The organism is Methanococcoides burtonii DSM 6242 (genome assembly GCF_000013725.1).
Taxonomy (GTDB): Archaea; Halobacteriota; Methanosarcinia; order Methanosarcinales; family Methanosarcinaceae; genus Methanococcoides; species Methanococcoides burtonii.
In genome coordinates this window covers 1,782,770-2,244,142 of record NC_007955.1, presented here as the reverse complement: position 1 = coordinate 2,244,142, position 461,373 = coordinate 1,782,770, and the positions used below count along the sequence as shown (strand labels likewise).

The 461,373-nt window shown below is 41.6% G+C and carries 458 protein-coding genes, 5 tRNA genes, 4 rRNA genes and 8 pseudogenes (2 of these 475 only partly in view); 222 read left to right on the top strand and 253 right to left on the bottom strand.

What is annotated here, in order from left to right; translation table 11 throughout:
- Positions 1 to 515 carry the 3' portion of an IS5-like element ISMbu1 family transposase gene (locus tag MBUR_RS11050; RefSeq protein WP_011498312.1) on the top strand. 427 nt of this gene lie to the left of the window's left edge, so only the last 515 of its 942 coding nucleotides appear in the window; its start codon lies off the left edge, out of view; the stop codon is at positions 513 to 515.
- A 76-nt stretch (positions 516 to 591) separates the two neighbouring features.
- Here MBUR_RS11050 and MBUR_RS11045 read toward each other — a convergent pair whose 3' ends face one another.
- On the bottom strand, positions 592 to 2,628 hold the full coding sequence (locus MBUR_RS11045) for a PAS domain S-box protein (protein WP_048063392.1): 2,037 nt from the start codon (positions 2,626 to 2,628) through the stop codon (positions 592 to 594).
- Positions 2,629 to 2,831: 203 nt separating this feature from the next.
- Here MBUR_RS11045 and MBUR_RS11040 point away from each other — a divergent pair, with 203 nt between their 5' ends.
- From MBUR_RS11040 to MBUR_RS11035, 3 genes are all read left to right on the top strand, one after another.
- Positions 2,832 to 3,254, top strand: a complete 423-nt coding sequence (locus MBUR_RS11040) for a nitroreductase family protein (protein WP_198003746.1) — start codon at positions 2,832 to 2,834, stop codon at positions 3,252 to 3,254.
- Positions 3,255 to 3,276: 22 nt separating this feature from the next.
- A complete protein-coding gene (locus MBUR_RS14200) occupies positions 3,277 to 3,426 on the top strand; it encodes a hypothetical protein (RefSeq protein ID WP_198003745.1) in 150 nt (49 codons plus the stop codon).
- A gap of 119 nt (positions 3,427 to 3,545) precedes the next feature.
- On the top strand, positions 3,546 to 3,980 hold the full coding sequence (locus tag MBUR_RS11035; RefSeq protein ID WP_157196720.1) for a polymer-forming cytoskeletal protein: 435 nt from the start codon (positions 3,546 to 3,548) through the stop codon (positions 3,978 to 3,980).
- Between the two features lie 14 nt (positions 3,981 to 3,994).
- On the opposite strand, the gene MBUR_RS11030 is transcribed toward MBUR_RS11035, so the two are convergent.
- From MBUR_RS11030 to MBUR_RS11020, 3 genes are all read right to left on the bottom strand, one after another.
- Positions 3,995 to 4,753, bottom strand: a complete 759-nt coding sequence (locus MBUR_RS11030; RefSeq protein WP_011500145.1) for an ABC transporter ATP-binding protein — start codon at positions 4,751 to 4,753, stop codon at positions 3,995 to 3,997.
- On the bottom strand, positions 4,753 to 5,541 hold the full coding sequence (locus MBUR_RS11025; RefSeq protein ID WP_011500144.1) for an ABC transporter permease: 789 nt from the start codon (positions 5,539 to 5,541) through the stop codon (positions 4,753 to 4,755). Before MBUR_RS11025 ends, MBUR_RS11030 begins: the two co-directional genes overlap by 1 nt.
- Positions 5,542 to 5,617: 76 nt before the next feature.
- Complete coding sequence (locus MBUR_RS11020) at positions 5,618 to 6,577, bottom strand: ABC transporter substrate-binding protein (protein WP_011500143.1); 960 nt, start codon at positions 6,575 to 6,577, stop codon at positions 5,618 to 5,620.
- A gap of 191 nt (positions 6,578 to 6,768) precedes the next feature.
- Here MBUR_RS11020 and MBUR_RS11015 point away from each other — a divergent pair, with 191 nt between their 5' ends.
- A complete protein-coding gene (locus MBUR_RS11015; RefSeq protein ID WP_048063391.1) occupies positions 6,769 to 7,290 on the top strand; it encodes a helix-turn-helix domain-containing protein in 522 nt (173 codons plus the stop codon).
- Positions 7,291 to 7,428: 138 nt separating this feature from the next.
- On the opposite strand, the gene MBUR_RS11010 is transcribed toward MBUR_RS11015, so the two are convergent.
- The 6 genes from MBUR_RS11010 to MBUR_RS10985 all read right to left on the bottom strand — a co-directional run bounded on the left by MBUR_RS11010 (position 7,429) and on the right by MBUR_RS10985 (position 16,793).
- Positions 7,429 to 11,343: an S-layer protein domain-containing protein gene (locus MBUR_RS11010; protein ID WP_011500141.1), complete on the bottom strand. Its 3,915-nt coding sequence runs from the start codon at positions 11,341 to 11,343 to the stop codon at positions 7,429 to 7,431.
- A 26-nt stretch (positions 11,344 to 11,369) separates the two neighbouring features.
- Positions 11,370 to 12,365: a thiamine-phosphate kinase gene (gene thiL, locus MBUR_RS11005; RefSeq protein WP_011500140.1), complete on the bottom strand. Its 996-nt coding sequence runs from the start codon at positions 12,363 to 12,365 to the stop codon at positions 11,370 to 11,372.
- Between the two features lie 49 nt (positions 12,366 to 12,414).
- Positions 12,415 to 13,266 (bottom strand): DUF4349 domain-containing protein, encoded by an 852-nt coding sequence (locus tag MBUR_RS11000; protein ID WP_011500139.1) that lies wholly within the window; start codon positions 13,264 to 13,266, stop codon positions 12,415 to 12,417.
- A 66-nt stretch (positions 13,267 to 13,332) separates the two neighbouring features.
- Positions 13,333 to 14,118 carry an anaerobic ribonucleoside-triphosphate reductase activating protein gene (locus MBUR_RS10995; RefSeq protein ID WP_011500138.1) on the bottom strand — a complete coding sequence of 262 codons (786 nt, stop codon included), beginning with the start codon at positions 14,116 to 14,118 and terminating at the stop codon, positions 13,333 to 13,335.
- A gap of 22 nt (positions 14,119 to 14,140) precedes the next feature.
- Positions 14,141 to 16,432: an anaerobic ribonucleoside-triphosphate reductase gene (gene nrdD / locus MBUR_RS10990; protein WP_083755002.1), complete on the bottom strand. Its 2,292-nt coding sequence runs from the start codon at positions 16,430 to 16,432 to the stop codon at positions 14,141 to 14,143.
- Between the two features lie 109 nt (positions 16,433 to 16,541).
- The gene (locus MBUR_RS10985) at positions 16,542 to 16,793 is read right to left on the bottom strand and encodes a glutaredoxin family protein (protein ID WP_011500136.1); all 252 of its coding nucleotides are present in this window, start codon (positions 16,791 to 16,793) and stop codon (positions 16,542 to 16,544) included.
- Positions 16,794 to 17,222: 429 nt separating this feature from the next.
- On the opposite strand from MBUR_RS10985, the gene radB reads away from it, so the two are divergent.
- A complete protein-coding gene (gene radB, locus MBUR_RS10980) occupies positions 17,223 to 17,900 on the top strand; it encodes a DNA repair and recombination protein RadB (protein ID WP_011500135.1) in 678 nt (225 codons plus the stop codon).
- A gap of 5 nt (positions 17,901 to 17,905) precedes the next feature.
- Here radB and MBUR_RS10975 read toward each other — a convergent pair whose 3' ends face one another.
- Both MBUR_RS10975 and MBUR_RS10970 read right to left on the bottom strand, forming a co-directional pair.
- Positions 17,906 to 18,658 carry a tRNA (adenine-N1)-methyltransferase gene (locus MBUR_RS10975; protein ID WP_011500134.1) on the bottom strand — a complete coding sequence of 251 codons (753 nt, stop codon included), beginning with the start codon at positions 18,656 to 18,658 and terminating at the stop codon, positions 17,906 to 17,908.
- Positions 18,655 to 20,505, bottom strand: coding sequence for an HD domain-containing protein (locus MBUR_RS10970; protein WP_011500133.1), 1,851 nt, complete (start codon positions 20,503 to 20,505; stop codon positions 18,655 to 18,657). Before MBUR_RS10970 ends, MBUR_RS10975 begins: the two co-directional genes overlap by 4 nt.
- A 277-nt stretch (positions 20,506 to 20,782) precedes the next feature.
- Here MBUR_RS10970 and MBUR_RS13140 point away from each other — a divergent pair, with 277 nt between their 5' ends.
- The 5 genes from MBUR_RS13140 (at position 20,783) to MBUR_RS10945 (ending at position 26,103) form a co-directional block, all read left to right on the top strand.
- Positions 20,783 to 22,792 (top strand): ATP-binding protein, encoded by a 2,010-nt coding sequence (locus MBUR_RS13140; protein WP_198003744.1) that lies wholly within the window; start codon positions 20,783 to 20,785, stop codon positions 22,790 to 22,792.
- Complete coding sequence (locus MBUR_RS14650) at positions 22,789 to 23,016, top strand: transporter substrate-binding domain-containing protein (RefSeq protein ID WP_048063390.1); 228 nt, start codon at positions 22,789 to 22,791, stop codon at positions 23,014 to 23,016. Before MBUR_RS13140 ends, MBUR_RS14650 begins: the two co-directional genes overlap by 4 nt.
- A 35-nt stretch (positions 23,017 to 23,051) precedes the next feature.
- Positions 23,052 to 24,800, top strand: coding sequence for an ATP-binding protein (locus MBUR_RS14645; protein ID WP_011500131.1), 1,749 nt, complete (start codon positions 23,052 to 23,054; stop codon positions 24,798 to 24,800).
- 64 nt (positions 24,801 to 24,864) lie between these two features.
- Positions 24,865 to 25,884: an S-methyl-5-thioribose-1-phosphate isomerase gene (locus MBUR_RS10950; RefSeq protein WP_011500130.1), complete on the top strand. Its 1,020-nt coding sequence runs from the start codon at positions 24,865 to 24,867 to the stop codon at positions 25,882 to 25,884.
- 42 nt (positions 25,885 to 25,926) lie between these two features.
- Positions 25,927 to 26,103, top strand: a complete 177-nt coding sequence (locus MBUR_RS10945; protein WP_011500129.1) for a preprotein translocase subunit Sec61beta — start codon at positions 25,927 to 25,929, stop codon at positions 26,101 to 26,103.
- A gap of 148 nt (positions 26,104 to 26,251) precedes the next feature.
- Here the strand turns inward: MBUR_RS10945 and MBUR_RS10940 are convergent, their stop codons facing one another.
- Complete coding sequence (locus MBUR_RS10940) at positions 26,252 to 26,539, bottom strand: signal recognition particle protein Srp19 (protein ID WP_048063661.1); 288 nt, start codon at positions 26,537 to 26,539, stop codon at positions 26,252 to 26,254.
- A 117-nt stretch (positions 26,540 to 26,656) separates the two neighbouring features.
- On the opposite strand from MBUR_RS10940, the gene glmM reads away from it, so the two are divergent.
- On the top strand, positions 26,657 to 28,003 hold the full coding sequence (gene glmM / locus MBUR_RS10935) for a phosphoglucosamine mutase (RefSeq protein ID WP_011500127.1): 1,347 nt from the start codon (positions 26,657 to 26,659) through the stop codon (positions 28,001 to 28,003).
- Between the two features lie 2 nt (positions 28,004 to 28,005).
- Here the strand turns inward: glmM and MBUR_RS10930 are convergent.
- Both MBUR_RS10930 and MBUR_RS10925 read right to left on the bottom strand, forming a co-directional pair.
- Positions 28,006 to 28,583, bottom strand: a pseudogene (locus tag MBUR_RS10930) (DUF99 family protein).
- Positions 28,584 to 28,593: 10 nt separating this feature from the next.
- A complete protein-coding gene (locus MBUR_RS10925) occupies positions 28,594 to 29,874 on the bottom strand; it encodes a proteasome-activating nucleotidase (RefSeq protein WP_011500126.1) in 1,281 nt (426 codons plus the stop codon).
- 81 nt (positions 29,875 to 29,955) lie between these two features.
- On the opposite strand from MBUR_RS10925, the gene MBUR_RS10920 reads away from it, so the two are divergent.
- From MBUR_RS10920 to MBUR_RS10910, 3 genes are all read left to right on the top strand, one after another.
- Positions 29,956 to 30,450, top strand: a complete 495-nt coding sequence (locus tag MBUR_RS10920; RefSeq protein ID WP_011500125.1) for a multiprotein bridging factor aMBF1 — start codon at positions 29,956 to 29,958, stop codon at positions 30,448 to 30,450.
- A gap of 79 nt (positions 30,451 to 30,529) precedes the next feature.
- Positions 30,530 to 31,339 carry a pyrroline-5-carboxylate reductase gene (gene proC, locus MBUR_RS10915; RefSeq protein WP_011500124.1) on the top strand — a complete coding sequence of 270 codons (810 nt, stop codon included), beginning with the start codon at positions 30,530 to 30,532 and terminating at the stop codon, positions 31,337 to 31,339.
- Positions 31,340 to 31,460: 121 nt separating this feature from the next.
- Positions 31,461 to 31,808 carry a DUF356 domain-containing protein gene (locus MBUR_RS10910; RefSeq protein ID WP_011500123.1) on the top strand — a complete coding sequence of 116 codons (348 nt, stop codon included), beginning with the start codon at positions 31,461 to 31,463 and terminating at the stop codon, positions 31,806 to 31,808.
- Between the two features lie 193 nt (positions 31,809 to 32,001).
- On the opposite strand, the gene MBUR_RS10905 is transcribed toward MBUR_RS10910, so the two are convergent.
- The 4 genes from MBUR_RS10905 to MBUR_RS10890 form a co-directional block, all read right to left on the bottom strand.
- Positions 32,002 to 32,076, bottom strand: a tRNA-His gene (locus MBUR_RS10905).
- A gap of 87 nt (positions 32,077 to 32,163) precedes the next feature.
- Positions 32,164 to 32,940, bottom strand: a complete 777-nt coding sequence (locus tag MBUR_RS10900; RefSeq protein ID WP_011500122.1) for a sulfide-dependent adenosine diphosphate thiazole synthase — start codon at positions 32,938 to 32,940, stop codon at positions 32,164 to 32,166.
- A 147-nt stretch (positions 32,941 to 33,087) separates the two neighbouring features.
- Positions 33,088 to 34,569: a response regulator gene (locus MBUR_RS10895; protein WP_052286239.1), complete on the bottom strand. Its 1,482-nt coding sequence runs from the start codon at positions 34,567 to 34,569 to the stop codon at positions 33,088 to 33,090.
- Positions 34,570 to 34,586: 17 nt separating this feature from the next.
- Positions 34,587 to 34,958, bottom strand: coding sequence for a response regulator (locus MBUR_RS10890; RefSeq protein WP_011500120.1), 372 nt, complete (start codon positions 34,956 to 34,958; stop codon positions 34,587 to 34,589).
- A gap of 349 nt (positions 34,959 to 35,307) precedes the next feature.
- Here MBUR_RS10890 and MBUR_RS10885 point away from each other — a divergent pair, with 349 nt between their 5' ends.
- Both MBUR_RS10885 and MBUR_RS10880 read left to right on the top strand, forming a co-directional pair.
- A complete protein-coding gene (locus MBUR_RS10885) occupies positions 35,308 to 36,423 on the top strand; it encodes an AAA family ATPase (protein WP_011500119.1) in 1,116 nt (371 codons plus the stop codon).
- 40 nt (positions 36,424 to 36,463) lie between these two features.
- Positions 36,464 to 36,733: a hypothetical protein gene (locus MBUR_RS10880; protein WP_011500118.1), complete on the top strand. Its 270-nt coding sequence runs from the start codon at positions 36,464 to 36,466 to the stop codon at positions 36,731 to 36,733.
- 249 nt (positions 36,734 to 36,982) lie between these two features.
- On the opposite strand, the gene MBUR_RS10875 is transcribed toward MBUR_RS10880, so the two are convergent.
- The 3 genes from MBUR_RS10875 to rnz form a co-directional block, all read right to left on the bottom strand.
- The gene (locus MBUR_RS10875; protein ID WP_011498778.1) at positions 36,983 to 38,464 is read right to left on the bottom strand and encodes an IS66-like element ISMbu5 family transposase; all 1,482 of its coding nucleotides are present in this window, start codon (positions 38,462 to 38,464) and stop codon (positions 36,983 to 36,985) included.
- A 59-nt stretch (positions 38,465 to 38,523) separates the two neighbouring features.
- Positions 38,524 to 39,234 (bottom strand): hypothetical protein, encoded by a 711-nt coding sequence (locus tag MBUR_RS10870; protein WP_011500117.1) that lies wholly within the window; start codon positions 39,232 to 39,234, stop codon positions 38,524 to 38,526.
- A 72-nt stretch (positions 39,235 to 39,306) separates the two neighbouring features.
- Positions 39,307 to 40,224 (bottom strand): ribonuclease Z, encoded by a 918-nt coding sequence (gene rnz / locus MBUR_RS10865; protein WP_011500116.1) that lies wholly within the window; start codon positions 40,222 to 40,224, stop codon positions 39,307 to 39,309.
- Positions 40,225 to 40,406: 182 nt separating this feature from the next.
- Between rnz and MBUR_RS10860 the strand changes: the two genes are divergently transcribed.
- From MBUR_RS10860 to MBUR_RS10845, 4 genes are all read left to right on the top strand, one after another.
- Complete coding sequence (locus tag MBUR_RS10860) at positions 40,407 to 40,784, top strand: 30S ribosomal protein S8e (RefSeq protein ID WP_011500115.1); 378 nt, start codon at positions 40,407 to 40,409, stop codon at positions 40,782 to 40,784.
- A 43-nt stretch (positions 40,785 to 40,827) separates the two neighbouring features.
- Entirely contained in the window at positions 40,828 to 41,319 is a 492-nt protein-coding gene (locus MBUR_RS10855; RefSeq protein ID WP_011500114.1) for an Lrp/AsnC family transcriptional regulator, read from the top strand.
- 48 nt (positions 41,320 to 41,367) lie between these two features.
- A complete protein-coding gene (locus MBUR_RS10850) occupies positions 41,368 to 42,543 on the top strand; it encodes an aminotransferase class I/II-fold pyridoxal phosphate-dependent enzyme (protein WP_011500113.1) in 1,176 nt (391 codons plus the stop codon).
- A gap of 496 nt (positions 42,544 to 43,039) precedes the next feature.
- Positions 43,040 to 43,420, top strand: coding sequence for a hypothetical protein (locus MBUR_RS10845; protein WP_011500112.1), 381 nt, complete (start codon positions 43,040 to 43,042; stop codon positions 43,418 to 43,420).
- A gap of 242 nt (positions 43,421 to 43,662) precedes the next feature.
- Here the strand turns inward: MBUR_RS10845 and MBUR_RS10840 are convergent, their stop codons facing one another.
- Positions 43,663 to 44,037: a helix-turn-helix domain-containing protein gene (locus MBUR_RS10840; protein ID WP_011500111.1), complete on the bottom strand. Its 375-nt coding sequence runs from the start codon at positions 44,035 to 44,037 to the stop codon at positions 43,663 to 43,665.
- Between the two features lie 108 nt (positions 44,038 to 44,145).
- On the opposite strand from MBUR_RS10840, the gene MBUR_RS10835 reads away from it, so the two are divergent.
- Positions 44,146 to 44,832, top strand: coding sequence for a DUF5591 domain-containing protein (locus tag MBUR_RS10835; RefSeq protein WP_011500110.1), 687 nt, complete (start codon positions 44,146 to 44,148; stop codon positions 44,830 to 44,832).
- Positions 44,833 to 44,901: 69 nt separating this feature from the next.
- Here MBUR_RS10835 and MBUR_RS10830 read toward each other — a convergent pair whose 3' ends face one another.
- From MBUR_RS10830 to cobD (MBUR_RS10790), 9 genes are all read right to left on the bottom strand, one after another.
- The gene (locus MBUR_RS10830; protein ID WP_011500109.1) at positions 44,902 to 45,633 is read right to left on the bottom strand and encodes an RAD55 family ATPase; all 732 of its coding nucleotides are present in this window, start codon (positions 45,631 to 45,633) and stop codon (positions 44,902 to 44,904) included.
- A gap of 181 nt (positions 45,634 to 45,814) precedes the next feature.
- Positions 45,815 to 46,186 carry a hypothetical protein gene (locus tag MBUR_RS10825; protein ID WP_011500108.1) on the bottom strand — a complete coding sequence of 124 codons (372 nt, stop codon included), beginning with the start codon at positions 46,184 to 46,186 and terminating at the stop codon, positions 45,815 to 45,817.
- A 15-nt stretch (positions 46,187 to 46,201) separates the two neighbouring features.
- On the bottom strand, positions 46,202 to 46,822 hold the full coding sequence (locus MBUR_RS10820; protein ID WP_048063389.1) for an NTP transferase domain-containing protein: 621 nt from the start codon (positions 46,820 to 46,822) through the stop codon (positions 46,202 to 46,204).
- Positions 46,807 to 47,622 carry an adenosylcobinamide-GDP ribazoletransferase gene (cobS, locus tag MBUR_RS10815; protein WP_011500106.1) on the bottom strand — a complete coding sequence of 272 codons (816 nt, stop codon included), beginning with the start codon at positions 47,620 to 47,622 and terminating at the stop codon, positions 46,807 to 46,809. Before cobS ends, MBUR_RS10820 begins: the two co-directional genes overlap by 16 nt.
- Positions 47,619 to 48,206, bottom strand: a complete 588-nt coding sequence (cobZ, locus tag MBUR_RS10810; RefSeq protein WP_011500105.1) for an alpha-ribazole phosphatase CobZ — start codon at positions 48,204 to 48,206, stop codon at positions 47,619 to 47,621. Before cobZ ends, cobS begins: the two co-directional genes overlap by 4 nt.
- A gap of 22 nt (positions 48,207 to 48,228) precedes the next feature.
- A complete protein-coding gene (locus MBUR_RS10805) occupies positions 48,229 to 49,224 on the bottom strand; it encodes a cobalamin biosynthesis protein (protein ID WP_011500104.1) in 996 nt (331 codons plus the stop codon).
- Positions 49,221 to 50,717, bottom strand: a complete 1,497-nt coding sequence (gene cobD, locus MBUR_RS10800) for a threonine-phosphate decarboxylase CobD (protein ID WP_011500103.1) — start codon at positions 50,715 to 50,717, stop codon at positions 49,221 to 49,223. Before cobD (MBUR_RS10800) ends, MBUR_RS10805 begins: the two co-directional genes overlap by 4 nt.
- Before the next feature lie 164 nt (positions 50,718 to 50,881).
- Positions 50,882 to 51,496 carry an NTP transferase domain-containing protein gene (locus MBUR_RS10795; RefSeq protein WP_011500102.1) on the bottom strand — a complete coding sequence of 205 codons (615 nt, stop codon included), beginning with the start codon at positions 51,494 to 51,496 and terminating at the stop codon, positions 50,882 to 50,884.
- Positions 51,497 to 51,567: 71 nt separating this feature from the next.
- Complete coding sequence (gene cobD / locus MBUR_RS10790) at positions 51,568 to 53,064, bottom strand: threonine-phosphate decarboxylase CobD (protein WP_011500101.1); 1,497 nt, start codon at positions 53,062 to 53,064, stop codon at positions 51,568 to 51,570.
- 515 nt (positions 53,065 to 53,579) lie between these two features.
- Between cobD (MBUR_RS10790) and pylS the strand changes: the two genes are divergently transcribed.
- From pylS to mtbA, 5 genes are all read left to right on the top strand, one after another.
- Positions 53,580 to 54,830 (top strand): pyrrolysine--tRNA(Pyl) ligase, encoded by a 1,251-nt coding sequence (gene pylS, locus MBUR_RS10785; protein ID WP_011500100.1) that lies wholly within the window; start codon positions 53,580 to 53,582, stop codon positions 54,828 to 54,830.
- A 10-nt stretch (positions 54,831 to 54,840) separates the two neighbouring features.
- A complete protein-coding gene (gene pylB / locus MBUR_RS10780; protein ID WP_011500099.1) occupies positions 54,841 to 55,893 on the top strand; it encodes a methylornithine synthase PylB in 1,053 nt (350 codons plus the stop codon).
- Position 55,894: 1 nt separating this feature from the next.
- Complete coding sequence (gene pylC, locus MBUR_RS10775; protein ID WP_011500098.1) at positions 55,895 to 56,983, top strand: 3-methylornithine--L-lysine ligase PylC; 1,089 nt, start codon at positions 55,895 to 55,897, stop codon at positions 56,981 to 56,983.
- A 5-nt stretch (positions 56,984 to 56,988) separates the two neighbouring features.
- Positions 56,989 to 57,768 (top strand): 3-methylornithyl-N6-L-lysine dehydrogenase PylD, encoded by a 780-nt coding sequence (gene pylD, locus MBUR_RS10770; protein ID WP_011500097.1) that lies wholly within the window; start codon positions 56,989 to 56,991, stop codon positions 57,766 to 57,768.
- Positions 57,769 to 57,974: 206 nt separating this feature from the next.
- Entirely contained in the window at positions 57,975 to 59,009 is a 1,035-nt protein-coding gene (mtbA, locus tag MBUR_RS10765) for a methylcobamide:CoM methyltransferase MtbA (RefSeq protein ID WP_011500096.1), read from the top strand.
- Positions 59,010 to 59,131: 122 nt separating this feature from the next.
- Here mtbA and MBUR_RS10760 read toward each other — a convergent pair whose 3' ends face one another.
- Entirely contained in the window at positions 59,132 to 59,929 is a 798-nt protein-coding gene (locus MBUR_RS10760; RefSeq protein ID WP_011500095.1) for an undecaprenyl-diphosphate phosphatase, read from the bottom strand.
- 160 nt (positions 59,930 to 60,089) lie between these two features.
- On the opposite strand from MBUR_RS10760, the gene MBUR_RS10755 reads away from it, so the two are divergent.
- The 7 genes from MBUR_RS10755 (at position 60,090) to MBUR_RS10730 (ending at position 63,538) form a co-directional block, all read left to right on the top strand.
- Positions 60,090 to 60,503, top strand: a complete 414-nt coding sequence (locus tag MBUR_RS10755; RefSeq protein ID WP_011500094.1) for a NifB/NifX family molybdenum-iron cluster-binding protein — start codon at positions 60,090 to 60,092, stop codon at positions 60,501 to 60,503.
- Position 60,504: 1 nt separating this feature from the next.
- Positions 60,505 to 60,885 (top strand): NifB/NifX family molybdenum-iron cluster-binding protein, encoded by a 381-nt coding sequence (locus MBUR_RS10750; RefSeq protein WP_011500093.1) that lies wholly within the window; start codon positions 60,505 to 60,507, stop codon positions 60,883 to 60,885.
- Positions 60,886 to 60,894: 9 nt separating this feature from the next.
- Entirely contained in the window at positions 60,895 to 61,038 is a 144-nt protein-coding gene (locus MBUR_RS14465) for a P-loop NTPase (protein WP_083755001.1), read from the top strand.
- Positions 61,020 to 61,847: an ATP-binding protein gene (locus MBUR_RS10745; protein WP_011500092.1), complete on the top strand. Its 828-nt coding sequence runs from the start codon at positions 61,020 to 61,022 to the stop codon at positions 61,845 to 61,847. Before MBUR_RS14465 ends, MBUR_RS10745 begins: the two co-directional genes overlap by 19 nt.
- On the top strand, positions 61,844 to 62,419 hold the full coding sequence (locus MBUR_RS10740) for a DUF1847 domain-containing protein (RefSeq protein WP_011500091.1): 576 nt from the start codon (positions 61,844 to 61,846) through the stop codon (positions 62,417 to 62,419). Before MBUR_RS10745 ends, MBUR_RS10740 begins: the two co-directional genes overlap by 4 nt.
- Positions 62,419 to 63,075, top strand: coding sequence for an MBL fold metallo-hydrolase (locus MBUR_RS10735; RefSeq protein ID WP_011500090.1), 657 nt, complete (start codon positions 62,419 to 62,421; stop codon positions 63,073 to 63,075). Before MBUR_RS10740 ends, MBUR_RS10735 begins: the two co-directional genes overlap by 1 nt.
- 82 nt (positions 63,076 to 63,157) lie before the next feature.
- A complete protein-coding gene (locus MBUR_RS10730; protein ID WP_011500089.1) occupies positions 63,158 to 63,538 on the top strand; it encodes a NifB/NifX family molybdenum-iron cluster-binding protein in 381 nt (126 codons plus the stop codon).
- Between the two features lie 317 nt (positions 63,539 to 63,855).
- On the opposite strand, the gene MBUR_RS14460 is transcribed toward MBUR_RS10730, so the two are convergent.
- Complete coding sequence (locus tag MBUR_RS14460; protein ID WP_232221903.1) at positions 63,856 to 64,725, bottom strand: rhodanese-like domain-containing protein; 870 nt, start codon at positions 64,723 to 64,725, stop codon at positions 63,856 to 63,858.
- Entirely contained in the window at positions 64,694 to 65,215 is a 522-nt protein-coding gene (locus tag MBUR_RS14455; RefSeq protein ID WP_232221902.1) for an MBL fold metallo-hydrolase, read from the bottom strand. The genes MBUR_RS14460 and MBUR_RS14455 overlap by 32 nt, the downstream gene beginning before the upstream one ends.
- Before the next feature lie 171 nt (positions 65,216 to 65,386).
- Between MBUR_RS14455 and MBUR_RS10720 the strand changes: the two genes are divergently transcribed.
- From MBUR_RS10720 to MBUR_RS10710, 3 genes are all read left to right on the top strand, one after another.
- Entirely contained in the window at positions 65,387 to 66,694 is a 1,308-nt protein-coding gene (locus MBUR_RS10720; protein ID WP_011500088.1) for an MgtC/SapB family protein, read from the top strand.
- 65 nt (positions 66,695 to 66,759) lie between these two features.
- Positions 66,760 to 67,605, top strand: a complete 846-nt coding sequence (gene nudC, locus MBUR_RS10715; RefSeq protein WP_011500087.1) for an NAD(+) diphosphatase — start codon at positions 66,760 to 66,762, stop codon at positions 67,603 to 67,605.
- 58 nt (positions 67,606 to 67,663) lie between these two features.
- Positions 67,664 to 68,101, top strand: a complete 438-nt coding sequence (locus MBUR_RS10710; RefSeq protein ID WP_011500086.1) for a metal-dependent transcriptional regulator — start codon at positions 67,664 to 67,666, stop codon at positions 68,099 to 68,101.
- Between the two features lie 2 nt (positions 68,102 to 68,103).
- On the opposite strand, the gene MBUR_RS10705 is transcribed toward MBUR_RS10710, so the two are convergent.
- Together MBUR_RS10705 and MBUR_RS10700 are read right to left on the bottom strand one after the other, a co-directional pair.
- Positions 68,104 to 68,748, bottom strand: a complete 645-nt coding sequence (locus MBUR_RS10705; protein WP_011500085.1) for a TfuA-related McrA-glycine thioamidation protein — start codon at positions 68,746 to 68,748, stop codon at positions 68,104 to 68,106.
- A 4-nt stretch (positions 68,749 to 68,752) separates the two neighbouring features.
- The gene (locus MBUR_RS10700; RefSeq protein WP_011500084.1) at positions 68,753 to 70,033 is read right to left on the bottom strand and encodes a YcaO-related McrA-glycine thioamidation protein; all 1,281 of its coding nucleotides are present in this window, start codon (positions 70,031 to 70,033) and stop codon (positions 68,753 to 68,755) included.
- Positions 70,034 to 70,201: 168 nt separating this feature from the next.
- Between MBUR_RS10700 and MBUR_RS13940 the strand changes: the two genes are divergently transcribed.
- Positions 70,202 to 70,351, top strand: a complete 150-nt coding sequence (locus MBUR_RS13940; RefSeq protein WP_157196719.1) for a hypothetical protein — start codon at positions 70,202 to 70,204, stop codon at positions 70,349 to 70,351.
- Positions 70,352 to 70,397: 46 nt separating this feature from the next.
- Positions 70,398 to 71,576 carry a cysteine desulfurase gene (locus MBUR_RS10695; RefSeq protein ID WP_011500083.1) on the top strand — a complete coding sequence of 393 codons (1,179 nt, stop codon included), beginning with the start codon at positions 70,398 to 70,400 and terminating at the stop codon, positions 71,574 to 71,576.
- Between the two features lie 104 nt (positions 71,577 to 71,680).
- Here MBUR_RS10695 and MBUR_RS14745 read toward each other — a convergent pair whose 3' ends face one another.
- Positions 71,681 to 71,884 carry an ATP-binding protein gene (locus MBUR_RS14745; protein WP_394295781.1) on the bottom strand — a complete coding sequence of 68 codons (204 nt, stop codon included), beginning with the start codon at positions 71,882 to 71,884 and terminating at the stop codon, positions 71,681 to 71,683.
- 50 nt (positions 71,885 to 71,934) lie between these two features.
- On the bottom strand, positions 71,935 to 72,333 hold the full coding sequence (locus MBUR_RS10690) for a sensor histidine kinase (RefSeq protein WP_048063386.1): 399 nt from the start codon (positions 72,331 to 72,333) through the stop codon (positions 71,935 to 71,937).
- Between the two features lie 253 nt (positions 72,334 to 72,586).
- Here MBUR_RS10690 and MBUR_RS10685 point away from each other — a divergent pair, with 253 nt between their 5' ends.
- Complete coding sequence (locus MBUR_RS10685) at positions 72,587 to 73,267, top strand: winged helix-turn-helix transcriptional regulator (RefSeq protein ID WP_011500082.1); 681 nt, start codon at positions 72,587 to 72,589, stop codon at positions 73,265 to 73,267.
- Here the strand turns inward: MBUR_RS10685 and MBUR_RS10680 are convergent.
- Positions 73,253 to 74,017: a UbiA family prenyltransferase gene (locus MBUR_RS10680; RefSeq protein WP_198003742.1), complete on the bottom strand. Its 765-nt coding sequence runs from the start codon at positions 74,015 to 74,017 to the stop codon at positions 73,253 to 73,255. The genes MBUR_RS10685 and MBUR_RS10680 overlap by 15 nt on opposite strands.
- A gap of 816 nt (positions 74,018 to 74,833) precedes the next feature.
- Here MBUR_RS10680 and MBUR_RS10670 point away from each other — a divergent pair.
- The 12 genes from MBUR_RS10670 (at position 74,834) to MBUR_RS10610 (ending at position 83,145) form a co-directional block, all read left to right on the top strand.
- A complete protein-coding gene (locus tag MBUR_RS10670) occupies positions 74,834 to 75,466 on the top strand; it encodes a hypothetical protein (protein WP_011500080.1) in 633 nt (210 codons plus the stop codon).
- 333 nt (positions 75,467 to 75,799) lie between these two features.
- The gene (locus MBUR_RS10660; protein WP_011500079.1) at positions 75,800 to 76,975 is read left to right on the top strand and encodes a hypothetical protein; all 1,176 of its coding nucleotides are present in this window, start codon (positions 75,800 to 75,802) and stop codon (positions 76,973 to 76,975) included.
- Positions 76,972 to 77,949: a cytochrome c biogenesis protein CcdA gene (locus tag MBUR_RS10655; RefSeq protein WP_011500078.1), complete on the top strand. Its 978-nt coding sequence runs from the start codon at positions 76,972 to 76,974 to the stop codon at positions 77,947 to 77,949. Before MBUR_RS10660 ends, MBUR_RS10655 begins: the two co-directional genes overlap by 4 nt.
- 611 nt (positions 77,950 to 78,560) lie before the next feature.
- The gene (locus MBUR_RS10650) at positions 78,561 to 79,004 is read left to right on the top strand and encodes a hypothetical protein (RefSeq protein WP_011500077.1); all 444 of its coding nucleotides are present in this window, start codon (positions 78,561 to 78,563) and stop codon (positions 79,002 to 79,004) included.
- 62 nt (positions 79,005 to 79,066) lie between these two features.
- A complete protein-coding gene (locus tag MBUR_RS10645) occupies positions 79,067 to 79,435 on the top strand; it encodes a hypothetical protein (RefSeq protein ID WP_011500076.1) in 369 nt (122 codons plus the stop codon).
- Positions 79,436 to 79,441: 6 nt separating this feature from the next.
- Positions 79,442 to 80,191, top strand: coding sequence for an ABC transporter permease (locus MBUR_RS10640; RefSeq protein ID WP_011500075.1), 750 nt, complete (start codon positions 79,442 to 79,444; stop codon positions 80,189 to 80,191).
- Between the two features lie 56 nt (positions 80,192 to 80,247).
- Positions 80,248 to 81,123, top strand: a complete 876-nt coding sequence (locus MBUR_RS10635; RefSeq protein WP_011500074.1) for an ABC transporter ATP-binding protein — start codon at positions 80,248 to 80,250, stop codon at positions 81,121 to 81,123.
- 37 nt (positions 81,124 to 81,160) lie between these two features.
- Positions 81,161 to 81,709: a hypothetical protein gene (locus MBUR_RS10630; RefSeq protein ID WP_011500073.1), complete on the top strand. Its 549-nt coding sequence runs from the start codon at positions 81,161 to 81,163 to the stop codon at positions 81,707 to 81,709.
- Positions 81,710 to 81,716: 7 nt separating this feature from the next.
- Positions 81,717 to 82,055: a PLDc N-terminal domain-containing protein gene (locus tag MBUR_RS10625; protein ID WP_011500072.1), complete on the top strand. Its 339-nt coding sequence runs from the start codon at positions 81,717 to 81,719 to the stop codon at positions 82,053 to 82,055.
- Complete coding sequence (locus tag MBUR_RS13130; RefSeq protein ID WP_011500071.1) at positions 82,052 to 82,420, top strand: DUF4064 domain-containing protein; 369 nt, start codon at positions 82,052 to 82,054, stop codon at positions 82,418 to 82,420. The genes MBUR_RS10625 and MBUR_RS13130 overlap by 4 nt, the downstream gene beginning before the upstream one ends.
- Positions 82,421 to 82,453: 33 nt before the next feature.
- Positions 82,454 to 82,801: a potassium channel family protein gene (locus MBUR_RS10615; RefSeq protein ID WP_011500070.1), complete on the top strand. Its 348-nt coding sequence runs from the start codon at positions 82,454 to 82,456 to the stop codon at positions 82,799 to 82,801.
- Positions 82,798 to 83,145 (top strand): hypothetical protein, encoded by a 348-nt coding sequence (locus MBUR_RS10610; RefSeq protein ID WP_011500069.1) that lies wholly within the window; start codon positions 82,798 to 82,800, stop codon positions 83,143 to 83,145. Before MBUR_RS10615 ends, MBUR_RS10610 begins: the two co-directional genes overlap by 4 nt.
- Before the next feature lie 1,016 nt (positions 83,146 to 84,161).
- Here MBUR_RS10610 and purL read toward each other — a convergent pair.
- Both purL and MBUR_RS10595 read right to left on the bottom strand, forming a co-directional pair.
- Positions 84,162 to 86,309, bottom strand: coding sequence for a phosphoribosylformylglycinamidine synthase subunit PurL (purL, locus tag MBUR_RS10600; protein ID WP_011500067.1), 2,148 nt, complete (start codon positions 86,307 to 86,309; stop codon positions 84,162 to 84,164).
- An 82-nt stretch (positions 86,310 to 86,391) separates the two neighbouring features.
- Complete coding sequence (locus MBUR_RS10595; protein ID WP_011500066.1) at positions 86,392 to 86,745, bottom strand: DUF192 domain-containing protein; 354 nt, start codon at positions 86,743 to 86,745, stop codon at positions 86,392 to 86,394.
- A 101-nt stretch (positions 86,746 to 86,846) separates the two neighbouring features.
- Between MBUR_RS10595 and yciH the strand changes: the two genes are divergently transcribed.
- The 6 genes from yciH to MBUR_RS10565 all read left to right on the top strand — a co-directional run bounded on the left by yciH (position 86,847) and on the right by MBUR_RS10565 (position 91,707).
- Positions 86,847 to 87,155 carry a stress response translation initiation inhibitor YciH gene (yciH, locus tag MBUR_RS10590; protein WP_011500065.1) on the top strand — a complete coding sequence of 103 codons (309 nt, stop codon included), beginning with the start codon at positions 86,847 to 86,849 and terminating at the stop codon, positions 87,153 to 87,155.
- Positions 87,156 to 87,356: 201 nt separating this feature from the next.
- Positions 87,357 to 87,716, top strand: a complete 360-nt coding sequence (locus MBUR_RS10585; RefSeq protein ID WP_011500064.1) for a transcriptional regulator — start codon at positions 87,357 to 87,359, stop codon at positions 87,714 to 87,716.
- Positions 87,713 to 88,933, top strand: a complete 1,221-nt coding sequence (locus MBUR_RS10580) for an Nre family DNA repair protein (protein ID WP_011500063.1) — start codon at positions 87,713 to 87,715, stop codon at positions 88,931 to 88,933. The genes MBUR_RS10585 and MBUR_RS10580 overlap by 4 nt, the downstream gene beginning before the upstream one ends.
- Before the next feature lie 43 nt (positions 88,934 to 88,976).
- Positions 88,977 to 89,924, top strand: a complete 948-nt coding sequence (locus tag MBUR_RS10575; protein ID WP_011500062.1) for a tetratricopeptide repeat protein — start codon at positions 88,977 to 88,979, stop codon at positions 89,922 to 89,924.
- A 56-nt stretch (positions 89,925 to 89,980) separates the two neighbouring features.
- Positions 89,981 to 91,021: an inorganic phosphate transporter gene (locus tag MBUR_RS10570; protein WP_011500061.1), complete on the top strand. Its 1,041-nt coding sequence runs from the start codon at positions 89,981 to 89,983 to the stop codon at positions 91,019 to 91,021.
- A complete protein-coding gene (locus MBUR_RS10565; RefSeq protein WP_011500060.1) occupies positions 91,021 to 91,707 on the top strand; it encodes a TIGR00153 family protein in 687 nt (228 codons plus the stop codon). The genes MBUR_RS10570 and MBUR_RS10565 overlap by 1 nt, the downstream gene beginning before the upstream one ends.
- On the opposite strand, the gene MBUR_RS10560 is transcribed toward MBUR_RS10565, so the two are convergent.
- Complete coding sequence (locus MBUR_RS10560; protein WP_011500059.1) at positions 91,708 to 93,138, bottom strand: phytoene desaturase family protein; 1,431 nt, start codon at positions 93,136 to 93,138, stop codon at positions 91,708 to 91,710. It lies immediately after the preceding gene.
- On the bottom strand, positions 93,139 to 93,855 hold the full coding sequence (gene purC / locus MBUR_RS10555; RefSeq protein ID WP_011500058.1) for a phosphoribosylaminoimidazolesuccinocarboxamide synthase: 717 nt from the start codon (positions 93,853 to 93,855) through the stop codon (positions 93,139 to 93,141).
- 173 nt (positions 93,856 to 94,028) lie between these two features.
- Here purC and nikR point away from each other — a divergent pair, with 173 nt between their 5' ends.
- Positions 94,029 to 94,451 carry a nickel-responsive transcriptional regulator NikR gene (nikR, locus tag MBUR_RS10550; RefSeq protein ID WP_011500057.1) on the top strand — a complete coding sequence of 141 codons (423 nt, stop codon included), beginning with the start codon at positions 94,029 to 94,031 and terminating at the stop codon, positions 94,449 to 94,451.
- Positions 94,452 to 95,127: 676 nt separating this feature from the next.
- On the opposite strand, the pseudogene MBUR_RS13565 reads toward nikR, so the two are convergent.
- From MBUR_RS13565 to MBUR_RS14195, 3 genes and pseudogenes are all read right to left on the bottom strand, one after another.
- Positions 95,128 to 95,522 (bottom strand): annotated as a pseudogene (locus MBUR_RS13565) (transposase); the annotation flags it as partial.
- Between the two features lie 72 nt (positions 95,523 to 95,594).
- Positions 95,595 to 97,325 carry a group II intron reverse transcriptase/maturase gene (gene ltrA / locus MBUR_RS10545; protein WP_048063657.1) on the bottom strand — a complete coding sequence of 577 codons (1,731 nt, stop codon included), beginning with the start codon at positions 97,323 to 97,325 and terminating at the stop codon, positions 95,595 to 95,597.
- 1,359 nt (positions 97,326 to 98,684) lie between these two features.
- Positions 98,685 to 99,209: pseudogene (locus MBUR_RS14195) on the bottom strand (IS5/IS1182 family transposase); the annotation flags it as partial.
- Between the two features lie 601 nt (positions 99,210 to 99,810).
- Here MBUR_RS14195 and MBUR_RS10535 point away from each other — a divergent pair.
- The 3 genes from MBUR_RS10535 (at position 99,811) to MBUR_RS10525 (ending at position 103,737) form a co-directional block, all read left to right on the top strand.
- Positions 99,811 to 100,710 carry an NAD-dependent epimerase/dehydratase family protein gene (locus MBUR_RS10535; RefSeq protein WP_011500053.1) on the top strand — a complete coding sequence of 300 codons (900 nt, stop codon included), beginning with the start codon at positions 99,811 to 99,813 and terminating at the stop codon, positions 100,708 to 100,710.
- Between the two features lie 507 nt (positions 100,711 to 101,217).
- Positions 101,218 to 103,434 (top strand): CDC48 family AAA ATPase, encoded by a 2,217-nt coding sequence (locus tag MBUR_RS10530; protein ID WP_011500052.1) that lies wholly within the window; start codon positions 101,218 to 101,220, stop codon positions 103,432 to 103,434.
- A gap of 33 nt (positions 103,435 to 103,467) precedes the next feature.
- Positions 103,468 to 103,737: a PRC-barrel domain-containing protein gene (locus tag MBUR_RS10525; protein WP_048063655.1), complete on the top strand. Its 270-nt coding sequence runs from the start codon at positions 103,468 to 103,470 to the stop codon at positions 103,735 to 103,737.
- A 14-nt stretch (positions 103,738 to 103,751) separates the two neighbouring features.
- Here the strand turns inward: MBUR_RS10525 and MBUR_RS10520 are convergent, their stop codons facing one another.
- Together MBUR_RS10520 and radA are read right to left on the bottom strand one after the other, a co-directional pair.
- Positions 103,752 to 104,432, bottom strand: a complete 681-nt coding sequence (locus MBUR_RS10520; RefSeq protein ID WP_011500050.1) for a phosphoglycolate phosphatase — start codon at positions 104,430 to 104,432, stop codon at positions 103,752 to 103,754.
- 37 nt (positions 104,433 to 104,469) lie between these two features.
- Complete coding sequence (radA, locus tag MBUR_RS10515) at positions 104,470 to 105,447, bottom strand: DNA repair and recombination protein RadA (protein ID WP_011500049.1); 978 nt, start codon at positions 105,445 to 105,447, stop codon at positions 104,470 to 104,472.
- 569 nt (positions 105,448 to 106,016) lie between these two features.
- Between radA and MBUR_RS10510 the strand changes: the two genes are divergently transcribed.
- Entirely contained in the window at positions 106,017 to 106,559 is a 543-nt protein-coding gene (locus tag MBUR_RS10510) for a metal-dependent hydrolase (RefSeq protein WP_011500048.1), read from the top strand.
- A gap of 118 nt (positions 106,560 to 106,677) precedes the next feature.
- Here MBUR_RS10510 and MBUR_RS13925 read toward each other — a convergent pair whose 3' ends face one another.
- Positions 106,678 to 106,818, bottom strand: a complete 141-nt coding sequence (locus MBUR_RS13925) for a hypothetical protein (RefSeq protein ID WP_157196717.1) — start codon at positions 106,816 to 106,818, stop codon at positions 106,678 to 106,680.
- A gap of 62 nt (positions 106,819 to 106,880) precedes the next feature.
- Here MBUR_RS13925 and MBUR_RS10505 point away from each other — a divergent pair, with 62 nt between their 5' ends.
- From MBUR_RS10505 to MBUR_RS10490, 5 genes are all read left to right on the top strand, one after another.
- Entirely contained in the window at positions 106,881 to 107,345 is a 465-nt protein-coding gene (locus tag MBUR_RS10505) for a phosphopantetheine adenylyltransferase (protein WP_048063382.1), read from the top strand.
- Between the two features lie 192 nt (positions 107,346 to 107,537).
- On the top strand, positions 107,538 to 107,684 hold the full coding sequence (locus MBUR_RS14190; RefSeq protein ID WP_198003741.1) for a hypothetical protein: 147 nt from the start codon (positions 107,538 to 107,540) through the stop codon (positions 107,682 to 107,684).
- Between the two features lie 98 nt (positions 107,685 to 107,782).
- On the top strand, positions 107,783 to 108,715 hold the full coding sequence (locus MBUR_RS10500; RefSeq protein WP_011500046.1) for a UDP-N-acetylglucosamine 3-dehydrogenase: 933 nt from the start codon (positions 107,783 to 107,785) through the stop codon (positions 108,713 to 108,715).
- Between the two features lie 59 nt (positions 108,716 to 108,774).
- A complete protein-coding gene (locus tag MBUR_RS10495) occupies positions 108,775 to 110,193 on the top strand; it encodes a nucleotide sugar dehydrogenase (protein ID WP_011500045.1) in 1,419 nt (472 codons plus the stop codon).
- A gap of 79 nt (positions 110,194 to 110,272) precedes the next feature.
- Positions 110,273 to 111,517 carry a flippase gene (locus MBUR_RS10490; RefSeq protein ID WP_157196716.1) on the top strand — a complete coding sequence of 415 codons (1,245 nt, stop codon included), beginning with the start codon at positions 110,273 to 110,275 and terminating at the stop codon, positions 111,515 to 111,517.
- A gap of 21 nt (positions 111,518 to 111,538) precedes the next feature.
- Here the strand turns inward: MBUR_RS10490 and MBUR_RS13120 are convergent, their stop codons facing one another.
- From MBUR_RS13120 to MBUR_RS10450, 7 genes are all read right to left on the bottom strand, one after another.
- Positions 111,539 to 112,621, bottom strand: a complete 1,083-nt coding sequence (locus MBUR_RS13120; protein ID WP_011500043.1) for a glycosyltransferase family 4 protein — start codon at positions 112,619 to 112,621, stop codon at positions 111,539 to 111,541.
- A gap of 94 nt (positions 112,622 to 112,715) precedes the next feature.
- Positions 112,716 to 114,257: a hypothetical protein gene (locus MBUR_RS10480; RefSeq protein WP_011500042.1), complete on the bottom strand. Its 1,542-nt coding sequence runs from the start codon at positions 114,255 to 114,257 to the stop codon at positions 112,716 to 112,718.
- Positions 114,258 to 114,537: 280 nt separating this feature from the next.
- On the bottom strand, positions 114,538 to 115,491 hold the full coding sequence (locus MBUR_RS10470; RefSeq protein WP_011500041.1) for an NAD-dependent epimerase/dehydratase family protein: 954 nt from the start codon (positions 115,489 to 115,491) through the stop codon (positions 114,538 to 114,540).
- 12 nt (positions 115,492 to 115,503) lie between these two features.
- A complete protein-coding gene (locus MBUR_RS10465; protein WP_198003740.1) occupies positions 115,504 to 116,763 on the bottom strand; it encodes a glycosyltransferase in 1,260 nt (419 codons plus the stop codon).
- Positions 116,690 to 117,763, bottom strand: a complete 1,074-nt coding sequence (gene wecB, locus MBUR_RS10460; RefSeq protein WP_011500039.1) for a non-hydrolyzing UDP-N-acetylglucosamine 2-epimerase — start codon at positions 117,761 to 117,763, stop codon at positions 116,690 to 116,692. The genes MBUR_RS10465 and wecB overlap by 74 nt, the downstream gene beginning before the upstream one ends.
- Positions 117,764 to 117,789: 26 nt before the next feature.
- Positions 117,790 to 118,833: a DUF354 domain-containing protein gene (locus tag MBUR_RS10455; RefSeq protein ID WP_011500038.1), complete on the bottom strand. Its 1,044-nt coding sequence runs from the start codon at positions 118,831 to 118,833 to the stop codon at positions 117,790 to 117,792.
- A 90-nt stretch (positions 118,834 to 118,923) separates the two neighbouring features.
- On the bottom strand, positions 118,924 to 119,385 hold the full coding sequence (locus MBUR_RS10450; RefSeq protein ID WP_011500037.1) for a hypothetical protein: 462 nt from the start codon (positions 119,383 to 119,385) through the stop codon (positions 118,924 to 118,926).
- 127 nt (positions 119,386 to 119,512) lie between these two features.
- Between MBUR_RS10450 and MBUR_RS10445 the strand changes: the two genes are divergently transcribed.
- On the top strand, positions 119,513 to 120,454 hold the full coding sequence (locus tag MBUR_RS10445) for an IS5-like element ISMbu1 family transposase (protein ID WP_011498312.1): 942 nt from the start codon (positions 119,513 to 119,515) through the stop codon (positions 120,452 to 120,454).
- A gap of 76 nt (positions 120,455 to 120,530) precedes the next feature.
- Here MBUR_RS10445 and MBUR_RS10440 read toward each other — a convergent pair whose 3' ends face one another.
- Complete coding sequence (locus MBUR_RS10440) at positions 120,531 to 121,706, bottom strand: glycosyltransferase family 2 protein (RefSeq protein ID WP_011500036.1); 1,176 nt, start codon at positions 121,704 to 121,706, stop codon at positions 120,531 to 120,533.
- Positions 121,707 to 122,130: 424 nt separating this feature from the next.
- On the opposite strand from MBUR_RS10440, the gene MBUR_RS10435 reads away from it, so the two are divergent.
- A complete protein-coding gene (locus MBUR_RS10435; protein WP_011500035.1) occupies positions 122,131 to 122,478 on the top strand; it encodes a hypothetical protein in 348 nt (115 codons plus the stop codon).
- Positions 122,479 to 122,502: 24 nt separating this feature from the next.
- On the opposite strand, the gene MBUR_RS10430 is transcribed toward MBUR_RS10435, so the two are convergent.
- Complete coding sequence (locus MBUR_RS10430; protein ID WP_011500034.1) at positions 122,503 to 123,621, bottom strand: RNA-guided endonuclease InsQ/TnpB family protein; 1,119 nt, start codon at positions 123,619 to 123,621, stop codon at positions 122,503 to 122,505.
- A gap of 61 nt (positions 123,622 to 123,682) precedes the next feature.
- Here MBUR_RS10430 and MBUR_RS10425 point away from each other — a divergent pair, with 61 nt between their 5' ends.
- The 7 genes from MBUR_RS10425 (at position 123,683) to MBUR_RS10400 (ending at position 129,308) form a co-directional block, all read left to right on the top strand.
- A complete protein-coding gene (locus tag MBUR_RS10425; protein ID WP_011500033.1) occupies positions 123,683 to 124,579 on the top strand; it encodes a TIM barrel protein in 897 nt (298 codons plus the stop codon).
- A 149-nt stretch (positions 124,580 to 124,728) separates the two neighbouring features.
- Positions 124,729 to 125,760: a hypothetical protein gene (locus MBUR_RS10420; protein ID WP_011500032.1), complete on the top strand. Its 1,032-nt coding sequence runs from the start codon at positions 124,729 to 124,731 to the stop codon at positions 125,758 to 125,760.
- Positions 125,761 to 125,764: 4 nt separating this feature from the next.
- A complete protein-coding gene (locus MBUR_RS10415) occupies positions 125,765 to 126,496 on the top strand; it encodes a hypothetical protein (RefSeq protein WP_232221900.1) in 732 nt (243 codons plus the stop codon).
- A 7-nt stretch (positions 126,497 to 126,503) separates the two neighbouring features.
- Positions 126,504 to 126,794, top strand: coding sequence for a hypothetical protein (locus MBUR_RS14185; protein WP_198003739.1), 291 nt, complete (start codon positions 126,504 to 126,506; stop codon positions 126,792 to 126,794).
- A complete protein-coding gene (locus tag MBUR_RS14180) occupies positions 126,757 to 126,951 on the top strand; it encodes a hypothetical protein (protein ID WP_198003738.1) in 195 nt (64 codons plus the stop codon). Before MBUR_RS14185 ends, MBUR_RS14180 begins: the two co-directional genes overlap by 38 nt.
- Positions 126,952 to 127,124: 173 nt before the next feature.
- Positions 127,125 to 128,945, top strand: a complete 1,821-nt coding sequence (locus MBUR_RS10405; protein ID WP_011500030.1) for a TIGR04279 domain-containing protein — start codon at positions 127,125 to 127,127, stop codon at positions 128,943 to 128,945.
- Between the two features lie 111 nt (positions 128,946 to 129,056).
- Positions 129,057 to 129,308, top strand: a complete 252-nt coding sequence (locus tag MBUR_RS10400) for a hypothetical protein (RefSeq protein ID WP_011500029.1) — start codon at positions 129,057 to 129,059, stop codon at positions 129,306 to 129,308.
- 429 nt (positions 129,309 to 129,737) lie between these two features.
- On the opposite strand, the gene MBUR_RS10395 is transcribed toward MBUR_RS10400, so the two are convergent.
- A complete protein-coding gene (locus MBUR_RS10395; RefSeq protein WP_011500028.1) occupies positions 129,738 to 130,553 on the bottom strand; it encodes a CPBP family intramembrane glutamic endopeptidase in 816 nt (271 codons plus the stop codon).
- Between the two features lies 1 nt (position 130,554).
- Positions 130,555 to 131,439 carry a DUF1616 domain-containing protein gene (locus MBUR_RS10390; protein WP_048063378.1) on the bottom strand — a complete coding sequence of 295 codons (885 nt, stop codon included), beginning with the start codon at positions 131,437 to 131,439 and terminating at the stop codon, positions 130,555 to 130,557.
- 208 nt (positions 131,440 to 131,647) lie between these two features.
- Here MBUR_RS10390 and MBUR_RS10385 point away from each other — a divergent pair, with 208 nt between their 5' ends.
- Together MBUR_RS10385 and MBUR_RS10380 are read left to right on the top strand one after the other, a co-directional pair.
- A complete protein-coding gene (locus MBUR_RS10385; protein WP_011500026.1) occupies positions 131,648 to 132,769 on the top strand; it encodes an ISNCY-like element ISMbu11 family transposase in 1,122 nt (373 codons plus the stop codon).
- A gap of 250 nt (positions 132,770 to 133,019) precedes the next feature.
- The gene (locus tag MBUR_RS10380; protein ID WP_198003737.1) at positions 133,020 to 134,285 is read left to right on the top strand and encodes a PGF-pre-PGF domain-containing protein; all 1,266 of its coding nucleotides are present in this window, start codon (positions 133,020 to 133,022) and stop codon (positions 134,283 to 134,285) included.
- 200 nt (positions 134,286 to 134,485) lie between these two features.
- Here the strand turns inward: MBUR_RS10380 and MBUR_RS13555 are convergent.
- The 3 genes and pseudogenes from MBUR_RS13555 to MBUR_RS13920 all read right to left on the bottom strand — a co-directional run.
- Positions 134,486 to 134,864: pseudogene (locus tag MBUR_RS13555) on the bottom strand (IS5/IS1182 family transposase); the annotation flags it as partial.
- A gap of 72 nt (positions 134,865 to 134,936) precedes the next feature.
- Complete coding sequence (gene ltrA / locus MBUR_RS10370) at positions 134,937 to 136,667, bottom strand: group II intron reverse transcriptase/maturase (protein WP_011500024.1); 1,731 nt, start codon at positions 136,665 to 136,667, stop codon at positions 134,937 to 134,939.
- A 1,359-nt stretch (positions 136,668 to 138,026) separates the two neighbouring features.
- Positions 138,027 to 138,260, bottom strand: a pseudogene (locus tag MBUR_RS13920) (IS5/IS1182 family transposase); the annotation flags it as partial.
- A 137-nt stretch (positions 138,261 to 138,397) separates the two neighbouring features.
- Between MBUR_RS13920 and MBUR_RS14580 the strand changes: the two are divergent.
- On the top strand, positions 138,398 to 138,520 hold the full coding sequence (locus MBUR_RS14580) for a hypothetical protein (protein ID WP_269479023.1): 123 nt from the start codon (positions 138,398 to 138,400) through the stop codon (positions 138,518 to 138,520).
- A gap of 274 nt (positions 138,521 to 138,794) precedes the next feature.
- Here MBUR_RS14580 and MBUR_RS10365 read toward each other — a convergent pair whose 3' ends face one another.
- Together MBUR_RS10365 and MBUR_RS10360 are read right to left on the bottom strand one after the other, a co-directional pair.
- Positions 138,795 to 140,183 (bottom strand): Ig-like domain-containing protein, encoded by a 1,389-nt coding sequence (locus MBUR_RS10365; RefSeq protein ID WP_011500023.1) that lies wholly within the window; start codon positions 140,181 to 140,183, stop codon positions 138,795 to 138,797.
- Positions 140,184 to 140,445: 262 nt separating this feature from the next.
- Complete coding sequence (locus MBUR_RS10360; RefSeq protein ID WP_011500022.1) at positions 140,446 to 141,015, bottom strand: GMP synthase subunit A; 570 nt, start codon at positions 141,013 to 141,015, stop codon at positions 140,446 to 140,448.
- A gap of 174 nt (positions 141,016 to 141,189) precedes the next feature.
- Here MBUR_RS10360 and MBUR_RS10355 point away from each other — a divergent pair, with 174 nt between their 5' ends.
- The 6 genes from MBUR_RS10355 (at position 141,190) to MBUR_RS10330 (ending at position 146,361) form a co-directional block, all read left to right on the top strand.
- A complete protein-coding gene (locus MBUR_RS10355) occupies positions 141,190 to 141,987 on the top strand; it encodes a 2-amino-3,7-dideoxy-D-threo-hept-6-ulosonate synthase (protein WP_048063377.1) in 798 nt (265 codons plus the stop codon).
- Between the two features lie 21 nt (positions 141,988 to 142,008).
- On the top strand, positions 142,009 to 143,151 hold the full coding sequence (locus MBUR_RS10350) for a 3-dehydroquinate synthase II (protein ID WP_048063651.1): 1,143 nt from the start codon (positions 142,009 to 142,011) through the stop codon (positions 143,149 to 143,151).
- A gap of 3 nt (positions 143,152 to 143,154) precedes the next feature.
- Entirely contained in the window at positions 143,155 to 143,856 is a 702-nt protein-coding gene (gene aroD, locus MBUR_RS10345) for a type I 3-dehydroquinate dehydratase (RefSeq protein WP_011500019.1), read from the top strand.
- Complete coding sequence (locus MBUR_RS10340; RefSeq protein WP_011500018.1) at positions 143,853 to 144,662, top strand: shikimate dehydrogenase; 810 nt, start codon at positions 143,853 to 143,855, stop codon at positions 144,660 to 144,662. The genes aroD and MBUR_RS10340 overlap by 4 nt, the downstream gene beginning before the upstream one ends.
- Positions 144,659 to 145,972, top strand: coding sequence for a prephenate dehydrogenase (locus MBUR_RS10335; protein WP_011500017.1), 1,314 nt, complete (start codon positions 144,659 to 144,661; stop codon positions 145,970 to 145,972). The genes MBUR_RS10340 and MBUR_RS10335 overlap by 4 nt, the downstream gene beginning before the upstream one ends.
- Before the next feature lie 71 nt (positions 145,973 to 146,043).
- Positions 146,044 to 146,361, top strand: coding sequence for a hypothetical protein (locus MBUR_RS10330; RefSeq protein WP_048063650.1), 318 nt, complete (start codon positions 146,044 to 146,046; stop codon positions 146,359 to 146,361).
- 61 nt (positions 146,362 to 146,422) lie between these two features.
- On the opposite strand, the gene tpiA is transcribed toward MBUR_RS10330, so the two are convergent.
- Together tpiA and MBUR_RS10320 are read right to left on the bottom strand one after the other, a co-directional pair.
- Positions 146,423 to 147,088 carry a triose-phosphate isomerase gene (gene tpiA / locus MBUR_RS10325; protein WP_011500015.1) on the bottom strand — a complete coding sequence of 222 codons (666 nt, stop codon included), beginning with the start codon at positions 147,086 to 147,088 and terminating at the stop codon, positions 146,423 to 146,425.
- Between the two features lie 42 nt (positions 147,089 to 147,130).
- The gene (locus tag MBUR_RS10320; RefSeq protein WP_011500014.1) at positions 147,131 to 148,321 is read right to left on the bottom strand and encodes a bifunctional 5,6,7,8-tetrahydromethanopterin hydro-lyase/3-hexulose-6-phosphate synthase; all 1,191 of its coding nucleotides are present in this window, start codon (positions 148,319 to 148,321) and stop codon (positions 147,131 to 147,133) included.
- Between the two features lie 127 nt (positions 148,322 to 148,448).
- On the opposite strand from MBUR_RS10320, the gene MBUR_RS10315 reads away from it, so the two are divergent.
- A complete protein-coding gene (locus MBUR_RS10315) occupies positions 148,449 to 149,249 on the top strand; it encodes a hypothetical protein (RefSeq protein ID WP_011500013.1) in 801 nt (266 codons plus the stop codon).
- Positions 149,250 to 149,293: 44 nt separating this feature from the next.
- Here the strand turns inward: MBUR_RS10315 and MBUR_RS10310 are convergent, their stop codons facing one another.
- From MBUR_RS10310 to MBUR_RS10280, 7 genes are all read right to left on the bottom strand, one after another.
- Positions 149,294 to 150,046, bottom strand: a complete 753-nt coding sequence (locus tag MBUR_RS10310) for a ParA family protein (protein ID WP_011500012.1) — start codon at positions 150,044 to 150,046, stop codon at positions 149,294 to 149,296.
- 171 nt (positions 150,047 to 150,217) lie between these two features.
- Positions 150,218 to 151,159 (bottom strand): IS5-like element ISMbu1 family transposase, encoded by a 942-nt coding sequence (locus MBUR_RS10305; RefSeq protein ID WP_011498552.1) that lies wholly within the window; start codon positions 151,157 to 151,159, stop codon positions 150,218 to 150,220.
- Between the two features lie 193 nt (positions 151,160 to 151,352).
- Positions 151,353 to 151,700: a hypothetical protein gene (locus MBUR_RS10300; protein ID WP_011500011.1), complete on the bottom strand. Its 348-nt coding sequence runs from the start codon at positions 151,698 to 151,700 to the stop codon at positions 151,353 to 151,355.
- Between the two features lie 150 nt (positions 151,701 to 151,850).
- The gene (locus tag MBUR_RS10295) at positions 151,851 to 153,497 is read right to left on the bottom strand and encodes a tRNA uridine(34) 5-carboxymethylaminomethyl modification radical SAM/GNAT enzyme Elp3 (protein ID WP_011500010.1); all 1,647 of its coding nucleotides are present in this window, start codon (positions 153,495 to 153,497) and stop codon (positions 151,851 to 151,853) included.
- Between the two features lie 15 nt (positions 153,498 to 153,512).
- Positions 153,513 to 154,538, bottom strand: coding sequence for an AAA family ATPase (locus tag MBUR_RS10290; protein ID WP_011500009.1), 1,026 nt, complete (start codon positions 154,536 to 154,538; stop codon positions 153,513 to 153,515).
- A 21-nt stretch (positions 154,539 to 154,559) separates the two neighbouring features.
- Positions 154,560 to 156,254, bottom strand: a complete 1,695-nt coding sequence (locus MBUR_RS10285; RefSeq protein ID WP_011500008.1) for a preprotein translocase subunit SecD — start codon at positions 156,252 to 156,254, stop codon at positions 154,560 to 154,562.
- Entirely contained in the window at positions 156,251 to 157,153 is a 903-nt protein-coding gene (locus MBUR_RS10280; RefSeq protein WP_011500007.1) for a protein translocase subunit SecF, read from the bottom strand. The genes MBUR_RS10285 and MBUR_RS10280 overlap by 4 nt, the downstream gene beginning before the upstream one ends.
- Positions 157,154 to 157,258: 105 nt before the next feature.
- Between MBUR_RS10280 and MBUR_RS10275 the strand changes: the two genes are divergently transcribed.
- Positions 157,259 to 157,714: a deoxycytidylate deaminase gene (locus tag MBUR_RS10275; protein WP_011500006.1), complete on the top strand. Its 456-nt coding sequence runs from the start codon at positions 157,259 to 157,261 to the stop codon at positions 157,712 to 157,714.
- Here the strand turns inward: MBUR_RS10275 and MBUR_RS10270 are convergent.
- The 3 genes from MBUR_RS10270 to MBUR_RS10260 all read right to left on the bottom strand — a co-directional run bounded on the left by MBUR_RS10270 (position 157,705) and on the right by MBUR_RS10260 (position 160,415).
- Positions 157,705 to 158,466 (bottom strand): coenzyme F420-0:L-glutamate ligase, encoded by a 762-nt coding sequence (locus MBUR_RS10270; RefSeq protein WP_048063376.1) that lies wholly within the window; start codon positions 158,464 to 158,466, stop codon positions 157,705 to 157,707. The genes MBUR_RS10275 and MBUR_RS10270 overlap by 10 nt on opposite strands.
- 173 nt (positions 158,467 to 158,639) lie before the next feature.
- Entirely contained in the window at positions 158,640 to 159,101 is a 462-nt protein-coding gene (locus MBUR_RS10265) for an Hsp20/alpha crystallin family protein (RefSeq protein WP_011500004.1), read from the bottom strand.
- A gap of 108 nt (positions 159,102 to 159,209) precedes the next feature.
- Positions 159,210 to 160,415 (bottom strand): cofactor-independent phosphoglycerate mutase, encoded by a 1,206-nt coding sequence (locus MBUR_RS10260; protein ID WP_011500003.1) that lies wholly within the window; start codon positions 160,413 to 160,415, stop codon positions 159,210 to 159,212.
- Between the two features lie 116 nt (positions 160,416 to 160,531).
- Between MBUR_RS10260 and MBUR_RS10255 the strand changes: the two genes are divergently transcribed.
- The 4 genes from MBUR_RS10255 (at position 160,532) to MBUR_RS10240 (ending at position 164,571) form a co-directional block, all read left to right on the top strand.
- On the top strand, positions 160,532 to 161,749 hold the full coding sequence (locus MBUR_RS10255; RefSeq protein ID WP_011500002.1) for a hypothetical protein: 1,218 nt from the start codon (positions 160,532 to 160,534) through the stop codon (positions 161,747 to 161,749).
- Positions 161,750 to 161,864: 115 nt separating this feature from the next.
- The gene (locus MBUR_RS10250) at positions 161,865 to 163,274 is read left to right on the top strand and encodes an aspartate kinase (RefSeq protein WP_011500001.1); all 1,410 of its coding nucleotides are present in this window, start codon (positions 161,865 to 161,867) and stop codon (positions 163,272 to 163,274) included.
- Positions 163,275 to 163,287: 13 nt separating this feature from the next.
- Complete coding sequence (gene purM, locus MBUR_RS10245) at positions 163,288 to 164,289, top strand: phosphoribosylformylglycinamidine cyclo-ligase (RefSeq protein WP_011500000.1); 1,002 nt, start codon at positions 163,288 to 163,290, stop codon at positions 164,287 to 164,289.
- Between the two features lie 3 nt (positions 164,290 to 164,292).
- Complete coding sequence (locus MBUR_RS10240; protein ID WP_011499999.1) at positions 164,293 to 164,571, top strand: DUF1894 domain-containing protein; 279 nt, start codon at positions 164,293 to 164,295, stop codon at positions 164,569 to 164,571.
- Here MBUR_RS10240 and MBUR_RS10235 read toward each other — a convergent pair whose 3' ends face one another.
- The 7 genes from MBUR_RS10235 to MBUR_RS10205 all read right to left on the bottom strand — a co-directional run bounded on the left by MBUR_RS10235 (position 164,572) and on the right by MBUR_RS10205 (position 174,089).
- Positions 164,572 to 165,135 carry a hypothetical protein gene (locus MBUR_RS10235; RefSeq protein ID WP_011499998.1) on the bottom strand — a complete coding sequence of 188 codons (564 nt, stop codon included), beginning with the start codon at positions 165,133 to 165,135 and terminating at the stop codon, positions 164,572 to 164,574.
- A gap of 60 nt (positions 165,136 to 165,195) precedes the next feature.
- Positions 165,196 to 169,299, bottom strand: coding sequence for a LamG-like jellyroll fold domain-containing protein (locus MBUR_RS13105; protein ID WP_011499997.1), 4,104 nt, complete (start codon positions 169,297 to 169,299; stop codon positions 165,196 to 165,198).
- A 119-nt stretch (positions 169,300 to 169,418) separates the two neighbouring features.
- Positions 169,419 to 170,747: a type I glutamate--ammonia ligase gene (gene glnA / locus MBUR_RS10225; RefSeq protein ID WP_011499996.1), complete on the bottom strand. Its 1,329-nt coding sequence runs from the start codon at positions 170,745 to 170,747 to the stop codon at positions 169,419 to 169,421.
- Positions 170,748 to 171,041: 294 nt separating this feature from the next.
- Complete coding sequence (locus tag MBUR_RS10215) at positions 171,042 to 171,770, bottom strand: NAD(P)-binding domain-containing protein (protein ID WP_011499995.1); 729 nt, start codon at positions 171,768 to 171,770, stop codon at positions 171,042 to 171,044.
- A 182-nt stretch (positions 171,771 to 171,952) separates the two neighbouring features.
- Positions 171,953 to 173,203 (bottom strand): Glu/Leu/Phe/Val family dehydrogenase, encoded by a 1,251-nt coding sequence (locus tag MBUR_RS10210; RefSeq protein WP_011499994.1) that lies wholly within the window; start codon positions 173,201 to 173,203, stop codon positions 171,953 to 171,955.
- A 233-nt stretch (positions 173,204 to 173,436) separates the two neighbouring features.
- Positions 173,437 to 173,625, bottom strand: a complete 189-nt coding sequence (locus MBUR_RS14640) for a hypothetical protein (protein WP_052286234.1) — start codon at positions 173,623 to 173,625, stop codon at positions 173,437 to 173,439.
- Positions 173,625 to 174,089: a metallophosphoesterase family protein gene (locus MBUR_RS10205; RefSeq protein WP_052286233.1), complete on the bottom strand. Its 465-nt coding sequence runs from the start codon at positions 174,087 to 174,089 to the stop codon at positions 173,625 to 173,627. The genes MBUR_RS14640 and MBUR_RS10205 overlap by 1 nt, the downstream gene beginning before the upstream one ends.
- Positions 174,090 to 174,476: 387 nt before the next feature.
- Between MBUR_RS10205 and MBUR_RS10200 the strand changes: the two genes are divergently transcribed.
- Positions 174,477 to 174,800, top strand: coding sequence for a DUF167 domain-containing protein (locus MBUR_RS10200; protein ID WP_011499993.1), 324 nt, complete (start codon positions 174,477 to 174,479; stop codon positions 174,798 to 174,800).
- Positions 174,801 to 174,865: 65 nt separating this feature from the next.
- The gene (locus tag MBUR_RS10195; RefSeq protein WP_157196713.1) at positions 174,866 to 175,489 is read left to right on the top strand and encodes a YIP1 family protein; all 624 of its coding nucleotides are present in this window, start codon (positions 174,866 to 174,868) and stop codon (positions 175,487 to 175,489) included.
- Positions 175,490 to 175,556: 67 nt separating this feature from the next.
- Here the strand turns inward: MBUR_RS10195 and MBUR_RS10190 are convergent, their stop codons facing one another.
- Entirely contained in the window at positions 175,557 to 176,696 is a 1,140-nt protein-coding gene (locus MBUR_RS10190) for a class II fructose-bisphosphate aldolase (RefSeq protein ID WP_011499991.1), read from the bottom strand.
- Positions 176,697 to 176,872: 176 nt separating this feature from the next.
- Between MBUR_RS10190 and MBUR_RS10185 the strand changes: the two genes are divergently transcribed.
- Positions 176,873 to 177,061 carry a hypothetical protein gene (locus MBUR_RS10185; RefSeq protein WP_011499990.1) on the top strand — a complete coding sequence of 63 codons (189 nt, stop codon included), beginning with the start codon at positions 176,873 to 176,875 and terminating at the stop codon, positions 177,059 to 177,061.
- A 387-nt stretch (positions 177,062 to 177,448) separates the two neighbouring features.
- Here MBUR_RS10185 and MBUR_RS10180 read toward each other — a convergent pair whose 3' ends face one another.
- A complete protein-coding gene (locus MBUR_RS10180; RefSeq protein ID WP_011499989.1) occupies positions 177,449 to 179,368 on the bottom strand; it encodes a hydantoinase/oxoprolinase N-terminal domain-containing protein in 1,920 nt (639 codons plus the stop codon).
- Between the two features lie 337 nt (positions 179,369 to 179,705).
- On the opposite strand from MBUR_RS10180, the gene MBUR_RS10175 reads away from it, so the two are divergent.
- Positions 179,706 to 179,918, top strand: coding sequence for a hypothetical protein (locus MBUR_RS10175; protein ID WP_048063374.1), 213 nt, complete (start codon positions 179,706 to 179,708; stop codon positions 179,916 to 179,918).
- 6 nt (positions 179,919 to 179,924) lie between these two features.
- Here MBUR_RS10175 and MBUR_RS10170 read toward each other — a convergent pair whose 3' ends face one another.
- From MBUR_RS10170 to MBUR_RS10135, 8 genes are all read right to left on the bottom strand, one after another.
- Positions 179,925 to 181,061: an SO_0444 family Cu/Zn efflux transporter gene (locus MBUR_RS10170; RefSeq protein ID WP_011499988.1), complete on the bottom strand. Its 1,137-nt coding sequence runs from the start codon at positions 181,059 to 181,061 to the stop codon at positions 179,925 to 179,927.
- Positions 181,058 to 181,420, bottom strand: a complete 363-nt coding sequence (locus tag MBUR_RS10165; protein WP_011499987.1) for an ArsR/SmtB family transcription factor — start codon at positions 181,418 to 181,420, stop codon at positions 181,058 to 181,060. Before MBUR_RS10165 ends, MBUR_RS10170 begins: the two co-directional genes overlap by 4 nt.
- 12 nt (positions 181,421 to 181,432) lie before the next feature.
- Positions 181,433 to 182,200 (bottom strand): energy-coupling factor transporter transmembrane component T family protein, encoded by a 768-nt coding sequence (locus MBUR_RS10160; RefSeq protein WP_011499986.1) that lies wholly within the window; start codon positions 182,198 to 182,200, stop codon positions 181,433 to 181,435.
- Positions 182,201 to 182,204: 4 nt separating this feature from the next.
- Positions 182,205 to 183,023, bottom strand: a complete 819-nt coding sequence (locus MBUR_RS10155) for an ATP-binding cassette domain-containing protein (protein WP_048063372.1) — start codon at positions 183,021 to 183,023, stop codon at positions 182,205 to 182,207.
- Positions 183,008 to 183,817 (bottom strand): ATP-binding cassette domain-containing protein, encoded by an 810-nt coding sequence (locus tag MBUR_RS10150; protein WP_011499984.1) that lies wholly within the window; start codon positions 183,815 to 183,817, stop codon positions 183,008 to 183,010. Before MBUR_RS10150 ends, MBUR_RS10155 begins: the two co-directional genes overlap by 16 nt.
- Positions 183,818 to 183,833: 16 nt before the next feature.
- Positions 183,834 to 184,391 (bottom strand): biotin transporter BioY, encoded by a 558-nt coding sequence (locus MBUR_RS10145; RefSeq protein WP_332244206.1) that lies wholly within the window; start codon positions 184,389 to 184,391, stop codon positions 183,834 to 183,836.
- A gap of 153 nt (positions 184,392 to 184,544) precedes the next feature.
- Entirely contained in the window at positions 184,545 to 186,161 is a 1,617-nt protein-coding gene (gene thsA, locus MBUR_RS10140) for a thermosome subunit alpha (RefSeq protein WP_048063371.1), read from the bottom strand.
- Positions 186,162 to 186,595: 434 nt separating this feature from the next.
- Positions 186,596 to 186,667: transfer RNA gene (locus MBUR_RS10135), tRNA-Arg, on the bottom strand.
- Between the two features lie 127 nt (positions 186,668 to 186,794).
- On the opposite strand from MBUR_RS10135, the gene MBUR_RS10130 reads away from it, so the two are divergent.
- From MBUR_RS10130 to MBUR_RS13090, 3 genes are read left to right on the top strand one after another with little or no spacing between them, the layout of a single operon-like run.
- Positions 186,795 to 187,982, top strand: a complete 1,188-nt coding sequence (locus MBUR_RS10130) for a redox-regulated ATPase YchF (protein ID WP_011499981.1) — start codon at positions 186,795 to 186,797, stop codon at positions 187,980 to 187,982.
- 40 nt (positions 187,983 to 188,022) lie between these two features.
- Positions 188,023 to 188,277: a hypothetical protein gene (locus tag MBUR_RS13095; RefSeq protein WP_052286232.1), complete on the top strand. Its 255-nt coding sequence runs from the start codon at positions 188,023 to 188,025 to the stop codon at positions 188,275 to 188,277.
- Positions 188,278 to 188,289: 12 nt separating this feature from the next.
- A complete protein-coding gene (locus tag MBUR_RS13090) occupies positions 188,290 to 188,682 on the top strand; it encodes an undecaprenyl diphosphate synthase family protein (RefSeq protein WP_198003736.1) in 393 nt (130 codons plus the stop codon).
- Here the strand turns inward: MBUR_RS13090 and rimI (MBUR_RS10120) are convergent, their stop codons facing one another.
- Complete coding sequence (gene rimI / locus MBUR_RS10120; RefSeq protein ID WP_011499980.1) at positions 188,683 to 189,102, bottom strand: ribosomal protein S18-alanine N-acetyltransferase; 420 nt, start codon at positions 189,100 to 189,102, stop codon at positions 188,683 to 188,685.
- A 90-nt stretch (positions 189,103 to 189,192) separates the two neighbouring features.
- Between rimI (MBUR_RS10120) and MBUR_RS13085 the strand changes: the two genes are divergently transcribed.
- The 3 genes from MBUR_RS13085 (at position 189,193) to MBUR_RS10105 (ending at position 191,929) form a co-directional block, all read left to right on the top strand.
- Positions 189,193 to 189,753 carry a DUF5817 domain-containing protein gene (locus tag MBUR_RS13085; protein WP_052286230.1) on the top strand — a complete coding sequence of 187 codons (561 nt, stop codon included), beginning with the start codon at positions 189,193 to 189,195 and terminating at the stop codon, positions 189,751 to 189,753.
- A gap of 130 nt (positions 189,754 to 189,883) precedes the next feature.
- Positions 189,884 to 191,176: an ATP-binding protein gene (locus tag MBUR_RS10110; protein ID WP_011499978.1), complete on the top strand. Its 1,293-nt coding sequence runs from the start codon at positions 189,884 to 189,886 to the stop codon at positions 191,174 to 191,176.
- 6 nt (positions 191,177 to 191,182) lie between these two features.
- A complete protein-coding gene (locus MBUR_RS10105) occupies positions 191,183 to 191,929 on the top strand; it encodes an MBL fold metallo-hydrolase (RefSeq protein WP_011499977.1) in 747 nt (248 codons plus the stop codon).
- A 3-nt stretch (positions 191,930 to 191,932) separates the two neighbouring features.
- Here the strand turns inward: MBUR_RS10105 and MBUR_RS10100 are convergent, their stop codons facing one another.
- The 3 genes from MBUR_RS10100 to MBUR_RS10090 all read right to left on the bottom strand — a co-directional run bounded on the left by MBUR_RS10100 (position 191,933) and on the right by MBUR_RS10090 (position 196,046).
- The gene (locus tag MBUR_RS10100; protein ID WP_048063370.1) at positions 191,933 to 192,871 is read right to left on the bottom strand and encodes a DUF5803 family protein; all 939 of its coding nucleotides are present in this window, start codon (positions 192,869 to 192,871) and stop codon (positions 191,933 to 191,935) included.
- A gap of 102 nt (positions 192,872 to 192,973) precedes the next feature.
- Positions 192,974 to 194,890: a sodium:solute symporter family protein gene (locus MBUR_RS10095; protein ID WP_011499975.1), complete on the bottom strand. Its 1,917-nt coding sequence runs from the start codon at positions 194,888 to 194,890 to the stop codon at positions 192,974 to 192,976.
- Between the two features lie 181 nt (positions 194,891 to 195,071).
- Positions 195,072 to 196,046, bottom strand: coding sequence for a radical SAM protein (locus MBUR_RS10090; protein WP_048063369.1), 975 nt, complete (start codon positions 196,044 to 196,046; stop codon positions 195,072 to 195,074).
- Between the two features lie 533 nt (positions 196,047 to 196,579).
- Here MBUR_RS10090 and MBUR_RS10085 point away from each other — a divergent pair.
- Both MBUR_RS10085 and MBUR_RS10080 read left to right on the top strand, forming a co-directional pair.
- Positions 196,580 to 198,148, top strand: coding sequence for a DEAD/DEAH box helicase (locus MBUR_RS10085; protein ID WP_011499973.1), 1,569 nt, complete (start codon positions 196,580 to 196,582; stop codon positions 198,146 to 198,148).
- Between the two features lie 43 nt (positions 198,149 to 198,191).
- On the top strand, positions 198,192 to 199,214 hold the full coding sequence (locus MBUR_RS10080; RefSeq protein ID WP_011499972.1) for a DUF7544 domain-containing protein: 1,023 nt from the start codon (positions 198,192 to 198,194) through the stop codon (positions 199,212 to 199,214).
- A 149-nt stretch (positions 199,215 to 199,363) separates the two neighbouring features.
- Here MBUR_RS10080 and rpl12p read toward each other — a convergent pair whose 3' ends face one another.
- The 10 genes from rpl12p to MBUR_RS10030 all read right to left on the bottom strand — a co-directional run bounded on the left by rpl12p (position 199,364) and on the right by MBUR_RS10030 (position 207,349).
- Positions 199,364 to 199,666: a 50S ribosomal protein P1 gene (gene rpl12p, locus MBUR_RS10075; protein ID WP_011499971.1), complete on the bottom strand. Its 303-nt coding sequence runs from the start codon at positions 199,664 to 199,666 to the stop codon at positions 199,364 to 199,366.
- 44 nt (positions 199,667 to 199,710) lie between these two features.
- Positions 199,711 to 200,724: a 50S ribosomal protein L10 gene (locus tag MBUR_RS10070; RefSeq protein WP_011499970.1), complete on the bottom strand. Its 1,014-nt coding sequence runs from the start codon at positions 200,722 to 200,724 to the stop codon at positions 199,711 to 199,713.
- Entirely contained in the window at positions 200,724 to 201,365 is a 642-nt protein-coding gene (locus MBUR_RS10065) for a 50S ribosomal protein L1 (RefSeq protein WP_011499969.1), read from the bottom strand. Before MBUR_RS10065 ends, MBUR_RS10070 begins: the two co-directional genes overlap by 1 nt.
- A gap of 249 nt (positions 201,366 to 201,614) precedes the next feature.
- On the bottom strand, positions 201,615 to 202,100 hold the full coding sequence (locus tag MBUR_RS10060) for a 50S ribosomal protein L11 (protein WP_011499968.1): 486 nt from the start codon (positions 202,098 to 202,100) through the stop codon (positions 201,615 to 201,617).
- A gap of 77 nt (positions 202,101 to 202,177) precedes the next feature.
- Positions 202,178 to 202,642, bottom strand: a complete 465-nt coding sequence (locus MBUR_RS10055) for a transcription elongation factor Spt5 (RefSeq protein WP_011499967.1) — start codon at positions 202,640 to 202,642, stop codon at positions 202,178 to 202,180.
- A gap of 4 nt (positions 202,643 to 202,646) precedes the next feature.
- Positions 202,647 to 202,844: a protein translocase SEC61 complex subunit gamma gene (locus tag MBUR_RS10050; RefSeq protein WP_394295780.1), complete on the bottom strand. Its 198-nt coding sequence runs from the start codon at positions 202,842 to 202,844 to the stop codon at positions 202,647 to 202,649.
- A 194-nt stretch (positions 202,845 to 203,038) separates the two neighbouring features.
- The gene (gene ftsZ, locus MBUR_RS10045; protein WP_011499965.1) at positions 203,039 to 204,145 is read right to left on the bottom strand and encodes a cell division protein FtsZ; all 1,107 of its coding nucleotides are present in this window, start codon (positions 204,143 to 204,145) and stop codon (positions 203,039 to 203,041) included.
- Between the two features lie 91 nt (positions 204,146 to 204,236).
- Positions 204,237 to 205,676 (bottom strand): D-aminoacyl-tRNA deacylase, encoded by a 1,440-nt coding sequence (locus MBUR_RS13080; RefSeq protein ID WP_011499964.1) that lies wholly within the window; start codon positions 205,674 to 205,676, stop codon positions 204,237 to 204,239.
- Positions 205,677 to 205,695: 19 nt separating this feature from the next.
- Positions 205,696 to 207,060, bottom strand: coding sequence for an NAD-dependent succinate-semialdehyde dehydrogenase (locus tag MBUR_RS10035; protein ID WP_011499963.1), 1,365 nt, complete (start codon positions 207,058 to 207,060; stop codon positions 205,696 to 205,698).
- A gap of 64 nt (positions 207,061 to 207,124) precedes the next feature.
- On the bottom strand, positions 207,125 to 207,349 hold the full coding sequence (locus tag MBUR_RS10030; RefSeq protein WP_048063368.1) for a hypothetical protein: 225 nt from the start codon (positions 207,347 to 207,349) through the stop codon (positions 207,125 to 207,127).
- Positions 207,350 to 207,615: 266 nt separating this feature from the next.
- On the opposite strand from MBUR_RS10030, the gene MBUR_RS10025 reads away from it, so the two are divergent.
- Entirely contained in the window at positions 207,616 to 208,542 is a 927-nt protein-coding gene (locus tag MBUR_RS10025) for a ribose 1,5-bisphosphate isomerase (protein WP_048063643.1), read from the top strand.
- Positions 208,543 to 208,570: 28 nt separating this feature from the next.
- Here the strand turns inward: MBUR_RS10025 and MBUR_RS13915 are convergent, their stop codons facing one another.
- The 4 genes from MBUR_RS13915 to sppA form a co-directional block, all read right to left on the bottom strand.
- Entirely contained in the window at positions 208,571 to 208,714 is a 144-nt protein-coding gene (locus MBUR_RS13915; protein ID WP_157196711.1) for a hypothetical protein, read from the bottom strand.
- A gap of 53 nt (positions 208,715 to 208,767) precedes the next feature.
- Complete coding sequence (locus MBUR_RS13910; RefSeq protein WP_157196710.1) at positions 208,768 to 208,905, bottom strand: hypothetical protein; 138 nt, start codon at positions 208,903 to 208,905, stop codon at positions 208,768 to 208,770.
- Positions 208,906 to 209,101: 196 nt separating this feature from the next.
- Positions 209,102 to 209,296 carry a hypothetical protein gene (locus tag MBUR_RS10015; protein WP_157196709.1) on the bottom strand — a complete coding sequence of 65 codons (195 nt, stop codon included), beginning with the start codon at positions 209,294 to 209,296 and terminating at the stop codon, positions 209,102 to 209,104.
- A gap of 29 nt (positions 209,297 to 209,325) precedes the next feature.
- Positions 209,326 to 210,558, bottom strand: coding sequence for a signal peptide peptidase SppA (sppA, locus tag MBUR_RS10010; protein ID WP_011499960.1), 1,233 nt, complete (start codon positions 210,556 to 210,558; stop codon positions 209,326 to 209,328).
- 132 nt (positions 210,559 to 210,690) lie between these two features.
- Between sppA and metG the strand changes: the two genes are divergently transcribed.
- On the top strand, positions 210,691 to 212,745 hold the full coding sequence (gene metG / locus MBUR_RS10005; protein WP_011499959.1) for a methionine--tRNA ligase: 2,055 nt from the start codon (positions 210,691 to 210,693) through the stop codon (positions 212,743 to 212,745).
- A 37-nt stretch (positions 212,746 to 212,782) separates the two neighbouring features.
- Here metG and cyaB read toward each other — a convergent pair whose 3' ends face one another.
- The 5 genes from cyaB to MBUR_RS09980 are packed head-to-tail and all read right to left on the bottom strand — an operon-like array spanning position 212,783 to position 216,721.
- Complete coding sequence (cyaB, locus tag MBUR_RS10000) at positions 212,783 to 213,298, bottom strand: class IV adenylate cyclase (protein ID WP_011499958.1); 516 nt, start codon at positions 213,296 to 213,298, stop codon at positions 212,783 to 212,785.
- Entirely contained in the window at positions 213,285 to 213,686 is a 402-nt protein-coding gene (locus MBUR_RS09995) for a Zn-ribbon domain-containing OB-fold protein (RefSeq protein WP_011499957.1), read from the bottom strand. The genes cyaB and MBUR_RS09995 overlap by 14 nt, the downstream gene beginning before the upstream one ends.
- 5 nt (positions 213,687 to 213,691) lie before the next feature.
- Complete coding sequence (locus tag MBUR_RS09990) at positions 213,692 to 214,864, bottom strand: thiolase domain-containing protein (RefSeq protein WP_011499956.1); 1,173 nt, start codon at positions 214,862 to 214,864, stop codon at positions 213,692 to 213,694.
- A gap of 10 nt (positions 214,865 to 214,874) precedes the next feature.
- On the bottom strand, positions 214,875 to 215,924 hold the full coding sequence (locus MBUR_RS09985) for a hydroxymethylglutaryl-CoA synthase (protein WP_011499955.1): 1,050 nt from the start codon (positions 215,922 to 215,924) through the stop codon (positions 214,875 to 214,877).
- 56 nt (positions 215,925 to 215,980) lie between these two features.
- Positions 215,981 to 216,721, bottom strand: a complete 741-nt coding sequence (locus MBUR_RS09980; protein WP_011499954.1) for a helix-turn-helix domain-containing protein — start codon at positions 216,719 to 216,721, stop codon at positions 215,981 to 215,983.
- Between the two features lie 122 nt (positions 216,722 to 216,843).
- Here MBUR_RS09980 and MBUR_RS09975 point away from each other — a divergent pair, with 122 nt between their 5' ends.
- The 4 genes from MBUR_RS09975 to MBUR_RS09960 all read left to right on the top strand — a co-directional run bounded on the left by MBUR_RS09975 (position 216,844) and on the right by MBUR_RS09960 (position 222,382).
- A complete protein-coding gene (locus tag MBUR_RS09975; protein WP_011499953.1) occupies positions 216,844 to 217,662 on the top strand; it encodes a CRISPR-associated protein Cas4 in 819 nt (272 codons plus the stop codon).
- A 51-nt stretch (positions 217,663 to 217,713) separates the two neighbouring features.
- The gene (locus MBUR_RS09970; protein WP_011499952.1) at positions 217,714 to 219,615 is read left to right on the top strand and encodes a phosphoadenosine phosphosulfate reductase family protein; all 1,902 of its coding nucleotides are present in this window, start codon (positions 217,714 to 217,716) and stop codon (positions 219,613 to 219,615) included.
- A gap of 75 nt (positions 219,616 to 219,690) precedes the next feature.
- A complete protein-coding gene (gene purH, locus MBUR_RS09965) occupies positions 219,691 to 221,307 on the top strand; it encodes a bifunctional phosphoribosylaminoimidazolecarboxamide formyltransferase/IMP cyclohydrolase (protein ID WP_011499951.1) in 1,617 nt (538 codons plus the stop codon).
- 289 nt (positions 221,308 to 221,596) lie between these two features.
- A complete protein-coding gene (locus tag MBUR_RS09960; protein WP_011499950.1) occupies positions 221,597 to 222,382 on the top strand; it encodes a helix-turn-helix transcriptional regulator in 786 nt (261 codons plus the stop codon).
- A gap of 16 nt (positions 222,383 to 222,398) precedes the next feature.
- On the opposite strand, the gene MBUR_RS09955 is transcribed toward MBUR_RS09960, so the two are convergent.
- Positions 222,399 to 223,322 carry a UbiA family prenyltransferase gene (locus tag MBUR_RS09955; protein ID WP_011499949.1) on the bottom strand — a complete coding sequence of 308 codons (924 nt, stop codon included), beginning with the start codon at positions 223,320 to 223,322 and terminating at the stop codon, positions 222,399 to 222,401.
- A 284-nt stretch (positions 223,323 to 223,606) separates the two neighbouring features.
- Here MBUR_RS09955 and MBUR_RS09950 point away from each other — a divergent pair, with 284 nt between their 5' ends.
- Positions 223,607 to 224,974 (top strand): MATE family efflux transporter, encoded by a 1,368-nt coding sequence (locus MBUR_RS09950; protein WP_011499948.1) that lies wholly within the window; start codon positions 223,607 to 223,609, stop codon positions 224,972 to 224,974.
- Between the two features lies 1 nt (position 224,975).
- On the opposite strand, the gene MBUR_RS09945 is transcribed toward MBUR_RS09950, so the two are convergent.
- The 5 genes from MBUR_RS09945 to MBUR_RS09930 form a co-directional block, all read right to left on the bottom strand.
- The gene (locus MBUR_RS09945) at positions 224,976 to 225,830 is read right to left on the bottom strand and encodes a class I SAM-dependent methyltransferase (RefSeq protein ID WP_048063365.1); all 855 of its coding nucleotides are present in this window, start codon (positions 225,828 to 225,830) and stop codon (positions 224,976 to 224,978) included.
- Positions 225,831 to 226,038: 208 nt separating this feature from the next.
- Positions 226,039 to 226,980: an IS5-like element ISMbu1 family transposase gene (locus MBUR_RS09940; RefSeq protein WP_011498312.1), complete on the bottom strand. Its 942-nt coding sequence runs from the start codon at positions 226,978 to 226,980 to the stop codon at positions 226,039 to 226,041.
- 431 nt (positions 226,981 to 227,411) lie between these two features.
- Positions 227,412 to 229,967 (bottom strand): TIR domain-containing protein, encoded by a 2,556-nt coding sequence (locus MBUR_RS09935; RefSeq protein WP_011499946.1) that lies wholly within the window; start codon positions 229,965 to 229,967, stop codon positions 227,412 to 227,414.
- A gap of 147 nt (positions 229,968 to 230,114) precedes the next feature.
- A complete protein-coding gene (locus tag MBUR_RS13905; RefSeq protein WP_157196708.1) occupies positions 230,115 to 230,261 on the bottom strand; it encodes a hypothetical protein in 147 nt (48 codons plus the stop codon).
- 155 nt (positions 230,262 to 230,416) lie between these two features.
- Positions 230,417 to 230,959: a hypothetical protein gene (locus MBUR_RS09930; RefSeq protein WP_048063364.1), complete on the bottom strand. Its 543-nt coding sequence runs from the start codon at positions 230,957 to 230,959 to the stop codon at positions 230,417 to 230,419.
- A gap of 505 nt (positions 230,960 to 231,464) precedes the next feature.
- On the opposite strand from MBUR_RS09930, the gene MBUR_RS09925 reads away from it, so the two are divergent.
- The 6 genes from MBUR_RS09925 (at position 231,465) to gpmI (ending at position 238,522) form a co-directional block, all read left to right on the top strand.
- Positions 231,465 to 232,388 carry a hypothetical protein gene (locus tag MBUR_RS09925; RefSeq protein ID WP_011499944.1) on the top strand — a complete coding sequence of 308 codons (924 nt, stop codon included), beginning with the start codon at positions 231,465 to 231,467 and terminating at the stop codon, positions 232,386 to 232,388.
- A gap of 7 nt (positions 232,389 to 232,395) precedes the next feature.
- Complete coding sequence (locus tag MBUR_RS09920; protein WP_011499943.1) at positions 232,396 to 233,187, top strand: DUF7343 domain-containing protein; 792 nt, start codon at positions 232,396 to 232,398, stop codon at positions 233,185 to 233,187.
- Positions 233,188 to 233,434: 247 nt separating this feature from the next.
- Positions 233,435 to 234,295: an ABC transporter ATP-binding protein gene (locus tag MBUR_RS09915; protein ID WP_011499942.1), complete on the top strand. Its 861-nt coding sequence runs from the start codon at positions 233,435 to 233,437 to the stop codon at positions 234,293 to 234,295.
- Between the two features lies 1 nt (position 234,296).
- Positions 234,297 to 235,598 (top strand): COG1361 S-layer family protein, encoded by a 1,302-nt coding sequence (locus MBUR_RS09910; RefSeq protein ID WP_011499941.1) that lies wholly within the window; start codon positions 234,297 to 234,299, stop codon positions 235,596 to 235,598.
- Positions 235,595 to 236,839 (top strand): ABC transporter permease, encoded by a 1,245-nt coding sequence (locus tag MBUR_RS09905; protein WP_011499940.1) that lies wholly within the window; start codon positions 235,595 to 235,597, stop codon positions 236,837 to 236,839. The genes MBUR_RS09910 and MBUR_RS09905 overlap by 4 nt, the downstream gene beginning before the upstream one ends.
- A 126-nt stretch (positions 236,840 to 236,965) precedes the next feature.
- The gene (gene gpmI, locus MBUR_RS09900) at positions 236,966 to 238,522 is read left to right on the top strand and encodes a 2,3-bisphosphoglycerate-independent phosphoglycerate mutase (protein WP_011499939.1); all 1,557 of its coding nucleotides are present in this window, start codon (positions 236,966 to 236,968) and stop codon (positions 238,520 to 238,522) included.
- Here the strand turns inward: gpmI and fen are convergent.
- The 3 genes from fen to MBUR_RS09885 all read right to left on the bottom strand — a co-directional run bounded on the left by fen (position 238,519) and on the right by MBUR_RS09885 (position 240,349).
- The gene (fen, locus tag MBUR_RS09895; RefSeq protein WP_011499938.1) at positions 238,519 to 239,535 is read right to left on the bottom strand and encodes a flap endonuclease-1; all 1,017 of its coding nucleotides are present in this window, start codon (positions 239,533 to 239,535) and stop codon (positions 238,519 to 238,521) included. The two genes, gpmI and fen, sit on opposite strands and share 4 nt — an antisense overlap.
- Before the next feature lie 21 nt (positions 239,536 to 239,556).
- A complete protein-coding gene (locus MBUR_RS09890) occupies positions 239,557 to 239,871 on the bottom strand; it encodes a hypothetical protein (RefSeq protein WP_011499937.1) in 315 nt (104 codons plus the stop codon).
- Between the two features lie 151 nt (positions 239,872 to 240,022).
- Entirely contained in the window at positions 240,023 to 240,349 is a 327-nt protein-coding gene (locus MBUR_RS09885) for a hypothetical protein (protein WP_232221898.1), read from the bottom strand.
- Between the two features lie 170 nt (positions 240,350 to 240,519).
- Here MBUR_RS09885 and MBUR_RS09880 point away from each other — a divergent pair, with 170 nt between their 5' ends.
- Positions 240,520 to 241,419 (top strand): presenilin family intramembrane aspartyl protease PSH, encoded by a 900-nt coding sequence (locus MBUR_RS09880; RefSeq protein WP_011499935.1) that lies wholly within the window; start codon positions 240,520 to 240,522, stop codon positions 241,417 to 241,419.
- 101 nt (positions 241,420 to 241,520) lie between these two features.
- Here MBUR_RS09880 and MBUR_RS09875 read toward each other — a convergent pair whose 3' ends face one another.
- From MBUR_RS09875 to MBUR_RS09830, 10 genes are all read right to left on the bottom strand, one after another.
- Positions 241,521 to 241,970 carry a carboxymuconolactone decarboxylase family protein gene (locus tag MBUR_RS09875; protein WP_011499934.1) on the bottom strand — a complete coding sequence of 150 codons (450 nt, stop codon included), beginning with the start codon at positions 241,968 to 241,970 and terminating at the stop codon, positions 241,521 to 241,523.
- Positions 241,971 to 241,998: 28 nt separating this feature from the next.
- Positions 241,999 to 242,931: a methanogenesis marker 7 protein gene (locus tag MBUR_RS09870; protein ID WP_011499933.1), complete on the bottom strand. Its 933-nt coding sequence runs from the start codon at positions 242,929 to 242,931 to the stop codon at positions 241,999 to 242,001.
- The gene (locus MBUR_RS09865) at positions 242,931 to 243,524 is read right to left on the bottom strand and encodes a methanogenesis marker 17 protein (protein WP_011499932.1); all 594 of its coding nucleotides are present in this window, start codon (positions 243,522 to 243,524) and stop codon (positions 242,931 to 242,933) included. Before MBUR_RS09865 ends, MBUR_RS09870 begins: the two co-directional genes overlap by 1 nt.
- 5 nt (positions 243,525 to 243,529) lie before the next feature.
- Positions 243,530 to 244,774: a methanogenesis marker 15 protein gene (locus MBUR_RS09860; RefSeq protein WP_011499931.1), complete on the bottom strand. Its 1,245-nt coding sequence runs from the start codon at positions 244,772 to 244,774 to the stop codon at positions 243,530 to 243,532.
- Positions 244,771 to 245,226 (bottom strand): methanogenesis marker 5 protein, encoded by a 456-nt coding sequence (locus tag MBUR_RS09855; protein ID WP_011499930.1) that lies wholly within the window; start codon positions 245,224 to 245,226, stop codon positions 244,771 to 244,773. The genes MBUR_RS09860 and MBUR_RS09855 overlap by 4 nt, the downstream gene beginning before the upstream one ends.
- 9 nt (positions 245,227 to 245,235) lie before the next feature.
- Entirely contained in the window at positions 245,236 to 245,670 is a 435-nt protein-coding gene (locus tag MBUR_RS09850) for a methanogenesis marker 6 protein (RefSeq protein WP_011499929.1), read from the bottom strand.
- Positions 245,670 to 247,235 (bottom strand): methyl-coenzyme M reductase-associated protein Mmp3, encoded by a 1,566-nt coding sequence (locus MBUR_RS09845; RefSeq protein WP_011499928.1) that lies wholly within the window; start codon positions 247,233 to 247,235, stop codon positions 245,670 to 245,672. The genes MBUR_RS09850 and MBUR_RS09845 overlap by 1 nt, the downstream gene beginning before the upstream one ends.
- A gap of 29 nt (positions 247,236 to 247,264) precedes the next feature.
- A complete protein-coding gene (atwA, locus tag MBUR_RS09840; RefSeq protein ID WP_011499927.1) occupies positions 247,265 to 248,881 on the bottom strand; it encodes a methyl coenzyme M reductase system, component A2 in 1,617 nt (538 codons plus the stop codon).
- A 265-nt stretch (positions 248,882 to 249,146) separates the two neighbouring features.
- Positions 249,147 to 249,947, bottom strand: a complete 801-nt coding sequence (locus tag MBUR_RS09835) for an HAD family hydrolase (RefSeq protein ID WP_011499926.1) — start codon at positions 249,945 to 249,947, stop codon at positions 249,147 to 249,149.
- A gap of 82 nt (positions 249,948 to 250,029) precedes the next feature.
- Positions 250,030 to 250,806, bottom strand: coding sequence for a thermonuclease family protein (locus MBUR_RS09830; protein ID WP_157196706.1), 777 nt, complete (start codon positions 250,804 to 250,806; stop codon positions 250,030 to 250,032).
- A 156-nt stretch (positions 250,807 to 250,962) separates the two neighbouring features.
- On the opposite strand from MBUR_RS09830, the gene MBUR_RS09825 reads away from it, so the two are divergent.
- From MBUR_RS09825 to MBUR_RS09770, 12 genes are all read left to right on the top strand, one after another.
- Positions 250,963 to 252,351: a sensor histidine kinase gene (locus MBUR_RS09825; RefSeq protein ID WP_011499924.1), complete on the top strand. Its 1,389-nt coding sequence runs from the start codon at positions 250,963 to 250,965 to the stop codon at positions 252,349 to 252,351.
- 19 nt (positions 252,352 to 252,370) lie between these two features.
- Positions 252,371 to 253,066: a matrixin family metalloprotease gene (locus tag MBUR_RS09820; RefSeq protein WP_011499923.1), complete on the top strand. Its 696-nt coding sequence runs from the start codon at positions 252,371 to 252,373 to the stop codon at positions 253,064 to 253,066.
- A 173-nt stretch (positions 253,067 to 253,239) separates the two neighbouring features.
- Positions 253,240 to 253,623 carry a translation initiation factor IF-5A gene (locus MBUR_RS09815; RefSeq protein ID WP_011499922.1) on the top strand — a complete coding sequence of 128 codons (384 nt, stop codon included), beginning with the start codon at positions 253,240 to 253,242 and terminating at the stop codon, positions 253,621 to 253,623.
- Between the two features lie 13 nt (positions 253,624 to 253,636).
- Positions 253,637 to 254,506 (top strand): agmatinase, encoded by an 870-nt coding sequence (gene speB, locus MBUR_RS09810; protein WP_011499921.1) that lies wholly within the window; start codon positions 253,637 to 253,639, stop codon positions 254,504 to 254,506.
- Between the two features lie 83 nt (positions 254,507 to 254,589).
- A complete protein-coding gene (locus tag MBUR_RS09805; RefSeq protein WP_011499920.1) occupies positions 254,590 to 255,237 on the top strand; it encodes an HVO_0476 family zinc finger protein in 648 nt (215 codons plus the stop codon).
- Positions 255,189 to 255,845 (top strand): protein-L-isoaspartate O-methyltransferase, encoded by a 657-nt coding sequence (locus tag MBUR_RS09800; protein WP_232221897.1) that lies wholly within the window; start codon positions 255,189 to 255,191, stop codon positions 255,843 to 255,845. The genes MBUR_RS09805 and MBUR_RS09800 overlap by 49 nt, the downstream gene beginning before the upstream one ends.
- Before the next feature lie 64 nt (positions 255,846 to 255,909).
- Positions 255,910 to 256,947 (top strand): phosphate uptake regulator PhoU, encoded by a 1,038-nt coding sequence (locus MBUR_RS09795; RefSeq protein WP_332244257.1) that lies wholly within the window; start codon positions 255,910 to 255,912, stop codon positions 256,945 to 256,947.
- Between the two features lie 141 nt (positions 256,948 to 257,088).
- Entirely contained in the window at positions 257,089 to 257,712 is a 624-nt protein-coding gene (locus MBUR_RS09790) for an Era-like GTP-binding protein (RefSeq protein ID WP_011499918.1), read from the top strand.
- Positions 257,713 to 257,717: 5 nt separating this feature from the next.
- Complete coding sequence (locus tag MBUR_RS09785; RefSeq protein ID WP_011499917.1) at positions 257,718 to 258,077, top strand: DUF2073 domain-containing protein; 360 nt, start codon at positions 257,718 to 257,720, stop codon at positions 258,075 to 258,077.
- Positions 258,078 to 258,094: 17 nt separating this feature from the next.
- Entirely contained in the window at positions 258,095 to 258,607 is a 513-nt protein-coding gene (locus MBUR_RS09780) for a hypothetical protein (protein WP_011499916.1), read from the top strand.
- Between the two features lie 18 nt (positions 258,608 to 258,625).
- Complete coding sequence (gene hxlB / locus MBUR_RS09775) at positions 258,626 to 259,234, top strand: 6-phospho-3-hexuloisomerase (protein ID WP_011499915.1); 609 nt, start codon at positions 258,626 to 258,628, stop codon at positions 259,232 to 259,234.
- Between the two features lie 12 nt (positions 259,235 to 259,246).
- A complete protein-coding gene (locus MBUR_RS09770) occupies positions 259,247 to 260,359 on the top strand; it encodes a pyridoxal phosphate-dependent aminotransferase (protein ID WP_011499914.1) in 1,113 nt (370 codons plus the stop codon).
- A gap of 45 nt (positions 260,360 to 260,404) precedes the next feature.
- Here MBUR_RS09770 and MBUR_RS09765 read toward each other — a convergent pair whose 3' ends face one another.
- Positions 260,405 to 261,475 (bottom strand): NOG1 family protein, encoded by a 1,071-nt coding sequence (locus tag MBUR_RS09765; RefSeq protein ID WP_011499913.1) that lies wholly within the window; start codon positions 261,473 to 261,475, stop codon positions 260,405 to 260,407.
- 175 nt (positions 261,476 to 261,650) lie between these two features.
- Between MBUR_RS09765 and MBUR_RS09760 the strand changes: the two genes are divergently transcribed.
- Entirely contained in the window at positions 261,651 to 262,526 is an 876-nt protein-coding gene (locus MBUR_RS09760) for a CBS domain-containing protein (protein ID WP_011499912.1), read from the top strand.
- Positions 262,527 to 262,533: 7 nt separating this feature from the next.
- Here the strand turns inward: MBUR_RS09760 and hisE are convergent, their stop codons facing one another.
- Positions 262,534 to 262,833, bottom strand: coding sequence for a phosphoribosyl-ATP diphosphatase (gene hisE, locus MBUR_RS09755; protein ID WP_011499911.1), 300 nt, complete (start codon positions 262,831 to 262,833; stop codon positions 262,534 to 262,536).
- Between the two features lie 224 nt (positions 262,834 to 263,057).
- Between hisE and MBUR_RS09750 the strand changes: the two genes are divergently transcribed.
- Positions 263,058 to 263,504 carry a CBS domain-containing protein gene (locus MBUR_RS09750; RefSeq protein WP_011499910.1) on the top strand — a complete coding sequence of 149 codons (447 nt, stop codon included), beginning with the start codon at positions 263,058 to 263,060 and terminating at the stop codon, positions 263,502 to 263,504.
- A gap of 174 nt (positions 263,505 to 263,678) precedes the next feature.
- On the opposite strand, the gene MBUR_RS09745 is transcribed toward MBUR_RS09750, so the two are convergent.
- The 3 genes from MBUR_RS09745 to MBUR_RS09735 are packed head-to-tail and all read right to left on the bottom strand — an operon-like array spanning position 263,679 to position 267,250.
- Positions 263,679 to 264,965, bottom strand: coding sequence for a 3-isopropylmalate dehydratase large subunit (locus tag MBUR_RS09745; RefSeq protein ID WP_011499909.1), 1,287 nt, complete (start codon positions 264,963 to 264,965; stop codon positions 263,679 to 263,681).
- Between the two features lie 53 nt (positions 264,966 to 265,018).
- The gene (locus MBUR_RS09740; RefSeq protein WP_011499908.1) at positions 265,019 to 265,729 is read right to left on the bottom strand and encodes a YkgJ family cysteine cluster protein; all 711 of its coding nucleotides are present in this window, start codon (positions 265,727 to 265,729) and stop codon (positions 265,019 to 265,021) included.
- Between the two features lie 24 nt (positions 265,730 to 265,753).
- Positions 265,754 to 267,250 carry a DHH family phosphoesterase gene (locus MBUR_RS09735; RefSeq protein WP_011499907.1) on the bottom strand — a complete coding sequence of 499 codons (1,497 nt, stop codon included), beginning with the start codon at positions 267,248 to 267,250 and terminating at the stop codon, positions 265,754 to 265,756.
- Between the two features lie 134 nt (positions 267,251 to 267,384).
- Between MBUR_RS09735 and MBUR_RS09730 the strand changes: the two genes are divergently transcribed.
- From MBUR_RS09730 to MBUR_RS09700, 7 genes are all read left to right on the top strand, one after another.
- On the top strand, positions 267,385 to 268,830 hold the full coding sequence (locus MBUR_RS09730; RefSeq protein ID WP_011499906.1) for a bifunctional ADP-dependent NAD(P)H-hydrate dehydratase/NAD(P)H-hydrate epimerase: 1,446 nt from the start codon (positions 267,385 to 267,387) through the stop codon (positions 268,828 to 268,830).
- A 14-nt stretch (positions 268,831 to 268,844) separates the two neighbouring features.
- Positions 268,845 to 269,024, top strand: a complete 180-nt coding sequence (locus MBUR_RS09725; protein ID WP_048063361.1) for a hypothetical protein — start codon at positions 268,845 to 268,847, stop codon at positions 269,022 to 269,024.
- A 17-nt stretch (positions 269,025 to 269,041) separates the two neighbouring features.
- Positions 269,042 to 269,521, top strand: coding sequence for a cyclic pyranopterin monophosphate synthase MoaC (moaC, locus tag MBUR_RS09720; protein ID WP_011499904.1), 480 nt, complete (start codon positions 269,042 to 269,044; stop codon positions 269,519 to 269,521).
- 82 nt (positions 269,522 to 269,603) lie between these two features.
- Entirely contained in the window at positions 269,604 to 270,452 is an 849-nt protein-coding gene (locus MBUR_RS09715) for a ribose-phosphate diphosphokinase (RefSeq protein WP_011499903.1), read from the top strand.
- A 28-nt stretch (positions 270,453 to 270,480) separates the two neighbouring features.
- A complete protein-coding gene (locus MBUR_RS09710; RefSeq protein ID WP_011499902.1) occupies positions 270,481 to 270,963 on the top strand; it encodes a hypothetical protein in 483 nt (160 codons plus the stop codon).
- Positions 270,964 to 271,089: 126 nt separating this feature from the next.
- Entirely contained in the window at positions 271,090 to 271,707 is a 618-nt protein-coding gene (locus MBUR_RS09705) for an endonuclease III domain-containing protein (RefSeq protein ID WP_048063636.1), read from the top strand.
- A gap of 16 nt (positions 271,708 to 271,723) precedes the next feature.
- A complete protein-coding gene (locus MBUR_RS09700) occupies positions 271,724 to 272,509 on the top strand; it encodes a C15orf41 family protein (RefSeq protein WP_048063635.1) in 786 nt (261 codons plus the stop codon).
- Positions 272,510 to 272,518: 9 nt separating this feature from the next.
- Here MBUR_RS09700 and MBUR_RS09695 read toward each other — a convergent pair whose 3' ends face one another.
- From MBUR_RS09695 to MBUR_RS09675, 5 genes are all read right to left on the bottom strand, one after another.
- The gene (locus MBUR_RS09695) at positions 272,519 to 272,737 is read right to left on the bottom strand and encodes a hypothetical protein (protein ID WP_011499899.1); all 219 of its coding nucleotides are present in this window, start codon (positions 272,735 to 272,737) and stop codon (positions 272,519 to 272,521) included.
- A gap of 77 nt (positions 272,738 to 272,814) precedes the next feature.
- Positions 272,815 to 274,791 (bottom strand): ferrous iron transport protein B, encoded by a 1,977-nt coding sequence (feoB, locus tag MBUR_RS09690; protein ID WP_011499898.1) that lies wholly within the window; start codon positions 274,789 to 274,791, stop codon positions 272,815 to 272,817.
- Positions 274,772 to 275,452 (bottom strand): metal-dependent transcriptional regulator, encoded by a 681-nt coding sequence (locus MBUR_RS09685; protein ID WP_011499897.1) that lies wholly within the window; start codon positions 275,450 to 275,452, stop codon positions 274,772 to 274,774. The genes feoB and MBUR_RS09685 overlap by 20 nt, the downstream gene beginning before the upstream one ends.
- 96 nt (positions 275,453 to 275,548) lie before the next feature.
- Entirely contained in the window at positions 275,549 to 276,091 is a 543-nt protein-coding gene (locus MBUR_RS09680; protein ID WP_011499896.1) for a pyruvoyl-dependent arginine decarboxylase, read from the bottom strand.
- Positions 276,092 to 276,582: 491 nt separating this feature from the next.
- Positions 276,583 to 277,326: an SIMPL domain-containing protein gene (locus tag MBUR_RS09675; protein WP_011499895.1), complete on the bottom strand. Its 744-nt coding sequence runs from the start codon at positions 277,324 to 277,326 to the stop codon at positions 276,583 to 276,585.
- A gap of 290 nt (positions 277,327 to 277,616) precedes the next feature.
- Between MBUR_RS09675 and MBUR_RS09670 the strand changes: the two genes are divergently transcribed.
- From MBUR_RS09670 to MBUR_RS09650, 5 genes are all read left to right on the top strand, one after another.
- Positions 277,617 to 278,591, top strand: coding sequence for a deoxyhypusine synthase family protein (locus MBUR_RS09670; protein WP_011499894.1), 975 nt, complete (start codon positions 277,617 to 277,619; stop codon positions 278,589 to 278,591).
- Positions 278,588 to 279,637 (top strand): decarboxylase, encoded by a 1,050-nt coding sequence (locus MBUR_RS09665; RefSeq protein ID WP_011499893.1) that lies wholly within the window; start codon positions 278,588 to 278,590, stop codon positions 279,635 to 279,637. Before MBUR_RS09670 ends, MBUR_RS09665 begins: the two co-directional genes overlap by 4 nt.
- A gap of 61 nt (positions 279,638 to 279,698) precedes the next feature.
- The gene (locus tag MBUR_RS13075) at positions 279,699 to 280,676 is read left to right on the top strand and encodes a Swt1 family HEPN domain-containing protein (protein ID WP_052286229.1); all 978 of its coding nucleotides are present in this window, start codon (positions 279,699 to 279,701) and stop codon (positions 280,674 to 280,676) included.
- Positions 280,677 to 280,907: 231 nt separating this feature from the next.
- Entirely contained in the window at positions 280,908 to 282,494 is a 1,587-nt protein-coding gene (gene lysS / locus MBUR_RS09655; RefSeq protein WP_011499891.1) for a lysine--tRNA ligase, read from the top strand.
- A gap of 2 nt (positions 282,495 to 282,496) precedes the next feature.
- Positions 282,497 to 283,162, top strand: a complete 666-nt coding sequence (locus tag MBUR_RS09650) for a class I SAM-dependent methyltransferase (RefSeq protein WP_011499890.1) — start codon at positions 282,497 to 282,499, stop codon at positions 283,160 to 283,162.
- Here MBUR_RS09650 and MBUR_RS09645 read toward each other — a convergent pair.
- The 7 genes from MBUR_RS09645 to hisF all read right to left on the bottom strand — a co-directional run bounded on the left by MBUR_RS09645 (position 283,136) and on the right by hisF (position 288,922).
- A complete protein-coding gene (locus tag MBUR_RS09645) occupies positions 283,136 to 283,375 on the bottom strand; it encodes a pro-sigmaK processing inhibitor BofA family protein (RefSeq protein ID WP_232221895.1) in 240 nt (79 codons plus the stop codon). The two genes, MBUR_RS09650 and MBUR_RS09645, sit on opposite strands and share 27 nt — an antisense overlap.
- 96 nt (positions 283,376 to 283,471) lie before the next feature.
- Positions 283,472 to 283,840: a nucleoside 2-deoxyribosyltransferase gene (locus MBUR_RS09640; protein WP_011499888.1), complete on the bottom strand. Its 369-nt coding sequence runs from the start codon at positions 283,838 to 283,840 to the stop codon at positions 283,472 to 283,474.
- The gene (locus MBUR_RS09635) at positions 283,837 to 286,269 is read right to left on the bottom strand and encodes a DUF3656 domain-containing U32 family peptidase (RefSeq protein ID WP_011499887.1); all 2,433 of its coding nucleotides are present in this window, start codon (positions 286,267 to 286,269) and stop codon (positions 283,837 to 283,839) included. Before MBUR_RS09635 ends, MBUR_RS09640 begins: the two co-directional genes overlap by 4 nt.
- Before the next feature lie 144 nt (positions 286,270 to 286,413).
- Entirely contained in the window at positions 286,414 to 286,650 is a 237-nt protein-coding gene (locus MBUR_RS09630; protein WP_011499886.1) for a hypothetical protein, read from the bottom strand.
- Positions 286,650 to 287,609: a DUF7490 domain-containing protein gene (locus MBUR_RS09625; RefSeq protein ID WP_011499885.1), complete on the bottom strand. Its 960-nt coding sequence runs from the start codon at positions 287,607 to 287,609 to the stop codon at positions 286,650 to 286,652. The genes MBUR_RS09630 and MBUR_RS09625 overlap by 1 nt, the downstream gene beginning before the upstream one ends.
- 181 nt (positions 287,610 to 287,790) lie before the next feature.
- Complete coding sequence (locus MBUR_RS09620; RefSeq protein WP_011499884.1) at positions 287,791 to 288,078, bottom strand: MazG nucleotide pyrophosphohydrolase domain-containing protein; 288 nt, start codon at positions 288,076 to 288,078, stop codon at positions 287,791 to 287,793.
- 22 nt (positions 288,079 to 288,100) lie between these two features.
- Complete coding sequence (gene hisF / locus MBUR_RS09615) at positions 288,101 to 288,922, bottom strand: imidazole glycerol phosphate synthase subunit HisF (protein WP_011499883.1); 822 nt, start codon at positions 288,920 to 288,922, stop codon at positions 288,101 to 288,103.
- 119 nt (positions 288,923 to 289,041) lie between these two features.
- On the opposite strand from hisF, the gene MBUR_RS09610 reads away from it, so the two are divergent.
- Together MBUR_RS09610 and MBUR_RS09605 are read left to right on the top strand one after the other, a co-directional pair.
- On the top strand, positions 289,042 to 290,823 hold the full coding sequence (locus MBUR_RS09610; RefSeq protein ID WP_198003735.1) for a DUF11 domain-containing protein: 1,782 nt from the start codon (positions 289,042 to 289,044) through the stop codon (positions 290,821 to 290,823).
- Positions 290,824 to 290,888: 65 nt separating this feature from the next.
- Entirely contained in the window at positions 290,889 to 291,179 is a 291-nt protein-coding gene (locus tag MBUR_RS09605) for a hypothetical protein (protein WP_011499881.1), read from the top strand.
- A 27-nt stretch (positions 291,180 to 291,206) separates the two neighbouring features.
- Here the strand turns inward: MBUR_RS09605 and MBUR_RS09600 are convergent, their stop codons facing one another.
- The 11 genes from MBUR_RS09600 to MBUR_RS09545 form a co-directional block, all read right to left on the bottom strand.
- Complete coding sequence (locus MBUR_RS09600; protein ID WP_011499880.1) at positions 291,207 to 292,976, bottom strand: ribosome biogenesis/translation initiation ATPase RLI; 1,770 nt, start codon at positions 292,974 to 292,976, stop codon at positions 291,207 to 291,209.
- 74 nt (positions 292,977 to 293,050) lie between these two features.
- Positions 293,051 to 293,440 carry a hypothetical protein gene (locus MBUR_RS09595; protein WP_011499879.1) on the bottom strand — a complete coding sequence of 130 codons (390 nt, stop codon included), beginning with the start codon at positions 293,438 to 293,440 and terminating at the stop codon, positions 293,051 to 293,053.
- A gap of 86 nt (positions 293,441 to 293,526) precedes the next feature.
- On the bottom strand, positions 293,527 to 294,540 hold the full coding sequence (locus MBUR_RS09590; RefSeq protein ID WP_011499878.1) for an MBL fold metallo-hydrolase: 1,014 nt from the start codon (positions 294,538 to 294,540) through the stop codon (positions 293,527 to 293,529).
- A 96-nt stretch (positions 294,541 to 294,636) separates the two neighbouring features.
- The gene (locus tag MBUR_RS09585; RefSeq protein WP_011499877.1) at positions 294,637 to 294,906 is read right to left on the bottom strand and encodes a thioredoxin family protein; all 270 of its coding nucleotides are present in this window, start codon (positions 294,904 to 294,906) and stop codon (positions 294,637 to 294,639) included.
- A gap of 72 nt (positions 294,907 to 294,978) precedes the next feature.
- A complete protein-coding gene (locus MBUR_RS09580) occupies positions 294,979 to 295,449 on the bottom strand; it encodes a hypothetical protein (protein ID WP_011499876.1) in 471 nt (156 codons plus the stop codon).
- Between the two features lie 2 nt (positions 295,450 to 295,451).
- Complete coding sequence (cofE, locus tag MBUR_RS09575; RefSeq protein WP_011499875.1) at positions 295,452 to 296,225, bottom strand: coenzyme F420-0:L-glutamate ligase; 774 nt, start codon at positions 296,223 to 296,225, stop codon at positions 295,452 to 295,454.
- A 4-nt stretch (positions 296,226 to 296,229) separates the two neighbouring features.
- Positions 296,230 to 297,477, bottom strand: coding sequence for a phosphomethylpyrimidine synthase ThiC (gene thiC, locus MBUR_RS09570; RefSeq protein WP_011499874.1), 1,248 nt, complete (start codon positions 297,475 to 297,477; stop codon positions 296,230 to 296,232).
- Positions 297,478 to 297,508: 31 nt separating this feature from the next.
- Positions 297,509 to 298,393 carry a methylenetetrahydrofolate reductase gene (locus tag MBUR_RS09565; protein WP_011499873.1) on the bottom strand — a complete coding sequence of 295 codons (885 nt, stop codon included), beginning with the start codon at positions 298,391 to 298,393 and terminating at the stop codon, positions 297,509 to 297,511.
- A gap of 58 nt (positions 298,394 to 298,451) precedes the next feature.
- The gene (locus MBUR_RS09560) at positions 298,452 to 299,270 is read right to left on the bottom strand and encodes a hypothetical protein (RefSeq protein ID WP_157196704.1); all 819 of its coding nucleotides are present in this window, start codon (positions 299,268 to 299,270) and stop codon (positions 298,452 to 298,454) included.
- A gap of 366 nt (positions 299,271 to 299,636) precedes the next feature.
- Positions 299,637 to 299,885 (bottom strand): hypothetical protein, encoded by a 249-nt coding sequence (locus MBUR_RS09550; RefSeq protein ID WP_011499871.1) that lies wholly within the window; start codon positions 299,883 to 299,885, stop codon positions 299,637 to 299,639.
- On the bottom strand, positions 299,882 to 300,172 hold the full coding sequence (locus MBUR_RS09545) for a PLDc N-terminal domain-containing protein (RefSeq protein WP_011499870.1): 291 nt from the start codon (positions 300,170 to 300,172) through the stop codon (positions 299,882 to 299,884). Before MBUR_RS09545 ends, MBUR_RS09550 begins: the two co-directional genes overlap by 4 nt.
- A gap of 217 nt (positions 300,173 to 300,389) precedes the next feature.
- Here MBUR_RS09545 and MBUR_RS09540 point away from each other — a divergent pair, with 217 nt between their 5' ends.
- From MBUR_RS09540 to MBUR_RS09525, 4 genes are all read left to right on the top strand, one after another.
- Positions 300,390 to 302,054, top strand: a complete 1,665-nt coding sequence (locus MBUR_RS09540; RefSeq protein WP_011499869.1) for a type I restriction-modification system subunit M — start codon at positions 300,390 to 300,392, stop codon at positions 302,052 to 302,054.
- Between the two features lie 27 nt (positions 302,055 to 302,081).
- The gene (locus MBUR_RS13070; RefSeq protein WP_011499868.1) at positions 302,082 to 303,257 is read left to right on the top strand and encodes a restriction endonuclease subunit S; all 1,176 of its coding nucleotides are present in this window, start codon (positions 302,082 to 302,084) and stop codon (positions 303,255 to 303,257) included.
- 28 nt (positions 303,258 to 303,285) lie between these two features.
- On the top strand, positions 303,286 to 306,147 hold the full coding sequence (locus tag MBUR_RS09530) for a type I restriction endonuclease subunit R (protein ID WP_011499867.1): 2,862 nt from the start codon (positions 303,286 to 303,288) through the stop codon (positions 306,145 to 306,147).
- Positions 306,148 to 306,315: 168 nt separating this feature from the next.
- Positions 306,316 to 307,788: an ATP-binding protein gene (locus MBUR_RS09525; RefSeq protein WP_157196703.1), complete on the top strand. Its 1,473-nt coding sequence runs from the start codon at positions 306,316 to 306,318 to the stop codon at positions 307,786 to 307,788.
- Positions 307,789 to 308,018: 230 nt separating this feature from the next.
- On the opposite strand, the gene MBUR_RS09520 is transcribed toward MBUR_RS09525, so the two are convergent.
- The 8 genes from MBUR_RS09520 to MBUR_RS09485 form a co-directional block, all read right to left on the bottom strand.
- Positions 308,019 to 308,300: a PLD nuclease N-terminal domain-containing protein gene (locus tag MBUR_RS09520; protein WP_011499865.1), complete on the bottom strand. Its 282-nt coding sequence runs from the start codon at positions 308,298 to 308,300 to the stop codon at positions 308,019 to 308,021.
- Between the two features lie 36 nt (positions 308,301 to 308,336).
- The gene (locus MBUR_RS09515; protein WP_011499864.1) at positions 308,337 to 309,422 is read right to left on the bottom strand and encodes a hypothetical protein; all 1,086 of its coding nucleotides are present in this window, start codon (positions 309,420 to 309,422) and stop codon (positions 308,337 to 308,339) included.
- 74 nt (positions 309,423 to 309,496) lie between these two features.
- A complete protein-coding gene (locus MBUR_RS09510) occupies positions 309,497 to 310,480 on the bottom strand; it encodes an ABC transporter ATP-binding protein (RefSeq protein ID WP_011499863.1) in 984 nt (327 codons plus the stop codon).
- Between the two features lie 6 nt (positions 310,481 to 310,486).
- On the bottom strand, positions 310,487 to 311,695 hold the full coding sequence (locus MBUR_RS09505) for a COG1470 family protein (RefSeq protein WP_011499862.1): 1,209 nt from the start codon (positions 311,693 to 311,695) through the stop codon (positions 310,487 to 310,489).
- A gap of 9 nt (positions 311,696 to 311,704) precedes the next feature.
- On the bottom strand, positions 311,705 to 312,574 hold the full coding sequence (locus tag MBUR_RS09500; protein ID WP_011499861.1) for an ABC transporter permease: 870 nt from the start codon (positions 312,572 to 312,574) through the stop codon (positions 311,705 to 311,707).
- A 5-nt stretch (positions 312,575 to 312,579) separates the two neighbouring features.
- Entirely contained in the window at positions 312,580 to 313,485 is a 906-nt protein-coding gene (locus MBUR_RS09495) for an ABC transporter permease (protein ID WP_048063628.1), read from the bottom strand.
- A 14-nt stretch (positions 313,486 to 313,499) separates the two neighbouring features.
- Positions 313,500 to 315,086, bottom strand: a complete 1,587-nt coding sequence (locus MBUR_RS09490) for a hypothetical protein (RefSeq protein WP_011499859.1) — start codon at positions 315,084 to 315,086, stop codon at positions 313,500 to 313,502.
- 109 nt (positions 315,087 to 315,195) lie between these two features.
- Positions 315,196 to 315,564 carry a hypothetical protein gene (locus MBUR_RS09485; protein ID WP_157196702.1) on the bottom strand — a complete coding sequence of 123 codons (369 nt, stop codon included), beginning with the start codon at positions 315,562 to 315,564 and terminating at the stop codon, positions 315,196 to 315,198.
- Between the two features lie 325 nt (positions 315,565 to 315,889).
- Here MBUR_RS09485 and MBUR_RS09480 point away from each other — a divergent pair, with 325 nt between their 5' ends.
- Positions 315,890 to 316,312 carry a hypothetical protein gene (locus MBUR_RS09480; RefSeq protein ID WP_011499857.1) on the top strand — a complete coding sequence of 141 codons (423 nt, stop codon included), beginning with the start codon at positions 315,890 to 315,892 and terminating at the stop codon, positions 316,310 to 316,312.
- A gap of 17 nt (positions 316,313 to 316,329) precedes the next feature.
- Positions 316,330 to 317,064 (top strand): winged helix-turn-helix transcriptional regulator, encoded by a 735-nt coding sequence (locus tag MBUR_RS09475; protein WP_011499856.1) that lies wholly within the window; start codon positions 316,330 to 316,332, stop codon positions 317,062 to 317,064.
- A 126-nt stretch (positions 317,065 to 317,190) separates the two neighbouring features.
- Here MBUR_RS09475 and MBUR_RS14450 read toward each other — a convergent pair whose 3' ends face one another.
- The 14 genes and pseudogenes from MBUR_RS14450 to MBUR_RS09410 form a co-directional block, all read right to left on the bottom strand.
- Positions 317,191 to 317,844, bottom strand: a complete 654-nt coding sequence (locus MBUR_RS14450; protein WP_232221893.1) for a hypothetical protein — start codon at positions 317,842 to 317,844, stop codon at positions 317,191 to 317,193.
- Between the two features lie 69 nt (positions 317,845 to 317,913).
- Positions 317,914 to 318,264 (bottom strand): hypothetical protein, encoded by a 351-nt coding sequence (locus MBUR_RS14445; protein ID WP_052286227.1) that lies wholly within the window; start codon positions 318,262 to 318,264, stop codon positions 317,914 to 317,916.
- Between the two features lie 138 nt (positions 318,265 to 318,402).
- Positions 318,403 to 319,494: a S1 family peptidase gene (locus MBUR_RS13055; protein ID WP_011499855.1), complete on the bottom strand. Its 1,092-nt coding sequence runs from the start codon at positions 319,492 to 319,494 to the stop codon at positions 318,403 to 318,405.
- 343 nt (positions 319,495 to 319,837) lie between these two features.
- Entirely contained in the window at positions 319,838 to 320,452 is a 615-nt protein-coding gene (locus tag MBUR_RS09460; RefSeq protein WP_011499854.1) for a methylenetetrahydrofolate reductase C-terminal domain-containing protein, read from the bottom strand.
- Positions 320,449 to 321,164, bottom strand: a pseudogene (locus MBUR_RS09455) (dihydropteroate synthase); the annotation flags it as partial. The pseudogene MBUR_RS09455 and the gene MBUR_RS09460, both read right to left, overlap by 4 nt.
- Before the next feature lie 112 nt (positions 321,165 to 321,276).
- A complete protein-coding gene (locus MBUR_RS09450) occupies positions 321,277 to 322,173 on the bottom strand; it encodes a hypothetical protein (protein WP_011499853.1) in 897 nt (298 codons plus the stop codon).
- A 373-nt stretch (positions 322,174 to 322,546) separates the two neighbouring features.
- A complete protein-coding gene (locus MBUR_RS09445) occupies positions 322,547 to 323,107 on the bottom strand; it encodes a LolA family protein (protein ID WP_011499852.1) in 561 nt (186 codons plus the stop codon).
- Positions 323,108 to 323,227: 120 nt separating this feature from the next.
- Entirely contained in the window at positions 323,228 to 323,305 is a 78-nt protein-coding gene (locus MBUR_RS14440) for a hypothetical protein (RefSeq protein ID WP_232222136.1), read from the bottom strand.
- Positions 323,306 to 323,322: 17 nt separating this feature from the next.
- Positions 323,323 to 323,514, bottom strand: a complete 192-nt coding sequence (locus tag MBUR_RS14435) for a hypothetical protein (protein ID WP_048063357.1) — start codon at positions 323,512 to 323,514, stop codon at positions 323,323 to 323,325.
- Positions 323,515 to 323,613: 99 nt separating this feature from the next.
- Positions 323,614 to 324,201 carry a hypothetical protein gene (locus tag MBUR_RS09435; protein ID WP_011499851.1) on the bottom strand — a complete coding sequence of 196 codons (588 nt, stop codon included), beginning with the start codon at positions 324,199 to 324,201 and terminating at the stop codon, positions 323,614 to 323,616.
- A 143-nt stretch (positions 324,202 to 324,344) separates the two neighbouring features.
- The gene (locus MBUR_RS09430) at positions 324,345 to 325,118 is read right to left on the bottom strand and encodes a hypothetical protein (protein WP_048063355.1); all 774 of its coding nucleotides are present in this window, start codon (positions 325,116 to 325,118) and stop codon (positions 324,345 to 324,347) included.
- Positions 325,119 to 325,125: 7 nt separating this feature from the next.
- Positions 325,126 to 325,593: a hypothetical protein gene (locus MBUR_RS09425; protein ID WP_011499849.1), complete on the bottom strand. Its 468-nt coding sequence runs from the start codon at positions 325,591 to 325,593 to the stop codon at positions 325,126 to 325,128.
- 215 nt (positions 325,594 to 325,808) lie between these two features.
- On the bottom strand, positions 325,809 to 325,997 hold the full coding sequence (locus MBUR_RS09415) for a hypothetical protein (RefSeq protein ID WP_048063353.1): 189 nt from the start codon (positions 325,995 to 325,997) through the stop codon (positions 325,809 to 325,811).
- 71 nt (positions 325,998 to 326,068) lie between these two features.
- Positions 326,069 to 326,878, bottom strand: coding sequence for a hypothetical protein (locus MBUR_RS09410; RefSeq protein WP_011499848.1), 810 nt, complete (start codon positions 326,876 to 326,878; stop codon positions 326,069 to 326,071).
- A gap of 289 nt (positions 326,879 to 327,167) precedes the next feature.
- Here MBUR_RS09410 and MBUR_RS09405 point away from each other — a divergent pair, with 289 nt between their 5' ends.
- Both MBUR_RS09405 and MBUR_RS09400 read left to right on the top strand, forming a co-directional pair.
- On the top strand, positions 327,168 to 327,590 hold the full coding sequence (locus tag MBUR_RS09405) for a hypothetical protein (RefSeq protein WP_011499847.1): 423 nt from the start codon (positions 327,168 to 327,170) through the stop codon (positions 327,588 to 327,590).
- Between the two features lie 17 nt (positions 327,591 to 327,607).
- Positions 327,608 to 328,339: a winged helix-turn-helix transcriptional regulator gene (locus MBUR_RS09400; RefSeq protein WP_011499846.1), complete on the top strand. Its 732-nt coding sequence runs from the start codon at positions 327,608 to 327,610 to the stop codon at positions 328,337 to 328,339.
- Between the two features lie 142 nt (positions 328,340 to 328,481).
- Here the strand turns inward: MBUR_RS09400 and MBUR_RS09395 are convergent, their stop codons facing one another.
- The 6 genes from MBUR_RS09395 to MBUR_RS09370 all read right to left on the bottom strand — a co-directional run bounded on the left by MBUR_RS09395 (position 328,482) and on the right by MBUR_RS09370 (position 334,341).
- Entirely contained in the window at positions 328,482 to 329,096 is a 615-nt protein-coding gene (locus MBUR_RS09395; protein ID WP_011499845.1) for a methylenetetrahydrofolate reductase C-terminal domain-containing protein, read from the bottom strand.
- On the bottom strand, positions 329,093 to 330,325 hold the full coding sequence (gene folP, locus MBUR_RS09390; protein WP_011499844.1) for a dihydropteroate synthase: 1,233 nt from the start codon (positions 330,323 to 330,325) through the stop codon (positions 329,093 to 329,095). The genes MBUR_RS09395 and folP overlap by 4 nt, the downstream gene beginning before the upstream one ends.
- Positions 330,326 to 330,403: 78 nt before the next feature.
- A complete protein-coding gene (locus MBUR_RS09385; protein ID WP_011499843.1) occupies positions 330,404 to 331,264 on the bottom strand; it encodes a bifunctional methylenetetrahydrofolate dehydrogenase/methenyltetrahydrofolate cyclohydrolase in 861 nt (286 codons plus the stop codon).
- A gap of 28 nt (positions 331,265 to 331,292) precedes the next feature.
- Positions 331,293 to 332,537, bottom strand: coding sequence for a serine hydroxymethyltransferase (glyA, locus tag MBUR_RS09380; RefSeq protein ID WP_011499842.1), 1,245 nt, complete (start codon positions 332,535 to 332,537; stop codon positions 331,293 to 331,295).
- 108 nt (positions 332,538 to 332,645) lie between these two features.
- The gene (purN, locus tag MBUR_RS09375; protein ID WP_011499841.1) at positions 332,646 to 333,254 is read right to left on the bottom strand and encodes a phosphoribosylglycinamide formyltransferase; all 609 of its coding nucleotides are present in this window, start codon (positions 333,252 to 333,254) and stop codon (positions 332,646 to 332,648) included.
- Positions 333,255 to 333,369: 115 nt separating this feature from the next.
- The gene (locus tag MBUR_RS09370; protein WP_011499840.1) at positions 333,370 to 334,341 is read right to left on the bottom strand and encodes a transcriptional regulator; all 972 of its coding nucleotides are present in this window, start codon (positions 334,339 to 334,341) and stop codon (positions 333,370 to 333,372) included.
- A gap of 74 nt (positions 334,342 to 334,415) precedes the next feature.
- On the opposite strand from MBUR_RS09370, the gene MBUR_RS09365 reads away from it, so the two are divergent.
- Complete coding sequence (locus MBUR_RS09365) at positions 334,416 to 335,711, top strand: tRNA(Ile)(2)-agmatinylcytidine synthase (RefSeq protein ID WP_011499839.1); 1,296 nt, start codon at positions 334,416 to 334,418, stop codon at positions 335,709 to 335,711.
- Here MBUR_RS09365 and MBUR_RS09360 read toward each other — a convergent pair.
- Positions 335,703 to 336,494 carry an NAD+ synthase gene (locus tag MBUR_RS09360; RefSeq protein WP_011499838.1) on the bottom strand — a complete coding sequence of 264 codons (792 nt, stop codon included), beginning with the start codon at positions 336,492 to 336,494 and terminating at the stop codon, positions 335,703 to 335,705. The two genes, MBUR_RS09365 and MBUR_RS09360, sit on opposite strands and share 9 nt — an antisense overlap.
- Positions 336,495 to 336,664: 170 nt before the next feature.
- On the opposite strand from MBUR_RS09360, the gene MBUR_RS09355 reads away from it, so the two are divergent.
- The 3 genes from MBUR_RS09355 to MBUR_RS09345 all read left to right on the top strand — a co-directional run bounded on the left by MBUR_RS09355 (position 336,665) and on the right by MBUR_RS09345 (position 339,255).
- On the top strand, positions 336,665 to 338,029 hold the full coding sequence (locus MBUR_RS09355; RefSeq protein WP_011499837.1) for an ATPase domain-containing protein: 1,365 nt from the start codon (positions 336,665 to 336,667) through the stop codon (positions 338,027 to 338,029).
- A gap of 70 nt (positions 338,030 to 338,099) precedes the next feature.
- Positions 338,100 to 338,579 (top strand): NOB1 family endonuclease, encoded by a 480-nt coding sequence (locus MBUR_RS09350; protein ID WP_011499836.1) that lies wholly within the window; start codon positions 338,100 to 338,102, stop codon positions 338,577 to 338,579.
- 64 nt (positions 338,580 to 338,643) lie between these two features.
- Complete coding sequence (locus MBUR_RS09345; protein WP_011499835.1) at positions 338,644 to 339,255, top strand: orotate phosphoribosyltransferase-like protein; 612 nt, start codon at positions 338,644 to 338,646, stop codon at positions 339,253 to 339,255.
- 66 nt (positions 339,256 to 339,321) lie between these two features.
- Here the strand turns inward: MBUR_RS09345 and MBUR_RS09340 are convergent, their stop codons facing one another.
- A complete protein-coding gene (locus MBUR_RS09340) occupies positions 339,322 to 341,445 on the bottom strand; it encodes a DHH family phosphoesterase (protein WP_011499834.1) in 2,124 nt (707 codons plus the stop codon).
- A 114-nt stretch (positions 341,446 to 341,559) separates the two neighbouring features.
- On the opposite strand from MBUR_RS09340, the gene MBUR_RS09335 reads away from it, so the two are divergent.
- Entirely contained in the window at positions 341,560 to 342,318 is a 759-nt protein-coding gene (locus MBUR_RS09335; protein ID WP_011499833.1) for a slipin family protein, read from the top strand.
- Between the two features lie 15 nt (positions 342,319 to 342,333).
- Entirely contained in the window at positions 342,334 to 343,647 is a 1,314-nt protein-coding gene (locus MBUR_RS09330) for an NfeD family protein (protein ID WP_011499832.1), read from the top strand.
- Positions 343,648 to 343,650: 3 nt separating this feature from the next.
- On the opposite strand, the gene MBUR_RS09325 is transcribed toward MBUR_RS09330, so the two are convergent.
- The 3 genes from MBUR_RS09325 to MBUR_RS13540 form a co-directional block, all read right to left on the bottom strand.
- Positions 343,651 to 344,973 (bottom strand): AIR synthase-related protein, encoded by a 1,323-nt coding sequence (locus MBUR_RS09325; RefSeq protein WP_011499831.1) that lies wholly within the window; start codon positions 344,971 to 344,973, stop codon positions 343,651 to 343,653.
- 14 nt (positions 344,974 to 344,987) lie between these two features.
- On the bottom strand, positions 344,988 to 345,596 hold the full coding sequence (gene hisH / locus MBUR_RS09320; protein WP_011499830.1) for an imidazole glycerol phosphate synthase subunit HisH: 609 nt from the start codon (positions 345,594 to 345,596) through the stop codon (positions 344,988 to 344,990).
- 169 nt (positions 345,597 to 345,765) lie between these two features.
- Positions 345,766 to 346,447, bottom strand: a protein-coding gene (locus tag MBUR_RS13540) for an IS1 family transposase (protein WP_157196701.1) whose coding sequence is annotated in 2 segments (ribosomal slippage) — positions 345,766 to 346,125 and positions 346,127 to 346,447 — 681 coding nt in all. Because the reading frame shifts where the segments join, the coding sequence is not laid out codon by codon here.
- 367 nt (positions 346,448 to 346,814) lie between these two features.
- Between MBUR_RS13540 and MBUR_RS09305 the strand changes: the two genes are divergently transcribed.
- Positions 346,815 to 347,171 carry a hypothetical protein gene (locus tag MBUR_RS09305; protein WP_011499829.1) on the top strand — a complete coding sequence of 119 codons (357 nt, stop codon included), beginning with the start codon at positions 346,815 to 346,817 and terminating at the stop codon, positions 347,169 to 347,171.
- A gap of 73 nt (positions 347,172 to 347,244) precedes the next feature.
- A complete protein-coding gene (locus MBUR_RS09300) occupies positions 347,245 to 347,577 on the top strand; it encodes a hypothetical protein (protein ID WP_157196700.1) in 333 nt (110 codons plus the stop codon).
- A 150-nt stretch (positions 347,578 to 347,727) separates the two neighbouring features.
- Here MBUR_RS09300 and MBUR_RS09295 read toward each other — a convergent pair whose 3' ends face one another.
- From MBUR_RS09295 to MBUR_RS09285, 3 genes are all read right to left on the bottom strand, one after another.
- Positions 347,728 to 349,023: a UDP-glucose dehydrogenase family protein gene (locus tag MBUR_RS09295; RefSeq protein WP_011499827.1), complete on the bottom strand. Its 1,296-nt coding sequence runs from the start codon at positions 349,021 to 349,023 to the stop codon at positions 347,728 to 347,730.
- Between the two features lie 83 nt (positions 349,024 to 349,106).
- Positions 349,107 to 349,919 carry a cobalt ECF transporter T component CbiQ gene (cbiQ, locus tag MBUR_RS09290; protein WP_011499826.1) on the bottom strand — a complete coding sequence of 271 codons (813 nt, stop codon included), beginning with the start codon at positions 349,917 to 349,919 and terminating at the stop codon, positions 349,107 to 349,109.
- Positions 349,920 to 349,924: 5 nt separating this feature from the next.
- A complete protein-coding gene (locus tag MBUR_RS09285; RefSeq protein WP_011499825.1) occupies positions 349,925 to 350,779 on the bottom strand; it encodes an energy-coupling factor ABC transporter ATP-binding protein in 855 nt (284 codons plus the stop codon).
- A gap of 286 nt (positions 350,780 to 351,065) precedes the next feature.
- Here MBUR_RS09285 and cbiM point away from each other — a divergent pair, with 286 nt between their 5' ends.
- Positions 351,066 to 351,722, top strand: coding sequence for a cobalt transporter CbiM (gene cbiM, locus MBUR_RS09280; protein WP_011499824.1), 657 nt, complete (start codon positions 351,066 to 351,068; stop codon positions 351,720 to 351,722).
- Entirely contained in the window at positions 351,719 to 352,015 is a 297-nt protein-coding gene (locus MBUR_RS09275; RefSeq protein ID WP_011499823.1) for a PDGLE domain-containing protein, read from the top strand. The genes cbiM and MBUR_RS09275 overlap by 4 nt, the downstream gene beginning before the upstream one ends.
- A gap of 45 nt (positions 352,016 to 352,060) precedes the next feature.
- On the opposite strand, the gene MBUR_RS09270 is transcribed toward MBUR_RS09275, so the two are convergent.
- Positions 352,061 to 353,917, bottom strand: coding sequence for a PINc/VapC family ATPase (locus MBUR_RS09270; protein WP_011499822.1), 1,857 nt, complete (start codon positions 353,915 to 353,917; stop codon positions 352,061 to 352,063).
- A gap of 97 nt (positions 353,918 to 354,014) precedes the next feature.
- The gene (gene hisI / locus MBUR_RS09265) at positions 354,015 to 354,380 is read right to left on the bottom strand and encodes a phosphoribosyl-AMP cyclohydrolase (protein WP_011499821.1); all 366 of its coding nucleotides are present in this window, start codon (positions 354,378 to 354,380) and stop codon (positions 354,015 to 354,017) included.
- Positions 354,381 to 354,508: 128 nt separating this feature from the next.
- Here hisI and MBUR_RS09260 point away from each other — a divergent pair, with 128 nt between their 5' ends.
- The 4 genes from MBUR_RS09260 to MBUR_RS09245 all read left to right on the top strand — a co-directional run bounded on the left by MBUR_RS09260 (position 354,509) and on the right by MBUR_RS09245 (position 357,331).
- Positions 354,509 to 355,273, top strand: a complete 765-nt coding sequence (locus tag MBUR_RS09260) for an RAD55 family ATPase (protein WP_011499820.1) — start codon at positions 354,509 to 354,511, stop codon at positions 355,271 to 355,273.
- A gap of 42 nt (positions 355,274 to 355,315) precedes the next feature.
- Complete coding sequence (locus MBUR_RS09255) at positions 355,316 to 356,497, top strand: hypothetical protein (protein WP_011499819.1); 1,182 nt, start codon at positions 355,316 to 355,318, stop codon at positions 356,495 to 356,497.
- Positions 356,498 to 356,592: 95 nt separating this feature from the next.
- On the top strand, positions 356,593 to 356,916 hold the full coding sequence (locus MBUR_RS09250) for a HesB/IscA family protein (protein ID WP_011499818.1): 324 nt from the start codon (positions 356,593 to 356,595) through the stop codon (positions 356,914 to 356,916).
- 64 nt (positions 356,917 to 356,980) lie between these two features.
- Positions 356,981 to 357,331: a nascent polypeptide-associated complex protein gene (locus MBUR_RS09245; RefSeq protein WP_011499817.1), complete on the top strand. Its 351-nt coding sequence runs from the start codon at positions 356,981 to 356,983 to the stop codon at positions 357,329 to 357,331.
- Positions 357,332 to 357,481: 150 nt separating this feature from the next.
- Here the strand turns inward: MBUR_RS09245 and MBUR_RS09240 are convergent, their stop codons facing one another.
- The 10 genes from MBUR_RS09240 to MBUR_RS09195 all read right to left on the bottom strand — a co-directional run bounded on the left by MBUR_RS09240 (position 357,482) and on the right by MBUR_RS09195 (position 367,520).
- Positions 357,482 to 358,897 carry a sodium/glutamate symporter gene (locus MBUR_RS09240; RefSeq protein ID WP_011499816.1) on the bottom strand — a complete coding sequence of 472 codons (1,416 nt, stop codon included), beginning with the start codon at positions 358,895 to 358,897 and terminating at the stop codon, positions 357,482 to 357,484.
- A 497-nt stretch (positions 358,898 to 359,394) separates the two neighbouring features.
- Complete coding sequence (locus MBUR_RS09235) at positions 359,395 to 360,822, bottom strand: dihydrolipoyl dehydrogenase (protein ID WP_011499815.1); 1,428 nt, start codon at positions 360,820 to 360,822, stop codon at positions 359,395 to 359,397.
- Positions 360,809 to 361,531: a UbiA family prenyltransferase gene (locus MBUR_RS09230; RefSeq protein ID WP_198003734.1), complete on the bottom strand. Its 723-nt coding sequence runs from the start codon at positions 361,529 to 361,531 to the stop codon at positions 360,809 to 360,811. Before MBUR_RS09230 ends, MBUR_RS09235 begins: the two co-directional genes overlap by 14 nt.
- Positions 361,532 to 361,790: 259 nt before the next feature.
- Positions 361,791 to 361,943 carry a hypothetical protein gene (locus MBUR_RS14430; RefSeq protein WP_232221892.1) on the bottom strand — a complete coding sequence of 51 codons (153 nt, stop codon included), beginning with the start codon at positions 361,941 to 361,943 and terminating at the stop codon, positions 361,791 to 361,793.
- A 149-nt stretch (positions 361,944 to 362,092) separates the two neighbouring features.
- Positions 362,093 to 362,213, bottom strand: a 5S ribosomal RNA gene (gene rrf / locus MBUR_RS09220).
- Between the two features lie 122 nt (positions 362,214 to 362,335).
- Positions 362,336 to 362,407: transfer RNA gene (locus tag MBUR_RS09215), tRNA-Cys, on the bottom strand.
- Between the two features lie 192 nt (positions 362,408 to 362,599).
- Positions 362,600 to 362,720, bottom strand: a 5S ribosomal RNA gene (gene rrf / locus MBUR_RS09210).
- Positions 362,721 to 362,790: 70 nt separating this feature from the next.
- Positions 362,791 to 365,718, bottom strand: a 23S ribosomal RNA gene (locus MBUR_RS09205).
- A gap of 146 nt (positions 365,719 to 365,864) precedes the next feature.
- Positions 365,865 to 365,937, bottom strand: a tRNA-Ala gene (locus MBUR_RS09200).
- Positions 365,938 to 366,044: 107 nt separating this feature from the next.
- Positions 366,045 to 367,520, bottom strand: a 16S ribosomal RNA gene (locus tag MBUR_RS09195).
- Together the 16S, 23S and 5S rRNA genes with 2 tRNA genes alongside form the textbook arrangement of a ribosomal RNA operon.
- A gap of 976 nt (positions 367,521 to 368,496) precedes the next feature.
- Here MBUR_RS09195 and MBUR_RS09180 point away from each other — a divergent pair.
- A complete protein-coding gene (locus tag MBUR_RS09180) occupies positions 368,497 to 369,990 on the top strand; it encodes a 2-isopropylmalate synthase (RefSeq protein ID WP_048063349.1) in 1,494 nt (497 codons plus the stop codon).
- 146 nt (positions 369,991 to 370,136) lie between these two features.
- Here the strand turns inward: MBUR_RS09180 and MBUR_RS09175 are convergent, their stop codons facing one another.
- Entirely contained in the window at positions 370,137 to 370,370 is a 234-nt protein-coding gene (locus tag MBUR_RS09175) for a hypothetical protein (RefSeq protein WP_048063348.1), read from the bottom strand.
- Positions 370,371 to 370,384: 14 nt separating this feature from the next.
- Complete coding sequence (locus tag MBUR_RS09170; RefSeq protein WP_011499811.1) at positions 370,385 to 371,641, bottom strand: hypothetical protein; 1,257 nt, start codon at positions 371,639 to 371,641, stop codon at positions 370,385 to 370,387.
- 102 nt (positions 371,642 to 371,743) lie between these two features.
- On the opposite strand from MBUR_RS09170, the gene MBUR_RS09165 reads away from it, so the two are divergent.
- From MBUR_RS09165 to MBUR_RS09150, 4 genes are read left to right on the top strand one after another with little or no spacing between them, the layout of a single operon-like run.
- Positions 371,744 to 372,589: a TatD family hydrolase gene (locus MBUR_RS09165; RefSeq protein ID WP_011499810.1), complete on the top strand. Its 846-nt coding sequence runs from the start codon at positions 371,744 to 371,746 to the stop codon at positions 372,587 to 372,589.
- Positions 372,590 to 372,609: 20 nt separating this feature from the next.
- A complete protein-coding gene (locus tag MBUR_RS09160; RefSeq protein ID WP_011499809.1) occupies positions 372,610 to 373,245 on the top strand; it encodes an MBL fold metallo-hydrolase in 636 nt (211 codons plus the stop codon).
- Positions 373,246 to 373,256: 11 nt separating this feature from the next.
- Positions 373,257 to 375,125 (top strand): YgiQ family radical SAM protein, encoded by a 1,869-nt coding sequence (locus MBUR_RS09155; protein WP_011499808.1) that lies wholly within the window; start codon positions 373,257 to 373,259, stop codon positions 375,123 to 375,125.
- Positions 375,126 to 375,184: 59 nt separating this feature from the next.
- Positions 375,185 to 376,717, top strand: a complete 1,533-nt coding sequence (locus MBUR_RS09150) for a hybrid sensor histidine kinase/response regulator (RefSeq protein WP_011499807.1) — start codon at positions 375,185 to 375,187, stop codon at positions 376,715 to 376,717.
- 2 nt (positions 376,718 to 376,719) lie between these two features.
- On the opposite strand, the gene MBUR_RS09145 is transcribed toward MBUR_RS09150, so the two are convergent.
- Both MBUR_RS09145 and MBUR_RS09140 read right to left on the bottom strand, forming a co-directional pair.
- Positions 376,720 to 377,790 carry a (Fe-S)-binding protein gene (locus tag MBUR_RS09145; RefSeq protein ID WP_011499806.1) on the bottom strand — a complete coding sequence of 357 codons (1,071 nt, stop codon included), beginning with the start codon at positions 377,788 to 377,790 and terminating at the stop codon, positions 376,720 to 376,722.
- Position 377,791: 1 nt separating this feature from the next.
- Positions 377,792 to 379,165: an FAD-binding oxidoreductase gene (locus tag MBUR_RS09140; protein WP_011499805.1), complete on the bottom strand. Its 1,374-nt coding sequence runs from the start codon at positions 379,163 to 379,165 to the stop codon at positions 377,792 to 377,794.
- Positions 379,166 to 379,254: 89 nt separating this feature from the next.
- Between MBUR_RS09140 and arcS the strand changes: the two genes are divergently transcribed.
- On the top strand, positions 379,255 to 381,102 hold the full coding sequence (gene arcS / locus MBUR_RS09135; protein WP_011499804.1) for an archaeosine synthase subunit alpha: 1,848 nt from the start codon (positions 379,255 to 379,257) through the stop codon (positions 381,100 to 381,102).
- A gap of 111 nt (positions 381,103 to 381,213) precedes the next feature.
- On the top strand, positions 381,214 to 381,717 hold the full coding sequence (rimI, locus tag MBUR_RS09130; RefSeq protein WP_232221891.1) for a ribosomal protein S18-alanine N-acetyltransferase: 504 nt from the start codon (positions 381,214 to 381,216) through the stop codon (positions 381,715 to 381,717).
- On the opposite strand, the pseudogene MBUR_RS14175 reads toward rimI (MBUR_RS09130), so the two are convergent.
- The 3 genes and pseudogenes from MBUR_RS14175 to MBUR_RS09120 all read right to left on the bottom strand — a co-directional run bounded on the left by MBUR_RS14175 (position 381,714) and on the right by MBUR_RS09120 (position 384,147).
- Positions 381,714 to 382,001: pseudogene (locus MBUR_RS14175) on the bottom strand (UPF0058 family protein). The gene rimI (MBUR_RS09130) and the pseudogene MBUR_RS14175 sit on opposite strands and share 4 nt — an antisense overlap.
- A gap of 195 nt (positions 382,002 to 382,196) precedes the next feature.
- A complete protein-coding gene (gene dnaG, locus MBUR_RS09125; RefSeq protein WP_011499802.1) occupies positions 382,197 to 383,624 on the bottom strand; it encodes a DNA primase DnaG in 1,428 nt (475 codons plus the stop codon).
- 208 nt (positions 383,625 to 383,832) lie between these two features.
- A complete protein-coding gene (locus MBUR_RS09120) occupies positions 383,833 to 384,147 on the bottom strand; it encodes a hypothetical protein (protein WP_011499801.1) in 315 nt (104 codons plus the stop codon).
- A 492-nt stretch (positions 384,148 to 384,639) separates the two neighbouring features.
- Between MBUR_RS09120 and MBUR_RS09115 the strand changes: the two genes are divergently transcribed.
- Together MBUR_RS09115 and rtcA are read left to right on the top strand one after the other, a co-directional pair.
- Entirely contained in the window at positions 384,640 to 386,001 is a 1,362-nt protein-coding gene (locus MBUR_RS09115) for an FAD-dependent oxidoreductase (protein WP_011499800.1), read from the top strand.
- Positions 385,998 to 386,993, top strand: coding sequence for an RNA 3'-terminal phosphate cyclase (gene rtcA / locus MBUR_RS09110; RefSeq protein ID WP_011499799.1), 996 nt, complete (start codon positions 385,998 to 386,000; stop codon positions 386,991 to 386,993). Before MBUR_RS09115 ends, rtcA begins: the two co-directional genes overlap by 4 nt.
- A 2-nt stretch (positions 386,994 to 386,995) precedes the next feature.
- Here rtcA and MBUR_RS09105 read toward each other — a convergent pair whose 3' ends face one another.
- Entirely contained in the window at positions 386,996 to 387,625 is a 630-nt protein-coding gene (locus tag MBUR_RS09105; RefSeq protein WP_048063347.1) for an RNA 2'-phosphotransferase, read from the bottom strand.
- Between the two features lie 255 nt (positions 387,626 to 387,880).
- Between MBUR_RS09105 and MBUR_RS09100 the strand changes: the two genes are divergently transcribed.
- The 9 genes from MBUR_RS09100 (at position 387,881) to MBUR_RS09065 (ending at position 395,624) form a co-directional block, all read left to right on the top strand.
- Positions 387,881 to 389,002 carry an OB-fold nucleic acid binding domain-containing protein gene (locus MBUR_RS09100; RefSeq protein ID WP_011499797.1) on the top strand — a complete coding sequence of 374 codons (1,122 nt, stop codon included), beginning with the start codon at positions 387,881 to 387,883 and terminating at the stop codon, positions 389,000 to 389,002.
- 86 nt (positions 389,003 to 389,088) lie between these two features.
- Positions 389,089 to 389,691 carry a CBS domain-containing protein gene (locus MBUR_RS09095; RefSeq protein ID WP_011499796.1) on the top strand — a complete coding sequence of 201 codons (603 nt, stop codon included), beginning with the start codon at positions 389,089 to 389,091 and terminating at the stop codon, positions 389,689 to 389,691.
- A 38-nt stretch (positions 389,692 to 389,729) separates the two neighbouring features.
- Positions 389,730 to 390,506: a CBS domain-containing protein gene (locus tag MBUR_RS09090; protein ID WP_011499795.1), complete on the top strand. Its 777-nt coding sequence runs from the start codon at positions 389,730 to 389,732 to the stop codon at positions 390,504 to 390,506.
- 174 nt (positions 390,507 to 390,680) lie between these two features.
- A complete protein-coding gene (locus MBUR_RS09085; protein WP_011499794.1) occupies positions 390,681 to 391,628 on the top strand; it encodes a CBS domain-containing protein in 948 nt (315 codons plus the stop codon).
- A gap of 45 nt (positions 391,629 to 391,673) precedes the next feature.
- Positions 391,674 to 392,513 (top strand): CBS domain-containing protein, encoded by an 840-nt coding sequence (locus MBUR_RS09080; protein ID WP_011499793.1) that lies wholly within the window; start codon positions 391,674 to 391,676, stop codon positions 392,511 to 392,513.
- A gap of 65 nt (positions 392,514 to 392,578) precedes the next feature.
- Positions 392,579 to 393,355 carry a CBS domain-containing protein gene (locus MBUR_RS09075; protein WP_011499792.1) on the top strand — a complete coding sequence of 259 codons (777 nt, stop codon included), beginning with the start codon at positions 392,579 to 392,581 and terminating at the stop codon, positions 393,353 to 393,355.
- A gap of 4 nt (positions 393,356 to 393,359) precedes the next feature.
- On the top strand, positions 393,360 to 393,548 hold the full coding sequence (locus tag MBUR_RS14425) for a hypothetical protein (RefSeq protein ID WP_083754968.1): 189 nt from the start codon (positions 393,360 to 393,362) through the stop codon (positions 393,546 to 393,548).
- A gap of 27 nt (positions 393,549 to 393,575) precedes the next feature.
- Positions 393,576 to 394,529: an RNA ligase gene (locus MBUR_RS09070; protein ID WP_011499791.1), complete on the top strand. Its 954-nt coding sequence runs from the start codon at positions 393,576 to 393,578 to the stop codon at positions 394,527 to 394,529.
- A gap of 57 nt (positions 394,530 to 394,586) precedes the next feature.
- Positions 394,587 to 395,624: an EF-Tu/IF-2/RF-3 family GTPase gene (locus MBUR_RS09065; RefSeq protein ID WP_011499790.1), complete on the top strand. Its 1,038-nt coding sequence runs from the start codon at positions 394,587 to 394,589 to the stop codon at positions 395,622 to 395,624.
- Positions 395,625 to 396,109: 485 nt separating this feature from the next.
- Here the strand turns inward: MBUR_RS09065 and MBUR_RS09060 are convergent, their stop codons facing one another.
- The 3 genes from MBUR_RS09060 to MBUR_RS09050 all read right to left on the bottom strand — a co-directional run bounded on the left by MBUR_RS09060 (position 396,110) and on the right by MBUR_RS09050 (position 398,619).
- Complete coding sequence (locus MBUR_RS09060; RefSeq protein ID WP_011499789.1) at positions 396,110 to 396,595, bottom strand: hypothetical protein; 486 nt, start codon at positions 396,593 to 396,595, stop codon at positions 396,110 to 396,112.
- 12 nt (positions 396,596 to 396,607) lie between these two features.
- Positions 396,608 to 397,351: an RAD55 family ATPase gene (locus MBUR_RS09055; RefSeq protein ID WP_011499788.1), complete on the bottom strand. Its 744-nt coding sequence runs from the start codon at positions 397,349 to 397,351 to the stop codon at positions 396,608 to 396,610.
- 227 nt (positions 397,352 to 397,578) lie between these two features.
- Positions 397,579 to 398,619 carry a methionine synthase gene (locus MBUR_RS09050; protein WP_011499787.1) on the bottom strand — a complete coding sequence of 347 codons (1,041 nt, stop codon included), beginning with the start codon at positions 398,617 to 398,619 and terminating at the stop codon, positions 397,579 to 397,581.
- A 182-nt stretch (positions 398,620 to 398,801) separates the two neighbouring features.
- On the opposite strand from MBUR_RS09050, the gene MBUR_RS09045 reads away from it, so the two are divergent.
- From MBUR_RS09045 to MBUR_RS13890, 5 genes are all read left to right on the top strand, one after another.
- A complete protein-coding gene (locus MBUR_RS09045) occupies positions 398,802 to 399,827 on the top strand; it encodes a CobW family GTP-binding protein (protein WP_232222135.1) in 1,026 nt (341 codons plus the stop codon).
- A 121-nt stretch (positions 399,828 to 399,948) separates the two neighbouring features.
- A complete protein-coding gene (locus MBUR_RS13895) occupies positions 399,949 to 400,101 on the top strand; it encodes a hypothetical protein (RefSeq protein ID WP_157196698.1) in 153 nt (50 codons plus the stop codon).
- Positions 400,102 to 400,132: 31 nt separating this feature from the next.
- Positions 400,133 to 401,134: a hypothetical protein gene (locus MBUR_RS09040; protein ID WP_011499785.1), complete on the top strand. Its 1,002-nt coding sequence runs from the start codon at positions 400,133 to 400,135 to the stop codon at positions 401,132 to 401,134.
- 92 nt (positions 401,135 to 401,226) lie between these two features.
- Entirely contained in the window at positions 401,227 to 401,583 is a 357-nt protein-coding gene (locus MBUR_RS09035) for a hypothetical protein (RefSeq protein WP_048063346.1), read from the top strand.
- Between the two features lie 191 nt (positions 401,584 to 401,774).
- A complete protein-coding gene (locus MBUR_RS13890) occupies positions 401,775 to 401,987 on the top strand; it encodes a hypothetical protein (protein ID WP_157196697.1) in 213 nt (70 codons plus the stop codon).
- A gap of 480 nt (positions 401,988 to 402,467) precedes the next feature.
- Here the strand turns inward: MBUR_RS13890 and MBUR_RS09025 are convergent, their stop codons facing one another.
- From MBUR_RS09025 to MBUR_RS08980, 10 genes are all read right to left on the bottom strand, one after another.
- Positions 402,468 to 402,707 (bottom strand): hypothetical protein, encoded by a 240-nt coding sequence (locus MBUR_RS09025; RefSeq protein WP_048063344.1) that lies wholly within the window; start codon positions 402,705 to 402,707, stop codon positions 402,468 to 402,470.
- A gap of 253 nt (positions 402,708 to 402,960) precedes the next feature.
- Positions 402,961 to 403,368, bottom strand: coding sequence for an inorganic diphosphatase (locus tag MBUR_RS09020; protein ID WP_011499784.1), 408 nt, complete (start codon positions 403,366 to 403,368; stop codon positions 402,961 to 402,963).
- Positions 403,369 to 403,591: 223 nt separating this feature from the next.
- Positions 403,592 to 403,831 carry a hypothetical protein gene (locus tag MBUR_RS09015; RefSeq protein WP_011499783.1) on the bottom strand — a complete coding sequence of 80 codons (240 nt, stop codon included), beginning with the start codon at positions 403,829 to 403,831 and terminating at the stop codon, positions 403,592 to 403,594.
- Between the two features lie 113 nt (positions 403,832 to 403,944).
- On the bottom strand, positions 403,945 to 404,814 hold the full coding sequence (locus MBUR_RS09010; RefSeq protein ID WP_011499782.1) for a hypothetical protein: 870 nt from the start codon (positions 404,812 to 404,814) through the stop codon (positions 403,945 to 403,947).
- Positions 404,815 to 405,080: 266 nt separating this feature from the next.
- On the bottom strand, positions 405,081 to 406,373 hold the full coding sequence (locus tag MBUR_RS09005; protein WP_011499781.1) for a M28 family metallopeptidase: 1,293 nt from the start codon (positions 406,371 to 406,373) through the stop codon (positions 405,081 to 405,083).
- A gap of 12 nt (positions 406,374 to 406,385) precedes the next feature.
- Positions 406,386 to 407,012 (bottom strand): hypothetical protein, encoded by a 627-nt coding sequence (locus tag MBUR_RS09000; protein WP_011499780.1) that lies wholly within the window; start codon positions 407,010 to 407,012, stop codon positions 406,386 to 406,388.
- Between the two features lie 85 nt (positions 407,013 to 407,097).
- The gene (locus MBUR_RS08995) at positions 407,098 to 407,577 is read right to left on the bottom strand and encodes a hypothetical protein (RefSeq protein ID WP_011499779.1); all 480 of its coding nucleotides are present in this window, start codon (positions 407,575 to 407,577) and stop codon (positions 407,098 to 407,100) included.
- Positions 407,578 to 407,802: 225 nt separating this feature from the next.
- Positions 407,803 to 408,705 carry a hypothetical protein gene (locus tag MBUR_RS08990; protein ID WP_011499778.1) on the bottom strand — a complete coding sequence of 301 codons (903 nt, stop codon included), beginning with the start codon at positions 408,703 to 408,705 and terminating at the stop codon, positions 407,803 to 407,805.
- Positions 408,706 to 408,789: 84 nt separating this feature from the next.
- Positions 408,790 to 409,476: a transglutaminase-like domain-containing protein gene (locus MBUR_RS08985; RefSeq protein WP_157196696.1), complete on the bottom strand. Its 687-nt coding sequence runs from the start codon at positions 409,474 to 409,476 to the stop codon at positions 408,790 to 408,792.
- A 91-nt stretch (positions 409,477 to 409,567) separates the two neighbouring features.
- Positions 409,568 to 410,161, bottom strand: coding sequence for a hypothetical protein (locus tag MBUR_RS08980; protein ID WP_157196695.1), 594 nt, complete (start codon positions 410,159 to 410,161; stop codon positions 409,568 to 409,570).
- Positions 410,162 to 410,407: 246 nt separating this feature from the next.
- On the opposite strand from MBUR_RS08980, the gene MBUR_RS08975 reads away from it, so the two are divergent.
- On the top strand, positions 410,408 to 411,760 hold the full coding sequence (locus MBUR_RS08975) for a serpin family protein (RefSeq protein WP_011499775.1): 1,353 nt from the start codon (positions 410,408 to 410,410) through the stop codon (positions 411,758 to 411,760).
- 277 nt (positions 411,761 to 412,037) lie between these two features.
- On the opposite strand, the gene MBUR_RS08970 is transcribed toward MBUR_RS08975, so the two are convergent.
- The 7 genes from MBUR_RS08970 to MBUR_RS08945 form a co-directional block, all read right to left on the bottom strand.
- Positions 412,038 to 413,717: a hypothetical protein gene (locus tag MBUR_RS08970; protein ID WP_011499774.1), complete on the bottom strand. Its 1,680-nt coding sequence runs from the start codon at positions 413,715 to 413,717 to the stop codon at positions 412,038 to 412,040.
- A gap of 503 nt (positions 413,718 to 414,220) precedes the next feature.
- Complete coding sequence (locus MBUR_RS08965) at positions 414,221 to 414,502, bottom strand: DUF1294 domain-containing protein (RefSeq protein WP_011499773.1); 282 nt, start codon at positions 414,500 to 414,502, stop codon at positions 414,221 to 414,223.
- Between the two features lie 42 nt (positions 414,503 to 414,544).
- Positions 414,545 to 416,248: an arginine--tRNA ligase gene (gene argS / locus MBUR_RS08960; RefSeq protein WP_011499772.1), complete on the bottom strand. Its 1,704-nt coding sequence runs from the start codon at positions 416,246 to 416,248 to the stop codon at positions 414,545 to 414,547.
- Positions 416,249 to 416,270: 22 nt separating this feature from the next.
- Positions 416,271 to 417,515 (bottom strand): peptide chain release factor aRF-1, encoded by a 1,245-nt coding sequence (prf1, locus tag MBUR_RS08955; RefSeq protein WP_011499771.1) that lies wholly within the window; start codon positions 417,513 to 417,515, stop codon positions 416,271 to 416,273.
- A gap of 165 nt (positions 417,516 to 417,680) precedes the next feature.
- Positions 417,681 to 418,631, bottom strand: coding sequence for a 4-demethylwyosine synthase TYW1 (gene twy1, locus MBUR_RS08950; RefSeq protein WP_011499770.1), 951 nt, complete (start codon positions 418,629 to 418,631; stop codon positions 417,681 to 417,683).
- A gap of 88 nt (positions 418,632 to 418,719) precedes the next feature.
- Positions 418,720 to 419,229 carry a metallophosphoesterase family protein gene (locus MBUR_RS14635; protein WP_332244256.1) on the bottom strand — a complete coding sequence of 170 codons (510 nt, stop codon included), beginning with the start codon at positions 419,227 to 419,229 and terminating at the stop codon, positions 418,720 to 418,722.
- Between the two features lie 18 nt (positions 419,230 to 419,247).
- Complete coding sequence (locus MBUR_RS08945) at positions 419,248 to 420,345, bottom strand: OB-fold nucleic acid binding domain-containing protein (RefSeq protein ID WP_332244202.1); 1,098 nt, start codon at positions 420,343 to 420,345, stop codon at positions 419,248 to 419,250.
- A 193-nt stretch (positions 420,346 to 420,538) separates the two neighbouring features.
- Here MBUR_RS08945 and MBUR_RS08940 point away from each other — a divergent pair, with 193 nt between their 5' ends.
- Positions 420,539 to 421,093 carry a signal peptidase I gene (locus MBUR_RS08940; RefSeq protein WP_011499769.1) on the top strand — a complete coding sequence of 185 codons (555 nt, stop codon included), beginning with the start codon at positions 420,539 to 420,541 and terminating at the stop codon, positions 421,091 to 421,093.
- A 45-nt stretch (positions 421,094 to 421,138) separates the two neighbouring features.
- Here MBUR_RS08940 and MBUR_RS08935 read toward each other — a convergent pair whose 3' ends face one another.
- The gene (locus tag MBUR_RS08935) at positions 421,139 to 422,374 is read right to left on the bottom strand and encodes an ORC1-type DNA replication protein (protein ID WP_011499768.1); all 1,236 of its coding nucleotides are present in this window, start codon (positions 422,372 to 422,374) and stop codon (positions 421,139 to 421,141) included.
- Positions 422,375 to 423,321: 947 nt separating this feature from the next.
- Between MBUR_RS08935 and mfnA the strand changes: the two genes are divergently transcribed.
- The 3 genes from mfnA (at position 423,322) to MBUR_RS08920 (ending at position 427,227) form a co-directional block, all read left to right on the top strand.
- Positions 423,322 to 424,461, top strand: a complete 1,140-nt coding sequence (mfnA, locus tag MBUR_RS08930) for a tyrosine decarboxylase MfnA (RefSeq protein WP_011499767.1) — start codon at positions 423,322 to 423,324, stop codon at positions 424,459 to 424,461.
- Positions 424,462 to 424,732: 271 nt separating this feature from the next.
- Positions 424,733 to 425,833, top strand: a complete 1,101-nt coding sequence (locus MBUR_RS08925) for a CBS domain-containing protein (RefSeq protein WP_011499766.1) — start codon at positions 424,733 to 424,735, stop codon at positions 425,831 to 425,833.
- A gap of 8 nt (positions 425,834 to 425,841) precedes the next feature.
- The gene (locus MBUR_RS08920) at positions 425,842 to 427,227 is read left to right on the top strand and encodes a TraB/GumN family protein (RefSeq protein ID WP_011499765.1); all 1,386 of its coding nucleotides are present in this window, start codon (positions 425,842 to 425,844) and stop codon (positions 427,225 to 427,227) included.
- A gap of 79 nt (positions 427,228 to 427,306) precedes the next feature.
- Here MBUR_RS08920 and MBUR_RS08915 read toward each other — a convergent pair whose 3' ends face one another.
- The 5 genes from MBUR_RS08915 to MBUR_RS08895 all read right to left on the bottom strand — a co-directional run bounded on the left by MBUR_RS08915 (position 427,307) and on the right by MBUR_RS08895 (position 432,081).
- Positions 427,307 to 427,873 (bottom strand): transglutaminase-like domain-containing protein, encoded by a 567-nt coding sequence (locus MBUR_RS08915; protein WP_269479043.1) that lies wholly within the window; start codon positions 427,871 to 427,873, stop codon positions 427,307 to 427,309.
- 128 nt (positions 427,874 to 428,001) lie between these two features.
- Complete coding sequence (gene fhcD / locus MBUR_RS08910) at positions 428,002 to 428,895, bottom strand: formylmethanofuran--tetrahydromethanopterin N-formyltransferase (protein ID WP_011499763.1); 894 nt, start codon at positions 428,893 to 428,895, stop codon at positions 428,002 to 428,004.
- Positions 428,896 to 429,234: 339 nt separating this feature from the next.
- Positions 429,235 to 429,516 carry a hypothetical protein gene (locus tag MBUR_RS08905; protein WP_048063342.1) on the bottom strand — a complete coding sequence of 94 codons (282 nt, stop codon included), beginning with the start codon at positions 429,514 to 429,516 and terminating at the stop codon, positions 429,235 to 429,237.
- A 75-nt stretch (positions 429,517 to 429,591) separates the two neighbouring features.
- On the bottom strand, positions 429,592 to 431,172 hold the full coding sequence (locus tag MBUR_RS08900) for a hypothetical protein (protein ID WP_011499761.1): 1,581 nt from the start codon (positions 431,170 to 431,172) through the stop codon (positions 429,592 to 429,594).
- Between the two features lie 30 nt (positions 431,173 to 431,202).
- Positions 431,203 to 432,081 carry an ion transporter gene (locus tag MBUR_RS08895; protein WP_011499760.1) on the bottom strand — a complete coding sequence of 293 codons (879 nt, stop codon included), beginning with the start codon at positions 432,079 to 432,081 and terminating at the stop codon, positions 431,203 to 431,205.
- 197 nt (positions 432,082 to 432,278) lie between these two features.
- On the opposite strand from MBUR_RS08895, the gene MBUR_RS08890 reads away from it, so the two are divergent.
- The 3 genes from MBUR_RS08890 to MBUR_RS08880 all read left to right on the top strand — a co-directional run bounded on the left by MBUR_RS08890 (position 432,279) and on the right by MBUR_RS08880 (position 433,826).
- Positions 432,279 to 432,950, top strand: a complete 672-nt coding sequence (locus tag MBUR_RS08890) for a winged helix-turn-helix domain-containing protein/riboflavin kinase (RefSeq protein WP_011499759.1) — start codon at positions 432,279 to 432,281, stop codon at positions 432,948 to 432,950.
- The gene (ribB, locus tag MBUR_RS08885; RefSeq protein WP_048063341.1) at positions 432,943 to 433,671 is read left to right on the top strand and encodes a 3,4-dihydroxy-2-butanone-4-phosphate synthase; all 729 of its coding nucleotides are present in this window, start codon (positions 432,943 to 432,945) and stop codon (positions 433,669 to 433,671) included. The genes MBUR_RS08890 and ribB overlap by 8 nt, the downstream gene beginning before the upstream one ends.
- A gap of 80 nt (positions 433,672 to 433,751) precedes the next feature.
- Positions 433,752 to 433,826, top strand: a tRNA-Pro gene (locus MBUR_RS08880).
- Positions 433,827 to 433,927: 101 nt separating this feature from the next.
- Here MBUR_RS08880 and MBUR_RS08875 read toward each other — a convergent pair.
- Complete coding sequence (locus tag MBUR_RS08875) at positions 433,928 to 435,286, bottom strand: DUF2254 family protein (protein WP_083754966.1); 1,359 nt, start codon at positions 435,284 to 435,286, stop codon at positions 433,928 to 433,930.
- A gap of 208 nt (positions 435,287 to 435,494) precedes the next feature.
- On the opposite strand from MBUR_RS08875, the gene MBUR_RS13885 reads away from it, so the two are divergent.
- From MBUR_RS13885 to MBUR_RS08860, 4 genes are all read left to right on the top strand, one after another.
- A complete protein-coding gene (locus tag MBUR_RS13885) occupies positions 435,495 to 435,653 on the top strand; it encodes a hypothetical protein (RefSeq protein ID WP_157196692.1) in 159 nt (52 codons plus the stop codon).
- Between the two features lie 327 nt (positions 435,654 to 435,980).
- Positions 435,981 to 436,292 carry a DUF2178 domain-containing protein gene (locus tag MBUR_RS08870; RefSeq protein WP_048063339.1) on the top strand — a complete coding sequence of 104 codons (312 nt, stop codon included), beginning with the start codon at positions 435,981 to 435,983 and terminating at the stop codon, positions 436,290 to 436,292.
- Positions 436,293 to 436,303: 11 nt separating this feature from the next.
- Positions 436,304 to 436,696: a DUF2178 domain-containing protein gene (locus tag MBUR_RS08865; RefSeq protein ID WP_011499755.1), complete on the top strand. Its 393-nt coding sequence runs from the start codon at positions 436,304 to 436,306 to the stop codon at positions 436,694 to 436,696.
- Positions 436,693 to 436,890, top strand: coding sequence for a helix-turn-helix transcriptional regulator (locus MBUR_RS08860; protein ID WP_011499754.1), 198 nt, complete (start codon positions 436,693 to 436,695; stop codon positions 436,888 to 436,890). The genes MBUR_RS08865 and MBUR_RS08860 overlap by 4 nt, the downstream gene beginning before the upstream one ends.
- Before the next feature lie 261 nt (positions 436,891 to 437,151).
- On the opposite strand, the gene MBUR_RS14170 is transcribed toward MBUR_RS08860, so the two are convergent.
- On the bottom strand, positions 437,152 to 438,921 hold the full coding sequence (locus MBUR_RS14170; protein WP_011499753.1) for a hypothetical protein: 1,770 nt from the start codon (positions 438,919 to 438,921) through the stop codon (positions 437,152 to 437,154).
- Positions 438,922 to 439,147: 226 nt separating this feature from the next.
- On the opposite strand from MBUR_RS14170, the gene MBUR_RS08850 reads away from it, so the two are divergent.
- Positions 439,148 to 440,065 (top strand): ABC transporter ATP-binding protein, encoded by a 918-nt coding sequence (locus MBUR_RS08850; protein WP_011499752.1) that lies wholly within the window; start codon positions 439,148 to 439,150, stop codon positions 440,063 to 440,065.
- 4 nt (positions 440,066 to 440,069) lie between these two features.
- Positions 440,070 to 440,861 (top strand): ABC transporter permease, encoded by a 792-nt coding sequence (locus tag MBUR_RS08845; RefSeq protein ID WP_011499751.1) that lies wholly within the window; start codon positions 440,070 to 440,072, stop codon positions 440,859 to 440,861.
- A gap of 9 nt (positions 440,862 to 440,870) precedes the next feature.
- Here the strand turns inward: MBUR_RS08845 and MBUR_RS14165 are convergent, their stop codons facing one another.
- Complete coding sequence (locus MBUR_RS14165; protein WP_198003733.1) at positions 440,871 to 441,044, bottom strand: hypothetical protein; 174 nt, start codon at positions 441,042 to 441,044, stop codon at positions 440,871 to 440,873.
- 216 nt (positions 441,045 to 441,260) lie between these two features.
- Between MBUR_RS14165 and MBUR_RS08840 the strand changes: the two genes are divergently transcribed.
- The 3 genes from MBUR_RS08840 (at position 441,261) to MBUR_RS08830 (ending at position 443,228) form a co-directional block, all read left to right on the top strand.
- Positions 441,261 to 442,250: a hypothetical protein gene (locus MBUR_RS08840; protein ID WP_157196691.1), complete on the top strand. Its 990-nt coding sequence runs from the start codon at positions 441,261 to 441,263 to the stop codon at positions 442,248 to 442,250.
- Between the two features lie 15 nt (positions 442,251 to 442,265).
- Positions 442,266 to 442,472 carry a hypothetical protein gene (locus tag MBUR_RS08835; protein ID WP_011499749.1) on the top strand — a complete coding sequence of 69 codons (207 nt, stop codon included), beginning with the start codon at positions 442,266 to 442,268 and terminating at the stop codon, positions 442,470 to 442,472.
- A 195-nt stretch (positions 442,473 to 442,667) separates the two neighbouring features.
- Complete coding sequence (locus tag MBUR_RS08830; protein WP_011499748.1) at positions 442,668 to 443,228, top strand: flavodoxin family protein; 561 nt, start codon at positions 442,668 to 442,670, stop codon at positions 443,226 to 443,228.
- On the opposite strand, the pseudogene MBUR_RS13875 reads toward MBUR_RS08830, so the two are convergent.
- Positions 443,217 to 443,408: pseudogene (locus MBUR_RS13875) on the bottom strand (hypothetical protein); the annotation flags it as partial. The gene MBUR_RS08830 and the pseudogene MBUR_RS13875 overlap by 12 nt on opposite strands.
- Before the next feature lie 278 nt (positions 443,409 to 443,686).
- On the opposite strand from MBUR_RS13875, the gene MBUR_RS08825 reads away from it, so the two are divergent.
- From MBUR_RS08825 to MBUR_RS08810, 4 genes are all read left to right on the top strand, one after another.
- Entirely contained in the window at positions 443,687 to 444,955 is a 1,269-nt protein-coding gene (locus MBUR_RS08825) for a M12 family metallo-peptidase (RefSeq protein WP_011499747.1), read from the top strand.
- A 157-nt stretch (positions 444,956 to 445,112) separates the two neighbouring features.
- Positions 445,113 to 445,541, top strand: a complete 429-nt coding sequence (locus MBUR_RS08820; RefSeq protein WP_011499746.1) for a hypothetical protein — start codon at positions 445,113 to 445,115, stop codon at positions 445,539 to 445,541.
- A 118-nt stretch (positions 445,542 to 445,659) separates the two neighbouring features.
- Positions 445,660 to 446,574, top strand: coding sequence for a YcdB/YcdC domain-containing protein (locus MBUR_RS08815; protein ID WP_011499745.1), 915 nt, complete (start codon positions 445,660 to 445,662; stop codon positions 446,572 to 446,574).
- A gap of 336 nt (positions 446,575 to 446,910) precedes the next feature.
- Entirely contained in the window at positions 446,911 to 447,423 is a 513-nt protein-coding gene (locus tag MBUR_RS08810; RefSeq protein ID WP_052286225.1) for a hypothetical protein, read from the top strand.
- A 49-nt stretch (positions 447,424 to 447,472) separates the two neighbouring features.
- Here the strand turns inward: MBUR_RS08810 and MBUR_RS08805 are convergent, their stop codons facing one another.
- Positions 447,473 to 447,685, bottom strand: coding sequence for a hypothetical protein (locus tag MBUR_RS08805; protein ID WP_048063337.1), 213 nt, complete (start codon positions 447,683 to 447,685; stop codon positions 447,473 to 447,475).
- A gap of 203 nt (positions 447,686 to 447,888) precedes the next feature.
- On the opposite strand from MBUR_RS08805, the gene MBUR_RS08800 reads away from it, so the two are divergent.
- Entirely contained in the window at positions 447,889 to 452,100 is a 4,212-nt protein-coding gene (locus MBUR_RS08800) for an alpha-2-macroglobulin family protein (protein WP_011499743.1), read from the top strand.
- Between the two features lie 87 nt (positions 452,101 to 452,187).
- On the opposite strand, the gene MBUR_RS08795 is transcribed toward MBUR_RS08800, so the two are convergent.
- Positions 452,188 to 452,664 (bottom strand): DUF4231 domain-containing protein, encoded by a 477-nt coding sequence (locus MBUR_RS08795; protein ID WP_011499742.1) that lies wholly within the window; start codon positions 452,662 to 452,664, stop codon positions 452,188 to 452,190.
- Positions 452,665 to 452,817: 153 nt separating this feature from the next.
- Between MBUR_RS08795 and MBUR_RS08790 the strand changes: the two genes are divergently transcribed.
- From MBUR_RS08790 to cbiQ (MBUR_RS08755), 9 genes are all read left to right on the top strand, one after another.
- A complete protein-coding gene (locus MBUR_RS08790) occupies positions 452,818 to 453,204 on the top strand; it encodes a hypothetical protein (protein ID WP_011499741.1) in 387 nt (128 codons plus the stop codon).
- Positions 453,205 to 453,302: 98 nt separating this feature from the next.
- Positions 453,303 to 455,966 carry a DNA mismatch repair protein MutS gene (gene mutS / locus MBUR_RS08785; protein WP_011499740.1) on the top strand — a complete coding sequence of 888 codons (2,664 nt, stop codon included), beginning with the start codon at positions 453,303 to 453,305 and terminating at the stop codon, positions 455,964 to 455,966.
- Position 455,967: 1 nt separating this feature from the next.
- Complete coding sequence (gene mutL / locus MBUR_RS08780; RefSeq protein ID WP_011499739.1) at positions 455,968 to 457,779, top strand: DNA mismatch repair endonuclease MutL; 1,812 nt, start codon at positions 455,968 to 455,970, stop codon at positions 457,777 to 457,779.
- 61 nt (positions 457,780 to 457,840) lie between these two features.
- Positions 457,841 to 458,857 (top strand): cobalt-precorrin-5B (C(1))-methyltransferase, encoded by a 1,017-nt coding sequence (locus MBUR_RS08775; RefSeq protein ID WP_048063619.1) that lies wholly within the window; start codon positions 457,841 to 457,843, stop codon positions 458,855 to 458,857.
- Positions 458,854 to 459,435: a cobalt-precorrin-7 (C(5))-methyltransferase gene (locus MBUR_RS08770; protein WP_048063336.1), complete on the top strand. Its 582-nt coding sequence runs from the start codon at positions 458,854 to 458,856 to the stop codon at positions 459,433 to 459,435. The genes MBUR_RS08775 and MBUR_RS08770 overlap by 4 nt, the downstream gene beginning before the upstream one ends.
- 138 nt (positions 459,436 to 459,573) lie before the next feature.
- The gene (locus tag MBUR_RS13870; protein ID WP_157196690.1) at positions 459,574 to 459,732 is read left to right on the top strand and encodes a hypothetical protein; all 159 of its coding nucleotides are present in this window, start codon (positions 459,574 to 459,576) and stop codon (positions 459,730 to 459,732) included.
- A gap of 152 nt (positions 459,733 to 459,884) precedes the next feature.
- Entirely contained in the window at positions 459,885 to 460,580 is a 696-nt protein-coding gene (locus tag MBUR_RS08765; protein ID WP_011499737.1) for an energy-coupling factor ABC transporter permease, read from the top strand.
- Positions 460,577 to 460,876: an energy-coupling factor ABC transporter substrate-binding protein gene (locus MBUR_RS08760; protein ID WP_011499736.1), complete on the top strand. Its 300-nt coding sequence runs from the start codon at positions 460,577 to 460,579 to the stop codon at positions 460,874 to 460,876. Before MBUR_RS08765 ends, MBUR_RS08760 begins: the two co-directional genes overlap by 4 nt.
- A gap of 106 nt (positions 460,877 to 460,982) precedes the next feature.
- Positions 460,983 to 461,373: the start of a cobalt ECF transporter T component CbiQ gene (cbiQ, locus tag MBUR_RS08755; RefSeq protein ID WP_011499735.1), read on the top strand. It continues 392 nt past the right edge of the window; the window shows 391 of its 783 coding nt (coding positions 1–391); its start codon is at positions 460,983 to 460,985; its stop codon lies beyond the right edge, outside the window.

Sequence of the window (461,373 nt, the reverse complement as noted above, 5' to 3'; positions counted from 1 at the left end):
TTATACATGCTGATCCAGGACATGCAAATCTTGATACTCCTCGTGGAAATGAAGCAAAGACCAGAAGATGTAAGGACGGTACATGGACAAAAAAGGCATCTAAGTCACATTTTGGATATAAACTACATACCATTGAAGATACCGAATATGATCTGATAAGGAGATATAGGACAACTACTGCCTCAGTTCATGATAGTCAGGTGGATCTTTCTGAAGAAGGCGAAGTTGTTTACAGAGATAGAGGTTACTTTGGTGCAATTTCAAAAGGATATGATGCAACTATGCAAAGGGGAGTACGAGGGCACCCTATTGGTATTAGGGATAAGATGAGAAACAAAAGAATAAGCAGGAAAAGAGCAAAGGGAGAAAGACCTTATGCTGTTATCAAAAATGTGTTTACGTCAGGATTTGTAAGAGTAACAACGTTGGCAAGAGTAAATGTCAAAATGGCGATTACAGCATTCAGCTATAATCTCTATCAATTGAGGACAATAAGAAGAAAATCATTAGGATGAATAGCGGTAGCTATTCAAAAAAGTTGGAAAGTATATAAATAGATACTAGCAAACTGCTGGAAATAGAGAGAAAAGCTCAAAATTTTAGCTGGAAATATTTGCTTTGAAAAAAATCAGCAGTTAATCGCAATTCTCTACCAAATGTCTCAGTTAAAAGCACATCCGAAAAACCGATGACAGGATTAAGAGGTGTTCTTAGTTCATGGGTCATGTTAGCAAGAAATTCACTTTTTGTACGGTTTGCATGTTCGGCCACTTCCATTGCCTGATGGGTAATAAGCTCTGATCTTTTACGTTCAGTTATGTCAATAACGGTATTCGAGAAATATACCGGTTCGTTGTAATCATCAGTGATCACAAAGCAATTCATAAGCGCCGGGAATTCACTGCTATCTTTTCGGACCCTTATAACTTCAGTCATATCACGACCCTTTGAAGCTTTTTGGAGATCAGCCTCACATACCACATCATCCATCCGAAGTAAAGAAATGTGAGAACCTACAAGCTCATCAACACCAAAGCCGTGCATCTGTGCAAAATTTTCATTCACATAGAGGATCTTACCGCTGACATCTTTAATGGAAATACCATCTCCAGCTCCATTCACGATGGTCTTGAAAAGCCGAACATTCTGATCCATCTCTTTCTTGTCAGTTATATCAAAGATGATACCATCAAGGAACATCACCTTCCCACCCTCAAAGATGCACCTACCTCTTTCGGAGACATGGTGAACATTGCCCTGAGAATCGAGAACACGATATTCGACCGTATAATAAGGGAGGTCATTTGTAAAGGATGCATCAATCGCATTAGCCACTATTTCAACGTCTTCTGGATGGATGAGACTATAATAAGTGCGAACAGAATTCCCCATTAGATCTGATGCAGGATAACCAGTCATCGCAGTTATTTCTTTGCTGATATACTCCATTGTATAATCCGCATCATACTTGCAACGATATGTTACACCTGGAATGTTCGCAACCAATGTCTCAAAACGCTTTTCTTTTTCCTGAAGCTCTTTTTCTGCATTTATTCGTTCCGTGATATCACGGACAACTCCCTGAATGATCTTTTTATCTTCATCGATAACTGAAACGCTTACTTCAACATCAATAATACTACCATCAGCTTTTTTGAAATGTGATTCAAATCTTGAGGAGTTGTTTTCAATAACATCATCAATGTGTTCCTTTACTTCATGATCAAAACCATCGGAATGTAGGAACCGAATATTTTTGGTTTTGAGGAAATCCTTAGAATAACCAAGGGTATCGCATGCCTTATTATTCACATCGAGAATAGTACCATCAAATGTGTGAATGAAGACCGCATCATTTGAGTTCTCGAACAAGGACTTGAAACGGATTTCCCTCTCAAGTAAAATATTCTTTGCATCAACATGTGCACTTATATCCCTTGTTCTGCCCTGAATACAGATTGGAAGCTGTTTTTCATTGAAAACTATCTTACCGGCAATATCAATTGGAAGCAAAGTACCATCTTTGCAGATAAGATTAGTTTCAAAAGAAAGAATTTCGCTTTTTTTACACTTTTCATTATTGATAAGGCTAATAACTCTGCCAAATTCTTCCGGTGTAAAGAACATCGAAAGGTTAGAACCGATCACTTCATCCACTGAATATCCTGTGACATCGAGCACTGAACGATTGACGTAAGTAAAACACAAAGACATGTCCATTTGCCATATGATATCGATCGTATTGTCAGCAAGGAGACGATACTTTCTTTCGCTTTCAAACCGTTTATTATGAGTTAGCAATTGTTCCGTTACATCCTTTATGATCACAATAAAACGTTCTTTACTTTCAAGAACGAATGTAGCTTCAAGATCATGCAATTCATCCCCTGACTTGATCTGATATTGCATGTAGCGCATATCGCCTGCGATCATGGCGTCTTTGATGCATCTCTTGGCTTTTTTGGAAACGTCTGAAGGAAAAATATCAGTTATGTTCTTACCCATGAAATATTCGGGCTCTCCGAGTAATTGGATTCCTTCAGGAGAGTTATAGCTTAATATGACCCCATCTGCGCTTATATGGAACAATATGAGATCCATTGCTACCAAGGATCTGTTCGTGGACATAGTCAACCTTTATATTATCAAAATTCACAACTACAGTCAATAGAAGATCAAAATATAGATCTACATTATGTAATATTATTCATATAATATATTAGAACATCTGATAACAATCCAAAAGACCTACACACACCTTAACATAGATTTAGCATTTAATGATAAATATATCAATTGTTTAAAATAGCATTATTCCGACCACCCAATAAATGAGAATACAAGGTAAACGAATGCTAAGTGAACTTGTTATCAAAACCAGATGTTATAGAAGTAAGCAGAACGAGACAATTTCAAAAGACACATTAACAGAACTTGTCAATATTGCAAGAATTTCAGCTTCAGCTACCAACAGCCAGCCACTGAAATATACCATTTCATCCAATCTGAGAATAAACGCAATTATATTCGAACAACTTGAATGGGCAGGCTATCTTCGCGAATGGGAAGGACCTTCCGAAGGAGAAAGACCAGCATCTTACATCATTATGCTAGATGATACGAGGATAAAAAACGATGCAAGATATGATGCAGGTATTGCTTTGCAGAACATTCGCCTTGCGGCCATGGAGAAAGGTATTGGAAGCTGTGTCATTGGTTCTGTTAACAGGGAAGTGCTGAGAGAAGAACCTTGATATACCTCCCAAACTCGAGATCATGCTAGTACTGGCAATGGGCATCCCGGCAGAAGAGATTGTTCTCGAGGAAACCGGAAAGGAGAAGGATATCAGATACTGGCGTGATGAGAACGGACGGCATCATGTTCCAAAAAGAGGACTGGATGAAATTATAGTAGAATTATATTAAAATAACTGCTGATAAAAAACAATAGAATATATAATAAAAAGACAGTAAGTAAAACAACCGATAGAATATATCCTGCGAGATAGAACTATCGCCCTTTCAAATCACGGATGTGGATAAAGATGGATGAGAAATTTGTCAGATACCATGCAGATACAAATACTTACATTGTCCGTAGGAAAGCATTCTTTGAAAATAGCATCAAGATAGATGGTAACATGATAGTAGGGCCTGGTGCGAACTTCTGGAATGATCTGGAAGTAAGTGGATCACTACAACTTGGAAAAGAATCTTTAGTTAAAGGTGATATCAAAGCAAGTGATGCCCTCATAAGCACACGTTGTGAGATAAATGGAAACATTGATGTCGCAAACGATCTGACAATGCTTGACAACGTAAAAGTTGGAGGATCGGCAATATGTGGAAATGAGATGTCCATCAGACCAGGATGTCAAGTATCTTTCGTTAAAGCAACTACTGCTTTGGAGCTTATAGGAAAGGTCGATGTAAAAGAAATAGAATCCGGAACAAAACTAATCGTTCGTTCCGATATGTGAAAAAAATTTTTAAGTTAGTTACGCCTTTCTTCGGCTAGCATTTTCAAAAGCTGGTTACGTAACTCATTCGCCTCAGAACTTGTCCTTTCGCGAGGTCTTGGGAGATCAACATTTATGACTTTCTTGACCCTGCCGGGTCTTGCACTCATTACAACGATCTTGTCTGCAAGGAAGACCGCTTCATCCACACTGTGAGTTACAAAAACAATGGTTATCTGATACTTATCCCAAACCTGAAGCAACTCTTTTTGTAATGTATTCCTGGTCTGTGCATCCAAGGCCCCGAACGGTTCGTCCATTAGAAGGACCTTGGGTTCGTTCGCAAGAGCTCGAGCAATGGCCACCCTCTGTCGCATTCCGCCGGAAAGTTCATATGGATAACTGTTCCGAAATTGTTCAAGCCCTACGAGATTTAAGTATTTTTCAGCTACTTCAAGTGTTTTGTTCTTGGAGATACCATTCATTTGAGGCCCAAAGGTAATGTTCTGGATGACAGTCCTCCAGGGGAAAAGAGAATACTCCTGAAATACCATCCCTCTTGTCGAATCCGGAATGGTTATGTCCTCACCATCGAGAGTTATCTGTCCCTTATCCAGTCTTTCAAGTCCTGCGATGGTCCTGAGAAGTGTTGTCTTTCCACAGCCGGAAGGACCTATGAAGCAGACAAATTCCTTGTCCTTGATTTCAAGGTCAACATTATCAAGTGCAAGGGTGGACTCACCTTTCTCTTTCTCAAACGCCACCGAGATACCGGAGACTTTTACCTCACCCATTATACCACAACTCCTGCACGCCATTTAAGAAGATGTCCATTGACATACCACCTGAACAGTCTATCAATGAAAAGACCCAGGAAGCCAAGTATAAGCATATAAACAAGAACGAAATCCATCTGGTGCAGATAGTAGTGCCACCAGATCTTATAACCAAGACCGGTCGTACTAACACCGAACATCTCCGCTGCAACCAGACACATCCAACCAACACCCATGGAAATGCGGATACCCGAAGCAATTGAAGGCATTGCAGAAGGTAATGCAACGTGGCGTATAAGGGATCCACTGCTCATGCAACCCAGTACTTTGGCAGCTTCCACATAGAACTTCGGAACACTTTTGAAGCCATCGAATGTGTTTATGATAACAGGGAAGACCGCACCAATAAAGACCACGAACCCTGCGGAAGTGTGGGTCAGACCGAACCAGACTATGGCAAATGGGATCCATGCGAGCGGTGGGATAGGACGAATTATCTCAATGAGAGGATCCAGTGCATGGTTCACATTTTTGAACCAGCCCATGACAACTCCAATGGGTATTCCGACCAACAATGCAAAAAGGATACCAATTCCAAAATGAAGCAGACTTGTTGCAAGATCGGTAAAGAGGATACCCCCTTCAATTATCTTGATAAAAGCGAACAGAACATCAGTAAAGCTTGGCAGGATAAACTTGTTGTTTACCACGAGATCTGCTACTAGTTGCCATAGAACAATGGCCATTGTAACTGATAACAGTTCAATTCCTCTTTCACGTGGTCCTTTTGTGCCGTCTTTACTCATGTTACCTCCCGGATTATTGAGGGATATCCCTCAGGTTCGGAGGTTATATGTTCTGTTCATTAATGTATGTTGCTGTTCACTCTTCAGAGACCTTCTCGTAGAAGCTCACGTCAAAGATATCCTCTTCTGTAAGCTGGCTGCTGATATAACCAAGCTCATACTGGAAGTTTGCGTATTCTACTGTGGACTCCACAAGCGGACGTGGGTCAGCTGACCAGACACCATCCCAGTTTTCAAGGGACTGAAGGACAGTTGCATTGTCAACACCCTGCTTGTTAGCAAATGTGTTCGCTGCATCATCGATGTTGAGATTATCATACTCTATAGCCTTGATGTGGGTCTTTACGATCTGTTCGACCAGTTCAGGGTTGTTCCTGATAAGATCCCCACTGACCACAAGCACACAACATGCATGGTCTGCAAGTATTTCCCCGGATGCAACAACTGAACGACCGGAACCTTCAACTTCAATGAACGTTGGTGCTGGGTGTGGCAGGAATACACCGTCTACTTTACCTGCTGCAAGAGCAGCAGTTGCGTCTCCAGGACCCATTGCGACAACTTCGACATCTGTACCAGGTTCAAGACCATTATCTACCAACCATTCCTTGAAGATGGTATCCTGTATGGTTCCCGGTGGGAAGGTTGCTATCTTTAGACCTTCAAGGTCTGCAGGACCATCATATTTGAACTCATTTCTGAGCACAAGATTAGAACCCTGTGTGTTCACTGCTGCGACGATCTTTGCATCAAGTCCGGTACTGAGTGCGGAAATAACAGGTGCTGCGCCAACGTATGCAACATCAATGTTTCCTGCGATCATTGAATGCATCTCAGGAGTACCTGTTGGGAACTCAAATTCGTTTATGCTCATGATACCAAATGGTGCAAGGTCCTCAGCCCACCAGCCGTTCTCAAAGGCTGTCATATATGAAATCTGGTGTGTGCTTGGCTGATAGCCGATGTTTATTTCGGTCAAAGTTCCATCATCGGGTGCAAAAGTACATCCTGACAGGAAAACTGCTGCAACCAGCATGATAGATATGAATGTAATTGCTGTGATTTTTTTCAGATTTATCCCTCCATAAATAGATATGTTACTTATGATATTTCATCGGAATACTCTATTTATAGCTTGTTGTATCAAACACCATTATTTCCTAGAAGTATTAATACAAAGATTAATATATCCTAAAAGAGTAAATACACTCAATTGGAGGAGTTAATATAAGCGTTGCAGATAAAGTGATAGATGCGGCTTTTGAGTCGGATGAAGCATTCCAGCACACATTGTTGAAAGTTATTAAGGAAGACCTTGAACTTACAGCCATTGAGTTCTCGGAGTATGCAAACATTCCACCAAGCACACTTTATAAGCTCATGTCAGGAAATAGGGGGCCGAACATGAGAACACTCCGTCAGATAGTTAAAACCATCCGAACCATAGAGGGTTCTGACAAAGGAGATTTCATTGCGGTTATCGCTGCACGTCCTGTGTTGGATAATATCAATGAGACAAAGAGGAAGATCGGAGGAACGCTTTGCACTATCAGAGAATATTCCGCTACTACAATGGAAGAGGCCATCATCGCTGCTGTGCGTGCTGAAAGAGAAGGAGCGAAAGCACTTGTTTGTGCACCGATAGTCAGCCCTACCGTCGAAAAGATCATTCGCATCCCGGTTGCGACAATAATGCCAAAGAACAGTGTTATCGAAGCTATTGAGGCCGTAGCACGTAAGATAAAATAAAGACCATTAAACTTCTACTTTTTTTAACGTATCGAAACCATATGATCAGCTTTGCTCATCGATAAGTGAGAACAGGTAAGCTAATAAATAAAAAAAAGAGGTTACCGACACTTTGCCGGCAACGTTCGATATGTGTCCTTACTTGCCCCTTGAAAGCAAGCTGGATAACTTCTCAGAAAGTGTTGCTGCTGCTTCACCTGCTTTTGCACCAGCTGTCGATACGGTCCAGCCACCTGCAGTAAACAGATAGACTGCTCCACCAAGAACTGCAATTGCTACACCACCAAGCAAGTAGGTAACTGCGCCTGCACCATTGACCACTTCAACTGTTGCGGTCATACTATCTACTTTCACAAGATAAGTACCCGGTTCACCGGCAGTGTACTCGAATTCGACCTGAGTGGATTCACCAACACCAAGCGAGATCTCCTGTGTAGCGGTAGTGTTGTCATTAACGACAAGCTCTACCGTGTAAGAACCTGCTGCTTTACCGTTGTTGACAGCATCCAATATGACATTCACGTCCTTTCCGGACTTGACCTCAAGTGGAGTGACCACAAGGTTACTGAACTCGAACTTTGCTTCAAGCTCCTTGACCTCAATGTTGTCTTCTGCTTCAAGGAAACCTTCCTTCTCGGCAGTTATCTTGTGCATACCGATATCTTTCAGTACATAGGTCACGACGCCGTCACTGTCAGTTTCACCAATGGATTTTCCATCAATGGTCACATCCACATCTTCAAGGGCATCTCCTCCAATGGATTTGACAACTGTGAAAGTTACCAGATTGCCTTCATAGATCACTTCAGGTGAAATTTCAATACTCATCTTCCTCGACTCGTCATCCGGAGAAATGACTTCAAGAGATGCTTCACCAGTAACGTAATCGTCCTTTTCAGCAGTTATAGTATAGGTCCCATCTGCATGGAACGTGTAGTCAACCTCTCCTTCATTGTCAGTTGTACCTAGTACGATACTTCCTGCCTTCACTGTCACACCATTGATAAGAGAACCACGTGATGTCACAGTAACTGTTATCTTATCGCCTTCACTAACAACCTCAGGATCAACATCTACATCAAGTGAATCAGCAGGTGCTGTGCTTATCTCAACGAATGGATAGTAGCGCACATTAGAACTGGAATCAGCTACCTTGAACTTGATATCACCCATGATCTCTACCTCATCCCCTTTTGAGAGTGAGATGGAATCCTTGTTCTTCATTTCGATCTTTATGGAACTAATGGTTTTTATTTCCATTTTACCATAGTCATCACCAGTGTTCAGTTCCTCATATTTATCAGATATCTGGAAGATACCTTCAACAAAAACAGCATTAGTCTCAGTTCCGCTGAATATTTCTTTGAAATTTACTGAAATAATAGGTACATCATCAACTTCCCCAAGGTCTTTCTTATAGGTATAGGTCTTACCTGAGGATAGTACCTGCTCATCCACTTCATCCCCATCCTTGCTAAGCTCAACGAATACTTTGTCACCATCCTTGTTCACTTCAACAACATCAAGTGAGTATCCTTCTTCAAGAATGAGTGATGAACCGCCAAATATTGATTTCTTGTCATCGTCATCGATCAGCACTTTTGAAAGCTGACCCTGGGACATAAGGCTCAGAGCAGAAACCTCACCATCATTAAATGGATCGTTGGGGAAGCCAACAAAGTATTTCTCTGCCATGAAACCTATAACAGTATAATTATCCCATCCGGAATACTCAAAGCTTACACTTGAAGGACTGGTAGTGTAAACAAGATCATTATCATTAATTGTTCTGCCTGTATAGGTCAGATTCAGTGATTCCGTGCCAATGCCTTCGTCAATATTATAATAGAACCCTTCAAAGTTAAGAGGAGTCCATTTCAGACCTTTGTCTTCAGCAATAGTACCCCTGAGTTCATATGTTCCCGGTTCGGACATGTCAACGAACGGTGCAAATCTGAGATCATTGTGATCTGCAACTACGAATTTGAGCTTGCCCATAATATCAGCAATATCTCCCTTGTCGAGACTGATAGTGTCTTCGTTCTCCATCCTGATCATAGTAGAACTTATGGATTTGACTTTCATTGCCCCGTATTCATCACCTGTGTTAATGTCCTCGTATTTATCAGAGATCTGGAATATTCCTTCAATGAAAACAGCATTTGTCTCAGTTCCACTAAATATCTCATCGAAGTTCACTGCTATAATAGGCACATCATCAACGTCACCGAGATCCTTTTCATAGACATAGGTATCACCGGAAGAAACTACGATTTCATCCACTTCATCCCCGTCCTTGGAGAGTGAAACAAATATCTTGTCACCGTTCTTATCGACTTCCACAACATTAAGTACATAGCCTTCTTCAAGCACAAGACCTGAACCACTATAGACACGCTCCTTATCATCGCTATCGATGAGCACCTTTGTCAGGTGACCTTTGGACATCAGGCTTATAACTTTATCTGAAACATCTGAAGAAGTATTGGCAGTATATCCTGCGAAGTACTTCTCTGCCATGAAACCAATAACCTCGTAAGATCCCCATGCTCCATACTCAAAGTCAGTTTCGATAGGTGTGGTCTCATATTCAAGGTCGCCCTTGCCGATGTTCCTGTCAATGTCATCCATTGTCATTTTTTCGGAACCAAGACCTGATTCAAGGTCATAGAAAAAGCCGGAATAACTCAATGCATCCCAAATGTACTTGGTGGACTGACCAGCATTTTCATCCCAGATACGGTCACCTGAGAAATATGTTGCAGTATTGACAGTTACCGAGGAAGTCGTAGTGTTTATTGGATTTGAACTATCTGATGCCTTGAAATAATAATTGTGGTCCCCTACCGCCAGTGATGTTGTTGTATATGTGTACTTGATACCATCCGTAGCATCAACATCACTTGGATCAAGTTTGCTCATCCCATAATTAGTTCCTGTGATATTTACCTGCATGTAACTTGGATCAGTTGCAACATTGTCAGTATATGTCACATTGAACATGAAAGTAGAACCAACAGTTGAATCAGGATTAGAGGTTACTGATCCAGAAGTTAATGTTGGTATATCGGAAACAACTGAAAATGTAGTCAGAGTCGTATCACTTGCGGAAACATTTCCATCTGAAGCTTTGAATTGGTAATTATGAGTTGCAACAGGGAAGCCTCCTTTAGTATAAGAATAAAGCTTACCATCTGTAACATTAGTATCACTTGCATCAACCTGATTCATTGCATAGCTCGTACCATTGATAAAGACATTAATAGGAGAAGGAAATTCGTTGTCACCATCTGTATATGTGACATTGAAAGTAAAAATGGTTGCAACAGTTCCACTTGTTGGTGAAACTGAATCTACTGTCAATGTGGGATTATTGTTAACAACAAATGTTCCTGCACTTGAAGGACCGACTGCAACAGTCCCATCAGACGCAAAGAACTGGTAACTATGAGTAGCCGTGCTGAAGCCTGAATTACTGTAAGAGTAAGTTTTCCCATCGGTTGTTGTTATATCACCAGCATCTGTAGCTGTCATAGTATAGTTCGCGCCATCAATAGAGACATTGGCAAAACTTGCAGGATCATTATCAGCATCTGTAAAGGTTGCAGTGAAAACGAAAGTGTCAGTACCACTTCCACTACTAGGATTTACAGAACCTGCTATAGTAGGAGCTGAATTTAAAACCGAGAAAGTTCCTGCACCTGATGGACCTACAGGAGTTGTTCCATCAGAAGCTGAAAAATTAAAATTGTGTGTTGCAACACTGAAACCAGATGCAGTATGAGTATAACCTTTCCCATCAGTGGAATTTATATCTGCAAGGTTTGTTTCAGTCATATTGTAGAGCACACCATCGATGTTTACATCAACAGCAGTTGCTGTATCGTTATCCGCATCTGTAAAAGTTACAGTAAAAACGAAAGGCGTGCTGACATCACCACTTCCCGGAGCTACAATCCCGGCGGATAATACAGGAGCAGCAGCCATCGCCACCCCACAACTCATTCCAAGAATGAGCAAGCTTATTAGTATAAATTTAAAATGTTTATTCATTGTTAATTTCTCCGAATATAATATGATTATAAGTTATCAAATCTCCCCATATGTACATAACCTTTTCGATTTATCGAAACATTGATTCCATCAGTCTTCTTTATAGATATTAAAGTGTCTTCAGTAACTTCACCTACAACATTTAAATAGCAAACGGATTTGACCTTGTCCATCGTTGAGGGGGAAACAGTGAAGAGAAGCTCAAAATCTCCACCTGTGTAGAGCCCAAGTTCAAGGGCATCATCATAACCGACCAGAGAGATTACCTCATTATCAATAGGTAGAGCCTCTGCAAATATTATGAAACCGACGCCATTGGTCTCTGCCAGATCATATAATGACATAGCCAGACCATCACTGGTATCCATCATGGAAGTCACACAACCGGTGCTGGCGAGGAGTTGACCTTCTTTTGTACGTGGAACAGGTTGCAGTAAAGTATTCAGCAGATCATCACTTATATCAAAGCCATTCTGCAAAGCCAATAATGCAGCACCAGCTGAACCGACATTTCCGGTAACACAGACAAGATCCCCCGGTATGGCCCCTCTTCTTCTCAGAAGATGTTCCTTTTTCACCCTGCCAAGAGCAGTACCTGTGATGGTAAGTTCATCATGAAGGTCGATATCGCCTCCTATCACAGAAGTATCACAAAAACTTGCACATGCATCCATACCGCGTGCAATGTCCTCGGCGAATCCAAGTTCCATATCATCCGTGATACCAAGGGCGGAAAGAAAACCCACCGGAGTTGCACCCATGGAAGCCACATCACTTAAGTTCACGGCAGCGGCCATCCAGCCTATCTGCCATGCACTCATGACCTCGGGAAAATCGGTCTTACGATGCAACATATCGGTCGTTATCACCAGACAATCCTCATCAGAGATATCGATAACAGCGCAATCATCTGAACCTGCACCCTCCATGATGGCAGGGCTTTTCCTCGTAGAAAAAACAGAACATAGATGACCTATGAGCTCACGTTCGTTTATCCCTGATATCAGGTCTGACCTTTCCATAAACTTATCCTATATTCTTAATATTTAGTAGTAATGTCTAAAAAGAGGATCATCTCCAGACCCTTCTCTTAACTAAAATAAGCATTACTCCTACAATACTTACAAATATCACGATTGGGATAGCAACTCCGATGAACACGATGATACCATTAACACTGCCTATGAAACCACGTACTGAATCGGACAAGGCATCGCGCAATCCCCATGAATGTGTAATATTACGAGGTTCGCTTACATCTACATTGATAGTTGCAAGATCGATCCTGTCATTAAGATAATTGAGCCGTCCAGTAAGGCTTTCGATCTCACCACGCACACGTACGAGCTCTTTTTCAACATCGAGTATTTCTTCCACAGTTGTTGACATCTCAAGTATCTCACCAAGACGCTTTTCCTGCTTTTCCAGATTAGAAAGACGTGCATTAACATCGATATACTCCTCAGTTACATCAGAAGCACTTGTGCTCTCAGAAGTCACTTTACCAAGGTCACCTATACTATCAAGCACTTTTTCAAGTTCAGATGAAGGAACGCGTATAGTGATAGAACCATACATGCCATCATCATCCCCGTATCTTGTATAAGCAGAAGATGAAGAAACATATCCATTGAACTCATCAGCAATGTCACTTATTCCATCCAGCGTTTCAGTAGTGTCCTTTACTTCAATTGAAACAGAAGATGTAGTTATCACTTTACGTGTAATACTACTTTGAGATGCACCGTCATCAGCCACATTATATGATGAGACACCGTCATAAGCAGGTACTTCTTCAATATCATTCAACATACCACTTTTAAAAGAAACAGATTGTGGACTGGAACTCTCATAGCCCGTGCAACCTGCTGCTATGACCGAAAGAGATAGTAGAATAAAAAAGAATAGATGTGTTCGTTTCATGGATACATTCCCCCTGACTTCATAAACAAAGAGATATCCCGAACGTATAAAGTTTTTACTTAAACTTCAGTTTGATTTGAAGTTAACCTTCTCATTACCCTTCTCTTTTGTACGTATCCACACATTATCGACAAATTCATGGGCGCGCCCTGCAAGTTCCAGCATCTCATCGCGTGAAAAAGGTACAATATCCCTCATATTTTCATCCATTGCATTTGCAGGAATACCCTGCTGTATCACATAGGAAGCACCTGATATAGACAGATATGGAGCTATCGAACTTGCGATCTTTGCAATATCTTCAGGCTCGCCTATGAAACCGCGTATCGCTGTGGTACGAAGTTCATATTCCATACCTTTGTCAGTAACTATGGAGATGGCCCTCCTGATATTTTCCAAAACATCAGGTGGATCGGGAACAACAGAATATTCACCATATCCGATAGCCTTACCGCACATTTCCGGATCGTCAAGGGGGGCTTTTACGTCAATGAAGAACTTGTCTACAAGACCTGAATCGATCAATTCTTCCACGAGATCAGGATAATAGCCATTCGTATGGATACCCACAAGCAGATCCTTTTTCTTTGCATAGGAAGCAAGATGTATAAGAGCATTCTTTTGAGCCAGAGGTTCCCCTCCGGAAAAGACGACACTGCTAACAAAGAGTGAAGATGAATCTATCTTTTTCTCAAGCTCTTTCACATCGACCATATCGGGAACTGTCAATATCTCATAGTTATGACAATAAGGACACCTGAAAGGGCAGCCACGTAAAAAAAGAACGACTGACGCTTTTCCATGCCAGTCAATGGTTGAAATGGGGATGACATCCCCATAATTTACATCCATTTAATATCAAACACCCTGAACTTCAGACCATATCGGCTGAATTGTATCGTTTTCTGTCTTCCAGCTCCTGCTTCTTTGCAGCATTCCAGCCACCGACTGCCTGAATATACCCAGTGACCCTTGAAAGCTGCTCGATGTTATCAGAACCACAGTTCTCACAGGCGTCTTTCAGACCGGCCATCATATGGAAATCATCCATACAAACACTCATATCCTTAGTAAAGGCAAAATATCCTAGTTGAGTGTTCCTCGCAAGGTTCATAGCAAAATCTTTCAGACCCTTAGCATCCGGCGAACCTTCACCCATCCAGATATGCATGATATCTCCGCCGTCCACTATGGGGAAGAACACATGTTCGATGTTGATCCTGTCGACCAGTGAAACATCAGCTCCTGGTGGTACATGAGTACCATTGGTATAATATATGGGCAGGTCATGGGTATTTTTTATACCCTCAACTGCTGCTTTTACATCACCCTTGACGACTGAGATAACCTTGTCCCTGAACTCTTCATGAAGCAGATCGGAAACAGAGAATCTCTGACCGGTAGTCTCGGCAGGTGTCCTTGCAAGAGCTATCTCCATACCAAATTTCCGGGAAAGTTCCTTGCCATATATATCCATCTCGGTCATTGCCCTGATAGCCAGCTTGAAAGCATCTCTGGATTCATGCATCTGTGAACCGGTGTGATATTGTACCATTTCATTGATACCGATAACACCAATGGTGAACACCAGTGAATCTATATCTACCGCAATCGCACCTTTCTTACCAGTAACAGGGTCCTTTGGCTGTTGTGTTGCGAATGGCATCCTGCCATTTTCAATAATAGGTTTTAGCCACTTGACCTTTGTCTGGAAAACTTCCATTGCCTCATCCATGAGATGTTTAAGGTGAGAGAACAATTTCTCATCATCATTCTCTGCCAGATATGCAGCTCTTGGACAGTTCAGTGAAATTACCTGCCAGGATCCCATTGAGAAATGTTTTCCCTCATTGAAGTACATTTTCTCATCGAATTCTGAATCAGAATCTGCGTTTGCTGAGAACTGGTAAGCACAGCACTGATAACAGGAAATGCCTTCTCCAGCACCACGGTATTCAGGAAGCTGATTATCAAAGTAGGGAGTACCATACTTTGCGGTCAGTTCGAATGTCATGGTGTAAAGTTCATCATAGGTTGGAAGCTCTGGATTTGCACGGTTGAACATCTCATCCTCTTCCATGAAATCCGGTTCAATGGATATCTCAGGTTTCGGGAAGTTGAATGGTTTACCCCAGTAATCACCCTCGAGCATGACGTTCATCATTGCCTTGAAACCAAGCCTGACCTCACGTTCGTAGTCACCATAGACACGCTTTTCAGTACCATTAGTGCCATCCCAGACGCGACCTCTGTAAACCACAGGTTTATCCCTCCACATCTTTGGGACGCCCGGAGATAGCTGTACCGATGAGAACACAAGTTGTCCGCCACGGGCAACCATCATCTGTGTCATCTCATAAACGAACATCTGCATTAGCTGTTCGATCTCCTTGTAGGGCTTGCCCTCGAAGAACGGAGCGCAGAAGGTCAGGAAATTGTAGAATCCCTGCCCGCCTGCGAAGTTGGTTTGGGCACTTCCCAGAGCCTTGACAGCATGCAACATTGCGACCTCGGCCTTCATTGCCGGACCTGCAACACTTGCCTTTGCACCTGATCCATCGGGCATCAGACCATAATAGAAGAAATATCTCAGGTCCCAATCCTGGCAAAAAGCACGGGTACCAAAGTACTCAAGATCGTGAATGTGAAGATCACCATTAAGGTGAAGATCGGCTATCTTTGGAGGCAGCAATAGTAGATACTGCTCTTTGGATATCTTGTCAGCTTTCTTCTTATGGGCGGTTTCCGCATTTTCCTGAAGGTTAGCGTTCTCGTTAGCTTCAAAGCCTGAACCCTGATCGATCTCACATGCATCAAAAACAGGGGAGCCTACCCTTGTAGAGACATTACGCCATTCAAGATGACCCCGTTCGAGCAGGATCATATTCACAAGTTCCCTGATAAGAGGTCCAGAGAGAAACTTGATATTCATGCCACGAATACGCTTTTCCGTTTCCTTTGCGACATCATGTGCCTCATCTTTTGAAATTGAAGAAATGTTATGATACCATTCACTCAGAGTAGTCTCTTTTAATAGTTGATTGACCACAATGTTGCGGTCCCACTGCACCATATGACCATCGGTAGTACGAACCTTTGGCATGGTCGAAATGAACTGACCATCGAGTGTCTGCTGTAAGGACTGCGGCTCTGTCAGCGGCATCATTGAAGCCTCCAATGATCCTTTATCGCGTGCAGGTTGCACTGCACCCTTTTCAAATCCCTTATCGGGATCCTCTATTATTTTTGTATCCGATTGCACATGACCACATCCCTTATAAAATACTCTTCAATGATCCAAGATTGACACCATCACTGTTGAATAGCTCTTCATACGTAAGAAAGTCATCGTCTATCTGTAATACTGGAGCTGTCACAGTAAAAACACCGTTTAAGCGCAGTTCTGTAAGTGATTCAGGAGTTGACATGTCCGCTTCAGTGAAAATCACATCATTGGACTTCAATACCTTTTTCAGTTGAACACATTTCGGGCAGGTTTCCGTTGTATAAATGATAATATCAGACATTGATCTTCCTTCCATTAAATTTTAATACGTAAGCGAGAGACCTTCCACACCCATCCCCAATAAGCACATTAAATGATAAACGCATTCAATAGCCCGCGCATAATGCGGGAATGATCTCTACTTGAGCAAATTAATATTATGGATCTTTCACTTAATAATGCTTTTTACCCCCATAACTGGATACTAATATGCCATAACTGATAACAAAGATGGTAACGAATCCCCGAAATATCATCATTATTATTAGATTTTTGGAGTTATTGGTATCTGGTTGTGCACCACGTTTGTTACCACCCATAATATCGAATAGATAAACATATTTGTTAAAGAGAAGTACACAATCTACATAACAGAACTACCATAAGAGAACATCCCTTTGCCAAAAGATGTATATCATAAATTCCACAATAGCAATTAATCCATATCGAGGTGAAGACAATAAAAGAACAGTTACTATCAAGCTGCAAGCCCCTGGATGAACTTCTGGGAGGCGGTTTTGAATCAGGAGTTGTTACTCAGATATTCGGAGAAGCAGGTAGCGGAAAGACCAATATTTGTCTGCAACTCGCCATCGAATGCGTTAAGAAAGGGAAAAAAGCAATATTCATCGATACTGAAGGCCTCTCTGCAGATCGATTCAAACAGATAGCCGGCGAGAACGCAAGAAAGATCGCCCAGGACATAATCATTTTTGAACCCCATAGCTTCGAAGAGCAGTATTCTGCAGTCAGGGAAACCGAAAAGATAAGCACAGAGAACGTCGGTGTCATCATTGTTGACTCTGCAACAGCATATTATAGGTTCGAACTTGATGATGAGGATTCAAGCATAAGGACCAGAAGAGAGCTCTCAAATCAGATAGGATTCCTCCACAGTCTCGCACGAAAACGCGACATAGTGGTGGTCATAACCAATCAGGTCTATTCAGACATCAAATCAAATTCATTAAAACCAATAGGCGGTAGTAGTCTTGAGCATATCTCGAAAACAATAATTCAGCTTGAGAAGACCGGAACGGGAAGCCGCAGAGCAAAGATATGGAAACATCGCTCCCGCCCGGAAGGAACCACCTGCGAATTCACCATAACCGCAGATGGAGTTAGATAATATCCTCACAATCTGGCAATGGTGATATATCCGGTATGCCCGACCCTGGATGTTGAAGGACGTGTGCCACGGTCTGAAAAAGACATGGCACGTTCGATACATTCGATGGTCCTCACCTCAAAGAAATCAATTTCAGCTATTGCTTTTCTGATCAGTGCCGTCTGTTCGAGAAATGGGGAATACGTGACAAGAAAACCACCGGGATTCAGTATTGAAGGAATATAAGGCACAATTGTCGCTGAATCGATGGTATCAAGCGTCACAATATCGAATTTCTCATCGAGTTCCTTAACTTCATCAACGATATTACCGCATCGCACTTCCACATTATCGAGACCTGCACGGCGTATATTTTCACGAGCAACCTCTGCGAAATCATCCCGCACCTCAAAACTAAGCACCCTTTTTGCAATAGAGCCCAGATACATGGCAAGAATACCGGAGCCTGTGCCGGCATCAAGTACAGTATCGTTCTTATTGAGACCGGTATAGCCCAGTATCATACCAATATCCTTGGGCATAATAGGAGTTCCAGTACGTTTTGCATGCCTGAAGAAATCCGGCATCCTGGGAAGCTGGATGACAAAGGTCTGCCCCATATGAGACACTACTGTTTCCCCTTCACTCTTTTCCAGCAACTCTGACATTTCTATCATGCCAAAATCCGAGTGGAACTTCTCATCAGATACCGATGTAATAAATTCTCTGATCTTACCCTTATGGCTGGTCTTTAACAGCACTATCTCGCCTAATTTCATTTTTTCGCACCTGATGTTCTCTTTCCCCGATCGCTCTGAAATCTTGCCAATGGCATTGTAACGATATCACGGGGAATGGAATGTTTGTTCATTGTAAGATCGGAAGTAATTATTTTATAATCACGTTGATAGGGATCAACAAGATCTGCTGCATATTGCACACCTGCATCTGTAAGCACATATTCATACCGCTGCCTGAACCTGCCATCCTTCTCAAAATAACGCAGGTCCTCATCCACGATCCCCATCGCAACAAGTAACTGAATATCCTCATAGACCTTGTTGCTGTAAAGGAAACCATATCTTGTGTGGAACTCATAGTCGAACAGGTATTTTAACCTGATGTCCTCTTTGAAAAATGCAACCTTCTTGTACAACCAGGTGATGTTCCTTATACGAGGAATAGATACAAAGCCATCGTGTACTTCCTCGAACATTTCATGAATAGCATAAAGAAGAAGGATCAAACCCTCTATGGGAAGATACTGCCCCTCCCTGATGAAGTGAAGCAGTTTTGGTGAAAGGTCATCTACAATATCACGCATGCCCAACTGAGCAGAAGAAAGCTCCGAGGCAATAGCAACATCAGGATGAGTGAAAACGGTCAGTGACATCTGTCGGGATATCGCACGGACCAGACCGTTTGCCAGAGCAGACTCATCGTAGAAGAAATTCTCGCACCCACCAACCATCACTCTGGCGCTTTTAGGGACCCCCGTTGCGATACTCAGATCGACAAGAACATTCCCCAACCTCTTTTCCAGCTCATTTTCGAACATCCTTGTAGCCTTGCCACTGCGTGCAATGGTCGAAAGTGCCATCTTTGTACCCGGAGATAGCGTCTTTTGATTGGACCGGGCAACCGGAACATAGATCTGTCCATTACGAATATCCTGCAACAGACCCCTTGCCACCTCACCCCCCTTCGCATTGATGAAATTCAGCAGATCTGCATCATTATATGTAGTAAAGAAATCCACAACCATGGTTCCAACTGCCTCATCCCCAAATTGCTCCTTCTGCTGCTTAAGGGTCATCTCCAGTGCATAAAGAAGCATGACCCTGACGGCCTGAGTACGTGGATGATGAATGATAGCAGTATAATGGTGAGAACGTGCGATCAACATCGATTCAGCTGCTGCCAGCGTAAGTTCCTCATCAAAACTACCAGACCCAAGGGAACCTAGCACAACATTATTGTCTACAATACACAGACTTTGCATTATCTGATCGATATCAATAAGCCCGAGGGATACACCCGTATGGTAAGAATCACGAAGTAGAAAATCGATACGATCAGCATCTATATCCCCTGACATCAATTGTGAAAGATAGGGCTTTTCAATGGACAGATCACCCGTAGCGATCTTCGACACCTCATTGAAGAACTCAAAGGGATCATACCCCAATTCATCACGAACATATCTCGCAATTATGTTGTCCTCAGGAATTACCTCTGATATGATATATTTCGTAAAAGCCTCATGATCAACAAAACAATTCTCACACATCTTTGGCTGTATTGCAGGATCCCTTTTCAATACACTTTCAACAGCATGTGAAAAAGCGGAATGACCTACATCGTGAAGAAGGCCTGCAAGCCTTAGTTTCATAATATCCTCATTGTCGAGTCCTACCGACCTGCCAAGAAGAGATGCCGTATGCATCGTTCCAAGACTATGTTCAAAACGGGAGTGGTTCGCACCCGGAAATACAACATCGGCAAGGCCAAGCTGCTGAATGCCACGAAGCCTTTGAAGTTGAGGAGTACCGATAAGAAGCTGTTCCAATTCAGAGAGGATGATGGTCTTATGAACTGGATCATGAACTACCAGAGGTTTTGTCATCAGAGATAATAGGTCAGCTGAGATATATAAATGAAGTGTGAAATTGAGCAAAGATATTGATAACCAAAATTTCGATCATTAGTGTATAAAAAACACCAAACCAATACATGAACATGAGAGATAAATATTTATATCCATAATATAATACTATTTCATATATATAAGTGACAATGTAATTGGGAGAGGCATATAACATAGCCGATCCGTTTGATATTAAGATCAATGAGGATAGAGAAAAATGTCACATCGCGGTAGGATCATTGACAATAGTATCAGAGTGTATAAGATATGTTCAATTTGTATTTTTGCATTATTACTGATAACCATAACTAGCACGCCTGCCGTTGCAACAGGAGAAATAGTAAGGATAGGGATCGAGGAATATGCCCCAATCGCCTACGTAGATGATAATGGATTTGTAAAAGGATTCAACGTAGACATTATTGAATACATAGCCAGGGAAGAAGGTTGGGAAATAGAATATGTACCCAGCACATGGTCAGAATGTATCGATAATCTTGAAAGCGGCGAGATCAATCTAATAATAACAATGATCTACACAGAAGAAAGGGATGAAAAATACGATTACGCATCTGAGCCATTCATCACTGATTGGGCACAACTTTTCATAAGAAGTAATACAGGCATACATTCCATAACAGATCTAGAGGGAACGATAATATCAGGTATTACAGATGATCAGACCACAACGTGGTTTAAAGAGCATGCTGAAAGATACGAACTTGAATATGAACTAATAGAGACAAATTCAGTTAGCAGTTCTTTGGAACCTATAGACGATGGAACAGCAACTGCTGTGATACTCTCACGAATATCAGGTAATGCCTTATCAAAAGAACATGGAATTGAAGGTGCACCCATAGAATCGTTACCCATCGAGATATATGCAGCTACGCTAGAAGGAAATGACCAAGAGATACTAGTAACTATTGGCAAACATCTTGAGGTTATGAAAGAGGAGGAAGACTCTTTCTATTATACTACTTATGACAAATGGTTCCCAACACCTACAGCAAATGCAATCCCTAATAGTATTATAATAATTATTGCATCAATCACCACATTGACAGTTATTTTTATAGCAGTAAATTTAATCCTTCGAAGAACGATTCAAAAAAGAGCGGATGAGATCAATCAGGCAGAGGAAAAGTATTCAGTGCTGGTAGAAGAGAGCAATGATGGTATAATAATAGTTCAAAATTACCTGATAGTGTTTGCAAATCTTAAATTTGCAGAAATGCTCGGATATGAAAAAGACAGACTTATCAAAACCTTACTTAACAATTGTATAAACAATGCCCTCAAAAATGAAGTTATTACAAGGTATGAACAATTAATTCAAGGTCGATCTGAAACAGAACAACAATACGAAACTAATTTTTTCTCACATAATGGTGAAAACATACCTGTCGAAATAAATTCATCATTGATACATTACAGAGGAAACAGGGCAGTAATGTACATCATGCGGGATATTACAAAACGCAAACAACAAGAACAAGATCTGCTCAACTCAAGACAAAGTGCCGAAGTTGCGAACCATTCAAAAAATACATTCCTTGCCAGCATGAGCCATGACCTGAGGACTCCATTAAATGCGATAATTGGATATTCAGATCTATTGCTAACTGAAAGTGTTGGAGATCTTAACGAAAAACAGATCAAGTACACAAATAATATTTTAATAAGTGGCAGACTTTTGCTAAATATAATTAATGACATACTGAATATTTCAAAGATAGAAGCTGGAAAAATGCAACTTCGACCAAGTGAAAATGATATTCAGGAAATACTAAAAGAAGTAAATGAACTTGTCAAAACTAAAGTTCAAATTAGTAAAAATGAACTAATATTTAATATTGAAAATGGTATTGAAAAAATATATGCAGATCGTATCAAAATAATAAGTATCCTACAAAACCTCGTTGACAATGCAATAAAACACAGCCCAAAAAATGAAAAGATATTCATCAATATAACTACCAAGGACAAAAACTTGCAGATCTGTGTTAAAAACAAAGGCAAAGGAATTACACAAGAGATGCAAAAAGAGATATTTACTCCTTTTGTACAGGTAGAGAAATTCATTTCAAAGGAATACAGAGGAACTGGCCTTGGGCTTGCTATTGTGAAACATTATGTTCATTTGCATAACGGAAAAATATGGATCGAATCGGTATTGGGAGAAGAAACATCATTTATATTCACCATACCACAACATTATTTTGCAAATAACATGGAACCAGAGAGAAGTGATAACGGATGAAATATATCACCCCGGATTTCCTGAATATTAGATCAAGACATTTGTTCAAGATATTTTCTATAATTATTTTAATATCGATATTTATTGTGCCAACTCAAGCAAGTGAAAGAACTGTTATCGTTGGTGTAAATGACTTCAAACCATATGCATTCATGGATGAGAATGGGAAAATTAACGGCTTTTGTTACGAAGTATTCAACGAGATAGCGAAGAGTGGGATGTAATATACCGATTCACTACATGGCAAGAGAACCTCGAAATGCTGGAAAATGGAGAAATCGATCTTATAATAACTATGGGATATACCAAAGAAAGACATGAAAAATATGATCTTTCAGAAGAATATATGGTATCTGATTGGGTGCAAACCTATGTGAGGTCAGGCACAGAGATACATTCAGCATATGATCTTGATGGAAAGAACATATCCGGTAGCAAAAATGGAATATCTATTGCCTGGTTCGATGAGTATGCAACAAGGTATGAGATAAATTACGAATATATTGAAACTAGATCCACGACCGAAGCTCTACAGTACCTTGAAGATGGAATTGCATATGCCAGCGTGGTTCCTAAGACATTGGGGACAGCCCATGAAAATGAATTTGATATCGTCGGAGCGCCTATCGAGTCATACCCGATACGATTCTATGCTGCTGCAAGTAAAGGAAATAATACTGATCTAATTCAGGCTATAGACAAAAATCTTGCTGAAATGAAGAGGGATGACAATTCAAATTATAATGCGATAGCTACAAAATGGTTAGAAGGGAAAAAAACAGAGGTCATCCCATACAAAGTAAAGGTTATCACAGCGTCCATTTTCATTTTGTTCATAACGATATTAGTATCTACATATTACCTCAGTGAAAAAGTCAAAAGAAAAACAGAGATGATAAAAAGCGCATCTGAAAAATACTCAGTGATCATCAACAAAGGAAACGATGGGATAGTTATCGAACAAAATGATAAATTAAAATTTGTAAACCCACGGTTTGCCAAGATGGTCGGATATGATGCTAATGACATAATCGGTCAGCCTTTTAGTGAATATGTGCAAAACCACCACAAAAATGAACTAACTAATATTAACAGAAAACTATGGAAAAGTGAAGGTCCTGCTGACCATCGTTATGAAATTTCTCTGATATCAAATGAAAATGATATAATTCCAGTAGAGATAAGTTCAACTATCCTTAACTATGAGGGGAAATCCTCTATAGTGTCGGTGATCAGAGACATTACTGAGCATAAGCAGCATGAACAAGAATTGTTGGATGCGAAAGTAAAAGCTGAGAATGCGAATACAGCGCAAAGCGAGTTCATTCACAATATTAGTCATGAATTAAGGACACCATTGAATTCCACGATCGGATTTTCAGAGATGATGATAACCGAAGTATTGGGACCACTCAATGATAAGCAGAAGAAATATCTAAATAATGTGAAGATCAGTGGAAAACATTTGTTGAGCCTTATAAATGAAATACTAAACATCTCTAAAATAGAAAACGGAGAAGTTGAACTAGAGCTGGATGAAGTTGACATATATACAACCGTCGAAGATGTGGAAATGTTAATGGCACCCATACTGGCAGAGAACAAGAATGAACTTATTGTAAATATTGAGGCAAATGTTGGAAAATTCACTGCAGACCGCCTCAAGTTGAAACAAATATTGTATAATATCCTCAGTAATGCCATAAAGTTCAGTCCTGAGAACGAAAATATAATTATGGACATCAAGGTCATTGATGGAAAGTTACAGACCAATATTACTGACAAAGGTAAAGGACTATCAGAAAAGGAACAAGCGAACATATTCCAACCTTTCGTACAGCTAGATGATGAACATTCAGAGAAGCAAAAAGGGACAGGACTTGGCCTTACTATTGTAAAGCGTTTCGTGCAATTGCACAAAGGAAAGATATGGATAGATTCTGAGGAAGGAAAAGGAACAACATTTTGCTTTACCATCCCCCTTAACATTCAGCCAGATCATAAATAAATGGAAAAATAATGCATCAAATACTTTTTTAACTGCAAACTCCGTATGGCATGAAGTGGTCCACATGAGAACAATAGACTGGAACGATGAATCCAAAAGTGTCGTGATGATAGATCAGACACTCCTGCCAGTAGAACTTAATGTTATTGAATGTAAGAACCTTGCATCCCTTTGTGAAGCTATAAGGTCCCTTCGAGTAAGAGGTGCTCCGGCACTTGCTGCTGCAGGAGGTTTTGGAATGGCACTTGCGGTCACACTGAGCAGTGCGAACTCCATGGAAAAGCTGCTCAATGATCTGAAAGTTGCTGCTTCCACCCTTATCGCCACACGCCCGACAGCAGTGAATCTTGCATGGGCAGTGAACAGGGTGTTAAAGGCTACAGAAGATTCCTACGATCTTGAAAGCATCAAGGACATCGTTATCTTCGAGGCGATCAGGATAGCAGACGAAGATGTGAAGATAAACAAGGCCATAGGAAAGTATGGACAAAAGTTGCTGGATGACGGTGACACTGTGATGACACACTGTAATGCAGGAAGACTGGCTTGTGTTGATTGGGGAACTGCCCTTGGAGTAATTCGCTCGGCAGTTGAAAAAGGAAAAGAGATCAGTGTCATAGCCTGTGAGACACGACCCCTTAACCAGGGCGGGCGTATCACCACATGGGAACTTATGCAGGATAACATTCCGGTAAAGCTGATAACCGACTCCATGTCAGGTCATGTAATGAGACAGGGAATGGTCGATAAGATGATAGTGGGTGCCGACAGGATAACACAGGACGTTGTTTTCAATAAGATAGGAACTTATACACATTCCATTGTAGCAAAGGAGCATGAGATACCATTCTATGTTGCAGCACCGGTCTCGACCTTTGATCCAAATGGCTGGGAAGATACCGTGACAATAGAACAGAGAGATGCGGACGAGTTACGATATATTGGTGATGTCCAGATAGCACCTAAGAATGTGGATGTTTATAATCCGGCCTTTGATGCAACCCCCATGGAGAACATCACAGCACTTATTACTGAAAAGGGCATATTTGAACCACCTGTTCTTATTGACGAGATATTGATGTAACAGGCACAAGGCTTAAAAATTTAAAGAACTAATTGAGGAACTATGGCACAAAAGAAGAAATCAAGTGGAAGTGGATTGATGTCATCTGCAGGTCTTATGACGTACTATGATGCGGATAAAAAAGCTATTCACGTACAACCAAAGACCGTTTTCATCTTTGGCGCGATTTGCGGCATCGTTATCCTTGCATTTAGCGCAGGTTTTGGCCTCTGGCCCTAACCTGATAAGATCTTTTTGTGGCTTCGTTATTTTTCATAATTACTAATTCGCTAGCTTAAAGTAGAGAGTTGAAACTATCGTATTTAATAGAATCAAAATAATTTTCAACGAGATTTAAAGATCAAAAATACATGGCATGATCCGAAGATCAGCCACCTCGTGCTTCCTTGATGGTCTTTGCGATCTTTCTTGCGACCATGGTCTTGGCTTCATTATTATCCACAAGGATACGACCGCTTGATTCCCACCAGGTACGAGGGTACTTTTTATCAGCTTCCACTTCCGGGTTCAGGTTCAACTTCTCAGCCGCAGCTGTCAATTCCCTGAGTAACGGAGCTTCAAGAGAGCTCTTTCTGGATATTATTCTGCCGCCTTTTCGTGACCTGGACTTGTCCAGATTTGCAGGCCAAATGACCAGTTTGCCTTTTTCACGCATCATCATGATGCATAGATTAGAACTCATACAATTTAAACTTGGTCAAATAAAAGGTCACAAAAATATAAAATAGATTCAGTTACCATACTAATCAGATATTTGAAGAGGAGATATAAAATGGGTTTTTTTGGAACTAATGGAGTAAGAGGGATCGCTAACGAATATATCACACCACAGCTCGCGATAGATGTCGCAAAGAGCCTTGGGACATATATGGGTTCAAAGGGTACAGTCGTCATCGGAAGAGATACCCGCAAATCAGGAGACATGCTAAAATCGGCTGCTATCGCCGGTGCATTGTCCACAGGAGTTACTGTAATTGATATCGGAATAGCACCGATACCGGCCATCCAGTATTATGTAAAAGAACATGCCGATGCAGGTATTGGCGTCACTGCATCACACAATCCAAGAGAGTACAACGGAATTAAACTGGTTGCCGGAGACGGAAGCGAGTTCTCAAGGGAAGGAGAGAAAGAGGTCGAAAAGATATACATGTCAAAGGATTTCGCAGCAGCCAGCTGGGAAAGGACGGGCGACCTCTTCAAAGATACAAACGCAAATGAACAATATATCAATGCCATCATCAATTCCGTGGATGCGGAAAGCATACGTGAAAAGCGCTTCAAGGTAGTGGTGGATACCGGTTGCGGTGCCGGCTCTTTGACGTTGCCTTTCCTGCTCCAGAAACTTGGATGTAAGGTAATGGCACTCAACGCCCAGATAGACGGAACGTTCCCATGGCGCAATCCGGAACCTACCGAAGATGTTCTGACCGAGCTTTCTGATATTGTGAAAAGCAGGGGTGCGGACATGGGTGTTGCCCAGGATGGAGATGCAGACAGGGCAGTGTTCTTTGACGAGAACGGGAATTTCATCGATGAAGATGTCCTTCTGGCAATGATGGCAAAGTGCATCCTCGAAGACAAGAAAGGAGACTTGGTCACGCCTGTCAGCTCATCACAGCGTATGCTGGATGTGGCAGAGGAAGCAGGAGTTAAACTTCACTGGACGGCTGTCGGTTCCATCAATGTCGCAAGAAAGATGATGGAAATAGGTGCAGTGTTCGGAGGAGAGGGTAACGGAGGACTTATTTTCCCGGAACACCAATATTGCCGCGATGGAGCCATGGCATGTGCAAAACTTCTTGAGATAATGGCATCTGGCAGGAAGCTTTCACACCTTGCAGAGAACGTACCGACCTATTTCAATTCAAAGACAAAGGTTCATTGCAGTGACCTGGAACCCACGATGGAGAATATAAAAGAAAGTGTTGTAGGAGGAGAACTGGAGGTAGATACTACCGATGGTGTAAAGATATGGCACAACGACGGCTGGGTGCTTATACGCCCATCAGGAACTGAACCTATCATAAGGATATTTGCAGAAGCAAAGACACTGGACAGAGCTGAGACCCTTATGGAAGAAGGTGTAAAGCTGGCAGACAATTGCATGCAGAAATAAGATCAGGCTTTGCCACGTGATTCGCCACAGACTATACCTGTGGCGATCATGTGTGCCACCCTGAGAGGTTCCGGAACATTGCTCCTTGTTGAAGACAAACGTACGACCTCACCGCTTTTTCAGTATCGATGCCGGCACACTGGATGAATATAGGACTAGAAGGATCTTTTGAGACCACTCTTGTAATTGCACCAGCCTGAAGTATGATCCGAGGTATCTCTCCAGGGTCAGGCAGATTTGACAATGCATCCTTGATCTTTTCAAGGTAAGAGACCTCACGCATTATGACGATGACAGGTATTTTAGTTCATTCATACAGCCTGACGATGTCAACCGGATTGAAACCACCATAGGTAACACCTTCGAGAATTATCACTTTTATATGACCATAGTGTTTGCTTGAGGTCACCATCTCAGCGATCCTCTCGTAGCGTCCATACCGTCACGATGGATGCTGGAACGCATCACGCCATTGCCCGCCACGGAAGAAAGCTCCCGCTATCAGAATATCATCACTGATCAATGCTGAGTCATCGATACCAAGTATCCTTATCTCAAACTTGATATGAAATACCAACACGACCTTTTGGTCACCAGAACATGTTCTCCGAATGATCGAGATTGTTCTCTTTGGGGACCATGACCTTTGTAACCGCATCAAGCAGGTCAGACATGCCAATGTGATCACTATCATTGCGTACAGCAAGCATACCAGCTTCCATGACTATTGCCCCGATATCAGCACCACTTGCCCCTTCTGTAAGAGAGGCCAGCTTTTTGACATCTACATCGCTACCAATGTTTAGCATATCCATATGAATAAGGAAGATCGTTTCACGACCATCCTGATCAGGTAATGGTATCTCGATGATACGGTCAAACCTGCCCGGCCTTACAATTGCCGGATCGAGAACGTCAGGTCTGTTGGTAGCAGCAATTATGCGTACATCACCTCTGTTGTCAAAGCCATCCATCTCAGCAAGAAGTTGCATAAGGGTCCTTTGAACCTCCCTGTCCGCACCGTTCGTATCCCCCAGACGTGTCGCTGCAATCGCATCCAGTTCATCGATAAAGATGATTGCAGGTGCTTTCTTCCTTGCCATCTCGAAGATATCACGAACAAGCTTTGCGCCATCGCCAATATACTTCTGCACAAGTTCAGAACCGACCACCCTAATAAAAGTAGCATTCGTTCTGTGAGCCACCGCTTTGGCAAGCAATGTTTTTCCTGTACCAGGCGGTCCGAAAAGCAGGACTCCTTTAGGAGGGGTTATACCAATGCGCTTAAAAGCTTCCGGTTTTGTGATCGGCAATTCTACAGATTCGCTTATCTCCCGTATCTGTTGGTCCAGACCACCTACCTGCGAATAGTCAACTTCCTGTGAATCGATAACCTCCATAGCCGTAATGAGCGGTTCATCTGATTCGGGGATAATATCGACCACTGCCAGAGTCTGCTGATTAAGCCCCACCCTTGCCCCCGGGACTAGCAGATCATCATCCTCGAAGTCCTGGGAAACATTCACAAGGAACTGAGGACCTGTACTGCTCCTGATCAGAGCTTTATCGTCATCAAAAATATCCACCACGCTTGCAACTACAAGAGGAGGGGACTTTAACCTCTCAATTTCCGACTGAAGCCGGTGCGTCTCTCGTTCATACTTAAGCTTTTGTGATTCAATATAACGCTTATCTGATTCCATCTGGTCATATTGCTCTTTCAGGAGATTGTTTCGCGATTCAAGCTGTTTCATCCTATCCAGCAGATATTTTGAAAAATCCTCATCGCTTTTTGAAACAAGTTCCCCATTACCAATGCCACTGAAGCTATAATTATTGCTTCTTGGCTCATCATCGATCGTTTCTGTCATAGCTCCGAATAATATTTAAGTAGATACGATATATAGCCCTTTCGTAAAGGGCAATTAAAATAGATTTAGGAGATGATACCGATGGAATGTGAAATATGTGGTACAGAGATCAAAGAAAAGCCGACAGACGTCACTATTGACGGAAGCCATCTTAAGGTGTGCAGTAAGTGTTCACAATACGGAAATGCGGCAAGGGCGCGCTCACCTGTATCCAGAAAGATATCACCTGTATCACCTAAACCAATTCGGAATGGTCCGAAAAGAACAACTTCCAGACGTGATCCTTTTGCCGAGCTGGATGATGAACTCGTGGATGAATACGAGACGGTCATGCGTGAAGCTCGTGAGAAACGCGGTTGGACACAAGAAGTGCTTGCCATTAAGATCAAAGAGAAAGCTTCCTTGATCAAAAAGATAGAAAGGGGAGAGATAACCCCAGAAGATTCTGTCAGGAAGAAGATCGAAAAGGCACTCAATGTAATTCTTATGGAACGGGTTGGCAAAGATGACTGGAATGATGATCGTTTGAACAACGGTACAACTCTCGGGGATATCGTTACAATAAAAAAGAAATAAAAACGCAATCTCCAATCAGCCATGGATGAAATATACTATCGGATATTGCTCATTTCAAGAGACATAAAGGGGAATTAAAATGCATCTCACAGAGAAAAGGATCGGATTCATAGGCACAGGCAAAATGGGAGAATCACTTATAAGAGGGATCCTTGCAGCACATAGCGAAATAACTCTGAATGCAAGTGATGTTTACAAGCCTGCTCTTGAAAGACTCAACAATGAATTAGGTATTAACGTCTCAACTGATAACACTGAGACCATAGGAGACTCCGATGTTGTCGTACTTGCAGTCAAACCGCAGATACTAAAGGACGTGCTGGTAGCCATCAAGGACAGCATCACTGCTGACAAACTAGTGATCTCTATTGCAGCAGGAGTTTCGGTAACAGCAATTGAAGATGAACTTAATGAAGGAACAAGGGTCGTACGAGTAATGCCAAACATTGCAGCAACCGTTGCAGAAGCTGCATCTGCCGTTTGTGCAGGCAAAAATGCTACTGAGGATGATATGGAGGTCGCACTTGAGATGTTCCAGTCTATTGGAAGTGCAATAACGATCCCAGAGAAGCTCATGGATGCGGTCACAGGCCTATCCGGAAGCGGACCTGCATACATATTCCCAGTTATAGAAGCATTGGCTGATGGTGCAGTACATGAAGGGCTGGACCGTGCAAATGCGATCACATTGGCAGCCCAGACAGTTCTTGGTGCTGCAAAAATGGTGCTGGAGACAGGAATGCACCCTGGAGAACTTAAGGACATGGTCACATCCCCTGCAGGAACAACCATCCGAGGAATACATACGCTTGAAGAAAGCGGCATACGAGCTGCTTTTATGAATGCGGTCATCGAATCTTCAAAACGATCAAAGGAACTGGGGAAGTAATCCACAAGGACCTTTTTTTGAAAAACGTAACAAAACAGCATGCAGCATCCAAACATTGATATAATTAGAAACCATAATTTAGTTCATTAAACTTTAATTCGGTTTGATGTGGGGATGAAAAATGAAATCTTTTGCTGTGATTCGGGCAGAGGACCCGAACAAGGTCAAAATAGCTTTGCACGATCTAGAACACTATGGGAGTATGAAATTTGGCTCGAACCCAAAAAGGATCGAACCAAACTATGCAGATCAAATTCTTGTAAGTGTATCAGGAGTACCACTTAAGACGAAATGCAATTCTGCAGCCTTGGTAGAACTTGATACGAATGCTGGCGCTGCAATAAGCAAATTGAGAAAGATACACCCTCCTGCACATGTTGTGATCGTAAGCCCAAGGCATGATGTATTTGAGGAACTTTTGGATAGCTCCGAACTTTATCCGGATTTTGACAGATCATTCGACATGTAAAAAATGTACTAATTCCATTATTTTCTTTTTTTAAAGTGATTTCCATAGTTTTATCATATATTTCTTTCTTCGATAGACCAAATACCCGTATATTGTAACAATTACAACTTGCACATATTTGCAAATGTTCTACCGTCACGAAACAAATAACATCCAAGGTGGATCAGATAAAACAAAGAAATTAGAATAAGAATGGGGCCGGGACCGAGAGTCGAACTCGAATCGTAGCCTCCACAGGGCTACAGGATAACCGCTACCCTACCCCGGCACGAAATAGGTGGTGCTTCACTACGAAGCACCTTATACTAGTATTTTTATTAGATAAACTTTTTGGCTCAAATAGGCCATCGAAGGATTATCCAAGTCTTTCGATGATAAGTTCTGCCACCTGTTTACCTGAAAGAAGCATTCCACCAAAGACAGGCCCCATACGAGGTGCACCTGCAACAGCATTAGCAGCCATTCCTGCAACGTAAAGGTTTGGATATACTTCCTTAGTAGTATCAAGGAGCATCTTTTCCCCGACATCAGCCCACATTGGTTTCTCACCCACCACACCAAGCTCACCAAGCTTTGCTCCGGGAACTTTGCGCTGGACAGTAGAACAAACGACTGCAGGATGGCCAGTGCCATCAACGACGACCTTAGAACGTATTGCCAGAGGATCAACATGTAACTTTCCGATCTCAACAGCAGTCCAATTGATAACAAGACCACATATCTCATCGTTTTCCCGGATCATAACATCCTCGACATTTACAAGGTTGAATATCTCAGCACCTGCAGATGTTGCACCACTGATGAGCTTACCAACAGATTCTATAGAATTTGCGACATAATAGCCATTTTCGTACTCATGGTAAGAGATACCAAACTCATCAAGGATGTGAAGTGCATCTTCCTGTACGACAATACGCGGGAACATCATACCGCCAGCCCACATGCCACCGCCAACAGCCAGTTTCTTCTCGTAGATGACCGTCTTCAGGCCTGCTTCTGCGAGATATTTTGCTGCTACAAGGTTAGCAGGGCCGCCGCCCACAAGTGCTACATCAACATCGGTGTAATCAAGGAAGACCTTTGAGAACTCTTCTATAATTGCTCTTGAAATCGTGACCTCATCCAGTTTCATATTAGTACCTCATAATAAATTTAAAGCAAAAGCTCATTGGATGCATGTATCTTAAAGTTATTGGAAACGGCAACTTCGATATACAAAAAAGAAAATGAAAAGAAACTAAATATTAAAAACGTACATGATAAAAATGACCAGGAAGTATCATGCTTTGTTAAGGGTCACCCAGAACATACTTCCCTTTTCGTACGGATTGTCACTCAATCCTACTTTACCACCATGCAGGTCAACTATCCTCTTGACTATCGCAAGACCAAGCCCCGTACCTTTAATCCCCCCTTTATCCAACCGCTTGAACCGGTCGAAGACCAATGCTTTATCCTCATCGGAGATGCCGAATCCCTGATCCAGAACCATTACCTTCCACCCACTCCCAATATCCTCCATTTCCACAGTAATACGAGTATTCTCAGGACTGTATTTCACCGCATTGGAAAGCAGATTAAAGAACACCTCCTCTATCATCGAATCTACTGATGCAGGATAAACACCATCCTGTGGCAAAGATACTTCAATTCCAGCCTCTTTCAACTGCGGACCCAGAGAATGTACGACGTTCCTTAAGACCACACCAAGGTCCATTGTATTTAGCTTCACTTGTGAAACCGACTCGACCTTTGCAAATGCAGCTGCGCTGTCGATCATATCAATGAGCTTGGCATTAGCACGCTTGATGGCATGGAGCATTTTAAGGTTCTCGCCCTCGAAATTACCCCTTTTTAAAAGTATATCAGTAAATCCTTTGACGGAACCTGCCGGATTCATAAGATCATGCCTGATAATGTCAATAAAGAGATCCTTTAACTCATTGGAATGTTCAAGTTCCTCCGCATACCTCTTTAAAGCAGCTTCAGCACTCCTGCGTTCAGTAACATCTTCACCAGAACTCAGAATCGATGTGTTTTTCCCTTCTTCATCCCAAATAAGGACATGGTGCCAACTGATAAGACGCTCTCCCCCGCCAAGAGTACGTATAGCCGTTTCAGTATATTCATAGGTATTTGAATCCCCATCGAGCAAACTGAAAAAAATAGCCTTTGAACTTTCAACATGGCCTTCAGGAAGGAAAGTATCAAACCAATTCTTGCCAAGGATCTCATCTTCACTACCACCAAGGATATCGCAGCCTTTTTTGTTGATAAGAGTGATATTTTGAGATTTGTCAACTACCACAAGAATTACGCCTGCAACATCAAGATAGTTTTGCGCCTGATCCCTTTGTTGCACCAACCTGTCATTCAACTGCCTTATTCTTAAAAGAGAACGCACACGTGTTGCAAGTTCCAATCTATCGACAGGTTTAGAAAGAAAGTCATCAGCACCTGCCTCAATACTCCGTATCTTATCGTCCTTACCAGAAAGTGCTGTTACCATTATGATAGGAATTAATTGATAGCGGGGGTCAGCCTTTAATGATTCACACACTTCAAAACCACTAACATCCGGCATCATTATGTCAAGCAGTATAAGATCAACATTTTCAGTTGCAACCTTCTCAAGACCTTCCACGCCACCATATGCAGAAATTATTTCATAATCCGGAGAGAGATATATCTCCATCAACTCTACATTCAGGGGTTCGTCATCGACGACCAGTATCTTTGTAGCAGAATCGCCACGCATCATTACACCAATATCTCTAATTAAGCAATTCCAACAAGGAATTCCACAATTCGCTTCTTGAACTCATGGATATCGATAGGTTTGGAAATGTAGCCAGTGCAACCTGCATCAAGGAATTTATCCTGGTCCCCTGCCATTGAATGAGCAGTAAGAGCTACAACAGGAATACCTGCAGTCTCCGAATCCTCCTTTAAGTGAGAAAGCACCTCAAGACCATCCATTCTCGGAAGTTGCATGTCCAGAAGAATAAGGTCATATTTAGCCTCTTTTACTTTATCAAGAGCTATCGGACCATCTTCTGCCTGACCTACTTCATACCCCCAGGATTCTAAAAGATTCACAGTTAATTCCATATTCATAGGATTATCTTCTACAACCAATATTTGAGCCATTCTTGCCACCTTAGTAATATTTTTGATTTAATTCCGTTGAACTGCCCACGGTACATATAGTATGTGCGGTAATTAGAAAGTTCACCAATAAATCTATATTGGGGCTATAAATATCATGCCCAAAATTATCCAATTACCTGAGATTTATGTTTGATAAAATGATATTTTGATATATTACCGACTCAATATATATTAATCATCCCGTTAAAGTCATATATTGAGATGGTATAGTTCGCATTCCTAAAGATAATAATTTGAAACGGACCTTCAGTAAAATTCACAGACCATCCGGAAATCGACCCAATCTAATAGATCTCTTACATTTTATTAATAAAAAAGAGCTGATAATATGGTCAGATCAAACCAGAAGACCACACAAAAAAGAGAAAGGGAAGAGGATGCAGACCCTACAGAACACTCTGCAGAACTAGTCATATTGAAACCGCAGGGATATCCACTTAGCAGTATGCTTGATGAATATCCGGAGATAGACAACGCAGAGGTCTTTGAACATTATGCAAGGAAACAGTGGAATGGTTTAGTAGTAAATGAGGGAGAATATTTGTTCGACCGTCGGATGTATCCGGATTTTGCGTATAAGATAATCGAGGTAGTACCACCTGCCTCATCCATAGGAATAAAGACTACCATAGTCATCAATGACGAAGAAAAAGTATTGAATATCCCCGGACTCAAGTCAGATGTCACTTTTGAAGACGTTGTAGGCCAGAGCTCAGCACGGCAGAAATGTAAGCTTATCGAGAGGTTTTTGGAAGAGCCGGAAAAGTTTGGCAAATGGGCTCCCAGAAACATACTTTTCTTTGGACCATCTGGCACAGGAAAGACAATGCTTGCAAAAGCTCTTGCAAATAAAACAGAAGTTCCATTGCTGCCCATCAAAGCAACCCAACTTATAGGGGAGTTCGTAGGAGAAGGTTCCCGACATATCCATCAACTTTATGAAAGAGCAGAAGAGATGCAGCCATGCATTATATTTATCGATGAGCTGGATGCGATAGCACTGGACAGGCGAAATCAGGAACTCAGAGGCGATGTCGCAGAGATAGTCAATGCATTGCTAACGGAAATGGATGGGATAGTAGAACGCCGTGGAGTTTGCACCATTGCCGCAACCAACCGTCCCAACAGCCTTGACCCGGCAGTAAGGAGCAGATTCGAGGAAGAAATAGAGTTTGCACTTCCTGATGAGCAAAACCGTTATTTGATAATCGAGAAGAATATCAACACATTCCCCCTACCTGTCAAGGATATAGATATGAAGAAAATAGCAAAGCTCACAGAGGGGCTTTCAGGAAGAGATATTGTAGAGAAGGTGCTTAAAACTGCATTGCATCAGGCAATAATGAATGATGAAGAAGTTATAAGCCATGATTATTTTGATAGTGTCATTTCCAAACTGACCAAAAAGGGAGACACTGCTGCATTGGATAGACTTTATATATGAAAGATGAAAATTTCAACCATTATAACTCAAGTGTGATATTATGAGTAACATAGAGGAAACTGACAGGTTTGAATGCAAGATCGTGAACATAATTGATAACCTGAAGCAATGGAAAGGTGTCGTTGTCGAAGATATTGACTCCGGTGGACGTGTATATTTTGCCAGGGTCAAAGCAGAAGGGTTCACTAAAGAGATAGGAGATTCACTATTTCTTAGCGTGAAGGAGTTACCATACGATATCGAAGAGATGTCCATTGAAGTCCACCTTTACGATGAGAATGATACCGAAATTGACTGGACCATACTTTGAACATATGAGAACACATCTTATTCATCGATCCATTCAATGTCGTAAATGTGTGTGATACCATTTTTGTCCACACTACTTATTTTTTGGACAGTATGCCTCATTAGCAGATCGAAGCATACCGGATCGAAGATGTTGAGATCGCAATCCTATTCCTGAAGAAGTGAATCCATATCAAAGAAATTATGTAACTATTCAGCCTACCTATAATCAATCCTGTATGACCAACCTTTACACAAAAAGATTAGAAGCTCAAACAATTGTTGGAATAAATGGCATTCCAGCAATTGCATTTCGAATTGCATCCATCACAGGAATCTGATTCTTCTTAACAGTAGAAATGTAACTTCTTACCCGCGAGAAAATTAATGCTCCTTGCATACTTCGGAATGTACCCGATATCTTCTGCTGTACTTTCATCATTCTCACATCCCTTTCTGCAAGATTATTCTCAAATGGAACTTTTAGATCATGCATAAACCTGAGAATATCATTTTTATAACCAATAAACCGATCCAGCAGATTTTTTGCTGTGGTTTGTTTAGTTCTTCCTCGCTTCTTTGATTTGGCTTGAAGTTGAGGATTTTCTTCTATCCCAATATGAATAATCTGGCCGTACCAATCTTCAAACTCTTTAATTCTCTCTGGTTTCATACAACCAGACATTCCTCGGATCTGGTCAACTGACTTTTTGACATCAATAAGTAGAATATTCATAGCTTTTGACCACAATTGATTATCGTTCTCGCTTACACTTGTTAATTCTCGCAATAGATGAGCATTACAGATCGAATGATCACAATCATATTTGTAATATGATTTCCAGAAATCATGAACTACTGTACCATTGAAATTTGGTAAGATTCCCATCGCATTCATTGCGTCAGAGCCTCTTTTTTGATGAGGATAATAACATGTCATTTTGTTTGTAGAAGCAACATGTAACCACTGTCGTTTTCCTTCTATCCTCATACCAGTTTCATCACAATTTATCACAGGAGATTCTATTAAGAAGTTCTTGATCTGCTGTTCGAAATCTTCAAGTTTTTCAAAACATGTCTTTTCTGCCCTGGCCAAAGTAGCGGGACTTATTTCACATCCACAAACATCAGCTAGCAATTCACAGCTGCGTTCATAAGGAAGTAATTGATAATCATGTAAGTAGACTGCTAATGATGCAAGACGCAAGCCATATTGCGTGGGTTGTTTAACCTTTTCTGAAAAAGTAGCTTTGTTCTTGCAACCGCAGTGAGGACAGGACTTGATTTCAGCACGATGTTCTGTTACTTGAAGTTTAATGGGAGGTATGTCAAATACTTGCCTTTTTTCATGATCTTTAACTTCTATATCTTCAAGCGATCTTTCACAATTGCTACATTTGTGTACTTTGTGAATTATAACTTCGTCAGGAACATCTACCATTCTGAGAGTAGTTCCAGGATGGTCTTTCTGACCACCTGGTTTCTTTCCACTCTTTTTTCGTCTGCTTTTTGTTTTTGGTTTCTCATTAATAAAAACATCAGTTGAAGGTGGTTTACTGCTGTTTCGGCTGTTTTTTTTGAGTTGCTCTTCCAATTTTTTAACTCGTTCTTCGAGTTCGGTTATTCTGGCAGCTTGTAGTTCTATGATCCTTTGTTGTTCAGCAATGATGTCGTACAATGTAGTGACAAGAGTGACAACTGCTTCGGGACCTTGTTCATAAACTGCTAGGATTTCTTTGCGTTTCGTGTTCATTCACCTCCTGTTTGGCAAAACCAATTGATTTTTTGGGTGTGAACTTAAATAGAATGCTACTACTTACTTTTTTCGTAAAAATCCATGTCAGAAGATGAAATAAATTGAGGTGGGGGGATTTTAGCACGCAAAGGTGGCTGAATAGTTACGAAATTATTAATATTCACAACGCCTGCATTTGACCCATATTCCATACCACCAGGAAGCATTTCCGGTGCCACTTCAAAACGTTGTTCTGTGCTAAGCTCAAACCATTCATGATTTATGATAAGGTTCCATTTGTTTTGAGAAGATTTCTGTGTAAAGAATGCTTCAATGGCATAATTGACGTTTATGCCAAGTTTCTTGTTCTCCGGTATTTTACGAGGAACCAGGTCCTTTTTGCGAGTATGATCATAACGGAATTTTTCAGGATAGTGGAACATCTGCCCAAAATTCATCTTTTCAGATATCAAACGGTTAATATCATGCTCAATGTCCTTTGAGCTGGCAAAGTTCAAAGCGATAGCCTGATCGATACGATTCAAAGGAATATCCCCTTCTTCTTTTGCAAGATTTACCGCAGTATTACAAACTTTGGTAGTGATCTTATTGATACCTTTTGATATCTGGACATCCCTGTCTTTCAGAGATGCTACCTTTGAAATTATATCATTGAATTCATCGATATGATAAGGATCAATGATGTGTTTTCGAATCGATTTCCTGTTTGCCCCCTCAACCGTAACCCCAATCGTGGGAGACTCATACGTATGTTCTTCACCTAACATAGCCCGCACCAACCAACATATAGAAGATTGTTGAACAACATATTAAAATGGTTTGGTACCTGACCAGAGATGTTAAACATCACAAAAGGGAACCTCGATAACCAAAAGATCCTCGGCGATCACTACGTCCTCGAATATCGCTTTTGCATCGTTCAGAAGCAGAGTTGCATCGTCTGAATATCTTGAACTTATGTGAGTTAATACAAGCTTTTTGACACCTGCTTTCTTAGCCAAAGCAGCAGCTTCACCTGCTGTTGAATGCATGGCCTCTTTTGCCCAATCGAGCATGTCGTCAGCAAGTGTGCTGTCATGTATCAACAGGTCAGCACCAACACTTGCTTCGAGGACATCAAGGCACGGACGCGTATCACCAGAGTAAACAACAGTTCGGCCAGGGCGTGGTTCACCTACGACATCCTCGGCTGAGATGATATTCCCATCTACTTCGACCGAACCACCATGGTGCAGTTTTGAAAAGAGGGGACCTACCGGGACACCAAGAGCAATGGCCTTATCACGATCAAATCTTCCAGGGCGCTCATCTTCAACAAGAGCAAAACCAATACTTGGAATGTTATGATCGGTCTTTAAAGCAATAACAGAGTAACCATCTCGCTTTACCGAGGTACCACTTTTAAGCTTTACTGCCTTTATTTCAAACTTCAATTTGTAGTAACCTATTGCAGAGAGAATTTTCACGAATTCTTCCACCCATTCCGGACCATATATTGTCAATGGTTCGGTGCGACCCTGAAAAGACATTGTCTGAACCAGACCGGGTATTCCGAGTATGTGGTCTGCATGGAAATGAGTTATAAATATAGAGGATAAGTTCATCATTCCAGTCTTTGCGCGCATCATCTGCTGTTGTGCACCCTCACCGCAATCAAACATAATAAGTTCCCCTTCTCTGTTGAGCATGATCGCTGAAGGGTTGCGGTTCGTTGTCGGCAAGGAACCACCCGTACCTAAGAATGTAACTTTGAGCATGTAAAGGATACAATGCGATAGAATTATTTATCTGTTATCACACCTATATGGACTACTCAATTGAATGGACAAAGCCAATGGCTCGAAAAGTTCATATAGAATCCTATTAGTAAAGGAAATCCTATTAACCTATATTATAATAATAAAAATTTACCTTACTATAATAAATACGAGGACTAATAATGCAATTCCAGGGAAGATCTAGAAGGAAATACACAGGAGCAAAGCTTAAATCTGCACGCGGAAAGAGGAAGTTCGAACTTGGCCGTGAACCTGCAGCAACCCACGTGAACGACACGAAGAGGAAGAACGTTCCAACCCATGGCGGAAATAGAAAAGTAAGGCTCCTTCAGGAAAATATTGCAAACGTGACAAATCCAGCTGATGGAAAGACAATAGTATCTGCTATCGAAACCGTTGTTGACAACGCAGCAAATGCACACTACGTCAGGCGTAATATCATCACAAAAGGATCAGTAATTCAGACCGCTGCAGGCAATGCACGTGTTACAAGCCGCCCTGGACAGGATGGAGTTGTCAACGCAATATTGATCGAGTAAATTACCCGATCATTCATTTTATACACTCAAAGGTGTTCAAGGCATGGATGAGCAAACACGCAACATACTGGAAATCCTTTCAGATGATGCAAGAACAAGCCCAGTAGAAATAGCAACCCTTACAGGCATGACAGCCGATGAGGTCAAGCAAAAGATCGAGTACCTTGAGAAAGCAAAGATCATTCGCAAGTACAAGACCATTATCGATTGGGACCTGGCAGGTGATGACTATGTGTATGCTATTATCGAGATTAAGATAAGCCTTGAACGCAAACTTGGATATCAGGCAATTGCCGAGAGACTTTATAAGTTCCCTGAAGTACGTTCAGTAAGGTTACTTTCAGGCGAACATGACATCGCAATGACAGTGCGAGGCAAATCCATGAAACAGGTCGCCTTCTTTGTAGCGGAGAAGATAGCGACACAGGAACAGGTCCAGAGCACTTCCACACACTTTGTTTTGAAGACCTATAAGGAAGATGGATTGGTCCTTGATGAACCAGAGAAAGTGAAAAAGCTCGTTGTCTCACCATAAGAGATCCTCGCAGATCTGCTTTTTCTAATTTGATCGGAGGAATCGATCTTGAGAACACAATGCAAACCCTCTCAATTCATAGCAAACCGAATGCAAAAGGTACCACCATCAGGTATCCGAAAGTTCTTTGACCTAGTATCAGATAGCGAAGACGTGATCACCCTAGGAGTGGGAGAACCGGATTATGTGACACCATGGCACATAAGGGAAGCGTGCATACACTCTATCGAGTATGGAGAAACATCCTACACTTCCAACTATGGACTTATGGAACTTCGCGAAGAGCTCTCAAAACACTATACCCGAAGACATAATGTTTACTATGAACCTGAGACTGAGATCCTTGTCACCGCTGGAGTCAGCGAAGGACTCGACCTTGCGATCAGAGCGATAGTCAACCCCGGAGACGAGATAATCGTCGTACAGCCTTCATATGTCGCCTACGTACCAGCCATCATCTTTGCAGGCGGAGTCCCTGTGACCCTTGGTGCCAGGCCAGAGAATGACTTCAAGATAACAGCAGATGAGATCAGAGCCGCAATAACCAACAAGACAAAAGCGGTCATCATAAATTATCCCAATAACCCCACCGGCGCTACAATGGACAAAAGTGACCTCGAGGCCATCGCAGATGTCATTGTGGAACACAACATCCTGATGATATCGGATGAAGTGTATGAAAGGCTTACCTACGAAGGGACCCATACCTGCTTCTCCTCACTTGAAGGCATGCGCGACCGTACCATTCTACTTAATGGATTTTCAAAAGCATATGCAATGACAGGATTCAGGATGGCATACGCCCTTGCACCGAAAGAGATCATTGATGCAATGATGCTTATCCACCAGTACACCATGATTTGCGCCCCGATAACTGCCCAGATAGGAGCTATTGAAGCCCTTCGCAATGGCGAGGAAGAAGTGGAGAAGATGGCCAGAGAGTACAATCGCCGCAGAAAGCTAATTGTCGGCGGCCTGAACAAGATAGGACTTGATTGCTTCAACCCAAGAGGTGCATTCTATGCATTCCCGGCAATAAGCAGCACAGGACTTTCAGCCGATGAATTTGCAGAAAGACTGCTTAATGAGTATAAGGTAGTGACAATCCCAGGGAATATCTTCGGAGACACAGGAGATGGCTTCCTCAGATGTGCATATGCAGCATCAAGAGAAGACATCAAGGAAGCCCTTGATAGGATAGGCAATTTCGTCGATGGATTATGATAGCTCTTTTTTACGCATGCAATGAAGCCAATAGGCTTCATGTTGTAGATTTAAGTTTTATTTGATTTTTTAAGTTACCCCTATTTACAACACGACACTTTTGGCTGAACTGTGCCATATTAGAGTTCTTTTTTAATAAAATGTTTTATGAATCTACTATTACAACGTGACAATAGCTTTTGCCAGTTGCATGATATGTGGATAAAATAAATCAGTTTATAGGGCAGATTTTTCACACTTTGAATGAAACAGAGGGATTCTACAAAGGGTGTGTGATCATTACCATTTATCTACAATATAAATATTTAAATATTCAGAAACCATTAAGTAAAATAGCCAACAATTATATTTCATGACAAAACCCATTTTTGAGATCGTCAGCATTGGCAACAGGGAAGATAGCTACACCAACCTGAGTAAACATTCATTTGCTACTTCATCCCAATTCAAGGAAAAGGTCAACAATTGAAAAATTGAACGAAATTGAGGAGATGAAATGAAATTAAAAAACATCTTATTGTTGCTTGTTGTTTTGAATTCTATGTTTATTTTAGGATATGCTTTAGGAAAGGACATAATGCCATTTGAAAATAACACCGAACAGTCTTTTGAAAATCAGATAAGTATGACTGATAATTTTAAAGTCGAAAACGATCATGTATTTAAAATTGGTGAAAATGTAATTACATCAAAATATTTTAATACGATGAGTCGTAGCTTTTCAGGAACAGTTGTGGATATTAATTATTGTGAAACTGGAAATATTATAACAATTTATAATTCTTCAACTGATGAGACTAAAATATTAAAAGAAGAATGGATTGCCGAGTTTGGACAACGAAAATTCGATTTGATAAATGATGAGAACAGTCGCTAAAATTATACAAAACTTCGTTATTGGAAGATCTAGCTGATTTGCGGAGTGTTCCATCAAACCCAGGTAAAAAGACCTCCGAGATACAATCGATACCTCGGATGTGCTATACGCAGCACCAAGGGATATATCAAGGAAGCAGTGAAAGAATCGATAATTTTGTCAAGGGATCATAAATTGATCCATTTTTATATCAACAACACCTTTTTCAATGATTTATTACAATGAGCTTCAAACTACCCCGATCACTCAGCCAGAAGTTCCTTATCTATGTTTGCGACCAGAACTGTCACTTTTTCATACCACTTATCGATATTTTCCTGAATCATTTCTTTAACTTTTATAGGGTCGACAGCCACGTATTCATAAAAATAGCCGCCAATATCGATGGTCTTGGTCTCACGATAAACAAGACCACACGAGATAAGGTTCTGTAGTGAACGATACGCTGTACTACGTTCCCGATTAAGGAACTCGCCAAGGTTCTCCGCAGTCATTGGACCATTTGCAAGAAGAAATTTATATGCCTCCATATCAAGTGTTTTAAGCCCCAAGATACACTTTGCCACATCGTCACACTGACAATTGGCCCTTAACATTTCCCGAATCGATGTAGTCATTTTTTACCACTTGAGAGATTCAAACTTTGAAGCTACTTTTGCGTAGTTTATACAAAACCATAACAATCACGTAGTTAATTATATATATAGTTTATTAGAATCCATCACATGTTGAAAACTATAATCCCTGAAGATGAACGCTCCAAGGAGCCCCTTGATACTGAACGCTTGATATATCACCCGGACATGATACGTGCCAATGAATGGGTATTATCAGAATATCAACCACCGACAAGGGATTTTTGCATCTTTGTCCCATGCGCAATGAGAAAACCATACCATACCAGTCCGTCACACAAAATGTATGATCGGATCATCTTTGGAATTCTCGATCAGGAAGAGGCACATGTAGTCGTTTTCGGGACCTGCGGAATAACCCCCAGAGAGATCGATACAGAATATCCATTCACAGACTATAAGTTCATGATGGGAAAATGCAATGTGGCAAAGATAAAACGGGATTTTATAAAAATAGAAAGCAAGAGGCTTGCAAGATATCTGGAAAAAACACGTGATAACTACAATCACAGGATTGCCTACTGCATAGGAGATTTCAGAACAGCAATGGAAAAAGCTGTTGAGATGACAAATATAGAAGTCTCCATTATCCCTAAAAAAGAAACAATGGAAGAACTTGCCAACCCAGACAAGCGTTTCGTCTATGGCAGCCTGAGCCAGCAACAGTACCTTCAGGACTTTTCAGATTCCATCACAGAAAAAATGAACATCGACGCACGCACTGTTGGCGTTCACGAAGACCTGTCCACCAATGATATGGACTGGTACCTTTTGTAAAGCAGCTCAATACTCAAAAAAAGTTTAAAATTAGGTACCTTAAAAGGTACCTTTTTGTTCCGTAAAATATTATTTCTCGAGGTATGGAGACTGTGGAAGTACTGCCATGCCACTGTCGGAAATGTTGAGAACCCTTACTTCATTGATAGTGCCCGAACCCCTGAGCTTCATGACATAGACAGTACGCTGCAAGTTACTCCCAATGACCTCACGCCCGAGCTTAATAACAGAATCAGCGCCATACTCGACCATCTCATCAAGACCGAACATTACACCTACCGTGATAAGGGAAGTTACCTCCCGTTTCCTGAAAACTCCAAAGACATCATCGATCAATGTGCGAAGCTTGTAATTTGATTCTATAGCAAGGAATATTGCCTCCACGGAATCGATAAAGACCCTATCAGGTTTCGTCTCCTCGAGCTTGCTTTCAATAAGCTTCTTGAAGCTCTTGATAAGTTCCATAGGAGCTATTTCCACACTTTTCTGAAGACGAAGACTTGGATCTGTAATATCTACAAATACAAGTTTTCCATCCTTTACAAGACCATCGAGGTCCCATCCGAAAGAAGATTGCATTTCACGCACAAGAGACTTTGACTCCTCAGAGGTGATGATACACATCACAGTTTCGCCCTTGTTGACACCTTCCATCAGGAACTGAGTGCCAAAGATTGTTTTACCTGTACCGGATTTCCCTGAAACTACATTAGCAGTCCCTTTGAAAAAACCACCTTTCAACATCTCATCTAGCCCACGAATTCCCGTACTGACCCTTTCTTGAATTACTTCATCAGCCATATTTACACCTGATAATTATATTAGATTATGTTGAATGTTTTTAAAAGAATTTTGGAGATAATACAGCAATGAAAAGATGCACCCCAATTGATCGAACATCTTAGAATCAACTGTATTGCAACGTTAATATGTCTTGTTATGATATAAAAAATGATTTATGCTATTAAAAAAGCAGCGGAACTTATACCTCCACAACTTCCTCCCCCTCTTCACGCAGGACCTCAAGGAAAATGTCCCTGAACAACAACTTCTCGATCGTCCTCGCAACATATCCGCGATGTTGGTGTTTCTGTATATCCTCATTAAGACGAAGATCAGAATCCACCTGCACACGTATCAGACATAATCTGAATCCTTCAGCATCATTTAGTTCAAGGGAATAAAAACGATTCAATAAATAAGGAAGTATATATGGATCATCTATAGCTTCACAAAGAAGCAATTGTTCCTCAGAGATTTCTCCCGTATCCACATCAAGGGAAAGATTACCTGTTATCAATCTAAGAGTTTTTAATGAATATTTATTATTATCAATTGTTGTATACTCGGCCATATGACACCGCCCTGATCAATTAGAGAACAAATTTTTCATAAGGAGATCTTCACATTGCTTCATATCATCCACCGTATTGATGTTCAATGCGACCTCAGGATCATCCAGTATGTAATTGTGATATTCCTGCTCCTCGTTAATGAATTTACCATCGAGAATATTAATGCCTGCAGGCACAATAAGGTTTCCCTTCCAATTAAATACAGTATCCGGCCGGATACCAACTTTTTTACAAAGAGAGATAGGGACAAAAACAGACATCGAAGAACTACCACAATCCCGATAGGCCTCAATGATGGAATCGATCAATTTCGGAGTCACCATTGGCAGATCAGACATGATTATCATAACAGGTTCCTGAATATTGGAGCTCTCAACTGCATATACCATGTCACCCACGTAATTGTCACCATTGGTATAGATCGCCTGGATGTGGTCCCCATATTTTTCATTCACAAGTTCTTCAGTAGCAGGGGTTGAGGGGGAGACCGCCACAAATATACGTTCAATGTAAGAGGACCTCTCAAGCGAATCGATCACATAACTTATGAGAGGCTTACCGAGAAGCTCGACACATGGCTTTTCACCCATACCGAGCCGAAGTCCCTGGCCACCGGCCATTATAACGGCGTCCAAAAGAGACCCCCGTAACCATTATTGACCGCAGTGATAGCAACTGTAAGCACCATCAATACGATGATCCTTGCAATTTCATTAGAAGTACCTATACAATCCCCATTTATACCCTTGAAATGGCGGATGGAGATATTCAATATTACAAAAGCTGTAACAATTGCAGAGATATAACCTATGATACCAAGGGTTCCAAATGCCAGCACACATACCAATGCACCAAGTACAAAGGATACAGCATATCTTGGAAATGTAGTGTTATTGATTATCATGGAACCAAGCCCTTCATGGATAGGCTTGCCGAACGCAGCCACGGTCAGCATAGCCTGTTTTGCACCGATCTCAGCTATAAGGAGAGAAATGGCAATGATGAGTGCAGCATTGTCCGAGAAGAACAAGACCTCTGCCTGCAGGGAAGATATCGATGCATACAAGGCGATCAATGCCAAAACCGTATAACTGACTCCCCCGATACCAAGAGACATGTCTTTAAGGGCATTGACCTTCTTTTCCAAAGAACCATGTGCTGTCGCGCCATCGCCAAAATCACCCAGACCATCAAGGTGGTTCAATCCTGTAATATAATAGATGAACACCATTATCAGTACAGCGCTTATGGTCGAAGGGAGGAAAGATTCGGTCAAATATGCAAAAATGCCTATCATAGACCCAAGGACAATGCCTGCAAAGGTCTGGAGATAACTGCGCTTTACAAGTTCATCAAGCCCTTCCATAGACATACCCACAGGTATTGTGGAAAGGAAACCAAAGGTTGTTCTAAGGGCAAGTAAAAAGCCGCTCATCCTGCAATCGCCCCACTGTTATTGAGATTCTTCTTTGGTTTCCTTTCATTTTCAGCCGCTTCTGCCATGCCCCTTGTGTACATGTTGGCAGAAACACCACCAATAAGACCTCCAATGACATCATCCATGAAAGGCCCCAGTTTTGAAAGAATACCAGGTTTTTGTTTGTCGAACCTCACAAACTCGAAAATACCCTTATCCCCACTGATATATTTAGCAATGCTCATTCCAATGACCTCATCGGCAATGATGAACGTCAAATCCATCTCATAGGAACTTCTGCTGATATTCGGAAGTTTGCCTTTTTCACCTTCCCGCTCCAGCAATATGCCAGAATATATCAGAAGACACAGATTAGCATCGGAGATAGCGATATACAGTTCCCTCCTGAAGCGTTCCTCTGCAATCTCACGGGTCTCAAGCCCGGGATGAGGAGCATAAAGCTCAAGAGCAGTATCAACAAGCATATCCACGGTGATACCTTCTTCTTCCAGTATTTCGATGATATTATGATCAATATCGCCTTCCAATTCCTTTGGTTGGTCTTTTTTGAGATCCTGAGAGTTTATATCTGACAATTTCATAATTATCACTTACAAGGTTCAATTATAGATAGTTGATTAAATTCGATATTATATAGATTAAAGCTACAAATATTATTACAACAAATATTGAAGACATACCGATAACTTCTGCTGCCTTTTTAATATCTTCTGTCTTTGGCAATGAGAGGTTCTTACCGATAACATATGTATTGGGTTTCTCAAGCCGGACACCAAGAGTCCCTGCAATTGCCGCCATCGGATAGCCGGAATTAGGAGAAGGCGTTGTCATGCAATCTGTTGATGCACACCTGAAAGCACCCATATGGTCCAGTCCTTTGCTCTTTAAAAGAACACTTGAAAGGAAAGAACCTGCCATGATGAACACCACACATATACGTGCAGGTATCCAGTTAAGCACATCATCGGTCTTTGCTGAGAAATAACCAATTTCCCTGTATTTCTCATTCATGTAGCCCACCATTGAATCAAGCGTACTTACCGCTTTGAAGATATAAGCACCTATAAGGCCGTAAGGGCCGAATATCACATAGTAGAACAACGGGCTCAATATCCCGTCAACAAAGTTCTCGGAGCAGGTCTCAATGACAGAAGAGGACACCTGTCCTTCGGTTAACTGTGAAGTATCCCTGCTCACATACATTGAAAGCTTTTTACGTGCAGATACAAGATCACCTTTTACCAGTTCACCATAGACTTCCATTGCAGCTTCCAGTAATCTGCGAATGGCGAACGTGGATTTCAGGAAATAGGCCTCAATGAGAAGCACTACGAATTCCGGAATGAACGATAGATTTGCGATAAGAAGCACAACATAAGCTATAGAAGCTGCAAATAAGATAACAATGAGAGCAAATACTACACCATATGTTTTTTTATGTGTGGCTGGCACTTTTTTCTTGAAGAATCCAATAAGATTGCCTATCCAGACCACCGGGTGCAATGCTGTGGGCGGCTCACCTATCAACAGATCAAACCCTGTTGCCAGAATGAGAACGAATATCAGATGCTCCGCATCAGGCAGGAAAGGTTCGATCATAAACGAGGCTCCAGCACCTTATCCCACGCTTTTTTCAAATTACGGTCCATATCCTCATCCTCTGAAAGTACATCGAGAAGCTCTTTTACAACATCCTTATCATGAACGAGAACACAATCTTCACAGCTCCAGACCTTGCCGCCACTGGAACGGTCGACCCACTTGCCCCCAGTACGTTCATCCTCACACCTATAGAACGGACAGAAGCATAAGGTGCAGTCCTGATCCTCACAACTGTGACATGGGTAATAAGGGCAATCAAGATTCCCACCACAAGGAACCGCATCCCCACTTTCAAGCATTGAAACAAGATCAGCTTTCGCATCCTCTCTTGCTTTTTCAACAACGACCTTTCCTATTGCCTGTGAAAGTATGTCAGTCTCCTCTTTTGGACGGACAGCGATACGGACAAAGTCTTCACCCATGGAAGGGAAAGAACTGCAATCCCTTATAAGCACCCCATGTGCAGCCAGCCGCTGCGTGAGTTCAACAGAATCAAGGGAAGAGGCGCTGATATCAACAAGGATATAGTTCACAGTGCTTGGAAGGGGTTTGAACTTGCGTATCCTTGAAATGCGCTCAGTAAGATAATTACGATCATTTTCAATTGCCTTACGCGATGCCACAAGATAAGGGCTGTTGCAGCCACCATCCATGTTAAGCATTGCTATTCCGATCTCCTCGGGAATGGAACCGAGGTTCCACGAAAGTCTTGCAGTGTTCAATGTATTTGCAATTGTTTTTGAAGCCACACCGAACCCGAGACGAACACCTGGTATGGCAAAGTCCTTAGTAAGAGAGCGAAGGATGAAAAGATGATCATTATCGACCACAGTATCAGTGATCGTTTGTGAAGGATCATCAGCAAGTTCGATGAAGGCCTCATCGACGAACAGGAGGGTGTTATTGCTGACACATCTTTTTACCAGTGACAGAATATCCTCCCTTTTATGGAGCTTACCGGTAGGGTTGTTCGGATTACATACGAAAAGGATCTTTGCGCTCCCAAGCACATCGTCGGAGAGATCAAAGATATCATCCTGTCCTATGTAACGAACATCAGCACCTGCTACGTTGCATTGTTGTTCATATTCCGTGAACGTAGGGTGAGGTATCAGTACAATATCGCCCTGATCCACTATTGACTCTGCCACAAGCCTGATGATCTCACAGGAACCATTGCCAGGAACTATGTTATCTACAGACAGCCCGTTGTCCAGAAAACGAACAGCAGCCTTTCTAAATTCAAGATAACGGTTATCAGGATATTGCCCAAATCGTTCCATGGCATGCTCTAGCAAGCGGTCAAGGTCAAGCCCGCCTAAAGGATGGTCGAAGGGACTTCCGAGGGGGTTAAGGCTGGCACTCAAGTCCAGCATCTCCGATACAGGGATGCCGTACTTGTCAGCCATTTCACGAATAAGTCCGCCATGTGAGGGACAGGCCAATTCTATAATGTTTTCTTTGAGAGGGAGTTCTTTTTTTTGTGACACGCTGATCGAATAATGAAAAGAACTGAAAATATATTAAGTTATTCAATTTAACTTTCTTTAAGGGAATTCATAATTGAATTAAAACCAATGCTGCGAACATAAAAAGGTAACATTATAAATAAAATAATAAAAAAAGATAATCAGGTTGATTTGATTATATCCCTTTATGAAATTCTGGCCAATAGCAATTCCTTACATTTTGCCAGTTCAACGATCGAGTCCACATTAATCGCAACTTCAGGAATATTGATCAGATGATCAAAATCTACCTGTTCCTCTTCGATCTTACCGGAATCGAGGACATTTATCCCCACAGGGACCAGCATTTCACCGTTCTTGTTGAACACTGTGCCCGGGCGCAAACCCAATTCCCGGAAAAGCCCAATTGGGGCATAAACGGACATTGCCGGAATGGAACATCGCTCATAGCTTTCAACGATGGCATCAATGTGTTCGGATTCTACCAGAGGGAGGTCCGGCATCAATATCATGACAGGACCGATACTACCAGCATCTTTGACAGCTTTTATCATATCTCCAACATAATTATCACCAGGGGTCCGGAGAATGAGAACATCATTGCCATAATATCCTCTGACACACGATTCTGTTTCCGGTGAATATGGTGAGGTCTGAACAAAAACACGTTCAATGTGTTCTGCATCAATAAGCGAGTCAAGAAGATAACTGATAAGTGGCCTGTCGATAAGCATCACACATGCTTTTTCCTCTGCACCAAGCCTCTGGGCAAGACCGCCTGCCATAATAATAGCATCCATTTTAGTCCTCCAACATCAAAAATATGGGACCGGTATCTAAAGACATCGGCGCTTAGAACACTACACACACATCAGAGATGAGGCACTATTGCCTTTTCCCAAGATACTTTTAGGTTATGCTCGGTATCGCTGTCACTCATGAGAATGTGGAGAACCTCTTGAACAACTTCAGGTTTATGCAATATGTTGCATTTTTCACAACTCCAAACTTCACTACCCGTAGTACTTTCGATCCAGCAACCTCCTGTTTTAGGATCTTCGCAGGGGTAGAAAGGACAGAAACAGAACGTACAATCCTGACCGCTGAAATGACAGGGGTAATACTCACACGTATTTCTGCAAGCAGGCATGCCAGACTCAGCACTCTCGATGGTCTCTTTCAGGCGTTCCTCTGCATAATCCTTGCCAGCCTCAGTAAGGACATCACCTATGGCCTGTATGAGACGATCCGTCTCCTCCCTTGTGCGAACCGCTATCCTGATGTAATCATTGTCAAGCAGGTAGAAGGAACTGCAATCCCTCACAAGGATGCCATGGGAAGCAAGACGGGAGGTCAGCTCCTGGGAATCCATAAGAAGTTCCCTTATATCTACAAGAACATAATTGACAGCACTTGGAAGCGGTTCGAACCCATATATCCCGGACAGGCGTTCAGTCAGATATTCCCGCTCTTCTGCGATCATTTTACGAGATTTTACGAGATATTTACTGTAGCAACCGCCCTCCATGTTCAACAGAGCAGCACCTACAACATCAGGCACTGAGCCCAGATTCCACGATAGCCGGGCAGTATTGAGTGCTTTTGCCATCTCCAGGGACGCAACACCAAAACCCAGACGTATACCAGGAATAGCAAAGTTCTTGGTAAGGGAACGGAGGACAAATAAATAGTTATTAGTGGCCGCTACGTCCGCAACACTCTGGGTCGGATCGGCAAGTTCACTGAACGCCTCATCAACGAACAATAGGGTGGAGTTCATCTCACACCTTTTAGCAAGTTCAAGGATCGAATCCCTTGAAAATAATTTGCCAGTAGGATTATTTGGATTGCATACGAAAAGGATCTTTACATCCTTTAGTGCCTCGTCGGTAATATCCATCAAGCCGTCATGCTCAAAATAACGGATACTGGCACCCATTATCCTGCACTGCTGCTCATATTCATCGAAAGTTGGCTGCGGAATAACTACAACATCACCGCTATTGATCATGCATTCTGCAACAAGACGAATAGTCTCACATGATCCATTTCCGGGTATGATGTTATCGGCGCTTATCCCATCACCAAGGAACCCAGCTGCAGCTTCCCTGTATTCGAGATACCGATTGTCAGGATAATTGTGCATACCGCCCCTTGCACTGATAAAAAGTGCCTTGAGGTCAAGACAGTATTCAGGATGATCAAAGGGACTGCCATAAGGATTGAGGTTTGCACTCATATCGATAAGGTCAGATTCAGCTATCCCGTATTCCTGTGAAGCCTTGCGAACAAGACCACCATGAGATGCAGGCACAAGACCGATTATGTGCTTTTTGAGAGGTAAATTGATTTTATCGTCCACATTCATCGCCACGCTTTATCGTGCAAAGATAGGAAGAAAACATATATTAAGTTATGTAAAGTTTACTTTAGGAAAAATGACAAGCAAATAGAACAGCCGCATGAGAGATGAACAAAAACGATAACATATGACACATCAACCATTCATTCCATTTCAACATATGATCATCACGAGAACTGCACCATAGACAATATTATAAGTTATGTCTATCAATTAACCCGAAATTCTTAAATACGGACTGTATCTATCAAAGATACTGCAAACGTGGTGGCACATGTATGACCATACAGGCTGTTCACCATTAGATGTCAGGAAAGCCGATTTCCCATAACTACATGGAGACTTGATCATGTAGATCGAACGGACTCTAAATCCTTTCAGCCGGGTTAGATTCCCGGAGTTTCCGCCAAATGGACATGGCTTTCCATTAGGACATTATTATATTCATAATGATGGATGTCCATCAATTTTTAAAAAGGAAAATGATAGAATGAAGTGTTTCGCAATAGGAGCCTAGAACTATGGAAAAGCAATTACTGGACGTTCTAGTAGAGCTCAACGGAGTATGGCTATCGCGAAGCGGATTGCTTCATGGGATAAGGAACTTTGAGATAACCACTAAACATATTCACATTGAGACCGACTGTGGTGCAAGGTTCACTGTGAGAAATTCCAGATCAAGCCGTTCTGCAAGATCATTAAGGCATAACAAATATCGCAAACCCTGCAAACGCTGTCGTCCGGCAGATGAGCAGATCGACCGTTTTGTTAAGAAGACCTTTAAAGAGAAAAGGCAGACTGTCAGCGTATTCTCCAGTCCGAAGAAACATGTCCCGAAAAAGCCAAAAGTGGCTGTCATTAAATCCTTTTCTATTTCTACACCCAGCCCTAAGGAGGCAAGTGTGTCAAACTCAATACCAACTCCTTCTATAAGTGTCGTAAAAGATGAAGTGAAAGTACCAGAAGTAAAGTACACACCTTCACAGATCGAGAGACTAAAGACCCTGATGTCCCCTGATGACAAGATACCAATCCAGGACGAGTTACCTGAGTTCAAGGTGCTTGAGAAAGAACTGATACAGAGGCGACGTGACGACCTTAAGAAGATGTACGAGGAAGACAGAGAAGACCGTCTTGGTAAACTTGAGAGGGACATAACCGAATTCTTCGTGGACAGAGGATTCCTGGAAATAAAATCACCTATAATGATACCTTTCGAATATATCGAAAGGATGGGGATAGACAAGGATGATCACCTCAACAAGCAGATATTCCGTGTTGATGAGAGCATGTGTCTGCGACCTATGCTGGCACCATGCCTTTACAATTATCTGCGCAAACTTGACAAGGTGCTTCCGGACCCCATAAGAATATTCGAGATAGGACCATGCTACCGCAAAGAATCAGATGGTAGCAGCCATCTTGAAGAGTTTACCATGGTGAACTTCTGCCAGATGGGATCAGGATGTACAAGAGAGAACATGGAAGCGCTCATAGATGAGTTCCTTGAGCATCTTGGAATAGAATACGAGATAGAGGCTGACAACTGCATGGTCTATGGAGATACCATTGACATCATGCATGGCGACCTTGAACTGTCATCCGCAGTGGTAGGGCCAATCCCGCTTGACAGAGAATGGGGTGTGAATAAACCGTGGATGGGAGCAGGATTCGGTCTTGAAAGACTACTAAAGGTCAGGCACAATTACACGAACATACGCCGTGCAAGCCGTTCTGAACTATACTACAACGGAATCAATACGAATCTATGAGGTGAACATCTTGTTTGAGAAAATGGACCAAAATGATCTGGAAGACTATGCTGAGCAGATAATTACCGGATCAGAGGTTTCCGATGAGAACATCAGGGCAATGCTTCAGATAAGCGATCCTGATGATATGGAAAAACTGCATTATGTGGCACGCCACATACGGGATAATTTCTTTGGGAACAAAGTGTTCATGTACAGTTTCGTGTACTTTTCCACACACTGCAAGAACAATTGCGCTTTCTGTTATTACAACCGTGAGAATGACATCGAGAGGTATCGCCTGACACTTGAGGACATAAAGAAGATATGCCAGGTCCTCAAGACAGAAGAGATACACATGGTAGACCTCACCATGGGAGAGGACCCCTATTTCCATAACAATCCTGAACGTCTGGCAGAACTTGTCAGAACAGTGAAGGAAGAAGTGGGAAAACCAATAATGATATCCCCGGGAGTTGTTGATAATGAGACCCTTATGCTGTTGAAGGAGAACGGGGCAAACTTCCTTGCACTATACCAGGAGACCTATGACAAGGAGCTTTTTGGAAAGCTGAGGGTTGAACAATCCTTTGAGGAAAGGATCAACTCCAGGAACCATGCAAAAAGGATAGGTTATCTTGTTGAAGATGGGATCCTAACAGCAGTGGAACCGGATATAGAATCCACACTTATCTCACTGAGAGGACTTGGAACATCCAATCCCGATATGGTAAGGGTCATGACATTTTTGCCTCAAAAAGGCACACCTCTGGAAGGAAAAGATGTTGAGGGAAGTGAAGCGGAACTCAGGATGATCTCAATACTTCGATTGATGTATCCAAACCTACTCATTCCGGCATCACTTGACCTTGAAGGTATTGACGGAATGGTGCACAGGCTAAACTCCGGTGCCAATGTGGTCACCTCCATAATCTCATCCAATTCAGCACTTGAAGGTGTTGTGAACTATGACAGAGAACATGCTGAGAGGGACAGGGATGTTAAGAGCGTTATCTACCGACTGAAGACAATGGGAATGGAACCTGCTAAACAAAGCGATTTCGAGAAGTTGTTGGGGCAATAGGATGACGACAGTATGTCTTATAGGAGGGAAACTTCAGGGATTCGAAGTGACCTATCTTGCGAAGAAAGCGGGAATGGGAGTTGTTCTGATAGACAAGAACAGGAAACCCCTTATTCGCAATGTTGTTGATGAGCTGTTCTGCTTTGACATAACTGAAGAACCGGAAAGGTTCATCGAAATATCAAAGAATGTCGATGCCATTATCCCGGTAAATGAGAACCTTGATACACTGAACTTTATAAGGGACATCAGCAACAAGCTTGATTGCCCTGTTCTTTTTGATTTTGATGCGTACCATATCAGCATGGATAAGAAACGCTCAAAGGAATATTTTACTTCCATCGACATACCTACCCCTGGCGACAGACCTTCGCAACCACCTTATTTTGTAAAACCACCCTGTGAGAGCAGTAGCATTGGCACACACATAATCTATGATGATAGCGAACTTGCCGATGTCGGACCGAATATGCTTGTTGAGGAGTACCTTGAAGGCAATGTGATCTCACTTGAAGTAATCGGGGATGGCAAACATTTTGCAGTCGTGAAGGAAACAAAAGTGCATATCGATGATACATATGACTGTCACATGATAACCCCGGTAGAGCATGATCCGAAGTTCAGGGAAATATCATACAGACTTGCTCAAGGACTCAACCTTAAAGGTATCATGGATGTGGAAGCCATTGTTTCTGAAAAAGGATTGAAGATCCTTGAGATAGATGCACGTTTCCCAAGCCAGACACCTATTGTTGTATACCATTCAAGTGGGATGAACCTTGTCGCATTACTTATGCAGGCGTTCACCGAAGGCGTGACCGAGATAGAAAGGGCGCCTGAGAAAAGTTATTGTATATTCGAACATCTGAAATGGGATAGTTCAGGATTGATACCTGTGGGAGAGCACATACTTTCCATGGGTGAGCGATACGAATTATTCCATGAGGAAGAGAACCTTGAGATATTCCATTCAAGTGGAGAGAACGATGTGTTCACACTCATCTCAAGGGGCAAGGACATTGAGAGTACAGAAGAGGTTCGCAGCAAAGGCATAATGCGGATCGAAGATCATTTTAATGGGGAGTGGTGAGCATTATGGCATTATTAACACCTGAGGATCTGGAAGATCTTTTGAACAAACTTAGACAGAGCAATGAAACAATCAAGGCATCTACCGGAAAGGGCATCACGGAAATATGTGAAGAGGTCTATGGCACACGACCAGCCTCCCAAAAGGTTGCAATCGTGCCCATAACCGCAGGCAATGGAATAATTGGCAATTTTTCTTCATCGCTGCTCGCAATAACCGAATATTTCGGACTTGAAGGTTATATTACAGACCATCCCGACATAACCGGATATCATCAGGCAGTTTCCGATGGGGCGGACATACTTCTAATGGCAGATGACCACATGTTCATAGCCCACAACCTGAAGAATGGAAAGATAGCGGCCAACCATATATGCACAGGTGTGATCTATTCCGAGATAGCATCAAGGTTTATACATGCAGGATCAAAGGATGTGATGGTAATAGGCCTTGGTCGTGTAGGTTATGCCGGTGCCGAACATCTGGTGAAGAAAGGGTTCAATGTGTACGCTTATGACCCGAACACCGAATTCATGGAAAAGGCAATTGAAGAGCTTGGAGTCAACGCATACGATAGTGCAGACCATAAGAAGTTCTCCATGGTCTTCGAGGCAACCCCTAACGCTAATACGATATCAGAAGGAATGATCACAGACAGATGCCTCATATCGACTCCGGGAATACCCTGCGCGCTTCCAGCCGAACTCGCTGAGAACGGTGATATCGACCTGGTAATGGAACCACTGGTCATAGGTGCCGCAGCAATGCTCTATTCAGTGTTCTGAAAAAGAGAAGAATATTTCACGTTCACAAACCAGGGAGAAAGCTTGCAAAAAACTCAAAGAAGCGTTGACATGACAAAACCAAAAAACTTGTCTAATGCGACTATTGCAAGCGTTTTTCCCAAATAAAAAGGTATATATATGCTAAGTACATAGCCTAAGTACCTTTTTAGTGATTATAAAGGATTGATCTATAGGAGAATATTTAAATGACTGAATACACACCAAAGACAAGATTAGCAGCTGTACTTAATCAGACCGAGAAAGTTGACAGAATGCCAGCTATCTGTGTTACACAGACCGGTACCGTTGAGCAGATGGAAGCATGTGGCATCTTCTGGCCAGAAGCAAACTACGATGCGAAGATGCTTGCAGGCCTTGCAGCAGCAGGACACACCGAAATAGGATTCGAAGCTATCCGTGTTCCTTTCGACATCACCGCAGAAGCTGAGTTCTTCGGCTGTGGCATCAAGGACGGTACAAAAGTACAGCAACCATCCGTTATCAACCACGTTGTAAACAGCCTTGATGACCTCAAGCCATTCGAAGGCTATGACATCAACGACTCATCAAAGAGAATCTCAACGATCCTCGAGTCCATCAAGATCGTAGCAGATGAGTATGGAGCAGAGCTTCCAATCATCGGCAGTATGATCGGTCCTTTCTCCCTTGCACAGCACCTCACCGGCGACTCCTGGTTCATGGACATAATGACAAAGGAAGAGTATGGTCTTGCAATCATGGAGTTCACAACCGAATTCGGAATCGCATACGCAAATGCACAGATCGACAACGGTGCAGACACATTGTCCATCATCGACCCAACAGCAAGCTACTCGCTCATTGGCGGAGAATTCTACAAGAAATTCGTAGTACCATTCCACGCAAAGCTCGTTGAAGCAATGCACGCACGCAATGTTCCTGTAGTTCTCCACGTCTGTGGTGACACAACAGACGGTCTTGCAATCATGGAGAGCGCAGGTGTAGATGCGATCAGTGTTGACCAGAACGTAAATGCAGCAACCGCTGTATCAAAGGTAGAGAAAGCACTCATCGTCGGTAACCTTGACCCAGTCAACTGCCTCTGGAACACATCTGTTGAGACAGTCACAGCAGAGTCCGAGAGAGTACTCAAGGAACTCGACGGCAAGGGACTTCTCGCACCAGGATGCGGTATTGTAAGCCAGACCCCATCCGCACACCTTCGTGCAATGGTTGAAGTCGCAAAGAGCTACAAATACTAATCAGATCAAATCTTAAAAAGAAGAGAAATGGACTTACTAAGTCCAATTCTTTTTTCTTTACTTTCTTTTTTTATATTCTCAAAAATTGTTCTACACTGAGCTTTGCTTTTGGAAGGCCAGTATTAAAGGAACATGGTCAGAACACTCAGAACACCAAGCCCGATGCAAAAATAAGAGAAATCTACTTTCTTCGCAACTTTCAGGAACAGGTCGATGGTGACCAGACCAAAAGCAAAAGCAAAGAACAAACCCACAATCGAATTGATGTCCAATTCGACCATCCCCATCAGTCCGACTCCTATCTCTGCTACCAACACCGCAGGGATGCTCATGAGAAAGCTCAACCTTATAGCATCTGCAGCATCGAATTTACGCAACAATAGTGCGGACATCGTGATACCCGACCGGCTGATCCCAGGTATTGCTGCAAATCCCTGTGCAACTCCCGAGACCAATGAATCTGACATTCCGGGAACTCTGGAAAGAGATTCATCTCTGGAAACCGTCCTTTGTAGAATACCTGTAACTATTAACATTATACCGATCACAGCTGTTGCAGAACCACCCGAGATCTCAACATTATCAGTGACGAACAATAATAGAGGAAGACCCACGATCCCTGTAAGTGCCGTCGAGATAAGGAGAAAACTTATCACCGGATCATGAGGTTGTTTTCTAGAGAAGCTACGAACATAATCAGGGACCCCATAAAGAAGCACTTTCACATCCTCCCTGAAATAAACAATAGCAGCAAGCAATGTTCCCAGATGAAGCCAAATGGAAATAGGAATAGCTTCAGAAAGGGAACGACCAAAGAAAGTGACCATCACAAGCGAGGTCATACCTTCACTGCTTATTGGGAGCCACTCTGCCAGACCCTGTACAATGCCAAGAATGATAGCTTCAGAGAGGGATAACATGAGAAGTAATCAGACTTCATATGTATAAGTAATATTTGCTGCTTGATAAAACAAGGGTGTTTTCATCATACTGAGAGTAAATATATAATCTTTTCCCAATAAGTATAAGTAATTTCTCACTTATGTGCATAATACATTAAGATCAAAGTGGTGAGAAATAATGAAAATATGCATAACGTCCAGAGGAACTGACCTTTTCAGCCAGTGTGACCCTCGTTTTGGCAGATGCCCTTACTTTGTCATTGTTGATCATGACTCCATGTCCTTTGAAGCTCTTGAGAACCCGGGACCTTTAGCAGAAGGAGGAGCAGGCATAAAGGCTGCACAAGCATTGACCGCCCTTAACGTTGATGTCCTTCTTACAGGAAATATGGGACCAAATGCCTCCTCAGTGCTAGATGCAGCTGGGATAAAAGTATATACAGGCATCGAAGGTACAGTTGAGGACACGGTTTCACAATATAGAAAAGGACAACTGGACCTTATCGGAGATGCTACCACTTCCACTCAACACAAAATAAACTCAGGATCAAAACCGGAACTTTCCGGACCAAAATGTAATAAGAGGCAATAAAATGAAAGTATGTGTACCTTCAGCAAATAATGGCGGATTAGATGACATCGTAGGACAGCACTTCGGAATGGTTCCGACATATACTGTGATGGATATCGAAAATAACTCTGTCGAAATAGTAGAGAACACAAGCGAGCATAAGGGTGGTGTCGGATTACCACCGGAACTTCTTTCAAAAGCTGGTGTTAACATAATGCTTTGTGGCGGTCTTGGCCAAAGTGCAGTAAACATGTTCTGCGAATATGGAATAGATGTTTTTGTCGGTGCACAGGGAACTGTGGAGACAGCTATCAATGACTGGAAAGAAGGAAATCTTGTTAGCCCGACCAGCGAAAATGTCTGTCAGGGTCATGGACATGATGAAGACGATCACCAACATTAAAATCGAAATATAAAAATCGCAATCGCAAGTGGAAAAGGCGGCACCGGTAAAACCACCGTTGCCGTAAACCTTGCCCTTTCAATACCCAATTCACACCTTATAGATTGCGATGTGGAAGAGCCTCATTTGCTGCAATGGCAAAAAATGCAGTGATGGCTGACTGTGATGTCGATACACCGAACCTTCACCTCCTCCTAAGACCAAAGATAATGGAAACACACGCATTCTATGGCATGGATAAAGCAAAAATAGACCTTGAAAGATGTAACGAGTGCTATAATTGTCAAAATTCCTGCAACTTTGATGCAATAGATGAACACCTTATCGTAAATCAACACAAGTGTGAGGGGTGTGGGGTCTGTGAATATGTTTGTGAAAACGATGCCATAAAGATGGTGACAAAAATATCCGGCAATGTTTTTAGATCTGCAACGAACCATGGAACAATGGTGCATGCAGAATTAGGAATAGGAGAAGAAGTAAGTGGGAAACTTGTGAGTGCTGTTAAAGAACGTTCACGTTCAATTGCACTTGAAAATGAGAACGACCTTTTAATAACTGACAGCCCACCGGGTACAGGATGTCCGGTACTTGCAACGATAACAGGAGCGCACTTGGCATTGATAGTGACCGAACCAAGCTTATCAGGAATGCATGATCTGGAAAGGGTCTTACAGGTTACAGAACATTTTGAGATACCTGCCATTGTATGCATCAACAAATACGACATCAATGAGAATAATTCAAGGACGATAGAAGCGTTCTGTCATGAAAGGAATATAGAGGTTGCAGGGAAACTTCCTTACTACCCATCAACTAATCTGGCTATGATGGAAGAAACGACTATTATTGAATACAGTCAGAATGTTCTTTCGGAAGGGATCAAAGCATTATGGGGACGTGTTGTTTCAGAACTTGATAAGGAAGAGGAAGCCACTGCTTTAAACGAGATGATGATATGAGATGTTCTGATTGTGACAGTAAGGATTGTTACCGTGGAAAGAATTGTGCACCCAAGGATATTCTTGCAGATTATAAAGGTGAAGACCTGGAGATCATGAAAGTTGCTTCCGGGATCGAAGCAAAATACTACATGCAAAAAACACGGCTTGAAGAGATAATCCTTTTTACAAAGGAACTTGGATACGAAAAGGTCGGAGTTGCTTTTTGCATAGGGCTTGAAAAGGAAGCTAAAGTATTCTGTGAGATACTGGAGAAACATATGACAGTAGAGTCTGTTTGTTGTAAGGTCTGTGGTGTGGAGAAAGATACCTATGGCCTGGACAAAATGCAGGAAGAAAATATAGAAGTATCCTGCAATCCAATTGCCCAGGCAAATATACTGAACCGTGCAGGAACACAACTGAACATCGCAATCGGTCTGTGCCTTGGTCACGATATGCTTTTCAACAAGCACAGTGAAGCACCTGTTACAACATTCATAGTCAAGGACAGGGTGCTGGCACACAACCCCGCAGGGGCTCTTTATTCAAAATATTATACGAAGAACGTATTTGAAATGGGGAAGGAATAATGGAGATCACTGTTGTCTATGACAACAATTCCGGAAGAGGATTGGGGAAAGGATGGGGATTTTCCTGTTCGATCGAGACCGATGATAAGAAGATATTGTTCGATACCGGTTGGGATGGCGGGCTTTTATTAGAGAACATGGCAACTCTTGGAATGGATATAAGAGAATACGATATTCTGCTATTATCTCACCAGCATTGGGACCATATCGGAGGACTGCCTGCGGTCCTGAATGCGAACCCAAAAATAGAGGTCTATACTTTGGCATCGTTTTCGGAAAAGCTCAAGAAAGAGATACAAAAACGTACAAAGCTCAATGAGATAAATGGGATGTGCAAAATTGCAGAAGGGGTATACTCCACCGGCGAACTGGGAGATATTGTCAAAGAGCAGGCACTATTGCTGGATACGGACAAAGGTATCTATGTCATAAGCGGCTGTGCACATCCCGGATTGCCAGCGATAATGGAAGTTGCGGGTTCAATTGGAAATGTTCGTGGGATCATCGGTGGATTGCACGATTGCCAGGACATTGAAGCAATGCGGGACCTCGAACTCATAGGTGCTGGACACTGTACATCGAACATTGATGCTATTAAAGAGAAGTATCCAAACAGTTTTGTTCATATTGAAGCGGGCTATTGTATACACATCTGAATGGTCTTGACGCCCTGAAGGAGCAGAGCAGTAGTGAGGTATATCATTTAGGTATTCCATATTGATATGAAGAGTTGAAAATATGAAAGTTGCCATACCATCTTCAGAGACCGGGGGATTAGAAGACTACGTTGAGCTTCATTTTGGAAAAGCTCCTACCTATACGACATATGATACAGAGACCGAAACAGTAGAGATAATTGAAAATACAAGCGTTCATATGGGTGGAAAAGGGATACCTCCCGAACTGCTAAAAGATGCAGGAGTGGATATTGTCCTCTGTTCCGGTGTCGGACAGAAGATAGTTGAGCTTCTTGAAAAAAAAGGGATAGAGATATTCGTAGGTGCTGATGAAACTGTGAAGGATGCAATTGATTCATGGAAAGCAGGAAAGCTTTACAAACCAAAGACCATAAATATCGAAAAGGATAGTGGCCTTGGAATAACAAAGCATCAACTGTGAGCTTTTTATTTTATTTTATATTAGTTTATACTATTTTAGTGGATCATTTCAACATCGAGTGAGTAGCTAAAATTATTTATATCTACCTTTCAATCGTCATGGAATTCAAAGAACTAATGCAAATCACAATCGAATGAGCAAAAACACCACATCACAATTAAAGGATTGTGCAGAGAGATTATCTAGAATCGTGAACATTTGCTTGCAGGACGTTAAAATTACTCACTCGATATTAATGAGAACCATTTTAGTTTATTTTATTCTATTTGTATCACTTGAGCCGGTCCAGGGAAGAGAGCACATGGTACATTCGGGTCCTAGCCTGCAGCACTATAACCGGTCATTCCGCCAGCTACATTGTAGACATCACTAAATCCATTTTGCTGCAAGATACTGGCACCCATCCTTGAACGCTGACCACTTCCACAGATAACAACGGTCTTTGTATAGGGACCGAGGTCCTTGTAGGAATTGCGCAGTTCATGAACAGGGACATTGACAGAGTTCTGTATATGACCTTCCCGGTATTCTGCTTCTGACCTTACATCTATCAGCACCAGTTCTTCACCACTGGAGAGAAGATCATGAAGCTCTTCAGCTGAAAGCTGGCAAACATGTTGTGTCGAGAGACCAGTCAGGGACCATGCTGCCATTCCACCTTCGAGGAAATATCCAATCCGATCAAGGCCTACCCTGTGAAGCCACATGGATACTTTGCTAACCTGTTCCGGAGAATAAACCACCAGCATAATGGTCTTGTTCTCAGGCAAAAGCCAACCTGAAAATGTTGCAAAGTTACTGGTAATATCAATACTGTATGCACCCGGAACATGTCGGCCACCAAATGCTTCATAGCACCTGGTATCAAGAACTATATTTTCAGTGTCTTCACTCATCTTTTTGAACTCAAGAGGAGGTAATGCTTCAGCATACCCAAGCTGCGAAAGAAGAACGGGACCTGTAGCATTCACTTTACTACACCGCTTGAAATGATCTGGTGCAGGAGGCATCTCATTGGTCAAGGATGAAATGAACTCGGCCTTTTCATCAATGTTGAGAGCATGATTGTAAAGGCGTTCATAACCGATGGTAGAACTTCTTTTTGCAGCCATTGCCCTGCCACAGAGAGAACCTGCACCATGTGCAGGGTAGACCTCACAAAAATGGGAGGCAGAGAAGTTTTTCATGAAGACTATCATAGAGTTCTGATGCCAGTTCTTCAGCTTTACCCGGGAATAGATCAGGTATGCCTACATCCCCAACAAAAAGAGTGTCACCGCAAAAAACACACACCGGATCAACCCCTCTTGCGCGATCGGTCACGACATAGGAAACGTGTTCAGGAGTGTGACCGGGAGTATCCATCACTTTAATGGACATATCCTCGATCACAAAAATATCGCCCTCTGAAACACTCACTGCATCAAACTCACAATTCGCAGAACCGGGAACAAAAATATCCGCACCTGTTCTTTTCATCAGGTCCACATGACCAGAGATGAAATCCGCATGAAGGTGTGTTTCCAGTATGTGAGTTATTTTCCAGCCCATGTCAAAGGCCATATCGAGAAATACATCGACATCCCGGGATGGATCGATCACTGCACAGAATTTATCACCACCAAGCAAATAGGAACTGTGAGCTATTCCTTTTATGAATACCTGCTGAACTATCAACTTACAACCTTACCCTTCCCTTTGAAATTTATAAAAATTAGTATTGGGAACAAGTAACAAATGTTAAAAAATAATATAAAGGTTCATGAGATATATATTAGTACCATACAGGAAAGCACATCATAGAATATAGATGTCTGTTCTTTCGGAAAACTGATAATATGAACATTTATGGAGAGGGGCGTAACAGTGCTGGCATTTGATCTGGGCATAGACCCGGTACTCTACGATTTCCTCACAAAGGTCGTTCTGTCTTTAATGATAGGTATCCTTATAGGAATTGAACGTGAACACCACCGTCAGGACCAGGAAGTATTTGCAGGAGTACGTACTTTCGCAATAGTATGTATATGTGGCATGGTTGCTACATTTGTAGCCCAACTAATAGACATGATGATCCTTCAAATAACCACAGCACTCATTGCAGCATCATGTTTTTTCCTGATATACAGAATATATATGATCAGTGGCAAGCTGGGAATGACAAGTTCCATCGCCCTTTTTCTAACATATCTTCTGGGAATGCTTGTAGCAATGGGATATTATCTTTTTGCCATCATTATAGGAGTTATCATCACTTTCCTGCTTATCGAGAAGAAACCTTTGCATTCTTTTGCCGAACATCTTACAGACGATGAGATCCTCAATGGAGTTCAGTTCCTTGCAGTTGCTTTTATTCTATACCCACTTATGCCGGAAGAGCCAGTAATGGGTGTACTGAACCTTAAATCCGCCATACTCATTGTGGTTCTGGTAATGTTCATAGGATTCATCAGCTATATATCGCTCAAGAGGTTCGGCACTAAAGGCGGGATGTCCTATTCCGGTCTTTTTGGAGGTTTTATCAGTAGTGAAGCCACTACTGCTGCACTGGCTGCATTGTCGAAGAAACAGTCCAGCCTTATACATGCCCTTTACATCGGCATACTAATGTCAAACATATCAATGATCATCAGTAACACGCTTATTGCATTGATAGTCGACCCCACCGGAAAAACAATGCTGGCAATGATACCCCCACAGCTCGCGATGCTTGTTGTTATTCTGATCATCATCGCGATACGGAGGAAGAGCTATGATATAATGACAGAACCACTGGAGATAGGTTCACCGTTCGCACTGAAACCTGCCTTCAAGTTCGGTACCCTGTTCTCCATCCTTCTGGTGATCACAAGTCTTGCAGGAGAGTTTGCAGGAAGTACCGGTATCTACATTACAGCACTTGGAGGACTGGTAAGCAGTTCCGCCGTTGTAGCATCCGTTGCAGCATTGGCCTTTACAGGCAATGTTCCCTATACTGTGGCTGCCCAGACCGCTGTGATGGCAGGGATCATCAGCACCCTTAATAAGATAATGCTTATAAGGATTTCAGGTTCAAAGGAACTTTATTACCATTCAAGGAATACCTTTGTCCTTATAGCAATAGTTGGAACGGTCGTACTATACCTCTGGAGCCACTTCGATCTTGCCGGCCTTTAAGGAGCTTTTACCGAAAGGCTATAGTCCAGAGACCGAACTTCTATGAGAAATACAGGTGTGAAACTATGAAACCATACTATAATCCTTCTTTTGCTACCGAAGAACTTGAATTTCACGGAATTGAGAAGAATTCAGAAGGTAAAGCCCTATATTTCCCAGTACAAAGCCGGAAAGTGCTGGTCGAGAACGGTATCGAAACTGACGAGTATTTTAGACACATTCCTGAAAGAAGTGTTCTTGAGAGTACAGAGGTGATATATATCGGCACGCTTGGGGACATACCATGCCATTGTTTTGAAATACCGGAAGAAGCGGAGTTCGAGAATATGGAGTTCCTTGGACTGAATGATCTGTATGGCATCATCGATGAAGAGATGCTCGGAATCACTTCAAGAGCAGTACAGATGGCAGATTTCTACCGCACACACCAATACTGTGGCCTCTGTGGAAGTTCCACGCATTATGTACCCGAAGAAACAGGGATGCAATGCGGTAGTTGTGCACATCTCGCATATCCGAGGATAAGTCCTGCTATTGTGGTCCTTATAGAAAAGGAAAAAGAATTGCTCATGGCAAGGTCACATCATTTCAAGGAAGGGATGTACGGCCTTGTAGCAGGATTTGTGGAAGCAGGGGAGACCATAGAACACGCAGTACACCGGGAGGTCAAAGAAGAAGTGGGAGTGTCCATAAAGGAACTTTCATATTTCGGAAGCCAGCCCTGGCCATTTCCTTCCTCTTTGATGATAGGCTTCACTGCGGCCTATGAAAGCGGAGATATTGAGATAGATACCAATGAGATCGAGGATGCAAAATGGTTCCCCATAGACAAGATCCCCACACCTCCTTCGAAAAAAAGTATTACAGGGTCGCTCATTGAACTGTTCATTGAAACGCATACTCCGAAATGAGATTGAGTATTTTTGGCATGTACGCAAATTTTAAATAAATGAGAGATGAATCAATCCTATGGATAATATCACAGGACTTGAGCTATCTCCGAAAAAGATAGAGTACCTGAAATTCCTGCTTGAGAAAGGCGATAATGTGCGAACTACGGACATTTCCAGACACATGAAAGTAGATCCGTCGACGACAACGAAGGCTATCACTGAACTGGATTCTACAGGATATGTAAAACATATACCTTACAGAGGTGTCAGCCTTACTGAGAAAGGGAAGGTATACACACATTTCATTCTGAGAAGACACCGTATTTTGAGCCTTATGCTAAACCATTATGGACTTACACCGGAAGAATCCTGTAAAGAGGTTGCACGTTTTGAAGGATTCGTGTCAAAGGATGCCATTGACTCTATCTGCAATTCGATGGGCCATCCAACATTCGGTATCTGTGGCAGGATAGAACATTATGGCTGCGGACTTGACCATGAAGACCACGCATGAGCTTACTTTTTCATAAGCTCTTTTATCGTTTCAAGAACGAGTATCGCATCAGCCCTTTTGACATCGGTTTCGTTGTTCAGACAATAATTTAATAACGGCTCTTTTTCGGGAAGTACACCTTTATCAACAGCTGTTTTTATAATACCAAGATAACTTCTGAGAGGATAGTGTAGCTCCATTGCTATATTAAGCAGGGAGATACGGGTACTCTCATCGATGATACCTTCATCGCATGCTGCCTGCAAGGTCTCCCTGATGTTAACAAGGGAAACAGATACAGGTTCAAAAGTTTCGGGATTTGTGATGACAGCCACCTCGTCGTCAGATTCGAGGACACCGTCACGATACCATTCATAGACCTTGCCGACGCCTATCATGCCATGCACATCAAGTTCGGAAGCACGTAGCGCCCCCATGCTGCAACCACCTACTACGATGATGCCTTTATTCATTGCATGGAGGATCTCTTTGTGTGCAACAGCAGCTCTATCGAAGAACATGCCATCGATGATACCGATGATATCGTAGCCTTGCGACACTACCTTATCCACATCACCCCTTGCGACCGGAGGGAGATAAACAGCATCAAGAATGACCTTTGCATCTTCATGACAGATACTTGTACCTGCAAATACCACTGCTCTCATAGGATCACTTGTTACGACCGAACTGTCTCTTCCAGGGCTTTTCAGATGAAGCTGAGGATTTGCGACCTTGTCTTAGACGTTTACCCACACGTTCACGGTCAAGTGTATATTGTTCGAATCCGGGAATGATGACCCTAACCACAGGAACACCGATACTCTCACGGGACAGGTCCACCACTATCGCACTGTCGGCCACTTTACGTAGCTCATTGAGGACCACATCAATGTTCTCAGCAGGAGTTGATGCGGAGATATCGTTTATCTGATCAAGTGTTATGGACTCACCTTCGTCATACCAGAACCGGTTCATCCTTTTCATGCGCTCATATCCGATCTGCCTTACAAATGATTCCCTGTCAGTATCCTCACGTGCACCGTGTATCTGTACGACCCTTGATTGTGCAGCTTCTGTAATTGCCCTTCGTACAGCGATCTCCGGCTTGAGGTGGGAGCCTGCACCCATGACAAGCAATGCAGCATCTTTCAGTTCGAGATCGTCGGTAGCCGCTAAGATGGTGGTGACAGCAGTATCGTGTTGCAGATACCACAATTTTATCTGCACTCCGGCATTTTCGAACTTCTTTACAAGTTCATAGCTGAGACCATCATTTTCAGTAAGAACGAGTTCCTTGCCCGGATTCCTGTTAAACTCAGAGATGCTTAGAGCATCACGTTCGATCACTTCAAGCAAACCGTGGAGAATGGCTTCCTCGATAACGTTACCTGAAGCAAGTCCATTGGTATTGCTTCGGAAAAGTTTGGCTGACATTCCCGGTGAATCGTATGGGTGATGGACAGCATTTGAAGGGACATAGATCTCCTTCTCCTGTAACAGATCCCAGCCTTTGGTCCATTCGACCAGTTTATCAGAGGTTATAGGTTCAAAGAGAAGTAAAGAATGTACATCCAGTAACTCATGGTCTTCAGTTGCTTTATCTGAACTCTCAATAAATTCATCTGCTGCGATCTCTTCATCGATATCTGCATTTACACTCACGCGTTCAGCAAGACATCGTTCGAAACTTTCCATCATGGCCGAGATCCTTGCCTGCCCCTCTGAAGCTCCTTTACCGGAATAGATGGATATGGCACCATCAGCTGCGGATGGTCTTATAGCTGAAAAAACAGGTATTCCTATACGATCAAGCTCGGTTATGCTTGCGATCCTGGTAACACCTATTCTTTTAAGATGAGGTTGCGTATTCTCAAGAGTAGCCGCCTCATCGAGAACGCGCTGCGTACCTTCTATATATTGCAATGATCGATCGATCAGAATATGACACATGGTAAGGGGAACTCTTTTGCAACATTATATTCTTTACGACAATAACAACACAAAAAATCCCATATTAATCGAAAAGTATAAATAATACGAACTCTTTATAGAGAGTTCAGCTCTGCTAAGCAGAGCAGATTCTAGAACTACAATTGAAGAGACAGGAGGAATTAAATTATGAGAAATATCATTAGAATGGATGATATATCTGCCAGAAATGGAGAAGACAGGTACTTTGCGGTTGTAAGTGGCCAGACCACTGAAAGACTGGATGCTGATGAGCGGGAACTTTACAATTTCATGCTCGGTGGATTTCTATCTAAATAAATAAGCTGCAAAACCTATTTTTAGCAATCTTGCGTATGAAACGAATATGTATGATATTCTTTCTGTACGCAAAGATTTCCCCGTTCTTGAGGAAGTTATCTACCTTGATAGCGGTGCCACTACACAGACACCTGTGCAAGCCGTCAATTCCATGAACGATTATTTTTTCAAATATGCTGCAAATCATGGCAGAGGAGCTCACAGGCTTGCCCGTCAGACCACAGACCATTATGAGGATGCAAGGGATATAGTTGCTGAATTCCTGAACATTGGATCAGATGGAACCATATTCACCAAAAATGCCACTGAAAGCATCAATATGGTATCGCTTGGACTGAAATGGGAAACTGGCGACCATGTGGTAACAACTGTTGTTGAACATCATTCAAATCTTCTCCCCTGGATGAGGCTAAGAGAACAGGGTGTTGAAGTCACAGTTGTCGGATCGGACAGGGAAGGAAATGTAGATCCAAAGGACATCGATGAGGCCATTACGGACAGAACGAGACTGGTGAGTGTCAACCATGTTTCAAATGTTTTCGGTTCTGTCAGGGATGTAAAAAAGATAACTCAGATAGCACACCGTTCAGAGGTATTATCTCTTGTTGACGGCTCACAGTCTGCCGGACATATGCCAGTGGATATCAAAAATATCGAGTGTGACTTTTTCATTACTCCAGGTCATAAAGGATTGCTCGGACCACAGGGAACTGGCGTGCTTTGCATAAAGGACCCGGAAATCCTCGAACCTGTTTATGTAGGGGGCGGAACCGTTCATGCAGTGACCACTGAAAGTTATGAACTTGAACCATACCCATCAAAGTTCGAAGCCGGGACCCCCAATATTCCGGGTATCATAGGCCTTGGACGAGCTGTGGAATATGTGAAGGACATTGGCGTTGAAGCTATAGAGAAACATGAGAAAGAGCTGGCACAGGATACTGCAACACGCCTTGCAGAGATAGTGGGAGTGGAGGTGTACGGACCAAAGGACAGGACCGGAGTTGTGCCTTTCAATGTGCAGGGCATGAACCCGCATGATGTCGCCATGATCCTTGACGAGACAAGAAAGATATGCGTTCGAAGCGGTTACCATTGTGCCATGCCATCAGTGGACCTGATCGGTGTCGAAGGTACCGTACGTGCTTCATTTGCCCTGTACAATACCAAAGAAGAGGTCGATTCTTTGATAGAGGGAGTTGAGCAGATCACAATGCTGATATGAGGCCAGCATCTTCTTTTATGAATGACGGGATCTTGGTCCATATCAGGTAAAGAATCTTCATTTTCCAGAGGAATTAAGAAAGTGAAAGTACTGCCCTTTCCAAGCTAACTTTCCACCTGAACCATACCGCTATGCAATTCCGCAAACTTTTTGACGAGACCAAGACCTGTACCCTTATACATTTTCGATGCTGACGAATCCAACTGTACAAATGGATCGAATAATTTATCCAGATCCTCTTTTGAGATACCTACGCCAGTGTCCTGAATGAATATATCGAGATATTCTCCGGTAACTTTTGTTCCAATATCGATACAACCATTATCCAGAGTGAACTTGACCGCATTTCCTACAAGATTTAAAGCATCTGGATGACCTTGCCCCTATCGGCAACAATTTTTATTGAGTTCGGATCAACATTCTGAGAAATGGTGATATTCTTCTTCTTTGCCAGAGGAGATATCATAGTCATAACATTGTCAATAACTTCAAGGACAGAGACATTTTCATAGCTCAGATCCATATTTCCCGATTCTACTTTGGATATATCAAGGATTTCATTGACGATATTAAGAAGATGAGTACCACTTTCCTGAATGTTCATAGCATATTTTTCCTGCTTAGCGTTCAGTTCCCCAAAAGTCCCTTCAAGAAGGAGATCGGAGAAACCAATAACAGAATTCAGAGGAGTTCTTAGTTCATGGCTCATGTTTGCAAAGAACTCAGATTTGACACGGTTAGCTTCTTGTGCTGCCATTTTAGTATCAATTAAAGCATTTTCGGCTCTGTAGAAAACCTATCAAAATCAACATCTTTAGACTGGAAGTGGGATTCGATTCCAACATCATGCAGTACATCCCATAATATTTTCAAATTAAATTAGTGTCCGAATATAGAGTATTTCAACAGAGCTATTATTTCACACTAATTATTAAGAATTCAGACATCAAATCGACATTTAATTAGAAAATAAAGATAACTTTTTATATAAACGAGTTCATTTTATCGTTATGAACCTGGATGAAACTGATCAAACAAGAATTAAAAGAATTGCTCAAACGTTATCTGAAGTTTCAAACCTGAATGAAACTGACATGTTTATTCTGCTGACGTTGATGAAAAATAGCAAGATAACCAATTCAGAGCTGGCAAAGATACTGGATTTTAAAGACGGTAACTCTGCTGCATATCATACACGCAACATGCAAAAGGAAGGGTTGATCGACAGGTATACCATAGTACCTAACTGGAAACGTGCAGGATTGGCAACAGAATTCATCATACTTGCAGAAGCTGAAGATGAGGAGCAATTGCTTGAGATCGAGAAAGAGCATGTGATAATGGCTGATGAATATTCATCGACCACCGGGGAAATTGTTGTAACTCCAACTATTTCCGGATGTGTCATCCTGCAAAATGTCTATCATTGTTTTGGCGATAAAACAATGGCGATAATAAGCGGAAGGGCAACATCAGATCAGGACGCTGCAGTCTATTGTAAAAATTATCTTGTCAGTAAGTACCCCGACATAAAGATCAGCCTGCTCCTGAACAAATATAAAACTGTAGATGAGTTCTTCATTGACAAGAATGCAGTAGCAAAGCTAAAAGAACTTTTCCAGATACCGGAAAAGGAAGAAACTTCCGATACTCTGGATAAATTACAGGGTCTGCCATCAGAAGATAGATAACATTTTTACCAGTAACACCATAAAGTTGGGTATGGTCAATGCCATGATCATCCTGTCTTTGAGCTTGTTCCCTTTTGCTACCGGATCATCCAGTAGTATTTGAGTACAGCCTGCAATCAGTACTACATAGATCAGTGCAGCCAGAGATAGATAATGATACTTTGTGACCGCATATAACAGAGGTATCAATGGAAGTATTGCCAATAGGCTACAGACAATTGCTGCACGGCGGATTCCAATTTTTAAGGGCAGCGAATTGATATCACCGGCCACATCCTTGAAATCCTTCATGAACGTTAGGGAAAATATCAACACAAATATGTAGGCTGCAACCATTAAACTATCCGGGGTCAATGGTGAATAAACACTCCAGAGGCCGATTGATTCCAAAGCAAAACAAACTGCCATATCCAGCATTGCAATACCGGGGATGTCCTTGAACCGGAACATCGGATGCGAGTACATTATCCCACCAATAATGATCCCTGCTAAGAGACATAAGAACAGGATCAGGCTTAATTTAAAGGCTATCAAAAGTGCTACTGAAAACAGCAGTATCATATAACCCCATGCTTTTTTCATGGACATCTGACCGGAAGCAATAGCTCCATTGGGTTTACATATTTTGTCAATTTCAAAATCAAAGATGTCATTTAGTATATCACAACCGCTGTGAATCATCATTCCTGTCAGAATTACAAGAATAGCCCTGTAATCCCACATGCCCAATATGGCACAATTTATTGCCACTACTGAAATATCTACAATACTTCCTTTTAGTTTTAGAACTGATATGTATGGATTTTTATGAGTTATTCTAACACCTCAAAATTATGTCAGAACTGAAAGTGATTTAAGATTTTTCCATACTAAATGATGAAAAATAACAATCTATTCATGTTTACTACATTCTAATTAAAAAAACTAAAATTTTAACTATATTTTGTTGAGACCAATATAGTTTAAACTAAGCAATGAGTTGATCCGAAAAGAAAAAGGAAGATTTACAAGGTTTTTCACTTAATTGTAGATGTGTAAGAAAATCGTATTTTTTCTTCCATATCCCTGCACATTTTTCACTCTGGACAAATAGCCTATTCACATAATTGATTTTTTCTGTTTGCCAAAGTCACATGGTGCCCCAAATATGCAGAAAAGCGGCATTTCCAATATAATGCGACCGTCGCCCATAGCTCCCGAAAAAGCAGCATTTGCATGAGCGGTAAATCTTTTGACGCTCAAATGGTCATTTTGGTTTTTCACTAAATCGAGTACTTTGTTTATAGTTAGATTTGCCATACAATAATATGAACTTAAAATTCATATAATAACTAAATTAATCACATATTACAATTTAAATATCTATTATCGAAAAAATAGGCACACATTTAAAAATATCTGGCACAAAGGTATAAGTAGACTCAGTGTAACGTAATATATAATGTGGAGCTCGGATGTGCGTTAAACAAACATAACTCCACATTAGCCCAAAGGCAAAGCTAATTTGTCATTTATATTACATAAACATAGCTTTGTCTTTGTAATTAAATTGGAGAGATAAAAGATATGAAAACTAAAGGAATTAGAATGGCAGCGTTGTTTATGGCAATGCTAGTTGTGAGTATGTTCGCAGTAGCACCCGCTATGGCATGTGCACCACAAGAACCCATAGACAAGTCAGATGAAAAGAAAGTATTGAAGGTAGTCTCAGATGAAATAAGCCTACCTGAAGAGTATACCATCTCAAATAATCCAGACACAGATGGATTTATATTCAATTACCAAGAATCTGCTGGTTCGTTTAAACTTTACGACATCTCGAAAGATTATGAAATAACAGAAGTATGGAGTGGAACTTCTTCAATGGTAGTTGGTGGATACCACGTATCATTAGTCTCAGATAAAGGGCACGAAGTATCTGTAAATATTGCAGGAGATCCCACATCTAAAAGTGGTGAAATAACTGTATATGATTCAGCTTCCGGGATGGTAACAACGCAAAGTATTGACTGTTACGAAAAATGCGAAGACACATGCTCTGATTTGGGAAATATGGGATGTGGTGCATCCTGTCCATACCTTTGTCTAGCCCTTGGTCCAACTGGTGTTGGATATGTAGCATGCGTTGCTATATGCTTCGGGATTTGTTACATGGACATAACCGTTTACTGTGATGCAATTTGCCAGGCTGTATGTTAATACAGCATTTTTCTTTTTCGGAGGATTACGATAATGATTGGCTACAAACAATACAAACCTTCACAGTTATTTCTACTTTTTATGTTCGCCACAATTTTGATCGATATATTTAAAATAATCTTAGACTACTTTTTTTTAAAATTTGAGATATTATCAATGTATGAATCGATTTTTTCACCAATTCTGTTTTTGAGTGGTATATATCTCTACCTAGTTGCGAGAGAAAGAAAATGGACGGCAATCCAATCAGTGTTATTCGCAATATTATGTCTTATTTGCGGTATTTCGGGTGTAATTATAGCAACATACTTTATCCAATAAAAAGGGGATTTTATGAATATTAACAAACTGCTTTATTTATTTGTAATTACGACTATGCTAATAGTTCCGGCAGCTTCTGAAGAAAATGTATTTTACAACTTATCTTCAAAAGAGATATCAGAATTATCATTTTATTATCAAAACAACTCGACTTTACCATTGAATGAATTTTATACTCAGTCTTATGAATACAATACAGAATATCCATTTTACACTTATAGTTTAGCATTAAAATGTCGTAGAATTGTTATGAAAATGGACATGAATGACATGGCCTCTATTCATGGAACCAAAATCGTTATTGATGACACGTTTGATGAAATTGAGAACAAACATAATGAAATCGTTGAACAATTAGCAGGTCTAAATGAAAATAATTTAAGCTTTTCAGGAATGGAATGGCTTTCTCTTGCTGAGAATGAGTTCGAAGAAAGTAGACATTATTTATCTATTTCTCAAGAGAATTATGATAATAAAAATTTCAATGGTACATTGGAAACATTAACTAAATCAAATTTCGCCATATATAAGGCAGAAAATTTGTTAAATATTGCAAAACTTAAGAACAATGAGTCTTCAAAAATAAACCACATCCAGAGAACTGAAGACGGAGATAAAACCGCTTCCAAATGGATACAGGTTGCAGATGAACAAATAAAGATATTTAGTGACTCGGGAAACCGAAAAGATATACTCACCTCTTCCGAAAAGATATTGGAAACTGCAAAGCAGCACTATTCCGCAGAAAGATACTATTTGGCAACTATGAATGCAGCAGAAGCTAAAGCTCTGGCTGATTTTGGAATTAACTATAAAAATGTTGTAGATCACGAAGATGCCATACGTAGCGCTGAAAGACAAATGGAAAATACAAATGAATCTCTGAGCATACTCTTTAGTAATCCTGAAATTGATGCTCCTATATTGGTACTTCATTTTGAAATGGCAAAAATAAGGTTAGAGGAAGCCAAAATAAAAGATTCAACAAGTTCCATACCTCTTGCAGACACTTCCATACGTAATTCTTTGATTGCAAAAGAGCAAGCAAATGCAGTAGTGGATCTTAAAAATACAATCGAGACAATTGACATCTCTTCTCAATCAGCATCTGAACAAATACCACTCGGTATTTCACCTTTGGTAGGAGCATTGGGTATCCTCATAATACTAAGGAGAATAAAAGGATGAGATTCTTTTTTCTTCTTTTTTCTATTCTTCTCCTGTCCATCCCCATATCTGCTGCGCAACCAATACAGATAGAATATTTCCACCAGACCGGCTGTCATGACTGCGAGATAACAGAGCCCATTATTGATCAAATCGAAAAACAATATGAATACGTAGAAATTGTGCGAACTGATGTCATAAACACTGAGGGATTCAAACAGTGGAATCAGTATGGTTTTATTGAGGTTCCGGCTGTTGTCATAAATAATGAAACTAAAATCCCAAAGGAAGAAATAACTGAAGAAAAACTGAGATTATCAATTGAGAAATATCTTAAGGACAATAAACCTGAAAACCAGTACATAAACAGTGATCTGAATCTTCCGTTTGCTTATTCACTTGGTTTGTTTGCAGGATTCTCCCCTTGTTTAATGGCAATACTTGGATTTCTTTTGAGTTTTACAGCCGGTACCAGCGAGTCTGCCCGCAGCGGCATGGAACGAGCAATAGTCTTTGGTGTCGGATTGATGACTTCCTACCTCGCCATAGGAGTGGGGTTGCTTGTATTCAGGAAGACACTCCCTGACATGGAATTGTTTTCTGTAGTTACAGGAATCATAGTTATTGGAATCGGACTGTACCTGATGGGATTTTTCAGTCTACCGATGTCCCTCGACAAATATTTCCAGAACAAGGCCAGAAAACATGCCGGTACAATTGGAGGATTATTTTTCCTGGGTGTTTTGTTCTCTCTGGTAAAAGTGCCGTGCACTGTACCTATGCTTCTGGTTTTGCTGAACAAAACATTTACAGAAGGGACAATTGGTGATTTAGCCCTATTGTTTGCTTTTAGTTTTGGAGTATTGACACCTTTCCTTGGAATTGGGTTGGTTGGAGGTTATACTTTATCCAAACATGTTCGTGAGCACAAGAGATACCTGAAATTAATCAGTGGAATATCCCTTGTTTTGTTGGGTTTATGGGTTATGATCTGAGGTGAAGGAAATAGATCAAACTATGGTATAAAACATTGCGTCTTCACTTTTTATGTGGGTAATCTATGGACTTATACAAGTTACTTCTTCCATATCCCTGCATATTTATCACTCTGGACAAATAGCCTATTCACATAATTGATTTTTTCTGTTTGCCCGGGGTTGGTCCAATGCCGAAAATATGTGGATAGATCGGCATTTGTAATATGATGTGGCCGCTGGCTGCAGCTCCCGAAAAAACGGTCTTTGTATGAGAGGGAAATCGTTTGAAGCTCAAATCGCGATCATAGATGTTCCATCAAATAGAGAGTGATTTTTATATTTTGGAATCATATGATCGAAAATAGCCCATTTATATACAAGTAACATATAAATTGACTCGATATTATGATAAATACTTCTTTTATCTAAAATAAAAGTCTATATTCGCAAATCACGGTCACCAATTATAAATAGAACTAGTATAATGTATCATTTAGAATGTGGAGTTCAGATAATTGGTAACCAACCAGAACTCCACGTATACCCAAAGGTAAGGTTAAGTTTGCAGTTTACACTATATAAACATAGCTTTGCCTTTGGTTTAAATAAATCAAAGAGGTAAAGAAAGAATGAAAATCAATATAAAATCTGGAATAGGTGCGCTGCTAACAGCAATGCTGCTGGTGAGCATGGCGTTTGCACCGGCCGTGAGTGCACAGCCAGCACAAGATGTAGTAAATGAACTAAAAATGGCTGATGACGGTGAAATAACACCACTATCAGTAGTAGGAACTACAGGTGAAGCAATTTGTGACGGATTGCTTGCAGCACTTTGGGCTTTAGATCAGGTTATCGATGACAATAGAATAGGCCAAGCTCAAGATAAACTAACTGATGCTGCTGAAGAATTCAGAAATGACAATATAACCAACGGTTTGGATTACCTTTCAGAAGCCGTATCCATAATATGGCAAATATTAAATTACTGGGGCTCGCAGATTGCCAGTTGGTTGTACAACGAGTTGGTCGATTTACTGAATGCAGCACAAAACTTCATAGATCAGTATTCCTAACTTTAAGACTATTGCTGGTGTTTCAACACCAGTATTTTTTTTAATTTTAAAGGAGCGATACAATGAAAACTGAAAAAGTATTGTTAACAGGAATACTATTTGGGATGATATTATTCGGCATTTTTAGTCTTTTAGAGATAGATCCAACATATGGAGGAATTGTTGGTGCGATACTTGTAGGCATAATCATTGGCAAAATAGCAGACAAAACTCCCGTCAAATATGCAGTTATTTCAATATTTACATACAATTTAATTGGATGGGTCACAACATTCCTATTTACCCTCGAAGGTAAGACTATACTTGGATATGGTGGAGGAGTTACCGGTGTATTTCTTGGCTTCATACTGATAATGACTATTTTCTATTCAATCATTGGATCAATTAGTGCATTTGTCACATATAATATGAAAACAGATAAGCAGGATTGAAACGTTATGGATTTTTCAAAAACACGGATTGTTGGAGAAGATGAGATATTAAGAGGTTCAAAAAACAAATATTTGTTTTTTGGCGGAACTTTTATCTTTCTTTGTTTCTTGGCGATACATTATAGTGCATCCATACTATCTTTATTCCCAAACAGTATGAATAATCTTACATACCATCTTATTCTTTATTTTGTAGTGTTAGTTATTGGGCCTTTTATGATTCTGGTAACATCTTTTGATTCCATAAGTAATGAAATGGAAACCGGTTCAATAAGATATATCATCTCAAAAATTGATCGCACATCATTTATATTAGGCAAATTTTTTGCTTTGTTCATTGTATTTACATCTGCTGCATTTGTAGTTGCAGTTATAGGCCAGATATATATATATTTTTCAGGTAATGGACTCCAATTAGAAAAAAGTATTATGTGGTGGGTATTTTCGAGTCTTTATTTGGGATGCTTTATAAGTATATTTATATTCGTTTCAACTCTTTCAAAAAACAATAAAACCTCGTTGACAATGGCGTTTGTATTTCTGGGTAGCCTTGTTTTCATTTTTCTTCAGGGTGATGACAATTATTTAAAATATCTCACGCCTTATTTTTATGGGGTTAAAAATATGGGAATTCTGAGCGGATTCCCTGATGAAATTGAATATACTGAAGTATTAAAAAGTATTTTTGCAATGTTAATATACACAACAGCATTTTTATCAATGAGCTTAGCTGCTCTCAAAAGGAGGGATTTATAATTTCTAATATTATCTCAACAAGAGGTCTACATAAAAAATATGGGTCTCAGTTTGTTTTGGAAAATATCTCTCTAAATGTGGAAAAAGAGAGTATCTATGGATTTTTAGGGAAGAATGGTGCTGGTAAAACGACTACGATAAAATTATTATCCGGTCTTTTGACACCTACGGATGGGAAGATAATTGTAGATGGTATGGATATGGATAGTGAATCAAGGGAAATTAAAAAGATTATGGGTTTAGTCCCTCAGGATTCAAATTTTTATGATGATAGAAATGCATTAAGTCATATGATCTATTATGGAAGATTAAAAGGTTTAAGCAAAAAGGAGGCCTTGGTGCAGTCCAATGCTTTATTGGAAAAGGTTGGCTTGGAAAAGGAAAAGCACAAACAGGTGATTTATTTTTCCCATGGTATGAAAAAGCGCCTTGGAATTGCTCAGGCTCTTTTGAATAACCCCAAAATATTGATTCTAGATGAGCCTACAAATGGACTCGATCCGGTTGGAATTCGACAAATCAGGGAGCTACTTTGCGAATGCAACAACAGCGGGATTACAATATTCATTTCATCTCATAATCTGCTAGAAATACAAGAAATATGTACTCATGTCGGAATACTGGATAAAGGAAAAATAATTGCAGAGAACAAAATTGAAGAAATTCGTCATTTTGAATCCAACGGCGTTATTACTGTGGGGCTTTATAACCTAGCTCCAAAAATAATAAATTTAATTGAGAGTTTGGAGTTTGTAGTTAAAACTGAATTGAAATCTGAACATGTTTTGGAAATATTTGTTAATTCCAAAGGAGATGTCAAACCAGAGATTAACAAGTTAATTGTTGAGAATGGTGGAAACGTTTTCAAGCTGATAGAAAATTCACTATCATTAGAAGATGCGTTCTTCAATGCCACCAATAAAAAGCACTGAAATGTTATGACTATGATGGGATTAGAGGGGGTTAATTTTGATAGAAATCATCTTTATATTGGGAATTGTTTTCTTTGCTTTTATGACTGTTTACAATGCGATTGCATACAGAAAAAATAAAACAAGTCTCTTACCAACAATATTCAGTTTTTTGCTGACCTTGATAACGCTACTTTTATTCCTAGAGCAATCTCTCCTGTGTATAACCATACTCATGTTAGCTGTATTCCTACTTTCAGTAGTAAAATACCCGATGATCTCAAAAATCCAGGAGAAACGATTCTTAAAGGAATTGGAGAAAACCGATCTCAACGAACCTCTTAAAATAATGGATTTTGTTGTTGGGATGAAAGGTTGGGGAAAAATCGCCGTTAAATATGGAGCAAGAAAGACAGCACTCATCTATTCAGTAAGTTTTTCGACCATTATAGGTCTCGGACTTCTATCCATGAGTATGCTAATTCCTGATTATGGAATGCGTGGATATTTAGTGCTGCAAATGACCCTGATTTTTACAGTACTCTTTTATTTTCAGATGCACAAGACATTAAAAAAATATCTTTATAGCATGATAGGGACTGACTAAAAACAGAATGCAAACTAAGATACATGTAAAATTAAAAAATAAGGGGGAGGATAAAGTGAACAAAATAAAATCCGAATGGACAGTCGCTGGACTTATGATACTAATTGCAATACTAGTATACACATTTTATATCGGTCAGCTATTATGGGGAATAATTGCAATAGTCATTCTTTTCTGTATATTCATGTTATGTGACTGTCTCCAAAGGAACACAGAGGATTTTCCCCACAAAGGAAAGCATGAGAAATTGATCTGGTCGATTGTGCTAATTGTCCTGAATTTTATAGGTGCAATTATGTATTACTTCCTGGTCAGGATACAGGATAACCAGGAGAGAATACCGTGAGCAAAAAAACTGAAACAATATTTGGAATCGCCGGTGGCTCTATTGGAGTCATCATAGCAGCTGTCATATTTTATGTAGCTATAATCAATATCTGGCCAGGCGGGGGAACCATGATGTATGGCACTTCTGAAGTTTTCGGAATTTCGGATCCTTTCGTGGTAATGATGGGATTTGGCACAGTGACACTAATATTGGGATTGATAGGAATTGCCGGAGGAATTGTTGCTAAAACGGACAAGAAAAAAGGTGGCAAATTAATGTTAGCATCCGGCATACTTGGAATTGCTCTATTCTTCTGGATGTGGATGCTCCCTGGACTATTACTTACGATTGGCGGAATTATAGCAATTCGGACCAGTGAATAAATAGTGTGAAAATAATTAGGGGAGTTTGATCAAATGCACAGCAGTCCCTTTACGCGAGTTTTACATGAAAGTTTCCGAAAAATAGTTTTATTCATATTTACTCTTCTGAGTTTAACAATAATATCAGGTGTTCTGATGTACTTTATTGAAGGAAGAACTGGCGGGTTTGCCAACATACCAGATAGTATTTACTGGGCCATTACAACGCTCACAACTATAGGATATGGGGATATAGTTCCTCAAACCGACATTGGAAGAGCAGTTAATTCAATAATTACACTGCTCGGATCAAGTATCATAATTATACCGATTGTTATTGTAATTGGCGAAATTTACAACTCACTCTATAAAGCGATCTCAGGGGGTTCCGAAGATAAATGAATCAAGACAAATACACTTCCGAACAAAAGAAATTCGATTCGCAAGCCCTAACAGATTCACGAATATGTCAGAAGGCGACCACATTTATCGGCATATATTTTTTGATTGTATTTGGTGGTATCGATGGAAAATATGAAAGTATCTTTTCCGCTGATCTCAATGGTAAAGCAGTGATCGTTGTTTATCCCGGAATATGTATTATTTCTAAAAATGATCAACTCCATATCTCTGGAAAATGGCACAGTGGAAAGAAGATCGGAGTGGATGATCGCTATATTAAGGCCAGTCGGGTAGAAAACGTGAGTTTAGGACTTGTTTTTGTTGCGAATAAGTCCATTATTTAAGATGCAACCAAGAATACACATGAAATTTATAAAAATATGGCTCTGTAGAAAACCTATCAAAATCAACATATTTAGACTGAAAGTGGGATTCGATTCCAACATCATGCAGTACATCCCATAATATTTTTAAATTGGATTAGTGTCCGAATATTGAGGATTTATCCATAGCCCATCATTACATATAGTCGATACTACATCCCTTCCCATAGACAAAGTTACGGTAAAGATATTACCCTTCTTGAGTTCACTGTCAGCATTGAATCTCCCGCCTTGTAGTTCTAAAAATTTCTTCACTAACGTAAGACCAATACCTGTTCCCCATATTTCTTTGTGTTTGAAGAATCCAGTTGCACAAATAAAGTGAACAAGCGGTCAATGTCTTTTGAAGACATACCTATTCCAGCATCCTTAACGAGCAAATCGAGGTAATATCCATTCAATTTTGCACCGATTACGACATTTCCCCATTTGGCAGAATCGGAATTTAGCAGGCTCAACATGCTAAGATGATTATTAATAAATGAACTGACAAGATCGACACTTAGACTTACGTTGCTTTTCCAATCCTGAAAAATTCACAGATACTATAGAACTGGATATGCCATTGATAGCAAATATTATTGTGATAAGTAAAAGTGTAATTGCAAGCAGGGTTTATGGTGAAAAAGCAGGATAATACTTAATAGCCTAATTTGACAGAAATATATATGTTATTATGTGAAAATGGACATCAAGTGACTGTTTTTTGCATACAATTTAATTTATCATATAGATTTTTAAAAATATATGTTGATGACATTTCTCCAATTATATTGTGTCGCTGCAATACTTTTTCTGAAAAGATACTGTTATAATTATCATACTCTGTCAAACAAAGGTTAATATATATTATAAGACTTGTTTTATAAATACGTACGCATCGTTAAATTACTTAAGGTCGGTAATAAAAATTATGACCGTTTACAAAAAGAGAACTTCAACATAAAGTTTTAAAATAAAAAGAGGGAGATGGAAAATTATTCCATCATCATTTTTGTAAGAGATGCTCTTGCATCTGATATCTCCTCAAGGGAGAGGGAGAGATCAAATCCATTTCCTTTTATGCTCAGGTTGTTGCCACCTACTGTTCCAATGACAGTATGAGGTACATCGGCAAGCATTTCTTTTACCTTTTCAGGAGAGGATGTTACAAGAATTGCTCTTGCGTGGGATTCGGAGAAAAGGACATCATCAGCACGCAGATTGTCGCCTACGGAGGTCAGATCGATCTCTGCACCGATAGAGTCACACATCTCAGAAAGGGCCACAGCAAGACCACCGGCAGATACATCGTGAGCAGCCACTACATTTCCATCCCTCACCACATTGATGAGCGTTTCAACGACCTTTACGGACTCATCGGTTACCTTTGGCACATTACCGTTGAGCCTTAGCCCGACCATGTTGTAATATTCCGAGCCACCCATTTCATCAAGGGTGTTGCCCACGAGGATGATGGTGTTGCCCTCCCCTGCAAAGTGGCTTTGAGGGACTGTTTCGAGTTCACCTGTGATACCGATAAGACCAATGGAAGGTGTTGGTGCGATGGCAGTGCCGTATTCTCCGCTTTCGTTGTAAAGAGAAACGTTCCCTCCGACCACCGGAATGGACAGGCTTCTTGCAGCGTCACCAAGACCGAGGATGGCCTGTTTGAACTGCCAGTAGATGTCAGGTCTTTCAGGATTTCCGAAGTTCAGGCAATCCACGAGTGCAATACCTTCAGCGCCTTTTACTGCAAGGTTCATACTATTCTCGATGAGTGTGCCTTTTCCTCCTTCGTATGGATCAAGAAGTGTGTGACGCGGATTGCATCCGCATGACATGGCAAGTCCCTTTCCATCGCCTATTCGAAGAACTGCTGCATCAGAGCCGGGTTTTTCCACGGTACGTACCTGTACTTCGTGGTCATACTGGCGATAGATCCATTCTTTTGATGCGATGTTGTGGGAGGAGAGGATATCAAGAACGACCTTCTTCATATCTGCAGGAAGGTCTGGTTTCTCACCGATCTCACGCTCTGGAGGAGCAGTGGATGGCCTTTCGAACGTTGGCGCACCTTCGGTGAGAAGCATTACCGGAATGTCAGCTACCATTTCACCTTCGAACTCAACAGTATAATAGAGACGTTCTGTAAGTTCACCTATCATGCTTGCATGGAGATCATACTTCTTTCCTATCGCGAGGACAGCATCGACATTCTCAGGTTCGACTTCCATCAGTATGCGTTCCTGAGATTCGGCGATCATGATCTCGTAAGGGGTCATGCCGTCTTCCCTGAGGATAACTTTGTCAGCTTCAAGACGCATACCGAGTTTACCCTTTGATGCCATTTCAGAGCTTGCACCTGCAAGACCTGCTGCACCAAGGTCCCTGCATGAGAGAACATAGCCTGCACCGATAGCTTCCAGTGTTGCTTCGATCGCAAGCTTTTCGGTGAATGGATCACCGATCTGTATACTGGGACGGTCTTCTGCTTCAGCTTCTTCGGAAAGGTCGCGGGATGCGAAGGATGCTCCGCCAAGACCGTCACGGCCTGTGGTAGAACCTATGAGGACAAGCTTGTTGCCTGCTTTCTGTGCACATGCGGTCACTATGTTCTCTTCGCGTGCCAGACCTACACAAACAACGTTCACCAGAGGGTTTCCACTGTAGGATTCATCGAAATATGTTTCGCCTCTGACAACGGGAACGCCAATACAATTACCATAGCCTGCGATACCTTCAATTATGTGCTCGAAAAGATAGAGGTTCTTAGGGGTGTTCAAAGGACCGAAATACAACGGGTCCATGAGTGCGATCGGACGAGCACCCATAGAAATGATATCGCGCACAATTCCGCCGACACCTGTTGCTGAACCATTATAAGGATCAACATATGAAGGATGGTTATGGCTTTCCATTCCAATAGCAAGTACCCAGCCTTCTCCAAAGCGGATGATCGCTGCATCGTCACCAGGACCTATGATAACACGATCTCCCACGGTGGTAAAGGTTTTCAGCAGGGGAGCACTGGAACGGTAGGAACAGTGTTCGCTCCAAAGATTCAAAAAGCATCCCTGTTCAACAAGGTTTGGTTCTCTGCCCATCTCTTCTGTTATGATCTTCAGGTCATTTTCAGGTAACATTTGTGCGCCTCATTATATAAGGAGTATGATCTAGGCTTAAATAAACCATCGATTAGATAAAGATTTCCAACGAGAACGAAATTCAAGTTTCATCGAAGAGAAGATGGTCACCAACCTTGAGGCCATTGGAGGAGATAGCACCTGATGGTAGCTCTATAACATACCGTATCTTTTCACCAGAGTCGGCAATGCCTATCCATGGTCTGAGATGGGTGGTCTTGACGATTATTTTATCTTCATTGAGAAAAAGGACATCGATAGGAAACGGAACAAACAGCATGTGAAGAGATATTTTCCTGAGAGAGGAAAAGATGAAGACCATAGCATAGCTATCGTGGACCGAACGTCTGAACATAAGGCCTTTAGCTTGCTGGAACATGCTTTTTGCATAATCGACATCTGATGAGATGACATCACCATTAGATTTTAATAGCATAGTGGGATACATAAAAGATGTCTGTTTACTATTTATAAATAGCATACAGAATAATAATTTATTACTATAACGCAATAATTTTGCGGAGGAAATACTAGAAGATGAGTTCAGAAATGTGCCCGGTTTGCGGTTTGCCATCAGAGCTATGTATCTGTGAAGAAGTGGCAAAGGAGCAACAGAGAATTACAGTGAAAGTGAATAGACGAAGATATGGTAAAGAAGTTACAGTAGTAGAAGGATTCGATGCCAATGAGATCGACCTCCACGAACTATCAACATACCTAAAATCTAAGTTTGCATGCGGAGGAACTGTGAAGGGCAGTGCCGTAGAATTACAAGGCAACCATCTGAGTCGCATGAAAGCCGTTCTTGTAAAGAAAGGATTCTCTCCTGAGCAGATCAAAGACTGAAGTTGACTTCAAAAAGCAGGACTGTCAGATAGCCCTGTTGATTGTTTTTTAAACAATAATAATGGACGGTCCGTGGCCATACCATTGCTGGTATTGATCACAGGTCCTTTTTTTGAATTATGAACGTCCGTCCGAGTGCAGAGATGCCGGTCATCAATACTGCCAAAGAAATCAAATAGGACGAGTGAAGGATATAATAATATGAAACCTACCTGCGAGATAATGGTTCAGAGAGTTTTGCCGGCAATAAGAGCCGGACTTGCGCGTTCCATGATGATCGAACACGGATGTACACAGCAACAAGTAGCAGACATTCTCGGATTATCACGGGCTGCTGTATCCCAATACGTGAGTGAAAAAAGGGGTGCAGAAGTCGGTTTTTCAGAAGAGACCAATGAAGAGATCAGGAAATTTGCCACAGATCTTGTCAATGAGATGCCTGCAAAGGCCATGAACGCGGGTATGTGCAATGTCTGCAAGTTCGTACAGCGTTCAGGCTGGTTGTTCAAAAATGCACCGGAAGCAGAATATTGCATACTATGTAAAGATGATGATAATTGAGCAAAAGTCTATGCATCCAATGTAAAGGAAAAGGGCTTTGCGGAAGACCCCTGTGTCCAATTCTTGAGAAGTTCAGGTCTGCCGAAAAGACCACAACTTCGATATCTTCAGATGGTTCTATTTTTGGTGCTTCCCCGCCAGCAGTCTTTGTGGGAAGATACGGTTACCCACAGGTCAAGGCCGGACCAATGATCCCGCCACAGGTGGATGCTAAGGATGCAATGGCACTGGAAGACCCTAAGCATTGGCTTTCGATGGATATCCAGGACATCATATCTGCCAGATGCCAGCTAGTCCGGGCAAATACGACCATAGATGTGAAAAATGCGAACAGACCGGATAAGCTTCTGGAAAAATCACAGGAACTCGCACTGTCAAAATCACCCATCGATACAGAAGCATGGTTCACCAAACCATTGCAACAAGACCTGAAGTTTGACAGTGTACTAACTCCCATGGGCCCTTCCGGGACCATGAAGGACTTTGATATTGCAGAGAATCCCAAGGTCCCGAAAAAAGTAGATCATCTTGCATACGACACAGATGCTCTTGCAAAGGATGCTGTGTGTGAACTTTTTAAAGGGGATATCCCCACTGAACATATTACAAGATTGCTTTCCATAGGCTTGTTGGGACAGGAACGGAAACTTGTACCTACCCGCTGGGCAATTACCGCCACAGATGACATGGTCGGGAAGGACATCACCGACCGTGTGATAGACCTACCCCTTATCAGTGAGATATCAGTGTTCAGCGGAGGATGTTTCGGGAACTATTTTGAGATACTCATGACCCCCCGCAGATATTCTTACGAGCTGCTCGAGATATGGATGAAAAGCTCGGTCTGGTCAGGAGATTCTTCATGGATAGGGCAGGACATGGAGGACATTAACGGTAAAAAGGGATATTCGAACCTTGCCGGAGGATATTATGCCGCACGTATAGCCGCTCTGGAACATCTTGAGAAGATACAAAGACAGGCATCAGTATTTATGATACGGGAAATAACGCCTGAATACTGGGCACCGCTCGGGGTATGGGTGGTCCGCGAGGCTGCCAGAAATGCATTGTCTTCCATACCACGAACGTTCGAGACCATTGAAGAAGCACTGGATGACATGGCAACGCGAGTGAGAACGCCTTCGAAGCAATGGAAGGCAAAGGCAAAGATGCTTTCAGACATTCGATTCCAGAGAACACTGGACTCTTTTTTCTAAATCCTCCGCAAGACATTAAAATGGTATTGCACAATTGGTGATTATGTCCGAACCTAAAAGTGATATGTCCCCTCAAGAACTGGCAGATTTTCTGATAAACAAAGTAATGTCATTGTGCAGGGAAAGCCACCTCGATCAGGCACTGGAAGTTGTGGAACAGGCGATCAAACATGCGCCCGACCCAACGCATGCCCTGCTCATCAAAGCGCGGATACTCACCGGCCTTCACCTCTATGATGACGCCCTTGCGACGACCAATGAGGCATTGGCCCTTGGAGAAGATATCGATGCGCTCAAATTGAAAGGTAATATCCTTGCCATCAAGGATGACCTTGAGGGCGCACTTGAGATATTTACGAATATCACAGAGATAGCACCCAAAGATGCTGAAAGCTATTTCCTGAAAGGCGGAATCCTTGCGGAAATGGGAAGGGCGCAAGAGGGTATTGAGGAATTTGAACACTCGTTAGAGATAGATCCGAGCATTGAACATGTGTGGTACAGTAAGGGAATGTTGCTTCTCGAATCTGAAAGATATGGTGCTGCCATTTCAACTTTTGAGAAAACAATGGAACTGACAGAAGACTTCGTCGAACCGATCTTCTTTACAGGTATTGCTCACAGGAAGCTTGGGCAGGCAAAGGAAGCGATAGAATGTTTCCATTCGGCAGCCGAAATGTGGGAGTTAAAGGCCCTTGTTAGCAGGAACACTGAGCCATACGAGAAAGCACTCGGAGCGATCGAGAATGCTCTTGAGCTCGATGTCGCTAACATCGACATGTGGAGAACAAGGGGTAAACTGCTTTACAAGCTTGGTCACAAACAGGAAGCAAAAGCCATCCTATCAAATGCTGCCGAGCTCTGTGTACAGGAAGATAATTACAATGATGCCATTAAGACATACGATATGCTGATCGAGCTGGACCCCGAGGACGAGGATGCAAAAAAGGCACGTGAAGAGATTATTTCCGCAGCAACAAATAATGATTGATACATTTATCACATGTGTGACATTATCAGCTTTAAGACTTGATAAAGGAAGGAAATATGATCGACCTATTAAATCCAGTTGTGGTTCTTTTGGTACTCGCAGGCCTCTACATGGCCTGGAATATCGGAGCGAACGATCTTGCTAATGCAATGGGAACTTCAGTAGGAAGTGGAGCTCTTTCACTGAAACAGGTAATACTTGTGGCAGGTGTCTTCGAATTCGTTGGTGCTGTCTTTTTTGGAAAGAAGGTCACATCGACCATTGCAAAAGGGATCGTACCTATTGACAGTATTAAGCTGTTAGATCCGAACCTTGTAGCAGTGGGAATGCTGGCAGCGATCCTTGCAGCCGGATTCTGGATCACTTTCGCTACATTTTATAACCTGCCGGTCTCCACCACACACTCAATTGTGGGATCAGTACTTGGTTTCGGACTTGTGTCCGCATATCAGGGAATTATCACATATAGCGATATCAACTGGATAGTACTCACAAAGATCGTGGGCAGCTGGGTGGTCTCACCCATATTGGGTGCCGTCCTCGCATACATTATATTCACGATCATACGGCTGACGTTATTACAGAAGACAGACAATCCATATAATATAGAAAAGAAATTTGTGATACTTCAGATAGGTACTGCATGTTTTATTGCATTCGCACATGGTTCTAACGATGTGGCAAACGCTGTCGGACCACTCTACGCAGGACTTAACGCCCTCGGATTCGCAGACCTGACAATACCCGCATGGGTCTTAATGGTCGGTGGTATCGGAATGGTAATCGGACTTGCTACATGGGGATACCGTGTTATAGAGACCATAGGTACAAAGATAACTGAACTGACACCTACAAGGGGATTCTCTGCGGAATTAGCTACAGCATCTGTTGTTGTCCTCCATAGTTACAGTTCACTACCGATCTCTACAACACATACACTGGTTGGTTCTGTGATAGGGGTCGGACTTGCAGGCGGTCTTGCTGCAGTTGATCTTAGTGTTATCGGAAAGATAGCCATGTCATGGATAATCACTGTGCCAATAGCAGCAGTAACATCAGCACTTATATTCCTGGGATTAAGAGGAGTTGGATTATAATGAAAAGGGAATACATTCGTTCGGTACTAAACGTATTTGCGAAATCACCTTTTAAGCCACTTTGCCTGCACGCATCAAAGGGCGTGGAGACGGTAAGAAAGCTCGATCAGGCAGTCAATGCATATTGCATCAATATGCCCCTTGTTGAAGAACTTAGCCATGAGATCGACAACATAGAACATGAAGCGGATATTATCAAACAGACGATAAGAGGGCAGCTTTCATCGTCGATAATGCTGCCTGTGAACGCAGAGGACCTACTGAACTTTTTAAAACCACAGGACTCAATTGCTGATGTGGCACAGGAAGCTGCATATATGCTTTCCCTGAGACAATGTGACATGCCTGAGGGGATAAAGGACCAGCTATGTCAACTAAGTACAGAGACATTGAAAACAGTGGAAATATATGAAAAACTGGTAGATTCGTTGAGTGAACTCCTTGAAACATCTTTTAGCAAACGAGATGTCGAAGAGACCTTGGCCCTTGTTCCACAGATAGAAGAGATGGAGCATATCACAGACCTTATAGAGAAAAAACTTGTCAAAGACATATATGCTCATGAAAAGGAACTTGGTGCTGTCGGAGTGTTCTATCTTATCGAACTTGTCAGAACTATTGCAGACATTGCAGATAAGACAGAACATGCAGCCGACAGGCTAAGAACAATGATAATCAGACGGTGATCAGTGAAGATTACCGTCCTCGTTCAACACTTTTAACATTTCAAGTATAGAATATGCAGCCCTGGTAACCCCCATGCTGCGTTTATCGGTATCCGTCCCTGCAACATAAAGACCCTTTACCGGAGTGCGGATATCGGCAAATTTACCGTTGAGCGTCACTGCAGCCTTTTCAGGAATAATGACCTGCTGATGTTTCATTTCTATGCGATCCTCGATGTTTGGAATTGCGCGGAAGATCGTTTCATAGGCGTTCTTTATATCCCTGGACTCATCATTGCCCTCATCCATGAAGAAAGCAAAACCTACTAGCTGCTTCCCTTTAGGTGCAAGGGAAGGGTCATAATTGCTTGTTGGCATCGCCCAGTAAGGGGTGCCCTTGAACCAGATCTCTGAGCCTACATATTTGAACTCGTCCATCATTCTGTCAAGGCCAAGCCATAATGTGAGACTTTTAGAGTGAACAATGCCATCAAGCTGCTCTTTATAAGATGCCGGAAGATCTTCGACCAGAAAAGGGAGAGATGTTGCAAATCCTGTGTATATAACAAGATCAGCACTGTAGGTATTGTCCGCTTCGACACCCCATGCTTTTCCTTTATCAGTGAATATCTTATGCACTTCACATCCGGTCTTTATCTCCACGGTCGAAGGAAGAGAATAAAGAATTGCATTGAGCAGGGATTTTAGACCTTTTCGCGGATATCCCTGTGAAAGACTGACCTTGTTGGAAGCAAGTCTTCCGAGGCAGGATAGGTTTATCCTTGAATGAAGTGAGAGATGGAGATTGGATGGAAGGACAGACTGAAGTATGGATTCGGTTCGGGGAGTGGATTCCTGTTTGATAATCTCTTCGAACTGTTCCTGGGTCACACTATCCCTTACAAAACTGCTTCCTGCCAGTACCCTCTGTGCAGATGTCTCTTTCATACAACGTCCGGAAAGGAAGTAGGATATAGCATTTGCGAAGTCGTAAGTGTCCTTTGAGAGATTTGCAGGAAGGGAATCATAGACCGATTGGTCTGAGAGATCGATGCCAAAGGAAGCCATTGTGAGAGACTTTGTGATGGCCTGAGTGATTGCAAGACGGTCAAGTTTGGGAAAAACGTCAAATGTGACGAATTCTTTGATCGTTGAGGGAACTTTTACGAAACGTTCCTCGGTCCTTATATAATACTGTCCGTAGTTCTCGAATACCGGCTGGTAATCAAAATAATTGTCCATAAGTCGTCTGAGCGGACCTTCCGCAAGATGGGTGATGGCATGCGGACCAGTATCCACCTGATAACCATCCACGGAGTAACTGTTACAATTTCCCCCCACAACATCCTGTTTTTCAAGCACCAGCACTTTTTTGCCGTGCTTTGATAATGTAAGTGCAGCCAGAAGACCGGTCACACCGGCTCCGACCACAATAACATCATATTTATCCATTTACTCCTCGAATATTTCAGGGACAAGTCTGCGTGCAACTTTTTCATATGCTTTTGAAAGGTCACCCTTATCGAACCTGAACAGGTCCTTGTCCATAGATTCTCCGGTCTCAACATCCCAGAACCTGCAGGTATCACAGGAGATCTCGTCAGCAAGGACGATCTCACCGTCCACTCTACCGAACTCAAGTTTGAAGTCAGGAAGCAGGAAACCATTGCTCTCAAGGTAGCTCTTGAGGATAGCATTGATCTTCAATGCCATACTACGAATGAAATCGATCTCTTCACGGGTAGCAATGCCCATTACAACTGCAATATCATCATTGATCATAGGATCCCCGAATTCATCGCTCTTGTAATCGAATACAAGAACAGGCTCTTTGAAGACCGTACCTTCTTCAACAGGATATTTGCGAGTGATAGAACCTGCTGCGATGTTCCTTGGAATTACTTCGATGAGAATTATATCAACTTTCTTTACGAGCATCTCGTTGCCAGATACCATGCCAAGATAGTGTGTTTTAATTCCTTCTTCTTCGAGCATTTCGAAGATCTTCTTTGAGATCTGAGCATTGTAGTAACCCTTGTTAGTTGCTTCACTTTTCTTCTTCCCATCAAACGCGGTGAGGCTGTCCCTGAACTCTGAGATAAGCTCATTCGGGTTTTCAGTCTTATAGATGGTCTTTGCTTTGCCTGAGTAAAGTTCTTCCGTTTTCATGAATTTGGTCCCCAAATATGGATGGTCTATATTTGTAATTATGGATACTATATGCCACACTTAAATATAAATATATACTCTAGTGCGTTTTTCGAGATGAAATAACAACCAAAATAATAAAAATAGTACAAAATGTTATTACCTTTTATGTCCATTTCAGTACAGGTGAAATAATGGAACAGGAACTAATGAGAATAGGCGTCTCACTTCCAGATAATCTTTTGAATAAATTTGATTCTATCATAGAGGGCAGAGGATATTCCTCACGTTCAGAAGGCATCCGGGATTCGATACGCACCTACATCAATCAGTATGAATGGATGAGCGACATAAGGGGAAGGCGCGTAGGAACTATTACTATTATCTACGACCATACAAAAAGAGGGCTATCAAATGCTGTTGCGGATATCCAGCATGATTATTCGGACCTTATCAAGTCCTCAGTACATATCCATCTTGACCATGATAACTGCCTTGAGGTCATTATCTTTGACGGGGAAGGAGAACTCATTAAGGAGATGGACGAGAGATTAATGGCACTTAAGGGTGTTAAATACGTGAAATTGAACACTGCACCACCGGCAGAAAAGATCTGAAGATACTGCCACATTTCTTTTTTGAGATGATCTTGGTCAGAATAAGTATTCTAATCGCTATTGGTGCTTAATTATTTAAGAAAAGTAGAGGGGATGATGGGGGCACAATGTGCCCCCTGGTCCGGTGCATATGAATGACGCAAACCAAATCGTTTTTCTTGTACAATAACACCACAGGGTCAATTCAATCGTGCCTATTGTACACTAATTTACGCTACTTCCTAATTGTATATTAACTTATTGAATGATTTTGAAGAGTGATTATAATCATCATTATGATTTACCAGATGTTCAAACGTGAAAATTAAAGAGAACAGAAGTGAATACAACGAATGATAAACAATGGCAATGAAACTACACAAAATCCAAGCTAGCAACATTTATGCCCACGTTTGACAGTTCTATTTATTAGCTTTTTAGAATTTGACAGTTGATACTAAGTTAAAAAGTTATATTAATTAATGTAGTTCTCATTAACATCGTGTGGGTAATTTTAACGTCCTGCAAGCAAATGTTCACGATTCTAGATCATCTCCCTGCACAATCCTTTAATTGTGATGTGGTGTTTTTGCTCATTCGATTGTGATTTGCATTAGTTCTTTGAATTCCATAACGATTGAAAGGTAGATATAAATAAATTTAGTTACCCACTCGATGTTGAAGAGATCCATTAATGTTATGTAAAAACTGGCTCTGTAGAAATCCTCATCCAAACTAAAAACACAGTCTTGACAAATCTGTCAAGATTGTGCAATATTACTTTGAACTTCACTTCTTTTACTTGATTTCTATACTTTCTCGCACGCAAGTTTTCTCCATACTTTCTTTTCAAAACCGAGAACATCGTTTCACTCAAATTCCGCATAGAGTATATCTTGCTATCGAATTCCCGTGACATTTTCTTACGATATCTTTCTTTGATTCGCTTTCATTCACGTTGTCTCAATGGAACAATTGCTATTGATCCAAGTTTTTCCCTCGTCAATTCGTGTATTTTTCAGAATCATAGGCTTTATCCATTATATAATATCTTGATCTCCTATTGTGATGACATTGCGATAGCAATGTCTGTCGGCTAAGTCAGAGAGATTACTCCCTCTTTCTCGCCTAAGAACCGTGCGTGAGACTTTCACCTCACACAGCTCAAGCATCTCTTAACCCTTGTCGGGCAACAGTTATTTTTGGATTATTTGCATGATATTGTCTATGACAATATACATGTGCATAAACTAAGTTTGTTATTCCATTATCGTCATGATTTCCATTTTTATGATGTAAAGGGCGTTCCTCTCCACCGTTGTTAATGTCAATCAATAGATTACAAAACGGACATTTGCCTTTTTGATTCTTCCATACGGTTTTAAACTTTCCTAATAACTTTTTAGAACCTTGATTGAGCTTGCGTTCAACAAAGTATTCGGTGTCAGTGTAAGGGTTCTTATCCAGTTTTATTTGTGGGTTTCGAACTATCATTTTATCTGACATTAATTTAAGTTGGTTTTTCATTGTTGAAAATACCCATTTCCTCGTTCCTTTGGGATGCCAGTATTTGTGTGCAATCCAAGTTCTTGATTTCATGGGGTGTCTTCTCTTAGCCCATTTCCAAAGTATATTCCATATCTTAAAATCAATTAAGGAGAATGTTTCTTTGGAAGCCACTCCTTGATGATAATTTGACCATCCAGTTATGATAGGGTTAAGTTTAGAGATTAAATCTTCTTGTGTCCAAGTTTTTCCATCTTTGATAGTATTACTGATTTTTTCAGTTACTTTCTTGATAGATTTCTTAGACGGTTTTATGAGAAGTTTTCCTTTGTATTTTCTGACATTCCAACCTAAAAAGTCAAAACCATCATCGATGTGAGTAATAAGGGTTTTTTCATCAGATAGTTCTAAACCTCTATCCGTTAGGAAATTCTTAATCAATTCTTTTGCTTCTTCTGCTATTTCTTTAGTCTTTGCAGTAACAATAAAATCATCTGCGTATCGCACAAAATTAACTTTGTGTTTTGCACGTTGACGAGTTGTTATTTTACCGCTTACACCTCGATGATATTTGTCAGCCAATACACCTTCAATTCCATCTAAGGTCATGTTGGCTAATATTGGTGATATAATACCGCCTTGTGGTGTTCCTGCTTTCGTTGGAAATAGAGAATTTTCATAAACAAATCCTGCTTTGAGGAATTGTTTAAGAATTGATTTATCCATTGGGATATTGTCAATTAACCATTGGTGACTGATGTTGTCGAAACAACCTTTAATATCGCCTTCCAGTATACATTGTGCAGAATCCTTTTTGCTTATTGTTCCAAAAATTTGACTGCAAGCATCATGTGTACTTCTGAATTTTCTGAATCCAAAAGAACGTTTATCTGCTGTTACTTCTGCAATGGGGTCAAGTGCTAATGCATATAATGCTTGCATAGCTCTATCGTACATGGTCGGGATACCTAAAGGTCGCTTCTTATCAGAACCATATTTCTCAATAAAGATTCTTTTTAATGGTTTTGCCTTATATCTTTTATCAGATAGACTTCGAGCCGCATTCACTTTGGAAACTGGTGTTGACCAGAATTCTCCATCGATTCCTGCTGTTCTTCTACCCTTATTTCGAATAACCTTTCTGACAGCTAACAGTTTAGCATAGTGAGAATGGGTTAGCAAATAACTTAGTTTTTTTACTAAATTCCAATTTTTGTTAATAACTGCTTTCGTAATTCTGACTTGTATTCTATTAACATGTGATTCAACGGAACTCCAATTGATGAAATTCCAGTTGAGCATATCTGTAAGCTTCTCACCATTTAATTCAGCATGACCACTAAGGGCTTCTGCTTCATTATTTGGTGTATTTGAAATTCTTACATTCATAGTTATACCTTCATTCATACGTTTTGATACCATAGAGTAAGTCTGCATCCTTTCGGATTAGGGCAAATTCTGAACCCCTATATAATTCATTACAAATTATCATTCGCTTTCTACTCCTTTCCTTTACCCTCTATGTCATTGTCCTTCCTTACGGAATTCCTACCCCGAAGGGAACATATAGGGCTTACCAAGTTCTATAACATGAATAATTGCGAATACCTTAGAAGCCATCTATAAACCGAGAATCATATGTCCATTTCCTATAATGTATGCAAAACCATTATAGTCTGATTCTATACCTTTTTAGTTCAAGCGTATCAATCTAGTTTCGCTTGTTGCAATTCACGATTCTTACAATGGTTCACTTTTACGTTCTTCTTAGTATTGTCGGCTAAGTCAGAGGGATTACTCCCTCTTTCTCGCCTAAGAACTGTACGTGAAAGTTTTCTTTCATACAGCTCAAGCATCTCATAACCTTTTCAGGCAACAGTTATTGTTTTTGGAATTAATTGCAAATTCCAATTTTCTTCAATAACTGCCTTCGTAATCCTGACTTGTAGCCTATTAACATGTGTTACATGTCTGTAAGTTTCTCATCGTTAAGTTCAGCATGTCCACTAAACAGTGTTTTTGCTTCATCTTTTGATGTATTTGAATAGCTTACATTCATAGGTCATACCTTCCTTCTTACGTTTTGATACCATAGAGTAAGTCTGCATCCTTTCGGATTAGGGCAAATTTTGAACCCTTATACACACCATTACAGTTTGTCATTCGCTTTCTACTCCTTTCCTCTACCCTCTATGTCATCGTCATTCTTTGCAGGATTCCTACCCCGAAGGGAACATATAGGGCTTACCAAGTTCTATAACATGAATAATTGCGAAGACCTTAGAAGCCATCTATAAACCGAGAATCATGTGTCCATTTCCCATAATGTGATAAGAGCCATAATGGTCGGATTCTGTACCTTTTGGTTCAAGCGTAATCAATCTAATTTCGCTTGTTCTGCTTTACGATTCTTACAATGGTTCAACTTTCGTTTCTTCTTAGTGTTCTTATCCTAGTGGATGTTTCGAATTAGACTTTCGAGATTCTCCACATTGTCCTATGAGCTTCATACCCCAACGTTACCATTGGCGCGTGTCATAGTAGGATTAACCCAAATGGAAGGGATAGCGTTGCCGCAATTCATGTTATAACTTCTTGTCGCACCTTATCCTAGCAGATGATTCAGATTAGACTTCCGAATTTCTCCACATTGTCCTATGAGCTTTACACCCCAACGTTACCATTGACGCATATCATAGTAGGATTATCCCAAATGGAAGGGATAGCGTTGCCGCAATTCATGTTTTAGCTTCTTGTCGCACTTGCATGTTTTGCATCATGAACTGGTTTTCCAGAAATCTTGTAACCAGTGATTACAAATTTACTAACATCAACCGAAATGCTGGTCTTTACATAACTTCGCCTCCACTTTTTAATTCGCCAGGAATAATAATTGCTACAATAACCACTTGTGAACCCAGTGGAATCAATTGCAGTAATATCAATTGAGTCTCTATTTTTATAAAATAGGTCAAGTGTTCTTTTAAAGATCGAATCCAAAACAACAGAATATGTACGAGTTACAAATTTTTGAAGTGTAGTATAATGCGGTACCTTGTTTAGTTCAATCTTTGATTGGACAGAATCCATAAGTTCTACGAAATCAACAAAATCCCTATAATCTTCACCTAAATATTCCTTAAACAAAATCAGTGTCAATAGCTGATTTTGTGTGTAAGTTCGTTTTGAATATCTACAGCTATAAAGTGGAAAGCGTGAATATCTTGTTATTTGTAATGCTATATCGATAAATTTTAAGTACTTGTTAGACAAGCTATTAAATCGTAGATCTAATGGGAGTTCCAGATTTATAATTTGGAACAAACACATTCATTCTCTTGTGTTTTAGTTGGAGAACAATCACAGGGGACTTCTTATTATAAAAATGAGTGGCTTAGTTGGAGTTAGAAAAGAGGATTTCTACAGAGCCTAAAAACTATAATTTGTGATATATTCTTATTTTAGTTACAGATTGGGCAAATATTGATGGAAAATAAGCAAAACACCACATAAATTAACATTAATTTTTATAAACTGTCAAATTCGGGTTTTTGAATTAAATAATTCGAAAAAAGAACATTATCAAGAGGGGATGTAAGTGAGCTTCACCACAAAGCCCACTTTGGTTTCCGACAATATCGGCCACCACCAAAGATCGTACCACCACAACCTTTGTTCGTTTTTCTATTGTTATACCACGCCACGCATAATATTGAGAGGAAAGAACTGTAATTATCCTCAAATTATACTATTAGCACAATACTATATTAACTTTCTGAATGAATTGTAGAAGTGATGATACTCATCATAATGCGATATTACATATTATACAAAAATCATAAAGACCATATAAAAGAAATACCATATCAGAGTTATGAAACGAATTCTTATTACCGGAGGAGCAGGACAGGTAGGAAGTTATCTTGTGGATCGATTTCATGAAGAGAACGAAGTTACCATTCTCGACAATTATTCATCCCCAACAAGAAAGGACGTGCCTGAGGGAGTGTCTGTGATCAAGGCCGACATAAGAGATGATATTTCAGAACATATGAGCAATACAGATGTAATAATCCATACTGCTGCCCAGATAAGCGTTGTAAGGTCAATGAACGAACCTTTTTTTGATGCACAGAACAATATAATGGGGACATTGAACCTGCTTGAAGAAGCACGTCATGCGAACATTGAAAGGTTCGTGTATTTCAGTTCGGCTGCTACATACGGGAACCCGCTGAAAGTACCGATAGGTGAAACCCACCCACAGGAGCCATTATCACCATATGGGGCAAGTAAGCTTGCAGGAGAAAAATATTGCATCATGTATAACAAAGCATACGGATTGCCAACTACATGTATAAGACCTTTTAATATATACAGCCCCAGACAGGATCCATCAAATCCATATTCCGGAGTGATCTCGAAGTTCATTGACAAGGTATCAGGAGGAGCATCCCCGACTATATTTGGAGATGGAGAGCAGACCAGGGACTTCATATATGTACGGGATATCGTTGACCTTGTGGACCTGATGATATCCAAAAGAACAGCCATTGGAGAATCATTCAATGCAGCTACTGGCAGATCGACCACCATCAATGAGCTTGCAGAGATAATTATAGATCTATTCGGAAAAGAACTAAAGGCAGATTATAAGGACCCGCTAGAAGGAGATATTAAACACAGTGTAGCCGATATATCAAAGGCTGAAAAGTTAGGATTTGTCCCGAAAGTGGATCTAAGAAAGGGGCTTGAGACCTTTTTGGAGAAATGAACTGGAATGAGACCGTAAATGTCCATATTTTGAATTGGGTCCCGGTAAGAAAGGGGATAGAACACCGGAATTGATCGATATCGAACGGACAGTTCCGCTAATACTAGTTCATGGAAAACTTACAGCTCTGAACTTGAGATATCACCGAGATCCATAACAGGAACAAAGATGATAAAGCACTTTGGTCTTACAATCCATCTCTTTTTTTGGCAATATATTTGACCGTCATACTACGAAATATACCTAAAAATACTGAGACCAGGGATCTTCGATCGTTGAACAAAACCCGCACATCCTTTTGAAACCGGGACGATGTGTTTAATCATTCAGAAAAGCATTTACAAGTGGCATGATAATATGCATCAGAACAAATTGACCTAAACTGCATTTTTCACATGCGATCATAATTATATTAACTTCATCAAAATTATAAAAACGCGACATAGAACCACATATTATTTATGTCTTGTAACAGATAAAATAATAAAACAATTAAGGATGAGACCAATGGAAGAACTACAGATCAAAGTAGAAAAAGCACATCCAATCGATTTTGGACGGGGTATCATACGTCTTGATCCGAGCACTTTGCTCAGTTTACAACTATCGCCAGGGGACATAGTGGAGATAGTTGGTAAAAAGAAGACTGCAGCAAAGGTCTGGCGTGCAGACCGCCAGGATTGGGGACAGGGGATAGGTCGCATCGATGGGTTCACCCGTCAAAATGCAGGAGTAGGAATTGGAGAAAGGATCCATATCCAGAGAGCCGAGGTACTTGTGGCAGAGAAGGTCGTACTGGCACCCCCTGAAGGCGTGATGATGGAATTTGGGGGCAACATAAACGCTATCATTAAGCATAATATATTGAAACGTCCTTTCGTCGTAGGGGATGTAATCCCAATAACAAGTTCAATGACCCAAACAGCACCGGGGAATCAAGCCATACCTCTTGTTGCCATTGAAAGTGAGCCTGAAGAAGGCATTTTAATAGTCAGTGAAAATACAGAGATAGAACTGCGCCAGAAACCGGTGGAAGGTTATGAGGATACTGCCACAGGCATTACATATGAGGACATTGGAGGTCTTGGGGATGAGATCCAGAGGGTTCGCGAGATGATAGAACTGCCTCTGAAGCATCATGAGATATTCCAGAGGCTTAATGTAGAACCACCTAAGGGAGTCATCCTTTATGGTCCGCCAGGCACGGGAAAGACTTTGATCGCAAAGGCCGTTGCCAATGAATCGAGGGCAAATTTCCTCTATGTTGCAGGCCCAGAGATAATGGGAAGGTTCTATGGGGAAAGTGAGGAACGCCTGAGAAAGATATTCGAGGAAGCAGCAGAGAATGCACCTTCCATTATATTCATAGATGAGATCGATTCCATTGCACCAAAACGTGAGAATGTTACAGGTGAGGTCGAACGCAGGGTAGTTGCCCAGCTTTTGACACTTATGGACGGTATGGAAGAGAGAGGCCAGATAGTCGTTATCGCAGCTACCAACCGCCTGGATTCCATAGACCCTGCTCTTCGCAGACCAGGAAGATTCGACCGCGAGATAGAGATAGGAGTGCCAGATAGCGATGACAGGCTGGAAGTGCTCCAGATACATAGCCGTGGCATGCCGCTTGCAGAAGATGTCGATCTAGAACATCTCGCCACCTACACCCAGGGTTTTGTGGGTGCTGACCTGCTTTCACTTGTGCAGGAGGCTTCAATGCGAGCACTGCGAAGGATCCTCCCGGAGATAAATCTTGATGAGGAAGAGATATCACAGGAAGTGCTTGAAAAACTGGTTGTCACAGCAGAGGATTTTGAGGATGCACTTAAGGAAGTGGAACCCTCCGCTATGAGAGAGGTCCTTGTGGAAATACCATCCATTACCTGGGAAGATGTGGGAGGTCTTAGTGATGCAAAACAGGAGATCATTGAAGCTGTCGAGTGGCCACTGAAACATCCGGACAGGATCATTGAGATGGGGATCAAAGCGCCCAAGGGGATCTTACTTTATGGACCACCTGGAACAGGAAAGACCCTGATAGCACAAGCTGTGGCAAATGAAGCAAATGCTAATTTTATTAGTATAAAGGGACCTCAAATGCTTTCAAAGTTCGTGGGAGAGTCCGAGAAGGCTGTGCGTGATACGTTCAAGAAAGCCAGACAGGTATCCCCATGTATCATTTTCTTCGATGAGATCGATTCCATTGCTACGACAAGGATAGCAGATAGTGAGACAGGAAGAAGCTCACAGCAGGTCGTTAATCAATTACTTACAGAACTTGACGGACTGGAACCCCTAAAGGAAGTAGTTGTTATTGCTGCCACCAACAGGCCGGACATGATCGATCCTGCCCTGATGCGTTCAGGAAGGTTCGACAGACTTGTACTGGTAGGCAATTCAACGATCCAGGGCAGAGAAAGTATATTCAATATCCATACACGCGAAATGCCACTGGATAGTGAGGTCAGTATCCAGTCACTTGCTGCCATGACAGAAGGATACGTGGGAGCTGATATTGAAGCAGTATGCAGAGAAGCTGCAATGCTTGCACTACGAGAGGATTTTGATGCGGAAAGCGTCAAAGAACGGCATTTCCTGGCTGCGATAGAGAAGGTCAAGCCTACTATAACAGAAGATATGGCCGAATTCTATAGCAAGATACAGGACAAACTCAAGGGTGGAACTCATAAACAAGAAACAAGTTCTTATATGGGATACATGTAAATGTTCTAATAGATATTCAGAGGGAGATTAATGATGGCAAAAGTGTTTGCAAAGAACCTGTCCAATAAACAGGTCATGGCCACGGATGGAACCGAGCTGGGCGTACTGAACAATATAGTAATGGAAAATAAGACCGGCGAACTGGAAGACCTTATCATTAAGCCGGACATCGGTCTGGACACTTCCAAATATCAAAAGGACGGACAGTATATTATAGTTTCTTTTGATGCGGTCAGTGCTATCAAGGATTACATAGTTGTTGATAAGATCATGGCAAAAAGCCTGGCACACAACAGCCTATAATTCTTTTTTTAGTTTTAAAGCAGGCCATTGGATAGAGCATACTCAATGGCCTCAAGAGCACCTTTGCCGAATGAGGCTTTGGTAATGTGTCTTGCAGCTTTTATTGCATCAGAATCCGCATTGGCTACTGCAATCCCAAACCCTGCAACCTGCATCATTTCAGCATCGTTGCATGAGTCACCGATGGCAAGATAATCTGTGGGTTCAAGTCCCATAAGTTCTGCCACTTTCAAAAGCCCTGTACCTTTGTTCATGGCAGTGCTTTTGATGTGGATGGCATAACCTGTGTCGATGATCTCAATATCAATACCGTTTTCTGAGAGGGTACTGCGGAGATCTTCGACTGCGACATCCCTGTTAAGTACGACCTCTGTCTTGCGATATGCGTCATCGAGCTTTACCAGATCATGATATTGAGAAAGCAGTTCATAGGCCTTTTCACATTCTTCTTTGCCATCGGCTATGATGGAAGGACTGTCAAAACCGGTGGAGATCACGCCACCATTTTCTGCGATCACGATCCCGCTGATGCCTATTAGCTTTGCAGCGGCGTGGACATAGCATAAGGGATTGCCTGTGGACAGGATCACCGGTACGTTCAATTCGCGAAACCTTTTCGCGACATCGAGGTCCAGTGACCTGTCAGGATTGGTTATAGTTCCGTCAATATCAATGACAATAGCTTTGAGGACCATGCCATCAGATATGACGAAGAACCATATAATTGTTTACTCAGGCATCCCCAATACCATCTGTTGTGACTGAGATAAGGGCTTCACCATCCGGCAGGTTCGGAGAGTCCACGAGCTTGACTATCCTTTTCTCTCCTTTGGATTTCCTTATGTAGAGCCTGAAGGTGGCAGTGTGGCCGAGAATGTGACCGCCTATTGGTTTTGTGGGGTCGCCGAAGAAAGCGTCAGGTTTTGACATGACCTGATTGGTGACAACCACACATGCATTGGAAAGATCCCCAAAACGCAGGATCTCATGAAGATGCTTGTTGAGCTTCTGCTGCCTGTCGGCAAGCGTACCCCTGCCGATATACTCGGCCCTGAAATGGGCAGTGAGGGAGTCAACGATAAGAAGTTTTACCGGCATCTCAGTATTTTTGAGCTCATTGGCAAGCTCATTGGCAGAGTCCACAAGAAGGATCTGATGATTGGAATTGAAGGCACGTGCCACATGGATGTTCTTGAGGAACTCCTCAGGATCGTACTCGATGCCGTGCTTATCAGAGATACCTTTTACCATCTGTGCGATCCTTTCAGGCCTAAAGGTGTTCTCGGTATCTATCATGATCACAGAGCCACCAAGACCGCCCTGCTCGGGAGGTAATTGTACGTTCACAGCAAGCTGGTGGGCGATCTGCGTCTTTCCAGACCCGAACTCACCGTACATTTCCGTGATGGACTGGGTCTCTATACCGCCACCCATCATCTCATCGAATTCCGTGCACCCGGTGGACAGTTTGCCCACAAGTTTCCGCCTTTCAAGAACAAGGTCACCTGTCTCGAATCCGCCTATGTCCGCTGACTGCCTGGCGGCGTTGATTATCTTTGCAGCTGTGGATTCCCCGATCTCCGCACTGTTGGCAAGTTCTGCCGGGGAGGCTACAGCAATGGCTTCAATGGTAGTGAATCCGGCATCCTTGAGTTTCTGTGCTGTTGCCGGTCCTACGTGATCAAGATCTTCCAATAATACTTCTGTCATTTTGAATTACTCCTATAGGTGCACCAGTTTCTTTTGTTTATATGTGCACATTTATTCTTCATTTATCCCTCAGGACTATATATACGTGAGGTAAGCAAGGTGAAAGTATTCGAGCTGAAAATCCATTATAAAAACCAGATATTTAGTGAGCATGAAGCTGTTTTTTGCTAAAATAGAAGGAACTTGAAAAAGGGGTATATTGACCAATAAGGAATGTGAACAAACGGCCCACTATCCTTTTCAGACCAGATGATCATATATCAGTATGAACTGAAATATAGAGACCATTGATCTTACCCTTCAGATCAGCTCGAACGGATCATCAGCTTGATATGCGATCAAATATCAACATTTTCCGGAAATGAAACATCTTTAACTGTTCATTGATAATGTGTATCATTTGAACTTAAGGAAGGTACCGTTGAACTACCCATATACCCTGTGCCCATCATTATATGCTAATTGTGTCCACAATTTTTAAACTGTTGCGCAATATTACATAAATCGCGTCCACAATTTCAAAAAATGGTGCCATTTCCCTTAAGGCGCTGGCAAGACCATTGCCAATTATGTTTATCATTGGGCATTTGGGACTTACACTCGCGATCTTTTTAGTCATATCACTTCTAGTTCCATCCATACGGAACATGATCGATTACCGATTCGTTGCAGTTGGGGCACTTTTACCAGACCTGATCGACAAACCCATCGGCAGACTGTTCTTTGAAGAAATATTTGCTAATGGAAGGATCTTTGCCCACACATTCTTGTTCGTATTGGTTCTCTTTGCCATGGGAGCTATTATCCACAAGTATCACAAAGAGAATGGCACAGGAATGATCATCCTGTCAATTGCCAGCTTCATGCACCTTTTGCAAGACCGTATGTGGACAGTTCCACAGACTTTCTTGTGGCCAATTATGGGATGGGAATTCCCGCATGGGACCACCTATGGAGGATTCTCACATTATCTTTCGGTAGTTACCGCGAACAGTTTTGCACCGGAGGTATCGAACACGTACATGTTCGAACTTGCAGGACTCAGCGTGTTCATTATAGTTGTATATTGGCAATTGTTCAGGATCATAGTACCACATACGACCAATCAGTGAGAATAACAAAATAATCCAGATGATCATTACAGATACCACCTCATTTGTACATCCGCATATAATAGTGCAGGTTCGACAGACGTTCACATTGCGCAGGAACTGTTTTGTATCCCAGGGATCAGAGGCATGCAGAAGCATGCATCTGCACACAGCCGGAGAACATCAGGGATGCAACGACCCACCCATTCAAAACACGCATTTCCCCCGACAGATTCTCAGGATCAGTGCGAAGAATAACACCAATCCTAACAACGATCATAACAACGACCTTAACACCCACCCATCATAACACTTATGTCATACGAACCCCTTTTGCAGTCGATGGGACGAACAGCGGTAGGAGGAACTTTTGAATTCCTTCACGATGGCCATATGGCACTGATCAGAAAAGCGTTCGAGCTGGCAAAAGGAGATGTTGTGGATATAGGCCTGACATCCGAAGAGATGGCAGGAAGGAAGAACAGAATTATCCCGGATATTGCAACCCGCAAGAAAAGCCTGACCGCTTTCATAAAAGAACTCGGGTTCCCAGAAGAAAAATACAACATCCAGACCCTGAAAGATCCCTACGGATCGACCCTGGAAGAAGATTACGAATACCTCGTAGTGTCCCCCGAAACCTTACCAGTAGCCCGGAAGATCAATGAGATCAGAAAGACCAACGGTAAAAGAGAGATAAAGATAGTGAGCATAAATTATGTGATGGCGGAAGATGACCTGCCTATATCATCCACGCGGATAGAACAGGGCGAGATAGATGTGCATGGCCATTTGAAACATAACTGAGATACCTTCTGATTACCTGTTGCACATGATATGAAAGTGTTCAACCGAACTAATAAGATAGTGAATGTCCTGTTTTTTCCTGTAGACCTTCAAAAAAATACAACCACATGCCTTAAATATATTTAGACCATAAAAAACGTCCTGGGTGTAAAGGTGGTAATCTTAAAAATAGCACCCCTGGTGGTAAGTACTATGATAAGCGTAGAGAAGACATGTCCTGTATGTGGCAATAAGTTTGTGGTGAATAAGAGCGTAGCTGATAGAGATCTGTGCTGCACTCTCGGGTGTTGTATAAAGAATACAAGCAGTGGCTTGCAGGGGAATTTGGCGCAGGTTTGAGAAGATCTGTCAATACTGAAAAACGTATGAATATTTTTAGAACATAGTATATTAGTTGTACTTTTATTAGATCTATCTGTTTTTAAGGAGTTTTTATCATGTTACGTGTCGGAGTTATCGGAACCGGAGCTATGGGTGTTAACCATATACGAATTTATCATGAGATGGAAGACGTGGAACTTGTCGGGATCTCAGATATCGATGAGAAAAGGGTAAAGGAACTTTCCGATAAATATGAGACAGAACATTTTACCGATTACATGAGGTTGCTCGGGAAAGACCTTGATGCCGTGAGCATCGTTGTTCCTACAAAGCTCCATAAACAAGTGTGTCTTGATGCTCTTGAAGCAGGTACTAATGTGCTTGTGGAAAAACCAATCGCAGACACGCCGGAAAATGCAGACATCATGATAAAGGCTGCGAAGGCTGCGAACAAGGCCCTGATGATCGGGCACATCGAAAGGTTCAATCCGGCAGTTATCAAACTTAAAGAGATCATAGATGAGGGACTGCTTGGGAAGATAGTATCAATTTCGACCCGAAGGGTCGGCCCATACAATCCAAGGATCAGGGATGTTGGAGTTATTCTGGATATCGGAGTACATGATATCGATATTATCTCATACCTTTACGGCCTTGAAGTGAACAAGGTCCATGCTATTGCAGGTGCGGATATCCATCCGTTCGAGGACCATGCTTCGATACATCTAAGATTCGACCATGACCTTACAGGACTTGTGGATACCAACTGGCTAACTCCCCACAAGATACGCAACCTTACAGCAGTGGGACTTGAGGGTGTGGCATATCTGGACTATATCAACCAGACGTTGGAGCTTCATGACGAGAACTGGATAAGAGAAGCAAAGGTTGATAAGGCAGAACCGCTCAGGAACGAGCTGGAATATTTCATCAAATGTATTAGCACAGGTGAGAAGATACATTCCAATGGAGAGAACGGAAAGCACGCGCTGGAAGTTTGCATGGCTGCCATTGAATCATACAAGCAGGAAAAGACGATCCAATTGTGATCGCATATTTTTGATATTTCATATTTATACAAATTATACAGATAACACAGGTTGATATTATGAGTGATAAGTTACAGAAGATCATAGAGGAAAGAGGACCTATAAAAAAGATAGGCGTGCTTGGCATGGGATACGTAGGCATCCCTGCAGCAGCTCTTTTTGCAGATGTTGATAAGTTCGAGAAGGTCCTGGGCTTCCAGAGAAACTCCGCATCATCCGGCTACAAGATAGACATGATCAACGCTGGCGAAAGCCCACTTAAAGGCGAAGAACCCGGCCTTGAAGACCTCCTGAGAAAGGTCACCGGCTCAAACAAGTTCGAGTGTACCCCGGATTTCTCAAGAATTGCAGAGATGGATGCAGTAACCCTCGCCATCCAGACCCCATTCGAAAATCCAACCGACCTTATCCCGGATTTCGGAGCACTCATAGAAGGCATACGCAATGTAGGCAGATACCTCACCCCCGGAACTCTGGTGGTACTGGAATCCACAATAACCCCCGGAACCACTAACGGAATGGCCAAAGAGATCCTCGAAGAGGAATCCGGCCTCATAGCCGGAGAGGACTTCGCCCTTGCCCACGCCCCTGAGCGCGTAATGGTAGGCCGCCTCCTAAGAAACATCCAGGAACACGACAGAATTGTCGGTGGTATCGACAACACAAGCACAGAACGAGCCATCGAACTATACTCCCCTGTCCTGACCAAAGGCAAGATCATCCCGATGACCTCCACAGCCGCCGAGGTCACCAAGACAGCAGAGAACACCTTCCGTGATCTCCAGATCGCAGCAGCCAACCAGCTCGCCCTCTATTGCGAGTCCATGGGAATAAACTTCTACGATGTCCGCGCAGGAATAGATAGCCTGAAAGGCGAAGGCATCACCCGAGCCATCCTCTACCCCGGAGCCGGAGTAGGCGGTCACTGCCTTACCAAAGACACCTACCACCTGGAACGCGGAATAGAGATCGCCGGAAAGACCCCATTAGACTACCCCGAGAACGCCGACTCCATCTACGTCCTCGCAAGAAAAGTGAACGACTTCATGCCCAACCACATGTTCAAACTCACCGAAGATGCCCTTGCAAGTGTCGGAAAATCTGTAAAAGGCTCAAAGATCGCTATGCTAGGCTGGGCCTTCATCAACGACTCCGATGATGCAAGGAACCCCCCATCCGAACCACTCTACGACCTTTTGATCGAAGCCGGTGCTGAAGTAAGGATCCATGACCCACACGTTTTGGACTATCCAAACGTGACCATCGAGAAAGATCTGAATGCTGTAGTTGATGGTGCTGACGTTATAGCTATTCTAACCGGCCATTCCGACTACTTCAAGTTGAACCCTGCTGACATTAAGACCACAATGGGCAAAGATAAACCCGTGATCATCGATGGTAGAAACGTTGTAGATCCTACAAAGTTTATTGACAGTGGATTCGTTTATCGTGGTATTGGAAGAGGAGATGTTAACTGAACATTCTCTTATTGATAAATAGCTAAGTTTACTAAATATAAAGGCCAACTCCATGTTCAACTTTAAAGTAAGTAAGACAATGAAAGACGTACAATGGTCTTTCATTAGCCTTGCTACTGCTTCTTTATCTCATTTACTGCTTAGAATCGTTCTGGGTAAAGAGTTAGGACCATCAGGACTTGGCCTTTACACCCTTGTTTTTACAATTTATATGTTCGGGATGCAGTTCGCTGCATTTGGAATTGGTGCTGCTTTGACGAAGTATATTGCACAGTATAGCGATGATGAAGGAAAGATAAAAGAGTTTGTTTCATCGGGTGTGATTGGTTCACTAATTAGTGGATCAGCAATGGGAATTCTCCTGTACTTGTTATCTCCATTAATAGCGATCAATTTCTTTGATATGCCTGCAATGGAAGAATTACTGAAGATAACAGCAATATGCTTCCCATTTATTGCCATTCAGAAAGTTGTAATAGGAACACTTAATGGCCAAAGAAGAATGCAGGCATTTGCCTTGGTTAACATTACACAAAATGTATCAGTAGCAATTCTATCCATTGCACTTGTTCTATTCTTTAAAATGGACGTGACAGGAGCAATTATAGGTTATGTAGCTCCTACAATTCTCATCGGAATCTTGTCTATATACCTTGCAAAGCATGACATACAACCTTCTTTGTTTATTAGTAAAACAGTACTCAAAGAAATTTCATGGTTTGGTTTTTATGTTGTGCTTGCCAACTCGATCGGACTCATCAACATGCAAATAGACAGCCTTATGGTTGGTCATTTCATGGATGAAACTGAAGTTGGATATTATGCTGTCGCAATCATTTTCATGCAAGGAGTTATTTTGTTACCACAAGTTGTACAGCGAGTTACAACTCCAGTAATGGCAAAATATTATGGAAAAAATGATTTTGAAAGCATAAGAAAGCTTATCAAAAGTACCATGGTAAAAACTTTTGGAGGCATACTATTTATTTCAGTAATTATAGCTGTCTTTGGTAATTATTTAATAATAACAATTTTTACAGAAGAATTTTTACCTGCTTATAGACCAATGCTAATATTATTAGTTGGTTACTCTATTTGTGCACCAATTGGATCAGTAGGAAACACATTATCAAGTGTTGGAAAAGTGAATATTGTGTTTAAAATGACAGCCCTATGCGCATTAATGAACACAATGTTGAATTTGATATTGATTCCTAATTATGGAATAATTGGAGCAGCTAGTGCTACATCAATATCACAGATAATTACGTTGTTGATACATCTTTTGTTTATAAAAAAATATGTGTTCAATCATAAATTATAATAAGTGAAACTGAAATCAAATTCATTCCGATTTATGACTATCACAATAGATATCATAGAAAACATTCGCAGCATTTTTCCAAGTAAATTTGTTTGATACAGTTTGTTTTGCATTGTAACCCATTTTAGTAGCCACATCAGAATTTAAAATTAGGTATTCTATTCCCTCATATATTTGATTTTCACAAGGTTCAACTAAAATTCCATTAATCCCATTATCTATAGCTTCAGGAATTCCACCAATATTAGTAGCCATGATTGGTTTACCCATAGCCATTGCTTCTAAAAGAGCTAAAGGAACACCGTCTGCAAGAGATATGTGAGTGTAAATATTACAAATTGCTAAAGGTACAAATGGATCAGACAGATGTCCTGTAAATATCACATTTTCAGATAATCCCACTTCTTCAACAAATAATTTTACTTCGTTTGAAAATGCTCCATCACCAGTCAGAACCAAAATTGTTTGAGGATATTTGTTCAATAAATGTTTAAGTGCCTTAATTAAAATAGTAGATCCTTTTGCTTTCAACTTATTAGACATAAATCCTTGTGCTAATAAAACATAATTACTGGATTTGAGATTATATTTCTCACTAAACTCAGCTATTTGCTTTTGAGATACTTCTGTTGAATTCACACCTGCATAAGTAATAGCATATTCATTAAAAATAAGACCAAATCGTTCATTCTCTTTTTTCAGACTTTTAGAAACAAACGTTATACAATCACAACCATTTAACAACGTTTGAAAAAATATCCTACCAACCAACTTCAATTTACCAAATGGTTGAGAATGAAAGGTATGAACTAATTTTGTGCCATATAGTTTTTTATAAGCGTATCCCGGTAGCAAACAATACCATGTCCCTTGTGAATGAATTATATCAGGATTTAGCTGTTTCAGATTCAAAAACGTTTTGAAAACAAAAACGATTTTATTGCCTTCAATGTGGTAATTTTCATAATCTTTTCCGCTTTTGAAAATTACACTTACATCTAAATAATCCCTATTGTTAAATTCATCTACTAAACTGGTGAGATATGTTTTCACCCCACCACCCGAGCTATTTATCCAATAATTTGTAATTATTGCAATTTTCATAGAGATCACATTATAAGAGTAAAGCGTATATACAGATTTATGAGTGAATTTCAACATCCATAGCAAAAATAAATAGAATCCTTAATAACAATTTTTAAAAGTAAACACATACCCCCCCATCATCATAAATATTATTTACTAAAATATTATTTTCAATTTCATTTTTGTAATTATGCCATGATTTAATAATAATCCAATTTTGAAGACTCATTCTATTAAAGTTATAATTTATAAAATAATACTTGTTTAGATCACTTTTATTCGTTAAATTAATTAGACTTGTGGCGTCTTCAACTAATAAAATTTTAAATTGTTGCGATAACTCCTGAATGCTGATATTATGAGAGTTTTTTGATGATTCGTATATATTTAGAAGGATGAAATTTTTAGTCATTTCATCAGAAACAGCTAAATGACCACTACTATGTTCAAAATACCAATCACTAGGCGCATCAAAATAATCAAATTTGGAAATATCTTTGTTTGTAAGATTGTTACTAAATAAAGTATAAGAATAGAAGGGGGTTAAAACTAATAAAAGTAGAATTACAAAAATTGACCATTTTTGATAGCTTTTGCAATATCTCAAAATCCACAGTGAACATACAATTCCTGGTAAATAGAATATACTAACAACAATTCCACCAAGATATAATCTTATAAAAGAATAAACAACACTCATAAAAACCAAAGATAATACAAATAAATCAATTTCATTAAACTTTTTTTTGTTTACTATTTTTTTAAATGAAAAATAAAAAAACATAGCAATCGAAATCATCAAGACAGAATATTTAATTCCACTAATTATAGTAATTAGATTCGGAAACTCAAGTAGCATTGTAGTGATAGGTTCGCCTCCAACTCCAGTTGAAAAATAAGCTTTTAAAAACTTATCAATGCCGGTAATTTCAACTGATTTGATAATGGTTAAAGTTGGAATAAAAGTTTTATATACAAAATTGGATAAGCCAAATTGAACAACAATCAAAACTAAGAGCAAATTCAACATAGTATTATTAAAACAATTATTTCTGAATTGATCAAATGTAAATATCACGAATCTTTTCAAACAATTAAACAAAATGAATATGAATAATAAAAGGATGACTAACATTGCATATAAGTTATAAGAGATGAAAACTAAAGCTGAACCTGAAACAATAAAGAGTAATAGATGTTCTGATTTTTTAAAATTAGTGGTTTTTAAAATATTAAGTAAGAGATAAAGAGATAAGTAAAATAAAACATAACCAAGCCCATGGGGCCAAAAAAAGATTTTAGTAGTTCCAAGTGAACCAGAAATCATTTCAATAAAAACGATGACACTTGCAATTATATAAGAGTCTAATATTTTTGTGATAAATATCAAAAATACGAGAGAAAACGCAAAAAATTGGAGAGGATAATACAATAAATCTACTCCAGATAAATTAGCTATATTTTGAATAACTGAACCAAACGCATAAAAAGCTGGGCTTTGCGAATATTCTGGTAATTGACCTTTATGAGTAATTTCAGAAATCGACGCCATATGTTTTGGTGCAAAATCGTCAATAGAACCATTAAAAATAATAGTTGAACAAATAAACGTAAACAAAATAATAATCCCAACAACTTTAGCTGATTGTTTCATGTAACAGAACCCCCAAATACCAACATACTTGAATCTATTTTTGAATTATTAACTAAAATATTCGCCCAAGAAAACTGTTCAGCATATTCTTTAATTTTATAATAGTTCCATTCCGAATTTAGTGCCAATGAAATTTTGTTAAATAATTGAATGAAATTATTAGAATTATATAATAAACCATAATCATTAGAAGTAATCATTTCAGAAATACCACCAACCTTTGTTACTACAAATTGTATAATCCTTACTTGAAATAATATTAGATACCACCTTAATAATATTAAATTGTAGATAACAATGAACGTACTGTTTCTATTACACTTCCCTTAGAAGAACAACTCAAACTCCATCCAAGAGATTCTAATTTATCAATTGAAAGTGACATTCGTGGAACATCCCCTTTCCATCCTCTCGTACCACCAGTATATGTAAATTCAACATTTTCAAGCCCCATTTCCTCAACAACGATCATACCAATTTGTGTTGAGTTAATTGTGTCTTCTGAGCCAATATTAAAAATATTAACATCGTCTAGACTTTTATTAACTACAAATAAAATTGCATCAATGCAAGCACTAATATGCAAATATGATTTTGATTGCTGCCCATCACCAAGAATTTCAAGTTGATCAGGATTATTGTGAAGTTTTTTGATAAAATCAAATATAATACCGTGAGTACTGCGCTCTCCAATAATGTTTGCAAATCTAAATATCCATGACCTCATATTAAATGTATGACAGTACGAAGTTATTAAGGCTTCACACGAAAGTTTCGATGCCCCATAAAGTGATATCGGAACAAGTGGACCATAGTTTTCAGGCGTGGGAATAATCGATGCTTCCCCATATACTGTTGATGTGGAAGTAAACACAATATTTCTAATGTTATTTTTACGCATAGCTTCAAGAAGATTGTAAGTAGCAGTAATATTTTGATCAAAATGTACCTTGGTATTTGAGAACCCTAATCTTACATCTGGATTTGCTGCAATATGATAAACACAATCTATATTATGACATGCTTTCGTTATTTTATCTGTATCGAGCAAATCACCATTAATAAATGTAAAGTTTGGATTATCAAGATGTTGATCAATATATTCTAAATTACCAGAACTCAAGTTATCAAACACAATAACTCGGTTGCCAATATTTATTAACTTATCAACAACATGACTACCTATAAAGCCTGCACCACCTGTAATTAATATAACACTATTATTTTCAAACATATTATCTCCCATTTAGCTATTTTTGCATTTGGCTATAGCCAAATTATATGCATCCATCGTTTGCAAAGCTATATTATCCCACGTAAAACGATCACTATACTCCAGAATTGCATCTCGATCCCATTCTTTATTCAATGCAATTATGATTTTCTCAGCTAAATCTTGTGAATTGCCAGGTTCAACCAACAACCCATATTTATCAGAAGTGATTATTTCTGGAACTCCACCCACCCCAGTCCCAACATATGGTTTTCCACATCCCAAACACTCAAACATAACTGTAGGATTTCCTTCACTTAAACTTGGTAAAACAAATATATCACACGAATTTATCCAGATGGAGAGTAACTCATCCGTTACAAACCCGACTAGTTTAACATTATTTTGTAAATTTAAATCTATTATTTGTTTTTGGAGAGCATCTTTTAAAGGCCCATTCCCCCCAATAAAACATAATACATCTTTTTGTTTTTTAGTGACAAATTTAATTGCATCTATTAAATAATTAAAACCCTTTCTTTCAATTAAGCCACCTAAACTAAATATTATTTTTTTATTTTTAGGAAGATTTAGTTTTCCCCTGCACTCCATTTTATCAATATATTTGAATTTTGAAGAAAACCCGTTGGGAATTGAAATGACATTTTTATTATATTCACTCAATATCGGCAAATCTTTTGAATTAACTCTTATCAAAACATCCGAATTGCGCCAAGCATTGTTTATAAGTGACGAATTTATTCCAGCCTCCTTGACCAACCATTCAGCATTTTCATGAATTGTAGTGATTGTAGGAACATGATATTTTTCTTTTAAACTTGTACTAATATATGCAGAAGGCCATGTGAAATGTGCATGAATTAGATCAAATTTAAGATTTTCATTTTTGATTATTTTTTCAACAACATGGAGCCGATTATCGATTAATATTTTATTAAAATAAAAAATAGGGATGTAATAGGATCGAGGGAAGTACACATTAATATTATCATACCTATAATTATTGCACAACTTATCTTTATCTAATTTATTGAAACTGAATAATACAGGAGATATTACAAAAATGTTATCAAAATGTTTTTTTAATGACTCAAGTTGATTTTTTATGAAAGATCCACCAATAAATGTGTTATCCTCATTTGGATAAGAAGGAGCAATAACTAGAAGATTTTTACCAGAGTATTTTTTAAAATCATTTTTAACATTTGAATACATCATCAATCTCCAAAATAATTTTCTTGCTTGCAGTTCCATTCCCAAATCGATCATCATGATTTTTAGATACTGGATTTAATTCATCAATCGCATTAACAATCCGACTCTTGTCAACTCCAACCAAAACATTCCACCCATCTTCAACAGTTTCCATCCATTCCGTATTTTCACGTAATGTAATGCATGGGATTTTCAAAATATAGGCTTCTTTTTGGATACCACCTGAATCGGTGAGGATCATTTTTGAATTATTCATTAATTTAATGAAATCAAGGAAACCAACAGGCTCAATTAACTTTACTGAAGAAGCTAATTTGTCGTACAAATTGTACTCCTTTAACAGCTTTTTAGTTCTGGGGTGAACAGGGAATACGACCAAATCATCCAATTTTGAAAAAGCATCTACGATATTTTGGAGATTTTTAGGGTTGTCAGTATTGCTGGCACGGTGAACAGTTGCGAGCAAATAATTCTTGCTTTCCAAATTTAGATCGTTCAGGATGGTAGATTGCTTTTCTGCAATATCTTTGTTGTAGATCACAGAATCAGCCATTACATCTCCTGTTAAAAAGACATTATCGGTAATTCCTTCATTTTTCAAATTGTTTACAGCATTTTCTGTTGGGCAAAATAAGATATCTGAACAGTGATCTGTTACAATCCTGTTTATTTCTTCAGGCATTGTTTTGTCAAAGCTTCGTAAACCAGATTCGACGTGAGCAGTCTTTATGTGCAATTTAGAAGCTGCTAAAGCACCAGCAAGAGTCGAATTTGTATCACCATAGGTTAATACAAGGTCAGGTTGCTCTATTATCAAGACCTCTTCGATCTTTTTTAACATCTCGCCTGTTTGATAACCATGAGACCCAGAACCTATTTCCAGGAAATAATCTGGTTCAGGAATGTTGAGTTCCTCGAAGAAGACCTGATTCATTTTATGATCATAGTGCTGGCCTGTGTGGATCAAGACTTCATGGTGTGTTTTCCTCAGCTCTCTGGAAACTACAGAAGCTTTCACAAATTGAGGCCTAACTCCAACAATAGTTGCTATTTTCATAATATCCACCTTAAAGTCAATAATATTTACACATTTGACCAATACTTCTCAATATAATCCACAATAAAGGAACAAACATCTGTTTTTTCATTCAACATTAATTCTCTTTTTTTAGTCCATTCATCTTTAATATTTGGATCTTGAATTATTTCAATGGCTTTATTCATTGCTTCATCATAATTATTGAAATTAAAAATAAGTCCATACTTATTTTCGAGTTCAACAAAATTGGCCATATCGTTTTCGCCAACAAAAGAATTGCATCTGACTGCAGGAGTTCCAAGTAAAGCAGCTTCCGTAGTCATTGTCTGACTATCACCGACTAGCAGATCAGCATAATAAACAAAATTATGGATATCTTCAGAAGGAATTTTGATTCGATAATCTTCAAGCTCAGGAGGAAGTTCGGTCTCTGATGAAATGAAAACTTTTGCATATTTTTCAAGAGCTTTTACATAGCGGATCTTAGTTTCAAGATCAAAACCCTTTTGCTTTACATCATGGCCTGCCTTCCATGCAACAAATCGCATTAAAATAAATTTATCATTTATACCAATATCTAGATTATCAAAAATAGAGGGGTCAGGGTTAAAATGATTTGAATGCAGATATGAGTGTTCTTTATATCCATTTATTCGAACTTGTTTCTTCCCAGCATCTTTACTGAAATTCGATGGCGTAAATATCACATCTGAAAATGGATAAGTAATTAGTGCCGTTGAATTGACAACTTCGGAATCGTTGAATATAAAACATTTTTTACCCAAAAGCTTTGCTGAATGGGCAACACATGGATTAAGCATACCCATCAAAAGATCAGGATTGAATTTCTTTGCAATCTTTAAAATGTCATAATCTCTCTTGATCCATTCTTTTATCAGATCAAACTTTCCTGAACCAATCTTTCCTACTGGTATGTAAGGTATATTGTAAGCATCCAATAGATCAATAGCTACATCTTTATCACGAGAAGTAACCAAAACTTCATGACCGTTCTTTTCTAAACCCAAAATAATGTTCTTAAAAAAGTGAACATGTGCAGGATGACCTATATCTATCAGTACTTTCACAACAACCACCTTCTTTTAGCACACATCACAAACAAACAACTAAACATACTACGGACAAACCGTAAACGATTCAGAATCATTCTACTCACATCAGGATTCAATACAAGTTCTCTCAAGATATCGCATACCTTTGTCCGACTCCTGCATATCGAAGAACATAGCGAACAGGAGGAACTGCATACCGGAAAGGAATATTAGGGCATCCAGGAGGACATAGTTTGTCTGTACGGTGAATCCGGCCAGGGATGCAATTACCATGGACAGGCCAAAGATGATTCCAAAGGGTATCAGGAACATCGACAGGATGTAGAACAATACCAGGGGATGGAAGCTCATCACCATGTATTTTGTTTTGAGTCTCCAGAGGAAGCTCTTGAACAGCATTGCTGAGACCTTTACCATGTAGGGGCTGTACTTGATGGTGGATTTTTCCTCGCCATATCGGGAGGGCATGGTTATATCCTTGGTCCTGAAACCAAAGGCATTCAGCCTCACAAGCATATGGTTACAATAACCGTAGAGAATTCCGATAAACCCCTCAAACAGAAGCAATATTTATAACATATTACAATAATTTTGTATTATGTCCTTAACGAACTTTGCTTTTAAAGAAGAGAGAATTCCGATAAACCCCTCAAACAGAAGCAATATTTATAACCTATTACAATAATTTTGTATTATGTCCTTAACAAACTTTGCTTTTAAAGAAGAGTACAAACGTCTTGAAAATCTCGGTGACAAGCTCTCTGAAATTGAATCTCTCATCGATTGGAAACCATTTCGTCCAATTATAGCAGAGATGTATATCAATAAAACAGAGTTCGGTGGCAGACCAAACGTTGATGAAATCGTCATGCTCAAAATGTTAGTATTGCAACAATGGCATGGCCTATCTGACCCTGAACTTGAAAGACAAGCTACTGATAGAATTTCCTTTAGGAAATTCTTGGGCTTTCCTGCAAAAATTCCAGATCATACTACTGTTTGGGCATTTAGAGAACGAATTTCCCAGGCAGGAAAAGAAGATGAAATCTGGAATGAAATGCAAAGACAACTTAATAAGAAAGGTCTGAAGATCAAGCAAGGTATGATTCAGGATGCAACATTTATACATGCTGATCCAGGACATGCAAATCTTGATACTCCTCGTGGAAATGAAGCAAAGACCAGAAGATGTAAGGACGGTACATGGACAAAAAAGGCATCTAAGTCACATTTTGGATATAAACTACATACCATTGAAGATACCGAATATGATCTGATAAGGAGATATAGGACAACTACTGCCTCAGTTCATGATAGTCAGGTGGATCTTTCTGAAGAAGGCGAAGTTGTTTACAGAGATAGAGGTTACTTTGGTGCAATTTCAAAAGGATATGATGCAACTATGCAAAGGGGAGTACGAGGGCACCCTATTGGTATTAGGGATAAGATGAGAAACAAAAGAATAAGCAGGAAAAGAGCAAAGGGAGAAAGACCTTATGCTGTTATCAAAAATGTGTTTACGTCAGGATTTGTAAGAGTAACAACGTTGGCAAGAGTAAATGTCAAAATGGCGATTACAGCATTCAGCTATAATCTCTATCAATTGAGGACAATAAGAAGAAAATCATTAGGATGAATAGCGGTAGCTATTCAAAAAAGTTGGAAAGTATATAAATAGATACTAGCAAACTGCTGGAAATAGAGAGAAAAGCTCAAAATTTTAGCTGGAAATATTTGCTTTGAAAAAAATCAGCAGTTAATCGCAATTCTCCGTAGTATGTGTAAACATCATCGAGTCCTATTCCTATGAGGGCATCCTTTGAGATAGCTGTATAGCCGTTCTGGGGGTCCATTATGTGCCAGTATCCACTGCCGATCTTTGTAAGAATGGTCAGCACTGCGTTACCGACCTTACGCCACTTGCTCATTCCGATGTGGTATTCGATATCCATTAGGCGATTGCCTTTCGTATAGTCGGCCCTGCCTTCAATGATCGGGATAATGAGCTTGTACAACTGATCAGGGTTCATCTGGTCGTCACCGGCCATCACGGCCACAACATCCATATTTTCCCTTAGTGCTTTTTTGTATCCATTGATAAGTGCAGCACCCACACCTTTATTGGTCTCGTGTGTTATCACGACCACCCTCGGGTCGTTCAACGTCTCGATGACCTTTGCAGTATTATCCGTGCTCGCATCATTTATCACATAGATACGGTCAACATACTGAGGAATACCTTCAACAGTATTTTTGATCAGCTTCTCCTCATTGTAGGCGGGTACTACCACACCTATGCGTGTTCTTGCAAGAAGTTCCCGCTTGACCGGATCGATTATCTTAATAGGCACCTCTTTGACCCTGAAGCCTGCATTAATAGCCTCATCGATAAGCTCGACCTCAATAGCACCATCGGTCTTTGTGAATTTGAAAGTATCGAGCGTCTTTGAAGAATACGCACGAAAACCACTATCCTTAACGAGCCTGGCTTCATTTGTATCCTCCGCATCATCAAAAGTAGCATCAAGCCCAATACTGGAAGAAGAAATGTAAGCACCGTTTACAACATCCGCATCTTTTGAAAGTACAGGTTTTAATATTGAAGGGATATCATCCGGATTATGAAAACCATTAGCATAGATCGTCACAAGCACAGCAGGGTTTAATTTTTTTGCAGCCTCAAAAGCCGTTGCCAGTGCGGCAGCTTTCCCCAGATTGTCACCATGCCTGATAACCCGTGCACCCATATTAGTAGCAATATGAGCTGTAGCATCACTGCTACCATCATCAACAACGATCACATGATCTACATAGTACTTCGTTCTTTTAATGATGTTCTTTATATGAACCTCAGCATTGTATGCAGGAATAGCCGCTACCACGGTCATTGGCATACCTCACATTCATTTTTCAGGACTATATTGATCATAATTTTATCAGTGACCACAAATTTGTACATCACCAAACCACCTCACCGATTTATGGCTATAAAATTCACAACATATAAGTGTATCCATTAAATATATGCACATATTAAAAATAAATATGATGAAGAAGGGCGTATAATGCCGATTATGAAATACACAAGTGCCATAAATGGATTACAGATTAACACATACACATATATATCAGTAATAAGAAGTAAACGTCCTTCATAAAAATATTGCAGAGCAGCATAACGAATTTGAAACTATATATAAAAATAACAATATATCCATCACCAGTAAATATTCCAAATTTTCATATACACATATCATACACGTTCCAATCAAAAAAGACACGATTTTATATCATTCTGACATAGTGTGACGCATGGGACGAGAATTTTCAGACAGGGATAAAGAGATCTTCAACAAGCTTGCACCTGAGAACGGCGGTACGCACATGTCGCCCATGGGGCACCCGTATCCGTTCATTCTGAGACCTATATCTCACAAGTTCGTAGAGGACTCTGATGATTTCAGGGAAAGACTTGAAAGACTTACCGGGGAAGAGCTGGACTACCTTGTAGAGCTTGCTCTGAAAGGAGAAGAGGACATACGATCCCTTGAGGATGAAGATGTTGACACTTTCTTCGAGCTTGTAGCAGAGAAAGTATCCGAGGAGAAAGCAAAGGAACTGCGTCTTCACCTGGGGATGGCGCCAACTACCCCAGCCTGACGGAAGAGGCTTGTAAGTGAATCATTAAGTTGCATCTAGTGGAACTTTCAACCCTACATTTGGCTGGTTGACAGTCAGCCTACTCAGGCAAGATATACCTGCCTGAGCTATGTTTCGAGCAGCATTGAGATCAGCATGTATTTGAAATCCACAATTGCGACAACGGTAAGAACTCCCATCCCGATTCCCTTTGTAAATGTGTCCACATTTGGAACATTTTTGACTGGAATATCTGGGGTCAACCGAAACAACTTGTTTAGCCACAGCTTCGGCTTTGTAGCGTATAAATTGTTCAAGTTGGTAGAAACTCCAATTGTTGAGTTTTCTGTTAAAGTTCTTACCTTTGCGTTTCTGAACGCGAATGCTGGTCAAGTCTTCAAGAGCGATCACATCAAAGGGCATATTGACAATATCTTTGGCAATACAATGGTTAACATCAGTCACAAACCGTCTTTCCTTTCTGCTGATCTTCTTAAGAAGACGTTTAGCAGATTTGGTGCCTTTGGACTGGAGTTCCTTCCTGAGATATGCATATTTAGCTCTTGTATTTTTGATGCTACTCGTATTGAAAAAAACATTATTGGAACAAACCGCGACATTGACAATCCCTCGATCGATACCAAGAATAGTATTGCCGACCGGTTTAGGAGATTCAGTACGAAGTGTGACATGCAGATAGAAAACATCTTGTCTGCGGTCATACCTAAGCGTGGAACTCCTAATTTCCCATCCAAGATACTGTTTGTAGTATTCAGGTATATTGAAAGAGATATTTACTCGGCCGTGGATGGATGCAATCGTAGCACTGTTGTACTGCATGTGAATCGTAACAACTCTCTTATTGTACCTGATCGCCGAGTACGGCTGACTCTCTGGACATGTCTTAAGTTTGACACCTTTGAGAGCTTCGCACGCAACGTCTCTTGCACCCTGGACCAACGAAGACGGCAGTTCAGGGTGCTGTTCTCTAATGTCTTTGTAAGTAGCATGATGGATAGATACCTTGCTATGAGTATGGTTGTTGAAACCATATTCAGCAACCTCGTTGAAAACCTGGTTGAAAAGCACAACTGTTTGCTTGAGATTTTCTTTGCCTTCGTCAGACATCTCCAGTTTCAGTTTGATAGTTCTATCCACATTCATATATTACACTGTATAGGCAATATACATAACGGCAAAACAGAAGTAAACGAGGTATAAGAACATGACAAGAACTGACAAAATGACGCATTCCTCCCCCAGCTTACGCAAGAGAACTCCTGCGGACTGTGTGATGAAGCAACTGCTCTTCGGAACAGCAGGAGCTCCATTAAGCTCAAAGAAAAAAGGCTCAATCGATGGCATCAGGCGTATAGCCCAGCTTGGGCTTGGCTGCATGGAACTGGAGTTCGTGCGAGGGGTTCGCATGAAAGAAGAGACCGCTGCAAACGTCAGGCAGACAGCAGAAGAAGAGAACGTGGCCCTCAGTGTGCATGCACCTTATTACATCAACCTCAATTCCGCTGAAGAAGAGAAGATCACGGCCAGTGTACAGCGTATATATGAGTCCGCCCGGATCGGTGCCCTCTGCGGAGCATCATCCATCGTATTCCATCCTGCCTATTATCAGGGCCACAGCAGCAAAAAAGTAATGGAAAAGGTCACCGGGCTGCTCGAAGGTCTTACCTCAGGACTGAGTGACGAGGGCATCGATGTAGTGCTGCGACCGGAGACCACCGGCAAAGCGACCCAGTTCGGCAGTCTGGAGGAGACCCTGATGATGGCGACAGCCATCGAGGGGGTTATGCCCTGCATAGACTTCTCACATCTGCACGCACGTAGCTGCGGAGAGTATAATACTATAGAAGAATTCCGTAGTGTCCTTGAGAGCGTTGAAAGTGCTCTTGGCAGGGAAGGACTGGAAAACATGCACTGCCACATATCCGGAATAGCCTATGGGAATAAAGGGGAAAAGAACCACCTGATCCTTCAGGAGTCCGACCTTAATTATACCGACCTTATGGCAGTGTTCAGGGAGTTCGACGTAAAAGGGCTTGTCATCTGTGAAAGTCCGAACCTCGAGGACGATGCAATGCTGCTGCAGGATACTTTCAGACAGTGAATTTGGAAAAGGAAGAGGCTAGCCGGGCTTATTTCCGAGCCTTCCTGACAGTGCTGGATATCAGTGATAACATTATGTGCATATCACAAAGTAACGATAGGTATCACTGATAAGTTTAAGTAGTTATCATAATATAGTGATAACTGTACATGATAAAAAAAGAATCAATTGAGTACAAAGAGATCCTGAATTACATCAAAGATAGCCTGGGCATCCCTTCTGATAACCTGAATATCAGCCTCAGCACATCATATGAGTATTACGTGAGTGATCTACCCCTCCGCCCGGATGCTTTACTGGAAGATAATGACACCATATACCTTATAGAGATCAAATCAAAAGCTACCATCGATACGATCGCAAGGATGAACCTGCTTCGGGATCTCTGGCTGCAGAATGAAGAGATGGAAAAGAGGAAGAGCATACAACTGGTCGTTGCTGCAAAATCATTTCCTGAAAGGGAAAAACGGATAATGGACCAATTGGGTATCATTATGCTAAAACTTCCCTGGACATTCAAACCCGGCAGCAATGAACAGTTCGTATCCAAAACCCACCGGATCACATCGGACAGATCATGGAAAATTGTATCCCGTCTGTTGAAAGAAAAAAAGACCTCGATACGCCAATTGTCACTTATCGAAAATGTATCATATGGATGGGCACACAAAACGGTCCAGGCATTGCTGCGGCAGAATATTGTGAAACGTGATTACAACCACGTGAGCATTTCAAACGTGGACAAACTGCTCAATGGCGTTGCATGGGAACGCCCGCTTGCAAATCTTAAGATCGATGAGATCCGTATACCGTTCAGCGGGTCCATGCATGCAGCAAGAGAGATTACAGAAGCCTTTGCAATGCAGGATAACATGCCTGTGGGATTCACAACATACACTGCAGCGTCACTTTACACAGGTTATGGTGTAAGACATGATGCAGTTTATTTATATCTGAAAGATGAACATCTTGACCATTTCCGGGAATTATTTGAGTCCCATTCAGGAAATACCATAAAAGCAGTGGTTTATAGGCCTGACAGGGACGTATTTCAGGATAGCCGCAAAAAAGAGGGGATCAGGGTCGTATCACCCTCGCAGACACTTCTTGACCTGGCCGGAATGGGATATTCTACAATGGACATTACAAAAGAAATGGTTTCTACATATGACTCAATATGAAAATATGGGTAATATTATCAGATATTCCATAGATGAATTGGAGGTAATTGGTCGTTACCTTCATGAAAAGGATGAAAGAGAGGATCCAACCACTGTGCTCATTGGTGGCTGGGCAGTCGATTCATACAACTCCTGGTACGGATCCATCGACATAGACCTAATAACGAACGCAAGTACACGAAAGAGCTTAATGCATCACCTGCGAAATGATCGTGATTTTACACCATATAAGCTACCAGGGATACCAACGAGTGTAAAAAAGGAAACTGAAGCAGGTCCGGTCATCATTGATTTTGCAACCAGGCAAAAGCCCTTTCCTTTTGAAGGGAAGGACATGTCTTTAGATTTCAGCATTCTTAACGGGAACACAGAAACAAGGCAAATTCGGGGAGGGATCGAAATGGCAGTACCAAACCGGGCAACATTGCTTGTTTTGAAATTGAAAGCCGTATGGGACCGCAATTATCGAATTGCTCATGGGACAAGTGATGATATTGAATGGGAGACAGGAAAGCTAATAAAAGATTATGCAGACGTTCTTGCATTGATCGATCCCGATCATGGCGGGGAGCAGATAGAGATCTCCGTACTAGGTAGACTAATGGAAAAATACCCATTTCTCGAAAAATGTATCACTTCAGCATATAATTCGGATGAAGGGATAGAGAAGTATGGCAGGATGTCACAAGATGATGCCAGAACCAGTATCTACCGGATGATATCCTTGATCCATTGATCTAGCAATGACACTTTTACGAAGAACTTGCAGACGAGGGCATCGATTAGTGCTGCGCCCGGAGACCACCGGCAAAGCGACACAGTTCGGCAGTCTGGAAGAGACCCTGATGATGGCGACAGCCATCGAGGGGGTAATGCCCTGCATAGACTTCTCACATCTGCACGCACGCAGCTGCGGAGAGTATAATACTATAGAGGAATTCCGTAGTTTCCTTGAGAGCGTTGAAAGTGCTCTTGGCAGGGAAGGGACTGGAGAACATGCACTGCCACATATCCGGCATAGCCTATGGGGATAGAGGGGAAAAGAACCACCTGATCATTCAGGAGTCCGACCTTGATCACACCAACCTGATGGAAGCATTTCGGAAGTTCGACGTGAAAGGGCTTGTCATCTGTGAAATTCCGAACCTGAAGGACGATGCCCTGCTCCTGAAGTCCACCTTCAGGAAATGAGGGCTACAGAAAAGACACTTGTTCTGCAGAGGATTGACAGCGTTCAATTGAAATATTTCCAGTCGAAACCATTAATAACTAACAGAACAACAATGTAAAAAATAGTTGATAATATTAAAGATAGTGGTACGTTCCAGGAGAAGTGAACGGAGCATGTCGAAAAGGTGGTATGTATGAGCAGATTATGCACTGGAATAACTTTAATTTTAGCCTTATTGATCACATTCTCATTCATTACAGTGGTATCTGCAAATACCACGAATGATGAGTATATAATGGAAATAAGCATCGGTGAGCAACACGTCAGTTTTGCCGATCATGATGATCCGGCAGAAGGTAACTGGATAAGCCTTAGCGGCGGGAATGCCTTTAAAGTACCCTCACCCTTCACTTTCACCTATAACGGAATAAGCAGCAAGAACGCGATCATAAAAGGACGGAACATTACGGTCGATCTCAACGTGGAGAATAACATAGACCATGTGATGAGCTATCCATACGATACCCATCAGATGTACGTAGCAAAGAACGGACTTGACGATGTATCCTTCACATTCCACGGCTCCGGCTATTTTGCCAGCCGGGAAGTGGACGTGTATCTTTTCAACTCATCCATAGTGGACCTGAAACACGTTCTTGATGATGCCATGCAAGGGAATTCCGCAAGTGCTCAGGCCATCTATGACAACTCCCGGGCAACAGAAGGAGTATTGCTTGATGCCAGCGGGGACATGTCAATGACCTATACAGACATGACACCCGGCTCATATGGAATAATCATCATCCTCGCCGATGACATAACTGAAGAGAACATAGTGCTCTCCGCCACTGCCTTCGAGGTCCTGGACCACAAGGCTGATCTGAAGATCACCCGCAACAGCAAGGATGTCCAGCTCGACATCACAGTGGAAGATGCACCTGACAAGACCTACACCTACGGTGCCATACTCATAAAGGAAAGCGCTTATACCACCGATGTCCGCTTTGATTTCGATGGAACCAAAGATGGGATAGATGTGTTCATGAACAGCATCCCCATAATAGATGGCTTCGACCTCGTGGGAATGTCAAAGAACGATATTGATGGCTCAGATGTAGAGGAACGTCTGACCGATATATTCGGAGCGGACAACATATCCGTGGCATACAATGCAGTATATGGTACCAATGCGACCCTCTATGCAAATACAACCGGCCTTTCCGAAGGGGATTACCTTGTGTTCACAGGAGTCACCTCCGGCTACAACATGGTTGCTTTTGAGCAGGATGAAATCTACATCACTGACCTGGGAATGAACATCTCAGGAGGTCCGGGTGATGAGATCACAATCAATGACACAAAGAACAAGATCCGTGTCACCATCGGCCTGAACCAAAGTCTTGAAGCAGGCATGTTACAGATCAAAAAACAGAGACCATTACCAAAAGATATCTCGAACCCACTCTTTGACACCCCTGTTGGATTTGTTACCTTCAAAGAGAATGTCAACCTCAGCAAAGCTATGGGATACGCCTACATATTCATCAATTATGAGGACAGTGACCTGAAAGGAATGGATGAGAATAACCTGAAGATCTACTGGTATGATGAGAACAATACCACCTGGGTCCCACTGGAAGGATCAGGAAACCCATCATTCTGCCTTGATACCGGTCACAACACCACAGAGAACTACATCTGGGCAAAGGTCACTCATTTCTCCACATACGCTATTGGAGGGGTCGATGTAGGACAAAGCCAAAATGGAAAAGGACACTCATTCGGGAAGGCCTTTATAAGGGACCTGTTCACCCCTGAAGAACCAAAGAAGGCCGTAGATGAGCCATTGAATGCAGTAGTGGATGAAGAAATACCACAAACTTCCGGCATACCTGAAACAGGCCCGGAGAGTAGTGTCCTGGAAAAAATTTCCAAAACAAAACTGATAGGAGCAATAGCACCGGCATTATTACTCGGGCTCCTGCTGCTGGCAAGGCGAAAAAGGAACAAATAATGAACGAAAGAGATCACCATGATCTTTTTTATTTGAGAACACCTACAAAGTTTAAAAAGGTATATATATGATACAAACGATTATCCAACTGGTAAAGGGAGACGATATATAATGCTTACAAGCATAATTTCAACTACAAGCGCAGCATCATCTACTGCGTTATCAATGACAACAGGCATTGGGTTGCCTGAATATGGAGTACTTGCAGTGGTAGCACTTATATTCTTACTGTCCGCAAAAGAGATACTGTCCGCATCCAAATACTGGAAGAGTTCAGTTTGTGCATCCCTCAACATGAGCATATTCCCACTATTGGTTGCTTTTGCAGGAATTGTTATCTTCAAAGTTGCAGAGATAATCTGATTGAAGGCATACTTCGATCATACCTTGCATTCTTTTTTTTGTTCTTTAACAACTCCTCTGAACTGATGTTTTATCAACATCGTTGAGCCCAACGTTTTTAGAAGCTACAGCCTTCGAACAGGGAGAATTGCCTGGATCCCATTCATGATAGGCCCTAATTGACATATGGATCCCAAGTTTGACAGTTTATAAAAATTAATGTTAATTTATGTGGTATTTTGCTTATTTTCCATCAATGTTTGCCCAATCTGTAACTAAAATAAGAATATATCACAAATTATAGTTTTTACATAACATTAATTAACATAAATTTTTATAAACTGTCAAACTTGGGATGGATAGTAGACAATCGTAGCTTTCCCAGAATGAGAACGAACACTGAAAAACAAACAACATTAAGGTTCCAGCCAACTGCCCCATAAGATCAGATCATGCCAGATGGGGCAGAACTCCGAAAAGGAACACATTAACAAAACCGTGAGTAATGCTAACTAAAAATAGACTTCGGCTTCTCTGATACATATATCCCAGCACCAATCCCGCAAACGCAGTGAAGAGCATCTCATAAAGCGTACCATATCCGGAGTGCATGACACCGAAAAGGATACTTGCAAGAAAAAGTCCCTGATATTTACCTATCATCGACTCCAGTTTTGTTTGCAGTATCGACCTGAAAATGATCTCTTCAAAGAAACCTACAAAAATTATCATCACAATTGAGATCTTAAGCAAATTGAAAAATGAAAGGTCCGGAATAAGATAACCCGGTTTGATGATCATGAACTCACCTAATGCAATGATCAGACCTACCAGCAGAGCAAGAGGTAATTCATAATACCTGATGGACCTTACCATACCCAGAGATTTCATATCAAGCCCCTGGTCCTTCACCAGAACATAGATAGGAATTAAAAGGGGCGCATATATGAACACATAAGAGTATAATGTCAGATCAAAGAACACCGGCATCGACAGGTTCAATATACGCAACAGGGAAAGTAGGATGAAAGCACGGAAAAGATACTGAGTGTCCGCATCATTGATAACAATGGTCGATAAGGTCAGTACCACCAGCAAAATAATATGCACCCATGTAGAGAGCTTTGTATATCCAAAGAATAACGAAAGCTCAGCTAGTATAATTGTAAGGGAAGGAATAATGATCGTCAGATGTTCCATATTTAGAAAATATTTCACACGTCCATTCTGAAGAGCAACATCTTCACTACCGATATCGGGATCCATCTTAGCCCTCCCCCACATCGATCCAGAGATGAAGGTCCCTGTATGGAACAGTCATATTGCCATCTTTATAGAGCAGGAACTGTAACTTCATATCCTCCCCCACAACCTCCGGCATAAAGGACAGTTCCTCTTCCCACGTCTCATTGTGCTCAAGGCTCATGTAAAGCTGTTCATACGCCACAGATGACGAATTGTTCTCAAGGAAAAGACGCAAAGAATAATCAGTGACCTCATACTCATGGTTCACAACACCAACAATAACATTCCCACTTTCACCCAAAGTGAAATTCGTAGGATACCCATCAGCCATACCATCAATACCAAGTATGTAGAACTCTGTGAACTTTTCACCTTCCTTAGGCGTTACCACCACATAGATAAGGGTAACTATGGAAGCGATAATGGACAGGACAAGGATGATCGAAAGGACCCGATCAAGTTTATTGTCCGGCTTTTTTGACAGTTCCCCCTTCATAGAATGATAGGTGGATGCAAATGGAACACTAAACTCCTCACCCTCCGGAAGAGTACGCCTCCTAAGCAATGCTACCACACACATCCCAATAGTGAAGAATGACAGTGAGATAAGGATCGGCAGTAACCTGATGCCCCAGGGAGTATAGTTAAGACCAAGCCCAATGAGAGGCACCACTGCAATGCTCAAACCAAAACTAAGTGCCACCCTCTCGATCCCGTCAAGGTCATCCCTGTTTGGGAAAAGAGCTGCGATCAGTGAATAACCCGGCAGGAAAAGAACCATCGGTAAGCCCAGGATAGTACGTATGGCAGTATCACTTAATTGAGGAATCAGTATGAACCCACAAGTAAGTAATACCATTGAGACAACGATCTTGAGATCAGAAGGAACATCATTCATATCAGCCATCTTAATTTCTCTTCAGGATAAATATTATAGGTTCCATAGATTTGATTCATGCTTTATAAACATGTTTGAAGTACATACAATAGTTTTAAAATGTGTCAATATATAGAGATTATCAAATTAGCTTTTCGCTTTAAAAGCGTAACTCTTTTTTCAAGACTACTGGCACCACTCTGAGCATAGCTTATGCATTACATTTATATTGTAGAAAATGTGCCAGTCCATGAAATATTATTACGATGTTTCGGACGGAATCTGTACCAGAGATTCAATTGCTAACTATCTGAACACAGATAATGCATCAATATGCCAATTTTTGTATTTCTTAGATATCGATGACATTGCTTCTTATGTTGAAAGTAGCTATTATACCGATAAGGACTGGCACTTTCGGTATAAGGTTTCGTCAATGATAAAGCTCATCGTTGTGAAATGTTATAGAAACCTCTCATTTGAGAAAACAATATCGACCTTAACAAAAGAAGAAGCGCAGCTTCTTTCTTTTGAAGACAATAACGGCATTATGAATCTTCCATCCCCTGCAACACTGCATCATTTTGTAAAATACAGACTTGGAAAAACTGGACTCGATGAAGTAATGTTCAAAATTGGAAAGAATATCTCTAAAAATACAAAGATTAGAGATGCGAAAACAGATTCAACTCCACTTGAAGCATCAAGATATGACAAGTATGCAGATTACAATCCGCATTATAATTGTAAGATGGACAAAGCTCACATCACCATGATTGGAACACTTCCAATCTACATGACTCATACAAAAGGTGCTTCTCACGATTCTCCTGAATTGAAGAAACATATTGATGCATTGGTAGAAATGGGAGTTGACATTGACACTTATGCATTGGATGGAGGTTATGATTCATTCAGGAATCATGCAGATATCTGGTATAAGTTGAATGCAAAACCAGTGATTGCATACTTTTCAGATTCTAAAGTTCAATACGAGGGAATGATGGAAAGAATTGATCACTGGGTTAACAAAATGTGGAAACTTGGTGGATCTATTCATATGAAATATGAAGAAAAACTTCATTTCCTCTATGAAAATGGAAGAGAAAAACAGGGAGGTATGCACTTGCGAAACAAGAATATCAAAGATGATGGATTCGATGAAGATTATTCGCACAGGGGTGAATGTGAACGAGTACACAATCATATTAAGTGGACTGTAAAGTTCGACATCAGAGGAATGAAAAATAGCAGTAAGAAACTGTATTCAGTTATGAATTTCGTTGCATATCAATTGCTTGTAGCTACAAATTTGCAAAATGGAGTTAAAGAAACTAACTCATTTGCAAATTATGTATGAGGTAATGTCATCAAATTAGAATGGGAGGATTTATGAGCTAATTTGATAATCTCATATAATACAATAATAATTTGGTCAACTTATCAGAAAATTCATAATACTGGAAATCCTTAAGTACATTGCAACATACTCAAAGAAAGAGAGAAATTCATAAAAATATTATAAGATGGCATTATATAAAACTTAAAGAGATTCAAAAACTTATCAAATGGTAATACATATGCATAGGAACATAAAATTATGCTTACTTGTGTGCATCACACTAAGTCTATTCTCATTGATACCTTCTGCAAGTGCTTTTGACATCAACCCGACAGACCCGACAGTTGGTGATGAGATCATCGTCACAGGAGATTCGTCAACAAACACAGTCCCTGCAAAGATAGTGTTCACTAAAACAGTTCAAGTCGAAAATGGAGAATATCTTTACTATATTGGTAAAGTCGCCATCCCCGAAGGACCGAACAACTTCCTCGTAGAGGCTACCAATGTGGAAGACCTGGAGGTCAAAGCAAAGCTCATGTTCTGGTTCACAGCTGCCCACCCTTCCGCAACCAACGGGAAAGCCTCCTATTCAATGTCCAATGTTCCCAAAGGATCATACTCTATAAAACTGACAGGAAATGCCCAGCCGGCAAAAACATCAGTCGATATGAAGATAACCGCAACAAGTGAGATACCCGTAAAGGATGGAAGTTACGAGTTCCGGTATTCGACCAGTTCCATGCCGGAAGGAAATTTTAAGCTCACCATTGATGGTGAAACAAAGACGATACATCTAAATTCGCCATCAAGCGATACAAGCACATCAGACAGTAATTCCGGATCAGGAGGCAGCTCCGGTGGAAGTGGTGGCGGAGCAAGCCCGGACAAAGATGCAAAGAATGTACTGATAACCGAATCCACCAACCTGCGCGTTATTAGTGGCACCCCGGCAGAACACCATTTCGAACACACCTCAAATCCTGTTACATATATAAAGTTCACATCCAGTGTGACAGCCAGAAGCGTACCCATTACCATAGAGATCCTGAAGGAAACATCAGAGCTTGTAAAGGAAACACCAGAAGGAATAGTTTACAAGAACCTGAACATCTGGGTAGGATACGAAGGGTTTGCAATTCCAAAGAACATAAAGGATGCACTACTTGAGTTCAATGTCAATACTGCATGGCTTGAAGAGAACAACATCGACCCTCACAGAGTATCCATCATGCATTATAACTCTGGCTCAGACCAGTGGGAGACCGTCCCAACGACATACATTAAGACCCTTGATGGTATTGCCTATTACCAGTCAACTCCAGACTCGTTCTCACCTTTTGCCATTGTAGGCATAGAAGACAAGGAAAACCAGATGAGTATCGATGAAACTGAAACAGACAGTTCATATCAGGATAGTAATGACCCGAACAAAAGAACAGTGTTCAGCTATAATTTGGTCACCCTTATTGCAGGAATAACTATACTGACAGGATCATTGATATTCTACAGGAAGAAACATATCAAAGAGTGAAATTCACTCTTTCTCTTTTTTTGTTACAGACCTCATTGAATAGCTAACATTAGCTGTGAACCGCTGGCAGATCAATATCAAATAAAGACCACTGACCAGGGTCATTGATACTAAAAATAGCACATAATTCTAAATTGTAGAGATGGAAACTTGAAATTATCCAATGGAATAGAGGACATTGTCCATTGCAGAAAAATCGGCTTTGTAGAAATCCTCATCCAAACTAAAAACACAGTCTTGATGAACTTATCAGGATTGTGTAATATCACTTTGAACTTCACTTCTTTTACTTGATTTCGATACTTTCTCGCACGTAAGTTTTCTCCATACTTTCTTTTCAAAGCTGAGAACATCGTTTCACTCAAATTCCACATAGAGTATATCTTACTATCGAATTCCTGTAACATTTTCTACGATATATTCCTTAGATTCGCTTTCATTCACGTTGTCTCAGTGGAACAATTGCTATTGATCCGAGTTTTTCCCTCGTCAATTGTGTATGTTTTCAGAATTATAGGCTTTATCCATCACATAATATCTAGATCTCCTATTGCGATGACATTGCAATCGCAATGTCTGTCGGCTAAGTCAGAGAGATTACTCCCTCTTTCTCGCCTAAGAACCGTGCGTGAGACTTTCACCTCACACAGCTCAAGCATCTCTTAACCCTTGTCGGGCAACAGTTATTTTTGGATTATTTGCATGATATTGTCTATGACAATATACATGTGCATAAACTAAGTTTGTTATTCCATTATCGTCATGATTTCCATTTTTATGATGTAAAGGGCGTTCCTCTCCACCGTTGTTAATGTCAATCAATAGATTACAAAACGGACATTTGCCTTTTTGATTCTTCCATACGGTTTTAAACTTTCCTGATAACTTTTTAGAACCTTGATTGAGCTTGCGTTCAACAAAGTATTCGGTGTCAGTGTAAGGGTTCTTATCCAGTTTTATTTGTGGGTTTCGAACTATCATTTTATCTGACATTAATTTAAGTTGGTTTTTCATTGTTGAAAATACCCATTTCCTCGTTCCTTTGGGATGCCAGTATTTGTGTGCAATCCAAGTTCTTGATTTCATGGGGTGTCTTCTCTTAGCCCATTTCCAAAGTATATTCCATATCTTAAAATCAATTAAGGAGAATGTTTCTTTGGAAGCCACTCCTTGATGATAATTTGACCATCCAGTTATGATAGGGTTAAGTTTAGAGATTAAATCTTCTTGTGTCCAAGTTTTTCCATCTTTGATAGTATTACTGATTTTTTCAGTTACTTTCTTGATAGATTTCTTAGACGGTTTTATGAGAAGTTTTCCTTTGTATTTTCTGACATTCCAACCTAAAAAGTCAAAACCATCATCGATGTGAGTAATAAGGGTTTTTTCATCAGATAGTTCTAAACCTCTATCCGTTAGGAAATTCTTAATCAATTCTTTTGCTTCTTCTGCTATTTCTTTAGTCTTTGCAGTAACAATAAAATCATCTGCGTATCGCACAAAATTAACTTTGTGTTTTGCACGTTGACGAGTTGTTATTTTACCGCTTACACCTCGATGATATTTGTCAGCCAATACACCTTCAATTCCATCTAAGGTCATGTTGGCTAATATTGGTGATATAATACCGCCTTGTGGTGTTCCTGCTTTCGTTGGAAATAGAGAATTTTCATAAACAAATCCTGCTTTGAGGAATTGTTTAAGAATTGATTTATCCATTGGGATATTGTCAATTAACCATTGGTGACTGATGTTGTCGAAACAACCTTTAATATCGCCTTCCAGTATACATTGTGCAGAATCCTTTTTGCTTATTGTTCCAAAAATTTGACTGCAAGCATCATGTGTACTTCTGAATTTTCTGAATCCAAAAGAACGTTTATCTGCTGTTACTTCTGCAATGGGGTCAAGTGCTAATGCATATAATGCTTGCATAGCTCTATCGTACATGGTCGGGATACCTAAAGGTCGCTTCTTATCAGAACCATATTTCTCAATAAAGATTCTTTTTAATGGTTTTGCCTTATATCTTTTATCAGATAGACTTCGAGCCGCATTCACTTTGGAAACTGGTGTTGACCAGAATTCTCCATCGATTCCTGCTGTTCTTCTACCCTTATTTCGAATAACCTTTCTGACAGCTAACAGTTTAGCATAGTGAGAATGGGTTAGCAAATAACTTAGTCTTTTTACTAAATTCCAATTTTTGTTAATAACTGCTTTCGTAATTCTGACTTGTATTCTATTAACATGTGATTCAACGGAACTCCAATTGATGAAATTCCAGTTGAGCATATCTGTAAGCTTCTCACCATTTAATTCAGCATGACCACTAAGGGCTTCTGCTTCATTATTTGGTGTATTTGAAATTCTTACATTCATAGTTATACCTTCATTCATACGTTTTGATACCATAGAGTAAGTCTGCATCCTTTCGGATTAGGGCAAATTCTGAACCCCTATATAATTCATTACAAATTATCATTCGCTTTCTACTCCTTTCCTTTACCCTCTATGTCATTGTCCTTCCTTACGGAATTCCTACCCCGAAGGGAACATATAGGGCTTACCAAGTTCTATAACATGAATAATTGCGAATACCTTAGAAGCCATCTATAAACCGAGAATCATATGTCCATTTCCTATAATGTATGCAAAACCATTATAGTCTGATTCTATACCTTTTTAGTTCAAGCGTATCAATCTAGTTTCGCTTGTTGCAATTCACGATTCTTACAATGGTTCACTTTTACGTTCTTCTTAGTATTGTCGGCTAAGTCAGAGGGATTACTCCCTCTTTCTCGCCTAAGAACTGTACGTGAAAGTTTTCTTTCATACAGCTCAAGCATCTCATAACCTTTTCAGGCAACAGTTATTGTTTTTGGAATTAATTGCAAATTCCAATTTTCTTCAATAACTGCCTTCGTAATCCTGACTTGTAGCCTATTAACATGTGTTACATGTCTGTAAGTTTCTCATCGTTAAGTTCAGCATGTCCACTAAACAGTGTTTTTGCTTCATCTTTTGATGTATTTGAATAGCTTACATTCATAGGTCATACCTTCCTTCTTACGTTTTGATACCATAGAGTAAGTCTGCATCCTTTCGGATTAGGGCAAATTTTGAACCCTTATACACACCATTACAGTTTGTCATTCGCTTTCTACTCCTTTCCTCTACCCTCTATGTCATCGTCATTCTTTGCAGGATTCCTACCCCGAAGGGAACATATAGGGCTTACCAAGTTCTATAACATGAATAATTGCGAAGACCTTAGAAGCCATCTATAAACCGAGAATCATGTGTCCATTTCCCATAATGTGATAAGAGCCATAATGGTCGGATTCTGTACCTTTTGGTTCAAGCGTAATCAATCTAATTTCGCTTGTTCTGCTTTACGATTCTTACAATGGTTCAACTTTCGTTTCTTCTTAGTGTTCTTATCCTAGTGGATGTTTCGAATTAGACTTTCGAGATTCTCCACATTGTCCTATGAGCTTCATACCCCAACGTTACCATTGGCGCGTGTCATAGTAGGATTAACCCAAATGGAAGGGATAGCGTTGCCGCAATTCATGTTATAACTTCTTGTCGCACCTTATCCTAGCAGATGATTCAGATTAGACTTCCGAATTTCTCCACATTGTCCTATGAGCTTTACACCCCAACGTTACCATTGACGCATATCATAGTAGGATTATCCCAAATGGAAGGGATAGCGTTGCCGCAATTCATGTTTTAGCTTCTTGTCGCACTTGCATGTTTTGCATCATGAACCGATTTTCCAGAAATCTTGTAACCAGTGATCACAAATTTACTAACATCAACCGAAATGCTTCTTTACATAACTTCGTCTCCACTTTTTAATTCGCCAGGAATAATAATTACTACAATATCCACTTGCAAATTCAGTAGAATCAATTGCAGTAATGTCTATAGAATCCTATTTTTGTAAAATATATCGTAACTATTCAGCCACCTTTGCGTGCTAAAATCCCCCCACCTCAATCTATTTCATCTTCTGAAATGGATTTTTACGAAAAAAGCAAGTAGTAGCATTCTATTTAAGTTCACACCCAAAAAATCAATTTGTTTTGCCAAACAAGGGGTGAATGAACACGAAACGCAAAGAAATCCTAGCAGTTTATGAACAAGGTCCCGAAGCAGTTGTCACTCTTGTCACTACATTGTACGACATCATTGCTGGAATGCCATTTATTCCAACAATTGTTTGAGCTTCTAATTTTTTTGTGTAAAGGTTGGTAATACAGGATTGACTATAGGTAGGCTGAATAGTTACAATATATCAAGTGTTCTTTTAAATATGGTGTCCAAAACAACAGAATATGTACGAGTAACAAATTTTTGAAGTTTGTTGGAGAACAATCACAAGGGACTTCTGATTATAAAAATAAGTGGCTTAGTTGAAGTTAGAAAAGAAGATTTCTACAGACTGAAAAATATGTCAATGAAATGATGATAACAATAAATAAAAAAAAGAGAAAGGAATTACTCTTCCCTTCTTCTCATTGTAAGGAACATCAAACCAAGGACTGCCATCACAGGCAATGCAATTGTTGGGAATTCAGGGATCTCTTCACTAACGATCCATTTCTTTGTAACTTCGTTTGAGAGAACTAGTTCCTGCTGTGAATTAAAGAAACTAGCTACAATTACATCCGTACCAACCGACTGACTGGTGAAACTAAATGAAGCTTCTCCGTTTGTATCGGTCAGGACATCAGCAGTAGTACCTGCATTAGGACCTGAGGCAATCTCAAAGTGTACCATTGTGCCAGTTACTGCAGCGCCATTATCATCCTGAACGGTCGCAGTAACTTCGTGGGATTCACCAAGATTGTTTATTGCAGAATCCGGGGAAAGTAAGATGCCTTCACCAACAATAGCATTTGTAGAACCCATAAAGAAAGCTGCGAAATAGATATTGTCATCATTGGAAGGGTTCTGTGTAAAGACGTTGATGCCAGTATCGCCATCATTAACGAATGGGATGAGATCATACAACTCATCATCACTGCGGGAATTTCCTGGAGGAGCGTTTGGGTCAGCAGGATTTGCATTGCTGTCATCCAGACCACCAACAGTGATCAAACCACCATCGTAATCCGTACCATCATCATATCCACCTGCAGAAGAAGTCAGGCGCAGTCCATTGACATTTACAATGCTGTACTGGTTACTAGGCTGGAACCCAAAAGAGATTCCAAGGCTCATATCCAAAGCGAAGTTAGGATCGGTCTTGTCTACAGGCTCTGCAAGCGTAATGTTGAACATATCACCAGTGATACTTTGAGCACCGAACAAAAGAACGACAGTATTATCCTCTACTTGATTGGGATCATCAAATATCACTGCAAGAATATTTCCCTCAACATTACGTACATCTGATTCTTCAATAGGAATTGATATCCTGCCTGCAGGAGCTGCGTCAACAATTGGTTTGACAATGTTCGTCACATCTGCACGATGATTGTGTGGAGCACCAGAATAAGTTCCAATGACAACATCATCCCAATTGACCGGAAACCCTGCAAGTGTTACACCACCATCAGGAATTTCGTTACCACTCCACAGACTTGCAGTCAATAGATATGCTGATCTGACCGTTGCACCAGCAGGTTTTTCAACATCAATGGATCCAACGGGAGTTAAGTGATCCCCATATCCATCAATGGAAAGGCTAATTTTGCCAGTCTCCGTCACAACTGGTGCCAGTGAAGTTGAAGCAACCGACATTACTGAATTCATTACAGGACCCGAAGGGTTTTCAACAGCTATACCTTGTTCAACCACATTAGCACCTGCTGATGATATCGAAAGGATCATCAACAAGCTTAGTAGAACAACAAATGTTTTACTTAGAGTTTTATTTTTCACAAAATACCACCTAATTAGTAAATATTATACTAGTTTGAATTATATGACAACAAATATATCAACTTTGCCCAAAATATCAATAAGTTGTTATAATGATAATGATGTTGCAGCGTGCGGAAGAGTTGTAATGTACAGTTATTGTGCAAAGGCCAAAGGATCTTGATAAAGATACTAAATCAAAAAAGTCCATAAAAAAGAATTTGGTTAAGATATTTGCACTTAACAATAAAAACCAAATATCAAAAACCTGCGAATAATAAGATCAGTAGTCTTCACAAACCTTAAAGAAGTTCATGAACAGTTCTTCGCCTTTATCTGTATGAGCAACCTCAGGGTGCCACTGCACTCCATAAATAGGCCTTTCCTCATGACGCATCGCTTCGATCTCACAAACATCTGAACGGGCAAGGTGAATGAACTCATCAGGAAGCACTGTAACTTCATCAGCATGTGAGGCCCATACAGATGTCCTGGGCCCAAGTCCTTTCAGTATATCATCCTCTTCGATCACTTCAACATCGATAGCGGCATAGCCACCAAGTTTCCCTGCACCGGTATGCCCACCAAATGTCTGGGCTATAAGCTGGTGTCCGAGGCATATACCAAGGATTGGAATGTCAATGCTTTCCACATATTCCTGACAACTACCAACCCGCTCCATTGAAGGACCACCACTGAGAATTATACCATCCGGCTCCTCATCAAGGATATCCTCTACGGAAGTTGTGTTAGCCACGATCTTCGTATCCATATCAAGGTCACGCACCGTACGGTGGATAAGATGACAGAACTGGCCATAGTTGTTGATAACAATAATCTTTAATTCTTTCATGATGAGAACACCGATTAGGTCGATACTCGACTATTGATGAATCTATATATAAGACTATTCCACATTTCAAAAAAGGAAACAAATAACAAAGTTTAAATAATAAACCGTGCTACTATGTCACACAGTAACACAGTGACAATACCCACTGATAATTACATAACAAAGAGTGATAACATGGCAGAAATAGGAAAAAGGATCCGCATTGAAAGAATTATGCACAGAGACAGCAGGAATATGGTAATCATCCCAATGGACCACGGAATGTCCGATGGACCTATCAGAGGAGTGATAGACATAGCAGATTCCATCAATAAAGTAGCTGAAGGCGGAGCTAATGCCATTCTTATGCAAAAAGGAATGGTCAACCATGGTCACAGAGGATACGGGCACGACGTAGGTCTCATAGTCCACATGAGTGCATCCACCGCACTTGGACCTGACCCCAATGACAAGGTCCTCGTCTGTAAAGTAGAGGAAGCAATGAAAATGGGCGCTGATGCGGTTTCCATTCATGTGAACATCGGCTCGGAAACAGAAGCAGAGCAGCTTAAAAAACTAGGGTCCGTTGCAGAACAATGTGACGAATGGGGCATCCCCTTACTCTCCATGATGTACCCAAGAGGAAAGAACATATCAAACCCTCATGACCCGCAGATGGTAGCCCATGCAGCAAGAGTAGGTGCAGAACTAGGCTCTGATGTGATCAAAACAGTCTACACCGGAGATGTGGATAGTTTCAAAGACGTTGTCAATGGTTGTCCCGTGCCAGTTGTTATTGCAGGCGGACCAAAAACAGAGACCGACCAGGAATTCCTGGAAATGATAAGCGGAGCCATGGAAGCAGGTGCAAGAGGTGTTGCCATTGGAAGGAATGTATTCCAGCACCCCGACCCCGTAAAGATGACAAGGGCTATAACACAGGTAGTTCACCACAAGGCAAGTGTAGAAGAGGCACTACAAACACTTAAATGATAAACTCCAATGGCGTATAATATGATGGACAAGACGATTTGGATAAAGGCCGATAAAGGCCACTGGGAAGCTCACAAGGACAGGATCACAACAGGACTTGAGTCCGGTGCCAATTGTGTGCTTGTAAACTCTGACGAAGTAGAAAAAGTAAGGGAACTTGGAGACATACAGGTAGCTGCATTTACCTATGACGACAAGTCCGGTGCTGACATCGTTGTCGTTGGAAAGGGCGGAGAAGGAGACGGAACAAAACCATTATCACCTGATCCTGTTGGGTCCCTCGACATGATCACTGCGATCCGATTGAAAGAAAAAGGATTGACCGTCGGGGCCTACGTGGTCATACAGAACAAGAAATACGAAGAATTTGCCGCAGAGATAGGTAAAGAATGCGATTTCCTCATCATAGTAGGTACTGACTGGAAGGTCATTCCCCTTGAGAACCTCATCGCCGCACTTCAGGATAGTGATGTGAAGATCATTGCCGGTGTTCGTGATCAGGATGAAGCAAAACTAGCTCTCGAGACAATGGAACACGGATCAGAAGGTGTCTTGCTGGACTCAGATGACCCCAATACCATCAAAGCCACCGTTGCAGTAGCAGAAAGATCAGGCATCGAGGACCTTAAACTTGTTCCCGGAAAGGTCACAAAGGTCGAAGCTGTGGGAATGGGAGATCGTGTCTGTGTAGACACCTGCAACATGATGACCAAAGGCGAAGGAATGCTTGTAGGCTCACAAGCAAGCGGGATGTTCCTGGTGCATTCAGAATCCGAAGAAAGCCCATACGTTGCATCCCGCCCGTTCCGCGTCAATGCCGGAGCAGTTCATGCATACGTGAAAGTGGGAGACAGGACCAGATATCTTTCCGAACTCAGTTCCGGTGACGAGGTCACCATTGTCAATGCCGGGGGAAAACAGCGAACCGGCATTGTAGGCAGGGTCAAGATCGAAAGACGGCCACTCATGCTCGTAGAAGCCGAAGTAAATGGAGAGATCATAAAGAACATCCTCCAGAACGCCGAGACCATCAAACTGGTGGACATAAACGGAGAGCCCATCTCTGTAGCCGACCTGAAACCCGGAAATGAAGTAATGGTCTACTATGAAGGCGGTGCACGCCATTTCGGAATGAAGGTCGAAGAAACGATAATCGAGAAGTGAGCGATGCTGAAAATAGGGACGTTCGATCTGGAAGAAAGGCCAGCTATCGTTGCTGCCATAAGCAACGAACCTTTACAACAGTGCAAAACTGCAGCAGAACATGGTGCAGATATCCTTGAGATAAGGTTCGACCTACTTGGGATAACCACCTCCAAAGAAGCTGCAAACCTGTTGAGGATGCTCAAAGGCACGACCAGCCTCCCGTGTATTGCAACCAACAGGTTACAATCCCAAGGTGGAAATTGGGAAGGTACAGAAGAGAACAGAATTGCCCTATTGGAAGATATCATGCATCTAACAGATGCCGTGGATATCGAGCTCGAAACAGATGAACAGCTCAGGGACAGGATAGTCAAAAAAGCAAAAGAGGAAAGTAAGACCACCATAATCTCATCGCACGATTTTGAAAGGACGCCTGACAAAGAGACCCTGAAAAGCATCCTTGACCACTCCCACGACGCAGGTGCCGATATTGCAAAACTTGCAGTGATGCCTGAGAATATGCAGGATGTACTGAACCTGCTGGAAGTGACACTGGAAGTAGACGATGTCTGCACAATATCCATGGGTAAACTGGGAAAACACACCCGCATCATTGCCCCCCTCTATGGCTCAAAGCTTACATATGCAAGCGTATCCGATGCCGTAGCACCAGGACAACTAAAAGTGGAAGACCTGAAAAAAGCAATGGAGATGATGGAATGAAGAAGATATTTGCAGTCCTTGGGGATCCCATAGAACATTCACTATCACCCATCATGCACAATTCAGCATTCGAAGCCCTGGACATGGACTGCACATACCATGCATTCCGAGTTGAGAAGAACGACCTTGAAAACGCACTGCAGGGTGCAAAGGCCATGGGATTCGGAGGATTGAACCTCACAGTGCCCCTCAAAGAGACCGCTCTCAAATTCGTTGATGCAGATTCCCTTGCTGCAAAGATAGGTGCCATAAACACCATTGACTTCAAGGACGGTATTAAAGGCTACAACACTGACGGCATTGGTGCAAAACGAACTATCGAGGATGAAGGTGTCGATATCAAGGACAAGAATGTCCTGATCCTCGGAGCAGGCGGTGCTGCAAGAGCCATCGCATTCACATTTGCAGAAGCAGGAGCAAATGTGAACATTGCCAACCGAACCCCTGAACGTGCCATGCAGCTCGCTGCAGAGATAGGAGATGCAAAAGGATACGGTCTTGATATCGTTGACAATGGGCTTGAAGATATTGATATTCTTATCAATACCACCACAGTAGGACTGGGCAATTCCAATGGGACCCTTGTGACCGCAGAGCAGATGCATTCAGACCTTGCAGTTTTTGATATCGTTTACAATCCGCTTATGACAAAACTGTTGCAGGAAGCAGAGACCGCAGGTGCAAGACCTATCACAGGCATTATGATGCTAGTATACCAGGGAGCGGAAGCCTTCCGCATATGGACTGGAAAAGAACCACCCATAAATGTCATGAAAAAAACTGTCATGGAGACATTGGACATATGAAAATGCTGATCATTGGTGGCACAGGAGAAATGGGGAAATGGTTCACGAAGTTCTTTACTGATCACGGTTATGAAGTTGTGGTCTGGGGCAGCAGCCAAAAGACCGAGATAGCAAAACAAATGGGAGTTGAATTTGCATCAGACCTTGACAATGCAATAAGGACCTCAGATATAGTGATCATCACAGTACCAATAGACATTACTGCAGATGTTATCAGGGAGACCGCTCCCAAAATGAAGGCGGGAAGCTTGCTGATGGACCTGACATCCATAAAGGCCGAACCTGTAAGGGCAATGAGAGAAACAGCACCTGACGGTGTTGAGATCCTCGGCACACACCCCATGTTCGGCCCATCCATTCCGACATTACAGGGGCAGATCGTGATAATGAGCCCCACCAAAGGCCGATCTGAAAAGTGGTTCCCCATAATGCGAAACCTCTTCGAGGAAAATGGTGCACATATTGAGATAATCAAACCGGAAGAACACGATAAGTTCGTCTCTGTTGTTCAGGGCCTGACACATTTTGCATACATAACAATAGGGAACACGTTCAAAAGCCTTGATTTTGATGTTAGTATGTCACGGCGTTTCATGAGCCCGGTCTATGAAATAATGGTCGATTTCGTTGGGAGAATACTTGGGCAGAATCCCTACCTGTACGCCCACATACAGATGCAGAACGAACAGGTGTTAAAAGTCCATGAGACCTTCATAAGTGAGTGTAACATCCTTTCTGAGATAGTCAGGGAACAGGACATTGAAGCATTCTGCAACAAGATGACAGAGGCTGCCGCTCATTTTAAGGATACGCCATCCGCACTTCACCGATCGGATAAGCTCATCAATGCGAAAATATCCGAATTCGAGGAGATGATCGCATCTGTAGGAGTCGAAAGAGGCCTTTACCATAACTACTCAGGCGTCACACATGTGGGAACGATCAAGAAAGTGACACCAAGAGCAGTGATAATCTCCAAGGGCGGAAAGGATGTCTACCTGAAGACAGAGAATATCAGGTTGTACACCGAGAAGGAACTTAAGGATTGGAAAGTGAAAAATCTTCTCCATCCAAAAAGGGATATTTCAGTATTACTCCCTTCAGGAGCTGATGCATCAGTATTTGAGAAGGTCATCGATAATGATGAAAGGATAGCCTCGACCGAGATAATCGATACTTATTCAGGCATTTCCGATAACAGACTAAGTGCTACGTTCCGCATTACCATACTTGAAGAGAGTAACGCAACAAAGATGCAGACCGATGTTGAAAAACTCCTATGTGGGCTTGGTTGCAAGATACGCGGATGAACCTCTCCTATATATGCAATGAGGACAGAATAAATATCCACAGAAATAGGACGCTACCTACGGTGATTTTTTTGAAAACTAATAACAAAGGGCTTAAAGCTGCCAATGTGCTTCCCGGAGGCATCGAGAAATATCTCCGATTCTACAAGATGGGATTGTTCTTCATTTCCGTCTTTGGGATATACCTGGGAATACAGGGACTTTATCTTATCATTGTAGAAAATAACTACATACCGGGATTTTGTCTGTTCGGTGCAGCACTGCTGATATCACCACCACCTATAGGGATATCCAATATGGTTGCCCGAAATCTTCATCTGGAACTTACAATGTCAATAAAAGTGGGATTCTCCACGCTGTTGTTGTTCATCGCATGGTATTTCCTTTAAGATAAGAAGGAAATAAGATAAAAATAGTATATTGATGCCTTCCGGCATCACAACTTCTTTTTTAAATAAGACTGACAAGATCTTCAAGCGCAGCTTTTGGATCTTTGGCCTTTACAATGCCTGATGCAAGAAGCACACCGACTGAACCAAGTTCTATTGCAGCTTTAAGGTCCTCCCCTTTGGAGATACCAGCACCACAAAGCACTTTCACTGCCGGATCGATCCTTTCCACTGCTGCCACAGAACCTGTTACAACCTCTGGATCTGCCTTTGAGACTGGAATTCCAGAGCCTATAAGTTCAGGAGGCTCAACTGCAACATAGTCAGGACCTAATGCCGCTGCTGCTGCTGTTGTTGCAATATTATTAGTACAGATTATAGTGCGAAGACCTTCACCTTTTGCTGCCGTCACAGAAGCTTCGATGTCAGCAAGTTTCAATCTGCACTCCGAGTGATTGATAAGCGTACCCACAGCTCCGGCATCCTTTATACACTTTGCAAAAGCATGTCCGGTAAAACTGCCTGCTCCGACACCATCGAGATGCTGGGAATATACAGGAACATCTACCTGAGATGCGACCCTGTAGATATCACAGAACTGAGGTGCGATAGCGATCTCGATCCCGCTTGCTTCACCGACCTCTTTACAGGCACGAGCTATCCTTACAGCACCTTCCCCGGTACCTTCGAGATATGTCTTTAGGTTCAATACTATCAAAGGTTTCAAACTATCACCCCTAAAAAAAAGAACGTGTGAATAATCGCACGCTTAAAAATCGGTCATTATTCTGAACTGGTCGATCTCAGGCTTGTTCAAGCCTTCAATGAACCGGTCAGCTGCCTGCCTGACATCCTTTGAATTGGTGATAGCCCTGCCAACGACAAGGATATCAGCACCTGCTCCAAGTGCATCAGAGATAGTGTCAACACGTACACCACCAGCGACTGCTACAAGGACCTTGGAAGAACGCTTCACTGCAAGTGCCTTGATACCTTCGATACTGCCCCATGCGTGAGCAGTGCCCTCGATGTCAATTGCACGGTGTAGTTCAACTACATCAGGAAGTACGTCCAATTGTTCAAGGACAGCTACTGGATCAGGAGTGTTCAATGTATCCATGACAGCATAGATACCGGTCTTGTGTGCCTCTTCAATTACCTTGTTGAGTGTTGCGATAGGTGCAAGAGCGGATACTACAATAGCATCAGCGGTTGCATCCGCCACCATACGTGCCTCAAGGTTACCTGTGTCGAGGGTCTTAAGATCTGCAACGATGAACGCGTCCGGTCTGACCTCACGTATTTTGGAAATGACATCCACACCATAGCGTTTGATAAGGGGTGTACCTGCTTCCAGTATCAAGTGGTCGCTCTTAGGGAGCTGCTTGATGATATTAAGGATAACAGGAAGGTTTGGATTGTCAAGTGCGACCTGCAAGTATGGAGCATCCCAAAGTTTGGATATCTTGAATCCCATGACAGCGTGTGCAGCCCGGTCCTTCTCATGAAGAACTGTATCAATGTCAGGGAAACCATCAAGTGCGCGTTTAAGTGCCAATTTAGTAGCTCCGTAATTGTACCTGTAGATACGGTTATAGTCCACTGCCTGCGGGTGAATGAAAACGCTTGCAATGATGACAAGGTCTTCTGCTTTTTCCTTAGGGATCAGTCCTTCTTCCACTGCATCAGCAACTGCCTTTGAAACAGCGGCCTGTGCAGGACCGAATATCTGTGAAGCCTGATCCATTCCCTTAACGGTCACTTTTGGAACGATAAGTGTGGATGGCTTTGTAGGTAAGTTCGGGCGGATGACAGAAAGAACGGGAGTGTGGCCTGCTGAAAGCTGGGTCATTCCTGTTGCGAATGCCTGCCCTACCGGCCCCTCCTTGTCCCCGATCATAAGATCAACGTGTGCGAGCTCTGGTGCCTCGCCAATAAGTGCTTCTCCAATCAACATCATAGTTATCAATCCGCTAAATTGGTATGACTATATATATTAGTTCTGATGGAAAATTTGTAGATGACTATAAAATATAAAAAAAGTATTCTTAATTCATTATATATGTCTGCAGAACAAATAGATAAATGTGATAATAGATATATATAACCATCTTATAAAAAAGAGAGAACTCACATTACTTTACCTATTATCCGCAATAGTAGCTACGTATTTTGCAAGTTGGTTTCCTGATTTTGAAAACCTCATTGGAATAGAAGGAGCCAGAATAAGTTCAGTAGTATCATTTGGTGCACTGAACGGATTCCTTCTGGGACCTTTATGGGGTGCGATCGCATCTTTTACCGGTATAATGGCACATGTATTTGTAAGAAGTCATACCCCCGACATGTTCCACCTCCTAACACCATTTTTTGTTGCAATGGCTTCCGTTGTGACAGGGCTATGCATCACTAAAAGGGAGAAGGCTGCAATGATATTGTTCAGCATACTGATCCTTGGATGGTACATTACCCCATTAGGAAGAGAAGTATTCTATTATCCATGGTTTCACATCATAGTTCTTGGTAGCTTTGTCCTTTTCCACCATAAATATCATGACAAGAGAGGAAATTTCTACACATTCGCGTTTCTTCTATTTTCAACCCTGATTGCCATCCTTGCAGATCACCTTGCGGGAAGTATAACCGCAGCAATACTCTATGACATTACCCCACAGATGTTCACATCCGTAATTGCCATATATCCAATTGAAAGGATAACACTCGCATTTGCAGCTGCTGCAATCGTATATCTTTTGATCATTGCACTCCAGAGCACACTAATGGAGTCAGAGACATTTCAAAACAAAATAGAGGAAGCAAAAAGGAATGAACTACTGAGTTATATTGATAATGTAAAAGATATCATCAACAAAGATAACAACAAATGATCTCATCAAAAATTCATGATGATCAACTTTTCGATCATTCATTATCAGGAAGTTAGCTTATCAATAGCCCTCATGGCATTAAAAATGTTCTTTGAAAAAGAATGTTCCGGTTCTGTAAGTACCAAAACTTCATTGTCACACCTAACCGCAACATCACACATACAAGGAATCGATGCCAATACAGGAAGATCGAACTGCCCCTCATAGGAAAGATCAGTAGAATTGTTAGCATGGCCCATGTTCTCAACAATCGAACAGTTCTTTTCCAATGGTATATAAATGCCCTTGACGACCTGATCAATTGCCCTTTGTCTGGAAGCTCCGGGTTTGCCCACCATAACAACATGATCTGCAACAGCAATCGCGTTAACCGAAGTAAAATCCACACCAGCTCCCGTATCTAATATAACGACATCGATGCCGATATTTGAAAGGTCCCTTTTAGCATTCATCAAGAATTTCAATGCCTTTGACTGCCATTTTCGGTCCTTGCTTGAAACATCACGAACAGCGAGGATATCGGGATTAGAATAGCCAACATCGAACGCACCCGCGGTACCCATTTCTTTGCTGACATCCATGACCACATCCATTACACCGTATCGACCTTCAAAGACATCATTGACCCAGCGCTTAGCTTCAGGAAGTAGATAATTGAACGAACTGGGAGCCTTTAGATCAACATCCAAAAGGCATACGCTCTTTCCAACAGATGCATACGCAGACGCAAGATTAATTGCAAATGAGGTTTTACCGGAACCACCTTTATAAGAATGTACTGCAATTGTCAATGACATATCCTGATCACTTCAATTTGTAGAGGTTCAATTATAGAGAATTGCGATTAACTGCTGATTTTTTTCAAAGCAAATTTTTCCAGCTAAAATTTTGAGCTTTTCTCTCTATTTCCAGCAGTTTGCTAGTATCTATTTATATACTTTCCAACTTTTTTGAATAGCTACCGCTATTCATCCTAATGATTTTCTTCTTATTGTCCTCAATTGATAGAGATTATAGCTGAATGCTGTAATCGCCATTTTGACATTTACTCTTGCCAACGTTGTTACTCTTACAAATCCTGACGTAAACACATTTTTGATAACAGCATAAGGTCTTTCTCCCTTTGCTCTTTTCCTGCTTATTCTTTTGTTTCTCATCTTATCCCTAATACCAATAGGATGACCTCGCACGCCCCTTTGCATAGTTGCATCATATCCTTTTGAAATTGCACCAAAGTAACCTCTATCTCTGTAAACAACTTCGCCTTCTTCAGAAAGATCCACCTGACTATCATGAACTGAGGCAGTAGTTGTCCTATATCTCCTTATCAGATCATATTCGGTATCTTCAATGGTATGTAGTTTATATCCAAAATGTGACTTAGATGCCTTTTTTGTCCATGTACCGTCCTTACATCTTCTGGTCTTTGCTTCATTTCCACGAGGAGTATCAAGATTTGCATGTCCTGGATCAGCATGTATAAATGTTGCATCCTGAATCATACCTTGTTTGATCCTCAAACCTTTCTTATCAAGTTGTCTTTGCATTTCATTCCAGATTTCATCTTCTTTTCCTGATTGAGCAATTCGTTCTCTAAATGCCCAAACAGTAGTATGATCTGGAATTTTTGCAGGAAAGCCCAAGAATTTCCTAAAGGAAATTCTGTCAGTAGCTTGTCTTTCAAGTTCAGGGTCAGATAGTCCATGCCATTGTTGCAATACTAACATTTTGAGCATGACGATTTCATCAACGTTTGGTCTGCCACCGAACTCTGTTTTATTGATATACATCTCTGCTATAATTGGACGAAATGGTTTCCAATCGATGAGAGATTCAATTTCAGAGAGCTTGTCACCGAGATTTTCAAGACGTTTGTACTCTTCTTTAAAAGCAAAGTTTGTTAAGGACATAATACAAAATTATTGTAATATATTATAAATATTGCGTCTGTTTCCGAGGTTTATCGGAATTCTCTATAATAAATACATAAACCTGTATATAAAATCATTTGAAATTAAAATTGATTGATACTAAAGTTTACTTTGTTTATAAAGAAGTGTATTTTATCACAACCCAACTAAATAAGCAGTCGTTCAGCAGTATTCATTTGCCTAGCCCATCTCCAATACTAAAGTATACTTTCCTGCCGGACCTGTTTTTCACAACATGACCCATTCGTACCAGTTGGTTCAGATAATTGCTCTCAACAGCTCTTTCTTTATTTGTTTTCCCCGCAAGCTCATCCGCTGTAGCCGAACCAAGCTCAAAAAGAGCTGTTGCGGTCGTACGCAAATGATCCGGCAAAGTGAGCAATGTCATAACATCCAGAACATCAAGGATATCGCCATCTGATTCGCTCTCATTTGAACCCTGAATAAGGATACGGTCAAGCTTTCCACTGATCTCACGAAGGAGCCGTATCATTTCTTCAGTTGCAGAGTTATCGGTCATATGATCCCATCCATACTATTATTACACCAATATGAATAAAGGAATAATTGTATTATTAAATGACATGCCTTAATATAAATGTATTGAAGGCGTACCGTAATACAACTCCCTTGAAAAAACACAATGCGAACAAAAGAGATTAGTGACACTTCATATCATTTTTGACATATATACACCATCTCGATAATATCCAAACTTGCGATAATACTGTCTTACACCAATACCACTAATGATAGAAACTTTTAAATACCCTGCATCTTTTGCCAGAATTTCTGCATTCTCTAATAATTCAGCACCATAGCCCCTATGCTGCCAGTCCATACCCACAGCACCTTTGCCCACCGGAACCATAGAACCGTACACATGAAGTTCCCTCACCAATGCAGCATCCTGCAATTCTTCCCTGTGAGGTGTATTCGGGAACCGAAGACGTAAGAAGCCTATAAGGATATCAGTACTGACATCCTCGAACGAAAGGAAATGTTCCTTTCCGCCACAAGAATCGTATGTATCGATGGTAAGCTCTATACTATCGACATCAGGTTCATTCCCTTTGAGGACATTATGACCGACTTCCCTGCAACGTATACACTTACACTTAACACCCCTTGACTCGAGACGTTCCTTCGCAAGCTGTCTTACATTGCTTTTCTTCACGCCTGCGAATATCTGAGGGGACGGAATATCCCTCTGGATACGCTGCATACGGACCCACTTAGGCAGAATTGCCTTGATGTCGGCCAGAAGCTCGATAGCCTCCTCATCACCGAGAGCCTCATATTCCCCTCCCGACCACATATCATATAGTTCAGTACCTTCCGTCACCAGTGTAGGATAGATCTTGAGATAATCCGGCATGAAATTACTATCAGAGAACAGCTTTTTGAATCCCCTAAGGTCCCTTGCAGAATCCATTCCCGGAAGATGTGGCATCATATGGAAACCCACCTTCAGTGCACTATCCCGTAGCACCCGGTTCGAATCTACCGAATCCTGAACACTATGACCCCTCCGCATTCTTTCAAGCACGAAATCATATACACTTTGCACACCGATCTCGACCTTGGTAGCACCCAGATCAAGCATCCGGTCCACATGATCAGTATTTGTCCAATCCGGTCTTGTTTCAAAGGTTATGCCCGTATTACGGACAATAGCGGTCTCATTCGCCCTCTGGACATCTTCGACCGTCACATAAGGAACGACATCTCCGATAACTTTTATGTCTTCACGCCACTGTGTACCGGAAAAATCGTTCATGGCCTCAAGGCATCTCTTAGTGTACCATTCCTGATAATCAATAGCACGTGAGGAGAACGTACCACCCATGACAATAAGCTCTGCCTTGTCCACATCATGGCCTATATGCTTTAACTGGGAAAGACGACCAGAGACAATGCGATAAGGATCATACTCATATTGCATCGCCCTCATTGTAGCAGGTTCCTGACCCATATAGCTTTGAGGAGAATTGAAAGAGGACTTCGGGCCTCCAGGACAAGGAATACATACCCCGTGAGGACACTCACAGGGAGATGTCATTGCCGCTATTACCGCCACTCCAGAGATAGTCCGAACAGGCTTTCGGCGAAGAAGATCACGAACGAGCTTCTGCTCCTCATCTGTACCCACCATAATAATATCAGGATGTTTAGGGAGAGTGGATAGCCTGTACTCTTTGCTGATAACCTTTTTCGCCTTGGTCAATTGCTTCTCGTCAGAGATCTCACCATCAAGCACCATATCCAGCAACTTTCGGCATGCAACCCTGAAATTATCATTAACTTCCGATGTCATAGTCAAAACCAGATATCAATAAAGTTCCGTAACCAACTTCTCCAGATGGATCCGTGGATTAGCACTGTCTATAACCATTGCATCCGTGTCCGCAATCCTGCAGATGGCCTTTGCAACCTCACCTTCAACCCTACCGGATTCCACGACCACAGAATGTAACTGCTGCAATACCTCGTCCCCCGTAAAACCTTCTTCGATAAGAAGCGTATCGATCAGTTTTCTTGCCTTCAGTACATCATGCTCAATAGCAGCATTATGAAGCTCGGTCACATTTTTCGACACATCACCTAGCGCTTCTTCATAAAGAATTTCCCCTGTGATCGTTTTACCGGGATGGTTCATAACCGCGAACTGAAGTGTCAGAAGGGCTTTGGAAACATTACCCCCTGCATAATAAAGAAGGGCATCGTACCCATCATCTGAAATTGAGATAGCTTCCTTCTCTGCTACCGAGATCACAAATGACCTGAGTGCATCGTCCGGCACATAGGTAAAGAACAATTCCAGCCCTCTTGACCGCAAAGGAGCGATCAGTTTTGAAGGTTGGGTGGTAGATAATATGAACCTGCATGTCCGGGTATATTTTTCCATTATCCGCCTTAAAGCATGTTGAGCACCGGTTTCCAGAGATTCAACGTTGTCGATGAATATTATCTTATAATCTGCATCCAATGACCCCATGCCTGCAAATTCATTAATGACTTCCTTGAATATGGAAATAACACTGGAATATATCTTTTTGGGATCATCGGTACCGATAATGTGAACAAAACGCTTATCCCTCACAAGATAGCGTTTCCCCTGATCAAAGAAATCAGAAGCATTGAAGTAAGTGAAATTGTTCTCATAATATTCCCCATAAAGCTCGTATGCCAGAGCAAACGCTGTGGAAGACTTTCCGGAATTCACCGGTCCGTGAAAAACAAGATGAGGGAGGTTGCCCGACCCCACAAGATGGACAAGAGAATTCACAGACTCCCCGTTCCCCACAATATCCTCAAGCTTCTGAGGCCGGTATTTTACAGTCCATAGATCATTCATTGAACAAACTCCAAACAACCATCATTCTGCTTTGTCAAGGACCACTTTGATCACTTTACCATATACAGGTCTTGCAATAAGCACACCGATAAGCACACCAACTATTGTGGTGATGGCAAATCCCCTGAGAGCACCGAATCCCATGATCACCAGAGGTGACATCGCGATCATAGTCGTTGCTGCAGCTGCAAATATAATAGCAAATGCCTTAGTGATCCTTTCCATATAGACCTTGGTGGATGGAAGCTTGCCTTCATACAGAACTTCATCAGTGATTATCACAAGATGGTCGATACCTGTACCTATAGCCGCAATAATACCAGCTATCGCCGCAAGGTCGAGCTGCCAGTTAACAGCACCAGCAAATCCGAGTATCATTATGACCTCACAGATCGAAGTACCTACCATCGGCAACAGGATCTCCTTTTGATGGTATCGCCTGAACACCACTGCAGCCACTGCTAACAATGCGAAAAGTCCTGCTAAAGCCACCTGCCTCTTGAACTGGGCACCCAATGCAGCATCAACCTGACCGGAGCCCATAAGCACAACGTTCACAGGCAACGCACCTGCACGTAAATGTATCTGAAGCTGTTCAGCCTGTGTTTTACCATCCTCATCGGCACCTGTAGAAGCCTGCCATGAATAAATAGGATGTTCGTTCAGTGTTGAAGCCGCGGAATAGCTCAATGGTGCACCATATACCTCCCTGTCATCCAGATACATGTAGAGCAGATGTGAATTCGGATCATTGATAGCACCTGACTCGATCGCGATCTTTTGCAAAGCAAAAGCACCATCTTCATCAAGAGTGAAAGGAGTGTTCCAGTAACCATCCATCTGGGTAACGATACCCACTTTTTCGATAGAATCACCATAGAGCACATGCACACTTTCATTTCCAGTGGTTTGCATGCGTATCTCGAACTTACCTGGTTTCTCGACTATGTCCTTTGCAGTAGTGAGATCAGTACCTGCGAAATCGATCAGTATATACTCATCACCAACAGTACGCACAGGTATATCCTTAAGACCAAGTGAGTTCAGTTTTTCACTAAGGATATCACGGGTCATGTCCCGTGTCTCGGTCCTGACCCCTTCCCTGAATATCGCATCCCCGTCACTTCCCGTAAGAACATTGCCTCCAACCGGAACCATCAATGCCTGCAATTCTTCCAGAGAGACACCGGTACGTATCTCGTACTCAACATCATCCCCAATAAAAAGAGGAACGACCTCAGTATTGAGAGCTTTGGAAAGGTATTGCATGATAAGGGTTTGTTTGTCCGTGAAAAGCACAATATTACTTATATCATCAGAGTATGAGATGTCGGACTCCCCGAGACCTAAAAGATCTATCTGAAGGTCAGAGACATATGCACTGGTCGTGAACGTGACAGTATTACCAGCATTGGAATAACCCTCACCGGTATTCCCCGTAACACTTATGATATGAATAGGGGCATCGATCGCAGACTCCACAATTTCCGTCACCAGCATTGAGATGTCGGCATCCAGTTGAGTAACAGCACCCTGCAACTTGATCTGTATCCAGGAACCACCTTCAAGATCAAGACCATAATTAAGATCGGTGTTCAGACCCTCTTCAGCAGAATAACCAGGACCTATCATCACAACGGAGAGAACTACAGCTGCGATCAGTAACCAGACACGCATATCATTCTTCAATCCTTTTGGAACTTCCTCTTCTCTCATGCCCTTCGCCTCCTTGGAGTACTGCGGCGAACATGCCACCTCAGGATACCAGTATTAAGTAGCCATGTATTCATCAGATCAGCAGCCAGTCCAAATATAAGGACTATCGCAATATCGGAAAGTAGATTTATCTGTGAAACAGAAGAGGTCACCAGATAAGAGAAAGTGGAAACAACATACATCACGACCAACGCAGCAAGCGTGGTAGTCGTCATGGTGATACCGGTGTGCATCGCACGCCCGATGTTCTCATCAGGACTGCCCCTTCTCTTAAGGACACGGGTGGTCAACAATATATCACTGTCTACCGAATAACCGATCAGCATCAACAGTGCTGCAACAGTTCCAAGGGACAGCTCGATCCCCACAAGGTTCATAAAACCAATAGCTATGGCAATATCTGAGAATGCGGAGAGCACCACAGCAAGTGATGGTACCGCCGTTCTGAAAATAAGGAACACAACAAGGGCCATACCTATGAACGAAAGACAAAGAGCTATCAATGCCTGTGTCTGCAATTCCTTACCGTACAATGCACCTATCTGTTTTATCTCCACACTGCTATACTTGGAAGTTATTGCCTTTTCAAGCTCAGACTGAGATTCACTATCCATCGGGCCGAACTGTAGAATAGCACGGTCTCCGGTCTTACGGACATCGACAAGGGAATGAGTTGAATATGCAAGCTCAAGGGCTTCTGCAGATTCCTGCGTCTCAAAAGCGATCATCGTTCCGCCTTCAAATTCCATCCCAAGCTTCACCGGTGCTCCGGTCGTTGCAAATACGAATCCCGAAACTAAAAGGGAAAGCACCAACACTGCAAGTGGGATCGCGATCAATTTCTTATCATCGCAACTCCGTACAAAAGAGTCAAGATACTCTGTTAAAATGGCTGCCATTCTTAATGCTCCATTATCAAAAATATATCACATATAATAATCGTTACTATTCTCAGAATCATACACTACAACTTATATATACTACTTGCTATTTTCATTTAACACATGACTGAAAGACCTTCCATAGATGAATATTTCCTGGAGATAGCATCAGTTGTCTCAAAACGTTCCACCTGCCTTAGGAACAAGGTCGGTGCCGTCATCGTAAGGAACAAGAGAATTCTTTCGACCGGCTACAACGGCGCACCAAGCAATATGGAACATTGTCTTGAGATCGGCTGCATAAGACAGCAGAACAATATCGCATCAGGAACCCGCCATGAGAAATGCAGGGCAGTACATGCAGAACAGAACGCCATCATACAGGCAGCCCTTCACGGAGTCAGCATAGGTGGTGCAACAGTTTACTGTACCCACCAGCCATGCATCCTTTGTGCAAAGATGATAATCAATTCCAACATCACCAAGGTGGTATACAGTACTTCATACCCTGACACCGACACCAAGGAATTCTTCGACGCAGCAGGCGTTGAAATGGTGTACATTCCACCTCAGGAATGACGAAGACACTTCAATCCTTTTCTAATAATATCCTCGCCTTCCCGGCGATACATTTCTTTTACAGACACATCATCACTACTGTAAAGGTTAAGCCCCCGTACAATTACCACAGGAGTTGACCCTGCTGCCTCACCCATCAACAGGTTGGCTGCCGATGCAATTTCATCAGCCACCGCTTCCTCGGTTATCTCAAGCACTTTCCCGAAAAGGTCTTTCTCGCCCCGCCAGTCCTTGATAGGGTGGACACCATAGACACCTACCGCAACACCAGTCTGCCCGATCTTAAAGGCCCGACCATTCGTATCAGTAATGATGACGCTGACATCCTTCCCGCATAGCTCAGCGATATGCAGTCCAATGGACTTCGCGGACCCATCCGGATCATGCGGCATATGCAGAAAATACCTATCATCCACATTGGAATCATCAATACCAGCGTTTATACTTACATGACCGTTAAGGTTCTCAACAAGCAGAACCGGGAATTCAACGATCTGTTCGACACTGTTGTCAAGTACCACCTGTACAAGCGCAGGATCGGTACCACACTTCTTCGCCATTGCAACAGCACGTTCGGAGGGGATTATCGCATCCTTAAGAATAGTTGCAGCCTCTGATTTCGCAACAATGGTCGATGCAATAACGATCACATCATGCGACTCAGGTTGTGTTCGTTCACATATCATAGCCGCAATATTGTCGCCTTCTTTGATTAGTGGCAGATCATCCACAGTAAAAAGTTCCATCTTCAAAATGATACCTCGATCAAGATTGTATCGAAAATAATAATAACATGGTAAATAATACTATCCACATAAACAGTATTGCGGCGATGATGAGAGTTACCCCGACCGAGCAAAATATGACGATAAACTCTAACTGATGCCGCAAACTATCAGGTGGGTAAAAAAGAGAAGAAGGTCGATCACTCGATCTTGATCTTTGTTTTTTCTTCAGCTTTTGTCTTTGGAAGCGTTATGGTCAATACACCGGCTTCCAACTTTGCTTTTACACCTTCATCCGAAACCACGGAGGGAAGAACAGCAGATCTTGAGAAGCTACTATAGGTGCGCTCTTTTTGTACGTAACCTTCCTTTTCAGACTCACTTTCCTTCTTGAACTCTGCATGGATCTCAAGAATATTATTATTCACACTGATCTCAACATCCTCTTTATCAATTCCAGGAAGATCAGTCGTAACGATAACGTTATTATCCTCTTCCTTGATGTCCATCAAAGGTGCCCTTGATTTACCTTCGAACAATCCCCCGAAAGGAGAGACTTCCCTTAATAACTGATTGAGGTGTTCCTGAGTCTGCCTGATCTCATCAAACGGATCCCAGCGTGAAACATCAGAGGAACCCCTACGTACTAATCCAAATTTCATATATATACCACTCCCATAATATTTATGCAATAAACAGTTGGGATGGCAGGAATAAAAGGATGACGGTCTAAAAAAAAATGATATGAGAAAAGAGATACATAGGCCGCTTTAAGCCTGTTTTGCCCGTTCCATCATGAGTTGAACGAGGTCACACCCCCGCACAATTCCAAGAGATCCTTTTTTCATAGCATCCTCATCGAAAGTCTCCACATCATCAACCTCATCCTCAAGTGTGGAATACATCACGAAAGGAACTGGTTCCGAAGTATGTGTCCTGAGAGCTATAGGGGTCGGATGGTCAGGAAGAACAACTATAGTGTAATCTTCATCACTTTCCCTTGCAGCACGAAGGACCGTACCCACAACCTTCTCATCGAAATCTTCGATCGCCTGCAACTTAGCTTCAATATCACCCATATGGCCGGCCTCATCCGGAGCTTCAACATGGACAACTACAAAATCCTTATCCTTTAGAGATGCCATGGCAAATTCCGCTTTACCCACATAGTTGGTATCAAGATATCCGGTAGCTCCGGGAACTTCGATAACATCAAGACCCGCATATATCCCGAGTCCCATTATAAGGTCCACTGCTGAGATTACCGACCCGGTAAGTCCATAAAGATCTTCGAACGTACGGAAGCTCGGTGCATACCCCTGCCCCCAGAACCACACCGAATTCCCAGGATTCTTGCCCTCTGAGATCCTCTTCTCGTTTATTGGATGCCCCTCCAGTATCGGGATGGAACCTTCGATAAGCTTTCCAAGTACATCACTGCCATCCCCCCTGGGCATATGGTCATTTATCTCCCCATCAATAACATCATGAGGAGGAGTACAATCTGCATTTGCCCCAAGACCATTGGATGCAACAAGAAGGTGACGATAGCTGATACCCGGATAGAATTTCAAGCCCTCACTTCCAAGCTCAGCATCCACCGCTTCTATAAGTTCCCTTGCTTCCTCACTCGTAATATGACCGGCACTGTGGTCTGTAATAAGGCCATCCCTAATGGTGATAAGATTACACCTGAAAGCCACATCGTTCACTTCCAATGGGATACCCATGCTTGCAGCTTCAAGGGGGGCACGTCCCGAATAATACAAAGCAGGGTCATACCCCATAACAGACATGTTAGCAACATCGCTTCCCGGAGAATAGCCCTCAGGAACATTTATCGCAAGACCTGCAAGACCGTTCTTTGTCATCTGGTCCATGTTCGGAGTGTTAGCTTTCTGGAGGGCGGTCATGCCACCCAACTCTTCCAGCGGATGATCGGCCATTCCATCACCAATGAGAATAATATATTTCAATGATACACCTCTTTTTCATAAAGAAACAAACGCTCAATTGGATGTGTCGATAAAGATATAAACACAATGCTCCCTTTTTAACAATGTTTAAGTACCTTCGTGAATGGTGAAGTTTAATGAAATATATACGTTTTGTACTCATAGGAATTTTTGTTATGCTGTTTGCAATTACCCCTGTAACAGCACTTGACCCGACCGAACCGATAATACACTACTCTGAAAGTGTGATAAATATTGGTACCAAGCTTACACTTGATCAGGGATATACCCTGCATATCGTAGATATCAACGAGAACGATGGAGATGTCTGGGTAGAGGTATTGCGTGATGGAAAGGTTGTCAAAGATGGAGATGGGACCGGACAAGAAGATGACCCTTTCGAATACATATTAACCGTTGAAGCAGAGGATGATGATGACGAAGACAAGGATTATCTTGTGTTCCGGGTCACGCCAAAAGATGTAGTTTCCAAGGATCCTGCCTCTGCAAAAATAAGGATAGAGCAATTCCGCAATCCTGAAGAGAAACTCAATGATCTTTTGATATATGATGATTCAAGGTCGATAGATATAGGAGACGAACTTAATCTGGAAGAAGGATTTTCACTAAAAGCATCCAACTATGACGATGAAGAAGAGACCATAACCATAACACTGGAAAAGAACGGTCACCTCGTCAAAGAGATAAACGATATGGAAAAAGGTGAGATATTCAGCCATTACAAGGCCGTTAACGGAGAGATAACAACAATTGTGATTGCAACAATATATGATTTTTTTGATAGCACTGAAACTACCGTTTTCCTGAAAGAGGTTACACAAAGAGAGGATGTGATAATCGAAAATAATGTGGAAATAACAGTAGAAGGTCTTGCAGGAAATGTAGTCAGGGAAAACGAGCGCGCCATAATCTACTATGAACTTGATAATGATGCATCCGAAATAAAAGTATATGTGGATGATGAGCTGATAGATACTCGCAAAGAAGTGGATGAGGGAAAATACCCAGCGGTCACAGAAGAAATGGATGCAGGAAAACATGAGGTCACCATAACCATTGTGTCTGAAGATGGCTCTGTATCTTCAGAGGATAGCTCATTCACCGTAGAGAAAAGCAACTCTATAACCGAGACAATAAAAGAGACGAGCTTAGACGTAGAGAACATGAGTAAGATAGATGAAATGATACCAGGTAGTGATAATCTAACTGATGCTGTATCAGACGTCGTTTCAGATTCTGTCGATGATGTCAAAGGATCAAGTGGTTTTAGCTACATCGTTGTTGCAATACTAATTGCACTTACTGTGTTCTTCTTAAAAAGGGAATTTAGCTGATCTCCTTTTTTGATCTTAGCCCAATGCCATCATTTTGTCTTTCATAATCTTTATATTACACTGCTGTCCTTATAGCCACATTCAAATCAAGCTCAATTTACAAATGTGATCATCTATGAGATATGTAATGAAATTCGGCGGAACATCCATTGCAGATGGAAAGAAGATACGCCATGTTGCACAACTACTGATAGGCTATAAAGAAGGAGGCGATCAGGTTGTAGCTATTACTTCAGCCCTTGGTGGTGTTACTGATGGGATTCTTACAAACGCAGCGGAAGCATCACAAAAAGGCAAGGTCTCGCAGGTAAAAGAGTTCATGGCAGAGCTTGCAAAAAAGCACTATGATGCGATAAGTGATGCAATCGATAATGAAAGGATCGCCGATGAGGTCATTGAGACCATCGACATCCGCATCGATGAACTTGAAAAGGCCCTTATAGGTATCTGCTATCTTGGAGAGCTTACCCCGCGTTCCATAGATTATATCTCATCTTATGGAGAACGACTTGCAGTCCCCATAATCAGTGGTTCGATACGTTCCATGGGAATCGATTCTAAACCATTTACGGGTGGAGAGGCAGGTATCAACACTACAGAGAACTACGGAAACGCCAGACCTCTGAAAAAAAGCTATGCGCAGATAAAAGAAGTTGTTGGACCTCTTGTGGAAAATTCAATTCCGGTAGTCACAGGATTCATTGCAGAAGACAAGAATGGCATTATAACCACTCTCGGACGCGGAGGTTCCGATTTCACTGCATCCCTGATCGGTGCTGCGATCCAGGCAGATGAGATATGGTTGTGGAAAGAGGTTCACGGTATCATGACCACTGACCCGAAAATAGTACCAGAAGCATCTACGATATCACAGATATCATACATCGAAGCAATGGAACTATCATATTTCGGTGCTAAGGTGTTGCATCCAAGAGCCATAGAACCTGCCATCATCCATGGAATACCTGTACGTGTGAAGAACACGTTTGACACACAGTTCCCCGGAACCCTCATCGTTGCAGACCAGAATTGCAGTGAAGAGGTAGCAAAAGCAGTGACATTAATAAGAAATGTGGCAGCCATCAACATTTGCGGTGCAGGTATGGTAGGTGCCATCGGAACTGCTGCAAAAATATTTACCACTCTTGCGAACGCTGGAGTTAATATCATAATGATCAGCCAGAGCTCATCTGAAGCGAACATGTCACTGGTCATAGAACAATCCCATCTTAAAAGGGCCATCAAATCCCTGGAGCATGCATTCAATGAAGGTGTTGTCGGAGAGGTCGCATACGATGAAGATGTTTGTGTGGTCGCTGTGGTGGGTGCTGGAATGGATGGCAGCCCGGGTGTTGCAGGGAAGATATTTGGTGCTCTCGGGAAAGAAAAGATCAATGTAATAATGATAAGCCAGGGTTCGTCCCAGCATAACATTTCATTCGTAGTAAAGGAAGAAGATGCAGAAGAAGCAGTGAAAGTCCTGCATCGTGAGTTCGGTCTCGGAAAAAAGAACGGATGCAACTAAAAGAGGGAATTAAATGAACGAGAAACATCTTACATATGCAGATTCTGGTGTCGACATCGAGAAAGAGGAATCGACCATCAAGGCACTTACAAATGGAATGACATACAAACGCGAAGGTATCGGTGCCCCTCTTACAAGCATCGGTCACTACGCAGGACTTATCGATTTCGGCGAATATGCACTTGCAATGGCAACCGATGGTGTCGGTTCAAAAGTGCTTATAGCAAATGAGATGAAGCGCTGGAACACTGTAGGCATCGATTGTATCGCAATGAACGTCAACGACCTTCTTGCCATCGGTGCAGAACCCATCAGTTTTGTCGATTATCTTGCTCTTGAGAAACACTCTGATGACTTTGCAAGCCAGATAGGAGAAGGACTTGTCAAAGGTGCAGAGATCTCAAGAATGAGCATCGTAGGTGGTGAAACTGCAACCCTGCCAGAGATCGTGAACGGGTTCGATCTTGCAGGTACATGCCTTGGAATGGTCAAGAAAGAAGAAGTGATCACCGGAGAGAAAGTTAGGCTTGGAGATGTACTTGTGGGAATACCCAGCAATGGAGTTCACAGTAACGGTTACACCCTTGTGAGAGATATAATCAAGGAATCAGGACATTCATACCATGAAGATTTCTCTTACAATACAGAGACCACAATAGGAGACGAACTTCTTATCCCGACCCGCATTTATATGGAAGTCCTTGATGTGATAAAGGAATGTGATGTTCACGGACTCGCACACATCACAGGGAGCGGACTGCTGAAACTTAAAAGGGTTACAGGCCTTGGTTTTGACTTCACTGACCCGATCGAGCCAGGAAACATATTTAAGTTCCTACAGGAAGAAGGTAATGTGGATGATCTTGAGATGTACCGCACATTCAATATGGGAATGGGATTCCTCATCATCTTACCTGAAGCAGATGCTGAAAAGGCTGCAGAGATGACAGGTGGAAAGATAGTCGGAAAGATAGTTGAAAGCGGCATTCGTGTACGCGATCTTGAGATAGTGTAAAATATGGCCTGTATAAACGATATTCCCTATGAGATCCTCCTCAAAGGAGCCACACCCCAGGAATGCGAAGACTTCATCAAGAAAGAATGTGATGAGGTCTACCACGTCAAAGGCGGCTACAAATTACATGGGATCATGCTCCGTGGAGGAGACTCCATACCCATCGGAATAAAAGGAGACGACCTGATATTCCAGTTCATAAAACCATGTAGTGGCCTATACATTCTCAGATATTCTGACGCAAAGGAAGATATCGAACAGCTACGCAATAGCCAGAAATGATCATATCTTCGATCGTTTTGCTTTTTCACTGATATATTTGAGGAATGCTGACGAAGGGAACTCATGGATGGTCGTGGCTATCACCAGCCCATCCCCTATTTCCTTTACTACCAGCACAGCATTTCCTTCACTGTTCTCAATTACGACCGTCCCATCGGTCTCTGAATAATAACCATCACATTCCACACTTTCCCGAACATCTGCAATACAGGACACCTCGTGAGACCATACCTGCACCAGCCCAACCTCCCCATGCTTTTCTATATAGGTAAGTTTCATGGGCAACCAATCGTGCTCATATTCAGGCATTAGTGCACCGAACACCACAAGAATACCCCCGGCAAGGACAAACTTCTCAAAGGACTTGTCATTGTTCTCGATCCCGGGACAGATCTTAGTATATGCAGGATTTGCAAATCCTGTCGGGATCACAACACACTTGCAGGGAGGAAGAAAAGGAGTTCCGACAGAAGTCGAAAGAACACGCTGACACTTAAGACCATTCTCTTTAAAGAGCTTCTCAAAAAGTAAAGGGTTGTCCCAAAGTAGCATCACATCTGTCATGAGAAGAACTTATCATGAATCGATTTAACGTTTATGGAACATTTCTCGTAGAAATCCCCCTCAACTATATGTTATGTTCAGTAATGGTGCACTGGAAGGAACACCATTATAGGACTCAACTGTTCTTCTACCATTACCATTAATGATAATGGAAAGAGAATTGCCGGAAGACCATCCAGGCCTGCCGATAACTTCCTGAACCACATCAGATATATCCGGCGAGACCAGAATCCCCCCGACTGCAGGAGCAGGAATACTGTTCCACTGAACATATTGAGTTGTTTTTCCCCTACGTGTGATATCATGACGTCTGCTACCAAACTTCGGAGATTCATCAGCATCGTGAGCATAGATATTCAAATTCGTAGTCATTGACTCATATTCATCAATAACGAACACAAGAGTTGCAGATTCGATGGTGCTGCCTTGTGGAATGGCCACACCTGTAAACCTGACACCGACCTCCTGATCAGTGGATTCACGAACCAATTCAAGATCTGTACTGGTCCTGACCATTGCTCCATTTGAAATTCGCTCTTCAGCATCATTATAAGATGAATTTACTTTATATAAAACGTATTTTGTGCCATTAGTAGTGACTGGCCGGGAGGAATTGTATATCTCATATATCTCATTTCCTGTCAATGCATTTTGATGCACCCCTACCTCATCGATCTTACCATCAAAGAACTTTTGAGTAACTCCATCTGATCCAATGTAGATATCCTTTGAGTTGACTTTAAGATCTCCTGAAACTGTTGCATTATTAACCTCCCTGCCATCAACATAGAGTCTCATAGCGGATCCATCATAAGTAAAAGCTACATGATACCAGCGACCATTCTCAGGAACACCACTACCCCACCGGAGGGATTGGGAGCCGGATCCATCGAAATATACAGAAGCACCCCATCCATTCCAGATATCGAGGCCCAGTCCATATCCCCCCCAGTCACCTTTCTGAACTATCTTTGCAGTATTTGATACGTCCGAATTGACCCATGCCATCATGGTAATGGAATCAGTGAACTTAAAATCTGATGAATTCGGGACAAACACATGATCATTTGTCCCATCAAAGTCTAGCCCACTTCCATTAGAACCAGTGGTCCATGCAGCACCTTCAACATCGCCGTTCAGATTGGAAATAGAATCATGGACAGTGGTTCCGGAGTTTTCATTGAAAGTCCAGAAGGATGACATAACAGGATCATTTGTTACTAATTGATAGTAACCACTGGATTTTAAGTAAGTTCTCGAAGGGGTCAAAGTAAGGACAGTTCCGGCTGAGCTGTAAAACCCGATGTTTGAGATAATGATACCCGAATCGTTTACCGGATGCCAGTCAATTATTGTAATCTCATCAGCTTTCAAATAAGACTGGCTGTTATGAGAAGGAAGTTCATATTTTAAAGTGGAACTAAAATCTGACATCGGATTGGCATAAATGCTAGTAACCCTACCAGTATCTTTAAGGTCACCATTTATATACAATTTAACATTGAGGTCAAAATCTGATATCTGTGAACTTACATCATTCATGGAGATAGTAGCTGAAGTCTGATCATTTACAACTTCAAGCTTAACAGAATCGCCGGTTTCCAGATCATATTTTGTACCATCTATACGAACATGACGATGATCATTGCCATTTGTAAAGCTTATGTAACCACCGTCTTTAATGACACCGCCTTTGTTAGGCTTGTTAAAAATGATCTGAGATGCATAGGTGCCTTCTGATATTTCGTCTTGTTTGTTCATTTCATACCTTGATCTGATATCAAATAAAGTCATCTTTTTGTTAGATAGATAAACTTCATCAATAGTGCCGTCAAGACCGTACTTTTTATTAGCTCCATCATTTTGAGTGATCTTTGCACCTATCTGCAATGTACCATCTGTATTCCGGACAGCACCAATTGTGTTCTGTTCAGACCTATCAAGTATACCATTGATATAAACTTCAATAGAAGAGGAATTCCAGGTACCCGTCAGATGATACCATTTATCCAGCTCAAGTTTGGTGACAGAAGTTACTTGCTGGAATGAACCTGATGAATTGTAAAGGACGAGACTTACGTGTTCGTCATTATCAAACTCAAGAGAATATGCTTTGTCAGATTTTGATTTACGGTCGCCCTTATGCACGATACCGGCGTTTGCAATATGAGAATTCAGTTTTATCCATGTATCAATACTACCTTCCGTACTAAGATCAAGTGAACTATTGTCATTTACGACCACATATTCAGTCCTGTCATCAAGAGAAAGAGCAGTACCGTTGACACCTGATACCCATGATGCACCAGATTTGAGAGTTCCATCATTACCGCCCATAGAATCAACAACATTGATACCTGTCCCCTCATTGAATGCCCAGAAGGACGTGAATGTAGTCACAGGTATTGTCACCTCCTGAGGTTTCAATTGCAAATAATTGTTCATTATCTCAGATGCACTCAGCTCCCTGTCGGTTATGCTGGCTTCATCGATAACCCCGTTGAAATATGCTGAAGGAGTTTTGTCGGCCCAACGACCAATGTTCCATCTATCAAAATCACTATTGAATGGAACTGTGCGTGTATCAGTCCCATTGAGCACACCGTCAACATAGAGTTTCCTGTCGATCGCAGAGGCGAACACTCCAACGACATAGTGCCAGTTACCATCCGTTACATCTACTGTACTGGAAACTTCTTTTAAGGCTGTGTTCTTTGCAGCAATTGTAAGTCCTTTCGTCTTATCGAGATACATACCATAATATGCATTTGTAGCAGAACTATCTGCCATACTGATAATAACCTCATCTTTATTGGACCCGGAGTTCTTTATCCATGCACTGACTGAAAAAGGATAATTTTCAATTATCGAAGAATCCACACTCACATGATCATTGCTACCATCGAACTCAAGTGCACTGTCATTAAGACCGGATACCCATGTAGCGCCCATTACATCACCATCGTGATCACCAATCGAATCGTAAGCGACAGTACCACTATCCTCATTGAATGTCCAGTATGCACTATTGATGACCGTGGGTTTGTTCAGATCATGTCTTGCCTTTATCTGTTCATCCGTGAGTCTTGTATTATATACCCACACTTCATCAATAATACCATTGAAACTGCGGTCAGAAATGAGATGTTCCCCTATCAAAAAAGGGGCACTTGATATAGCAATATCCCCTTCGTGTACAGCAGATCTTTCTTTAACCCCATTGACGTATATGGCGATCTCCTGATCATAAGAACTGTAAACACCTACAACATGATACCAGATTTCTTTTTGAGGTGCTGTAGTGGAACTTATCCAGTCCCTTCCATCATCGGTATTAACAGCAAATTCAAACCGATTATTGCCATAGGTGTGTTGCAACTGGTACTGGTCTTCACCATCCTTGTTAAGGATGTTAGCCCAATTTTCACCATCGTTCGGATCTATTGCCCATTTGACCCATGCTTCCAGAGTTATTTCAGATTTTGGATTTAATGAAATGCTATTTTCCACGCGAACCACGTCACTATCATCGTGGAATCTAATACCTGAACCACTTATACCGGATACCCAGTCAACCCCGGTCAATGTGCCATCATTGTCATTAACGGCATCATAAGCAATAGTTCCACCATTTTCATTAAAAGGCCAGCCAGAAGAGATAAGGACCTGTGGCAGACTACCAAGACTACCACCTGAACTGATTTCATCCCCAAGAAGAGGACCACTCATGATAACAATATTTGAAGGAGTATGTACTAGCGCAGAAGACACATAGTCATCATCGCTGATGTTTAGTCCCCACAAAGATGAAGCATTAATGGAAATAATATCCCCAAGTTCCCATTGTGGTTTCCCGTATATAGACTGTATTTCCTGAGAAGATAGCTTGATAGCAGAACCATTCAAGTTAAGGTTCAGTCTAATGTCTTGACCATCAACGGTTTCACCACCGGTGTGCCTGAAATTCACAGTATCTGCCCCAACATCTACCCACCCAATTACATCCACATTGGGCACATCGGAAGGACCTTCATAAGAAAGAACAGAAGCTGCAATGAAAGATACTGCTATTACTACGATAGCAGTCATCATTATCTCACCAACAACAACAGAAACTCCATCTGTGTTTTTAATGAATGATCTCTTGGGGGATAGCGGCACCATATAACAATATATATTTGCAATGATATATTAACCTGCCCAAACCAGAAATATAAGACTGAGACCCAATATTCAAAAATAGAACACGCATATCAAAAAAAGAGAAATGAGGGTAAGAACTCTCACACAGTATTGAGATACCTTTCGATCTCCCAATCATGAACCTGAATACGATAAGAATCCCATTCAGCCTTTGCAAGACTCAGGACACTATTGTGCACATGAGCACCAAGTGCTTCTTTTAAGAGCTCATCATCTGCCAGATACTTTGCAGAATCGTTCAGTGTTGATGGAAGGGTTTCGATACCAAAGTCCCTGAGTCCTTTATCAGTAAGCTCAAAGATGTTCTCTTCCCTGTTATCCCCGGGATCGATCTTGTTCCTGATACCATCAAGCCCTGCTGCAAGAACGGCAGCGAATGTGATATAGGGGTTACATGATGGGTCCGGGCTTCTAAGTTCTACACGAGTGCCCTTACCCCTTGCCGCAGGGATACGGATGAGAGAGCTTCTGTTAGCACCTGACCATGCAATGTAGACCGGAGCTTCATATCCCGGAACAAGGCGCTTGTAGGAGTTTATAAGTGGATTGGAAATTGCTGTTATAGCCTTTACGTGTTTGAGAAGACCGCCAATAAAGTAGCGTGCTTCATCACTTATCTGCATATCGCCATCAGCATCATAGAATATATTCTCCCCATTCTTAGAAAGAGAGAGGTTTACATGCATACCTGAGCCGTTCTCACCAAAGATCGGTTTTGGCATGAAAGTTGCGTGTAAGCCATTGAGCTTTGCGATGGTACGGGTCACATACTTGAAAGTAGTTACATTGTCAGCAGTGGTAAGGGCATCCCCATACTTGAAATCGATCTCATGCTGACCGAATGCAACTTCGTGGTGTGAAGCTTCAATCTCAAATCCAAGATCCATGAGAGTTAAGACAATATCACGACGAATATCCTCTGCAAGGTCTGCAGGTGCAAATTCGAAATACCTGCCAAAATCGTGAGGAATAGTTGTTGCTTTTCCATCATGCCTCTCGAACAGGAAAAATTCGAGTTCAGGACCCACATTAAGTGAGAAGCCCATTTCTTTCGCCTCTTTCATGACCTTCTTGAGTGTGTAGCGAGGATCCCCTTCAAATGGTGTTCCATCGGGAAGATAGATATCACAGATCATCCTTGCAACAACACCCTTCTTCTGGTTCCATGGAAGTATGGCGAAGGAAGATGTATCTGGTTTTAAAACCATATCTGACTCATTGATACGAACAAAACCTTCAATGGAGGAACCATCGAAGGATATGCCCACACTAAGAGCCTTTTCTATCTGTGTTACAGGAATTTCCACATCTTTCACGACACCCTGAATGTCCGTGAACTGCAACCTTATAAACTTAACATTGTTATTCTCAATTGCTTTGAGAACATCTTCTTTAGTATTGATATTCATTGCATCGCCCACATCATGGATTGGTTTGTGCTATTTATAGAGTACACTAAGATATTATGCTCTAGAACTTGCCTTCTATATATAGCCTTTTGCCGAAGAATAGAAGAGATAAGAAAAGGGGGAACTGGGGATTCTCTTTGAGGGGACGGAATATTTTCGTTTTTATGAATCCAAGATGATTTTTGACGGATGGAACCCTTCAGTTGCCCTTTATCAGATGTGTACACTATGGAAAGGATGAGATATATAATCATTGGTAATAAATATTTATACCAAGACCATTTCTGATTTAATTTAAACGAATTTGATACCAACATCATGCATTTTATTGCGTATGGCAATATTTATCACCAAAGGTGTCAGAGATTCGACCATTCCAGAAGTCTCAAGTGGTCCGACATCTAACGGACGCATTTTAGATATATCATTTACAAGACCGAATATGATCTTCTTTGAATGCATGCAGTTACCACATACCGCAATATCATAATCAAGTTCAATATCAAGGTCTGCAAGTTTCTTTGCAGGAACATTGTGGAACGCAGATACAAGTTCTATATCAGATGGCAAGAGTGTATCGATCTCTGCTGCAGCACTGCCAGCAGCAGGAGTTGTGTAACAGAAGTAATCAGCATTATAATCAGACTTGGAAGCATTGATCGTAATATGCCCATTGGTAGTTGGGTCCGGCTGGATGTAACAGCGATCCTTTTCCATAGGAACTACAACTGAAACTACGACCTGGTCTTTGAGGACAGGTGCTATGAGCTCGATCACAGAAGAAACCTGTTCATACCGAATTGCAATGATTATTACATCTGCAACTTTTGCAGCAGACTTGTTTCCCATACCTTCGATCTTGGAATCAAAACCCCTTTCGCTCAGGATACGAGTATATTCTTCTGCGACTGTAATAGCTTTCTCAGAATTTCTGGAACCTATCACCACATCATGCATCTGACCCCAGCGCAGGGCAAAGCCTCTACCAATATTGCCAGTTCCACCAAGGATTGCGATCTTCATAATGACCTCTAATCTCTCAATTAGTTATATCTTTTTTGATAAGTAGAATGCGATATCCAATGACGAACATTTAGAATTATTGAATATAATACAAATGTTGGATGGACATCAATGGTTTAAAAAAGGGAGAAGATATCCCTTCCTTCAGACCAAGAGTTATTTTTCGAAAATGTCTACAATGCTTAGTATAACCATCCGCGGTCTGCCATTGCTTCAACTACACGGTTGACAGCTACGACATATGCTGCAGTTCTCATGTTGACATTATACTGCTTGGACGCTTCGAGAACAGCGTGGTATGCGTTGGTCATCTTTGCGTCAAGTCTGTTGTGGACCCTCTCTATGCTCCAGCGGTACATGTAGAAGTTCTGTACCATCTCGAAGTAAGATACTGTCACACCGCCACCATTACAGAGGAAGTCAGGAATGAGGTGTACGCCTTTCTGGAAGAGCATCTCATCTGCTTCCGGAGTAGTTGGACCATTTGCAAGTTCTGCAACGATCTTTGCTTTGATATTGTCTGCATTCTCGTGTGTGATGACGTGCTCAAGAGCTGCCGGGATAAGTATATCGACATCAAGCTCAAGGATGTCTTCGTTGGAGATAGGCTCTGTGCCTGCGAGACCAACAACTGAACCGGTTGCCTTCTTGTGCTCCTGTGCTGCTTCTGCGCTGATACCGTTCATGTTGACAGCACCGCCGCGGCTGTCACTTACAGCGACGACCTTGCATCCGAAGAGCTCTTCACAGAGAGTTCCAGCAAAATAACCTGCATTACCGTATCCCTGAATTGCGACAGTTGCGTCCTTAAGTTCAAGGCCGATCTCTGCTGCTGCTTCACGGACTGCGTAAAGACCGCCACGTGCTGTAGCATCGCCACGACCGAGGGAACCACCAACGCTGAGTGGCTTACCAGTGATGACACCAAACTGGTTCTTGCCAGCGAACTTGGAGAACTCGTCCATCATCCATGCCATCATCTGTGGGTTGGTGTAGACATCAGGAGCAGGTACGTCCTTGTCAGGACCTACGATCATTGAGATACTTGAAATGTACTTCCTTGAAAGGCGCTCAAGTTCACTCTGGGACATTTCCTTAGGGTTGCAGATAACTCCACCCTTACCTCCACCGAGGGGGATGTCCATAACTGCACATTTCCATGTCATCCATGCTGCAAGTGCCTTGACAGTGTCAACGGTCTCGTCTGGGTGGAAGCGGATACCACCTTTTGTTGGACCTTTTGCATCATTGTACTGTACCCTGAATCCCTGGAAGACCTTGATGCTTCCATCATCCATGCGGATAGGAAGGGACACATGCATTTCCCTCATTGGGTTCTTCAGGATATCATGAATGCCCTCATCGAGCTCAAGGATATCTGCGCACTTCTGTAACTGCTTTCTTGCATTCTCAAATGGGTTTTGTTCTGCCATTATTTTACCTCACGTTTAATTTTTTAAATTGTAATAGGTACATATAAAAAAATTAATGCAACCATAATCTTTTTTATTAATATATAGTCATTTTTGCCACCAAGACTGTAACTATTACATCTCGTGGCTTGACAAGGATACTTATTACCGCTATCTAGTATAAATAAATTTTGTTATAGATAACATATGGAAAAACAATGAAAAGAGAGAGAAACGCTCGATAGCTCTTTATTTTAATACCCATGTATTAGAATTCTCACCAATTCATCTGAACAGGGCATCCTTTTTTCAATCTTTCCAATTACCGACCGTACATCATAGTCAACGTCAAAGAATTCCACAGTGGAACCCAGAGTATCCAGAATTGCACAACTTGCACCAACACCGCCATCTCTTCGCTGCCCCACAGAACCAGGATTCACTATCTGGACCCCCTGCGACCATTATATCTGCATCGACCTCCCCAGCATATCCCTAACAGCTTCATTGGAAGTGTCCGGCCCGATATAGTCATACATAGAAAGCGGACCAGCATGAGTAAAGAGGAATCGTATGCCATCAATATCTTCTTTGAGCGAGAATGGTAAGTCTCAAAGAAACTCGAGTTGCCCGTCGTCCAGGACATCCAGAGTACATTTCCGTGTAGCAACGGAAAGATGCTTGTAAGTATAATCACAGCCACAATCAATTCCCCTGACAGCGCATTATTATGATTACCCATCACACACGAAATGCCTTCATCCCGCAGCCGATCGAAACATCCACCCGGATCCGGACCATAGTCCACCAAATCCCCAAGACAAATTGTTCGGTCATGAGGAATGGAAAGCGCTGCATCCAGGGCTTCAATATTACCATGTATATCAGAGATAAGAAGCAGTTCCATAAAGGGAATGAAAGCTAATACATGATATAACAATTACTGGAAGATATTTTTAACAAACAATTTCACATGGATCCGATACGATCAAAATAAGATAACAAAGGAACAATACATGAAAATTAGATACACACAAAACGTTATCTTTATATCATCCTACCATGTACTGTACTCTGGCGCATTGTAAGGTCCTTGCATGAGAATATGGCAGAGCCTTTCTGTGATTGTATAGACAACCTCAATGCGGCACATACGATAATGCAATATAAGCCTGACACGAGGGAAACCGGAAGGGACAGCGGGAATCCCAATAGGATGAACTTTCGGAGTTAGTGGGCCAGGTTACAGCATTATCGACATTTTTTAAAACACACCGATCGAAGAGTTCTTACTATGCCCACATCTTTTGAAAAAGCTATCAAAGAAACAAAGGATGGTATCGCCATCGATCTGGAAGTTACCCCCGGGTCAAAGAAAGCCTGTTTTCCTGCAGGTTATAACCAGTGGCGGGAACGTATCGAAATCAAACTTACGTCCGCAGCACAGAAAGGGAAGGCCAACGGACAGCTTATAGAGATCGTGGCAGACTTTTTTAATATAGGTCAACGAGAGGTCATCATAGGGTCTGGTGCAAAAAGCTCTAAGAAAACGGTCATCATAAATAGACCTGATCAAGAACAAGTTGTTTTAGCACTCGAGAGTATTTTGAAGAAATAGTAAAGAGACTCGCCGATAAAAAGAAATCGTCAATGATATATAGTATTACTTGTAGATAAATGGCGATGACACTAACTCAAATTCTTAAGGATCCTAATAGTTTTTTTGAAGAAAAGATAAAAAGTGAAGTGGAATTTAAGACACCTCTTCTCATAATGATATTCATCGGGGTATTAGCAGCCATAAGCGCCACGGTTATGACCCAATCCATAATGAGTGCTATGCCAGAAGAAATGGCAATGTTTGGAATCATTGGTCTCGTGGCTGCTATCGCAGGAGCATTTATCGGCGTTTTTATCACCTGGGTAATATACACGATAATATTCTACCTGCTATCATCTGTTTTTGGTGGAGAAGGAGATTTTAAAAGAACTCTCGAATTCGTTGCATATGGATTCATTCCAACCATCATCAACAGCATAACCTCCATTTATGTGATCTCAAAGATTTTCTCAACGATCGACATGACCACAGTTGACCCAATTGCCATAAATGAAACACTTCTTGCAGACCCGACAATGCAAATGATCACAGTGGTAGGAATAATCATTAACCTCTGGAGTGCGAACATCTGGAGATATGGTCTTGTACATGCAAGGAACATGACCGTAAAGAACGCAACAATAGCAGTGATGATACCAATTGGAATATCAATATTATTCAATTTGATAACTCTTCTGGGTATCTAAGTAAACGACATATAATAAAAAAAGAGATAGAAAAGATATTAAGCAATATTTAAAAGAAGAAAAGGGATCATGCCATATGATCCCGAACTATTTTTGCAGTGCCCTGACCATTGAAGGCCTTGATGAAAATAAGAGTCTCAGCATAACACATTGCATCAATTGCTTCCAATGTATCCTCACCAACTGAATATATCCTGTCAAAGAACTCTTTGATAGCAAATTTGCTGAACTTGCCAAATAGCTCATTATCGTTCTTTTCCGGAGCCTTTTCCTTATAGTTTGCAATTGTCCAGTCCCAGAGATCTTTGTAGAGTTCGGGCTCATATACCTTGAAGAGATCCCAGACTATGTTCTGGTAGAAGGTTGCCACATTGCCCTTCACAATATCGCCATGTGGGAAGTGATTGTGAATCAGGTCACGTGGTGTACCGGTGATCCCATGCTGTGCGATCCTGACATCGAGGTTGTTGTCCTTCAGTGCCTGTGCTACTGCAACGGTCTGCTCGATATCTACAGATACCTGTTCGATGCGGTTACCGTTGGTATCATAAGTGTTCCCATGAGCACTACCATTAGCAATTGCCAGGAAGTGAGGATAAACACCGTTCTCGTTCAATGCCTTGATGAAAGTAACAGCTTCCTCCGGCCGGGTCAGAACTCTGCCATGTTCGTCCTCCCTTCCAATCTCACCGACCTCGACCTCAAGACCATACTCCTTATCGCCCATACCCCTTTTGATGTGGAGTCCGATCTTTGTTGTTGCATCGATGTTGTTCGCAAGTTCTTCACGCAGATTGCCACCCTGGAAATTGAACAGATGGGATGCGTCAATTGCAAAGGAAGTGTAACCAGCCTCTATCTGTCCATCGACAAGCTTTTTTGTAGCCTCGATATCTTCATCAGTGCCCTTTTTGATACCGATATGGTCCGCATGTAATGACCACATATCGAACTCGAGCTCTTTTGCGGCATCTCTGGTGATCTTGGAGATCGCAGCAGGGGTCAGACCTGCATAGCCACCTTCCAGATTGCACTCCGACCTTGCCAGCTCAAGAATTAATGGTGCATCCATTTCTTTTGCTGCTCGCATGATGCCTTTTGTCACAAGAGCGATACGAGGATTTGCAGTCATAATGATCGTGTTCATATCAAGCAGGCTCTTAAACATAAATGAGCTTGGTATCGGTTCAAAATTGTTATTGGTCATGGGATTACCTTCGAAAGTTCATTTAACGTATTTTTCTACTAGATGTACCATTCAATTATAATCATTTCGATAGACAAAATGAAACAATGCACATCAATGTTCAGAAAAGGATAAAACCACAAACTCTAAATATTTAATTCCTAATCCATTAGAATAAGAAATACGGAGGAAGAAAAATGGAAATGGCCGAACTATTGAAGCTGGAAGATAATCTTACAGCTATGGGTGCAAATGAACTGTATACCTATGCGACCGAAAAATATCCGGACGTTCCTAACATGGGGATGGGGAAGAAGAAACTGGTGGTTCGGAGAATACTGAACCATGAAAGGAACAAGATGAACAAAGAAGAAAGTACAGACTAAACCTTACATTCTGCTTCTTTTTATTTTTATCAGTACATCATATGCTCAAAAGCCGAACATTGTCAGAACCAATTTTGATACTACGAACTTGTATATCAAAATAAACAATACACTGATAACTATCAGGACCACCAGTCCAACCGAAGTACAGGAAATCTGGTCCATACGTTCTTGCGAACAGCAGAGTTTCATTAGCATTACACTCCCATATTATGCCAAGGTATTATCACATTGAAGAAAGAGTTGAAACTAGATCAACATTTCTATAGAAGTAAACACTTTGACTTGTTAGATCGAAAGAACGACTAAAAGCAACATTATAAATAAAAAAAGAAAGGGAAGAACATTCGATAATATCGAATTTTCAAATGCTTTTCAACATCCTCCTTATACAAGACTGGAACCAACTCCCATTACACGAATACGTGTCTCAAGAGGATGCGACCAGCCATCAGGAATTATTTCCTGTTTTTCGATTTCCACTTTCACATGTTCAGAGTCCAGACCCGCATCCATCATGTACTGAAGAATTGTCTCTCTTCCAGTTTTTGAAGCGTACTCAAGTGCTTCTTCATATTCATAGAAGCTCTCTCGCCCTTTCTCGGAAAATACATAGAACTCCCAATCGGGTGCTGCCATTGATGCCGGCCTCACAAGGAAATCCACCCTGCGAATACCTTTTGCAGCCAGTGCACCGGTCGCATTTCCTACATTGGAATATTCAGGCACGATGATCTCCGCATCCAGTATTGACTGAAGATCTTCAAGGTATGCAATTACAGGACCTCCTATGAGCACTACCGGAATATCCACCTTGAATTTAGCAGGAGATTCAATATCGAATATCTTACGGATCTCCGTTTTTGGAATTCCTTCAAGGAAGAAAGACATAAGATTAGATGCCATGTTCTTTGCAAATTCCTGTTTTACAAATGATGCAAACTCCACTGCATCACGTCTGCACAATGAGCCAAGATATTTAGAACCTATCTCAGATGCTTCGACAGTGTGTTCAGTATAATCCCCAAGAACATGAAGTGCATCGGTAGGAGTGAAACCTATTGTCTGTATCAACCGTTTCTGCAAAAGCGAATCCAGATGTTTTGATGAAGGATATTTCTTCATCCTGCTATGCAACTCCCTTATAGAGGTCGGCTCATCGGAGATATATCTGAAAACATCCATTTCCTGAGGGCTTATGTCTATCGGGTCATAGCCAGTCCTTATGTAAAATTTGGTGGGCTGGAAGTTGATCCCAAGCAAGCCTTTCGAGGGCATCGGGTTTGTCCTGAGTTGGTCCAGAAACCCGGGATAGAGATCAGCTGCACGACAAAGAGGAATTACCCTGCGAGGGCCGATATTGACACTATTGTCCTTTACCCAGACATCACTGTCCCCGCCCATTGCAGAAGTCTCCATCTTGATAGCCTTGACCCTGGTCTTCCAGCCACCGACAACAGCTCCCGATTCACTCATTTCGGGCACACCATTTTTAATGACCGAAATATCGGTACTAGTGCCACCAACATCGATAACGGCACATGTGTCATTGCCGGTCAAAAATGAAGCACCTACAAGACTGCCTGCCGGGCCTGAAAAGATAGATTCGATCGGTTTTTCAAGTGCACTTTGAATACCAATTACCGAACCGTCACATTTGAGCATGAAAACTTTTGCATCAATTCCCTTTGAAGAGATATACTCTTCAACGGTTGTCATGAACTTCTCAGTAACAGGGATAAGTTGAGCGTTCAGAAATGCAGTCACAGCCCTCTCGAAAGCACCAAGTTCCTGCGAAAGCTCATGAGCACATACAATAGGAAGACCAGTGGATTCTTTTATGATCTCCTTGACTCTCAATTCATGTTCATGGTTTCGTATACTGAAATATGAGGATACTGCAAATGCAGCTACCCTATCCTTGACACTTTCCGCAAATTGCCTTACAGCGTCTTCATCAAGAGATGCAGTGGGAATACCATTGTAATCATGACCACCCTCCACCTGCACATAGTGTTCAGTTGGAAGCTCCTGGTTCAATTCATAATTTCCCACAAGTATAAGACCAACCGGGAAGCCCGTACCCTCCAGAATACTGTTCGTCGACAAAGTAGTGGAAACAGACACCACTTTTATATCATTAAGATATTTTTCATCGATCCCATCAATTGCATTCCTGATGCCTCCAAGAGGATCAGGGTATGTTGTAAGCGCTTTGTTCGAAGAGACGATGACTTCATCCGAATCTCTAAGAAGGACTGCATCTGTATAAGTACCACCTGCATCGATACCGAGACTGTATTTCATTCAAAATGACTCCTTTATGATATAAATAAAAATTTTTGTTCACTTAAGCCAATATAACCAAAACCATTGATAAAGAAAAAATGAACAATACTTAAACGTATCGCATTTGCACATCACTGTTAACTTTGAAAAACAGAAACACACATGAGAACAACTCGAATATGAGCGTTGTACTTTTTTGAACTGTTATAAGCAAAACAACTCAAAAAGGAAGTGTTGATATTGTGGATATATCGGAGTAAATATATTAATATTCTGTCGAATTATATAAATACACCCATGCACATAGAGAGACGTGATTATAAATCGTCGAGCTTGTGACAATTGAGTAGATTATATGAAAAATGATGACTTTTCATGGAATAAACACGAATTAAAAGAACCGAAGAGTCTCGGAAAAATAGTAGCAATTCCTATACTGGATGGCTCAAAATCACCTGCCGGACACCTCCCATTATGTGAAGAACATTTAAAGGAAGATGCAATTGTGGAGGATTTTAAAGGACGTATCAGCATGATGCTGTCCGATCGCCGTTGCAAAAAAGAGTGATGTGTTTCAATCACAACCCTTTTTCTGATTATATATCCCATATACCATCAACGGAAGTAGCAGTAATGCAAAACCGTTCTTCACTTCTTCGGGCATAATATCGCTGGCACTTCCGACTACCGACAAAGCATCAATACCCAGATATGAATAGACCATATCAAGGAGAATGCCCCCTGCAACTGCACAAACTGCAATTGAGGCTAGATAAACACCTGTAGACCTCTTCCCAAGATATTTCAGGACCATTGTAATAGTAGCTGCATTAGTTGCAGGTCCTGCAAGCAGGAAAACAAATGCTGCCCCGGGACTCATACCTTTTGCAATAAGAACTGCTGCAAGCGGAGTTGAAGCGGTCGCACAGATATAAAGTGGAATGCCCACAACAAGTGCAAGAAGCATTGAGACCAGGCCCCCCCCAAGATGGGAACCAACGAGGTCCTCAGGCACCATATATGTGATAATACCTGCAAGGATAATACCAATGATAAGCCAGTAGCTTATATCACCGAGCAGTTCCACGTATGCATATCTGATACCGGATATGACCCTTCCTGAAAAAGTATCAGCATCTTCCGTACCGTTAGGCCCGCATGAGTTGCAACTGCATGAGGAGGAAAGAGATGAAGACGGCGTCGGTAATGAAGCCATTTCCAATATGTTCGTTGTCGGTATTTTTTCAACATCTTTGCCTGAAACATCCCGAGGAGAGCGTAGAAGGTCATCGGCAATCCCTGCAACCAATGCAGTAATGAAAGTAGCTATTGGCCGGAATATTGTCATAATGGGATCAAGAAGGGCATATGTGATGGCTATTGAATCCACACCTGTTTGGGGAGTCGATATTAAAAAAGACAAGGTTGCTCCATTTGTTGCACCTCTTTTTTTTAAGGACAGAGCTGCCGGGACAACCCCACAGGAACATAATGGCAGAGGCACACCGATCAGTGAAGCATTCAGTACAGAACGGAATTTTCCAGCAGAATGTCCAAGATATTGCATAATCTTTTCATCCGGTACAAATACGTGCAAGATCCCCGCAACACCGAATCCTAACAAAAGATAAGGTGCTGCTTCTGCAAGAACATTCCAGGAACTCAAGACGATACCAATGAGTAACTCTTGAATTGATTCTACATAGGTCATTGGGCACACCCCATAACATGACTGCGGGATAATTCAAGCAGTGCCCTCACATGCTCATCAGCAACGGAATAAACTGCAAAACGCCCGTCTTTCCTGACCCTGACAAGGTCAAGCTGTCGAAGAGTGCGAAGATTGTGAGAGATGGCAGATTGGGTCATACCAAGAGCACGTTCCAATTCGCATACACACATGTCCTTCTCAAGTAGGAGATACATTATTGTTAATCGGGGTTCCGATCGTAAAGCATGGAATATATTGGATATCCTCAGTATCGCATCCTCATTTGGAAGATGGGATACTATCGCGTCAATAGCATCCTTATTAACACGCTCACATGGAGCATCGAGTTGCATGAACATATGAACATATGCTCATGCATATAGCATTAATGCTGTTACCACGAGAACGATAGAACAGACCAAAACATCTCGCCCGGTCATTTTGATCTCGAATAAAGAGGTACGATAGTTGCCTTGATAACACCTGCCTTCCATTGCCATCACCACATCATCGGCCATCCTCATTGAACCTTTCAACACCGGGATTGCAAGTGAAAGTGTCCCATAGATAGGATTATGCCCGTACCTTGAACCACGCGACAACTGAGAATCCTTGACCTGCCTCGCATACCACAACAGATGAGGTACAAAATAAAGAGCTAAAGACATCATCGTTGCGATCTCGAATGAGGTCACACCCACCCACCTCAACGGAAGCGGACGAAGTATTCTTTCAATTCCGGCAGTTATCACCGCCGGTCTCGTAGTCGAGGTCAACAACGAGCTATAGAGGATTAAGAGGACGAACCTTGCGGTGACCAACGAACCTTTCAAGACTCCCTCATCAGTTGGCGAGAATTGAGAATCGAACAACGCCGCACCTTCGGTAAAGAAGGAATGGATAAGGAAAATAAAGACAAATATAGGCAACAATGGCCTGACTGACCTTATACCCGATAACCCGGAACCTGCGATTATCGTAAGCCCTATAAAAAGCAATGCAAATACAAGGAGATCAGTAAGGGCAGATGATCTGAATATTAGGATACTCAGGCACATTACTGAAAATATCTTGACACGCGGATCAAGTCTGTGAAGAAAAGACTTACCTGCAACATAGGAGAATAAGAATCCATCCACCTGATCAGCCCCCTTTTTCCAACAAAGCCCCAACGATCTCATTGAAAGCATCTTCCACGGAAAAGACCGTTTTCTTTATAGCCAGTCCGGAAGAGCTCAATTCCCTCATGAGTACGGTAATCTCGGGAGCCGGGAGGGACAGTGAACTTAGATATTCTTCAGGAGACCCCTCAAAGACCACCGCACCTTCATTCAGATATACGATCTTATCAGCCACACCAAGAACATCCTCAAGATGATGAGAGACCAACACAACACCCACTCCATTTTGTCTGAGAAGTTCAAGTGTTTTGAAAAGGTGTTCCTTGTAGAATGTACTCAGCCCCGAGGTAGGTTCATCAAGGACCAGATAGTCAGGAGATGATGAAAGGACACCGGCAAGGGCCACAAGTCTCATTTCTCCCCCGCTCAGACTAAACGGGGAACTTCCAAGAATATCGGAACTAAGACCGACTTTTTCAATTGCGTCATGTACACAATGTTCCAATTCATCCCCTTTCATACCAAAATTCGAGGGACCGTAAGCAATATCCTCAAAAACGGTCTTGCAGAACAATTGTTTTGAAGGCTGTTGGAACAGGACACCGACCTTTCTGCACACCTCTTTTTTTGAAGATGCAAGCCCGTCCACGGTCACATTTCCAGATAGTGGGACCAACAGCCCATTGAGATGCTTGATGAGGGTTGTCTTGCCACAACCAACCTTACCAATGATACCTACAAACTCACCTTTACCCACTGAAAAGGTCACATCTTTCAATATAGTGAGCCTTTTTTTTCCTTTCCCATATGAGAAATGCAGCCCATTCACCTCGATGGACATATTTCCTCCTTCAAGGATAAAGCATCCATAGGGAACACGTCGGGAGAGATCATGCCTGCGTCCTGTAATCTGAAGGCAAGTTCCAGATGCGGAGGAACTTTTCGACCTGATGCATCTATCTCACGAAACACATCCCGAGGGGCGCCGTCACTTTCAATAGAACCATTTTCAAGTAATATGACCCTATCAGCAAACAAAGCTTCTTCCATATGATGCGTCACATAGACCACGGTCTTTCCCCTTTTGTTGAGCTGCCGTACAATGTCAATGATCTGAGAACGCGAATCCGAATCCAGCATGGAAGTCACTTCATCGAATATCAGTATCTCAGGGGCCATTGCCAGAACCCCGGCAATCGCCGTTTTCTGTAATTGCCCCCCACTTAAGTACATGAGAAGATATCCTTCAAGACCTTCCAACCCTACATTTGCAATGGCATTTGTAACACGTATTCTTATCTCATCGTTTTCCAGTGCAAGATTCTCAGGACCGAATGCGACATCCTCTTCAACTGTTGCACCCACTGCCTGAGAGTGAGGGTCCTGAAAGACCATGCCGACCGTTTGCCGTATTTCCCAGATATCTGTGGAAGACGCAGTATCCATCCCGCAGACAGAAACAACTCCAACAGACGGTTTCAAAAGACCGTTCATGTGACGTATGAGAGTGGATTTACCACTGCCATTGTCCCCAAGAATGGTTGTGAATGACCCTTTTTCTATCCGAATATCGATTTCTTCAAGCACTTTATTACCATTCGGATAGATGTAACTTACACCCTTTAGCTCTATCATTAGAGTACCTTTCAGATCATATTTTGTATTTTGTCGCAATGCCCGTTGCAACTGCTATCTTTACAATACCGGGCAGAATGAATGGGAGGAAACCTACAGTTACCGCCTGCATGAATGACATATCTGCAACTATCATCAGATGAGCCAGACCGAAACAGAAGATGACAACGGAACCGATCGTTACAAAAAGACCATTCTTCAATAAATTATTGCTACCGTTCATCTCAAAGAGATAACCAATAATGAATGCCGCTGCGATGAAGCCGATGAGGTATCCCCCAGTAGGGCCAAGGATGACACCGAGACCGGAACCGCCGTTCGAGAATACAGGCAAGCCGGCAATACCGAGAAGAACATAAACTATCATACTTATCCCACCCCATTTACTGCCAAGCATTGCGCCTGCCATCAGAACGAATACCATCTGAAGAGTGAACGGGATAGGACCAAGAGGTACAGTTATGTAGGCACCGATGGAGGTCAATGCTGCAAATAACGAGGAATATACCATTTTTTTGATATTACTGTTCGAATTGATCACATCATATTTTGCATGTGAATTATTGTTAACCATGTCCATGATAATGGTTAACAGGTGATTAATACCTTACGATTACTACAAACTTTCAGATGAGATACAATAGTAGCAAAGCCAGAGATACAATGAAAAGTAGTGAAAAATGATAAAATGTGCCGGAAAGACGGCACGTAAGGGTTTGAAACAGACTTAGTATGCAGCGTCCATATCAAGGTCAGGCATGTCAGGCAGGCCACCCGGACCCATACCTTGGTTCGCGCTGCCTTTTGAAGCCACGACATCATCGATCCTAAGGATCATGACAGTTGCTTCCATTGCAGCGTTTATAGCCTGGGTCTTTATTCGTAGTGGCTCGATTACATCGTTCTCCCACATGTCGACTACCTCGCCGGTGTAAACATTAAGACCTGCGTTCTTGTTACCCTTCTCATGCTGGGAACGTAGTTCCACCATTATGTCAATTGGGTCAAGACCTGCATTCTCTGCGAGTGCCACCGGGATCACTTCAAGAGCTTCTGCGAACTTGCTAACAGCAAGCTGCTCCCTTCCCTTGAGTGTGGATGCATACTCACTGAGTCTGAGTGAAAGTTCGACCTCAGATGAACCGCCACCAACAACAACCTTGCCATCTTCGATGACAACACCGACAACATGCAAAGCATCGTTCAATGCATGATCAAGTGAATCGACAACGTGCTCGGTACCGCCGTGGAGAAGTACTGTAACAGCCTTGGAGTTCTGGCAACCTGTAACATAGGTCATCTTGCCGCCCCTCACTTCTTTTTCCTCTACCAGACCTGCTGTACCTACATCTTCAGTAGTGATCTGATCAAGGTCCTGTATGATTGTTGCGCCGGTTACCTTGCTGAGTCTCTTAAGATCGCTCTTCTTTACCCTTCTGACAGCATAGATACCTGCTTTCTCGATGTAGTACTGTGCCATATCATCGATACCTTTCTGGCAGAATACAACATTTGCACCGCTTGCGATGACCTTCTCAGCCATCTCCCTCATCATCTTCTCTTCCTGGTCCAGGAACAACTGCATCTGGCCCGGGGATGTGATCTTGATTTCAGAATCTACTTCGGTCTTTCTGAACTCCACAGGGCAGCTTAACAGAAGGATCTTTGCATTCTCTACCTTCTCAGGCATGTTGGGGTGTGAGCGTTCCTTGTCAATTACAAGACCATCTATAAGCTCAGAGTCATCAATACTTCCGCCTGCGCGCTTCTCGATCTTGATGTTCTCAAGGACATTGACCTTAAGGCCATCCTCTTCCTCTTCGACTATTGAACGAACTGCTTTGACCGTGAGAGCTGAGAGCTTCTCTTTGTATGCCTCAGCGCCCTTTCCAGTGATAGCGGTTCCAGCGATCTTTATCAGAGCCGCTTCGTCGTCCGGGGAAATAGCAATAGTGATAGTTTCCAGGATCTCACGGCATTTCTCTGCAGCATGTCTGTAACCTTCGGATATGATGGTTGAGTGGACTCCCTTCATGATAAGTTCTTCTGCCTTTGAAAGCAATTCTCCTGAAAGAACTGCTGCAGTAGTTGTTCCGTCCCCGACCTCAGCATCCTGTGTCTTGGATACTTCCACGATCATCTTAGCTGCAGGGTGCTGGATATCCATTTCCTTCAAGATGGTAGCACCATCGTTTGTGATAACAATGTCACCCATGGAGTCCACAAGCATCTTGTCCATTCCCTTTGGACCAAGTGTTGAGCGGACTGCACTTGCAACTGCCTTTCCTGCAAGGATATTGTTACTTTGTGCATCCCTGCCCTGAATTCTCAGATTTGGTGTGATATTTAGACCTCCTTAATAGCATTGATAAAGAAAATCAATTATTTGAATATTTGAGATATTACACATTATGTGCTCAATCCGTTCGTTCTAAATGAATGAACTTCTATATAAGTATAACCAGTATTTGAATGTAGAAAAATATGCAAAGGCATGCAAAGAACTGAAAAAAAAAGTGACGTAAACCAAAACCACATTACACTGTGATATCGATGACCAGAATACTGCATTACATGTGATTTCCCGGACATCAATAATAACATGACAAAAACTAATCCTGCATAAGCAAACTGGCATTCATGAAGATCAGCACGTTTATGAACTTGCACATTACAAACCACATCAATAGTAAATTGAAATAAAACGAGACTCCACTTGAAGTCAATTGAGACACTCCAAGCAGAGTGAAAGTACATGACTTTCAACTAAATATTGTACGTCCCGACCGAGAATCGAACTCGGGTCTAAGGCTCCGCAAGCCCCAAGGATATCCTCTACCCTACCAGGACAGTTAGACAGACATTCTAATAACTTCCTGTAATATAAACATTGCTCATAAAAACAACTTCATAAAACATTTACATTGCCGTATTCCCATGAACAAAAGTTAAATGCTTCAAGGATGATTGGTAAAGCATGTCAATGACCATAGGCCTTGCAGGAAAACCAAATGCAGGTAAATCAACTTTTTTCAAAGCTGCTACCCTTGCAGATGTCGAGATAGCGAATTATCCGTTCACCACGATCAATGCGAACAAAGGAGTAACTTATGTAAGGGCAGTCTGCCCATGCACAGAACGGGATAAACGCTGTGGTAACTGTCAGGACGGTATAAGGTATGTACCTATTGAGATCATAGACGTCGCAGGACTTGTACCCGATGCACACATGGGACGCGGCCTTGGTAATACGTTCCTTGACGAGCTTAGACAGGCACAGGCCATAATACACGTAATAGACGCATCCGGTGGCACAGATATCGAAGGAAACCCTGTGGACATAGGAGAACACGATCCACTGGAAGATGTTAACTTCCTGAACCGCGAGATAGCAATGTGGATGACAGGTATCCTAAAAAAGAACTGGGACAAGCTTTCACGAAAGATAAGGGCCGAAGGCATGAAGATGGAACAGGCCGTTTCAGACCAGCTCCTGGGTGCAGGTGTCAATGAATCCCAAGCACGTCAGGCCCTGCTTGCTTGCAAAATGCCTGAAGAATGCACCCAGTGGACAGATGAAGATATGGCAAAGCTTTGTGAGACCATACGCGCCATCACAAAACCTACGATGATAGCAGCCAACAAGATAGATGTCGCACCTGCAGAGAACGTAAAAGCTCTCGAAGAACTTGACATCATGGTAGTACCCACCAGTGCTGCAGCAGAACTTGCATTGAGATCAGCTGCAAAGAATAATATAATAAGTTATAACCCGGGAGACATGGGTTTCGAGATAATCTCCGACAAGGTCAGCGAAGCACAGAAAAATGGATTGCAAAGCCTGAAAGAGATGATCACCACCCTAGGAACCGGTGGAGCCGGCATACAGGAGTGCATTAACAGAGCTGTTTTTGACCTTCTTGAACTGATAGTAGTATATCCGGTGGAAGATGAAGGAAAATGGGCAGACAAGAACGACAGAATGCTCCCTGATGCTTTCCTCATGAAGAAAGGTTCCACCCCACACGATCTGGCATACCGCGTCCACACCGATATCGGAAACAGGTTCCTCTATGCAGTTGATGGGAAGACAAAGATGAGACTTGGAGAAAAGCATGACCTGCAAAACGGCGATGTTGTAAAGATAGTCTCAACTGCAAAGTAAGTACAAGCTCCATTAAATAATAAGACAAAGATGGCATTACATGATAAGGGCACTCTACGAACAATACTTGTTGAGCCAAATCAACAGGAAACAGGGGCAAAGACCAGAACATATCACAATGATACTTTCAGAATCCGATCTGCTTGATGATAGCGGAAAAGAGAAACTGAGTGCATTCCTGAAATGGTGTTTTGCCCTTGATATAAAAATAATAAGTATTTACGTGGATGTCCTCGACGTTAAAGAAGAAGCAAAAACAAGGATAGTATCACTGCTTTTAGACGAATTGAAATAGATAATGGCCCCTTTGTCCGAAAATGTTGGATTCGACATATACAACGAAAAGGGAGAGCTTATCGAAAATAAAGTTGGTGAAACCCACCGGGTACATTTCTCAGTAGGGTTTGGCGGAAAGAACGAGATAACAAAGGCGATCACTTCCATTCTTCATGATGTGAAAGATGGAAGATTGACTCCTTCGGACATCGATGAAAATACCATAGAATCCCATTTGACAGTACGTGAAGAGCCCGAGATAATAATTCGTGCAGGTGGAAAGCACCTTTCGAATTTCCTTCTATGGCAATCCGCTTATTCTGAACTCTATTTTACCGATGTCAACTGGCACGGTCTGAGAAGAATGGACATACTTAGGATCATAAGGGATTACCAAAAAAGACAGCGTCGCTTTGGAAAATGATCAAGTTCTCCTTTCCATAACAATTGCATTATCGTCAGGATAATAGTCAGGAATGATTGCCACAGCTTCGAACCCATTGGCAAGATAGAAGTCCTGTGCAGTTTTGTTCTTCTCCCTCACTTCCAGCCGTACAAGAGGAAAAGAATTAGTCTTTGCAAGCAACATGCAGCTGTCTAAAAGACAAGAACCTATATTTCTCCGCCTGTGCTTTGGATGTATCGCGATACTTGCCAGATGAGCATCATCAGCGATCACGACAAGGATCACATACCCACAGATCGAACCATCTTCATCGAACACAATAAAACCGGGATGATGAACATAAGACCTGAATGTGCGCAGGTCCCAGGGCTCAGCAAAGGAAAGGTTCTCGAGATCTACGACTGCCGGCAGATCCGACCTTGTGGCGGTTCTTATCATATAATACCAGAATGGGCGTCATGGATTATAAATATCTGGAAATATCCTAAAGGGTTCCATACTTATAGAAGACAGGACAACCAGTCAGTGATGCCAGTTTATTCGGTGATAGCCTGCCCTAAATGTCGCAAATCTGCACAACTCATAGAGGATAAAGATGCAAAGACCACAAAATGTCAACTTTGCGGAACTAACCTACATATAAGGAAACTACGGGTGTTCCATACGGGCGAAGACATTGAAGAAGCAAGAGCTGTGCGCACAAAGGTACAAGCACAACTTCTCGGGGAAAAGCAAAGCACAACGATGAGTAACCTCAAATGTCCCACATTTGGAGAGGAACTTAGTTCATTATCGACACCCAGAGATGATGCATCAATATCCAAAACAATAGATAAAGCATTCAAACCGAACGACCCGTCCGAGATCAAGACTCCAATAGAGAATGTTCGCAGAAAAAAGAATAATGCGGAAAAGGACATGAGGTCCATCCTTGAAAACAGACCGGAAGGAATGAAAGTATCCGAGCTATCCTCCATTGCTTTAGAAATGGACGTTGATGAAGCAAAATTCAAAGATATACTTGAGAAAATGAAAAGTTCAGCACAGATATATTTCCCAAAAAAAGGTTATATTAGAATAGTTCAATGATCCATTGAATTTTACCATATTTTCATTCAGAACACATAAGATATATCTAAAAGAACCACATAATCTTATAGTTCAATGGACTGCCCTCAGGGCGAATACAAAAGTCCTTTCACAATTACAAGGTTAGAATATGTCCGATACGACTACACTTGACATTATAGAACTGCTACTTACAGCAGAGATCTACAACAAATATCCGGAAATGGATGTGAATGATCTTCCAAAGAACATAAGGAAGAACTACTGGAGCCGCACGCACAAAGGAGTGCCAAAGCCTATCACGGTAACCCGCAAGGGCATTGAGGGGCTTTTTGCCATCAAAGAGCTTAAAGGACAGGTGCTGTCATTGCCTTTTATCGACATCGATGAGCTCACATCAAAAATAAAGTTCACTTCCTTTGATGTGGGAGCAGACTGGTTTCATAAACAGGAGTCAGCAGGTGAAAGAATAGATGCGAACCCGGTACTGGCATATTACTACGAAGAGAAAAAGAGCTATGAGACTGCCAATTATAAAAAGGCACTAGCTTCAACCGGTCCAAAGGAAGTTGACAGGGAATGGATAGAATCCCTTATAAGCGAGATATCTGAGGAAGAAGGCGGCGAAGATATGCTTAAGCTGGTGCAAATAATCGCACCGGAGGATATTGCCCAACCGATGAGATATATGGTCCTTACAGAAGATCAGAAGGAAGAGATCGAAAAGATAGTCAAGGCCATACAGTACCGCGAGCATCTCAAGAAGATAGGTTTGTATGATATAGGGAAGATCCTGATGGTAGGACCACCCGGCACTGGAAAGACATCCGTAGCGAAAGCAATGTCCGAACGCCTTTCAATACCTTTTGTTGAAGTAAGGTTGTCCATGATAACCGATCAATACCTTGGCGAGACCGCAAAGAACATCGATAGAGTGTTTACACTTGCGAAGCGATTGAGCCCATGTATACTTTTCATCGATGAATTCGATTTCGTTGCAAAGACAAGGGCATCCGATGAACATGCTGCATTGAAAAGAGCTGTTAACACACTTCTCAAAGCAATAGATAGCATCAGCCTGACCAATGATGGAGTCCTTCTGATGGCAGCGACCAACCACCCCAGAATGCTGGATTCTGCTGCATGGAGACGATTCGATGAGATAATGGACTTCCCTTTACCAAACGAAAAGATGAGAAAAGCAATCCTGGATATCGTGACCAAGGAAATAGAAGGGGACTTCGACAATGCTGAGATAGCGCCACTCACTGAAGGATACTCTGGTTCAGACCTGAGAATGGTCATTCGGGAAAGTGTGCTCAATGCCCTTGTGGAAGAGAGGATGATAATCACACAGGATGATCTGTTCCATGCCGTCCTCAAGTTCAATAAACGTGCCAACATCAAATCCGATGAATATGTGATAAATGAGGGAGGCTTCTGATACTTTATGAAGATAACACTTCTGGGCACAGGAGATGCTCCCGGAACACCAATAATCGGTTGTGATTGTCCCACATGTATCGATGCAACAAAAGGAACTAAAAGCAACCGACTGAGGTTTTCCATACTTATTGAATCAGATGAAGGTAAAGTGCTAATAGACACCAGCCCGGACATGCGGGAGCAGATGTTGCGAAAAGGTCTCAAACACATCGATGGAGTCATATGGACACATGGTCACTATGACCATTATACCGGATTTGGAGAATTCCATCGTGTCCAGTACAATGTGGATGTATATGGAGTAACAGAAACGCTGGACTATATTCTTGATTATGTCTCATTTCTCAGACCAAAAAGGCATGACATACCGCTGAATACGTCCTTTGAACTTATAGGACTGGAGTTCACACTTTTCGAGGTGAACCACCCCCCCGCAAAGAAAGCGGTGGGCGTAATGATATGCGAAGGTGACAAGAAAGTGGTCATCAGCGGGGATACTGATGAGAACATCCCTGAAAAAAGTATTGAGATCATACAGAGCCCTGATATTTTCATAGTGGACGCCATTATCCCACATGACGTAGGATTTCATGTAAAGAAACACATGGATGCAAAGGAAGCAATGGAAATTGCTGAAAAGATCAATGCAAAAAGGGTTGTAATGACCCATATAAGTCATTACTTCAAACCCCATGATGAAGCCGTTAAAACATATCCACTGGGATATGACGGAATGGAACTTATCCCTTAAGCGTTAATTTTTATTTCCGCCCTTCCCGGTTCTGGCATTCTTCTCAGTGAAAGCACCTTCAATAGATTCCCTTGTTTTACGAAGTTTCCTTCTTGCAGAGAGATAATTTCCAAGCACTATCAATACACCACCAAATAGAATGCTCGTACCTATCAAAAGCAACCTTGGTGCAGATTCCGAATAGAACTTGATCATCACTGTCCGATAAGGGAGATCTTCTTCAGATATATTGATCTTAAGATATTCTCTTGCCATATTAGTAAAAGTACCGGTCTTTGCATGAAGATCATACCAAACCAGAACTTCGCGACCTTTTTCATCAATATACCTATCATCCGTATCAGGAATTACCTTTCCAACGAAAGGATTTCCAGTCGTATACCCCATAGGTAACACGAACCTTACTGTAGAGTCATGCGTAGGAACATACATGAAATCCTGACCTTTTGGAGGATTGAGAGTAAAAGCAACTATACCGGTGATACTCTCATTGAACCTCATGAAGAAATGTTTCTGCCCACGAATTACCTTATCTTCAAGCGTATAGTTGAAAACAGGGAAGTCTTTTGAAGAGGAAGATGCAAACATCTCAAAGGTCTCGGCTGAAGCAGAAATATTAGAGGAACTGTCCGCAAGGATGAAAACATTGGAAAGGACATCCCCACCAGTATTGAAAACATCCTCCATAGGAACAAGTTCTATCACAGAGGTATCTGACACCATATAAACAACGTTCGTAGTTCCATTTCTTGTAAGATAAAAAGTGGTCGTATTCAAATCATCACTTTTATCTACAGAACTCGGAAATACTTCCAGTTCATAATCAAAAGTTTCTGAAATTGCATTACTATTATCACTCACGGGCACAAGCTCATTGATGCAACCTGATGACATTATTGCAAGGATAAAGACCAATACCATTGTTATTGCTAATCTTTTCATGATACACATCGCAAAAGTTGTTCAAAAAATAATGGACATCATTACTAAAAAAGGTTGTTGAAAAAAAGAAGCACTCCCAAAAGGGAGTGTGTCCTAATATGTTTAGTCTTCGCTTGGAATTGTCAGGAGAATACCGACATTTTCGAGAGCCTTTGATACTTCTTTGTATGCAATAAAGACCTCTTTCTTCTGCATTTCAACAGAATCGACTTGTGGTTCTGATGCGAACCAAATCTCCTTTTCATTCTCACCACGTGTGATAGAGACACAGGCAAGCATGTCCGCCTGGATGAGCCTGTAGACTGAATCAAGTCCAGTCGGAGTTACCCATACAGGATAAGCCTCCCTTAGCTGTTCTATGAACTTGCGCCAGTTCACTGTAGCTGAGCTTTCGAGCCTCAAGTGAAGATGTGCACGTTCCCCGGTGATCTGTTCATCGAGTGTCTTGAGGAAATTCTGATATTCTAAAGACTGATCATCGACCTCCTGTGCATCATGACTGGCCAATTCTTCTGCCACATCCTTAAAGAAAGGAGCAAGATTGATGACATTCGATGGCTTTGTCAGAAGGGATACACCAAAGAAAGCAATTCCACTCAATCCCATTCCTACAATTACACCGTGGTTCATGAGAATTGGGTGAACGGTCTCAAGGTATGGAGGTGCCATGGGTGCGGTCATTAAAAGGTCATACACAGTAAATGATATCTGTGCCACACCACCGAGAATAAGCCCTGCTAATGCACCTTCTTTTGTTGCGCGCTTCCAGTAAAGTCCACCCATGAGAGGGAAGAAATAGGATGCACTTGCAATGAAAGTGGCAATGTGAATTGCATCGAGGATACCGTTTATGAAGAACGAAGAAACCGTTGCTGCTGCAACAATAAAAAGAACGCTCAGCCTGTTGATAGTGAGCATCTGCTTCATTGTAGCGTCCGGTTTGACAAACCTCTGGTAGATGTCACGTGAAACACATGATGCCCCCGAGGTTGCAAAAGTATCCGCACAGGACATTGATGCTGCTGCAAGACCAATCGCACAGAGCCCGATGACAGCAGGAGAGAATGTCTCTACAATGAATGTAAGAAGTGCAGGTTCTGCCAGCCCCATTCCCATAGGGAAACCCATCGCAGATATCTCAGGATACAGTGAGTTCAATCCAATAGCAATGAACGCACATGCAGTGAATACTACTGTTACAAGGAAAGAGCCAAGTACAAGACCATTCCTTGCAGATGTCGAGTCTTTAGCCGCCCATACTTTTTGCCATGGATCCTGCTCTGTTATCCATCCGGGGATGATAGCGAAAACAAAGATAAGGACCATCGGAATGCCTATGATGAACGGATTCCACCAATCTGTGGATACATTTGATATCAGGTCAGATGCAGAAGAAATATCCGCGGAACCTGAAGTTGCTGCCCCGATCGCCAGAAATGCCATTGCAAGAGCAAAGATAGAAAGGAAAACGAACTGCACGACATCAGTCCATACTACCGCACTGAGACCACCGAGGGTCACATACGCAGAAACAGCGAGAGCAACGATAAGTGCCGCATAGATCGGATCCACGCCATAGAATATCTGCAACACAAGAGCGAATCCTTTGATATCTGCTACCGCAAAAAGGATCATGACAATAGTGATAATAATACCTACAGGAGCACGTATTGCAGAACTGTACCTCTGTTCGAGAAGTTCAGCCTGTGTGATAGAAGGTAGATTCTTGAACTTCTTGACAAAAATAGCGATTATAAGCAATGCCAGAATGTTAGGAGCTACAAACCCCCAAATGGAGCCCATTCCAAGTAGCATAAAGAAACCAATAACTGCTAATATTCCACCAGCGGTCAGCCATGATGCGGCAGAGGAGAATCCTATTCCTATTGTGCCGATCTTACGTCCTGCCAGCCAGAAATCAGTTACTGTTTGCTGTCTTTTTGTAAAGTACCAACCAATGCATATGAGTCCACATATGTAAACTGCAAGCATTGCCATAAACAATTGATATCCATCCATAATTGAAACCTCTGATAATAAAATTCAAGCCCACATGAATGTGGACCCTTGAACCATTAATATATTATTAATACCCCATACAGGGCATAAGGAACATACCTTATTTAATATATAAGTCCTTTCGAAAAGAAGAAGATATAATTTTTCGTTTAATTTGAAAGATAAAGTCACAGAAAGAACATCACATCCATTCATAATGACGCATTACTTCGAGATTCATGTCATACATCATACTGTTCTCAACATAACCAAAGAAGAAACAGCCTTCACAATTTTTGGTCACTTCATCCTGCTGTGAACGTGAACGTTTCCAAACAGTTGCAATCCCTTCATTGATATTTCCCAGAGGTTCCCTGTGAACCCGACAATTCTCAATAGAACCATCAACTGTCACATCGAGAATGAAATTGTTGACATGACAATTGAATCTTTTTTTCAGGTCCCTGATCATTGAAAGATAACTGATGGAATTGATTATCGGATAACCCTGTTTTTTCATCTCGATGACACGATCGATAGTGCGCCGATATTTATCCATTTCACGAATACCCATGGAAGCCCAGACATCATCATCTATCCCTTTGAATTCATACATCGGCTCAAAGGAGATCTTAACACCAATATCCTGTGCAAGTTGTACAAGCTCTTCAATATCATCGAGGTTTTTCCCACTTATCACACAATTCATAAGAAGAGGATTCTTTAGCTTGTCCTTTACATTCATTATAGAGTTAAGAAGAACATCAAGGTCAACTCCTCGGATCTCTTTGTAACTTTTAGTACCATCCACGGAAACCGAGAGATAATCAAGGTCTTTAAGATCGTCGATCCTTTTCTCGAGAAGTTTGCCGTTAGTAATAAGAGAGGTGATCATACCAAGATCTTTGGCAAATTTAAGTATCTGAGGAAGATCATCACGAAGAAGAGGTTCTACAGTCCATGCATTATAGACACCGATACCAAACGAGCGGGCATCCTCAAGCATTTTGAATATCGAATCAAGGCTCATCTCCTGCCCGGGGTCCTTCCAGTACTCACAGAATTTACAACTCATGTTGCATCTGGAATTTATCGCATGTGAGAGAACAAAAGGTCGTTTACGGACCCTCATCTGCCAGACAGCGCGTGCAGCTATAGTTGGTGAAAACTTGGACATGGTCATCAGTACTCAATTTTGATGCCCTATATCTTGCAAAGGAGTTGATAAAACTTAGCATCTATAAAGGGGGTAAAAAGCAGAGTTAAAATATTTCCTTTGAAGCAAGAGACATGATCTTAGAACACATATCTATACTACGATCAGCTTTTCTGAGATAAACCTAACTAATGATCATAGTCAACTCGATCAAAAAAGAACAGATATGAAAGCAAATGTCACAAGAGAAGAACACTTGCACTCTCCAAGTAATATAGCGAGAAGCATCGCGAAATAGCCCAGATCGAGTATGAAGAGGAAAGGGAAATGGATTTATGTAGACCGCTCCAATAGCATTTTCGAATATTACCAGAATATTCGATTTTTAGGACAACATTTATAAGTAGAAAGATGTATGAGAAGTCTACTTAAAAACGTCAGAATATACCCCATCATTATGACATACAAATAGTTTTTTGAAATGGTTTGTGATGGGAAATAGTGAAATAAAGGCATTAAGTCTTTTTTTAAGCGTTAATTAACAGGTAATCATCATGGAATCATTCAAAAAATTAGGTATCGAGGATGCGATCTTAAGATCGATAGAGGACAAGAAATTTGAAGAGCCTACTGAAATTCAGAAAATGGCTATTCCTCTAATCCTTGAAGGAAAAGACATAATAGGTGGAGCCGCTACCGGATCAGGTAAGACGCTCGCATTTGGATGCGGAATCATCCAGAAGATAGAAAAAGGAAATGGAATTAGAGCACTGGTCCTTACACCAACAAGAGAGTTGGCTGAGCAGGTTCAGAACTCATTAAAGGAATTTTCCAGACATAAACAATTGAGAGTAGCACCAATATACGGCGGTGTAGCTATCAACCCACAGATTCGCCAACTGGAAAGAGCAGATGTTGTTGTTGCAACCCCAGGAAGATTATTAGACCATATTGAAAGAGGAACAATCGACCTCGGAGATGTTGAGATTCTGGTCCTTGATGAAGCGGACAGAATGCTTGACATGGGATTCATTGATGATGTTGAAGAGATCATCGACGAATGTCCTTCTGACAGACAGACAATGATGTTCTCAGCAACTGTTTCCAAAGACATCCAGTACCTCTCAAGCAAATACATGAATAATCCTTCAAAGGTATTTGCGAAGGCATATGTTGATTCAGATAAACTAAAGCAGGTATATATTGACGTCCCTAAGAAGATGAAGTTCTCACTTCTTGTACATCTCCTGAAGAGTGAAAAATCAGGACTTGTTATGGTATTCTGTAATACGAGAAGCAATGTTGATTTCGTACAAAAGAACCTGAGAAAGAACGACATTGATGCAATAGCTATTCATGGCGGACATACGCAGGCAAAGAGAAAGAGCACACTGAGCAAATTCCATTCCAGCAATGCACATGCACTTGTGTGCACCGATGTAGCTGCCAGAGGACTGGATATTCCTCATGTGTCACATGTTTACAATTTCGACATCCCTGATGACCCCAGTGAATATGTTCACAGGATAGGAAGAACAGCAAGAGCTGGAAGAGAAGGAAAGGTCATCAATGTGGTCGCAGATGTGGATAAGGGCGGCTTTACCAGGCTCTCTAAAATGCACCGCAATTTCAAGATCGAGCGGGAAGACTTACCGGAATTCGAAAGGGTGCTCATCAAAAGTGAAGACAGTGGCGGAAGACCTACCCGTGGCAGAAGAGAAGACCGCAAGGGTGGCAGAAGAGAAGACCGCAAAAGTGCCTATGGCGGAAGAAGCAGTGGTGGCAGCAGCGGCGGAAGAAGCAGCGACCGTAGCAGTGGTGGAAGCAGCGGCGGAAGAAGCAGCGACCGTAGCAGTGGTGGAAGCAGCGGCGGAAGAAGCAGCGACCGTAGCAGTGGTGGAAGCAGCGGCGGAAGAAGCAGCGACCGTAGCAGTGGTGGAAGCAGCGGCGGAAGAAGCAGCGACCGTAGCAGTGGTGGAAGCAGCGGCGGAAGAAGCAGCGACCGTAGCAGTGGTGGAAGCAGCGGCGGAAGAAGCAGCGACCGTAGCAGTGGCGGCAGCAGCGGCGACAAAGCACGCACCGGTTTTAAGAAAAGGACAGGTGTTCAAAGGAAGAGAGAATAACCTAACCGGTTATTTTTTATAACACCGTAGAGTATTCATTTGCATGAGTTGGTTTGTAGTAGATGCGGTCGACGTGGCTTTTAAAAGAACACGGGTCGCACTACTTGAGCCATTTGCCATATGGAAATGGATAAAACTTGCCATTATTATAGCTCTGGCAAGTGGAGGAGGAGGACAAGGTTACAACGGACCTTCTTCGAATTCAGATTTCCAGGATACATCCTCATTACCTTTTTCTGAAATTCCTACACTAAGCTCATTTATAGATCAGATATCGATACCAGATATTTCATGGGTGATCGCAGCATTTATAATAATTTTAGTATTGGTATTGCTCTTTGGATACTTTGCTTCAGTGATGGACCTTGTTCTTGTTGAATCTGTTACAAAAAATGACGTTCGTTTCCGGGAATATTCAGCCAAATTCTTACGCATGGGACTGGATCTATTCATAGTAAGGCTTGTACTGAGAATTGTATACCTGGGAATATTTTTGATGGCTGCTTTGCCCCTTATAATGCAGATCGTACATAATCCATCAACAAACCTTTTGCCACTTTTGATAGCTTCCAGCCCCAGTCTTATTGTGGTGATAATAGCTTTGTCCATAATAAGCAGCATAATTAATTCATTCATCGTTCTTTGCATCCCTATTGCAATGTACAGTTACACAGGATTTATTGAATCTCTGGAAAGAGTTATCGCAAATTTCAGGCGTGATTGGAAACAAATGTTTGTGTACTGGCTTGGAAGGATGGTCCTGTGGGCATTAGGCAGCATAGCTGTCGTAATTCTTGTTCTTGTATTGATATTGATCCCAATATTGCTATTTAGTATCATCGATGCAGTTATCTATTTCGTTCTTTCGATGATTATAGGGGAAGCAGCGTGGATAATTATTGCACCGATCGCTTTTATAGAGATCATATTGTTAATGTTGATATCGATTATGGGTGCAGTTCCTTTAAGGGTCTTTATGAAATATCATATGCTTACATTCATTGAGAAATGGGATCCAGAAATGAACATCCCATTATTTGATGTTTTAGAAAATAGTGAAGAATGATCTAAACGATAATATTGCAGTATGATCCAAATAGCCAGAGATCGACCTCTGAAACTGTTTTAGAAATGAATCATCAAGTAAAAAAATAAGAAATTAATTAAAAAAAAGAATTGATACTCGCATAATGCGAGTATCGGATTAAAAATAGCTCAGCCAAAGAGTGCGCCGAGACCAGCCATGCCGCTCTCTTCTTCTTCAGCTTTATTTTCCTCTGCAGGTACTTCCTCAGCTGCTGTTTCAGCTACTGGAGCTGCTACTACTGCTGCTGCTGGTGCGAATGCTGCGGTTGCCATTGCTTCCTCAATATCTACATCTTCGAGTGCTGCAACGAGTGCCTTTGCACGTGATTCGTTTACTTCTGTGCCTGCTGCAGAGAGTACTGCGGAGACGGACTCTTCTGTTATGTCTTTACCTGCGTTGTGCAATAATAGTGCTGCGTATATGTATTCCATTGTAATTCACCTTTTAGTTATTAATATTATATTTGATAGTTAGTTTATCCAAAGAGTGCTCCAAGACCAGATGCCATGTCGCTTTCTTCTTCTTCTTCTTCTTTGACTTCTTCCTGCTCTTCAACAACTTCCTCAACTGCTGATACAGCAGAACTTGCTGCACCGAGTGCTTCCTTTAGCTCATCGTCAAGAGCATCATCATTGGAGGATGCTGCTGAAGCGATCGCCATCATCTTGCTGTATGCCTTACCAAGCAGAATATCCATGATACCTGGCTCGTAAACTGTAGCATTGACTGCAACGTTCCTTGAATCGGATGCCGCCTTAGCAAGCAATGTGTTGATGTTCATAGCAGTTGGATATGCTGCATTGACAGACATATTGAATGCCTGCTGAGCTGCTTGTACGAAGTTGGAGAATATCTGCTCCTCATCGATAGCAAGTACATCAGGAGTGAAGATAGAACCTTCTTCCAGAACTGCCCTAAGATCAAGACCGACTTCAAGTGGATAGATCTCCAACCTTGTCAGCATAGCTGCAAGTTTCTGAGATACAACCTCGCCGGCCTTTGCAACAGCTTTTGTTTCCTTGATGACAACCTTTCCGCCATCAATAGCTGCAGGAATACCTGCACCCTGCATGTCACCAAGTATAGGACCTGGTGGGAAGCTTGTTGGGCCTTTCTCTACAATAATGTCGCTAGTAGCTACCATTCCCGCTTTAATAGGGGAAGGAGTCTTACTTTTCTCAAGTAATTTGTAGAGTTTGAAAGGGTTCTGTTTTGTGAATATGAGTGCGGTCTGCACATCAATATAATCATCCATCTTCTTGACATCATCAGATGACTGATCAAGTGCCCTTCTTGTTAGAGAGTTTCTGCAAACTTTAAGGACTGCAAAGTCCTTGAGGTCCCTTCTCATTGACTGAAGTTGCTTTGCAGGAATTCCTTCAATACCAATAACACCAAACAATGGATATGATTCAATGAGACTCTTAATTTCCTCGATCTCGTCTTTCTTCCATTGAGGAATGTGTTCACTGTGGTGAAGTTCTGCCATTATACCAACCTCACAGAATTACCCATAGTAGTTGTAACATAAACTGATTTAAGGTTGTGTTTACCTTTCTCAAGAGAATGTTCTAACCTACCAAGAACTGTTTCGATGTTCTCTGCAAGTTTCTCGACATCCATGTCCCTGCGACCAACTGACACGTGGAAGGTCAATTTATCCTTTGACCGTATACGTACCGAGTTCTTTGTGCTGTTGATAAGATCAGCGACGTTCTTATCAGGGGTCAATGGCACTGGCATCTTTCCGCGAGGACCAAGAATAGCACCAAGGGCTTTACCGATCTGAGCCATATACTGGACTTCTGCGATAAAGAAATCACACTCGTTTGCGAGACTTCTTGCCTTTGATTTATCCTCGCCGAGCTCCTTGATATCCTCTTCTGTAAGGATATAGTCACAACCAGCGTCCTTTGCGTTGAGTCCAACCTCACCCTTTGCAAAAACAGCGATCTTCATGGTCTTACCAAGCCCGTTAGGAAGGATTATCTCCTCATCCACACGATTCTTAGGCTGACTCATATCGAGATTCTTTAAGTTAATTGCAATGTCTAAGCTCTCGGAAAACTTACGTTCCGGGGAACCTTCAATTAACTGTTTTACTAGATCTAAAGTAGTTTCTTCTACCATTCTATTCCTCCCCGTAGTTATTGAACATATGTTCTGACACAGATAGCATCTGCATCCGGCAGGCATACAATAATTGCATACCTGCCTCTGCGGCCGCTCCGGCCTACTACGGTAAAGTAAGGAGACTTTCATCTCAATTACGAAGCTTCAATATTGAAGCATCTGTTTAAAACTTGTCGGTCAACCAAGAAGACTGACCAACCAGTTTGAATTTGATATATTATCAAAGAGATAGTAATATCTCTTTAATTACCATGCTTCTGCTGTGAGAGACTCGTCGAACTTGCCCTCATCAACAGCTTTCTGGCATTCCCTTGGGTCAAGGTTTTCAATCGTTACACCCATAGGAACACAGGTTCCCATGACTTCTTTGATTGCAGCCTTAAGCGAATAGGAAAGGATATCATCTTTCTTCATACGTGCGATCTTTGCGACCTGTGCGATCTCAAGATTACCAACAACAACAGTACCGGACTCACCGGAGCCCTTTTCGATGTTAAGTTCCTTAAGGATTAATGCGGATGTTGGTGGAGTACCCACTTCGATCTCAACACTCTTATCGTCATTAACGATAACCTTAACAGGAACCTGCATCCCATTGTAATCTTTTGTCTTTTCATTGATCTTTTCGATCACGTCTTTAATATTAACACCAAGAGGTCCCAGCGCAGGGCCCAGTGGAGGACCGGGATTTGCTTTACCGCCAGGAATTAATGCTTCTACAACACTTGCCATTCGAGCAACACCTTTTTAAATTTTTTAAATTAGTTAAATAAGTTTATAGATTTCATTTATAAGTAGAATATAGCAACTCAGGATTTTGTTTCCTCTTTCCTAAGTATCCGTACAGTATCACCACGAATAGTTATAGGTATTGGTACGACTGCATCGAACAACTCCACAGTAATCTCTTCATGACCTTCATCAACACGTTTCACACGTGCCTTTTCGCCCTTGAACGGACCAGAGGTGACTTCAATGATAGCACCTTCCACAATACCCGTAACCGTTGGCTTTGGTGTAAGGAAATGTTCGATCTCCGCTATAGTGGACTGACCTTTTACAACAGTCCTTGCATGAGGAACTGTCTGGATCGCCTGTTCTACGGCCCCTGAATCAGAAGATTCCAGAAGAACATAACCTTTGAGCTCATCAGGAGCAATTATAGACCTGATATCAAGATTTTCCTTCTTTGCAACCTGGGCCAACATAGCAGCAACCGAACGTTCCTGATTTGCAGTTGTCTTTACAACAAATATAGCGGCATCTTCACCCATAAAGTTACACCCACTTTGGAACTTCTGTCAGCAGTACATAAATAAGGAAACCAACAAATCCGATCACAAGAATCCCAGCACCAGCAACTTTGGAGATCATAAGGAACTCCTCTCTGGAAGGCTTCTTGGATAGTTTTAGTACCCTCAGATATGATTTAAGGACTTGACCGACATTGCGGTTTATCTTAGCCGATTTTAATATACTCTCTGCCAAACTTATCACAACCAGTTTTAGTGTTATTTATATACACGAGTTGATACGAACCAATACTTCAACGATCGATCATATTATAAAATCGTAGTGGCGTCTAAATAGCGTACTAAATAAAATACCTTTCGATTGGACAATCGTACCATACAGAATAAATTAAAAAGAGAAGGAGACAGATCCCCCAATCATTTTACGAAATCGATCCCGTATTTCCTAGTCACATTCTTGGAATTTCCACTACCGTAGATCTGCGGAGATCTTACACCAGTAACGACAAGCATAGTACGCACAGAGTGTTCAAGATCAGGGTCCACCTGAGCACCCCAGATCAACCTTGCGTTCGGATCGATCCTACTGTATACTTCCTGAACAACACTCTCTGCTTCTGCGATAGTCATATCAGGACCACCGACAACATTCACAAGAGCAGATGTCGCACCCGAAATATCCACATCAAGAAGAGGACTTCTTAATGCTTTCTGCACAGACTCGACAGCCTTGTTCTCGCCATCAGCTTCACCAAGACCTATCATTGCAACGCCACCGTTTTGCATAACGGTCCTCACATCAGCAAAATCAAGGTTTACAAGACCGGGTTTTGTAATAAGTTCTGTAATACCTTTCACAGCCCTCATCAATACCTCATCAGAAACCTTAAAAGCTGCCTGTAATGGCAACCTTGGAACAACCTCAAGAAGCTTATCGTTCGGAACAACAATAACAGTATCAGCGACATCCCTGAGCCTTTCAAGACCTGCTTCTGCGTTCTCACGCCTTACATGCCCCTCTACGGAGAATGGAAGAGTGACCACAGCGATCGTCAACGCACCAGCATCCCTTGCAGCCTCTGCGACAACTGGAGCAGAACCTGTTCCGGTACCGCCGCCAAGGCCAGCAGTAATAAACACCATGTCGGAACCTTCCACTATCGAACGCACCTCATCGATGCTCTCAAGTGCAGCGTCCTCACCTATCTGAGGCAGACTACCTGCACCAAGACCTCTTGTCTTCTTCCTACCAATAAGGATCTTCCTTTCAGTAGTAACGTTCAGGAGATGCTGAGCATCCGTATTCACAGCAACGACTTCAGCACCTTTGATGCCTTCCTGTTGCATACGCTGAGCGCTGTTCGAACCTCCGCCGCCACATCCCACAACCTTGATGTTCGTCTGCAGATCCTTCAGCATCGCCTCAAGTTCCGCATTAATATCTTCAGATTGTGAAACGCCGCCAGAACGGATTTGCGTCTCTTCTACAGATCGAGCTAATGCCTCTTCTACTATGGATTTCATCACATATCCTCCACTATAGCAACATGATCAAATGTATGGAATATTAATATTCGTAATATATAGAGATTAGTATTATATTTATTTACATCGTTCAAAATATCACATTCCTTAACACAAGACTCTTCTGTGTTCTCTCATGGACCATTTCTGGTAGGACCGTATTTCCCTCGATCATAACGGACTGACCTTTTGCCAGTTCCCCAAACATAGGACCGGAAGGAACTCCCCACTTTCGCGCGAGCTCAGGACTGAATCTCTCATCCGAAATATACAACACATTTTCTTCGAAAACGTATTCAGTATCATAACGCCCTTTTAGTATTTTAATGCATTCATCTACAATAAAGGTAAGGAAATCCTCTGCATCACGATTCCAGAAAGTATAGAAATGATTTGATATTGTTGCATCATCTCGTTCCGAATAGACAACATTCGACATATCGAGCAGCCTTTTCACACCACCTGCATCAACAGACCTTACCAATTTGAGAAGTTCATTGTCAATTACAACAGTAACAACATTAGACACATCGAAGTCAAAAATATCACAAACATTCTCACTCAATTTATCTTTCAGACCAACAGGAACCTTCACTCTACCGGAAAGACCCTCATCCCGAACCTTATGCCAAAATATCCTGAAAATATCCCAGCACACACCCTCCATCCCTTTGATGTCACTTTCCCTTAAAACATCAAGCCCAAATTCATCTGCAAGCTCATTGATCCTTTTCTTCTCATCAGAGGACATCGCTTTCCTATCACAATACACAAGATCTGCACCCGATCTCTCAACTGCCTTCCTGAACATATCCACATCAACAAATTGAAGCTGATAGTTTGGGAAATTATGACCGAACGAAATATCCGAGCCCAGAACAAGTTCGGATTGTCTTGCAGCATAGTGCCCACCACCGAATCCAATACCCACAGGACAAAATCCCGACCTCACTGATAGAATTGACCGTGCAACGATATCCCCTGCATCCTGATCAACCCACTCGACCTCAGAACTACCGATCTCTGCATAGACCGAAGGAACATCGAGATCTGAAGGACCATGGTGAGTAGACTCCATCGAAACATCAAACCCAATACTCTCCGACAATTCGGCCATATTCCTGAGCAAACAACGAAGCGCAAATGGAGCAGCCATAGAAAGCTCACCAGGATAACCCCCAAAATCAGCAGAACCCGGATTTCCCGTAAAGTGTGCGGTCAAAAGCCGTCTACCATCTGCACTCTTGTGTTTGGAAGCAAAAATGAGGAGGTCACAGTCCAAACCTGCTTCTTCGATCTTCCTGTCGATCCCATCCTGATAAATATGGTGTTCAGTAACCTCAATAATATAAAAATTCCCACTCTGATACACCGCTGAAAGATCATCAAAGATACCACCTGGAACACTCATTTCAACCCAATCTCTGAGCTTTAACAAATGCTCTTTTATATTCTGACTTGCCGGATCTACGACAGAACAGACTATAACAATACTCATACCAGCGATCTGAACCTCATTATCTTCTGTCATAAAATAACTCCAATGCCCTTTAAAATAGAACAGTAGACCTTATATTCATAAACTCATAGAAACCAAATCGAGAGAGTTCCCTTCCAATTCCACTTTTTTTAACTCCACCGAAAGGCAGATCAGCTTCCGGTTTGAAAAAACCATTAACACCAACAACCCCGGACTGTACCTGAGATGCAAGTAACGATGCTTTATCTTTATCACCACTCCAGATACTTGCACCCAGACCAAACTCTGTAGCATTAGCAACATCCAGAGCTTCAGACTCAGTCTCAACTGAGATAATTGGTGCGACCGGACCGAACGTTTCCTCCTTCATGACCTGCATATAAAGAGACACGTTCGACAGAACAACAGGAGAGAAATAATACCCATCCCCCTCAACCTTACCGCCCCCAAGCTCCACTTTTGCCCCCATTGAAATGGCATTATAAATCTGGTGTTCAAGTAATGAGACCTGCTTATCCCGTACAAGAGGACCAAGGTCAGTATCGGCATCCAGAGGATCACCTATTTTGAGCTTACGTGTATTTTCCACAAATGCAGAAGTGAACTCATCAACCACAGAACTTTCAATTATAAAACGTTTAGAAGATATGCAGGTCTGGCCCGTATTGAGGAACCTTCCGGCAACCCCTGCCTTTGCAGCTTTTTCAATATCTGCATCCTCCAGAACGATGAAAGGATCACTGCCCCCAAGTTCAAGCACACATTTCTTCATATTGCGACCTGCGACCTCAGCCACATTCTGCCCGGCAGACAACCCGCCCGTGAAGGATACCGCTGCAATTTCCGGCCTTGATATCAACGAGGAAGCCGTAGGACCATCCACAAGAACCGTCTGGAAAACACCTTCCGGAAAACCGGCCTTCTCAAAAACCGATTCAATATTAAGAGCACACATCGGAACATAACCGGAGTGTTTTAGCACCATGGTGTTCCCACCTGCAAGAATATGTGAAGCAGCACTCAATACCTGCCAGAGGGGGAAATTCCAGGGTTTGATAGCAAGCACTGCCCCCATTGGTTCATATGAGATAAAGGCGGAAGGGCTCTCCTTCACAACATCAGGTTCAAGTAAGGAACAAATATTAGTGGCAAAGTGGTCGAACATGCTGGCACATTTTTCAACTTCTGCAAGTGCCTGCCTGATAGGTTTCCCCATTTCCATGGTGATGGTCTCTGCCAGTTCCTGTTTATCACTTCGAAGCACCTTTGCAACATTTTCAATATACACAGCCCTTTCAACACCTTTAAGGGAACTCCAGTACTGGAATGATTCGCTTGATCTTTTAAGGATAAGGTCGACCTCATCAGGAGAATGAAACTCGAATTCGCCATTAACAGTCCCATTTGCAGGATTTATCGATGTCATTTTTTTCATGCAGGATAGTTAATTCTTATTTGATTTAAATAAGAGGGATTGAAGCTAGCATTTAAATAAGAGATTACTGAGTAGAGGGCTGAGTTACGCAGTTGATCAATGTTCCATATAGGCCACTTTCCGCAACGAGATATGCATTAATTATCTGGATGACCAGTTTTATCTGGGAGAGTATAGTGTTCACTACACCCGCCCTTTCAGCGATCCCACCAATATAACACATCTCAAAAATGTTCGCCATAGCTTTCCCGTTATTAGTTGCCCTGCCCGTTCTTACAATATACTTCACAAAGACATATCTCAAGGATACAAAGGATTAAGTTGAAGAAGCAAAATTGCTTGGCATCACATTTTTTAGTGTGAATCTGGCACTCGACCTTGAATGTACCTGGCAATATATGACAAGAGCTACCACCCATACCTTTTGAGATGGATACACTACGCATTGTTACTGAGAATCCCCTACTACATCGGAAAACGGATACAGGCATCGGAAGTGGTGTAAAGTGAATAAAAGTGAATACATATAAATGCCTTCACTTCAAATACATTGACATGCAGCAATTACTTGATACAGCGGAAAAGATTCGCACGATGGAAATAAGGGGAGCCGGAAGAATAGCTGAGGCAGCATCAGCAGCACTTCGTGATTATGTGCTAAGAATAAAGGTGACGAACATCAAAGACTTTAATAAAAAGGTCGATGAAGCTGCCAATATATTGATCCAGACCAGACCCACAGCAGTATCCCTCCCAAATGCAGTTCAGCTTACAAAGCGCCACACTGCAACCGAAGTCTCAGAAGCAAGAGAAGAGATCCTCCGTAACGCTGACAGGTTCCTGGAACAGGCAGGCCAGGCCCTTGAGAAGATGGGGGAGATCGGTGCAAAGAGGATACACGACGGCGATGTCATAATGACACACTGCAATTCCCATGCTGCCCTTTCGGTCATAACAACCGCTTTTGAACAGGGTAAGGACATATCCGTCATTGCCACCGAATCAAGACCAAGAAGGCAGGGACTCATTACCATAAAGGAACTTAACGATCATGGCATCCCAACCACGCTGATAGTGGATTCTGCAGTAAGATATTGCATGAAGGATGTTGACACCGTAATAGTAGGCGCGGATGCAATAACCATCAACGGCGCACTTGTGAACAAAGTGGGTACATCCCAGCTTGCACTTGCCGCAAATGAAGCAAGGAAGAACCTCTTGTGCGTGGCAGAGACGTTCAAGTTCAGCCCGAAGACTATTCAAGGAGACATGATCGATATTGAAGAAAGATCACCTGAAGAGGTCATCGATTCTGATATCCTTGCAGGAATGCCAAATGTGAAGGTAAAAAATCCCGCATTCGACATAACCCCTGCAGAATACATTGACATGATAATAACAGAGGTAGGTGCATTTCCGCCACAGATGGCCTACACCATCATCAAAGAACATCTGGGATGGGAATTTACAAAAATGGGCTGAAAGGTTCAAAGGTCTCAAAGGAGACCTTTTACATCATTATCGATGGACTGTTTTGCCTCATCCAGTTCATCAACGAACTTAAGTCAGTAATACCAAGCTTTTCTGAAACTGCAGACCAAAGGAGCTCATAGTTTGACCCTTCTTCCACATCAGCATTCACCCTGTTCGCCATTTCGAATATCTGAGATTAGAGGTCTCTTATATTGCTCCATATCACGTGAAAAATCATCCTGCAGTTTGTTCACCTGCTCTCTTTTGAGTGGAACGGATGTCGATAGAAGAAAGATAACTTGTCCAGGTAGCACCAATGACAAATGATTGCAAATAATTAGATTCACCCTCAGAAACGAACGTAATATCCACCTGACCGGAAAGAAGCGTTCCAAAAACACCACCCAGAACAATATAAAAAAAGAATCCGAGTCCACGTGAGAGGACCTGCCCATTCTGGATCTATTTTCCAGAACATGCAGACGGACCCTTTCCGTTTCTACTTCTGCCAGATAACTTTCCAATACACTGGTAAGAACCTGTGCATCATCAGATAACGAAGCAGTCTTCAACCAATCCTGCAAAAAGTCGATGTCAGACTCAGTTTCCCTATATGCTTGCGATGTCTGCGAGCTTCTCTTTGCATGTCAGAAATATCATAAAGAGGACGGAATTCAGGAATAGCCACATCCTTGGATATATAAACCAGCAATAGAGCACCAAACGCACCAAAAAGGAACGTTCCGAACAGAATATCATCCAACACCCATATCCCCCAGAGACGAACTTACATCATTCGATCAAATATCCCACCGGACTTTCAGTATAATAACTCGCTAACTGCTCTGCAGCCTGTGAGGACATCGTTTCTTCCGAACCGAACAGTATGCTTGAAAGAGATGGTTTGTTGATATAGTACACCAAATGTTCACCCTCTATACCACCAAGTTCAGCCGCTGCATCAATGGCATCATAGAAATTACCAAGCTCGTCCACAAGACCAATCTTCTGCGCTTCCTTACCAATATAGATACGACCATCTGCGATGTCCTTTACCTCACTTTTTGTCATATTACGGTTTTCTGCAACACTTGTAATGAACAGATCATAGACATCAAGCACGACATTGTCCACATATTCTTTCTCTTCTGAGGTAAGTCCCCTCCAGTCACCACCCACATCCTTGAATGAACCTAATTTGGAGACATAGAACTCAATACCTTCTTCATCATAGAACTCAGACCTATTGGTATAGACACTGATAACACCGATACTTCCAGTGGTAGTGGAAGGATTTGCAACAATGAGATCAGCAGGTGCAGAGATGTAATATGCAGCACTTGCAGCCACATCACCCATGGAGATTACCACAGGGACACCCATATCCTGCACCCTCTTGATCTCAGTGACGATCTCTTCTGCAGCTACAGGAGAACCACCGCCACTATTCACCCTAAGTACTATAGCTTTTACACTATCATCATCGGTTGCTTTACGCAGACTGTTACAGACATCTTCAGAAGTAGCATAACCAAAGCCAGAGGGGAGGTTTCCGGTCAGCATAAACCCCTGCACATATATAACTGCAACCTTATCGTCGGTAGTATAGATGTCCCCACCAAATGACATATAGATAACTGCGAAACTGCCGCCTATAATTAACATCAGCACTGAGATGACCGCAATATATTGCCATTTGCGGTCCTTCTTTTCAGGAGGTGCGTACCGGGGCAGTTCCCTGGATGACATCGGTTCATTTCCATATGGAACCCTTTTATCCCCCACATCCACGTAAGGGACCTTCTTCACAGGACCAGCATCCAAGGGTTCGGAAGTTTCTACAACCACATTGTCCACAGAACCTCCTTGTTCATGCACATTGTCCAGTATCTCCGTATATTCAGGCTCCGGCGAATATTCCAATGCACCAAGATCGGGAGTAACCAATATGGATTCCTCAAGGAGCTCTTCCATAAGCTCATTTTTATCCTCATTCTCATTTTCTGGATCTGTGTTATAGCTCATCCAACACCCCTAATATATATTGTAAATTGTACCTGACCATTCAAAAAGCTTCTCTTATGGACACATATAAGCGAAATATATTTTACGATTGCACACTATGCAAAAGAAAACTAATGATCATGGAGACCAATAATGTCCAAATTCCCATCAGAGAAACCAGTTCTTGTCACATGCGGACTGCCTTATGCCAATGGAAAGGCGCATGTAGGCCATTTACGCACCTATGTTCCCGCAGACATATTCACAAGGTCCTTAAAAAAGACAGGACAGGAAGTCACATTCGTTTGTGGTTCCGATACACACGGAACTCCCATAGTGTTCAATGCAGAGGAACTTAAAACGACGCCTACCGAGATCATAAAGGTATATCACAAACACTTCGATGAGATCTTCAAGAAAATGGGGGTCATGCTCGATGCATTCGGCACCACAGATGACCCCACCAACCATAACCGTACAACCGAGATAGTGAGCAAACTCATAGAGAACGGTTATGTTTACCCAAAGACCATCGAGATAGCATACTGCCCTTCCTGCGACCGTTCCCTTCCGGACAGGTACGTAAAAGGAACATGCCCTCACTGCAAAAAAGAAGCAAGAGGAGACGAATGCGACCAGGGTTGTGGAAAGCATCTTGAACCGGGAGAACTTGAACATCCCGCCTGTACCACATGCAACGGACCTGCTGAATATAAACAACAAGAGCATTTCTTCTTCAAGCTTTCACAGTTCAAGGATTTCCTTTTGGAATATCTTGAAGGGCTTGGCGGAACACTCAATGCAAGAAATTATGCCCTCGGCTGGGTAAAGCAGGAACTTACAGACTGGTGCATCACAAGGAGTCTCGATTGGGGAATCAAATTCCCGGGACATGAGGACCTTGTGGTCTACGTCTGGGTGGATGCACCTATCGGATACATCGCATTTACAGAAGAATGGGCAGAAGCAAATAATGAGAGCTGGGAGAAGTTCTGGAAAGATGACGGAAGTATCATCCACTTCATCGGAGGGGATATCATCTACCACCACTGCATCTTCTGGCCTGCAATGCTCAAAGGTGCCGGATACAATCAGCCGGATGCAGTCGTCGCTTCAGGAATGGTAAAGATCGAGGACAGGACATTCTCCAAGAGCCGCGGATATGTTGTCTGGGTGGACGAGGATTACCTTGACCACGGATTCCACCAGGACCTGCTACGCTACTATCTTGCAAGTTATACATCACATACAAAGGAGCTCAATTTCTCATGGAAAGTGTTCCAGGACAAGGTAAACACCGAACTCGTAGGTGTTTTCGGGAACTTCCTGTACAGGACACTGCTGTTCACACATAAGAACTTTGGAGAGATACCGGAAGGAGAGGTAAAACAGGACATCCTTGACGAGATCAACACGACCATTGAAAATGCAAAAGAGGCCATGGAGAACTACGAGTTCAAGAAATATGCGGACACTGTAATGGCACTTGCTTCATACGGAAACACATATTTCCAGTCGAATGAACCCTGGAAGCTCATAAAAGAGAACAAGGAAGCATGTGGAGAAATTGTCAAGAACTGTGCCCAGATCACAAAAGCACTCTGTCTGCTCTTTGAACCCATACTTCCGGAAAAGATGGAAGAGGCATGGAAACAGATAGGCATGGAAACAGACGTCCATGAAACAAATTATATGGAAGCCACTGAACTCGTAAAGAGTGGAACCACACTTGAAAAACCATCCATCCTCTTTGAGAAGATAGAAGATGAGAAGACCGAAGAGATGGAAGCCATATCTGCTGCAAGAGTAAAGGAAGCAATTGCAAAGGAAAATGGCACAGAAGAAGTAGAAGAAGTAAAAGAAATAGAGGAGATGAAAGATTTGATCACATTCGACGATTTCTCAAAACTGGATATACGCATTGGAACCATCGTATCCGCTGAAGCTATCAAAAAATCAAAGAAATTGCTAAAACTTCAGGTGGACCTGGGGGAAGAGGAAACACGCCAGATAGTTGCCGGCTTAAAAGAATCCCATGAGCCTGAACAGCTTATAGGAAAACAGGTCGCTGTCCTCACCAACCTTGCACCTGCAAAACTTTGCGGTGTCGAATCCAATGGAATGGTACTTGCTGGAGTGGATGCTGCGGATAATGCCATCCTTTTGCAGCCGGAAAAGGAAACAAATCCAGGTACCTGCATACACTGAAAAAATGAGGGGGACTTCCCCCTTTAACAAAATTAACTCAATCCATCAGCATCTCAAGATAGGATGTCCTGATGGAATCCTCTTTTTTTATGCCCATGCTTTCAAGGAACTCGAACAACCGTTCCCTATGAGCTTCAATGTCCGAATCCGCAACAAGTTCAACTTCCACGAATTCGCCGAGACCTTCGACATTATCAAAACAGATCGTTATTTCGTCGAATTTGTAAATATCACGCGTCTTTTTCACGACACCTGACTCAAAAAAACCAAGTGCATTGAGGATGCCCCGGGCGGCCACACCATCCACCGGAGTCTCAAATTCCTCTCGCGTCTTGGAAACCTCATCGAGCTTCTTGCCCTTATAGGTCATGCGTGTGCCACCATCGACACTACGCAACCTCAATGCTTCGTCCGTTTTGGCAAAATCACGATGAGGTGAATTGTAGTACACATCAACGTGATCTTCCGTACGAACTTTTTGCGCACCGAGCTTTATTACCCTGTCCTTTACAAGGGCATGTTCGGCGCGCACTTTGATTTCAATTTCGATCATTATCCGGGACGTACTTCGTTCCGTAATAGATTATACCCTTGTCACCGCTCTCACCGAGCTTTCTGAACACAGGCTTGACCCACATACCAATGGAAACTTCCTTTGGATCACAAACCACCTGACTTGTGAACCTTGGACCTTCATCCAGTTCGATAATGGCAAGCGCATATGGTGCCTGCATTTCAAATCCTTCTGCTGCAGTGTGAATAATGGTGTAGGTCACCACCTTGCCCGGACCAGCGAACTTGTAAGCCTCGATATCTCCATGACGTCTGCATTTCGGACAAACATTTCGTGGTGGATAATAGTGTGTATCACAGGTCTTGCAGTGTGTTCCCACAATATTGTACCTGTTGATCTGCTTTCTCCAGAATCTTGCTACAGACATTCCAATCACCTCTTCCTCGCTAAGATGTTTACAACTGCTGTCGCGCCGGAACCTCCGACATTATGGGTCATTCCAACCTCTGCGCCATCAACCTGACGAGGACCTGAATCCCCACGAAGTTGCTGTGTGACCTCTACGAGCTGTTTGATACCAGTAGCACCGACCGGATGACCACATGCTTTCAGGCCACCGGAAGTGTTCACAGGGATCTTTCCGCCAATAGCAGTCTCACCATCTTCGGTCATCTTACCGCCCAGACCTTTCTTTACAAAGCCAAGGTCTTCGATAGCACATATCTCTGCAATCGTGAAACAGTCGTGAACTTCCACAAGATCGATGTCCGCAGGGGTCATCTTCGCCATCTCATAAGCACGCTTTCCTGCAACTACGGATGCATCCAGCGTTGTGATGTCACGGCGGTCATGCAAAGCAATTGTATCGCTTGCCTGTGCTGTCGCCTTCACATAGATAGGAGTGTCAGTGTACTCGTGTGCGATATCCGCAGGAGCAAGTACCAATGCTGATGCACCGTCTGTGATAGGTGAACAATCGAATATGTGCAATGGGTCAGCCACCATGATAGAATTAAGGACATTGTCTATGGTGATACGACTCTTGTACTGTGCAATAGGGTTCATTGATCCATTCTGGTGGTTCTTCACAGCAACTGCCGCAAGCTGTTCACTTGTGGTACCGTACTGATGCATGTGCATCTTTGCTATCATTGCATAAAGACCCGGGAATGTCGCACCCATGATGCCTTCCCATTCGCGGTCTGCTGCTGCTGCCAGTGCTGCTGAAGCTGCCGTTGCTGAAACATCGGTCATCTTTTCCACGCCTGCTGCCATCACAAGGTCCTCGTGACCGGAAGCTACTGCCATTACAGCCTGCCTGAACGCAAGACCGCCTGAAGCACATGCTGCCTCGACACGTGTGGATGGAATGTGAAGGTCTAAGGAAAGACCGGAATAATCAGCTATCAGGGCACCAATGTGCTCCTGTTCTACAAACTGTCCTCCGCTCATGTTACCAACGTACATACCATCCAGTTTTTCACCGGAGATACCAGAATCCTCAATCGCTCCGACACCTGCTTCGACAACGATGTCCCTGAAGGATCGATCCCACATCTCACCGAAATTTGTGTTCTTAACACCAATAATTGCTACGTCTCTCATATCAACACCCTCATGCAAGCCTTATCTTACCTTTGTGTTTGGCATACATTGCATAATCCATATAGACAGGATCTTTCAAAAGATCTAGGACCTTTGGCGCAGCATCACGGACCTCATCGATCTTGTCGGTCACTCTGAAACTGAACGCATCTCCGCCTGCACCGGAACCGAATGCCGTTGCAAATATCCTGTCACCCGGTTTTGCCTGGTCGAGTGTTGCGGCAATACCCATCATACATGAACCGGAATATGTGTTCCCAAGCCATGGAACTACCAGACCAGGCTTGATCTGCTCTTTAGTGAAGCCCAGCATCTTTGCCACCCTTGAAGGGAATTTTCCATTTGGCTGGTGGAAAACAGCATAGTCATAATCAGAAGGTTTTGTGCCCATCTTTTCCATAAGACCGTTTGCAGCCCCGGTCACATGCTTGAAATATCCAGGCTCGCCTGTGAACCTGCCGCCGTGTTCCGGATATGGCATACCTTCACGTCTCCAGAAGTCAGGAGTATCAGTGGTAAATGAGAATGTGTCTTCGATAACTGCTATCATCTCAGATTCCTTGTTACCGATAATATAGGACACCCCCCCTGCTGCTGCAGTATATTCCAGTGCATCTCCCGGAGCGCCCTGAGATACATCGGCACCTATGGCCATCCCAAGGTCCACCATTCCACTACCGACCAGTCCCATACATGCCTGCATAGCGGCAGTACCTGCCTTACATGCAAACTCGAAATCCGCAGCAGTCAGCACAGGAGTTGCTTCAATGGCTTCAGCAACGATCGTACTGGTGGGTTTTACAGCATAAGGGTGACTCTCAGAACCCGTATAAACGGCCCCTATACGCTTAGCATCAATATTGTTGCGTAAAACTGCAGACCTTGCAGCTTCTACTGCAATGGTCGCAGTATCCTCATCCAGGTCAGGAACTGATTTTTCATATACCATCAGACCTGCACTGAGAATATCCGCATCATCTCCCCATACGCGGGCAATATCTTCTACTTTTATCCTGAATTTAGGGATATAAGCACCGTAAGAAACAATTCCTACACTCATAAATCATTCACCTGTTTATATGTTCAAGTTTTTCAAAATCGTTCTCAAGGCAATCATTATTCTATCACATGATACTGGCTGTACTTTTTCAGCACTTCGACCAGCTCATCAATGTCCATCGTAGTTGCGAGAAGTGGTATCCTATCGATCTCAGCCATTTTTTTTGCCATCGGATCGACCTGACCACCACGGATTCCATGGATAACAACCGCTCCCGGTTTAAGATTCGTCACACGAATCGCTACCATTGGCGATTTTCCAGTGGACACCTTGGTGAATATCAATGCACGTTCGGTACTCCACCCATAGAGTTTCTGGAACTCATGGGAAGAAAGCTCAAGAATAGCCTTCTTACTATCTACTACCGTAAAACCGTAAAGTGGTTTTTCCACGCCTTTGTTCACAACATCCGCTTCTATCAGGGTTGCAAGTTTGGCAAGCTGTATAGGATATGTATATTCATATGTAGCATAAACTGCCTTAGCGCCCGGATCAGCATAAAGCATGCCTTCGTAGCTGTGTATCTTCTGTCCGCCCTTTGAAGTATCGATATCCAAAAGAGCAGCGACTATCTTGCTGACAATAAGGGTTCCTGGAGACTTTCGCCGTCCACTTTCATAATCACTAATGACAGAAGGAGATACTTTCAGATAGCCTGAGAGATCAGTCTGAGCAATTTCGAAATTAAGTCTCCATTTTTTCAGAGCCTCACCAGGTTTCTCGGACAAGGTGATCTCGCCTGCCATTTTTTCAGCTAGACGCTGACGAATATTTTCATTGGCCATATCTTTGGTCATGCTTCAATAAACTAGATGAGTGTCACATATATATAGGTACCGAACCGCCGTTCGACAATTGTCGAATAAAACTTATGATAAGGTTCAACTATTTATAAAATGCCGATAATCTGATATAAACTATGTCCATTGCAGATCTGAAATTACATGCTAATGTATCAGAACTTCTTCTGTACTTAAAGTGTCCCAGACAAGTATATTATACATACAGAGAGCAGACGCTTATGCCAAACATCAGTTCAGGATATATTGAACACATGATGTTAAAGGAACTTGCTATGGGATATGCAGATGTTGTCAAAAAAGCTAAGCCCACAAAAGAAAGTATTTTAGAAGAACTTAGTGCCGAATTTAAACGTGTGAAGGACGAACTTGATTTTATCTATTCTACTGAGTTGAAAAATGTCCAATTTAATGTGATAGAAACTGCTCAAAAAAATGTCTTTGACTTACTCGATGATATTGCAACAAATATTTCAGATGCAATTATCAAAAGCAATAAAGATGAAGTCATACAAAGTATAGTACACCATCGAACAGAACCGGTGCTTCACTCCGAAAGATTGAAACTGACAGGCATTCCTTCTGCTATAGTACAATATAACGAAAAGATGGTGCCGCTCACTATCAGAACAGGAAAATGTCCGGAAAAAGGCGTTTGGGGGAACGATAGACTACATATTGCAGCCCTTTCAATGCTGGTAGAGGAAAACGTTGGAGAAACTGTTGAATTCGGCTTTGTGGAATATGCAAAGGAAGGAAAGATACGAAAAGTGAAAGTCAGACCTGAAGACAGGAGACAGGTGCTTAAGATACGCGACCGCGTTGACAAAATAAAGGACGGATATCTGCCCGAACGTAAGGAAGGGAAGATCTGCGAACATTGTAATTTCACACAGTTCTGCACGACCAAGTCCACTCTTGCTTCCAAATTTTTCTAATTATCCTAACACCCAACACCTATTTATGTATTCTTTTAGTGTCCATCTACAATGTCAAAACCTGTATATCTGGGAAAAATGCTTCTGCACTGGTGTAAAGACTGTAATGTGCCTGTACTCGGGAAAAAATGCAGTTGCGGCAATACAACTACGAAAGTGGAAGTTACGCCTCCTGGTGACATCCGGCCAGCATTCCAATATGATATAGACAATATAAATGCGGTCTCATTGGAACAGTTCAATGCACCCCTGATACCGGAAGGGCACTTAGCTGTACTAAACAAAGCACCCTACGATGACAGGATGGAAGAAATAATCGTTGATGGAGAGGTCCTTGCAAGTTTCCGTTTTGAAATGGATAGTCTGAAGTGGGTACTCCTGCCAAGACTGGCCGGTGCAAGACGCCTTTTTGAAGGAAAGGACCTGAAAGAAATGAAGGGCTGGGTAGTGCTCGATAGTGGTGCAGTCAGTTTTATCCTGAAAGGAGCAAGCGTACTGGTTCCGGGGATCATAGATGCCGACCCACAGATACAGGTGTCTGACGAGACAGTTGTACTTACCCCCGAAGGCGAGATCATTGCAGTCGGAAGAGCACGCATGAGCGGTCCAGACATGATCGAACACAAAAAGGGTGTTGGCGTCAAGAACAGATGGAAAGGCAAACCTGAAAGGATAGATGTGCCCGAAGGCGGACAGAAATGGGATGATGCGGTCAACGCAAATTCCAAGATACTTGAACACTTCGAAGATAAAGCACACCAATTCATCAAGCATACTAGTAAAACTGTGAACCGACCTGTAAGCGTATCCTATTCAGGAGGAAAGGACAGTCTTGCAGTATTACAGCTTGTCAGTGAGTGCCTTGATGATTACGAACTCCTTTTCGCGGATACAGGACTTGAGTTCCCTGAGACCATAGAGAATGTGAAGGAAATAGTGGAACATTATCAGCGTCCCCTTAGGACAAAGGACGTAGGAGAAGCTTTCTGGGAATCTGTAGGGGACTTCGGACCCCCGTCAGTGGAAGCACGCTGGTGTTGCAAGGTATGTAAACTTGGACCGATCTCACAGATAATCAATGACAATTATGAAGATGGATGCCTTACTTTTATCGGGCAGAGAAAGTACGAGTCCGCTGCAAGGGCCAACAGTGAACGTGTCTGGAAGAACCCGTGGGTAGGCAACCAGATCGGAGCGTCACCCATACAGGACTGGACAGCAATGCATGTCTGGCTCTATATCTTCAAGACCGGTGTACCCTATAATGTAATGTACGAGAGGGGATTCGACCGCATAGGATGCTGGTTATGCCCATCGTCCTCATTGTCAGACCTGTTCAGGCTGAAAGAAACACATCCGGAACTGGTAAAACGTCTTAATGACCATCTGCTTGAATATGCAGAGAAGATGGGACTTTCGAAAGAGTGGGTAGAGCACGGATTATGGAGATGGCAGACCCTGCCACCGGCTATTGCAAAAGTAGCAGAGGAAAAGGGAATCAATATCATACCAAAGAGTGATGTTAAAGGTGAGCTGAAATTCAGCGTAACCTCAGGATACAGACCATGCCGCGAAGGCGGAATGTCAGCGGAAGGCAGTTTCGGCATTGCATTAGATATGGAACTTCTGGAGACCACCGGAGTGCTCCGTGCTGCAGGCAAAGTTGCTTATATTGAAGGTGTTGCCTCTGTAAATCACGAAGATGACCGTGCACAAATATTCGCATCAGGCACAGTCACTGCAAGAGGTAATGATGAAAACGATGCAAGAGAGTTCATGACCCGGATCGAAAGGGCTGTAAGACGATCTTTGAAATGCATGGGTTGTGGAGTCTGTGTAGGAAAATGTCCTAAAAACTGCATCACCATCGAGGACGGCAAGGCGATCATAAGCAGCAAATGTATTCATTGTGGTGCTTGTGTTGAGATCTGCCCCGTGGTGAAATTTGGATGAACTTTGGAATTGACGGTCATAATGGCCAACCAGAACATTTATACAACATATATAACAATCTAAGTTGGTGATTTTTTGGTAAAAAGGGCACTGCTAAGCGTCTCAGACAAGACTGGAATCGTGGATTTCGCACGGGGACTAGAGCAACTGAACATAGAGATTATATCGACTGGCGGAACTGCGAAGATGCTTCGCGATGCGGGTATTGAGACGATCGACGTCTCAGAAGTTACCGGATTTCCTGAAATGATGGGAGGGCGTGTAAAAACACTCCACCCAAAAATACACGGCGGATTGCTGTGTATGAGAGGAGATCCCGAACATATGGGAGAAGCTGAGAAGGAATCTATTAAGCTTATCGATCTGGTAGCTGTCAATCTGTACCCCTTTGAGATAACAGTCTCGAAAGAAGGTGTGAACCTTGACGAAGCGATCGAGAACATCGATATCGGAGGACCAACCTTACTTCGTTCTGCCGCTAAGAACTACAAATCTGTAACAGTAGTATCAGACCCTGAAGATTATGGAGAGATCCTCAAGGAATTGAGATCATCCGGCACAGTCTCTGACACCACCCGCGAGAAACTTGCGGTCAAAGTATTCAGGTACACTGCAAATTATGACAGCAATATTGATACGTACCTGAGCAAGACCCTTCTCGATGAAGATGTCCTGCGTATGAACTTCACTGAGGGTACAAAGCTCAGATATGGAGAGAACTGGCACCAGGATGCTACATTCTATAAGGATGAGACAATTGTTGGTCCTGCACTTTCAAATGCAAAGCAATTGCATGGAAAGGAACTTTCATACAACAACTATGTAGATGCGGACAATGCCCTCCAGACCATCAAAGAGGTAGGGAACAGGAATCCCGCAGTTGCCATTGTCAAACACAATAACCCATGCGGACTGGCAACCGGTAACACTCTTTGCGAAGCTTTGGAGCATGCATGGGATGGTGACCCTGTATCAGCATTTGGTAGTATAATCTGCACCAATACCGTTTTCGACCTTGAATCCGCAGAGTTCCTTAAGGGTAAGTTCGTGGAGATCATACTCGCACCAGGATTCGAGCATGATGCCCTTGAATATCTGGAAGATAAGAGCTCAAATCTGCGCCTTCTTGAATTGCCACAGTTCAACGAAGCATTTGATACCGAGACCACATACAAATATGTGATCGGTGGAATGCTGAAACAGACAAGGAACATCGGGCTTTACGAGAAGTGGGACTGTGTTACTGAAACTGCGTACCCTGAAGAGAAACGCGGACTGTCCGAATTCTGTATTTGCGCCTGCAAGAGTACAAAATCCAATTCCGTGACACTTGCATACGAATACAAGGACGGATGCTACGTTATGATAGCAATGGGAGCAGGACAGCCAAACCGTGTTGATTCCATACGTAAACTTGCAGCAACAAAAGCAAAAGAGAACCTTGAGATAATCTACGAAAGGGAAAAACCAGACATGAGCTTCGAAGAATACTGGCAATCCATACTTTCAGAAGCGGTTATGGCTTCTGATGCTTTCTTCCCATTCGATGACAGTATAATCTATTCTGATGAAAGCAAGATAAGATACATACTTTCACCGGGCGGTTCCATCCGTGATGACGAGGTCATAGCTACTGCAAATCGTCTGAACATATCAATGGTGTTCACTGGAATGAGACACTTCCTTCACTGATCACCGCCTATGTGTGCGTTTTTGCACACATACTTTTTTATAGAACCCATTATTCCTTTCGAGCTATCGTCACATATTTACAATCGTAATTAGATAATTTTTAATTGTATATGTGGTGAAACGGAGAGTGTGAATTATTGGTACAAACTTATCGAGTGGAGACCATCAAAACTTAGAAAAAAAGAGTGAAGAAGCTTAAAAATACCCACGCATGTAACAATAAATATTTAAAAGGTGTTTCCAAAATTATAAATAGAATAGTTACACCAAAACTATGGAGCTGATGAAAATGAAATCAAGTGGATTGTTAAGCGTCCTTACATTTTCAGAAAAACGAAAAGATCTTCTTTTTTTTATAGAAGAAGAACCCCGAACATTATCAGAAATAAGGGAACATTTCAATGTAAGCTCTCCAGAAATATCACCTAGAATAAAAGAGATGGAAGCTTCGAACTTTATATATAAAGATGGGAAAAAATACTACATAACCCCTATCGGAAGAGTTGCATCAGGACATCTAAAACCATTGATATCCACTCTTTTTGCCATCGAAAAGAACGAAACGTTCTGGAAAGAACATACACTTGAAGGGATACCACAAAAGCTTCTTGATAAAATAAGTGCCCTTGGTGAATGCTCTGTTCATCAGGAAGGCCTGGAGAACATATATGACTCACATAAGAATTTCCTTGGCAACATCGCAGACTCAAGCGAGATATATGGAGTATCCACAATATTCATCCCAAGATATCCGGAATTCTTTGTCAGCCTCACCGAAAGCAATATCCCTACAGCTCTTGTTTTGACAAAAAATGTTTTCGAAAAAGTAAAGAACGAATACAAAGATGCACTGGAAACATATATGAACTCTGAAAATACAAAGCTTTACCTGATCGATGAAGCAAAGGTTGCTTTCGTTGTGACAGACCGGTTCTTTTCCATGTCATTATTTTTCAAGAACGGAGCATATGACCCGCAAAACGATCTGATAGGAAATGACAATGCTGCCATCAAATGGGGAAAAGAACTATTTGGACATTACAAAGAAAAAGCAAAAGAGATTATATCTCTTTAACCTTCGATCCACACTATCAAACCCCTATAATAGTCCTTAGACCTACGATCATACTAGATTCGCCATCAACAACGAACAGCCGTTTGTACAACCTGTTCTTTGACTCATTTTCAACTGGTGCTGCAAATCGATCGATACAAACAAGACCTGAGACAAAACTGTATACTAATACCATCGGTTCGTAGGCAACAAGACCGGTTATTATCAAGATAGACAACAGTGAATGAGAGAATAAGTGAATGCTCAGAAGTATATCACGTGTCCTTTGTTCACCAAGGCTTACAGGAAGCGTCTTTATTCCTGCCAGGGCATCGCCTTTGATATCTTTGAAATCATACACAGAAGAGTTTACGAAAAGCTTGATACCAAAATAGAGGAATACACCAAACACGGGCAACATGCTTTCTGCATACCAGCCTGCAATACCAGCAATAAATGCACCCCATGTTGTACCAACGACCAGATTCTTCACCCCGAGACCGCCTTTGAGCTTGAGATGGTGTTTTCCTACCTTGATACCTTTACTGTAAAGGAAACCGGTCATCAAAGGCAAAAAAGCAAGAAGCAATAAACCGTCACGGAACAAGAAATAAGCACCCATCAGGAATGTAAGCAGTGACACAAATAGTGCAATATCCCTTCTTGCCCCGGTAAGCTCAGACCGGTTAACTGCATCTTCTTCAGAATCAAGTGCACGATCAAGGGTGTAGACTGAATATACAACCAGTCCGCCACCTATACAGGAAAGGATATTGCATTGCAACTGCAGTAAGAGGAAAGCAATATAGATCCTTAAAGCACCAGAGACAGAGACCAGTGTAGAACTATTCAAAAGGTGCAGAGTTGGCCACAGACTTGAAATATCAGGGAAATGATATGAATTTTCATTGTTTTTCGGAAATCTGACATTATCTATTGAGGAAATTGTTTTATCACCCATAGATATAAAGTTGAACAACTCCCTGATATTATTGATGTAGTATAGTATTATACTATTAAGATAACCTTGAATTTCCAGTTGACATAGATCCAATATCAGTGTATAACTGTCCAATTTTCTGATACAAACACGGAAAGAACAAAACCTTCAAACTCAGAGATAATTGGAGGATACAAATATCTACCTGATAAACTCACCCTTCTAAAACTCACATTAAAAAGATAAATACGGAACTGTTTTATAAGGTGTTTTCATTTCATCCCCAGACTTCTGAGGATATATCTATGAACGAGAGAGCCAGAATGTTATCGGAAGATAGCATTAAAAAGGTCCTTTTTAAACTTTCACTGCCTGCGACCATTGGAATGATAGTTCAAGCTCTCTATAGTCTTGTGGATACTATTTTCGTAGGGCAGGCACTTGGCCCGGAAAGTGTACAGGGAATTGCAGGTATAACCATTGCATTCCCGATTCAGATGATAATCATGGGAATAGCACTCACAATAGGCATAGGCAGTGCGTCCATTATCTCCAGAAGCCTAGGTGCAAAGATCCACGAACGTGCAGATATAGCACTCGGAAACGCTATAACTGCCATACTTGCGCTCAGCGTTGTTATGACAATATTAGGTATCGTGTACATTGAGCCCCTGCTAAGAATGTTCGGTGCCACAGAAACTATCATGCCTTTTGCATACGATTATACAAAGATAATCCTCTACGGCACGATATTCTTTGCATTTTCCATGACACTCAATAACATAGTTCGCGCGGAAGGGAATGCAAGGGTGGCCATGCTCACAATGGTAATATCGGCCGGGTTGAACATAATCCTTGACCCCATATTCATCTTTGGACTGAATATGGGAATAAAAGGTGCAGCTATCGCAACCGTAATTTCACAGGTGGTAAGTGCTCTCTTCCTCTTATATTATTTCGCAAAGGGAATGAGCAGTTTTAATTTCCACATTAAGCATTTCGTACCCCACCCCGAGATACTGAAAGAGATGGTCACCATCGGAACGTCCTCATTTGCAAGAAGTGCATCTGGCAGCCTCATGGTTATCGTGATAAACAATGTGCTTGCTGTTTACGGAGGAGATATTCCAATAGCAGTTTTTGGCATAGTTAACAGATTGTTCATGTTCACATTCATGCCAATGATAGGCATTGTACAGGGTCTGCAACCAATAGTAGGATTCAATTATGGTGCAAAGAACTATGCAAGGGTAATAAGTTCGACAGCACTAGCAATGAAAATAACTACATTGGTATCAATTGCAGGATTTTTGCTGCTCTTCATATTCCCAACTCAACTGTTCAGCATATTCACCACTGACCAAGAACTGATAGAAGCAGGAAAAGCAGCAATGAGGATAATGTCACTCGCATTACCCCTCGTTGGATTCCAGATAGTCGGAGCATCCATATATCAAACACTGGGAAAAGCAAAACCAGCATTTTTCCTATCAATTAGCAGACAGGTGCTTTTCCTGATACCTCTCGTACTGATACTCCCTCGGTTCTTTGAACTTCAGGGCGTATGGATGGCATTCCCGTTATCTGACGGACTGTCTTTTCTGGTGACCTTCGTCATGCTGGCAAAGGAATACAGCCTTTTCAAAAAAGACATGCATCCCGATCTGTCCTGAATTATTTGTGATCATCGGAAGCATTGTCCCACCACATCTTGACCCGCATAGTATCACCAAGATGCAGTATGGAACCATCTTCATCGACCGGAAGGATCTCTTTCAGATATTTCCCGAGTATTGAGACCTGGTCATCAGTATATGCCCTGTAATGCGGAATATAGTGTTTAACCGCTTCATCCATGGAAGAAAAGGTCATACTTCTCTGCATTGGGAACACCTCCATATTGGGAAATATACCCATGCCATAAAGGACATTGTACATGACATTGCATTTAGGGGAACTATAATATTCCTCATCATGCAGAGCAGGCCATATAGCACGGTATTGGTCATCCCAGGATGTTTCCCCTGCAAACCAGTAAACATAAACAGACCCACTGGAAACCGACTGTATCTTTTCGAACGTTTGCCTTATATCAGGTACATTCAGCGAATAAGAAGCAATGACTAGGTCAAATTTCCCGCCAAGTTCATCAATATTAATATCTTCCCAGCCTTTGTGAATACAATTGATGTTGCTTATGTCCAGCTCTTCGATATTTTCCTGCAATACGGACATCATCCCGTCCGAGGGTTCAACTGCCACCACTTCCCGAACACGTTTTGAGATAGGGATCGCAAGAGCACCGGGGCCGGAACCAATATCAAGAACACGAGAATCCGATTTCAGATCGAGCTCACTTAAAGTCTGTTCAATGCGGCCAGCACCCTTATTCTGTGACATTTCCCAATATCGTCTGGCATTTTCCTTACTTTCCCAGATATCGACTTTAGCCAGAGTTCCTTCGACCTCATTATAAAGCCTCATCTGCTCTTTCCAGACATCGTTCCAGTCAATGTTATTCAGATTCATAAGAAATTGAATTGAGCTCATATTTCATAAATGTTCTTAAAATCAGAAAGTTGTGGTTAGAAGAAATACATTAGAGAATTGCGATTAACTGCTGATTTTTTTCAAAGCAAATATTTCCAGCTAAAATTTTGAGCTTTTCTCTCTATTTCCAGCAGTTTGCTAGTATCTATTTATATACTTTCCAACTTTTTTGAATAGCTACCGCTATTCATCCTAATGATTTTCTTCTTATTGTCCTCAATTGATAGAGATTATAGCTGAATGCTGTAATCGCCATTTTGACATTTACTCTTGCCAACGTTGTTACTCTTACAAATCCTGACGTAAACACATTTTTGATAACAGCATAAGGTCTTTCTCCCTTTGCTCTTTTCCTGCTTATTCTTTTGTTTCTCATCTTATCCCTAATACCAATAGGGTGCCCTCGTACTCCCCTTTGCATAGTTGCATCATATCCTTTTGAAATTGCACCAAAGTAACCTCTATCTCTGTAAACAACTTCGCCTTCTTCAGAAAGATCCACCTGACTATCATGAACTGAGGCAGTAGTTGTCCTATATCTCCTTATCAGATCATATTCGGTATCTTCAATGGTATGTAGTTTATATCCAAAATGTGACTTAGATGCCTTTTTTGTCCATGTACCGTCCTTACATCTTCTGGTCTTTGCTTCATTTCCACGAGGAGTATCAAGATTTGCATGTCCTGGATCAGCATGTATAAATGTTGCATCCTGAATCATACCTTGCTTGATCTTCAGACCTTTCTTATTAAGTTGTCTTTGCATTTCATTCCAGATTTCATCTTCTTTTCCTGCCTGGGAAATTCGTTCTCTAAATGCCCAAACAGTAGTATGATCTGGAATTTTTGCAGGAAAGCCCAAGAATTTCCTAAAGGAAATTCTATCAGTAGCTTGTCTTTCAAGTTCAGGGTCAGATAGGCCATGCCATTGTTGCAATACTAACATTTTGAGCATGACGATTTCATCAACGTTTGGTCTGCCACCGAACTCTGTTTTATTGATATACATCTCTGCTATAATTGGACGAAATGGTTTCCAATCGATGAGAGATTCAATTTCAGAGAGCTTGTCACCGAGATTTTCAAGACGTTTGTACTCTTCTTTAAAAGCAAAGTTTGTTAAGGACATAATACAAAATTATTGTAATAGGTTATAAATATTGCTTCTGTTTGAGGGGTTTATCGGAATTCTCATTATTTTATTCACAAAGCTGACAAGGAAATTAGAATTGGAACTTGAAACCTTATTTTCATTTTCATTAGCTATTTTAGATCTCGAAGAAACGTTCTTATAACCACTTTCATCGGCCAGATAGAAATATGCTGGAACAACAGATTTTTTGACCAGAAAGTCCAATGACTTTGAGAAGATGAAAAGAGGTGAGTACATGGTAAAGCATGGGGCCGATTTAGAGAATATTTTAAATGGTTATGTAAAACTACGAAAATTTAAATCCAATATATTAAATGATATTTGAAAATACATGGAGGGGATTAGAATGTATTTAATTGATTCCTAATCCCACAAATCCTAATTTATTTATAAATGTTTGAATCAAATTATTGATTATGCACAACTTCTGGCAACAAGTTAATCGACTGTATCTCGAATTTACTTTGTATCCGTTGCCTTTCACGAGCCCCTATTTTGTGAACTGAGCAATGGTTTGCAACCATTAGTTTAATGGCCTTCTTTGCAACCTTCGAAAAATCATCATCTCGGATTCCTTTACTAAATTCATCAATTTGTAGATTCTTGTTGTAGACCATCATGACTCCATGTTTAATCAAAGATGAGGCAGGTGTATTAATTTCATCACACACATTTGTCACAATTTGAGTAACTTTATCAGACCCCAATGAGTGAACAATTTTATGAATAATTCCACATACTATGAAGAAATTCAGGTTCCAAAAAATGGTGTGTGCATAATCCCTTTTTTCGTTTGAAGTTAGCATCTTATAAGGTCCTAAGTCATCTTCAAGCTGATTCAGCCTCTCTACTATAAAATCAACCATTTTTTCTTGTTCGGTTTCATTATTTATTAGTTCAAATAAATTGGATAATAATCTCAAATGAACATTCATGCCAACGCATAGTAAATTTTCAAGATCTGCTTTTTTCAAAGAACCGGAATGATTTCTAATAATGCAACCCACAACTTCTACTGTTTTAAGAGCTCGCCGCAAATCAACATCAGACGAATTATTATTGACATCTTCTTCTTGTAAATTATTCTCTTGGTACTGCTCCAATTCATCTTGTTGATTCAGTATTTCTGCTCTTTCCTTTTCAGGTCTTGTGTTACCAGATGGAAATACCTGTTCGAAGATTATGTTCTCTTGTTTATCAAAAAATTTCATTTCATTTTTTGTCAATCTTGCAGGCTTATACTTGTCAAATAGAGATGATGCAACCATTTCAATTTTTTTGAATATGGTGCTATTTTTAGAGTGATGTGTTAAAAAAATCGCAATATACGCATTTTCGTCTACATGGAGATTATCTATTATATTAGTAATTTCGTCTATTACTTTCGAATTTTCCATATTATCAGAAAGATATTTAGCAACAAAGAAATAGTAAAAATATTGATATCTAAATGAATAATTATTTAGAACATCAGCAGATACAACTTCAGTTAAATTTGCTAGTAATGAATCTTCATTTATAGGAAGGTTATAGGTTTCAGAATAAAGTTCCATAAATTCGGCAAATTCGTCGGGAGATAATTCCTTCTTTTTTCTATCATAAATGTAAAAAGCTAGTTCAGTTAAAAAATTCGTGTAAATGTTAATCTCATCATTCTTTACATCATGTTTCATTAAATAATAAACTATAAATGCCTGATAGCAGTGCCCTTGTGAAGTTATTTCTTGATCAAGCGACATTGAAAATGCTTCATAAGTTACAATAGTAGACAATATGAAAAATGGATATGCGGGCATAATCCCCTTGCCAATATTTTTCCCTAAAGTATTGTTGATTAGTTCTGTACTACTGTCAATGTTTTTATAGTCATCGTCTAAATTATTATCTGACAGACATAACCATTTTTTAACTAACTCATATCTTAAAGATGGTTTTAATTCCCTTATCCTAAAGTTCATGAATGAAGAAATAAGTGTTTCATCTTTAATGTTCAAGCCAAAAATATCATCAACTACAATGATGCAATGAGAATATTCAGATAAATTTTCAATATGCTTTTGTTTATTAATTGCATGGTGAAAATTGTCAATTATTGGAATTATTTTATTTTTATCAATTTCATCTATATGTGCATCTTGATATTGTTCACTAAATGATTTTGAAATTTTATTGCTTGTTTTTCCAAGAGAAGAAATCTTATCTTCAGAGACATATACAGGAACATAGTTTTTACTTCGCAAATCAGAAAAAATCTTTTTACATATGGTCGTTTTGCCAGATTGATCTTCCCCGGCTAATACGATTTTACTAAAACCAAGAAAGTTATCTAACAGATAGCCAGAACTTACTGTTTTCTCATAGTCATTGAAACTATCGAACTTCTCTAATTCTGGCCATACAAAAATATCATCTAAAATAATATTTGTTTTTTGAGAGTGTGCTTTTGTCAAAATTGCTACATCTTGTATCCAACTTTCAAACTCTTTTTTCACCACTAACTGCTTTACTATACGTTTTTTATCAACAACTTTCTTTAGCCCTGTGTAAACATTCTGCCATGCATTGTTGCTATCTTGAAAAGTTGAAACTGGCATTCCATCAGTAGGGATAGCCAACGGTTTTAAAATATCCGAATCATCTAACCAACCACATGGAGACAATATGATGGGAACTACCGAAATTCCATTATTATCCTTTAACTCCATTGCCTTCTTTTTCTCTGCCATACAACTTTTTGAAGCAAGAAAATGTGCTGAAATAAATAAACAAATAATATCTGCATTATCTAAATTACAATCAATTTGATTCTGAAAATCTTCACCTGGTACTATTTCACGATCATACCATTCTTCTATTAAATCATTTGTTTTAAGAGGTGAAATGTGAGTTTTAAACAAATTAATATGGTGTTCATCCTGATGTGAATAGCTGATAAAAACGTTCAGTTTATTTGTTGTTCCCATAATACATACCCATCACTTAATTTTTTTAGCTGGATTAATTGGAAATCTATATAATTGCCCAGAACTTAACCAACTGCATAATTATACTAAGGAATGAGTATTTATTTTTTGTGATTAACATTAACTATTTAGAGATAGTACCTTGTCTTAATTGTCTATAGCTTCATTCCGAATATTTTGCAGCTCAAATGACATGATCTCAGCTTCTTCAATGACCAATCGATCATCACTGTGTTCAATTTCGTTTTCAAGTAGCTCTATTTTTGAATTTATCAGGTTTGTAAATCCATTCAACTTGGGTCCGAGTTCAATTTTTTCAGACCTTTTTTCATATTAAGCACCATTATAACAATTCATTATTTAACAGCAGAACAAAAATCAAAAATAAAGATGGAGCTATCGGCCCCATTTTTTGACTGAAAGATTTTTAAATTCAAGCCCGAAGAGCATTATTCAACTGAAACCATGCCCCTTGAATGCATACCGTTCATAGATCCACGAAAATGTATTTTGGCATTTGATCTTCTAAGTACTTCAGGCATGTCTTCAAAAATAGGAGACAATGATTCCATTACTTCATTAATTTCTTCATTGTCTTCGGCAGAAGATATGAGCTCCTTTGCGTCTTCAAGCTGAACTATGTGCTCATCTATAAGTTCCCCAGTGATCTCGTCATTACCAATTTCATCGAGATTCTCTTTTAGAATTTCCAGTCTTTCGATCCTTTTATCAAAAGAAGTGATCAAGCGTTCCTTTTGAAACTCAAATGCATCTTCTTCACTTTCGAACTCCACTGGACATACAGGACGGTCATCAGAAAAGAAAAATCCTCCACCGATTCCATGTCCCATCCTATTCTTTTCACCGAATTTCATCATTGGGAGATCTTTTGTTGTACTATCTTCTGCCGCAAGCGCACCTGTTGGAAACAAACTGAATACCATCAGGATAGCTGCAAAGCAACCAACTGTTTTCAATGTTTTATTGTTCATATTATCATCTCTGTGTCCCGGCAATACCCGAGTATTCACAATACATCCACTGGCAGTCGAGAATATAAGCATACTTTCAGATAAAAGTGATATAAAGCATTTAATTCTTAAAAATAAGCTTATTAAAACTCTAAAAAGCTTATTTGGAATTAATAAGCCTTTAAATTTATAATATAATACAAAAAATTGATATTTTTGTGTGTAGAATGATTTGAATAAGATCATATTGATCGATCATCGAAGAAACTTAATAAATACGAATAAAAGAGATATAAATTGAATAAATAAATAATACAGATATAAAAATGAATTTTATACATATTTAAACTCTCTTTTTATCAATGAAGGATAAAAAAAGGATTGTGAAGTTAAAGATGCTCACAAAATGCATATTTCATTATACGAAAAAACAAAATACATCCCCTTCATAAAGTATGTTTATATCTTCAATAGCAGAACTGGAAATAGTCATTGATCGCATTATCTGGGAAAGAGGATTATCAAAATGAAAAAGGTATTAGGCATTACATTGGCTTTACTGACATTCATACTACTGACTTCCGGTTGTGCTGATAGACAGGATAATTTACAACACGAAGTCGTAAAACCCATCTGGTTCACATCGGACATAGGGCATGACAACAGTTACTGGCCATTTGATAGCGAACATAAACCACCATATAAACATAATAAACTATTTTTTGTAGATGATCAGGATATTGTCAATATCATAGACAGGGATATCGAAAGATCCGAAGGTGCACTTTACTATTTCGAAACAGAAGTGGAGAGGCTGGAAAATGAAGGAGAGGATATTAACTTACTAACCAATAGGATAGGAGAATTTCGCAAGCATCTCGAAAATGCTAAAATGCACAAGGCCCTTTCGGATGAACTTTCGCAAAACAATGAAAACTCCCAGACCATTAGTACAGAACAGAGAGAGTACCTTTTCAATGCAATTAAAGAACTCCGAATTATTCATGAGTTATTGCCACAGATATTCAATGACAAACAAATAATGAAACCTGGACAGGTTAAACTAAAGGACGATGTATATCTGAATGCAAGTGGAAATGGAACTGCAGTTCTTTCAGGGAACATCGATATGACACTCTCAGTTCAAAATGCAGTGGTCACTATCATGGATGAGAATAATGACAAGATCTTTTCCATAGAGGGACAATATACAACAGAAGGCAACATCAACCCTAAAATTGTGGCTTACCGTAATGTGAACGGTACAATGGATATCATCGGGACATCCACAATAGTGATGGTACGCGGACAGAGTATTAATATTAAGGCCATAGGCGATGGCTTTGCAGCACTATCCGGAAACGGGACCTACACTTACGAGGAAGGGAATGGAACAATTGTGATGGAGTGGATGCCCCATCTATTTATCGGTAAACGTCAAAGTATTTAAATAAAAAATGAAGCCCATCACAATTATATTCTGGATAGCCATCATACTGGCATCAATGCCATTAGCAGGCGCTGATAGCACTGCCACTATACATGGAGTGGTTTATGAGTGGGACACTTTCGAACCAACTGACAATGCATATATTGAGATAAACACCACGCCCACCCAGTCCATAGTTCCACAATACGGCATCTACTCATTAGAATTACCTCCCGGAAATTATCAGATCACAGCTACTTCATACAAAGAGAACAAACTTGAATATTCCACAGAAGTTCCACTGACCATAACTGACAATGGCACCTATGTGATCGATCTTTTGCTTATGCCTGTTTATTCAGACATTGTGGAGAGTGACGAAAATGAGAAACATCCAACTACACAGGCTGGCACCATTTCAATAGTCTTCTACCTTTTACTTGCGATCATACTGATGGTAGCAATTGAGAAAATAACATCAAATACTAAAAAAGATAAAAAAAGGCACTACATTGAACCGGAAATAGAAATAACAGAATATTCAGCACCTGAACATGTTGAAGAAGTTCCACCGGAAGATGAGAATATGACATATCCTGAAGATATGAAGGACCTACCCTCAGACCTGCAGAAAATTGTGAAAATGCTCCAGTCCAATGATGACCGTATGACACAAAAGGACCTTCGAAGCAAGATCGATTATTCAGAAGGAAAAGTTAGTATGATGCTAAACGATCTTGAGAAAAAGGGCTGGGTTGACAAAAGGAAAGAAGGAAGAGGAAATATAATATTTCTGAAAGATAAGCATAAACGAAAATGATTAATTGTCCTACATCCACCTGATTTTGGACGGATCTGCACTTTATTACGATTTACATTATACCACAAATAGCATGTTTTTAGGAATTAAATGCACTAAAACAATTAGAATTCTATTTTAATGATATTAAATAGTTTTTTTAAGATACAAATGCCTTGAAAAAGCTTCATTGTTAATATAAATCTTATATTGCACTTAAATTATAAAGTATGCTTATATTCAAGACCACTAATGAAGGGTTTGCAAAGTGGTACTGGAGAACAGTGTCATTAGTAGCACACCACCCCATGAATGGCACCTGTACCCTCTCACCGATCTATCCTACAGGTGTTTTCATGAAAACAAAAAAAGAGACGAGACGATTGAAAATATGAATGGAACAGAACGTGTTGAAATGCAAGAGGACAATACCCCGCTGATAAAGCTCAGTAATGTCTGGAAAACATACCAGATGGGAGAAATTGAATTTGATGCATTGAAAAATGTGGATCTGGACATATACAGTGGAGAATTTGTTGTGATCCTTGGACCCAGCGGAAGCGGAAAAAGTACAATGATGAACCTGATAGGTTGCCTTGATGTTCCAAGTAAAGGAATCATAAGGCTTGATAATCAGGACATATCAACGTTAAAGGAGTCAAATCTTGCACAGATCAGGGGACAAAGTATAGGATTCATTTTTCAGCAGTTCAACCTGATCCCCACACTCAATTCTTTAGAAAATGTCATGCTACCCCTCGAGTTTCAGGAAGTAGACCCCGATATTGCTAAAAAAAGAGGAAAGGAACTTTTAGAGATCGTGGGTCTCGGAGATAAACTTACAAACCTGCCTTCCCAGCTTTCCGGAGGACAACGCCAAAGAGTGGCAATTGCGCGATCACTGGCCATTGATCCACCGATAATCCTTGCCGATGAACCAACCGGCAACCTCGATAGTAAAACCGGAACATACATACTGGAATTCCTGAACGAGATGCACCAGAAAGAGAACAAAACGATCATTATTGTCACACATGATACCGAACCGGTACAGTATGCAGACAAGATAGTCTACATCAGGGACGGACAGATCGAGAAAATAGAATACAAAAATAAGATGGAGAATTGATATGAAAAAAATGATACTATTAATACTATTTGTCTGCATAACCGCTGGAAGTGCTTCTGCAGCAGTTTATGTGGATTCTTCAATGATAACGGTTGATATGTTAAATCAAAACCCAGATCCTGCAAGGCCGGGAGAGACCATGGAGATCACCCTTAGCGTGAGGAACGATGGAAATTCAGACCTTGAGGATGTTACAGTTACCATTAAACCGGAGTATCCATTCTCAAAAGTGACCGGTGAATCCCTGACCCAGACAATACCATATCTGAACTCACGGCAGGACGACGATGATGCTGCCATACTCAAATATAAACTTTTTATAGATAATGATGCGCCAGAAGACCTGTATGAGCTGGATATAGTTGTAACTGATAGTGAGAACGGCGGTACGATCACAACAACCGTCAATATTGACGTTCGTGGAAAGGAATACGCACAGATCGTCACTATTACTAAATCAAACATCGACATAGCAACCGAAGAGCCGCTTGAGTTCATTGTGACCAACACCGGAAATTCACCCCTGAAGAACATGGTAATATCATGGGATGAAGAAAGTGGAGTTATCCTGCCGGTATATTCTGATAACACCAAATATATCGCATACCTCGATGCCGGTGAATCTGCAACTGTAAGCTACACCGTTATGGCTGATGTGAATGCGATTCCCGGGCTTTATCAGCTGGATATCTACCTGAGTTTTGAGGATTATGACTCAAATACAAATGAGATAACTACGAAAGCCGGACTTTTTGTAGGAGGAGAAACCGATTTTGATGTTTCGTTCTCCGAGAGTGCAAGTGGGGAAGTCTCACTTTCTGTTGCTAATGTGGGTAACAACGAAGCATATTCCGTGAAAGTATCAATTCCTGAACAGGATGGGTACACAGTCACAGGGAGTTCCTCGACCATTGTAGGAAACCTGGAAAAAGGAGATTACACCATCACTTCTTTCAACGTGGTCCAATCCGCAAATGTTGCAATCGACGAAAATAGTGATGATGAAAAAACTGGCACTGGAGAAAATATACCTGCAGGCCGATCTGCCAGCAGAAGTTCAGGTAATGAACTAACAACCATTATCGAATATACTGATTCAACGGGTCAGAGGCTTTCAGTTGAGAAGAACGTTGACATATCATTTACCTCAGGTGCAACTGGAGAAAATGATGTGGCATACGCCAAGAACAGGAATGCAAGCAGCGGGACCAGCACTACCACATACCTTCTGATCCTCGCCGCAATCGTCGCAGGAGCTGCTGTAGTATATAAAAAGAGAAAGGACAAGGAAAGGGAACAATGAGGTACAAAACATCTCTTAAACTTGCGACCAACATCCTTCTGCACAGTAAGATCAGAAGTTGGCTGACTATCATTGGCATCGTCATAGGTGTCGCATCAGTAGTTAGTATCGTTGCTCTTGGAGATGCAATGACGGAAAGTGTTGAGAGCAGCTTTGAGGATATGGACCTTACGATAATAACCATCACACCAGGATATTCCGGTGCTCAGTCATCAATGGGACCAGGCAGAGGTGGAGGTGGAGGCACTGCTGCCACTATTGATGAAGATGAGCTTACGGATAAGGATATAATGGCACTCCGATCGATCGAGGAGATAGAGTACATGTACGGCCAGATCAGTGGGAAAGCCGACGTGGAATTCACAGGGGAAACCGCAACCCTCTCAGTTACCGGAGTGGATACACAGGTCTGGAAATACACATCAGAGATGGACTATGAATCGGGTCGTGCCCTTGAGCCATCGGACAAGTATGTGGCAGTGATCGGATACAATGTCGCAAATGAGCTATTCGACCAGCCAATTGGAGTGAACCGGGTTATTACCATAGAAGGAAAATCTGTAAGAGTGGTAGGAATACTGGAAGACGGTGAAAGCAATAATGCAGTAATAATGCCAATTGATGCTGCAATAAATGTTATCGAAGATGCAGAAAAAGACGTTTATGGATCAATTGTGATAAAGGTTGAAGACGAAGAGGTTGTGGAATCGGCTGTTGAAGAGATAGAGAGGACCCTTATGACCTCACGACACGTTGATGAAAAGGAGAGGGATTTTTCAGTAACAGATTCAAAATCACAGATGGACGGAGTATCTGATATGGTGTCATCAATGACGTTCTTCCTTGGTGCAATTGCAGGTGTATCTCTTTTAGTAGGAGCAGTAGGAATTGCAAATACAATGTTCACTTCCGTAATGGAAAAGACAAAAGAGATAGGCACAATGAAAGCCATTGGTGCTAAGAACGGGGATATCATGATGATATTCGTTATGAATTCCGCACTTGTGGGTTTTGTAGGTGGGTTTTTAGGAATCGTTCTTGGAGAGATCGTTTCACGAATTGTCATACCCATGAGCGGATTGCAGATCGGACGTACTGCCACGAGTTCAGCAACCGGCCTCTCCCCGGAACTAATGATCCTTGGAATAGGACTTGCAATGCTGATAGGAGTTATTTCCGGTGTTATCCCTGCATACAGTGCATCCAAGATGAAGCCTGTAGATGCTTTGAGATATGAATGAACAGACTGCCGACATTACATAGTTCCTGCCAAAACACTGGCAGGAACATTACTCTTTTAATAGTTACTATTTTCATGCCCCCTGCAAATCAGCGTATTTAATAACCATCAGGATAATCTACTTCGCATGAATTTTACCAAAAGACCTTTTCTGTTGACCATACTTGATGGCTGGGGATATTCCCCTGAAGTGGAAGGAAATGCTATCCATGCAGCCAACACCCCCAACCTTGATGATTTGCTGGAGACATATCCGAATACACTCCTCAGCGCTTCAGGTGAAGATGTGGGACTTCCTGAGGGACAGATGGGGAATTCAGAGGTCGGGCACTTGAACATAGGCGCAGGACGTGTTGTCTATCAGGACCTTACACGTATCAACCGGGATATCGGGAACGGGGACTTTTTCAAGAACCCTGTATTGAAGCAAGCAATTGAAAATGCAAAAGCACAGGGTTCTGCACTACACCTCATGGGGTTGTTCTCTTACGGGGGTGTTCACAGCCACATGAAACATCTTCGTGCCCTTATTGAATTTGCAAAGGATGAAGGTATTACCGAGATATTCATCCATGCATTCCTTGACGGCCGGGACGTTTCCCCAAGAGCGGCACTTGAAGATATGAAGGAACATGTGGAATACTGCAACAACCTGAGTGTCGGAAAGATAGCCACGGTTTCAGGGCGTTATTATGCCATGGACCGGGATAACCGCTGGGACCGGACCGAAGATGCATACAATGCGATCACCCGGGGCGATGGAGTATATTATTCAAAAGGACCCGTTGATGCCATTTCGGAAGGTTATGGTAGAGGCGAGAATGATGAATTCATCAAACCTACGGTGATCGTCGATGAAAATGGTAGACCCATAGGAAGGATGAATGAGAACGATACGGTCATTTTCTTCAATTTTCGCCCTGACCGTGCAAGGCAATTGACCTATGCTTTCGTGAATGATGAATTTGACAATTTTGAACGCAAAAGTCATCCGAAAGTGCATTTTGTATGCATGACCGAATACGATGAGAAGCTGGAGGTCCCCATAGCATTCCCTTCGGAAGAATTGAAGAACACATTGGGAGAGGTGCTCAGCAAAGAGGGAATTAAGCAGTTACGTATAGCTGAGACCGAAAAATATGCACATGTGACATTCTTTTTCAATGGCGGTGTTGAAAAGCAGAACGAAGGGGAGGAAAGATGTCTCATCCCATCACCAAAGGTGGCAACCTATGACCTGAAACCGGAGATGAGTGCCTATGAGGTCACAGAAGAGCTGATAGAAAGGATAGGATCTGGAAAGTATGATGTGATCGTACTCAATCTTGCCAACATGGACATGGTAGGGCATAGCGGCATAATGGAAGCGGCCGTGAAAGCGGTCGAGGTCGTTGATGATTGTGTAGGAAAGATAATTACCGCAATAAAGGAAGTCGGTGGTGAAGCCATGGTAATGGCAGACCATGGTAATGCCGAAAAGATGGTCGAGTTCTGTAACAATACGGAAAGGCAATGCTACACGGCCCATACATCAAATCCGGTCCGCTGTATCTATGTGACACAGGAAAAGAGAGTTGAGCTTCAAAAGGGAAGGCTCTCAGATGTTGCACCCACCATATTGAAGATCATGGGCATTGAAAAGCCACCGGAAATGACCGGTGTTCCTTTAATAAAGAACACTTAAAACCATTGATCAAGAGTGCTTTGACTGCCGCCTATGTTAGCTTCAAGGCGGTCAAGTGCTTTATTGACCCTCTCCTCTGAAAAATCATGTTTTTTGCAGAGAAGATCAATTACCCCGGCACGATCAGGCTTGATCCATTTCAGTTCATAATCGTCTGTTACGGGCGGGTTCATGAAGAAATCTCTTTTAGCATCAAGGTCTTCGATATCTTTACCAAGTTCTTTGAGTACAACTTTTATATCGCCGTGTTCCTTCACCAGTTTAAGCGCTCTTTTCGGACCGATGTTCTCGAGACCGGTATTATAATCTGTGCCCACACACATGGCAATATCGATCAATTGCTGTCTTGTAATGCCAAGTTCCCCAAGGGAATCCACAAGGGACAAGACCTCGGGTTTAACATCCACGTAGATGTTCTTTTTTGGAAGCTTTCGCTTACCGGTAATAGTGAGATTTCGAACAACCTGTGGTGCACCGAAAAGAAAAGAATCATAGTCCTGTGAACCGATATAATCAGCATCCCCTTTTTGCACCATGTATGAGGCCTGTGCCTCTCCCTCAGAGGGTGCTTTCACATAAGGGATACCCATCAATTCCAATAGTCTGACAGAATCATCGATCATCTCACGGGTCACTTTTGAGGAGGCCTGTGCATACTTGTAGGCTTCTTCCTCAAGCCCCTGCGCTTTTGCATCTTCCCATTTAGCAGTTGCACTTTCCCGGACCTCATGCCGTTTTGCCAGAGTGTCAGATTTGAAATCAGGAGGCTTGCCATCAAAGACAAAAATAGGTTTGACACCTGCTTCGATGAGACTGGTAAGCCTATAAAGGATACCCGAAAGATGAGAAGTGATCTGACCCCTGGAATCCTTTAAAGGGGTTCCGTCACGTTGCCGGATTATACTTAAGAACTGATAAAGAGTATTATACGCATCGATAGCCACTACTTTATTTGAAAGGCCAGCTATCTCGATCGTATCCTTAAGAAGTAGATCACCAATATCCGTACCCATGCTTACAAATAATAAAAAATATTAGATGTTACCCGAAAAACCATCTATCTTGGATAGCCTGATATCGATGACAGAATCATCGTTTGCATTCATTTTGCCAACTTTCAGGACGTTACCTATCCTTTCAACTACTTCTGTTTTGGTCACTTCAACCTGATGCCCATCATTACTACCATAGTTCTTGTGCACCACTAAAAGCTCCTGACCATCTACAGAATCTTTCCCCACCATTGAGACCAGATTTTTTACGACCTGCTCAAATTCAGAATATATCAGTATTTCTGAATACTTTCCAGCCTTTTTAATTATGCCAATTGGTTCTAAATTGATGCGCATATACGCACTCCCTTGAATCTTAGCAATATTACAAACTCCACCATATACTGGCACACATATATGGGTTTCGGCAGATGTCGACAGACATAATTAAAATTAACAGTTTCCTATGCATTCGATTCGGAGAAAATTACGGAAAAAAAAGAGGAAATTAACGATATGATCTCCTGTTAAATACGTCCATTGCCTCATCCACCACACTTATGACTTCGTTCATCTTCTTATCCATTGAGCTTTCAATACTTTGCACATTGATACGAAGAGAGCGTTCTTTCTCATCAAGCGTCTTTTCGATCCTTCGAAGCCTGATATCTACAGAAAGGATCATCGCAGCTAATGCACCCACCATTACAATAGCAGAAAGTATTATCAAAGAATTAGCTGAGCTGTATTTGAACCTACCAAGCCATTCATAAGTCAGCACGAAAGAAGATACAACCATCACAATCGAAAATACAATGTCCCGGGGATCCATCATTTTACCTCATTTACTAAACTTGCAGCAATACTATCAATAATAACATCGATGTATTATCTGACAAAACCTTATAACTTTTATAACTATTATAACTATTACATACTATTAAATACTGTGCTGATATTCAAATTCACACTATCATAGATATTTTGGGTACAAGGAGAATTATATTGAGTTCTGAGAAAGATACATTCAAAGATTATCTGCCAATGTTCGCAATGGCCGGGTTGATCCTAATAGTACAGGTCATCGCATTGATACTGGCATCCCCAATGGACGAACTGGGAATGCAAGCAGTAGAAAATCCCGAATCGACTGCCAATTCGTTTTATTATATCGGATTTATCCTCGCATTCACATTCCTGTTACTGCTTGCCATCAAACGCAACATGAAATGGGTAATACAACTAACAATATTACTTGCAGTAGGCGCCACCATATTCTATGGATTCTACCCGATATTGTATATGCTTGGGATAAGTGAGACATTGAGCAGTACAGTAGGAATTATACTCGCAGCTGCACTCACTATCATCCTTTATAAATTCCCCGAATGGTATGTTATAGATATTATCGGGATAATAATCGGAGCTGCTGCCAGTGCAATATTTGGAATATCATTCGGCATCCTGCCGGCTATTGTCCTATTATCGCTTCTTGCAGTATACGATGCCATATCGGTCTATAAGACAAAGCACATGATCGATCTTGCAGAAGGTGTGATGGACCTTAAATTGCCAATACTTTTTATCATCCCAAAGAAGCGGAATTACTCGTTCATAAAGGATGGGATGAAAAAGGAAGGTGAAAAGGATGCATTCTTTATGGGCCTTGGAGATGCTGTAATGCCTACCGTCCTGGTAGTATCTGCAAACGTTTTCATTGCCCACACAGGATTCATATCATACCCCGCCCTCGGTGCAGTAATAGGGACACTTGCAGGATTCATCGGGCTTACAATATTCGTCATGAAAGGAAAGCCACAGGCAGGACTTCCATTCCTGAACAGTGGAGTAATTCTTGGATACATCGCAGGCGCACTTCTATCAGGAACCCCAATTCTGGGTTAAAAGAAATAGACGTTAGCGAGTCTTATAGAACCGTTCGAATTGAATAAAAATAAATTAAATTAAATACAGATGATGCTTAAAACGGCATCATCGTGCTTTTTTCAATCATGATTCGCAATCTTACAAACATCACATTCATCGTTACCATCACATTTTTTGCCATTGAACTCTGTATCAAGGGCACGTGTGCCTTCTGCAAGCACAGATGCATTGGAAATCGCACCAGCGATCAGAACAGCATCAAATATCTCTTCTTTGCTAAGTCCGAGCCTGTTTGCCACACGAATATGCATATTCATACAATGGTCGCACCGAAGAGCAGATGAAACACCAATACAGATCAGCTCGATCGTTTTCGGATCAAGTCTTTCGAATTCACGCATGATCGAATTGTCATACATTACCTTGGGGAGAAGGAGATCCGGCATATCCCGCATGAACTCCAGAATATACGGGATCTCACCGTAACGCTCCTTCACGCCTTCCAGGATATCAGAAACTGCCTCATCAGGCTCTTTATCGATGATCTCACGGATCTTCTCAATGTCCATAATAATCCTCACTTAAACTACAGATATTTTAAATATTTGCTACCTCAGACCTGCGTTTTATCTTTACAAGAATGTAATCCTTCATCTTAGAAGGAAGGATGTTTGCAACATCCGAAAGGAGGAAGCCTTCATCGAACTCGATATTTCCGACAGCATCACGGTATCGATCATAAGGTAGTTTTATCCTCATGCCGTCAAGCTGAAGCGTGATCGGGGCAGGCGTCAACACACTCAGAATGACAGGAACCTGCTCCTGAACCTCTTTCATTAGCCTTGCAGGAAGAACTGCAAGCGGATCCTTTGCAATACTTTCCCTCTTGAGATTTACGATCTCACCCACCTTTTCGTTCAGAACGTCCATTGCATCCAGTTCAGGACCTTTCCTCATCCTGTGAGCAACACGCCCGATACCACCAACATATATGTCAGCCCCGGAAATTTCCTCAGTCCGAATATCAGGCCCACCGGTCACCACTATAGGTATCTCGATACCTTCAAACAACTTTGGCTTCTTGTTAATGATACAATCTTTGAAAATCCCGAAAGAGAAAACAGCAACATCATGCTCATTGATGAGCCTTCTCTCATAATCAGCAGATAGTGCAACCCTTCGGCCCATCCCCCTTGCAAGCCCGATCATATTGGTATTAGCCCCTCCACGGCGGAGGTATTCCGCAATATCACAAGCAGAATGTGGAAGATGATGTGATGCAAGTGTAGGAGACACTACCGCTACCTCAGTACCCGTAAGCGGTGCCGAGGTCAGCTTACCAAGAAGTTTTATACAAACATCCTCGACCAGATGGACATCTTTTTTCGGAATGAGCATAACTAGCGTGATCTCTGTTGAAGCAGGCGTCTTCTGAACGAGATAGCCACCAAGATCTTCCAGAAGCTCAAGGATCAGACTATGTTTGTGAATCCCACCTTCATAGATATACGGTTCAAGTACTGCTGCCATCAGGAATCATCCCCTTCCAGTTCTTTCATCATAACATTGGCTTCATCGATCCAATCCTGCTGCATCGTATCTTCTGACGCCACGAAAACGAATTTACCACTATCCAGTGAATGATAACGTATCCTGAAACCTTCCGGGGTGGCGCGTATCGCCATATCGGCAAGCCTTTCTCTAATCGTTTTCTCAGGGTCATCCACGATAAGTTCAGCGATGAACTTATCCACGATCTCAAGGTCTGAAGCAACCTCGATAATGTTCCGTTCTGGCTGTATAACGTTCTGCCTTCCAAACTGTTCCCAAAGCCTGTCCAGAAACTGAGGAATGGTCTTCTCATCCCTGACAGTGATGACCACCTTTGCGTGTTCCCGGTCGAACTCAGTATCCGAGATCTCACCTGCCTTAATAGGAGGAAGACCTCTGCGAAGAAGGATGACCATCATGAACAACGAATCTTCCGGCCTTATCCTCACTTTTATCCTACCTATGGTTCGGGAGAATGCGAGCTCGGAGATGATATCCTTAAGGATGCTCTCATAAGCTGCAGCCTCGGAAGGTACCGTAGTTTCAACAGTGAATATCTCAAGAGGTTCCATGAAGATCACTCCGAAACATAACCTGATGCCAGAAGGGCTGCGCCCACAGCACCAATAAGCTGTGAATGCGGTGGCACTATGACATCTATTTTCAGGAGGTCACCAAGGGCCTTTGGAACACCTGCGATAAGGGAGGAACCTCCAACGAGGATAAGAGGCTCCTTTACCTCTACCTCCTGCAGTTGCTGTTCGAATATCTGCTCGACAACACTATGACAGGCTGCCGCTGCGACATCTTCCGGCGAGGAACCTTTTGCAAGCGAATTGACCAGGGACTGAATACCGAAAACGATACAGTAACTGTTCATTTCAACATTCTCACCCATGCCTTTTATAGCAAGATCCCCAAGTTCCGTGATCTCCACACCGAGACGTTTAGCGGTCATTTCAAGGAAACGACCTGATGCTCCGGCACAGATACCGCCCATGGTGAACATTCCTGGAATACCATCCTGTACGGAAATGGCTTTATTGTCCATTCCGCCAATATCAATAACAGTAGCAGGTCCTTTTTGTTTATCTGCAAGATAGACAGCCCCTTTTGAGTTCATTGTGATCTCTTCCTGCACCAGGTCTGCCTTGAAATGTTCACCTACCAGGAAACGACCGTACCCGGTAGTACCGATCGCCTGAATATCCTCCTTTTTGAGACCCGACTGATCAAGTGCCTGCTGTAATGCAGTCTCTGCACTTTCAAGGACCTTTATGGTAGGCACCCAGCCCTCACCAACGATCTCGTTGTCTTTCATAACGACCGCTTTGGTAGTAGTTGAACCGGAATCAATACCTGCAGTGATGCCGTTTTGTTTCGTTCTCGCAAGCAGGTGTTTCCTTCTCGCAATGGTTGTCAGAGCTTCCAGACGAGTAAGCAGTGTCGCAGCAGTGGTACGCTCAGTGAAAGAATAGCTTATCACCGGCAGACCGGATTCCTCGAAGATATACCTCCTCAACTCATTCCTCACGATCGCAGCTTCAGCACAGCGGAAACATGATGTAACGAACACACCGTCCACTTTTGAAACACCTTCAACGACCGCTTTCGCCCTTGCCATCATAAGTCTGAGGTCAGGACTTGCCACTTCCAACCCGAACTCCATACCGATGGTATCGAGGGTCGCAACATCCATCTCAGGATAGACAAGCTTGGCATTCAACATACTTGCGGCCTTTTCCAGCTCGCTCTGGACCCCAGCATACTCACTTCCACAGGAAACAAGGGCTACCAGTACCGGATCTCCTTTATCGCTCATTTTTCATCACTCCCGGATGGCAGGGACTTCAAGAAATCTGCTATCTTGTAAACGAAATCCTGCCCATCTTCCTCGGTATGAGGATACTGGATCTCAAGTATTGGGATGTCCTTTTCCCTGATAAGGAACTTTGTCAGTTCGTTGGTACGGGCACAGCCCATGCATCCAAAACTGAAAGACGAATCGCCAACGATGATGCCAGCTTCTGCAAAATCGATCATGGGGCCAATAAGGGACATCCTTCCACGAACCCCTGCAGGCACTTCCACAGCAGCATATTTTAAACCGTGTTTTGGCCCTTCAGGAGTAATGTTCAAAGGAGGAGAATCAACCCCAATAGTGTTTATTATCTCCTTGATCTTCTCCATCATAGCAAGAGGTTCATGTCCGAACCTCTCCACCATATCGGAAAGGATCAGGCTGTTAGTAGGATAAATGATAACTTTTGCCAATGTAACACCTCAGAATTCTGAATCAATTATCTTCTTCAATTTCGATATATCAAGTTTTTTCGGAGCCTCATGCATTTCAAGAGGTTCACCAGCCTCATATTTGTCCAGTGCTCTGCCTATCATGGGAAGCATATTCACCTCTTCTCTCAGGAAATGGAAACCTGGTCTTGGACCGCCTCCTCTTCCCGCCCGGCATCGGACCTCTGCACCCGGCTTAAAGCCCCTTTCCTTTACAAATATATGATTATGGTCCATTGAACGAAGGGTTTCAACAACCTTGAGCACAGCTTCCCTCGGACCATTCACCATCGTACCAAAACAGGTTTCCTTGATAGTAATGGAATCTTCCGATTCGTAAACCTTCATAACTGCGTCCGTGGGCAGGATGCTTTCCGAACTTATGACAACTATCTTCGTGATGTTATCCTCAGTTTCTTCAGCCATCAATTATCACTTCCCTTACTTTCAATAACGTACATAACATCCCCATCCTTAAGCCCTTTGAGTTTCTCAGGTTCAAGAATATGACCAATTATATTAGTGCTCAGGAACTTCTCACCCGTAGGACCGAACATATCATCATCGTCCAGTTTTACACCGACCATTCCATGTCTTTTAGCCGCCTGGTTAGTGACACCGATATCACCTGCATTTACCTTGCCTTCGGGAACATTCTCAGGCATGATCTCCTTATATTTCTCCGCAGCCTTTTCCGCCTTGAATATATATGTGTTCTCGTAGGTCATCATGACCGGCAATGCCCCAACGGGTTTGAACTGGAGATCTATAGCATGTCTGAAAAAATCAAGCGTTTTTGGAGCAAGATCATCATAAAGTTCAATGCTTACAAGCTTTGAATCTGGAACACCGATGACTTCCACTGACCTCTGTCGCATAACATCGATGCTATGCGGAGGATCCTGTTTCACAACAACAGCATCTTTTTCCACGTAGCCTTTCTTAACAAGCTCGATACCAAGTGCTGAAAGCTTTTCTTCTGCGGCCTTGAAGGACAGACCCAATAACCAGATCGGTTCCGGATCGGTCTTTACCATCAATTTCTGACCGGCTTCTGCCATCTGTACAAGTTCGAGACCATGTGACAAGTGTCCTATAACGGAATGCATGATACTTGCCGGACGGTCATCGCGGGCAATAAAGACCTTGCCGGAACCATACCCTACTGTCCTTACCCATACCGAACCTCTGTCCCGCGGGTCAAAACCTTCATACTTGCACATCTCACCGTGCAAAGAACTATCTGAAATAAAAGAGCTGGAAACAAAGTCCACATCAAAAGTCCCATCCCGGATCAAAGCAAAAAAGTGTTCTGCACCTTCAGGGGTTTCCGGATTAAGCTCCACTTCAACATAAGTGAATATACGGCATCCGTCTTCAAGTACTGTAGAGAGATCGGAAGTACAGATATGATCCCCAGACTCTTCCCATTCCAGAACAGGTTCGATAGAAAGGATACTATCCCCGCTTCCAAGTTCTTTAAGGACATTGGTTCCACTGATAATCTTTCCAAAGGAACCGTCTTCCGGAGCACCGTATTCTGAAGAGTGATCATCCAATGCGATGATCAAATGAGTATTGCCGGGATCTAGACCACCAGCACCAAAAACTACGTCATATTTCTCAAGTGATACTGAGCCTTTACCAGGAATTATATCCGCTTCAAACGGACCAAAAGCTATTGCATCCCTGGAATCCCAGCGTACACTGACACTTTCATAATCTTTAAAACGCTCTGCCCATATCACTGCGGATACAGACTCACCATTGAGTTCTATTTTAAATTCACCTTTAGAGGTCTTAACGACATAATCGATAATAGCACCGCTTCTACCGCCCTCATATTTCTTGAGGATACCTATGGCAGAACCTTCCATATAAGGAGTTTCAGATGCTTGTATAGCATCCCCCAATGTAGAATTATGGGGTATTGCTATGCGATGATCATTGACCTCTACACTAATTTCGCCGCTCAGACCTATCGCCTCCATTAGATAATATAGGAAGCTAAATGTTAAACTTATGCTTCCTGAGCAACAAACAAACGTTCTTCTTCAGTAAGTTGAGAAAGCACCTCTCCCGGCTCACCGATCGATACGATCTTAGCATCCCTCATCAATGCAACGCGATCACATACTTCATGCAGGAAGTCCATATCGTGAGATACAATAACGAACGTATCACCCATTTCGTCACGTGCTTTAAGGATAGACCTTGTGACCTCTATCTTTGTTATCGGATCCATGGTGCCAGTAGGTTCGTCCATCACAATGATGGTAGGCTCCTTCATCAAGATCTGAGCAAGAGCAACTCTATGCCTTTCGCCTTCACTTATATCATCTGCCATCTTTGGAAGAATGGACTTTGCCTTCTCTTCAGAAAAACCAGTCGTTATAAGAGTCTTGATGGCCTTGCGTACTGCAAGCTCATAAGGTAGGTCGATACCTATTGACTCAGTTAGATTGTCAATGATGGACCTGTGAGTGTAAAGCCCATATTCCTGATGAAGAATGCCCATATATTTAGTTGCACGACCTCTGTTATCAGGACCTGGAATGGTCATGTCCACCCATTCGTCACCTACACGGACCTGAATAACCCCTTTTGTAGGTGCAACGATTCCCATGAGCATCTCAGATGTAGTGGTCTTTCCTGCACCACTTGTGCCTGCAAGACCAAATATCTCACCTTCCTTCACATCAAAAGAGATATCATTTACCGCATGTATAACGCCCCTTGTTACAGAGATATATTTCTTGACAAGGTTCTTGACATCGATTATCGGAGCACCAAGAGGAACTTTGACATGCTTCTTAATACTGGGCACCATGCCCATGAACTCTTTAGCAACCTTGCAAGGCTCACCTTCACTGATTATCACACCATCTTCAAGGATGATAGCCTTATCTGCAAGCTTCTCTATGACCTCAGACCAGTGAGATGTAATGACCATGGTCATATTGTAAGTTTTCACAGCCTTTTCAATAACATCATGAACGATATCAGCAGTCCTCGGATCGAGTGTACCGGTAGGTTCATCCGCAAGCAAAAGCATCGGATTCCTCACAAGCTGTCTTGCAAGAACCACCCTTTGTTTCTCTCCACCGCTCAGATCACGCGCAACGTGCATCAACCTGTGAGACAGACGTACATCTTCAAGAAGTTCCATAGCCCTTGACATCGCATCAGGACCTGTATATCCGATCTCTTTCAGAGAGTTCATCACATTTGCAACTACCTGATCATCGCCATAAAGGGCGAATGTACGCTGCAACATGATGGCAATTCTCTTGGATACGCTCCTCCGCTCATGATCATGCTGAGACAGAGCTACAAAATCCGCATCAAATGCCTTCATATACTCATGATTACAGAGACGGCAAGGCTCGCCTACTTTACTTGGCGGATCTATGTGACCACATTGGTCACATCTTGCAAGATGATAAATGATTGAACCGGAAATATTCTCGTATTCTTCAGCACCTCGCAGAGCGTGCATCAAAATTGTTTTTCCTGCACCACTGCGCCCCAAAATTCCAATAACCTCACCCTCATTGATGTTAAGATTGATATTTTTCAGAACCTTCACATTATCATAAGTGATAGTTAGGTCTTTGACCTCGATGAACAATGACATTTGCTTTCCTCCGATATGGTTAGCTTAAGAACCTTTTTTGATATATTGACACATTGATGTTCAATATTACTTAATGGTTTTGTATGTAAATATCAAAACCAAATGAATCTCATTTTGTGAATAACATTACCAAGATTTTATCCTCAGCAGATACACAGACTTACATAATACAGTACATAAATATAACGTATTGCAGTATCACCGTTAACATTGAAAACCAGATACAAACGAGCCAAATTAAGATAAATCCCCAGACCAACAGGGCTCAATCGCTGTTAGCAAGGTCAACCACTTCCCCAATATGATCTATAATAACATTTGCAGAGTTCACCAGCTTTTCCGGGCGATTATCCCCTTGTTGTATGGTCATCACCCCAATATCAGCCGCCCTGAGAGCAAGAATATCGTTCATCCCATCCCCCACCATGAGAACTTTTTCATACTTCCCCTTAAGTTCAAGGATAATCCGCTCTTTTTCACGGGTAGTGGCAATATCAAAGACACGGTCTATAGGAATAGAAAGACATTTTGCAAGCTGCTCAAGATTGCGCATACTGTCACCCGAAGCAATATAGACATCAACCCCGCGAACTTCAAGTTTTTCGATGGTATCTTTTGTATCGTGGAACAAACGTCCCCCCGTACTCAATACATAAGGAACAGAATAATCGTTCCTATCCACTATGATCCCGGCTGCAACATAAAATATGTTCGGACACTGTGCTTTTACCATGTCAACTACCTGAAGTATATCAGATATCCTCAGTTCGCTTCCTTTAATAATATCATAGGCTTCATCAACGGAAAACGGATCACTAGCACAACTGATAGCGATCGTGACCCCATACTCATCGATAAAGTCACTAACGCGCATACTATGATCAGCACTCAATACAACGCTGGGTTCGGTATGAAGAACAATAAGAGCACGCCCCTTTCGTTGTGCAACAAGTCCAGTACTATCTATGCCTGTAATGATCTGACCAGACCCCATATCCTTTGCAACACGATACATATGCAATAGTGTCCCGGCACTATCAAAAACCACAGCTACGTTCTTTTGCATAGGATATGATTCAGCATACCAGATTATTAAACTTGTGTTCTCTAAAAAAGGATGGAGAAAGACCGAAAAGCAAATATTGCCTTCATTGGATGATAACGATCTGAGAAGGTGCTTCAACAATTATCTCAGGATTTTCTTTGTACTCGATCACCTTTCCGGTCACTAACACATGTTTTCCCTCATACATGACCACGGGGTCCTGTGAAAAACGATCCCAGTAATCACTCCAGATCACCACAGTGAAATAACCCTCATAAGGGTCATGAAAATTAAGGAAAATGATCCCAGCATCATCCTTTTTTGTGGTCTGGACTATCGTACCTTCAACTGTAATGACCTGCCCGATGTAGCGCCCTGCTTCCAGATATGAGATCGTGACAGGATCTTCCGCCATGACAGGAGCCGACCAGAGCCCGACACCATTCTTTTTTGCCACCACTTCCGCACTATCGAAAATATCCTGATAATGCGTATCCGGACTGTAGGCCTTTGAGAAAGCAAGTCCTGAAAGGACAAGTTCTTTGTTAACCATTTCATTCTCCACCCAGACATACCTTAAAAGTCTTCCATATACATCAGTCTCACTAACATCCTTTTCGAGACCTATAACCTTGCCCAGAACCCTGTGCACCATATATTGCTTTGCTTCAGAATAATAAGGCTCCCCCGCCTCAGGAGTATCAACTCCTATCAACCGCACCCTTTCACCAGAAGACACAACGATCGTATCACCGTCAATGACTTCCGTTACATTCACGAACTCGAGAGGATGAGGTGCTGCATCAGTATCCGATCCTACGCACCCCGAAGACACAACAAGAAATAAGAGAAGCAAAAAAGAAGCAATTCGTTTGTTCATGAGGTGAAGATTAGAGGAAAACATTATAACATTTACTGAATAATATTTTATAAATTAATAAAAATATGAGTTATTATATATAGATTAGTATCAAAATGAGTATGATTGATATAATTGCCTGTCAAACAAATCAATAATCAAACGAGTGGATAATGATTGCAGAATAATGAGTTACCTAGGATATTGGTCGTGGATGATGACCAGAAGAACGTAGAACTGATGGAAGCGTACTTGTCCCCCGACTACGAAACGATCCCTGCGTACCGAGGAAAGGAAGCGCTTGAGATCCTTGAAAAGGATGAGATAGACCTTGTTCTGCTTGATGTGATGATGCCTGACATGAAAGGTTATGAAGTATGCATCAAACTCAAAGAAGATATTAAAACTCAATTCATACCAGTCATTATTGTTTCAGCTCTTTCGAGAAAAAAGGACCGCATCCAGGGTCTCGAAGCCGGTGCAGATGAATTCCTTACAAAACCTGTTGATCAGATCGAACTGAAAACAAGGGTCAAATCCCTACTAAGGCTCAAAGAGCTTTACGACAGAAATATTCATGAAAAGGAACTCGCTAACAAATATTTTGATACCGCTGATGTCATGCTCATAGTGATAGACCCTGACCATAAGATCAAGCTAATTAACAAAAAGGGTTGCAAGATAATGGCATGCGAAGAAATGACCCTTATAGGGACTGATTTTTTCAATACGATGGTGCCGGAAAGGTTCCGAGAAAGTGGAATTGAAGACTTTTACAGATTTATCTCTGGAAACATTAGTGGACTTGAGAATTTTGAAGCACCCCTTCTAAGACTGGATGGAGAAGAAAGGATCGTAAATTGGCACAACACACTATTAAAGAACAAGAATGGAAAAATTACAGGTATGCTATCATCCGGAGAAGACATTACCGAAAGAAAGCGAGTAGAAGAAGCCCTGATAGAAACTGAAGAGATACATGAAAAAGAAATACACCATCGTATAAAGAATAATCTTCAGATAATCGCCAGCCTTCTGGATCTTGAGGCTAGCAACTTCACAGACCCCCAGGTTATCAATGCATTTAAAGAAAGCAGGGATCGGATCCATTCAATATCCATTGCACACGAAGAACTGTACCGTTCGAGAGATATGACGAATGTTGCTTTTCAGGATTATGCAAAGGATGTTACAAATTACCTGTATCAGATGAACGGTCAGCAGGCAAAGAATATTAAACTAAGGATGGAGGTAGAGGATACTCTTTTAAGCGTTGACAGGGCCATTCACCTCGGGCTTATTCTTAATGAACTTATTGTTAACTGTTTCAAATATGCATTCCCGGACGGAAAGGGGAACATATCCATTGTTTTCCACAGGAAAGATGATCAATTCACCCTCATTGTGGCCGATAACGGCATAGGTATTCAGAAAGAGATAGAGATCGGAAATACAAAGACACTGGGCATGCAACTGGTTAACGAACTTGTGAAACAGATCGGTGGGAATATACATATCGACAGAAGTAATGGAACAAAAGTAACGATCACATTCAAAGATAAATGACAGTCCCAAGTGAGATGAAATGAAGATCAAAATAACGATCCTTAGCATTCTACTTTTATGCACTCTAATAATTCCTGCACACGGATTTCTTGGAGAAAAAGAATACCCGAGATTCTTTGATGAACCTTGGGACCATTCACCCATAACAGTGTATATAGATGATGTGAATACACCCCCGCACTACAGCCACACATATCGAAAAGCGATTGTGGACGCAACTGAGTATTGGGAAACCGGCGGGAACGGCAAACTATATTATGAGCCAGATTTTGAGATAATTGATAGCCCGGATGCAGACATTTATGTCATGTGGGTCGAGACAATGGAAGAGGTTACCGGTGCAGAAGATGGTGTTGCAGGATACTGCAGACCGGAAATATCTGCCGGCAGATTCATCCGTGCCAGTATCGTCCTGGAAGTCGGCGATAAAAGAGGACTTTCGTGGCAGCAGTATGGAGATGCGAACATGGAACAGATCGCCATACATGAACTCGGACATGCCCTTGGGCTTGACCATAGTAATGACAAAAAGGACATAATGTATCCTTCGTATGAACAGAGGGATAATGTGAATCCCTTGCTTCTGGAAAAGACGTATCCCATAATAATTGCAATTGTGCTGATCGCCATAGGTGTTCTGGGATATTTAGGAACAGGATGGTTACGGTATCATAAAAAGATAAAGAGCCTTGAGGATAAACACATTAAAAAGTGAATTGTAGAACATTTGGATACATACATAGGATATGCATTTAAATAGTTTTGAAACATCCATGCCCATTGAATTTCTTTGTTCGTTAGATTGATATATAGAATAAAGAATTATAAGCACATATTTATCCATTAATAAAAAACATTACGTTTTTTGCGATTATAGGAGGATTATAAATGAAACAGCAGGTAGAGGTTAAAGAACTTAAAGAAGGTAAATACGTCCTTGCCGATGATGAGCCATGTGTCATCAAGAGCATACAAAAATCAAAGCCAGGTAAGCACGGATCAGCAAAAGCAAGGATCGAGGCAATTGGCATATTCGATGGCCAGAAACGTTCCATCATAAGCTCAGTTTCCGCTAAGACCTACGTACCTATCGTCGAGCGTAAGAGTGCACAGGTACTATCCATTTCCAGCAACATCGCACAGCTCATGGATATGGAAACCTACACTACATTCGAACTTACCATCCCTGAAGACTACAAGGATAGGGTCACTGAAGGTAAAGATATCACATACATTGAAGCTATGGGTAAGATGAAGATAGACCTTAGATAAAAACAGGGATATTATGTTCTACCAGCCCGGCATGATGGATGCACTGGCAGATTACGATTCTGCCAGCTACGTCATATTTGGAGTACCATTTGATCGTACATCATCGTTCAGGGCTGGGAGCAGATGGGCTCCTGACGCTATAAGGAGCGCCACTGCAAATTTTGAAAGTTATAACTCTTTTTATGATATCGATATTTCAGAGATCCCTGCCCACGATGCAGGAAATTTCGAAGCAGGAGCTCTTGTGGACGATGTCCTTGATGAGCTTTATCTTGATGTCATTAACATCGTTGATGATGGAAAGCTCCCAATAATGATAGGTGGAGAACATTCCCTAACACTACCATGTATGAAAGCCTGTGCAAAACATGCAGGAGAGGATTTCGGAGTAGTTGTATTGGATGCACATTTTGACCTCCGGGATGAGTTTGAGGGAATGAAGTATAATCATGCTTGTGTTTCCCGCCATATTCTCGAAGAGGTCACTGAGAACTATGTCAGCATAGGCATTCGAAGCGGTCCAAAGGAAGAATGGGACTATGCCAAAGAGAACAACGTTCGTTACTATACTCCCGAAGATGTTACAGAGAAAGGGATAAAGGGACTTACCAACGAGATTAGAGAATATCTTGATTGTGAGAATATCTACATATCCCTTGACATGGATGCACTTGACCCTGCGTTTGCACCGGGAGTGGGAACACCGGAACCATTTGGACTTACATCCGTGCAAGTTAGGGACATCATACGGGAATTCGCACCCATTGCCAGAGGTTTTGATGTGATGGAGATATCCCCGGAGTATGATAGCGGTCAGACTGCGATACTTGGTGCAAAATACATTCGCGAATTCATTGCTGCACATGCTGCTTCAATAAAATGAACAGTCCAGTCTTAATCCATTGATAATAAAGTTGTTCATGGTTAAGTTTATACACACCCCGAACAATCATATGCTCAGATACCATGAATGAAGAAGTAATAGTAGAATGTCCTGTATGTTCACCAAAGGAATCGGTAGAGCACGAGGTATTGAGAGCGGGGCAGAATCCCGTCGTACAGTGCCAGGAATGTGGAGCAGTCCACACAACAGTAATTGAAGAGAAGAAGCCCATAGTTACAAAAGTGATCGTCAGCAAGGATGACATTTCATTTACCCTTCATGCACCTATAGACTCAGAAGAGATGCTATATATCGATGATGAACTTGTGATCGATGATGAGAACTCTGAAGAAGTATATCCGATAATTGTAACATCCATTGAATCCGAAGGCCGCCGCGTGGACCGCCAGGAAGTCGATAAGATCGATACGATCTGGGGACGTGCTACAGATGAAGTTACTGCAAAAATATCATTGAAGGTCAGGAACGGCTCAACATCTCTGGAAAAGAAAGTTCCCGGAGAATATGAGTTCGTTGTCGGTGAAGACTATAACGCAGAAGGAAAAACGTTCCACATCACCAAGATAAAGATAAGAGGCGGTTCATTCCAATCACGAAAGGGAGATCGAGTTGCTGCCAAGTATATCAAGCGCATTTATTCCATCGACAAGCGCAAGCAAGGATGGGGAGAAGGAAAAACCTCATGGAGTCAAAGGGACAAGAGGTATTGATAAGAGCACTGAAAGCTAACGGGACCGATCAGCGAGTGCTCAATGCTATGAAAAAGGTCCCGAGACATCTTTTTTTACCTGAGGATATGCAAAGTTTTGCTTATGCAGACACTCCATTACCCATCGGATATGATCAAACGATCTCCGCACCCCATATGGTCGCCATAATGTGCGATCTCCTGAAAATTACTGAGGGAATGACTATTCTGGAGATCGGTAGCGGTTCAGGATATAATGCTGCTGTAATGGCTGAGCTTGCAGGTGAGAATGGGAAAGTCTACACGGTCGAACGCATTCCAGAACTTGTGGACCTTGCCAGGAACAACCTTGAAAGAGCAGGATATTCAAATGTCACTGTGGTACATGATGACGGATCCTGCGGTCTGCCTGAACATGCCCCATACGACCGCATCGCTGTGACTTCAGTGGCACCTGAGGTCCCACCACCACTTAGAGAACAATTGTCAAAGAACGGTATAATGGTGATCCCGGTAGGAACACAATATCAAACCCTTGTCGTCGTAAAGAAAGACAGCAAAGGCAACATCACCCATAAAGCGATGGGAGAAGTGATATTTGTCCCCCTTATAGGGAAATACGGTTTTTGAACTATTTAGAACCAGAAAGAGAATGACACATCAGACATATGAATATATATGCAACCTTTAATATATAGAATGGTTCGAAAAAGGAGAGATCATTATAGAAACACGAAAGATACAGCGGACCGGCGGGTCCACATACATTGTATCACTTCCAAAAAAATGGGCAGAAAGAGTCGGAATAACTACCGGATCCCAGGTTGCACTTCAGCCACAACAAGATGGTTCCCTCACAATTATGGCAATGGAAGCTGCAACCTCCGTTCAGAAAAAGAATGTGATCGATGTTAGCAGCTACAGCGGAGACAGCCTCATACGGACACTTATTGCTGCATACCTTTCCGGCTCCGACCTAATTGAACTTCGTGCAAACAGGATACAGGCAGAACAAAAAAAGATAATCCGAAATATTTGCCATAAACTTATTGGACCTGAAATAATAGAGGAGACAGCAAAAACGGTACTCATCCAGGATCTTTTGAACCCAAACGAAGTATCCATTAAAAAAAGTGTTCGGCGGATGTTCCTTATTTCCAATTCCATGCTAAAGGATGCTATACAGGCTTTAAAAGAAAAGGACCATGATCTTGCCCTTGATGTTGTAGAGCGTGATGATGAAGTTGACCGACTATTCATGTTGATATCAAAGCAATTCCGAGCAGTACTGCGTGGAAAACGCATCCCGGATACATCTGAGACTACGATAGATGAATATCACGATCTGAGGCTCGCTGCAAGTTCCCTTGAACGTATTGCCGACCACGCTGCAAAAATTGCAGCAATAATACCTACATTGGTGATCCATATCCCTGTCGAGACAATGTATCTTATAGAAACTTCGACAGAAGCCTCAAGTAAAATGGTAGAGGATGCTATTGAGGCATTGTACACTCAGAACACGGAACTTGCGAACAGGGTAATTTCAAGAGCGGATGATACAAAGATCAAGATAAATGCACTTGATGCATCTCTTTTAACACTTGAGTCACCCGAATCCATTGTTGCACTTGGTACTGTGGCAGACAGTCTTGACAGGATAGGAGATTATGGGTCCAACATTGCAGAGCTTGCGATCAATCTATCGATGGCACTAATTCAAAACAAATAAAATCCAGAATGATTATTTATTATAACGTATTTAATAAACCACAATTCGAATAATGATACTCAGGCGATTATTTATAAGGCATGAGTAATATCAAAACATATAGATTTGAATAGGATTTCTGTTCTAAAACGGAGGGAACTTATGGGCGTAATGGGATCATTTAAGAAATTCTTCAAAAGGCTGTTTAACAAAAAGAATGCACGAATCGGTATTTATGGTCCACCCAATGCAGGAAAGACCACACTTGCAAACCGGATACTCCGGGACTGGACAGGCGATGCCATGGGTTCAGTATCCCACATTGCTCACGAAACCCGCCGTGCAAGACGACGAGAGGGAGTGACCATCCAATCAAACGGTGGATCGATAAGTCTGGATATAATTGATACACCCGGACTTGCAACAAAGATCGATTTCCATGAGTTCATGGAACTGGGAATGAACGAAGCAGAATCCAAAAGAAGAGCAAAAGAAGCGACCGAGGGGGTAATTGAAGCCGTGAAGTGGCTGGAGAACCTTGACGGAGTAATCCTGGTAATGGATGCAACTGAAGACCCATATACCCAGGTAAATGTTACAGTAATAGGCAATATGGAAGCAAGGAACTTACCATTACTTATCGTTGCCAACAAGACAGACCTTCCGGAATCTTCAGCCACTTCAATAAGAGAGGCATTTCCGCAACATCCAATGGTAGCCATATCTGCCCTTGAAGGAAAGAACATCGATACGTTCTACGATGAAGTTGCAAAAAGGTTTGGGTGATCGATATGCAGGGAATTCAAATGGACTTAGTCTCAGAGGACAGGCTTGCAAAGATGCAACCTGTGGAAAAAGTCCGATTTATTATTGATGAAGTAAAGGGCGGGAAGATCCTTGTTCTTGAAAGGGGCCTTACCCCTGAAGAAGAAGCAAGCCTTATCGAAATGACAATGACACTGATCGAGCCTGACGATTTTGCAGGTATTGAGATGGAAAGTTATCCAAGCCAAACGGACAACTCATTGCTTGGAAAACTGTTCAAGAAAAATGTAGTTCGAACCCGACTTACAGTAATTGGACCTGCCAACAAGCTGAAGACCTTGAAGAAAGACCGTGACATGATAAGTGCACTTGTCTCAAGCAAATAATTCGATGTGGGACACTAATGGATACCACTGAACAAAAACAAACTCCAAAAGAGGTCACTCATTCATTGTCCTCTTATGCAATGGGAACAGATGAGGTCAATATTGTCTGCACCTATGGAAAGATAGCCATCTGGTATGGCCGCCAGACACCCGAGGTTATTGTTGGGCAGACCCTCATCAGCATCTCAAAGATAGACAAAACGGCAGTCCATGAAACAGAGATCGTATGCGATTTCGACAAGATCACAGAATATGAAAGTAGCGGATATATCCTGGTATCCTATGCGAAAGCACAAAATGGATATCGGGCAATGTTCAACATCCCATTTTACAGTAACAAAGCACTTTACTATCTGGCAGAGTCCATAATCGAAGATTTGAAGAAGGATGATGTGCACATTGACATCTACTGGAACGGTGACGATTCAGATATTGCTCGATTATATGATGAATTCAAGGATATAGAGGGATGGAAAGTGAAAGATATTACATATAAAGATGAGGGCAAGCACAGAGATGCCCCTAAATAATGAAAGGAATGAATAGTTATGAAAGACGTATCTTCAATAAAATGTGAGCATTTGATCTCATCCATGCAACTTATAGCACACCATCTTGAAAGTGTTGCTGAGGATCTTGACAAGGAAAGTATCAGAAATATGATATCAACCATCCTTGAAGCGGACAGCGTATTTGTAATGGGTGCTGGAAGGTCAGGTCTTGTAGGAAAAGCATTTGCAATGCGTCTGATGCACCTTGGTTTGAAGTCCTACGTAGTTGGAGAATCCACTACCCCTGCAGTTCATCCAGAAGATGTAGTTGTCACAATATCAGGATCAGGAGAAACTAAATCAATTTCCAATCTTGGAAAGATCACAAAGGATATCGGAGCAAAGCTCATCACCGTTACATCCAACCCTAATTCCACACTTGGTAATCTTTCAGATGTCGCTATGGAAATAAAGGGAAGGACAAAGGATGATACTGGCGGATACCTTGAAAGACATATGCGTGGAGAGTATTCACTTCTCACACCACTGGGAACTTCTTTTGAGATATCATCCCTCGTATTCCTCGATGCAGTTATTGCAGAGATCATCTCCATTACAGGAGCATCCGAGGACGACCTTAAGTCACGTCATGCAAAACTAGAGTAAGGAGAATATATCATGAGCGGCAGAGGATTTGCACAGCGTGTTCTGGATATTGATATTTCAGGCATTAGAAAGATGTTCGAGGCTGCCGGTTCAGATGCGGTCAATCTGGGACTTGGACAACCGGATTTTGATACACCCGGCCACATCCGACAGGCAGCCATCGATGCCATTAATGAAGGATTTACCGGATACACATACGGAGCAGGGATCGTTGAACTAAGGGAAGCATTAAGCCAGAAGTTCAGAGAACAAAATGGTTTCGAGGTAAGTCCTGACGGTATCATTGTTACATCAGGTGCTTCCGAAGCGCTGGAAATAGCTATCGCAGCCCTCATTGATCCGGGAGATGAAATAATAATCTCCGACCCGGGATTTGTATCCTATAATGCCCTTGCAGGCTTCATGGGTGGAAAGGTAGTTGGAGTCCCTCTGGGAGATGATCTTACCATGCGGCCGGAAAACGTCATGGAGAGTATCACCCCTAAAACAAAAGCAGTCATTGTGAACTCACCTTGTAATCCTACCGGCGGAGTGCTTTCAAAAAGCGACATCAAAGCCTATGCTGAGATTGCAGACGATAATGACATCACACTTATTTCCGATGAGGTCTACGAACATTTCCTTTACGAAGGAGAGCACGTCAGCCCTGCAAAGTTCACTGACAATGTCATAACTGTCAATGCATTCTCAAAGACATATGCTATGACCGGATGGCGTGTCGGCTATACTGCTGCGAGCCAAGAATATACCAACCAGATGCTAAAGGTCCATCAATATGTGCAGGCATGCGCGAACTCCATTGCGCAAAAAGCAGCCCTTGCTGCCACTACCGGCCCACAGGACTTTGTATATATGATGCGAGATGAGTTCAAAAGCCGCAGGGATGTCCTCGTTGAAGGCGTCAATGCACTCGGAATGGAATGTGAAGCGCCAAAGGGTGCGTTCTACATGTTCCCGAAAGTAGAGAACAGCACCGAAGTTGCTACCAAGCTGGTAGCTAACGGGGTAGTGGTTGTGCCAGGAACAGCTTTTGGTAAAAACGGAGATGGCTATATACGAATGTCTTATGCAACATCCATGGATGAAATAAAAAGAGCTTTAAAGATAATGGAAAAAGTACTCTGACCAGGTCCTTTAAAGGACATGTTCATTTTATATTATTTCTTGAAATCATTCAAGATCAGCTTCATCGAGTTCTTCACTTAATAGTGCTGCTTCTTCGGCCATTTCTTCGCTTAATTTTCTAGCTGCTACTTCAGCCGCTTCTTTTGCTTCCTTTTCTTTTTTGGTCTCTATTACCATCTCAACAAGCTTGTCAACGATAGAATCGAGATTCTCACCTGTTGCTGTTGACATTTTTGCATCAACAAAATCAGGTATTTTAAAGAGATCATGGTCGCATTTGTTCGCAACAACATAGACCGGCATTTCAAAGTTTGCTACAACTTCATCAAGAAGACGTTTCTGATCAGCTATCTCGTAACCACATGTTTCACTTGCATCGAGAATGAAAAGTACAACAGCATCAAGATGCTTTATCGCAGTGATCGCCTGAAGCTCTACATTGTTCCTTTCAGACATTGGCCTGTCAAGAAGTCCAGGAGTATCAATAACCTGATATCGATCATATCCTCTTTCAAAATGACCGATGAGAACACCTTTTGTTGTAAACGGATAAGAAGCCACTTCAGGTCTTGCACCGGTAGCCATTGAAACAAAGCTGGACTTACCAACATTAGGATAACCTGCGACTACAATAGTAGGTTCCTCGCGTACATCCGGGAACTTCCTCATTATATTGCGGGCATCGTTCAGAAAAAGAAGGTGTTTATTAATAGTACCTATTACAGAAGCCATACGTCCAAATGCCTCTTTACGGGTCTTTACCGGGTCCTTGCTTTTTCTTATCTTACCCACATATTCCCTTGATATCTCATGGATCTTGTTACTTGCCCAATCAGCAGACCCGAGAGCTAAACGAAGGTCATCAATGCCTACTACAATATCAGTAAGTTCAAAATAGAAATTTGAAAGATCATCAAAGTTTGGAAAACGCCTGACAATATTTGCAAGATTATCAGAGAGGATATTTCCTGAGGTCATTATCATTGACTCATGTGCTTTCATTGCACCATCTTTATCCCTTACAGTCTTTCCTGCCTTTGCACGTGCTGCCCTCCGAAACGCTTTATCGATAAGTTCGTCCGAAGTAGGAACCGTGTGAATCTTCTCAAATATCATGATCATTTACCTATAATTAACTATAATCAGCTTCAAACTCGCATAAGCTATATATTAGTGTTCCTCGAAGTATAACCCTTAAACAAAAAATTATTAATTATCATTCATTGCAATTCTTACAACATGTATATATAGCCCTATTCAGATAAATCCACTAGGAGATAACGGTGAGCTTATGGAATTAACCCCTATTCAAAAAGAGATAATCATTGAATTGATCAACCTTCAGCGCCAGAAGGCATCAGCAGTTAAAGGCGAAGAAATTGCCGAGCTAATAGATAGGAATCCAGGGACTGTCAGGAACCAGATGCAATCGCTTAAAATGTTGGGACTTGTAGAGGGAGTACCAGGTCCAAAAGGCGGATACAGAGCGACCGGTGATGCATATGAAGCCCTGAACGTAACTGCAATGGACAAGGAAGCAGAAGTCCCGATCTATAAAAATGAAACGATCGTTAACGGTGCCACGGTTGCAGAGATCAGTTTTACAACAGTGAGACATCCGGATCTGTGCAATGGCAGGATAAAAGTACTTGGGAACATCAAGGCATTTAATAGTGGGGATCGGGTGCAAGTGGGACCAACTCCGGTGAATCGACTGATAGTGCGAGGAGAAGTAGTTGGCAGGGACGATACTGAGAACTCGCTTCTTTTCACAATAACAGAAATGGTATCACTACCAAAAAAATCAGTCAAACATTACATCAAAAAGGACACTATTTCCGTAGAACCAAATTATACCATTCAGGAAGCAGCTCGCATTTTTATCACGAACAAGATACATGGCGCTCCAGTGGAAGATAATGGAAAGATAGTAGGAATGGTAACTTTCATGGATATCGGAGAAACCCTTGCAAGCGGGAAGATGACCCTGAAAATAAAAGACATAATGACAAAGAATGTCATTACTATTGATGGCGATTCATCCCTTAGTGATGCAGTTCACTTGTTCAATGAACACAATATCGGAAGATTAATCGTCACCATTGATGGAATTCCAAGAGGAATGATATCAAAAACAGATGTATTGCATGAACTGGTCATATGCTGATATGACCTTAATGCCTTCTTTTTTTCATTTCTTCAGCAATGTCATCCAGAGTTATGTCAGTAGCTGCAAGCATTACCAGCAGATGGAATAACAGATCAGAGGTCTCATAGATAATCTCAGCCCGGTCATTATCTTTTACCGCAAGGATCGTTTCAGCAGTCTCTTCGCCCACTTTTTCGAGTATTTTGTTTATACCTTTCCGGTGATCAAGGAGAGAACAAACATAAGAACCCTCCACAGGATTGTTCTTGCGGTCCATTATCACATCGAATACTTCGTTCAGAACAGACATATCTGCATCAGTCATTGGAAAACTCCTATATTGAACATAATATTAAGGATCATAGGATCCAGTCTATTTAGTAAATAGGATTACATCTTTAAAAAGGATTTCAATGGCATTTTTATACATCATCTACCCCCATAAAAAAATTAAACAAATCGACCATTGCATACATCGCACAACTACCCGATGTTTATTTATAGCTAAACTCTCTAAATAAATGATGTAGCGTTTTTGAGGCTATCCGTTTGGCAGACAGATCATTTTTAGAGATAAGGGAGGAAGATATCTTGATAGCAGAAAGTATGCAGGTTAAGGACGTAATGACAAGGGGAGTAGTGACGGTACCTTTTGAGTCGAATGCGGTGGAGATAGCAAAAGTGATGGCTGACCAGAACGTATCCACAGTTGTGGCCATAGAGGACGGCGGTGAGATCTTTGGGGTCATATCTGATATTGATATCTTAGGCCGGATGAAGGATAAGAACTGGGAACTATCATCTGTGGAAGACCTGATGTCAGATTCGGTTGAAACCGTCAGTCCAAATGCAACTGTTCACGATGTTGCTGACATGATGGCCGATAAAAGAGTACACCGCCTGATAGTCATGTCAGAAGAGTCTGTTGGAGCCTCCTACAGACCAATAGGCATCATCAGCTCCAGTGACATTATAAAAGAACTGTTCCGGAAATAAAAGGAACAGCTCACTAAAATAATGAAGAAATAAAATAAGGTGTATTGACGTTGGTGTGTAATCCGAACACAATATGACGGAATTGTTGTTGGTTTATACCAACGTCGACCTCCAATAATCAATATTCTAATATATCTTTTTTGGTCAACTTCTAAAAAAGAACTGAGAGATATCTCAGATCTTTCTGGGGTCAGTTATCACACCGGTCAGTGCAGATGCTGCAGCTGTTGCAGGTGAACTAAGATATACGAATGAATCAGGGCTGCCTTCCCTTCCTTTGAAGTTACGGTTGGAGGTTGCAAGTCCCACTTCACCGTCACCAAGCAGACCAAAAGAACCACCCATACATGGGCCACAGCATGGTGCTTCCACAATTGCACCGGCTTCCATGAACTGCTCCACATATCCTGCACGAAGCACTTTCATGTACTCGGTCCTTGATGCAGGGATGATCAAAAGACGTACATCCTTTGCAACAGGCTCGTCACCCATCATCTCAGCCACGATCTTGATGTCCTCAAAGCGACCGTTGGTGCATGAACCCACGAATACCTGGTCGACCTTAGTACCTTCCACTTCAGAGACCGGTTTTACATTGTCAACGTTGTGAGGACATGCCACCTGTGGCTCAAGGTCAGAAACATTATAATCATGGAACTCAGCATATTCGGCATCCTCATCGGACTTCCAGTATGGATCGAACTCATAGTCAGGAATACGCTCCTTAAGATATGCCTCTGTGGTCTTGTCAGCTTCAATGATACCTGCCTTACCGCCCATTTCAATTGCCATATTGGAAATGGTCATACGCTCGGATATCGTAAGGCCCTCAATGGCAGAACCCGCATACTCAGCAGCCATATATCTTGCACCTTCTGCACCGACGTCACCTATCATGTGCAGTATAAGGTCCTTTGAATAGACGTGTTTTGGAAGCTTTCCATTGGCTTCGAACCTGATGGTCTCAGGTACCCTGAACCAGAGCTTACCTGATGCAAACACTGCAGACATATCAGTAGAACCGACACCGGTAGAGAAGGCACCAAGAGACCCGTATGCACAAGTATGGGAATCAGACCCCACAATAAGGTCACCAGGTCTTACATGACCCATTTCAGGCATGACCTGATGGCATACGCCCTCATAGACATCATAGTTAAGAATTCCCTGTTCCTTTGCAAACTTCCTGAGCATGATATGGTTTGCAGAAGCATTGAGAGAATCAGCAGGAACCTGATGGTCAAAGACTATCACGATCTTGCTTGGGTCCCATACCTTTTTCTCTTCCTTGTCACGCATGATGTCATAAAAACCATCTACTGCGAGGGGACCAGTGATATCGTGAGTCATTGCACGGTCGATGTTCGCAAGTACGAAATCCCCGGCTTTAACCGTTTTTCCTGAAGCTTTTGAAAAGATCTTCTCAGAGATCGTCATTGGATGATCATTAGTATTGAACATGGTAATCACTGCATTTATGAGGACCTTATAAATAAAACAATCGATTAACAGCTTCACTTATGTAATTTAATTACAAACTCCGAATTGCCATTATGATCATGCACAACAAAAAGAACTTCATCGACATCGAAAGAGCTCTTAGAGGAATTCATATTAGGAGAAGAGCCTTCATTTGCCTCGAATTTCTCATAAAGGAGAGCAGTATCTTTCAGCTCAGTAACATACCTGCCCAGCAGGCCCTCTGCGAGCAAAACAGCATCCTCATCGGAAATAGGCTTTCCCAGACCTTCACATTCAGAGGTCAGCAACTTGCCACACTTGATATAGAAAGGATAGGTCCCACAAAGCATAGGTCTGCGATCATAGATGCCACACCTATTGCTACCATCCTCACCAATAAAAGAACAATTGCCATTCACCTTCCTTTTCAGCATCCATCCAAACGTATGATATCGGCCCTGAGAGTCCACTTCTAACTCCTGGGCATACTCATGCAAAGCATCTTCAAAAGGAACATCCTGAATATCAGGCAACATTGGGAAGACCGCATCGTCAAGAGAGCATTCCTGCAATGAACGTATATCAGAAGATGTCAAAAAAACACGATTGTCCCCACAGGAACGCCTACAGCATTTACCACACATGGAACAGGTAAAACCGATACTACGTATCTGTGATGCCAGATATTCACAAGAAATATTTTCGGCAGCTTCAAGCTCTTCTTTGAGTTCATTGACAAGACGCTGCCTATAATCCGAGAACATGATCAGCCTACAAATTATTCAAGCTCATTCCGTATCCCTATCAACCCCGACCGCGTTAAGGAATTTCTTAACAACTGCCTCATTGACAAGTCTGAGAAGTGTCTGCCTATCCTTTATATCACTGAACACACCAAGCGGGATCTGTGCCCCTGCTGCATTGGAGTGACCTCCTGCCGCCTTTTCTCCAAAGGCCCGTCTAAGGACCTCCCCGAGATTTATCCTGATGTCATTGCTTCGACCTGAGATGAAGATACGGTCATCGGACACACCGAAAACGATAGACGTAGAGATGCCTTCAAGGCTTAACAAATAATCCGCTGCCTGCGGAAGGGCATCGCGGTCCCTTATGACACCAACGTTCGTCAACAGATAACTACCAATGACCTGCCTGTTAAGAATAGCCTCTCCCAAAATATCAAGCGTCTCGATAGACATTGAAGGACGTTCGAGCTGGTCAAGTATCTCATGGTCTGCCAATGGGTAAAGGTAAGCAGCTGCAGAAAGATCTGCAGAATCGGTATTCCTCTTGAAATCCAATGTATCCGTCCTTATCCCGTAAAGCAAAGCAGTTGCAAGAACCTTATCGATCTCGATGTTCAATTCCTGCAGGTATTTGGTAAGGATCGTTGCAGATGCTCCCACATTAGGACGAATATCCACAAAATCAGCATCTATCTCTGAATCTCCCAGTGGATGATGATCCAGAACAATACCAAGATGCATCCCCGGGGACAGCATATTATTGGCTCCCGGAACTGCACAATCCACCATTGCTATATCAGTAAAATCAGAAAGACTATGCTCTTCCATCCTGTTAAGGTCGATACCCAGCAGATTCACGAATGCCTTGTTCTCCTGATGACCGATCTCACCGTGGTACAATATAGAGGACCTAACATCAAATGATTCCGCGATCTTTTGTAGCGCAAGTGCACTGGAAATAGCATCCGGGTCGGGATTGTCGTGAACTACGATGGCAAGTGCTTTGCCAGACATATCCTTGAACCATTGTGACAGCTTGTTACCACGATGAACCACTTCTGCACGTCCAAGTGACCTTACTAGTGATTTTGCAACCAAACGGGATGGCATTAACACAAGGTCTGCACCGAGAGCTTCCATTTCCTGTAGGTTGATGGCATCAGATGCCCTTGCGACACAATAAGCATCATTTATCCCCAAAGTGGATATTATCTCAAGTGCCTTTTTGTTGGCCTCATTGTCAGAACTAAGAACTAGAACCCCTGTAAGCTCTTTGAGGTTCAACTGTTTATATACCTCAGGGTCAGAGATATCCCCTGCAATAGCCTGATACGCGTCTTCGCGTAACGTTTCAACTTTTTGCGAATCCTTATCAACGATTATAAGGTCTTTATCGAGCTCACGGAGCTCCTTTGCGACAGCAAAACCGATACTGCCACTTCCCAAGATCAGATAAGTGGGATTTTGCCACTTCTTGTCCGGGACATCTATTTCTTTCAAAGTGGGTATATTGATACCTCCTCGTAAGCTATAATTCATTGTTCGCTATTAAGCGTCTTTCGGAAAACATATATATACATGAACACGTTCATCAAAAATGAAAGCATACCAGAGCCTCATTTCCAAATTGATAGAACTAAATATGATGCAAAACAAGAGAATATTAGAGGAATATGAAGGGTATCAAATCTTCAAGGATGAAGGCAATCGATGAGAATTGTGAGCACTTGGGACTTAAAGGGCTTCAGCTTATGGAAAATGCCGGAGCTGCCATTGCCCATGAAGTGAGAGAACGTGTTCAAAAAGGAAATGTACTCATCGTTGCAGGGCGAGGAAACAACGGAGGAGATGCTTTCGTTGCTGCCAGACATCTGGCATATGATCCTGCAATTACGATCAATATTGCCCTCATTGGATCAGCTTCACAAATAAGGAGTGAGGATGCAATCAATAATTATGGTCTCCTGGAGCATTGCAGAATTAATGCCCTCATTGAAATAACAGACCCCCAAAAACTTAAAGAAATGGGATGGCTCGACAATGCAGACATAATAGTGGACGCATTGCTGGGGACAGGCATCACCGGAAAATTAAAGGAAACTGAAGCAACGATAATAGACCTTATCAACGATTCAAATGTCCCCGTGATTGCTGTTGATGTTCCTTCCGGATTCGATCCCGATGGAGGAGAATTTGAGAGGTCGGTCCGTGCTGATGTAACTCTCACTTTTCACAGAATGAAAAAGGGACTGGTATCAGGCCATGCCAAAGAATACACCTCCGAGGTCAAGGTGATCAACATCGGGGTTTGTGAAGATGCTGAGAAATACGTTGGGGAGGGGGATATCAATGCATTCCGAACAAGACACGGGGACAGCCACAAAGGGCAACATGGAAAAATACTCATTATCGGAGGAGGGCCTTACTCCGGAGCTCCGGCACTCACTGCCATGGCAGCATTGCGAGCAGGCGCAGATATCGTGACAGTGGCAGCCCCGGCAAATGTCGCAGACATAATAGCTTCATTCTCACCGAACATCATTGTGAAAGCACTTTCTTCCAACATACTGTGTAAGGAGGACATGGGCACCATTACGAAACTCATAGAAAGCCATGACGTAGTGGTCATCGGGATGGGACTTGGAAGGGCGGAGCAGACAAAAGATACAGTTTCAAAGATAATTCCACTTTGTACAAAAGTGGTTGCCGATGCAGATGCCCTTTATGGGATAGACCTTCCCGTACCGAAAGGTATTGAGATGATCATCACGCCACACGCAGGAGAATATAATGCATTGGGCGGAAATGGTAAAGAGGATACCCTTGAGTTCTCAAAAAGGAACAATGTAACGATCCTGCTTAAAGGTAGAGAGGACCACATAAGCAACGGGAAAAGAATTGCTATCAATCGGAATGGTAATCCGGGAATGACCGTAGGTGGTACTGGAGATGTGCTTGCAGGAATTGCAGGCGCTCTTTTTGCAACTGCATGCAAGATGGATGCAGCATGTGGTGCAGCCTACATCAATGGGGCTGCAGGAGACCTTGCTTTTGAGAGAATGGGAAGCGGGTTGCTTGCAACAGATATTATTGACATGATCACAGAAGTTATGAAATAAGATGAGTGGGAATAATGGATACAGAAAGAAAAATAACAGTCGATATCGAAAGGAATCGTGTTCGTGTAGTAGTAAGTCATGGAGAGGACGAGGAAATAGTCAAGCTCTCGATCCCTGAAGCACGGGAACTCATGTCAAAAATGCAGGATACAATTCTTGACTATGACCAGAGGAAACACGTGCGTATCGATTAAATATTGGAGAAACGTTAATGCAGGAATTCAGCCACATTAAAGATGACCGTGCTTACATGGTCGACATCAGTAACAAAGACACGGTTGTCAGGTATGCGACAGCTTCCGGAAAAATAAAACTTCACGACGAAACTGTCGAGAAGATACGCAGCGGAGATGTGGAAAAGGGAAATGTCCTTGCCACAGCGAGGACCGCTGCCATACTTGCAGTAAAGAGAACGCCGGACCTGATTCCGATGTGTCACCAGATACCTATCACCTCTGTGGACGTGGAATTTGAGATCGGTAAAAGTGATGTTACTGCTAACGTTGAAGTAAAATCTGTGGGTAGAACGGGTGTTGAAATGGAAGCACTTACCGGAGTATCGGTTGCACTTCTTACGATATGGGACATGGTAAAATCTGCTGAAAAGGATAATACAGGCAATTACCCATCAACTGCCATTGAGAACATCCATGTTATAAGAAAAGTAAAAGAGACAATTACAAACCAATGACTTTTAATGGTTCAGTGCAAATAAGAAAGTTTACTGGTTGAAAATTCGATTACTACAAAACGAAACAAGAGAGGTACATCATTTGAAGATCATAGCAGGACCTGCATCACAGTTACTTGCGTCACGTGTGGCAAGAGAACTAAATATGGAACCAACCCTTTGCGAATTCAACCGTTTTCCTGACGGAGAGGTCTATACAAGGATACTCGAAGATATTGTCGATGATGTGACCATTATACAGAGCACACCCACCGACGCAGACCTTGTATCCCTGTTACAGCTTATCGATGCCTGCGAGGATGCGCCCACGATCACAGTGGTCATACCTTACATGGGTTATGCAAGACAGGATAAGGCGTTCAGATCTGGAGAATCTATCAGTGCACGTGCAATTGCACGGACCATCCATGCTGACAGGGTCATCACGGTCAATATTCATGAGAAGAGCGTGCTCGAACACTTCAATGCGGATTCTTTTGACCTTGACGCATCCCATTTGATAGGGAATTATATCAGATCACTGGGTCTGGAAGACCCCCTTATCATCGCGCCTGACAAAGGAGCTATCACCCTTGCAGAAAGTGCCGCAGCAGATGTGGGGATCGAGTACGATTACCTTGAGAAGACCAGACATTCCGGGGACACTGTCACCATCAAGACGAAGAACATCGATGTCACGGGGAAAGAGATCATTCTCATCGATGACATGATCGCTACGGGAGGCACTATGGCAGAATCTATAAAGCTGCTTCGTAGCCAGGGCGCTAAAGATGTTTACATTGCATGCGTACATCCTGTACTTACCAAGAATGGGGTATTAAGGCTTTACAATGCAGGCGTCCATGAGATAATAGCATCGGACACACTCGAAAAAGCACATAGTCATATTAGTGTTGCTCCCCTTATTGCCGATTTCCTGAAGAACCTCTGAAAATTACAAACATACCGAAGTGGCTACCATGGTGTTACCCGATATATGTCCACAGGACAACGAACCCCGATGTAAGAAAGAGCAATGCTATCTCTACCATATAGATTGGCGCACAGGTGAGGAGAACTGTTCCATCGGATATAGGGGGGCTCACAAACAGAGCGACCAGTCAGGAACTATGCGGGATACCTACGCTGAAGAAACACGAAAGCGTCTTGGATATACTTCGGAAACAGCGACTGACAGGCACCCACCAGACCACTCCACTCCGGAAAAAGATACTATTGCAGAAAAGAAAGAAACGGTCACTCATGTTACTGAGATAAAAGAAACCGTTGTGATGGAATCAAAGGATACTACTGTGATCGAATCACATGTTTCTGACCCCAATGCAGAAATTGTCAACGAAGCCGTAGCTTCAAAAGAAGAGACCAACAAAAAAGACAAGATCGATATGATGATGAACCTTGAAGATATTTCAGAAGATTATGAGAAGGATTTCTGGAAATAAGCATCATTGCATGCATCATAACCATACATAATGGATTATGTGCCGCATGCAACTTTTTTTACATTTATTTATTTCACAAAAGGCAACTTTAATAGTTATATAATAAAAGAACATCTTTTTAAAGAGATGAAAAACGAACGTATCCATGATATCTATAAGGTTCTCCTCGAAAAGATAGGACATCTTCAATGGTGGCCTGCAGAGACTCCTTTTGAAGTTGTGATAGGTGCAATACTGACACAGCAGACAAAATGGACCAATGTCGAAAAGGCCATAGAAGGTCTGAAAAGATATGATCTGATAGAACCTGAAAAGCTTGCGAGAGCTGACTTGGAACTTATTGAAAAGATAATCAGATGTTGCGGTTTTTATCGACAGAAAGCAAAGCGTCTGAAAGATATTGCAGGCTTCTTTGCCAGAGAAGGAATAGATGATGTTCTTTCCATGCCGACAACAGAATTGCGCAACCTCATGCTTTCACTTAGGGGAGTGGGAAATGAGACTGCCGATAGCATTGTCCTTTATGCTGCGAATAAACCGAAGTTCGTGATAGATGCTTATACAACACGTATGATGAAATGTATCGGTATTGAAGGTAATTATCTACAACTTCAGGAGATGTTTGAAAGAGATCTTCCTGAAGATGTGTCACTATATAAAGAATATCACGCATTGATAGTAGAATATGCTAAGAGCTACTGCGGAAAGAAACAGTGCGAGAATTGCATTCTGATCAACGGATGAAATGGAAAGGCTTAAAATGGAAAATGAGACATACCTCCAAATATACCATCTGGTAAATCGCCCCGAAGATATCGACACTTTATCCCTCGAATTTGGAGAATCCGTTGGAGTAATCGCCGCAATTCTTAATCAAAAAATTGTCTCAAAGGTCAAAAGGAAGATGGGACTACTTCAGAAAAGGGGGAAGAACTTCCGATATCTCTGGGAAAAAGGTATGGACATCAATACGTTGGCAACGAACAATGATGTACCAGCTACTTTGATGGCAAGTGTGATCATCAGGGAATTGGGATATTCTAAAAAACATGTTCTAAAAAATCTGGATACACTTGATGACAGGAGACTTGCATCTGAAATTGAGGAGGCGACCAGTTCGGACCATTTTTTCTCCCCAAAGGCACATGCTTTGCAGGTTGTAAAGGGGCAGATGGGGGAAGATATCATTAGTAAATGGCTTGACCATCACCAGTTAGGTTATAGCACTGAAGAAGACCTGAGGGCAATGGGAATGCAAAAGACACCTGATTTTTTCCTGGACAAACCACTCTATGTCGATGATACCGAAGTTGGATGGATAGAAAGTAAAGCAATGTTTGGAGATGAAAGGGAGCATTCCCACTATTACAAGAAGCAGTTCCAGCATTACGAGAGGGAGTATGGCACAGGGATGGTAATATACTGGTACGGCCACATTGACACCCTCGAATTTGAGGGCAACCTTATACGTGACCACAACTTTTACACGGACCTAAACGAAGAAATCGATGACGAAATAAATGAACTTCTGAGCTCAACCCTTTGAACAAATAACTCACTTTTTCTTTGCATCCATGATGCTAAGTGTATGAACGTGGGCAACCTCTTCGTCTTCATAAGATACGGCAACATCCATTATTGAAGCATGAGTACCCATGATCTCAAGCATGTCAGATACTTCGGCAAAACCTGGTGCACGCATGTTGCTCATCTCGAAAATATCCATAAGAACAGTTATGGCTGGTTTTTCACTAGTAGCTGTGATACGAGTCATATATGTTAGTTTGTCTAGTACTATTAAAGTCTACCGAGATAGAAAGATCCAAAAAATAAGACTCGATCGAACAAACTTTAGAGATTCATTCCGATCATATTGATCAGTGCACCGATCGTAAATGCAAGAGTGATAGTGAAAAGAGATATCAAAGTGGTGTCTTTCCATCCAAGCTCATTCTTTAGTATTGCAATGGTTGCAACACATGGGATATAGATGGTTGTTATGACCGCGAAAGAGTACATCTGCAAAGGTGTGAGTACCAAGGCAAAATTTGCAGTTCCAGCAAGCACAGCCAGTATCTGCAATGCCATTTCTTTCCTGAGGATACCAAAGATAAGTGCAGTTGCTGCGAATGCCGGCAAACCCAAAAGTCCCACAGATACCGGCTCCACTGCATTCTGGAACACATCCAGGACACCAAGAGAATCTATCAGACCAAGCAATGCACTTCCTGCTACTAATAACGGAAATGCAACATACATGAACTCACGCACACGCAACCAGGTCTTCTGAAAAGTAGCTCTCCTATCTGGTTTTCGTAACGGAGCCATTTCCATTATAAGACCAGTCCTTTCTCCCGGAAGCCCTTTCCCGAGCACCCAGCCGGTAGCAAAGATGATCACAAGTTCCAGTACGTAGATGGAAATAGCTGCCCAATATCCCACAAAGGTCCCCACAAGTCCAATAATTATCACAGTCCTTGCGGAGCATGGTGTCAGTGCGATCAGCACAGATGCTATCCTTTTCTCACGTACCGTATTCAGAGTGCGCGTAGACATTATTGCCGGGACATTACAGCCCATACCTAGTATAAGAGGGATGATAGCCCGACCATGAAGCCCGACTTTATGAGTCCAGTTATCGAGCAGAAAGGATGCCCTTGTCAGATAACCGGAATCCTCGAATAGTGACAATATCACGTAGAAAACCGCAATGTAGGGAATAGCGATGGCAAACCCTGCCTCGACCCCCAGAAGAGAATAGATGATGACGTTCCTGATAACAGGGTGTGAACTTGCAAGCAGACTTTCTGCCGGGGAGATAAGAAAGGTCTCGAACAGGGAAACTATGCCCTCTTCAAGAAAACCGCCCACAGTAAAAACTACAAAGAAAGTCAAGAGCAGTGCAGCAACAAGTCCGGTAATTCCCACATATTCCGAAGTTAGTACCGAATCGATCCGTTCTTTAAATGTGACCTTATGTTCGACCTGAGTTGTCACACTGTCAACGATATAACCTGCCTCACCGTAAAGGTCGCGCACGATAGTATCCGAAATAGACATGCCATGTGCTTTTTCGATATCATCGGTAATGGATTCGGATGTAATTAATAAAAGGTCGGCATCGTGAGGACGACAGCTCAATTTAACGAACTCTTCATCCCTTTCAAGTGCTCTGACCTTGATACCATACCCGATCTCTGGAAAATCCTCATCGAGTTTCTCAATCGCGCGAAGAATATGATTATCGTAATGTACCCTATGTCTACCCTCAATGGAAAGCTTCTCATCGATGGCTGCAAAAACAGCACCTTCCAGCCCGAAGCCTTTGGTAGCGATGGTAGGTACCACAGGCACCCCGAGGATCTCGGAAAGCTTTTCAATATCGATCTCGATGCCCATTTCCTTTGCAGCATCCATCTGATTAAGTGCTACCACCATAGGTATGTTAAACTCAAGCAATTGCAGTGTAAGGAAAAGGTTGCGTTCAAGACGTGTAGCATCGACCACATTTATGATAGCATCCGGATATTCACGCAAAAGATAGCGTTTTGAAACTTTCTCATCCTCAGTTGATGCGCCCAGAGAATATATGCCAGGAAGATCGACAACATCAAGCTTCTTAGAACCTACATTGACACTGCCGTGTGTAAGTTCCACAGTAGTTCCGGGATAGTTCGCCACTACAACTCCCACGCCAGTGAGCCGGGAAAAGAATGCGCTTTTACCGACACTGGGATTGCCCACAAAAGCTATGGTCATGTCAAAATCAGGCGGCCTCGTCTTACGAACATTCGCAACAGGGCCATCATTAAATTCTGTCGTTTCCACGTGGATACCTCTTCCTCATACCCAAACGTACAAATATCTTCTTAGCGATCTCATTCCCAAGAGCTATCTCAGTACCCCGGGTCAATATCGAAGTTGAACCCTGCTTTTGTTTACGTTTAACCTCTATGTTCTCACCGGTTATCATTCCAAGTGAGCTAAGACGCCCTTTTGATGAATCTGACAAGGTCATCATAACAACCGTACCGAAATCCCCTTCTTTAAGATCGGCCAGAGAAACATAGCTCTCCTTGAAAGGACAATGCTCATTCCCATCTGCGGGTTTGCAATCGATATTGTTGTTACCAAGGTAATTGCACATGCTTTCCACTACAAGATCAGACACCGTGTGTTCAAGCCCGCAGGCTTCGTTATGTGCGACCTCAGGTTCGAGGGCCAGTACATCAGAAAAAAACGTCTCAATAACATGGTGTTTACGGCGAATACTGTTCACCTGAAGGACACCTCTGTTCGTGAGCTCAACACCATGATAAGGTTCGTGTATCACAAGCCCTTCATCCGCCAGCTTTTGCACCATTTCAGAAACTGAAGCTTGAGAAAAGCCAAGCTCTTCAGCAATATCCTTGTTCTTGACAGGAGTCCCACGGCTCTTGACAAGGGAGTCTATCGTTTCAAGATATTCTTCTATACGGTCGCCAGTCATCTTGTTCACACTATATTATATGTGTGGCTATAATCCCTGTTCTAAATATATAAATTGTGGTTAGCCATACCGAAAATTATTCGGATACATACCAATTCAAAGAACGAATACCATAGAAACAACGACCGTTGTCCACAGCCCGTTTTCATCCCCTTTTACACAGCGGCAATAGTGAACAGTATCGAATATATGACCACTCGCCTTATACACCCGTTCCCTTTCCCCCCACGCAGAATCAGCATCGAACTCGATGCCAAGCGTGGTAGCGAGCATTGTAGCTGCAAGGTCTTCCGCATAGATCCCCGCAGTCCGTTCATCCTCCCCAAAAGAATGATGTTCGGAGATATAGCCATAATCATTACTATCAACAGGCACTGCATTCCCAATAGCTGCTGCGATCATCCGTTCCGGCTCATTGGTCTGGTTCTTTGCCATGACACAATATACTATCTGCCCGGGAGCAAGTTCTTCAAGGCCCTCTTTCCTTGAAACAATAGAACAGTTCGGAGGTAGTATGCTTGAAACGGTCACAAGGTTGAATTTTTCGATACCCGCATCCCTTAACGCAAGCTCGAAAGATGCCAGTTTATCCTTGTGCACGCCTGTGCCTTTTACCACGAATGCTTTTTTCGGGATCATAGTCAAGGCTATTGAGAAGAGACTTAAATATGTTTCGATAGACGGGAGAAAAAAAGAAGATTGAAAAGATAAGAACAGATATGAAGAAGTAAACGAGCCACTAACTTCATTCAGAAGATTTGATTATAATATAGAAAAACAAAACATCATAGTTGAAAATCCAAGTAAAAATGATGGCGGATGGGTTTGTGGCTTTACAAGTAAAGCTCCAAGAAAATTAAAGACGACAGATAATTATTACGAGAACATTATTGTTCATTTAAATCAATATCACGAAAAAGACGACATCTGCAAATACAAACTATTAAGTGAAACAGTTACAACTCTTCCAGTACCTAATTTTCCTGCAAAGATTGTAAACTACAAAGGAAAATGGGAAATGGTTTAAAGTGACTTTAACAAGAATATCCAAAATCTGATATTCTTAATTAAAAAAAGTAAGAATAAAAAGAAACAAAAGTCCCCATTTATTCCATGAGTCCACGTACAGATTACTTAATAAGATACGTTACATGCACTGACATTGAAACGGTTGATTCACCAGACATGATTGGAGTGGAGCTGCCTCCCATATCCATTGCTTCTTCCGCTACATCGAAGAAAACCCGGGAGCTGAAACCATCACTTATTGATGATGCCTGTACACCAACTATTCTGACACCAAGGCTGTCAGCGAGCAGTTCAGCTTTTGAGGATGCATCTGCTACTGCTTCATCGATTAATTCTTCACGAAGCTCTTTTTGCATTTCATCAGAAACTGAAAAGGATACACCGCCTATCTGGTTGGCCCCGGCCGCTGCAGATTTATCAACAATATCACTAAGGAGTTCGAGATTAGTAGTTATAATCTCTACACTGTTGGAAGCTGAGTAGCCCTCTATTGTGCGTACACCATCGTAATTGTAGATTGGGTAAACAGAAACATAGGACGTTCTGATATCTTTATCCTCCAGACCGAGATCCTTGAGTTCCTGCAAAACAGTTGCCATTATAGCTGCATTTTCCACGGATGCTTCTTTTGAAGTGTCCGCATCGATTACTACACCTATGCTAATTGATGCAGTGTCAGGAACGACTTTTTCCTCAGCACTTCCACTCATCTGGATTGTATTTTCTGATCCGGGTTGTACAGACGTACCTGAACCTGCAAACATAGCTGCTGCCATTAGGACGAGAGCTATTGACAGGGCAAGTACAACGTAGAACAATTTGCTATTTGAATTTTCTTGAGACATGTCTAACACCTCATTGTAGTTTACTAAGAAACACTATACACCAGAAGTTTATATTCTTGCCTTAAGCTACGAATAAAATTGAACCTATATTTATAGCAAAAATTCAGCCACCTTCACTGTTATTTCGGGTTTAATTTCCGGAAAGATTCAATCCTTTCTCTCACAAGATAAAACAGTGCGTATCGGTAAGTATGTTTGAAATGCTTCTCGACTTAACAAAATCAAAACAGACCAACATTTATATATGATTCAAAGATTCCATCAACCTCATATTTAAACGGTGATCTTTAATGGTAAAAGTAAAGGACCTTAAATGGAAGCAAAACATGACAGTATCAGAGCTTGTCGATTCCTATGAGTTCATAGGATTCCAGAGTGTAGAGCTTCAGCGGGCATCCGATGTGATCGTGAAGATGAAAAAGGATTCAGCAAAGGTCTTCCTTACATTTACCTCGAACATGGTTACCTCAGGGCTTCGCGGATTCTTTGCACAACTCATAGACCTTGGCGTTGCCGATGTCATCGTCACTACCGTAGGCGGTCTTGAAGAAGATATAATGAAAGCCACAGGAGAGGATTTCCAGATAGGCTCTTTCCATACAGATGATGTTGAACTTCATGAACAGGGAATCAACCGTGTCGGGAACCTGCTCATCAAAACAGAGAGTTACATGAACTTCGAGAGCCTCGTCGATAAGATCCTCAAAGAGCTTTACGAAAAGCAAAACCGCTGGGCAGTTTCGGATATGCTCAGGGAGATAGGACTTATGCTCGATGATGAGAGCTCCATACTCTATCAGGCTGCGAAGAACAACGTACCTATATTCTGTCCTGCCATAACCGATGGAGCGTTCGGATTCCACCTCTATCTGTTCCAGCAGGAACACCCGGATTTTATCGTGGATGTAGTGAAGGACTTCGGGAACATCCTTTTTGCCAGCAGTCATGATGACCGCAAGGGGGTCATAGCCCTTGGTGGGTCCATCTCAAAGCATCATGCCATCTTGAGCACCCTCCTGAACGGAGGTGCTGAATATGCAGTATATATGACAACTGCTCACCGCACCTCAGGAAGCATGTCAGGGGCTAACACCAATGAAGCAAAGTCATGGGGAAAAGTCAAGGACGAAAGTGATGTTGCTACGGTCATAGGAGATGTGAGCATAACCTTCCCTCTGGCAATGATAAGGGCACTTGATGAACTGGCAGCCGATGGTCTGCTTAAAGGGCTGCAGGAGAACAGGACCACCGGAGTGGTAAAATGAACAGCAACATACCTGCCCCCAGATTCACCCTTTCAAAAAAGATAATCCTTGAGCAATACCACAAGGTCAAGGACGTAGCGGATATTGTAGCATTCAGCTCAAAGACGAACCCGAAGGTCAGCCCGTTGATCGAAGCTGAGACCGATGGGCTTCTGAGTGTCCACATGCCAAACGAGCTGAAGCACACAGAGGACATGTCAAGGGTATTGTTCCTGGCACAGGCATGGACACCTGAGATGATAAGGGAGCTTTACGAGAAAGGCATCCGTTCCTTTGCAGTTGATAACGAGTTCGATCTCGATACATTGCTTTCTACAGTCGATGATACCGACTGGAAGATCACATTATTGTTACGCCTCAAGCTTAAGGAACACTCCATACGCACTGAACGTTACTTCGTTTTCGGAATGAGCTCGGACACCATCAACAAAAGGATAGCTCAGCTTAAAGGTAACAAGAACATCGAAAAGCTTGGGGTTCACTTCCACAGGAAAACACAGAACGTGAACGAATGGAAGATCCAGCCTGAGATAGAGGACGCACTCACTGAAGGAACACTGGAAGCCATCGACATACTGAACATCGGAGGAGGGCTGCCTTCAGAATATGCCAACACCAATGTTGATGTCATAAACGGAATATTCAGACGCATATCCGAACTTCGGGAATGGCTTCATGAAAAGGAAATCAAGCTCATGATAGAACCAGGCAGGTTCATATCCGCACCTGCAGGGAAACTTGTGAGCCACATAACAGGAGTATATGATAACAACATCATAGTGAACGCATCTGTATATAACAGCGACATGGATGCGATCCTGGTTCCCGTGAAACTTCGAATTGAAGGTGAGGTCGGCAACGATAGTGGAGAACCCTATGTTGTGAAAGGGTGCACACCATGTTCCATGGACCTGTTCAGGTATCGTGTTTACTTAAAGGATGAACCAAAGATCGGGGACGAGCTGGTGTTCATCAATGCAGGAGCCTACAATTTCTGGTCGAACTTCTGTGATCTTGAAGAGATCGTAACAGAAATAGTGGAGTGACTGATTAAGATCGAAGTTTGAGATCGTTTGCAAATTTATTTATGATAGTTGAGGAATTGGTTTGGAAAATAGTGAATTGTTGGGAACGAAACTCAGATGTCTGTATTCAGCTATTGCTTCTCTTAAGGATACGATTAATATTGCAAATATTGCAGATTCTTCCCTACTAGGAGAACATATACCCCACAATTTAAGAGACTGGGGGAATAAAGATTTTCAATATGACTCTGATATCAATCAATTTTTAAGGGATGCTTATGAAAACGATCCAGAGTCCATAGCGGACTTCATTAATTATTTAATTGACAGCTTACCAAGGCATATAATTTGTAGAAGACATGATTCAATTAATTGTGCACTATACAATGAAAAATATTACGATTATAATAATTTAAATGTAGTTTGCCCAACATGCAATCAATTCTTAGAAAACAACATACTCCGAAAGCTAACAAAGTGTGCGAATGAGTTAGGCTACTACAAATCAGAAGAGGGATTTTTCGAATTCAAATTGAGCCAAGGTTTATCTGTGGAACATATAGTATCAAAAATTCAAGAAGACACCACAGTAACTAAAAACTTAGAGGCGATTGTTCCAAGCGATTTAATTGAAAAAAGCAAAGAAATGGCAGAAGTTTATACTTTAGTTTATTGTATAGAGAATAGTTTAAGATTATTTATTGACAAGCGTTTCAAAGAAGAACATGGAGAGAACTATTTAGACAAAATTGCAATTGTGAGAGGTCTCTCAGACAAACTGAAAAATAGAAAAGCAGACGAAGAAAAACACAAGTGGTTATCTTTGAGAGGGGGAAATGATTTGTTTTATTTTGACCTTGAAGATTTTAGTCGGCTCATCGAACGTAATTGGTCAGTCTTCGAAAAGGATTTCCCTGAGCTTCATTGGATCACAGCTAAAATTACTGAAATTGCTAAATGTCGAAATCTAATTGCTCATAATAGTTATGTAGGTCATGATGAAAAAGTATTGTTGTCACTATACTATAAGCAAATACTAAAACAGATTTCTATTAATTAAGATTTTAAATTCGCAACTAATAATTAAATAGTCTCAAATTTAGTTTATTTTATACTGAACAAAAGAGAAATACAATGAACCAAAAGTATCTAGTAAAATCATAATTCCTAAAGAACCAGACAATTGTGCCACACATTTTGCAAGATTCTAAAACTACTAAAAACATTTTCAACTAACCTTATAATATTGAAATCCATCTGTACATCAATTATCTTATTATCGGTGATCAAAATGACTGAAATTACACACTGGGCAGATGTTATTGCTGAAGAAGCAGCAAAAAATGGCAATAAACATCTGGTATCCACCGGAATTACCCCCTCCGGTCACATCCATATAGGGAATATGAGAGAGGTCGTAACAGCTGATGCAGCTTACAGGGCAATGAACGATGCAGGACTCGAATCCGAGTTCATATACATTGCAGATAATTTCGACCCTCTCCGTAAGGTCTACCCGTTCCTCCCTGAAAGCTATGCAGAACATGTGGGAAAACCTATTTCCGAGATCCCATGTCCATGCGGAGAATGTAAGAGCTACGCAGAGCACTTCCTCACACCTTTCCTTGAAGGTCTTGAGAAACTGGGAATACACCCTAAGGTATATCGTGCAGATGAGCTTTACAAGAGCGGAAGGTTTGTTGAAGCTATCAAGGCAGCCCTCATAAAAAGAGATGATATCGCAAAGATCCTGAAAGAAGTATCAGGAAAGGATGTCCTTCCTGAGTGGAGCCCTTTCAATCCTATATGCCAGGAATGTAAGAAGATCAATACCGCAACGGTCACCGGATTTGATGCAGATGCAGAAACCGTTGACTACGAATGTTCCTGCGGACACTCCGGCACGGTCTCAATGATAGGCGGCGGAAAGCTCACATGGCGTGTGGACTGGCCTGCAAAATGGAAGATGCTGAATGTAACAGTCGAACCCTTCGGAAAGGACCATGCTTCAAGAGGCGGTTCATACGATACAGGAAAGAGGATAGTGAGGGAGATATTCGACCACGAACCACCTCAGCCTATAGTCTATGAATGGATCATGCTCGGACAGAAGGGAGCAATGTCATCATCAAGCGGTGTTGTTGTATCGATCTCCGACATGCTCAAAGTAGTGCCACCGGAAGTATTGCGTTACCTTATCATGCGTACAAAGCCTGAAAAACACATCAAGTTCGACCCTGCACAGCCATTGCTGACACTTGTGGATGAATATGAACGCCTCAACTCCAACACTGAGATCGAAGGCCTTAACAAGCGCGTACTGGAACTATCCCACGCAAAGGGCATCTGCCACACCGATATACCGTTCAAGCATATGACCACCATTGCCCAGGTCGCGCATGGTGACTTCGACAAGATCATGAAGATCATTGGACGTGCCGGCTACGACACCACCAACGAGAAGTGTATAAGGGAACTTGTGAACAATGTCGCTAACTGGCTCGAGATGTACGCACCACCATTTGCAAAGTTCAGCGTGAAGGACGAACTGCCTGAAGAGACAGCAAGCCTCACAGATGAACAGAAAGCATTCCTCGGTGCAGTCTCGGAGATCATAGGGGACAGTGGAGAACTGACAGGCGAAGATTATCATAACCTCGTTTATTCTTCAAAGGAAGCAGGTTCGCAGCTGAACAATAAGATAGCTGCAAAACTGGGCGTTGATGATGTGGAGATAAATCCCAAAGATATGTTCAAAGCCATCTATACATCAGTACTTGGCCAGCAGTCGGGTCCAAAAGCCGGATGGTTCCTTTCATCCATCGACCAGGACTTCCTTGCAAAGCGCTTCAGTGAAGCAGCCTTGTACCGACCCTGAACATGACAGAAGGTAGAACGACCATATCTCATTTCACAGCATGGGAGGACGAATACTCCCATGTGAAATGGGGCGGAGCAGCACCCATAGATGCAATACGCTCACGAATACCTGAAAAGGGTCGCATCCTTGATGCCGGTTCAGGAAATGGTCGCCACCTTCTACCCTTATCTAATTATTACAATTGTATTGGGATCGATGTATCCACAAAGGCATTGACAGCTTCAAAAGAGTATCTTGCAAAAAGGGATAGAGAAGCACACCACTCCACAGCCTCGATCACCGACCTTCCGTTCCAGAACAACAGTTTTGATGCCATTGTCTGTTTTGGGGTGCTGCAGCACCTTCTCAGAAAAGAAAGAGAAACAGCGGCCTGCGAATTTGAACGTATCTTAAAGCCCGGAGGCATGATATTCCTTGAGGTCTTCGGCATAAACGACATGAGATATGGCGGAGAAGAGGTCGAAGAACACACATTTGTTCGCCAGAGCGGGATAATCTATCACTATTTTACAAAGGAAGAACTGAAAAGCCTTTTCTGTGGATTCACCACGAACGACATCAATGATGTGATAACAAAAAAAATATTCAAAGGCGAGTCCTATACCCGCCACATGGTCAACGGCATCATTCAAAAGGTATCAGAAAGTGATACCAAGATAAGCTAAAAGCACTAAAAGCAAGGCGCCGACAACTCCTGCCAGTGCACAAACAAGTATAGTTACCCAGGTGAATGCGATGTTTATCCCCAAAACGAACTTTGCCACAAGAAGGATAACGATGCCAAGCACCGTGTTTACAACCATATTCTTGATGCTTTTAAGCACTTTGTACAATATAAAGGCCGCAATTATTGCAACCAGTACTATTATCAGTTCCATTACCATATTGATCGGTATAAAATAGATATCAAAGGTATTTAATTTTTGCTTTTAAAAGAGCTCAAAAACCCATCCAGAATAAGTTCCAGTTCAGAACTATCCCCATAACCTTACAGAGATATCAGCATACGTATTCCCGAGCAACATTGCAGAAACATTGGAATCCGGCATGTGTACACACATTACAGGAATGCCTTTTTTGATCGCGGAACATACCTCATAACCAACACCAATGGAAGGCATACTGACCTCTGCGATCATGCATTCGCTGTCCTGCAAAAAGGACATATCCCTTTCATATATCTGAGTCTCCGTCAGAAGGGATTCCTTGCCTTCGACCTCGCTGTCCGCAACATGCCAGCTCAATACTTCATGGCCCTTATTCCTCAGGAACCTGCAAATGAACTGGTAAGTGGGAAGCATCTGCCGCCCCCCACGGATCGAGCCGGACAGAAATACCTTCATACCACACCTCGCAGATAATGCCCTGCAGTATAGCCATCTGTGATATCCTTACAGCGGCCGGCCTTTTTACCATCCAGAACTCCACGATAACGGTGAGTTACTTTCGCCACCAGATCCACATCCATTGTCCTTGCCTCGATTCTTATGGCTGCAACGCCTGCCCGAAGGATGATATCCATGTTCCCAAGCAGACAAAGCTCCTTGGAGTTAAGCACATGCATCCTGCAATCCGAATCCACCAGCAAAGGGAAATAATAATCCAGCTCATCGACCAGTTCGAAATCCTCTTCTTCACAAACCTGAATGCATCCATCCTTATTCCCTAAAAGGTCACCAAGCATACAATAGCGTGAAACCATGACATCCTGGCGACCATGTACGATACATTCCACAGGTCCGCATTCTGCGACCTCTTCCACCTGTGCGATCGACATTTCGGGAGACAGAACCACCGAAGCAGCTCCAAGCTTTTTCATGGCAGCATAGGAACGGACATTAAAGACATTCATAGGACTGTCCGCAACTACAGGAAGACCAAAGCCCATGGCAAGATGATAGGTACCGTAATTGGAAACGACAACGCCATCAACTTCAAGCTTCTTTGCCAGTCCGAACAATTCCCTCACAGCATCCATATCGTCTTCCGACACTATCCTGGAACTGTTCACATAGACCCTACGACCATTGTCCTTGCAGATAGCAACTGCCTCTTCCAGATCGATATACTTACGTCCCCTGAAGAATTCCCCTCCGACATAAAGGACATCAGCACCGCCCTCAATAGCTGCATTCAGCCTCTTGAGAGTGTCAACACTGACAACGAGCAACGGTTTTTCAGAGCTATTCTTCTCACAGGGCACATCAGGCAAAACACATTTGCCATGCCCTGGACGATGCCATTTCTCCATCCTTGCAGCGCCCAGAAGGGAAACCGCATTGTTCCTCACATCATTGAGCTGTTTTATGGGAATGAACACCTCACCGGTAATGTTCACATCGATCGAGGAAGCCTCGAAAACGGAATTACCCAGTTTTAAAAGCTGTTTTTCGATCTGCTCTTTATCAGTAGGTTTTTTTTGTGCGACCTCGACCACATAATCCGATAGAACAGAAACACGGTTGCCATCCCCATCTTCCATTTCAAGGACAATGCTTGAGCCTGCCACTACATCTGCTTTAATAGATACTGGAACCTTCCTGACAGGTTTTGATGATGTGAACGTACGTTTGAGAGAGTCCATCAAAGCCCGGTCCATTGTCCTGAAGATCATCGAGCCTTCCGGAAGTTCCCTTCCAAATGATATCTCTACAACATCCCCCGCCTGAGCCGAAGTTACCTGCTCCCCGTTAATGGTCATTTGAGTGATGTTCTCTCCTGCACCTTCCATCCCCTCGAGACCAATACCATCGCCAAGCTCCAGCTTTGCGGAAAGGTTCGCAATTATACGCCTATCTTCTTCATTGTAACCTACAACAGTACCTGCAACCAGTCCTCTACTGTATGGCTGTTCCCGGCTCATCATCCCGACCCTGGAACCTTTCAAATAAGCATCCGTGAATCCCCTGTTGAACAACTGTTCGAGAGCAAGGCTTTCGTCCTTTGAAACAAAATACGCATCAGGATCATCAAAATAACGATCGATCAATTTCCTGTATATACCAACAACACCCGCAACATATTCGGGTCTTTTCATCCGCCCTTCTATCTTGAAAGAAGAGACACCCGCTTCAATAAGTTGTGGAAGGACATCTTTGCTGTTCAGGTCCTTAGGACTTAAAAGATAAGGTCCTTCTGTACTTACAGCCCCATCATACCCCAGCAGCTCATAGGATTTCCTGCAGGGCTGGGCACATTGCCCACGGTTTCCACTCCTGCCACCAATGACACTGCTCAAAAGGCACTGCCCTGAATAGGATATGCAAAGAGCACCATGAATGAACGTTTCAAGCTCAATGTTCGTCTTTCCCCTTACCTGCCTGATCTCATCGATGGACATCTCCCTTGCAAGTACTACCCTCTTGACACCAAGCTCCTCAAGAAAAAGAACACCCTCACTATTGTGAACGGTCATCTGTGTACTTGCATGTATGGGCAGATCAGGAACGATATCCTTTGCCAGATGAAGCAGACCTAAATCCTGAACAATGACAGCATCAGCCCCGCATTCACTAAGGAAGCACAGCATATTCGCTGCTTTTTTCATCTGCATGTCTTTAACAAGGGTATTGACGGTCACAAAGACCTTGACGCCACGAAGATGAGCATAATCCACAGCCTCGCCTATCTCTTCAAGAGTGAAATTTCCGGCAAAAGCCCTCGCACCCAGCGCCTTCGCTCCGAGATAGACAGCATCAGCCCCGTTCTCAACAGCAGCCACAAAGGAGTCCCAGGTTCCTGCCGGAGCCAAAAGTTCAGGTTTTTCGTTCATTGTATTCACAGCATGTCCGATAAAGTTTCAATGATCAAGACTTATATATCTGCTATCAAACAACTGAACATATATAAGTATGATTAGACAAAGCAACCCAAAAAAAAGAAGGATATAAATTAAAAAATGAGAGAGAAAACTCACTCATTTGTTCACAAAATAGAGCCTTATTATATAGACGCTAAGAACCAATACTGCTAGATTGACAAATGATCTGACTATCGGAACATACTGGTGCTCGAACCAGGTATAAATGATACGTTCTATGGAAATATACAGCTGGAATGCTGACAAGATCAAAAATATCATTGCGAGTCCAAAAACGCCTAACTTGAAATAACGTTCAAATGTAATTTTATCATCCGGTATATTCTCATCCATTATAATCTCCTCCTGCGTATGATCACAGCACTTAATATCGAAGCCAATGCAAATAATATGGTGAACCCGGGAGTTTCCATACCATATTCCTCAGAAGACTCCTCGGAAACTTCATCCACAAATATCCTTTCAAAGTCCTCTGCATCGATCACTTTTTTCTGAACAACTGTATCTTTGTCAAGAACTGTTTCAGGACTTAACTGAATCTCACTTTCACCACGCTTGATAATAGTATCATTGTCCCAGATGATCACATCGACAATGTAATTGTAGTTCTTAGGAACTGTCAGACCCACTGAAACGATCTTTGTTGTTTCAGGAAGGATAGAACCTGTGTTTGTCCATGCTTTATCTGCAAGCAGGCTGGCATCCATTTCCCGTGCCTTGATGAGCACCCTGTAATCATCACTCAGGGCTCTTCCTTCATTTGAAAGGTAAATGTCCGCCTGCAACTCAACCTTGTTGTCAACGACACCCTTTACAATAAAATCAACATCTCCGATCTCGATCCCAATATCCGCCACATCAGGAACTAAAGAATCCAGATTTGAAATATCCAGGCGACGAGACCTTTTCACCTGATCATCTTCAAGAAGCTGTACTTCCATTCGATAACCACCTTCTTTCAAAAGTGTAAGTTCTATAGGTATGAATACCGTATCACCGTTTTCTACAAACCCTATGAAAACATCTCGTTCCATATCAAGAAAACCAGTATCTTTATCATACACTTTCAAAAGAATGGATACATTATTACTATCTGCAAATCGACTCTTAATTTCGGTCGTAACATTGAGATCTACATAGCTACTTCTTATTTTTTCTGAAGAGATATCCACGTTTGAGATCTCAAGCTGACTACTATCCTCAAAGTCCCGAAGACAACCGGCAGACATCACTGATGCGAACATAACAAGTAATAGTAATGTACATCCCACTATTTTCTGGGAGTTTTCCATAAATTTTCACCAATTATAGAGAAGAACGATAGTACAAATAACTTCCCACATTATTATTACAAAATACGTATTTATTTTCAATGTTTGAAAGATGTCAGATCTTATCTGAAACGAATGATAGAACAAAAAAGAAGGAAAAAAATTTGAAAATAAGGCATACCAAAAAAGCCGGTCTCAAATATCAATCAGTACAGATACATGGATTCTTCCTGCATGTAGGACATACAAGCGGATATTTTTCAAGAAATGCTTTTTCAAGATCAATATCATAGAGATTCGCCAATGCACCTATCCACGCAAAACAGTCAGCAAGCTCTTCCCTTAGGTTTTCCATATCATTCCTTCGAATAGCCTCTGCGAGCTCTCCTACCTCTTCGACAAGCCAGAGTGTCGTGGCAGGTCCGCCCCTGCGTTTGTCATTATGGGCATAAAGGTCATACATGAGTTTCTGGAATTCGGATATTTCCATGCTATTGTCCCCTGAAATTAAATTAAAGGCGCACTGGAATATTCTTTGCCCGAAGTGCTTCCTTTACATCACGCACAGTATATTCCCCGAAATGGAAGATACTTGCAGCAAGTCCTGCATCGGCTTTACCGTCAACGAAACCCTTGTACATGTGCTCAGGGTTACCAACGCCACCAGAAGCTATTATTGGAATATCAAGCTCTTCAGAGAGCTTCTTTGTAATAGGAATATCAAAACCATCATAGGTCCCATCACGGTTCATGCTTGTCAGAAGGATCTCGCCTGAACCGAGCTCTTCCACCTTCTTCGCCCACTGGACAGTATCCAGTCCGGTAGGTTCTCTGCCACCATAGATGACGACTTCATACCATGCAAGAGTACCATCCTCAAGTTCAAGTATTGTCTTGTCCTGATTGTTCTCGACATCTAGGTTACGCTTACAATCGATAGCTGTTACAATACATTGTGAACCGAAGATATTAGAAGCCTCGCGAATAAATTCCGGGTTCTTTACTGCTGCTGTATTGACAGATACCTTATCAGCACCTGCCCGGAGGATCTGCCTGACATCTTCGACAGAATTTATGCCTCCCCCGACCGTCAAAGGAATGAATACCTCATTCGCAGTCCGCTCGATGACATCTATCATTGTGGAACGGCCTTCGTGGGATGCGGTAATATCAAGGAAAACAAGCTCATCCGCACCCTGCTCATTATAGCGCTTTGCAAGGTCCACAGGGTCACCTGCTTTTTTCAGGTCAACGAATTCAACGCCCTTGACAACGGTCCCACCTGACGCATCAAGCGTAACATCAAGACAAGGAATTATCCTTTTTGTTAGCATAGTTTACGTAATGAATGTTCTATAATTAAATGTTATTGAGAGATAAACCAACAAAGCAGTATATGTGTGTTGGAATATAAACGGTATATTTAAACGGTATGAAGCACATAAAAAGCCTAATGCATTTGAACCGTGCTGTCCTCACAGTTATTATAGTATTTTTTTTAATGTGCACGACAGTTTCTGCCTTTGAATTTCAATATGAAGAGATATGGGTACATCAGGGAGTCTTTGAACTTTCAGATGATGACAAAGCTTCTGCTGGAAAGTACACTGTGAAATTGCATGAGATACGACCAGAAGATAGTGAATATTCCGCAACGGTTCTCTTTTATGTTGACGGGGAATTCAAAGAGACTTTCTTTGCAGATGCTGACTTGAACAATGAGTTCCTCTATGACGAAAACCTCAAGGTCAGAACACTAGCAATAAACGAGACCATGATAGCCCTTGAGATGTACATTCATGAATACGAGCTTGTATGGATACCTGAAAGAATAATTAATATAGGTGTTGGAGAAAGCTATGAAATGAATGGGATCAATATCAAAGCTGTTGAAATTAACGATGATGTTGCATCCATAGAGGTCACAAAGGATGAACAAAGCCATAGTGACGAGTATATTACAGGTAACCACCATCGCTACTTCGAGGAAGTTCTTATTCGATTGACCTACATTGATAAGATAGGACAGACTATCACAATACTACCATACCAGCCTGGTAAGCCAGCACTTAACCTTGAGATACAGGATCTTGACATGACATATTTTCCAAATGAAGAACCTGTCTTTAACATTCTTGTAAAAAATGAGGGAACCATACCAGCCAGAGGGATGACGGTCACATCTTCTGCAACCAATGCACAGATCGAAACTGATAGCTTTGAGATCCCAATATTAGACACTTCAAATTACCAGATTACCCCCGTAATTCTTACGATCCCGGAGACTCCGACTGGAACAGATGTAGAGATCAGTGTTCTAGTTGAAGGCTATGACTACAAAGGGAACAACTACCAGACATCAACAAACGCAGTTACCTTTGTCGAACCGTATATCGCGATCTCAAAAACATATGATGACAGCCAGTTGCAAGAAGAGATAGATGTACCTGAGATATTTTTCACCCTACTGATATTCAACAATGCAAGCATTGGACATGAAGTAACTGTGAATGATCCAATACCTCCCTCATTCCTGCCCGTAGACATAGCTTCTACCCAATGGAATTTCTTTATCGGTTCCGGAAAGTCAAAAACGATAACATACAGTGTTATACCCACGGCTCCTGGTAATTTTGAGATATTACCGGCATTTGCAAACTGGTATTCACAGGGAGAGACTTATAGCGTCAATTCAGAAGAGAGTGGTGAAATCACTGTTAACGGTACAATGCTTGAAGTTGAGAAGGATGTTAGTTTAACTGATATCTATACAGGAGAAGAAGTAGATATCACCATAAATATACGTAATGTTGGCACCAGGGATGCAACCGTATCCTTTACAGAGAACATACCTACAGGATTTGAATTTGTCAGTGGGCAAAGAAGCTGGGAAGGACATATTGGTGTAGGGGAAGAAGAACAGATCGTCTATACGATGTTTGCAAAGGAAGAAGCGACCTATGAACTGCCTGTCACTAAAGTAGCATTTGAAGATGAAAGTGGTACAAAAGGAACATTTGAATCAAAACCGATGAGACTATATGTGTATTCGTTCGGACCAATTGATAGCAGCAAGGATCAGGGAATTGAATACCAACCACTCACAATGAAAGAGAACATATTATTCCTTATATCCTCATTTATCACAATTCTGTGTGTTCTTTCCACAATCCCATTAATTGTATATTTATATATTAGCAGACAACAGTCTAATAGAAGGAAGAGGACACAATGAAGTCATTTATGAATAGGGTCCAAAGACGAAAGGAGGGGGTTTGAACGGACAGCATTGGAATAGCATTGGCAGTTATAATATTCGGGCTTCTTTCCACTATTGTGCTGTACCTGCTCGTTAACTACTCTTCTTTGGTAGCAGGACTCGTACTTCTTGGAATTCCACTGGGGACCATGTTGGTCAGTCCTAATATAGCCACTGGGTTTTTAGCCCACGAGCATGTACGGCTTGCAGGCGGGACCGTACCGATCAACAATTACCATATTCTATTGTTCACATGGTCCACGATCATCGGCATCATACTCTATACCGAATTCCTTACATGGTACCTTTCGAAGAAAAAAAGATCGAATTAAATAATAGAAATAAAAAGGACGAGATATTCACTCATCCACCTTGTAGTAATAATATTCACCTTTTGCTTTCTGTTCTCTGTCAAGACGCGAATCTTTTTTATTTACCCTTGGTCTTATGGTCTCTTCATCCCTTCTGAAAGTGATACCAAGATCTGAGAGGAATTTGTTCATTCCTTTCTGCATTGAAGAGGGAGGATGTGCTATACCAAAGACTGCCGGTTCGCCTTCGAAGACTATCAGGCGTTCACTGAGCATATCGATCATGTAGATGTCATGGTCTACGACCATTGCGGTCTTACCGTTATTCTCTGCAAATCTCTTTATCGCCTTCGTTGCAAGGGAACGCTGCTCCACATCAAGATGCGCACTTGGTTCATCGAGAATGTACAGATCAGCATCCTTTGAAAGACAGGCAGCGATGGCAACCCTCTGCAACTCACCGCCACTCAGGTCGTTCAGCATTTTATCAAATAAAGGCTCAAGCTGAAGTGGCTTAATTATCTCAGCTTCATAATAGCTGGTATCGAACCTGCGGGTGATGCTCCTTAAGAACTGTCGCACCTGCATGAACGAATCCACTTTGATGTACTGAGGTTTATAGGAGATGGATACTTCAGATTCCAGCTCACCCTCATCAGGTTCGACCTCTCCTGCAAGTATCTTTACAAAAGTGGATTTACCAATACCATTAGGACCGACAATTCCGATCACTTCACCTTCTTTTAAAGAACCGCTATCTGATCTAAGTGAGAAGCCATCACCGTACTTTTTGGAGAAAGCATTGTAATCCAGAAGAGTAGCAATGTCAGTTGCAACGCGTGGAGGATGTACTTCAAAGGTAATAGCATCCGGCCTGACACGGACGTTCTCTTCAGGAAGATAACCCTTGAGATATTGGTTGATAGCGATCCTGACACCTTTTGGATGTGTGATCACACCATACCCGCTTGGCATACCGTATGCTACCTGAACAACATCAGAGAGCATATCCAGAATTGCAAGGTCGTGCTCAACTACAAGAACGGCCTTGTCCTTTGCGAGATCCTGTATAAGCTTTGAGGAATTGATGCGCTGGTAGATATCCAGATATGGACTTATCTCATCAAAGAAGTAAAAGTCTGCATCCCTTGCAGCACATGCAGCAATGGCTACCCTCTGCAATTCTCCACCACTGAGCTCACCGATATTTCGGTTGATTATGTGACCCAGATCAAGCTTCTCCACAAGTTCATCCATTACACCGCGCTCGTCGGTACCTTCAAGAAGATCACGAGTCTTGCCGTTGAAGGCCTTAGGGATCATATCCACATACTGCGGTTTCTGGGATACTTTGATCTTGCCATCGACAACATTCTTGAAATAATCATACATCCCGGTACCGGCATAGTGTTCCAATACTGTGTCCCAGTCACCGATATCTTCCCCGAAGTTAGGAACAAGAGCACCTGAAAGTATCTGTACCGAAGTACTCTTACCAATACCGTTCGGACCAAGAATACCGGTTACCTTACCTACCTGAGGTGTTGGTAATCCATAAAGGGCAAAACCGTTCTGGCCGTACCTGTGGGTTGGCTTATCAAGAGCCTCAGGCAGACCGATTATCATAATCGCGCTAAAAGGACATTTGTTGACACAGATACCACAGCCGACACACAGTTCCTCAGATATAATGGCCTTACCATCATCTCCGAACACGATAGTCTCGTATCCTGTCCTGACCCTAGGACAGTATTTCTCACATTCGTGGCTACATCGCCTTGGCTGGCACCTATCCTTATTCAATATTGCAATTCGCATGATGGATCACTGAAGTTGTTAATGGGATATTTAATAAGCTGATAATACAATAGAAAAAAGTAGCATGAATACTGTCAGTTCAACAGCAATGTCCATGTCACAAGGCAGAAGTCGATAACGATGAATTCAACATAGAACCAATCCTTTGGTCCGAACTCTTTCGTGTTTATCTTGATAGCGGGATAGATCAAGCGCTGCGCATAATATGCCAACACACCGACAATGACCAGTACTGCATACCATTTGGTTTCGGTACCTGCACCGAATTGGTGAAATGCCCCAAATCCAGCGATCATACCAAGGAATGCTGCAACAGCAGTCTTGATTATACCCTGTATATGTGCTACCTTGCGCTCTTCCGGAGTTTTTACTTTGATCGCAGCGGGTTTTTTGGACACTGCAGGAGCGTCAGTCTGAACTACCTTTTTGGTACCATCCGACTTCCCTTTGCTTTCCTTTTTCAATTGGCATCTTCTCCTGAGTTAGTTATTAAGATTGGTTGTTATAATCATTAGAACATATATAAACGTTTATCCTGCGGAGAGGATGATCAAAGAAACTCATTACTCAGTACATTGCTGACCTGATCAAGGGATACAGCCTCTCTACCTACACTATTCAAATATGAAGCGAACTTTTCCGGCCTTTCTCCTGAAGGATGATACACAATTGTCAACTCAGGATCTATATCTTCCACCATCTTAGCAAGCCCATTAGCGTCAAGATGGTCACTTACCTGCAAAGCAGGATAACTATAGTCCAGCCTTCCTGTCAGCACATATTTTTTCATCGAATGAGGCAACTTCTTAAAATCCCAAGGCGGTACGATGCACACCTCGTCTTCATCGCATTCCCCGATGGCCACTATATCCCCGGCATTATCTACAAGGCTGCGTGTCAGAAGCAATGATTTTTCTTCCATTGCGATAGTCCCATGATAGCCAATGCCACGCAAAAGCTCCACTGCACGTTGCGCCTTCCCGAAAGCATAAGCACCGAAAGCAACCTGAGAACCACATTCCATGACATTTCTAAACCCTTCAAGATCATCCTCAAAATGACAGGACGGGTCAGAATGATCCCCATAGTTCGCTTCAGTTATCAGTACGTCACATTTTGGCAGTGCAGAAGCATCCTTAACATCCCCGGTGACAAGGATACGGGTACCCACATCGTTCACCCAATAGAAGCCAACCGCTCCCGCAGTATGTCCCGTCTGATAGGTCTTTACGGTAACACCATTGATATCGATGGAATCCCCACATGCTACAGTACGCCCCTTAAAATCACGGTCATGACGTATCTCAAGTGCTTTAGCTGTCTTTTCTGTAGAAACTGAGAGGTCAGAGAGCATTGCAGACTTTCCGTTATGGTCAGAATGAGCATGAGTGACAAGATAAGCATCCGGTTGCGGCTGTTTATTAGGAAGACGCGTGGAATCGATGGAAAATGTGCAAAGGTTCTCATCATCTGCCCGAAATTTCACGGCAAGATGGGGTTTGAACGTTCCTCGTGAATTTGTCTGGCGGAATGCCAGAACTCCCATGTCTGCAAATCTGTTCAAATGATACCTCTGGGCAATGGACGAGTTCAAGTTATTTACATGTTGTCAGAAGAAGAAACAATAAAAAAATAGAGGAAGAATTAATGAAAAGAAAGTTCAGATAAGAGTATTCAGCTCTGCACGAAGGACGTCAGCGCTGGTAACGCCTGTATAACGCTTTACAACTTCGCCATCTTTCTCAATGATGAGAGTAGGTACTGCACTGACCCCATACTTGCCCGCAAGGGCATTGTTCTGGTCAACATCGACCATCTTGAACTCTACCTTGTCCCCCAGTTCACCCTCGAGCTGTTCAAGGATAGGTTTCTGTATCTGGCAAGGCCCACACCACGTTGCTGTAAAATCCATTATTACTACATTGCTCATTGAAAATCACCTTTGTAATTATAAATTAGAGGTTAGCGGTATTGTACGCTTTATACAAAACCATTGGTTGCATTACATAAATAACTTTTGATTGCAAAACATATAATTGAAAGCAAAGATTCCTAAACCAGCCATTCCTGACAGAACACAAAGACCATAGATATCGGGACTACTGATAGCCCCAAACAATGGATTTGACATCATAGGCCAGAACGGTATGATATCTGTATAGAGAAAAGAATCCAAAAATACATGACTCCATGCTCCGATCAACGAACCAAGAATAATATGCTTCATCTCGATGTTCATACCCAATCGATAAAATATGTAACTTAGCACATAGCTAAGCAGAAGAGCCAGAACAGTAGCACCTATAAAAGTATGAAACGGGCCATGCAGTGGTTCATGACCAAGAAACAGATAAATTGTTGCCCTGATATCAATTACAACACTTGCCAAAAGGACAGCTATGATATCGATCTTTTTTTTAAAGACCATTCCTAAAAGGAATGCTGGTCCAAGATGGAAGGGGGTAAAGGGCATTCTCAAGTCCTTTTTATATTACTGTAATACATACACTCTTCCGGTGTGAACAGTGGCATCTCCTCAGACCCTTCACACATTTCCACAGGAGCTCCGCGAATGAGCACACATGGAATACATTCATCTGCCTCGCCCATCAAAAGCTGGGCAGCAGATACCAGATTATCCGCAACCGCCTTGCGTGTTATATGTAGAGGTTTTCCAAAAAGGTCATGCGAGCCCCGTGCATCTTCGACCGGGACCATACCTGAAGTACCAAGTGCAACTCCCATACACCCAAGCCGCAAAGGCTGGGTGCGGCTATCACCAATGATAACACCCACATGACATGCAGAGTACTCTTCAATTCCCTTCCTGATGTCAGCAGCACTTCTCTGAGCATCCTTGGGCAAAAGTACAACATGCCCTTCAGGTGCATTGGAACCGTCAATACCTGCATTAGGAGATAATGTGCCATTGGTCAGAGTAAGAGCAGCTCCCGGTACACCCCCTATGACCTCATCACATTCACAAAGAACGAGCTCCATTTCCCTGGGATCAAGACAATAATTGCCTGCAAGTTCTTCTGCAATTTTACCCGGAACCACAGACGATAAGTTCACCAAACGACCTTCTGCAGTTGCTACTGCAGATTCGGCAAGAACGAGAATATCGCGATCTTCCAGAAATACCCCATGCTTTTCGAGTGCATCACATAGTACTTTCACCATATCGTCACCTACCCCGATGAGAGAAGTTCGGATACCGAGCATCTGTATAGAGGGGAGCTCTGACACCAATTCAGACACCTTCCGACAAATAATCAGCCATTATCTTGATGGCACAATATTCCCCACACATTGAACAGGGACCTGTCATGGGACACATTCCCTTTGGTTTGTCAGGGTCCAGTGCCAGTGCCATCTGCCCTTCCCAATCGAAATTGGCACGCCTGTCAGCAAGCAATTTGTCCCGTTCATCGAGACCATATTTCATGGAATCACCTATATGTGCCGCGATCTTGAAAGCAATAAGGCCTTCACGCACTTGCTCAGGTGTTGGAAGGGAAAGATGTTCTGCCGGAGTTATGTAACAAAGATAATCAGCACCATTGCCACTTGCAATGCTCGCACCGACTGCTCCAGAGATGTGATCATAGCCCATACCAACATCAGTAGGCAATGGCCCTGCCACAAAGAGAGGGAAATCGGAAAGAGCACGGTGTGCCTGAATATGTGGAACGATATCATTCGCCTGCACATGACCGCCCATGCCCTCGATGATAACCTGGACACCAGCCTCATTAGCCTGCTTTGCAAGTTTTGCGTTCGTCCTTATCTCCATCATCTGCGGATTATCACACACATCATGGACACAGCCACTACGCATTGTATTTCCAAGGGAGAGTACGACATCGTTCTTCTTTAGTATAGAAAGGACCTCATCGAAATTCTCAAGATAGGGGTTCTCACAACCGTCCTTCAGCATAAGAACACTGGTGAAGGAACCGCCCTTTGAGACCATACCCATGATACGTCCTGTACCTTTGAGCTTTTCAAGCATCTGCTTTTCCACACAATGGACCACAACAGAACTGACACCTTCATCGACCTGTTTCTTAAGATAGGAAAGCACATCGTCGCTGGAGGTATCCTTCATCCCACACTCAACGACCGCCTGATAAACCGGCACGGTTGTGATAGGTAAAGTGGTGTTATCAAAGACAATTTTCCTTATAGCAGAGATATCGCCACCCATTGACAGGTCCGTTATGGTATCTGCACCGTATTTTTCCGCGATCTTCACTTTTTCCAGTTCAGCATCGGGATCGATGCTCGCAGAAGAGGTTCCGAGATTGACATTAATCTTCGTCTTAGCCCCTCTTCCAATAGCTACCGGAGGACAGCCATCACGAACCATTATTACAAGGCTGCCATCTGCAACCCTTGACATTACAGTTTCCACATAAATGGACTCGTGTTCGGCCACATATTCCATTTCCGGGGTTATCGTACCGTTCTTTGCGTATTCTACCTGTGTGGGTCTCATAGTATTCGACTCTTAAAATCGTTTTTATGTATTATCTGTTATCAAGGCCTGCCATCTCAAGAAGCCTTTGTGTATTGCCATGACCGCCGATGGGCATAAGATGAATGCCCCTGCACAGATCCCGAAGTTCAAGGATACTTTCGGCAGCTATCTCAAGCCCTTCCTGTATCGGGTCCTTTGCATTTTCCATGCGCTTTATAAGTTCATCCCCGACCCGTATTCCAGGAATGTTATTGTTCATAAAATGTGCCATTGCGGCAGACCTGAGAGGAATTATACCGGCCAGGACCAGAACGTTCGGACCTATTTGACCCATAAGGTCACTGAAATCCTTAAAACTTTCAACGTCATAGACCGCCTGTGTCTGAATGAACCGGGCACCGGCATTTATCTTTTTCTTAAGCTTGAGCATCTGCATCCGTTTTGTCACATCGGTATTGGAAACTGCACCAACAGTGAAAGACGGAGCACCTGCAAGCTCATTGCCTGCCATATCAGACCCACCCATCATCTTAGTGATAAGGGAGAGAAGCTGCACAGAATCCAGATCATAAACGGCCTTTGCGCCCACGTGGTCACCTTTGGTGGTATAATCCCCTGTCATCACACAGAGATTCTCAATACCCAGAGCCGATGCCGCCAGAATATCAGATTGTAATGCCAATCTATTGCGGTCACGACAGGTGAGCTGCACTATCACTTCATGCCCTGCATCCATGAGCAGTTTGCCGACAGCGATAGGACTCATGCGCATTACCGCACGCTGATTGTCCGTGATGTTGATGGCATCCACCAACCCTCTGATAAGTTCTGCATCCTCAAGTGTAGCCGAAATGTCAGTACCCTTTGGAGGTGCCACCTCAGCGGTCACAATGAAGCGGTCTGAGTTGAGGACATCGTTGAAAGTTGAAAGCATCGTGGGATAAATATGGGGGATTTGTTTTTAAAGGCATCGAGACAGGAAAGGGAGATAATCAAACTATTAGTTCTTCTTCATCAAGTGAATAATAGAAACCATCTATGTATTCGTCCCCCACCCCAACCGCTTGCTGATATATTTCTTCTGTTGCACTAACATATTTTTCGGCAGGATTTCCACAACTATCAGTTCCTCTAAAAACCCATACCGGATAGTAAAATTCCTGATCTGCACCAGAAATATCCGAAAAGTATCCGACCTGTATCTCATCCACATAAGATACCGATCCTATAAAATTTCCAGACCTTAGAACACCGTTTCCATCGTTCAATCTTTTAATAGCCACCTCAACAGGAACTATCGCCACATCTCCCGACCTCTCTAACTCCCTCCAGGTCTTGGAGAAGGACAGAACTTCCCCATCATCACCAAAACACACGGAAATCGAATCTCCCGGACCCACCACCGGATAACCATCAATGAGACGACTGTATGAGACTTCCACAAACATGGGAACAACAGAATCTATAACAATCGACCTGCTTTCATTATTGAGGTATTCTATCTGCGTTGTATGTACCCTATCGATGTAAGAATCATCAGGCAATTCATCGATCGAGGTCAAATAGGAATCTGCCAGTTCTTTTGCTTCTTCTTCATCTGGGACTGAACTTCGAATACGATAACGATTCGAGTTCTCTTCATGGATAACACTCTCATTCAGCACCCTATAAACAGGGTATTTATCTAAAACATCTGGAGCATGAGCTTCAATGAACAGATTTTCAGAACCCATATCTGCAAGAGGTGGTTCCTGAAGACCAGAATTATGGAAATCGACCAATAAAGCAAAACCCGCAAGAATTACCAGCACCAACAGGGAGAGTAATACTAAAATTATATTTTTGTTTATTTTAACACCACTTTAAAGTATACTAATAACAGGTTACCACTTTTGATCATAATTCAGAACTGCCCATACGAAAGATACACACAGAGCAAAGATCACAATAATATTACACTTTAGATGGTACTTACTTAATTTTGATTCCTGTGAGTTGTTTTCTTTTAATGATTGGGTCTGTTAAACCAACTACCACCACAAGTATCAATGTGAGGTATACCAACGTTAAGCTCAGATTATAATAAAACCACGCTTGATAACCATTATATAGTGCCAGTATGAGTGGTAATGTACGGTATATTTTTCTAAATAGTTTCATGATGAATTCCCCCAATATTACTTATTGACTTTTCTAAATAATAATAGAATAAAAGCGATCATAGCAATTATTGCCAACCCAAAAAGGACACTACCAATGATCTGTCCTGTAAGCATAAACAACAGGTCATATTTATTTGGATAAAAATACTCCATGTAATAGTATAAAATTGTAACAACCAACAACAACCCAAATAATGCACTTGCATATCTGCGAGAAAGATATTTTGCGATATTGTGCATTAAATCCTGAACTTCTGGGATCATAATTGATCAACCTCACGAACCTGTATCCTTACAAGATAATAATACAGCACCGCACCTATGAAAGTCAGAAAAATTAGGACAAGCGACCAGATCAGTTTATCAGTATCTCCTTTGTGTGGAAAATCATCTGCATTCCTCTGGAGGCAGTCAAATAACATGAATACCCAGAAAAGAATAGCTATTGCAATGATCCCCCATAATAGCTGGCCTATGTGATATGTAAAAACAAGTATGGTAAAGAATACCATAAGTCCAACTATTGTCCATTCTGATCTTATTTTGCTCACGTTAATAGATCCATGAATACATTAGAAAACAAATTGTAAATGCTACAATGATATTTAAAATGTGTGGGTGGAAAACAGAACAATGACGCGAAAAATTAAAGTTAAAAGCAATTCTCTTTAGGTAAAAATCTTAAGTTCTAATGATATATACTATATAATTAGTGAGATATTGTATTGACAATTGTTTTATTCTTGGAAGAACACGGAATTGGAATTTATGAGTATAGATCACAAAAAACAACTTGAGCAGCAACTCTGGAATATCGCTAATGAGTTGCGTGGAAAAATGAATGCGGATGAGTTTCGTGATTATATTCTGGGTTTTATTTTTTACAAGTATCTTTCTAATAAGATCGAAATTTATGCTGATGAGATCCTAAAGCCGGATGGAATTGCTTTTAAGGATATTAAAGAGGATACTGAACTTGGGAAGGAGTTTATCGAGGCTATTTCCGAGGCTTCTGTTGAGAAACTGGGTTATTTTTTGAAGCCTTCTGAGCTGTTCAGTGAAGTTGCCAGGCGTGGTTCTTCCAGTTATTCTGCTTCTTCTGGCTCTTCTAATTATTCCAATTCTTCACTGAGTGTTGAGCCGTTTGTTACCGGGCAGAACGCTATGGCAGTTGCAGAGTCATCTTATGGTGATGAGTTTATTCTTGAGGACCTGCAGGGTATTTTGAATAATATTCAGTCTTCGACTATGGGAACTGAGAGTGAGGATGATTTTGAGAATCTTTTTGAGGATATGGATCTCAATAGCAGCAAACTTGGGAAGACTCCGGCTGCCAGGAATGCTTTGATCTCTAAGGTGCTTTCCCATCTTGATAAGATCGATTTCCAGCTTGAGCATACGGAGCTTGATGTTCTGGGTGATGCTTATGAGTATTTGATCGGGCAGTTTGCCAGTGGAGCGGGAAAGAAGGCTGGTGAGTTCTATACTCCTCAGCAGGTCAGTACTATTCTTGCTAAGTTGGTGACTACCGGTAAGAAGAGGTTGAGGTCGGTTTATGATCCTACTTGTGGCTCTGGTTCCCTGCTTTTAAGGGTTGCTCGTGAAGTGGAGGATGTTAGTGCTTTTTATGGTCAGGAGCTTAATCGTACTACTTACAATCTTGCGAGAATGAATATGATCTTGCATAATGTGCATTATCGTAAGTTCGATATTAAGCAGGAGGATACTCTGGAGTATCCACAACATTTAGGGATGCAGTTTGAGGCTATTGTTGCTAATCCGCCTTTTTCTGCCCAGTGGAGTGCTAATCCGCTTTTTAGCAGTGATGAGCGTTTTTCCCAGTATGGCAAACTTGCACCTAAAAGTAAGGCGGATTATGCTTTTGTACAGCACATGATCCACCACTTAGCAGAGAATGGCAGTATGGCCATTGTCCTGCCCCACGGTGTGCTTTTCCGTGGTGCAGCAGAGGGACATATCCGCCAGTTCCTCATCGAAGAGAAGAATTACCTTGATGCTGTTATTGGTCTGCCTGCCAATGTTTTCTATGGAACCAGTATCCCAACCTGTGTTCTGGTCTTTAAGAAGTGCCGTGAGAATCCCGATGATATTCTGTTCATCGATGCAAGTCAGGATTACGAGAAGGTAAAAACTCAAAACCAATTACGCCCATGCGACATTGACAAGATAGTGGACACCTACCGCAACCGCAAGGAAATTGAGAAATACAGCCACGTTGCAAGCCTTGATGAGATCAAAGAGAACGATTACAATCTCAATATTCCAAGATATGTGGACACCTTTGAAGAAGAAGAGCCCATCGACATTGATGCTGTGGCTGCCAGTCTGCTTGAACTCGACGAAAAAATGTCCAAAATCGATGAAAACATCGCCGGTTTCTGTGAAGAATTAGGAATCAGTAAACCATTCTAATGTCTTTGTCTGAGCAGGTGAGCTAAAATGAGCAGCAATGTACCACAGTTAAGATTTCCTGAATTTGAGGAAGAGTGGGAAGAGAAGAAGTTGGGAGAAGTTTTCATCGAAGTTAATGAAAAAGTAGGCCAACGTAATTTGGAGACATACAGTATAACCGCAGGACAAGGTTTTGTATCTCAAAAAGAAAAATTTGGGAGAGATATATCGGGACAACAAAATGCAAAATATACAGCTCTTCAGGTAAACCAGTTTGCATACAACAAAGGCAATTCTAAAAAATACAAGTATGGCTGTGTTTACTTAAATACAACTGACAAGCAAATAGCAGTCCCTAATGTTTTTATAAGCTTTAAGTTAATTGACAACGAAATGAGTTCTGTCTTTTATGCAAAACTATTTGAAAACCATTATCTTGATAAAGGATTGCGTCAAATTATTTCCAGTTCAGCGAGAATGGATGGGCTTCTGAATGTCAATAAGAAATATTTTTTCCAACTAAAAATAATAGTACCCACAACCCCAGAACAACATAAAATCGCCATCTTCTTAACTTCAGTAGATGAAAAACTACAAGCTCTAAAAAAGAAAAAAGAACTTTTAGAGCAATACAAAAAAGGGGCGATGCAGAAGTTATTCTCTCAAGAATTGAGGTTTAAGCAGGATGATGGCAGTGCGTTTCCTGATTGGGAAGAGAAGAAGTTGGGGGATATATTTGATATAAAAGCAGGTGGTGATATTGATAAATCAAAGGTCTCGGATATAAAAACAGGACTTTATCGATATCCCATTTACTCAAATTCAGAAAAAGAAAAAGGACTTTTTGGTTATTCCAATTCATATTCAATATCTGAGAAATGTTTAACAGTTACTGGCAGGGGTCGTTTAGGAATTGCTCATGCAAGGTTTGAAAATTTTTATCCAATAGTCAGATTGTTAGTTTTAATACCAAAAATTCCAGCAAATGTAGTGTTCTACGAAAATATTATTAATCAATTGAATTTTGCAATTGAGAGTACAGGTGTTCCTCAATTAACAAGTCCACAAATTTCAAGTTATAAAGTACATTACCCTTCTTTCACCGAACAAGAAAAAATCGCAGATTTCTTATCTTCCATTGATGGATCAATAGAAAATGTTGGGAAACAGATTGAGGCATCGCAGGAGTGGAAGAAGGGCTTGCTGCAGAAAATGTTCGTCTGAATGAAATGGGGATGTGGGAGTAGAGAGCATGAGCACACAATCGGAAGCTGTATTGGAAGAGCAGTTGGTCGGGCAACTTTGTGAATTGGGTTATTCTTTAGTGAGGATAAAGGATGAGGCGGAGCTGATTGCTAATTTGAAGGGGCAATTGGAGAAGCATAATGAGATCGTGTTCTCGGATAATGAGTTCAAAAAAGTGATGAACTTACTTAGCAAGGGTAGTGTGTTCGAGAAGGCTAAGAACTTGCGGGAAAAGCAACATATTCTGCGTGATAATGGGGATGACCTTTATTTTGACTTCCTGAACACGGAACATTGGTGTCAGAATGAATATCAGGTGACGCATCAGGTAGCGATGGAAGGGAAATATAAGAACCGCTATGATGTGACGTTATTGGTCAATGGTCTGCCATTGGTACAGATAGAACTCAAAAGGCGTGGACTTGAACTAAAAGAGGCGTTCAATCAGATACAACGCTATCAAAAGCACTCATTTGGCTCACACGCTGCATTATTCCAGTATATTCAGATATTTGTCATCAGCAACGGTGTGAACACAAAATACTACGCCAACAATCGTAAGCAATCCTTCAAGCAGACATTCTACTGGACAGACGAAGAGAACCAGCGTCTCAGCAATATCCTTAACGGCTTCACAAGGGATTTTCTGGACCCTTGCAACCTCTCCAAAATGATATGTCGCTACATCGTACTGAACGAAGCCCAGAAAATACTCATGGTACTTCGCCCCTATCAGTTCTATGCAGTAGAAGCCCTCATTGACAGAGTAAAACACAGCCATAAGAACGCTTACATCTGGCACACAACCGGCTCAGGAAAAACACTGACATCCTTTAAAGCCAGTCAGATATTAACAAAACTGCCCACAGTCAAAAAAGTAGTCTTTGTAGTCGATAGAAAAGACCTCGACTATCAAACAACAAAAGAATTCAACAGTTTTAGCAAAGGCTGCATCGATGGTACGGACAACACAAAACAACTGGTCAAACAACTTAGTGACGACACAGCACTCATTGTCACCACCATTCAAAAACTAAATGTTGCCATCAGCAAAAAACAATATCTTGAAAAAATGGAGCAGCTCAGAGACCAGCGTATAGTCTTCATCTTTGACGAATGCCACCGCTCACAATTTGGCGAAACCCACAAACGCATAAATCAATTCTTCAAGAATCCTCAAATGTTCGGTTTCACAGGCACACCCATATTTGCCGAAAACGCCATCAAGAACGAATCTGGAAGACGCACCACCAAAGATCTCTTTGGCGAATGTCTTCATAAATACGTCATAACCGATGCAATAGCCGATGAGAACGTCCTGAAATTCTCCGTAGAATACGTAGGACGCTACAAACAAAAAGAAGGTCGGGAAACCAGCATTGACATAGAGGTAGAGGACATCGATACAAATGAGTTAATGGAATCCCCTGAGCGTCTGGAGAAAATATCAGATTATATAATAGCCCATCACTCCCGTAAAACACACAACAGGGAATTCACCGCAATATTTACCGTAAGCAGCATAAAAACCCTGATAAATTACTATGATATACTGCAAAGAAAGAAAGCAGAAGGCAAGCATGATCTAAAAATTGCGACAATCTTCAGTTATACCGCCAACGAAGAAGATCCCGATGCTAACGGCTTCTTCAGTGATGACACTCAAATATTAGATCCAAAGGCAAAATACGGCAGCACAATATCCAAACACAGCCGTGAAAAACTGGATGAATATATCGAAGACTACAACAAGCTCTTTAACAGTAAATTCTCCACCAAAGACAGCCAATCCTTCTACAACTACTACAATGATATCTCTAAAAAAGTAAAAGAGAAAAAAATCGACATTCTGATAGTCGTGAACATGTTCCTCACAGGTTTTGATAGTCCATTCCTGAACACTATCTATGTAGATAAGAACCTGAAATATCACGGACTTATTCAGGCATATTCACGTACCAACCGGATACTCAACGAACAGAAATCACAGGGTAATGTAGTAGCATTCAGGAACCTGAAAAAAGCAACAGATGCTGCTATTACATTATTTAGCAACACCGAAGCCATCGAAGTCATTATAATGCAACCCTACGAGGACTATATTGCAAAATTCGATGAAAAATATGATGCACTTCAAAGAATAACACCAACCGTAGAAAGTGTAAATACATTATCCTCTGAAAATGAAGAACTGGAATTCATTACCACATTCAGAGAAATAATGCGTATATTAAATATCACTAAAGCATTTGCAGACTTCAAATGGTCAGACCTTTCAATGACAGAGCAACTTTTCGAAGACTACAAAAGTAAATATCTCGACCTTTACGACAAAGTAAAAAGCGATCATCAAAAAGAGAAAGTTTCCATCTTAGAAGATGTGGATTTCGAACTGGAATTAATTCACCGTGATGAAATAAACGTTAATTACATCATCCAGTTACTCATCCAGCTAAAATTCGATGCTCAAAAAGATGTGGATCAAGTCGAAAAGGAAATATCCAGAGTATTAAGTTCTGAATCAACTCTCAGAAGCAAAAAAGAATTGATAGAGAAATTCATTCAAGAGAATCTCCCTGATATCCATACAAGCGATAGTGTTTCAGAAGAATTTGATCAATTCTGGAACAATGAACAGCAAAAGGCCTTTGAGCAACTGGTAAAAGACGAAGTTCTATCAGAAGAGCGAACCCAAAAACTCATAGAAAACTATCTATACGCTGAACAAGAACCACTATTAGATGAGATATTGGAATTAATAGAAGGTGCACAACCATCCGTACTGAAGCGCAAAAAGATAGGTGCTAGAATATTGGAAAAGATAAAGGATTTTATTGATACTTTCATTGATGGTATGGATTCAAATTGATCTGCATTTATCGCAAAATTCCAGTCATAAATTTTAATTTTGTTTGTTTGCATATAAACTGTTGGTCACGTCCGTGACCATGAGTATATAAAGAACTAGTCAAACGTTTGACCAGTCATTTATATGTAATTAAGTATGCTTATATATAAGAAACATATATTTATATACATGAACTTTTTGGAACTATCCCGGCAGAATCCCTGGTGGAAAAATGCATCTGAAATATTTAATGATGAAAAAATAAAGCAATTCGATGCATCTGATATCCAGTGGAAACCACGCTTGAAATATTATTTTAAATTTGACTGTGATAAAGTCTATACTCTCCGTGGTCCAAGACAGGTAGGTAAAACAACATTATGCAAGACATTGATACAGGATCTACTGACAGAGAATGATCCAAAAAGCATTTTCTATTATAGTTGTGATCTGGTATCCAATGAAAAGGAATTATTTGATGTAATTCACCAATATATGGACTGGTCATCAGCTTTTGACCTTAATCGGAAATACCTCTTCCTTGATGAAATTTCCTCTGTCAAAAATTGGGAAAAAGGTTTAAAGCACTTGATAGATACAGCTGCTTTAAAAAATACTTCAATTATGCTAACAGGCTCTCACTCCATAGACATAAAAAAGAGTATTGAAAGGCTTCCAGGAAGAAGAGGTGAATCTAATGAGACCATTGACAAAATTCTTTTGCCAATGAAATTCGCTGAATTTGCTGAAAGCGTAAGTCCTGAAATAAAGAATTTATTTAAAAAACATGGTCTTCTCCGTAATTCTAAAAGGCAGGAAATAATTCACGGCCTATTTGAAGGAGAGATAGATCCTATTCTCAATATTTTACAACTTTATCAGGATGATATAAACACTCTATTTGACCAATATCTCATGACAGGAGGTATTCCAAGACCGGTAAATGAGTTCTTTTCTAATGGAACTATCAACAATAGTACCTATGAAATATATGTGCGCTCTCTTATGGGTGATCTTGCAAGATGGCAAATTCCGGAAATTGCCGTGAAGCAAATTCTAAGTTCTTTATTTCAAAAACTCACCACAAATGTAAGCTGGCAGAGCTTAGTTAATGAGACTGATATTTCCTCACATAATACAATATCTAAATATGTACAGAGTCTTGAAAGTTCATTCGTACTAAATATATTATATGCTCTTGACCTTAACAAGAAGATTCCAAGCTTTAGAAAAGAAAAAAAGATATATCCACAAGATCCATTTATTTTTCATTCCCTAAGATCATGGACTTCTGCTTCAGTAAATTATTTTGAATCCAGTCTTGAATATCTTTCTAGCCCGGAAAATAAAAGTAAACTAGTTGAATCTGTTGTCCAAAGCCATTTTGTTAGATTTATGTACAATACATTTCCAAGTGATATTTTTTCTCCTGAAGAGCATCTTTTCTATTGGAGAGGCAAAGGTGGAAAAGAAGTCGATTATGTATTAAAGTCAAAAGACAATGAATTGTTGTCTATTGAATTAAAATATCAAAATAAACTCCAAAAAAGTGACTATAAAGGTTTATCCTCATTTTCAAAGGGTATAATGCTCTCTAAAAATGACTTTGAGTCTGGCAATTATCTTACAATTCCCGTTTCTCTCTTCCTATTACTAATATGATAATTGTTACCTTAAAATTAATCACTTTGTTGTGAAGAACACCACTCATTCACAACACAGATAGTGTCACTATTTTGCTGTAATTTTGTCCCGTACCTATCTAAACTTAGTCTATAATCGTTAAATCCCAAGTTTGACAGTCAAAATTAATATAAGTGTTCTTAGTCATGTTCATATCGACAAAAATGCAAACAAAACTAAGAACATACGAAATAGTTCCTAACAACAATTTACCCTTTCCGATTGTAACCATCCAGACCCTGCATCCTGACCAGATAGTAATAGAGTACAGCACCTATGAAATTCAGGAAAATTAGGACAAGCGCCCAGATTAGTTTTTCATTATCTCCTTTGCTGGGAAAATCCTCTGTGTTCCTTTGAAGGCAGTCACATAACATGAAGATCCAGAAAACCGTCGCTATTGCAATAATTCCCCATAATAGCTGACCTATAAGTATCGTAAAGAATATTATAAGTCCAATAATTGCCCATTCTGACATTCTCTTGTTCAAATTTATAACCCCCTAAATTTAAAAAAATAACATTACTTAATTTCTTCTGAATATCCACCCACAAAAAAAGCAAACAAATCCACCAAGAATACCAAAACCCGGAACTTGCCTATCGGATACATTATCAAGCTGCGATTCATTATTATTAAGATGAACTTCCACATCTTGTTCTTCAGTACTGACTTTTTTAACATCAGGCTCTACTACAAGTACATCATCTACAATTGTTCCAGTTTCGATGAAAGTTACCGGAATTTCATTAATACCTATTTGTATTGCTTCCTCGTCAAATATCCTGTATACATCATCACATAACATTTGTACATTATCAGTTTCATTTTTGTTGATCCCAACTTCAACTGAAGAACCAAATACACTATATTCTACAACTTGTCCGTTATACATATAAGGTTCCATTTCCGTCCTGACCTCATATAGGATATCCATCAAATCCTTGCCAAAATCCGATCTTTGTTCATCCGTTGTGAGAAGCGGTAATTTTCCATAGCTTGCAATGACTATTGATTGATATGTTCCCCTCCCACTTTTCATGTATTCCTTATCGGCTTCGATCTCTGCTTTATTTAAAATATCCAGATCAAGTTCATACTGTTGCCAGTATTCCCCACGCCCAAACTCTACCGGCACATCCTTGATGTTTAAGTCTCTTGCTTTTTCATCCACATATGTGTATATTTCATCCATTGTCTCCTGTTCGATTGTCTTATTCTCGAACAATATCACAAGATATCCATTTGAATTATATCCGCATGTCAGCACTTCTCCATAAGGATACATGTGGGAAGAGACCATTTCATCTTTTAATCTCTCATTCAGTTCCTCTAGCCTAAGAGTCCATTCTTTTTTCTGTTCTTCAGTATTGAACTCGGGAAGTATCCCTACACTGGCAATTACTTCATGCTCTGAAGGACTTAAGCCGAAAATGAATGTGTATTCTGCACTATTTGTTTGATCAATGTCCAATGTATTGTCTTCAGCGTTGTATTCCACTGATTCACAAAGACTGTCGTTTGAGTTTGCAGATCCAACAAATGCAACTCCAATAAGTAGCAGCAACACAAATAATACATTCATTCCAAATTTTAGTTTTATTTTGCTCACAGTTATACCCCCATATTGTTAGCTTAATACATCTTTATCTCGCATTTATCAGATTTTAGCCGAACCGTTATTTTTCAACTCCCTATCAGTTTCAGAAATACTTTCTGCAAATCCATCCGGTCTTCCTCGAATCTGGACACGGTCCCGTCCATCAGTTTGATGCTCTTTGCAATTTCGGCACGCATCCCCGCGTCTGCATGCACATGTAACACACCATCTCTGATACGCGTTTCAAAGACACCATCGATCTCATTTAATTTATCAGCAGCATACTGAAGAGGAAAATCTGATATTTCCAGAATATATTGTACTCCTTCTTTTTCTCTTACCATATCCTGCAACTCTTCTACGGTTCCCACAGCCAGCAGTTTACCTTTCTCAATCACCGCTATCCTGTTGCAGATCTCTTCCACCTCAGACATTGAATGAGAACTTAAGAAAATAGTCACATCATTTTCCCTGCTGAGTTTCTTTATCAGGTCACGCATCATTTGTGCCCCTTTCGGATCAATACCGCTTGTCGGCTCATCAAGAAATAGGATGCCGGGCTCATTGATCAATGCCTGGGCAAGTCCAAAGCGTTTAAGCATACCAGTTGAAAAGCCACCTATTTTCTGGTCTATGGCACCATTAAGCCCCACCATTTCCAACAATTCAACTATTCGCTTTTCCCGGGTACCTGTTTCAATATTATACAATTTTGCATAAAATCTCAGATTCTGTCTGGCAGTGAGATTATCATAAAATCCAGCCGGTTCCGGGAGTACCCCTGTAACTTCCCGGATATTGATGATTTCCCTAACAATGTCAAAACCCGCAACCTTGCCGGTACCGCTTGTGGGTTCCAGCAGCCCGATCAGCATCTTCATGGTTGTTGTCTTGCCTGCACCATTTGGTCCTACGAAACCAAAAACTTCTCCCTTCTTGACATCAAGTGAAAGTGAATCAACCGCTACAATCTCTCCTTGCTTGCCAAATTGTTTGGTAAGATTCCGGATTTCTAAAATATTTTCATTACCTGTTTTACTGACACCGGATATATCCTGTGAATTTTCCATATGTATTTACCTCCTTCCGAATTTAGAAACAATGAAAACCAGCAAAAGGAGAGCTCCGATTATCATTCCAATACCGATGAAGCCACCACTACTTGATTTAACCACAGAGACTTCCACCCGTTCGTCTTCACTTTCTGCCTCATCGCTTACAGCCCGCATCAGGATTTCTTTCGTGTCAGAGCTCGTGTCTGCCCTCACTTTGATTTCCACCGGGATTTCCCGGGATTCACCCGGCTCCAGTTCATCTATAGCACCAAAACTTCTTACAAAAGTAGTGATTCCAGAAACACCCTGTATTTTTAGCTCGACATTATTGAGGGTTCTATCACCTGAATTTCGCAAATTAACCACAATTTCCCTAGAGGAGCCGGGGTTTAAGTTGATACTTTTCGATTCCGGGAATATTGTCAGCATCTTTTCTTCCTCGATTCCCCTGTTGATAGTAAGATCAAGTTGCTGGGAAACACCCATCTGGCTATTTTCCAAAGCAACGTCCACAATAACAGGGTAAGTACCATCACTTGAATTTGTAGAAGGACGAACCTTTACAATGAAATTCTGTTTATCATTGGCTGCTATGCTTGTTTTTGTGATCCTGTATTTTCCATTACCTTCTTCCAGAAATTCAACATCCCAATTATCGGGTTTCTCAACAACATTAATATCGGCAGTCACACGATGATCGTAGTCATTCTCCAGGGTAACATAGAATTCTACCGGATCGTTTGGCCTTGTCTCCAGACCCGGCATATCCGAGTAAATATCAAGGTCCAGAACTGCCTCATTATCAACGTTGACCACAAATTCATGTGAAATGGTATCACCATCATTCGGCTTGAAATCAGCCCATATGGTATATGCACCGTTTGGAGTATCTATCGGCGGCTTGACCCTCAGTATGACCTCTTCTGGACTGTTTTTGTCCTCCGGGAAAGTTAAACAGGTGATCTGGTCACCGTCATCATAGAAGCCTGCACTCCAACCATCGTTTTTGTCTTTGATGGAGAGGGAACACCAGGCTTCATCACTATTGTTGTGTCCCTTCTCAATGGTAATCGGAAATTCCACGGTGTCCCCGGGCAGGACAACCTTACCTGTTATGCTGGTCATTACCGCAATTGAAGACCAGTCTGCACTTGCAGTAGGGACTGTCAGTAAAATGATGAGTATGAGGACAATCCCCGTTTTCCTGAGATTTTGTTTATTGTATACCATTTTATCACTTTACAAAGTAATGTCCCTTCTGAGAAATGTGATAAAGGCTGCAATGAACAATACAACCGGGGTAACTATCAGCACTACAATATTCATCCAGAATTCTTTTAAGCATCGGGTGAGGGTATAGCCAGTATCGAAAATACCACCGATGACCGGGTCACTGTTAAATCCGCCAAAACTAAGATCCAATTTACCCAGTACAGCCTCAGCGTAGTGATGTAGTGGTGACACACTCAAAAGTTGTGTGATCAGTGCCCCTTCGTTCGATGTATCACCTGTCAATATCACAACAACGGCCTTGAGAACTGCACCAAACAGTATGCCGATAAAAAGCCATATAACAACGTTATAGGTCAGAGAATCGGTGGCATCCTTGACCATCGTTGAGACGAGAACTGCAATTCCCAGAAATATCGACACATAGAGAAATGTGAGAATAGTGAACACCGCTATTCTGATCAGTTCTGTCTGTCCTATCCCTACCCCGTAGAAGATCAGCAATGTTCCCACGGACACAAATACCGAAAACACGATGATTGCAGCCAGAACCAGCATTGATCCAAGTAATTTTCCTGCGATAATGTTATCCCTGAATACCGGATGGGTCAATAACACATTCAGTGACCCGGACTTCCGCTCTCTGACGACCGCATCGAAACCCAGCACTATACCGCTCAACGGACCAAACAGGGATATCATTTGAACATTGATGCTGCTCAGGAGTAATGAGCTTGCCTCATGCTTCATGGAGCCGTACATGTATGTAGAGGCAAATACTATCAAGGTATATGTTGCAAGCAACACCAAAAACCCTGAATCCCGAAGATGATCGGAAACTTCTTTCTGTGCGATCACAAATACGTTCCTGCTTTTCATTCAAATCACCCCATGTCCTTTGATATATCCTGACGCAAAAATGCCATAAATGCCATTATCATTAAGAAAACAGGAGTAATGGTCAGGATTATGACATTTGTCCAGAGTTCGTTCCACCACTGTTCCAGCGTATGTTCTGTATCAAAGATCCCTCGTACAGTCGGTCTCTCACTTGAAACACCTAACGGACTCAAACTAGGCACACCGCTTACCGCCATAGCATAATGGTGGGTTGGTGATAATTTTTGAATGTCTGCATTGAGTTCTAAAAAGTTATCATTGTCAGTCAGATCCAGAGGCTTATGACCAGCTATAATGGAAGCAGTGGTAGTGAAAATCATGCCAAATGCAACACATAAAACAAGCCAGATAGCTATGTTGTATATTAGTGACTTTGTTGCATTTTTTGTAATGATCGACCCAAGTATACCAAGTGCCATGAATATGGATAAATAGAGGTATGTGAGGATTGTAAAGATTACCAATCGGTTTAGCATCAGTGAGCTAAACTCAGCTCCCGATGCTACAAGTCTTGTTCCTACCACTGTGACTATTGATAGAAATACCACCAGCGCTAATGTAACCATTGCTCCCAGTGTTTTTCCGGCAATTATGTTATCCCTGTACAGCGGATGCGTCAGAAGCACATTCAGAGAACCGCTTTCCCTCTCTTTGGTCATTGCATCGAAACCAAGTACAATTCCCATAAATGGCAGAAAGAGGGCAATAACTTGGGCGACATCAATAAACAACCCTCTGAATATGTTGCTCTCTGCGCCAATTATAGTAACATAACTTTTCGAAAAAACAATCACCGTGAACACCAACATCAGCATTATTAGCCTCGAACTCCACATATTATCCGCAAATTCTTTTTGTGCTATCACAAACACATTTCGATTTGTTTTCATTATTGAGCCTACCGTCATAGTTTTCTCTTTGTACCAGCAAATGCAATTAGTACTCCCATAAATGCAATAATCGCAGTAAATCCGGGCAATTCAGAAGTTTTTTGTGTGGTGCTTACCCCCGAATGGTCGTCCGTGTCATTATTGAGTATCACCACTTCGCCTGCTGTACTGTTCATACAATTTCCTGCAGTTGTGAGAGGAAGGGACTGTTCATATAATTCTAAAATATTATTATCCACGGCAATGAAGCGTCCGGAAGGGGCCAAACTTATCCTGCCAGAATTCTTTGATGATATTGGTATATCCCGGGTATCATGTGTGCTGGTGTTCAGTACTGAGATCTCATTATCTTTGACGAATAGCAGATCTGTGCCTTTCCAGGTGTAATAGGTCACATTTTCGATCGTCAATTTATCTGATCCATTGAGCAAGTACAGATCATATGTTTCTATGTAAGGCGGGATCCTAGAACCGGGATTGGGAACAGACGCTAAAATATAACCATTCGGACCCACCATCCCATCAAGATCATGATCCCCATCGATCAGTTTATTCATGTCTCCGGTCATTGAGAGTGAGTACAGTACATATGAATCATCACCATGCCTTTTTTTAACCAGAAGCCTTTCACTGTCTGGATACCACTGTATCACCTTTGACGAACCCGAGTTAAAAGTTATAATTTTAGAAGGATTATTCCCTTCTTCATCCATAACATACACATCGTAACTGAGATCACCACTTAATTCAGATCCTTTCTTTTCAAAAAAAAGTAGTTTTTTACTGTCAGGGCTCCATTGTGCACCATACATCGCAACAAAATCTCTGGAATAAAGCTGGTTAAGTTCTCTGTTTTCAATATCCAAAGTAATAACATCGTGGTTGTTTTGTAAAAATACGATTTTCTCGCCATCCGGAGACCATTCCATATCTTCTACACGTACGGTATCATCGGGCATTTCAAAGCTGAAATCCGTTTTTTCATCCAAGTCATAAACGGTAATTTTTCCAGACACAATTGCAGCTATTTTATTTTCTTTTGGAGACCATTTTGGAGTCCATTCTGGACTACATCGGACATTTTTGGGATCACAATCTATTTTTTCAACTAGTTTGAGATCACTTGACATAACTAAAAGTTGAGCAGATTTTATCTTATGCATGCTTCCTTCCAACAATTCCAGATATGCAAAATAATCACCAGATTGACTCCATACCGGCGTTGTAACTATTTGCCCGCCGTTACTGGAAGTGCATTCTCCCCACGCAATACGTGTTATCCCGGAACCATCTGAATTTGCTGCATATAGTGCGGATACACCACCAAGTCGGGGATTCCCTTTCGGATATGCACCGATAAATACATCAGTCAGCATATTGCTGCCGTCAGGGCTCCAGAGAACATCAAAAACAAGGGAGTTACCGATATCAAGGCGATTTGTGTCCACAAGACTTCTGATGTCTTTACCTACAGTCTGGTTCAGATCGGACACCAAGGTTACATTCGTTTCGTTTAGACTAGTGGTTGCAGAAACCGGTTGAAGAGATAGGCAAACCAGTGCAATCAACATTAATATTAGTTTGATTTGTTTCTTGAACATTTGATTACCTATTTCGATGTGTCTTTGTGCATTTTGCTATGTCCCCACTTCATAAAAAAAGAAGAGAGGGGATATTTTCCCAATCTTTTCTGAAATTATTGAACTGTATTCAACTAAAGTCGTATCTACCTACAATGAAGTCGTAGTCAGATGTAGTCCCCTCCTCGATTTCAATACAAGGCAGCGCATTTGATGGATCGCACCAATGGTTGGAGCTTGAACTGCTAACCCACGCGATAATATCATTCTCAGCATCATCATGTAGGTTCATCTCACCGCCATCCTGTGCAAATGTGTTGTCCAAATCTATGTAAACATCCTCCCAATGATTGGTACCAAACCGATACCAGTCCTCATTATCACAGTCTCCTGACCATATGTCAATAGTTCCTAGTGGAACATAGATCGTTTCTGGACTGGAATACGATGAGCCACCAGATGCTGAAACTGTTCCAGCAGCTAGCAACATTACTAGCATCGCAATTCCAAGCTTTCCAATTATACTTATTTTCATTCTTTCTTTTCCTCTTTGTTCAATTACTCCAGAGGCAAAGCTACGCTTATATAGTGTAAACTACAAACCTAACCTTGCCTCCGGGCACGGGGTTCAGATATCACTGTAAGATTAAGCTGGACCCCCACTAACATCTTTACGATGTTGCACTATATTCTAGATGATGGGTGGTATAAATACTTTCTAACCACATCATCGAACTGTTTTCTTTCAGTTCGACGATATGGTCACAAAACTTATATCCTGTTTTTTTCACATGTCAATTTGATAAAATCATAGGAGAAAAATTATGATCAAGAAAATAGGATTATTACTAATGGTAATGCTTATATCAGTATCTTTTGCTGCAGCTACCACCAGTCAGGATAACGGATATACCATTGCCCCTGTCAAATCAGACGATACAATTACACCCAGATGGATTGCTGACACCATCACACAGGGAGAAACAAACTGGCATGATAAACCAGTCAGTTCTTACACAACTTCCCTTCACGTAGATCTAAATTGGGGTGACACAAGCGATTCACTCAGGCTTAAAGTGTACACCCCAAGCAATCAGCTAATCGGGACATTCTATGACAGTGCCGACGGTGCTATCGATGGAAGAATTAATATTGAAATAACAAATTCAAATGGAATTGAACTCGGAACATGGCATGCTGAGGTTTACGGCTATAGTGTCACAGGTACAGAAGATTATTATATCTGAAAATTATTTCCATTGTGATGAGAAATTTATGGATTCCATTTTTGATTTTTATACTCGTTTGCAGTCCAGCCTTGGCTAGTGCAAGCGAGTATGAAGTAGTTCCATATACGAGTCCAGAAAGAGGTATGTATGAAGGTGGTGGTTTCACCGGCACCTTATCTTTCTGGGAACTACCGTTATCCCTTCAAATAGCCTATATCTCCGGGTTATTGGGTGCCTCATTAATCGCTTACAAATTCTTACCCCTCCTTTTAGGAAGGATAAGGCAAAAATGCGAGAACCCCAGCAGAGATCGAATTCTTTACTACATAACAGCTAATCCCGGAAGCACAATAACTGATATTGAAAAAAACTTGGGAATTAAAAGAAGCAATATAAGATATCACTTGAAAGTGCTTCAATTTAACAACAAAATAACCCGATTTGAAAAAAGAAACTCTGTACTGCTTTTTAAAAATTCGTACAAATATACGGATACAGAAAAGAAAATTATTTTCTTCCTGCGAAATGACACAGGGAAATCCATTTTGATCTCCATTCTTCATGAACCGGGAATAACAAATCAGGATCTCACACACGCTTTTGATCTGGCTAAAAGCACCGTGCATTGGTATATTGATGATATGCACAATGAAGGCCTTGTAGATTTTGAGAACGAAGGAAAATACAAAAGATGCTTTATTAACCCGACAATCGAAGTGGACTTGGAAAATATCATATCGGAAGCCGCACCTATCATTTCAGCTAGTTAATTAACATCGTGATTTCAGAATATAATCCACTATTAAAGAAATAGAAGGGGACACCACCCCTTCTTTTCTCCTGTACCAGACCATAAATGAAACGTGGGCAAATGTAACAAAGAACCCCAAAACCCATCACTTTCTACTCCTTGCCGATAACAACAGTCCGATAATGAGCATTATTGAGATAAAACCTGGTGTTTGCTTGTTTGTCCCAGGTTCTTCTTGTGTTGTTTCATTGCCTGTGATCACAAGATTCCCATCTTCGTCGAAATAGGCTTCATCCTTGGTATAGGTTATAAGATTTCCATCATCACCTATCACTATAATATCTTCCTCATCTGGTGAAGAAGTATATTCTAGTTCGTCTTCAACAGCACGTCCCTCCCATTCAAATACTACGGGAACTTCATTTATGCCTGCTTCCTGTTCAAAGTGGCTGTCTATTGTCTGATATATTTCATCAATTACGGACTCATTTACTTTTTCCGAATTTTCTGAGTCCAGACCCACAGACAGATATCCATTAATGCTTACCCCATAACCTATTACAAGCCCGCCAAATTCAGCAAAAAACGGATCCAGTTCCCTGCCCTTGGAATGGCCAAGCTGATCCGTCCAGCTTCTTTTTTCACTTTCCTGCTTGATTACGGGCATTGTCCCGTAGGCAGCTATAAACGATGGACTGCTTTTAGCTTCTTCAAATATCTCAGGGCCATAGTCAGGAAGGGGCATATCCTCATCATCCTGTGCCCACATAAAGACCACGGGTATATCACTGATTCCCACTTCCTGCTCACATTGTTCATCGATTTTCCGGTAGATTTCATCAATTTTTGACTCATTTATCTTTCCCTGCTAATCAGAACCTAAATTTGCTATAATAAATTCACCATTTGTACCAATGGTTTTTATAGAGCTATCAATTGTATATGATGGTGCATTTTTAGTAAGAGAAAGCCAACACCTATTAATCGAGTTTTCCCACTCTTGGTTAATTGTTTTTGGAAAGGTTCCTCTGTTATCTATGAACAATGGGTCGCCCTCATATTCTTCAAAAGCGATATTTGAGTTATTTGAATCAGAAACTTTGTCATTATAGTCAGAATTATTTAATGCTTCATTAGCAGCATTTGCAGAATCAAATGACAAAAAACAAACAAATAATGCAATTATCACTAATATTCCTATTTTCCTTTTCTCTAGCATTTTATGGCCCCAGCAAATATCAATGTGTGTTGTAACATATTAAAACAATAGTGTGAAATATTAATAATGTTAGTTGAAATAAAGAAATGCCAAATTACAACTCGTAATTTGACAAAAAATTTAAAATATTCTTTGTATTCAAGCTTTCAGAGGAGTTACATCTAAATCCAGCTCAACACCACTAATTGGTGAGAAAAAGGAATTAGTGGTATTATGTCCCCAGTGTACACCACGAATTATTACCTGATCCCCATACATCGTAAAGACAGGAGCACCACTATCGCCACCAGCGCAGGGATAATCTGCAACAAATTGATCATAAAGAGTTCCAAAAGTGGCGCTGTTTTTATTTATATATGTCTCTTTAACATTGCCAGATGTCAGACCACTTGTTATTCCTGACATGTAGACTTGGCTGCCTAAGGATGGATCATAATAACTGCGTACATCTCTAACATCATTAATGTCGCCATAATAAATATCATCTTCGACATTACTGGCTTCCACCCATGCAGCATCTGCAAAATGACATGTGTAATAATCGACTTCACCTACTTTTCTTGCAGTTGTAGGTTGATAAATGCTTGCACCAACACCACCTGCATTATAAGCTGCATGCCCAGACATTACAAATCCTTTTGTGCCGCTACTATCTTCTGCAGCAAATGATAGTGTTGAGGCTGTACCACTTAATCTTACTATCTGTATACCACCAATTAGATTATTCCATACAGAAGTACGTGAGTCAAGATACACTTTTTCTCCTTTTCTGAAAACTACTGGAACATCAGATAATTCTGCTTTTTTTGCATTTGCATCTATTATATTGTAGAATTTGTCAATTGTAGATTTATCAATATCTTTTACTTCCTCATCAAACTCTACAAATAAATATCCTCCATAGTTTACACCAAAACCAGTCAAAGGCCCTCCATGTTCTTTCATGTAGGGATGAAGTTCATTTTCAGAATCATTGATACTCTCCTTAATCGTATCCAACCATTCCACTTTTGCTTTATCCTCTGTAATTTCAGGTACCGTTCCTCGACTTTCAATCACATTTGAATCTTCTTTTAGGGAATCAAATGTGACTGAACCATATTCCGGGAAATAGTATTCTTCTTCAAAAGATTCATTTTGACTGGAATCGGATGATCCCGCCCATGCAAAGCCAGTGATCATAATGCTTATTATCATTATACTCAAGCTTATCTTTAACATATTTTTCATAAGACAGACCTCATTTATTTACTCCAGGAGCAAAGCTACGCTTATATAGTGTAAACAGCAAAACCTAACTTTGCCTCCGGGCACGGGGTTCAGTTATTCCGTCAAGACTGGCTGAATCCCCACTAACATCTTTACGATGTTACACTATGTCCTAGGCAAGAAGCAGTATAAATATTTTCTAGCCACATCATCGAACTGAAAGAGAACAGTTGGATTACATGGTCATGATACATAGATCATATTTTTTACAGAAGATGTGGTAGAAATCAGGAGAAAAGTGCGAGACCCAACTCTGAAGTCGACCAACAAAAAGCATCTCCAATTGCAGAAAGACCGGGAAAGCTCACTTCACCAATCTATCCTTGGCATCCCGAACCTCATCCAGAAGGTCCAGCCTGCCTATCCTCTCAAGACGTTCATAGATAAGTTCCCACGCGCAATCCTTCTCTGGATCGACTTCGCACTTGCCGTCCATTGAACCACCACAAGGACCGTTAAGCAATTCCTTGGGACACTGTGCTGTGGGACAGATGCCACCAAAATCGGCGATCGTACACTGACCGCACATGGCACACAGATGATGGATGACCTTGTCCCCTGTCATGGCACCCAGGGATTCGGTGTTGTTGGCCGGATAGACATCAACGTCCACAAAGCGTGCGATGTTGGAAGTACCGCTTCCGCATGCCATTACCAGAACAGCAGTAGCATCTTTGATGTTCGGGGCAAGCTCCATAAGATACTCACAGGACCGGACACTGCATGCAGCTTTCGCCACGACTCCCCCGATAACATTTACTCCGGCATCAGAGAGAAGAGATGACATCTCTGCAACCTCGGGCTCACCGCCTACGTGCTGTTTGGCAGCACAGACGCTGCAACCGATAATATAAACGGCATCCTTGTCCATGAGCATTTCAAGGATCTCATTAAATGGTTTGGAAGATGAGATTATCATGATTGCCTCAAATAACGGTATTCAATGTCTGATTCCTTCTTCAGTGTATCCTTTATCATCTTTGAGATAAGAGGAAGGTTCCTTGCCTGACACTCGAGCTTGTCTGCAAGTTTTCTGACCTGCAACAGTGTACCAATGACAATGACATCGGTCTTTTCTACCTCATGGGAAACCGCATCCCTTTCCAGTGCTGCATCCCCGCCCCTTGCCAGGATCTCCTGTTTGATTATCAATGCCTCTGTAGTTGTGATATTACTGATACGCAGCACACGGGACACCGTCTTGTTCTTCATTATCTTAGAACCTGTGCCGGTAACACCTATATTTCGCATGGAAAGAGCAGCATCATCAGGATAGGGAATGTCCAGAACACTTACCTCAAAACCGTTCTCTTCCACAACGGGCTGCCTGCTTCGTACAGCGGCCGCAATTTGCACAACGTCGAATGTCTCTGCAACATCGTGAGTGCGGATGATGTGAGCCCCTTTCTGCACAACGATGGCGGCTGCCGCCAGACTTCCGTACAGACGCTCAGTTGCGGGTTTGTCGAGCAGGTCCCCAATGAAAGATTTGCGTGAGATGGCTGCAAGCAATGGTTTTTCGAACACTTTCAGGCGTTCGAACTATCGATGATCTCAAGATCGTACATCGCTGATTTTTCCGGCACCCATTTACCGATGGCAGGGTCCAGTATGAGCTGATCAGTATCAATTCTACGCTATTCCGAACGCATGATGGCATGTATAGAGAACACCAGAATGAATATTCTCAGCTCACATCATCGTAATGTTCCTTTTTGGTTGGAGATATGACCACAAAAACTATCACTTTCTACTCCTTGCCGATAACAACAGTCCGATAATGAGCATTATTGAGGTAAATCCTGGTGTTTGCTTATTTGTCCCGTTTTCTTCTTGTGTTGTTTCATTGCCTATGATCACAAGATTTCCCTCTTCGTCGAAATATGCTTCATCCTCTGCATAGATGATAACATTTCCATCATCATCTATCACTGCAATGGTTCTGTCAACAATACCATCTTCTTCATCAATAGCTTCGCCAGCCTCGATATCTCCGTACTCAAACAAAACAGGCACATCTTCAATACCAATTTCCTGTGCATGTTGATCAAAAATATCATAGATTTCATCCATCAAGGAGTCATTAATTCCTGAATCTGCTACAATTCCAATTGAAATGTATCCGTCATAGCTGTGTCCATAAGAATATACAGAACCTTCGGGTCGGATGTGGCTTTCCATTTCTGTTTCTGAAGCACTGATAATAATCTTGAGATTGTAAAGCCACTCACCCCTCTCATCTTCTATATCAAAATAAGGAACTTTTCCGTAAGTTACATAGGAAAAAGGTTCATCATGGTTTTCAATTCCCGTATTTCCTGATGATGCTCTATTCATAGAAACATCTTCAATTCCACTTACCAAAAACATCCCTTCAGGAGCATTAGCATTTATTTCAGCAATTTCTTCAGGTGTTAGTGGTTTTTTATCTTCTTTTTCAGATGCTATTGTTCTTTTAATTGAATCCTGCCGTAATTCTTCAGGTATTTGATAATCCCATGAAGCATTGCCAAAAACTGCCATTACTTCGTCCGGTGTCAGGACTCTTCCGAGTAATTGTTCTTCACTTTCTTCAGTTGCCAATCCGAATCCGATCATACCGACTACAATAAGCAGTCCTAAAAGTAGTTTTAATTTCATCTTTTACCTCTTTATTTCATTCACCCCAAAGGCAAGATCAGGTAAGCTCTAAATAAGTACAAGGAAAACACATCCATGCCTCTGTAGGTGGAGTTTAAATTCACCCAGGAAAATTAATTAGACCTCACTTAGTATTTTTTCGGATGTATAGGTTATTCTAGGAACTCACCCTATAAATATTTTCTAGCCATACCATCAAACTGTTTCATTTCGGTTGGAAAATATAGTCACAAGATCAAGGAGTTTTTTACAACTTCACTAAATAGATCAGGTAATATTTTCTGCAATATCCAATAGCTCCACCTTATCAAGGGAAGAAAGAATAGTAACATCAATATCTTCATTTTGCCAGGTCAGAGCTTTCATATAGCTCCTATCTGATAGGCATCCAGGTATCCCTATCAACCCAGATCATCGATCTCCCTTGAAGAGAACTTTTATTGTTCTCGGAAGGAGTGAGTTCAAGCAAATATGCATTGTTTCCATCCAAGTCCTCTACTCCAAGCAGAGAAGCCGTCTTCCCCATTAGAGTTCCATTCAGAAACTCAGCAAAAACATTAGGCTCAAATATTTTCAAACCATCAAGACCATCAGAAATATCCGTTTTGAAAACAGTCTCAGATTCGGAATCATAGATCCACTGGAATTCTCTATCAGAGATCATAATTACTTCCGTACCTTTATCCGGGACTCTGATAATCGTTTTCATAAGATCAGGTTTTTTCCATATGACTTTCTGTGTTCCCACGCCCTGTTCCTGGAAACTTGAATGACTGAACATTGTAAAAGAGTAGTCTTCGAGACCATCCATTTTCACCTGCATATTAGATACAACTTCTTCCGCGCTGGGCTCTTCTCCGCAACCTGAAATAAAAACGGACAAGAGTATCATGAACAAGATGAGCATTGAATGTCTTTTGAATTTACTCTTCATTTGTTTACCTCAATTAAGACATATTTTTTGTTTACCTTATGGCCTGATCTAAGAAGAAAGGGCTTTTAGCTCTTCAACTGGATTTGGCGGTTGAGCCTCCCTTCACCAAAATCTAAAAATTTAAGAGCGAGTCCCATCATTATTTTGCACCTTAACCAGATAATAATACAGTATCGCACCTATGAAATTCAGGAAAATTAGAATAAGCGACCAGATCAGTTTTTTATTATCCCCTTGCTGGGAAAATCCCCTGTGTCCCTTTGAAGGCAGTCACATAACATGAAGAGCCAGAAAACAGTCGCTATTGCAACGATTCCCCATAGTAATTGACCCATATAAAATGCCATTGTAATTATTGTTACAGCTATAATTCCAATGATTATCCATTCGATTGTGTTCTTTTTCAAATTTCCATCCCCATATTATTCAAAAATATATTTGATTCCATCCCTGTTTTAGTTACATTTACTAATACCTTGCATAGTCCGGATCTAAATTACCATAACTTAGCTACTCTTTGACATAACCTCCCAGATGTACAATCCCCCCAATATAGGTCCAATCACAAACAAAAAAGATAGCATCAAAACGCTAATGAATTCACTATTAACACCATGGGAACTGCTTAACCCATTGAAAACAAGCACTAATCCATTCATTGCAGAAAAAATTAGAATTATCTTCAGATTCCTAGTATTGTCGCATCCGATAGAACGAGCATAAATGTAGAAACTTATAGGCATTGCTACTAGCTGTAATGCAAGCAATACAACTGCAATTCCTTGTAAAAAATCAAATTCATTCTCAATTCCCAAATTGAGCTTTGAGTGCGAAATAATTGCCAAAACTCCAATTATACATGAACAGACAAACAAAGGCAGACCAGCAACATTTTTACCCTTAAGTACTTTAAGCCCAATCATGAGCATTGGAAGCATGTATATAGCACCTATGGTTGAGTGATAAACATCTAAAAACTGATCAGACAAGTACATGTTGGCTAAAGTCATTCCGAATACTGACCACCCTAACCAAATCCACCCCATAAAGAAAAGAGATACCTCCCAAGGCGCCTCTTTAATTTCACTTCTCATATAAGATCAAAACCCATTATGTAGTCATACTTACTAATTTATGATTGCGTTACGTCAGTTACGATACGACGATACCAAATTCCCCGCATTCCTTAGCCGATTTTTTCAGTATTCCATAGACCTCGTTTCAATTAACAACGAATTTAAGATTCTTCTGCGTGGACTCTCATAAGTTTATTGTGGTGTTTGATATACAAAATACCCAAAATCGGCATTAATAGAAATCCCATTCGGAGGATATTTGAGGATATCTCAAACCAGAAAAATTTAATCATAATTTCATCGATCAATCCTAAACTCATTTTAATTGTCTGTATAATTATTGGAATAGCAATACAAAGTAATGGTAATACGGCAATTAGTTTCATCTCTTTTGTGACCTTCATCCTATCATAGCCTATGGAAGGCAGCAAGTAAATAAACAGACTGAGAGGAAGAAAGATAATATAGAATATAATCAGAGGCAGCTGATTATACGGGAAGCCCATATCGAAAACATCCTCAATTATAGGATCAATTGCAATTTGTGCAAATCTCTGGATAGGGAACATCAAGGCATATATCAACGAATCAGGATGAGTTTCATAGACCATGACTTTAGCATGTCCAATTATAGCCGCCATAGTCTGAATTATACCAACAATTAGCAAAGGTATACAGCACCAAACCCTCCTAGCATCCTTCATGTTTCTTACAATATTCTGCCCGATGGCGGTAATCGGCACAAAAAACAGAACAAATAACCCTAGCGTCATTACCAATGTATATGTATGCAGGCCATACTGGATTCCTGTTCCAATCACGACAATCATCGTCAAACCTATAACGGAAATCCATATATGATACATAAAGAAAAGAAGAGCCTCTAAAGGCATCTTCTTCTTAACTTTCGACACGAATTCACCAATTGAAGCCATTTCAACCTCAGGACATGATATAGTCATATAGTCCGTGATTATACTTCGAAGTTTCTTGTACACACTGTGCAGTGTAATATGCCAGCATCATGTCCGTTTTCCAACCTGTTGGATTGGTGGTCATTTCATTTGTAATGTATGAATAATACTGAGCACTGTGTTCTGCATTATCTTTTACGGCCTGTGCCGGGTCGGTTACAGTGTTTGATTGAGAATTGTCTGTCACGTAGTAGCTATAATCATACCCACTTGTCCATTCATCAGCCACGTAACTCTCATAACTGATGTGTAATGCAGCATTAAATAAAGCGACAACGAAACCACCTAAATAGTCAGTTGCTCCTGTGCTATGGAAAGGAATGCCAGGATCTGAAAGATAGTGACTTGCGTATCCAAAGTTGGTATGTGCATTTGCATATCTGCGAGAAAGATATTTTGCGATATTGTGACTTAAATTTTGAACTTCTTTTATCATAATTGCTCCCCACTACTATCCTGATTGTCTGTTTTCAGGTTAAATGTGGAAAATGCACAAAATGACCCGAGTAACGAATAGAAAATAATTGAAATCATTATGAAACCAATAAATATGCCGGTAGCTGCCGTCTCATGTCCTAGCACAATATTTCTTCGGGGGTAAACAGAAATATTGTAGTCCATCCTTCATAATCCACTGATACTTGGAGTTGTTCAATTAATATTGTTCGCCCTAATGTATTTTTTTACCACTATTGCACTCAATGAAAAAAGCACTGTAAGAATTAGTAGAAGTAAATTAAAATCATTTCTGAACCACTGCATATAAGCATTGTAAAATGCTGCTATGAAGGCTAAAACTATTAAAAAATAAAAGGATAATTGAATATATTTTTCATTCATTCTTTGTTCTCCAGTAGTTATATATTATTTCAGATTTTGTTTAAAAATGTAGGAGAAGAAATCTTCTCCTTTTAATAGTAGAAATAGTCAACTTCAACATGCATTGTACTAAGTGGATATAGAGTCAAGAAGAAGTCTATATATATATCTCGAGTGTCAACATCATAGTACTCCGGTACTGCGACAGCAACTGCAAGAACTATAGCACCTAATCCAGCAGTAGTACCCATACTGAAAAATACTAATATTGCGATGATAATTCCGCCTGTTACTAAGAGATCTGCATATTGCACATCATTATAGATTAGGAGAGATCCCCCAGGTGCAGTGCTTGGCAAATCAACCTTTGTTTTTGATTTGAGGAAGCTAGAAACCTGATCTTCTGTTAAAGAAGCTTGCATTTCTTTATCTATAAGAGTAATTTGGTTTTTGGGAACTTTTATGATATCCTTTGAGTTTTCTGTTTTACCATCAACCGTCAAAACTTGATCAAATTGGTACAGAACATTTTCTTGATCATCCCCAATCTTCATTGAATTCAAGACAAAGTTGAAGTTGTTTCCACTATATTCAACATTTATTGTACCATCTTGGTTTACTATTCCTGAAATAGTTCCTTTTGATTTCAATGTTTTGAGTTTTCCATCTATCATTTTTTCGACATCAATTTTAAAATCACCAGTATAGTGAATTTCCTCTCCTATTTTTTCGTAGCTGGTCAATTTAACATCAAAATCGTTAGTAGAAATTCCATTCGATTCTAGCATTTGGCTATGCCATGTAGTTTCGGCTTTTGCACTCACAGCTGGCATAAGCAACATACTAACAAGCAACATTGCTGTTAGAATCACTCCAATTCCAGATTTCACATTTGTTTTCATTTTATTTACCTCATTTGTTCAATTGCTTCAGAAGCAAAGCTACGCCCATATAGTGTAAACTAAAAGCCTAACCTGTCCCCAGAGAATGTAGTTCAGCCATCGCCGTAAAATCAAGCTGATCCCACTCCCGAACATCTTTACGATGTTGCAATATATCCTAGATGAGAGACAGTATAAATACTTTCTAACCACATCATCCAACTGTTTTCTTTCAGTTGGACGATATGGTCACAAAACTTATATTCTCTTTTTTCACATCAAAGTTTGATAGAATAATAGGAGTAAATTTATGATCAAAAAAATAGGATTTTTGCTAATAATAATGCTTATATCGGTATCTTTTGCTGCAGCTACCGCCAGTCAAGACAACGGATATACCATCGTTCCTGTCAAATCAGACATTACGATTACACCCAGATGGATTGGCGATACTATCACACAGGGAGAAACAAACTGGCACGGTGTACCTATCAGTTCCTACACCACTGCATTATATGTTGATCTGAATTGGGGAGATACAAGTGATTCACTCAGGTTAAAAGTGTACAACCCGAGCAACCAGCTAATCGAGACATTCTATGACAGTTCCGACGGTGTCATCGATGGAAGAATTGAATTTGCAATAAGAAACTCAAATGGAATTGACATCGGAACCTGGCATCATGAGGTTTATGGCCATAGTGTTTCGGGCACAGAAGATTATTATATCTGAAAATTGTTTCCATTGTTATGAGAAAGTTATGGACTCTGTTTTTGCTATTCACACTCGTTTGCAGTTCCACTTTAGCCACTGCAAGTGAGTATGAAATTATTTTAGATCCAGATCCTGAAATGGATATGTATAGGGGTGGCGCCACCACCACCCTATCTTTCTGGGAACTACCGTTATCCCTTCAGGCAGTCTACATCTCGGGGTTATTGGGTGCCTCATTAGTCGTTTACAAATTTTTACCCCTTCTTTTAGGAAGGATAAAACAAAAATATGAAAACCCCAACAGAGATCGAATTCTTTACTACATAACAACTAATCCCGGGAGCACAATATCTGATATAGAAAAGGCCCTTGGGATGAAAAGAAGTAATGTAAGATATCATTTGAAAGTGCTTCAATTTAACAACAAAATAACCCGATTGGAAAAAGGGAAGTTAGTGCTGCTTTTTAAGAATTCATGCAAATATACGGCTACAGAAAAGAAAATCATCTTTTTCCTGCGAAATGATACGGGAAAATCAATTTTGATTTACATACTGCATAAACCGGGAATAACAAATCAGGACCTTACACAGACTTTCCATCTGGATAAAGGCACTGTACACTGGCATATCAATGATATGTACAACGAAGGGTTAGTAGATTTTGAGAACGATGGAAAATACAAAAGATACTTTATTAACCCGGCAATCGAAGTAGACTTGAAAAAGGCCATATCAGAATCGGAACCTGCCATTTCAGCAAGTTAATCATCAGATCGTGATGTCAGGATGAGCCCAGTATCAAAGAAATGGAAGGTGATACCAGGTCTTCTTTTCTCCTGTACAGACCATAAATTAAACGTGGGCAAACAAAAAACTCATATTCTTCAGAATTGAATAAAAATAGAACTCACTTCACCAATCTATCCTTAGCATCCCGAACCTCTTCCAGAAGGTCCAGCCTGCCTAGCCTCTCAAGACGTTCATAGATCAACTCCCACGCACAATCCTTCTCAGGGTCGACCTCGCACTTGCCATCCATTGAACCGCCACAGGGACCGTTAAGCAATTCCTTGGGACACTGCGCTGTGGGACAGATGCCGCCAAAATCGGCGATCGAACACTGACCACACATAGCACACAGATTATGGATGACCTTATCCCCTGTCATGGCACCCAGCGAGTCGGTGTTGTTGGCAGGATAAACATCCACATCCACAAAACGTGCAATGTTCGAAGTGCCGCTGCCACATGCCATTACCAGAACAGCAGTAGCATCTTTGATGTTCGGGGCAAGCTCCATAAGATACTCACATGAACGAACACTGCATGCAGCTTTTGCCACGGCCCCCCCAATAACATTTACTCCGGCATCAGAGAGAAGAGATACCATCTCTGCGACCTCGGGCTCCCCACCTACGTGCTGTTTGGCGGCACACACGCTGCATCCAATAATATAGACAGCATCCTTGTCCATGAGCATTTCAAGGATCTCGTTGAAAGGTTTGGAAGATGAGATTATCATGATTGCCTCAAATAGCGGAATTCAATGTCAGATTCCTGATTCAGTGCATCCTTTATCATCTTTGAGATCAGGGGAAGGTTCCTTGCCTGACACTCGAGCTTATCTGCAAGTTTTCTTACCTGTAGCAATGTACCAATGACGATGACATCGGTCTTTTCGACCTCATGGGACACTGCATCTCTTTCCAGTGCTGCATCTCCGCCCCTTGCCAGGATCTCCTGTTTGATTATCAACGCCTCTGTGGTTGTGATATTACTGATACGCAGCACACGGGACACCGTCTTGTTCTTCATTATCTTAGAACCTGTGCCGGTAACACCCATATTTCGCATGGAAAGAGCAGCATCATCAGGATAGGGAATGTCCAGAACACTTACCTCAAAACCGTTCTCTTCCACAACGGGCTGCCTGCTTCGAATTGCAGCCGCAATTTGAACCACATCAGATGTCTCTGCCACATCGTGGGTACGGATGATGTGAGCCCCTTTCTGCACAACGATGGCTGCTGCCGCCAGACTTCCGTACAGACGCTCAGTTGCGGGTTTGTCGAGCAGGTCCCCAATGAAGGACTTGCGTGAAATGGCTGCAAGCAAGGGTTTCTCGAAAATCTTCAGACGTTCGAACTGGTCGATGGTCTCAAGATCGTACATCGCTGATTTTTCCGGCACCCATTTACCGATTGCAGGGTCCAGTATGAGCTGATCAGTATCAATACCACGTTCTTCAGAGCGAATGAGAATATCATCAAGGGAATGCATGATGGCATCCATCCCCAGCGGATCGCCGGGAAGTTTGCCCGCTGCCATCACTACTGCAGGACAGCCATGTTCAGCCACCACATCAAGCATACCGCCATCAGTTGCGAAACCTGCAACATCGTTCACCACATCTGCACCGTTTTCAATGGCCTTTTCCGCAATATCTGCAAACACGGTATCCACTGAGATCACAGCATCAACGTTGTCCTTCAAAAGTTCCAGTGCAGGAAGAAGACGACCACATTCCACTTCCTTTGTGATGGGATCAGCAAGCGGCCAGGTTGACCGTGCACCAAGATCAATAATTGTTGCACCATCGTCTATCATCTTATGAGCAACATCAAGAAGAGAATCCGTATCAACTACGGAGCCTTTGTAAAAGGATTCGCGGCTCAGGTTTATAACACCCATTAAGCGTACGGGATGCTCATCGCCTACCTTCAAGCCACATATGTCAACATCAACGACCATTGTATAACCAACAATTATGAGTTTTCATGGATTATATATAATTCGACTGAAAAAGAGAAAGAAAATACAGACTGCATCTTATGCAGTCTTCTGAGCGGACATAAGGACATGCTGCATAAGGGTTGCAATGGTCACCGGTCCGACACCACCCGGAACAGGGGTCACGCGGGATGCCTTTTTGATAACGTTCTCGAAATCAACATCTCCGTAGACCTTGCCATTCTCTTCGGTGATACCCACATCGAAGATCACAGAACCTTCCTTGACCATATCCTCTTTGATAAGATGTTTGACGCCTGTGGCGACAACGAGAATATCTGCATCTCTGGTGAACTTCGTGACGTCCTTGGTGAACACATGGCAGATGCTCACGGTAGCGTTCCTGTTCACAAGCATTGCAGCCATGGGTTTACCCACAACATTGCTGTGACCGACAATTACCGCATGCTTGCCCTGTATCTCGACACCGTATTCCTCAAGAGCACGGATGATTCCCTTGGGAGTGCATGGAACGAGTTCTTCAACACCGATGAGCAACTGCCCCATATTGAAGGGGTGGAAACCATCCGCATCCTTTGCAGGATCGATGGCGTTCATTGCTTCCTGTTCATTGAGATGTTTAGGCAATGGCAGTTGCAGGAGGATACCGTGGATATCTTTCCTTGCGTTCAGGGAACTGATAGCCTCAAGAAGTTCCTCCTGAGTGATATCCTCAGGAAGATGCTGATCCTCTGCAAAGATACCGACTCGCCCACATGCCTTGTGTTTCAGCCTCACGTACATCTTTGATGCAGGGTCCTCCCCCACAAGTATTGCTGAAAGTCCAGGAGTAATCCCTTTTTCACGGACAAGTCTTTCGACATCAGCTTTGACCTCAGCTTCCACTTTCTTTGCGATGGCCCTTCCATCAATGATCTTTGTATTATCAGTATCAGGCATTGAAGATCACCTTCTATTATCTAATAAATTATCTAAGATGCTCATAGATAGGGAAGCGACTGCAAAGTTCCTGAACATCTGCATTGACAGTCTCAAGGACTGCATTGTTCTCCCTGTTGTCAATAATGGTCTTGAAAAAGTCTGCAATCTCATCCATTGCTGATTCCTTCATACCACGTGTAGTACAAGCAGGTGTACCTGCCCTGAGACCACTTGTAATGAAAGGTCCTCTTGTCTCGAATGGAATGGTATTCTTGTTGATAACAATACCAGCTTTGCTCATAATGACCTCAGCATCCTTTCCTGTAAGGTCGTATTTGTTAAGGTTGATAAGCATAAGATGGTTGTCAGTTCCATCAGAGACTATATCGAATTCCCTGTCCTGAAGCGCTGCACAAAGTGCTTTTGCGTTCTTGACGGTTTGTTCCTGATCCTTTTTGAAACTGTCACTCAATGCTTCCTTGAATGCAACTGCCTTTGCAGCGATTATGTGCATAAGAGGACCGCCCTGAATTCCGGGGAATACAGACTTGTTGATAGCTTTTGCGTACTCTTCCTTGCACATTACCATTCCACCCCTTGGACCACGAAGTGTCTTATGAGTGGTTGTTGTCACAAAGTCAGCATATGGGAATGGATTTGGGTGTACACCGGCAGCAATAAGTCCGGCAATGTGTGCAACATCTGCGAGAAGGTATGCTCCAACCTCGTCAGCAATTTCCCTGAATGCCTTGAAATCGATAATACGGGAATATGCAGATGCTCCGACAACGATCATCTGTGGCTTCTCTTTCTTTGCTATTTCCATGAGCTCGTTATAATCAAGCATCTCGGTATCCTGGGAAACACCGTATGGAACGATGTTGTACAACTGACCTGAAAAGCTCACAGGACTTCCGTGGGAAAGATGACCACCGTGGGAAAGGTCCATTGACATGATCTTGTCGCCTGGCTTGATAACAGAAAAATAGACAGCCATGTTAGCTCCTGAGCCTGAATGAGGCTGGACATTAACATGCTCTGCACCGAAGATCTGCTTTGCTCTTGAGATAGCAAGGTCCTCTGCCATATCGACAAATTCGCAACCACCATAATAACGCTTTCCGGAATAGCCTTCTGCGTACTTGTTGGTCATTATGGAACCCTGTGCTTCCATAACAGCGCGGCTGGTGTAGTTCTCTGAAGCGATCAAGTTCAACTTGAAATCCTGACGCTGTGCCTCCAATGACAATGCATTGGCAATTTCCGGGTCAATCTCTGAAATGTAAGACATATTATATCGTTCCTTGAAAATTATAGTTTAATTGATCAATTGTTAAGTGATGTGATTATATGATGTTAATGACGTGATGGAGATGCATGATATTAATTATATCATACATCATGTGATCGATACTTTTCTTCCATCCACCACAAGCCTGTTCTCAACGAACAGCTTAACAGCTTCAGGATATATTATATGTTCCTGTTCAAGGATACGTTCTGAAAGCGATTCCTCATCATCTCCTTCAAGCACAGGTACACACCTCTGAAGAACTATCGGGCCGGTGTCCATTCCTTCATCAACGAAATGAACTGTACACCCCGCCACCTTCACACCATAATCCAACGTCTGCTTCTGTGCATGAAGTCCCATGAAAGAAGGTAATAAAGCCGGATGGATGTTCATTATACTATTCCGGTATTTCCCAATTATCCTGCTACCGAGAATACGCATATATCCTGCAAGAAGGACAAGGTTGGTATCATATTTACCAAGAACCTCTAAAATCTTATTTTCATAATCTTTTTTATCCCCGAAAGAGGAAGGGTCCACAAAAACGGGAACAATGTCATGTACTTCTGCTCTCTCAAGTGCATAAGCGTCTCCCTTGTCACTGATAACAACCTTGACAGCAGCATTAGGGATGTAGCCATTTTCAATATTATCGATAATGGACTGTAGATTCGAACCACGTCCAGATACAAGAACTGCAATATTGAGAGTCATTGCTCACATCATACGAGATTGCTATATATTAGAGTTTTGGGCTTATATATCCAAACACTCAACATATTGTACAGAAAAACATTCGACCATATAAAGAATGGAACCTCAAAAATGTTCATTCCTCTTTATGCCGCTTAGCCCTTTCGTGAATGAGAGTATCAAGGTCATCCGAATCTGCTATAGTATTAAGTTCATCCCTTTCGATAAGCACAGTATCCTCAACAAACTTATACCTACTCTTACCCTCAATGATAAAAACTGATTGTGTCTCAATGACGTTGGAGATGCTACTCATCAAATGAGCACGTTTGACCATTGCGTTGCTATATTCACTGACACCTGTCAGAAACGTACTGGAAGTATCTTTTGAAACCGCCTTGAACGGAGCCTGGTTCGTTGAAAGGACATCATATCCAAGAGTGTAGATAAGATTCAGAATATTGTCATTAGGCGGTGTTTTCATTTCATGTGCTTCTTCCTTTACATTTGCAGGGTCCAGTTCTTTTTCAAAACTACGAAGTATATCGATGGACTTTGCAAGTGCCATATCCAGGATCTCCTCCAGATGAAGCACAATATCGATAGATGCATCCATTTGGCCTTCTTCGTACTTGCTGATAGTACGTCTGGATACACCCAGCTCAGAAGCAAGCGCCCCCAGAGACATAGAGACATTCATCCTAGCTTCCTTGAGCACATCACCGTCAATAGATACATACAAACCTCCAGGTGCTGCAGATACAAGCGGAGGTACATTTTCTACAAAATAATCGTAAAGTGTCTGAATACTCAATGCAGGAATATCATATCTCATATAAACTACGCTGTCCTCAAGCAACTGGTCGCGTGTTTTTGCACCTATGAGGATGGGATATCCATTCAAGTATTTTGCCAGAGATTTCATTTCACGAGCAGTTTCTTCGTTCAGACCGTCAATATTGTATAAGACCTTACAGAATAGGAGCGTATTACCCTGACGTGCAGCGAGGTCAAAGCTGCGAGGCCGGATATTACATTGATTTGACACCATAAAACCAGCGCGTTCCAATACTTCAATTATCTGATGTATCAGAATATCCTTTGCCATAACAATAAAACCATTGTTTGCACATCTATATAAATGTATTTGTTAGTATATGAACAAACACGGATTGAAATACCATGATAATAAGTATAGACGACACCGATTCCAGAGAAGGGATGTGCACTACTTACCTTTGTGCATTATTAATGGATGAACTGAAAGAATACGGAAATATCAAAGGATGTCCTATACTTATACGTCTTAATCCAACCATTCCTTACAAGACCCGCGGAAATGCTTCAACTGCTTTTGAGATAACAACATCAGAACCGGTAAAAGTAATGGAACATGTCATCTCAAGGGTTAACGAACTTGCGCAACTGCAAAGTGAAATGACAAATCCCGGAGTAGTTTTCATATCTGATGAACACTCGGAGAAAGTGAAAGAACAGCTAGGTGAATTCTTTCTGAAAGCAGTGCGTGAAGTATTGCAGATAGAAGATGCAAAGAGCCTTATCGCAACACTTGGCCTGCATTCAAAAGGATGGAAGAACGGAAGAGGACTTATCGGTGCTCTTGCTGCCTGCGGAGCCATGCTGAACCTGGGATGGGACCATACTTATGAATATCTCGCATATCGCGAAAAGGATGCATGGGGAACGAAACGACAGGTCGATGAGGATAGTGTGAGAAAAGCAGACATCGCGACCTATCCGAATACATGGGATACAGTAGACATTGCGAACAATGCAGTGGTATGCATACCCCATGCAGGAGACCCAGTTCTTTTTGGAGTGCGAGGAAATGGCATTGAGCCTGTCACCATAACATCCCAGATGATAAGCTCTGAACCTGTTGAGAGACATGCCATCTATATGACCGATCAGGGAACTGACCTGCACCTTATCCCAGTAGAGAGGATAGCAGACATAAAGGAGATGCACTCCTATTCCATTGAAGTAACCGTGTCCACTTGCCCAGAAACAATAAGGGGAGGACATACAATTTTATCAGTTCGTGACGATGGAGGGGATGAGATGGACTGTGCAGCCTACGAACCTACCAAGAACTTCCGCGAATTGGTACGCAAGTTCCTGCCCGGGGACAGGATGGTCTTTTCAGGAAGTGTAAAGAACAACACCCTGAACATTGAAAAACTGAAGATAATAAGCCTTGTCCAGGAACACGAGTCGGTCAATCCAACCTGTTCCGAATGTGGAAAGAAGATGAAGTCCGCAGGAAAGGGGCAGGGTTACCGCTGCAAGAAGTGTGGCACTAAAGCGGATTCTGCTGAACTTGTCGAGATAGAGAGAGGAATTCCCATAGGAATGTATGAAGTTCCGCCCTGTGCAAGAAGGCACCTTGCAAAACCCCTTGCCCGATGCCAGGAAAAAGAGAGCAAAAAGGATGGGAAAGTGTTCCCATCAAGATAACCAGTCGCCACGAAGATCATCAAGATATGCTATCTGAGGAGTGGTCCTTTTGTGAAGATTACTCCTGACACGTAGCAAAATGGAACTGATCTCCTCCATTGGAACCCCGAGTTTTAAGTGTACCCGTTCCTGCCCTTCACCTGCAAGGATTGGCTGAAGAACTTTATCGATGGTTTCATAAGTGACACCAAGATCGTCCTCATCGGTCTGACCTTCCCAAAGTCCTGCAGATGGTGCTTTCTCCAGAATGCTTTCAGGAACACCCAGCATTTTTGACATTTCCCTTACTTCGGTCTTGTAAAGATCGCCTATGGGTTCTATGTCAACACCGCCATCCCCGTATTTTGTGAAATATCCAAGCAATATCTCACTCTTGTTCCCGGTCCCCATCACAACTCTGCCAAACATGTTCGCATAGTAGTAAAGCATAGACATCCTAATCCTTGCCTTAAGATTGCCATCGACATGAGCCGATGCACCATCAATATCCGGCATTGCTGTTCGGTAGACTTCAAGAACATTGGTGATGTTTATCACCTTAAAGTCAATACCAAGAGCTTCTGCAACCTTTGAAGCATCCTCGATTTCGGACTTCGGAGTTGAAGCTTCCGGCATGTGTATGCCAAGAACGTTCTCTGCACCCAACGCTTCAACGGACAAGTATGCCACCAAAGCAGAATCGATGCCACCACTTATACCCACAACCGCACCTTCAATTCCTGTGCCTTCAAGTTTCGTCCCTATAAAATCAATGATAATGTCCTTTGCTTGTATAATATCCATAATATCAAGGCCTTGGTGATAATAGATTATTTGTGTATATGATAATGCTCTCTACTATATTCACAGTGCATATTTAGATTTCCTGTTAAACTGTTTTTCAAAAATGAGCAAACATAGATATAAATACAGTCGAGAGAATGATTCTATAAATATATTCATTAGGTGCTACAATGAAACAAATGAGTTCAGAGATAGATGCTCTTGATACTATTTTGAAAGGCGGATTCCCAAAGCCCTCTGCGATCCTGATAGCAGGTCCGGCAGGTTCAGGAAAGACCACGCTTGCAATGCAATCCATCTTCAGCGCCTCTGAGAAAAAAGAGGTCTGCATGTATGTTACATCATTGAATGAGCCAATAACAATGGTCAATAAATTCATGTCAAAATTGAATTTCTATAATATCTCATTGCTTTCTTCAGGAACAATGAACTACATACCGATCGGCACCGAATCCCTTGATAAAGGGATATACACATTCATGTGGAATCTGGAAGAATCCATTGAAAAAATAAAACCCGACCGAATTGTCATTGACCCAATAACGACCATAGGAAGCACTCTTGACGAAGAAGCAAAGCGTCGCTTCTACTATGACCTGTTTTTGCGTATGAAAAAGTGGGATGCTCTTGTGATAGCGACCGGGGAGTTCACCGAGGATGAGCTACTGAAAAGTGACTTAAGCCACGTAGCAGATGGTGTTATTTATCTTTCTAATGATGAAAACAACAAAAGAAGAGTACACCACCTCGAGGTCTTAAAGCTCAGAGGTCAGGGATATATAAGTGGGAAACAACCATTTTCAATAACTGAAGAAGGCATTGTACTCCACCGGCAGGAACTTACCGAAATGGAGATACCACACTTTACAGACCGTGTATCAACAGGAATAGAAGGACTTGACATCATGACCGGAAATGGTGTTATCCGAGGGACCTCAACCCTGATCTCTGGATGTAGTGGTGCCGGAAAAACCACAATTGGAACACAGTTCATTGCAGAAGGTGCAAAGGCTGAAGAGCCCGGGATGATAGTTTCATTTATAGAATCAGAAGGACAAACAATTGCAAATGCAAGTTCCATTGGTCATGACATAAGGGACTTTGTCAGTTCCGGCGTTATAAAGGTCATCTTCACCAGCATGTCATGTCTTGAAGCCGGAGAACATGCCATCAACTTGCGTTCAATAATCAAAAAAGAGAACATCAAACGCATTTTTATAGATGATGTGAACGTATTCTCCGACCTTATGACACCTCTGGATGCAAAGGATCATATAAGACTGCTTTCAGAGATGTTCAGATCAAACGGAGTTACATCGATATTCGCACAAAGGACAGATAACATTAATGGAATACAGAATGTCGAAGATTACGGCATGGATGCTTCAGTGCTGCTTTCGCTAAAAGAGGAAGAGAACCATATCGACAAAACACTAACGGTCATCAAGATGCGTGGAAGCTCTCATGACACAGGAATAAGACAATTCGAAATAAGGGAAACCGGTGTAGACATTATGCTACCATCATCTGATTAAATGATGATAGCCATACATATAAGCCTGAAGAAATATCTATAGTATCAAACTGGCTTGAAACTACACGAACATGACATTCTATATTACAGATTCCGCAGTTTTCATCTATGGATATGATGGTGACACATCGCTGTTCATCACTGTGCCTTCCGTAAAGGAAGAAATGAAGAGCCGGGAAGCCATGATGCGATTCGAGATCGCTTGTGAGACAGGTACAAGAATCGAAACACCTGACCCACAGGTTCGAAAAGAGGTACTTTCGATTGCAAAAAAGACGAGGGATGTTGAAGAGCTCTCATCCACAGATATAGACATTCTAACGAAGGCTCTTGAATACAAGGAGACCGGAGTCCTTCTCACGGATGACTATGCTGTGCAGAACATGGCTTCAGTGCTTGGTATTGAAGTTAAGCCCATCAATCAGAAAAAGATAAAGGACGTACTTGTATGGGGAAAAAAATGTACTGCATGCTATCGCAAATTCGATGAGGGAGATGATTGCCCAGTCTGCGGTTCTCTTTTGAAAAAGGTCAGGAAAAGAAAACTATAACCATAGAGATGTACTATACCTATTTTAAAAGGTTAAAACTAATTAATATTTCAGATGGGATAATATGAAGAACATAGAAGAATTGATCCTAAAAGCGGTTGAATTGCAGTCAAATGGCCTTGTTACAGGCCAGATCGCAAATGAGCTTAACGTGTCCAGGGAAACGGTCACATGGCTTTTGACACGCTCAAAGAAAGATGTTGTAGCACCTGCACCAAAGGATATCTCTGTTACATGGAACAGTGTCGGACAGAGTTCATACAGATTAAGATGTATCTCGCAGGCACTTTGTGATATGGTGATAGAGAAACTGGAGAGGACACAACAGGATGCTGACCTTGTAATCGGCATCGGGCTTAGTGGGATTCCTATTGCCACCATGATGGCCGAAGAACTGGAGATCGATTTCGCGATCTTCCATGACTATGATGACCAGAAGGGAAAGACCAATCAAAGAGGCATCTTTAGCCGGAACTTCGCTGATGTCGAGGGAAAGAAGTGCATCATCGTGGACGATGTAGTGTCATCCGGAGCTACTGTTACAGACGTTGCTGAACAGCTTCGTGAGGTTGGTGCAACCCCGATCGCAGTTGCAGTTATCGTTGACAAGATGAATGCTGATATGATCGCCAATGTGCCTATGAGCTCACTGGTCCGTATCACACGTGTAGATTAAAAAGGGAAAGCTCCCTTTTCTTTTTTGTTCCTTTTATTTTTTAGAATAAGAAATGGATGAGAGATGTCACTCTACACCCACGGAACCAATCTTCTCGACCAGTTTGGAAAGTACTTCGGTACGCATACCTTCTACGAACTTGATACTTCCAACTACAAGGTGTCCGCCGCCATTCACACCAGCGCCTACGATCTCTTCGTGAAGTTCACGGACCATCTGTGGAATGTTCATCAGAACTCCTTTTGAGCGTATCACTGCAAAATCAGGACCGTAACCGATGGTAATTACCGGCCTTCCTTCGAGTTTCTTACACATAAGGTCATGCACTTCACCTGAGGTCTTGCCCGGTGCCGGGAATGTGAACTTATGAGCGTAGTTCTCAACATCCAGCACGTTTAGTACAGCAGTGTTGGGTAGATCCTCCGACTTCACGTTCGGCATACAGGCATCGAGCTGTTCTGAGATCATGGCATTTGCCTGTTCACATAACAGTTTTACTATATCGTTGTGCCTCTTGTGGTCCCCAAGGTCCATCAGATCATCAACGATGCCCCTTCCACTAGCGAACTTGAGCCAGTATGCTTCAAAATCAAGTGCAAGTGCCATCTCTTTAAGGTCCTGAAGAGAATACCTGTCAGCCACAAGCTGCTTGTAAACTTCAGCTTCCGGTGCTTCAGAACGGTCACCCACTGCAGCAATAGCAGGAAGATGTTTGATCACATCTGTCACATCCGGGTTGATCATACGGGCAACTTCCGTGGCCAGCATTCCTGCAGTCATACCGAAATCCCCGCCCACATGAGCAGGATTCACATGACCAAGCAGATACTGGTCAACGATCTCATCGGGATGGTGGTGATCAACTACGACCATGTCGATACCATAGACCTGTGCCTGCCTCATGGCCGGAACATCCTCTTCTGTGGAACCGTTGTCCACCATTACGACCAGTGGAAGTTTCTGTCCGTGTCTTGCAGCATCCTCAAGTGCAAAGGATATATCCTTGGTAACATCCGGAAGTTCATAAAATGGAGCCTTTGAGGGTGCTCTCTTGTAATAATGATATTCCGCATCAGGGCCGTTCACTTCCCTTATCATAGGGAGGATAGCCTTTTCGATAGCTACTGCCGCGGTCATTCCATCAGCATCGGCATGGTGACGTAAAAGGATTGGTTTTGACCTTATAATAGCCCTCTTGATCTCCTTTGCGACCTTACGCATTGCAGGTCGAAGCTTTTCAAGGATCTCGCTCTCAACAAGGAACTCAATGTCGGAAGGCTCAGCTCTCTGATCAATGGCATCATCGATGCGCTTCTTGACAGCTACTTCTTTTTCACCGATCAGATGTTTCATACTTCTGACCTCCAACTGGAGTCTGTCACCACGGGAGGTAACTTCACCGGTTGCAGTAATTATCATGTCTGCATCTATTTCTGGAAAAGCACGTGTACCGGCACTCTCAAAAGCAGCACAGGAAATAAGCCCGTCTTCATCGGAAATTGTGAAGATAGTGGGGCCTGCGGTCTGCTTTACCTGAATTACCTCACCTTCAATCTTTACAAGTTTACCAGTAAAACTGCCAAGTTCGGTCGATCTTCTGATGGAGATACTCTTCTCGACCTCTACTGTCTGATAATCTTTTATAACACGGGGGATCAGATCCATTTTACCATCACGTCTGATCTCTTTTACCTGCACGATCACCGGAGCTTTTTCTTCAAGCTTGATGTTGAGATTGCTTGAATGGATCAAACCACGTAAATTTGAATTCAGATCAACGAATACACCAAAGTCCGCATGATTATTTACTTTAGCAAGGTACATCTTGCCTACTTCCAGCTCATCCTGATTACAGGAATTGTCCAGAACATGTACGATCTCGATCTTACCGCAGGCAATACAAGCTTCCTTGCCATCTATGGGTCCAGCAATAGGCTTGTCACAGACATCACATCTATAAGAAGCACCCTTACCACTACATGCAGGACATTGTTTTCTTACTTCAATTTCTCCGCTTCCACCGCATTTGGAACATACTGAACCCTCATTCAAGAAATTTTTCACATCATTTTGAGAAAGATCCATTAGATTTACGGATTTTATTTTTCCTGAACCTTTACATTCAGGACATTTTTCAGTAGAAAGGACCTCGTATCCTTTTCCTCCACATTCGTTGCACTCATCTCTCATTTGTATCAAGTCTTAATTGTTTATGTTAGATTTATGTCTTTGCGTAACATTGGATTGCCACAAGCAATAGTTTTTTATCACAGTCTCTTCCATTTAATTTGGGAGAAGTGAAACATGATAGAAGAATACATCATACCTATACTTGTCATTGCAGTTATCATCTTGTCACAATCACTTAAGATGGTAAAGGAATACGAAAGGGTTGTTATTTTCAGGCTAGGAAGGCTCAGCGGCGTGAAAGGTCCGGGACTTTTCCTGATCATCCCTATAATTGATTCTGTCGTAAAGATCGATCTTCGTGTGGTCACCATCGATGTACCAAAGCAGGCGGTCATAACAAAGGACAATGTTACTGTCGCTGTTGATGCAGTTATTTACTACAGGGTCCTCAAGCCTGCTGCAGCTGTAACTGAAGTTGAGAACTACAAATTCGCAACTGCAATGCTTTCACAGACAACGCTCAGGGATGTGATCGGCCAGATAGAGCTCGATGACGTGCTGTCTAAACGTGATACCATAAACAAGGACATACAGGAATTACTTGACGCGTCCACAGACCCCTGGGGTATCAAGGTCACCGCAGTAACTCTCAGAGATGTTAGTATTGATGAGACAATGCTACGTGCTATTGCAAAACAGGCAGAAGCAGAAAGGGAAAAGCGTGCACGTATCATCCTCTCCGAAGGAGAGTTCTTGGCAGCAGAGAAGATGAGACAGGCAGCACAGCTCTACCAGGATATGCCAGCAGCAATTAAGTTGAGAGAGTTTCAGACAATTGCTGAAGTTGCACGTGAGAAGAACCTCATTGTAATTTCAACTTCATCGAACACTGCAGAGATCGCTGCCCTTTCAAAAGCATTCTCGCAGAAATAAACCAGGATGAAGGTGATGATATTGAACAAAGGATCACCTATCCTTCCTTTCTTTTTTTTGGTACTATTACTGTTAATACCCTCAGTTGCTTCTGCAGAGCAGACAGTTCTGGTACTGGACATCTCCGATTCGATCACACCTGTAGCAGACGATCTTGTGATAGATGCATTGCAGCTAGCAGAACAAAATGAATACGAAGCCCTTATTATCACCCTCAACACCCCTGGCGGAGGGGTTGATGAGACCCTCAAGATAATCGAAGCCATTGACAGATCGGATATCCCGGTAATAGGTTATGTATATCCCGGAGGAACAAAAGCATGGTCGGCAGGGACACTTATCTTGATCGGAACAGACATTGCGGCAATGTCACCAAATACGATTATCGGTTCTGCCCAACCTGTATCAGTGTCACCTCAGGGTATAGAGCCCATAGAGGACGATAAGATAGTAAATGCACTCGTGGCTCTTGCAAAAACAAAAGCAAAACAGCACGGTCGCAATGAAACAACTGCAGAGAAGTTCATTACAGAAAATCTGAACCTGAATGATGAAGAAGCATTGGAAGCAGGAATTATCGAGTATGTTGCATCTGACATTGATGACCTTCTTGAGCAAGTGAATGGTCAGATGATTAAAGGAAAGGTACTGAACACCAAAGGTGCTGCTATTGAGAACTATAGACCGTCCCTGAGATTGAGCTTTATGGACATTATATCGGATCCGATAATTTCCTCACTTCTCATTATGCTCGGCATATACGGTATCGTGATAGGAATTTCTAATCCTGGAGCAGGTGCAGAGATATTTGGAATTGTTGCAATATCACTGGGACTTGTGGGAATGGGATTCGATGTGAATATCGCAGCTATTTTCCTTATATTGCTCGGGGTGATACTGTTCGTTCTCGAATTGCAGGCACCTGGATTTGGCATCTTTGGACTTGCCGGACTTGTATGCCTGATAGCCGGAAGTATCTTCCTGGTACCTATGGACTTTCCCAGATGGTACAGCCCTGCTGACGTACAGCGGTCGATGATAATCGCGATCGTTACACCCACGATCGTGATGGGGATCCTCTTTGTGTTCGTCTTCTATAAAGTGCTCGAGGTCAGACACAAAAAACCTGTGATCGGCGAAGACCCTATCGGGGAGATGGCGAATGCTATAGAGGACATCAAAGCAGGAGAAGAAGGATTTGTCAAGTACAAAGGAGAATACTGGAAAGCAAAAGTGGAAGAAGAGATCAGCGATGGAGACAAAGTAGAGATCACTGATGTACAGGGACCTCTCTTTACTGTTAAAAAAATAGAAGAGGAGGGAGAATGATACTCACTTTCCTCTTATCATTTCCATAACCCTTTTCTTTTTATCAGAAGCTTCTTTTGCAGCTTTGTCGATAGCTTCTTTCATCTCTTCAAAGTCCCTGGGTTCTTCCTCACCGATCATCTTCTTGATGGGAGTGTAAGCGGATTCCCTGAACCGAGGAGTGAAATCACATACCTTGCCATCAATGACTATCTCGGCACCGCTGCCTTCCACGATCTCACCGATGACATCAATATCAACCCCTACGTCCTTTACCACCTGAATGATCTGTTCTGCATATTCCGGTGGAGCGATCACAAGCAAAGCATCCAGGGATACGCCAAGATAGTCGATCTCCAGCTTTTCCAGCATCTCAAGGACCTTCGGATTGACAAGAGGACGCATCTTTGATTCATCAAAGACAAGTTTTACGCCAGCTGTTCTTGATATCTCTTTTGCATCACCACGAATACCGCCATTGGTCACATCGGTCATTGCATGGACGTGTTTGGTAAGACCTGAAGCTATCAGAGCCTCACATGCTTCCAGAAACTTGATGTTTATAGTTTCATCCACCACATCATGCATCCCATAATAGAGCGCTGCTGTGGAAACAGTTCCTCCACCTGCACCTTCGCTCATCAATATGACATCTCCGACCTGTGTCTGCACACGGGCGGTCAGTTCAGTAGACGTGCCTACTGCACCAACACCACCGGTCATGCGTTCGCCGATGTCCATATCGCCGCCGATGCGTAATGTACTTCCAGTAACAAGAGGAATGCCAGTAAGTTCCGATACTGTGGTTATGCCTGCAATGTGGTCGAATATCTTTGCCACATCGCCATCATCGGCAACATGAATATCGGACAAGAGTGCAACCGGACGGGAACCCATGGCATAGACATCACGCAGGGATGCACGGGCTACGTGGAAACCCGCAAGGAAAGGAAAATCGCTCAATCGGGAATGAATACCATCTATAGTGACAATGATGTACCCATCGCCCTTTTCGTTCAGGACAGCTCCGGAATCATCGAGATGGGACGTGTCCACCGCTGCACTGGTCTTGCCTATTACCTCAGCGATCTTTTCGTGTGCATAGAAATCTCCCAGTCCCCGGGAGCCCACACCAAATTCACCCATGGTCACCCCTGAGACAGTTGATGTCAGCACATCCCCTTCGACATTCAAAGTTGCCTTTGCTTCCACAATAGCTGCTTTTGCAAGATTGCGTGCGTGTTTTTCAGATGAGTTCTTAATCTCGAGTATCCTTTCTGTCAACTTGTCTTCAAGCCCGGGATCATTATTTCGCAGTCCTTTTCTTGCATAACCTTCTATATCCATACAATCGCTCCTTATCAGCACATGTCTACAAAGTTTGTGAGCATTTTCAAACCAATATCGCCACTTTTTTCAGGATGGAACTGAGTGCCTATAACATTGCCTGCCGAATTTACTACCGATGCAGCAAAGTCTATGCCGTAATCACATGATGCAAGCATGTGGGATGAATCGGTATCAACATAATAGGAATGTACAAAATATACAAAAGCCCCATCAGACACACCCTCATAGAAGGGATGGTCATGTTCGATCTTTAAAGAGTTCCAGCCCATTTGAGGGACCTTCAACTCAGATCTTGGAAACCTCACAACATTTCCTGGAACAAGGTCAAGTCCTTCTGTAAGACCACCTTCTTCAGACCTGGTCATAAGCATTTGCATTCCCAGACATATACCGAGAAGTGGCTTGCCTGATGCCACATAATCAGTTATGGGATCCAAAAAAGGCACGATGTTCTTCATTGCATCGGAAAATGCACCCACACCTGGAAGAATGATACCATCGGCATTTCCAATGTCTGCAGGGTCCTTTGAGATGAGGACTTCTGCACCTGCATGCTCCAGTCCTTTCTGAACACTGCGAAGATTACCAAGCCCATAATCAATTATCACTATTTTTTTCATGGGGAGTACATACAGTTTTGGTACATCAATGTAACGAATCAATGGATTCTATCAAAAATTATTTGCATTATTATGAAATATAGTGAGCCTTATATTTATTTTTAACTTTCATCCAAAAAGCTAGGTAGTACAATAATAGCTAAGGTAATGTATGAAAAATAGGGCATTGTTAATTAAACATAGCTAATTCTTTATTTCTGTACTTCATCAAAAGAAGAACAGAGTACTTCAGCATTTCAAGACTCTTAGTATAACACTTTGACTTTCTTCTCAATCTTGCCAGAAAGTGCCTAATTATGCTGTTATATCCTTCAACAGTATATGTTTCAGCTTTGGATTGAGTATGAATTTTCTCTGGAAGAAACTCTGCATATGCCCTCCAGTGATCAGTCATCACTTCTCCAATCTCCTTCCCCTTTAACTTTTTCCAGAGCTTTAGTCCTGTTTCCTTCCCCCTGCTACCAAAAGAGCAGTCGATGAACCTTTTTCCATCTCTATCAACAGCAATCCAGATCCAACAATATTTTTTTGTTCCCGATGTAAGTGTGCATTTCATCTAATTCAACGATCGATATTTCATTTTCGCTCTTTATATCCTCTAATTCACGACCAAACTTCTTTATCCATTTTTGGACAGAAACGTGGCTAACTCCTAATAAACGTCCAATTGAGCGAAATCCTAATCCTTCGAGATAGAGCTGTAAAGCCTGCCGTTTAACAGACATGGGGCTAGCAGTTGATTTTAGCTCCACTGAATAGTTATACTCACAATCATGGCATTTGTAGCGTTGACGTCCATCGATTTTACCGTTCTTTTTATGATTGGAGCTCTTGCACCTGGGACAGTTCATGCACAAATATAGGTCCTGATAACATATAAACTCTACTTAAATACCAATACCAAAATTCAGAGAGAAAAGCGGATTAATATGTTTAATAAAAGTTTGGTTAAAGGGCAATGGTATGGTTATGAATTCCTTAGCTTGTTGTATAAACGTTTTTTATTTGCTTCCCGGTCTGCTGCATATCTCGGACTAATTCCAGTGCATTCTGTTTGCATAACACATCCCCCATACTCTTCTCGAACTGTTTCAATATCTATGTGGTTATAGATCTGCCAAGCACGTTGATCCAGACTGTCCCCTCGTAGCCACATGATATACTATTCACTCTGAAAAACAGTGAAAAGATATATACATTGAATTTCATTCACGATTTATGTTAAAAGTATTGAAGGTGTTCTACTCAGATACAACATTCACATTTGCAATATTCATGGGAATGAAAGCATTCTTAACAATTCTGGCATACAGAAGTAAGTATCTTTTACCTAGCGTTTATACTAGTGATATCTCACAAAATTTCAAAGTGCTACAATCTGGAATTACGGAAGGTATGGAAATCGCAATAAATGCTGCGAATCCAGTTCCATTCATTTCAATAAATGTAATCTCTCCAGGAATCACATGGGATTGGATCACAGTATTAATATCATTGTTCTCGTTGTTTGTAGCATATGGATTTTATAAAGTAAGAAAAGTGAACGAATACCCAAATTATGGATATCGATATTGACACATTGAAAGGACTAAATACAATCCTTACAATATCAAATATGTTCGAAATAATCAACAATGAATTAACCCTAATGCTAACCGGCTCGACTATGGCGTTGATCGGAGGAACAGTGTATAAGGTAATTGATACTGTATTCATCTTCAATGGACAGTTCCGAAACAAGTTCGAGGCTCTTGTTATTTTTCTGGGCGCTATGGTCATAACAGGATGGGCCACATTATCAGTACAATCCTTTTGGGCAGAAATTGTAACACAGCTCAATTTCAGCATGTTCGATTTGATAGGTGCAGCTTTAATTATAGGAATGATCGCAGTAAACAATACGGTACCCAATTGGAAATATCTTGATCCAAAATCAGTGATAGTGTATGGAATAGGATGCGCCCTGATATTAGCCCTCTAATCGCATAGAAGAGGATTGATTATACCTCCTTTGCTGTTGATTTAATCAAATTGTGTGGTCTATAGGCAAAATGAAGCCATATACAGCACCACAATCAACCATGAGGACGTAAAAAGAAAAGGATGTGGAAATAGCCCCCACTCATCAATATCACCAGCAAAGGCCTTCGTAAACTATATCCTGTTCCAGATTATCAGGATCGATCATCTTTCTGCCATCAATGACAACCTTGCTCTTCATGCCACTGAACTCACTATCGAGCTTTCTGAACTCGGTCCATTCCGTCATGATAAGGCAGGCATCCGCTCCATTAAGGGCATCTTCAGAACTCTCACAATATGTAATATCCTCAAAGACAGCTTTCATGTGCTCCGATGCCATTGGATCATAAGCGGTCACTAAAGCACCTTTCTCAAGAAGTTTGCGTATAACCGGAATTGAGCGGGATTCACGGATATCATCGGTATCGTTCTTAAAAGCCAGTCCGAGTACAGCAATACGTTTGCCCTTCACGTCCCCCACATTCTCCTCGAGAAGTTCAAACATCTGGATGGGCTGCAGATCATTTACTTCAACTACAGATTCAAGAAGAGCAGGATAATAATCAAGTTCCTTTGCTTTTCCTATCAGAGCACGTACATCTTTAGGGAAACATGAGCCGCCAAAGCCTGCACCGGAATTCAGGAAATGTTCCGATATACGGAAATCCTTACCCACTGCTTTCATGACCTCATAGGTATCAATGCCAAGTCTTTTGCAGATATTGCCCACTTCATTGGAAAATGAGATCTTGGTAGCAAGGAAAGAATTGTTCACATATTTTATCATCTCAGCGGTCCGGGGGTTCGTACTTGTGACCTCACATTCCAGATCACGATAAAGCTCCGAAACAAGAGCAATCGTACGCCCATCGATACCCCCTACAACGATCTTATCAGGGTTCATGAAATCATAGACTGCCTTACCTTCCCTCAAAAACTCAGGATTCATTGCCAAGCCAAAATCCTTCCCGGCAGTCTTACAGGAATGCTCCTCAAGAAGATGCAACACAACATCCTCTGTGGTCCCGGGAACCACTGTGCTCTTGACAACCACGATATGGAAACCGTCTTTTTTTGCCATGGCCATTCCAAGACTTTTGCAAGCATTGCCAACAATAGAAAGATCGATGTTCCCGTGTTCGTTCGAAGGTGTGCCCACACAAATAAAGGATATATCCGAGTTCTGTATTGCATAGTCGTAATCGGAAGTTGCAATAAGATTCTTCTCAGCATGCTTTTGCATCAGTCCTTCAAGTCCTTCTTCCCAAATTGGAGGAATGCCATCATTGATCATCCGCACTTTCATTTCATCAATGTCGATACATATCACTTCGTGACCAAGCTCTGCAAAACATGCAGCTGACACTGAACCAACGTAACCTGAACCAATAATCGATACTTTCACAAAAAACTCTCCTTAAGTAGAAGAAATGTAAACGAATGTATATTAGTATATGGTTTAAAAAAAATAACAGTCACTTTTCGGACTCACAGAAGGAACTGGACCGATAATATCAATCCAATGGTGATGATCCCAAACATTGCATCCTTTGCCTGCACCCTTGTCCTGCGAATGAAAAGGTTGCTATTGTCATTGCTATAGCCCCTGCAAAGCATACTTATGTAAGTCCTTTCACCCTGCTCATATGATTGTACGAACAATGAACTTATTGTATTGCCTACCTGTTCGAGTATCCATTTCCTCGGAACATTCTTGTTCCAGATATCAAAAAGGCGGGATTGTTGTGCCACACGTATCCTTTTGAGAACACTCCAGAACACAAAAAGATATCTCACCATCATGGTCAAAAGCAGGACGAATTCCTTTGGAACACCAAGTCTTCTTGCAGACACTACAAAATCGTTCATTTTCATGGTAGATGAAAGAACAATAATAGAGGTCACACAGACAAGGAACCTTGCCATCAGCGTCATTCCAAAATCAAGCCCTTCATAAGTGATGGTCAATCCTAACGGAAGTGACACAGGATAGACAGTAAACGTTTCAATGAAGGGCTGTCTTATAAAAGGCTGAAATACTGCCAGCCCGAGCCCGAAAGGCAGAACTGCCACTAACCTTACAAGAACATAGAAAAGATTGAGTCGAGCGATAATGATTAAAACAAAAAGATAGGACTCGAGTACAAGAAGTTTGATCATGTTGGAATCATCCAATCGCGGAAGAGCCGCCACATAGAATACGATACTAAGCAGAGCTAGAATCTTAATTCGCCCATCCAGCCTGTGAATTGGACTGTCCTTGTAAGATTCTCTTTCGATCTCTGTCAGGCCAATACCCATGTATCTTACTCCGAAGCGTGCATATCCATCACGCGAACGATCTCGTCTTTTGCATCTACAGGAGTTATCTGTATCTGGACATCGATGCCCTCTTCCTGTAAAAGTTCAAAGACCTCTGCTATTCTTGGCATACGCAAATGAGCTTTCTGAATAAGTGCATGGTCTCTGAAAATTTCCTTAGGACTGCCTGTTGCCTGAATTTTACCATGGTCAATTATGCATATCCGGTCAGCGAATGCCGGAATAATATCGACATCGTGTGTTGAAAGCACAACTGTCATACCAAGTTCAAGGTTCATTTTTTCAATGATATTCATAACCTTGGCTGCGTTTAAAGGATCAAGTCCTGCCGTTGGTTCATCTAATACAACCACTTCAGGCTGCATTGCAAGAACGCCTGCAATTGCAACCAGTTTCTTCTGACCGCCGCTCAAATGATGCGGAGCTCGCTTCTCAAATCCAGACAGATTGACCAGTTCAAGGGATGACCTGATCCTTTCTTCGACCTCTTCTTCAGAAAGTCCCATATTGATAGGACCAAATGCCACATCTTCCTCCACTGTTGGAGAAAATATCTGATCATCGGGATTCTGGAAGACGATCCCAACTGTTTTCCTTGCTTTATATATCGTTTTTTTGGAAATTGTATCCCCTTTGATTAGCACATTGCCTGAAGAGGGAGAAAGTATGCCGTTCAAATGCTTGAAAAGAGTAGATTTCCCTGCGCCATTGGCCCCAAGAATAGCAATTTTCTCACCGGGATATATGCTTAGATCGATCCCGTCAAGTGCCTTTACATCACTATGAGAATATTTGAAAGAAAGGTTATTCAGTTCTATAATAGGGTTTTCAGAAGCCATGATTACCTTCACCTGCTGCTTTTTTTACTAGAGGCAGCAGTCAGATGACAGGAAAAAGAGATATTATTATTAATAAATTATGCCACAAACGTAACATTCCCCCTTACAAATTTGAAAAGAGTTGCTTTGAATGTCGTTTCAAATGTTCGCAAGTAATCAGAAAGGTATCTTTTGTATTACCATTAAATTTATATATGTTACAACTAATTTCGCGAGTGTTACTTTAATACAATTGCGTAACACCTCCGTGTACGTAATTTCCAAGATCCATAAGGAGAAAGATAAAATGCACATACCGGATTCATTTATGCCACTATCACAAGCACTTGTTTACTGGGCAATAGCAATCCCATTCATCTTCATGTCCCTCAGATGGGCAAGAAGGGATATGGATGACATGAAAATACCAATCCTTGCAGCATTGTCTGCAGGGATATTTGCCATTCAGGCACTCAACATCCCAATTGGAATGGGAACCAGCGGCCACATGGTCGGTGCAGCTCTTGTAGCAATAATATTGGGCAGTCCGTTTGCAGGAGTGCTTGTTCTTACACTCGTATTACTAGTACAAGGAATTGTATTTGCAGATGGTGGAATCACCGTAATGGGTGCGAACATACTCAACATGGGAGTTATTTCAGGATTTATTGGCTACTATGGGTTTGTCGCACTCCGGAAAAGGAACATTGACATAAAGATATCGGCATTTATCGGCGCATGGCTTGGTCTGTTCATATCATCTATTGCAACAGCCATAGAGATGAGCATCGCCGGTACATTCCCACTTGTTCCGGGAATAGTTGCAATGGGAACATTTCACTTTGTGATAGGGATAATCGGAGAAGGTCTTATCACTGCCATCGCCATTGGTGCAATTGCAAAAGCACGTCCCGACCTTGTAGATGATAAGGCAGTGGAAAGTTCAAAGGAGGCAACATTGTGAGCAATCCTAACATGAAACTACTGTACATCGTACTTGCTCTCGCTATCCTGATATCAATACTCGCACCATTCCTTGCATCATCCGATCCTGATGGATTGGAAAGTGCAGCTGAAAAGGTGATCGGAGAAGAAAGATTTGCAGAACTGGAAGAAACTGAAGCTACCATTGATTCACCAATGCCGGATTACGCGATCGAAGGTAAGGGCAAGCTTGGAGAGATAGTCGCAATATGCCTGGGCACAATAGGCATTCTGGCAATAAGCTTTGGCCTTGGAAAGATAATCAAAGCCTAATATCAAAGAATGAGGAAAATGAGGGGATAGTCCCCTCATATTTTTTTATTGTATTACTTTGATAATTATCGAGTTCCCATCATCCACTGCATCCATAATATCCCCTGCAAGAGCAGAATTGCTACGGACCTTGACATCTCCATGTCGCCCAACTGTTGCAGTGAAAAGATAGTCATCTCCTGCATATATCTCGACATCCTGCGAAGCTATTTCCGGGACGTTCAGTATAACGTGCTTCTTTGTGTGTTCGATGGTAGGCCTGTAGGACAATTCGGGAGAACGGTCCTTATTGTCTCTATTTAGAGATTTCTCATCAAGTTCACGCACATCGATATGAACTCCGACTATCTTCTCGATCTCATCGATGGTCACACCACTTTTGCCTATCACCTTAGATATCTCACTACCAAGGACCTTTACAACAGCGCTTGTATCTGACAACATCTCAACATCCACCGGACCTTTGGCGTATCGCTGCACAACATCTTCGATCTCACCTTCTGCAAGACCCCATACAGGCTTACGGGCTACCGAACCCGAGTCAGAGACCGGCATAACTACGACCTGTTCACCGAAAGTATATATTTCGAATTCAGGAGCGGATGTCTCAAAATCGGAGACCACTATAACAGGTCTTGCAAGATCGGCCTCAAGCATTCCTGATGGGACCTTTACAGTGAACTCAAGGGTCTGTACCTGAGCAACCTCGCCTTTGTCGATAAAAATAACAGTATCTACGACCTGAGGAATAACACCAAGCTCAACTCTGCCGATAAGCCTTTGCACAGCATCAATAGCACGATTTGCGTGTACAACACCGATCATACCCACGCCTGCAAGTCTCATATCTGCAAATATCTCAAAGTCGCGGGTCTTGCGAACCTCGTCATAGATAGTATAGTCTGGTCTGACAAGCAACAGCACATCAGCCGTTTTTTCCATACTTCCTTCAAGCGGTGCATACTGGGTAATCTCATTTGGAACCTGCAGGTCCCTCGGAGATTCCATTGTCTTGACAACATAGTTGTTCTCATGCAAGAATATGGCCACACCTGCACCAAAAGTGGATTTCCCAGCACCCGGTGGACCTGAAACCAGAATCCCACGTTGTGCCAGAATCCTTTCCTTTAGTTCATCACCAAGATAATAATCATCAAGACTTACCGATGCAACCGGACGAACTGCAGTTATTTCAACGTCATCAGAGAACGGAGGAGTTGATATGGCTATTCGCATATCACGGATCTGAAGGACCGTTGCACCTTTAAGGGACATCTCAGTGAAAGACTCATCATCTGCCCTTGCACGTTCAAGCAGTTCCCTTATTATTTGTTTGAGTTCATGAGAACTGCATGGAGTATCCCTTATTGTCACGAACTCGATATTCTTGATAGAACCGCGTTTTGCCATTGGAGCAATTTTATGCTTTAAATGCACAGACATCGTGTCATCAGTAAAAAAATCTTCAATTAGTAAAGGCATTAATTCATTCTTTCTCGGAGGAAGATATTCCACATCCATACCTTTTGCCACTGCTACATCATACTGTACTTTATCGCCAGTCACAAAAGTAGCATCAAGATCTTCAGCACATGAACGGATGATAGCATCGATAGTACCTGCTTTTGCATACATCCTTTCTTCGGCAGTGGGTATTTTGCCTGTAAAGGACATGTCTAACATACCCTCACGGGCCATCTCTTGAAGCTGTTTTAACTCGTCAAGCCCTTTATTACCAATATCAAGGCCACGGTTTGCCTGAGATTCCAGTTCTGCCACCATGGCTTCTGATATGAACAGTTCTATCCCTTCATACTTACCACTCTCGACCATCTCAGACAGGAAACCATCGATGATCACACTTGTATCAGGAACTATCCTGTTATTTTCTCCTTTTACCATAAATAGAACTAACGATCAAAACTATTTAACACAACTGACACAAACAATGAAATATCAAAAAAAGGAAGGTATAGGACTTAAAAGGGTCATTAAAATATCAGTAAACGTCAGCCGGATCGAACACTTTCTCGCCTACAACATCTCCTTCGATATTGCGGTAGAAGCAAGAACGATATCCAGTATGACATGCTCCACCTTCCTGGGAGATCTTAAGGATAATAGCATCCATATCACAGTCAATGAGTAGCTCATGAACTTTCTGCATGTGCCCGGAACTTTCGCCTTTTTTCCAGAGTTTTTGTCTGCTGCGACTCCAGTAATGAGCAATACCGGTCTCAATTGTCTTTTCCAGAGCTTCCCTGTTCATAAAAGCGAACATGAGTACTTCACCGGTCCTATTGTCCTGAGCTATTGCACCGATCAGGCCATTTCCATCAAATTTGAGAGTATCAAGATCGATCATAGTAATCGATAATTAAAATATACTATAACTATAAAAACTAAGAGGAATCAATATGTTATGATAACAATTATGATGTTCAAACCGTTTTGTCAGGATTATTTCCTAAGGAATATCACATGGTGAGTAAAATGGATTACAGTTTCGATGGCACTGGGGGATACCGCGTCCCAACTGGAGTAGTGAGTTTGGATGTGCAGCTCGGAGGAGGAGTTCCACCGGGAACTACGATACTCCTTCTTGCAGAACCAGGTTCAAGTGCTGAGGTCTTTGCACAACAATTTATTTATGGTGGATTGAAGAACCATGAAGATGTCTACTATTTTTCTGCTGAACACCCAATTCAGGAGATAGTTGAAGATATGAAGAATTTCGGGTGGAATATTGAAAAACAGATCGATGAAGGAAAAGTTGACTTTATTGATGCTTATACTGCGCGGGTTTGTAATATTTTGCCAAAGAACGCTGCCTGCAACCTTTCAGCAAAAGATTATTTGAAACTGAACACTGACACCATGAACCAACTTAAAGCGGCTGCTACAAAAGAAAGAAAGGGGTCATACAGAGGTGTTGTGGATTCAATTTCTTACTTCCTGAGATCATATGAACTTAGCTCTGTCATTGAGGCCATTGAAATAATATCATCCATAGGCAAGCTTACAAACGCAGTCCAGCTTGTTATGATGACTGATGGTATGCATGACCCAATAGTTGAAAATACACTTAAGGGTGTGTGTGATGGAGTGATAGAATTTCGAATGAGAGAGCGTGGAAGTGAGATCGAACGCTCAATATTGATACGCAAGATGAGAGGAATGATACCCCCGGATAAGACCATTTCATATAATATCACTAACAAAGGTATTGAACTGGAGACCACGACCAGAGTTCTCTGATCGTTTTTGGAAAAGATTTTTTTAAATATTTGCTTAAAAGAAATGGTTGATAAAATGAAAGATAACCTTGCAGAACTCCTGACAAATATATTTGCAACTTCTGGACATAGTGTTTCAGAGTCAGACACTGTGGATCTGATCATCGAGAAAAATGGTACTAAGACATATATAAAGTTGGCAATAGAGCCCGATATCTCCGAAATAAGGGCCTTTGCTGATGTTGTAGAGGACAACATTGGTCTCTATGTAAGTTTGGAAAAAATGAATGCTGACATATGGGATTATGCTACACATATAGGACTTATTACATGGGATCGCGATGAACTTGCATTCCAAATAGGAAAAGCAGTGATTGCTGATATAGAAGGAAATACTTCTGATCTGGAACTTGTCGCATATGATGCAGAGTCATCCCAGACTGAAGAGCTTCCAACTCAGACACTTGATGCAAGCTCCTCATATGCAGACACCGAAATGGGGAACTCGAACAATATTGAACCTGATACATCAACAACCAATAAGCCTGGATTCAATATATGGAGAACATCCCCCGAGATGCAAACAGCAGAACCAATCAACGATCTCATTCGACAGGAACCAGCACCTACGTCAACAATTATGCAGGAGTCACAGACCACATCCTGGCAGCAACAGAGCCAACCTTTTACACTTGATCTTCCCACTGCACCAATTAAATTACTAAAGGACAGGGCTGTTGCAATGGCAAGGTCCGAGATAGGAATGCCTAATGATGTAGTTCTAAAATTTGTCCCATACTGGAGATATACATATGCGGTAAAAGCGGAACACCGGTTCAAGAACAAGTTAATCGATATATCAGGACAAGGTCAGGGTTGTCTGAATGCACTGAATGGGAACAAGGAACAGATCGAACTACAGCAGATAAATGAAAATATCACGTTACCAGATGATAATTACGAAATAAAGAATAAGATGTTCGATCAGCAGGAAGCAGAAAGTACCCTTTTGGCCGAGATCATAGAAGAATATACGAAAGATGTACGCTTTAGCAATGTTGTCAGGGAGGCCATGATATCCGAACATAAGATGTTCAAGCCTACAAAGGATGATATTCAACTCAATATAGATCTTGTATATATTCCAATATGGGAAGTCAAAGGATCAAGGAACTCGATGGAGATAAATGCTTACACTCAGGAGATCCTTACCGAACCGGTAGATGATGATGTGGAATTTGTATGATCGTTCGTTGTTTTGCGAACTTTTAAGTATGACAACGTATATATAACGTTCAATGCATTTGTTGATTTTATACATCAAAATGGAGTGATTAAAGAATGATCGAGATAACAGACATTGCTGCAACAGAATTGAAAGCACTGCTTGAGACTGAAGAAAAGAAGGATCACGCACTCAGAATATTTGTTGCTGGCATGGGATGCAGTGGCGTCCAGTATGGAATGGCACTTGATGATGAGATAAAGGAAGATGATATTACAGTAACAAGCAAGGATATCAAGATAGTAATAGGTCCTGACATCAGCGAACAGCTTGAAGAAGCAACTGTAGATTACATTGACACAGATGGTGGCAAAGGTTTCATCATTGACAATCCATCAGTAAATTCCGGATGCGGTAGCTGCGGTGGTAGCTGCCACTAATATTAGAACAAGGCATTTAATGTAGTAAGGTAATCCTAAGCGGTAACAATTAATAGGTGATCATATGATTCCAGGTATGGGCGGTCGGGGCATGAACCCGGCAAAAGTTAAGCAGATGATGAAACAGATGGGCATCAATATCGATCAGATCGAGGGTGTTGAACAGGTCATCATTAGAACCGCAGATAAGGATATTGTGTTCAACGATGCAGATGTTAGTATCATGAACGCACAAGGCGTAGATACTTACCAAGTAGTCGGCACTCCTGAAGAGGTCCTAAGAGAACTTGTCATCCCTGAAGATGATGTTAGACTTGTGGCTGAACAGACCGGTGTGTCCGAAGAAGCTGCTCTTGAATCTCTTAAAAGTGCGAATGGAGATCTGGCTGAGGCCATTCTCGCTCTTTCCTCATGAGCCCTTAATGGGTTCCTAGTTTTTTTATTGTCCTTTGGATAGGACACGGTATATCAATTCTCAGTAGTTCCGATCAACTGCTCTTTATTATAAACTGCAAAGCTTATGCTATCCAATTACAATGATTTTATCAAAAAATCTTTCCCGAATTTATTTTCGGCCAAAGTAAAAGACCCCTAGTCCTGCCCAGAATACCATGATAACCGATGTCATGATAAGTATCGGCATCGGGCCAAAATAGAATATCAGGGGTACAGAGGCAGCTGTAAATATCCCACCACCCACTATCGGTTCAAATAGCAGCTGTTTATAACCAAATCCCTCAAGGGCAGGAGATTTTGAAGCAGGATCGGCTATCCTCATTAACAACAGGCCACTGGCCGTCATCCCCATGGACTGTCCAAAATTACCTATGCTCTTTTCGAACCAGTATGAAGGCATCATTTTTGGTCCAAGGTATAAGAACGCTATCAGGTTCCATACAATTCCAACTGTAGCAAGTATGACGAAAGGCATCAGATTGTTTCCGATAACCGTTAGTGACAGTGTGGCTATTGCACTGGTTATCAGAATGTCAAGAGATAAACCCTGTATCCTCATCATAAGATCTCTGTCCAGAGTATAGTACGGGTCGAACTTATCAAGGAACATCTGTAGTATGATGCCTCCTATCATTGCCAGAGGAAAAAGAGGTAAATGGGCAAGCAGATATATTCCCGTTGCCTGGCCCCAAGTGATCGCCTCTATCCATATCAGTGCCTGAAGGATCAAATACCCGATCCCAATAGCAACTCCCACATAAGCAAAATGAAGTGAAAGCGGCTCGATGGATTCGGGTCTTGTAGTTATCTTCCCCGCAGACTCCCTTGCGTCAAAATCAATGATGCCTTTCTGATAGGTTTCACTAAGGGATAACTGGGATTGGTCTTTCAGCACACTTGTTTTTCCTGACCTTACACCATAGTTCAAAAGCACGATCCCAAGAATAACACCAAAGAGAATACCCACAGTTGCAAGCCCAAGTGCCAGGTCTGTTGCATCTGAAAAGCCAAGTTCCTCAAAAGTAGCGCTCATACCAGCTGCAGTACCATGCCCGCCTTCAAATGATATTTCTAGAAGGGCACCTGCCATTGGGTCCATTCCAAAAAAAGGGGTCAATATCAGGATTGCAGCCAATATGCCGAACACATACTGACCCCATGCTATGGTCTGTCCGTGGGCAATTTGTGGCCCTGCAAGAAGCCATATGTCTTTGATCGCGGGTAGTTTTTTCCCAAGAAAAAGTGTTGCAAATATGATGTTTATGAAAAGCCCAGGCAGAGTGGTCCACGCATCAAGCATCTCTTCTGGAAATATCCCACCTGATAGGAACGTACTGCTATCTCCTATCCATGAGATCAAATAACCCAGGACCTCAGGTCCAAGAAATAAAGCCAGGAATCCACCGATAAGAGAACTGGGAATGAACAGTTTTTGGATGGGGGGTGACATAACCCTTATCCATTTCCCAAGAAGCAGGATGACACCAAGTACGAGAAAGCTCATTCCGATCATTGCAGCCGACATTTAGAGAACCTCCGCTTGCCTTTTCAGGATGTGAATAAAGGCAACGACCCATCTTTGTCGGGAACGAATATACATTTTTGCTTTTTCAGTAGTTCCGATCAACTGCCCTTTTTTACAAACTGCAAAGCTTATGCTATCAAATGTAAAATTTGATTACCAATATGTTGTCACAGTCATATTACATACCGCAACATCCTCTACTAACTCTCTTGAATAATTACCGAATATTTTCAATCAAATATCTGCAGATATTTTGTGGGGAACTCTCATCTTCCTTTTCCTTGCCTTTGATTCAATGTCAACTGTAATGGAAATCTCGGAGAATGTAATATCTTTTTCAATGGACGAATGGGGAAGGAGCATCCATCCTTGATCTGGAATATATCATATTTGCTAACAATATACTTCCAATAGGTGCACTTACACTGGTGCTTTTCTGCAGCTATAGTTTCGGATGGGGATGGATAGGAACATTGTAATAAAAAAGAAAAGGAGGATCAGTATTCAAGCTCAAGAGATTTCAATACTGAGTGATACTCTTCCACAGACATCCTCGAGTATAATGCTCTTTTCACCACTTCACTTAGAGAAGGATGAATATCCATTCCATTGACGACAGGACCTACATTGCTTCCAGGAGTGTTCATCAACGTTATTAATTGATGGATCAGAATTGATGCTTGTGGACCAATTATATGTGCTCCCAGAAGAGTGTTTCCCGAATCCCCCAGAATTACCTTAACAAAGTAACTGTCAAGGCCCATTGCCATACCTTTTCCAGTGTCTTCGAACCTATGGAAACCAATGGAGATGTTGTCCTCACCGTATTGTTCAATGGCTGCAGATTCACCAATGCCCACACCTGCAATTTCAGGATAAGAAAATATAGCATAGGGAACTGCATTGTAGTCGATTTTGATACCTTCGTTCAGGATCGCGTTCTCATATACAAGAGTGGATTCATAGTTGCCAACGTGCTTGAAAAGATATTGACCGTTAGCATCTCCAAATGCCCATACATTAGAACAGGTAGTTTCCAAATGATCGTTGACCTTTATCCAACCCCTTTCATCGGTTTCAATACCTCCTTTTTCAGGGTGGAGAATATCAGTGTTGGGGCTTCTGCCAGTAGCTACTAAAACCTCATCTACAAGAATTTCCATTTCATTTTCTGAATTCCTGTCTTTTGCAACTATCTTCTTTTGTCTACCTGACGGATGGATCTCAGACACTTCGTGGTCAGTGATGATATCGACATATCGTGCCATTTTTTTTCTTGCAAGTTCGCTTATTTCAGGTTCTTCATTGTCCACAATTCTTGGACTACGGCCGATGATAGTTACCTTTGATCCCATTGCAGAAAAGAAATGACCATATTCGGCTGCGATATAGCCCCCACCAATAATCGCAAGACTTTTTGGGAGGGTTGTTAGCTCCAATACAGTGTCACTGGTAAGATAGGAAATATCGTCAAGACCTTTCACAGGAGGGATCATAGGCTTTGATCCTATACTCAAGAAGATCATTTTTGATGTGATCAGTTCTTCCCCGATCTCTAGTACATAAGGTTCAACGAATTTTGCAACGTGTTCATAATAATCTAAATTTGGATCGGATGAAAGACCATGGTGGATCATTTCAATATCTTTATCTATGCTGGAACGCATTCGCTCCATTACAAATTTAAAATCAATTGATTTTATTTCAGCATCGATACCAAAACGGTTTGCTTTACCAATCTCCCTGACAAGTTCCGCAGGATAAAGCAGCATTTTGGAAGGAATGCAGCCTCTTGTTAAACATATACCACCGGGCTTATCTTTATCTATGACAGCAATTTTCATTTCAGGATACTGCTGTATTATCAAACTTACATAGTTCATACCTGAACCACTGCCAATGACGATCAAATCATATTCTTTCATGTTCATACCCCAATTTATGATAAGGTTTTAGATTGCTTTTATTGTTATATTCGATGCTTTCAAAAAATGGAAGCGGGTCAAATAAGAATATTGATATAAAGAAAAATGAAGAGACAAATGCTGCAACCCGTGGTGAATGAAAGGATGCTATTGTTTTAATATTATGTTGCATGTCTCCGATCATATCTGAGATATCTGCCATGATCTCAAAAGCGAACCCTACCAGAAATGCCATTATCATGTAAAAACCTACCAGTTGATCTATTCTGTTATCAACAATGATAGTGCCGAACAATATTGTTGCCATAAAACAATAGGCAATGGTTATATTTTTTAACAGGAGAACTTTCTTCAAGTGACTGCTGTAAACAATTGCCAATAGTATGTTGAAACCTATGAATATAGATGGGAACACACCTAAGAACAATGACGTGAAAAATGCAAGGAAAAAGCAAACTGTAGCAATATTAAGGGCCTTGCTTCTCGAAATAGTACCAATCACTATTGGCCTGTCTTTCCTGTTATTAACAATATCTATTTTGTGGTCAAAATAATCATTTATGGAAAATGAGCCCATAAATAGAAAGATAGAAACTGTGCCTGCTATTAAATAATCAATTTCATTTCCTATAAGTTCAACTGACAGCACACCTGCTATGGAAACACTAAATGTACCAAACAGCGAGTTTCCAAATCTAGTCAGAGCCAAATATGGCCGCAATTGTTCCATAATAGAACTAATTGCATCAACTCCCCAATATTAGGTTCACTTTTTTGGTCACAAGTGACATCAGTTCATCAAGAGTCCTACAATTATTAATTTCATCAGATGAAATGAAATGGTCGAGTTTGTTGTGATCTTCGAGATAAGCACAGGGAAATGAAAATCCTTTTTCACTGTACTTTTCATGGAATTCATCCTTATGCAAGAACTTTACAGGAATTCCAAGATTTGATACAAACGAGCTCTATTCATTTTTAATTCCTGTGTTACCATAAGTTATGGCACAAAGATTGCATTCATAAGTAGATGGAGATACGATCTTGTGAACATAGTCTTTCATTTCATTTATGAGACCACTGTCTGCATTATACACAAAGATAAGAGTATTTTTACTCATTCCTACACCCCAAAAGAATTCAGATAAAGGTTAACTTCAATGTGATATAACATTAATTGAACAAAAAATTATACAAAATATCCCATTTATCAAAAAAGCTACAGCTATTGAGTTTAAATCCGATAAGAAAAGCAACTTAATAAGAGTGAGCATAGCAGCGATGCAGATTTCCCGAAGACTCTCGTACTTCAGTACAGTAAACAACGTGGGCAGACTTATCTTCTGTGTTCGGATGGGAACAGGAGTTGCCCTGCCACTATGCCCGCCATACTCTTATGTTAATGAATAAAGCCAAGGTCCAAATCCAGATTAGCGCTTCTGGAGCGCGCGACCTTTGAGCTTTGCTCAAGAGGTCAGGATTTTAAGTCAGACCCTCTTATTTTAATGAATAAAGCCAAGGTCCGGATTCGAACCGGAATGGTATCGCTCTGCAGGCGATTGCGTAGCCGCTCCGCCACCTTGGCAATTGGGATGTATTTCCTAGTAGGTAAAACATGCATATAAACTTTTACCTTGTGACAAATATAGGTACTGCGAAGTGATTATGATAGACACGATGTCTGTTAGAATGAGATCAATTACCATTGTAAATGTTGTCAGACAGAGTTACAACTATTGAGTTAAAGATCAGTCAAGAAAAAAGTTGAATAGAGTGAGCATAGCAGCGATGCAGATTTCCCGAAGACTCTCGTACTTCAGTACAGTAAACAACGTAGGTAGACTTATCTTCTGTGTTCGGATGGGAACAGGAGTTGCCCTACCACTATGGCCGCCATACTCATTCAAATTAATGGAATGGAATCATGTATGATCATATTACATATCAGATTTCGCCCGGACAAAGCGAGAAGGATGAGGCACGGATATTAGTAAATGCGGACTGAACACCTCGTTGCCTTGGTGCTTACATCCCATTCCTATCGATCCGGTCTTTTACCGGAACCCTTAAAGTGGTCTCTTTTTAGGTTAGATTTCGAGCTTAGATGCATTCAGCTCTTATTCCTTAGCGCGTAGCTGCTCGGCAGTGCCTTGTCAGACAACCGATCGACCAGTGGCGCCGTTGCTCTGTTCCTCTCGTACTAAAAGCAACTTACCCTCAGACCACATACACCTCTAGTAGATAGTAACCGACCTGTCTCACGACGGTCTAAACCCAGCTCACGATCTCCTTTAATAGGCGAACAACCTCACCCTTGGCTGCTGCTGCACAGCCAGGATGGAAAGAACCGACATCGAGGTAGCAAGCTGCCGGGTCGATATGTGCTCTTGCCGGCAACGACTCAATTATCCCCGGGGTAACTTTTCTGTCATCTTTAGCCCGCACCAAGCGGGACATAAAGGTTCGCTAGAACCGACTTTCGTCTCGTAATCCACTACTGTGCTGAATCACGTCAGGCTAACTTATGCTCTTGCACTCTTCAGTAGGTTTCCGACCCACTTGAGTTAACCATTGCGCGCCCTTGATATCTTTTCAAGGGCGTCCCGCCCCAGGCAAACTGCCCACCTATCGGGGTCCTCCTCACGGAGTGAGGGTCGTAACTTTGGAAGGGTAGTGTCCCAATTGCGACTCCACCGATGCTGGCGCACCGGCTTCGACGTCTCCTACCTACACTGTACATCCAAAATCACAACCCAGCGACAGGCTGCAGTAAAGCTCCACGGGGTCTTCACTTCCCCCTAGAGGTCTCTAGACTCTGCACTAGAATGTAAGCTTCACCGGACTCTGGCTAGGGACAGTAGAACTCTCATTGATCCATTCATGCAAGTCGCCAATTAAGCGACAAGGTACTACGCTACCTTAAGAGGGTCATAGTTACCCCCGCTGTTTACAGGCCCTTCATTCCGTTGAACCGAAGTTTCAGGTACCTGCACTGAGCAGGATTCAGAGATCGTACTAGCCCTTACGGGTTTGCGATCTCCTATGTTGATATTAGACAGTTAGAGTTCCCTGGTCACTGCGACCTGCCGTCTTCACGGCAGGCACTCCTTCTCCCGAAGTTACGGAGCCAATTTGCCGAATTCCCTTAGCCAAATTATTCCGACACGCCTTAGCCTTTTCAGCTAGGGGCACCTGTGTCAGATCTCGGTACGGATATTCAACTCCCTTTTCACGGGTTCCGGGGTGCAGCCGACTTTCGTCATAACATATTCGTCTGCTTCTCGCCATTACGGCTCTCCACAGATTTAGATGCTTAAACGGCGCGACAGCGCCGCTCAGCCTGCCCCAAAACGTCAGTTTTATTGTTGAATAGTACAGGAATATTAACCTGTTTCCCTTTTGATGTACTCGAATTACGGTACAACTTAGGACCGACTAACCCTCGGCTGACGATCATTGCCGAGGAAACCTAGCCCCTTCGGCGGTTAGGATTCTCACCTAACTATGCTGCTACTATTACCAGGATTTTCGTTTCCGCTCGGTCCACAGGACTTCACAGCCCTGCTTCTACCCAAACGCAACGCCTTCCTACGAGATTACCTTACGGTACTCCGTGGTATCGGTGGTCGACTTGAGCCCCGTCCATTTTCGGGGCCCCAAACCTCGACTGGTGGGCTGTTACGCACTCTTTAAAGGATAGCTGCTTCTAAGCTAACCTTCCAGCTGTCTAGGGCTTGGGACGCCCTTTAGTATTAACACTTAGTCGACACTTAGGGACCTTAACCACGGGCTGGGTTGTCTCCCTTACGGACTACAGGCTTACCCCAGTAGTCCGGACTCCAACCTTCTACGACGACGGTGGGTTCGGAGTTTGACAGACGGATGAGGAATTTCTTCCCCAGGGCCATCAATCAGTGCTCTACTCCACCGACTATCTCCAGTTAGGTCATGCTACGACATGTTTCGGAAGGAACCAGCTGATGCCGGGTTAGATTAGCCTTTCACTCCGAGACGCAGGTCACACGAATGATTTGCAGATCAATACCGCTTGCGGTCCTCCACGTAGCTTTCGCCACGCTTCAACCTGCCCACGCCTAGATCACCCGGCTTCGGGTCGTAACTTAGTGACTCCACGCACTTGTATACGCCGCGTCTCACCCGTAAAGGTTGCACGCATGTTGCTTTCGCTTCGGCTTCCCAGATAAAAGGTTAGCCATCGCCACTTAGTTACACTCCCTGGCCCGTTCTTCAAAACGTATGATATGACATCGGCATTAGAACTCGTACTACAACCTCGCGGTTGATTCCTTCGAACTAAAGATCCTTTCATGCCATATCGCTCCATCACCATCAGGTTTCAGGCACTTTTAACCTCCCTTTTGGGGGTACTTTTCAGTTTTCGGTCACCCTACTATTTCGCTATCGGTCTCAAGACGTATTTAGTTTTGGAAGTTGGTGCCTCCCAAATTCTCGCGTGATTTCCAACACACGATACTCAGGAACATTTCCAATTCCTCTTTTCATTGCTTACGTGACTATCACACTCTATGGTCTAACGTTCCAGAAAAGTTCAGCTAAGAAAAGATAGGAATCTTAGAAAGTTCCTATAACACCACATCTCCCTCACATTACTGGAGGGATTCAGTTTGAACTGTGCCGTGTTCATTCGCCATTACTAACGGCATCTCTTCGATTTCTCTTCCTGCCCCTACTAAGATGTTTCAATTCGGGGCGTTCCCGATCATTACTGATCAGCACAAATGTGCTAAGAGGTCTCATTAGGAAATCTCAGGTTCATAGGTTCCATGCACCTACCCTGAGCTTATCGCAGCTTGGCACGTCCTTCATCAGCGCTTGAGCCGAGCCATCCACCTGACGGCATAATTACCAGAGTCCATCTCACTTTGTCCAGTGAGCGTCTGATATGTAATATGTATACATGATCTCATAGTACCTGATATGGGGTATCAGGCACATCCATCCTTCCCAAGCAACATTACTTGCTCGGTGCACTTGATGATTGTGAATCTTAATTGATCCAATGGACTTGTAGGGATTCGAACCCTAGGCCTCCGCCTTGCAAAGGCGGCGATCTTCCAACTGATCTACAAGCCCCTGAGAACTTTCCAGCGAATCTCAGTTCATTGAAAGTGGTTTGTTGAATTTGGCAGTTTATCGATTTCTGACTGATAGCGGTGATCCGCTTTGTGCGGATCTTGCTTAGGAGGTGATCCAGCCGCAGATTCCCCTACGGCTACCTTGTTACGACTTAACCCCCCTTGCGAAATTTAGGTTCGAACACGGCACTAAGTCCGTGCCCTCACCCATACCTCACTCGGGTGGTTTGACGGGCGGTGTGTGCAAGGAGCAGGGACGTATTCACCGCGCTATGTTGAAACGCGATTACTACGGATTCCAGCTTCATGAGGACGAGTTACAGTCCTCAATTCGAACTACGGTTGGGTTTAGGAGATTGCCATCACCTTTCGGTGTAGGAACCCATTGTCCCAACCATTGTAGCCCGCGTGTAGCCCGGGAGATTCGGGGCATACTGACCTACCGTAGCCCGCACCTTCCTCTGGTTTAGCACCAGCGGTCCCCACAGAGTACCCATCATCCCGAAGGACATGCTGGCAACAGTGGGCACGGGTCTCGCTCGTTGCCTGACTTAACAGGATGCTTCACAGTACGAACTGACGACGGCCATGCACCTCCTCTCAGCGATTCAGGTAAAGTCTTTAGCTTGACCTACATTTTGCTGTCGCCCCCGGTGAGTTTTCCGGCGTTGAGTCCAATTAAACCGCAGGCTCCACCCGTTGTAGTGCTCCCCCGCCAATTCCTTTAAGTTTCAGCCTTGCGGCCGTACTTCCCAGGTGGTTCGCTTCACGGCTTCCCTACGGCACCAGAAGCGGTCGCACCGCCCCTGACACCTAGCGAACATCGTTTACGGCTGGGACTACCCGGGTATCTAATCCGGTTCGTGCCCCCAGCTTTCGTCCCTCACCGTCGGACCCGTTCTGGTAAGACGCCTTCGCCACTGGTGGTCCCACAGGGATTACAAGATTTCACTCCTACCCCTGTAGTACCTCTTACCTCTCCCGGTCCCAAGTCTGACAGTATTCCCCGGAAGCCTAACAGTTGAGCTGTCAGATTTCCCGAAGAACTGATCAAACCGGCTACGGACCCTTTAGACCCAATAAAAGTGATTACCACTCGGGCCGCCGGTGTTACCGCGGCGGCTGGCACCGGTCTTGCCCGGCCCTTGCTAACACATGCCGTTTACACATGTGGACAGCCAACATAAATGCTGGCACTCGGTGTCCCCTTATCGCGGTTTCCCGCATTGTAAAGATTTCGCGCCTGCTGCGCCCCGTAGGGCCTGGATTCATGTCTCAGAATCCATCTCTGGGCTCTTGCTCTCACAACCCATATCCGTCGTAGGCTAGTAGGTACGTTACACCCACTACAACCTGATAGACCGCAGATCCATCCTTAGGCAACCGAAGTCTTTTGATCAAAAAGCATTCCAGCATATTTGACCTATTCGGAATTATCTCCAGTTTCCCGGAGTTATGCCAAACCTAAGGGCAGGTTATCCACGTGTTACTGAGCAGTCCGCCATGTTCACGAAGAACATATGACTCGCATGGCTTAGTCGAACACCGATAGCAGTAACCTCTGGCAGGATCAACCAGAGTTTGTTGTTAAAGCACACTAATTGGAAGTTAAACTTAAAAATTGTCGGAAAAGAACACTCTAAAGTGAATTAGAGAGTTACTTATTCATGCACAATTTCGATTAGTTCTCGATAGATAGATTTACACTATCAGTCAGAATTAATCGAACTGCCAAATTCAACGTCAGACCGAAAAAGCTCCGGTCTCCACTAAATAATATTAAATTGAAGGTGATTGAAAGTCCACCCATTGAGTGGATTTCCTTAAACTCCTCCATGCTATATATACCTTCCGAATAGGAAAGCACAACCACATTTTTGACAAATGTGAGTCCAGTCATGAAAGAGCATAAACGTTTTTTGAACCCTCATCCTGATCGTACCGAAAACGGCACCAATCAGCTCAATGAGAGCACCCCTAACACTACGCTCTCATATTTATAGATTGTGTGTCAATGGATAACATGGGTTTATATGTAACCTGTATATTGTACATTACACAAAATATATATTTATAGCAACATGGTAAAATGATCCACGTATTGCAAGAAAAACCATAGATTGAATTAAACAAATCTAAAAGAAGTTAGATACATTAATAGTACAAATGATGAAATTGCCGTGATAAAATGCAAAACGACAAAATACAACGTATGCAAGGAATAGGATTGTTTTTCGCAGGATTGGGAAGTATCATAGTTGCAGGAACATATGCCCTTGATATCTCAAACAAATTTGCTATAATAGGAACAACCTTTTTCTTAATTGGTGCCTTCTACTTCGGAAGATATGAAACTCTTCGGCGTAAGCTCACAAAGATCAGTAATTAAAAATATATGAATACTCTACTAATACTACTATATTAAAAAATACAGACCATTCGATGTAATAAACTACTTCAAATCGTTTTCTATTTATACCATTAATCATGTAGTATTAAACGATTATTATGGATACAAATACACAACTGAGGGATCGATTTTTACGTCGATGAACCCATCCGAAACCGAAAGATAAGCATTTTTGATACTACCCTTCGTGACGGCGAACAAACCCCCGGCGTATCCCTAACTCCTGAGCAAAAGATCGAGATAGCTCACCAGCTTTCCAAGCTTGGAGTGGATACCATCGAAGCAGGATTCCCCATAGCCTCCGCCGGAGACATGGAGTCCGTTCGCAACATCGCAAACGCAGGGCTCACATCAGAAGTATGTGGCCTTGCAAGGGTACTAACAAAAGACCTTGATGCATGTATAGATGCAGGCGTTGGAATGATCCATACGTTTGTTTCCACATCTGACATCCAGAGAATACATACCATCAAAAAGAGTCGCGAAGAAGTCGTCGAGATGTCAGTAAATGCCGTACAGTACATAAAGGACCACGGCATGCGCTGCATGTTCTCTGCAATGGATGCAACCCGCACAGACCTTGACTATTTGATAGAAGTATACAGGGCAGTTGAAGACGCAGGATGTGACATCATCAACGTTCCCGACACAGTGGGAATAATTGCACCCTCCGGTATGTACCGCCTTATCAGCAAACTGGACAAAGAGATGAACATCCCGATAGACACCCACTGTCACAATGACTTCGGACTTGCCGTTGCAAACAGTCTCATGGCAATAGAAGCCGGTGCAAGTCAGGCACAGGTCACCGTCAACGGACTGGGCGAACGTGCCGGAAATGCAGATCTTGCGGAAACAGTAATGAGCTTGCACTCGATCTACGGTGCAAAGACAAGCATCAACACCGAGTATATCGTAGAGACCGCACGAATGGTCGAACGTTACACGGGCGTTCAAATACCTCCTCACATGCCTGTCGTAGGAGAGAACGCATTCGCCCATGAATCCGGCATACACACCCATGGGGTTCTTGAAAATTCCGATACGTTCGAACCAGGCATCATGACCCCTGAAATGGTCGGACATACTCGAAGGATCGTACTCGGTAAACACGCAGGAAAACATGCCGTACTAAGATCACTGCAATCTGCAAACATCAACCCGACCGAAGATCAGCTCGATGCGATCATCAAAAAGGTGAAAATGCTTGCAGACAAAGGCAAACGCATAACCGATTCAGACCTTTACACGATAGCATTCGATATCCTCGGAAAACCCGAAGGAATGCCAGCTATCGACCTGAAAGAGGTCAGTGTCATGACCGGAAACATAACCACATCTACCGCAGTTGTCAAAGCACTCTTCAACGGAAAAGAATGCGTAACATCCAACGTAGGTATCGGTCCGGTCGATGCAGCCCTAAAAGCAGTTGAGACCCTTATCGGACAACACGCAAAAGTAACCATACACGACTTCAGGATAGAAGCTGTCACCGGTGGATCCGATGCACTTGCAGAAGTCGTTATCGGCGTGCAGAACGATAATGGAAGGATAGTGACCGCACGCGCAGCAAACGCTGACATTGTCCTCGCATCCGTCGAAGCTCTCGTAACAGCTATTAACATGCTCCTCAAAAAATAAGGAGCAGCGTGAGCATGCAATCTATAGAAGTCATAGATCTTGTTTTGGGCTTATGACTTCTATAAAAAAATAGGATGTATGTAGAACCCCACATTGAATATTAAAAGCATTTAAGAAACTTACAAAAAAATGACCAACGTACGTTTTTAGTCAAAGGGAATCGGGTCAAATACACACAGAATTTCATCTATGCATGCCTTTGTAGTATCGAGACGAGCCTGTATTTCTTTACGGTCTTGACACAAATCAAACTTCACATTATCATTAATTGCTTCCTGTACTTTCCTATCGATTTCTTCAATCTGATCCTCATATCTTATAACATCCCATTTTAATTTTTCAGATTTTTTTGCAGCATCATACATTTCTTGGTTGATCATAATCATACCCTCAATTAAAGTTTAAATGCTAACAATTTAAGATTTTTCCGCCTCGGCGAGTATGCTGCACCTACATTTATTAATTTAGCAATCGCATCTGAAAGTGCTTTTGGAGAAAGTAGTGAGATTTGCTCAATATCCACCATATCAATAACCGTATCCACACCAAAGTATTGCTCGATCTCAAGATAGAGATGCCTGGCATTTTCAGGTAGCCGGAAAATATCATCTGTTTCGAGATTCGAAGATCGGAATTGTTGAGAATGATGGAACATATCCAACCAATTGTTATAGCCATCATCTACATCATCAACAGAAACTTCAGTTTTAAAATTCATCCTGGCAATACTAGATGCAATCTTGGGAGCTGCATCACCCAAATCTTGTTTGTATCCAATTTGATCGGTGTGTGTGAATGTTTCAACCATGTCATAAATACGATCAGTAAGACGTTTCTCAGCTTTTTTTGTAATCAATGGTTGGAACATCAGAGAATCAATTAATTGTGCTCGAACAAATGGAATTTCAAATGAGATATCCTTCAAATATTGATCTTTGCTTCTTGTATCAATATCAAATGTTACTGGAACATGCACAAACATTTCCTTTGGGTTAAATATTGATAAATTCACTTCCAAACTAGTTGTTGGATTAATATTCTTTTCCGATTCAAGCGAAGTATAATAATATGCCGATTTTGTCGATTTAAATTCTTTTGGGATCATTCTCATTATGGATTTGAAATGCTCCCACCCACTTTTTTTAGAAATAATGCCGGAATCAATGCCACCTTTCTCATTTACACCCACTGCATTTGAAGAGACAGAACACAATGCAAGTGTTTGTGCTATTTCATCTACATTTTCAGCTTCTTTTTTGAATGGTCGCTTAAAATAATCAACATACTCTTCTGAGTTCATCACCTTTCGATGAAGAAGTTTATTGGGATTTACTTTTACCCATGCTCTTACATACTTAACGTTAGTATTGACTAAATTATTTATTTTACCACTAACGACCCTCTCAAGTTCAAATGATGTAACTTCAATAAGCTCATTTTTTTCAGGAACAGGGACATTTGAATCTCTTATTGCATAAATATCTCGCTTTGGACTTGGAAGAAATGGAGATGGATCAAGATAAAAAATTGATTGACTTCTTCCATCAAATCTTACAAACCCGATTTCATCCTTTTCAAAAAGAAGACTATGTTCGAATCCTGACAATTCATAGCCGAATTCACGGGTTTTAAGAGTTCGTCGAACAGCCATGAACCGATATTTGCTTTTTAACTAATAAGATTTTCCATGTTAAACTTTTTTAATGAAGGTTTGTCTAATATTGGAAGTGCATATTGATGTACTCAATTTTACATGTTATACATATATAATGTAATTTCCATTGCCCTCACATCTATCGAAGCTCTCGTAACAGCTATTAACATGCTCTTCAACATAAGAAGCATGCTAAAGGTCATAGACTCACACTGTCACCTTGACTTCCCAAAGTTCAATCGTGACCGTGATAAAACAATAGAAAGAGCACACAATGCGGGTGTTGTTAAAATGGTCAACTCAGGAATTGACCTGAAGACAAACCAGGCAACACTCGCACTTGCAAACGAATACGATTTTATCTATCCTACAATCGGCCTAAGCCCTCTGATAGTATCCCACTACGGCAACGAAGTCGCCAATTCGATTCTTCTCCAGCTAGAACTACATGCAGAACAAGCAGTAGGCATAGGAGAAGCAGGTCTTGACTATCATTACTATAAGGAAGACAAGGAAAGAGAACACCAGAAACAATACTTTCGTAAAGTAATAGAGATAGCAGAAAAATACGAAAAGACACTCGTAATTCACGGAAGGGAAGCTGAAGAAGACTGTTTTGAAATGGTAAAGGATCTCGACAAGGTTGTCTTCCACTGCTATGGAGGTTCAATAGAAACAGCGGCCAGAATAAACGATGCAGGATACTACATATCCATCCCCACAATAGTCTGTTTTTCAGAGCATCATAAAAAAATAGCAGAGAACGTCCCCCTTAACAAAATGCTCATTGAAACCGATAGCCCCTACCTGTCCCCTCGCAAAGGAAGGAATGAACCCGCATTCGTACTGGACAACCTCTCAGTAATAGCAGAAGCAAAAGGTACAGATATTGAGACCATTGCAAACGCCACCTTCAGGAACACAAAGAAGATATTTGGCATCTAAAACACACCCGGAGTCAAACAATGAAGATCACCAGCATAACCACGTCCCCATACGCATCCAACTCATACCTCATAAACGAAAAGATACTCATCGATCCCGGAATGGATACAGATCAGCTCATACAAAAAATAAAAGAGCACACCCAGCCGGAAAACATCGAACTGATAATACTGACCCACTCCCACTTCGACCATTGCGCCGCAGCTAAAGCCGTAGCAGAAATATGCAATGCACCTATCGCTATCCATAAAGATGATGCTCAAGCCCTGAAAAGTAAAGAAGAGAGTGTATCCATACTTTTCTCAGCACCAGCCCCGGACATCGACCCGGATATCCTCTACGAGAATGGTGACATAATAAAGATAAGTGAGACCGAATCCCTGGAGGTCATTCACACCCCCGGCCACACCCCTGGAGGAATATCACTTTACGAGCCATCTTCGAAAAGCCTTTTCTCCGGTGACACTGTATTTCCAAACGGAGGGATTGGCCGCACCGATTTTACCGGCGGCTCATTGGATAAGCTTTCAGTATCTATAGAAAAACTAACAGAACTGGATGTAATTACACTCTACCCGGGACACGGCCCAGTTACCAGTGATGACGTGAACAAGCAGATACGTTTATCACTACAGATGTCAAGAGCATACCGATAAAGGACAAACACATGTCACATAAAAAACGTAACCCGAAAAAGTTAGACACATCCCGCTTTCTTCCGATGGATATTAAAGACATCAAGAGCCGCGGATGGGATCAACTTGACATAATAATTGTAACAGGTGACGCCTACGTAGACCACCCCGGCTTTGGTGCAACCATCATAGGACGCGTCCTGGAAGATGCAGGATTCAAAGTAGGGATCATCGCCCAACCTAACTGGGAAGACACAAAGGATTTCACCAAACTGGGAAAACCCCGGCTTTTCTTCGCAGTCACTTCAGGGAACACTGACTCAATGGTCAGCAACTATACCCCTGCACTAAAACCACGTCCAAAGGACATGTACTCCCCTGGAGGCAAACCAGGACTTCGCCCCAGCCGTGCAGTCGTTGTCTACTCCAACCGTCTAAAACAAACATATCCTGACGTACCTATTATCATCGGCGGAATAGAAGCGTCCCTCAGGCGTTTTGCTGAATTCGACCACTGGTCCGGCAAAGTAAGACAATCCATACTCGCCGATGCGCCCGCAGACCTTCTCGTATATGGAATGGGAGAGCTGCAAACACCTGAGATCGCCCGAAGGCTTGATTCAGGTGAAGATATCAGGAACATAAATGAGATTCCCGGTACCACATGGAAACTTGAGGTGAAGAAATGGAAGGAAGCGAAAGAGAACGATCAGATACCATTCCCTTACGTGGAAATGCCTTCCTACAATGAAGTATCAAAGGACAAGCCGACATATGCAAAAGCATTCAAACTAATGTATGACCAACAGGACCCTGTAAGAGGGATCACCCTTGTCCAGCCCCACCCAAAAACGACTATCGTCCAGAACCCCCCAATGAGACAGCTTTCCCAAAAGGAACTTGATCATGTCTATGACCTACCTTACACCCGACGGGAGCACCCTTCATACAAAGAGCCAGTACCTGCTCTTGAAACTGTCCGAGTTTCAATAACAACTCACAGAGGCTGTTTTGGAAGCTGTTCATTCTGTGCCATCGCACAACATCAGGGAAGAATGATAACAAGCCGTAGCATTGACTCCATACTGCGTGAAGCTGAGCTTCTGACAAGAATGAAAGAATTCAAAGGCAACATAATAGGGGTTGGCGGACCAAGTGCTAACATGTATGCCATGAAATGCAAGAACTGGGAGAACAAGGGCGCCTGCAAGGATAAACTTTGTCTGTACCCTGAACCCTGCCCCTCCATGGACACATCCCACAAAGAAAATATCGAAATGTTGCGCCAGCTTCGGGAAATGCCGGAAGTAAAGCGTGTTTTTGTAAGTTATGGAGTTCGATATGACCTCGCCTTACAAGACCCTGAATATATCACAGAGCTCTGCCAATATCACGTCAGTGGTCAATTGAAAATTGCACCTGAACACTTTTCAAAATCAGTCACGGACTGTATGAAAAAGCCAGGAAGAGAAGTATTTGAAAAATTTGCCAAGATATTTAAGGAAACTAACAAGAGACTGAACAAAGACCAGTATCTTGTAACGTTCCTTATGTCAGGTCACCCTGCATGTACAATGGATAATATGATAGAACTTGCAGAGTACATCAAAGCAACTGACAGATATACCGAACAGGTACAGGATTTCATACCAACCCCGATGACCGCGGCAACCTGTATGTTCCACACAGGACTTGATCCCTTCACAGGAAAACCAGTCTATGTAGCTACTTCTCGTAGAGAAAAGAACATCCAGAGAGCAATGATGCATTATCGTGACCCAAAAAACTATGGTCTTATTTTCGAAGGATTGAAAAATGCGGACCGTCAGGACCTTATCGGGAATACCTGGAATTGCCTTATACCACGAAAAGGCAAGAATATGTTTGCACCAAAAAGATGAAATTTTTTATAATATGAAGATTATCGAGATATTAAATCCCAGAACTTCACAGAGCTAACATGCCACTAAAAAAATCGAAAATATTGATCATTGACAATGAAATTTTCAATGTTGAGCTGTTGGAAGCTATACTCAGTTCCGACTATGAAGTTATAAAAGCATATTCTGGTTACAAAGGTCTTGAAATAGCAACTACCGAAAGTCCTGATATTATCTTACTTGACATCATGATACCAGACATTACAGGGCATGAATTGTGCAAGATACTGAAGAATGATGAACGCACAAGGCTCATACCTATCATCATGCTAACCTCATTGACAGAAAAGAAAGAAAAGATAAAAAGCCTTGAAGAAGGTGCAGACGATTTTCTCAACAAACCTGTCAATTATCTGGAGATATCAAGCCGAGTGCGTTCCCTATTAAAAATAAAGCACTTGCAGGAGAACATAATCCAGGAAAAGAATCAGGCATACCAATATCTCGATGCAGCAGGTTCTATTATTGTCATAATCAACAAGGACACAGAGATAGTATTTGCAAATAAGAAGAGCTGTAATATCTTTGGTTGGGAAAAAAAGGATATTCGCGGTAAAAGCTGGATAGATTTAATTCAGGAAAACGGACGTGAAAGCCGAAAACAGGACTTGCACAACATCTTGAGCGGTAAAGCCGAACCACCTGAATATTACGAACGTTTAATAGTGACTAAAAATGCGGATGGCACGTTTTCCGAACGCATAATCCTCTGGCATGATGTGATATTGAAAGATAGTGAAGGCAACATCACAGGGATAATTCGTTCAGGAGAAAACACGACTGAAAGAAAAAATATTGAAGAAGAACTTTCAAAGGCTAACGAAAAGCTCCACAGTTCTCACAAGATGAAAGATGAATTCCTGGCAAACATCAATCACGAACTGAGAACACCATTAATATCAATAAAAGGTTTCAGCGAATTGCTTTACAATGAAAGGCTGGGTAACCTTAACGAGCGTCAAAAAAGGACAATGGAATCAGTTGTCAGAAATTCAGAACGTCTTCAGCATCTTATAGAATCACTGTTCTATGTAAGTGAAATGCAGAATGAGACTATAAAATACACATTCAGTTTCCTTAATATCAAAAATATACTTGAAACGCTTAAAAAGGACATGTTCCCCCAGATCGATCATAAAGGACTCGAGGTCAATGCCGACATTCCAGATTCACTCCCACCCATACACGGGAACACAAAATATATAGAAAGTGTATTGATGCATCTTCTTGACAATGCTATCAAATATACCCCCTCTGGAAAAAGTATCTCCCTCATTGCCTCGGAAGAGAACGGGGACATACACATTATCATAAAAGATACAGGTAAAGGTATTCCAACTGATATGCTTACCCATATATTCAGTGAGGTTCCTGAAGAAGGGGATGAATGTGATCTTTGTTACAGCAATCAGGATTATGGACTGATCATCTGTAAAAAGATAATCGAAGCACATAGAGGCTCCATATGGATAAACAGTGAAGTAAACCATGGCACTGAGATCCATGTCAAATTGCCTGTATTCGTTGAGAAGGAAATATCTGCAAATAAATGAACTTAGGCGACCTTCAGCCTTTCCTTTTGTGCCATATATAACAGGTCCAGCAGATCAATTACCGGAACAGCACTTGCCTGTTCCAGATTCGTCCTACACAACGGACAACATGTCACCATGTAATCCACATTATCAGGAACATCCATTATCCTCTTTTTAGCAATTGAAGCCGAAAGTTCAGGATAGCCTTTTCTAACTCCTCCACCACCTCCACAACATTTGGCATTTTCCCTGTTGGTCCTCATTTCTTTAAGATCACAAACAGCTATTATCAGTTTTCGGGGAGGATCAAATACCCTGTTTGCCCTGCCAAGATGACATGGGTCATGATATGTTACCGTAATGTCCAGCATTTCAAGCCCCAATTCATCAATATGTTCTGCTAAAAATTCAGTTATGTGAACAACATTGAACCTGTCAGGATAGTCATTCTTGAAAGTATTATAACACCCTGCACAACTGGCTACTATGGTATGTGCACCGGTCTTTTCGATCTGCTCAAGATTATGTCTTATGAGCTCATCCGCATCGAATCCGGTCCTGAGTAGCGGAGAGCCACAACATACCTCATCAGAAAGTACGGTCACCCCCATATCTTTAATAAGATCATATGTCTTGAGAGCAGTTTCCCTGAATCGATATGAACCTAAACACCCTACGAAATATACATAGTCTGCGACCTTGGGAACATCCCTTTGTTTCAGGATAAAACTTGTATCGGGTCTCTTTTCACCCAGTGGGTTTCCCGTAAGGAGAGTATTATTATACAATTCCAATTGTGTACCTGTGATCTTGCCCATGCTGACAAGGTCACGACGTAATTCCTCAAAAACATCCGAGGGTTTTGCCCCTGCGGGACACATCTGCTCACACAACCCGCATGTAGTACAGGTATTGATGCTATCGATCATACTTTCATCCACATCCATCCCATTTGAAATGCCCTTTGCGAGAAGCATACGCCCTCTCGTACTGAAAGATTCCCAGCCAAATTCTTCAAAGACCGGACATATGCTACGGCATGCCCCGCAACGGACACATTTGAGGATAGATCTTTGCTTATCTTCCTGCATATCAAAGCCCCATTTTACCCGGATTCAGTATCCCTTTCGGATCAAGGGTCTTCTTTATCTGCCGCATTATCTCAAGGGAAGTTGGATGTTCCAGTTCCATATACATCGCTCGTGCCTTTCCTACCCCATGCTCAGCACTCACAGTACCGCCCACAGAAATGGCACGCCTGTATATCCTGTCCGCCACAGCATGTGCAGTTTCCAGTTCTTCCTCACTGAGCATATCGATGGCCATCCCGGTATGGAGATTTCCATCGCCGATATGACCATAGGTCATGATGTGAATATCAAACTCTTCTGAAAGCGAACGCACGTATTCGAGCATACCAGGTAATTCTTTTATTGGAACTCCGATATCTTCTCCGACATAGATACGAGTGCGCTTAACATCGATCTTTGATATGGCAGCACCTACCAGCCTGCGTGCCTTCCATAGATTCTCACTTTCAGCTCCACTCTCCGCGACCTTTATGGCAGAAGCCAGCTCCTCACAGGCTTTCCCCACAAGAGCAGCTTCTTCCCTGACCGCGTTCTCCATCCCGTCCACTTCTATCATAAGAATAGCACCCACATCCGAAAGTTCCACAGAAGGATCGAAACTCCTGACAGCCTTGATGGCAGTACTGTCAAGAATTTCACATGCCGAAGGTATGATCCCGGATGAGAGCACCTTCACCACGGCCTTGCCGGCAAGAGTGGTATTGTCAAAGGATGCAAGTATGACACTGCGGGCATGGGGCAGAGGATGTACCTTGAGCACAGCCTTAGTGATAATACCAAGAGTGCCTTCAGAACCTACCATCAGATCGGTCAGATCATACCCTGAAGCTGTTTTCAAAGTCTTCGAGCCGGTGTGCACTATTCTGCCATCGGCCATGACGACCTCAAGATCGAGAACATAGTTCCTGGTAGTACCGTATTTCACACACCTTATCCCGCTTCCATTGTTCGCCATGAGCCCGCCGATAGTACACATGGCAGTGCTCCCAGGGTCAGGCGGGAAGAAAAAACCATACGGCTCCAGTGCCTTGTTAAGTTTTTCGTGAACAACACCGGGTTCCACTGTTATCTGAAGATTGTCAATATCGATGTCAAGGATGTGGTCCATTGAGCACATATCAAGCACAATGCCGCCTTCTACCGGAACCGCGCCGCCGCAAAGACCTGAGCCTGCACCCCTTGCAACAACAGGAGTGTTAGACATATCAGCTAATTTGACTACATCAGCTACCTGTTCAGTGGTTGCAGGCCTTACAACAAAGTCCGGCAGCCCTTCTACGCCGGAAGCATCAAAGGAATAACAGTAAAGCTCTGACATTCGGGTAGAAACATTCTCTTTCCCGAGGATGTCCTCAAGTTCTTTAGTGAGCATCATCTTAACCTGAATCTCTTTTAAAAAATAAATGTTTGGGTACTTATGTTCAGTAGAAAAGATTTACATCTACTTAAGCATATTAGGGAAACATGACATCATACTTTGAGGTAGAACAACGGGATGGTGCTGCCCGAATTGGAAAAATACTCTTTCCAACACCAGTAAGGACACCATATATAATTGATACAGCATCCCTTAACGATGCCCATTCCCCCATAACAGATGCAGGCTCCATCTGGAACATCTCTATTGAAGAAGCAGAAGAAAGGATCAGGAAGATCCGCGAAGAGGTCGGGGATGAAACTATTATCATACTTCCTCATCAGGACCTGACCTTGGAAGTACCTGAAGATGTGGTAATGAAGATCTCGGAGAGAACCGAAGTTGAATCTACAGGTCCCATAGGCCGCATCTTCCGCAAAGGTGTGGATGTGAAAAAGGCTGACCTTTACGTAATGGAAGGTGCAGGTTCTTTAGAAGGAAATGCGAGAAAGTTCCTGGAGAGACTTATCGATCTGAAGGGTAGTGTTGCTCCTGATACCGCAATATATCTGCCGAACCTCTGTACCCCTGCAAATGCTGCAATGCTTGTCTACCTTGGAATAGATATTGTCGATGATACAAAGGCAATAATAGCCGGATGTAGCGATATCTACATGACAACTGCCGGCAAATATTTCCTTGATTCGATGACAGAGCTGCCATGCAGATGTGAAGCATGCGCACCTATTACCATCGAGGAACTAAGGGCAATGCCTAAAGCTGATAGGGCAGAGCTGATCAGCAGACACAACCGCAACATGCTGGAAGCAGAGATAGTCCTGGCGAGGGAAAGGATACGCTCCGGTAACCTTCGTGAATACATTGAAGGACAATGTAGAACAGAGCCATGGCTTGCGGCACTTTTGAGACTTTCCGATACCCAATACGACTACATGGAAAAGCAAACTCCTATTGCCAGGTCCAACCAGATGCTTGCAACGACTTCTGAATCCATGACACGGCCTGAGGTCGTCAGGTTTGCAAAGAGGATACAGGAAAGATATACACCGCCAGAATCCGAAATACTTGTGCTTTTTCCTTGCTCGGCAAAGAAACCATATTCAATATCCAATTCCCATAACAAGTTCATAAAATCGCTTGGAAAGTATAGGAAATTCGTACATGAGGTAATCCTTACCTCCCCACTCGGTATCATACCCAGAGAACTTGAAATGACCTATCCTGCAGCACATTATGATGCTGTTGTGACAGGATACTGGGATGCTGAAGAAATAAAGTGGGTCTCTGCCTGCCTCAGAGATTATCTGTCAAAACACAAATATTCACATGTCGTAGCACATTTAGAAGGTGCTTACAGGGAAATATGTGAGATCGTTTCAGAACAACTTTCCATAGAGTTCATCTATACAAGTACAGGGAACGTGTCATCATACGACTCCCTTGATAACCTGAAAAAGACCGTTTCTGATATAGTAGCTGAAAGGGAGTATAAGCAGAACAGATCAAGGATCGACATGATGAGGTCTATTGCAGACTACCAGTTCGGTCCAGGTGCTGGCAAGCTGATCGTACCTGACGATGCAAAGATAAAAGCGCCATTCCCCAAACATCAGGTCTTCATCGGCAAAGAGCAGATCGCTACAATGATACCTCAGTATGGTATACTCGCACTTACCGTCGCAGGGATACGATTGCTTTCAAATTCCGAGGAGTACTCAGGTTATACTGTGACCATAGATGATTTCCTCCCAAGGGGATCATTGCTTGCACCAGGTGTTGTTGCAGCTGACAAGAACATCAGACCCGGAGATGAGGTTATGATCACCGGAAGTAAAGCAATCGGAGTCGGACGCGCTATGATGAGTGGAGAAGAGATGGTTGGGTCCTCAAGAGGCGTAGCTGTAGACCTCAGACACGTAAAAAAAGCTGACTAAGGTATTAATTTACTTTAGTACCTTTTCTTATTTTCTTTTCTTTATTCCCTCTTTCAATATTCTTTTTTATAATGAGATACCTACTAAAATACAATGATTCTCAGAAAGTTTATGCCCCGGGATTTTGAACAGGTTCTGGCCATTGAAATGGAAGCATTTACCGAACACAATCCTTTCGTTTACATGAACTTCTATGAGATGAAGGATGAAGGATTTCTTGTTGCGACCATGGACAGCAATATCATTGGTTTTGTCATGGGATATCGTTCTGAAACGAACGAAGGTCGTATATTCTCCCTGGCAGTTAAAAAGGAATGGCAGAATATAGGAGTTGGAAAAAAGCTCCTTAATTCTATTCTGGACCTGTTCAAAGATAAGGGCATAAAATCTGCGACCCTTGAGGTAAGGATCAGTAACGATAAAGCTATTCAGATGTACAGGAACATGGATTTTATAGCGTGCTGGATCGAACAGGATTATTATTCGGATGGAGAAAGTGGGATCATTATGAAAAAACAACTTTCTCCAAGATCGTGGGTAAATCATTCCAAGAATATCTCTTTTGAAGTACCTTCACTTTCTGATACCAAGTTCCGATTACCTGACAATATTTAATTATTGCTGACTGGTGTGTGCCTTCCTGTACGTTCTGCAAATTCCTGCATTCTTGCAGATGTCCTGCCAATACCCGAAAGCTCATCATCTGAAATTATCGATGCAAGATGATTTCCAAGAACAAATATAGCATGTTTGTGATCTGCTTTACTGCGATGGATATGAACAGGGCTTATTGACAGCGACCTATATTCAGAAAAGTCATAATCACTGCTCTAAGATTCCAGATGTCTCTTTATCTGAGCCAACAATGTATGCAACTGGATCAATTCATCTTTTTGCATGGTTTTAGTCCGTTTTCTTTACAACACACCGCTTTGTGTGCGTTGCAATACAGTAAACTTAAGACTCAAATAAAACCATTATTCGCGGACGAGCTATTCCTATTTATGATATAAATAGGTTTCGATTTATTTTTTATGATTAATAATGCTCTATTGAGGGAAAATAAAAAAAGAAGAGGTTTGATCCTTAGAGGATCAAAAATCAGATGCTGTTAAAACATTGACACTTGCAGGACTTTTTGCAATATTGCCCTTTTTCACACCAATAAGGTTCTCAATGCCCTTATCGGATGCAATATCAAGGATACGCTGAGTTACGACACCATCGAAAACAACGCTCTTGATCCCTTCATCATTCTCTTTCAGTGTATTGACCAGATCACGAACTGCAGTTTCCTCAATAATCTCATCCTTTGAATCTAATAGTCTTGCCCCAAGAGTTCCGATGAGTGCATCAGAATGCGGTTTAAATCTAAGTGCCTGTGGAGAGAGCATTGCAGGTTTTGCTTCTTTTGGCTCTCTTGTTTCCCTAGGTGATCTTGTTTCCCTAGGTGATCTTGTTTCCCTAGGTGATCTTGTTTCCCTGGTTGTCCTTGCTTCCCTGGTTGTCCTTGGTTCCCTAGTTGTCCTTGGTTCCCTAGTCACCCCTGGTTTCTCTTCTGATCTAGAAGGCTTGTTAGGTAACTGTTTGACAGCTGGTACAGATAGCTCAGGTCTTTCCTTACGTTTTGGAAGGCGTGTGATCCTACTACCCTTAGCAGGGGTTTCTGTTGTTACAGGTTTAGCATCTGTTTTGATAGTATAATTCTCAAGAGCTTGCTCGACTGGGATCTTCTGTCTCAGTGAACGTACGATCTCCCTCTGGACAAGATCTTCGACACTTTTTCCGTCAGGAGCACGTGCAATGTAATCAATGTCTGCAACCTGTAGAAGCTCCTTTATGATGAGCTTTCCACCACGATCACCGTCTGTGAATGCAGTTACAGTCTTTTTCTTTGTGAGCTCTGCAACCTCAGGAGGTACATTGGTGCCACCTACACAGATAGTGTTCTTGATACCATATCTCAAAAGGTTCAGTACATCTGCCCTACCTTCGACGACAACAATAGCATCGGATTCAACCACATTGGGACCACATGGGATCTTGTTCTTTCCATAGTACTGCATCTCTTCAATACGTACTGATTGGCGAACTTCATCTGCGATCTCCTGGGATTCCGGAAGGTTCTCGTCGAACATATCGGTAAGAATAAACTTAGCACGCTCAATGATATGCTTCCTTTTGGTTGCACGAACATCCTCAACCTGTGTGATCTCGATCTTTGCCGCACATGGACCCACTCTGTCAATGGTCTCAAGAGATGCTGCAAGAATAGATGTCTCAACCCTATCGAGGCTAGACGGTATAAAGATGTTACCTTTGGTCTTACCGCCCTTTGCACCTACGGCAACTTCTATCCTTCCGATACGACCGGTTTTTTGAAGATCACGAAGGTCCAGATCTGAACCTAGCAGACCTTCTGTCTGGCCAAAAATAGCTCCTACAATATCAGGACGCTCAATTATTCCGTCAGCGCTGATCTTTGAATGAATGATATATTTAGTGGTGTCTGTATTTTGCATATTATCTCCTTCTTATACAGTAGCTGCCATATTAGGCAGAATCTACGTTTAAACAGACTAACAAAATAGGATCAATTATGCATACTACAAAATAGGATCTCAAGAGTAGAAGAAAAAAGATCTTTCGGCTGCATTTACTATGTCAGATATTGTCTATTGACCATCAATTCAAACAAATTCCCCATAGTTTGAACTATCAAGTAAGCCATCAACTATTCAGATAATCCACATATATATAAGACATCCCAAAATCCCCTCGTGCATCAATTGCACATGGATGTGTCACCTGTTCATGCGAATAATTCTGTGTGCTGATATCAAACCTTTGAATAGCCATAGACAATGGACACAAAATATAAAGTGCCGTTTGTCCAATTCCTGTAATACGAATAAGCCTGACTCTCTCGACTGCTCCTTCTGCTTGTAACATGTGATAATGGTGCGCATAAAGTGATGGCGCAACCACAATGATCCAGATTTTTATTTTGATAATCTGTTTATTTCCATTGAATAAATCACCCAATGGAAGATTTGATAAATTAATTAAGTTTTATTGTGATATTATTCCAATCACAATAGGCTAATTAGTTCTTACACTTTAATAACTTTGTGGTTTTGGATTTTTCTGAAATACCTCTGCAACACGATTTTAAAAATGTGTTCAAAACGTATTTTAAGGATTGTTATGATGACACAAGGGGGCTATAATTAAGTAACTGATACGACCTCACCCTCTTTGGAAATTAAAGAGATGTATAGGACGTATATTTTTAATAAAATCAAATGCAGCCAACTGTTTTCAAATTTATATGTGGTTGGATAGTTATAGTTCTATAATACCAACATGATTAAATATAATAACATAATATGGATGTTGACGAGCGGGACACATTGTTTTTTACTACAATAACCCCCCCCACTCCCCAAACTCGCTCGTCAATTATCTTACTGTTCTACTATCCTCAGTTCTCATCAAATGCCAAAACCCTAATAACATGCATCTAAGATTATCTTTATGAAAGATAATAGAAAATATGACCTTGCCATCATAGGCGGAGGTGCTGCCGGACTTGCTACCGCTACGCACGTAAAGCGTTGTAGTGACCTTTCTGTTATAGTCATTTCAAAAGATTCTCACATATCATACAGTGAATGCGGGATACCTTTCAAGCTGGCAGGCAAAGTACATGATTTTGATTCCCTTATTGTCAAAACTCCTGAATTCTTTGATAAAATGGGGATAGACATAGCACTTGAAACCGAAGCCTTGTCAATAGATATTCTCAATCGAACGATAAAGCTTGAGAACTATGATATCTTATTCGATAAGCTTATAATCGCTACCGGTGGAAAACAGCGTATACCTCAGCCCTTACAGAAATATATCGGAATGGATGGCGTATTCACCCTGCAAACACTTGCTGACGGCATGAAAATCGAAACTGCACTTCTTTCCGCTGAGACCGTGGTCATCATCGGTGCCGGTGCAATAGGTGTTGAGATCGCAGCCGGCATAGCAAAAAGAGGGATAGACACAACACTGATCAACCGCGGTCCTGCAATTCTCTCACGTCTGATAGATCCTGATATGGCAGAGATAGTTTCAGAATACCTCAAGTCTGTCGGTGTAACCCTCGTTACAGGAAATGTGCCAGATACTATCGAAGGGAAAGAAGGGGTGGAGAGCGTTTTAATTTCAGGAGAACGAATACCAGCGGATATCGTTATAATAAGCACAGGAATATTACCTGATGTCGAGCTTGCAGAAAAGGCAGGCATCTCCACAGGAGAACTTGGAGGTATTATCGTGAACCAACACCTGCAAGTATTTGTAGATGGCAATTTTTCAACCGACATCTTTGCAGGTGGGGATTGTTGTGAGATCACAGACTTTATCACCAACAAAAAAACACTTGTCCAACTCGCCCCTGCTGCAAGACACATGGCTACGATAATGGCTAACAACGTCTGTGGGAAAGATACCGTACTCAAACCACTTCTGGGTCCCAGTATCTACGTTGCAGGTGATCTCCTGATAGGCTCGGTGGGTCTTACAAGTAAAAGAGCAAGGGCAGAAGACATCTACATCATCACAGGTTACGCAACAGGAACGACAAAAGCATCTTACTACCCAGGCAGCAGTGATATCCACATCAAGCTTATTTTCAGTGATGATCGACTTACAGGTGCACAGATAATCGGAAAAAGCGGTGTAAAAGAAAGAATTGACAGTCTTGCTTTCATGATAAAGAAGAAGGCCACAATTGAAGAAATGCTTTCAATTGAAACCTGTTACGCACCACCGGTATCTACTGTTGTGGATCCCCTTATGTATGCAGTTAAAGACGCTTTCAGGAAAATAAAGGCAAGAACATGATCGATATCGATGGTTCCTATGGAGAAGGCGGCGGACAGATAGTCAGAAACGCCATAGCACTTTCTGCTGTTACGGGAAAAGCAACATCCATAAAGAATATACGTAAAGACCGGCCAAACCCCGGACTCTCAGCCCAGCATGTAAAAGCAATAGGGATCGCGGCCTTATTGTGTGATGCAAAAGTAGAAGGAATTAAGATCGGCTCTACAAATATTGCATTCTTTCCACAGGAAATAAGGGGGGGTAAATATACCATTGATATCGGTACTGCAGGAAGTATAGCTTTACTATTACAATGCATAATGCCTATTGCCACTTATTCTAACACTAATATCAAACTTGAGATAAAAGGTGGAACCGATGTTTCGTGGGCTCCAAGTATCGATTATCTTAAAAATGTCACACTCAGCGCCCTTTCGAAAATGGGCTATCGATGCAACATCGATATTTTAAAAAGAGGATACTATCCACGTGGTGGAGGTATTGTTAATGCAATAATTGAGCCTTCACATTTAGTACCTGATCGTTTTTCAGAAGAAAGAGGGACCATACGTGGAATATCACATTGCTCCAATCTACCGGAACATGTTGCGCAGAGGCAAGCCGACAAAGCAAAGGCCATTCTTGAAAATGCTGGCCATGAATGTTCAATAGAAACATGCCGTACTGACTTTACCTCCACAGGTAGTGGAATAACATTATATTGTGGAATGAAAGGTTCTTTCGTACCTGGCAAAAGAGGAACAACTGCAGAAAAGGTAGGTAATGATGCTGCTACATCTCTTCTGGATGAACTTTTGACCCCTTCTTCCGTTGATATTCATCTTGCAGACCAGCTTATCCCCTATCTCGGACTTGCTGAAGGCGGTTCTTTTACTGTAAAAGAAATATCACCCCATACAAAGACCAACATATGGGTTACAGAAAAATTCCTTGATGTAAAGTTCAAAATCGAAAAAAGAAATGATATAGTGAAAATTTCAATTCAATAAGCTTATTCCTCAATTTCCACAACGCTAAGATATTCCGGCGGAACACCATCCGTTAGCACAATATCATCATTGACCAACATGAAATGCAACCCATTATTTTGTGCCTCATCTACATCGACCTCAAGCACGACAGGATTTTCAGTATGGACCGAAGCTGATTCGATCGCCTTTCCATAACTTGTGCTAAGATGTACATAACGTTGCCTCATTGGAGCAATACCAGTATCAAGAAGCATATCAACCTCTTCCTGACTAACACCATAGTAAAGATATGGAAGCTCAGTTTCAAGATAGTCCAATTCCACATTAACGGAATGACCATATCTTGCCCTTATCTTGGAACCCTTTATCTCATACCTAGTTTTCAGATCGGATTCGATCAGAGAAATAAGCCGTTCCCTTGTCGCCCATTTGTAGCGGCGGTCCATTATGTCACAGAGCAAGTCCATATTGACCCAACCCTGTTCGTCCATAGTGAGTCCAACATCATCGGGAAAGTGCCTCAATGCGCCTGAGATGAACCTTCCGAGACGCTCTTCGCGTTCATCGTCCAGTACATATCTTCCGCTCTCACCACAGTCCGGACAACTTTCGCCCCTGAAGTATCCATGCTCATTACACTTGCGAATCATGCTATCTAAATTTAGATGCATTTTATACTTAATATATCTTTATCTATATCCACGAATCAAACAGCAAATAATAAAAAATAAGAACGAATTATTGCAAATATAATGTATGATCTACCTTTCGTCAGGGTTATATCATATCGAACTAAACTTACCCGGGGCCTATGCTATTATAAAACAGGGAAATAGCTATATCCTTTTCCCATAAGTTTGGATAATTCTTATGGACCCTTTTAATCCTATTTACAGGTGTCATCAATGGACGAGATAACTGAGATCTACAATAAGCTTGGAGGCATTATCAGCGAAGACGATTTTAGAAAGAGGGTCGATGAAAAAGTAGACCAAATGAGCGGTCTTTGTGATATGAAGACAGCAGCAATGCTTGTTGCTCATGATCTTGGGGTCACAGATACTGTAAAAGATATCATCAAAATAAAAGATATAACTGCTGAAATAGGCAATGTGAGCTTTGTAGCAAAGGTCACTTCTATTCTTGATGTACGTGAATTCAATAGGAACGATGGTACTATTGGCAGAGTGGGAACAGTTAAGGTCGCAGACGAAACAGGTTCCATAAAGCTCACTCTCTGGGATGAACGTGCAGATATTATCAAGAATGGTAGCATCGAAGTTGGAGATTGTCTGGAGATCACAGGCTATGCAAAGGATGGCTATTCCGGAACAGAGATCAATATCGGCAAATACGGCCTGATGCGTGAGACCGACCAGAAAGTGGAGGTCAGCATGCAGTCGCAGAAGATAGCTGATATAAAGGACGGCATGTCCGACATCAATATTTCAGGAAAACTTCTGGATATCTCTGATGTCAGGAACTTCCAGAAAAAGGATGGTAACCCTGGCCGCGTCATGAACATACTGATAGGTGACGAAACCGGAAAGATACGCGTGACACTGTGGGACGAAAAAGTAGATTCCACCACTTCTCTGAACCTTGATGATGCTGTTGAGATAATCAACGGATATGCAAGAACAAATAACTTCAGCCAGCAGGTTGAGGTACAGATCGGAAACCATGGTGTTCTCAGAAAGACCGAAGCAAATGTTGAGTACAAAGAGAGCTTCACACCTATCGCCGACATCATACCCGGTGAATCCTATTCGATAAAAGGATTTGTTTCCGGTCTTGGAGAACTGAGGGAGTTCGAGAAAGATGACGGAACCAGCAATATGGTCTCAAACATCTATGTATCTGATGATACCGGCCGTATTCGAATTGCTCTGTGGGGAGATCATGCCCTTCTTGTAGATGAACTGGACATTGAAACCCCTATTGAAATAATTGATACATACTCAAAATCCGGATACGAGGATATAGAACTAAGCGCCGGAAACCGTACAAGAATAAGCATAAAGTAAAAAACAAACACCTATATATGCTATAAAGTAGAACATTTCTATTATTGATGTGGGAATTCAATTAGTAGCATAGGAGGGTGATATTTATGGTTATGGTGACCAAAGGGAACATTGCGGCTGACGGGTCTATCAAAGAGACCCTGAAAGATGTTGCCGTTCATGAGATAATGACTAAGGACGTCTTTATCCTTGATGTGACAAGCACAACTCTTGAAGTAGCCAAGGCTATGGATGAACAGAATATTGATAGCGTCATCATAACAAAATATGGTGAAGCTACAGGCATTATAACTGAAAGAGATATGGTATGTAAGGTAATGGTTAAAGATGTCATACCCCACACTGTAAATGCTGAAGAAATAATGTCATCACCCATTCTAACAGTGAAACCAAATACAGGTGTCATAAAAGCATCCGAAATGATGGTGAAATTCCATATTCGAAGGCTTGCGGTCACCAATGGGAAGGCGATTGTAGGACTTGTTACCGACAGGGATATCCTTACAGTATCCCCGGGTCTGAATACAATTCTGGAAGACCTTATAGAGATAAATAGTGAGCAAGATATCGTTGAAAATATTGGTATTGAAAGGGGGATCTGTCAAAGGTGTGGATCACATGTGGATGATCTGATTCCAGTTAATGGTCTTATACTATGTGAAGATTGTAGAGAGGAAGAAGACGAATAAGAAACTTCTTCATCTGTCATATGAATGGGGGGTTTTATATGAAAGTCAACGAAATTATGTCTAAAGATGCTGTTTGTGTAAAAGAGCATGATAACATGACACATGCGCGGCAGTTAATGAGAGACCACTTTCTTAGAGGTCTTCCTGTAACTGATGCCAATGGAAAGATGGTTGGTATCCTTAAAGATCAGGATATTCTCAACATCACATCCACACGTTCCAATGTAACTATTGGAGGATTTGTGCATGATTGTCCGCTTATAACTCCAAAAACAGACATTATGGATGCTGCAAGACTTATTATTGAATCAGGTGTCGGTCGCTGTCCAATAGTGAGATCCGAAACTGAAAGAGAGATAGTCGGAATTCTCAGCAATTCAGATATTCTTGCAAATATCGGATCGAATAGAATAAATACTAAAGTTGCAGCTGATGTCATGACCACTGATATCATTAGCTGTAACCCGCATGACCTTCTTACAAAAATATGGCCGATCCTGCTTACATCAAATTATTCCGGTCTACCTGTGGTCACCAATGCTGATGAACTTCAGGGGATGATAACTATAAGAGATATCATAAGATTCGGATTTATCCGGCCAGCCATTGGGGATAAACAACAAACACAGACGAAGGATGTTCCATCAGTTGATAAAATTATGTCAACTCCTGCCTATACAGTATTATCGGACACAAGTGTAAAAGAGTGTGTTGAAAAAATGCTCCACTATGATGTCGGAAGACTAACGGTTGTTAATGATGGAAAGGTAATAGGTATAGTATCCAGGACCGATATACTCCGCGCTTCTTTATGAGTGTTGATCCCACTTTATAAATTAGTATAATGAAACAGATTTATCAAGACCATATAATTAAACAATTGGGACTGTACCCACAGCCCATATAATATTTTTGGATAGCTTTTTGTTTATTCCAAAATATGTACCGCCAGTCGAATGCCTAATTCTCAAAAAAATAAGGAGGATAAAATGAAACTTCAAAACAATAGCCCTGTGAATAATAAGAAAAAGGATCCTGTTCAGTTTGCTACAAATGAAACGATGAATAGAGGGGCTTTTGATTTTCATGCGAAGATATCAGAGCATGAAGGGGATATTATGTCTGTGGCAACTAAGCATGTTATTACTATCCCGCCTACAACAAAGATCATTGATGCCATCAAGATAATGACAGAAAAGAAGTTCAGGCACATCCCTATAACAAACGCTGGCACGAACAAAATTGAAGGTATCATTACATCTTTTGACATAATCGATTTCCTTGGGGGAGATAAGAGCCAACTTATCGAAAATAAATACAAAGGGAACTTACTGGCTGCTATCAACGCTAATATAAGTTCAATAATGCAACCCCATGTAGTGTCCATTCATAGCACTGGTAATATCAAGGAAGCCTTTGAGCTCATGCTGAAACACAACATAGGGAGCTTACCTGTAGTTGATAGTACAGATCATGTTTGTGGTATATGTACTGAAAAGGACTTCTTGACTTTTGCAAGCGGACTTCCTACTAATATGTCAATTGCAGGTCACATGAGCAAAAAAGTGGAAAAGGCATCTTCTGATATGAAGATTGGAGAGGCTGCTAAAGTGATGGTCAAGAACAACTTTAGAAGACTTCCTGTTGTAAAGAAGGGTATACTCATAGGAGTTGTCAATGCATCGGCCATTATGAACTTTTTTGGTAGCGGGGAGGTATTTGAGAATTTGGTCACCGGTAATTTCCACGAAGCAATGGATGTTCCTATCAGTTCATTGGTCTCAAAGGATGTGGTATGGACCACTTCTGATACAGACCTCGGGGAAGCGAGCAGCCTCATGCTTAAACATGGTGTTGGATCTCTGCCTATTATCGATAATGGAAAGCTTTGTGGTATAATCACAGAAAGAGATGTCCTAAGAGCAATAGCTGAATGAATTATTTTTCCACAGGAATAACTAACAAACAAAGGAGGAAGAGATATGAATGTATCAGACATCATGAGCTCCCCGGTATATGTAATGGAACCAGAAGAGCCTGTGTCACATGCAAGGAAATTGATGCTTAGACATAAGATAAGCACAATTGTTGTCGTGGAAGGCAACAAGATGGTAGGTATCGTTACCAAATCCGATCTTGGAAGACGCCTGGCCCAGGCAGAACCAATGTGGAGACGAAGGCCTATTGACAAGGTTCCTGTAAAGATGATAATGACAGAAGACCCTGTTACGATCTATAAAGATGCATCTGTTTCCCAAGCAACGGCATTGATGGTCGATAACGACATCAATAACATACCTGTGGTCAACAATGGAGAACTTGTGGGCATTGTTACAAGAGTGGATGTAGTTCGCTGCATGTCTGAGCTCCCTGTTAAGAAAAATCTGGGTGAGATCATGACAGCAGACCCTATTTTTGTTCACAGACATCACACTCTGAACCATGTAGTAGATGAAATGGAGATTAACAAAGTAAGCAAGCTCATAGTTACAGATGATTCTGGAGAAGCTGTTGGATTTATAACAACAAGAGAACTTGCACTACATGTACTTACAGATAATGAGGGACAACTTCCTTCAAAGAATATAAAGATGGCAAGAAGAGCAGAACCCAGTGGGGAGAAAATATACAGATATATCAAAACCGTTCCTCTTGTAGCAGAAGATGTAATGAGTGATATATTCGCTGTATTGGATGTTGGAGATGATATCACAAAAGCTGCAAAGATAATGGTAGATAAAAATATTACAGGTATTCCTATTGCTGAAAATAATGAGATCGTCGGTATTGTCAGCAGAACAGATATCATGAGAGCAGCTTGATGGATATGTGAGAGACTAGTGATAGATTAGTGATTTGATATCACGAATAAAAGAGGTGAGAAGATATGCAAGTGAAGGACATAATGGTACAACCGATATCTATTGATAAAGCAGACACGATATCTCATGCACTTGATGTGATGGAAAAGAAGGCGACACGCCGCCTTTTGGTAAAGCATGACGATAAGCTCATCGGCATACTTACAATGAGAGGTCTTACTAAAGAACTTGGTACACGAAAGAAGGGAGCTAAACCTGCATCTTCACTCCATGTAGCAACCGCTGTTTCAGATGATTTTGTAAAGGTCCTGCCGGATATGGATGTAGACGATGCACTTACTCTGATGGCAAAGAACCGCGGTATTATAATTGTAAGCGAGAATGAGAAAATTCTTGGCTGGGTTACACCAAATGAAGTGCTAGCCAATAGTCAGATCGATGGTTATGCTGCTGAAATCATGAACAAGGACCCCATAACTGTACACCCCGGGGACAGGGTCAGCCATATCAGGCACATAATCCTTGATAAAGATATTGGAAGGTTCCCTGTTATTGAGGATGGTAAGCTTATAGGCATTGTCACTGAGCAGGACATCGCTAAATCAATGCGTGCTTTCAGAGATATTGTTTCTGGAAATCAGCAAGATACACGTATTAAGAACCTCATTGTAGAAGATATTATGAAAAGAGGTGTCAAGACGGTGCAATCTAACACGCTGATGTCGGATGTTACAGCAATGATGCTCAAGGAAAAGATAGGTGGTTTGCCGGTAGTGAACCTTGAAGGAGATATGGTAGGGTTCATTACAAGAAGAAACATCATTAGTGCATTTGCGCAGTGAAAGAATGAAACCTGATGATGCTGATGGTATTCGACTGGATGTGAGGGCAGCTGCAGATTATCTGGACCTGCCCGTATCCAAACTCCAGAAATTATTACAAAAGCGTGAGCTTTTGCAGCTCTGGGGAGACCATCAGCATCTTTTTCGTTTTGATACATCTATTTCTCATATTGACAGCGGATCAGTTCTGTAGCAAAAGAACGGCTGTTTTGAACTTATAATGGGATTTCCAAAGATCCATCGGGCCATGTTGTTAAAACCTGCTATAGAAGCTCACTTTTCGGATGTCGAGACAGTCTGTGTCGAAGAGAAGATGAACGGTTTTAATGTGCGTATCGTGACAGTTGACGGGAAGATCATTGCCATAACCCGTGGAGGTTACGTCTGCCCCTATTCAACTGAAAGAGCACAGAAGTTTTTGAATATTGATTTTTTTGAAGAACATCCGGAACTTGTGCTCCACGGCGAGATGGTAGGTCCTGACAATCCTTATATCCCAAAGAAGATCTACAATGTCGAATCCCTTGAACTTTTCGTTTTCGATATCAGACATAAGCATAGTGGCATTCCTCTTCCGCTTCATGAGCGAAGGCAGCTTGCAGAGGAATACGGATTCACACAGGTCAGGCTCTTTGGCGAATTTCCAAAGGAAGAAGCTCCCTTAAGGATAAGTGAGATCATCAGGGAGCTTGGTAAGATAGAACACGAAGGTGTTATTATCAAAGATCCCATGATGGAGATAGCACCTTTAAAATATACCTGTTCGCAAAGCAATTGTGCAGACCTGAAACATGCTTTCAAGTTCTACAATGATGCAGGCAGAGATTATCTGTTCTCCAGAGTGGTGCGCGAAGGTTTTCAAGCAGTTGAATGGGAAGAGACCGGTGATGATATAGATAAGCGCTGCCTGCAACTTGGCAGAAGCATACTTTACCCCATGATAGATTCTATCGTCAATATCGGAAATGGTGTCCGTTTAGCCGATGAAGTTCAGATGAGGTTATCAAATCTTGAAACCGTTTCAAAGTTCAAGGAATATTTAAGACGGCAAGGTATAGATGCTATTTTCAGTGAACCTGAAGTGGTAGGCGATGAATTTATTGTCAAGATAAAGAAGCTGAATAAGAGTACCAATGATAAGACGCTTTCCATGTGGAAGGGAGAAACATGGTAAGTTCAAAAAAGCATATATTACAATAAGTATTTGTGTACACAAAAAGTGTGATCATATATGACAAAAATAATTATCATCGGAAGCGAAAAAAGCGGAAAGACCACCCTTGCTGCAAAATTAGGGAAGAAAGGAACCGTAGCAGATTTTACAATGTATGATTTTGCCAAGAGCGGTAAAGTTCTGACAACTATCGATGCAACAGGGTATCCTACAGCTATCAAGCCGATGATGGCTGGTTTAAACCTTTCAGATATTGCAGTTCTGTGCATACCTCCTGAAGGACTTGATCTTTATTCAGGAGAGTGTATCATTGCACTTGACCTTCTGGGCTATAAGCACGGTATCATCGTTCTGACAAAATCAGATACCAGCTATCCTTTTGCCATTGAAGAGCTGAAGGAAAAGATAACGAAATTAACAACAGGAACAGCTCTTGAGAACTGGGAATATATTTCTGTTTCCACAACATCTTTTGAGGGAATGGAAGAGCTCAAGGAAATGATATTCGATCTTGGCGAGGTTGTCGATAAAGAGCTCGAAGAATTGAACGAACTTCCCCCACGTGTGGTTGTCGATCAGACATTCAATGTTACCGGTATCGGATGTGTTGTTTTAGGTGTCGTGGATCAGGGAATCATCAATGCAAAAGATAAACTGATAGCTTTCCCAACTGATAAGCAGATAGAGATCCGTTCCATTCAGCTGCATGATGTAGATGCAAAAACTGCACCAGCGGGTGCAAGAGTTGGACTTGCACTCAAGAACGTGCAATCAAAGGATGTTGAAAGAGGTTTTGTGCTCTCACAAAAGGAAGAAGTTACAGAGGACCTTACACTCAAATGTCATTTCACACCCTTCTCAAAAGGTTTTGCAATAGAAGATGTTCCTCATATCTTCGTAGGTTTGCAGTCAGCACCAATGCGAGTGGAAAAGATCCTCGTCAACGGAGAAGAAGTTAAGAGGACTACAACAGAAGCTGAATGTATGCTTACTCTCTCAGGATCAAAATTACTGGCTTACAATGGATCTGACAGATTCATAATCTGTAATCTGGATGAAAAACAGAGATTTGTGGGATATGGCTACATGGCCTAAAACCACATTTTTTTTAACACTGTTCTTTCCATTAATTCTAATTCTAAATTTCAGTTCTTTGGCTTCTTGAAACCGCAGTTGAAACATACATATTTATGACAGCATATAATTTCACCACATTCCGGACATTTCCATTCGTTCTCCTGTGATCTTAAAAAGGAGTTCATACCCTTTTCTTTGATGGAGATGAGATTGTCTATCAGACTGATATTGTACCGTTTACGGTAATCCTCATCAAGTATTATGAGGGGGGCACAAGGAAAAGACTCGCATTCATAACAATAATTTATTTCGTTCTTATCTAATTATTACATCTCTTTTTTAGAAAAGCACAACTTTTGTTTTCTGCTCTGCACCCTTGACATCTTTTTTTTCTTTTGCTCCCACTCATTGTATAACCAAAAAAAGCAATGCATGTACCACAGTTCATGCCACAGGGAGCTATGAGTTCTGAAAGATGGACCATAGTTTGTCATCTTTTATTTTTATTTTTTCGGCCTCAATGGTTTGAAACCATCCATATTCGTAGGGCGATCAATAGCTTTTGTCAAGGAAGTACATTCAGGAGTACTAAGGAATTTTGGGCGATCAACGGGGGCAAATAATTCATCGTTTGAAGAATTATCTCGAAATCCTGTATCAATCTCTTTTTCTGGTCCGGGTATCAGATCTATTATTACAGAAGTTCCTTCATTCCGTTCTGCCTTCTGAAAAGCATCTATCTTAAGCCCTTTCTCTCTGGCAATAGCTCCTTTCTGTTTACCATAATGATATTGAGCAGAGATAACATCTCCAAGACCAAGGTTTTTTGAAAGGGTTTTGAGCTTTACCAGGCTCTCATTGACCCAGCCGATCTCTGAATGTTTATTATAGCCTACCTCTAATCCAAGATTATAAGATTTATCTTCAAGCTCCGCTTTCTTGAGTTCAGCAAGTGTAAGTTTGTCTTTTCGATTCTTTAAAAGGTCCATTTTCAGCACTCTTTACACAAGGACAGACTTTATTGCCAGACCCTTATCAGTGAATTCAACTTCCATCATATCACAATGATGTTTTGTACCACGCATCTTAATGACCTGCACTGCCCGGGTCATTTTCTTTCCATAAAGGAAATTATGAAGGAATAATACGCCATGTGCTGCAAACTGTTCAGTAGAATAGGAATTCGGATCCGTCATTTCAGAAAGAATGATCGTTGTACACCCAAGGTTCTTAAGATTCCTGATAAAGCGGCCCATTTCCTTTTCTTCCAAGGAGTGATCTTTTGTACTAAAGCGTATGGCCGACATTGAATCTATTACAAGTCTTTTTACATTGTACTCTGAAACATATGCTGCAATTTCCTTGAAGACCATAGCAGGTGATGGTGCTTCCCCTTCAACTGATGAATAGCCAACTTCATAGTCCGAGTTGATGACCTCATGAAGATCGTCAATGTAACCATATTCCATTCTTGGACCAAGGTCAGCAAAAAGCAGCTTTTTCATTTTTATTAAAGTTGCCACGTTCATTGCATAATTAGACATGTCGTTAATGACATTCTGCGGGCTTTCAAGAAGTGTTACATAAAGACCGACTTCTCCAAAAGTTGCTCCTTGTGAAAGGAATTGCATACCAAAAGTAGTTTTTCCACCGCCAGGAGGACCACTCAAAAGATAGACACGATCCGCAACTAGTCCGCCCTGAATTATGTCGTCCAACCCTTCAATTCCAGATGGTATTCTCATTAATAAACCCCAACTATTAATAAATTATTATAACCCAAATTGTGATTAACATCTAAATTAGTATTTAATTATATTAATACGTTGCTATTTGATTGCATTAATGTTTCACTCGTTGAGATAACTTGATCAAATATATAAAAATTATCAATGCACTGCCTTCGATGAAGAGACCAAGAGTTAATCAAAAAATTTGCAGGTAACTGTTATGCTCCTGCATCTTTTTTCGTTTAGGACAAATGCTTGTTCTGAAAAATACTGATACCTTCTTCGACATTGTTCAGCAACTGACAGGCGATCTCCTGTGTCGGCCATGAGCCAACTCCACAGTCCGGACCAACATATTTTATGCGGTCCCCAAATATGGAATAGGCATCCTCAAGCCTTTTTGCAATGATCTCAGGAGTCTCCATTTTTGTTACGATCTCAGGCAGATACTGGGTGTCTTTCCAGACATTTGTATTGTATTTCTCGTTCAGAACAGAAACAAGATTGAAAATATCGGTCCTTGCGATACCTACACGAAGGAAAGAATCCGTGTCTTCAAGCACTTTTTTGTCTATAAGGTCAAGATAGGAAGGATTCGCTGCTGATTCCACACCTATTACATTGATGTTCGGAGTGTCACATGCGATCTTGTAATGCAATGGTGAATGTAAATGGATCTCCACATCTACATCCTGTTTGCCTGCATAGGCGGTAGAAAGGCTCAAAGCTTTCACCAGTTCAGCATCTTCGAACATTACCTGTGGATTGATACCTATACTTGGCTCATCGATGGAGATCGTTCTTATGGTGAAGTTCTTTGCAGACTTGATGGCCTTACTGATAAAACGATCAATGCTGACTGCGAGCGTATCCAGGATGTCGGTGTATTGAGTTCCCCCGAAATCCTTGAGGTAAAGTTCAAGAGGACCTGTTACACAAACACGGACATCCGGTTTGTTGCCTGTCTCCTCTTTGTATTGTGCGGCAGTCTTCTCCAAAATATCAAGCTCGAGGATGCGCGCACTGTCCTCTTTGACCTTGAAAGGCTCTTCCACACACTTCGGGTCCTTAATTATGGACAGAAACTGTTCGTTCATGTCCTGAAACTGCGGATATGTTGCGACCTGCACACCTGCGTCCAATTTCTGTTTGAATGCTGATCCTATGATATTGAAAAGCTGCTCATCACTATCCCTTTTTGAAAAGGCGTTTGCCATCCACTCTTTCGTTACATCTTCCGGTAACGGAAAACTTCCAATATCATCAAAGATCAGGTCTGTCATAGCTACTCTACTGTAAGTATCATTTATAATAGTAGCGAAATGAGAATCTGGAAAATATCCCCTGTCCTGCCAGATATCTGCAAGATTTATAAGGTAAGAATCACAAGTTAAAACCCAGTCTTGATCTTAAACAATTATCTTTTAAAAATATCATTCTTCCGCTGGTGAAATAATTGAAAATAATGATAATAGGCGGCTTTCTCGGAAGCGGCAAAACCACTACTCTGTTGAAGCTTGGAAAACATCTTAGCGATACAGGACACAAGATAGCAATAATAGTGAACGAGATAGGCGAGATAGGCCTTGACGGTGATACCCTTTCAAGTACCGGTATCGTTACGGAAGAACTCACAAGCGGGTGTATCTGCTGTACGCTCAAGATAAGCATGGAATACACTTTGAGCAACCTTTCCGATGAATTCCATCCGGATGTCATTATCATCGAACCTACCGGAATCGCTTTCCCAAGACAGATCAAGGATGATATTGCACTGATGAAGATCGAGAACTTAAGCTTTGCACCTATCGTCAACATTGTGGATGGAACAAGGTTCAATACGGAGATAAAGCAGACACCCAAGTTCATTCAGACACAGATCGAGGATGCTGATATCCTCTGTATCAACAAGGTCGATATAGCAGAGAAAGAAAAGGTTGCAGAGGTAAGGAATTTCCTGGAAGGGCTCAATCCCGAGGCAGAAGTTATCGAATTCTCTGCAAAGGAAGCCGATGAAAAGTTCCAGAGACTCATAGACCTGCTGGCCGGTCAGAGCAAGGAAAGAGACGCAAGGGAGAATATCAATTCCATTGAAGCCTCCGAAGTGAGCTCCTATTCCGGCGAACTCACCATCAAGGACTGCGAACTGGAAGCCGAAAAAGCGGAAAAATATGCCATCGATGTTCTAACTTCCATAGGCAAACAGATCAAAAAGCTCAATCCGGATTTTGTAGGTCACATCAAGATGGCACTGGAATACCCCGAAACCCTCATGAAAGCCAGTATCACATCTTCCGAAAGTATACCCAATATAGAGTTCTTTGAAACAAAAAGTAAAGAATGCACCCTGAAGTTCCTCTCAGCAGTTACGAATGTGGAAAAGGAGGACCTTGTAAAGATCGTTGAGACCACGATAAAGGAGCATCTCAAACAGGAAGGCATACCTTTTAGCAATAAGGTCAAGAATCTTCAGACCATCGACATTCTTTAAGCTCAACTACCTTTGAGCATAAGATAATTAAATTGAAGCATAAGACACTATTAAAGAAGATTCTTTGGAAAAGCTGCGGCGAGAAAATGCAAAAAGGCTTGATTGGAGGGGGCACAGCACGATGGAAATAAAAGACGGCATGGTATCGATGCCTGAAAAGGAATATAAAGAAAAAATAGCCTCTGCAAAACTTTGGGCTATGTTAGAAGGCATAGGTATGGGAGCAGTGCTCATGGGGCTCTATTTACTGTGGTCTATCGGGAAAATTCCATGATTTCAAAAAGAGATCTAAGGAGGAGGTTATAATGGGGTGGAAAGGAACTCTACGCTCAATAAATGCAGCCCATCGTAAGTATGAACGTGAAGCACAACGGCGACAGCGTGAACTCGAAAGGCAGCAGAAACAGCTTGAGAAAATGCAAGAAATAGAGCGGGCAGCCTATGAAGTCAACGTATATGAAAATTATATTGACCTATTGCTTTCTGTTCACAAGGAATGTGGTGATTTGTGGGATTGGAGAATAATTCAATCTTCTGAACCACCCATCAAGCCGACAAAATCTCATAAAAATGAAGAATTAGCACAAACAAAACTGGATAAGTTTAGGTCAGGATTTTTCGACAAGATACTGAAGCGTGTAGAGTCTAAGCGTGACACATTAACTCAGAATGTTGAAGAGGCAAGACAAGCAGATGAGAAGGAATATCGAGAGAGTCTGCAAGTGTACGAACAAGAATATGCAGACTGGGCTACAATCCGTGAACTTTCCGATAGGATACTTTCGGGTGATACCGAAGCCTACTTAGATGCAATCAAACAGACAGACCCCTTCAATGATATTAGCGAACTTGGCTCATCTCTCGAGTTTAAAGCTATGAGTAATTCCTTACTTGAAGCAACTCTACACGTGAACGGTGAAGATGTTGTTCCTTCAGAAATTAAGAGTCAATTGAAAAGTGGGAAGCTTTCAGTAAAACAGATGCCTAAAGGCAAGTATTACGAGTTATATCAAGATTACATTTGTAGTTGTGTATTGCGAGTTGCGAGAGAGGTTTTTGCATTGCTTCCCATCGAAATGGTGATAGTTAATTGTATGGGGAATCTTTTGAACAGTCAGACCGGTTATATGGAAGAAAAGCCCATTCTCAGTGTAGCAATTCCACGAAAAACACTCGAAGGACTAAATTTTGAAATGCTCGATCCATCAGATTCGATGAGCAACTTTATTCACCGAATGGCGTTCAAAAAAACAACCGGTTTTAGCGCCGTCGAATCCCTTAAGGCTTTTGATTTGCAGACAGAATGATAAGGTTAAGACCAAAGGCAGCTGCAGGATGGAACAGCCTTGAGCAATAAAGCACTTCATTAAGCAAGCAGAGGCAAAAGAGACAAAGAACTATGAGAGAAGACGCTTTTTTAAAATTATCTCAAGATAAACAGGATCAGCTTCTGGCTTTTAGGCAATCTAAAATAGATCTTAATGAATCAGAAGCACATCTTGAAAATCAAAAAAGGTGGAGGATCGTTTTTGAGAAAGCTCCTCCCGAAACAATCCCACTCCTTATTTACTGTACTGAAGTAGCTATTGTTGCATTAATCAGTCTGTGGAGAGTTATCAGCCTTGAAGGAATTCAATTATACATTGGAATTTCAATTATCTTTTGTACACTATTTTTCCCGTTACTAGTCTTGCCAGGGAAATCATGGGTCGATTTATGGAACTGGTTTAAGAAGGACATCCTTAGAAGAAAATGACATAATCGCAATGTTGAAGGACTGTAAACTTCTAGCCACACCCCACCCCTTTGAAGATACTAAATCCTTGGTAATCCATATCTCAAACCCTTAGGTTCTGTAGGTTGGATAGAGTTGTATAGATAGCTCCCATAATTTTTGGTTGCAGGCCAATGATGGCACGACTGCTGCAGCCCACGTGATAGCATCCCATGGATAACAAGGAAGGCCAATACAACAAATTCCCTGAAGCCTTCCTCATAGTTTCTGCCTGCATCTCTGGTGATGGATATCTCTGGAAGTACCAGAAAGGCAAATACAACAGGTTCCCTGAGGCCTTCCACGTAATGCCTGGCTACAGCTCTGATACAATACCGCCCGGGAGATCTGCCCTATTGGCATTCCGGAGACTTTCAGGTCCTTGAGTATCCGGATATCAAACTCTGGCCGGCTGCGAGTGTGAATAAAGCTGCAGGGATATCCCTCAAAGTGTCTGGTTTCAGCTCTAGATATTCAAGATCCTTGCAGATCTAACCTGTTGGAATTCTGGCCAATACTAAGTTTTTTGGCTTCAAGGCATATCCTTCAAACCGTGATAATTTCCAATAATTCCCTTATTTCCAGTCAAAAAACCGGAAAATAGCTAAAAACGTAAAAAACCGTACTTGTTTTTACCCTATTGAGACATACAAGTTTTAGCCCTTGCATCTGTTTTTGATATCTCAATTGCAATTGAGATGTATTTTGTTTCCAATTGAGATATGCGAGTTTAGTCTATACATAGCGTTTTCATAGCTCAATTGAATTTACCCCATGCAAACAAGCGACTTGTATTTTTTAGTATCTCAATTGAGATACCAAAATACTAACTATTGAATGGAAGGGTTTAATATTCAGACCTGGTATTATCTGTGAATTATAGAACTCAGAAATCGGCTCAAACGATTCTGTTTATCCTCTACGAAATTTGAGATTTCATTATTAACCTTTTGTTCAACTTCATTTAGCAGAGGTTGGTATATCTGAACATACTTATTTGCAGTCGCCCAACTTATTTTTAAATCTTTGGCAATCCGATAGGTGGTTTTTCCCTCAAGCATCAATTCAAAGATTATTTCTTGTTTTGCTTTTGAGATTTGAGCCATGGATAAAAAATGCATGGATAACATATAAAAGATAAACTCAAAGATTCGAGAGTCGACGATCCAGAGATATGTATATACTGGATGTATAATACATGGTTGAAAATAACCCCATGTACAATGAGGAAAACAACATCAATTATCACCAGAAACCTTACTACTTCAGTCTGTTCTAAAGGTTTACCTTTTCCTGATCTCTTTTTTGCAGAACACTATTTAATTTACAGTTATCAGTTTAGTTTACACTGACCGGTTCTCACTTTTCCTCGAACAGTTCAATGCCTTCGAACCTGCATTCTGCAAGTCTTCTTTCATGGACCATATAACGGAACCTTTTGAAAAGTGCATACATCCTGAAATATAATCCGAACAGTTTTTCAGAATACCTGTCCCCTAGATAGAACACTTTTTTATCATCCTGAACTGAGTCATCAACAAACCTGACCACACCACCGGCATTGGTCAGTTTTACCAGGGTGCCCTGAGGAAGCCGGGGTCCGAGTACGATGGCGTCCTCTTCCATCCCATCATCTCCCATAGTTTCCTCAATGAAACCATAGTTGAATATCGTAGGTATCGGGGAAAAAAGGACTCTTTTGTATTCATCATCTACTTTCTGATACTTGAAAAAACTGAATTTGGGAGTTTCGATCCGTATCTTCATTATGGAGTAATCAACTTCTTTTTTATAAAACGCTTTTCGAAAGGATCCACGTTATCATCCGGATCAACCAAAAAGTAATTAAATATTTCCGGAGAGTGATATAAATAACTTTATTTCCACATTTTTATTTGATTGAGCACTCACGGCCGGCACAAACGCCATGCTCACCAGCAACATTGCCACAAGCAGCACGCTTAATCCAAATTTCATATTTGTTTTTATTTTATTCACTTCTAAAACATTCTCTAACGAAAAAGATTGCAGTTACAATAAATACGCCCCCAATACCTATGCTCATATAATAAATGGGTTCAACATGAAAAAGTGGAATCCACCAATGCTGTGATGAAACCCCCATTTCATTCGCACCGAAATTAACAAAAAGCATGCCAAGAGATGCACAAACAAGGGCTGAAATGAAGGATGTTGTTTTCCGTTTGAGTACATCATTTTTGTTTATCATTTTTATCTTCCATTTTCTTTGACTTCAATGAACTATGTTCAAACAACCAAAAACTGAAAATGGGGGATAATGGAATAGTTTTGAGACTATTCAAAATCACCCCATTTCAAAACTTAAAATTGAGAAGCGGATAGGTAAGTGTCCCACACAAAGTCGTATCCTGCACCATATGGTCTTCTCTCTTCACAAGCTCCGTTTACTGACTGAGAACCTTCATAGTTTCCGATCCACTCTACTGTATATTTACCAGCACTTCCTACTTGGCACTCCCCGGGTTTGGGCCTTACTTTGTCTTGATGGAGTATAAAATCACCGGATATTGCACAACTTACTCCCTGATATACAGCACCAAGACTAACTGTTACAATATCCTCATCACCTATAATGTCAGCATCAGGAGAGTAAACCAGCAGATCATAATTTGAGTTATCAAGCTTTACTTTGTTCCAAAAATTCCGGAGATTTGAGTCATCACCTAAAGGCTCTGTGTTTTCTCGATTTTGTGCTGAACTCCAGTGCCAGTAATAGTAATGTTCTCTACCTAGCTCGTCAGTTTTATCTAGTTTATAGAGAGCAACCAGATTATCAGAACTTGCCATTACAATCCCATTGGAATCTTTTACTTCTAAATACTCAGTCCACGAATTGATATAATGTATATTCTCCATATTATCTGGATTTGAAACTTTCACACTGATTTCTGGCTCTATTCCAAATACACCTGCTTCTCCGTATTTTTGTTTCATTTTTTCTACATAATCTTCGAAATCTTTTTCGGATAATCCTGGAGTATCAGGAGTTATTGTTTTGCTCATTTTTGCCATAAACACCTGATCACTTGAATTGATACTTCTTTCAACATCTGTCATCTCAAAAGATTTCATATTTACGGGTTCTGCACTCACAGCCGGCACAAACGCCATGCTCACCAGCAACATTGCCGCAAGCAACGTACCTATTCCAAATTTCATATTGCTTTTCATCTTGTTTACCTCATTTCTTTACTCCAGAGGCACAACCAAGCAAGCTTTAAGTATCCTCAAAGCCAACATTATCATGCTTTTGGGCAATTTCGGGGTTCAACCGTTGTTTGGTAGGTTCAGTTGAACCCTGTAAAATCCTATATATCACTTCTATATAAGTTTTCTATGCAAACCTTCGAACTGACTGGGAATCGCTAACGGGAGACATTGATTTGATATGGCAATAGCATCAGCCAATTAAAAAGGCGCACCCAGTACCACCTTTTTCATTTATTCCTTTTAGATCGCAGAACAACAACCAGAATTATCAACAAGATTGCAAAAAATCCAAGACCATAGGTTTTGGAACCAGTATCTGAACCGCCTTTCAAGATTTCTGGATAGTCGATCACCTCAAAAGAAGCTGTCGCTTCCCCTCTGTTTCCATATTCATCAATTGCCCATACTTTTATATCATGCTGGGCAAGGCTAAAAATCAGCCACTCTCCAGAACTGATCTCTCCAAGATTTTGACCATCCAACAAAACCTGCACATGAGTATCATTCTCGGAGATGTTGTACATGAGAGGGATGATGTTATTGCCATGAACAGCCAGATTATTGGGAGATGAAATATCCACTAAAGGCGGTTCAATATCTTCTGGAGTGGCCAAATGATAAACGCTTTCTACTGCAATTTCAGTTGCATTCTCTGCCAGAGAGAAATTGATCGTTTCTATGGTGTCTCCAGGTTTGTGATGGAATGGTGTAAACTCAGATTCGATTAACTCTACTGCTGGAATGTTATTTTGAATAAATGGTGTATGATCGCTGAAAGCAATGAGACCCATATGTTTGCTAACAGATATGTTCGATTCATTGGCTGAAAGCTGGACAATATCTGCAAGCCATGAAGTTTGTGGAATGTATGAAATTTGCAGGTTATTGCCATATCCGATTTGATCAAGGCAGATAAGTCCGGTTATATTATTTTTTAAATCCGGGTGCATCTCTATCCACATATCGGCTCCTATTGGCTGGCTATGTTCCGGGAAAACCATGAAGTATACTGTCCTGTTGAGTTCATAGTCCTGAAGAAGTCTTGCTATCTCCAGGGTTGCGGCCACACCAAGAGCGGCATCATCAGCTCCTGGGCTTGTTCTTGCAGTGTCATAATGAGAGCAGACTATGATTATCTGATTCTCCAGATTCGTACCACGTTTTACTCCAATGATATTATTGATACTAAATGGCTCATCACGAATTTCTTCCAATGAAGTTTCCAGACCGTACATTTCCATTGTATTCTTTATGTACTCTACAGATTGCTCTGTAGCCAGTTTGCCTTCTTCATGTTCCATTTCAGAAGACAGCGAGGAATATACTGTTATACGAGGACCATGGCTTACAATTTTTTGAGTGATCTGTTCTAAGTTTGAAGTGTTCACAGTAAAATCAGGGGACGAAGTATCCTCAGAATACGCTTCTCCTACAGTTAAACTAGTTGTTGTCAATATGCATATGAGGAAAGCTGTAAGGAATAATTCACTATATTTTTTGATATTAAAAAATTCAACCATTGTCAACCACACTCATTCTAATTCAAGCCATTTTGAAAATCTTAATGTTTTATTCTCAATGTCTTCCATTTCAGCTTTTTTTGTTGATGTGCCCATGTAATCAGGGGCAAATGTACTGTAATTTATAGATTCCTGTTTTAAAATTTTCTTGGAAACAGGATCATAGAGTAACAATAATGCTGGTTCCTTCAATTTTGTACCATTAAATTCATGCTCTGAAGGATATGGCATTCTATACAAAACGAATTGATTTTTTAAAGTTGACTTAATAGTATCATTACCCATGACAAATAATCTGTAATACACATCCATCATAAATTCGCTATCATTTTCACCTATCACATTGTATTTACCCTCATAATCTACATTTTTATCCTGCAGATGCATGTGAATTAAAATTAAATTGTTCCTTTTTTTTGCAACTTTAACTGCATGAGAGAAACTATCTTCCCAGGGTAGATCCAGTGTTGGATCGTCTCCTATTGCAATAAAATTTGAGTTTTTTGAAAGATTTTGGCTATCATCATTTTCCATAAACGCAGATGATGTGAGGCCCCAAAATAAAAAGGAGAATAAAACAATCGCAGCTATAATGAATTCGATTTTTAATAGACCAGATGAATTCTCTTCTTTGCTCATTTGAATCACTTCAAAAATTGAAAATGTGCCTCAAAGGAGGCACCGAATTGAGAAATTAAGAAACTGCGTCAGAACTTTATGTTTTTTACCAGTGGACATTCACATACGTTGTCAGCTTTACGTTGGAATTGCTCCAAACGTAAACTCCACTGGAGACAGTCTTATATGCATCAAACAACTTATCGTCACCTGAAAGTGTGTCGTCGTCCCATACAAGTACATGGAGACTGTCTGCAGCATATCGTAGATTTGTCCACTCATATGGAGAAACGGTAAAGGATTCTTCAGTGTCTTTAAGGACACTTATTACTCCCGTCTTTACATCGAAATCTCCCGGATCGTCTGTGGTATATTCTGCGTATATTTCACCGGTGTTGTCTCCCGCGTCAGGAGCAACATATAGTTTCACTTTTTGAGCTGTGATGTCAACATACTGAGTACTCTCAATACCAATATCTCCATTTTGAGTATCTTCTACTGCACTCACAGCCGGTGCAAACGCCATGCTCACCAGCAGCATTGCTGTTAGCAGCGTACCTATTCCAGATTTCATATTTGCTTTCATTTATTTCACCTCTTGTTTTGTCCCAAGAGGCACAACCAAGCAAGCTTTAAGTGTCCTCAAAGCCAACATTACCATGCCTTTGGGCAATTCCGGGGTTCAACCGTTGCTTGGTAGGTTCAGTTGAACTCCGTAAAATCCTATACAGCTATTCTATATAAGTTTTCTATGCAAATCATCGAACTGACCGGAATCCTTGCATTTCATTGAGGTGATCTGCATCCGGAATCATTTCCCACCCGTCTTCCTGGTCATCCTCAAAGACGCTGCAAATGCAACTAAAGTAAGCATTCCGCCAAAACCGGGGACGTTATACGAAGGTTCCCCGGATCCATTAACTCCTGCATCCATCAGGTAATAGTGGACTTCACCGTCACCGGTATCGATATAAAATGTAGTGGCAGCAGGGCCCGTTATGTAGGTCACAACCCAGAAAGGCTGTGAATCCCGGAAAACGATATGAACATCCACTGGAGATACCGACGAATTCATTTCCTTTGCAGCTATCCAGAGCGCCTGCTCCTTATCCACGGCTACCTGCAACTCATTGAATGTCTTCACCCAGCTGATATTGCCTTTTTGTTCCATGAACATAAGTTCCCTGAAAACATCCCTGTCGGCTACCAGGTAGACCAGTGAAGAAGTCCGGTTCAGGTCTGTGGACATTTCTTTCCATTTCCTCGGATCATAGGAGTTGATAAAGGAAATAATCGTGTCATTCTTTTCAGCCTCAGGATAAGCGGCGAAAAAATCATCCAGTGGACCGGGGGGTTCAAAGGAAATCGTCTCATTCATCCCTATCTGACGGACCCATACGATCTCTCTTTTCCATTTTTGGTCGATTCCTCCAGTTTTCTCAAGAACAACTAATTTTTTTGAATGATTTTCTTTTGGAATTATATATAGAAATTGATTACTATCGTTGATATATGCAATTTCATAATCACTGATCCCATATTTGTTTATGAAATCCATGATTTCTTGATTTTCTTCCAGACTCAAGATATGTGGCATAAGATAGTTTTCTATCGAATTACCATCTCCGGGACGAGGATGAAGCTCTTCGGCAAATGCAGGCATAACTGCTCCTATTATGAGAATGGATATTACAATTGGTTTTATTTTTTTCATGTACTCACCCCTGATAATCATTCTGAAAAATATGAATAAACACAGAAAATATAATCTGTATTTACCCATCTTGAAATCATCATGTTAGTTGTATTTGTCCAGCATCCCTAGATATTCCCTTTCGAAATCAAGCCAGAAGTGCAGCAACCCATCTCCCATAGGATCACCGGCATCAAGACTGTCATCTGCATTCTTCATGTTCCAGAAATACATATTTGAACAATTCCGTGAAACATAAATATCTGGATTATCAAAAGAATTCCATGTTGGATCAGAATGAATCCACTCCTGTCCATCCCAAATTTCTGCCATTTCATGTGCACTTCTGTTCCCTGAACTATTGGTCATATTCAGGTAATACTGCTTTGAAGGTATTCCCAGTGCTCTATTAAATGCATTAGAGAGAGTGGCATATTCATCACAAACACCAATATAGTACCCACTAGCATTTGTGTGGTTAATTATCCATAGATCAGAGGCAGTATAACTTCTATCTAGGAATGCCTCATCATCATAATGCATCACTTTATAAACATAATCTGTAATTTGGTTTGCAGTTTCATATGGAGTCGTGCTGTTATCACCCGCAACTGCAGCTTCAAATATGATATTGTAGCCTTCATTGAATGGGAAATGATAAATGTCACTTGTATTCAGGTTCACTCCATTATCAGGATCAGGTAGATGATTTGCATCATTGTTGTATTTTTCAATTCCATCATACGGCATCCATACAAAATGAGTAGATGTATCGTCAGGATCAACCCGCACTTCAAGAGCAATAGGTTTTATACCTATGGAACTCTGCGTACTTGTTGGCTTGAAGGGAACAGTTACTGTCGTGTTGGAATCTGGAGCCAGATTACTGAATGCTTTGTAATAACCGTAACCATCTTTCTGCTGACCAGAAGAGAACTTTTCCGCTTGCAGTTGAAGTGCCGTAATTATGGATGGTAACGTAATTATTGAATACTGTATCCTGTACCCAATACCACTGATAAGTTATTCCCGTGATTTTGACATCAGGATCTGATCTCGTTTTGCCTTCACTTTCAGACAGTTCTGTTGACGTTGCAGGTATATTTATTGAAATCTGCCCGCCGGATTCGAAATTTGCTTTCTGGAGTGTAGTTTCTTTAGGAATACTATTGAGTTCTTTTTTTTCAGATTCATTCAATGCAATTATGAAAGGATTTGTTTTTTCAAGTTCCTCCGGGGACAGAGGTTCTTGTTTTAGCTGAGGTTTATGCCCGTTGTATTCCGAAAGATCCATGGGTTTTACCCATTCTTCAAATTCCGGCATATACGAAGGGTCATTTTCCACTTTACTGTCATTGACTGTAGCTGATACAGGTATCAGTGCCAGACTTATCAATAATATTGCTGCGAATATTATTGAGTATCCAATTTTTAAATTTCGCATTATTTCACCTCTTGTATTAAATCCAAGAAGCAAAGCTACGTTTATATACTGTAAATTACAAACTTAGCCCTGCCTTTGGGCAATTCCGGGGTTCAACCGTTGCTTGAAAGGTTCAGTTGAACCCTGCAAGATTCTTTGAATTCATTGCATATAAATTATATGGCCATATCTTCGAACTGATTGAGAATCACCACATTACATTGGTGTGATCAGCAGCATCCGGAATCAGTTCGAAGATATGGCCATAAAATTTAAATATTGTCACTTCAAGCATATAGTATGAATGTAAAAAATATTATTTGCACAGTGGTGATCTGTGTTCTCCTTTTTTCATGTATTGGATGCATAGGCACCGGCACAAACTCAGATAGTGAATTAGACCCAACTTCCACAGAATTAGAAATTGGAAACATAAGCTCCCCTTCGATAAACGTAGAATCAGAAACTGTAGATAAAAGTTCTATGATGTATGCATATTCGCCTGGTGATTATGATATTGCCACTGCAAACAACGCCTTTTCCTTTGATATGTATAACAATCTGGCCACAGATGGCAATATTGTCTTTTCGCCATACAGCATATTTACTGCAATGGCTATTTGTTATAATGGCGCTGAAAGTACCACACAAGAAGAGATAGCCTATGTGTTCTACTATCCTCTAAGCAAGCCTGTGCTTGAAAAGAGTTCGAAAGAGATGATGAATATAATAAATTCAGATGATGACAACAACGACCTGAAAACTGCAAATGCTCTCTGGGTACGGGAAAATTATCCATTAAATGAAAGGTTTGTGGGTAACTCAAAAATCTATTATGATGGAAAAGTAACAAACGTTGATTTTAGAAATGAACCAGAAAGGTCCAGGGATATTATCAATGAGTGGGTTGCAACAAAGACCAACGAAAAAATCAAGGACCTGGTCCCGGATGACATGGTAACCTCCGACACAGCCATGATCATTACAAATGCGATTTACTTTAAAGGAAAATGGCTTAATGAATTTGACGTAGAAGAGACCCAAAAGGAACTTTTCTACAATTCATCTTCAAACGAAGAAGGAACTCCCATAGATATGATGTATACAAAGCAGTATTTTAGTTACGGTGAAAACAAAGATGCAAAAATCGTTGAACTGCCTTACAAGGGTGATGATCTATGTATGTACATTGTTCTTCCTGAAGAAAATAACATTGAAAATTTTGAAAGCAGATTTAGACTTTCCGATTATAACAACCTCAAGTCTTCTATGGAATCTGGAAATGAGGTAAGAATCTGGTTGCCCAAATTCAAGTTTGATACGAAAGCTAAATTATCAGATACACTGAAAACTATGGGACTTGTGGAAGCTTTTACGGGCAACGCAGATTTCTCAGGTATTTTTGATATCCAGAAGGTGCCGGAAGATTATGCTTTATGGCTACACGATGTGGTTCACCAGGCATTTATCGATGTCCAGGAAGAAGGTACTGAGGCAACAGCGGCAACGGCCATCGAAGCTGTCGACAGCTGTTTACCACTACCCGGAGAGGTAATGGAATTCAAGGTAGATCATCCATTCATGTTCTTCATCGAAGACAAGAGAACGGGATGTATCCTTTTCATGGGAAAGGTTGAGAATCCTTTGTATTGAGGAAATGCCAATTGGCATTTATCCTTACTTTTTAGTTTTTCATTGTCTGGATTATGTTTGCGTCGACCAAAACAACAAACAAAGATTAAGAACATACGAAATAGAAACTACTACAGCCCTTATTTCCAATAAAGAATTTATAGGTTTGATATGTGTTTTACGAATTTTACTATCATACAAAATCCTGAACCAATAATTAACCAAAAAAGTAATATGAATAGAGGGTTCCATAATTGCTCCATCCATTATTTTTCCCGATTTGTACCGGCAAATGCAATTAGTACTCCCATAACTGCAATAATTGCAGTAAATCCTTATAATTCGAAGTTTCTTCTGTAGTATTTCCTCCCGAATTGTCTTTCATATCATTTCCAGCAGTTATGTTTATGGAATGACCCTGTTCATAGAATCCAAAAATATTATTATCCACAGCAATAAAACGTCCAGATGGAGCCACATTAATCCTGTCATAATTCTTTACCGGCAATGGTATATCCTGAATATCATGTGTACTGGTGTTCAGTACTGAGATCTCATTATCCTTGACAAATAGCAGATCTGTACCTTTCCATGTGTGGTAGGTCACATTCTCGATCGTCAGTTTATCCAATTCGTTAAACAGGAACAGATTCGACGTTTTTATGTAAGGCGGGACCCTGTAGCTAGGATTGAGATCGGTCGCTAAAATATAACCATTCGGACCCACCATCCCATCAAGACCATGATTACCTTCAATCAGTTTTCCCATTTTTCCGATTATTGAGAGTGAGTATAATGCATATGTATCATCATCTGACCTCTTTTTAACCAGAAGCTTTTCACTGTCCGGATACCATTGTATAACTCTTGAGGAACCTGAATCAAATACAGCTATTTTTTCAGGGTTTCCCCCACTATCATTTATTGCATATATGTCGTAATTGAGAGTTCCATCTTCTTCCGAACCACTTATTTCATAGAAAATTAGTTTATTACTATCCGGGCTCCATTGTGCATCATACATTCCAACATGTTCTGCAGAATATATCTGGTTGAGTTCTCTTTTTTCAATATCAACAATAATAATATTACAGATATTTTGTATAAAGACAATTTTTTCCCCATCCGGAGACCACTCCATATTTTCGACATCTGCGGTATCATCAGGCAGGTTAAAGACAAGATTCGTATTTTCTTCCAAATCATAAATGATGAGGTTTCCAGGCATTAGTGCAGCTATTTTATCTTCAGTAGGCGAATATTTAAAATTCGATGGATCGCTTTCTAGTTCTATCATTTCGGGATCAAGTTCTACTTGTTGAGTTAACTGCATGTCACTTGACATGATGATAAGTTGAGAAGATGTTACTCTGTACATTCTTTCTTTTGATAATTCCATATATGCAAAATAAGCACCTGAGTGGCTCCATACAGGTGCTGTGACACTCTTACTTCCGCTGTAACTTGATTCTCCCCATGCAACACGCTTAACGTCAGAGCCGTTTGCATTTGCTATATAAAGTGCTGATATCAGACTACTATTAAAATCCCCTCCTCCTTTTGGAAGGAGGAAAAGAGATGCATCAATTAGCATTTGACTGCCGTCAGGGTTCCAGATGACATTAAAAACAGGTTTGTTGTTGATATTGCTGATATCAAGGCGATTCGTTTCCACAAGACTTATGATGTCTTTGCCTGCGATCTGGTTCAAATCAGATACTTCGGTTACATTCACCTGTTTTAGACTGCCACTTGCAGAAACCGGTTGAAAAGACAGGCAAACCAATGCAATAAACATTAGTGTTAGTTTAATTTGTTTCTTGAACATTTGATCATCTTCTATTTTTGAGCTTTTTTTGACTGTTTTACGAGGGAATATTTGCCTTTGATCGTGTCCCTGCTGCTCGACTATAAGCAGTATGCAAGCCTTGTTTGTGGTACAGGAACAGGGGATGGACATTACCTTGAATTGTATCATCCGCAATCTGTACTACCAGCAGCGTGTTAACTGCAACTAAACTCGAGAGAATGAAAATTCCTGTTGACATTTTCAATCTTAGCCAGAACATCATCAATTGCATCATCTCACTTTAACAATAAATAGTAAGTGTGAAACAAATGATATAACTGATGTGTGACAATGAGATGAAACGTCTCACATCCCTGATACCACCGTATTTTGATGCTGAAAATAGAGCTGTTGTTCGGTCTCTTCCAATGTTATCATTGTTTTCCAGATCTGCATGCTGCATTATTCATTATGGCTATGTTGACGGTCTCCAGGACCAATTATAAGAATTACAAAATTTTTGTGACGCCGACATCGATTACCATACAAATTGAGATACTATATCCAGGAATAAATTAGATCACATATCTGAGGAGTGATATGAACCAACACATCATTCCGTAATTCATCAATAATGAATGGGTTAACAACAGGACTCTTACAAAAAATAGGGATCACAGGATCCAAAGACCTCAAAGCAGTACAGGCAGAATATATTCAAAGAAGAGATAGCCTTCCACGATAAATATCAGTGGCATCCCGACCCTGAATGTCTGATGTCTGGTCTTGTGCCTGAACTTCTGCATTCCCATTATGGAACCTATGCTTCCGCCCAGCAATGCCCAGGTGAAAAGGGTCTTTTCCGGTATCCTGTATTTGTTTTTAATAGCTTTTTTTTTGTCAGAGTACATCAGCCAGAAAGAATAGATATTGACTAGAAAAAGATACAGGAGAATGTACAAATATAATTCCATATTCCATTCTCCTTATTTATGTGAAATGACACTTATTCGAACTTACATGGATTCAGGCGCACCCAGTCCAAGAGTGTCCAGGGTATTGGCAAGAACCATTCTTGCACAATCCACCAGAGCAATACGGCTTGAACGTAATTGTTCATCCTCTGCATTCAAGACAGATACAAAGCGGTAGAACTGGTTGAACGCATCAGCAAGTTCTCTTGCATAGATAGCAAACGTGTGAGGTCTGAGCTCTTTTGCACATTGATCGAGCATGTTGTCGAACATTGCCATTTTCTTAATAAGAGAAACTTCAGAATCTTCCACAAGAAGAGTAGTGTTGATAGGTTCTTCCGAACTCCAGAGACCTTCATCCTTAGCTTTCTGTAGAATGCTACATGCGCGTGCATGTGAGTACTGAATAAATGGTCCACCCTGTTTTTCAAAATCAAGGGCTTCTTTCCAGTCGAACACTGTGGATTTTTCAGGTGACACTTTTACAATATCATATCTGACAGCCCCAATTCCCACTATTTCCGCTACCGTTGCCTTGAAATCATCAGGCATATCCGGGCGACGCTTGTCCACTTCTTCATACGCCTGTGTCTTTATCTGGTCCAGCAGGTCATCAGCACTGATGAACTTACCACTTCTTGTGCTCATTGAACCTTCCGGAAGGGATACGAATTCAAATATAACGAATTCAGGCTCTTTCTTGCCTATCGCATTAAGCGTAGCCTTGAGCTGACCGGATATCAATTTGTGGTCTGCTCCGAACACATCGATGATCCTGTCCGCACGTTCACCTTTCCATTCATGGTATGCAAGGTCACGTGTGGTGTAAAGGGATGTGCCGTCCGTACGCTGTATAACCAGTGTCTTTTTAAATCCATAGTCCTGAAGGTTCACAACAAGTGCACCGTTGTCTATCTCTGTGCGACCTGTGGCCTTTATCTCTTCAATTATCCTTGAAACATCGCCGGACCTGATGAAACTGGATTCTTTCGGGAACTCGTCATGTGCCACATTCATCTTCTTGAGCGTTTCCTTGATGCCGGAAACTGCGAGATCGACCGCCTTATCGAAAGTTTCGATGGTAGCTGCATCCCCTTTTTCAACAAGCTGCATGAGCTTGTCAATCTCAGCGACCTTTTCAGGATGAGCATTGAGTTCTGCGTTTGCTTTTATGTAAACATCTGCAATGGCATGGTCAGGCTTGGAGCTCTCATCAAACTCGAAATAACCAAGGGCCCAGGAAACTATCGCTATCTGGCGACCCATATCATTAACGTAATAGTGAAGTTCCACATCATATCCTGCACGTTTGAGAATACGCCCGAGGGTATCACCGATTATGGAATTCCTTATGTGACCCACATGCAGCGGACCGTTGGGATTGGCTGAAGTGTGCTCGAGCAATATCCTGCCCTCAGAGAAATTACCTCCAAAGGCTTCTTTTTGCTCCCTTATGGCCAGAACTGTGCCCTCAATGAAATTACGGCCTGCCCAGATATTCAAATAGGGACCCAATGCCTCAACTTTCTCTACGAAAGAGCCTTTAGGTATCACAATTTCGCCTGCTATCTTCTCAGCAACATCCTTCGGGCTCTGCTTTGCAACAGAAGCTAACCTGAATGCTATTCTTGAAGACAGGTCTGCGTGCTGTGAAGGACCAAGCTCCATATCGTCTGCTTCAAACCCTGCTGAACTGACAGCGTCGTTCAGTATACTTGTAACCTGATCTATAAAATCTAAAAACAAAATGATCACCTTTAAATTAACTTTAGATACCTGTGTTGAAACGCAATATCGCTACAACGCCGCCAAAAGCTTTCAATAGTTGTGAACCTTCCTCGAAATCAGTGGATATGAACTCCACCCTTGTACCCATTTGGTCACATATCTCAGACAGTTGATCAACGACATCCACCTTTTCAGTGATCTCAAGGTAAGAACCACATTTAGGGCAGTTGCCAGTAGGAGAACTGCTGTCCCCGGGCTTGAATTCGCGACTTGTCTTCTGCTCATAATCACAGGAAGTACACTTGACAGTTTCCCTTACAGCTCTGAGGTCCTCGGATATCAATAATATATCCACAGCACCTATTATGAGGTTCTCACGGACATTGTCCTCACCATAGGTCGCTTTGCCGGAATCCGATACCAATTCCCTGAAGAACTGTTGCATCAGCTTCTTCTCGACCATGAGATCAAGGTCTTCAAGTCTCTCGCTCGCAGCATTCACGAGTTCGGAAAGACCGGATTCATCGGTGTATGCAACATCGAAAAGATCAAGGACCTTCTTCTCGATCTCGTGGTGGAAGAAATTACCTGCTTCGAACTCTTCTTTTGTGGGTGACGGACCACCTATAAGCACTCCTTCGAAATCTTTCTGCTCTACTGCAAGGAAGACCTCACTTGCAGCATCTCCGATACGTTTGTAGAAATCATGTATGGCAATAAGTCGCAATTGCTGGAACCTGTGAGCACTCTGACCACCCTTTCTCTGTTTCCCGGGTACAGTGGAAGTAAGATTACGGAATGCTTCTATCTGTTTACCCGTGAGAAGACCAACCGTAGCTTCACGCCTGTCCAATACAAGCAGACCATAGGTCTTTGCTTCCTTTAGCATATCTTCCAATGGGGTAAGGAAAAAAGACGAATCGCAGTGATATCTGTAAGTGATAATGGGTTGTGGTGGCTCAACAATAGTGGTCTCCATATTGGTCTTGTTCGCACCAACATCTACCGCACCAGTAAAATATACAATCCCATTTTCCGGAACTGTACCATACCTGAGCCTTGACATAATAGAATCGATGGCTCCCTGCACATTGGTCTTGGTAAGCTTGGATTTGATATTGGAGGCCTGGCTATGTTCGTTCCTAAGCTGTGATACAACATCTGAGATCTGTTTATCAGGAGGTATGTACAGAGAAATAAGTTCGGTACCACGACCTTTTTTTCCTCTTAACGATTCCAGTTTCTTTTTAAACTCGTATTTCTGATGTGAAGATTGGTCAGCCATTGTAGGAATACTCCATAATTAGGATCAATTGGGATTATAGTTGCATCTTGCAACCTGATGATTATGTTCTGCATTGAACATTGATGCTATTAGCTATAAGGTGTACCTATGTAAACAAGGACATAAATATAGGTTATGACTGATCACATGACCTTTGTCTGAATTTTACTCAAGGTCTGAAACTTTTCCGTCTTTTGACAGAAGGACAATACGACTAACTTCTACATCATCTGCAACACTGTATCCAATGTGACCAGCAAGTTCTTTTGCAAACTCAAGAACTTCATCGTGTGCAGGCATGGCTTCGCGCGGAAGGCGGCCTCTGGAATAACCTAGGTGCATATACGCCTTGACCTCAATGTAATCTGGGTCCGCCTTTTCGATAAGTCGCCCATAACCTGCTGTATCGAACATGTTCAAACCTTTGATCAATGTTATGCGAATAGCTTTTCTGTTATTTTTCGTTCCAAGGATCTCAAGGGACCTGTTGATCTTATCCCACAGTGCAGGAGATTTCGGTAAACAAACCTTTTCATACGTCTCTTTGTCAGGCGCATCCAGGCTCATATAAAGCTGTGAAGGCTCTATCTTTTCCATCATTTCAGGAACAGTACCATTACTTACAACAAAAGTACTAAAGCCCTGGCTTTCATACTCTTCTACAAGTTCAGGAAGATACGGATACAATGTAGGTTCGCCTGAAAGAGAGATAGCGACATGTTTTGGTTCATTGGCTTCTATCCAGCGCTCTCTTGGTGCTGAATGTCCAAAACCTGTGATCAGTTTTCGCTGAGCCTTAATTGATGACCCCACGATTTCCACTGGAGAATCCCAATTATTTGGAAGAGATACTTCGACCTCAGTAGGCCTCCAGCAATGTAAACAACGCTGATTGCATCTCAGTGTTGGAGTCATTTGTAAACAACAATGAGAGGTTATGCCATAGAACTTTGACTTATAACATTCGCCTTGATCTTTTATTGAACGGCTAAGCCAAAGACATGTCTTAACAGCCGAATGAGTGCCTGCAAGACTGTACTTTTGCTTTTTTAGCAAAGTTTCAAAATCAGTTATTTCAGGAAGGATCATTAGATCTTCCTTATCTTTTAAAGACATTTGATGCATACTTCCTTTTTGCAGTATATATAGTAATCGGAAATCAAAAGATAGCTTAAATTTTTCCTCATACATTGTAATAAAATTATTAAAACTGAAGGAGTGTCGTCCTGAGAGTAGATAGGTCCACCACCGGAACCTTTGCAGGGGTAGGCATTAAATTGACCCTTTTCTGGAACTCTGTCTGAGACTGCCATGTACCTGAATTTATAAGAAGGACACTCTTGTAGTTTCCAACACCAATAGTATGTACATGACCACAATGCAGTATATCGGGCACCGGGTCAATGACGAAATGATCCTGTTTTTCCGGTGCAATGGAAACCCTGCTTCCATATATTGGTGAAAGATGTCTTCGTTTTACCATTTCCGCCATAGCTTTTTCAGGTTCTTGGTATGAAACTCCCGGAACAGATGCTACCAGATCATCTATCGAGCGTCCATGATACATAAGCACCTTAACACCATCAAGATCTACAAGTGCAGGATTTCCCACAAACGTTATCCTATCAGAGAAAAGGGAAGTGATACGTTCCGGAAAACGTGGCTGGGGTTCTGCTTGCCTGACTGCATCGTGGTTACCGGGAGAAATAATTATCTTTATATGTTCAGGTACCTAATCGAAGTACTCAGCAGCTTTTCTATACTGATCATAAACATCAAGTATATCAAGCTCATGTTCCTGTCCCGGAAATATACCAATACCATCAACAAGATCGCCTGCAACCACAAGAAAACGTATTTCCTCCGATATCTTTTTCAACTGCTCATTATCGGTCTTGCCGTTAAGGAAATCAAGAAAGCTACACCACTCTTCTTCAAGAAAAGTAGAGCTGCCTACATGGATATCTGATGTAAAAATAGCTTTGCCCCAGGTACCTTCTCTCCTATTTGGAATATTGGGAAGGTCTGGAAATACCAACTTTTTTGCGATCAGAAGACTACCATCATTGGTCATTGAACCGGTTATACCTATAACCTCATCAAGAACGAGTTTGCTTGCTTCCTCGAAAAGGTCCTTTTCTGCCTGATGCACCAGCACTGGAAACGAACCTGTGGGATCTTCCAACTGTAGCATCTTATGACCATTGGCAGTGGTCCTTATCTCAGAGACCATACCTATAATAGATGCCTCATTGTAATCCCCACCTCCTCCACGTCTTACCCCACTGCTGTGTTTTCGGTTCTTATTAAGACTTTCAATAGGTCGGGCGGTTACCCTTCCACGTATAATATTACTTAGTTTAGTGTAACGATTCCTAAAATACTGAACAAATTCCATATATTCACCAACACAGGTCGACATATCTGTAATGTCAGACATGATATTGATATTGTTCACCTGTCCGTTGGAATCACTAAAACATCTTTCATCCTGCAAAGTGGCTGAAGATGATGTTGGAGAAAGTGTTGAAGATACTGAAGATCGTGCAGGAGATCGAGTTGAAGAAACTGGAGCTACCGAAGATGTTGGAGTATCATTGGAACATGGAACTTCCTCAAGACATTCCTTTGGAAGATCAGGATATTCTTTTTCAAAACTCTCTATATCAATATGTTCAGCTTCAATAACAAAAAGAGATTCATCCACATTTTCGAGTATATAGGAAATAAGGTCATTTGGTGCACTATGCAAAGCGATCATTTCCACAGCTTTAGGGCTTATCTGATAACCTGCTTCCAAAAAGATTTCCTGAACCTTAATCTCTTTCATAATATGGCCTGAACTAAAATGATGGAACTTAAGCTCAAATCGAATTGATGAAACCACAAATATCCATGAACATAACTTGAGTCGTGCTAACAAAGCATTCCTACAAATAAAAATGCTGCGTATAATTATAATAGATAAAGCCTAAATACAATATTCTTTTAAATAATCAGATACTTTCTTATCCTGGATCAATATGACCTTACAAGAATCATTTCACACATTCAGAACAAGTGAGAATTTCTGGATATCTCTTACAAGAGATCTCGTATCCGTGCTTTTGGCCGTAATGGCCTTTGCAGTGATATCACAGATAGTTTTTGGAATGTGGACACCCATGGTTGCGGTTGAATCCGGCAGCATGGAACCACATATGCAAATAGGTGACATTATTTTCATAAAAAGTATTGATCGGGCACAAATAATAACCAATAATGATACTTCTACAGAGCATATTAAATTTAAAATGCAAGGTGATGTCATTCTATACCGTCCTCATGGACAGGAAGGAGTGACACCGATCATACACCGGGCTATGTATTATGTAGAAGAAGGAGAAACTATGTGGTTTAACGGTCCTGTTGCTCCTCATAGCGGTTATGTAACAAAGGGCGACAATATAAGAACGAACATTTATTTTGACCAGCAAGGCCAGATAAGCCAATATGAACCTATTAAGGAAGAGTGGATAATAGGAACAGCACAGTTTAGAATACCATATGTAGGTTATCTGAGACTGCTCATATCCTAAATATCTTTATTTTTTTATTTTTTATAACAATCAAAAATTGATGCATCATAGATGCATCTGTGCTGTTATCACTGGTTTGAATCCCGCGAGCATTCCTAACCTGTAGTCTTCCAGAAGAACACGACGGGTGCTCTCGATAGGAACACTTAATACTATTTCTTTTGTTCTTCCATAACGACCTTTACTGACAACGACAGCATTGAGAATACCAAGCATATCCAGTTCAGATATAAGATCAGTTACCCTTCTTTGTGTCAGGATATCCATATCCACACTTATACATAGCTGACGATAAACATTGTAGACCTCTCCAGTAGTAACGTTCCTATGTCCGTTATCCCTCAGGACCATTACACTATAAAGTGACAGTTTTGACTGTGTCGGAAGTGTCCTGACTACTTCAACAATACGATCTATTTCTATCTTTTCCTGAGCTCTTCTGACATTCTCTTCTGCTACATAACTCTGATTATCACGTTCAGCAAGCTCACCTGCAACTCTTAGAAGATCCAGTGCACGTCTTGCATCACCATGTTCTTGTGCTGCAAAAGCAGAACACAAAGGAATGACCATTTCGTCAAGGACATCATCCTTGTATGCAATAGCTGCTCTTTGCCCTAGGATATCACTTATCTGTTCAGCATCGTATGGTGGGAAAATTATCTCTTCTTCCCCAAGTGAACTTTTCACCCTTGGATCGAGGAAATCTGTAAATTTAAGGTCATTTGATATACCTATCATACTGAGCTTTGCATTTTTAAGATCGGTGTTTATACGGGAAAGATTGTAAAGAACATCATCTCCCTTTTTTACAAGTTTATCGATCTCATCCAGAATGATCATTATAACCTGCTTTTTAGAATCGATCGCTTCTTTAAATTTTGAAAATACTTGATCTGTAGGCCAACCAGTCATTGGTATATCTTCACCAAATTGTTTAGCGAGATTTGCCAATAATCTATATTGTGTATCAATTACTTCACAATTGAGATAAAGCACAGAACATGGAACATCCAGATCTTCACTTTTTCTTTCAAGTTCAATACCAACATAACGTGCAACAGCAGTTTTACCTGTACCAGTTTTACCGTATATTAAAATATTTGATGGAGTATCTCCCCTAAGTGCAGAAACAAGGATCGTAGCAAGATTGTTTACCTGTTCAGTTCTGTGAGGAAGTGAGTCAGGTGTATAAGAAGGTCTCAAAACTTCCTTGTTCTTAAAAAGTGATTCACTTTGTAACAAGTCTTCAAATAATCCACCTAATGATTTATTCTCCATATTTTAAACCTTCCAATAAATTCATACTTATTAACAATAATCAAATGAATTTGTTATTAACATAATAAAATTTTAAAATCCATTTGTTTAGAAATTATCAAACTAACATTTATTTAGATATAACTTTTATCTTCTATGTAATCCAGATATCTTATAATGTCAATTGTTGTAATACACATTTATTCTGAACTTTAAAACATAAAATAATGATAATACATAACAATATCTAAAAAAGGAACTTCGGTTTTTCATGATGAACAAATATTAACATGATATAACTTCAGATTTTCTTTTTAAGACATTATTTATTACTTTTGAAGCTTTAAAATGTTCATTTTGTAAAGCTTATTTTCCACTTGATGCAATGGAAGTGTACCTTATTAAGAGTTATGCTTAATACCCCCTTGTTTCAACTGGAACTTTTTATAAATTATTTAAAATAAAGTTAAAACCACTTTCAAGCGATTTTTTTATGTTTTTGTTACATTATTTTGTTTATAACAAAAAGTGATGAAAAAGTTTCTTTTGGAACTACACCCCTTAGTTTCGCTTGGAAAGTATATAAAGAACCGTGACCCTATGGTTTCAACTGGAGTGCAGAAAAAAATAAGAGATATATTTTTTATAATATTAAAAAAAGAAGGTGTTGTAAGAATATAATTAATAGTTAATAAAGGTTTCTAGGAATTTAAAGGTATATTTTAAAACTTGTTCAAATGTTCCAGTTGAAACAATGGGGTGACCCTCTTAGTTCCTCAAAACGAATATTTTCAAAATACGTCACCATATTTTTATTATTAATTTTAAATATTCCAAATAAATTTTTAAAACTATCAAAAAAAGATAACAACTTAAAATTAATAATAAATAATGTATCTTTTTTTAAATTATAAAAAATTTAAACACAATCAATTTAAACAGGTTGTATGTAATTACCTAGGGAATTCATGGAAGAAAACGGCAAAACAAAAGAAGAAATATTATTATTTCTTAAAAAAGCCAAATCTGCTGATGCAAGTTATGAGCGTGTTCTAAGTTCAATGTGTACTTATCCACATGAAATTGCAGTTTTAGCTCATACACAATTCATAGAATCAAACATGGGAGATCCAGGTCTTTTCCCTGGAACTTTTAATCTTGAAAAACAAGTTCTTGCTATGTTCGGGAAAATGCTACATCACAAAAATTCTCCTGAAAAGGCTGGTTATTTAACAACCGGAGGAACCGAATCTAACATACAGGCAATAAGGTCAATGCATAACTTTCGTCATGATATTTCAAGGCCTAATATAGTAATGCCAGAATCAGCTCATTTTTCATTCGATAAAGTTGCAAACTTATCAGGGATCGAAATTAGAAAAGCTTCTCTTGATAAATTGCTCAAAGTTGACCTCGATTCCGTACGGTCACTTATTGATAAAAACACAATTGGTCTTGTTGGTATTGCAGGTACTACAGAATTTGGTCAGCTTGATCCTATCAATGAATTATCAAAGATAGCTATTGAAAAAGGGATCTTTTTACACATTGATGCAGCTTTTGGTGGTTTTGTAATTCCTTTTATGGATATTGATTATACCTATGATTTTAGGCTTGAAGGTGTAACTTCAATGACAATAGATCCTCATAAAATGGCTTTGAGCACAATTCCTTCAGGTGGTCTTTTATTCAAAGAACCTGAATATTTTGAATGTCTTGAGATACACACACCTTATTTAAGCGTCAATAAACAGTATTCATTAACAGGAACTAGAAGCGGTGCAGGAGTGGCCTCGACTTATGCTGTCATGAAACATCTTGGAAGAAAAGGTTACAAAAAAGTTGTTTCAGACTGTATGTCCGTCACAAAAAAATTGGTTGATGGTGCAGAAAAATTGGGCATAAACACTGTTATCGATCCGGTTTTAAATATTGTTGCATTGGATGTTCCTGAAGCTGATCTTGTGAGAAAAAAATTGCTTGATGAATATGGTTGGCATGTATCTATTACACGTAATCCCCGTGCTCTTAGGATCGTTATAATGCCTCATATTAAAAATGAAACAATAGAACTATTTCTGAAAGATCTTGCAAAAGTGATCAAGTGAACAAAAAGGTTAAAAAATCGTTTTTTAAATTTTCACGGATGAGGGGATGATTCGATGATACCTAGCCTTGAAACTTGTAAAGGCGTGTACCATCGGAATCCGTGTGTAATACTAACTATGATCTGAGCATATAAACAGTTGAGCCAAGCAGGGTGAAAGTATTCTGTAAGATCAACTTAGACTATTTAATGGTAAAATCATAGAAAATCATTATAGAAATCTACGAAAACAACCAGATAGTACTAAATATCATAAAGATTAGAAATTAGTCATGCAAAATTCTTTCAAAATTGGAACTATTATTGGTATTCCTATCAAAATCCACATCACATTTCTATTGGTACTGCCGGTTTTTGCATTTATATTTGCGTCAAATCCTGCACCTTTTGGTTTTAGTGATCAACCGGTATTTTTAGGATACTTGCTTGCATTAGTGACAACACTTCTTCTTTTTGTATGTGTGGTCCTTCATGAGTTGGGGCATTCCTATCTGGCACAAAAATATGGTGTTAAGATAACAGATATCACTTTGTTTCTGATAGGTGGTGTCTCTTCAATGGAAGAGGTCCCAAGGGATCCTTCCCAGGAAGCAAAAATGGCGTTTGCAGGTCCTCTTGTGAGTTTTATTATAGGTACATCACTGCTGCTGATCAATTTTGTTCTGGCTGATACATTCGCTACATTTGGAGAGAATGTTGTTTCCAGGATCATACAAATGCTCGGCTATATTAACATAGTTCTTGGTATGTTCAATCTGCTACCGGCATTTCCAATGGATGGAGGTCGTATTCTTCGGGCATGGTTTGCAAGAAAGATGAACTATGTACAGGCAACTCACACAGCTGCATCTGTAGGTAAAATGTTTGCTTTCCTTCTTGGTTTTCTGGGCCTGGTATCAAATCCCTGGAACCCCTGGCTTATATTTATTGCAATATTTGTTTATATGGGTGCATCCGGAGAAGACAGGTCGACAGCTGTTACGATGACACTTGAAAAGATACCTGTTAAGGACGTTATGTCAAAAGATGTTATTTTTGTCGAACCTTCCATGACAATTGATGAACTTACACAATTCATGTTCGAAAAAAAACACATGGGCTATCCGGTGATGGAACGTAATACTTTAAAAGGTATTATAACGTTTACAGATGTACGCAGGGTAATGTCTCTGGAACGCTACAGTGTGCTGGTATCTGATGCAATGACACATGATGTTGTAACGATTCCATTAGAGGCAAATGCTGCCGATGCTTTCAAGCTGATGAGTTTTAATAAAATCGGCAGGGTATTGGTGATAGATGAAGGTGGTTCTGTGACAGGAATTTTATCCAGGACCGATCTGATGCATACTATGACTTTATTGAACGAGTGATGGGAACAATGGAAAGTTCGAAAGATAAAGAAGTACAGTTAAAGGAAAGTCGATTGATGACCGATTCCCGTACTGCTACTTCTGGTTATAATTACGATACGGGTTCAGGCTCAGTTTATTCCGGCAATGGAGGTGGTACTTTTTCACAGACACCTTCCCTTGTTTCAACGGAAAGAGCTGACCCTGCTAGACCAAAGCCTTCTGAAATAATAATTGTGGGTACAGCTCATGTTTCAGAAAAGAGTGTCAATGAAGTAACAAGCGCTATTGAAAATGAAAAGCCGGATATTGTAGCAGTCGAGCTTTGTCAAGGCAGATACGATTCGCTTAAAGGAGAGGTAAAAGATTCAGACCTTCCGATCAAGGACATCCTGAGTGGCGGAAAGATCTATTACTTCTTGGTGCACTTGCTTTTGGCTTATGTACAGAAGAAGATCGGTGATGAGATGGGAGTTCAGCCAGGTGCTGAAATGATAACTGCCATCGATGTTGCAGAAGCCAATGGAGCTAAGGTCGCACTTGTTGATCGTGATATACAGCTTACACTGCAGCGTTTCTGGAGCAAGATGAGCATCTTTGAAAAGTTCAATATGCTAGTTGCACTTGTTTCTTCAGCTCTGGGAATTGGCGGTTCCAAGAATATAGATATTGATAATATTACTGATCAGGACATGGTAACGACTCTCATTAATGAGCTTCGAAAAGCTTCCCCGAATGCGGCTACCGTGCTCATTGATGAAAGGGATGCCTATATTGCAGGAAATCTTTTAAGACTTGCCAATGGTGGCAACAAGAAGATAATAGCAGTATTAGGTGCAGGCCACAAGCAGGGAGTTGAAAAATACCTTAAGGACCCGAAGTCTCTCCCTCCTATTTCTTCACTGACGGAATTGCCTCAAAAACGGTTCAGCTTCATGAAGATAATTGGTATTGGAATAGTGGGAATAGCTCTTGCAACATTTGGTTTGATCATTATGTCAGGAACCTCTCTCGAGTTGCTTCTTTTAGCATTCGGTTGGTGGTTTATTATTAATGGTGTGCTTAGTGCAGCGGGCGCTGCCCTTGCAAAAGGTCATCCGTATTCTGTTATCACCGCATTTTTTGTTGCATGGCTAACATCTTTAAACCCACTAATGGCGGCTGGATGGTTTGCAGGGCTTATGGAAGCTAAACAGCGAAACCCAACAACTGCCGATTTGAAAGAAATGGTGAAACTCGAGAGCTTCAAAGAGCTTCAGAAGAACAATTTCTTCAGAGTTGTCTTTGTAGCCGCACTTGCTAATGTCGGAAGTACCATAGGGACCTTCCTTGGTGCTTGGGTGATGTTAGAAGTAACAGGAATTAATAAACAGGATTTGCTTAATGCAGGATTGACTGCAATTGGATTTAATTGAATTGTGATTGCTTCAACAAAATTGTAGCAAAGCAAGTACATAACTAAAAAAAAATGGAATGGTAGATTTTTATAATCTATCATTTATCTTCATTTTGTTGTTCTATCAATGGAATATCTGACAGATTTTCCCAGACATCTTCATAGTTATCATATTTTGTCAGAAGGTCGACTATGACAGGTAATGAATCTGGCCATATCTCCGGCAGGTCGGCTTCACCTTCTACTTTTATCTCATAGGCGAGCATTTCATCAGGTGGAACATATTGTGCATTCACACTTTTTTTGTTTCCTCTTGCATCGATACGATACCAACTGATGTCCGGCAGATAGATAGCATTCAGGTCATGAAGGCAAAATGGTTCTCCGTTATTATCCCTGCTAAGACGTTGATAGTACAATCCGGCGGGAATGCTATTTGCCCTAAGCAAAGCTGCCAGAAGGTGACTTTTAGCATAACAATAACCGGTTCCTGCTTCCAGTACCTCGGAAGCTTTCAGGGTGATAGGGTTCAGACAATGATCGTGACTGTGATAGATATTATCCCTTACCCATTCAAAACACCGTTTTGTGATCTCAACAGGTTCATCTGATCCCAATGCAAGCTCCTTTGCAAGCTTTTGAACTTCCGAATGTTTCCAGTCAATTATCTCTGTAGAGCGTAATATTCGTGCATACTATCAGCCTGGTATCATTATAAATAGATATTAAGAAGCGTTATGAACAGAAATTATAAACGAACAGGACTCAAAAAATAAAATAAAAATGGATGACCTTAGAAAAGGTCATGAAGGTTGAACTTGTGTGGTCCGAGACTTCCGCCGTAGTTTCCTGCGGTGATCTTCTTGATACCAGGAACAGCAACAGCTGCTCTTATTCCCATCTCGGTTGCTTTTGCAATGGATTCGAAGTCAAGACCATTGATAACTATCTCATAGACACAGTTAACGTCTGCAGGGATCTCTGAGCCTTCTACCTTGTCCTTGATGCTTGGACAGAACTTCTCGTTTGCAGTTGCTTTGAGGAACTTGTACTTGTTTGCGCCTGCCTTTGAACCGCTTGCAACGATTCCGCCTGGGAATGGTGTGATGGTACCATCAACAGCTCCGATCGCATCGACTGCGTTCTCTGCTGCGGTAAGTGTTGTCATCTGTGTGTCACCGAAGATGAAGAAGTTACCACCTGCGATAGCGGTTACTGCACCGAGTGTGTCCTCTACAAGGAAGTCACCCTCCATCATTGGGATAACATGCATCTTGCGACCGCCAACCTCTGTCTCAGACTCTGTTCCATCTGCGAAGTATTTGAGCTTGCGTCCGGTATCGAACTGCTTCTCTGCATCTGGAAGGCCGTTGAACACTGCGGTTGTTGGTGCTGTGAGGATACACTGACCTACACGCTCTAAAAGCTGTTCTTCAAGTGACTTGAATCCGAAGGTGCAGAACTGTATGTAAACACCTGGTCTGCCATCTGGTGTCTCACTTGCATCCGCGTACTTCTCAATGCCGGCTTCAGCAGGACATCCAATGACTGATGTTCCGAATCCTGTTGCTTCCTGTGCTGCAACAGTTGCCCAGCGCTTTGTTGCTGCTGTGATCAGTATTCGTGAAATTTTGATTGGGAATGCCTCTGCAAATGTATCTTCGATCTCTACTCCATTTAGTTCCATTACAACACCTACATGATTGAATTTTAGTATGAATTACAATACAATTACAATACATATATGTTGTGTCCATAGCGATAGATAGTACATTTGCAAGGAAGAATATGAAAAAGAGCTTTATTTGACTGCAATAAAAGATTGGTTTGAAGAAATATTTGCTTCACTCCAGTATCAAAGATTATGAAATTGTGGACAATCTTAAGCAAACGTTCTTTTTGGAAGAATTTTACCAAGTGTCTGTTGAGTACATCTTCATTTATGTGGTACAATAAATAGGAGTCAATAGCGGTTAAAGTGGATAGGTTTCTTTTCTTTTAGTGAGAAGTCGTATTTTTTGTAGGCTCAACTTTTTCCTTCAATGCTCAATAATTCCAGTTTAACAAACTCACCACGGTGTGTTTCCCACCACTTTCGGTCTTCACGGGATGGAAGTTTGTAGGAAAATGTAGGTCGCCCATCTTTTCCAATTGCAGAGTGTGTAACAGTGCGAATGCCAAGACCCTCGATATTCACTTCGATAGTTGCTTTATTTTCCACCATTTCGAAAAAATTACAGTCGTTATACCATAATTGATTATCTCGTATTTTGTAGGTGTTATCAACTGCTAAAGGTTTTTGTATCATGTCCATAGCTCCATATTAGATTACTTGGCAAAACTGGTTGGAACATACTAATATACCTTTCGCAATTTAGAAATTTTACCTGCCTGTATTTTCATAGGTTCGCAAAAAAAGTGTATAGAATTTATCATCATCGGTACGCTGATCACCTATATCCATGACAGCGTCCTGAATGGTAATGGCAAAAGGCCCTTGCTTTCCCATTCTGGAAAAAAGCTCTGCAATGGTCTTCACAGGTCCCTCAAGTTCTGAACACATTGCAGCAAGGCATATATCCTTCATTGAAACAACGGTCTGTTGCATCAGTTCCCCGGAGTTATTTTTAAGAGCAGCAAGGCCTACATCGTTCAATTCATTAATGACATGTGACAGTTCCTCTTCACTATACTCGCGTGCAGCTATTACACCAAGATCCTGCATTGTCCGGACGACTTCCAGTGCGTCCTTTTGGTCGAAGAACTTTCCCATACTACGCAAAGAACCGACCAATTTTTTGAAACCATCCTGTCTTTCCTGAGTTTTTTCTTGAATAGAACGAATACCGATATCCCGTATTGTGAGAACTACAAGACGGCTGTAATTTGCGCGTTCATATCTTGTTGATATTCTTGCCAGTTCAAGCAATTGGTTTGTTACCGCTATCATAGTCGAAGTGTCCTGTGCAAAGATTGCATTATTGCCAATATCTTTGAGCAGCAACAATCCTTTTTCGACTGCTTCTTCATGTCTCGATCCGGCAGCAGCTTCTGTAATATCTCCTATGGACCTTACGAATTGTTGGTTCAGTTGTGTTGAAGTTCTTCCTTTTATATCATCGAAAAGGGATGTCAATGATCTTAGCGATAGTACAGCTCCATCCTGGCTTCCGTGCTTTGAAGCTGCTTTTCCGATAACACCGATCGAATGAACAACACATTCTGTTGCAGTTTCATCTCTTGAGGCTGCAATAAAGCCTATCTCGAGCAAATGGAAGTTCATATGTTTTGCAATAACAGTAGTGTCTCTGGCACCGGTCATGAGGTTCTTTGCCGAAACGGTTATCTTATCCAATCCTTTTTTGAAGCTGTCTTCATCATGGTTTCGAACTGCACATCTGATACTGTCAACAGCAGCTGAAAGAGGATCATCAACATCTCTGGTAATGTTCTTTGATGAAGCTTCGACAAGGTCGTATGAAGTTATCTTCCCCATCATTTCGTCAAATCGGTATGCTATCTTTTCGTTGTAAAGATTCCTTGTAATGGATGCTGCCCCATATCCCAGAATAGTTGCAATTGCTATGACCACACTGAATATGATCGGATCATGAAGGTTTATGAGATGGGATGCTGAGATTGTGAATGCTACAGAAGCAATTATGAACGAAAGATTGTGATTCATTGCTCTTCTTTTTGAACTTTGCCATATTGTCACTGCCCAAAGTAAGGTAAAAAAGACAAGAAGGATAGAATCGATCGCAAGGTCGGATGTGATACCGGATATCAGAAGGGCTGTTATAACAGATATTTGCATTGCGAATGCGGCCATTGTAAGATCCGGAGCAGCTTCTGATAGGTCCATCTTAAGGTGATTTCGTATGAGAATATCAAAAAATAGAATGGCAGCAGTAAGACCGATGACAATTAAACTGTCGATGATTGTGGTAATCAATATATCCATATTTATCACTGGTTGAATTTAGTACTATCCTTATAGTTTTGCGCCGCAATTTTTGCAAAAATAAGCATCAATATCATGGCCCTGTAATCCGCAATTGTGGCAGGCGATGTTAAGGGCAACGTCCTTTGTTTTTTCAGATATCATAATAGGTCTGGCTGCCATGCTGGTGTTTATAATAGAATGAGTAATGATGCCAGTAGGAACCGCGATTATGGAATAACCGAGTAACATAACAACGGATGCCATCGCCTGTCCTAGTGGCGTAACAGGCACGAGGTCACCGTATCCCACAGTTGTCAGTGTTGTTATAGCCCAGAAGACACTTCGTGGGATACTGGTAAATCCATTTTGCTCCCCTTCAATGACATACATCAGAGAACCTAATATTAGTACAAGGTTCAGGACAGTGAATGTAAAAACGGTTATCTTTTTGCTGCTGTCTTTAAGAGCCTGTACCAGCATATCGGCCTCTGTGAGGTATTGAACAAGTTTAAGCACTCTGAATATCCTGAGCAAACGAAATACTCTGATTATTAACAGGTATTGGCTTCCTGGGAAAAAGAAGCTAAGATAGGTTGGTATGATGGCCAGAAGGTCGATTATCCCGAAGAAGCTGGTTGCATATCGGACTTTGCTCTTTACGCATATCATCCTCAGTAAATATTCAATTGTAAATAGGATGGTGAAGATAATTTCCGCCATGTAGAGCTTTTGATGATGGATCGAGCTAATTGAATGGACACTGTCCAGCATAACGACGATAACGCTCAGAATGATCGTCAGTATAAGGGTTATGTCAAAATATTTGCCGATAGGAGTGTTAGCTTCAAAGATGTATTTGTACATGTATGAACGCCATCCCTCACATTCGGAACGATTTTCCGAATCCCTGTTCCATCTGTTCATCATTCAGCCCTCTATATACAAGATCATAAGTTCGTTTTCTAATATTACATACATGTAGGAACCTGGGAATAATATTCTTTTTATTATAATATAAATCATTCTGAATATAGGCGATTGTCCATCAAAAGCTTTATTTTCTCTCCGTCTCATATTTGAGATGCATCTCATATTTGAGGCAGGATAACAAAAAGGTACCAAAAATGCATCGTATCAATGCTTTGAAACATCTGGCTCTTCTGGGCGCACTTAAGAAACCTGTGAAGATATCATCAAGCGAGTTCACCAGATACACCTCCACAGGTTCCAAAACAGCCGCAAGGATACTAAAGCAGCTTGAGGAAGAGGGATCTATCGATCGTCTGATCATTCCTGAAGGCCAGATGATATCCATTACGGAAAAGGGTCATAAATGGCTTGAAAGTGAGTTCAGTGATTATAAGCACATCTTTTGTGGCGATGAAGATAAAGTTGAGCTCTATGGTAATGTGATTACGGGTCTTGGGGAAGGGCAGTATTACATTGCTCAGGATGGATACGGATCCCAGTTCGAAGAGAAATTGGGTTTTAAGCCTTATCCGGGTACTCTTAATGTCAGGCTTACCAGTCACAGTGCAGACATACTGAAAAGGAAAAGCCAGAAAAATATAATTCCAATATCCGGTTTTACTGATGGTCAGCGTACTTTTGGAGGCTGTAATTGTTATTTTGTGGAGGTAGAAGGAGTGAGGGGAGCAGTTGTTACTCCTGAACGTAGCCATTACCCCCACGATCTGCTGGAGATAATATCCCCTGTTCATCTTCGTAAGACCTTGGAACTGAATGATGGGGATGAAGTGAAGATTATGATCGAAGACCGCAGTGCATGTGAGTGATCCTATGACAAATGAAAATTACACTGATAATATCAAAAAGGCGATAAAGGCCGCACAGAACGGGGAAATGTTCTTTATTTACGATTCAGATAGCAGAGAGGGTGAAACTGATTTTGTAATTACTGCTTCTTCTGTAACTCCTGATGATGTGCGCTGGATGCGCAGGGATGGCGGCGGACTTATTTGTGTGGCTATCGATAGTGAAAATTCAAAAAAGCTCGGCCTTCCCTTTATATCCGATGTTCTTCGTGATGAAGCAAAGGCTAATCCTGCTCTTGGAAACACTGTTGAGAAAGGCGGAGATCTTGCATATGACACCCGTTCTTCATTTTCCATCTGGGTGAACCACAGGAAAACACGCACAGGCATTCCTGACAATGACAGGGCTCTGACCATAAACGAACTGTCAAATATCACTGAAAAGTGCATGAAAGGCGAAGATGTAATCTTTGGTTCTGAGTTCAGGACACCCGGTCATGTTGCTCTTTTGCGTGCGGCTGACCATCTGGTACATGACCGCAAAGGCCAGACCGAGCTTTCCATTGCAATCGCAAAGATGGCAGATGTAACTCCTGCAATGGTGGTTTGTGAGATGCTGGACGATTCCAACGGCAGAGCATTGTCAAAAAAAGATGCAAAAGAGTATGCTGAACTGCATGGCCTCGTCTTCCTCGAAGGCCAGGAGATAGTTGATGCATACGAGCAGTGGGAGCAAGCTTAAAGCTTTATTCTCTCCCCATTTTTCCATCCTTTTTCAGAAAGAATGATATACTGAAAAGTCTTATTATCAATCGTCCCCGTGGGGCCGTAGGGTAGCCTGGTCCATCCTGCAAGGCTGGGGGTCTTGCGACTTGAGTTCAAATCTCAGCGGCCCCATCACAAGATCTTGTTTTTTGAGTGCGAGTTAGTTTTGCAATAACGTAACTAAAAGATTTTATAGAGCTTCTGATTTACGATTAGAATCATGCTAAATGGAATTATATTGATTTGAATTTGATTATTTGTTTGATTATTTCAATTGTCCGATTTGCTTCCTTTTCTATATCGTACCATTCATTTTCTTTCGCTTTCTTTCCAATTTCATTCAATGATATAACTACAGATTCTGTTGCCCATTCCAATTTATTTTCTGCTGCTTTTTCCCCAGTTTTACCCAATGCTATAATTACAGATTCTGTTGCCTTTTCCCATCCATTTTCTGCTGCTTTTTCCCCAATTTGACCCAATGCCATCACTGCATATTTTGTTGGGTATTTAAATTTATTTTCTGCTGCTTTCTTTCCTATTTCATTCAATGTTATAATTACAGATCCTGTTGCCCCCTGCAATTCATTATCTACTGTTTTTTCCCCAATTGCACCCAATCCTATAATTACAGATCCTGTTACCCCTTCCCATTCATTTTCTGCTGTTTTTCCCCCAATTTGACCCAATGCCATCACTGCATATTTTGTTGCTTCTTCAAATTTATTTTCTGCTGCGTTTCTACCAATTTCCCTCAAACTTCCTAGTAAAATAAAACAATATTCCTCTTCTTTTTTTGCCAGAGCCAACATGCTTACTCTTTCAAGGTGTTCACAAATATGATATGAAATATTTTCTTCATTTTTCTTGTTTAATATTTCATTTGCTCGGGTTGCAATTGCATTTGCACCACTTCTCACAGTTGTGTGATCATATTTCATTATGGAACTGATAATAATATCAATAATAGGTAGCACTGGATCATTTTCATTAAGTGTAGTCCTTTTTTCATCTTCAGTTTTTGAAATTTTATCTTCAGTAATATCTTCTGCAAGCAGTTGAACAATCACGGAAGGATTCAGCAAGGCAAGAGTGTTCCAGATATACGGTATCAAGCAGATAAAACAAAAAAATCCCAGAAAATAAGTGCCAAAAATAAAAGATTCAAGACTAAAAAGTCCGTTTATTGGTAATGTATTGGTTCCAATTATCTTTATTGTGCCCAATCCGAAAAAGATAGTTGTTGTATAAATTGATATCAGTATCCAGATATCAGGGGTTTTCCTGTATACATCTATCACTCTCGATGAATATGACTGAGCTGAGAGCTGGATTGCTACCAAACTCAGGGTGATGACAATTGCAACTACTGCCGCCAGACTCTGTATAAGTGCGCTGAGCATGTATCTGGCATTATCGGGATTAATTCCGGTGTGCAAAAAATTGTAACCCGGAAAAAAAGCTGACAGTAGCATGATTGGTAAAATAAAAGCCAGGCTAACACAGGCAAAAAATAAGATATAAAATGTAATTCTGTTAGGCCATTTTGGTTCATTAAGAAATTTAAATATCTCTTGCAATTGTTTATGCATAATTTCAAAAACAGTTTTAATAGTTATAAAAGTATTGAAAATCTTTAAAAATTAAAAGTGTTGTCATCGTTTGGTGGCATGTTTAGTTTCTTCTACTCGACCTTTTCCCAGTATCATTTCAAAAAAATGAGTTAGCATTAAATATAAATAATACATGTTGTATATATCTAATATTAAGTTTGAATTAGATAACTTTGGAGAACACATAATGGCAGCGACTATATTCGAGTTTATACCGATATTCGTTGGAATTGCGATAGGATTTTTAATTTCCAACAGGGGCGTAAAAAATCTGAAGAGCCCGAGCAGGATGAAAGAACAGAAAACGCGGCAGGAGAAGCTGCACAGAGCACGATTATTGTGCTGATGTTGGCAATGGGCGTGATTTCTTATGGAGATATTTTTGATTTATTCAAATTGGAAACGTACCAATCTATACCAATATTATTTTTCACATTATGATATCGCTGATAGCTTTTCGTCGCTACTACAATTCAAAAGAATTTTGAGAGGGGAATTTGTATGAAAATCAGGAAAGACAAATAGGCTTTCTGGACACTGGCAATGTATCTTCCAATACTAACAAAAATAGATCTACATACCAAAGAACATTATAAAGATGCGAGTACACCCCTTTTCATGGGCTATCTCTGATACTAAGCTTGAATTACATAAATCATATGGAGAACATATAATGACAGTGGATATATTCGAGTATATACCGTTAATTATCGGAATGGAAATAGGGTCGTTAATTGCTCTTATTTATATCATAAGGCGTAAGAAAAGCGGAGAACCTGAACACGATGAACGGACGGAAAAAGTTACAGGAAAAGCCGCAAGAAGTACCATTATTGTTTTGATGCTTGTACTTCTTACAATTCTCGGAGGTGACCTCCTGAGTTTGATTAAACTGGAAGCAATTGAAATGCTGGCAATCATTATCCCAATTTTATTGATTTCTATGGTAGGATTTGTAAGCTACTACAATTCAAAGGAATTATAAGAGGAATTTGCATGAAGATCAGGAAAGATAAATACACTTTGCGAGGTTTGGCTTTAATTCTGGGAATGCTGGTCTTAGGTCTGATTTTGTGGCAATTCCAGTTCTACGGGGGTAGTGCAGCACTCATTATTATAGCCTCAATTCTCACGGTAATGTTCTTGCACACCGCTACAAAACCTCAGGAATATTTTATACGTGATGAAAGGTCTGTAAGAATTAATGAGAAAGCAGGATACCATGCCTTCTGGATACTTGTAATGTGTATAGCGATTCTGACAATGATGGACTGGTTCACTGAGATACTTTACAAGGATGTGAGTGCACCTCTTTATATTATTGGGATGGGCTCATGGGTCACTCTGAGATGGTATTATGATAAAAAAGGTTATGAGACAGACCCATGAAAACCAGGATCAAAGAACTCCGAGCCAGATATGATCTTACTCAGGAAGAGCTTGCGAAAAAAGTAGGGGTTAGGAGAGAAACCATTTTGTTTTTGGAAAAGGGAAAGTATAACCCTTCCCTGAAATTAGCTTATACCATTGCAAAGGTTTTTGATTCAACCATAGAAGATGTATTTATTTTAGATGATGAATGAGATGTTTTGGAATGAATAATCCAAAATATTTCAAATGATCTTCCTCTTTTTTAGAATTCTCACAGGGTAAATATTGAATAAACAGTTCATAAATTCTAAAAAAAATAGAAGTAAGACAAGTTCACAAGATGGTATGGCTCACTCACGCAAAATAGTGATGAGCCATGTGATGAACTGACTATGCTTAAAATGGTACAGCAGTTTTGGAACAACTGTTATTTCTTTTAAGCAAAATCGAGTTTGACGATCCTTTTACCTATCTTAAATTCCCAACGCAGCTCTCGTCAGTACTATCAATCCAACGAACAAATTAAGCACGACTAGCCCCCCAATTGCCACTGCACCATATTTGATATATTTAGTATCAAAATCGAGTATGGATAATGCTTTTTGTACAGTTTCCATTGTGTCGTTGGCTTTTGACAGGGTGGACTTTGATTCTTCGAGATTGTCGTTCAGGGTCTCAAGCACTTTGGTGTTCAATGTCTCAAGGTTGTTATTCAGATTATCAAGCACATTGTTGATGCGAGGTTGCTGATCGGTCCTGACATTTTCGAGTATTTCGTTTACTTCATCCAGTGCCTGAGGTATCACTCCGGGCTTATCAACGATCTCATGCGTAAATCTCATTTTCTTTCTTTCGAGCTTTAGCAATTGGTGATCGTAGTATGAAGCCTGAGCTTTCAGAAGATCGTAATTCCTCTGGTAACCATCGAATTTTGTAGCAAGGGATGCTGAAATTCTGGCACCATGAGGCTGCATGTTGGCACCGGTGAACTTCTGTTCTTTGTCCATCTGGAATTTCATATTTTCAGATGCAAAAGAATGGGCGTTGAAGTCAGATCTGTCAGCCCGGGTAGATCTTTTAGGATCAGCAGGACCAGTAGAGCTAGTAGAACCAGTCGGACCAGTAGAGCTAGTAGAACCAGTCGGACCAGTAGAACTGGAAAAATTCATATTCGGTGCAGGGGGTTGATTGTCAGATATGTTCTTATCTTCCAGAGTTGCACCAGAGATGTTCATATTTCTTCTTCTGGCTTCACCTGTGAGTCCGCGGAACTTGTCAGAATTTCTGGAAATTCTAATATCGTCTATTTTTTCGATACCCACATCGATCTTTATATCTTCATCAATTTTGATATCATCAATGACTTCGATATTATCTAAAATGTTGTCATCCAGAATAATATCATCCACTACATGATCCGAATTCATTTTTCGGTTCATATGGATCATGCTGCCAGTGAATTCAAACTTCTTGGCAGGCATATCGTCCATGACGGTGTGGATTCCGGAAACTACCTCTTTTTTGCGCTGGAGAACATTCAAATAGTATCTTCTGTCAAGTTCGATAGCATTAATATTCTGTATTCTTTCAGGTCCAAGTTCTGCTGTTGAAATAGGAACCTTCTCTCTTGTGACGAAGAGTTTCTTAACTTCTTTAAGTAATTCTTCAGTAACTTCGAAGTTGTCATCAACGGACTTTAGAATTTCTTCTATCAGAGGTTGTTCAATAGTATTTAACCGCTCAAGGACCTCTTTTGCGTTATAGATACCAGTGGTCAGAACTCCAGGTTCTTGATACAATACCTCTGTGATCTCAGCATTGACTGCAGCGATCCTTGCTATTAACTGGAACTGTTTGAGGACATTATCCATATCAGAGAACATATCCCAAAAATTAAATGAAAAATCATCCGGGTCGTCTACACCAAGGCTTTTTAATTCATCTCCAAGGCGCTTTTTTTCTGCTTTAAGATCGTCAAGTCTCTCTTTTTCCTCATCCCATAGCTCATCTTCATCTCTGGGACTCAACCTGCGGATAGTGATGAGCTCTTCAGTTTCTTTTAGGAACGATTTCAGTTCTTCTCCCAATGACTGTATCGTTGTGCCTATTACTGCAATAGCGAGCCCTGCCTGTTCGGCAGCATCTCCTGCATCTTCTGCTGCATCCCCTGCCTGATAGATTGCTTTTCCAACTGTATAGAGTCCACCTGTGCAGACTCCGGCTACTACATCAAACCATCCCATTTAATTCCTCCTGATTGTAAAGTTCTTGAAAGATCAATATATAATTAAAATAATCCAATGTATATATTAGTTTCTTTTATTTGTTTTTTGTTGTGCACGTTATGCTTAAAAAATACTAACGATACAACAATTCTATTTCAAAAGGCAAAGTCCAGTACAAAAAAAATTGAAAAATAAGAAAAGCTATATCAATTCTCAAATCAATAATTGTTAAAAGAAAAGATCGGTGATATACATTTTTCCAGTTATTGCAGGCAAGGACGTCAGGAAAGAATTTGGCGAGTTCACGGCTGTAGACAGCGTTGCTTTTTCTGTAAATGAAGGGGAACTTTTCGGCTTTTTAGGACCTAATGGTGCGGGCAAGACAACTACCATGCGTCTGATACAGTGTATTTCCCCAATGACATCGGGCACGCTGGAAGTTTTTGGAATGGATGTGAATTCTCATCAGCGGGAGATCAAGTTCAAGATGGGTGTTGTTCCTCAGGAGAATAATCTGGACCCTGATTTTACGGTCTATGAGAACCTCTTTGTTTTTTCGCGTTATTTCGATATTCCTGAGGATGAAGCTAAAAAAAGAGTTGAAGAACTTCTTAAGTTTGTGCATCTGGAAGAAAAACGCGATACTATGACCGAATCGCTTTCAGGTGGTATGAAAAGGCGTCTTGTACTTGCAAGATCCCTGATAAACAAACCAAGGTTACTGATACTTGATGAGCCAACCGTGGGGCTTGACCCCCAGTCAAGGCATCTTATGTGGGACAAGCTCAAAGGTCTCAAAAAGCAGGGTGTCACGATCGTGCTCACAACACATTATCTTGAAGAGGCTTCTCAATTATGTGACAGGCTTGTTATAATGGATAATGGGAAGATACTCGTTGAAGGCAGCCCCACAGATCTTATCCAGAAATACATTGGTTCTGCAATAGTCGAGACCGAGAACGATCCTGCTATTCTCTCATGCCTTGAAGGACATAAGGCAACCTATGAGGTGCTTGGGGATAATGTTCAGATATATACTGATAACCTGCAGGAAACGACCGATCATATTCTGTCGGAGTGCAAGTTGAAAAGTGTCACTGCACGTGCAGCGACACTTGAAGATGTTTTCCTGAAACTTACCGGAAGGAAGCTCAGGGAGTGAGAAGATGGATTTAGGTATGTATTTCAAGCCACCGCAAATTACATCGGGAGCATTCAAGGTCTGGCGACGAAATAAAGATGTTTTCATGAAGAATGCTAAATTAAATCTCCTGCCACCATTCGTCGAGCCTTTGCTCTACCTTTTTGCGATGGGTTTCGGATTAGGTATGTTCATCGAGGAGATAGACGGTGTACCCTATGCAAAGTTCATAGCTCCGGCATTGATCTCGGTCTCTGTGATGTATGGTGCTTTTTTCGAGTGCAGCTACGGTTCCTATGTGAGAATGTATTACCAGAAGACCTTCGATGCCATCATTGCAACTCCTTTGAGCATTGAGGATGTCATAATCGGAGAACTTCTCTGGGGTGCTACCCGAAGCACAATAAGTGCCACACTGATGATCCCGGTCATTGCTCTTTTCGGACTTCTAACTTTTCCGCATTCACTGTTGATAATCCCATTCGCTTTCCTTGCAGGCCTGCTTTTTGCATGTCTTGGAATGTGTATTGCAGCGGTTACCCCGAATATAATGTCCATCAATTACCCGATAATGCTTTTCATTACACCGATGTTCCTCTTTAGCGGAACGTTCTTCCCTCTGAACGTACTGCCTGAGATCGTCCAGTACATCGCACTGGCAATATTGCCACTGACACATGTCGTGATGATAATAAGGGCACTGACCTTCGGAACACCGGGATTGGAACTGCTTTTCAATCTTGCATGGATAGTTGGAGTTTGTGCAATAGGGTTTGTTGTTTCGGTCAATATGATGAAGAAAAGACTGGTAGTCTGAGCTTAACACTCACTTTTTGCCTGATGAGCTCTTGACTTCCATACACCTGCGACTGTTCTCACATCCGAGACTGCGTCTGTAATCAGACCTTATCTCTTTTTTTGCAGTTTTGACCATCAGCTCATCAAGTTCCTCTTCGGTCAGCTCGCATGTGTCTTTGTCAGTTTCTTTTTTGTTGGGCATTGGTGTGTTCCGTTCTTTGATGCTTGAAAATGACAATGATCTTGTAATATTTTAATTTTAACATTTCTGTTATGTTTAACAAAATTAGAAGGGAGGTAAAAATTAAGACTTGATGAGATTTGTGTTTTCACATCATATTTTTTTGATTTGGAGAATGCTATACATTAATTATTATAGATGAAGCCTTCATAATTTACAGTTATTATGTCTTCCAAAATGGATGAAAACCAGTTAATAAAGGCTATAACTGAAAAGGTTGAAATTTTACACAAACTAATTACTTCTGACAAAAATAATGATGATGCTATAAATTATATACCATCAATCAATTTTAAATTCAACACAGTCATCAAACCTCTCGGATGTGAATCTGCTAAAGAATTTAAGAGTATTATAAATGAAATTCTAAATTTTAATAAGTTTAACGAAGTATATTCTACCAAATATGTAAAGAAAGAAATTACTACTATATTACATAAAACTCTTAATAAATATGATGACATCAAACCAGAAATTGAGCAGTTTTGCACCACTCTCATAAAAAATTCAAATCACGAATGGTTCATCATTTCTGAAATTGAAAATATTAAATTATTAAATACGAACATGCCTTTTCATCTAATTGATTGCACTATAAAGTGTTTAAGCGAAAAAGACATACCTTTTGATATAAAAAGGACTGAAATTGGTATTTTCAACCTTTCTGAATCTATAATGAAACCTTGTATATTTACAACAGTTAGTGCTGGAGATAGTGAAAAAGCTAGGATTTTGGCTTTGGAACGTTTCAGCAATTCATTAAATTTATTGAGAATTTATTTCCCACACTTTAAACCAACATTAAAAGGAACACTTCGTTTTGGAATGAATCAGATTTATAGTTTTAATAAAGCAACGGAATTAATCGAAACTAATAGTTCTCTTACAGGCCATCCACTTCTCGAAGAGGCATATTTGGATGAGGAACTATACACATGGTTGCAACAAAGTGGAATTAAGGAACTTAAAATTAATAATAAAATTACGAATATTGTAAAACAATGCTTACATTGGCTTGAAATTGGATTAAATGAAGATTTACAATCAGCTAAACTTCTTCACTTCACAACAATATTAGAATCTACCTTAAAACTCCCTTCTGAAAGTACTGAGTTAAAACAAAGAGTTTCAGATCGCTGTGCTTTGTTATTAAGCAGTACTTATTAGGAAAGAAAAAAAATTGTGGAAAATATTTCTAAGATATATAATGCAAGAAGCAATGTAGTTCACAAGGGAAAGATGATTTATGATGTGAATGCTGATGAAAATATTGATGAAATTGCTGGAAAATATGCAAGACAAGTGTTGAAACATTTAATCTATCAAAATTCAGAACATAAGGGCGATTTTAAAAAGTTTATTTCAAAAATTGATGATCAAAAATATTAGTAATTATAGAACTAACAATATTCATCGATTAACTCTGTAAATTTGTTGTGTTATATTTCCCCTGTCTTTTACATTTAACGTACAATTGTAAAATTCAACAGCACTAAAACCCCCTTCAGAATCCACATAATTCTAACTCCTTAGATAACTTTAAAAATAATAATCATCCATATTTATGCACGCATAGGGAGTGAAATGATGAAAGTATTAGCAATAATTGGAAGTCCGCGTAAGAATGGTAATACGGATGTAGTTGTACAGAAGGTGCTTGAAGGGGCAGCAGAAAAGGGTGCTGAAACAGAGAGCATTTATATCAATGAGTTGGATTTCAAGGGTTGTCAGGGGTGCGGGCTTTGTAATGTGATGGCAGATTGCAAGCTCAAGGATGACATGACGGACGTTTACAAGAAGCTGGAAGAAGCGGATGCTTTTGTGTTCGGGTCTCCGATATATTTCAATCAGTTCACCGGTCAGATGCGCTCATTTTTGGATCGCTGTTATGCTCTTGTGGATGCAGAGCTTAAGCCAAGGTTACCTGTGGGAAAGAACGCTGTTCTTGTAAGGGCACAGGGAGATCCTAATGGACCGATGTATGACAATGTCTTTGATGATTTCGAGGAAATTCTGAAGATGTTTTTTGGTATGACTGTCACAGATAAGATCGTTGCAGCTGGTTTTGACCTGCCAGGTTCTGTTAGAAAGGATAAGGAACTTATGGATAAGGCAAAACAGGCTGGAGTTCACTTACTTGACTGATCTTTGATCTTTCCGGCATGATCCCGGTCTTTCTCTTTTTTTAGGCTTTGTAAAAATGCTCATCCAAACTAAAAACACAATCTTGCTAAATCTGTCAAGATTGTGCAATATTACTTTGAACTTCACTTCTTTCACTTGATTTCTGTACTTTCTCGCACGTAAGTTTTCTCCATATTTTCGAGTCTAAGTACAGCGAGTTCTATTAAATTTCTATGGTTCTGCTAGCTGAATCTAAAATATTCATCTGTTTTAGTTGGATGATATGGCCATAAAACTTTAATAAAGTCAAGTACAAGTGTCTTTGTCACATTATAATAATGTGTACTGGAGCTCAAACTGAATTTGTAGAGTCTGCTTGAACTCCAGGATGCCCGAAGGCAAGAGAAGGTTGGCTTTGATGTTGTTTAAAGTTTGCGTAATCTTGCCTCAGGAATTAAATTCGAATGAGGTCAGAAAGAATGAAAAATAGAATAACAATTGCTTCGATATTGATGGTATTGTTAATAGTAGGTGTAGTACTTACACCATTGGTAAGTGCAGAATCGAATAAGGATACATATATTTCAATGGACGAATGTTTCCAGACAATCGAAGTTACAACATCTCAGAAAAAGAACGTTGAAATTTCAGATGCGATTAAAAAATACGATACAGTGAAAATAGATGCGAAAGCGTTTAAGAAACAGGCAGACAAAGGAAGTATCAATATTGCATTGGCAGGAGATGAATTTAACGTAGATCTTGAGCCTGCAGTTTGGGTTAACAGAGATCTTAAAGCATATTGCAATGATGAAAATGGAAAAGTCAAAGAGATGAAGATGGATCCAATTTATCAGTACACTGGTCATGTTGCAGGAGACCCAAACAGCATCGTCTGTTTCACACTTGATGATGATGTTGTTCTTGGTTGGATTGAAATTAACGACGAGCAGTATGTGATAGAACAAGTAGGATGGATAGCTGATAAAAATACAAAAGAAGTAACATATATTATCTATAAAGATTCAGATGTAGTATACTCAGGTCCTGCACCTGCTGAAGACGATGTAGAGGCAGATGCCATTGGAATAGAATTTATTCCTGAGGTCGTAGATGAATCAGTCAGCACTCGATCAACTAGCATATATGTATTAGCGGCGTATGATACGGAATTTAGTAACAAATACAGTAGTCCTGGAACTGAAATATACAACATGTTCTCACAGACAAAGACTGCATTTAGTGAACCTTATATTGGAGTCAATTTAGTACTTGATGGATACTATTATATGAATTCATTGACAAGTACTGATAGAATCGATCTTCTTGATGAATTCCAAGATGAAGCAAGCTCTCAAAGAGATAGTCAAAACTCAGATCTTGCATTCTTGTACAGTGGGAAAGATTTTGATGGCAGTTATATCGGACGATCGACTGGATATAATAGTGGAAATTCTGACTATGCTTACGCAATTGGACAAATGAAATCTGAAGTTTCCTATCAAGCAACTTTTTCTCAAAGAAGTATTTTAACTGCCCATGAACTTGGCCATAATTTTGCTGCAACACATGATGAAGGTGCCACTTGGACTGAGTGGTTTACTTCTTACTACACAACGATGGTTCAATTTCAATCTACTAGACGATTAGAGTTTTCAACAACTGATTCATCGGGCCATGGAGATAGCTCTCACAATAATGCTGCTACAATTGCCTCTACAAAATCAACGATTGCTGGATATCAGTAACTCAAGTAATACACATGTATTACTTTTTCTTTTTTGATTCTATAGAGTAATTAATTGGAATAAATTTGTTGCAATAAAATATATTTAAATTATATAAAAAGCAACCACTATCATAATTGATTCAGTATTTTACTAATCATATCAAGGGAGAACAGAAATGAAGAACGATAAACAAAGATGGATAATGTTGTTTACAATTTTAGTTATCACAGGTTTGTTTTTTGCACTAATAGTGACTTCAACAATAAGGTATGATATTCTCAAAGAAAAACATGAACCTTTGTTTTTTACCATGAAGAACAAAGATATATATTCGCATAAGATTACAGTGGAAATATTTAATTCAACAGGTGCATCCATTTTTGTTGATGCGTATACGTTGAATTCAGGGCAATTTATGAAATCCCCTTCAATAATCGATGAAACCAACGACGGTGACACGTATATCTACAAAGCCATATTGGAAAACGACATGAATGAAACATATATTTTTACAGTTGACGCCGATGCAGCAGCTAGTATAACTGTGTATAATGACTCAGAAAATAAAGAAGCTTACATAAACTTTGGATATACGATAGGATGATAAGGCCCTAAAACGTTAATAAAGTCCAGTAAAATTGTCTATATCACATTATAATAATGTGTGCTGGAGCTCAAACTGAATTTGTAGAGTCTGCTCAACTGAAGAGGAGGTATAAGTTATGAAAATTACACACATTTTCATGGCTGTTTTCTTGCTAACTGCACTGACAATTGTTGGATCAATTGCTTCAGATCAGGAATGGATAATTACTACTAAAGAAGAAGCAAGCCATTCAAAGTATCTTGACCTAAACACAACTGAAGTAAAAGTAACTTTGGAAGAAGCAAAAGCTATAATGATATCTGAAAATCCAGAATTAGATAGTGATTCTATAAATGGGGAACTTATCAATGATAGTGATTTTGGAATAATATGGCAGCTTACATCTAAAACCAGCAATGATAGAAGTATCCGTGCATGTATTGACCCTGATGACGGAAACATACTCTACATATATGATGGATCAAAAAAGACACGGGCTGATAGCAAAGTGAGTGAAGAAGAAGCTGTCGAAATTGCTGGAAAATATGTGGAAGCTAAGTTCTCACCTGAGCAATTAAAAGAGGTTCAGCTTGAGGCTGTTAATTATTTAGAACCAGTAGCAGATGATCTTCCAGGGTTTTACCATATTAAATATAACAGAATAATAAACGGGATTTCTTCCTTATCAGACGGAGTGATAATGAGAGTAAATTCTGAAACTGGTGATGTTTCAACTTACAATGAACGATGGGATATGCCCGGATATGAAACTTATGTTGTAGATAATAAATCGATATTGACCGAGAAAGAAGCCGCTGGATGTCTAAAAGAGTTCATTGGAAACGAAGTATATGATGGCAAGACCTCAGACACTACAGAAGTAATTGAATCTAAACTTTTCTGGAAATATACTGAAAATGATGAAATACATCTGGTATGGTGGATGCAGTTCACAGATTCAAATCTTGGGCTTGATAAAAGTCTTCCTGGAATAGTTTTTATTGATGCAAATACGGGAACAGTGCTCGTATCATCATATGAAATTGGCTGATATTTAAATCAGCCTTTTATTTTATTTTTTGAAATCTGTTTATAATTCAACTTAATTTATGTATCAAAAATTAATATTGGTTGCTTTAGTTGGATGATTCGTTCATAAAATCTCAATGAAGTAAAATCGTCCATATAACATTATAACAATATCCACTAAAGTTCAACCTAAATTTTTAAAGAGAAAAAATGCAGTGCAGCTTTCAGTTTCTTTGGATTATTTTTTAGAGTAAAAGCAGGTTTAATCTAACTCTTTGCTAACACAGTTAGCATATTTGTCACATGGGTTAATATGCCTCCAATTGGAATATATTGGCAATGTTGGGGAGACCGTTGTATGAAACAAACACTTTTACTAATTATTTTAGTGTTGATACTTACATCAACAAGTAGCGCATCATCCTTAGTGACCGAGGAAACAGATGATATGCAATATCAAGTGAATCACTCTGACACAATTATAGTCGGAAAGGTAGTGGACATTAATTTTGCAATTTTTACAATCGAAATTGAGGAGTGGCTAAAGAATCCACAACCGACTGAAAATATAACGGTTACAACATTTGTTGGCTTTGGTGTTCCGAATGAGGATTATGTGCATTTTAGTATAAATGAAACCGTTATTTTGATGCTTCGAAAAGATACATTGATTAATGAAAGCATGTTTCGTGTAGTATCTGGATCCTATGGAAAGCACCCAGTATCTGACAAAGACGAAATTGTCAAAGCAATAGAATTCGAAAATGAAATCGATGAAGAGATTCCAAGCAATGATATCCCATTTATTGGATTTGTAGGTATATCGATTGCTGTGTCAAGTGCTTTTTTGTTGTTAAGGAAATATGATTGAAATTAAACATAAATAGTAGGCTTGATTTCATGAAACTAACAATCCAAATTTAAATCAGTCTTCTGATTCTATCTGCATTTATATCAAGTGCATCTGCAGATGTGTTATTTCCCGGGACACGTGGGATAGACAGATGTGTAAAAATAGTGAACCTAGATGAATTTCCGGAAATTGTGCTGGTCTGACACATTACTGGTCCAGTCATCCAGTGTGAGAACTCGTCTCTGTCAGTGTCGAGAGCGGTCTTCAGATTCAAAGCCATTCCAACAATTTATTGTCATCGTATATCCCCATCACAATCACTACCTTTTTTTCTTATATTGAGTCATCACATGGAGCGAATGTATTCGTTTGAATGAGTTCTATAGCTTCGAACAGTTTCGAAGTTTAAGCTAAGTTTATACGCAATTGGCAACAATCATCTCTTACATATCAAAAAAATAATTGAACAAAGGTAGTGTCAAGATGAAATATAATGGGGTAACAAAAAAAGGATTCTGTTTACTGGTCTTGCTATCATGCATTCTGCTGGCGGGATGTATCGGGCAGGACGATGGAAATGTCCAAACTTCTTCCAATGAAGCTCTCTCCTATGATGAAGGAGGGACCTATTCCGAAGAGGATGAATATCTGGTGCTTGTGCCGAAAGCACTGTTCTCAGGCGGGGAAAGTTCTGTAACGATGTCTGCTTTCCTGGATGATGAACCGGTCAGCAGGGGTGTTGAATATACTCTTACCAGTGCAGCAGGCGACATAATCCCACTGGTAAAGGCGGCTACGTCTGAATCCGGTAATAATGTAGCAAAATTCGATGTACCGGATGTGGAAGAAGGAAGCTATACACTGACCGCAACACCCTCCGGTGCTGAAAGTGGTTTTACTACAACCGTTAAAGTGATGCAGAACAATCCGATCTTCATCGAAACTGACAAACCGATCTACAAACCCGGGCAGATCATACATGTCCGTCTTCTCAGTTTGAACAATAATCTCATTCCTGTCGTTCAGAACACCACCGTTGAGATAGCTGACGCAAAAGGAGTGAAGATCTATAAGGACGATCTGGTCACCAACGAGTATGGGGTTGCCTTCTTTGACCTTCCGCTTGCCTCCGAATTGAACCTTGGGACATGGAAAGTGAAGGCAACATCAGGAAGTTCGATGTCTGAAGTGGATATCAGGGTGGAAAAATATGTCCTACCCAAGTTCGATCTCGAAACCTCCACTGAAAAAAGCTGGTTCCTTGCAGACGAACCTATTACAGGAACTGTCTCTGCTAATTATTTCTTCGGAAAGGTCGTTGAAGGTACTGTTGAGGTAAAGGCTTCCAGATATGTAGGTGTCTGGGAAGAATACTCAACGTCCACTGCTACTCTTAAAGACGGAAATGTAGAATTTACACTTCCTGCTGTTGGATATGTTGCAGGTACCTTTGGAGCCGGTGGTCAGGGCAGTGTCATGCTGAACGTGACCGTGACCGACACCGGTGGGAATAGTGAGGAAAGTACCGAACTGCTCACCATAGCAGAACATCCGTTCATAATGCAGATGATCCCGGAATCTAATTCCATCAAACCGGGAATGCCTCTTCAGGTCCTTCTTGTAACAAAGGACCCCGGAGGAGAACCCCTTGAAAAAGAGGTTACCCTTGTTGCAAATTTCAGGGATGATAATTACAACTACGAAGAGATCAAGGAGACCTACACAACAGAGACCGGTATTGCTCTGGTAACATTGGAAATACCCGAAGATGCTGTAAGTGTCGAACTGTCTGCTGCCTCTGAGAAAGTTAAAGCTAGCAGTACATTGAATTCGGTATATTCCCCAAGTGCCAGTTTCCTGCATTTGAGCCAGGTAAGTGAAGGCATACCGGAAGTCGGGGACGTGATATCGTTCAAGGTGTATTCAACTAACGCGGGAACTGTATTCTACGATGTTTTCGCAAATGGAAGGACAGTTTATTCTGCTACCAGTGATGAGCCGCAGATAAACATCCTTGTCACACCACAGATGAGCCCGTCAGCAAAGGTCGTTGCTTATCTGATAAATCCTAACAATGAGGTTTCTGCCGATAGTCTGCCATTCGATGTTAAGTTCAGCACACAGGTAGACCTTTCCACAGGGTTTGATGAGGAAATGGTTGCACCCGGTGATGCTGTCTCGGTCGAGCTGGATGCAGGCACGAAGTCCATGATAGGACTTTCCATTGTGGACGAATCCGTATATGCATTGAGCGAGGGCAGGCTGAACCTGAAACAGGTTTTCGATGAGCTCGAAATCCGCTTCATGGAACCTCGGGTAGAAGCGCATCCTCAATATTTTGGATACCAGACAACTGCTTATGATGTTCTCGATGATGCCGGGATGATAGTACTGGCATCTGGAAGTCTTGAGATTCCAAGATCACAAACCAATGATGCAAAGTTTATTGATTTCGCAGCAGCAGTGTTTGAAATGGATGGTATGGAAGTTATGGACGAAGCTGTAATGGAGATGCCGAGAGAAGAGGCTGCAATGGATGATGAAGCAGATTCAGGAGAACAGCTTGCGGAAGTCGAAAGAGTACGCCAGTTCTTCCCTGAAACATGGATCTGGATGCCTGAGATTCTTACAGATGATAACGGACTGGCAACCCTTGATCTGAATGCACCTGACTCCATCACCAAATGGAGACTTCATGCAGTATCCTCAGGTCCGGAAGGTATCGGAATCTCTGAAGCAGGCCTTACGGTCTTCCAGGATTTCTTTATCGACCCTGATTTGCCCTATGCTGTTATTCGTGGCGAGGAGTTCCCGGTTCAGGTACAGGTGTACAATTATCTCGACATGCCTCAGAACGTGAAGCTGACTCTTTCCGGTGCAGAATGGTTCGAGCTGGTAGGCGATGATGTTGTTGAAGTGGGTGTGGATGCCAATAGTGTGACCCATGTAAGTTTCACCATTCGTCCCACCAGGGTCGGGGTGCAGACAGTTGAGCTGACAGGACAGACCACTGAAAAAGCGGATGCTATTCGTAAGACCATTATTGTTGAAGCGGAAGGGGTCACCAGAGAGATAGTGGATAATGGTATCCTTAAGAACGGTACCGTTGAGCTGGATGCAACATTGCCTGATGCTATTGTACCGGATTCCGAGAAAGTCATACTGAGCTTTACGCCAAGCATCGTAGCCCAGACCATCAGCGGAGTCGATGATCTGCTGGGCATGCCTTATGGATGTGGTGAACAGAACATGATGTTGTTCTCCACCGATGTTGAGGTGCTACGCTATCTCAAGGCCACCGGTCAGCAGAATCCCGAGGTACAGGCTAAAGCATTGACTTTCATCACGACCGGATATCAGAGAGAGCTCACTTTTATGCATTCTGATGGCTCCTTTTCTGCTTTTGGGGAGAGCGATGGTGAAGGCAGTTTGTGGCTGACATCCTTTGTGCTTTCTCAGTTCAGTGGTGCCAGGGACCTAACGACCATCGATGAGAATATTGTAAGGGAAGCAGCGGAATGGATAGGTTCATACCAGAAAGAGGATGGTTCATGGGAGGCTGTCGGCTTCGTTATCCATGAGGATATGATGGGAGGTGTGAGCGGCACTTATGCACTTACGGCCTATGTGACACTGGCACTCGATGAATATGGCTATGCTGCTCCTATAGTTATGGAAAATGCCCGCAGCTATCTGGAAGCAGAACTTGACAAGCAGGATGATCCATACGCCCTTGCCATAGGTACTCTTGCTCTTCAAAAGCTTGAAAGTGACAGGGCAGATGAGTCCATGGAGAAACTGCTTGAGCTGGCGAAAGAGGATGAAAATGGCGTGTATTGGGGATACGATGATGTTATGCCTGAGCCTTACGAATATGGCGGTTATGGTTTCCATCCTATCTCAAGCAAGAACGTTGAAACGACAGCCTATGCTACACTTGCATTGATCGAAACGAATGACCCAAGAGCAAGCTCATCATTGAAATGGATAGCAGCCCAGCGTAATTCCAATGGCGGTTTTTCAAGCACGCAGGATACTGTCATGGCCTTCAGGGCATTGATGACGGCGGCAGCGGTTGCAGGAAGAGATGTGGATGCTACTGTTACTGTCAGTGGGGATGGAGTGGAAATCAAGGGCCTTAGGATAACTTCCGAGAACTACGATGTTGTGAACATCATTGAAGTTCCGGAAGGTGTTGAAGTTCTCGAGATGGAGCTTTCCGGGTCCGGTGAGCTGAACTATCAGCTTGTCAGAAGGTTCAATGTGATCCTGCCTGAGATCATTGAGCACGAACAGATCGAGCTTGATGTTGAGTACGATTCAACAGATGTGGAAGTCGATGATGTCGTAAAGGTCGATGTTCGCCTGAAATACAATGGTATGCCTGGTATCAGAGGTGTCATCGAGTCCAGCGGAATGATGATAGTGGATATTGCAGTACCCACAGGCTTCACCCCGGTAGGGTCCAGTCTCGAAGCCCTCAAGGAAGACGGCACTATCACCCGATACGAAATAGCCGGTCGCAAGATCATCCTTTACATCGATGAGATGATGCCCGGAGAGGAAATGGAGTTCTCGTTGAATATGAGGGCAATGTTCCCGGTAAAGGCAATGGTGCAGGAGAGCAGTGCGTATTCATACTATAATCCGGAGGTGAAGGCGGAAGTGAAGGGTATGAACGTGACCGTTGTTTGAAGGGGTAGAAATACCTCTTCACATAATTTTTATTTTATTCGTCGGGTTTACTTTTCTTCTCAGGATAACAATCATCATAGATTATCATTAACCGTTATTGGACTCAACTCTTGTTAATATATTTAGAGTCACTGCGTTCTCTTCTGCAATTGCACTTTCAATGCGGTTTACAAGGAGCTTGAACGCACTATCTTCATCCAGTTCAGAGTAATCTCCAATTCTGTGAACAAATAGTTGTTTCTGTGTTTCGAGGTATTGTTCTGTTGATCGATAGTTTTTCCATTGTTCTTTATAGTGAAAAATACCTTCGAACGCAATTGCAAGTGCTACTAGAATTCCTGTCAATGTTACGGATAACTTTGCAAGATCTACATCCTGCGCTTCAATTGAAACATTGTTGATAACAGGTACCAGCACGGCTCCAATTGCTGCTATGGCTTGAGTTTGTTGATACCTCTTCTTCATTTTTACAGCTTTGTTATCATACCAAGATCTGTATTGCTCAAGTCTGTTCTTCAGGTATTGTTCAGCAATGTCTTGAGTAGCATCTGCATCATTAGCCATTGATAAAAATTATAATTAGAACTACTTAAAATAATATGTTTCATTGAATCTTTTCGTTTCTATTATTTTTTTGTTCAAGACCGAGATCTATTATATAGTATCAACAAAAGATAATTCACATTGAACACTCACCAATCTTAGGGGTCTGTAAAATTGAACAAATATCTGAAAATGGTCATTTTTGGCTTAATAGTCTGGTTGATACCTTTCATAGTATCTTTTGCTTTTGTGGACAGGAACGGGAATTTCCTGATCGCAGAGACTTTCTTTAAGTCCATAACGATAGTAACAGGCGGTATTGTAGGTGTTTTGCTTGCGATACAATATTTTAAAGGTGTCGAAACGGATTTTGTTAGGGAAGGCGTAATTCTTGGTACTATATGGCTTGTCATAAATCTTGCAATCGATCTAAGCCTGGTCTATAGTGGCTTCTTCCCAATGACGGTCACTCAGTATTTCACGGACATAGGGATGAGGTATCTGGGGATGCCTATTTACACAATAGGGATGGGATACATATTAATGCAGAAATTGGGTTGAGTCTCATTTTTATGAGAATATGATAAAATTTTACACCCAGATGGTGAGAATACCAACAAACTCATAAATTCCCCTACCCAATTCAATGCAGAGCAAGAATGATCAAACTAACACCTGCAATGAAACAATACTATGATGCGAAGAAGCAACATAGTGATGCACTTATTTTCTTCAGGATGGGGGATTTCTATGAATCCTTCGGAGAGGATGCAAAGATCATTGCAAAAGAACTTGAGATAACCCTTACAACGCGGGGCAAGGACATTGAGGGTGAGAAAATGCCCCTTGCAGGTATTCCCTATCATGCTCTCGATAATTACCTGCCGCGTTTGATAAAGAAAGGCTATAAAGTAGCTATATGTGAGCAGCTTGAAGACCCTAAAAAAGCAAAGGGTATTATCAAGCGTGGGGTTGTCAGGGTCGTAACGCCCGGTACTGCCATTGATACTTCGATGTTCACGGACCCGTCCAATAATTATCTCATGTCAATTTCAGGTGGAGATGGGGATTACGGTGTCTCATTTCTGGATGTTTCCACTGGCGAGTTCCTGACCACACAGTTTGCTGATAAATCTCCTTATGACAGGATAGCCAGTGAGGCAGCACGGATGCGACCTTCAGAGTGTATAATCTCACGGACGATGTTCTCTGATGAAAGGCTTGTTGAAAGGTTGAAGGAGCTCAATGTGCTTGTACAGGGGTTCAAGGATGAGGCTTTTGACGTTGATTCTTCGAGAAAGCTTCTTGAAAGGCATTTCAATGTCTCCACACTTGAAGGAATGGGCTGTGCCGGTCTGCCCTACGCCACATCTTCTGCAGGAGCTGCACTTGATTATGCGCTGACCACACAGATGAGGGAACTGGGGCATGTAAGTGAGCTGAGCACTTATTCAGATTCTGAGTTCATGATGCTTGACTCGATCACCCTGAGAAATCTGGAGATCGTGAAGAACGTGCGAGGGGAAGGGAACGATACTTCCATATTGAAGGTACTTGATGATACCAATACACCCATGGGTGGCAGGTTGCTTCAGAAATGGCTTTTAAAACCCCTCATCAATGTCGATTCCATCGATCACAGGCTGGATGCGCTGGAATGTCTGGCAAATGATACCATGCTGAGATTCGATGTTCGCTCTCATCTGTCCTTTGTGAAGGACATAGAACGTCTCATAGGCAGGGTCGTTTACGGCAATTCGAACGCCCGGGATCTTATCGCTTTGAAAAGGTCCCTGGGTTCAGTGCCGCAGATAGTCGAAAGCATGGGTGATGATCCCGGATGTGAGATGCTCATAAATATCAGGGATGGTCTTCTTGGGTTTGAACAGCTCGAAAATATCGTGAAGCTGATCGATGATGCCATCGTGGATGAACCTCCAGTAAGCGTGCGGGAAGGGGGCATGATCAGGTCCGGCTACAATGAAAAACTGGATGAGCTTAAGGGTATGTCCACTGGCGGAAAGACCTGGATCGCTTCGTTCCAGCAGAAGGAACGTGACAGGACAGGTATAAAATCGCTTAAGGTTGGCTACAATAGAGTATTCGGCTACTACATCGAGATCACAAAATCCAACATCGCACAGATACCTGATGATTATATTAGAAAGCAGACAATGCGGAATGCTGAAAGGTTCTACACTCCAGAGCTCAAGGAATGGGAAGATGTGATCCTTTCCGCAGACGAGAAGATTACAGCGCTTGAGAATGAACTGTTCACTGAGATAACTTCCAGGATCGCTTCCCATGCATCCGATCTGCAGAGGATCGCTGTTCTGATCGGGCAATTGGATTGTACCGCAAGCCTTGCCGAAGTTGCAGTGAACAATAATTTTGTAAGACCTAACATTACTTCCGATTGCAAGATACTTATCCGGGAAGGCAGACATCCGGTGGTTGAGAAAACCGTACGTGGTGGATTCGTGCCCAATGATACGGAAATGGATTGTGTGGACGAGCAGTTCCTTTTGATAACAGGGCCTAACATGGCGGGTAAATCCACTTACATGCGTCAGGTCTCACTTATCGTGATAATGGCACAGGCAGGTTCCTTTGTTCCGGCTTCACATGCTTCCATAGGCATTGTGGACAGGGTCTTCACAAGGGTTGGTGCCTTCGATGACCTTGCAAGCGGGCAGAGTACCTTCATGGTAGAGATGGTGGAGCTTGCCAATATACTGAACAATGCGACCCCTAAGAGCCTTGTGCTCCTTGATGAGATCGGCAGGGGTACGAGCACTTATGATGGTTATAGTATCGCAAAGGCTGTGGTCGAGTATATCCACAATAAGGGCAGGGTTGGCGTACGTTCCCTTTTTGCGACCCATTACCATCAGCTTACCAACATCTCTTCCAGTTTGAAAAGGGTGAAGAACTATCATATCGCGGTGAAGGAAGATGGCGATGATCTTGTTTTCCTCCGAAAGATCGTGCCCGGTGCCACTGATAAGAGCTATGGTATCCATGTTGCAAGGCTTGCAGGTGTACCTCATAAGGTGACACAGAGGGCGAAGGAGGTCCTGCAGGACATTGAAGACGAAAGTGTCATCAGCAAGGAAAGCGATTCGAAGAGGGGTAGGAAAAAGAAGTCGGCACAATACACCCAGTTGATGCTTTTCGATCCGGAGGGCTCTTCTGCACCTGTAGCTGAGCCTGATCCTGTTGTTGAGGAGCTGAAAGAGCTTGATGTCAATAGTATGACTCCCATCGAGGCACTGAACAAGTTAAGTGAATTGCAGAAAAAGGCAGGTAAGGGCGGAAAATAAGATGACCGGGGATAAGGTCGGTAAGATACGTGTTCTTGACGAGGCGACTATCAATAAGATAGCAGCAGGCGAGGTCATCGAGCGTCCTGCTTCGGTGGTCAAGGAACTTGTGGACAATGCTATAGATGCAGGGGCTACTGAAATCAGGGTCGAGGTGGTGGCTGCCGGGACCGAGCTGATAACTGTTACTGACAATGGAAGCGGAATGCCTCGTGAGGATGCGATTCTTGCTTTTACGAAACATGGCACCAGTAAGATAGCTCAAATAGAGGACCTTGAGGAGGTACTGACCCTGGGTTTCAGAGGTGAAGCCCTTTCTTCCATTGCAGCAGTGGCCAGGGTCTATCTGACGACCCGGCAAAAAAAGGAGATCGCTGGTACAAAGGTCGTCATAAGCGGAGGGTTGGTAGAGAATGTGGTGGAAGTGGGTGCTGCTCCGGGTACAAGTATCTCTGTGGAATCGCTTTTTTACAACACCCCGGCAAGGAAGAAGTATCTCAAAAGTCTGCGAACAGAACTTGCACACATAACCGATATTGTTACAAGACATGCATTCGGGCATCCTGATATTTCTTTTACTCTGATCAGTGACGGCAAGGTCCTTGTGCGTTCCCCGACATCCGGCAATGTTCTCGATAGCATTATCTATCTTCTCGGGGTCGATATTGCAAAGAAGATAGTTCCTGTGGAGTTCAGATCGGATATTGTTAACATCTCAGGTTATATCTCCAAACCGGAAGTTACCCGCAGCGGCACTGACCAGCAGTTCTTTTTCATAAATGGCAGAGGCGTATCCTCAACGAGCATAAGTAATGCCGTGAGGCTTGGATATTATAACCTCATCCCGAAAGGACGCTATCCGGTCGCAGTTCTTGATCTGGAACTTGATCTGCGCGAGGTTGATGTCAATGTGCATCCTGCAAAAAGGTATGTAAGACTCAGTCACGAACGTGAGGTCTCTGATGCGGTCATTCTTGCTGTTGAGAACGCTTTGAAGGGGGACGATCTGGTCCCAAAGGTCTCTTTACCTGAGAACAGACCGGTACAGGCTGTTTTCAGTGAAGAGAGCAAGACCGGTACTGAAGTAATATCCTCTGAGGGAGTTAGTGTGAGCGTTCCGGTAGCAAAGGAAGCAGATGAGCCATATCATGCCAGTGCAAGGGATACTGAAAAACGTTTGAAACGCTCGGAAAGGATACTTTCAAAGACGGAAAAGAATCCCGACAGAGTATCTACTGGTCTTGATAAGGCGAGGATAGTAGGGCAGGTAAATGAGCTTTACATTATTGTGGAATTTGAGGGCGGGATTATGATAGTCGATCAGCATGCTGCACATGAAAGGGTGATGTATGAGCAGATACGGGATGGCAACAGCTCTGGCTGGCAGGAACTTATTACTCCTGTGATGCTCGACCTGACCTCTAAGGAAAAGGTGCTCTTGGATGAATATATCCCCCTTCTTGAAGAGATGGGATTTGCGATATCCGAATTCGGTCCTAACAGTTTTGTTGTGACATCAATCCCTTCCCTTCTTGGAAAACTGGAGAACACCGAACTGATACATGACATCATCATGGATGTGCTTTCCAGTGGCAAGGTGAAGAGGGATACAGGTATGTTCGATAGTCTCTGCAAGACAATGGCGTGCCGTGCAGCTATAAAGGCAGGAGCAGGTTGCAGTATGGACCAAATGGAGAATTTGCTCAGGCAGCTGGACATGGCTGAGAACCCATATACATGTCCTCATGGGCGTCCGACGGTGATCTCATTTACAAAAGGTGAACTTGATAAACTGTTCAAGAGGACAGGATAAGCCTTTGGGCTTTTAGCGGTAACTTTTATAACCAACTAATATCGAATTACTGATAATGTCAATTATCGATCCAGTTAATAAATCAAAGGTCCCGCAAGAGTGGATCAATAAGTCAAATATACCCGGCGATGAGCTTGAAGAAGGTATAATGAGCGGTATGCTGGTGGTTCTCAGTGATGGTTCTATTCTGAAACGGGGGTATACCACAGGTACCACTGCAACTGTTGCTGCCAAGGCTGCAGTATTGTCACTCAAGAAAGAGATAGATCATGTATCTGTCCCGACACCTGTTGGACTTCGTGCCCACATGGATGTGAAAGCAAAGGATGGGCATGCTGTGGCAGTTAAATTGAATAACGACCATGAGTCCGATATTACCCGCGGGCTTGAGTTCGTGGCAAGGGCAGTGGAGTCGGACAAGATCACTATAACCGCAGGTGAAGGCATCGGTATCGTTACAAGAGGCGGTCTTCAGTCGAAAAAAGGCTATCCTGCTATCAATCCAAGACCAATGCAGCAGATAATGGAGGCTGTTGTGGAAGCTGTGGAAGAGATAGGTATCAAGGGTGCCAGTGTGGAGATATCTTTGCCCAGAGGAGCGGAGATCGCAAAGCAGACACTGAACGGTCGTATAGGTGTTGAAGGTGGAATCTCTATTCTTGGTACTACCGGTTTTGTTGAACCCTGGAACGATCATCTTGGTGAGATGAAGAGTGACCTCATACGTGATGCTGCAAAAGTTGTTCTCACAACAGGTCGTATCGGTATTCGTTATTCTACAATGCTTTTCCCGGACTACACGGTAGTTCTTGCAGGCAGTCGCATCTCCGAATTTATGGAATCAGCTACTGGCAAAGTGGCCATCTGTGGCCTTCCCGGTCTTGTCCTTAAATGGGGGGACCCTGACATGCTCAAGGACAGTGGTTTTGCTACTGTCTCAGAGATGATCGAAGTGGAGCCTCAAGGGGAACACATCAGGCGCGCCTTTGAAAAGACAGTCGAAAAGGGCAAAGGTGCACGAATCGTGGTCGTGGACAGGGACGGTACCGTTCTCATGGACAGCGGGGAACAAGAATGATAATTGCGGGTGTCGGTGTCGGACCGAACATGCTGACATTGGAGGCCATCGAAGCTATACGTAATGCTTCGGTAGTCTATGGTTCAAAGCGCTCGCTAGAGCTTGCTGAGCCATATATTGAATGTGAGGCACATCTTATTAAGGACTACAAGGCTCTGCATGAGCTGCCAGAAGATGCTGTTGTTCTATCGACCGGTGACCCCATGTTTTCAGGGCTTGGTAAATTTGCAAAGGAAGGCGACAGGATAATTCCGGGCATCTCTTCTATACAGGTCGCATGTTCACGTTTAGGTGTCAGCCTTTCCAACATAACTGCAATAACTGCACATGGCAGAGATCCTGCTCCCGCAAGGAAAGCATTTATTCAGGAAATTGAACTGGGAAAGGATATCTTTATGCTTCCTGCAGATGCTTTTGGTGTTGCAGAAGTAGCCGAAGTACTTAATGAGATGGGCGTTGATGCCAGGCTCTATGTGTGTGAGAACTTTGGTTATCCCGAAGAACGCATTGCAGGAGGAACTATCGATGAGCCGCCAATAGCAATGTCAGTGCTGCATTGTGTGGTTGTTGTTAGATGAGCATTTTATATTTGGTAAGAATACAGGAATCGTTAACCAAATGGGTACCACTTATCATCTAAAGTTATTTATACAATCCTTCCTGCTTACATATGTCTTAATTCAAGTTGCCTTGATTTAAGTTATTTTAATTTTGGTGTGGCGGAAATAGCCAAAGTGCTTAAAGTGATGGGTGTTGATGCCAGGCTCTATGTGTGCGAGAACTTTGGTTATCCTGAAGAGCGCATTGCAAGGGGCACTATAGATGAGCTGCCAAAAGCGATGTCAGTGCTGCATTGTGTGGTTGTTGTGAGATGAGCATTTTATATTTGGTAAGAATACAGGAGTCGTTATCCAAATGGGTACTACTTATCATCTAAAGTTATTTATATAAGCCATCCTTCTTACATATGTCTTAATTCAAGTTACCTTGATTTAAGTTATTTTAAGTTAGAAAAGGAGTAACCATCATGCATATATTCGAGGGATTCTTGCCATCACCATGGTGGCAACTTTGGTTTGTGTTCTCTATTCCGGTAATATTCTTCGGTATGTACAGGCTTAATAAGCTTGTATCTGAAAAGCGCGAGCTATTACCATTATTGGCAGTAGCGGGAGCATTCATATTCGTACTTTCATCTTTGAAGATGCCATCTGTTACGGGCAGTTCATCCCATCCGACAGGTACCGGCATGGCAGCTATTCTTTTTGGCCCTGCTATTGCAGCGGTCCTGAGTTTGATCGTTTTGTTATATCAGGCAATTTTCCTGGCTCACGGTGGTCTTACGACACTTGGTGCAAACGTCGCATCAATGGGTATCATTGGTCCTGTTTTTGCATATGTCATCTATAAAGCAGGCATGAAAGCTAACATCAATTTCTATGTTGTTGTTTTCCTTGCCACAGCATTTGCAGACTGGGCAACATATGTTGTGACAGCCACACAACTTGCGCTGGCATTCCCGGCAGAAGTTGGTGGAGTGGCTGCTTCACTTAAAGCATTCTTGCTTGTGTTCGCTACAACCCAGGTTCCTCTGGCTATCATGGAAGGTGCATTGACCGCTCTTATCTTCAAGTATATCATACAGGTCAAGAGCGATTCTCTTCTAGAGCTTAAAGTTATCACAGAATCAGTTCTTAATAAGATCAAGGGGGCAGGTCAGTGAAAGGTGAAGTTATATTTGGAGTAATAGTAGTACTGTTCATGGCATCATTCATGTATGGAATAGCAGCAAACCCGGATTCCGAGTTTGGCGGTGCTGATGGTCAGGCTGGAGATGTAATTACAGAAATTGACAGCGATTACCAGCCATGGACAGAAGACTCATGGATAAACTCTATTAAATTTGAGCCACCTGGTGGAGAGACTGAAAGCCTGCTCTTTGGACTTCAGGCAGCTATGGGTGCAGTGGTTCTTGGATATTTCTTCGGTTACTATAAAGGTAAAGGACAGTCTAATTAAGACTGTTCTTTCTCCCTCCTTCGTTTTTTCTTGGGGATTCTTTTTTATTTTAGTTCTTTGTTCTATGAAGAAAACCATGAAACTAATGTAACGGCGTGAACATAATATGACAAATATTCTTGATGATTATGCACTTGTGAGTCCTTTAAGGTATCGTAACAACTGGCTTAAGATAGCCATTGTTGGGTTTGGTGTTCTTGTAGGAGTTTCCTCACAGTCTTTCATTCCACCTTTTGCTATAGCATTGTGCATGAGCTTCACAACGGTTTATTTTGGGAAGACCTCGCTTAAATTTTATCTGACAATCTTGTCTGCACCTGCTGTTTTCGTATTATTAAGTGTTATTATCATAGCTTTCTTCTTTGGTTCAGGTACTGAGATATTTGGCTTTAATATTTTTAATTACCATCTGGGAGTGAACACAGGCGGTCTTGATATGGCATTGTTAGTGTTCTCGAGAACACTTAGCGGTATGTCCTGTCTGTTCTTCCTTGCAC

What these genes read in the sequence shown, in the direction of transcription:
- MBUR_RS09765 (WP_011499913.1), bottom strand. Translation starts at nt 261,475, where the DNA reads ATGATATTTGAGAAGATTCACACGGTTCCTACTTCGGACGAACTTATC.
- MBUR_RS10505 (WP_048063382.1), top strand. Translation starts at nt 106,881, where the DNA reads ATGGGACGAACAGCGGTAGGAGGAACTTTTGAATTCCTTCACGATGGC.
- MBUR_RS09830 (WP_157196706.1), bottom strand. Translation starts at nt 250,806, where the DNA reads ATGAACAAACGAATTGCTTCTTTTTTGCTTCTCTTATTTCTTGTTGTG.
- rtcA (WP_011499799.1), top strand. Translation starts at nt 385,998, where the DNA reads ATGATCGATATCGATGGTTCCTATGGAGAAGGCGGCGGACAGATAGTC.
- MBUR_RS10155 (WP_048063372.1), bottom strand. Translation starts at nt 183,023, where the DNA reads ATGTCCATCGAGGTGAATGGGCTGCATTTCTCATATGGGAAAGGAAAA.
- MBUR_RS09635 (WP_011499887.1), bottom strand. Translation starts at nt 286,269, where the DNA reads ATGAACGAAAAACCTGAACTTTTGGCTCCGGCAGGAACCTGGGACTCC.
- MBUR_RS09600 (WP_011499880.1), bottom strand. Translation starts at nt 292,976, where the DNA reads ATGCGAATTGCAATATTGAATAAGGATAGGTGCCAGCCAAGGCGATGT.
- MBUR_RS10700 (WP_011500084.1), bottom strand. Translation starts at nt 70,033, where the DNA reads ATGTGTCATATTCTGATCGATCGATCATTGCAATATATAGAAGGTACG.
- MBUR_RS09675 (WP_011499895.1), bottom strand. Translation starts at nt 277,326, where the DNA reads ATGTCTCAAGAAAATTCAAATAGCAAATTGTTCTACGTTGTACTTGCC.
- MBUR_RS09480 (WP_011499857.1), top strand. Translation starts at nt 315,890, where the DNA reads ATGATCAAGAAAATAGGATTATTACTAATGGTAATGCTTATATCAGTA.
- arcS (WP_011499804.1), top strand. Translation starts at nt 379,255, where the DNA reads ATGACATCATACTTTGAGGTAGAACAACGGGATGGTGCTGCCCGAATT.
- MBUR_RS10855 (WP_011500114.1), top strand. Translation starts at nt 40,828, where the DNA reads ATGGATGAGCAAACACGCAACATACTGGAAATCCTTTCAGATGATGCA.
- pylS (WP_011500100.1), top strand. Translation starts at nt 53,580, where the DNA reads ATGGAAAAGCAATTACTGGACGTTCTAGTAGAGCTCAACGGAGTATGG.
- MBUR_RS08865 (WP_011499755.1), top strand. Translation starts at nt 436,304, where the DNA reads ATGAAGATCAGGAAAGATAAATACACTTTGCGAGGTTTGGCTTTAATT.
- MBUR_RS09090 (WP_011499795.1), top strand. Translation starts at nt 389,730, where the DNA reads ATGAAAGTCAACGAAATTATGTCTAAAGATGCTGTTTGTGTAAAAGAG.
- MBUR_RS10825 (WP_011500108.1), bottom strand. Translation starts at nt 46,186, where the DNA reads ATGGCCGAGTATACAACAATTGATAATAATAAATATTCATTAAAAACT.
- MBUR_RS10895 (WP_052286239.1), bottom strand. Translation starts at nt 34,569, where the DNA reads ATGATGCGTGGCGATTCTGCTACAAAGATACTGGTCGTCGATGACGAA.
- MBUR_RS10295 (WP_011500010.1), bottom strand. Translation starts at nt 153,497, where the DNA reads ATGACATCGGAAGTTAATGATAATTTCAGGGTTGCATGCCGAAAGTTG.
- MBUR_RS08970 (WP_011499774.1), bottom strand. Translation starts at nt 413,717, where the DNA reads ATGATACAATTCAAGGTAATGTCCATCCCCTGTTCCTGTACCACAAAC.
- MBUR_RS10575 (WP_011500062.1), top strand. Translation starts at nt 88,977, where the DNA reads ATGTCCGAACCTAAAAGTGATATGTCCCCTCAAGAACTGGCAGATTTT.
- MBUR_RS13070 (WP_011499868.1), top strand. Translation starts at nt 302,082, where the DNA reads ATGAGCAGCAATGTACCACAGTTAAGATTTCCTGAATTTGAGGAAGAG.
- MBUR_RS09160 (WP_011499809.1), top strand. Translation starts at nt 372,610, where the DNA reads ATGAAGATCACCAGCATAACCACGTCCCCATACGCATCCAACTCATAC.
- MBUR_RS14430 (WP_232221892.1), bottom strand. Translation starts at nt 361,943, where the DNA reads ATGAGTAAAAATACTCTTATCTTTGTGTATAATGCAGACAGTGGTCTC.
- MBUR_RS09625 (WP_011499885.1), bottom strand. Translation starts at nt 287,609, where the DNA reads ATGGAAAACTCCCAGAAAATAGTGGGATGTACATTACTATTACTTGTT.
- MBUR_RS09525 (WP_157196703.1), top strand. Translation starts at nt 306,316, where the DNA reads ATGAACTTTTTGGAACTATCCCGGCAGAATCCCTGGTGGAAAAATGCA.
- MBUR_RS10395 (WP_011500028.1), bottom strand. Translation starts at nt 130,553, where the DNA reads ATGGATCCCGATATCGGTAGTGAAGATGTTGCTCTTCAGAATGGACGT.
- MBUR_RS08770 (WP_048063336.1), top strand. Translation starts at nt 458,854, where the DNA reads ATGATAATTGCGGGTGTCGGTGTCGGACCGAACATGCTGACATTGGAG.
- MBUR_RS10190 (WP_011499991.1), bottom strand. Translation starts at nt 176,696, where the DNA reads ATGACCAATAACAATTTTGAACCGATACCAAGCTCATTTATGTTTAAG.
- MBUR_RS10795 (WP_011500102.1), bottom strand. Translation starts at nt 51,496, where the DNA reads ATGGATGCTATTATTATGGCAGGCGGTCTTGCCCAGAGGCTTGGTGCA.
- MBUR_RS10420 (WP_011500032.1), top strand. Translation starts at nt 124,729, where the DNA reads ATGATAAAAAAAGAATCAATTGAGTACAAAGAGATCCTGAATTACATC.
- MBUR_RS09955 (WP_011499949.1), bottom strand. Translation starts at nt 223,322, where the DNA reads ATGGGTGATAAAACAATTTCCTCAATAGATAATGTCAGATTTCCGAAA.
- MBUR_RS10430 (WP_011500034.1), bottom strand. Translation starts at nt 123,621, where the DNA reads ATGAATGTGGATAGAACTATCAAACTGAAACTGGAGATGTCTGACGAA.
- MBUR_RS10400 (WP_011500029.1), top strand. Translation starts at nt 129,057, where the DNA reads ATGCTTACAAGCATAATTTCAACTACAAGCGCAGCATCATCTACTGCG.
- MBUR_RS08795 (WP_011499742.1), bottom strand. Translation starts at nt 452,664, where the DNA reads ATGGCTAATGATGCAGATGCTACTCAAGACATTGCTGAACAATACCTG.
- MBUR_RS09885 (WP_232221898.1), bottom strand. Translation starts at nt 240,349, where the DNA reads ATGATGGATCCCCGGGACATTGTATTTTCGATTGTGATGGTTGTATCT.
- MBUR_RS14650 (WP_048063390.1), top strand. Translation starts at nt 22,789, where the DNA reads ATGAAATATATCACCCCGGATTTCCTGAATATTAGATCAAGACATTTG.
- MBUR_RS08890 (WP_011499759.1), top strand. Translation starts at nt 432,279, where the DNA reads ATGCATCGTATCAATGCTTTGAAACATCTGGCTCTTCTGGGCGCACTT.
- MBUR_RS10250 (WP_011500001.1), top strand. Translation starts at nt 161,865, where the DNA reads ATGAGATATGTAATGAAATTCGGCGGAACATCCATTGCAGATGGAAAG.
- MBUR_RS10640 (WP_011500075.1), top strand. Translation starts at nt 79,442, where the DNA reads ATGGATTTTTCAAAAACACGGATTGTTGGAGAAGATGAGATATTAAGA.
- rpl12p (WP_011499971.1), bottom strand. Translation starts at nt 199,666, where the DNA reads ATGGAATACATATACGCAGCACTATTATTGCACAACGCAGGTAAAGAC.
- MBUR_RS14185 (WP_198003739.1), top strand. Translation starts at nt 126,504, where the DNA reads ATGACACTTTTACGAAGAACTTGCAGACGAGGGCATCGATTAGTGCTG.
- MBUR_RS09630 (WP_011499886.1), bottom strand. Translation starts at nt 286,650, where the DNA reads ATGGATGAGAATATACCGGATGATAAAATTACATTTGAACGTTATTTC.
- MBUR_RS09875 (WP_011499934.1), bottom strand. Translation starts at nt 241,970, where the DNA reads ATGGACATTGAGAAGATCCGTGAGATCATCGATAAAGAGCCTGATGAG.
- MBUR_RS09175 (WP_048063348.1), bottom strand. Translation starts at nt 370,370, where the DNA reads ATGATCAACCAAGAAATGTATGATGCTGCAAAAAAATCTGAAAAATTA.
- MBUR_RS13885 (WP_157196692.1), top strand. Translation starts at nt 435,495, where the DNA reads ATGGCAGCGACTATATTCGAGTTTATACCGATATTCGTTGGAATTGCG.
- MBUR_RS09445 (WP_011499852.1), bottom strand. Translation starts at nt 323,107, where the DNA reads ATGAAGAGTAAATTCAAAAGACATTCAATGCTCATCTTGTTCATGATA.
- rimI (WP_011499980.1), bottom strand. Translation starts at nt 189,102, where the DNA reads ATGATAAGAACCGCCACAAGGTCGGATCTGCCGGCAGTCGTAGATCTC.
- MBUR_RS09970 (WP_011499952.1), top strand. Translation starts at nt 217,714, where the DNA reads ATGTCAAAACCTGTATATCTGGGAAAAATGCTTCTGCACTGGTGTAAA.
- MBUR_RS08810 (WP_052286225.1), top strand. Translation starts at nt 446,911, where the DNA reads ATGAAACAAACACTTTTACTAATTATTTTAGTGTTGATACTTACATCA.
- MBUR_RS10690 (WP_048063386.1), bottom strand. Translation starts at nt 72,333, where the DNA reads ATGGCAGCACAAGAAGCTAACCGTGTCAAATCTGAGTTCTTTGCAAAC.
- MBUR_RS10740 (WP_011500091.1), top strand. Translation starts at nt 61,844, where the DNA reads ATGAGATGTTCTGATTGTGACAGTAAGGATTGTTACCGTGGAAAGAAT.
- MBUR_RS14200 (WP_198003745.1), top strand. Translation starts at nt 3,277, where the DNA reads ATGCTAGTACTGGCAATGGGCATCCCGGCAGAAGAGATTGTTCTCGAG.
- MBUR_RS10215 (WP_011499995.1), bottom strand. Translation starts at nt 171,770, where the DNA reads ATGAAGATCGCAATCCTTGGTGGAACTGGCAATATTGGTAGAGGCTTT.
- MBUR_RS09510 (WP_011499863.1), bottom strand. Translation starts at nt 310,480, where the DNA reads ATGGAAAATTCACAGGATATATCCGGTGTCAGTAAAACAGGTAATGAA.
- MBUR_RS09745 (WP_011499909.1), bottom strand. Translation starts at nt 264,965, where the DNA reads ATGTTCAATACTAATGATCATCCAATGACGATCTCTGAGAAGATCTTT.
- MBUR_RS14190 (WP_198003741.1), top strand. Translation starts at nt 107,538, where the DNA reads ATGATAAGCGTAGAGAAGACATGTCCTGTATGTGGCAATAAGTTTGTG.
- MBUR_RS09580 (WP_011499876.1), bottom strand. Translation starts at nt 295,449, where the DNA reads ATGCCCTTTACCCCCTTCCATCTTGGACCAGCATTCCTTTTAGGAATG.
- MBUR_RS09410 (WP_011499848.1), bottom strand. Translation starts at nt 326,878, where the DNA reads ATGAAAACAAATGTGAAATCTGGAATTGGAGTGATTCTAACAGCAATG.
- MBUR_RS10090 (WP_048063369.1), bottom strand. Translation starts at nt 196,046, where the DNA reads ATGTCCAAGTTTTCACCAACTATAGCTGCACGCGCTGTCTGGCAGATG.
- MBUR_RS09980 (WP_011499954.1), bottom strand. Translation starts at nt 216,721, where the DNA reads ATGACCAAAGATATGGCCAATGAAAATATTCGTCAGCGTCTAGCTGAA.
- MBUR_RS10360 (WP_011500022.1), bottom strand. Translation starts at nt 141,015, where the DNA reads ATGAAAGAATTAAAGATTATTGTTATCAACAACTATGGCCAGTTCTGT.
- MBUR_RS09665 (WP_011499893.1), top strand. Translation starts at nt 278,588, where the DNA reads ATGAACAGCAACATACCTGCCCCCAGATTCACCCTTTCAAAAAAGATA.
- MBUR_RS09815 (WP_011499922.1), top strand. Translation starts at nt 253,240, where the DNA reads ATGAAACAGCAGGTAGAGGTTAAAGAACTTAAAGAAGGTAAATACGTC.
- MBUR_RS09060 (WP_011499789.1), bottom strand. Translation starts at nt 396,595, where the DNA reads ATGGACCTTTTAAAGAATCGAAAAGACAAACTTACACTTGCTGAACTC.
- MBUR_RS09300 (WP_157196700.1), top strand. Translation starts at nt 347,245, where the DNA reads ATGCTAACCGGCTCGACTATGGCGTTGATCGGAGGAACAGTGTATAAG.
- MBUR_RS10610 (WP_011500069.1), top strand. Translation starts at nt 82,798, where the DNA reads ATGAATCAAGACAAATACACTTCCGAACAAAAGAAATTCGATTCGCAA.
- MBUR_RS13915 (WP_157196711.1), bottom strand. Translation starts at nt 208,714, where the DNA reads ATGGCGAACAGGGTGAATGCTGATGTGGAAGAAGGGTCAAACTATGAG.
- MBUR_RS13895 (WP_157196698.1), top strand. Translation starts at nt 399,949, where the DNA reads ATGGAAATAAAAGACGGCATGGTATCGATGCCTGAAAAGGAATATAAA.
- MBUR_RS10100 (WP_048063370.1), bottom strand. Translation starts at nt 192,871, where the DNA reads ATGAAAAGATTAGCAATAACAATGGTATTGGTCTTTATCCTTGCAATA.
- MBUR_RS08990 (WP_011499778.1), bottom strand. Translation starts at nt 408,705, where the DNA reads ATGAAAAAAATAAAACCAATTGTAATATCCATTCTCATAATAGGAGCA.
- nikR (WP_011500057.1), top strand. Translation starts at nt 94,029, where the DNA reads ATGGAACAGGAACTAATGAGAATAGGCGTCTCACTTCCAGATAATCTT.
- MBUR_RS10150 (WP_011499984.1), bottom strand. Translation starts at nt 183,817, where the DNA reads ATGATAGAGCTAAAGGGTGTAAGTTACATCTATCCGAATGGTAATAAA.
- MBUR_RS09740 (WP_011499908.1), bottom strand. Translation starts at nt 265,729, where the DNA reads ATGTTCTCGGATTATAGGCAGCGTCTTGTCAATGAACTCAAAGAAGAG.
- MBUR_RS10645 (WP_011500076.1), top strand. Translation starts at nt 79,067, where the DNA reads ATGAAAACTGAAAAAGTATTGTTAACAGGAATACTATTTGGGATGATA.
- thiL (WP_011500140.1), bottom strand. Translation starts at nt 12,365, where the DNA reads ATGGAAAGGTCAGACCTGATATCAGGGATAAACGAACGTGAGCTCATA.
- MBUR_RS09865 (WP_011499932.1), bottom strand. Translation starts at nt 243,524, where the DNA reads ATGGAACCTCTTGAGATATTCACTGTTGAAACTACGGTACCTTCCGAG.
- MBUR_RS08765 (WP_011499737.1), top strand. Translation starts at nt 459,885, where the DNA reads ATGCATATATTCGAGGGATTCTTGCCATCACCATGGTGGCAACTTTGG.
- MBUR_RS14180 (WP_198003738.1), top strand. Translation starts at nt 126,757, where the DNA reads ATGCACTGCCACATATCCGGCATAGCCTATGGGGATAGAGGGGAAAAG.
- MBUR_RS10035 (WP_011499963.1), bottom strand. Translation starts at nt 207,060, where the DNA reads ATGAAAAAAATGACATCGATAAATCCTGCAAATGGGACTGTTAATGGC.
- MBUR_RS10890 (WP_011500120.1), bottom strand. Translation starts at nt 34,958, where the DNA reads ATGGCTCAAATATTGGTTGTAGAAGATAATCCTATGAATATGGAATTA.
- MBUR_RS09985 (WP_011499955.1), bottom strand. Translation starts at nt 215,924, where the DNA reads ATGAGTGTAGGAATTGTTTCTTACGGTGCTTATATCCCTAAATTCAGG.
- MBUR_RS10440 (WP_011500036.1), bottom strand. Translation starts at nt 121,706, where the DNA reads ATGACCGTGGTAGCGGCTATTCCTGCATACAATGCTGAGGTTCATATA.
- MBUR_RS09530 (WP_011499867.1), top strand. Translation starts at nt 303,286, where the DNA reads ATGAGCACACAATCGGAAGCTGTATTGGAAGAGCAGTTGGTCGGGCAA.
- lysS (WP_011499891.1), top strand. Translation starts at nt 280,908, where the DNA reads ATGACTGAAATTACACACTGGGCAGATGTTATTGCTGAAGAAGCAGCA.
- MBUR_RS08900 (WP_011499761.1), bottom strand. Translation starts at nt 431,172, where the DNA reads ATGGATATATTGATTACCACAATCATCGACAGTTTAATTGTCATCGGT.
- MBUR_RS08920 (WP_011499765.1), top strand. Translation starts at nt 425,842, where the DNA reads ATGGAAAGTTCGAAAGATAAAGAAGTACAGTTAAAGGAAAGTCGATTG.
- MBUR_RS10110 (WP_011499978.1), top strand. Translation starts at nt 189,884, where the DNA reads ATGTCCGATACGACTACACTTGACATTATAGAACTGCTACTTACAGCA.
- MBUR_RS10405 (WP_011500030.1), top strand. Translation starts at nt 127,125, where the DNA reads ATGAGCAGATTATGCACTGGAATAACTTTAATTTTAGCCTTATTGATC.
- MBUR_RS10025 (WP_048063643.1), top strand. Translation starts at nt 207,616, where the DNA reads ATGCAGCAATTACTTGATACAGCGGAAAAGATTCGCACGATGGAAATA.
- MBUR_RS10275 (WP_011500006.1), top strand. Translation starts at nt 157,259, where the DNA reads ATGACTGAAAGACCTTCCATAGATGAATATTTCCTGGAGATAGCATCA.
- MBUR_RS09170 (WP_011499811.1), bottom strand. Translation starts at nt 371,641, where the DNA reads ATGGCTGTTCGACGAACTCTTAAAACCCGTGAATTCGGCTATGAATTG.
- MBUR_RS10305 (WP_011498552.1), bottom strand. Translation starts at nt 151,159, where the DNA reads ATGTCCTTAACAAACTTTGCTTTTAAAGAAGAGTACAAACGTCTTGAA.
- MBUR_RS09935 (WP_011499946.1), bottom strand. Translation starts at nt 229,967, where the DNA reads ATGGGAACAACAAATAAACTGAACGTTTTTATCAGCTATTCACATCAG.
- MBUR_RS10095 (WP_011499975.1), bottom strand. Translation starts at nt 194,890, where the DNA reads ATGGATGGATATCAATTGTTTATGGCAATGCTTGCAGTTTACATATGT.
- MBUR_RS10180 (WP_011499989.1), bottom strand. Translation starts at nt 179,368, where the DNA reads ATGAAATACAGTCTCGGTATCGATGCAGGTGGTACTTATACAGATGCA.
- MBUR_RS08820 (WP_011499746.1), top strand. Translation starts at nt 445,113, where the DNA reads ATGAAGAACGATAAACAAAGATGGATAATGTTGTTTACAATTTTAGTT.
- MBUR_RS09800 (WP_232221897.1), top strand. Translation starts at nt 255,189, where the DNA reads ATGGGGAGAAGGAAAAACCTCATGGAGTCAAAGGGACAAGAGGTATTG.
- MBUR_RS09355 (WP_011499837.1), top strand. Translation starts at nt 336,665, where the DNA reads ATGAAACAAATGAGTTCAGAGATAGATGCTCTTGATACTATTTTGAAA.
- MBUR_RS10080 (WP_011499972.1), top strand. Translation starts at nt 198,192, where the DNA reads ATGAGTTGGTTTGTAGTAGATGCGGTCGACGTGGCTTTTAAAAGAACA.
- MBUR_RS10885 (WP_011500119.1), top strand. Translation starts at nt 35,308, where the DNA reads ATGGTCAGATCAAACCAGAAGACCACACAAAAAAGAGAAAGGGAAGAG.
- MBUR_RS13105 (WP_011499997.1), bottom strand. Translation starts at nt 169,299, where the DNA reads ATGGTGCCGCTATCCCCCAAGAGATCATTCATTAAAAACACAGATGGA.
- MBUR_RS10210 (WP_011499994.1), bottom strand. Translation starts at nt 173,203, where the DNA reads ATGGCAGAACAAAACCCATTTGAGAATGCAAGAAAGCAGTTACAGAAG.
- MBUR_RS09400 (WP_011499846.1), top strand. Translation starts at nt 327,608, where the DNA reads ATGAGAAAGTTATGGACTCTGTTTTTGCTATTCACACTCGTTTGCAGT.
- MBUR_RS10570 (WP_011500061.1), top strand. Translation starts at nt 89,981, where the DNA reads ATGATCGACCTATTAAATCCAGTTGTGGTTCTTTTGGTACTCGCAGGC.
- fhcD (WP_011499763.1), bottom strand. Translation starts at nt 428,895, where the DNA reads ATGGAACTAAATGGAGTAGAGATCGAAGATACATTTGCAGAGGCATTC.
- MBUR_RS10265 (WP_011500004.1), bottom strand. Translation starts at nt 159,101, where the DNA reads ATGAAATTTGGATTAGTACGTAGGGGTTCCTCTGATGTTTCACGCTGG.
- MBUR_RS10320 (WP_011500014.1), bottom strand. Translation starts at nt 148,321, where the DNA reads ATGATGTTGATTGGAGAAGCACTTATTGGCGAGGCACCAGAGCTCGCA.
- ltrA (WP_048063657.1), bottom strand. Translation starts at nt 97,325, where the DNA reads ATGAATGTAAGAATTTCAAATACACCAAATAATGAAGCAGAAGCCCTT.
- MBUR_RS10060 (WP_011499968.1), bottom strand. Translation starts at nt 202,100, where the DNA reads ATGGCAAGTGTTGTAGAAGCATTAATTCCTGGCGGTAAAGCAAATCCC.
- MBUR_RS14645 (WP_011500131.1), top strand. Translation starts at nt 23,052, where the DNA reads ATGCTGGAAAATGGAGAAATCGATCTTATAATAACTATGGGATATACC.
- MBUR_RS09645 (WP_232221895.1), bottom strand. Translation starts at nt 283,375, where the DNA reads ATGGAACTGATAATAGTACTGGTTGCAATAATTGCGGCCTTTATATTG.
- MBUR_RS10235 (WP_011499998.1), bottom strand. Translation starts at nt 165,135, where the DNA reads ATGACAGATGTGATGCTACTTTGGGACAACCCTTTACTTTTTGAGAAG.
- MBUR_RS09370 (WP_011499840.1), bottom strand. Translation starts at nt 334,341, where the DNA reads ATGGCAAAGGATATTCTGATACATCAGATAATTGAAGTATTGGAACGC.
- MBUR_RS10145 (WP_332244206.1), bottom strand. Translation starts at nt 184,391, where the DNA reads ATGGTTAACAATAATTCACATGCAAAATATGATGTGATCAATTCGAAC.
- MBUR_RS10300 (WP_011500011.1), bottom strand. Translation starts at nt 151,700, where the DNA reads ATGACCGATAACTCTGCAACTGAAGAAATGATACGGCTCCTTCGTGAG.
- MBUR_RS10285 (WP_011500008.1), bottom strand. Translation starts at nt 156,254, where the DNA reads ATGAGAGAAGAGGAAGTTCCAAAAGGATTGAAGAATGATATGCGTGTC.
- MBUR_RS09910 (WP_011499941.1), top strand. Translation starts at nt 234,297, where the DNA reads ATGAAAAAAATGATACTATTAATACTATTTGTCTGCATAACCGCTGGA.
- MBUR_RS10910 (WP_011500123.1), top strand. Translation starts at nt 31,461, where the DNA reads ATGAAATCTTTTGCTGTGATTCGGGCAGAGGACCCGAACAAGGTCAAA.
- MBUR_RS08905 (WP_048063342.1), bottom strand. Translation starts at nt 429,516, where the DNA reads ATGATACAAAAACCTTTAGCAGTTGATAACACCTACAAAATACGAGAT.
- purN (WP_011499841.1), bottom strand. Translation starts at nt 333,254, where the DNA reads ATGACTCTCAATATTGCAGTTCTTGTATCTGGACGTGGTTCGAATCTA.
- MBUR_RS09770 (WP_011499914.1), top strand. Translation starts at nt 259,247, where the DNA reads ATGAGCGGCAGAGGATTTGCACAGCGTGTTCTGGATATTGATATTTCA.
- MBUR_RS09145 (WP_011499806.1), bottom strand. Translation starts at nt 377,790, where the DNA reads ATGCAGGAAGATAAGCAAAGATCTATCCTCAAATGTGTCCGTTGCGGG.
- MBUR_RS09695 (WP_011499899.1), bottom strand. Translation starts at nt 272,737, where the DNA reads ATGACTCGTATCACAGCTACTAGTGAAAAACCAGCCATAACTGTTCTT.
- MBUR_RS09950 (WP_011499948.1), top strand. Translation starts at nt 223,607, where the DNA reads ATGAACGAGAGAGCCAGAATGTTATCGGAAGATAGCATTAAAAAGGTC.
- radA (WP_011500049.1), bottom strand. Translation starts at nt 105,447, where the DNA reads ATGACAGAAGTATTATTGGAAGATCTTGATCACGTAGGACCGGCAACA.
- MBUR_RS09070 (WP_011499791.1), top strand. Translation starts at nt 393,576, where the DNA reads ATGGGATTTCCAAAGATCCATCGGGCCATGTTGTTAAAACCTGCTATA.
- MBUR_RS09040 (WP_011499785.1), top strand. Translation starts at nt 400,133, where the DNA reads ATGGGGTGGAAAGGAACTCTACGCTCAATAAATGCAGCCCATCGTAAG.
- hxlB (WP_011499915.1), top strand. Translation starts at nt 258,626, where the DNA reads ATGAAAGACGTATCTTCAATAAAATGTGAGCATTTGATCTCATCCATG.
- MBUR_RS09430 (WP_048063355.1), bottom strand. Translation starts at nt 325,118, where the DNA reads ATGGCTTCAATTGGTGAATTCGTGTCGAAAGTTAAGAAGAAGATGCCT.
- MBUR_RS09585 (WP_011499877.1), bottom strand. Translation starts at nt 294,906, where the DNA reads ATGAGCAATGTAGTAATAATGGATTTTACAGCAACGTGGTGTGGGCCT.
- MBUR_RS10650 (WP_011500077.1), top strand. Translation starts at nt 78,561, where the DNA reads ATGAAAATCAATATAAAATCTGGAATAGGTGCGCTGCTAACAGCAATG.
- mutS (WP_011499740.1), top strand. Translation starts at nt 453,303, where the DNA reads ATGATCAAACTAACACCTGCAATGAAACAATACTATGATGCGAAGAAG.
- MBUR_RS08875 (WP_083754966.1), bottom strand. Translation starts at nt 435,286, where the DNA reads ATGCATAAACAATTGCAAGAGATATTTAAATTTCTTAATGAACCAAAA.
- MBUR_RS09475 (WP_011499856.1), top strand. Translation starts at nt 316,330, where the DNA reads ATGAGAAATTTATGGATTCCATTTTTGATTTTTATACTCGTTTGCAGT.
- MBUR_RS09725 (WP_048063361.1), top strand. Translation starts at nt 268,845, where the DNA reads ATGGATACAGAAAGAAAAATAACAGTCGATATCGAAAGGAATCGTGTT.
- pylC (WP_011500098.1), top strand. Translation starts at nt 55,895, where the DNA reads ATGACGACAGTATGTCTTATAGGAGGGAAACTTCAGGGATTCGAAGTG.
- MBUR_RS09920 (WP_011499943.1), top strand. Translation starts at nt 232,396, where the DNA reads ATGAAGCCCATCACAATTATATTCTGGATAGCCATCATACTGGCATCA.
- MBUR_RS09960 (WP_011499950.1), top strand. Translation starts at nt 221,597, where the DNA reads ATGAAATCAAGTGGATTGTTAAGCGTCCTTACATTTTCAGAAAAACGA.
- MBUR_RS08925 (WP_011499766.1), top strand. Translation starts at nt 424,733, where the DNA reads ATGCAAAATTCTTTCAAAATTGGAACTATTATTGGTATTCCTATCAAA.
- MBUR_RS09105 (WP_048063347.1), bottom strand. Translation starts at nt 387,625, where the DNA reads ATGATTCGCAAGTGTAATGAGCATGGATACTTCAGGGGCGAAAGTTGT.
- MBUR_RS09485 (WP_157196702.1), bottom strand. Translation starts at nt 315,564, where the DNA reads ATGCTAGTAATGTTGCTAGCTGCTGGAACAGTTTCAGCATCTGGTGGC.
- ftsZ (WP_011499965.1), bottom strand. Translation starts at nt 204,145, where the DNA reads ATGAAATCCATAGTAGAAGAGGCATTAGCTCGATCTGTAGAAGAGACG.
- MBUR_RS09405 (WP_011499847.1), top strand. Translation starts at nt 327,168, where the DNA reads ATGATCAAAAAAATAGGATTTTTGCTAATAATAATGCTTATATCGGTA.
- mutL (WP_011499739.1), top strand. Translation starts at nt 455,968, where the DNA reads ATGACCGGGGATAAGGTCGGTAAGATACGTGTTCTTGACGAGGCGACT.
- MBUR_RS10170 (WP_011499988.1), bottom strand. Translation starts at nt 181,061, where the DNA reads ATGACCTATGTAGAATCAATTCAAGAGTTACTCATTGGTATCGTCTTG.
- MBUR_RS10900 (WP_011500122.1), bottom strand. Translation starts at nt 32,940, where the DNA reads ATGAAACTGGATGAGGTCACGATTTCAAGAGCAATTATAGAAGAGTTC.
- MBUR_RS09450 (WP_011499853.1), bottom strand. Translation starts at nt 322,173, where the DNA reads ATGAAATTAAAACTACTTTTAGGACTGCTTATTGTAGTCGGTATGATC.
- MBUR_RS08975 (WP_011499775.1), top strand. Translation starts at nt 410,408, where the DNA reads ATGAATGTAAAAAATATTATTTGCACAGTGGTGATCTGTGTTCTCCTT.
- MBUR_RS08935 (WP_011499768.1), bottom strand. Translation starts at nt 422,374, where the DNA reads ATGGAGAATAAATCATTAGGTGGATTATTTGAAGACTTGTTACAAAGT.
- MBUR_RS10875 (WP_011498778.1), bottom strand. Translation starts at nt 38,464, where the DNA reads ATGAACACGAAACGCAAAGAAATCCTAGCAGTTTATGAACAAGGTCCC.
- MBUR_RS10945 (WP_011500129.1), top strand. Translation starts at nt 25,927, where the DNA reads ATGGCACAAAAGAAGAAATCAAGTGGAAGTGGATTGATGTCATCTGCA.
- MBUR_RS09735 (WP_011499907.1), bottom strand. Translation starts at nt 267,250, where the DNA reads ATGAATTATAGCTTACGAGGAGGTATCAATATACCCACTTTGAAAGAA.
- MBUR_RS08945 (WP_332244202.1), bottom strand. Translation starts at nt 420,345, where the DNA reads ATGAAAGAGATTAAGGTTCAGGAAATCTTTTTGGAAGCAGGTTATCAG.
- MBUR_RS13080 (WP_011499964.1), bottom strand. Translation starts at nt 205,676, where the DNA reads ATGACAGAAGATAATGAGGTTCAGATCGCTGGTATGAGTATTGTTATA.
- MBUR_RS09240 (WP_011499816.1), bottom strand. Translation starts at nt 358,897, where the DNA reads ATGTCGGCTGCAATGATCGGAATGAGCTTTCTCGTACTTGGTGTCATC.
- MBUR_RS10445 (WP_011498312.1), top strand. Translation starts at nt 119,513, where the DNA reads ATGTCCTTAACAAACTTTGCTTTTAAAGAAGAGTACAAACGTCTTGAA.
- MBUR_RS09155 (WP_011499808.1), top strand. Translation starts at nt 373,257, where the DNA reads ATGTCACATAAAAAACGTAACCCGAAAAAGTTAGACACATCCCGCTTT.
- MBUR_RS08845 (WP_011499751.1), top strand. Translation starts at nt 440,070, where the DNA reads ATGGATTTAGGTATGTATTTCAAGCCACCGCAAATTACATCGGGAGCA.
- hisF (WP_011499883.1), bottom strand. Translation starts at nt 288,922, where the DNA reads ATGCTAACAAAAAGGATAATTCCTTGTCTTGATGTTACGCTTGATGCG.
- MBUR_RS10385 (WP_011500026.1), top strand. Translation starts at nt 131,648, where the DNA reads ATGTGCCAGTCCATGAAATATTATTACGATGTTTCGGACGGAATCTGT.
- MBUR_RS10695 (WP_011500083.1), top strand. Translation starts at nt 70,398, where the DNA reads ATGTATGATATTCTTTCTGTACGCAAAGATTTCCCCGTTCTTGAGGAA.
- cbiM (WP_011499824.1), top strand. Translation starts at nt 351,066, where the DNA reads ATGCACATACCGGATTCATTTATGCCACTATCACAAGCACTTGTTTAC.
- MBUR_RS10840 (WP_011500111.1), bottom strand. Translation starts at nt 44,037, where the DNA reads ATGACTACATCGATTCGGGAAATGTTAAGGGCCAATTGTCAGTGTGAC.
- MBUR_RS10750 (WP_011500093.1), top strand. Translation starts at nt 60,505, where the DNA reads ATGAAAGTATGTGTACCTTCAGCAAATAATGGCGGATTAGATGACATC.
- MBUR_RS09760 (WP_011499912.1), top strand. Translation starts at nt 261,651, where the DNA reads ATGGAATTAACCCCTATTCAAAAAGAGATAATCATTGAATTGATCAAC.
- MBUR_RS09610 (WP_198003735.1), top strand. Translation starts at nt 289,042, where the DNA reads ATGCATTTGAACCGTGCTGTCCTCACAGTTATTATAGTATTTTTTTTA.
- MBUR_RS10055 (WP_011499967.1), bottom strand. Translation starts at nt 202,642, where the DNA reads ATGGGTGAAGATGCCGCTATATTTGTTGTAAAGACAACTGCAAATCAG.
- MBUR_RS09905 (WP_011499940.1), top strand. Translation starts at nt 235,595, where the DNA reads ATGAGGTACAAAACATCTCTTAAACTTGCGACCAACATCCTTCTGCAC.
- MBUR_RS10495 (WP_011500045.1), top strand. Translation starts at nt 108,775, where the DNA reads ATGAGTGATAAGTTACAGAAGATCATAGAGGAAAGAGGACCTATAAAA.
- MBUR_RS10350 (WP_048063651.1), top strand. Translation starts at nt 142,009, where the DNA reads ATGATGGACAAGACGATTTGGATAAAGGCCGATAAAGGCCACTGGGAA.
- moaC (WP_011499904.1), top strand. Translation starts at nt 269,042, where the DNA reads ATGCAGGAATTCAGCCACATTAAAGATGACCGTGCTTACATGGTCGAC.
- MBUR_RS09790 (WP_011499918.1), top strand. Translation starts at nt 257,089, where the DNA reads ATGGGCGTAATGGGATCATTTAAGAAATTCTTCAAAAGGCTGTTTAAC.
- MBUR_RS11010 (WP_011500141.1), bottom strand. Translation starts at nt 11,343, where the DNA reads ATGAATAAACATTTTAAATTTATACTAATAAGCTTGCTCATTCTTGGA.
- MBUR_RS09835 (WP_011499926.1), bottom strand. Translation starts at nt 249,947, where the DNA reads ATGCAAAAGAACGTAGCTGTGGTTTTTGATAGTGCCGGGACACTATTG.
- purC (WP_011500058.1), bottom strand. Translation starts at nt 93,855, where the DNA reads ATGAAAACGGAAGAACTTTACTCAGGCAAAGCAAAGACCATCTATAAG.
- MBUR_RS11035 (WP_157196720.1), top strand. Translation starts at nt 3,546, where the DNA reads ATGGATGAGAAATTTGTCAGATACCATGCAGATACAAATACTTACATT.
- MBUR_RS08805 (WP_048063337.1), bottom strand. Translation starts at nt 447,685, where the DNA reads ATGGCTTTGAATCTGAAGACCGCTCTCGACACTGACAGAGACGAGTTC.
- MBUR_RS09975 (WP_011499953.1), top strand. Translation starts at nt 216,844, where the DNA reads ATGTCCATTGCAGATCTGAAATTACATGCTAATGTATCAGAACTTCTT.
- MBUR_RS10950 (WP_011500130.1), top strand. Translation starts at nt 24,865, where the DNA reads ATGAGAACAATAGACTGGAACGATGAATCCAAAAGTGTCGTGATGATA.
- nrdD (WP_083755002.1), bottom strand. Translation starts at nt 16,432, where the DNA reads ATGATGCCGCTGACAGAGCCGCAGTCCTTACAGCAGACACTCGATGGT.
- MBUR_RS10705 (WP_011500085.1), bottom strand. Translation starts at nt 68,748, where the DNA reads ATGAGAGCAGTGGTATTTGCAGGTACAAGTATCTGTCATGAAGATGCA.
- MBUR_RS09085 (WP_011499794.1), top strand. Translation starts at nt 390,681, where the DNA reads ATGAAACTTCAAAACAATAGCCCTGTGAATAATAAGAAAAAGGATCCT.
- fen (WP_011499938.1), bottom strand. Translation starts at nt 239,535, where the DNA reads ATGGGTACGGATATTGGTGATCTACTTCTTAAGGATACGATCGAGATA.
- MBUR_RS10415 (WP_232221900.1), top strand. Translation starts at nt 125,765, where the DNA reads ATGGGTAATATTATCAGATATTCCATAGATGAATTGGAGGTAATTGGT.
- MBUR_RS09500 (WP_011499861.1), bottom strand. Translation starts at nt 312,574, where the DNA reads ATGAAAAGCAGGAACGTATTTGTGATCGCACAGAAAGAAGTTTCCGAT.
- MBUR_RS09940 (WP_011498312.1), bottom strand. Translation starts at nt 226,980, where the DNA reads ATGTCCTTAACAAACTTTGCTTTTAAAGAAGAGTACAAACGTCTTGAA.
- MBUR_RS10290 (WP_011500009.1), bottom strand. Translation starts at nt 154,538, where the DNA reads ATGAATGATCTATGGACTGTAAAATACCGGCCTCAGAAGCTTGAGGAT.
- MBUR_RS10830 (WP_011500109.1), bottom strand. Translation starts at nt 45,633, where the DNA reads ATGGCTGATGAAGTAATTCAAGAAAGGGTCAGTACGGGAATTCGTGGG.
- MBUR_RS10205 (WP_052286233.1), bottom strand. Translation starts at nt 174,089, where the DNA reads ATGGAACTGCTTCTTATCTCTGATATACATGGTAATATTGAAGCCCTG.
- MBUR_RS09020 (WP_011499784.1), bottom strand. Translation starts at nt 403,368, where the DNA reads ATGAAGATACGGATCGAAACTCCCAAATTCAGTTTTTTCAAGTATCAG.
- mtbA (WP_011500096.1), top strand. Translation starts at nt 57,975, where the DNA reads ATGACTGAATACACACCAAAGACAAGATTAGCAGCTGTACTTAATCAG.
- MBUR_RS09335 (WP_011499833.1), top strand. Translation starts at nt 341,560, where the DNA reads ATGATAGAAGAATACATCATACCTATACTTGTCATTGCAGTTATCATC.
- MBUR_RS10710 (WP_011500086.1), top strand. Translation starts at nt 67,664, where the DNA reads ATGGATAATATCACAGGACTTGAGCTATCTCCGAAAAAGATAGAGTAC.
- MBUR_RS10520 (WP_011500050.1), bottom strand. Translation starts at nt 104,432, where the DNA reads ATGGTCCTCAAAGCTATTGTCATTGATATTGACGGAACTATAACCAAT.
- MBUR_RS10845 (WP_011500112.1), top strand. Translation starts at nt 43,040, where the DNA reads ATGAAATTAAAAAACATCTTATTGTTGCTTGTTGTTTTGAATTCTATG.
- MBUR_RS09035 (WP_048063346.1), top strand. Translation starts at nt 401,227, where the DNA reads ATGAGAGAAGACGCTTTTTTAAAATTATCTCAAGATAAACAGGATCAG.
- MBUR_RS09650 (WP_011499890.1), top strand. Translation starts at nt 282,497, where the DNA reads ATGACAGAAGGTAGAACGACCATATCTCATTTCACAGCATGGGAGGAC.
- MBUR_RS09490 (WP_011499859.1), bottom strand. Translation starts at nt 315,086, where the DNA reads ATGTTCAAGAAACAAATCAAACTAATATTAATGTTGATTGCACTGGTT.
- MBUR_RS09945 (WP_048063365.1), bottom strand. Translation starts at nt 225,830, where the DNA reads ATGAATCTGAATAACATTGACTGGAACGATGTCTGGAAAGAGCAGATG.
- MBUR_RS09820 (WP_011499923.1), top strand. Translation starts at nt 252,371, where the DNA reads ATGAAGATCAAAATAACGATCCTTAGCATTCTACTTTTATGCACTCTA.
- MBUR_RS09550 (WP_011499871.1), bottom strand. Translation starts at nt 299,885, where the DNA reads ATGATCCCAGAAGTTCAGGATTTAATGCACAATATCGCAAAATATCTT.
- MBUR_RS09705 (WP_048063636.1), top strand. Translation starts at nt 271,090, where the DNA reads ATGAAAAACGAACGTATCCATGATATCTATAAGGTTCTCCTCGAAAAG.
- MBUR_RS09270 (WP_011499822.1), bottom strand. Translation starts at nt 353,917, where the DNA reads ATGGTAAAAGGAGAAAATAACAGGATAGTTCCTGATACAAGTGTGATC.
- MBUR_RS09010 (WP_011499782.1), bottom strand. Translation starts at nt 404,814, where the DNA reads ATGAAAAGCAATATGAAATTTGGAATAGGTACGTTGCTTGCGGCAATG.
- MBUR_RS09785 (WP_011499917.1), top strand. Translation starts at nt 257,718, where the DNA reads ATGCAGGGAATTCAAATGGACTTAGTCTCAGAGGACAGGCTTGCAAAG.
- proC (WP_011500124.1), top strand. Translation starts at nt 30,530, where the DNA reads ATGCATCTCACAGAGAAAAGGATCGGATTCATAGGCACAGGCAAAATG.
- MBUR_RS10805 (WP_011500104.1), bottom strand. Translation starts at nt 49,224, where the DNA reads ATGATCGAACCTTTCCTGCCTGATGCGGAGCATCTGATATTCGTTCTC.
- MBUR_RS09565 (WP_011499873.1), bottom strand. Translation starts at nt 298,393, where the DNA reads ATGCTTTCAACTTTCAACGATGTCCTCAACTCAGACCGCTTCATTGTG.
- cobS (WP_011500106.1), bottom strand. Translation starts at nt 47,622, where the DNA reads ATGAGCGGCTTTTTACTTGCCCTTAGAACAACCTTTGGTTTCCTTTCC.
- MBUR_RS09115 (WP_011499800.1), top strand. Translation starts at nt 384,640, where the DNA reads ATGAAAGATAATAGAAAATATGACCTTGCCATCATAGGCGGAGGTGCT.
- MBUR_RS10130 (WP_011499981.1), top strand. Translation starts at nt 186,795, where the DNA reads ATGTCAATGACCATAGGCCTTGCAGGAAAACCAAATGCAGGTAAATCA.
- MBUR_RS13095 (WP_052286232.1), top strand. Translation starts at nt 188,023, where the DNA reads ATGATAAGGGCACTCTACGAACAATACTTGTTGAGCCAAATCAACAGG.
- MBUR_RS09350 (WP_011499836.1), top strand. Translation starts at nt 338,100, where the DNA reads ATGACATTCTATATTACAGATTCCGCAGTTTTCATCTATGGATATGAT.
- MBUR_RS08870 (WP_048063339.1), top strand. Translation starts at nt 435,981, where the DNA reads ATGACAGTGGATATATTCGAGTATATACCGTTAATTATCGGAATGGAA.
- purL (WP_011500067.1), bottom strand. Translation starts at nt 86,309, where the DNA reads ATGTTACCTGAAAATGACCTGAAGATCATAACAGAAGAGATGGGCAGA.
- MBUR_RS09385 (WP_011499843.1), bottom strand. Translation starts at nt 331,264, where the DNA reads ATGCCTGATACTGATAATACAAAGATCATTGATGGAAGGGCCATCGCA.
- nudC (WP_011500087.1), top strand. Translation starts at nt 66,760, where the DNA reads ATGAAACCATACTATAATCCTTCTTTTGCTACCGAAGAACTTGAATTT.
- MBUR_RS10065 (WP_011499969.1), bottom strand. Translation starts at nt 201,365, where the DNA reads ATGGTAGAAGAAACTACTTTAGATCTAGTAAAACAGTTAATTGAAGGT.
- MBUR_RS09050 (WP_011499787.1), bottom strand. Translation starts at nt 398,619, where the DNA reads ATGACAGACCTGATCTTTGATGATATTGGAAGTTTTCCGTTACCGGAA.
- MBUR_RS09890 (WP_011499937.1), bottom strand. Translation starts at nt 239,871, where the DNA reads ATGCGCATCAATTTAGAACCAATTGGCATAATTAAAAAGGCTGGAAAG.
- MBUR_RS09540 (WP_011499869.1), top strand. Translation starts at nt 300,390, where the DNA reads ATGAGTATAGATCACAAAAAACAACTTGAGCAGCAACTCTGGAATATC.
- MBUR_RS08895 (WP_011499760.1), bottom strand. Translation starts at nt 432,081, where the DNA reads ATGATGAACAGATGGAACAGGGATTCGGAAAATCGTTCCGAATGTGAG.
- MBUR_RS10280 (WP_011500007.1), bottom strand. Translation starts at nt 157,153, where the DNA reads ATGGCAGCCATTTTAACAGAGTATCTTGACTCTTTTGTACGGAGTTGC.
- MBUR_RS09340 (WP_011499834.1), bottom strand. Translation starts at nt 341,445, where the DNA reads ATGAGAGATGAGTGCAACGAATGTGGAGGAAAAGGATACGAGGTCCTT.
- MBUR_RS09235 (WP_011499815.1), bottom strand. Translation starts at nt 360,822, where the DNA reads ATGAAAGAATATGATTTGATCGTCATTGGCAGTGGTTCAGGTATGAAC.
- aroD (WP_011500019.1), top strand. Translation starts at nt 143,155, where the DNA reads ATGCTGAAAATAGGGACGTTCGATCTGGAAGAAAGGCCAGCTATCGTT.
- MBUR_RS11000 (WP_011500139.1), bottom strand. Translation starts at nt 13,266, where the DNA reads ATGAAACGAACACATCTATTCTTTTTTATTCTACTATCTCTTTCGGTC.
- MBUR_RS08860 (WP_011499754.1), top strand. Translation starts at nt 436,693, where the DNA reads ATGAAAACCAGGATCAAAGAACTCCGAGCCAGATATGATCTTACTCAG.
- MBUR_RS10525 (WP_048063655.1), top strand. Translation starts at nt 103,468, where the DNA reads ATGGCAAAAGTGTTTGCAAAGAACCTGTCCAATAAACAGGTCATGGCC.
- MBUR_RS10070 (WP_011499970.1), bottom strand. Translation starts at nt 200,724, where the DNA reads ATGGCAGAACTTCACCACAGTGAACACATTCCTCAATGGAAGAAAGAC.
- MBUR_RS10510 (WP_011500048.1), top strand. Translation starts at nt 106,017, where the DNA reads ATGTTTATCATTGGGCATTTGGGACTTACACTCGCGATCTTTTTAGTC.
- MBUR_RS09425 (WP_011499849.1), bottom strand. Translation starts at nt 325,593, where the DNA reads ATGATAAAAGAAGTTCAAAATTTAAGTCACAATATCGCAAAATATCTT.
- MBUR_RS09860 (WP_011499931.1), bottom strand. Translation starts at nt 244,774, where the DNA reads ATGAGCGATAAAGGAGATCCGGTACTGGTAGCCCTTGTTTCCTGTGGA.
- MBUR_RS09850 (WP_011499929.1), bottom strand. Translation starts at nt 245,670, where the DNA reads ATGGCTGAAGAAACTGAGGATAACATCACGAAGATAGTTGTCATAAGT.
- MBUR_RS10735 (WP_011500090.1), top strand. Translation starts at nt 62,419, where the DNA reads ATGGAGATCACTGTTGTCTATGACAACAATTCCGGAAGAGGATTGGGG.
- MBUR_RS09325 (WP_011499831.1), bottom strand. Translation starts at nt 344,973, where the DNA reads ATGGATATAGAAGGTTATGCAAGAAAAGGACTGCGAAATAATGATCCC.
- MBUR_RS09100 (WP_011499797.1), top strand. Translation starts at nt 387,881, where the DNA reads ATGGACGAGATAACTGAGATCTACAATAAGCTTGGAGGCATTATCAGC.
- mfnA (WP_011499767.1), top strand. Translation starts at nt 423,322, where the DNA reads ATGGAAGAAAACGGCAAAACAAAAGAAGAAATATTATTATTTCTTAAA.
- MBUR_RS10835 (WP_011500110.1), top strand. Translation starts at nt 44,146, where the DNA reads ATGTTGAAAACTATAATCCCTGAAGATGAACGCTCCAAGGAGCCCCTT.
- MBUR_RS09045 (WP_232222135.1), top strand. Translation starts at nt 398,802, where the DNA reads ATGATAATAGGCGGCTTTCTCGGAAGCGGCAAAACCACTACTCTGTTG.
- MBUR_RS09700 (WP_048063635.1), top strand. Translation starts at nt 271,724, where the DNA reads ATGGAAAATGAGACATACCTCCAAATATACCATCTGGTAAATCGCCCC.
- MBUR_RS09005 (WP_011499781.1), bottom strand. Translation starts at nt 406,373, where the DNA reads ATGGTTGAATTTTTTAATATCAAAAAATATAGTGAATTATTCCTTACA.
- MBUR_RS10660 (WP_011500079.1), top strand. Translation starts at nt 75,800, where the DNA reads ATGAATATTAACAAACTGCTTTATTTATTTGTAATTACGACTATGCTA.
- MBUR_RS08815 (WP_011499745.1), top strand. Translation starts at nt 445,660, where the DNA reads ATGAAAATTACACACATTTTCATGGCTGTTTTCTTGCTAACTGCACTG.
- MBUR_RS09710 (WP_011499902.1), top strand. Translation starts at nt 270,481, where the DNA reads ATGGTGTTACCCGATATATGTCCACAGGACAACGAACCCCGATGTAAG.
- MBUR_RS10465 (WP_198003740.1), bottom strand. Translation starts at nt 116,763, where the DNA reads ATGATGATCGATTTGGGAATGGAACTGCAAGCAAGAAAATTATTTTGG.
- MBUR_RS09505 (WP_011499862.1), bottom strand. Translation starts at nt 311,695, where the DNA reads ATGGTATACAATAAACAAAATCTCAGGAAAACGGGGATTGTCCTCATA.
- cobD (WP_011500101.1), bottom strand. Translation starts at nt 53,064, where the DNA reads ATGAATGTGGACGATAAAATCAATTTACCTCTCAAAAAGCACATAATC.
- cyaB (WP_011499958.1), bottom strand. Translation starts at nt 213,298, where the DNA reads ATGATCGAAATTGAAATCAAAGTGCGCGCCGAACATGCCCTTGTAAAG.
- MBUR_RS10535 (WP_011500053.1), top strand. Translation starts at nt 99,811, where the DNA reads ATGAAACGAATTCTTATTACCGGAGGAGCAGGACAGGTAGGAAGTTAT.
- MBUR_RS14170 (WP_011499753.1), bottom strand. Translation starts at nt 438,921, where the DNA reads ATGGGATGGTTTGATGTAGTAGCCGGAGTCTGCACAGGTGGACTCTAT.
- MBUR_RS14580 (WP_269479023.1), top strand. Translation starts at nt 138,398, where the DNA reads ATGAACACGAAACGCAAAGAAATCCTAGCAGTTTATGAACAAGGTCCC.
- MBUR_RS09360 (WP_011499838.1), bottom strand. Translation starts at nt 336,494, where the DNA reads ATGGATATTATACAAGCAAAGGACATTATCATTGATTTTATAGGGACG.
- MBUR_RS14425 (WP_083754968.1), top strand. Translation starts at nt 393,360, where the DNA reads ATGAAACCTGATGATGCTGATGGTATTCGACTGGATGTGAGGGCAGCT.
- prf1 (WP_011499771.1), bottom strand. Translation starts at nt 417,515, where the DNA reads ATGGCTGACCAATCTTCACATCAGAAATACGAGTTTAAAAAGAAACTG.
- MBUR_RS09330 (WP_011499832.1), top strand. Translation starts at nt 342,334, where the DNA reads ATGATATTGAACAAAGGATCACCTATCCTTCCTTTCTTTTTTTTGGTA.
- MBUR_RS09305 (WP_011499829.1), top strand. Translation starts at nt 346,815, where the DNA reads ATGTTAAAAGTATTGAAGGTGTTCTACTCAGATACAACATTCACATTT.
- MBUR_RS08840 (WP_157196691.1), top strand. Translation starts at nt 441,261, where the DNA reads ATGGATGAAAACCAGTTAATAAAGGCTATAACTGAAAAGGTTGAAATT.
- MBUR_RS10970 (WP_011500133.1), bottom strand. Translation starts at nt 20,505, where the DNA reads ATGACAAAACCTCTGGTAGTTCATGATCCAGTTCATAAGACCATCATC.
- MBUR_RS10560 (WP_011500059.1), bottom strand. Translation starts at nt 93,138, where the DNA reads ATGGATAAATATGATGTTATTGTGGTCGGAGCCGGTGTGACCGGTCTT.
- MBUR_RS09095 (WP_011499796.1), top strand. Translation starts at nt 389,089, where the DNA reads ATGGTTATGGTGACCAAAGGGAACATTGCGGCTGACGGGTCTATCAAA.
- MBUR_RS09805 (WP_011499920.1), top strand. Translation starts at nt 254,590, where the DNA reads ATGAATGAAGAAGTAATAGTAGAATGTCCTGTATGTTCACCAAAGGAA.
- MBUR_RS08940 (WP_011499769.1), top strand. Translation starts at nt 420,539, where the DNA reads ATGACCTTACAAGAATCATTTCACACATTCAGAACAAGTGAGAATTTC.
- MBUR_RS09460 (WP_011499854.1), bottom strand. Translation starts at nt 320,452, where the DNA reads ATGATAATCTCATCTTCCAAACCATTTAATGAGATCCTTGAAATGCTC.
- rnz (WP_011500116.1), bottom strand. Translation starts at nt 40,224, where the DNA reads ATGCTCAAAGTTACATTCTTAGGTACGGGTGGTTCCTTGCCGACAACG.
- MBUR_RS10625 (WP_011500072.1), top strand. Translation starts at nt 81,717, where the DNA reads ATGCAAACTAAGATACATGTAAAATTAAAAAATAAGGGGGAGGATAAA.
- MBUR_RS09680 (WP_011499896.1), bottom strand. Translation starts at nt 276,091, where the DNA reads ATGATCCCGAAAAAAGCATTCGTGGTAAAAGGCACAGGCGTGCACAAG.
- MBUR_RS09640 (WP_011499888.1), bottom strand. Translation starts at nt 283,840, where the DNA reads ATGAAGGTATTTCTGTCCGGCTCGATCCGTGGGGGGCGGCAGATGCTT.
- glnA (WP_011499996.1), bottom strand. Translation starts at nt 170,747, where the DNA reads ATGAATATCAATACTAAAGAAGATGTTCTCAAAGCAATTGAGAATAAC.
- MBUR_RS10565 (WP_011500060.1), top strand. Translation starts at nt 91,021, where the DNA reads ATGAAAAGGGAATACATTCGTTCGGTACTAAACGTATTTGCGAAATCA.
- MBUR_RS10425 (WP_011500033.1), top strand. Translation starts at nt 123,683, where the DNA reads ATGACAAGAACTGACAAAATGACGCATTCCTCCCCCAGCTTACGCAAG.
- MBUR_RS09080 (WP_011499793.1), top strand. Translation starts at nt 391,674, where the DNA reads ATGAATGTATCAGACATCATGAGCTCCCCGGTATATGTAATGGAACCA.
- MBUR_RS08830 (WP_011499748.1), top strand. Translation starts at nt 442,668, where the DNA reads ATGATGAAAGTATTAGCAATAATTGGAAGTCCGCGTAAGAATGGTAAT.
- MBUR_RS09620 (WP_011499884.1), bottom strand. Translation starts at nt 288,078, where the DNA reads ATGGAAATATCCGAATTCCAGAAACTCATGTATGACCTTTATGCCCAT.
- MBUR_RS09845 (WP_011499928.1), bottom strand. Translation starts at nt 247,235, where the DNA reads ATGGAGGCGATAGGTCTGAGCGGCGAAATTAGTGTAGAGGTCAATGAT.
- MBUR_RS10480 (WP_011500042.1), bottom strand. Translation starts at nt 114,257, where the DNA reads ATGAAACAATCAGCTAAAGTTGTTGGGATTATTATTTTGTTTACGTTT.
- MBUR_RS13085 (WP_052286230.1), top strand. Translation starts at nt 189,193, where the DNA reads ATGCCAGTTTATTCGGTGATAGCCTGCCCTAAATGTCGCAAATCTGCA.
- MBUR_RS11045 (WP_048063392.1), bottom strand. Translation starts at nt 2,628, where the DNA reads ATGTCCACGAACAGATCCTTGGTAGCAATGGATCTCATATTGTTCCAT.
- MBUR_RS09435 (WP_011499851.1), bottom strand. Translation starts at nt 324,201, where the DNA reads ATGAGAAGTGAAATTAAAGAGGCGCCTTGGGAGGTATCTCTTTTCTTT.
- twy1 (WP_011499770.1), bottom strand. Translation starts at nt 418,631, where the DNA reads ATGTCTTTAAAAGATAAGGAAGATCTAATGATCCTTCCTGAAATAACT.
- hisE (WP_011499911.1), bottom strand. Translation starts at nt 262,833, where the DNA reads ATGACTGATGCAGATATGTCTGTTCTGAACGAAGTATTCGATGTGATA.
- MBUR_RS09685 (WP_011499897.1), bottom strand. Translation starts at nt 275,452, where the DNA reads ATGACTGGCGACCGTATAGAAGAATATCTTGAAACGATAGACTCCCTT.
- MBUR_RS10995 (WP_011500138.1), bottom strand. Translation starts at nt 14,118, where the DNA reads ATGGATGTAAATTATGGGGATGTCATCCCCATTTCAACCATTGACTGG.
- MBUR_RS10685 (WP_011500082.1), top strand. Translation starts at nt 72,587, where the DNA reads ATGAACCTGGATGAAACTGATCAAACAAGAATTAAAAGAATTGCTCAA.
- MBUR_RS08825 (WP_011499747.1), top strand. Translation starts at nt 443,687, where the DNA reads ATGAAAAATAGAATAACAATTGCTTCGATATTGATGGTATTGTTAATA.
- MBUR_RS10200 (WP_011499993.1), top strand. Translation starts at nt 174,477, where the DNA reads ATGCCCACATCTTTTGAAAAAGCTATCAAAGAAACAAAGGATGGTATC.
- speB (WP_011499921.1), top strand. Translation starts at nt 253,637, where the DNA reads ATGTTCTACCAGCCCGGCATGATGGATGCACTGGCAGATTACGATTCT.
- MBUR_RS10085 (WP_011499973.1), top strand. Translation starts at nt 196,580, where the DNA reads ATGGAATCATTCAAAAAATTAGGTATCGAGGATGCGATCTTAAGATCG.
- metG (WP_011499959.1), top strand. Translation starts at nt 210,691, where the DNA reads ATGTCCAAATTCCCATCAGAGAAACCAGTTCTTGTCACATGCGGACTG.
- wecB (WP_011500039.1), bottom strand. Translation starts at nt 117,763, where the DNA reads ATGAAAATAGCAACTATTGTTGGAGTTAGGCCTCAATTTGTGAAAGCT.
- MBUR_RS09345 (WP_011499835.1), top strand. Translation starts at nt 338,644, where the DNA reads ATGAAGAACATAGAAGAATTGATCCTAAAAGCGGTTGAATTGCAGTCA.
- glyA (WP_011499842.1), bottom strand. Translation starts at nt 332,537, where the DNA reads ATGTCTTACATTTCAGAGATTGACCCGGAAATTGCCAATGCATTGTCA.
- MBUR_RS10925 (WP_011500126.1), bottom strand. Translation starts at nt 29,874, where the DNA reads ATGACAGAAACGATCGATGATGAGCCAAGAAGCAATAATTATAGCTTC.
- MBUR_RS09000 (WP_011499780.1), bottom strand. Translation starts at nt 407,012, where the DNA reads ATGAGCAAAGAAGAGAATTCATCTGGTCTATTAAAAATCGAATTCATT.
- MBUR_RS09075 (WP_011499792.1), top strand. Translation starts at nt 392,579, where the DNA reads ATGCAAGTGAAGGACATAATGGTACAACCGATATCTATTGATAAAGCA.
- MBUR_RS13925 (WP_157196717.1), bottom strand. Translation starts at nt 106,818, where the DNA reads ATGATCGTTGTTAGGATTGGTGTTATTCTTCGCACTGATCCTGAGAAT.
- MBUR_RS10880 (WP_011500118.1), top strand. Translation starts at nt 36,464, where the DNA reads ATGAGTAACATAGAGGAAACTGACAGGTTTGAATGCAAGATCGTGAAC.
- MBUR_RS10655 (WP_011500078.1), top strand. Translation starts at nt 76,972, where the DNA reads ATGAGATTCTTTTTTCTTCTTTTTTCTATTCTTCTCCTGTCCATCCCC.
- MBUR_RS14165 (WP_198003733.1), bottom strand. Translation starts at nt 441,044, where the DNA reads ATGCCCAACAAAAAAGAAACTGACAAAGACACATGCGAGCTGACCGAA.
- MBUR_RS10335 (WP_011500017.1), top strand. Translation starts at nt 144,659, where the DNA reads ATGAAAATGCTGATCATTGGTGGCACAGGAGAAATGGGGAAATGGTTC.
- MBUR_RS08800 (WP_011499743.1), top strand. Translation starts at nt 447,889, where the DNA reads ATGAAATATAATGGGGTAACAAAAAAAGGATTCTGTTTACTGGTCTTG.
- MBUR_RS13120 (WP_011500043.1), bottom strand. Translation starts at nt 112,621, where the DNA reads ATGAAAATTGCAATAATTACAAATTATTGGATAAATAGCTCGGGTGGT.
- MBUR_RS10435 (WP_011500035.1), top strand. Translation starts at nt 122,131, where the DNA reads ATGGGACGAGAATTTTCAGACAGGGATAAAGAGATCTTCAACAAGCTT.
- MBUR_RS09260 (WP_011499820.1), top strand. Translation starts at nt 354,509, where the DNA reads ATGGATTACAGTTTCGATGGCACTGGGGGATACCGCGTCCCAACTGGA.
- MBUR_RS09415 (WP_048063353.1), bottom strand. Translation starts at nt 325,997, where the DNA reads ATGAATGAAAAATATATTCAATTATCCTTTTATTTTTTAATAGTTTTA.
- MBUR_RS09165 (WP_011499810.1), top strand. Translation starts at nt 371,744, where the DNA reads ATGTTATACATATATAATGTAATTTCCATTGCCCTCACATCTATCGAA.
- MBUR_RS10585 (WP_011500064.1), top strand. Translation starts at nt 87,357, where the DNA reads ATGAAACCTACCTGCGAGATAATGGTTCAGAGAGTTTTGCCGGCAATA.
- MBUR_RS10870 (WP_011500117.1), bottom strand. Translation starts at nt 39,234, where the DNA reads ATGTTAGGTGAAGAACATACGTATGAGTCTCCCACGATTGGGGTTACG.
- folP (WP_011499844.1), bottom strand. Translation starts at nt 330,325, where the DNA reads ATGGTCGTTGATGTTGACATATGTGGCTTGAAGGTAGGCGATGAGCAT.
- MBUR_RS08995 (WP_011499779.1), bottom strand. Translation starts at nt 407,577, where the DNA reads ATGAAAGCAAATATGAAATCTGGAATAGGTACGCTGCTAACAGCAATG.
- MBUR_RS09025 (WP_048063344.1), bottom strand. Translation starts at nt 402,707, where the DNA reads ATGGCTCAAATCTCAAAAGCAAAACAAGAAATAATCTTTGAATTGATG.
- MBUR_RS10500 (WP_011500046.1), top strand. Translation starts at nt 107,783, where the DNA reads ATGTTACGTGTCGGAGTTATCGGAACCGGAGCTATGGGTGTTAACCAT.
- MBUR_RS10745 (WP_011500092.1), top strand. Translation starts at nt 61,020, where the DNA reads ATGGCAAAAAATGCAGTGATGGCTGACTGTGATGTCGATACACCGAAC.
- MBUR_RS08965 (WP_011499773.1), bottom strand. Translation starts at nt 414,502, where the DNA reads ATGGAATTATATTTGTACATTCTCCTGTATCTTTTTCTAGTCAATATC.
- MBUR_RS10670 (WP_011500080.1), top strand. Translation starts at nt 74,834, where the DNA reads ATGAAAACTAAAGGAATTAGAATGGCAGCGTTGTTTATGGCAATGCTA.
- MBUR_RS09930 (WP_048063364.1), bottom strand. Translation starts at nt 230,959, where the DNA reads ATGAACAATAAAACATTGAAAACAGTTGGTTGCTTTGCAGCTATCCTG.
- glmM (WP_011500127.1), top strand. Translation starts at nt 26,657, where the DNA reads ATGGGTTTTTTTGGAACTAATGGAGTAAGAGGGATCGCTAACGAATAT.
- MBUR_RS10720 (WP_011500088.1), top strand. Translation starts at nt 65,387, where the DNA reads ATGGAGAGGGGCGTAACAGTGCTGGCATTTGATCTGGGCATAGACCCG.
- MBUR_RS11030 (WP_011500145.1), bottom strand. Translation starts at nt 4,753, where the DNA reads ATGGGTGAGGTAAAAGTCTCCGGTATCTCGGTGGCGTTTGAGAAAGAG.
- MBUR_RS10940 (WP_048063661.1), bottom strand. Translation starts at nt 26,539, where the DNA reads ATGCGTGAAAAAGGCAAACTGGTCATTTGGCCTGCAAATCTGGACAAG.
- MBUR_RS11025 (WP_011500144.1), bottom strand. Translation starts at nt 5,541, where the DNA reads ATGAGTAAAGACGGCACAAAAGGACCACGTGAAAGAGGAATTGAACTG.
- thiC (WP_011499874.1), bottom strand. Translation starts at nt 297,477, where the DNA reads ATGAGACCCACACAGGTAGAATACGCAAAGAACGGTACGATAACCCCG.
- yciH (WP_011500065.1), top strand. Translation starts at nt 86,847, where the DNA reads ATGAGTTCAGAAATGTGCCCGGTTTGCGGTTTGCCATCAGAGCTATGT.
- MBUR_RS10165 (WP_011499987.1), bottom strand. Translation starts at nt 181,420, where the DNA reads ATGTTCATGCAACTCGATGCTCCATGTGAGCGTGTTAATAAGGATGCT.
- atwA (WP_011499927.1), bottom strand. Translation starts at nt 248,881, where the DNA reads ATGTCATTGTTCATCGAGGTCAAAGACCTAACTATCACTTATGATAAT.
- hisH (WP_011499830.1), bottom strand. Translation starts at nt 345,596, where the DNA reads ATGAAAAAAATAGTGATAATTGATTATGGGCTTGGTAATCTTCGCAGT.
- hisI (WP_011499821.1), bottom strand. Translation starts at nt 354,380, where the DNA reads ATGATCGATCTTGATACTCTCAAATTTGATGGAAATGGCCTGATCGGT.
- MBUR_RS10615 (WP_011500070.1), top strand. Translation starts at nt 82,454, where the DNA reads ATGCACAGCAGTCCCTTTACGCGAGTTTTACATGAAAGTTTCCGAAAA.
- MBUR_RS14460 (WP_232221903.1), bottom strand. Translation starts at nt 64,725, where the DNA reads ATGAAAAACTTCTCTGCCTCCCATTTTTGTGAGGTCTACCCTGCACAT.
- MBUR_RS09015 (WP_011499783.1), bottom strand. Translation starts at nt 403,831, where the DNA reads ATGATAAACAAAAATGATGTACTCAAACGGAAAACAACATCCTTCATT.
- MBUR_RS14445 (WP_052286227.1), bottom strand. Translation starts at nt 318,264, where the DNA reads ATGCTAGAGAAAAGGAAAATAGGAATATTAGTGATAATTGCATTATTT.
- sppA (WP_011499960.1), bottom strand. Translation starts at nt 210,558, where the DNA reads ATGAGCTATAACACAGATCCAGAAAATGAGAATGAGGATAAAAATGAG.
- ltrA (WP_011500024.1), bottom strand. Translation starts at nt 136,667, where the DNA reads ATGAATGTAAGAATTTCAAATACACCAAATAATGAAGCAGAAGCCCTT.
- MBUR_RS09495 (WP_048063628.1), bottom strand. Translation starts at nt 313,485, where the DNA reads ATGAAAACAAATCGAAATGTGTTTGTGATAGCACAAAAAGAATTTGCG.
- MBUR_RS10755 (WP_011500094.1), top strand. Translation starts at nt 60,090, where the DNA reads ATGAAAATATGCATAACGTCCAGAGGAACTGACCTTTTCAGCCAGTGT.
- MBUR_RS09990 (WP_011499956.1), bottom strand. Translation starts at nt 214,864, where the DNA reads ATGAGAGACGTAGCAATTATTGGTGTTAAGAACACAAATTTCGGTGAG.
- MBUR_RS10730 (WP_011500089.1), top strand. Translation starts at nt 63,158, where the DNA reads ATGAAAGTTGCCATACCATCTTCAGAGACCGGGGGATTAGAAGACTAC.
- MBUR_RS13055 (WP_011499855.1), bottom strand. Translation starts at nt 319,494, where the DNA reads ATGAAAAATATGTTAAAGATAAGCTTGAGTATAATGATAATAAGCATT.
- MBUR_RS09780 (WP_011499916.1), top strand. Translation starts at nt 258,095, where the DNA reads ATGGATACCACTGAACAAAAACAAACTCCAAAAGAGGTCACTCATTCA.
- gpmI (WP_011499939.1), top strand. Translation starts at nt 236,966, where the DNA reads ATGAATTTTACCAAAAGACCTTTTCTGTTGACCATACTTGATGGCTGG.
- MBUR_RS09995 (WP_011499957.1), bottom strand. Translation starts at nt 213,686, where the DNA reads ATGTCTGTAGCAAGATTCTGGAGAAAGCAGATCAACAGGTACAATATT.
- MBUR_RS10255 (WP_011500002.1), top strand. Translation starts at nt 160,532, where the DNA reads ATGAAATATATACGTTTTGTACTCATAGGAATTTTTGTTATGCTGTTT.
- MBUR_RS10390 (WP_048063378.1), bottom strand. Translation starts at nt 131,439, where the DNA reads ATGGCTGATATGAATGATGTTCCTTCTGATCTCAAGATCGTTGTCTCA.
- dnaG (WP_011499802.1), bottom strand. Translation starts at nt 383,624, where the DNA reads ATGCAAAATACAGACACCACTAAATATATCATTCATTCAAAGATCAGC.
- MBUR_RS10185 (WP_011499990.1), top strand. Translation starts at nt 176,873, where the DNA reads ATGGAAATGGCCGAACTATTGAAGCTGGAAGATAATCTTACAGCTATG.
- cobZ (WP_011500105.1), bottom strand. Translation starts at nt 48,206, where the DNA reads ATGAAATTGTCAGATATAAACTCTCAGGATCTCAAAAAAGACCAACCA.
- MBUR_RS09730 (WP_011499906.1), top strand. Translation starts at nt 267,385, where the DNA reads ATGAAGGGTATCAAATCTTCAAGGATGAAGGCAATCGATGAGAATTGT.
- MBUR_RS10310 (WP_011500012.1), bottom strand. Translation starts at nt 150,046, where the DNA reads ATGTCATTGACAATTGCAGTACATTCTTATAAAGGTGGTTCCGGTAAA.
- MBUR_RS10985 (WP_011500136.1), bottom strand. Translation starts at nt 16,793, where the DNA reads ATGTCTGATATTATCATTTATACAACGGAAACCTGCCCGAAATGTGTT.
- MBUR_RS09255 (WP_011499819.1), top strand. Translation starts at nt 355,316, where the DNA reads ATGGTTGATAAAATGAAAGATAACCTTGCAGAACTCCTGACAAATATA.
- MBUR_RS13890 (WP_157196697.1), top strand. Translation starts at nt 401,775, where the DNA reads ATGGATAACAAGGAAGGCCAATACAACAAATTCCCTGAAGCCTTCCTC.
- pylD (WP_011500097.1), top strand. Translation starts at nt 56,989, where the DNA reads ATGGCATTATTAACACCTGAGGATCTGGAAGATCTTTTGAACAAACTT.
- purM (WP_011500000.1), top strand. Translation starts at nt 163,288, where the DNA reads ATGAACGAGAAACATCTTACATATGCAGATTCTGGTGTCGACATCGAG.
- MBUR_RS10595 (WP_011500066.1), bottom strand. Translation starts at nt 86,745, where the DNA reads ATGCTATTAAAATCTAATGGTGATGTCATCTCATCAGATGTCGATTAT.
- MBUR_RS10975 (WP_011500134.1), bottom strand. Translation starts at nt 18,658, where the DNA reads ATGAAATTAGGCGAGATAGTGCTGTTAAAGACCAGCCATAAGGGTAAG.
- MBUR_RS10470 (WP_011500041.1), bottom strand. Translation starts at nt 115,491, where the DNA reads ATGTTTGAAAATAATAGTGTTATATTAATTACAGGTGGTGCAGGCTTT.
- MBUR_RS10195 (WP_157196713.1), top strand. Translation starts at nt 174,866, where the DNA reads ATGACACTAACTCAAATTCTTAAGGATCCTAATAGTTTTTTTGAAGAA.
- MBUR_RS11040 (WP_198003746.1), top strand. Translation starts at nt 2,832, where the DNA reads ATGAGAATACAAGGTAAACGAATGCTAAGTGAACTTGTTATCAAAACC.
- MBUR_RS09670 (WP_011499894.1), top strand. Translation starts at nt 277,617, where the DNA reads ATGGTAAAAGTAAAGGACCTTAAATGGAAGCAAAACATGACAGTATCA.
- MBUR_RS10175 (WP_048063374.1), top strand. Translation starts at nt 179,706, where the DNA reads ATGAAAAATGATGACTTTTCATGGAATAAACACGAATTAAAAGAACCG.
- MBUR_RS09150 (WP_011499807.1), top strand. Translation starts at nt 375,185, where the DNA reads ATGCCACTAAAAAAATCGAAAATATTGATCATTGACAATGAAATTTTC.
- cbiQ (WP_011499826.1), bottom strand. Translation starts at nt 349,919, where the DNA reads ATGGGTATTGGCCTGACAGAGATCGAAAGAGAATCTTACAAGGACAGT.
- MBUR_RS10355 (WP_048063377.1), top strand. Translation starts at nt 141,190, where the DNA reads ATGGCAGAAATAGGAAAAAGGATCCGCATTGAAAGAATTATGCACAGA.
- MBUR_RS09925 (WP_011499944.1), top strand. Translation starts at nt 231,465, where the DNA reads ATGAAAAAGGTATTAGGCATTACATTGGCTTTACTGACATTCATACTA.
- MBUR_RS09245 (WP_011499817.1), top strand. Translation starts at nt 356,981, where the DNA reads ATGATTCCAGGTATGGGCGGTCGGGGCATGAACCCGGCAAAAGTTAAG.
- MBUR_RS09285 (WP_011499825.1), bottom strand. Translation starts at nt 350,779, where the DNA reads ATGGCTTCTGAAAACCCTATTATAGAACTGAATAACCTTTCTTTCAAA.
- MBUR_RS10490 (WP_157196716.1), top strand. Translation starts at nt 110,273, where the DNA reads ATGAAAGACGTACAATGGTCTTTCATTAGCCTTGCTACTGCTTCTTTA.
- MBUR_RS11020 (WP_011500143.1), bottom strand. Translation starts at nt 6,577, where the DNA reads ATGCTGGTTGCAGCAGTTTTCCTGTCAGGATGTACTTTTGCACCCGAT.
- MBUR_RS10340 (WP_011500018.1), top strand. Translation starts at nt 143,853, where the DNA reads ATGAAGAAGATATTTGCAGTCCTTGGGGATCCCATAGAACATTCACTA.
- MBUR_RS09140 (WP_011499805.1), bottom strand. Translation starts at nt 379,165, where the DNA reads ATGATGCTCACTAAAGAACTTGAGGACATCCTCGGGAAAGAGAATGTT.
- MBUR_RS09055 (WP_011499788.1), bottom strand. Translation starts at nt 397,351, where the DNA reads ATGAGAATACCATCTGGAATTGAAGGGTTGGACGACATAATTCAGGGC.
- MBUR_RS10530 (WP_011500052.1), top strand. Translation starts at nt 101,218, where the DNA reads ATGGAAGAACTACAGATCAAAGTAGAAAAAGCACATCCAATCGATTTT.
- rimI (WP_232221891.1), top strand. Translation starts at nt 381,214, where the DNA reads ATGCCCCGGGATTTTGAACAGGTTCTGGCCATTGAAATGGAAGCATTT.
- MBUR_RS09365 (WP_011499839.1), top strand. Translation starts at nt 334,416, where the DNA reads ATGATAATAAGTATAGACGACACCGATTCCAGAGAAGGGATGTGCACT.
- MBUR_RS13940 (WP_157196719.1), top strand. Translation starts at nt 70,202, where the DNA reads ATGAGAAATATCATTAGAATGGATGATATATCTGCCAGAAATGGAGAA.
- MBUR_RS10760 (WP_011500095.1), bottom strand. Translation starts at nt 59,929, where the DNA reads ATGTTATCCCTCTCTGAAGCTATCATTCTTGGCATTGTACAGGGTCTG.
- MBUR_RS10240 (WP_011499999.1), top strand. Translation starts at nt 164,293, where the DNA reads ATGGCCTGTATAAACGATATTCCCTATGAGATCCTCCTCAAAGGAGCC.
- MBUR_RS09250 (WP_011499818.1), top strand. Translation starts at nt 356,593, where the DNA reads ATGATCGAGATAACAGACATTGCTGCAACAGAATTGAAAGCACTGCTT.
- MBUR_RS10860 (WP_011500115.1), top strand. Translation starts at nt 40,407, where the DNA reads ATGCAATTCCAGGGAAGATCTAGAAGGAAATACACAGGAGCAAAGCTT.
- MBUR_RS09395 (WP_011499845.1), bottom strand. Translation starts at nt 329,096, where the DNA reads ATGATAATCTCATCTTCCAAACCTTTCAACGAGATCCTTGAAATGCTC.
- MBUR_RS10920 (WP_011500125.1), top strand. Translation starts at nt 29,956, where the DNA reads ATGGAATGTGAAATATGTGGTACAGAGATCAAAGAAAAGCCGACAGAC.
- MBUR_RS09870 (WP_011499933.1), bottom strand. Translation starts at nt 242,931, where the DNA reads ATGGCAGCAGTACTTGAACCGTATATCTATGAAGGTGGGATTCACAAA.
- MBUR_RS09065 (WP_011499790.1), top strand. Translation starts at nt 394,587, where the DNA reads ATGACAAAAATAATTATCATCGGAAGCGAAAAAAGCGGAAAGACCACC.
- MBUR_RS10105 (WP_011499977.1), top strand. Translation starts at nt 191,183, where the DNA reads ATGAAGATAACACTTCTGGGCACAGGAGATGCTCCCGGAACACCAATA.